Below are 461,373 nucleotides of genomic sequence, written 5' to 3'. Positions count from 1 at the left end.
AGGTATGGTTCAGCGTCGCGATTGTGCTCGTCCTCGCGTCGATACTCGTCCCGATCGTCAAGGGCGGCTTCAACCTCAGCATCGAGTTCACCGGTGGATCGCAGTTCACCATCAACTCGGTTGAGAGCACAGACCAGAACAAGGCGACGGATGCCGTCGAGAGCGTCGTTCCTGACGCCGCGTCGAAGGTCACAACGGTCGGTGACTCTGCCATTCGTGTGCAGACGAACCAGCTGACGTCGGCGGACACAAACGACGTCACGACCGCACTCGCGAAGGCGTTCGACGTCCCCGAGTCTGAAGTCACGACATCCTTCATCGGTGCGTCGTGGGGACAGGACGTCACACGACAGGCGATCACGGGACTCGTCATCTTCCTCGCGCTGGCGTTCATCACCATGGCGCTGTACTTCCGCACCTGGAAGATGTCCGCGGCCGCGATGATCGCGCTCCTCGATGTTCTCGTCATCACCCTCGGTGTGTACGCGCTCAGTGGCTTCGAGATCAGCCCGGCCGCCGTGATCGGCTTCCTCACGATCCTCGGGTACTCGCTCTATGACACCGTCGTGGTCTTCGACAAGATTCGGGAGAACACCACGGAGGACGGCGAGAATGCACCACGAACGTTCGCTGAATCGGTGAACCTCGCGGTCAACCAGACGCTCGTTCGGTCGATCAACACCTCGGTCGTCGCGGCGCTTCCGGTTGCGTCAATCCTCCTCATCGGTGACTTCCTCCTCGGTGCTGAAACGCTGCGCGACATCTCCCTGTCGCTCTTCGTCGGCATCCTCGTGGCCACGTACTCCACGATCTTCGTCGCGGCGCCGCTGTATGCGCTGTTCCGGCAGAATGAGCCGGAGATCAAGAAGCGCGACACCCGAGTGCTCGCCGGTCGCTCACGCGCGGTCGCCGAGCCCGCTGTCACTGCGGCGCGCTAGACCGCCGCGGTACGGGATAATAGAGGTTCGGAGGTGACGCCATGACAGAGACCCAGTCGTCAAGCGCGTCCCTCCGACGGCTCGTCCCTCGGATCTTTTCGAAGGCGCAGCCGGCCGGCGCTGTCGATCGTCTTGTGCGCACGGCACGGTTGCACCACCCCAAGGCCGACATCACGGTCATCGAGCGGGCCTATACCGTCGCGGAGCGCGCCCACCGCGGGCAGAAGCGCCAGAGCGGTGAGCCATACATCACCCATCCTGTCGCGGTCGCCCAGATTCTCGCCGACCTGGGGATCGGACCGAAGACCCTCGCAGCGGCTCTCCTGCACGACACGGTCGAGGATACCGACTACGGCCTCGACGAGCTTCGCGCAGAATTCGGCGACGAAGTCGCCATGCTCGTCGACGGCGTCACCAAGCTGGACAAGGTCAAGTACGGCGAAAGCGCCCAGGCGGAGACCGTCCGCAAGATGATCGTTGCGATGTCCAAGGACATCCGCGTTCTCGTGATCAAGCTCGCCGACCGGCTGCACAATGCGCGTACCTGGGGCTTCGTTCCCGCCGAGAAGGCCGCCAAGAAGGCGACGGAGACGCTCGAGATCTACGCTCCGCTCGCGCACAGGCTCGGAATCCAGACCATCAAGTGGGAACTGGAAGACCTCTCGTTCGCCGTGCTGTACCCCAAGCTGTACGCCGAGATCGAAAGCCTGGTCAGGCAGCGTACACCGCAGCGGGAAGAACTCGTCCAGACGGTCATCGACTCGGTCAACGAGGACCTCAAGGCCGCGAAGATCCGTGGCAAGGTCGTCGGCAGGCCCAAGCAGTACTACTCGATCTACCAGAAGATGATCGTGCGCGGTCGTGACTTCGACGAGATCTACGACCTCGTCGGCATCCGGGTTCTCGTCAATTCGGTTCGCGACTGTTACGCGGTGCTCGGCGCGATCCACGCGCGGTGGACTCCGATCCCCGGGCGGTTCAAGGACTACATAGCGACCCCGAAGTACAACCTCTACCAGTCACTGCACACGACAGTGATCGGCCCGCAGGGCAAGAGCGTCGAGATCCAGATCCGAACGCACGAAATGCACCAGCACGCCGAGTACGGTGTCGCAGCGCACTGGAAGTACAAAGAGAACGTCAACGGCGGCAAGGGTGCGTCGAAGACGACAGAGAACGACATGGTGTGGCTCGCGCACATCTCCGACTGGCAGGCGGAGACCAGTGACCCAGGCGAGTTCCTCGACTCGCTCCGGTTCGAGATCGGCGCCAAAGAGGTCTACGTCTTCACACCGAAGGGTCGCGTCATCGGCCTTCCCGCCGGGGCGACACCCGTTGACTTCGCTTACGCCGTGCACACCGAGATCGGCCACCGCACGATGGGTGCGAAGGTCAACGGCAGGCTCGTTCCGCTCGAATCAGAGCTCAACAGCGGCGATGTTGTCGAGGTCTTCACGTCGAAGAACCCGGACTCGGGTCCCAGCCAGGACTGGCTGAGCTTCGTCAAGAGCACGCGGGCGCGCAACAAAATCCGTCAGTGGTTCACCAAGGAACGTCGCGACGAAGCCATTGAGCAGGGTAAGGATGCCATCGCACGCGCGATGCGCAAACAGAACCTGCCGCTGCAGAAACTGATGAGCCAGGACACCTTCGCCGAGGTGTCGGCCCAGATGCGGTACGAGGACGTCTCCGCGCTGTACGCCGCGGTCGGTGAGGGGCACGTCTCGACCCAGTCCGTGCTCGAAAAGGTCGCTGCCCTCCTTCAGGGAGACACCGAGGCTGAGCAGGCCACGATCGACTTCCCGGTTCGCGGTCGCACCCGCACGATGACGCACAGCGACTCCGGAGTTTTGGTTCGGGGTGCGCCCGACATTCTCGTGAAGCTCTCGAAGTGCTGCACGCCCGTTCCCGGCGACGATATCGTCGGTTTCGTGACCCGCGGTTCGGGCGTTTCTGTACACAGGAGCGACTGCCACAACGTTCAGGAGCTGCTCAAGGAGCCTGAGCGCATGATCGACGTCGAGTGGGCACCGAGCTCCAAGAGCCTGTTCCTCGTCCACATTCAGGTCGAGGCTCTTGATCGCGCCGGCCTGCTGAGCGATGTCACGCGAGTACTCAGTGAGCACCACGTCAACATCCTCTCCGCCACCGTATCGACATCGAACAACCGTCTGGCCATCTCTCGCTTTGTCTTTGAAATGGGGGATACCACCCACCTGGAGCGTGTCCTCAACGCGGTGAGGCGCATCGACGCGGTTTACGACGTCTACCGCGTTAACGGCGGCTGATCCGCGCGGACTGCCGCTCCGGTGAGCAACTCGAGCCGGGCGATGGCCGCAACGGATTCCGGGGAGCAGGGGCGTTTCCGTTCCAGATCGCGAGCGGTGCGCGCGGGCGTTGTCACCCTCAGCCCCGCTATCCGCGTCTCGTCGGGGTCCGAGAGGCGCAGCTCCCGTTGATGGAACCGGGGCGGAAGCCGGAGCGTTGCGCGTTCGTCTGCCCGAACGCACACCTCGTGCTGCCACGGCGGGTTGTCGATGGCGCCGTATACCCAGGCCGCGCTCCAGCCCATTGCCACGAGGTGCCTGGCCGCAGGAAGCCGTGGCAGCTCACTCGCGAGCGTGCTCGCACGCAACTCTCGGCGATCGGGCTCGTCGACGCAGATGAAAACGTCGTCGAACTTCATCAGGTCGCCATCGCGCGCTGCAGCGTAAAGCTCGGCAACGGGCAGGAACCCGGTGCTGAGGACCGAGGGCAGAAACCGAGGCATGGTCCAAGGGTGAACCGCTCTGACCGACGAGAAACGGCGGGAGCAAATCTGTGAAGAATTCGCTCCCGCCGTTTGGCTGTGGACGACGCGTGGTCAGGACAGTGCGTTGAGCCACACCTTGCGCGCTTCGAGTGCCTCTGTCGCAGCCTCGATCTTGGCTTTGTCTCCGGTGGCCTTCGCCTCGTCGAGTTCGGCTTCGAGTTTGGCGATCGCTGCGTTGAGCTGACCGGCGAGTCCTTCGGTGCGGGCCTTGGTCTCCGGGTTGTTCTTCGTCCAGTGGTCCTCGTCGAGCTTCTTGAGGTGGTTCTCCACCTTGCGAAGCCGGTCCTCCACTGTGCGAACCTGATCGCGGGGGACCTTTCCGATCTCGTCCCAGCGTCGCTGGATCGAGGCGAGCGCGGACCGAAGCTTGTCCCGGTCGGTCTCGGCGAGCAGCGGCTCAGCCTCCTCAAGGAGGGCGAGCTTGGCCTCAAGGTTCTCCGAGAACTGGGCGTTGTCGATGGCGTCGACCTCGGACTTCGCGGCGTAGATTGCGTCACCGGCAGCCTTGAACCGAGCCCAGAGCGCGTCGTCGTGACGCTTTCCTGCGCGGCCTGACTTCTTCCACTCCTCGAGCAGCGCTCGGTATCCGGGGATGCCGTCTGCACCCTTGGGGATCAGAGCCTCAGCCTGGTCGATGAGTTCCTGCTTGCGGGACTTCGCGTCGCGGTGCACCGAGTCAAGTTCGGCGAAGAACGCCCTGCGGTTCTGCTCGATCGTCGACTTGGCGGTACGGAATCGCTTCCAGAGTTCGTTCGCCTCGCCCTTCGGCAGCTTCGGGCCCTCCTGCTGGTGTGTCTGCCACTGGCCGAAGAGGGCGGTGATCTGCTCAGTGGTCTGCTTCCACTGCGCCTTGGCCGGGTCCTGCGCTGCGAGCTTTTCTGCCTCGTCGACGATGGCCGTTCGAACGGCGATCGCCTCGGCAACGGCGGCGCGGGCTTCTTCGCTCTGCTGCTCGGTGAGTTCGCCCACCGTCGAGTCGAGTGCAGCGACGCGGGCCTTGAGGCTCGCCAGGTCGCCGACGGCGTTCGCGTTCTCCAAGTTGGAGGCGAGGTGTGAGACGGCCTTGGCCACGTCCGCGGCCGGGGCGCCACGCTTAACGCGCTGCTCGAGGAGCGTCACCTGGCCGGCCAGCTCCGTGAACTTACGGGTGAAGTAGGCAAGTGCCTCTTCCGGGGTGCCATCGGGGAATTGCCCGACCTCACGCCAGTTATCGTCGCCCTCGCGCACGAAAACGGCGCCGGACTCGTCAACGCGACCCCATGGTTGCTGCTCAGAATTAGACACGTGCCTCACCTTGCTTGGTTGTCGCGCAACTGCGCGACCGGAAACTCTGGTCCAGCCTATTACGTTGACCCCTCCCGGCGGGGGAAGGTCACAGACACCGGCTACTGAACCGTAACGTTCTCGATGGTGACGGGGATGGCTGGTGTGCCGTCGGTCAGCCCGTCAGTGATTCCGGCGTCGACGACATCCGCCCTGAGTTCGTCGAGTCCACTGGTCACCTTTCCGAGCACCGTGTACCCGCCAGCCTCGTCTGCTCCGAGCGTGGTGTCTTCGTAAACGATGAAGAACTGGCTACCCATGCTGTAGCCGTTGTTTGACTGTCGGGCCATCGCGAGCGTGCCCGCAGGGTAGACGTTGTCTGCCGGGGCATTCTCGACGGGTCCGTAGCTGTAACCAGGCCCGCCCGATCCCGTGCCCTCAGGGTCGCCGCACTGGAGGACGAAGAGGCCTTCGTTTGTGAGGCGGTGGCAGCTGATGCCGTCGTAGAAGCCGTTCTGCGAGAGCGAGACGAACGACGAGACCGCCTGCGGTGCTGCCGCGCCGTCGACCTCGATGCCGAGCGGAATGCCATTGATGGTCATCGATCCGGTCCAGACCCTGCCCTCGGCGAGGCCGGGGTCTGGCACGTCTCCGGTGTTCGTACCGGCCGGGGCGGTCTCCGACGGTGCCGTTTCAGTCGGTGCCGGTGTCGAGGTCGCGCTCGGCGCGCCTGGGCCGTTGGAGAAGTACACGACCTGGCCGGCCGTCACCGCAGCCGCGACGACCACGAGCGCGATGCCGGCGATCCAGTTGTCGCGCACCCGGCGCTTGACGCGGTACTCGTGCAGCGTCCGACGGGCTTTATAGGCCTTGAGACGTTCACGATTCTCGCGTGCCAGGCGCTCTTCGGTCTTGCTGGGTGCCACGTGGATCCTCCATCGGATGGGCGCTCGTGCGCCGGTTCTCAAGGCCAGCACCCCGGGTGCTGTCTTCGATGACTTTACGGTTACCGGCTTCCACTGACCAAATGCGGGCAACGTCAGCCGTCCACGTGCCCCGAACGGGCACTCTCGACAGGGTGAAGCGACGACAGCGGAAGTTGTCAGCGGGTGCGGCTAGCCTTGCATCATGGCAAACACGACAGCGGCACTGCACTCGGGCAGTGTCCCGCTCGCGGTGCGCATGCGACCCAAGAGTCTCGACGAGGTCGCCGGACAACGGCACCTTCTGAAGCCGGGGTCGCCGCTCGTCAGTCTCGCGCACGGCAAGTCCGGTGACAAAGGCAGCGTTTCGGTGATCCTCTGGGGCCCACCCGGTACCGGCAAGACAACGATCGCCCAGTCCATCGCCCACAGTTCTGGTCGTCGTTTCGTCGAACTCTCCGCCGTCTCGGCCGGAGTTCGTGACGTCCGCCAGGTCATGGACGAAGCGATGACGAGTCGCGATCTTTACGGGCTGTCCACCGTGCTCTTTCTCGACGAGATCCACCGCTTCAGTAAAGCGCAGCAAGACGCCCTCCTCCCCGGGGTCGAAAACGGCTGGGTGATCCTCGTCGCCGCGACCACCGAGAACCCGTCGTTCTCGGTGATCTCGCCCCTGCTCTCCCGTTCACTCCTGCTCACCCTCGAGCAGCTGAGCGACGATGACCTCCGTGTTGTTCTCGACCGGGCGATCGAAGACAAGCGCGGACTCGGTGGCCGGTTCGACGTCACCGCCGACGCCCGCGACACCATCATCAGACTTGCGTCCGGCGATGCCCGCCGTGCGCTGACGGCGCTCGAAGCGGCATCCGTCAGCGCTGATTCGCTGTCGATCGAAACGGATGCTGCCGGTATCCGCAACGAGGACGGCACCGACAACGAGGACGGCACCCACAACGAGGACGGTACCGACAACGAGGACGGGACCGTCGATCGCGCCTCGAGCGCTGACGATGACGATGACGATGACGAAGGTGCGGGCGGGGCTCCCGTCGCTGAGGCGCAACGCCCGGTAATCACCGCTGACGTCGTTGCCAACGCGGTCGACCGTGCACTGCTGCGCTACGACAGGAACGGCGACGAGCACTACGACGTCATCAGCGCGTTCATCAAGTCGATCCGCGGATCAGACGTCGACGCGGCGCTGCACTACCTGGCCAGGATGATCGAAGCGGGGGAGGACCCCCGGTTCATCTCCCGCCGAATCATCGTGAGTGCCTCAGAAGACATCGGGCTCGCCGATCCCAATGCCCTGGTGATTGCCGTGGCCGCGGCAGACGCTGTGCAGTTCATCGGGATGCCAGAGGGACGCATTCCTCTCGCCGAAGCGGTCGTCTACCTCGCAACGGCCGCGAAGTCGAACGCCTCGTACAACGCCATCAACAGCGCAATCGCCGATGTGCGCGCGGGCAACTTTGGCCGGGTACCCAAGCCGATGCGCGACGCCCACTATGCCGGCGCCAAACGGCTCGGGCACGGCAAGGGATACAAGTACCCGCACGACGCCGACATCGGGGTGGTCGAACAGCAATACCTTCCCGACGAGCTCCGCGGGGTGCGGTACTACCAGCCGACCCAGCACGGCAACGAACGAGATGTGTCGTCTCGCCTCGCCAAGCTGATGCGCATCGTGCGGGGCGGGCGCGGCTGACCCGGTGCCGTGTTAGGCTTATTGCTGGCCTAGGCCCGATTTATATGTATGGCTGCACTGAATCGGGTTGACGGACATGTTCTTTAGCCGAACTGTTCCGGCTCACCCCTCTAACTTTCCGGTTCGCATTCGTGCGCGCCGGCATCACATCGTCAGAGATTCCATCGAAAGGAACCCGTGTCTACCAAGTCACGTACCCGTAGCAAGACCCGCCTGTCGCGGTCACTGGGCATCGCCCTGACCCCGAAGGCAGCCAAGTACCTCGAGAAGCGTCCTTACGCTCCGGGCGAGCACGGCCGCACCAAGCGCAAGACCGACTCCGACTACGCTGTGCGTCTTCGCGAGAAGCAGCGTCTGCGTGCCCAGTACGGCATCCGCGAGAAGCAGCTGAAGATTGCCTTCGAAGAGGCTCGTCGCGTCAAGGGCCTGACGGGTGAAAACCTCGTCGAGATCCTCGAGACGCGTCTTGACGCTCTCCTCGTGCGCTCGGCCATCGCCCGCACCACCGCTCAGGCTCGTCAGATGGTTGTGCACCGTCACATCCTCGTCGACGGCCAGATCGTTGACCGTCCCTCCTTCCGCGTGAAGCCGGGACAGCTCATCCACGTCAAGGCACGCAGCGAGGGCACCGAGCCCTTCCAGGTTGCAGCAGCAGGCGGACACGTTGATGTCCTCCCGAAGCTTCCTCCGTACCTCGAGGTCGAGCTCGACAAGCTGCAGGCACGCCTCGTGCGTGCTCCGCAGCGTGCAGAGGTCCCCGTGACCTGTGAAGTCCAGCTCGTCGTTGAGTACTACGCAGCACGCTAAACACAGCATTACCGACGGGGTCGCGGCTTACGCCGCGGCCCCGTTTTTCTTGTCGCTGAGCCATAAAGCGGCCGGTCAGGCATAACCGGTAGGATGAAATTCTGGTTGGAAGCATCCGTCCCACACCCCAGGAGGAGCCCCTGTGAAGAATATTTTCTGGCTACTTACCGGCATTGCCGCCGGTTTTTTCGTCGCGCACGAGATCAACAAGACCCAGAAGGGCAAGGAGTTCTTCTCGGACCTCGATGGAAAGCTCCGCGAGTTCAGCGACACAGTCGCCGACGCGTACAGAGAACGTGAAGCTGAACTGCGGGAGAAGATCGACGAACTAGCGAAGGACGCCGAGGACGCAATCGGCGACCTTGGCGCTGGCTCTTCTCAGAAATAAATCTCCCTCTGCCCCCGCAGAGACCTCTCTCCGAACGGACCCATGAAGACCGCTGACATCCGCTCGCGCTGGCTCGATTTTTTCGCCGAGCGCGGCCACACCGTAGTTCCATCCGCGTCGCTGGTATCAGACGACCCGTCCCTGCTGTTCACCGTCGCGGGAATGGTGCCGTTCGTGCCGTACCTGAGCGGACTGGTCCCCGCACCATACCCGCGCGCGACCAGCGTGCAGAAGTGCATCAGGACCAACGACATCGAAGAGGTCGGCAAGACGCCCCGCCACGGGACGTTCTTCCAGATGAACGGAAACTTCTCGTTCGGCGACTACTTCAAGGAAGGCGCGATCGGGTATGCCTGGGAGCTGCTGACCTCGCCTGAGAACGCTGGCGGCTACGGATTCGATGAGAAAGATCTCTGGGTCACGGTCTACAAGGACGACGACGAGGCCATCCGTCTCTGGAAGTCCATTGCCGGGCTTCCCGACGACCGCATCCAGCGACTCGACATGGACACGAACTACTGGTCGACAGGTCAGCCCGGTCCTGCCGGTCCCTGCTCCGAGATCTTCTTCGACCGGGGACCTTCCTACGGTCGAGACGGTGGTCCGGAGACCGACGACGACAGGTATGTGGAGATCTGGAACCTCGTCTTCATGCAGTACCTCCGTGGCGAGGGCCGCGGCAAGAACGACTTCGAGATTCTCGGCGACCTGCCGAAGAAGAACATCGACACCGGCATGGGCCTCGAGCGCGTCGCCTTCCTCAAGCAGGGTGTCGAGAACATGTACGAGATCGACCAGGTCCGCCCTGTGCTCGACCGCGCTGCCGAACTGTCCGGGCGCCGCTACGGTGCAGACCACACGGACGACGTTCGCATGCGGATCATCGCTGACCACGTTCGCTCGTCGCTCATGCTCCTCAGCGACGGTGTCACGCCGTCCAACGAGGGCAGGGGCTACATCCTGCGTCGACTCATGCGGAGGACCGTCCGTTCGATGCGACTGCTCGGTGTGGATACAGCGACCTTCCCCGAACTGTTCGCCGCGTCCCGCGACGCGATGAAAGCCGCATACCCCGAGGTAGAGCACGACTACAGCCGCATCTCCCAGTCGGCATACGGCGAGGAAGAGACCTTCCTGCGCACCCTCGCCGGCGGAACGACGATCCTCGACCTTGCCGTCGAGAAGACCAGGAAGGACAACGCCCAGAAGCTCCCGGGCGACACCGCATTCCTCCTGCACGACACCTACGGTTTCCCGATCGACCTCACCCTCGAAATCGCTGAGGAAGCCGGCCTGAGCGTCGACCGCACGGCGTTCGATGCCCTCATGGCCAACCAGCGTGCACTCGCGAAAGCGGATGCCAAGGCCAAGAAGACAGCGTTGGCTGACCTCAGCGTCTACAGCGCGTTCAGGGCTTTCGGCGAGACGACCTTCACCGGGTACACCGATCTCACCACCGAGTCGAAGATCCTCGGCCTCATCGTGAACGGCCAGTCCGTCTCGAAGGCGTCGGCGGGCGACATCGCCGAAGTGATCCTCGCCGAGACCTCGCTGTACGCAGAGTCCGGCGGGCAGGAAGCCGACCAGGGCCTCATCGTCGGCCCCGGCTATGAACTCGAGGTGCTCGACGTTCAGAAGCCGATCAAGGGACTCATCAGCCACAAGGTGCAGGTCGCCAAGGGTGAAGTCGGCGTCGGTGACAGCGCAACAAGCGTCGTTGACCGCGAATACCGCAGGGGCGCCAGGCAGGCACACTCCGGTACCCACATCATCCACGCCGCGCTTCGCCAGGTCCTCGGCCCTAACGCTCACCAGTCCGGCTCGTACAACAAGGCCGGCTATCTGCGTCTCGACTTCTCCTGGAACGCAGGCCTCTCGGCTGAGACACGGAGTGAGATCGAGGAAGTCTCGAACAACGCTATCCGCGACAACCTCGAGGTCGTCACGCGTGAACTGCCGCTCGACGAAGCCAAGGCGCTCGGCGCCATGGCGCTGTTCGGTGAGAAGTACGGCAACGTCGTTCGCGTCGTCGACATCGGCGGGCCGTGGTCCCGCGAACTCTGTGCGGGCACCCACGTGTCGACCAGTGCGGAGATCGGCATGATCAACCTCGTCAGTGAATCGAGCGTCGGCTCGACGAACCGCCGTGTTGAGTCCCTCGTCGGCCTCGAGGCGTTCCGTGACCTCGCTGCCGAACGTGCCATCGTGAACGAGCTCACCTCATCGCTCAAGACGCCACGCGAGCAACTCCCGGAGCGCATCGCGGACCTGGTCGCAAACCTCAAACAGGCCGAGAAGAAAATTCAGGCGTTTGAAGCGCGGGCGCTCACCGAGCGCGTCCCAGCACTCGTCGCCACGAAGCACACCGCTGGTACGTACACCCTGGTCGCTGAGAACGTCGGAGTGTTGAATTCCGCGGACGACCTGCGTCTTCTCGTCACGACAGTGCGCGAGCGGCTCGGGTCAGTGCCGAGCATCACCGCTCTCGCCGCGACCGTCAAGGACCGACCGATCGTCATCGTCGCGACCAACGCCGAGGCACGCGCTGCCGGGGCAAAGGCAGGCATGCTCGCCAGGACCGCCGCTGGCGTCCTCGGTGGAGGCGGAGGCGGCAAGGACGACATGGCACAGGGTGGCGGTACTGACGCAGCAATGATCCCCGGCGCACTCGCCGCGATAACAGACGCTGCGACGAGGTAGCCGGTGACGGATGCCATGCGTGCGGGAGTCCGCCTCGGTATCGATGTCGGGAAGGTCCGCATCGGTGTCGCCCGTTCCGATTACCACGGAATGCTGGCGACACCGATCGAGACCGTCCAGCGGTCGACCGACAGCGGTGAAGACGTGAAGAGAATCATCGCGATCGCCGACGAGCTCGACCCGATCGAACTCGTTGTCGGCCTTCCGCTGGCGCTCTCCGGATCGCACACAGCATCAACGGACGATGCGGTCGCCTTCGCAGGAAAGCTCGCGAAGGCATCCGCTGTTCCCGTCCGACTGGTCGATGAGCGGCTGTCCACGGTTTCCGCCCACTCGGCGCTTCGCACCTCGGGCAAGAAATCAAGCAGATCACGTAATATTGTCGATCAAGTTGCTGCGGTCATCATTCTGCAGCACGCCCTCGACGCGGAGCGCGGCAGTTCACACCCTCCTGGTTCCCTCGTCAACCCGAGTGAAGGATCCTAGGCCGTGACAACCGAGCGACCCAAAGGCACCAGCGATTTTGACGCCATTCTCGCGTCGAAAGCCCCAGAAGCCCCGGCTTCCAGTACACCGCCGTCGTCACGACGCGAGGCCAGGGAACAGGCTGAGCGCGCCGCGATAGCGTCCACGCGTTCTGAACGCCGGTCTGCCTCGTCAACCGAGTCCGCGTATCCGCCGCGAGAGAAGCGCAGCCGCAAGGGACTCATCGCGGCAATTGTCACGCTCGTGCTGCTCGCCGGTGTTGCCGGGGGTGGCCTGTACGCCTGGAACACCTTCGAACCGCAGATCCGCTCGGTCATGGGCTGGGAAGAGCCCATTGATTTCGAGGGCGCCGGCAGCGGCGAGGTCATGGTCTCCATCGCGGAGGGCGACACGGGCCAGGACATCGCGAAGACCCTCAAGGCGCGTGGCGTGACCAAGACCGTCGACGCCTTCTACGAAACCCTGATCGAGGAGAAGCCTGAGCCTGTCTTCCACCCCGGTGTTTACCAGCTGAAGAAGCAAATGAGCGCGAAGGCTGCGCTTGACGCTCTCCTCGACCCGGCCAATAAGGTCGAGCGGACCGTTCTCGTGCGCGAGGGCGATACCGGAGCCACGATTCTCGAGGAGCTGTCCGCGAGCACAGAGATTCCTCTCGCTGAGTTCGAGGCTGCCGTCGCCGATCCCACGGTCTTCGGCATCCCGGCAACCGCGCCATCGATCGAGGGCTGGCTCTTTCCTGCCATGTACACCTTCGACCCTGACCTCTCCGCGCAGGAGGTGATCCAGGTACTCGTTGACCGGACGATCACCGCGCTCGACGCTGCGGGCGTCCCGGTCGAGGAACGGGAACGCATCCTGACCATCGCCTCCGTTGTCCAGCGCGAAGCGCGCCTGGAGGAAGACTTCTATAAAGTCAGCCGGGTCATTCAAAACCGGCTCGCGGTCGACATGAAGCTCGAGATGGACTCGACCGCGCAGTATGGCGACACGACGAAGACCGACTCGGTCTGGTCGACGCAGGAGGCGCTCGAGTCGCAGAACCCGTGGAACACCTACCAAATGACGGGGCTGCCGATCGGACCGATCGCGAGCCCGGGTGATACCGCCATCGCCGCTGCCATGGCGCCGGCCGAGGGGTCCTGGCTCTTCTTCGTCACCGTCAATCTCGACACAGGCGAGACGGTGTTCACGAACACCGTCGATGAGCACGGTGCCGCCGTCAAGCAACTCCGTGCCTGGTGCGCGGAGAACCCGGACAAGGGCTGCTGATGCCGGAACGGCTCGCGGTATTCGGGTCGCCCATCGCGCATTCGAAGTCGCCTTCGCTGCACCGGACGGCCTACGAGCTTCTCGGGCTGGACTGGGAGTACAGCTCCCGCGACGTTCCGGTAACGGAGTTCGCCGCGACCGTCGCCAGTCCGGATGCCGGATGGCGCGGACTCTCGCTGACCATGCCGCTCAAACAGGCAGCATTCGAATTTGCCGACACTCGAGACGCGATGGCCACGCTGACCGGCGCTGTCAACACACTCCGGTTCGTGGGTGATGGCGGGGCGAGAACCTCGTTCGGGTACAACACCGATGTTTCGGGCATTACGCGCGCACTGGCATCCGTTGGCATCGCGGAGGCACCCCACGTCCACATTCTGGGTGGCGGCGCCACAGCGGCCAGTGCTGTTGTCGCTGCTGCCGAGCTTGGTGCGCTCTCGGTGACCATCCTGGCCAGGAACCCGGCCAAGTCCCGGCCGCTGATCGACCTCGGCAAGCGGGCCGGCCTCGCCGTGGACATTCGCACGTTCGGCGAGCTCGACGACGTGCCACGTCCCGAGCTCGTCGTGAGCACCCTGCCTGGCCGGACCCCGCTGCCGGTGAACTACCCGACCCAGGTGCTCGCGTCGTCGGCGCTGCTCGACGTCGCGTACGATCCGTGGCCGAGTGAACTCGCGTCCCGCTGGGCGGATGCCGGGGGCGTCGTCGCTAATGGATTGTCCATGCTCGCGCATCAGGCGCTCATCCAGGTGCGGATCTTCGTCTCAAACGACCCGTTCCAGCCCCTCGACAGGGAGGACGCGGTGCTCACCGCAATGCTCGAGTCCGTTGGTCTCGACGCGCACGGCATCCCGATCGCCGCCTGACCAGCACGCCCGACGAGTACGCCTGACGGCCGTAGGGGAGACGCAGACCGTCACAGGGTCAGGCCGACCTCGGGCGCTGTGGAAGGATAGAGCCATGCTTCGTTGGCTCACAGCCGGAGAGTCTCACGGCCCGGAACTCATTGCAATCGTCGAGGGTCTTCCCGCCGGCGTCCCTGTCTCGCTCGATTCCATTCGCGCTGACCTTGCTCGGCGGAAACTCGGCTATGGCCGTGGTTCACGGATGAAGTTCGAGGAGGACGAGCTCAACATCTCCGGCGGTGTTCGCCACGGATTCAGCCTCGGCAGTCCCGTCGCCCTGCGCATCGGCAACACGGAATGGCCCAAATGGGTCGAGGTGATGAACCCGGAACCCGTACCGGAGACCGAGAAGTCCCGCGGCAGGAGCGCCCCGCTCACGCGTCCCCGCCCGGGGCACGCGGATCTCGTCGGCATGCAGAAGTACAACTTCGACGAAGCGCGCCCCATCCTCGAACGCGCCAGCGCCAGGGAAACCGCGGCACGCGTTGCCCTCGGTGCCGTCGCGCGGGGCTTTCTCGCCGAACTCGGCATCACCCTGGTCAGCCACACGCTCTCGATCGGACCTGTCCGGGTGCCCGAAAACGCTGCACTTCCCACCCCCGCTGACGTGGGCACGCTCGATGCCGACCCACTGCGCTGCTTCGACGCGGCGACATCCGAACTGATGGTCGCCGAGGTCGACGCGGCGAAGAAGGACGGCGACACGCTCGGCGGAGTCGTCGAGGTACTCGCATACGGCCTGCCGCCCGGACTCGGTTCTCACGTGCACTGGGACCGTCGCCTCGATGGACAGCTCGCCCAGGCGCTCATGGGCATCCAGGCCATCAAAGGTGTCGAGGTCGGCGATGGCTTCCTCACCACCACGCGCCGCGGCTCCGAGGCACACGATGAGCTCTTCTCGATCGACGACCAGATCGTACGCTCGAGTGACAAGGCCGGCGGCACCGAGGGCGGCATGAGCACCGGAACCGTTCTCCGCGTCCGCGCCGGAATGAAGCCCATCGCCACAGTCCCGCACTCGCTTCGGACGGTCGACGTCGCGACAGGCGAAGCCGCCGGTGCGCACCACCAGCGCTCGGATGTCTGTGCGGTGCCCGCCGCTGGCGTCGTCGCTGAGGCAATGGTCGCCCTCGTGCTGGCGAACAGCGTCCTCGAGAAGTTCGGGGGAGACTCGGTCGAGGAGACCCGTCGCAACCTCCAGTCCTACCTCGCTGCTATTCCAGCGGGGCTTCGCACCGCCACCGCGTCCACCCAGGATCACCTGGCGTGAGCGACGATCACCGCCCCCTTTACCCGCTCGTCTTCATTGGGCCAATGGGAGCGGGAAAGACCCGCATCGGTCGCCGGGTGGCAAAAGCACTCGAGGTACCCTTTCTTGACACTGACAAGATCATTGTCGCCGAGCACGGACCGATAGCGGCCATCTTCGAATCCAGGGGCGAGGCTGCCTTCCGCGCGCTGGAGAAGGATGCCGTCGCTGCCGCGCTGGCCGAACACGCCGTCGTGTCCCTCGGGGGTGGCGCCGTTCTGGATCCGGAGACGCGGGCAGCGCTTGCCGACAAGACGGTCGTCCTGCTGACCGTGTCAGCGGATGCCGTCGCCGCACGCATCAAGACCGACAAACGGCCGCTGCTGGCAAACGGGACTGCGGACTGGCAGCGTATCTACGACGAACGGCGCGCGATCTACGACGAACTCGCCACGATCACCTTCGACACCTCCACCCAGCCGATCGAGAGAATCGCTGCAGACATCGCCACGTGGGCGAAAGGACGAGCATGACAGACCACATCGGTACGACAGGCAATCGGGGCGCCACCGGAGATGACCACGGGATCACCACGATCGAGGTGACGGGAACAGACGGCTACGCGATTCACGTCGGCCGCGGCATCCTCGATCGCATTGCTGTCGCCCTCGGTGACGGCGTGCAGAAGGTCCTGCTCGTCCACCCACCGACTCTCGCCGCGAAGGCCGAGCAGCTGCGTGAGTCACTGGCCGACCGGTACCAGGTGCTGCTGGCCGAGATTCCGGATGCCGAAACCGGCAAACGTGTCGAGGTTGCGGCGTTCTGCTGGCAGATCATGGGCCAGGCCGACTTCACGAGAACCGATGCCGTGATTGGTTTCGGCGGGGGAGCGACCACCGACCTCGCCGGGTTTGTGGCCGCAACCTGGCTGCGCGGCGTTCGACTTGTGCAGGTGCCGACGACAGTGGCCGGCATGGTGGATGCCGCCATCGGCGGTAAGACCGGGATCAACACCAACGAGGGCAAGAACCTCGTTGGCGCTTTCTACGCTCCCGCCGGAGTCATCGTCGACTTCGACCTGCTCGACACGCTACCGAAGAACGAGATCCTCGCCGGGTTCGCAGAGATCGTGAAGTGTGGTTTCATCGCGGAACCGGAGATCCTCGACATCATCGAGGCGGACGTGGATCGGGTGACCGACCCGACCACCGCGGAGTTCCGCCGCGTCGTCGAACTGTCCATCGCGCTCAAGGCCCGCGTCGTCAGCGAGGACTTCAAGGAGGGCGGGGTCCGCGAGATCCTCAACTACGGACACACTCTCGGCCACGCCATCGAGCACGCCGAGCGATACCAGTGGCGTCACGGCGCGGCCGTGGCCGTCGGGATGATGTTCGCCGCCGAGCTCTCACGGCTGGCCGGACGGCTGCCGGACGCGGTCGCTGACCGGCACCGCAGCATCCTCGACTCGCTGTCACTGCCCACCGAGTACCCCGTCGGACGCTGGAGCACGCTTCTCGCGACGATGCAGCGTGACAAGAAGGCCCGAGCCGGCATGCTCCGGTTCATCGTCCTCGATGACATCGCCAAACCGACGGTGCTCGCAGGACCCGAGACAGCGCTGCTCTTCGCGGCGTATCAGGAGATAGGTTCATAGCCATGACCCGTGTGCTCGTGCTCAACGGCCCCAACCTCGGCAGGCTCGGTTCGCGCGAGCCCGATGTCTACGGCAGCGGTAACCTCGACGACCTTTGGACGCTGCTCCAGGCATCCGCCCCGGAAGGCGTCTCGATCGATCTCCGCCAGACCAACGATGAGGGTGAGCTCATCGGCTGGCTCTACGAGGCAACTGACGGTTCCGTTCCCGTGATCCTGAATCCGGCAGCGTTCACCCATTACAGCTACGCGCTTCGGGATGCCACCGCGCTCGTCACGAAGGCGGGTATTCCGCTGGTCGAGGTCCACATCTCGAACCCGCACGCGCGGGAGACCTTCCGGCACTCGAGCGTGATCTCGGGTGTTGCGACTGGTGTGATCGCTGGTTTCGGCTTCGATTCGTACCGCCTGGCACTCGATGCCGTACTCCGCCTGACAGCGGCTGGGACCGAGTAAACAGGCTCCTGCGGTAAACTCGTCACATCGGTCGCCTCAGACCACATTTTTCTCCCACTGAACGGAACCCCCTCTTCATGGCATCTACCGCCGACATCAAGAACGGAATTGTCCTCAACATTGACGGACAGCTCTGGAACGTCATCGAGTTCCAGCACGTCAAGCCCGGCAAGGGTGGCGCTTTCGTGCGCACCAAGCTGAAGAACGTCGTGTCGGGCAAGACCGTCGACCGCACGTACAACGCTGGCGCGAAGATCGACATCGAGAACGTCGACCGCCGCGACTTCACCTACCTCTACAACGACGGTGAAGCCTTCGTGTTTATGGACACCGCTGACTACGACCAGCTGACGGTTCCGGCATCCGTTGTCGGAGACGCCGCCAACTTCATGCTCGAGAACCAGGCCGTGACCGTTGCACTCAACAACGGCAACCCGCTGTATGTCGAACTGCCGGCATCCGTCGTTCTCGAGATCACCTACACCGAGCCGGGCCTCCAGGGCGACCGCTCGACCGGTGGCACGAAGCCCGCAACCGTTGAGACCGGATACGAGATCCAGGTGCCGTTGTTCCTCGAGCAGGGCACCAAGGTCAAGGTCGACACCCGCACGGGCGACTACATGGGACGCGTCAACGACTAGTGAGCGCCCGTAGCAAGGCCCGTAAGCGGGCCATCGACATCCTGTACGGCGCAGACCTTCGGGACATGGCGTTGAGCGAGGCCCTCACGGTTGAAGCGAAGCGTGCCGCGAGCGAGCCCGACCGTGAAGCGAGCTGGCTCTACGCGCGCGACATCGTCGACGGCATCGCCGACAACGCCGAGGAGATCGACGAGCAGATCGAGACGTACGCCCAGGGCTGGTCCCTCGCGCGGATGCCGGCTGTTGATCGTGCGATCCTGCGCATCGGCGTGTGGGAGATCATGTTCAACTCCGAGGTGCCTGCCGCGGTTGCCATCGACGAGGCTGTCGAATCTGCCAAGACGCTGTCGACTGATGACTCGCCCGGATTTGTCAACGGACTGCTCGGGAAGATCGCCCAGGCCAACGGCTAGTACTTCTTTCGTCGAAACGCCCGTCATCGGATGCCAATGGCGGGCGTTTTTCGTGCGCCCTGGCGTTCGGGGTGGGTTTGACGTGGTCGGTAGCTCGTATCGTCACCATTTCCGGTGTGGTCGACGGATGCCTGCAAGCCCCGTGCGTGGTGCCCTCGGGGCTCGGTTTCAATGTCAGTGGTTGGGTGTGTAGTTAAGTCATGAACATCCCGGCCAGTAGCCCGTTCCGCCAACATTCTGGTGTGGCGTTCGGATGCCTGCGATGGCCCGGGCCCGATGCCCTCGGTGCCCGGTTTCAATGTCAGTGGTTGGGTGTGTACTGAAGTCATGAAAATCCCGGTCAGCAGTCCGATCCGCACCCTTACAAGGTTGCGTTCGAACGCCCGGGCGGATGCCGGTGCGAGGCCCCAGTGTGGCAGTTTCAATGTCGGTGGTTGGGTGTGTACTGAAGTCATGAATATCCCGGTCAGTAGCCCGATTCGCACCCGTACTGGTGTGGCGTTCGGACGCCTGCAAAGGCCCGGGAGCGATGCCCTCGGGGCTCGGTTTCAATGTCAGTGGTTGGGTGTGTACTGAAGTCATGAACATCCCGGTCAGCAGCCCGATTCGGCACCGTTCTGGTGTGGCGGAGTCCGGCCTGGCCGCACTTTTCGCCGTTGTTGTGTTGGCTGGTGGGGGTGTGCGGGTGTCATGAGCCTCGCGGTGAGCGACTTTCCGCCGGCATCGGTGCCGGAGGGTGAGAGTGCGCTCACCGGGTTGCTCACGCACCTGGGGCAGGTGGTTGATGTTCTTGACCTGGACCACCTGGACCGGTTGACCGGCGAACAACTGTTGACGCAGCTGGGGCAGGTCGCCGGGGTGGTGCGTGCCGGTGAGGCGGTCCTCGCGGCGTTGAGTGCCGAGGTCGCTGACCGGTCCGACCCCGCCCGCGGCAACGACGGGTTGGCGGTGAAACACAACTACCAGCGTCCGTCGCACCTGATCGAGGTGATCACCGGGGTGTCGTCCGCGGCCGCGTCACGGTTGATCCGGGTCGGGCAGCGCACCTGCCGCCGCCTCACCGATGCCGGGTTCCCCTTACCACCGTTGTTCCCGGTCGTCGGCGACGCGTTCCGGCAGGGTCTGATCGGGGTGGAAACCGCCGAAGCGATCACCCGGGAACTGTCGCTCGCCGCGCACCGTGCCGAGGTGGAACACCTCGCGATCGCCGAACGCACCCTGGTCAGTGAGGCCGTCGGTGCCGGCTGGCGCGACGGCTTACCCATGTCGGCCGATCTGGTGGGGATTCAGGCTCGGCAGTGGCGAGACCGATTGGACGAAGACGGGATCGAACCCAATACCGACAAAGCGTTCCAGAAACGTGACTTCTGGATCGCCCGCACCGCGAAGGACGGGTTGGTGAAGTTCGGCGGCCAGGTCACCGTCGACGTCGGCGCGAAACTTCACGCGTTACTCGATGCGGTGCTGAGCCCGAAGACCGCGGACCGATACGACCCAACCGCCGCGGACGCTGCCGCGGGTTCTGGTGATGGAACAGGCGGAGCTGGTGCCACCGGAACCGGAACGGGCGACACAGGCGCCTTCGCATCCGGCGACACCGGCGCCTTCGGATCCGGGGCGTCGCCAACCGTGACCGGCCCAGGCCCAGACACCGGTGACTCGGCACAAGTCGCCGACGAGAGCCCTGTGGAGCACGAGGAACCCATCCGGGCCCGGCGGACCGCCGGGCAGCAACGCGCTGACGTGTTTGCCGCGATGATCGACGCCCTCGCCCGCTCCACCGATGCACCATCGGTCACGGGTGCGGCACCAACCGTCGTGGTGACGGTCAACGCGGACGTGATCGACTCCAAGACCGGTACCGGACAGATCGTCGGAGTGAACAGCCCGGTGACGGCGTCAACGATCACGCAGATTCTGTGTGATGCGAGCATCATCCCGGTGTTCATCGACCCCGACGGCGCTGTCGTTGCCCTCGGTAATGATCAGCGCGGGTTCAACCGGACGCAGCGGATGGGGATGATCGCCCGCGATGGTCCGACCTGTGCGATGCCGGACTGTCAGATCCCGGCCACCGGCTGCGAAGCCCACCACATCATCCCGCACTCCGAAGGTGGGCCTACCCATCTCGATAACGGTGCACTGTTCTGCTGGTTCCATCATCGGATGGTCGACACCGGAGTCTTCACCGTCACGATGGTGAACGGCAAACCCAAGGTCACCATCGCCGAGTGGATCCGTCGCAAGCCATACTTCCGCTGAACTGGGCAACAGTACTACCGCTGAACTGCCAAACCCTGCTTCTGCCGAGCACGATGGCGGACTCCGTTGGACAGCCGCGCGCCGCCCAGCAGGGCGAGGGAGGACAGCGCGGGGAACATTATTCAGGAGGCGCGGGAGGTCGTACGGAGAAGGCAGCGTTCCGCACCGAATGGCGTGCGCCACCGGGAGACCGCCCGCCACCTGCTCGGAAGAAATCGCCCAGGTCAGTGGCTTGGGTCGTGTCGGCGAACGCCCGTCACCGCTCGCGCGGTGGCGGGCGTTTTTCGTGCGGGTTTTCAGCCGAGGCTCGCGTGCACTGGTCTCATCGAATCAACGCTTCACAGCGATCGACGACGTCCGCCTGGCCGCGCGATCGGTTGAGCTCGCGTGCGAGTCGATGAGCAGAATTCCGGAAGGCGGGGTCGGTGGCGACCCGCCGGTACGCGGCGGCGATCGCCGTCGCCGATGGGGTGCCGGTGCGGAGGTCGACGCCTGCGCCGCTGTATGCCACGCGTGCGGCGATCTCGGGCTTGTCGATGTCTCCGCCTGCCACGATCAGCGGAACTCCGTAGCGCAGTGCGGCAAGGACGCCGCCCCAGCCACCGTTGGTAATAACGACGCTCGTCAGCGGAAGCAGTTCGTCGTAATCGAGGACGCTGGCGACGCGGGCGTTGTGCGGCACCGGGAAGGCGGGAGCCGTTTCGACGGCGGACCCGGTGGCTGCGACGACGAGCACCGGGGCATCCGCAAGTGCAACCATCGCCGGGTGCAGAAGGTCGGCCGGGTCGACATTCAGAGTGCCCTGGGTCACGTGCACAACGGGGACCGTGGCGGAGACGACGTCAGGCCACCAGGCGGGGCTCTCTGGTGTTGCCGGGGGAGTCGTGCGGATGGCGCCGATGTAGTGGGTGGTCGGCGGCAGGTCGGTGCGGGGATAGTCGAGGGACGCTGTTCCGGTGACGCAGGTGAGTGTGGGTGAGACCCATGCGGTGTCGAATCGCGTTGCCGTTGGCGGGAGCCCGACCCGTTGCCTGGTGTCGTTCCACGCCCGGTGCAGGCCTCGTGTCAGGAGCCGGGCCGCATGCCGGAGGATGGCATCCCTGAGCCGTCCGATTCGGCCACGCCCGGGGTGGAGGGCGAACCCGGCAGGGGGAAGGTCCCGGCTCGGGGTGGTGAGCGGGACGAGGGAGAGCGTTGCCCACGGTGCTGGTGTGGTTTCGGCGATGAGTGCGGCACCACAGCTGAGGCTGTCGGCGAGGATGAGGTCCCACGGCTCTGTTCGCCAGGCGCGGGTCAGGTCGCTGTGCTGGGCGGCGCCGGTGCGGATGAAGAGGTGCTCGAGGTTGGCGATCGTCTGCCGTGGGCCCTTGCGTCCGACCAGCTGGGGAAACGTGGCAGCCAGGTTGTGTTCGTCGAAGTCGGGTGCATCCTGCCAGGCCACGACTGTGGCGCCGACGGAGGCGAACCGGTCGGCCCAGGCGGCGCCGGTGTACACCCGCACTGCGTGGCCACGGGCCAGGAACTCGCTGACGACGGCGAGCATCGGCGCGACGTGTCCTGCGAACGGCATGACCGCGACCAGAATCCGTGCCACGATGCCTCCCGGTCTCGACGCGGGCACCACCTGGTGCCCATTATGCACGGCGAACGGGCGATTGGGCATGGGGCGGTGTCCGGGAATGGCGGGGCGTGCGCACCCGGGTGTGCAGTCCCACGCGCGAGCGCATCACTTGTGGTCGAGCGCATCAGTTACGCGGGATGTTCTCGACCGCAACTGATGCGTTCGCAGCGGGGGGTGGTGGCTTCGCACCCCGGCGGGCATGACGTCGCTGGGCGGTGCCTTGCGTGCTCAGCGGTGGGTGTCGCCCGCGCTCCGGGAGGAAAAACCGGGGGCCAGGGCGCCTATGGCCCGCGGCCCCCGGGTTCCTCCTCCCAAAACGCAGCGCCCGCCGGTATGCGTCGGCCAGTGGGTGCAGTGCAGCGGGGTGGGCAGCTGGGGGTGTAGCTCGGGTGGCGCGGGTGTCTCGGGAGGCGAGAAAGACCACGGGAGCTGGGACGGGAGCCGCGGTAGTTCGGGTGCTCCGGGAGGGAAATCGGGGGTGCGGGTGCCTATGGCCCGCGGCCCCCGGGTTCCTCCTCCCGAAACGACGCCAGCGGGGCAGTGGAGGTGGGACGGGAGCCGGGGTAGTGCGGGTACTCCGGGAGGAAAAACCGGGGGCACGGCGCCCTATGGCCCGCGACCCCCGCGTTCCTCCTCCCAAAACGCAGCGCCCGCCGGTGGGCGGCGGCCAGCGGGTGCAGTGCAGCGGGGTGGGCAGCTGGGGGTGTAGCTCGGGTGTTTCGGGAGGGAAAACCGGGGGTGCGGCGCCCCACAGGCAGCGGCCGCTCCGTTTCGCCTCCCGAGACGCCGCGGTACACGATGGGGAGCACGCGCCGGCCCGGCGTCACAAACGAGATCAGAGCCCGGCGACTGCTAGAGTGAAAAATAATTGACAACCTTTAACGCCGTCCGAGAGACGGAGAAGGGAGTCGGCATGAGTGCGCGCGTCGTACTTCAGCAGGCTGACATCGCCCGAGCGTTGACCCGGATCTCCCACGAGATCCTTGAGTCCAATCGAGGCGCAGAGAACCTCGTCCTCCTCGGCATTCCGACCCGCGGGGTCATTCTCGCCGACCGCATCGCCGCTCTGATCTCGGAGATCGCCGGCACGCCGATCGACGCAGGGTCCCTCGACGTGACCATGTATCGCGACGACCTCGCAAAACACCCCACCCGCACTCCGGCACCAACGCACATCCCCGCATCCGGTATCGATGGCAAGACCGTGGTGCTCGTCGATGACGTCCTGTACTCGGGTCGCACCATCCGCGCCGCTCTCGACGCCATCGGCGACATCGGCAGGCCCCGCGCCGTCCGCCTGGCCACCCTCATCGACCGTGGGCACCGTGAGCTGCCCATCCGCCCCGACTTCGTCGGCAAGAACCTGCCGAGCGCGCAAACCGAACGCATCAACGTGCGCCTTGCCGAACTCGATGGCGCCGATCTGGTCTCGATCGATGGGATGGAGTCCTGATGCGCCACCTCCTCTCGACGCGGGACTTCAGCCGCGACACAGCCATCGAACTGCTCGACGTTGCCGAAGACATGGCCGACACCCAGTTGCGCGAGGTCAAGAAGCTCCCGACCCTCCGCGGCAAAACCGTCGTCAACCTCTTCTTCGAAGACTCCACCCGAACCCGCATCTCGTTCGAGGCTGCCGCCAAACGCCTGAGCGCGGACGTCATCAACTTCAGCGCCAAAGGGTCGAGCGTCTCGAAGGGGGAGAGCCTCAAAGACACAGCACAAACGCTTCAGGCCATGGGCGCGGATGCCGTCGTCATCCGTCACCCCGCATCCGGCGCACCGCAAACCCTGGCGACCAGCGGATGGATCGACGCCGGAATCCTGAACGCGGGCGACGGGACACACGAGCACCCGACGCAGGCGCTCCTCGACGCGTACACGATCCGGAAGCGCGTCCACGGCGCAGCCTCGCGAGGGAAAGACCTCGACGGGCTCACGGTCACGATCGTCGGCGACGTGCTCCACTCCCGCGTCGCCCGGTCGAATGTCTGGCTGCTCACGACGCTCGGCGCCACCGTCAGCATCGTGTCACCGCCCACCCTCGTGCCGGTGAACACCTCGGGCTGGCCGGTGACCGTTGGCTACGACCTCGACGAGGCCATCGCCTCAGAGCCCGACGTCATCATCATGCTCCGCATCCAGGCCGAGCGGATGCGAAACGCGTTTTTCCCCAACAGCCGGGAGTATTCGAGGCGGTGGGGCCTCGACAATGGACGATTGCACCAGCTTCGGGCGACTACCATTGTCATGCACCCCGGACCGATGAACCGGGGTCTGGAAATCTCCGCTGCAGCAGCTGACTCGCCCCAGTCCACGGTTCGCGAACAGGTGGCCAACGGAGTTTCCGTGCGGATGGCCGCACTTTACCTGCTGCTGTCGGGCGATCGGGAGGACGCATAACCATGACTACAGAGACCTACGTCCTCCGCCAGGCGACCCTCGCAGACGGCAGCACCACAGACATCCGCATCGCCAACGGCATCATCGCCGAACTCGGTGGATCCCTCTCCGCCGACGGCGCCTCCGTTGTTGACGCGGACGGACTGCTCGCGCTCCCTGGCCTCGTCGACCTGCACACCCACCTCCGTGAACCCGGCTACGAGCAGAGCGAAACCGTGCTCACCGGTACGCAGGCCGCAGCCGCCGGGGGATTCACCGCCGTCTTCGCCATGGCGAACACCTCACCCGTCGCAGACACCGCCGGTGTCGTCGAGCAGGAACTGGCCCTCGGGCAGGAAGCCGGCTACGCGACGGTCCAGCCGATCGGCGCCGTCACCGTCGGGCTGGCGGGCGAACAGCTCGCCGAACTCGGCGCGATGGCAGCATCCCGCGCCCAGGTGCGGGTGTTCTCCGACGACGGCTTCTGCGTCTCCGATCCGCTGCTGATGCGCCGCGCCCTCGAGTACGTCAAGTCGTTCGACGGCGTCATCGCGCAACACGCCCAGGACCCCAGGCTCACCGTCGGCGCCCAGATGAACGAGGGCGCCGTGTCGGGCGAACTGGGATTGCAGGGCTGGCCTGCGGTCGCCGAAGAATCGATCATCGCCCGTGACGTCCTGCTCGCCGAACACGTCGGGTCACGGCTCCACATCTGTCACGTATCGACCGCGGGAAGCGTCGACGTCATCCGCTGGGCCAAAGCGCGTGGCATTTCCGTGACGGCTGAAGTCACCCCGCACCACCTCCTGCTCACCGAAGAGCTCGTCCGAAGCTACGACGCCAGGTACAAGGTCAACCCGCCGCTTCGCCGGCAGGAAGACGTCCTCGCGCTCCGTGAGGCCCTCGCTGACGGCACCATCGACATCGTCGCAACGGACCACGCACCGCACCCGACCGAGCACAAGGACTGCGAGTGGGATGCCGCCGCGAACGGCATGGTCGGCCTCGAGTCCGCTCTCAGCGTTGTGCAGGCATCCGTTGTCGATACCGGCCTGCTGAACTGGTCAGACGTCGCGCGGGTCCTCTCATCGGCCCCCGCCCGGATCGGACGCATCACGCGGCACGGCCAGGGCATCGCCGTCGGTGCGCCAGCCCAGGTGCTGCTCTACGACCCCCAGGCGTCGCGCACCTTCAGCACCGGCGACCTCCGCGGCAAGGGCATGAACTCGCCCTACCTTGACCTGGCCCTGCCCGGTCGCGTCGTTGCGACCTTCCACGACGGCTACCCAACGGTCCTCGACGGGGCTCTGCGCCCGGTCGATGTGATCGCGCGCCAGGCGCTCACCGGACGGGCGGGCGCGAATGCCTGACCGGCTCCTTCCCGCAGCCCTCGTTCTCGGACTCCTCGCGATCCTGCTCGCCGGCATGTGGCTCGCGTGGCGCGCCAGGGCTCGACGCGACAGCGGCGTCTCCGCGAGTGCACCTCTTCCCACCGGTGGTATCCATCCGCTGCTGACGACAGACGTCCTCTACGTGGCGACGACAAGGGCCGGCCAGCCGCTCGAACGACTGGCGATCAGCGGCCTGGCATTCAGGGCCCGCGCCGAACTCATCGTGGCTGAGGAGGGAGTCGTGCTGTCCGTCCCAGGACAGGAGCCGATCTTCCTGCCGGCCGACAGCATCCGCTCGTCCCAGCCAGCCACCTGGACCATCGACCGGGTCGTCGAATCCGACGGACTCGTCAGCATCACCTGGCGTACAGGCGACACGGATGCCGACAGCTACGTTCGCGTCATCGATCCGACCAAGCACGCCCCAGTACTCGACGCACTGGCGTCACTGAACTCGACGGGCCCGGCATCGTCCGGTCCCGCACCGTCAACCGAGAGTGAGAAACCATGAGCAATTCACGATTTGGCTCAGCAGAACCCGCCGTCCTCGTTCTGGAAGACGGCTCCCGCTACGTCGGTCGCGCATACGGCGCGACGGGCAAGACACTGGGCGAGGTTGTCTTCTCGACGGGTATGACCGGGTACCAGGAGACCCTCACCGACCCGTCGTACGCGGGCCAGATTGTGCTCATGACGGCCCCGCACATCGGCAACACGGGAATGAACGCCGAAGACATGGAGTCGTCCCGCGTCTGGGTCGCCGGCTACGTCGTGCGCGACCCATCCCGCATGGTGTCGAACTTCCGGTCGGAGCACAGCCTCGACAGCGAGCTCTCACGCGACGGCATCGTCGGCATCAGCGACATCGACACCCGCGCCGTCACTCGGCGCATTCGGTCAAGCGGCTCGATGCGCGCCGGGATCTTCTCCGGCGCCGACTTCAACCTCTCGGAGGGCGACCAGCTCGACCAGGTCCGCCAGGGTCCAGAGATGAAGGGCCGCAACCTCTCCGGCGACGTGTCGACGATCGACCCGTACGAGGTTCCCGCCCAGGGCGAGCGCATCGGCCGGGTGGCGGTCCTCGACCTCGGCATCAAGAAGTCGACGGTCAACTACCTGTCCGAGCGCGGCTTCGATGTCATGGTGCTCCCGCAGAACGTCACTGCAGACCACGTCCTGAGCCTCAAACCGGACGCCCTGTTCTTCTCTAACGGCCCGGGTGACCCGGCCGCGAGTGACGCACACGTCACCCTGCTCCGCGAGGTCCTCCGCGAGAACGTGCCGTACTTCGGGATCTGCTTCGGTAACCAGCTGCTCGGTCGGGCACTCGGCTTCGATACCTACAAGCTCCCGTTCGGCCACCGCGGCATCAACCAGCCGGTGCTCGACAAGTCCACGGGCCGGGTTGAGATCACCTCGCAGAACCACGGCTTCGCCGTCGACCTGCCGATCGAGGGCGACCACCAGTCACCCGAGGGATTCGGTCGCGTCGAAGTGAGCCACTACAGCCTCAACGACCAGGTGGTCGAGGGACTTGCCTGCCTCGACATCCCCGCGTTCAGCGTCCAGTACCACCCGGAATCGGCTGCAGGCCCGCACGACGCCAACCACCTCTTCGATCGCTTCCGCGACCTCGTGATCGCGAACAACCACACCTCAGCAGGAGACGACAACTAATGCCAAAACGCGACGACATCCAGAGCGTCCTCGTCATCGGTTCGGGCCCGATTGTCATCGGCCAGGCCGTCGAGTTCGATTACTCGGGAACCCAGGCCTGCCGCGTGCTCCGGGAAGAAGGCGTCCGCGTCATCCTGGTGAACTCCAACCCGGCGACGATCATGACCGACCCGGACTTCGCCGACGCGACGTACATCGAGCCGATCACCTGGCAGGTCATCGAGACCATCATCGCCAAGGAACGCCCGGATGCCATCCTGCCGACCCTCGGCGGCCAGACGGCGCTCAACGCGGCCATTCAGCTGCACGAGAACGGGATCCTCGAGAAGTACGACGTCGAGCTGATCGGTGCCAACTTCGAGGCGATCAACAAGGGTGAAGACCGCCAGATCTTCAAGCAGCTCGTGCTCGACGCCGGCGCAGACGTTGCACGGTCGCACATCGCGCACACCGTCGAAGAGGCTGTCGGTTTCGCTGAGGACCTGGGCTACCCGCTCGTCGTCCGCCCCTCGTTCACCATGGGTGGACTTGGATCGGGTTTCGCCTACAACGAGACCGAACTCCGCCGCATCGTCGGCGACGGCCTGCACCAGAGCCCCACCACCGAGGTCCTCCTCGAGGAGTCCATCCTCGGCTGGAAGGAATACGAACTCGAACTCATGCGCGACACCGCGGACAACACCGTCGTCGTCTGCTCGATCGAGAACGTCGACCCCGTCGGCGTCCACACCGGCGACTCGATCACCGTCGCACCGGCGCTCACCCTCACCGACCGTGAGTACCAGAAGCTCCGTGACATCGGCATCGACATCATCCGCGCCGTCGGGGTCGACACCGGTGGCTGCAACATCCAGTTCGCCATCGACCCGGCTGACGGCCGCATCATCGTCATCGAGATGAATCCCCGCGTCTCCCGGTCGAGCGCACTCGCCTCGAAGGCAACGGGATTCCCCATCGCCAAGATCGCCGCGAAGCTCGCCATCGGCTACCGCCTCGACGAGATTCCGAACGACATCACCAAGGTGACGCCGGCGAGCTTCGAGCCGACCCTCGACTATGTCGTCGTCAAGGTTCCCCGGTTCGCGTTCGAGAAATTCCCCGCGGCGGATGCCACGCTCACGACAACGATGAAGTCCGTCGGTGAGGCCATGGCGATCGGCCGGAACTTCTCGACGGCGCTGCAGAAGGCACTCCGTTCGCTCGAGAAGCGCGGATCGAGCTTTCACTGGGGCGAGGAGCTCCGTTCGGTCGAGGAACTCATCGAGATCTCGAAGGTGCCGACAGACGGACGCATCGTCGTCGTGCAGCAAGCGCTCCGCCTCGGCGCGACGCCCGAGCAGCTCTTCGAGGCCACCAAGATCGACCCGTGGTTCCTCGACCAGATCTCCCTGATCAACGAGGTTGCGGACTACATCCGCGACGCGCCGGTCCTCGACACCGAGGTCCTCGTCACGGCGAAGAACCACGGCTTCTCCGACGTTCAGATCGGCCAGCTCCGCGGATTCGGTGAGGCCCAGGTCCGCGAGGTCCGCCACATCCTCGACGTTCGCCCCGTCTACAAGACGGTCGACACCTGCGCCGGCGAATTCCCCGCGCTGACGCCGTACCACTACTCGAGCTACGACACCGAGACCGAGGTCGCTCCGTCCGACCGCCGGAAGGTCGTCATTCTCGGTTCAGGCCCGAACCGGATCGGCCAGGGTGTTGAGTTCGACTACTCCTGTGTCCACGCGTCGTTCGCGCTCAGTGAAGCGGGCTTCGAGACGATCATGATCAACTGCAACCCGGAGACCGTGTCGACCGACTACGACACCAGCGACCGGTTGTACTTCGAACCGCTGACCCTCGAAGACGTCCTCGAGGTCATTGACGCCGAGAGCAAGTCGGGCGAACTCGTCGGTGTGGTCGTCCAGCTCGGCGGACAGACCGCGCTTGGCCTCGCCACGGGCCTCAAGGCCGCTGGCGTGCCGATCCTCGGCACCACACCTGAAGCGATCGACCTGGCCGAGGAACGCGGTGCGTTCTCACAGATCCTCGCGAACGCCGGACTGCTCGCTCCGAAGAACGGCACAGCGACCGAAATCACCGGCGCGATCACCATCGCGGAGGAAATCGGCTACCCGGTTCTGGTTCGCCCCAGCTTCGTCCTCGGCGGCCGCGGCATGGAAATCGTCTACGACACGGCATCCCTCGAGGACTACTTCCTGCGGATGGCCGACCAGGGCATCATCGGACCCCAGCACCCGCTGCTCGTCGACCGGTTCCTCGACGACGCCATCGAGATCGATGTCGACGCGATCTACGACGGGACCGAGCTGTACATCGGTGGCGTCATGGAGCACATCGAAGAGGCCGGTATCCACTCGGGTGACTCGAGCTGCACCCTGCCTCCCATCTCGCTCGGACGCGCACAGATCGACAGGGTCCGCGATGCGACCCTGGCCATCGCGCAGGGGATCGGCGTGCAGGGACTGATCAACGTCCAGTTCGCGATCGGCGCCGGCATCCTCTACGTCCTCGAGGCGAACCCCCGTGCATCACGCACGGTTCCGTTCGTGTCGAAAGCGCTCGGCATCCCACTGGCCAAGGCGGCGTCTCTCGTTATGACCGGCGCGACCATCGCCGACCTCAAGGGATCGGGACTCCTCCCTCCCGTCGACGGTTCGCGCATCCCGATCGACTCACCGGTCTCGGTCAAGGAAGCTGTGCTTCCGTTCAAGCGGTTCCGCACCGCCGACGGCCGCATCGTCGACTCAATCCTCGGCCCCGAGATGCGATCGACGGGTGAGGTCATGGGTATCGATAAGGACTTCCCGCGCGCGTTTGCCAAGAGCCAGACCGCAGCCTATGGCGGCATCCCGCTGTCTGGCACAGTCTTCGTCTCGGTGTCCGACCGCGACAAGCGCTCGATCGTGCTTCCGATCCTCCGGTTCCAGGAGCTCGGCTACGAGATCCTCGCGACCGAGGGAACCGCAGAGATCCTCAACCGCAACGGCATCTCGGCTCGCACGGTCCGCAAGTACTCCGAGGGCGACGAATCGACACTCGGCGAACCGTCGATCGTCGAGCTGATCAACCGCCACGAGGTGGACATCGTCATCAACACCCCGTCCGGCCGCAGTGGTCGTGCCGATGGCTACGAGATCCGTGCCGCAGCGGTTGCCGAAGACAAGCCGCTCTTCACGACGATCGCCGAGCTGACCGCCGCTGTCGCCTCCATCGAGGCCGTCCGCAACGGCTTCGACGTCCGCTCACTGCAGGAGTACGCCCAGGACAGGGCGTCTCGCGCATGACGGCATCCTTCGGGGAACGACTTGAGCGCGTCTTCAGCGAACGCGGTCGGCTCTGTGTCGGCATCGACCCGCACGCCTGGCTCCTCAGGGACTGGGGACTCGCCGACACGGCAGCCGGCGCGCGCGAGTTTGGCCTCCGGGTCCTCGACGCCGTCGAGGGCAATGCCGGAATCGTGAAACCGCAGGTGGCCTTCTTCGAGCGGTTCGGCTCCGCCGGATATGCCGCGCTCGAAGAGGTCCTCGCCGCCGCTCGTTCACGCGGCCTCCTGGTCATCGCCGATGCCAAGCGGGGGGATGTCGGTTCGAGCGTCGAGGCGTACGGGCAGGCCTGGCTTACGCCCGGTTCGCCCCTCGAGGCCGATGCGCTCACGGTGAGCGCATACCAGGGCGTCGGCTCACTCGCCGCGCCGGGTGCCCTCGCCGAATCGACCGGCAAGGGCCTGTTCGTGCTGGCTGCGACGTCCAACCCCGAAGGAATCGCACTGCAGCAGGCACGGATGCCGACGGGCGAGACGGTCGCGCGATCGATCGTGAACGAGGTCAACGCCTGGAACGCCGAGCACGCCAGCGGCGCTCTCGGATCCATCGGCGTCGTCATCGGAGCGACACTCCGACTCGCCGACTTCGACCTGGAACTCGCACCGCTGCCGGCACCGCCGGTGCTCGCTCCCGGCTTCGGCCACCAGGGCGCAGAAGCCGAGGCCATGCGGTCAATCTACGGTGCACTCACGAGCGGTGTCATCGTCTCCGAATCACGAAGCGTGCTCGGCGCGGGTCCCGATGGGATCCGTAGCGCCGTCACCACCCGAGCAGAAATAGTGAGGCAGGCCAGTGCCTGAGCAGACAGTCCGAACCCCACCGGAGGTCGACCGCGTCGCGGCATCCCGCGCCGCTGTCGAGGCTCGACGCGCTCGAGCAGAACTTAAGAACCGGGTGTCCTCCGGCGCCATATCGGCGCTGACCGTGCTCGACGACGCCTTTGCCGACCCCGATGGTGTTGCCGGTCGCATGCGCGTGACCGATTTCCTGCTGAGCGTGCCCGCGATCGGGCGCACCAAGCTGACCAGGATCCTCGATGACCTGAAGATTTCGCCCGCCAAGCGGCTCGGCGGCCTCGGCCCCAACCAGCGCACCCGGCTCCACGACTTCATCGCAGACCGGGAATCCAAAAACCGCCAGCACAAGCGTTCACGACTGATCGTGCTCGCCGGGCCGACCGCGGTCGGCAAGGGAACCGTCGCCAGTTACATCCGTGAGAATTATCCGGATGTCCTCCTCTCGGTGTCGGCGACGACCAGGAAGCCGCGGCCGGGCGAGATCGAGGGCGTCAACTACTTCTTCGTCGATGACGCCGAGTTCGACCGGCTAATTGAGAACAACGAACTGCTCGAGCACGCCACGGTGCACAACGCCTCGAGGTACGGCACCCCACGCGGGCCGATCGACGAGGCCCTCGCCCGTGGCGACAGTGTCCTGCTTGAGATCGACATCCAGGGCGCACGCCAGGTTCGGGCCGCAATGCCCGAGGCCACCCTCGTGTTTTTGCTTCCGCCCAGCTGGGACGAACTGGTCCGACGGCTGGTCGGACGGGGCACAGAGGATGCTGAGGAACGCGAGCGCAGACTGGAGACCGCGCGGCACGAATTGGCCGCACAGGACGAGTTCGATTACCGCGTCGTGAACGGCACAGTGGCTGACGCAGCCCAGGAGGTCGTAGACTTGATTAAGACTCGCGGCGCACGACCCCGACGCGCTGTGTGAAAACAGCGCCGAATCGGGCGAACGCACAGCACCAGGCTGTGCATTCACTGTAGCGATGCAGCCGCCAAAAGACCTTTCTTCCGCAAAATCCGCGACGCACGAGGAGTGTGAACTTCAGTTATGGCTGAAAAACCCAAGGGAATTATTGACCCGCCGATCGACGACCTGCTCAGCAAGGTCGACTCGAAATACGCTCTCGTCATTTTCGCGTCGAAGCGCGCCCGCCAGATCAACGACTACTACGCTGACCTTCATGAAGGCAGCCTGTTTGACAACGTGGGTCCGCTCGTCGACTCGCAGGTCGAGGACAAGCCGCTCTCCGTTGCACTCCACGAGATCAACGAAGACAAGCTCGTTCTGCGTCCCATCGCCGAATAGTCTCTGCAGTACCCGATGACAGGCTCATTGAACGTTGTTGTCGGCATAACGGGTGGCATCGCCGCATACAAAGCGGTCGGTGTCATCCGTTTACTCGTTAAGCAGGGCCACAGCGTCCAGGTCGTCGCCACCGCCGGCGCCCTGAAGTTCGTCGGACGCCCGACGCTCGAGGCCATCTCACGCAACCCGGTGCACACCGAACTCTATGAGGGCGTCGCCGAGGTGCGGCACGTCGCCATCGGCCAGGCTGCCGACCTGATCGTGATCGCCCCGGCGACCGCAAACACCATCGCCAAGCTCGCGGTCGGCCTTGCGGACGATCTGCTCGGGAACACAATCCTCGCGAGCACAGCACCCCTCGTTATCGCTCCGGCCATGCACACCGAGATGTGGCAGAACCCGGCGACGGTCGCCAACATCCACACGCTGCGCGCCCGTGGCGTGACGGTCGTCGGCCCCGCCTCCGGCCAGCTCACGGGCACCGACTCCGGCCCCGGCCGGATGGAAGAGCCGGAGATCATCGTCGCTGCCGCGCTCGCGGTGGTCTCGCCTCCCGTGCGTGACCTCGCGGGAAAACGCGTCGTCATCACCGCCGGCGGCACCCGTGAACCCCTCGACCCCGTTCGCTACATCGGCAACCGGTCGAGCGGCAAGCAGGGCGTTGCCCTCGCAGAGGCAGCGGTGAGTCGCGGAGCGTCAGTGACTCTCATCGCTGCGCACCTCGACGTGCCAGCGCCAGCCGGTGTCGACGTCATCGATGCGCCGACAGCGGCGGATGTCGCGCGTGCGGTCACGGACGCCGCAGAGACAGCGGACATCACGATCATGGCTGCCGCGATCGCCGACTACCGTTCAGCCGAGGTCAGGCACGAGAAGATCAAGAAGGAATCGACGGGCGACGAACTCACCCTTACGCTCGTCAAAAACCCCGATATCCTCGCCGGCCTCTCCGCCTCAAGGCCTCGGGGCATCGTCGTCGGCTTTGCAGCCGAAACCGCGAATTCGGAGGACGAACTGATTGACCTGGGGCGCGCCAAGCTCGCCCGAAAAGGCTGCGATTTTCTCGTCCTCAACCGGGTCAGCTGGTCAGAGGGATTCTCCACCGACCGTAACAGTGTCGTGATGCTGTCACGGGGCGGAGATATAGTGATGAAGGCCTCAGGCGAGAAACTCGACGTTGCTCACAGCATCCTGAACTCGCTCGTTTAGCCCCGCATTCACCCTGTCCCACTTGGAGTTGGTATGACGCAACTGCGCCTGTTTACCTCGGAATCTGTTACCGAAGGGCATCCAGACAAAGTATGCGACCAAATTTCCGACAGCATCCTCGATGCCATGCTCGAACAAGACCCGCAGAGCCGCGTCGCCGTTGAGACCCTCGTCACCACCGGCCTCGTCCACGTAGCGGGCGAGGTCACCACCGAGGCCTACGTCGAGATTCCCGCACTGATCCGCGAGCTCGTCACCAACATCGGCTACGACCACTCCGACGTCGGGTTCGACGGCAAGTCATGCGGAGTGTCCGTGTCGATCGGCCAGCAGTCGCCCGACATCGCCCAGGGCGTCGATGCGGCATTCGAGGCACGCGAGGAGTCCAGCTCCGACGCTCTCGACGCACAGGGTGCCGGCGACCAGGGCATCATGTTCGGCTACGCCACCACCGAGACGCCGCAGCTCATGCCCGTTCCCGGCTGGATCGCGCACCGACTGGCCGAGCGTCTCGCAGAGGTCCGGAAGTCAGGCGAGCTCGACTACCTGCGCCCCGATGGCAAGACCCAGGCGACCATCGGGTACGACGGGATCACGCCCCGCACGGTCGAGACGATCGTGCTTTCGACCCAGCACCAGGACGGCATCGATGTCGAGCAGCTCCGTGCCGATGTCGCCGAGCTCGTCATCAAGCCGGTTCTCGACTCGGTCGATCTGGATTCCGATGACGTCAAATTCCTCATCAACCCGACCGGGCGCTTCGTCATCGGTGGCCCACAGGGCGACGCCGGCCTGACTGGCCGCAAGATCATCATCGACACCTACGGCGGAGCCGCACGGCACGGCGGGGGAGCGTTCAGCGGAAAGGACCCGTCGAAGGTCGACCGTTCCGCTGCATACGCGATGCGCTGGGTGGCGAAGAACGCCGTGGCTGCCGGTTTCGCCGACAAGCTTGAGGTGCAGGTCGCATACGCGATCGGCAAGGCGGCTCCGGTCGGCCTCTATGTCGAGACGTTCGGAACGGCCAAGGTCTCGGAGGAGACCATTGTCGACGCCATCCGCGAGGTCTTCGACCTCCGTCCAGCCGCCATCGTGTCTTCGCTCGACCTCCTCCGTCCGATCTACGCTGCGACTGCGGCATACGGACACTTCGGCCGTGAGCTCCCCGACTTCACCTGGGAGCGCCTCGACCGGGTCGCCGAGCTGCAGAGCGCGGCCGGGCTGTAACCATGAGCGCACCGGCCGACAGCGCGCCGGTGAGCCCAGCGCCTGGTCACGTCGCTCGAGTCGCCATCGACTCGCCCCTTCCGCAACTGGATCACCTCTTCGACTACAGCATCCCGCCTGAGCTCGCCGAGACGGCGGTGCCCGGTGTCCGGGTGGCTGTGCCGTTCCGCTCGGCCGGCCGACTGTCGCGGGGGTACATCGTCGATGTCGTGGCGAAGGCAGATGGCTTCGACGGAACGCTCAGCCCGCTCGATTCCGTCGTCTCGCCGGTCCCGGTTCTCACGCCGGAACTGTGGACCCTGGCACGCCGGCTCGCGGACAGGGCGGCGGGTTCAGCGACAGACATCCTGCGGCTCGCCATTCCGCCGCGCCAGGTTCGGGTGGAGAAGACCTGGGTGGCGGAACAGGCCGCAACGGTCGGCGCTAACGATCAGCGCGACGATCAGCACGCCGATCAGCACGCCGATTCGACGACGGATACTCCGGCCAACGATGCACCGGCCAACACTGCTCCGGCCAACGATGCTCCGGCGAACGGGCCGGACTCCGGGCCCGGGCACCGGCTGCCGATTCACGACTACCCGGAGTCCCTCGGCGACGCCATCGATGCGGGGAGCCGGATCGCGCTTGCCGCGATCCCCACGGTGACCGACCTTGGGACCGCCTGGGTAGGCCGCTGGGCTCTCACCATCGCCGAACTCAGCGCACGGGTCGTCGCCAACGGCTCGTCGGTCATTGTCGCGCTCCCTGACTACCGCGACCAGGACCAGCTCCAGGCCGCGCTCGAACGGATCATTCCGCCGGAACAACTCACGAGGGTTGACGCCAGGCAGTCCAACGCCGAGCGATACCGTTCGTTCCTGGACTGCCTCACCGCCCAGCCCCGCGTGATCATCGGCAACCGGTCGGCCGTGTACGCACCCGCCGCGCGCCTCGGGCTGATCGTGGTGTGGGACGACGGAGATCCACTGCACGCTGAACCACTGTCTCCCTACGTGCACGCCCGCGACGCCGCCCTGGTGCGCCAGGAGGAATCCGGCGCTGCACTCGTCTTTGCCGGACACACTCGGAGCACAGATGTGCAGCGGCTGGTGGAGATCGGCTTTGTCACCCCGGTCGGGCCAAGCCGCGTGTACACGCCACGGGTGATGCTCACGGCCACCTCGAACGAAGCGGGGCCAGGAGCGGTGACCGCGCGCATTCCCTCGATGGCGTGGCGGCAGGCCAAGGAGGCGATCCAGACCGGACCCGTGCTCGTCCAGGTAGCCAGGCCGGGCTACGCGCCGGTCATCGCCTGCGCCAGATGTTCACAGGCCGCGCGATGCACAGCGTGCCACGGGCCGCTCGGTATTCCTCGTGCCGGCGCATTGCCCGCGTGCACACTGTGCGGTGCGATCGCGGGCAACTGGGCGTGCGACAACTGTGAAGGCACGAAGCTCAGGCTCGTCACCCGCGGGACGGGACGCACCGCCGAGGAACTCGGTCGCGCGTTTCCGGGCGTTCGCGTTGTGGTGTCAGACGGCGAACGGCAGGTCACCGGGGTTTCCGGGTCACCAGCCCTCGTCGTCGCAACGAGGGGCGCGGAGCCGGTCGCCGACGGCGGTTATGCTGCCGTCCTGCTGCTCGACGGCGATCGGATGCTCGCTGCCGAATCGCTGCGCATCGCCGAGGACTGCCTGCGCTGGTGGTCCAACGCCGCTGCCCTGTCTGCGCCGGGCGCCCCTGTCATCCTCACCGGGGTCGCCGGCACCCTCGCCACGGCCGTCGCAACCTGGAACCAGCCGGCGTTCGCGTCGGCTGAGCTCGCTGACAGGCGAACCCTCCGATTCCCGCCGGCGGTGCGTGTGGCATCCGTGACGGGAGACGAGACGGCGGTTCGGGATGCCGTCGCTGCCGTCACGTCGCTCGTCCCGGCTGATGTGCTCGGGCCCGTGCCGACGTCCGACGGCGTTCGCACCATTCTGCGGCTCGACTACGGCAAGGCGCAGGCCGCCGCTCGCGAGCTCAGGGCGGCGGTGGTGAAGAACGCGACGATGAGGCGCAAGCCGCCGGCGGGCAAGGCCGCGTACCGGCAGATGCCTACACTGAGAGTACGATTCGACGACCCGGAGATCCTGTCATGAGCCTTTCCCGCCCCTCCGCCTCCACGCACTTTTCCGCATGAGGCTGATCTTCGCCGGCACGCCCTCCGTCGCTGTTTCCAGCCTCACCGCCCTGATCGACAGCGAACACGATGTCGTCGCTGTACTGACGCGCGAGGATGCCCCGCTCGGCCGCAAGCGCGTTCTCACCCCGTCGCCCGTTGCCCTGGTGGCGGAGGAACACTCGATTCCCGTTCTCAAGGCCAACCGCCTCACCGACGCCGTGACCGAGCGCATCCGGGCCCTTGACGCCGACCTCGGCGTGATCGTCGCTTACGGGGGACTGCTACGGGAGCCGTTGCTCTCGACGCCCAGGCTCGGCTGGATCAACCTGCACTTCTCCCTGCTGCCGGCGTGGCGCGGAGCAGCACCGGTCCAGCGATCGCTCATCGCCGGTGACACCGTCACCGGCGCGAGCGTCTTCCAGCTCGTGCCTGAGCTCGACGCCGGCGACATCTTCGGCACCGTTGATCACCCGATAGCACCCGAGGCCACGGCGGCAGACCTCCTCTCGGAACTCGCCGTCACCGGGAGCGAACTGCTCGTCAGGGTCGTCGACGACATCGCCGGCGGACGCGCCAGCGCGGTTCCGCAGACCGGTCAGGTGACCCTCGCGCCCAAACTGAAAATTGAGGATGGCCGACTCGATTGGACTCATGACGCCGAAACTCTCTACAACCGATTCCGTGGTGTCACGCCCGAACCCGGCGCGCACACGACGATCGGCGGTGCGAGGTTCAAGATCCTCGGCATGACGCCTCGCCCGGACGTCACGCTTCCTCCCGGCGTACTCGCCCGCTCCGAGCGGGAGGTGCTCATCGGCACCGGGTCGACGGCACTGCAGCTCGACACGGTCCAACCGGCCGGAAAATCGGCAATGCGCGCGGCCGACTGGTGGCGGGGACTCGGGCCCGATCCCCAGATCGTGGCAGAGTAGAACCACACAATGAATGCCGCACCCGAATCCCCAGCCTCAATCCAGCCAGCACGCCGCGTCGCGTTCGACGTCATCAACGCGGTCAGCCGCGACGACGCGTACGCCAACCTCCTGCTGCCGACCCTCATCAAACGACAGGCCCTCGGCACAGCGGATGCCGGACTGGCCACCGAGCTGACGTACGGCACGCTCCGGATGCGCGGATACTATGACCGCGTGATCGAGCTTGCCGCCAACCGTCCGGTCGCGCAGATCGACGAGGACATCCTCGATGTCCTCAGGCTCGGCGCACACCAGCTGCTCGCCACTCGCGTGGCGCCGCACGCGGCGGTGAATGAGTCGGTCGCCCTTGCGAGGACCGTCGGGTCGCGATCGGCGGTCGGGTTCACGAATGGCGTGCTCCGCACCATCTCCCGGTCATCGGCAGACGAGTGGCGCGAGCGGGTGCTCGCGACCACGAAGACCAACGATGAGAGGCTCGCTGCCGAGTTCGCCCACCCGGCGTGGATCGTGCGCGCGTTCCGGCAGGCACTCGCTGCCGAGGGCAGGAGCGACGAGCTCGAACAGTTGCTCGCCGCCGACAACGTGGCGCCACGGGTGAACCTCATTGCGCTTCCCGGTCTCGCACAGATCCCCGACGGCGCGGAGCCCGACACGTTCTCCCCGTTCGGGTTCGTCCTCGACGGCGGCGACCCGGATACCGCCATCCGCTCCGAAGCCGGTCGGATTCGCGTACAGGACGAAGGCTCGCAAATCGCCGCACTCGCGCTGAGCAGGGCGATGCCGGTGACGGAAGGGGAGCTGTGGCTCGACCTCTGTGCTGGACCGGGTGGCAAGACCGCCCTGCTCGGCGCCGAAGCCGCCATCGGCGGAGCGCGACTGACGGCGAACGAGGTCGTGCCGGCTCGTGCGGAGCTGGTTCGCCGCGCTGTAGCGCCGGTACCTGGCGACATCGACGTGACGGAAATTGACGGAACCACGATCGGCGACCTGCACCCCGCCACCTACGACAGGATCCTCGTCGACGCACCGTGCACCGGTCTCGGCGCCCTGCGGCGTCGGCCGGAGGCGCGCTGGCGCAAGACCGCCAGGGACGTCGGCGAGCTGACCAGGTTGCAGCAGTCACTGCTGCTCTCGGCGTTCGCCGCCCTCAAGCCGGGTGGAGTGCTCGCGTACGTCACCTGCTCGCCCCACCTCGCAGAGTCGCGTGGCGTCGTCCTCGACGCGCTCAGGCGCCTCGGGGAGAGCGCAACACTCCTCGACACAGCGTCCGTCGTGAACTCGTTCGTGCTCGAACCGGTGGAGCTCGGCGAGCAGCAGCCCGACCGCGACGGAACGACAGTCCAGCTCTGGCCACATCGCCACGGCACCGACGCCATGTTCATCGCCCTGATCAGCAAAGCCTGACGGGCTCGGTTAGGCTCTCCCCATGTCGATCCGGATCAACCCGAGCATCCTCGCCGCTGACTTTGTCAACGTCGAGAGTGCGCTCAACTCGATCAGTTCAGCCGACCTCGTCCACGTCGACGTCATGGACAACCACTTCGTCCCGAACCTCACCTTCGGTCCACAGATGGTCGAGCGGATCCAGCAGGTCTCACCTGTTCCCCTCGACGTGCACCTCATGATCGACGACCCCGAGCGCTGGGCGCCCGGCTATGCCGAACTCGGCGCATACTCCGTCACCTTCCACGCGGAGGCAACCGACAGCCCCGTTGCCGTAGCCAGGCGGCTTCGTGACATCGGTGCCCGCGCGGGAATCGCCGTGAAACCCGGCACCGCGATCGAGCCATACCTCGACATCCTCGACGAGTTCGACCTCGTCCTCGTGATGACTGTCGAGCCCGGCTTCGGCGGGCAGAAGTTCATGCCGGAGACGATGCCGAAGCTGAGGCTGCTCGCCGAGGCGGCGGGCAAGGTCGGCTCAGATATCTGGCTGCAGGTCGACGGCGGAATCAGCGAGGACACCATAGGGATCGCGGCTGAAGCAGGCGCCAACACCTTCGTTGCCGGCTCGAGCGTGTTCGCTGCCGACAATCCCGGCCTGCAGATCGACCTGCTTCGCAGGGCAGCCTCAGCGCACACGCACGCCCGGGGCCCGAAACGCTAGTACCCTGAATACTGTGAAAACATTCGACGACCTGTTCGCGGAACTCAGCTCGAAGGCCGAAACCAGGCCAGAGGGCAGCGGCACCGTTCGCGAGCTCGACGCGGGCGTGCACGCCATCGGCAAGAAGATCGTCGAGGAAGCCGCCGAGGTCTGGATGGCCGCTGAATACCAGAGCGACACCGAGACCGCCGAAGAGATCTCCCAGCTGATCTACCACCTCCAGGTGCTCATGATCGCCAAGGGCCTCTCCCCGGAGGACGTCTATCGACATCTGTGATGCCGGGATAATCCCCAGTCACACCGTCGATCAGAACCGCTCCGAACGAGAGAAAACCAGATGTTGAGAATCGCAGTGCCCAATAAGGGCTCGCTCGCCGACACCGCAGCCCAGATGCTGTCAGAAGCCGGATACGCCGGCCGCAGGGACCCCAAGGAACTCCACCTCATCGACGCACGCAACGGTGTCGAGTTCTTCTTCCTCCGCCCCCGCGACATCGCCACCTACGTCGGCTCAGGCGCGCTCGACGTCGGCATCACCGGCCGTGACCTGCTGCTCGACTCAGGTTCAGACGCAACCGAGATCGAAAGCCTCGGCTTCGCCGACTCGACGTTCCGCTTTGCGGGACCTATCGGTCGCTTCACCGAACTGTCAGACCTTTCCGGGCTGCGGGTCGCGACGAGCTACCCCGGCCTCGTCGGTGCGTTTCTCGCCGAGCACAACGTCACGGTGAAGCTCGTGCCGCTCGACGGGGCTGTTGAGTCGGCTGTCCGGCTTGGCGTCGCGGATGCCGTCGCCGACGTGGTTTCGACCGGCACCACCCTGCGCAAGGCAGAGCTCGACATCTTCGGCCCGGTCATCCTCGAATCGACGGCCGTTCTCATCGGTGCACCGGAGGAGAAGCCTGGACTCACGACGCTGCTGCGCCGGCTGCAGGGAGTTCTCGTCGCACGCAAGTACGTGATCATGGATTACGACCTGCCTGAGCGCCTCCTCGACCAGGCCACGGCCATTGCCGGCGGAATCGAATCGCCGACGGTGTCTCCGCTTCGCGACAAGGAGTGGGTGGCCGTTCGGGTGATGGTTCCGCGTGAGCGCACCAACCAGATCATGGACGCACTCTACGAGATCGGCGCTCGCGCCATCCTGGTGAGTGCCATCCACGCGGCTCGGCTCTAGGTCAGGACGACGATGAGCCTGGCGCGACGTGTCATCCCCTGTCTCGACGTCGCTGACGGCCGGGTGGTCAAGGGTGTCAACTTCCAGAACCTGCGTGATGCGGGTGACCCGGTCGCCCTCGCGCGGCGTTACTACGAACAGGGCGCGGACGAACTGACGTTCCTCGATGTCACAGCGACGGTCGACAACCGCGCGACAACCTACGACGTCGTGACGAGGACCGCCGAACAGGTGTTCATCCCCCTCACCGTCGGTGGCGGCATCCGGAGCACCGAAGACGTCGCTCGGCTTCAGGGCAGCGGCGCTGACAAAGTCGGCGTGAACAGCGCTGCCATCGCGAGGCCCGCATTGCTCGGCGAGATCGCCGACAGGTTCGGTGCTCAGGTCCTCGTCCTCTCGCTCGACGTCAAGAGGTCCGGAACCACAGAGTCGGGGTTCGTCGTCACGACACACGGCGGACGGACCGAGACGACACTCGATGCCCTCCAGTGGGCGCGGGAAGCCATCGAGCGCGGAGCTGGTGAGCTACTCGTCAACTCCATCGACGCTGACGGCACAAAAGAAGGCTTCGACCTCGAGCTGCTCGCGCTCATGCGTGAAATCAGCACGGTTCCCGTCATCGCATCGGGCGGGGCAGGGCGCGCAGAGGACTTTCCGCCTGCCATCAAGGCCGGCGCCGATGCCGTGCTCGCCGCGAGTGTCTTCCACTCGGGACAGCTCACCATCGACGACGTCAAGCGCGAACTCCGAAGCGAAGGGATCCTGGTGCGCTCATGAGCGTCTCATCCACTGTCGAATCCATCCAGTTCAACGCGGACGGTCTCGTGCCGGCGATCATCCAGCAATGGGACACCGGCGAGGTTCTCATGCTCGGCTACATGAACGACGAAGCGGTCCGTCGCACCCTCACGGAGGGCCGGGTGACGTTCTGGTCACGGTCCCGCTCCGAATACTGGCGCAAGGGCGACACATCGGGTAACGCGCAGTACGTTCGAGGGGCATCGCTCGACTGCGACAACGACACGCTGCTGATCCAGGTCGAACAGGTGGGGGTTGCCTGCCACACCGGCACTCGAACCTGTTTCGACTCGCGTGACCTCAGCCCGGTGATCGGCGACATCCCCGACGACGGTGACACCGACAGCGGAGACAGCGATGACTAAGCACCAGGCCCAGACGGGAACGACAACGCACGCCGGGTTCCGGGAACTCACCGCCGCGCACAGGGTGATTCCTGTCATCCGCGAACTCTTCGCAGACGGTGAGACTCCGGTCGGCATCTACCGCAAGCTCGCCATCGGCCGCCCGGGCAGCTTCCTGCTCGAATCCGCGGAGCAGGGCGGCATCTGGTCACGGTTTTCCTTCGTCGGGGTGTCAAGCTTCGGCGTTCTGACCCAGAACAACGACGCGACCGCCTGGCTGGACTACGGCATGAATGCCAAACGTGCACTCGGGACCATCGACGGGCTGACCCCGCTCGAGGCGATCGCGCAACTGCACAGCCGGTGGGAGACCCCACCCGTCGACGGGCACCCGCCCCTGACCGGTGGCCTCGTCGGCTTCATCGGCTGGGAGGCGATTCGTCAAATCGAACGCCTGCCGAACCAGCCGGTCCGCGAGGTGGGCGTGCCGGACCAGGCGCTGTCCTTCGTTGCTGACCTCGTCGTCATCGACCACCGCACCGGCACAGTTCAGTTGATCGCCAACGTGCTCAATGACGGCCTCGATGACGCAGAAACACTGTGGCGGAACGCCCAGGAGCGACTCGACTCGATGCAGGCACGGCTCGCAGAACCCAGCCAGGCCTGGCTCGCCCACGTCGACCTCGCCACTGCGGCGCACCCGAAGCACCGCACCCGGCGTGAGGACTTCCTGGACTCGGTCGTGACCGCCAAGGAACACATCCGAAACGGCGACATCTTCCAGGTCGTCGTCTCCCAGCGCTTCGATCAGGAGTGCGTTGCAGACCCGATCGACGTGTACCGGATTTTGCGGAGCCTCAACCCGAGCCCGTACATGTACCTGATCAACCTCCACACCGTTGATGGCACGCCGTATTCCATCGTGGGCTCGTCGCCGGAGGCGCTCGTCAAGGTGCAGAAGGGCCGGGTATTCACCCACCCGATCGCCGGTTCCAAGCCGAGGGGCGAGACCCCTGAGCGTGACGCCGAACTCGCCGCAGAGCTCGCCTCAGACGAGAAGGAACGCGCTGAACACCTCATGCTCGTCGATCTCGCCCGGAATGACCTGCTGAAGGTCTGCACGCCCGGCACGGTTGAGGTCACCGAGTTCATGCGCATAGAGCGGTTCAGCCACATCATGCACCTCGTCTCGAGCGTCGAGGGAAACCTCACGCCGGGGGCATCGGGCATCGACGTGTTCCGGGCGACTTTTCCGGCCGGCACGCTCTCGGGGGCGCCGAAGCCGCGCGCGCTCGAGATCATCGACGAACTGGAGCCGGCTCAGCGTGGTGTCTACGGGGGAGTGGTCGGCTACTTTGCCTTCTCCGGTGACACCGATCTGGCGATCGCGATTCGCACCGCAACGATCATGAACGGTGTCGCCCACGTTCAGGCCGGAGGCGGCCTGGTCGCGGACTCGGACCCGGACAGCGAGTTCCTGGAATCGCAGAACAAGGCAGCGGCGCCGCTTCGGGCCGTCGCCGTCGCCAACGCGATGACGAGGGTCACATGAGCGAGGCGACCACGGACGCCAGCCGGAGCGGTAAGCGCGTCAAGTACACGCTCATGCTGCTCACGCTCGCCCTCGCCGGCCTCACCCTCATCGCGTGGACGCAGCAGTGGCTCACGGTCACGCTGACGGCACCGGCTCGCGACGTCCTGGCCGTTGACGGCGCCGTCGCTGCCCCGGCCCTCGCTGCCCTCGCCCTGGCATCCCTCGCCCTCGGCGCGGCTCTCGCCATCGCCGGCATCGGCTTCCGCTACCTCCTCGGTGTTCTCGAGGTGGCCCTTGGGGCAAGCGTCGCGCTCTCTGCCGTCCTCGTCTTCACCGACCCGGTCGGTGCTGCCGGAGCCGCTGTGACGGATGCCACAGGCATCGCAGGCACCGAATCGATAGCGGCTCTCGTCGATGCGGCGGCCTTCACCCCGTGGCCGGCCATCACCCTTGTTCTCGGGATCGCCACGGCCATCGCCGGCATCGGCATCGTGGTCACGGCACGCTCGTGGCCGCGCTCGTCGAAGAAATACTCCACGGTACGGCTCGAGCCCGCGGCGACCGCCGAGATGCCGGATGCTGTCGACAGCTGGGACGACCTCACACGGGGCGACGACCCCACGAAGTAACGCTTGCCAGACATGTGCGTGCCGCCGTTGGCGCGCAGCGAGCCGACCGGTCCCGCGACCTGATGTGACGCGACCGGTCGTACCGCCACCCGATAGACTGAAAGCTGCACCAAGACTGAAGGAGACCCATGAGCGAAGAGTCAACCGAACCGGGACACGGCCACTCACCTGCCGCCTGGACGGCCATCACCATCATGCTGATCGGCTTTGCCGTCGGCACCATCGCTTTCTGGTTCGACACGCCCTGGCTCGTGTGGTCATCCGCGGGACTCGTCGTCGTCGGCGCCATCGTCGGCTGGATCATGAAGAAGGCCGGCTACGGCGTCAACGGTCCGAAGTCCGCCCCCAAGGAGCACTAGTACCGTGCTGGCCGATCTGATGGCCGGCGCTCTCTCCGACGCTCGCGAGCGCGAACTTGAGCGCCCGCTATCGCAGGTGGAAGCCGCTGCGCTTGCCGCACCAGCACCTCTCGACGCCCTGTCTGCGCTCGCGCCGGCCGATCGCGTCAAGATCATTGCCGAGGTCAAGCGGGCGAGCCCGTCCCGCGGGCAGCTCGCCGACATCCCTGACCCGGCCCAGCTCGCCGTCTCCTACGAGACCGGGGGAGCGAGTGCCATCAGCGTGCTCACCGAGGGACGCAAGTTCAAGGGCTCACTCGCCGACCTGGAAGAGGTCCGCGGTGCTGTGTCGATTCCCGTCCTGCGCAAGGACTTCATCTCGACCCCGTACCAGGTGTTCGAAGCGCGGGCCGCTGGAGCAGACCTCGCACTGCTGATCGTTGCAGGCCTCGACAGGTCGACACTGAGTGAGCTGTACACGCTCATCCGCGAACTCGGAATGACCGCACTCGTCGAGACCCACAGTGCGGAAGAACTCGAGCAGGCCCTCGACCTCGGCGCAGAACTCATCGGCGTCAACGCACGCAACCTCTCCACCTTCGAGCTCGATCGCGATCTCTTCGGCACCCTCGCTTCCCAGATCCCGTCCGGGGTCATCAGGGTCGCTGAGTCTGCCGTGCTGGCCCCGGCAGACGTTGCTCACTACCGCGCGGCTGGCGCTGACGTCGTACTCATCGGCGAAGCGCTCGTGACGAGCGATCCCATCCTCACCCTCGGCGAATTCCTGGCGGTATAGACATGGCTTTACGGGACGAAACTGGTCCATACTTCGGCGAGTTCGGTGGGCGTTTCGTCCCCGAGTCACTCATCGCCGCCCTCGACGAGCTGTCGGAGGCGTGGGAGCTCGCCAAACTCGACCCGGCGTTCGCCGCTGAGCTGACCGAGCTTCACCGGAGCTACACCGGGCGCCCATCGATCATCACCGAGGTGCCCAGGTTCGCCGCCCACGGCGGCGGTGCGCGGATGATCCTCAAGCGGGAAGACCTCAACCACACGGGTTCGCACAAGATCAACAACGTGCTCGGACAGGCTCTTCTGACCAGGCGCATCGGCAAGACCCGCGTGATTGCCGAGACGGGTGCCGGGCAGCACGGTGTCGCAACCGCGACGGCCGCCGCACTGTTCGGTCTCGACTGCGTGATCTACATGGGCGAGGTCGATACCGAACGCCAGGCGCTCAACGTCGCGCGAATGCGCCTGCTGGGCGCCGAAGTTGTCGCTGTCAAGACCGGGTCCCGCACCCTCAAGGACGCCATCAACGACGCCATGCGCGACTGGGTGACCAACGTCGAGTCGACGAACTACATCTTCGGCACCGTCGCTGGCCCTCACCCGTTCCCCGCGATGGTCCGCGACCTGCAGAAGATCATCGGTGAGGAAGCGCGGGCGCAGGTCCTCGAGCTCACCGGCAAGCTCCCGGATGCCGTCGCCGCGTGCGTCGGCGGCGGATCGAACGCGATAGGCATCTTCCACGCGTTCCTCGACGACACCGACGTTGCCCTCTACGGTTTCGAGGCCGCTGGTGAGGGCGCTGAGACGCTCAGGCACGCCGCCACAATCACGAAGGGCCGCCCTGGCGTTCTCCATGGTGCGCGCAGCTACCTGCTCCAGGACGAGGACGGACAGACCATCGAGTCGCACTCGATTTCTGCCGGACTCGACTATCCGGGCGTCGGGCCTGAGCACGCGTGGCTGTCCGACCTGGGCCGGGCCGCGTACCGACCGGTCACCGACGCAGCGGCGATGAGCGCTCTTCGGCTGCTCAGCCGCACCGAGGGCATCATCCCCGCGATCGAGAGTGCACACGCCCTCGCCGGTGCGCTCGAACTCGGCAAGGAGCTCGGGCCGGACGCCACGATCCTGATCAACCTGTCCGGCCGCGGCGACAAAGACATGGAAACTGCCGGGCGCTACTTCGACCTCATCGATTCGGGAGCAGAACAATCGTGACCAGCGTGGCATCCGTTCTTCAGGTTCGCCGCGAGTCAGGGACAGGAGCCCTGATCGGCTACCTGCCCGCCGGGTTTCCCACGCTTGACGAGAGCGTCGACGCCGCGGTCGCCATCGCCGAGAGCGGCGTCGACATCATCGAGCTGGGCCTGCCGTACTCTGACCCCGTCATGGACGGCCCGGTCATCCAGCAGGCGACCCAGCAGGCACTGGCCAATGGGTTCCGGCTGAGGCACGGGTTCGAGGCGGTCAGCCGGATCACATCACAGGTGGACGTGCCCGTGCTCATCATGACGTACTGGAACCCCGTGGTTCAGTACGGGGTCGACAGGTTCGCCGACGACCTCGCTGCAGCAGGGGGAGCGGGACTGATCACGCCTGACCTCATCCCCGATGAGGCCGAACCGTGGCTGAGCGCATCAGAGCGGACTGGCCTCGACCGCGTCTTCCTCGCTGCACCGTCATCGACGAACGAACGGCTCAGGCAGGTCGTCGAGGCGAGCCGCGGCTTTGTCTACGCGGTATCCACGATGGGCATTACCGGTGCGCGGAGCGACGTCGATTCTGCGGCCAGGGCCCTGATCGGGCGACTCCGTGAGGTCGGTGCCGAGAACGCCTGCGTCGGTGTCGGTATCTCCACGGCAAGCCAGGTGCGCGAAGTCCTCGAGTATGCGGACGGTGCCATCGTCGGCTCCGCGCTGGTGAACGCCCTCGCCACCGGCGGGATCTCGAGCGTTGCTGCCGTTGCGCGTGAGCTGTCACAGGGCCGCGCCAGCGAGAACTAGAGTTAGACGCGCACGTCCCAAGAGTCATACCGAGAAAGGCGTGGAGCTCAGTGTCCTTCCACCTCAGCATCCCCAGTCCAGATGTCAGCTACATCCAGCTGGGCAACTTCACCATCCACTTCTACGCCCTGTGCATTCTCGCCGGCATCGTCGCCGCTGCATTCCTCACCAACGCACGCCTCACCCGCCGCGGAGCTGAACCGTGGGTCGTCCTCGACATCATTCTCTGGGCGGTGCCGTTCGGCATCGTGGGAGCGCGGGTCTTCCACGTCCTGACGCACCCCAACGACTACTTCTACCCCGGCGCCGACCTGCTGCGAACCCTCTACATCTGGGAGGGCGGCATCGCCATCTTTGGCGCGCTCATCGGTGGCGCGATCGGTGCGTGGCTCGGCTGCAAGATGACCGGTATCAGGTTCTGGACCTTCGCGGATGCCGTTGCACCCGCCCTGCTTCTGGCCCAGGCCTTCGGGCGGTTCGGCAACTGGTTCAACCAGGAACTGTTCGGCACCCCGACCACGCTCCCGTGGGGACTCGAGATCGATGAATCCAACGCGGCCTGGCCCCAGGGCCTCCCTGCTGGGACGCTCTTCCACCCGACGTTCCTCTACGAGGTCATCTGGAACCTGGCCGGTGTTGCCGTCCTGCTCATCCTCGAGCGCCGGTTCCGGCTGCAGTGGGGCAAGGTGCTCGGCCTCTACCTGATCTGGTACGGCCTCGGCCGCACCGTGTGGGAGTCGATCCGGGTCGATCCGAGCGAGGTCATCCTCGGTCTCCGCGTTAACGTCTGGGCGGCATTGCTCGCCATCGTTATCGGCATCCTCATCGTCGTCGTTCAGTCCAGGCGCCACACGGGTCTCGAGCCGAGCCCGTACGTTCCTGGCCGTGAGTGGGCCGGTACCGACGCCGGTGTACAATCGACACACACGGATTCGGACTACGTGGACGTCAGCGAGCCTGACCTCCCAGCCGTCGGATCCCGAGAGACCGCCGCCACAAGCGAGACCGGTTCTCACTCCTAGGATTGCCGTTACCCGGAAAGCTTCTAAACCCAACGCGGTCGCCCGCGGAGTCGTCGATAGACACTCAGCCCAATGTCGGGCGGCGACGCGCTCAGATATTCAGGGCCACCGGCGTCCCCCGCAATCTTTAGGACGGTAATCGATGGAGCCACGGCCCACCTTTTCACAGTTCAGCCTTGTGCCAGAGGCACAGGGACTCTACAACCCGCGTCGCGAGAAAGACGCCTGTGGCCTCGCCATGGTCGCAACGCTTCGCGGTACCGCCGGGCACGACATCATCGTGTCTGCGCTCGATGCGCTGCGTAACCTCGAGCACCGCGGGGCCATCGGCTCTGACGCAGGAACCGGAGACGGCGCAGGCATCCTGACGCAGATCCCCGACGACTTCCTGCGCGCTGTAGCTGACTTCGAACTTCCCGGAGCCGGCGAATACGCGGTCGGCATGGCGTTCCTGCCGCGCGACGCGGCCGAGCGGGCTGCGCTGAAGGCGAGCATCGAGCAGATCGCGTCGAGCGAGAGCCTCAGGGTCCTCGGCTGGCGCCAGGTGCCCGTCGATTCCACCCACCTCGGCAAGCTCGCCCTCGCGGCGATGCCCGCATTCGAGCAACTGTTCGTGTCGAGCACTGCGACGACGGATGCCGGCGGCGCGGTCAGCGGGATCGCTCTCGATCGTCAGGCGTTCAGGCTTCGCAAGCGCGCCGAGCGAGAGCTCAACGCCTACTTCATCTCCCTGTCCTGCCGCACCATGGTCTACAAGGGCATGGTCACGACGCTCCAGCTCGAGCCGTTCTACCCCGACCTCAGCGACGAGCGGTTCGCGTCGAAGCTGGCGATCGTCCACTCCCGCTACTCCACCAACACGTTCCCGTCCTGGCCTCTCGCGCAGCCGTTGCGGATGATGGCGCACAACGGCGAGATCAACACGGTCGAGGGCAACCGCAACTGGATGCGCGCCCGCCAGTCGCAGCTCGAGAGCGAACTGCTCGGCGACATCCGCCCCCTGCTTCCCATCATCACGCCCGGCGCGAGTGACTCAGCATCATTCGACGAGGTCCTCGAGCTGCTCACGCTCACCGGCAGGACACTCCCGCACGCCATGATGATGATGGTCCCTGAGGCCTGGGAGAAGCAGACCGGCCTGCCACAGGAACTCAGGGACTTCTACGAGTTCAACTCGATGCAGATGGAACCGTGGGACGGACCCGCCGCCCTCACCTTCACCGACGGAACCCTCGTCGGCGCAACCCTCGACCGGAACGGGCTCCGCCCGGGGCGCTGGCTTGAGACAACAGACGGCCTCGTCGTGCTTGGCAGTGAGATCGGCGTGCTCGACATCGCACCGGAGCGGGTCAAGCGCAAGGGCAGGCTGCGCCCCGGCAAGATGTTCCTCGTCGACACCGAGGCTCAGCGCCTCATCGAGGACGAGGAGATCAAGGCGACGCTCGCGGCGTCACAGCCGTGGGGCACGTGGCTCGACGCGGGGCGCATCAACCTCAGCGACCTGCCGGAGCGCGAGCACATCGTGCACACGCCAGCGTCGGTGACCCGCCGGCAGCGCACCTTCGGTTACACGGAGGAGGAAGTGCGCATCCTGCTGAAGCCGATGGGCCAGAACGGTGCAGAACCGCTCGGCGCCATGGGTTCAGACACACCGATTGCCGCTCTGTCCGCTCGCCCGAGGCTGCTCTTCGATTACTTCACCCAGCAGTTCGCGCAGGTGACCAACCCGCCGCTCGACTCCATCCGTGAAGAGGTCGTCACCTCGCTCAAGCTGGGACTCGGTCCCGAACGGAACCTGCTGAGCGCCGGGCCGGAGCACGCCCGACAGGTCGTTCTCGACTTCCCGGTGATCGATAACGATGAACTGGCCAAGATCCAGCACATCGACCCGCGCCACGGCTCGCGCACCACCACCACGATCAGGGGCCTCTACCGCTTCGACGAGGGCCCCAACGCTCTTCGCGACCGAATCGACGCCATTTGCGCTGAGGTCGACGAGGCCATCGCCGCCGGGGCGTACTTCATCGTGCTGAGCGACCGCGACTCCAACAAGGACCTCGCACCGATCCCGTCGCTCCTCCTCGTGGCCGCGGTCCACCACCACCTCATCCGCGCGCAGAACCGACTCAAGGTCGGAATCGTCGTCGAGGCGGGTGACGTCCGCGAGGTGCACCACGTCGCGACGCTCATCGGTTATGGCGCGTCCGCCGTCAACCCGTACCTCGCGATGGAGACCTGCGAGGACCTCGTCCGCAATGGCACGATCACCGGAATCACCGCCGAACAGGCAGTGCGCAACGTCATCTACGCACTCGGCAAGGGCGTGCTCAAGATCATGTCGAAGATGGGCATCTCTACCGTGTCGTCGTACGCCGGCGCCCAGTGCTTCGAAGCGGTCGGCCTCAGCCAGGAATTCGTCGACAGGTACTTCACCGGAACCGAATCGACACTGGGCGGCGTCGGCATCGACGTGATCCAGACCGAGAACCTCAAGCGGCACGAGGCGGCATACCCCCTCAACACCGCCAAGATCTCGCACGAGCGGCTGGAGACCGGCGGCGAGTACGCCTGGCGTCGTGACGGTTCTCCACACCTGTTCAACCCGGACACGATCTTCCGCCTCCAGCACTCAACGCGCACGAGGCGTTACGACATCTTCCGCGACTACACCAAACTCGTCGACGACCAGGCGGAGAGCCTGATGACCCTTCGCGGCCTGTTCCGGCTGAAGACGGAAGCACGTCACCCGATCCCTCTCGACGAGGTGGAATCGGTCGAGTCAATCGTCAAGCGGTTCTCAACGGGAGCGATGAGCTACGGCTCGATCTCCGCTGAGGCGCACGAGACACTCGCGATCGCGATGAACCGTCTCGGCGGCAAGAGCAACACCGGTGAGGGCGGCGAGGACACCGACCGGCTGCTCGATCCCGAGCGCCGCAGCGCGATCAAGCAGGTCGCGTCAGGCAGGTTCGGTGTCACGAGCATGTACCTCACCCACGCCGATGACATCCAGATCAAGCTCGCCCAGGGTGCAAAGCCGGGGGAGGGCGGCCAGCTGCCGCCGACGAAGGTCTACCCGTGGGTCGCCCGTACCCGTCACGCCACGGCGGGAGTCGGACTGATCTCACCGCCTCCGCACCACGACATCTACTCGATCGAAGACCTCAAGCAACTCATCTTCGACCTCAAGCGGGCCAACCCGTCAGCACGGATTCACACCAAGCTCGTGAGCCAGTCGGGCATCGGTGCCGTAGCCGCCGGTGTCGCCAAGGCGCTCTCGGACGTCATCCTGGTGTCCGGTCACGACGGTGGTACCGGAGCGAGCCCGCTGAACTCGCTCAAGCATGCGGGAACGCCGTGGGAGCTCGGCCTCGCTGAAACCCAGCAGACGCTCATGCTGAACGGCATGCGCGACCGCGTCGTCGTCCAGGTCGACGGCCAGCTGAAGACCGGCCGTGACGTCATCATCGGCGCGCTGCTCGGTGCTGAAGAGTTCGGTTTTGCGACGGCACCCCTCGTCGTCTCGGGTTGCGTCATGATGCGGGTCTGTCACCTCGACACCTGCCCCGTTGGCGTTGCAACCCAGAACCCCGTGCTCCGTGACCGGTTCACCGGCAAGCCGGAGTTCGTCGTCAACTTCTTCCAGTTCATCGCCGAGGAAGTGCGCGAGTACCTCGCCGCACTGGGTTTCCGGACCCTGCAGGAGGCGATCGGGCACAACGAGCTCATCGACACCAACACGGCGATCCAGCACTGGAAGGCGTCGGGGCTCAACCTCGAGCCGATCCTCGTCGGCCCCGCTTTCGACGCTTCCGAGCCGCGGACACACGCCCGCAACCAGGAGCACGAACTCGAGAAGCACTTCGACGTCTCGCTCATCGCGGAGAGCCGCAACGTGCTCGAGCACGGCGGAACCGTCTCGATCGAGCGGACCATCCGCAACACCGAGCGCGCCGTCGGAACAATGCTCGGCCACGAGGTCACCGTGCGACACGGAGAGAACGGACTCCCGTCCGGCTCGATCCAGGTCAGGCTTCGGGGCTCAGCCGGCCAGTCGTTTGGCGCGTTCCTGCCGAGCGGCATCACCCTGCGTCTCGAGGGGGAGTCCAACGACTACGTCGGCAAGGGCCTCTCCGGCGGCGAGATCGTGATCTTCCCGCCGAAGGGAAGCACGTTCCCGTCAGAGGAAAACGTCATCGCCGGGAACGTCATCGGTTACGGGGCGACCCAGGGCACGATGTTCCTGTCCGGCATCGTCGGTGAACGATTCCTCGTCCGGAACTCAGGGGCAACGGCCGTCGTCGAAGGTGCTGGCGATCACGCACTCGAGTACATGACGGGCGGACTCGCGGTGATTCTCGGCGAGACGGGTCGGAACCTGGGCGCCGGGATGTCCGGCGGTACAGCCTATGTTCACCGTCTCACCCCGGAGAAGGTGAACCGGGAAGCCCTGGCTGCTGGCGAGTTGACCCTGTCTCCGCTCGGCAGCGCAGACATCGAGATCGTCCGCGACCTGCTCGAACGCCACCTCGCCGAAACCGGTTCACCCCGTGCGGCCCAGCTCCTCGCCGACGGCGAATCGGGTCTCTCGGAATTTGTCAAAGTACTGCCCCGCGACTACGCAGCTGTCCTGCGCACGCGCCAGGACGCCGTTGCCGAGGGACTCGATCCCGACGGTGACGTCGTCTGGGGCCGAATCCTGGAGGTTACCGGTGGCTGATCCGAAAGGCTTCCTGAAGGTCACAGAGCGCGAACTGCCCAAGCGCAGGCCTGTCCCGATCCGGTTGATGGATTGGAAAGAGGTCTACGAGGAGGGCGACCCGACCCAGCTTCGCCGGCAAGCCGGGCGCTGCATGGACTGCGGTGTGCCGTTCTGCCACCAGGGCTGCCCGCTCGGCAACCTGATTCCCGAGTGGAACGACCTCGCCTGGCGCGGAGACGGCAGGCAGGCCATCGAACGCCTGCACGCCACCAACAACTTCCCTGAGTTCACGGGCCGGCTCTGCCCGGCTCCGTGCGAGAGCGCCTGCGTGCTCGGGATCAACCAGCCGGCGGTGACGATCAAGCAGGTCGAGGTGTCGATCATCGACCAGGCGTTCGCCAACGGCTGGGTCGACTCGCACCCGCCGGAGAGCCTCACGGGCAAGACCGTCGCCGTCGTCGGATCGGGCCCAGCCGGGCTCGCCGCGGCGCAGCAGCTCACCCGCGCCGGCCACACCGTCGCCGTCTACGAGCGCGACGACAGAATCGGTGGACTGCTGCGTTACGGCATCCCCGATTTCAAAATGGAGAAGAGGCACGTCGACGCTCGCCTCAAGCAGATGGCCGACGAGGGAACCCGGTTCAGGGCCGGAGTGAACATCGGCGTCGACATCAGCTGGGACGCACTGCGTTCGCGGTACGACGCCGTCGTCATCGCGACCGGTGCCATGGTTCCGCGCGATCTGCCCATCCCTGGACGCGACCTCAGCGGCGTCCACTTCGCCATGGACTACCTGGTGCAGCAGAACAAGGCGGGCGCAGGCGACGACGTTCCCGGCCAGATCGTCGCTGAAGACAAGCACGTCGTTGTCCTCGGTGGCGGCGACACCGGTGCAGACTGCATCGGAACGGCGCACAGGCAGGGTGCAGCAAGCGTGACAAACCTCGCGATCGGTACCCAGCCCCCGACCTCGCGCACCGACGCCCAGCCGTGGCCGATGACGCCGACCCTGTTCGAAGTGTCGAGCGCACACGAGGAGGGCGGCGAACGCCAGTACCTCGTATCCACCGTCGAGTTCCTGGGCAACGAGTCCGGCGAGGTGCGCGCCATCCGCGTCGCCGAGACGGAATTCGTCGACGGGCGGCGGGTGCCGAAGAGCGGCACCGAACGGGAGATCCCTGCCGACCTCGTGCTCCTCGCACTGGGTTTCACCGGCCCGGAATCGCACGACCTGACATCCCAGCTCGGCCTTCCGTTTGACGCTCGCGGCAACGTGGAGCGCGGCAACGACTACGCGACGAGCGAGCCAGGCGTCTTCGTTGCCGGCGACGCCGGGCGCGGCCAGTCACTCATTGTCTGGGCAATCGCAGAGGGTCGCGCCGCTGCCGCGGCCGTAGACAGGTACCTCGAAGGGGAGAGCGATCTCCCCGCCCCGGTACGCCCTACCGATCGAGCCATAGCGCTCTAGACTTGGACCGCGTGTCAGGTCCGCATCTTTTTTCCCGCCAAGACAACCCCGCAAGAGCGCGCATGCGCAGAAGCACGGAGAACGACAAGTATGAGACGAGCTAAAATCGTCGCTACCCTCGGGCCGGCAACCGCCAGCTATGAGGATATTCGGGCAATCATCGACGCAGGTGTCAACGTTGCGAGGATGAACCTCAGCCACGGCACCTACGACGTCCACGAGGGTGTTTACGCGAACGTGCGCAGGGCCGCAGCGGACGCGGGCCAGCCCGTGGCCGTGCTTGTCGACCTGCAGGGGCCGAAGATCCGGCTCGGCAAGTTCGAGGGCGGACCGTACAACCTGGCCAAGGGCGACATCTTCAAGATCACCACCGAGGACGTACTCGGAACCAAGGAGCTGTGCGGAACAACGTTCAAGGGCCTGCCCGACGACGTGAAGCCGGGCGACTTCCTCCTCATCGATGACGGCAAGGTCAAGGTGAAGGTCCTCGAAACCGACGGCGTTGTCGTCACGACGGAGGTCATCGTCGCCGGCGCTGTCTCCAACAACAAGGGCATCAACCTCCCGGGAGTGGCCGTCAACGTCCCCGCCCTGAGCGAGAAGGACGAGGCCGACCTCCGCTGGGGTCTCAAGCTCGGCGCCGACTTCATTGCCCTCTCCTTCGTGCGCAATGCGGAAGACATCACACGCGTCCACGAAATCATGGACGAGGAGGGAAAGCGCCTCCCCGTCATCGCCAAGATCGAGAAGCCGCAGGCCGTTGATCACCTCGAGGAGATCATCGAAGCCTTCGACGGCATCATGGTCGCGCGAGGCGACCTCGGTGTCGAGCTTCCCCTCGAAGCGGTTCCGATCGTGCAGAAGCGCGCCGTTGAACTGTGCCGCCGGATGGCCAAGCCGGTCATCGTCGCGACGCAGATGCTCGAGTCGATGATTTCAAGCCCGATTCCGACCCGCGCGGAGACCTCGGACGTCGCGAACGCTGTTCTCGACGGTGCGGATGCCGTCATGCTCAGTGGTGAGACGAGCGTCGGGCAGTACCCGGTGATCACGGTTCAGACAATGGCCCGCATCATCGAGTCCACCGAGGAACACGGACTCGAGCGCATCGCTCCGCTCGGCACCAAGCCGCGCACGCAGGGTGGGGCCATCACCCTCGCCGCGAGCGAGGTTGCTGACTTCGTTGAGGCCAAGTTCCTCTGCGTGTTCACGGAGTCGGGGGACTCGGTACGCCGGATGTCACGCCTTCGCACACAGATCCCCGTGCTCGGAATGACGCCGGATGAAGGCATCCGCCGACGCATGCAGCTGAACTGGGGTGTTGAAGCATTCCTGGTCGACCGCGTGACCCACACGGATGCCATGTTCAGCCAGGTCGACGACATCCTCCTCGGTCTCAACAAGGCCAAGGTCGGTGACAAGGTCGTCGTCATCTCAGGTTCCCCTCCCGGAATCCCCGGATCGACGAACGACCTCCGGGTCCACAAGGTGGGCGACGCCCACCACGGAGTCGTTCCCGCGTACCAGTAGCCACGCACCCTGTTGCACACGCGAAACGCGGACCCTGTCGGGTCCGCGTTTCGTCGTTTGTGTTTCGTCGTTGCTATTCCGTCGGTGGTATTCCGTCAGTGGTCGAGCGCTCGGCCCTACAGGTCCTCTGGCCGCACTACACCGTCCAGATCCGGGTCGGTGTCATCGATGGGGCGCTCCTCGTCGAGTCCATCGAACTCCTCGAACGGGTCATCATCCTCGTCAGGGAGCACGGCGAGTTCTTCGTCATCCGGAACGATGATGTCACCGTCGTCGTCTGTCAGGTTCGCCATGGGCCGTTCCTTCCGTGTGGTTGGCGGTCAAACCGCCGCTTGAGTCAAACCCTAGGCTTGGTGCAACGTCGGAACAAGAGCCCGACGAAAGGAATCAACGGCGATGACTGATGCACACAGCGAAGACCGACGGGATGCCATCGGAAACGGGCGCGACGAAAGTGACGAGGAGCGCTCTGACCGCAACTGGATAGACCTGCTCCAGGAGCTCAGGGTCCTCCAGGCGGGCACTCAGATCCTGACCGCGTTCCTGTTGGCGATCGCCTTTCAACCGCGGTTCACCGAACTCGACGTGTTCCAGCGCACCCTCTACCTGGCACTGGTCTCCGCATCGATCCTCACCACCGTGCTGTGCCTCCTTCCGGTGAGCCTGCACCGGGTACTCTTCCGGCAGAGGCTCAAGAGCTTCACGGTCTCGATCGGGCACGCCATGGTCCGCGCCGTGATCTTCGGCGTCTCGGTTGCCACCATCGGCACCGCCATGCTGATCTTCGACTTCGTCGTCGGCCGAACCGCCGGCCTGGTCGCGGCCGGCATCCTCGCCGTGATCCTCATCGTCTTCGGACTCATCCTTCCGCTCGTCGTGAGGCACGTGTCGACGCCAGACGGGGACACCGATCCGGCGAGCTGAACCGCAGCCGTACCCGCCACGGCGGTGTCAAGCGCTGGCGAACGGCCAGGAAACGGTGTTCACTGAAAGCATGAGAGCAATCTGGAAGGGTGCCATCACCTTTGGCCTCGTCAACGTGCCGGTGAAGGTCTACAGCGCCACCGAAGACCACGACATCCCCCTGCACCAGGTCCACGACAAGGACGGCGGTCGAATCCGCTACCAGCGCCGGTGTGAGGTCTGCGGCAAGATCGTCAAGTACGAGAACATCGACAAGGCGTACGACGACGGGGAACGCACCGTCGTCCTCACCGCCGAGGACCTGGCGTCGTTGCCGCAGGAGAAGAGCCGCGAGATCGAGGTCGTCGAGTTCGTGCCCACCGAGCAGGTGGATCCCATGATGTTCGACCGCAGCTACTACCTCGAGCCTGACTCGACGTCGTCGAAGGCGTACGTTCTGCTCAGGAAGACGCTCGAGTCGACCGACCGAACGGCAATCGTCCGGTTCGCCCTACGGCAGAAGACCCGGCTTGCTGCTCTCCGTGCCCGCGATGGGGTCCTCGTCGTCCAGACGTTGCTCTGGGGAGACGAGATCCGCGCGGCGGATTTCGACAGCCTGAAGGAGCGCGTGCGCATCTCTGCGAAGGAGCTCGAACTCTCGAGCGCGCTCGTCGACAGTTTTTCCGACGACTTCACACCCGATCAGTTCACCGACGAATACCAGGGAGAACTGCGAACGCTCATCGACGCCAAGCTCGAACAGGGCGAGGCGCTCGATACGGATGCCACCTTCGGCGAGAGCGAGAAGGAAGAGGAGTCGGGTGAGGTCATCGACCTGATGGAAGCCCTCCGCCGCAGCGTGGAGAAGTCCCGCGATGCCAAGAAGAAGAAAACGCCGGCTAAGGCTGCGAAGAAGAAGCCCGCCTAGCGGCCGGCTGGCGCTGCCGCGTCAGCCCGCGAAATCAGTTCGTGAGCCCGGTGACCGAAGGGCCCTCGAGCACCTCACCTGTCGCGGTGAACCGCGAGCCGTGCAGCGGGCAGTCCCATGATCTCTCGACGTCATTCCAGGCCACGATTCCGCCCAGGTGAGGACACACCGCCGAGGTTCGCGAGACGACGCCGTCGACCCGGCAGACCGCGACGGGTTTGACGCCGTCGCGCACGACAATGCCTTCGCCTTCGACCGGCCCGCCTTCAGGAAGGCCCGACAGTTCCGCGCCTACCCAGCCCTTTGCGAGATCCGCGGCAACCGTGGCACCGGCAGCGAGAGTGGTACGGATCGCACTCGAGGTCGGTACCCGGCCGCGAAGCGCGGTGGCCCAGTCGGGGGAGGTGCCGGCGAACTGCGCAGCGAGGGAAATTCCCGCAGCGGCGCCGTTGGCCATTCCCCACTTGTTGTAACCGGTGGCGACGAAGACCCGGTCCTCGCCTGGACTGATCGGTCCGAAATGCGGCAGCCCGTCCGACACCCGATAGTCCTGGGCGGACCAGGAGTGGGTCTCGGTCAACCCGCCGAAGGTCTCCGTCGTCCACCCGGCGAGGTCGTCGACCCGTGCTGTCGTCGGTTGGCCTGTACCCACCCTGTGGTCGTTACCCCCGACGATGAGGTACCGGCCGTCCGGGCGAGTCCAGTCCCGGATGGATCGGGCGGGCTCGTCGACGGACAGGTACATTCCCCCCAGTTGCGGCTGGTCCCACCGATACGCGAGGGCATATGACCTGTGCGCCTGAATGGTGGCGAACTGAGCTCCACGCTTGAGGAAGGGCATGCCGGTCGCCAGGACAACGCGGTTGCCCCGAACCTCCCCGCGGTCCGTCGCGACGACGCATGGGCCGCCCGAGTCGACATCGAGGGCACGGACTCCCTCGATCACAATCCCGCCATTCCTCCGGACCGCCCCGGCGAGGGCGGCGAGAAGTTCGACGGCGTCGAGCTGGAACTGTCCACCAAGACTCACCGCCGCGGTGATGTCGATCGGTAGTTCGAGTGCCGAGAGCGCCGTCACATCAAGACCGAGTGACGACGCTGTGTCCAACTCGGCTTCGATCGTCGGTGCGCCCTTGTCTGTCGACGCGTAGGTCACGGCATCCCTGAACTCCAGTCGCACGCCCTCCACGTCGGCGAAGCGCCTGATCCAGTCCTGCCCGGCACGGTTCGCGGCGAGATAGGCGTCGAGCAGCTCACGCGGAAGTGACCGGTCGAGGCTCGAGAGGTGGGAGCCCTGGAGCAACGACACCTTTCCCGTGGTGTTTCCCGTCGATACAGCACCGACGTACCGTGCCTCGAGCACGATCACTGATTGCCCCTGCTCCGCGACCGCGAGCGCTGTAGCAAGGCCGGAGAGCCCGGCCCCAACCACGACGACGTCAGCCTCGAGGCCGTCGCGCCAGAGATCGGTGTCGATGCTGTCCTGCCGGTCAAGCCACAGCGACGGTCCCTGGGGCAGCGTGGATCTGGGCATCGTCGTTCTCCTCGTTCGAGCCGCGGGCGTGGTGCGCCGTGGCCCGCAAGTCGTCAGGGGCGGCACGTCCCGACCGTAGCGGGGCAGAGACGGTTTCGCCACCCCTTGAGCCTGTAATTGCGCCGCGCGTATTGTGTGTGCCAGTTCTCGCCCGGTGGCCCATCAACGAAAGGCGCCGGACGGGCTCGCCGAATACCGACAGACCCAACGACATATTCAGGAGAGTCAGCCATGGCCGCAGACGCGACAACACCGGACCCCAGGAACAAGTACCACGTCGGGGGTTTCCCCCGACAGGAACAGGACCAGCCAGGCCTCCTCTCCAAGACCGACCCGACGCCTGACCACGGGGAAGACACCTACATAGGTTCGGGAAAGCTGACCGGTCGCGTCGCCCTCATTACCGGAGGTGACTCCGGTATCGGACGAGCCGTCGCGATAGCTTTCGCTCGCGAGGGCGCCGATGTCGCCATCTCCTACCTCCCGGAAGAACAGGATGACGCTGAGGACACCGCGGAGTGGGTCGAGAAGGCCGGCCGTCGAGCGCTCCTGCTGCCCGGCGATGCCCGTGACGAACAGTACTGCACCGAAATGGTGGAGTTGACTCTCGCGGAGCTCGCGCGCCTCGACATCCTCGTGCTCAACGCTGCGTACCAGGAAAACCGTGAGGGGCTCGAAAACCTGCCGACCGAGGAGTTCGACCGGGTGTTCAAGACGAACCTCTACGCCGTGATGTGGACGGCGCGCGCCGCGATCCCTCACCTGAAGCCGGGGTCTTCGATCATCACCACATCGTCGATCCAGGCATTCGACCCGTCACCGGAACTCATCGATTACGCGATGACCAAGGCCGCGCAGGTCGCGTTTACGAAGGCCCTTGCGCAGCAGCTCGGCGACAAGGGCGTGCGGGTCAACGCTGTTGCCCCTGGTCCGATCTGGACCCCACTTATTCCCGCGACGTCATGGCCGGACAAGGTGGAGAGCTTCGGCGCCGACACCCCGCTCGGTCGCGCGGGCCAGCCCGCCGAACTCGCGGGGGCCTACGTTTACCTCGCCTCCGATGACGCCTCATACGTGTCAGGCGCGGTGCTGCCCGTCACCGGTGGCAAGGGACTTTGAGCGTCAGGGCACCGCGCCTTCGCCGGAGCCAAACCTCGGGCCCCGGTCTCGGACGCCGACGGACGAGGTCGGGCTTCCGGTACATCGATGAGGGCGGTCGGCCGGTTCACGATCCGGAAACCATCGAGCGGATCGCCGCGCTCGTGATCCCGCCGGCGTGGACGGACGTGTGGATTTCGCCGCACGCGCACGGTCATATCCAGGCCGTTGGCATCGACCAGGCCGGCAGGCGCCAGTATTTGTATCACGAGGTATGGCGGCAGAAACAGGACAAGCAGAAGTTCGACAGGGCGCTCGAGCTGGCACTCGCCCTCCCGTCCGCCCGGAGGCGCGTGACAAGCGACCTGAGGGGTCCAACCGGATCCCGTGACCGCGCGCTCGCGACGGGCTTCAGGCTTCTCGATTCCGCCCGGTTGCGGGTGGGCAGCGAGCGATTCGCACTCGAGCACGGCAGCCACGGCCTCACAACGCTGTTGTGTGAACACGCGACAGTCTCTGGCCCAACGGTTTCTCTTGAGTTTCCTGGCAAGAGCGGTCAGGCCTGGTCGAGCGATACGACCGACGACGACCTGGCGAAAGTGATTCGTTCGCTCAAGCGCCGGGGCGGTGAGGCGCGCCTCCTGGCGTGGAAGAACGGAAGGGACTGGCGGCCGCTGAGCGCCCAGGACATGAACGACTACGTCCGGTTGCGGACGAACGGCGACTTCACCGCCAAGGACTTCCGGACGCTGCACGGCAGCATTATCGCCGCGCGCTCTCTCCGCGATTTCGGCGTGGTCTCATCCGCTCGGCAGCAGGCGAAGATCATCACAGCCGCCGTCGCCGAGACCGCGGATGCCCTCGGCAACACGCCCGCCGTTGCGCGGTCGAGCTATATCGATCCGCGCGTGATCGACCGCTATCGGAACGGCGAGTTGCTTGACGGCACTGGCCAGCCGGAACCCGCGCTTCGACGTCTGATTCTCGGTTTGTAAGCGGCCCGGCTGAGGGAGATCATGCCCTCAGGAACCGGCGGCGGCCAGGTCCGCCCTTCCCGCGGCAGACTCGGCTTCTGCCAGCAGGGGAAGCTGGAGGGTGAGCCACGGGCTGAACGCCCACGGCGTCGCGGTGACGGCTGTGGTCAGGTGTGCCGGGTCGACCCACAACCACTCAGCAACCTCGTCGGGTCGTGGGTTCACGGAACCGCTGACAATGGCGCGATAGACGGGGCACACCTCGTTCTCCACGATGCCCGATGCGTCGACCGCACGGTACCGAAAATCGGGCAGGACCAGTTCGAGGGAGTCGAGAACCACGCCGAGTTCGTGGCTCGCGCGGCGGTGCACGGCCTGGTCCAAATCTTCACCCGGTGCCGGGTGTCCACAGAACGAGTTCGTCCACACTCCCGGCCAGGCCACCTTCGTCAGCGCCCGCCGCGTCACCAGGATCCGCCCGTCCGGGTCGAAGACATGACAGGAGAACGCGAGGTGGAGCGGTGTCGCCCGGGTGTGCACCGTCGACTTATCGGCGACACCGGCCACTGAACCGTCGTCAGCAAGCAGGACAACCTGTTCAACCGTTGTACTCATGTCTCCATTCTGTGCCTCGTCCAGCGGTCGACCAAGCCGGGACTTGGGGGGCTGGTCGAAATCAACCGAAAGTATGTGACGATCATTCAGACCGTCAAGTACCGTGGACGAATGGACCAGCACCAGCTCATCGACGCGCCCTGGCGAGGGGCGCAGCAGGTCGATGACGCGCTTCAGCGCTACTTCAGCCTCGCGCGGAGCCAGGCTGGAAAACACGGCCATCGGTTCGAACGACTCTGGGACGTCATCGAACGAAACACGACGGGCGGCAAGCGATTCCGGCCGCGCATGGTCATGGCGGCTTACACATCTCTCGGCGGTAACGACCTCGAAGCCGTCGCGCAGCTCGCTGCTGCCTACGAGATGCTCCACACGGCGCTCATCATCCACGACGACGTCATCGACAGGGACTTTGTCAGGCGGGGCCACGCCAACATCTCGGGCAGTTACCGCGACATCGCCACAACGGCCGGTGTGCCGCTTCCCGCAGCGGAGCACCGCGGCATGTCGGCGGCGGTCATTGCCGGCGATCTGGCGATCTCCGCCGCATATCGGCTCGTCGACCGGACCGGTGCAGCAGACGATGTCAGGTTCAGACTGCGCGACCTCCTCGACGACGCGATTACGGCATCCGCGGCGGGTGAACTCGCCGACGTTGACTTCTCACTGCTGCCCGAACAACCGACCGTCGACGAGATCGTGGAGATGGAACGCCTGAAGACCGCCGTGTACTCGTTCGAGGCGCCACTCCAGTCGGGTGCTGTGCTCGCTGGCGCCTTTGACGAGACCATCGAGCAGCTCGGCGCATTCGGGCGCAACATCGGCATCGCCTACCAGATCGTCGACGACATTCTCGGTGTCTTCGGTCGGGAAGAGGTGACGGGCAAAAGCACGCTCGGGGACCTGCGGGAAGGCAAACGGACCGTGATCACGGCACGGGCATCCACCCACAACCTGTGGCAGCCCGTCTCCGGGCTCTTTGGCAAATCAGATCTCGATGAAGAGGAAGCGACTCACATTCGCAACGCCCTCGTAGACTCAGGGTCCAAAAGCTTCGCCGAGAGCCTCGCAGCCGATTTCACCAACCGCGCCTGGGAGCACCTCGCGTCTGATGCGATTCCTGTCGCATTGAGAACCGAGCTTCAACCCGTCGTCCGAAGAGTTCTGGAGCGTGTCCGTTGAACCGTCCCTCCCTGCGCTCCCGGCCCGCCGGGTCTCCAACCGGCGGCGCCCTCTACGACGAAGTCGCCGTCGAAACCTCCGCTCGCGTCATCGAACGGTATTCGACGTCGTTCGGCATGGCATCCCGGCTGCTCGGTCCCGATGTCCGCGTGCACGTGAGAAACATCTACGCCCTGGTGCGCGTGGCCGACGAGATCGTCGACGGAGTGGCCAGGGACGCCGGGCTTGCCCCCGATGAAGTGGCGTCGAGGCTCGACGCGTTCGAAACGGAAACGGATCTGGCCACTGCCACCGGCTACAGCACAAACCTCGTAATCCACGCCTTTGCCCTCACCGCCCGTACCGTCGGGATCCCGCGGGACCTGACCGCACCGTTCTTCGCGTCCATGCGGGCCGACTGCACCGAGACCACCCACACCCCGGAAACCTTCCAGACATACGTCTACGGTTCTGCTGAGGTCATTGGCCTGATGTGCCTGCGCGCTTTTCTCCACGGCCACACGGTGCCCGAAGATCAGGAAGCGCGACTCGTCAACGGAGCGCGCCACCTCGGCGCCGCATTCCAGAAGGTCAACTTTCTGCGGGACCTCTCCGCAGACTTCGACGGCCTCGGGCGCAGCTACTTTCCCGGTGTCGAACTCACCTCGTTCGGGGATGCCGACAAGCGCCGGCTTCTCGCGGACATCGACGAGGACCTCGCGATCGCCTCGGCGACACTGCGGGAACTCCCGCCGTCGTCGAGGCGCGCCGTCGCGCTCGCCCAATTGCTCTTCGGTGAGCTCACGGAGCGGATCCGCCAGACCCCGGCGAGCGCGCTCAGCCACACCAGGGTCCGTGTCCCCACCTCGGTCAAGCTGCGCCTCGCGGCTGCCGCCGCGGCTGGAAAGCTCCCGTGACCGGCGTGAAGAACGCCGTCGTCATCGGCGGCGGCATCTCCGGCCTGGCCACGTCAGCACTTCTCGCGCGGGACGGCTATGCGGTGACCCTCCTCGAAAAGCGCGGTGAGGTCGGCGGGAGAGCAGGTCTCCAGGAACGCGACGGCTTCCGCTTCGATACGGGGCCGAGCTGGTACCTCATGCCGGAGGTCTTCGACCACTTCTACCGGCTGCTCGGCACCTCTGCCGCTGAGCAGCTGGACCTCGTGCGACTCGAACCCGGCTACCGTGTCTTCTTCGAGGGCCGGAGCGAACCGGTCACGGTCGCAGCATCCAGGGAAGAGAACATCGCACTGTTCGAGAGCATCGAGAGCGGTGCAGGTGCTGAGCTCGAGCGTTATCTCGATTCCGCGGCGCTCACCTACGAGATGGCGAAGAAGCGTTTCCTCTACTCGACCTTCGAGTCCTTCCTCCCGCTGTTCAGGCGTGACGTCCTCCGCCGGACCCGGCTACTCGTCCGTTTGCTCACCGAGTCCCTCGACACGTTCACCTCCAGGTACTTCCGCGATGACAGGCTGCGCCAGATCCTCGGCTACCCGGCGGTCTTCCTCGGGTCGAGCCCGTTCTCGACGCCGAGCATGTACCACCTGATGAGCCACCTCGACCTCGACGACGGTGTGTACTACCCGCGCGGCGGCTTCGCCACGGTGATCGACACGATCGCTGCCCTTGCCCGAAGCGAGGGGGTCGACATTCGGACCGACGCGACGGTGACGTCCATCGACACGCGCAGGGCGGCATCCGGCAGGAAACCGGCCGTCAGGGGAGTCACGTGGACCGACAGTGCCGGCGAATCCCACTCCCTCGCCGCGGACCTCGTCGTCTCGACGGCCGACCTGCACCACAGCGAGACCCGCCTGTTGCCCGAGCCGCTGCAGACCTACCCCGAGAGCTACTGGGAGAAGAAGACCGCGGGGCCGAGCGCTGTGCTGGTGTCCCTCGGCGTGAGCGGGTCCCTCCCTGAGCTCGAACACCACAGCCTGTTCTTCACGAGCGACTGGAAACACAACTTCTCGCAGATCTTCGCCGAACCGACGAGTGTTCCGTCGCCGGCCTCCCTGTATGTCTGCAAGCCGAGCGCGTCAGACCCGTCGGTCGCGCCGGATGGCACCGAGAACCTCTTCATCCTCGTGCCGGTACCCGCCGATCCGGCGATCGGCGGGCGAGCGGATGCCACTGTGCAACGGATCGCCGACGACGCGATTGCGCAGGTGGCTGGGTGGGCGGGTATACCCGATCTGGCCGACCGTGTTCTCGTCCGCGAGGTCACCGGCCCCGCAGACTTCGCGTCGGATCTCAACGCCTGGAAGGGGACGGCGCTTGGTCCAGCCCACATCCTGACCCAGAGCGCGTTCTTCCGCGCGGGCAACGTCAGCAGGAAAGTCGACGGCCTGCTCTACGCGGGTGGCTCGAGCATCCCTGGCATCGGCCTGCCGATGTGCCTGATCAGCGCCGAGCTCGTGATCAAACGCCTCCGCGGCGATACGAGCACCGAGGCAATGCCGACACCGCTCACGCGATCAGCAGCGGTGCGCCGCGTTCGTGACGCCGGTGCTCGACGCTGATGGCGTTCCTCTACCTCGGCGCGCTTCTCGTCTCACTCGGTTGCATGGCCCTGCTCGACCGGCGGTTCACCCTGTTCTTCTGGGCTGACGCCCGGCGCGCGAGCATCGTGCTCGTCCTCGGCCTCGCCTTTTTCCTCACCTGGGATCTCGCGGGCATCGGGCTGTCGATCTTCTACCGCGGGGAGACGGACTTCATGACCGGCATCCTGCTCGCACCAGAGCTCCCGCTCGAAGAGGTCTTTTTCCTCGCCCTGCTCTGCTATCTCGCCATGAACCTCTTCGGCGGCGCTGCCCTGCTGCTCAATCGCACGGCACGCCGGGAGGGACGTTCGTGACCTACTGGCTGCTCAATCTCGTGTTCCTCGTGCCGGCGCTCGCGATCGGTGCCCTCGCTGCCACGCGCACAGCACGTCGAAAGCCCGGCTCCCGTCCGTTCGCCCGGATGGCTGTCACACTGGTCGTCGTGCTGATCCTGACCGCGGTCTTCGACAACATCATGATCGCCATCGGCCTGTTCGGATATAACCCGGATGTCATCAGCGGCGCCTTCCTCGGACGCGCACCGCTCGAAGACTTCGCTTACGCGATAGCGGCAGCCGTGCTGCTTCCGGGGCTGTGGCTGCTGCTCCCAGGCAGGAAGCCGGAGGCCGGGCGATGAAAACCCTCGGAGCGATTCTGTTGTCATCGCGACCGCTGAGCTGGGTCAACACGGCCTTCCCGTTCGCTGCCGCCTATTTCATGTCGACTCGCGAACTCGACCTCACGTTCTGGATCGGCACCGTGTACTTCCTCGTGCCGTACAACCTCGCCATGTACGGCATCAACGACGTGTTCGACTACGAATCCGACCTGCGGAACCCGCGGAAGGGCGGCGTCGAGGGGGCTGTGCTCGACCGGTCCCTCCACCGGCCGATCCTCATCGCGGTCCTGATCACCAACCTGCCTTTTCTGGTCTACCTTGTCGCCGTCGGATCCGCGGTGTCCACCCTGGTCCTCGCGGTGAGCATCTTCGCCGTGATCGCATACAGTGCACCGCGACTCCGGTTCAAAGAGGTCCCCTTCCTCGACTCCCTGACATCGTCCACCCACTTCGTCAGCCCTGCGGTCTTCGGGCTCACCCTCGCGGGAGCGTCATTCGCCGACGTAGGGCTCATCGCCCTTCTCGCCGGGTTCTTCCTCTGGGGGATCGGAAGTCACGCATTCGGTGCTGTGCAGGACGTCCTCGCTGACCGTGAGGGCGGCATCCGTTCGATAGCGACCGAGATCGGCGCGCGAGCGACAGTGCGGTTCTCGGTTCTCGCATACCTGCTCGCCGGGCTTCTTCTTCTCGCGACACCGTGGCCGGGACCGCTCGCGGGAGTTCTGGCCCTGCCGTACATCGTCAACGCCCTCCCGTACTGGAACATCACCGACGCTACCGCCGAGTCCGCGAACCGCGGCTGGAAACACTTTCTTGCCCTCAACTTTGTCTCGGGTTTCTGCGTGACGATGCTGTTGATCTGGGTTGCGCTCGGCTGACACCGTTGGTTGTAACGTGGACGTACCGTCACACCGAGCAGGGGAGCAACCATGGACGCTGAAGAGAAACGCCACGACCAGCTGACCACAGCGCCTCAGGCGGACGAGTCCGACGCTGCGCCGCGCATCGATGTGACCGAGAAGCCAGACGGGGTGACCAGGATCGACATCAGGGACGACGCGAAGTATCGCCCGAGCGACCCCGAAGCCGACACAGCAGCCGAGTAACGAGCACGTCGCCGGCGGCGACGAGAGCCGCACCGATCGCATAGAAAAGCAGGTCGGTGGCGACGAACGTCGTGCCGAACACCAGCCGTGCCGGGGGAAAGACCTCGGCCAGCGCTGCAGGAAGCCCCGTCAACTGCGAGAACTCGACGAGCGCAGAGACGCTGAACGCCACAATCGCGGTGACGAACGCGTGCAGCCTCGGGAAGACCGCTCCAACGAGCAGGTAGACGAGCACCGCGTAGAGGGCGTCGGCGGTGGCATCCGCACTGAACCCGGAGAACGCTGTCGCTATCGTCAGACCGGCGATGATCGTCACGACGGCGCCGATGGTGAGTGCGAGGCGGCGCGCGTCCGGCCGGGGAGCGGGGGTCATGTCATTGTCCGATGCCCGGACACCGTCGTAGCTCACGAGTCTGCGCCTTGAGCTGTGTGGGCGGTGACTGTGCGGGTGAATGGCGCGGCGGAGTGGCGCGGGGGAGCGGCGTAGGAGGACACCCGTCCATCATGGCCGCCGGTTGCGCCTGTCGTCATCCCGACTGCGCTGCTGCAGTCCGACCCGTTGCGAGACAGCGAACGGGCGGTACCTCCGACCCGGGCCGGGTGGCATCCGTTGCTCTCATCGGACGGATAATCTGGGCCCATGAACCTGGAATCCGTCGCGACCGAGCTGTACACGGTGCCGCTCAGCGAATTCGTCCGAGCCCGGGCCGCTGCGGTGAGCGCGGCGAAGGACGCGGGTGACAAAGACCTCGCGCGTCGGCTCGGAAAGTTGCCGAAGCCGTCGGTCGCTGCGTGGCTCGCCAATCTCCTGGTCGCAACGCACAGGGACGACGTCGACAAACTGATCGCGCTGGGAAAAGACCTGCGCGCTGCCGAGCAGGCGCGCGAGACCGATGACCTCAGGAGGCTCGGACGTGAGCGGCAACAGCTGATCCGGGCGGTGTCTCGGCTCGGCATCGAGACCGGCACGAAAGCCGGCACCAAAGCCAGCCCGAGCGCCGTGCGGGAACTCGAGCAGACGCTTCAGGCGGCGCTCGCCGATTCCGCCGCAGCAGACGCGGTGCTGACGGCGGTGCTCCTACGGAGCCTGACATCAAACGGGGTCGAACCCGTGGACCTCTCCGGTGCCCTCGCTGTCGACTCGGTGTCGGCGGCACCGTCGTCCTCCCGTGATGACCCCCCACGGCTCCGTGCCGTTGATACCACCGCTGCACAGCGTGACCTCGCTGAGGCTCGTCGAAAACTCGAGGATGCCGAGCGCCGCGCGGATGACGCGGACGAGGCGCTCGAGTGCATTCAGTCGCGAATCAGCGCTCTCGCGCCCGAGATTGAGACCCTCACCGACGAACGCCGTCGGCTGCGGGCCCGTCTCACCGAGATTGAGTCGGAACTGGACGATCGCAAGGCCGAGCACGACACGCTGCGAAAAAACGTTGCAGGGGCTCGGCATGAGGCCGGTGTCGCCGGCCGTGCGCTTGCGCGAGCCAGGGAACGCACGGAACGGCTCTCGCGTAGCGCATCGAACGACTAGGGATCAGCCCTGCTCGGGGAACTCCAGAATGTCGTCGCCCGGCACGCTTTCGATGTCGGACGTCTGGGGGTGTGCGTTGCCGAGGCGAGCCGTTGCCTCCTGCAATTCGGCCACCAAATCAGCATCGGTGACCTCGGGGAACGTGCTGTCTTCCGTCTCGGATACCAGCTGGCTGGCGGGGCCGACCAGGAAGTTCGCGCGACCCAGTGTGCCGTCCTCGTGGAGCGAGGGAATATCGACGGATGCAGACGAGCCCACCTTCGCGAGGGCTTCTGCGTAACCGACAAGGGCCCTGGCGATCTCCGACCCGGTGAGGATCGAACCTGTCGCGTAGTGTATGCGTTCCATACCTGCAGCTAACCCCGTCGATACCAGCTCGTTCAACCCCTGAACAAATCGGCCGTTATGGGCTATAGGGGACACTGCCGCATCGAGCGGATGCCCCCGGCATCCGTCTCAGGAATTCTCAGCCCGCGGGGCATTCTCAGGCCGCGGGGCGCCATGCCCCCGTACCGTGCGGGACGATCGTGGCGAGCTGAGCGCGAGCGCGGCGATCAGTAAGCCGGCTGCGGTCAGCACCCCCCACACCCAGCCCCCCATCTCCTCGAACTCGAGGGCCTCCGAGGTCGTCGCCGCCGCGGCGAGTATGGTGCCGATCCCGGCGATACCCAGGAGCTGACCGGTCTGCTTCGATGTCGATACGAGACTCGAGGCCAGTCCCGCCTCCGCGGTGGGAAGGGACGACAGCGCTGTCACGCTGACCGGATCGGCGATCAGGCCGAACCCAAGCCCGAACACGAAGTACGGCAGGACCACGGTCCAGAGCGGAAGGCTCTCCGTGGACCAGAGCCCGGCGGAACCGAGAGCGAGCAGTATGCCGCTCGTGATGAGAACGGCGCGCGAGCGTCCCCTGGCGACGAGGCCGGCGGCGAGCAGCGCGGTGAGGGTAGCGCCGGCGGCCAGGGGAATCGTCATCAGACCGGCGGACGTCGCGTCGAGTCCCCGCGCCGACTGCAGATAGAACGTGTTGAGGAACAGCAGTCCCGCGAGGGCGAGGTATCCGGCGATCGCCATCGACAGCGCCGTCACGAAGGTGCGGTGGGTGAACAAGCGCACCGGGATGACCGGATGCTTGTGGCGCAGTTCATAGGGCACAAGCACGACCAGGGCAATCACTCCCACGGAGGCAGCCAGGATTATGGCTGGCGAAGTCCAGCCCAGGTGCACACCCTCGATGAGCGCGAACGCGAGTCCGGCGAGGAACACCGTGAGCAGCACCTGACCGATGGCGTCGAACGGTTGCGGCTGATCTGCCCGCGATTCCGTCAGGAGCACGGCAGCAAGAGCAGCGGCGAGCAGTCCGAGGGGTACCCCTGCCCAGAAGACGCTCGCCCAGCCGAGGTCGCGCACGAGCAGGCCGCCGAGAATGGGACCGGCCGCAAGCGAGGCTGTACCGATGGTGGTCCACCACATGACAGCCACAGCGCGGCGGGCGGTCTCGGGGAATGCCGCCGCGAGCAGCGACAATCCGGCGGGGGCGATCAAGGCGCTGCCGATTCCCTGGACGACCCTGCCCACGATGAGAAGGGGAACTGAGGTACTCATCGCGCAGAGGATGGAACCAGCAATCATCACGACGTTGCCCGCGATCAGGACACGTTTCCGGCCGATGCGGTCGGCGAGCGTCCCGGAAAAGGTGAGCATGCTCGCGAGCGTCAGCACGTACGCGCTCACCACCCACTGCAGTGAGTCGATTCGGGCATCGAGGTCCTGCGCGATGTCGGGCAACGCGATGTTGGCGACGCTGCCGTAGACGGTGTGCAGGAACTGGGAGAGGCAGCAGACGACCACCAGCCAGCCGCTCGCGACGCTCGATGAGCTGATCATGCCCGCCCCTCGCTCGAGGTCCCGACTATAGCTACCAGGACGCGCCTTGCGCAGGGGCCTGTGCCCGGCCGATTCGGCCCCGGCCTTCGGTCGAGCTTCGCCGCAGGTGCGCCATAGTGACGGGCCCGGCCTGGGTCCATTTACCTCCGGATCACTCGTGCCCATCGTCGCGGTGGCGTTGCATCGTCGTCTGTCCCGGCATCCTGGGCGAAACGCACGCATGTGCAACGCGCTTCGGAATCGACGGGGCGGCGCACATGAAAAGACCCCTTCATCTCCCCGTCGAAACGAGGCGATAAAGGGGTCACACTGCTGTGCCGGTGGTGGGACTCGAACCCACACGTCCTCTCGAACAAAGCATTTTGAGTGCTCCGCGTCTGCCATTCCGCCACACCGGCGCACAACAACGTGGACAAGAGTACCGTAGGATTAAGTCGTGACCGAGCAAGAAGCATCAACCCCAGCCCCACGACGCGTCGTCGTAGCAGAAGACGAATCGCTGATTCGTCTCGACATTGTCGAAATCCTCCGTGACAACGGCTTCGAGGTTGTCGGTGAAGCTGGTGACGGTGAAACCGCCGTTGCCCTCGCCATGGAACTGCGCCCCGACCTCGTCATCATGGATGTCAAAATGCCGCAGCTCGACGGCATCTCCGCCGCTGAGCGCCTGCACAAGGCCCAGATCGCCCCCGTCGTCCTGCTCACCGCCTTCAGCCAGAAGGAGCTCGTCGAGCGTGCGAGCGAGGCAGGTGCCCTGGCCTACGTCGTCAAGCCGTTTACGCCGAACGACCTGCTGCCCGCGATCGAAATCGCGCTGAGCCGCTACCAGCAGATCATCACACTCGAGGCCGAAGTCGCCGACATGGTCGAGCGTTTCGAGACCCGCAAGCTCGTCGACCGGGCCAAGGGCCTGCTCAACGAGAAGATGGGCCTCACCGAGCCCGAAGCTTTCCGCTGGATCCAGAAGGCGTCGATGGACCGTCGCCTCACCATGCACGACGTCGCCCAGGCCATCGTCGAGCAGCTCACAGCGAAGAAGTAGAACCCCAGCTACGACAGAAGGCGGGCCGGTATATCCGGCCCGCCTTCTGCGTTGCCCCGTGCCGCTGCCGCGCACTCATCGGTCTGGAACGCAGGGTTTTCTCGACGGAACCCGACATTCGCGACCGACGAACCCCTGCCGCCAGACACGGCCCCGCTCATCGGTCCGGAAGGCAGGGTTCTCTCGACGGAACTCGACATTCGCGACCGACGACCCCATGCCGCCAGACACCGCCGCGCTCATCGGTCTGGAAGGCAGGGTTTTCTCGACGGAACCCGACATTCGCGACCGACGAGTGTCGCGCCACGGTGCGAATCCTGGGCGACGGATGCCGTCAGCCGGCTGGTACGTCCTTGATCATGTTCGTGATCCGGATGGTCGAGCACCGACGGCCCTGTTCGTCGGTCACCGCGATCTCGTGCACGGTCATCGAACGCCCGAGGTGGATGGGGGTGCAGACGCCAGTGACGATTCCCGACGTCGCCGCCCGAGTGTGTGTCGCGTTGATGTCGACGCCGACAGCGAGCTTGCCCGGACCCGCCCACAGGTTGGCCGACATGGAGCCGAGCGACTCTCCGAGTACCACGTACGCACCGCCGTGGAGGAGCATGGCCGGCTGGGTGTTGCCGTCGACGGGCATGGTCGCAACCGCGCGCTCGAGGGTGAATTCGGTGAACTCGATGCCCATCTTTGCGGCCAGCGCACCGGCGCCGCGCTCAAGGACGTAGTCGAGTGCGTTCTCTGTGGTTTCGGTCATCGTCGCCTTTGCTGGGTGTCGAGCCCGCCGCCGCAATTGGCTGTCAGCAGTCGCTTGTAGGCTGGGAGGGTGTCTGACAACGAAAAGCCTACCCTCCTCGTCATTGACGGTCATTCCCTAGCATTCCGGGCGTTCTACGCACTCCCGGTCGACAGTTTCTCCACTAAAGACGGTCAGCACACGAATGCTATTCATGGCTTCCTCGCCATGCTGATCAACCTCATCCGCGATCACAAGCCGACACACATCGCCGTCGCGTTCGACATCTCACGCTTCAGCTTCCGCACCCGCGAGTACCCCGAGTACAAGGGCACGCGCGGTGAAACGCCATCGGAGTTCATCGGCCAGGTCCCGCTGCTGCAGGATGTCCTCGCCGCGATGAACATCACAACGATCTCGATCGAAGACTACGAGGCCGACGACATCCTCGCGACGCTCAGCGTTCAGGGGCGCGAGCAGGGCTACCGGGTGCTCGTCGTGTCCGGTGACCGCGACACGATCCAGCTCGTCAACGACGACGTCACGCTGCTGTACCCCTCCCGGATGGGCGTCTCCGACCTCACGCGCTACGACGCCGCGAAGGTGATGGAACGCTACGGCATCCAGCCGCACCAGTACCCCGAGGTCGCCGCTCTCGTCGGCGAGACCAGCGATAACCTCCCCGGCGTGCCCAAGGTCGGCGAGAAGACGGCCGTGAAGTGGCTCAACCAGTACGGCAGCCTCGACGGCATCCTCGAGAACGCCGACAAGATCACCGGCAAGGTGGGGGAGAGCCTCCGCGAACACAAAGAGAACGCGATCCGGAACCGCAGGCTCAACCACCTGCTCACCGATGTCGAGCTTCCTGTCACTCTCGACTCGCTCGAGAAGAAGCCGATCGACGAAGCTGCCGTCCGCGAGATCTTCGACAAGCTCGAATTCCGCACGATGCTCGACCGCCTGCTCAAGGCGGAGGGGCTCGACGAGCAGACCACAGGTGTTCCGGCGGTTCGCGCCGACGCCGTGAAGATCCCGGTCCCGCAGCAGCTCCTCGATGAAGAACTCGGTGCGTGGCTCAGCCGCGCCACCGCGGCGAACCCCGACGGGCTCGGTCTCACCATCGAACTGCACGACGGCAAACCCGTCGCCGCAGGAATCGCGACGCTCACCGAGGCCGTCGCCCTCGCCTGGAAGCCGGGTGGTGCCGACTACGCGCCGTTCGAAGCCTGGCTCGCCAGTGATGCTCCCAAGGTCATGACCGACGCGAAGAAGCAGCTCAAGGCGCTCCGTACCGCGGGGGTGGCGTTCGACGGTATTGCCTTCGACACCCACATCGCCGGGTGGCTCCTGCGCCCGAACGGCACCGAAAAGACCCTCGCACACCTCGTCTCGCGGTACCTCGACGAGTCGCTGCCCGTCTCCGACCCGAACCAGCTCGTGCCGCTTGACGACCCTGCAACGGCACCGGTTGAGGCGTGGTTCACCCTTCGTCTGCTCGCACCGCTGACCGAGGCGCTCGACCCTGGTTCGCGCAAGGTACTCAGCGACATCGAGATGCCGACGCTCATCACCCTCGTCGACATCGAACTGCGCGGTGTTACCGTCAACCACGATCAGCTCGCCGAACTCTCCGGCCAGCTCGCGACTCGCGCCGCCGACCTGGCCAGCCAGGCATACGCGATCATCGGCCACGAGGTAAACCTCGGCTCACCGAAGCAGCTCCAGGAGGTGCTGTTCAACGAGCTCGACATGCCGAAGACCCGAGCTAACAAGACGGGCTATTCGACGGATGCCGGTGCGCTGGCCGATCTGCAGGCCTCCAACCCGCATCCGTTCCTCGGCCTGCTCCTCGAACACCGCGACGCGACCAAACTTCGCCAGATCGTTGAAACCGTCGACAAGGCGATCGGTCCTGACGGCAGGGTCCACACGAGTTATGTCCAGACCGGAACGACAACGGGCCGGATCTCGTCGACAGACCCCAACCTGCAGAACATCCCGGTCCGCACCGAAGAGGGTCGTCGCATCCGTGCCGCGTTCGAAGCTGGCGAAGGCTACGAGACCCTGCTGACCGCCGACTACTCGCAGATCGAGATGCGGATCATGGCGCACCTCTCCGGTGACCCTGGCCTCATCGAGGCATTCCGCACCGGAGAAGACCTCCACAGGTTCGTCGGCTCGAAGATCTTCCTGGTTGCCCCCGAGGACGTCACCAACGAAATGCGCACCAAGGTCAAGGCGATGTCATACGGGCTCGCCTACGGTCTCAGCGCGTTCGGGCTGTCGAAGCAGCTGCGGATCGATTCGTCCGAGGCGAAGAAGCTCATGGCCGGGTACTTCGAACGGTTCGGAGCGGTCCGCGACTACCTCCGCAATGTCGTCGAACAGGCCGTCGAAGACGGTTACACCACGACCATCTTCGGCAGGCGCCGCCCGTTCCCCGACCTCAAGAGCTCCAACCGGGTACTGCGCGATAACGCGCAGCGCGCGGCGCTCAACGCCCCGATCCAGGGCACGGCGGCGGACATCATGAAAATCGCGATGAACAACATCGAGAAGGACGTCGCCGAGAAGCAGCTGTCGAGCCGCATGCTCATGCAGGTGCACGATGAGCTCATCTTCGAGGTCGCCCCCGGCGAGTGGGATGCCATCGAGGCCGTCGTGCGGCACCGGATGGCCACGGCAGCCGACCTCGTGGTTCCCCTCGACGTGCACGTCGGGCGCGGGCACAACTGGGACGCCGCAGCGCACTGACCGTCCCGCCACACCCAACCCTGGCCCGCGATGCGCGGCGGGCCAGGGCGGTCTGTGCCTGACGCGCCGCGCTGCCGTAGGCTCACATCCATGACAGCAGAGCAGCGTACGCCGACCCCCATCGACGCCATAGCCGAATCGTGGGTCGACACCCTCGTCGACATCGACCCGCTCGTCGGCACCTACATCGGCCGGGACGAGGTCAACGACCGCTTCGGCGACTTCTCACCGGCCGGGCACGAGCGGTTCATCGATGAAGCACGCAAGGTCATTGCTGCTCTTGACAGTGCCAAACCCGTCGACGATGTCGACACTGTCACCCGCACCGACCTGCGCGCTGAGCTCGCCCTCGAGGTTGAGAGCGCCGACGCCGGCCTCCACCTGCGCGACCTCAACGTCATCGCCTCGCCGGCCCAGGGCATCCGAGAGATTTTCGACATCATGCCGACCGCCACCGTCGATGACTGGGAGAACGTGTCGTCCCGGCTCAAGGCGCTGCCCGAGGCCATGTCCGGCTACATCGAAACGCTCAGGCTCGGCATCCAGCGGGGGATCACCCCCGCGAAACGGCAGGTCGCTGAGGTCTTCGAGCAGGCCAAACGGTACAGCGCCAAGGACGGGTTCTTCGCCCACCTCGCCGCGACCTCCGGCCCGGTCGACGGCCAGCTCCCCGCGTCCCTCGCCTCTCAACTCAACCTCAATGCCGGACAGGCGGCGGTTGCCTACCAGGAGCTGGCGGACTTCCTGGCCCACGAACTCGAGCCAGTCGCCCGAACCGCGGATGCCGTCGGCCGCGACATCTACGAACTGCAGTCGCGCAGGTTCCTCGGTGCGACCATCGACCTCGACGAGACCTATGAGTGGGGCATCGAGGAACTGCGCACCATGGTCGAGGAGCAGGAGTCGATCGCCAGGGAGATCAAGCCGGGCGCGACGGTCGAGGAAGCCATCGCTTTTCTCGACAACGACCTGAGCCGCAAACTTCACGGAACCGACGCACTGCAGAAGTGGATGCAGGAGACGAGCGACCGCGCGGTCGCAGAGCTCGGACGCACCCACTTCGACATTCCCGAAGAGATCCGCACCATCGAGTGCATGATCGCGCCGACCCAGGAGGGCGGGATCTACTACACCGGCCCAACCGACGACTTCTCGCGGCCGGGTCGCATGTGGTGGTCAGTGCCGGAGGGCGTCACCGAGTTCGATACCTGGCGTGAACTCACCACGGTGTACCACGAGGGTGTTCCCGGCCACCACCTGCAGATCGGCCAGGCTGTGTACAACCGCGCGAAACTGAACACCTGGCGCCGCCAGCTCGCTGGTACGTCTGGACACGCGGAGGGCTGGGCACTCTACGCGGAGAGATTGATGGAGCAGCTCGGCTACCTCGATGACCCCGCTGACCGCCTGGGCATGCTCGATGGGCAACGGATGAGGGCGGCCCGCGTTGTGCTCGACATCGGCGTGCACCTCGGCAAGAAGGTGCCGGGCGGAGACACCGTCTGGACCGCTGACGACGCGTTTGCCTTCCTCGGCAGGAACGTCAACATGAACGAGGGCTTTGTCCGGTTCGAGGTGAACCGGTACCTCGGCTGGCCGGGCCAGGCACCGTCGTACAAGGTCGGTCAGAGGCTGTGGGAACAGCTCCGCGAGGACGCCGAGCGCCGTGAGGGGAACTCGTTCGACCTCAAGGCGTTCCACCGCCGAGCGCTGGACCTCGGCGGGGTCGGGCTCGACACGCTGAAACACGCACTGCTCGCTGACTGACCAGTGCCAGCGACGTCGGTCTATCAGGCGGCAATCGGTCCTGAGTTCTCAGCACTGCACCCGCGGCTGCACGCGTACTTCTCGGCGATTCCGGCGGGAAGCGTCGGGACGGGGTCCGGAGTCTTCGACGTGGTCGGTACACCCAGGCGCTGGCTGTGGCCGGCGCTGTGGGTGCTCGGCCTGGCCGGAGTTCTGTTTCCGGTGTGGCGGCGCACCGTGCCGTTCACCGTGGAGAACCGGTCGCTCAACGATGGCGCCGGCGTCCTTGCGGTGACCGCAACGCGCCGCTTTCATCTCCCCGGCGGCGACCGCGTCATGACCGACGTGATGCGAGCTCACCATGGCGAGCTGGTCGACAGCATCGGGTCGGGTGGGCTGATCACCGCACGGTTCGGCGCCCGGGTGGTCGACGGCGGGCTCGTCCTGCGTTCGACACACGTTGATATCCGACTCGGTCGCGCACACGTTCCGATCCCGGCCCGCGTCGCGCCCGTCGTGGTGTTGAGCGAGCGATTCGATGACGACGCCGACGCACAGCGGGTCAGGGTCACGATCGATGCGCCGGGCCTCGGCAGGCTCTACGAATACGGCGGAAGCTTCAACTACACCGTCACCGCCCCGGTGCCGGTGCATCCATCAGAACCGAAGGAACCGGATCATGAGTGAACGTGTCGTCATCGCCGGGGCATCCGGGTTCATCGGTCACTACCTTGCGTCCCGGTACCGGTCGCGCGGGGCAACGGTCAGCACCATCGGAAGGCGAACAGCGGATGCCGCGTGGGGCGACACCGCCGCTATCGTCCGGTTGCTTGACGGCGCGGACCTCCTCATCAACCTCGCGGGAAAAAGCGTCAACTGCCGGTACACCCCGGAGAACCGACGGGAGATTCTTCGATCACGCGTCGAGACAACCCGTGAGCTGAACGAGGCGGTGCGTGCGTGCGACGCACCACCCGCCCTGTGGGTGAACTCATCGACGGCGACCATCTATCGCCACGCAGAAGACCGCCCGATGACCGAGTCAACGGGCGAGCTCGGCACCGGGTTCAGCGTCGGCATCGCTCGCGCCTGGGAGGACGAGTTTTTCGCGGGGGAGCTGCCGGCGACACGCAGGGTCGCCCTCCGGCTCGCCATCGTGCTCGGCGATGGAAGTGCGCTCACCCCGCTGCGCTGGCTGACGAGGTTCGGGCTCGGCGGGACCCAGCACGACGGGCGCTGGCCCGCGACACGCCAGCGAAGAGCAGCGGGCACCTTTCACGAGTTCGGCGCACGGGGAGGGCAGCAGAAATTCAGCTGGATCCACATCGACGATGTCGACCGGATCATCCTTTTCCTCAGGGAACGGGGCGACCTCGATGGGATCATCAATGCCGCCTCGCCCCGTCCCTCCGACAACCGTGGGCTCATGACCGCTTTGCGCCACGTCCTGGGCGTGCCGTTCGGATTGCCGACAACCCGGTGGATGCTCGAGCTCGGAACGGCGATTCTTCGCACCGAAACCGAGCTCGTGCTCAAGAGCCGCTGGGTCGTCCCCGAGCGGCTCACGGAGGCCGGCTACCGGTTCCACCACCCCGATCTCGAGCCGGCGCTCGCGAGCATCGTCCGCGCCGGGGCGCCGCTGGCACCCTGACCGTTTGGCATTTGCTCTTCCCGCTTATTTCCGGGTAAACTGGCATGTCACATTTGTGACGATCTATCCGTTCGCTGTGCGCAACAACAGCCTCCCATAATCACCGATTATCGAAGGTCGCGCACGGCCCGAAATATGTCCTTACTGGAGCAACTACTACATGACAACCACAACGACCGCCAAGCAGGTCGCTATCAACGACATCGGATCGGCTGAAGACTTCCTGGCCGCGGTCGAAAAAACACTGAAGTTCTTCAACGACGGAGACCTCATCGAGGGCACCGTCGTCAAGATCGACCGCGACGAGGTTCTCCTCGATGTCGGCTACAAGACCGAGGGTGTCATTCCCTCTCGCGAGCTTTCGATCAAGCACGACGTAGACCCGAGCGAAGTAGTTCAGGTCGGCGACACGGTTGAAGCCCTCGTCCTCCAGAAGGAAGACAAAGAAGGCCGTCTCATCCTGTCCAAGAAGCGCGCTCAGTACGAGCGTGCGTGGGGCGACGTTGAGAAGATCAAGGAAACCGATGGCGTCGTGACCGGTTCGGTCATCGAGGTCGTCAAGGGTGGACTTATCGTCGACATCGGCCTCCGTGGCTTCCTGCCGGCCTCGCTCATCGAGCTCCGCCGCGTCCGCGACCTCACGCCGTACCTCGGCCAGGAGATCGAGGCCAAGATCCTCGAGCTCGACAAGAACCGCAACAACGTTGTGCTTTCGCGTCGCGCACTCCTCGAGCAGACCCAGTCCGAGAGCCGCACCACGTTCCTGAACAACCTCCAAAAGGGCCAGGTTCGCAAGGGTGTCGTTTCGTCGATCGTCAACTTCGGTGCGTTCGTCGACCTCGGCGGCGTCGACGGTCTCGTCCACGTCTCCGAACTCAGCTGGAAGCACATTGAGCACGCCAGCGAGGTCGTCGAAGTCGGCCAGGAAGTCACCGTCGAGATTCTCGAGGTCGACCTCGACCGCGAGCGCGTCTCCCTGTCGCTCAAGGCGACGCAGGAAGACCCGTGGCAGGTCTTTGCCCGCACCCACGCCATTGGCCAGGTTGCACCGGGTAAGGTCACCAAGCTCGTCCCGTTCGGTGCGTTCGTTCGCGTTGCCGATGGCATCGAGGGTCTCGTTCACATCTCCGAGCTCAGCGGCAAGCACGTTGAGCTCGCCGAGCAGGTTGTTTCGGTTGGCGACGAGGTCTTCGTCAAGGTCATCGACATCGACCTCGAGCGTCGCCGCATCTCGCTGAGCCTCAAGCAGGCCAACGAGGGTGTCGACCCCGAGGGAACCGAGTTCGACCCGGCTCTCTACGGAATGCTCACCGAGTACGACGACCAGGGCAACTACAAGTACCCAGAGGGCTTCGACTCCGAGACCAACGAGTGGAAAGAGGGCTTCGAGTCCCAGCGCGAGAAGTGGGAGCAGGACTACGCTGCAGCCCAGGCTCGCTGGGAAGCCCACAAGAAGCAGGTTGTCGCATCTGCAGCTGTCGAAGAGGCAGCAGCAGCGGCTCCGGCCGCCGGATCCTCGTTCTCGAGCGAGACCGCTGGTGCGGGAACGCTTGCTGACGACGAGTCGCTCGCCGCTCTCCGCGAGAAGCTCTCGAGCAACTCCTAAGCAGCAGCGACTGCTCACGCAGTACTGACACAACTGGCCGGCCCTTCTGGGCCGGCCAGTTTTGCGTATCCAGTCCAACACGCCGTTGGCTCGGGGCTCAGCCTTCAGCATCCGTGCGGAATCGGCTGATAGTGTTGCGGCGCAGCCGAGCGCTGCGGCCAGCCTGGGCTGCGCCCCGAGAACCCATCACTATTCGAAGGTGCCACGTGGATATTGATCCTCTGAAGCAGTACCTCGAAACGGATACATCCGCCGAGAAGTCACTGCGCAACAACCCCCAACAGGAACGAAGCAGGCAGAGCCTCCAGTCGATTCTCCGGGTCTGCGGTGAGATTATCGACGAGTCAGGGCACGCTGGTGTGACCACCGCCGAGGTGGCGAAGCGCGCTGAAATGGCAATCGGAACCGTGTACAGGTTTTTCCCCGATCGCATCGCGCTGATGATCGGTGTCTACCAGTACATGCAGGACCAGTTCGTGTCGCTGTGCATCGAGCGGCTCCTGGACGAGCAGCCCGAGACCTGGCAGGACGCACTCGGCATCATGATGGACACTTCCGTCGTCGCGCGGCGCACGATCCCTGGCTTCAAGGCGACGCAGTACCGCATCCTCGGGGACGATGAGAGCCAGGAGCAGTACTCCCGCAGCCAGCGTGCCTACGTGAGCGCGGTCGTCAAACTGCTCTCTCAGTTCGATTTCCCCGACGATGACCGCTGGATCGGCCACGTGAGTGTGGCCGTCGAACTTTCCCGCGCGCTCCAGCGCCTGGCGTTCGACCAGACTCCGGACGGCGACCCCTGGCTGCTTCAGGAAGCACGCGCCGTTCCGATCGCCTATCTCGAGGGTCACCTGGTCCCCGCCGTTTAGGTGACCAGCCCTCGTTCGAACCGCGTGTATCTCATCGGCCTTACCGGCGGAATCGGCTCCGGCAAATCAACGATCGCCCGGCGTCTCGCTGAGCTGGGGGCCGTCCACATCGACGCTGACCAGCTCGCGCGCGAGGCCGTCGAACCGGGCACGCCCGCGCTCGAGGCGATCACGGCATCCTTCGGTGATCGGGTACTGACCGATGATGGCCGGCTCGACCGTGCGTCGCTCGGCGCGATAGTTTTCTCCGATGCTGCCGCGCTCGCAACTCTGAACGGCATCGTCCACCCGGCGGTCCGGCGTCTGACGAAAGACCGCATCTCGCAAGCGGCGAACGAGAACCCCGACGCCGTCGTGGTCTACGACGTTCCACTCCTGGTCGAGGCGAACCTGCCGCGCTCCTACGACCTCATCGTGGTTGCCCAGGCCAGTGCGGACACCAGGATCCAACGGCTCGTCTCGCTCAGGGGAATGTCTCCGGAGGAAGCGGAGCGGCGGATAGCGGCGCAGGCCAGTGACGAGGAGAGGCTTGCTCTCGCCGACGTCGTTATCGACACCGACAAGACACTCGCCGACACCCTCGAGCAGGTCGACGGCCTGTGGGCTTCGCTCTCGGCAAAATCGGGGGACCGCCGCGGGACCTCCGATGTCAGTGACGGTGCCTAGACTCGAAGTATGGCAAAAACGCGCGCTGTTCACCCGTTCGAAGTCGTCAGTGAGTACACTCCATCGGGCGACCAGCCCAAAGCGATAGCCGAACTGAGCGCACGGATCAACGCGGGCGAGACCGATGTCGTCCTCCTCGGCGCGACAGGAACCGGTAAGTCAGCGACCACGGCGTGGCTCGTCGAGGCAGTGCAGCGGCCAACGCTCGTTCTCGCGCACAACAAGACCCTGGCCGCGCAGCTCGCCAATGAGTTCCGTGAGCTGATGCCGAACAACGCTGTCGAGTATTTCGTCTCGTACTACGACTACTACCAGCCTGAGGCCTACGTTCCCCAGACCGATACGTTCATCGAGAAAGACTCCTCGGTCAACGCGGAGGTGGAGCGGCTGAGGCACTCGACGACGAACTCCCTGCTCAGCAGGCGCGACGTCATCGTCGTGTCCACCGTGTCGTGCATCTACGGCCTCGGAACACCCGAGCAGTATCTCGACGCCATGATGGCGCTGCAGGTCGGCATGCGAGTGGACCGAGACTGGCTCATTCGCAAGTTCATCTCGATGCAGTACAACCGCAATGACGTCGATTTCTCGCGGGGCAACTTCCGCGTCCGTGGCGACACCATCGAGATCATCCCCGTGTACGAGGAGCTGGCGATCCGGATTGAGATGTTCGGAGACGAGGTCGAGGGTCTCTACTCCCTCCACCCGCTCACCGGCGACGTCGTCAGGAAGCTCGACAACGTCTCCATCTTCCCCGGCTCCCACTACGTGGCGAGTACCGACGTGATGCAGCGCGCCATCGTCAGCATTCAGGAAGAACTGGAGCAGCGCCTCGCAGAGCTCGAGCGCCAGGGCAAACTCCTCGAGGCCCAGCGACTGCGTATGCGCACCAACTTCGACCTCGAAATGATGCAGCAGATCGGGTTCTGCTCCGGGATCGAGAACTACTCGAGGCACATGGAGGGGCGTGCGCCCGGTGAAGCCCCGCACTGCCTGATCGATTACTTCCCCGACGACTTCCTCGTCGTGATCGACGAGTCACACGTGACGGTGCCGCAGATCGGTGCGATGTACGAGGGTGACTCGTCCCGCAAGCGCACGCTGGTTGAGCACGGATTCCGGCTGCCAAGCGCCCTCGACAACCGCCCGCTGAAATGGAACGAGTTCAAGGATCGGGTCGGGCAGACCGTTTACCTCTCGGCCACCCCCGGTCGATACGAAATGGGCATCGCTGACGGAATCGTCGAGCAGATCATCCGCCCGACCGGTCTCGTCGATCCCCAGATCATCGTCAAACCGTCACACGGACAGATCGACGACCTGCTCGAAGAGATCAGGATTCGCGCCGCTCGCGACGAACGCGTACTCGTCACAACACTGACGAAAAAGATGGCAGAAGAACTCACCGACTTCCTGACCGAAGCGGGAGTTAGGGTCCGTTACCTGCACTCCGACGTCGACACCCTGCGCCGGGTGGAGCTGTTGAGTGAGTTGCGCGCGGGGATCTACGACGTCCTCGTCGGTATCAACCTGCTCCGAGAAGGACTTGACCTGCCAGAGGTATCACTCGTTGCCATCCTCGACGCAGACAAAGAAGGATTCCTGCGGTCGTCGACCTCCCTCATCCAGACCATTGGCCGTGCGGCGCGAAACGTCTCCGGTGAGGTTCACATGTACGCGGATGTCCTCACCGACTCGATGAAACGCGCGATCGAGGAGACGACGAGGCGCCGGGAGACGCAGGTCGCGTACAACCTCGAACACGGCATCGACCCGACACCGCTTCGCAAACGAATCGCCGACATCACCGAGGTGCTCGCGAGGGAAGGCGCAGACACGGCGCAGATGCTTGCCGGTCGCGACTCGAAGAAGAAAAAGAGCCCGACGCCCAACCTCAGGCGCGAAGGGATCGCGGCCGAGGGAGCCGATCAGCTCGAGTCGATCATCGCGGATCTCAACGATCAGATGCTCACGGCAGCGGCGGAGCTCAAGTTCGAGCTCGCGGCGCGCCTCCGTGATGAGCTCTCCGATCTCAAACGCGACCTCCGCCAGATGGAGAAGGCCGGCCACCTCTAGCGCCGCATACAGCGCCGGCAGCAGCTCTGAGACCACGCGGGGGAGCGGTCACTCCTCTTCCGCGGGACGTTCTGGGACGCCGTAATCGCCGATGAGGGGCACAAAGGTGACCGCGCAGAGGTGCTCCAGCTGGAGCCCGCCGTTCGACCCCCGCGTGGCCCGGGTAAGCATCTGGCCGAATCGCGGCTCGCCGATGGGCATAATGATCCGTCCGCCATCGGCGAGCTGGTCTGCCCACGGTGAGGGAATCGCCGGTGCGGCGGCCGCGGCAACTATCGCGTCGTACGGAGCGCCTGGTGGATACCCGTGCGTGCCATCGCCGACGACGACCGTGACATTGTCGTACCCCAGCCGACGGAGGACTTCGGTTGCAGAATCCGCGAGTTCCGGGTGGCGCTCGATCGACACGACACTGTGCACCAGTTCGGCAGCTACAGCAGCGGCGTACCCCGATCCGGTCCCGACATCGAGCACCGTGTCGTTCTCACCGAGCTCCGCCGCCTCGAGGGTGAGTGCGACGATATATGGCTGGGAGATCGTCTGCCCGGCATCGATCGGCAGTGGGTGGTCGTCGTAGGCACTGGCTTGCGACCACGCCCGCACGAACGCTTCGCGCGGTACCCGGCGCATCGCATCGAGCACCCGCGCATCGCGAATGCCGCGAGCCTGGAGTTGCTCGGCGACCATTCGTTCGCGGCGCCGGCGAAAGTCGTCCATTGTCTCATTGTGCCCCCGTGCCCAGCTTCATGTCAGTGGGTCATCGTAGACTCGAGGGGTGTCGATATCGAAGGTAAATTCAACGTCAAAACTCAGCGTGCGAGGCGCACGCGTCCATAACCTGCGCAACGTGGATCTTGACATCCCGCGCGATTCTCTCGTGGTATTCACCGGCCTCTCCGGGTCGGGCAAGTCGTCGCTCGCATTCGACACGATCTTCGCCGAAGGCCAGCGCAGATATGTCGAGTCGCTCTCGGCGTACGCGCGTCAGTTCCTCGGCCAGGTGGACCGACCCGACGTCGATTTCATCGAGGGCCTCAGCCCCGCCGTGTCGATCGACCAGAAGTCGACGAACCGCAACCCGCGCTCGACAGTCGGCACGATCACCGAGGTCTACGACTACATGCGCCTCCTGTGGGCCCGAGTGGGAGTTCCGCACTGCCCCCAGTGTGGTGAGCCGATCCAGCGGCAGACCGTGCAGCAGATTGCCGACCAGCTCATGGAGCTCGAGACGGGCACGCGCTACATGGTGATGAGCCCGGTTGTTTCGCAGAAGAAGGGTGAGTTCGTCGACCTCTTCAAAGAACTGGCTGCGAGCGGCTACGCCCGCGCCGTCGTCGACGGCGAGCAGGTTCAGCTCTCGGAGCCACCGACACTCAAGAAGTCGTACAAGCACGACATTTCGGTCGTCGTCGACCGTCTCGTCGCCGGCCCCGACGCTCTCAGCAGACTGACCGACTCGCTCGAGACCGCGCTACGTCTCACCGACGGGCTCGTGGAGATCAAACTGGTCGACGAGGAGGGCCCGGATTCGGTTCGCTCGTACAGCGAGAAGCTGTCGTGCCCGAACAATCACCCGATCCAGCTCACCGAGATCGAACCGCGCACATTCAGCTTCAACGCTCCATTCGGCGCGTGCCCGGAGTGCTCCGGCCTCGGCACTCGGATGTCGGTGGACGCCGACCTTCTCATCGGCGACCCGAGCCTCAGCATCGACGAGGGCGTCATCATTCCGTGGACCACACAGGGCAAGGGGCTCTACCAGTACTACGAGAAGCTGCTTGACGGACTTTCCCGCGACCTTGATTTCTCCCTGCGGACCCCGTGGGCTGATCTTCCGAAGAAAGTCCAGGAGGCGGTCCTCCGCGGCGAAAACTTCAAGGTCAAGGTCAAGTGGAAGAACCGCTACGGGCGCGAGGTCAGTTACACCTCGGGCTTCGAAGGGGTGATGCCGTACATCGAGCGCCAGTACGCTCAGGCCGAGACCGATGTCCAGCGCGCCAGGTGGGGCGAGTATCTCCGGGAGATTCCCTGCCCCGTGTGCAACGGCCAGCGCCTCAAGCCCGAAGTCCTCTCCGTCCTGATCCACGGCACCAACATCGCTGAGGTCGCCGAGCTCAGCCTCACCGACGCCCGTGCCTTCATGGACCAGATGGAATTGACCGCCCGCGAGTCCACCATCGCGGCCCAGGTGCTGCGCGAGATCAAACTGCGGCTGGACTTCCTGATCCAGGTCGGCCTCAACTACCTCAACCTCTCACGAACCGCCGGGTCACTCTCCGGCGGCGAGGCACAGCGCATCCGGCTCGCCACACAGATCGGATCCGGCCTCACCGGCGTGCTGTACGTGCTCGACGAACCGAGCATCGGTCTCCACCAGCGTGACAACCGCCGGCTGATCGAGACGCTCGTCACCCTCCGCGACCTCGGAAACACGCTCATCGTCGTTGAACACGACGAAGACACGATCCGCACGGCCGACTGGGTCGTTGACATCGGACCAGGTGCCGGCGTCAACGGCGGTCGCGTCGTCCACTCAGGCTCGTACGAAGACCTGCTCGCGAACCCCGAATCGCTGACCGGTGATTACCTCGCCGGACGCCGCGAGATCCCGATTCCCGAGACCAGGCGCCCGGTCGACCCCGAGCGTCTCATCTCGGTCGTCGGTGCCGAGGCCAACAACCTCCGCAAGGTCAACGTCGATTTCCCCCTTGGCACCTTCACGGCGGTCACGGGCGTGAGCGGCTCCGGCAAGTCCTCCCTCGTCAACGACATCCTGTACCGGGTTCTCGCGAACAAACTCAACGGCGCACGCAAGGTACCCGGAAAGCACACTCGCGTGACCGGGCTCGAGCAGCTCGACAAGGTGATCCACGTCGACCAGGCGCCGATTGGCCGCACACCGCGGTCCAACCCGGCGACCTACACCGGTGTGTTCGACCGCATCCGCACGCTGTTCTCCGAAACCACCGAGGCAAAGGCGCGCGGATACCTCCCGGGTCGCTTCAGCTTCAACGTCAAGGGCGGGCGCTGCGAGGCGTGCTCCGGCGACGGAACCATCAAGATCGAGATGAACTTCCTGCCCGATGTTTACGTGGCCTGCGAGGTCTGCGGGGGAGCGCGGTACAACCGCGAAACCCTGTCTGTGCACTACAAGGGCAAGAACATCGCCGAGGTCCTCGACATGCCGATCGCGGAGGCCGCTGAGTTCTTCGAGGCGATCACCTCGATCCACCGGTTCCTCAAGACGCTCGTTGAGGTCGGACTCGGCTATGTCCGGCTCGGCCAGAGTGCAACCACCCTGTCTGGTGGTGAAGCGCAGCGTGTGAAGCTGGCGACCGAGCTGCAGAAGCGCACAAACGGCAGGAGCATCTACGTCCTCGACGAGCCGACGACAGGCTTGCACTTCGAAGACGTGCGGAAGCTCCTCCTCGTCCTCAACAGCCTCGTCGACAAGGGCAACACGGTCATCGTCATCGAGCACAACCTCGACGTGATCAAGTCTGCTGACTGGATCATCGACATTGGCCCCGAGGGTGGCGCGGGTGGCGGACGCGTGCTCGCGACGGGCACCCCCGAGAAGATCGCGAAAGTCAAGAAGAGCCACACGGGGTTCTACCTCAACGAAGTGCTCGAGGCCGAACAGGTTCAGGCGCGTAAGGCGGGATAGGTGGCACCACCACTGAGCTATCGCCCCAAGCCGGGCGAAATTCCGACGAGCCCCGGGGTGTATCGATTTCGAGACGAGACATCCCGGGTGCTCTACGTCGGCAAGGCGAAGAACCTCCGGGCGCGGCTGAGCAACTATTTCGCTCCGCTGCACACGCTGCACGAGCGAACCCGCCGCATGGTCACGACCGCATCGAGCGTGGAGTGGACCGTCGTCGGGAGCGACATCGAGGCGCTCCAGCTCGAGTACACGTGGATCAAGGAGTTCGATCCACCGTTCAACGTCAAGTTCCGCGACGACAAGACCTACCCGTACATGGCGATCACCCTCGCCGACGAAGCTCCGCGTGTGCTCGTCACCCGCAACCCGCGGATCAAGGGCGCCAGGTATTTCGGCCCGTACCCGAAGATCTGGGCGGTTCACGACACGATCGATCTGATGATCAAGGCGTTCCCGATCCGGACCTGCTCCGACTCCAGTTACAAACGGGCCATGCAATCGGGCAAGCCCTGCTTCCCTGGGCAGATCGGACGCTGCGGTGGCCCGTGCTCCGGCAAGGTGACGATCGAAGAGCACCGGGCGATGGTCGATGACTTCGTGAGCTTTATGGCCGGTCACGATCGTCGCTTCGTGACGGATGCCACGCGCAAGATGAAAGACGCCGCTGCCCGGCAGGACTACGAGAGCGCTGCCAGGTATCGGGATCGCCTTCAGGCGCTCGAGGCGGTACTCGAGAAAAGCGCCGTCGTTCTCAAGGACTCAGTCGACGCCGACCTCTTCGGCGTCGTCCACGACGAACTCTCTGCGGCGGTCCAGCAGTTCATCGTCCGTGGCGGCCGGATCCGGGGTGTCCGGTCGTGGACCGTTGACAAGGAACTCGACCTGTCGACCGGAGAGCTCGTCGACAGCATCCTGCAACGCGCATACGACGGATCCGCCACTGACGTGCCCAGGGAGGTTCTGGTCCCCGAGCTCCCCGAAGACGCTGACGAACTCGAAACCTGGCTCGCCGGCATCCGCGGTAAAGGCCGGGTGCGGCTCAAGACCGCCCAGCGCGGAGAGAAGGCCGCGCTCATGCAGACGGCGAATCTCAACGCGAAGAACGCGCTGCAGCTTTACAAGATGCGAAGGACCGCTGATTTCGTCGCCCGCTCCCAGGCGCTGACCGACATCCAGGAAGCGATCGGGATGGAACAGGCACCCCTCCGGATCGAGTGCTTTGACGTCTCGCATCTCTCCGGCACCAACATCGTGGCGTCGATGGTGGTCTTCGAGGACGGCCTGGCGCGAAAAGACCAGTACCGCCGGTTCAGTATCGCGTCGTCCACCGACGATACCGACTCGATCTACCAGGTACTGAGCCGACGGCTGGCGTACCTCACGACCCCTGAGACCGTTGAGCCGGAGCCTGACCCGACGGCACCCGGCATCGTCGCAGACGACGTGAAACGAAAGAAGTTCGCGTACCCGCCGCAACTGCTCATCGTGGACGGTGGCCAGCCCCAGGTGCAGGCCGCACAACGCGCCCTGCAGGAGTCAGGGCGGACAGACATCCAGCTTGTGGGCATGGCGAAACGGCTCGAGGAGATCTGGCTCCCAGATAATGACTATCCCGTGATCCTGCCGCGCAACTCCGAGGCACTCTTCCTCCTGCAGCGGGTGAGGGACGAAGCGCACAGGTTCGCCATCACGTACCAGCGCACCAAACGCAAGCGCGACATCACCAGTGTGCTCACCGAGATCCCCGGTCTGGGACCCGCTCGCGTCAAGGCGCTTCTCGTTCACTTCGGATCGGTTGCGGCGATGCGCGAGGCAACCCCGGAGGCGATAGCCGCGGTGAAGGGGGTTGGACCCGCGCTCGCGCAGACCATCGCCGATACCCTCCAGGACCGCCAGCGCGCCAACAGTCGGTAGGCTTGAAGTCCAGCCAGAGGGCAACGTCCCATCGGGCCAATCGGAGAGTGAACAGTGCCAGACGAAGCGATTCCGAACCAGGAAGTCCTGATTGTGACGGGGATGTCCGGAGCCGGGCGATCAACGGTCGCCAACGCCCTCGAGGATCTCGACTGGTACGTGGTCGACAACCTTCCCCCGCAGATGCTGCGCCCCCTCGTCGACCTTGCCGGCCGTGCGGAGGGCGCGCTCCCACGGATCGCCGCTGTCGTCGACGTCCGCGGGCGTGATTTCTTCACCGACCTGCAGCAGATGATCCAGTCGCTCCGCGACGGAACGAAACTCAGAGTGATCTTCCTCGACGCGACGGATTCAGCACTCGTGCGGCGCTTTGACGCCGTTCGCAGGCCGCATCCGCTCCAGGGCGGCGGTACGATCCTCGACGGCATCGCGACCGAACGGGCACGGCTCGCCACGATCCGCGAGTCGAGCGACATTGTGATCGACACGTCCGATCTCAATGTGCACCAGCTCGCGAACAGCGTTGCCGAGCTCTTCGCCGCCGAGGGGACCCCAGGCGTGAAGCTCACGATCATGAGTTTCGGCTTCAAATACGGCGCACCGTTCGATGCGGACATGATCGCTGACGCGCGGTTCCTGCCCAACCCGTTTTGGGTTCCCGAGTTGCGGGCGCATACTGGACTCGACCCTGAGGTTCGCGAGTACGTTCTCGGCCAGCCGGGCGCATCGGAGTTCACCGACGCGTATGCACAGGCCCTCGCGCCTGTTCTGAACGGCTACCAGCACGAGAGCAAACGATTTGCGACCTTCGCCATCGGCTGCACCGGCGGCAAACATCGCTCGGTCGCGATCGCGAACGCACTCGCTGACAAGTTGAAGGAACTCCCAGGAGTCGCCGTCAACGTCAAGCACCGCGACCTCGGCAAAGAATAAGCCACAGCGTCGCCGGCCACGGCCAGACGCACACACGACGAACACTGATGAGAAAAGGATCCCGCTTGGCACTGACTGCTGAGGTCAAAGAAGAATTGGCCAACATCGTTGAAGAGAAGACAACGGTACGCGCCGCTGAGTTGACATCCACCCTGCGCTTCAGCGGTGGGCTTCACCTGATCTCCAGCCGCATCGCCATTGAGAGCGAGCTCGATACTCCGCACCTCGCCAGGCGGGTGCGCAAGGCTCTTGCCGAGCTCTACGGCGTACGGAGCGAAGTGGTCTCGGTGAGCCCATCGACATCACGGCGTGGAGAGTATTACCTCGTGCGGGTCGTTGACGGCGGCGAGACACTGGCCAGGCAGACCGGCCTCCTCGACGCACGACGCCGCCCCATTCGTGGCCTTCCCAACCGGCTTACGACAGGATCACGAGCCGAACTGGCTGCCGTCTGGCGGGGCGCTTTCCTCGCCGCAGGATCGCTGACTGACCCGGGCCGCTCCGCCGCACTCGAAATCACCTGCCCCGGCAACGAGAGCGCGATGGCTCTCGTCGGTGCCGCCGGCCGCCTCGGCGTCCAGGCGAAAGCGCGCGAGGTCCGCGGTGTTCATCGCGTCGTCATTCGCGACGGTGAGGCGATCAGCGCAATGCTCGTACTCATGGGCGCTCACGGCACCGTCAAGGCGTGGGAAGAGCTCCGCCAGCGGCGCGAGGTTAGGGCAACCGCCAACCGCCTCGTCAACTTCGACGACGCCAACCTTCGCCGCTCAGCCCAGGCGGCTGTCGCGGCGTGCGCGAGGGTCGAACGCGCGATGGAAATCCTTGCCGACGACATCCCGGAGCACCTCAGGTACGCGGGAGAGCTGCGCCTCAGCCACCGTGAGGCAAGCCTCGACGAACTCGGACATTACGCCGACCCGCCGATGACCAAGGATGCGATCGCCGGACGGATCAGACGCCTTCTCGCCATGGCAGACAAACGCGCAACCGACCTGGGGCTCCCAGGCACCGACGCCAACCTGCCGCCTGACTACGACGAGGTGTAACCGCAAGCCCGTAGCGCCGGGAACCGACCTGACTAGACTGAAAGAGGTCGCCAGGACGATGTCCAGGCGCGTTCGCGACACACAAGTTGGCGACACACAAAGAGGAGAAAAATAAATGGCTGAATACACCCTCCCGGAACTCCCATACGACTACTCGGCCCTCGAGCCGAGCATCTCGGGCGCCATCATGGAGCTCCACCACTCGAAGCACCACCAGACCTACGTCACCGGCGCAAACACCGCCATCGCGCAGCTTGCAGAAGCGCGCGACTCCGACAACCTTGCCTACGTCAACAAGCTCGAAAAGGACCTCGCCTTCAACCTCGGCGGGCACGTCAACCACTCGATTTTCTGGACGAACATGTCCCCGAACGGTGGAGACAAGCCCACCGGCGAACTCGCCGCGGCGATCGACGAGTTCTTCGGGTCGTTTGACAAGTTCCGTGCCCACTTCACGGCCACGGCGCTCGGTGTACAGGGCTCCGGCTGGTCTGTTCTCGCGTGGGACTCCATCGGTCAGCGACTCATCATCCAGCAGTTCTTCGACCAGCAGTCGAACTTCGCCGCTGGCACTGTTCCGCTCCTGATGCTCGACGTCTGGGAGCACGCCTACTACCTCGACTACAAGAACGTACGCGCCGACTACGTGAAGGCATTCTGGAACATCACCAACTGGGAGAACGTCCAGAGCCGTTTCGTCGCCGCCCGCGAGCAGACCAAGGGCCTGCTGCTACTCTCATAGTCCTGACTTTTCGCCTGCCGCGGCTCACGCCCAGCATCGGGTCAGTTCACTTTCGTTCCATCAGCACAACCGAAGACGCGCTCCGGCGCTCTAGAAACAGGAGACATTCGTGTCCGTAAAGATCGGTATCAACGGGTTCGGCCGCATCGGCCGCAACTACTTCCGCGCAGCACTTGCCAAGGGCAGCGACCTTGAGATCGTTGCCGTCAACGACCTCACCGACAACAAGACGCTCGCCCACCTGCTGAAGTACGACTCCATCACGGGTCGCCTCGACGCAACGGTCGAGTTTGACGAAGAGAAGATCGTCGTCAACGGCAAGGCCATCAAGGTCTTCTCGGAGCGCGACCCGGCGAACCTCCCGTGGGGCGAACTCGGAGTCGACATCGTCATCGAGTCGACCGGGTTCTTCACGAACGCTGCCGACGCTAAGAAGCACATCGACGCTGGTGCCAAGAAGGTTCTCATCTCCGCTCCGGCCAAGGGTGAAGACGCAACGTTCGTCATGGGTGTCAACGAGGGCCTCTACGAGCCCGAGAACCACCACATCATCTCGAACGCATCGTGCACCACGAACTGCCTCGCGCCGCTCGCCAAGGTGTTCAACGACGAGTTCGGCATCGAGCGCGGTCTCATGACCACGGTCCACGCGTACACCGCTGACCAGAACCTCCAGGACGGCCCGCACAGCGACCTCCGTCGCGCACGCGCAGCAGCGGTCAACATCGTCCCGACCTCGACCGGTGCGGCAAAGGCCATCGGCCTCGTTCTGCCCGAGCTCAAGGGCAAGCTCGACGGCTTCGCACTTCGCGTGCCGGTGCCGACCGGCTCGATCACCGACCTCACTATCGAGTCGTCGCGCCCGGTCACGGTCGATGAGGTGAAGGCAGCCTACAAGGCAGCCGCAGAAGGTCCCCTCAAGGGCATCCTGCTGTACACCGAGGACGAGATCGTCTCGAGCGACATCGTCACCGACCCGCACTCCTGCATCTTCGACGCGGGACTCGTTCGCGTCATGGGCAACCAGGTCAAGATCGTCGGCTGGTACGACAACGAGTGGGGTTACTCCAACCGCCTCGTCGACCTCACCGAGTACGTCGCCGATCGTCTCTAGGACACAGGGCTAGCCGTGCCGCTTCGCACCCTCGAATCGCTGGGCTCGCTCGCAGGCAAGCGCGTCGTCGTTCGGTGTGACCTCAACGTTCCTCTCAAGGACGGGGTCATCACCGACGACGGGCGCGTGCGTGCGTCTGTTCCCACGCTGAAAACGCTCATCGACCAGGGAGCACGCGTCGTCGTTGTGTCTCACCTGGGCCGTCCAGACGGCGCCCCTGAGGCTAAATACAGCCTCGCCCCCGTTGCCAAGCGGCTGTCGGAACTCCTCGGAACCGACGTCGCCTTCGCGACCGACACCGTCGGGCAGTCAGCGACGGATGCCGTCAGCAAGCTTTCCGACGGACAGGTTGTAGTTCTCGAGAACCTCAGGTTCAACCCGGGGGAGACCAGCAAGGTCGAAGCCGAACGAACCGAGTTCGCCGAGAAGATCGCTCAGTTCGGGGACGCGTTCGTCTCAGACGGATTCGGCGTTGTGCACCGCAAGCAGGCGAGTGTGTACGAGCTGGCGAAGCTGCTCCCGAGCGCTGCAGGCGAGCTCATCAGCGCGGAACTCACAGTTCTGGACCGGTTGACTGAGTCACCCGAGCGTCCATACACGGTGGTGCTCGGCGGTTCGAAGGTGTCAGACAAGCTCGGCGTCATCGGGCATCTGCTTCCCCGCGTGAACACGCTCCTCATCGGTGGGGGAATGCTCTTTACGTTCCTCGCCGCACAGGGACACAAGGTGGGCGCGAGCCTCCTTGAAGCCGACCAGATCGACACGGTGAAGAACTACCTGACCGAGGCAGAGAAACTCGGTGTGGAGATCATTCTTCCCACCGACGTCGTCGTTGCCAGCAAGTTCGGCGCCGATGCAGAACACGTGATCCAGCCAGCGGACGCCATCGAAGACACGGCTTTCGGTGCGACAGGCCTCGGCCTGGACATCGGACCGGAGACCGCAGAGCGCTTCGCCGGCGTCATCCGCTCGTCCAAAACTGTGTTCTGGAACGGTCCGATGGGGGTCTTCGAACTCGCGCCATTCGCCGCTGGCACGAAGACCGTCGCGCAGGCACTCACCGAAACCGACGGCCTGAGCGTCGTTGGTGGCGGGGACTCAGCCGCCGCGGTTCGCGCGCTCGGCTTCGAGGACTCGCAGTTCGGACACATATCAACCGGAGGCGGTGCAAGCCTCGAGTTCCTCGAAGGCAAACGCCTTCCAGGACTGGAGGTATTGGGATGGCAGTAAACCGCGTTCCGCTCATTGCGGGCAACTGGAAAATGAACCTGGATCACCTGCAGGCAATCGCGTTTGTACAGAAGCTGGCGTGGAGCCTCGCTGATGCCAAGCACGACCCGGCGAGTGTCGAGGTTGCGGTGTTCCCGCCGTTCACCGACCTGCGCAGCGTCCAGACCCTCGTCTCGGCCGACAAACTGCCCATCGCTTTCGGTGGCCAGGATGTGTCCGAGCACGATTCCGGAGCGTACACGGGCGAAATCTCCGGTGCGTTCCTTAAAGCCCTTGAGTGCAGCTACGTCCTCATCGGGCATTCCGAGCGTCGGACGCTGCACGCTGAGAGCGACGAACAGGTCGCCGCGAAGGTTGCTGCAGCGATCAAGCACAACGTGGTTCCGATCATTTGCGTCGGCGAGACGGCTGACGACCTCGAGAAGCACGGTCCGAGTGCTGTTCCCGTTGCTCAGCTGAAGGCGGCGCTCTCCGGGCTTTCGGCGACGGCTGACATCGTCGTTGCCTATGAGCCCGTCTGGGCCATCGGCTCAGGCAAGGCCGCCACTCCCGAACAGGCCGAGCAGGTTGCCGCTGCGCTGCGCGCTGCACTTCGCGAGACTCTGGGCGACGACGTCGCGGCGAAGACGCGCATTCTGTACGGCGGGAGCGTGAAGGCGGCAAACATCGCCGGCTTCATGCGTGAACCGAACGTCGACGGTGCCCTCGTCGGTGGCGCGAGCCTCGATCTCAACGAGTTCTCGAGCATCGTGCGCTACCAGAAGCACGTGGGCGTTTAGCGCGTCAGGCCTCAGGCTATAATTGGGGGCGGTCCATGGAACATGGGCCGCCCATGTGAAAGGTCCTTTGTGGAGATACTTCAGGTCGTACTGCAGGTGGTGCTCGGTGTTACGAGCCTCCTGCTCACTTTCCTCATCCTCTTGCATAAGGGTCGCGGTGGTGGATTGTCCGACATGTTCGGTGGCGGTATGGGCTCGAACCTCGGATCCTCCGGGGTTGCCGAGCGAAATCTCAACCGGTTCACCGTCGTACTCGGTCTTGTTTGGTTTAGTTCAATAGTTGCGCTTGGTCTCATCACCAAGTTCTCGACTGGTGCGTAGGAGGACATATGGCTGCCGGAGGTAGCGCAATCAGGGGATCACGCGTTGGCGCTGGCCCCATGGGCGAACAGGATCACGGATTCCACGCGGACCGTGTTGCTGTTTCGTACTGGGATGCACTGGGAAACGAGACTGTGCGGTACTTTTCCGCCAGCCTGCCCGACGAAGAGATCCCGGAAACGATCGACAGCCCGTCGTCCGGTCTTCCCGCGGGCCGCGACCAGGCGAACCCGCCCGAGGTCGCCAAGCTTGAGCCGTACAAGACTCACCTCGCGTACGTGAAGGAACGCCGCACGGAGGAAGAAGCCGAGGCTCTTCTCGACGAGGCGCTTCAGGCTCTGCGTGCGCGCCGCGGTACGGCATCCGCTTAGGCTCCAACGTAACGTTACACACAAGAAAGCCCCTGTCCGAGGACAGGGGCTTTTCTTATGGCGCTGGTCTAGTAGGTCGGCGCGATGAGGTTCTCGGGGACCTCGGATGCCGCGGCCTGGTCAACGAAGAACATGGTGCGCTTGCGGCCCTTGATGCCGGCGATGGGGACCTCGGTGTAGGACGCTCCGGCAAGCGCAAGCCCGAGAACCGCAGCTTTGTCAGCGCCGGAGATCTCGACCCAGATCCGCTGTGACGAATTGATCGCGTGCCGGGTGAGGCTCAGCCTCTCCGCTGGCGGCTTGGGGGAGTTCCGCACAGCAACAACTGTCGCTTCGCGCTCGAGCACTTCCTGGCGGTCGGGAAACAGGGACGCCGTGTGGCCGTCGGGCCCGACGCCAAGAAAGGTGATGTCGAAACGGGGGAGAGTGGCGTCACCGTTCGAGTACTCGGCAAGAGTTCCGGCGTATGCCACTGCCGCCTCGTCGAGGGTCATTCCCGAATCGGACGCCGGGTAGCTGTGCACATTTTCGGCGGGGATGTCGATGTGATCGAGCAGGGCGCGCCTGGCCTTGCCGTCGTTTCGTTCGGCGTCATCGGCCGGGACCCACCGCTCGTCGCCCCACCAGAAGTGGACGCGCGACCAGTCGACGCTGTCCCGCGCTGGCGATGAGTTGATGCTCTCGAGAACCTTCATCGCGACGCGTCCACCCTCGAGGACGATGTTCACGAACTCGAGCTCATCGAGGAGGTCAACGGTCTTGGTGAGGAATCGTGCCGCTATCGATGCGGCGAGTGCATCGCTGTCTGCTGAGACAAGCACTCGTCGTTCATTCGTCATTCAGTTCGTACCTTCCGATGCCAGGGCTTCACTCTCAAGCTGAGAGAGACCCTTGGTGATCACTTCACCGTACAACGAATCCGGATCCAGTCTGCGCAGTTCCTCTGCGAGGCAGTCCCGCATGCTGCGCCGGGGCAGCGTGAGATCATGAACCGGCTGGTTCGGCTGGGTGAGTTTCGCGACGTTGTCGAGCGGCCGCTCCAGCACGATGTCACCGCTCGCCCTTGTCATCCGCACACCGTGGATACCGGTGTCGCCGGACCCTCGCGGGGTGAGCTCCTGGAGGACGGGAACCTGCAACTGCATCCCGAGCCAGGCCGCGAGCAGGACTGTGGACGGCGAGTCGGCGGCGCCGGACACCGTCACGGCCGTGACGGGTTCGTACGGCGGCTGGTCGAGCACCGCAGCGAGCTGGGCGCGCCAGAGGGTCAGGCGGGTCCAGGCGAAGTCCGTGTCGCCCGGCGTGTGCGTCCTGGCCAGTTCGACCAGAGCCGCGTGCGGATCTTCGTGCTCGGAGGCATCCGTGATCCTGCGCTGTGCGATCCGCCCGATCGCAGTGTGCGCGACGTCGGCGGGGGCTTCGATGGGCCACCAGGCGACGACAGGGGTGTCGGGGAGGAGCAGCCCGTTGATGAGGCTGTCTTCGTTGCCCGCAGCGTCGCCATAGGCGCGGAGGATGATCACTTCGCTCGCGCCGGCGTCACCGCCGACACGGATTTCGGCGTCGATGCGCGCTGGCTTCGCGCCGCCCTCGTTGTCTGCCGGGATCCGGGAGAGCACGAGCACCCGCATCGGGTGCTCCCGCGACGCGTCGTTTGCGGCCTCGATGGCCTCTTCTTCCTCGCCAAGCTGCGAGACGATCACGAGGGTGAGCACACGTCCGAGCGAGACGACGCCGCCGTCCTCACGCAACTGGACGAGCTTCTTTGACACCTTGCTGGTTGTGGTGTCGGGCAGATCGACGATCATGGGCGTCTCCAAACTCGGCCGTCTCTGGCAAGTAACTCATCGGCGGAAGCCGGGCCCCACGACCCCGGCTGGTATTGCTCGAGCGGACCGCCCTGGCTTGCCCAGTACTCCTCGATCGGGTCGAGGATCTTCCAGGAGAGTTCGACTTCCTGGTGCCGGGGGAACAGGGGAGGGTCGCCCAGGAGGACGTCGAGGATAAGACGTTCGTAGGCCTCAGGGCTCGCTTCGGTGAAGGCGTGGCCGTAGCCGAAGTCCATCGTCACGTCCCGGACCTGCGTGCCCGCCCCAGGAACCTTCGACCCGAACCGGATGGTCACTCCTTCGTCGGGCTGGACCCGGATGACCAGGGCGTTCTGGCCGAGTTCAGAGGTCTGGCTCTCGGCAAACAGGAACTGCGGTGCCCGCTTGAATACGACAGCGATCTCCGTCACTCGACGGCCGAGTCGCTTGCCGGTGCGAAGGTAGAACGGAACGCCGTCCCACCGCCTCGTATTGATATCGAGGCGCATGGCCGCGTAGGTCTCCGTCGTCGACTCGGGGTTCATCCCTTCCTCTTCGAGGAAACCGCTGACCACCTCACCGCCCTGCCAGCCGCCGGCGTACTGCCCGCGGGCGGTCGCCTTGCTGAGGTCGTCAGGCAAGCTCACCGCGGCGAGCACCTTTTCTTTCTCAGCACGGAGGTCAGCAGCATCGAACGACAGCGGCTCCTCCATCGCGGTGAGCGCGAGGAGCTGCAGGATGTGATTCTGGATGACGTCGCGGGCAGCGCCGATTCCGTCGTAGTAACCCGCGCGGCCGCCAACGCCGATGTCCTCGGCCATGCTGATCTGCACATGGTCGACGTAATTCGAGTTCCAGATCGGTTCGAACATCTGGTTCGCGAACCGAAGGGCAAGAATGTTCTGGACCGTTTCCTTACCGAGGTAGTGGTCAATCCTGAACACCGAGTCGGGTGGGAACACCGACTCCACGACAGCGTTGAGCTCACGAGCGGTCTCGAGGTTCGAGCCGAAGGGCTTCTCGATGACCACACGGCGCCACTCGCCGGCTTTCGCCTCCGCCATCCCCGAACGCCTCAACTGCTCGGTCACCTCGGGGAACGCCTTCGGTGGAATCGAGAGATAGAACGCGTGGTTGCCCATGGTCCCTCGCTCGACGTCGAGGAGCGCGATGGTCTCCTTGAGCTTCTCGAACGCGGCGTCGTCCCCGAACTCGCCAGGAACGAACCGGATGCCCTGGGCGAGCTGCTGCCAGACTTCCTCCCGGTACTCCGTACGTGCGTGGGCCTTCACGGCCTCGTGCACCACCTGCATGAAGTCCTGGTCTGCCCAGTCTCGCCTCGCGAAGCCGACGAGAGCGAACCCGGGAGGAAGAAGACCGCGATTCGCCAGGTCGTAGACGGCCGGCATCAACTTCTTGCGTGACAGGTCGCCCGTCACACCAAAAATGATCAGCCCGCTGGGTCCTGCGATGCGGTTCAGGCGTCGATCCGAGTCCAACCGCAGAGGGTTGAACGTCGGGGTGATATCCACGGGGGACATACAGCTCCTAGATGCGGCCGTACTGGCCGGTAAATCCGGTTCGGGGGAACCTAGTTGACAGCTTCGAACAGCGAGACGATGTTCGATTCCGGGTCGGTGAAGTTGAGCACGAGCACAGGGCGACCGTGATCGGCCAGAACCGTCGCGTCACCCTGAGCCTGGGCCTGAATGAGCTGGCCGAAGGTGAATGGACGGTCGGGGATGGCGAGGTCGACAGGCGCATTCTCCGTGATCTGGAGGAACACACCGACAGCCGGGCCGCCCTTGTGGAACTGGCCCGTCGAGTGCAGGAACCGAGGTCCCCAGCCGAAGGTGACCGGTCGGCCCGCGCGGGCCGCGAGCAGCTGACGCACGCCGGCAAGCTGGGGGAGTGCGAGCCTGTCGACGTACGCCTGGACTGCGAGGTAACCATCGGCGCCGAGTGTCGCAAGCAGCGCATCGAGTGCGCCGCGCACGGTCGAGACGCCGGCGAGCAGGTTTGCGTCGCCGCGCACCTCGATGCCGTTCTCCACGAACAGCGGGGGTGCCTGCTCGGGACGGGCATCGAGAAGGCCGCGCGTGGCGATCTTCGCCGACTCGACGTCGGGCTGGTCGAACGGGTTGATCCCAAGGATTCGGCCGGCGACCGCTGTGGCGAACTCCCACACGAGAATCTGAGCGCCGAGCGTGCCGCTCACCAGGATTTCACCCTCGTGACGATCCTTGGCAAACAGGTGCGGGGCATCCGCGTCATCAACGAGTCGAACGACCTGAACATCGGCCGGGGTATCTGTGACCTCGGGCGCGAGAGTGTCGACCACAACAGGAAGGATGCCGGTGCCCTGCTTTCCCGTCGACTCAGCGATGAGCTGTTCAGCCCAGTCTGGGAGGCCGACGATGTGGGTTCCGTCGGAGACGATGGCGAGCTTGTCTTTCAACGGCGAGGTCCCCGCCATTGCAGCCGCGAGGATGAGCCCGGGGTTGCGCGCGTCGTCCACCGCGAGCTCAACGGCGATGGCGTCGGCTTCGTCGAGCAGCTCTCCGACGTTGACACCGGCGAGTCCTGACGGAACAAGCCCGAACGCGGTGAGCGCGGAATACCGGCCGCCGACGTTGGGGTCGGCGTTGAACACCCGGTAACCGGCTTCGCGCGCCGACGCGTCGAGCGGGGAGCCCGGGTCGGTCACGACGATGATGCGGCCACGGGGGTCGATGCCAGCCTCGGTGAACGCTGCCTCGTAGGCGCGGCGCTGACTGTCGGTTTCGACCGTCGATCCTGACTTGGACGACACTACGATGGCGGTGCTGGCGAGGCGGTCGTTCAGTGCCGCGAGCACCTGCCCCGGCGCCGTCGAGTCGAGCACGGTCAGGTCGCCACCGAGTGTCTGCGTGATCACTTCTGGCGCGAGCGAGGAACCGCCCATGCCCGCGAGCACAATGTGGTCGACGCCCTGAGCGTTAAGTTCATCGCGCAGCGCCTCGATCTCGGCAACCAGCGGTCGTGACACGCTGGTCGCCTCGGTCCAGCCGAGCCGTTTCGACGACTCTTCCTCTGCGTCTGGTCCCCACAGCGCAGGGTCCTGCGCTGTGATGCTTGACGCGACCAGGTCGGAGACCAGCGTCGGGACGACGGCGGCGACGGCGTCAGCCGCCGCGCCGCTCACCGCGATCTTGAAGCTCATTTTGCGGCCTCGAGCGCTGCAGTGACCGTGTCGAGGAGTTCGTTCCAGGACACGATGAACTTCTCAACGCCCTCCTTCTCAAGGAGGAGCGTCACGTCGTCGTAGGAGATGCCCTGAGCCGCGATGGCGTCGAGCACCTCGTTTGCAGCGGCGTAGGAACCCGTGATGCTGTCGCCCTCGATGACACCGTGGTCGAACGTGGCCTCGAGCGTCTTCTCCGGCATCGTGTTGACTACCTGGGGCGCGACGAGCTGCGTGACGTACAGGGTGTCCGGCAGGCTCGGGTCCTTCACACCGGTCGACGCCCAGAGCGGACGCTGCATGTTCGCACCGGCATCCAGGAGCATCTCCGCGCGTTCGGTCGCGAACGACTGAACAAAGACTTCGTACGCGAGCTGTGCGTTTGCGACTCCGGCCTTGCTCTTGAGCGCGAGGGCCTCATCGGTTCCGATGGCGCTGAGGCGCTTGTCGATTTCGGTGTCGACGCGCGACACGAAGAAGGATGCCACCGAGTGGATGGTCGACAGGTCGATTCCCGCTGCCTTGGCCTTCTCGAGGCCGGTGAGGTAGGCGTTGATGACAGCACGGTAGCGGTCGAGGCTGAAGATCAGTGTCACGTTGACGCTGATCCCGGCCGCGATCGTCTCGGTGATCGCCTCGAGTCCCTCGACGGTCGCGGGGATCTTGATCATCGCGTTCGGCCTGTCCACCTTGGCCCAGAGTGCTTTCGCCTCCTCGATGGTGCCCTGTGCATCGTGGGCGAGGCCGGGCTCGACCTCGATCGACACTCGGCCGTCGAAGCCCTGCGTGGCGTCGTAGACGGGCCGGAAGATGTCAGCGGCGCGCGCGACATCGTCGGTGGTGATCTCGAAGACAGCCGCCGTCACGTCCTTGCCCTGTGCGGCGAGTTCCTTGACCTGCGCTGCATACACCTCACCGTTGCTGAGCGCACCGGCGAAGATTGTCGGGTTCGTGGTTACTCCGACGACGTTCTTGGTGTCGATGAGTTCCTGCAGGTTGCCGGTTTCGATGCGTCCACGGGAGAGGTCGTCGAGCCAGATGCTGACGCCGGCCTCGGAAAGCTGAGCTGTTGGTGTTGAGTTCGTCATGTTGTTCTCCTTCTGAGCCGGCGGTTACTTGCCGAGTGTCTCTTTAGCGGCAACAACGACGGCATCCGTGGTTATGCCGAACTTGTTGAAAAGTGTCTTGTAGTCGGCCGATGCACCGAAGTGCTCGATCGAGACCGAACGACCCCTGTCGCCGACGATGCCGGCCCAGGTGAGGGCGAGCCCTGCTTCGACGGAGACACGAGCGGTGACAGCCTTCGGGAGAACCGACTCGCGATACGCCTCGTCCTGCTCCTCGAACCACTCGAGGCACGGCACGGAGACAACGCGGGCGTTGACTCCGTCAGCCTTGAGCGCCTCGCGGGCGTCGACGGCGAGCTGAACTTCCGAGCCCGTCGCGATCAGGATGACATCCGGTGTTCCGTTGGGTGCTTCGGCGAGAACGTATGCGCCCTTGGCGACATTCGCGGCCGATGCGAAGGTGTCTCCGCTTGCCTCGCCATCGCCACGCTCGAACACCGGGATGTTCTGGCGTGTGAGGGCGATGCCGGCCGGCCCGCCACGGCGCTTGAGGATTTCGAGCCATGCGTAGCTGACCTCGTTGGCGTCACCGGGGCGAACGACCGCCAGGTTCGGAATTGCGCGGAGTGTTGCGAGCTGCTCGATCGGCTGGTGCGTCGGCCCGTCTTCGCCGAGCGCCACGGAGTCGTGGGTCCACACGAAGATCGACGGCACATTCATGAGTGCGGCAAGCCGAACCGCCGGGCGCATGTAGTCGCTGAAGATCAGGAAGGTTCCGCCGTAGGCGCGAGTGGGACCGTGAAGAACGATGCCGTTGAGGATCGCAGCCATCGCGTGTTCGCGGATTCCGAAGTGCAGGACCCGCCCGTACTTATTGCCGGTCCACTCGTGGGTGGAGTGCTCGCTCGGAACGAATGATTCCGCACTCTCGATCGTGGTGTTGTTGGACTCAGCAAGGTCGGCGGAGCCACCCCAGAGTTCGGGGACAACAGGACCAAGCGCGTTGAGAACCTTGCCGGATGCCGCGCGGGTGGAGACATCCTTTCCTGGCTCGAAGACCGGAAGCGCCGATTCGACACCCTCGGGGAGATCGCCGGCGAAAAGCCGGTCGAGCAGAGCGCTCTTGTCCGGGTTGGCGGCCTTCCACGCGTCAAAGCCCGCCTGCCACTCGGCACGCTGCTCCGCTCCGCGGTCGATCGCCTTACGGGTGTGCTCGATGACCTCGTCTGCGACGACGAAGCTCTCAGCAGGGTCGAAGCCGAGTACTTCCTTGACGGCCGCGAGCTCGTCGGCGCCGAGTGCCGATCCGTGGATCTTTCCCGTGTTCTGCTTCTTCGGGCTTGGCCAGCCGATGATCGTCTTGAGGATGATGAGCGACGGCTTGTCGGTCTCGGCCTTTGCGGCCTCGATCGCGTCGTTGAGGGCCTGGATGTCCTCGACGTACTCGCCGGTCTTCTTCCAGTCAACGGTCTGCACGTGCCAGTGGTACGCCTCGTATCGCGCGGCAACGTCCTCGGTGAAGGCGATGTTCGTGTCGTCCTCGATGGAGATCTGGTTGCTGTCGTAGATCGCGATGAGGTTGCCGAGCTCCTGGTGGCCGGCGAGGGATGAGGCCTCGCTCGTGACACCCTCCTGCAGGTCGCCATCACCGGCGATGACATAAACGAAGTGGTCGAACGGGCTCTTGCCCGCTTCGGTGTCCGGGTCGAACAATCCACGCTCAAAGCGGGCGGCGTATGCAAAGCCGACGGCTGACGCGAGGCCCTGTCCGAGTGGCCCTGTCGTGATCTCGACACCGTCTGTGTGTCCGTACTCGGGGTGGCCCGGCGTGAGTGAACCCCACGTGCGCAGCGCCTTGAGGTCCTCGAGTTCGAGGCCGTATCCGCCCAGGTACAGCTGGACGTACTGGGTCAGTGAGCTGTGACCGACCGAGAGCACAAAACGGTCGCGGCCGAGCCAGTGCTGGTCCTTGGGATCGCGGCGCATGACTTTCTGGAACAGGAGGTATGCGGCCGGCGCGAGGCTCATTGCCGTTCCCGGATGCCCGTTTCCAACCTTCTCCACCGCATCTGCTGCGAGCAGTCTGGCGGTGTCAACCGCCTTATCGTCAATGGAGTTCCACTGCAAAGCTGCCACTATATTGGACCCTTCTCGTTTCGAATCAGGGGCCATCTCTGACCCACCGATGAAGCGTGTTCCCACGCCTTTTGGCTTCATTGGCGCCGATGGACAGATTTCACCCGAGGTGTAACGATCGGGGTTTTCTGAGCCAGCGAACGGTTTGGCGAGCACCTTCATTATAGGTAGTGCGCCCGGCCACCGGCCGGTTCCTTACGCCCGGTGAGCAATGACCTAGAATTGGGTGGTAATCCACCGGTTAGAGGAGCAATGAACATTGCAGTAGAAGACCGCGTCGCGCAGCACAGCGTGACGCGCGCTGACAAGGTGCGGGGCTACATCTCCCTCACCAAGCCGCGGGTGATGGAGCTCCTGCTCGTCACGACGGTGCCTGTGATGATCCTCGCTGAGGGCGGCATCCCGAACCTGTGGCTCGTTCTCGCAACGGTGATCGGCGGTGCCATGAGTGCCGGAGCCGCTGGAGCGTTCAACTGCTACATCGACCGTGACATCGACAAGGTGATGAAGCGGACCAAGAACAGGCCACTCGTCACCGGCGTCCTCTCGCCACGCGAGGCGCTCGTCTTCTCCTGGTCGCTCGCCATCCTGTCCACCGTCTGGCTCTACTTCACAACGAATCCGCTGACGGCCGCACTCTCGGTCGGCGCGATCTTCTTCTACGTTGTGATCTACACACTGTGGCTCAAGCGCTGGACAAGCCAGAACATCATCTGGGGCGGGATCGCCGGATGCTTCCCGGTCTTGATCGGGTGGGCCGCCGTTGCCAACTCCCTCAGCTGGGCACCGTTCATCCTGTTCGCCGTCGTCTTCCTCTGGACGCCGCCACACTACTGGCCGCTCTCGATGAAGTACCGCGACGACTACAAGTCCGCGGGAGTGCCGATGCTCGCCGTCGTCCGCGGCCGCGCGCAGGTCGGCCTCCAGGTGATTCTCTACGCCTGGGCAACCGTCGCGTGCTCGCTCCTTCTCGTCCCCGTCGCATCGATGGGTGTGCTCTACACAGTCGTCGCCGCAGTCTCAGGCGGCTGGTTCATCTTCGAGACGCACCGCCTCTACAACCTGGCCATCCGGCACGAGCACGTGTCACCGATGCGCGTGTTCCACGGTTCGATCAGCTACCTGACCCTGCTGTTCCTCGCGGTCGGCATCGATCCGCTGCTTCCGTTCTAGGTAATCGCTGCTGCCTGCGGGTCGGGCGCGCCACTCATTTCGTGTGACAGTTGCCGCTCCATGCAGGGTCTTCTGTCGAGTGACAGTTCCTGCTGGTGTTGGGCCGCGGCACCCACCCCAAGTGTCACCTGAGTCCGCGGCGCGGGGCTGCGGCTCATTCAAGTGACGCTTGTTGTGGGTGCGCGACCGCGGCACCCGCGATAAGTGTCACTTGAGTGCACTGCGCGAGGCGCCGGCTCATTCAAGTGACGGTTGCCGCTTCATGCGAGGTCTGCTGTTCAAGTGACAGTTCCTGCGGGTGTTGGGCCGCGGCACCCACCCCAAGTGTCACCTGAGTCCGCGGCGCGGGGCGCCGGACTCATTCGAGTGACAGTTGCTGCGGGTGCGCGATCGCGGCACACGCGATAAGTGTCACCTTCAGGGCAGGCGACGGATGCCACCGGGGGAGCGCAGGTCCGACGCCTGTGCCGCGGCCGCACCGGTCAGACCCGGGTGGATCGAGACGCGGGCCGCGGCGCAGTGGAAGTCCACATCGAGTCGCACCCGTTTCAAGTGACAGTTGCTGCGAGTGCTCGACCGCGGCACCCGCCACAAGTGTCACCTTCAAGGCAGGTGACGGATGCCGCGTGGCGCGGGGTTCATTCGAGTGACGGTTGCTGCGGGTGCTCGGCCACGGCACACACCACAAGTGTCACCTGGGTCCGCGGCGCGGGGCGCCGGCTCATTCGAGTGACAGTTCCTGCGGGTGTTCGGCCGCGGTACACACCACAAGTGTCACTTGAGTTCACTGCGCGAGGCGCGGGGCTCGTTCGAGTGACAGTTGATGCGGGTGTTCCGCCGCGGTACACGCCACAAGTGTCACCTGAGTCTGCGCACGGGCCGTCCGGCTCATTCGAGTGACAGTTGCTGCGGGTCGCGGGCTGGGCGCGGGTCGCGGGCCCAGAACGCGAGCGCGGGCTGAGACCGTGATCCGGGCCGAAACGAATGCAGGCCACGACGCGGGTGGGGCCCGCCGCGGCTCCAGGGCGTGAACGACCACAGGCCACGACTCGCGGGTCAGGCCGGGGCCGGTCCCAGCCGAGGCTAGGACGCGCGCACGGCCTCCACCGGTTCCGCGCCCACGCGCACCGGGGCGGACGACTTGAGGCTGAGGACGGTCACCGTCATCGCCGCCGCGAGCACGCAGGCGAGCACCATGTGGATGCCGACGAGAATCTCGGGCAGCCCCATCCGTGCCTGAGCCAACCCCACAGCGATCTGGACGAGCTCGACGGCGAGCAACAGCGTGAGGTTGCGCCGCACCTTCTCCAGCCCGAGCGAGACCGCGGCAACGAGAAGCACGATCGTCAGCCCGAATGTCACGTAGGCGGGCCACGCGTGCAGGTGCTGGAGCAACGCCGAGTCGAGTCCATTGCGGGCAGCACCCGAATCACCCGCGTGCGGGCCTGAGCCCGTTGTGATGATGCCGATGATCACCGTGACAGCGACGAAGAACGTCGTGACGTGCGTGGTGATCGCGAACCAGCGGGGGACCGCGAGAGTCCGCTCCCCGTTTCCGTTGTACACGCGGTAGACGAGGACCGTAGCGAGTACCACGAGGACGACGCTCAGGACGAAGTGCAGCCCGACGACGTAGGGGTTGAGGCCACTGAGGACCGTGATGCCGCCGACGACGGCCTGGAACAGGACGCTGCACGCGGGAATGACGGTGAGGATGAAGAGGTCGCGGCGCTGGCGGCGGTACTTGAGAACGAAGAAGAGTGCGGTGAGCGCAATCAGCTGGAGCACGAAGAACAGGGTCCGGTTGCCGAACTCGATGACGCCGTGAATCCCCATCTCCGGAGTGCTAACGAACGACTCAGCGGTGCACCGCGGCCAGGTCGGGCAGCCGAGGCCTGAACCGGTCAGCCGCACGGCGCCGCCCGTGCCGACCAGGGCCGTCTGCGCCGCGAGGTTGAGCCAGGCGATCACGCGCACGCGGCGGTCGACCCCCGTCGGGAGCCAGTCCCAGAATCGACGTGCTGCCTGTGAGATCGGGTTCACTGTCAAAGTTCCTCTTGCTTGCTGTTTCTCTGGGACGGACCGGCTCGAAAGGCTCTCGCGTCACCAGTCCCAATAGTTGGCTGGGTATTTGTGTTGTTGCTGTGACTGCCAGCACGTTTACTGCAATTTACCCCGCCTCCCTGTAGAATTATGGGGTTCAGGTAATACGTCTCGGCAATTAGCCGATCGTGACGTGAGGCAGCGCAGCTTGGTCCTTGAACAATTGTAGGTATGCATTTCAGCAACCCGCACACTCTCGACAACACGGCGACCGAATATCGCCGCAGGTGCGGCGTGCGTGGGAATGAGTGATGCAGAGAGACTGTTACGCAAGCTGTAAGGAAAGAGGTTGACATGTCAGATGTACTGATAGACCGCCCAGAGCTCGAAAGCCTCGGGCAATACGAATTCGGTTGGTCTGACTCCGACGCTGCGGGCGCTTCAGCTCGCCGTGGAATCTCTCCGGAAGTTGTTGCGGACATCTCCGCCCTCAAGGCTGAGCCCGCATGGATGCTCGAACGCCGCCAGAAGGCACTCGCACTTTTCGAGCGCAAGCCGATGCCGATGTGGGGTGCTGACCTCTCAGAGATCGACTTCGACAACATCAAATACTTTGTCCGTTCGACGGAGAAGCAGGCGCAGACCTGGGACGACCTCCCCGACGACATCAAGAACACCTACGAGAAGCTCGGGATCCCTGAAGCCGAGCGCCAGAGGCTGGTCTCCGGTGTCGCCGCTCAATACGAGTCCGAGGTTGTCTACCACCAGATCAACGAGGACCTCGAGCGCCAGGGTGTCATCTTCATGGACACGGACACCGCGCTCAAGGAGCACCCCGAGTTCTTCGAGGAGTACTTCGGCACCGTCATCCCCTCGGGAGACAACAAGTTCGCGGCCCTCAACACAGCTGTGTGGTCGGGTGGCTCGTTCGTCTACGTGCCGCCGGGCGTGCACGTCGAGATCCCGCTCCAGGCGTACTTCCGGATCAACACCGAGAACATGGGCCAGTTCGAGCGGACGCTCATCATCGCCGACGAGGGCAGCTACGTTCACTACATCGAGGGCTGCACGGCCCCGATCTACAAGTCGGACTCGCTGCACTCCGCTGTCGTCGAGATCATCGTGAAGAAGAACGCACGCGTTCGTTACACGACGATCCAGAACTGGTCGAACAACGTGTACAACCTCGTGACGAAGCGCGCAACGGCCGCAGAGGGCGCGACCATGGAGTGGATCGATGGAAACATCGGCTCCAAGGTCACCATGAAGTACCCGTCGATCTACCTGATGGGGGAGCACGCCAAGGGCGAGACCCTCTCCGTTGCATTCGCCGGCCCCGGCCAGCACCAGGATGCCGGCGCAAAGATGATCCACATGGCCCCGTACACGCAGTCATCGATCGTCTCCAAGTCGATCGCTCGTGGCGGAGGACGCGCCGGATACCGCGGTGAGGTTCGTGTTGACGCCAACGCGCACCACTCGGCAAACACGGTGCGCTGCGACGCGCTGCTCGTCGACACGATCTCACGAAGCGACACCTACCCGGCCATCGACATCCGTGTTGACGATGTCCAGCTCGGCCACGAGGCGACAGTCTCGAAGGTCAGCGAAGAACAGCTCTTCTACCTGATGAGCCGTGGCATGCCGGAAGACGAGGCCATGGCGATGATCGTCCGCGGCTTCATCGAGCCGATCGCCCGCGAACTCCCGATGGAATACGCTCTCGAACTCAACAAGCTCATTGAAATGGGCATGGAAGGATCAGTCGGCTAAATGACGATCTCTGCGCCAGAAACAATGTCGACAAATCTCGAGAACACCGGGGCACTCGGTTACAAGAAGCACACCGACGGCGGATGGGGAGTTGTCCCGATCCAGACCCGGTCTGAGCGGTTCACCTCCACGCTCGTCACCGACTTCCCCGCCGTCACCGGTCGTGAGGCCGCGTGGAAGCTCACTCCGGTTGACCGCATCGCCGACCTCATCGATGGCCCGCTCGACGGAAGCGCCTATGACCTCACGACCACCGCCGTCCCCGGCATCGCTGTGGACTGGGTGGAGCGCACCGACACCCGCATCGGAACGGCAGGAACGCCGGAGGACCGGGCATCAGCCAACGCGTGGACCCAGGTCGAGAAGGTTCTCGCGATCACCGTGACCGGTGAGGAAGCCAAGACCCTCCGCCTGTCCCGCGACAACCTCGGTTCCGCGCCGCGTGCCGGGCACATCGTCATCGAGGCGAAGCCGCTCAGCCGCGGGCTGATCATCCTGCAGAACACCGGAGACGCCCGACTGACCGAGAACGTCGAGATCATCGTCGGCGATGCTGCGAACCTCACCGTTGTGACCGTCCAGCAGTGGAACGACGACGCAGTGCACCTGGCTTCGCACTTCACCACCGTCGGGCGTGACGCGAAGATCAAGCACGTCGTTGTCACCCTCGGTGGCAGCATCGTGAGGATCAACCCGTCGACCCACCTGGTCTCAACGGGTGCCGACGTTGACGCACTCGGGCTGTATTTCGCCGACGCCGGCCAGCACTTCGAGCAGCAGGTGTACGTCGACCACGACGCGCCGCAGACCCGCAGCCGTGTCAACTACAAGGGCGCGCTTCAGGGCACAGGGGCACGCACGGTCTGGATCGGCGATGTGCTGATCCGTCAGAGCGCTGCCGGCACCGACAGCTACGAGCAGAACCGCAACCTCGTCCTCACCGACGGCACGCGCGCTGACTCCATCCCGAACCTCGAGATCGAGACCGGCGACATCGCTGGTGCCGGGCACGCAAGCGCCACCGGCCGTTTCGATGACGAGCAGCTCTTCTACCTGCAGGCCCGCGGCATTCGCGAAGAAGAGGCGAGGCGACTCGTCGTTCGCGGCTTCCTCACCGACATCGTTCAGCAGATCGGCGACGCCGACCTGCAGGACCAGCTTCAGGATGCCATCGAGCAGGAGCTCACCCGCACCCGGTTGTCGACAGAGGGCAGCTGAACGTGGCGCGAACCCAGGTATGTGCCCTTGCCGATCTGACGTTGAACGAGGCGAAGCGGGTCGTCGTTGACGGCACCCCGATCGCGCTCGTTCTCGATTCGGCCGGTGACGTCCACGCCATCGGAGACACCTGCACACACGGGGACATCTCGCTGAGCGAAGGATTCGTCGAGGGTGAAACCCTCGAGTGCTGGGCGCACGGCTCCCAGTTCTCCCTGCTCACGGGCAAGCCACTGACGCTGCCCGCGTACGAGCCAGTCCCGGTTTTCTCCGTCGAGCTTGCCGACGGCAACATTTTTATTGACCCGACCGTAACGAAAGAGATTTAGCAATGGCTGTACTTGAAATCCGCGACCTGCACGTCAGCGTCGAGACCGACCAGGGCACCAAGCCGATCCTGCGTGGCGTCGACCTCACCATCAACAAGGGTGAGACCCACGCCATCATGGGGCCAAACGGCTCGGGCAAGTCGACACTCGCGTACACGATCGCCGGTCACCCGAAGTACACGGTCGATTCAGGCTCGATCACGCTCGACGGCCAGGACGTCCTCGCCATGAGCGTTGACGAGCGCGCACGCGCTGGCCTCTTCCTGGCGATGCAGTACCCGGTCGAGATCCCCGGCGTCACCGTCACGAACTTCCTGCGCACCGCGAAGACCGCGATCGACGGAGAAGCCCCGCCCATCCGTTCCTGGATCAAGGACGTCAGGAGCTCCATGAAGGACCTCCGCATGGACGCGACCTTCGCCGAGCGCAACGTCAACGAGGGCTTCTCGGGTGGAGAGAAGAAGCGCCACGAGATCCTCCAGCTCGAACTGCTCAAGCCGACATTCGCGGTTCTCGACGAGACCGACTCAGGTCTCGACGTCGACGCACTCAAGATCGTGTCAGAGGGTGTCAACCGTGCGAAGGAGAACACCAACCTCGGTGTGCTGCTCATCACCCACTACACCCGCATCCTCCGTTACATCCGCCCCGACTTCGTGCACGTCTTCGTAAACGGACGCATCGCAGAGCAGGGTGGGCCCGAGCTTGCAGACCGCCTCGAGAACGAAGGGTACGACCGCTTCCTCATTGACGGGGCCTCGGTTTAGAGTCAGGTCATGGTATCAACGCTCAGTCCACAGAAATTCGACCAGGTCGAAGAGGCGCTCAAAGACGTCATGGACCCGGAACTCGGGATCAATGTCGTCGACCTGGGGCTCATCTACGACCTCGGTTGGGACGATGAGAACGATGCGCTCGTCATCCACATGACGCTCACGAGCGCCGGTTGCCCGCTGACCGACGTGCTCGAGGAGCAGACTGCCCAGGCGCTTGACGGCGTCGTCGAGGCGTTCCGGATCAACTGGGTCTGGATGCCGCCGTGGGGGCCCGACAAGATCACCGATGACGGTCGCGACATGATGCGTGCGCTCGGATTCAGCATCTGACCCTTCGCACCGCACTCACTGATGCCCTCTTCTTCGGAAGGGGGCATTTGTGCGTGGGGGAGCCGGACTGTCGTAGTGTCGGGGCATGGAACGAGTTCAGGCAGACCCACTGGACGTCCTGCGGACCCGGACGAGCGAGAAGTGGACGGAGTATCCCAGCGACGTTCTCCCGATGTTCGTTGCGGAGATGGACTACCCGCTCGCCGCCCCGATCAAACGCGCGTTGCACAGCGCCATCGATCGCGGAGACACGGGCTATGTGTCGTCATCCAATCCCGTCTTCGGCCCGTTCCGGCATTTTGCACGGCGCCGCTGGTCGTGGGACATCGAGGATGCTGCGCTGCTGTCGACAGCGGACGTCTCGATGGGTATCGTCGAGGTGCTCCGCGCTGTCTGCCAGCCCGGCGACCGGGTGCTGGTCAACGACCCGGTCTACGCACCGTTCTACGACCTCGTCACCGAAGCGGGAGCATCCGTCGTACGCGTGCCGCTCTCCGCGATCGAGAAGTCACACAGCGCTGCCCACGGATCAGCGCACCGACTCGATCTCGACGCCATCGAGGCTGCGTTCGCAGACGGAGTTCGCGCCTTCTTACTCTGCAACCCGCACAACCCGCTCGGGCTCGTGCACGAGCGAGCGGACCTGGAGGCGGTTGCCCGGCTCGCGGCCCGATACTCGGTGACCGTGGTCAGCGACGAGATCCACGCACCCCTGACCCAGCCGACCGCGACATTCACGCCGTACCTCAGCGTGTCGCCCGAGGCGCGCGCAACCGGGTTTGCCGTCCACTCCGCCAGCAAGGCGTGGAATCTCGCGGGACTCAAGTGCGCCATCGTCGTCGCGCACGCCACCGCGACCGCCGCCGTGCTCCAGGCGCTTCCGATCGAGGTCTCCTGGCGAACCGGCCAGTTCGGCGTGCTCGCGAGCGTTGCCGCGTATACCGACGGGGAGCCGTGGCTTGACGGTGTACTCGAATCCCTCTCGGCAAACTTCGACCTGCTCGACACCCTGCTCGACGAGCACCTTCCCGAGGTCACCTGGAGCAGACCGCGAGCCAGTTACCTCGCCTGGCTCGACTTCCGCAGCCTCGGCTGGGGTGACGACCCCGCGGAGAGGATTCTGACCCAGGCCAGGGTGGCGCTCAGCTCCGGCGTCGACTTCGGCGCCGCCGGTCGGGGTCACGCTCGAATGAATCTCGCCTGCTCGCCTGAGGTACTGACGGATGCCATTGTCAGGATCGCGAGGATCGCGCGCCCCTGAGGAGCTGGGCTCCGCCGACAGCCAAGCGGCTGCTCTCGTTCTTCGCCAGCGGCGCTCTGGTGAGTTACACAGGCTCGACACCGTAGACTTGAGGGCTGACCCCCACTTTTCGCGCTTCTTTGGCGCGCCAGCTTGAAACGGACTTTGCTTTGCTCACTGTGCACGACCTCGAAATACGCGTCGGGGCACGAGTCCTCATGGAGGACGTCAACTTTCGAGTAGCGGCCGGAGACAAGATCGGCCTCGTTGGCCGAAACGGTGCTGGGAAGACCACACTGACCAAGGTGCTCGCCGGCGAACTGCTCCCCTCAAAGGGAAAAGTCGAACGATCGGGCGAACTCGGCTACCTGCCGCAGGACCCCCGGAGCGGGGACCCCGACGAACTGGCTCGCACCCGGATCCTCAACGCCCGAGGCCTCGGAAGCATCGTCCTCGAAATGCAGGAAGCAACAGTCGGCATGGCGTCGACCGATGCCGCGGTGAGCGCTGCAGCCATGAAGAAATACGGCAACCTCGAGGAACGGTTCCAGATGCTCGGCGGTTATTCCGCTGAGGCTGAAGCGGCGTCGATCGCGAGCAACCTCAACCTTCCCGATCGGATCCTCGATCAGCCGCTACGCACACTGTCGGGTGGACAGCGCCGACGCATCGAGCTGGCACGCATCCTGTTCTCCGACGCGAAGACGATGATCCTCGACGAGCCGACTAACCACCTCGACGCCGACTCGGTCGTCTGGCTCCGCGAGTTCCTCAAGACCTATTCCGGCGGCTTCATCGTCATCACTCACGATGTCGAGCTCGTCGGCGAGACCGTCAACAAGGTGTTCTACCTCGACGGCAACCGCCAGGTTATCGACGTCTACAACATGAACTGGAAGAACTACCAGCGCCAGCGTGCGTCCGACGAGGAGCGTCGCAAGAAGGAGCGCGTCAACGTCGAGAAGAAGGCATCGACGTTGCAGCTTCAGGCTGCCCGGTTCGGGGCGAAGGCGTCCAAGGCTGCTGCCGCCCACCAGATGGTCGCGCGCGCTGAGAAGATGCTGTCGGGACTCGAGGAAGTCCGGTCGGTCGAGCGCGTCGCGAAGCTGCGCTTCCCCGACCCCGCCCCGTGTGGCCGGACTCCGCTCATGGCGAAGAACCTGTCGCGGAGCTACGGGTCGCTCGAAATCTTCACGGCCGTCGACCTCGCCATCGACCGCGGCTCCAAAGTCGTCGTTCTCGGCCTGAACGGTGCCGGCAAGACGACGCTGCTGCGTATCCTCGCCGGCGTCGACAAGCCCGACACCGGACAGGTGGAGCCTGGCCACGGACTGCGGATCGGTTACTTCGCCCAGGAGCACGAGACACTCGATGTGAAGCGGAGCGTTCTCGAGAACATGGTGTCGAGCTCTCCGAACATCACCGAGACCGAGGCCCGCAAGGTTCTCGGGTCCTTCCTGTTCACCGGTGACGACTCGCATAAGCCGGCCGGGGTCCTCTCCGGTGGCGAGAAGACTCGTTTGGCACTCGCCATGATTGTGGTTTCCGGCGCCAACGTGCTGCTCCTCGACGAACCGACCAACAACCTGGACCCCGCGAGCCGTGCCGAGATTCTTGACGCACTCGCGCACTTCACCGGCGCCGTCGTCCTGGTCAGCCACGATGAGGGAGCCGTCCAGGCCCTCAACCCCGAGCGCGTGCTCATCCTGCCCGATGGTGTCGAAGACCACTGGAACAAGGACTACCTCGAGCTCATCGAGCTCGCGTAGAGCAAAAAACTCATCGAGCGGCGGGCAGAAAGCCCGCCGCTCGTGGTTTAACCGACCTTTTCCGGCTTCGGCAGGGCGTGCTCAAGCAGTTCGTCCTCGACATCCGCGTCGGAGCGCTTTGCACGACGTTTGCGTTCCCGGTCCTCGGCGCGCTTCTTTTCTTCGGGGTCGTCCGCGTTGAGGTGACGGTACTCCTGCCGAACGGCATACGCGAGGAAGGCAAACCCCAGTAACCCGAAGATGACCCACTGGAACGCATACGACAGGTGGATTCCCTCATCGAGTACGGGCTTGATCGCCGGCAGCGGTGCGGTATCGGCGGGTGCCGGCGTCTCCTGGTCGAGGAGACCGTACGCGCCGGTGTAGAGCGGAACCCCGAGGCGGTCTTCGAGGTCAGGCAGATGCACAGTGGCAATCTGCCCGTCAGCAGCGCTGCGCCCGGGCAGAGTGGGCTCGCCAGCCTTGAGCCGCGCCACCACTGTCACTTCGCCCGACGGGGGAGCGGGAAGAACATCCGGCAGGTCCTGCGCGTTGCCGGTGGGGAGCCAGCCGCGGTCGACGATAAACACAGAGCCGTCGGCGAGCTGCAGGGGAACGAGTTGCTCGAATCCCGGTTGCCCGTTCCGCGGCCGGTTACGGACGAGGATCTGTTCCTCCTCGAGGTACGTACCGGTGACAACCACGGGGATCCACTTGTCACGCTCGTCGAAGGACTCCCTCGTCGGTAGTGCATCGGTGATCGCAACGGGAGGGCTGCTGTAGTTGCCCTCAACGAGGGCGATCTCGTGCTTCTTCTCGTCGACGCGAGACAGCTGCCAGTTCGCGAGCAGAACGCAGACGAGAGCAAACACCATCGCAACGGCGAGGTAGCCGAACCATCGGCGGCTCATCACGAATCGCCAGTTTTTCACAGTGCGTCCTCCGGACTCAGTTCGATCACGTTCACCGGAAAGTCCCGCGATGCAAGAAAGTTCTCGAGGTAGTCACGGTGCTCATCGCACGCCAGCCACACCTTGACCCGGTCGGCCGCGTGAATTTTGGGGTTGCGCCACTCAATCCGCCATCCCGCGGTCGCGGAGCATCCGGCGCGCGAACAGGTGAGTCGTTCGGGCTCCGAAAAGAGACCGATCATGCGCTCCACTTATCTTCGTCAGGGCGGGTGTTTTCCTCTGGCTGTGCGTTTGGCTCTGGCTCGGCGTCGCCGGGCCGGGCGCTCTGGTTAGCACCGGCGCTTTCGGAGGGAGCGGAATACTCACCGGGGCCGGGAGCCGGGCGGCCAACCGGAACAATAGCGCCGGGGCGGATGACTTCAGCGCCGGTGGTGGCGGTTCCAACGTTGGCCAGTACGACAGCGACATAGGGCAGGATGATCGCGCCAGCGACACAGACAGCGAGCCACCAGCCCTGGACAAACAGCATCAGGACAAGACAAACCACACGGATGCTCATGGCAATCGTGTATTTGATCATTCGTGCCCGCTGCTCCTCCTCAGGAGCCGTCGGGAGCGACGTGATTGAGGGCTGTTTCATCAGCCCAAGCCTACGCTTCTTTGACACCCCATAAGCTGGGTGAGGGCGAAGACACAGCCCCCGGCGGTGGCGATAGCGCTCTATCCCACGCACGGCACCCACGGCATCCGGAAGGTCCATTCTTGGTACAGACATCTCCCACCCCACGCACGGTTCTCATCACGGGCGGCAACCGCGGAATCGGATTCGCGATCGCCGAGGAGTTCCTCGCCCAGGGACACAGGGTCGCTGTGACCGCTCGCTCGGGCGCTGGCCCCGCCGGCAGCCTCACCGTGCGCGCTGACGTCACCGATGCAGCATCCATCGACCGGGCATACAGCGAGATCGAGCGCGAACTCGGCCCGGTGGAAGTCGTCGTCGCCAACGCCGGAATCACCAAAGACACTCTGCTCATGCGCATGACCGAGGATGACTTCGACAGCGTTGTGAACACGAACCTGGGTGGGGCATTCCGCGTGGTCAAGCGAGCGTCGAAGGGAATGCTCAAGGCGCGGTTCGGCCGGGTCATTCTGATCTCGAGCGTTGTCGGCCTCTATGGCGGGCCGGGGCAGGTCAACTACTCGGCTTCCAAGGCGGGGCTGGTCGGCATGGCGCGCTCAATCACTCGCGAGCTCGGTGCGCGCGGCATCACGGCGAACGTCGTTGCACCAGGTTTCATCGAAACGGATATGACGGCTGAGCTTCCCGAAGCGACACAGGCCGAATACAAGAAGAGCATTCCTGCCGGCCGCTTTGCGACACCGTCAGAGGTGGCGAAGGCCGTCGCGTGGCTGGCCAGCGACGACGCCGGATACATTTCCGGCGCGGTCATTCCCGTCGACGGCGGCCTCGGCATGGGGCACTAGCCGTACCGGAGCAGTAGGCCACGAGCGTCAGCCCCGAAGGCCGAGGAGCGGGAGCACGTCGCTGAGGTCGACGTCAGCCGCCGTGACATTCGCCCTCTCGCGAACAGCGGGCTTCGCGTTGAATGCAACGCTGAGCCCCGCCGTGTGCATCATCAGCAGGTCGTTCGCTCCGTCGCCGACAGCGACGGTGCGAGAGAGCGGGATGCCGTCAGCCGCCGCCCACTCGGCCAGGGCCTCAGCTTTCGCCTGCGCGTCGATGATCGGGCCGCGAACAACACCGGTCAGGCGTCCGTTCACGACCTCGAGACGATTCGCCCGCAAGTGGTCCAGCCCGAGCCGAGCGCCGAGAGGGTCGAGCAGTTCGTGGAACCCGCCTGACACCACGCCGACGCGTGACCCACCCTTGTGAAGGCCGTCGATCAGCGCCGTTGCTCCGCGAGTGACGGTGATCCGGTCGCGGACGACGTCAAACACGGAATCGCTGAGACCCGCGAGCGTCGCCACCCGCTCACGAAGGCTCGCGGCGAAGTCGAGCTCGCCGCGCATCGCCCGCTCGGTCACCCGTGCAACGTGGTCGAGTGAGCCGGCCTCCTGCGCAAGCAGTTCGATGGCCTCGTTCTCGATGAGGGTCGAGTCAGCGTCGAGCACGACGAGGAAACGCGCCGGAGCGATCCCGCCCGGCATACCGGTGAGACTCATGGAGTGACGCGCACGCCCTTGCCCACAACGGTGAGTCCTGAGTCCGTGACGGTGAAACCGCGGGCGCGATCGCGATCGTGATCGACCCCGATCGACGCACCGGATTCGACAACGACATCCTTATCGAGGATCGCGCGCCTCACGACAGCATCGGGGCGAACCTCGACGCGGTCGAAGAGCACGGAGTCGATCACCCGAGCACCTGAGTCGATCTTCGACCATGCCCCGAGCACGCTTCGCTCGATATGCGCACCCGAGATGAGGGAGCCGAGCGAGACGATGGAGTCGATGGTCGTCCCCAGGTTGCCCTTGCCGTCGCGCACGAACTTCGCCGGGGGAGAGTTCAGCTGCTGGCTGAAGATCGGCCACTTGCTGTTGTACAGGTTGAAGATCGGGAGCGTCGAGATGAGATCCTGGTGCGCCTCGAAGAACGAGTCGATGGTCCCGACATCCCGCCAGTAGTCCCTGTCGCGATCGGTGGAACCCGGAACATCGTTGCGCTTGAGGTCGTAGACGCCAGCGTCACCCGCCGCGACGAAGGCCGGGATGATGTCGCCGCCCATGTCGTGATTCGACGCGGTCAGCTCGCCGTCCTTCGTCACCGCTTCGATGAGGGCCTCTGTCGTGAACACGTAGTTACCCATCGATGCGAGCACTTCGTGCGGCGCATCGGCGAGTCCTTCGGCGTTGATCGGCTTCTCGAGGAACTCGGAGATCTTCGTCGGGTCGTCCTGGTCGAGCTGGATCACGCCGAACTGGTCGCTCAGTTCGATCGGCTGGCGGATCGCAGCGACGGTTGCACCGCGGCCAGAGTCGATGTGCGCCTGGATCATGTCGCGGAAGTCCATCCGGTAGACGTGGTCGGCGCCGACAACGACAACGATGTCCGGCTTTTCGTCGCGGATGAGGTTGAGGCTTTGCAGGATCGCGTCGGCCGAGCCGGAGAACCAGCGTTTGCCGAGGCGCTGCTGCGCCGGGACGGATGCCACGTACGAGTTCAGCAGCCCGGACAGGCGCCAGGTCTGCGAGACGTGCCTGTCGAGGCTGTGCGACTTGTACTGCGTGAGTACGACGATTTGCGTGAGTCCTGAGTTGATCAGGTTCGACAGCGCAAAGTCGATGAGCCTGTACTGACCGGCGAACGGGACTGCGGGCTTCGCCCTGTCGGCGGTGAGGGGCATCAGTCGTTTGCCCTCACCCCCGGCGAGGACGATGCCAAATATCTTCTTCGATGCGACCATGCACCAAGACTATTGCAGCCCAAGCTGTACTAGCGTTCGTGGTATGCGTGTTGATCTTCTGACCCGGGAATATCCCCCGGAGGTATATGGCGGTGCCGGAGTGCACGCCGCTGAACTTGTGACCGCCATGCGGTCTGACATCGACGTCACTGTGCGGTGTTTTGGGGCTCCGCGTGACGAGCCCAACACCTTCGCCTACGGCGTCCCGGTCGAACTCGCGCAGGCGAATCCCGCGTTGACGACGCTCGGCACCGACCTGGCGATCGCGCAGGATGTCGGGGGAGCGGATCTCGTTCACTCCCACACCTGGTACGCGAACGGCGCCGGTCACCTCGCCAAGCTGCTGCACGGCATCCCGCACATCGTGACCGCCCACAGCCTCGAACCGCTGCGGCCGTGGAAGGCCGAGCAACTCGGTGGCGGGTACCGCGTGTCGAGCTGGATCGAGAAAACAGCATTTGAGAACGCGGATGCCGTCGTTGCGGTCAGCGACGGAATGCGGCGGGACATCCTGAAGAGCTATCCGCGGCTGGATGAGTCACGCGTGCACACCATTTACAACGGAATCGACCTGACCGAGTGGAAACCCGTTTCCGATCCTGAACTCGTGCGCTCGCTCGGGATCGACCCCGATCGCCCAAGCGTGGTGTTCGTCGGCAGGATTACCCGCCAGAAGGGGTTGCCGTACCTGTTGCGCGCGGCGGCGCTCCTGCCGGATGACGTGCAGCTCGTGTTGTGCGCCGGCGCGCCTGACACTCCTGAAATTCTTGCCGAGGTCGAGGCCGGGGTCCGCGAACTGCAGAAGCAGCGTTCGGGCGTGGTCTGGATCGACAGGCTCCTGCCCCGCTACGAGCTGTGCGCGATTCTCAGCCAGGCCACGACCTTCGTGTGTCCGTCGGTGTACGAACCGCTCGGAATCGTCAACCTGGAGGCGATGGCGTGTGGAGCAGCCGTCGTCGGGACGGCAACCGGGGGTATTCCCGAGGTCGTCGACGACGGCGTGACCGGGAGACTCGTCCCGATCGACCAAGTTCAGGACGGGACGGGAACTCCGGTCGATCCTGAACGCTTCGTTGCCGATCTCGCGGCAACGCTCACCGAGGTTGTTTCGGACCGGGACCGGGCCAACCGAATGGGTGAGGCGGGTCGGGTCCGCGCTGAAGCCGAATTCGGCTGGGCGCGCATCGGTCGGCAAACCATCGACCTCTATCGCTCGGTGCTCGCCGGCGCCTGAGCCCCGTGATCGGGGTGAGCGAGACGAAGAGAGGCGTTGGCCGACGCACGGTCAGGAATGGGCGTGGCGGAGCTGGTTGGACGGATAGGCTTGGACCCATGTCGAGCGTTTTGCAGTTGAGTGATGTATCGGTCGTGCGCAATGGCCGCGCGATCGTGGATTCCGTGTCGTGGTCGGTTGAACCGGACCAGCGATGGGTCGTTCTCGGCCCCAATGGTGCGGGGAAGACGACGGTGCTGCAGCTCGCATCGACGCTCATCTACCCGACCAGGGGTTCCGTCGAGATTCTCGACTCCACCCTGGGCAAGACCGACGTCTTCGAGCTCCGCCCGCGCATCGGAATCGCGTCGACGGCCATGGCTCGACGGGTACCGGCAGACGAGACCGTCCTCAACGTCGTCATGACCGCCGCGTATTCAGTCACCGGCAGGTGGAATGAAGAGTACGAGGACATCGACATCAAGCGCGCGAAGCGTGTGCTGACGGAGTGGCGCCTGGATCACCTCGCCGAGAGGAGCTTCGGCACCCTCAGCGACGGCGAGCAGAAGCGCGTGCAGATCGCCAGGGCCGTCATGACCGATCCCGAACTTCTGCTGCTCGATGAGCCGGCGGCGAGCCTCGACCTCGGTTCGCGTGAGGAACTGGTCGCGTTGCTCGGCGGTTACGCCCAGTCGGAAGACTCGCCCGCCATCATCATGGTTACTCACCACGTTGAGGAGATCCCGGTCGGCTTCACTCACGCGCTGCTCCTCAAAGACGGCGCGGTTGTGGCCTCAGGGCCCCTGAGGGAAGCCCTGACCAGCGAGAGCCTCACCACGACCTTCGGCCTGCCCATTGAACTGACCGAAAACAACGGTCGTTTCTCGGCTCGTGCCGAGTAGCTCCGACTTTCTGATAAAGTAGGTAGCTGGCCCGAGGGGCCACAAGCTTTCTTGCCATACCTGAGCCTCAGGCACTGGTGCAGGGCGAGACTGAAACAATCCACACGACTCACAAGGAAGTCCTCATGAAGACTGACATCCACCCCAACTACCAGGCTGTAGTTTTCCGCGACCTCGCTTCGGGCGCAACGTTCCTCACCCGTTCGACGGTGACGAGCTCGAAGACCATGGAGTGGGAAGACGGAACCACCTACCCGGTGATCGACGTTGAGATCTCGTCGGAGTCGCACCCGTTCTACACGGGCAAGCAGCGCATCATGGACTCCGCTGGACGTGTCGAGAAGTTCAACCAGCGCTTCAAGGGCTTCGGCGCGTAGCCACCAGCCTTACAAGAAAGACCCGCAACGAAAGTTGCGGGTCTTTTTTGCTGCCTGCCTGGTGCTGCGGGCGATGCGTGCCGGCGCAGCGCAGCGTTTCGCGTCAGCGCACCGGCCACCCGGCGGACGCGACGTAGGTGGCGTCGCGGGTGCGGCGGATGTAGTCCTGGAAGCTGTCTGACTGCTCTTTGCACCAGCCGGCCTGCAGTTCGTGCAGCTCAAACGCGTCGATATCGAGTGCGCGGGAGTGTGCGCGGGCGATGGCCTGCGCGACGCGGCCAGCGGCGATCGCATCGGCGCCGGCGTCGTGGGCGTCGGTGAGTTCGACGCCGTAGAAGGCAGCCGCTGCCTCGAGCGTGCGCTTGCCCTTGCGGTATTTGTCGAGCGCCTTGTCGATGACAAGTGGGTCGATCACCGGAAGGGGGTCGACGATCGGTGGGATGCCGTGACGCAGCGCCTCGTTGAACAGCAGGGACAGGTCGTATGGGGCGTTGTAGATGACGACGGGGGTTCCTTCGTCGAAGAGCTCGCGGAGCGTTTCAACGATTTCGCGAACAACGATCGGCGCGGAGCGCCCGTAGGACTGCGCGAACTCCGTGGTTATGCCGTGCACGGCTGTCGCCTCGCTCGGGATCTCGACCCCGGGGTCAGCGATCCAGTCGCGGCGCCGAATCACTGAGCCATCTTTGTCGAGAACGCCGACGTTCGCGGAGACGATGCGACTGGTCGTCACGTCAATGCCTGTGGTCTCCAAATCGAAGACGGCGAGAGAGTCTGACCAGTGTTTGACCGCTGTTGTTTCCACATTTTTTACTCTAGGTGAGACGACCGACAGCCCGGTTCAGCCGTGCCGGTGTTGCGCAAACGGCGAATCACCCGGGCGTGCGATGTGCAGCCAGTAGAAGCTCTGCGTGGCTATCGTCAGGGTCACCCGGCCCGTGTCATCGAACGGGGGGAACTCGGCGCCACCGAACAGGTCGAACAGCCGGCAGCCTGCGAGGTCGGGTGCGACGAGTGTTGTGGCGACGGGGTGGTGCGAGAAGCTGAAGACGCACAAAATGTCTTCCTGCTCGTCGCCGCTGCTCCTGCCGGTTCCCCTGTAGCTGCGGACGAAGCCCAGCACCGACTCGTGGTCCGCCTGGAGTACCTCGATGCTGCCCATTCCGAGCGCGGGATGACCCCTCCTGACGTGAATGACGTTCCGCACCCAGTGCAGCAGAGACCGGGACTGGGCGAGCTGGGACTCGACGTTGACGAGCGTGTAATTGAAGACGAGTGACTGGACGACCGGCAGGAAGAGTTTGCCGGGATCGGCAGAGGAGAACCCGGCGTTGCGGTCAGGCGTCCACTGCATCGGTGTGCGGGACGAGTCCCGGTCGGCGAGCCAGATATTGTCGCCCATTCCGATCTCGTCGCCGTAGTAAATGAACGGGCTCCCCGGCAGCGAAAAGAGCAGGGCGTGCGCCAGTTCAAGTTCCGCGCGCGAGTTGTCGAGCAGGGGAGCGAGGCGGCGGCGGATTCCGACGTTTGCGCGCATCCGTGGGTCATAGGCGTACCAGCCGTACATCGCCTGCCGGTATTCCTCACTGACCATTTCGAGGGTGAGCTCGTCGTGGTTGCGAAGGAAGACACCCCAGCCGGCCCACTCGGGAATGTCCTGTGTCTCCGCGAGAACCCTCGCGAGTTCCTCGGCCTGCTGCGACCGCAGCGAGTAGAAAATGCGGGGCATGACCGGAAAGTCGAACGCCATGTGGCACTCGGGTTCCTCATCGGTACCGAAGTACTCGGAGACCTCCCTGGGCCACTGATTGGCCTCGGCGATGAGTACGCGGCCCGGGTACTCGAGGTCCACCATCGCCCGGAGCAGCTTCGCGAAGCCGTGGGTTTTCGGCTCGCCTTCACCGTTGCCATCGTCTGACTCGTACAGGTACGGGATGGCATCCAGGCGGATGCCATCGACACCCATATCGAGCCAGTAACGTATCGTCTCGAAGATCGCCTCGTGCACCGCAGGGTTCTCGAAGTTGAGGTCTGGCTGATGCGAGAAGAACCTGTGGAAGAAAAACTGCCGGCGCACAGGGTCGAACGCCCAGTTGGAGTCCTCGGTGTCGGTGAAGATGATCCTGATGTCTGGCCACTTCTGGTCGGAATCGCTCCACACGTAGAAGTCACCGTACGGTCCATCGGGGTCGCTGCGGGACTCCTGGAACCAGCGGTGCTGGTCAGAGGTGTGGTTGAGCGGCATGTCGATAATGATGCGCATGTTGCGCTCGTGGGCCTTCGAGACCAGATCGCGGAACTCCTCGAGGCTGCCGAACTCGGGCAGGATGGCCTGGTAGTCAGAGACGTCATAACCTCCGTCCCTCAGCGGCGAGGAGTAGAACGGCGGAAGCCACAGAGCATCGACGCCCAGCCACTGCAGGTAGTCCAGCCGCGTTGCCAGACCCTGCAGGTCACCGGCGCCGTCCCCGTTGCTGTCGACGTACGAGCGGACCATGACCTCGTAAAAGATCGCCCTGCGGTACCAGAGCGGATCGCGCGCGAGCCCCGGCAGCTGTATGGGAGCGGTGAAGGTCACGGGTATCCAATCACGTCACTGTGCGAGCCAATGAATCCTTGGCTTGAGTCTAGGGTCGCCGCCTTCGGCTTGGCAGGAGCCACAGTGCCTAAACTGGGAACGCCATGACAACGACCTCGCCATACTCCAGCCTTCTCGATCGCATTCCGGTGACGAAGCAGCAGATCTCGATCGGCGGGAGCAGTGCCGCCTACTGGGAGTACGGCACGCCGTCTGACCGCCCGACAATCGTGATGGTGCACGGGTTCCGCGGTGATCACCACGGGCTCGAACCCGTCGTTGCCCATCTGCCCGGCTTCCACATCATCAGTCCCGACCTTCCGGGCTTTGGCGAATCCGAACCGCTGCGGCTCAGTCGCCACGACCTCGACGGCTATGCCGGCTGGCTGAAGCGATTCGTGGACGCACTCGACCTGGACTCGAAGCCGATCATCCTCGGGCACTCGTTCGGCTCGATCGTCGTGTCCGCGGCTCTGGCGCGCACCGGGCTGGCCACCGACCGGCTCATTCTGGTGAATCCGATCGCGGCTCCAGCGCTGTCGGGGCCACGCGGCATCCTGACCCGGCTCGCCGTCATCTACTACCAGCTCGGCGCCGTTCTGCCTGAGCCCATCGGCTTCGGTTTGCTCCGCAACCGGATCATCGTCCGCGTGATGAGCCAGACAATGGCCAAGACGAAGAGCCGGACGCTGCGCAAATGGATTCACAGCGAACACGACAGGTACTTCAGTGCCTTCAGTGATCGTGACGTGGTTCTTGAAGCGTTTCGGGCATCCGTCTCAAACGATGTCAGCGAGTTCGCGAAGTCGATCGATGCGCGCACTCTCCTGATCGCCGCGGACCGGGACGACATCACACCGGTGAGTGCGCAGCACACGCTGACCGCCCTGTTTCCGGATGCCGCGCTCGAGATCATCCCCGACGTTGGACATCTCATCCACTACGAAGTGCCCGAACGGGCAGCGACACTCATCGAGGAGTTCCTCACCCCGGATCCGCGGTCAACATCGCTCGTGGACCCGGACGAGGCGCCACTGTGAAACTCGTCGTTGACTGCCGGTGGGTGACGGGCGATCCCGATGACCACCTGAGTCTCATGAGCCTCGGGCTGATCCGTGCCCTGGCTGAGCGACGGCGGTTCGTGATGCTCGTCGGGCCGAAGACGCGGCTGGCGCTGCTGCCGGACCTCCCCTGGGAACTGTTCCCGCATCCGCTGAGCCCTCGCGAGTTCCTGACCGGTCGGCGGCTCAACTCGATCGATACCGATGTGCTCTTTTCGCCCGCTCCGACCTGGGGCGGCTGGGGCCGTCGATACGGCCTCGCGATCGCCGGGGGAGTGCCGCACGCCGCGCCCGACGCGCCACTCTCCGAACGGTTGCGGCTGCTCGTGTGGCGGTTCCCGTTCACCAGGGGAGTGATGACCCGCAGGGCGGATGTCGTCGTGGGCGTGTCGCTGGCGCAGCAACGCAGTCTCATCACGGGCAGCGCTCCCGGCCAGCCCGTTGTCACCCTTCACGCGACGGACACGGCGAGCGACGATGTTTCCGTATGGCGGTCCTCAGCCGAACAGCTTGAGCAGGTGCTGATCGAGCTCGACAACTCGCGGCGGAGCACTCGAGCCAGGTAGGAGCGTCTGCGGGGCTCCATCACTGGCGCGGGGCGCTTACACGCCATACGCTGGCTCCATGACTGCTTCCTCGGACACCCCGACCCTTCCGCGCTGGCTGTGGGCCGTGGCTCTGGTGTGGACACTCGTCCTCATCGCGCTCGGTCTCTGGGTCGCCCTCACCACCGGCTACTGGATCGCCCTTGTGCTCGCTTTCGCGCTTGCCGCGCCGATCGACGTCATGCTCGTTCGGCACTCACGCCGCGCCACAGCGACGCGCGCAGACACCCGTCACTAACGAGTACGCCGTTCGGCCGCCGCTGATGGTCGTAGAGGGCGCCCGGCGGGGCACTACGGACCCCACTGCAACTGACAGCACGAGAGAAATGCTTCGAGTCGCCGCTTCATCTGAGGGAGTCCGGTTGGCTCGCCTTTCTCAGCCTCGGTATACCGGAGGAAGCGTTTGTAGTTTTCCGGGTAGCCCAATGTACGAAGATGTGTCTCGACGGCATCCCACGGGTCATCGAAGCTGGCCCACACAGCGTTGATTCGAGCGAGCCCCACATAAGCCCACACATCCAGGGGCTGGTCGAGGGGAACGCTGGCAGCCACAGCCGCATCCAACAGGGAAGGAACCCGCTCGAGATCGTCTGACAGCAGCAGCGCAATCGTTTCTTCGACGGAACCCTCCTCAAGATCGCCGGCTCGGTATCGCACAACTTCGAGGCTCACGACGTCGGAAGCCGTGAGGAAATCGGCCTCAACCCCGAACCGAACAACGGCCGGCTCGATAAACCTGCTCGCGACGAAACGACGGAGGTCCTCTGCGCCCGGTACAACAGCTGTCTCGTCCTTCGGGAGAACGGGTGCCCGTCTGGAACGCCGTCTGGAACGCTTCGTGAAGAACATGTCATTTTCCTCGGGTCGGAGTGTTGCCTTGAAGTTGCCGGCATTCGGGGTACTTTCCGTCGATGTTATTGGGTGACCCGACCGTTGAACCTCCACCGCCCAGCTTCTGACCGGCGTTACGCCTCGAGTGAACCGTCTTGTCTGACGCACGTGAGTCACAGTTCTATGAACGTATGAAGCTACTCGTTCTCGGCGGCACAGAATTCGTGGGTCGCGCCCTCGTCGATGCAGGACTCAACCGGGGCTGGGATGTGACCACGTTCAACCGCGGCACGCATCCGCCACGAGCGGGCGTAACGGCAGTGACCGGTGACCGCACAAGCCCACGAGGCATCCAGGACCTCACCGACCATGACGGCGACTGGGACGTCGTTGCGGATACCTGGTCGTGGGCCCCGTCGACGGTTCGAGACACAACGCGGGCGCTCGCCGCCCGTGCGCGGCGATACGTCTACATTTCGAGCTGCTCGGTCTACGGCTTTCCCACCCAGCCGGGCTCGACCGAGGACTCGCCGGTCGTCGACAGTTCGGCCGACGATGACACGTTCGACGATTACGCCAGGGCCAAGGCTGGGGCAGAGCGTGCTGTGACGGATGCCTTCGGCGAACGTGCAATCCTGGCCCGCGCCGGGCTGATCCTCGGCCCGCATGAGAACATCGGCCGACTGCCGTGGTGGCTGCTGCGCGCGGCCCGCGGCGGACGCATCCTTGCCCCGGGGACCCCGGACGCCGGCATCCAGTACATCGACGCCCGGGACCTCGCCAACTGGGCACTGACCGCAGCCGAGGACGGGGTTTCCGGACCCGTCAATGTCATCAGCAAGCCTTCCCAGACGACCATGGGGGAGGTCCTCGAACTCTGCCTGCGTGCGACCGGCTCGACCGGCTTGCTGGAGTGGGTGACCCCCGAGAGAATCCTCGAGGCGGGAATCGAGCCGTGGACGCAGCTTCCGCTGTGGCTGCCACCCGGCGAAGCGCACGACACCATGTACCGCATCGACGTGAGCCGCGCCTATGAAACGGGCCTCAGCATCCGCCCGATTTCCGAGACTGTCGCGGACACCTGGGCCTGGCTGCAGAGCATCGGGGGAGTGCCGCCACAGCGCACGGACCGCCCATCGCCGGGGGTCGATCCCCGGCGGGAAGCCGAGGTCCTCGCCGCGCTCAACCGCCCGGCTGACGCCAGGTGACACCGGACCTGGGCAGCAGTCGCCGAACCTAGGTGACCAGTCGCTCCGCGAGCGCGGTCAGGGTTTCGCTCGCCCCGGCATCCAGCTTCACGTCGGCACGCCCATCGCCCTTGGTCTCACCACGGTTGATGATGATGATCGGCAACTTGCTCCGGCGGGCGTGTTCCAGGAGGCGGATGCCGGAGTTGACGACGAGTGACGACCCCGCGATGACGAGCGCGTCGGCTGCGGAAACGATATCCCGTGCCTCCGTGAACTTGTCTGACGGGACAAACTCACCGAAGAAGACGACGTCGGGTTTCAGTGCGCCACCGCACACCGAGCAGACCGGCACCACGAAATTGTCGACGTCAGCGATCTCTGCGTCGCCGTCCGGGTTCAACGTCACGGCATCCGGTCTGGACAGCCACGGGTTTTCCGCTTCGATCCGCGCGGCGATGCTCGCGCGCGCAAAAGTCTGGCCACAGACGAGGCAACTGACCCGGTCCATCGAGCCGTGGAGATCAACCACACGGCGGGAACCGGCCCGCACGTGCAGACCGTCGACGTTCTGGGTGACGATGCCGGTGACGAGTCCTGCCTCCTCGAGGGTGGCGAGAACCTTGTGCCCGGCATTCGGCCTCGCGGCGTCGAACATGGCCCAGCCCAGGTGGCTGCCGGCCCAGTACCGCTTGCGTGACGCGTCGTTGAGCAGGAACTGCGAGACAGTCATGGGCGTGCGCTTTGGTGCGCCCTCTCCGCGGTAGTCGGGTATTCCGGAGTCGGTGCTCATTCCGGCACCGGTGAGGACGGCAAATCGCCGCCCCTCGAGGAGCGCGTATGCTGCATCAAGCCGATCAGTGTCTATCGCTGGTGTTTCGCTTGCGAGCGTTGTCATGTGAACCTCCGAACCTCGCAGATGTCACGATGGTAAACAACTCACGTGTCGGGATTGTTTCGCGACGCACATCCACCGGCCTGTCTCTCTCAAACCCTACGCCACCCACCCGAAGGACCACCCGTGCGAATCGTCCCCATCGACAGCCTCGACATCGAGGGTCTCGGCGACTACGCCCGCCTCACCGACGTCGCACTCCGCCGTGTGAGCGAACCCGCTGGCGGCCTCTACATCGCCGAGTCGCACAAGGTCATCGCCCGCGCGCTCAACGCGGGCCACACACCTCGTTCGCTGCTTCTTCAGGAGCAGTGGATCCCGGATGTCACTCCGCTGCTCGCCGATTTTCCTGATGTCCCGGTCTACGTCGGTGACGCGGCAACCCTCGAGTCGCTGACGGGTTACCACATGCACCGGGGGGCGCTCGCCGCGATGCACCGGCCCCCTCTGCAACCGATGGAAGACGTCATCCGGGATGCCACCCGGATCGTCATCCTGGAGGACATCGTCGATCACACCAACGTCGGTGCGATCTTCCGGGCCGTTGCCGGCCTCGGTGCCGACGCCGTTCTCATCACGCCGCGGTGTGCCGACCCGCTCTACCGCCGCAGTGTGAGGGTCAGCATGGGAACCGTCCTCCAGGTGCCGTGGACGAGAATGCCTGAATGGCCGGAAGCGCGGCGGATCCTGAAGGAGGCCGGCTTCCACGTCGCCGCCCTCGCCCTCGACGATCGCGCGATCACCCTCGATGACTTCGCCGCTCACCTCCCGGACAAGATCGCCCTCACGATGGGCGCGGAGGGGGACGGCCTCAGCGCCCAGGCACTGGAGGCAGCCGACTCGACGGTGATCATCCCGATGATGCACGGTGTCGACTCGCTCAACGTCGCCTCGGCGAGTGCGGTGGCGCTCTGGGCAATTCGCGACCGCCGAGCCTCGCCGGACGATCCAACAGCGCCCAGATAGACTTCATATCCGTGTACCAGTCCCGTCAGCCGCTCTCAGACCGACGGGTGTACCTGCGACGCAGGCTCACCGTCTTCGGTGTCCTCGTTCTCATCCTCGGGATCATCGGCTATCTCGCGTTCGCCGTGCTCCGTCCGCTCCCTGCGACAGCCGCGACCCTTGAACCAGCCGAGACCATTACCCAGACCGTCACCCAGGTGGCGTGGCCGGCGTACGGCAACGGCGCGATCGGCGCCGTTGGCTTTGACGGCATCCTCTCCAGTCACGGCTCACAGGAATCGACGCCGATGGCCAGCATCACGAAGTCGGTGACGGCCCTCGTCGTGCTCGAAGCGATGCCCCTGGGCGAAGGCGAATCGGGACCGCAACTTACCCTCACCGAAGACGACCAGCGCATCTACACCGAAGTGATCGCCGAGGGGGGTTCGGCCGCACCCGTTGCCGTCGGGTCCGTCTTCACGGAGCGCCAGTTGCTCGAAGCGTTGATGTTGCCGTCGGCCAACAACTACAGCATCACCCTGGCCAACTGGGCATATGGATCTGTGGATGCCTTCCTCGTGGCGGCCACAGCCTGGCTTGGCACACACGGCTTCGCCGGCACGCATCTCGCGGACTCCAGCGGCATCAACCCGGACAGCAGATCGACACCGGCCGATCTCGTCAAAATCGGCGAAATGGTCCTCGCTCACCCCGTTCTTTCCGAGATCGTGTCGCAGCAGTCGGCAGACCTGCCGATCATCGGGCCGGTGAGCAACACAAACAAGATCCTCGGCCAGGGGGGAATCATCGGACTGAAGACCGGGACGACCCGCGTCGCCGGCGCCTGTCTGCTGTTCGCGGCCGAACTCACCGTTGGCCGAGAGACGGTCACGGTGGTCGGGGTGATTCTCGGCGCGCCCAACCATAAAGAGCTCTTCTCGTCGGTGCTCGGTCTCCTCACGACCGTCGAGGCTGGCTTCAGGGAGCTTCCCCTCGTCACCGAGGGAGAGTCATTCGGAAGCTACACCACACCGTGGGGCACGACATCCGACATCGTCGCCACCGAATCGGCATCCGTTCTGGTGTGGCAGGACGCGTCCGTCGCTGTTGAGGTCTCTGCGTCACCCCTGATTTCGGGCCCATCAGGACTCGACGTCGGTGAAGCGACCTTCACCGTCGCGGACTCGGTCATCGACGTCCCGCTCGCTCTGTCCGATGACCTCACCGAGGCTGACACCGGCTGGCGAATCACCCATCCGTCCGACTGACGCACGACCCACCGAACGCGTCGCGTTCAGTCCCCGGCTGGAAGGTCGCCGTCACGGAAGAATTTCTCCGCCTGCGGCCGCTTTGCGGTGATGAAGTCCCCGGAGGACTGGTGACGCAGGCGCCGGAGGACCCACGGAACGAAGAACTGTCGCGCCCAGACGAAATCCTCCGTGCGTGCCTCCCGCCAGGTCGCCGGCCGTACCGGCTCAGGCTTGAGCGGCTCCAGGCCGTTGGGAACCGCGAGGGAATCAAGCACCATCCTGGCCACGGTGTGGTGGCCGAGTGCATTGAGGTGCAGCCGGTCGTTCGACCACATCCGCGCGTTCTGGATCTCGGTCAGCGCCCACTGGTCGGCGACGATGCAGTCGTACTTCGCCGCGACGCTCCTGAGGTTCTCGTTGTAGATCGCCACCTTGCCACGGATGGTGCGCAACACCGGTGAGAAACCGACGTCGACGCCGGTAAAGAGCACAATGGTGGCGCCGTCCCGCGAGAGCCGGGCGATCGCATCGTCCACTTTCTGCGCGATGACGTCCGGATCGGTACCCGGACGAAGTACGTCGTTGCCCCCCGCCGAAATGGTGATCAGATCAGGGTGGAGGTCAAGGGCGGGTTCGATCTGATCCGCGGCGATTTGAGCGATCAGTTTTCCGCGTACGGCCAGATTGGCATAGGCGAAATCGTCCACACCCTGCGAGAGCACTTCGGCCACGCGATCCGCCCAGCCCCTGTGGGCTCCCGGCGGCGACGGGTACGGGTCTCCGATGCCCTCGGTGAACGAATCTCCGAGAGCGACAAAACGCGTCCACGGATGCGGCCGCTCCTGAAAAATCGAAACCTCGTCAGAAGATAATGCGTCCATCAACCCGAGTTTACCCGGCGAAGCATCATCGGTCACGGTCCGTGACGTGCCGCTCGTCGGGTAGATTGGTATCCAGTGAGTACAGAGTTCCAGCCGGTCCCCCCAAAGTCCGAAGCACCAGCAATCCGCATCGGAACCAGCGCCGCCGAACACCTCTCACCCACCTTCCCTGAGCGTGCAGCGTGGGGAACGGTCTCCAAGCTTCGCGCCTGGCAGGAAGAGGCGCTCACCGCCTACTTCGTTCACGAACCCCGCGATTTCCTCGCCGCTGCAACGCCCGGCGCCGGGAAGACGACGTTCGCGCTTCGGCTCGCCGCCGAACTGCTCGCCCGCAAAACCGTCGATCGCATCACCGTGGTCGCGCCGACCGAGCACCTCAAGAGGCAGTGGGCGGATGCCGCACACCGCGCAGGCATCCGACTCGACCCGATGTTTTCCAACAGTGACGGCCGCTACGGCAGCCACTATCACGGCGTCGCCGTCACCTACGCGCAGGTCGCGGTCCGCGCCGCGCTGCACAAGGACATCACCGAGTCACACCGCACCCTCGTCATCCTCGACGAGGTGCACCACGGCGGTGACGCGCTCAGCTGGGGTGACGCGATCCGTGAGGCCTTCGAACCGGCAACCCGCCGGCTCTCGCTGACCGGGACCCCGTTCCGGTCGGACACCGCCCCGATCCCGTTCGTCAGCTACCTGCCGGACAAAGACGGCATCCGCACGTCACTCACCGACTACAACTACGGCTACGGTCGCGCACTCGCCGACGGCGTCGTTCGCCCGGTCATGTTCATGGTCTACGCCGGACACATGCGCTGGCGGACCAACGCCGGCGACGAGATGGAAGCCAGGCTCGGCGAGGGCAACACCAAGGACATCACCTCGCAGGCCTGGCGTACGGCGCTTGACCCGGCAGGGGAGTGGATCCCGCAGGTGCTGCAGGCTGCCGACCGGCGCCTCAGCGAGGTGCGCCATGGCATCCCGGATGCCGGTGGCCTGGTCATCGCGACCGACCAGACCGCGGCACGCGCGTACGCGAAGATCCTGCACGGCATCACCGGGGAACCACCGACTGTCGTTCTGAGCGATGAGAAGGAAGCATCCGACCGCATCGACGACTTCTCGGCGGGCACGAGCCGCTGGATGGTCGCGGTCCGCATGGTTTCCGAGGGCGTCGACGTGCCACGGCTCGCGGTTGGCGTCTACGCGACGAGCGCATCGACCCCCCTGTTCTTCGCCCAGGCCATCGGACGGTTCGTGCGGGCACGGCGTCGCGGTGAAACGGCATCCGTTTTCCTCCCCGATGTTCCCAACCTGATGAACCTCGCGAGTGCCCTCGAACTCGAGCGCGACCACGCGCTCGATCGGAAAAGCGACGGCAGCGGCGAGGGGGACATGTGGAACCCGGAAGACGCGATGGTCGCAGAGGCCAACCGCGAATCCAAGGGGTCCGATTCGCTCGGCGATGAGTTCCGGTACGAGGCCATGTCTTCGTCGGCGAACTTCGACCGCGTCGTTTACGACGGGGACGAATTCGGCCAGTGGGCAGAGCCGGGCACTGAGGAAGAGCTCGACTTCATCGGCCTTCCCGGCCTCCTCGAACCCGAGCAGGTTCACGAGCTCCTGACGCAGCGTCAGGCGCGGCAGGCAAAGCGCCATTCGACCCGCAGCGAGGCGACTCAGGCGACGGCAACAGACAAGTCGACCGATGTCCCGCCGCCGCTCTACCGGACGCTCAAGGAGCAGCGCAGCCTCCTCAACAGCCTCGTTGGGCTGTACGCGAAGTCCACGAACCAGGGCCACGGGCTCGTCCACGCCGAATTACGGCGGATGTGCGGCGGACCTGCCGTTCAACAGGCCAGTGTGACGCAACTGCAGTCACGCATCGAGCTCCTGCGCAAGCGGTTGAACGGGAAGCGCTGAGCGTATCGTCAGCCATCCAGCGGAAGGCGGACATCAACACGCCATCCGCTGACCGATGGTCCCACGACGGCGGACCCGCCCAGTTCTTCCGCGCGGTCGACCATGGATTCTACGCCGACTCCGGGCTTCCACTCGGTCACCGGTTCCCCGTCATCGTCCACGACGATTCGAATTTCCGCACCGACGGACACCGCCACTGTGCAGAGCGAACCAACTGAGTGCTTGAGCACGTTTTCCAACGACTCAGCCACAATTCGATAGGCTGCCAGTTCTGTGGCGGGTGAGAACTCCGGGAACGCGGGGTCAACGGTAGCCCGGATGGTGACCGTCTGGCGGGGGTCGTCGTTCAGACTGGAAATGCGTCTGCGGAGTGCGCCGTCGAAACCATATTTGTCCAGTTCGACCGGACGTAATCCGTACACCACCCGACGGACGTCGCTGATGGATGAGCGCACTTCGTGTCGCAACTGGGTCAGCAGCTCGGCTGCACCGTCCGGGTCGCTGTGGACGAGGTTGAACGCCGCATCGGCGTGGAATGCCGCCCCGGTGAGCGCCGGGCCGAGACCATCGTGCAGCTCGCGATGGAGCCGTTTTCTCTCTCGTTCACGGGCTTGGGCTGTGGCAGAACGGGCGGCTTTGAGTTGTTCGGCCAGTTCGATGGCGTGCTGGGCAACCGAGAGCGGAACCCCGATCAGGCTGAGTGCCCGCCGGTCCGCGTCATGGAGAGTTCGCTCGCCCCGGCGAAGGGCGACGACGAGTGTTGATTCGTGGTGCCCGCGGTAGGCGAGGTCGACGGTCGCGGTCGCAGTGACGCCGGCCAGGTCTCCGGCGGACGCGATCGTGGGCCCGTCCGGCTGTTTTCTGAGCGCCAGGTAGGGCAACCGGAGATCCTGCCGAGCCCGTTCGAGCAGCATGGACAGATCGCCGTCCGATCGCTGGAGCTGCTGGGAGAGAGCCAACGCCGTCGTGAGCTGGTCTTCGCGGTTACCGTAGAAGGCGCGCGTGATGAGCCGCTGGAGCATGATGCGGAGCGGATTGAAAACCAGCGCCACCCCGATCGCTGCCGCAATCGGAACCGACTGATCAGCGGAGGCGGGCACGACGAGGTTGAGGCCAGCGACAAGCGCGACGTAGCCGGCAATGGTCGCCCCGATGGCCAGTGTGTAGATAAGCGTCCGGGAGAGGACGATTCGGATGTCAAGGAGCTGATACCGCAGGATGGCGATGGCGATGGCGACGGGAAAAAGGGCGACACCAAGAAGCGCGAGAATCGGCCCATCGCCGGTAATCCATCGCTGTGAGTTGAGCAGTCCGGCAGCGAAAAACGCGAGGATCAGCCACAGCAGTTGTCTCTTCTGGCGTTCGCTACCGGTCACGTACCGTTCGAGAAGCGAGAGACCGACCAGCACGTAGAAGGCACCCGTCAGTACCGTCGATGCCTCGGCCAGCACTGTCGGTGGCTGGTACCCCACCGACAGGATGGACGCCGTCCGTTCGTCGCCGAGGAGACTTGCGTCAGACAGGACCCCTGCGACGACGTTGTATGCGGCAGAGACAGCGATGCCAATTGCGAGCGGCAGCCATCGTCTGGAGGGGAGGTGCCCGGTGGGAAAAAGCAGCAGCGCGAGCAGGAACAGTCCAGGCAGCCCGATGAGCCACCCGACGTGGAACGCTGTCGTCAACGACCGTGTCACGACTACCGGCCACCCGTCGCTGACCCCCCACAGGATGAGCGTTGCCCCCGCTGCGGCGGCCAGGTGGCCGGTTCCGCAGACGAGCAGCAACCACCCCACCGCGTTGGACGGCCGAAACCACGCGAGAACTGACCCCGAAGACACCAGGCTCGCCCCGATCACCAGATTCGTCAGGGTGTAGCTGTCAACGAAGAGACGGAACGGCGTACCGAAGGCGAGAGCGATACCGATCGCGAGCACAGTCAGCACGGCGCCGATGCCGCTCACGATGATGACCACCCCGTGAGTTCGGCTCCGGCGGCGCATGGGGCGTTCCTGGACGGGAACCTCGGACTCAGTCACGGCGCCCCAGGCCTGCTTCCCTCGCCAGGACGATAGCCCGGCTTCTCGTCGCAGTTCCGAGCTTGAGGAAGATGGACGAGATGTGGTTGCTCACGGTCTTGGGTGACAGGTGGAGTTCGTCCGAGATCGAGGCGTTGTCGATGCCCGTCGCAATGAGGTGGAGAATCTCGCGCTCGCGCGCAGTGAGGCGCGGCAGGACGGGGGCAGGCGCGGGGTGTGCAAGACGGTCGAGCACCCGACCGGCAACCGGGCCGCTGAAAATCGCTTCTCCCGCGGCGACGGCGCGAATTGCACGGTCTATTTCCCCCTGCTCCGCACCTTTGACGAGATAGCCACGCGCGCCCGCACGCAGTGCGTCACCGACCAGGTCATCGTCGTCGTACATCGTCAGGATCAGCACGTTGATGTGTGGTGAACGATGGAGGATCTGTTCCGTTGCCTCGATGCCGCTCATGTCGGGCATGCGAAGGTCCATGACGACAACGTCCGGGGCGCGCAGCGCCGATTCCCGTACGGCCTCTCGGCCAGACCCGACCTGACCGACAACGGTGATCCCCGGAAGGGTACTGAGCAGCGATACCAACCCGTGTCGGACCACGGGGTGGTCATCGGCAATCAGGACGGAAATGCTGTCGCCGCGCTGACTCGGGCGCTCCATTGCTTGATTATGCTCGCTCCCTGGCCAGGGATGATAGGTGCCTGCCCCCAAATCACCCGGGCAAAATCACCCGTGCCATCAGGGCGAAGCGGGGCCGGGGTCCCATCCGTCAGTCGTGTGGTCGCCTCGATCATGGTGTCAGCGGCAATCGGTGCCGCGCCGGAAGATCACCTGGAGGTTTTCACATGGTCACTGACAACTCAGCCCGCGCTGATCGGAGAGTGTCGCCCAGAGCCACGTCAGCGCCGACGACCACTGCGGATGTGGCCGTTCGGGACGTCCGTACGCTTCGGCGTTGCGTAGCGGCGGTCCTTTTGCCCGTCGGCCCTGTGGCGGTGTCGCTGATCCGCTTCACGCTCCCTGGGGCACCCGTCGGTGAGACCGTCGCGGCCAATCAGGGTGTCCAGTCCGCCGTTCTGTGGCTGGACGTGCTTGCCCTGTTCACGTTGCTCCCGGGAGCGTGGGCGGCGCTCCAGCTCGCACGACGGCACAGCCCTATTCTGGCGCTCGTCGCTGGTGCGTTCCTCGTACCCGGCTACCTCGCCCTGAGTGTCCTGACCGGCCTCGACGCCGCGGTACTGGCGGCAACGCAGATCGGTCTGAGCCCGGACGAGGTTACGGCGCTTGGTACGCGACTTCTGGCGATGCCGAGCCAGGACTTCCTTCTCAGCGTATTCATCGTCGGACACATCGTCGGAGTGGTTCTGCTCAGGAGTCCTGAGCTACCGGCGCAGGTTGATGCCACGGGCGGTGGCGATCCTCCTTGTGATCTCACAACCGCTTCATTTCGTCGCGGTTATGACCGACGTTCGCTGGCTCGATCTGATCGCCTGGAACCTGACAGCGCTCGGAATGGCTTTCCTGGCCTGGCGGATCCTCCACACACCGAATGACGAGTGGGAGCTGGGGCCACTCCCGGGACGCAACACCTGACAGATCACATATTGACGGGTTAAAAGCGAAAAGCCGGATCCAATGGACCCGGCTTTTCTACTGTCTCAACACAGTTCTTCACAATGTGCGCGAAGGGGGACTTGAACCCCCACGCCCGTAAGGGCACTAGCACCTCAAGCTAGCGCGTCTGCCATTTCCGCCACCCGCGCATTGTTTTGTTTCTGTTTCTGGCCGGTTACCGAAGCACCCTGCCGAGAGAAAACTTTAGCACGGTTTTCGGGACGCAATGAACACACACCGTCTGTGCCGACACCGATAGCGTTGTGGCATGAATTTCGACGCGCAATCACCAGGCACGGCACAGGCTCCCATCGACGCTGAGCTCGACGAGACCGTGCGGCTCGCCAGGGACCTCATTCGCATGGACACCACCAACTACGGCGGGGGTAAGTCCAAGGGGGAGACGATTGCCGCCGAATACGTCGCGGAGTACCTGCGGGGACTCGGTCTCGAGCCGGAACTGATCGACTCAGATCCCGGACGCACCAGCGTCGTCGCGCGGGTCGCTGGACGCGACAGCTCGAAGGGTGCACTCGTCGTTCACGGCCACCTCGACGTCGTCCCCGCCGACCCGCGCAACTGGAGCGTCGATCCCTTCGGTGGTGTGATCCGTGACGGGATGCTGTGGGGCAGGGGAGCGGTCGACATGAAGAACATGGATGCCATGATCCTCACCGCGGTGGCCGACATCCTGCGGGGTGGCGAACGCCCGGCGCGTGACCTCATCCTGGCGTTCTTCGCCGACGAGGAGAACGGCGGAGTCCTTGGCTCTCATCACCTCGTCTCGACCCGGCCTGACCTGTTCGAAGGTGCGACGGAGGCCATCAGCGAAGTGGGCGGATATTCCATCACGCTCGGCGGCAAGCGCGCGTACCTCGTGCAGACCGGAGAAAAAGCTCTGCTGTGGGTGAAGCTCATCGCGAGGGGTCCGGCGGCTCACGGCTCGCGCGTCGTCCGGGAGAACGCCATCACACGCCTGGCCGAAGCCGTCGCGGCCGTCGGCAGGCAGGAATGGCCGATCAGGCTCACCGATACGACGACGGCACTCCTCGACGAAGTCGCCCGCATCCTCGGCGTCGACCCGCAGGCACTCGGCCCGGACGAACTTGCCCTCGCGACCGGAACGGCATCCGGCTTCATCCAGGCGTCACTCCGCACCACCACAAATCCCACAGTGCTGACGGCCGGATACAAGCACAACGTCGTTCCGGACACCGCAGAGGCGCTCGTCGACATCCGTTCGTTGCCCGGTGAGGAAGACGCTGTTCTCGCCGCGGTGCAGGAACTCGTCGGACCCGACATCGAAATCGAGGTGATGCACCGGGACGTCGGCCTCGAGAACGAGTTTGCCGGCCCGCTGATCGACGCCATGATCGAAACGCTCAGGATCCACGATCCCGGCGCCGAGGTGCTGCCATACCTCCTGCCGGCGGGTACCGACAACAAGGCTCTGTCAATGCTCGGCATCACCGGATACGGCTTCGCTCCGCTCCTCCTGCCACCCGAGCTCGATTTCCCCGCCATGTTCCACGGTGTTGACGAGCGTGTCCCGCTCGACGCATTAGTCTTTGGCAGGCGGGTTTTGACCGACCTGCTTCGCACTTACTGACGAAAAGCAAGGATTCCGTGGACATTCTCAACGCGATAATTCTGGGTCTTGTACAGGGACTCACCGAATTTCTCCCGGTGTCGTCGAGCGCTCACCTGCGCATCGTCGGCGAGTTCCTCGGAACAGGCGGCGACCCAGGGGCGCGCTTCACCGCAATCACCCAGATCGGCACAGAACTCGCTGTCGTCATCCTGTTCTGGAAAGACATCGTGCGCATCATCGGTGCGTGGTGCCGTGCGCTCGTGGGAAAGATTCCGCGCAACGACCCTGACGCCCGCATGGGCTGGCTCATCATCATCGGCTCGGTGCCGATCGTCGTTCTCGGTCTGCTGTTCCAGGATCAGATTGAGACCACACTGCGGTCCCTGTGGTTCACGGCATCCATGCTCATCGGCTTCGGCATCCTTCTCGGAATCGCCGACTGGATCGGCCGGAAGAACCTCAAACTCGAGAACCTCGGGTACCGCGATGGCATCATCTTCGGACTGGCCCAGGCCCTCGCGCTCATCCCCGGGGTGTCACGTTCGGGTGGAACGATCACCGCGGGGCTCTTCCTCGGCTATGAACGGGCAGCAGCCGCCAGATACGCGTTCCTCCTCGCGATTCCCGCCGTACTCGGCAGCGGCTTCTTCCAGATCTATAAGTCGATAGCCGACCCGTGCGTCGAAGGCGCGACCGATTGCATCCCGGAGATTTACGGCCCTGGGGAGACCCTGATCGCGACGGTCATTGCCTTCATCGTCGCCATCTTCGTCATCAAGTTCTTCATGAGCTACATCTCGAAGCGCAGCTTCATGCCCTTCGTGATCTACCGCATCCTGCTCGGTGTCGTCGTCTTCATCCTGCTCGGCACCGGTGTCCTCACGGCCTAGCCGCGCAGCTTAGGCTGGACAGGTGAAGGCATGGAATAGACCGCTCGTCCCGACCCTCCCCGGCAACTCGCTTCCGCCGTGTCTTTTCGACACAGCAACCGGCGGCATGATTGAGGCACACACCGGGGAGATCGCGCGGTTGTACGTCTGCGGGATCACGCCGTACGACGCGACCCACATGGGACACGCTGCGACCTACCTTGCCTACGACACCCTGCAGCGCGTGTGGCTCGACGGCGGCCTCGAGGTCCACTACGCCCAAAACGTCACCGACATCGACGACCCCCTGCTCGAACGCGCGGCAGCCACGGGAGTCGACTGGCGAGACCTCGCCGAAAGCCAGGTCGAATTGTTCCGGGGCGATATGGAGGCCCTCAGCATCCTCCCGCCCGAGAACTACGTCGCGGTCACCGAGGTGCTCGACGAAATAGCCGAGGCAGTCAGACGGCTTGTGGCCGCAGGAGCGGCATACTCTGTGCCGACCCCGGATTCAACCGTCGGTGACGACATCTACTTCGACAGTGCCGCGGCTGCGAAAATCGGCCCGTGGAAGCTCGGCGACGTCAGCAATTACGACGCAGAAACCATGGTGAAGTACTTCGCAGAGCGCGGGGGAGACCCGGACCGCGCCGGTAAGCGCGATCGCCTCGATCCACTCCTCTGGCGCGCGGCACGCGACTCGGAGCCGAGCTGGCCTTCGAGCGTCGGCCGCGGCCGGCCCGGGTGGCATATCGAGTGCTCGGTGATCGCCCTGATGGAGCTCGGCACCGACTTCACGGTGCAGGGCGGCGGCGGCGACCTCGTCTTTCCGCATCACGAACTCAGTGCCGGCCACGCGTCTGCCCTGAGCGGGCACCCGCTAGCACGGGTCTACAGCCACGCCGGCCTCGTCGCCTTCGAGGGCGAGAAGATGTCGAAGTCGCTCGGGAACCTCGTGCTCATCTCCCGCCTGCTTCAGTCGGGCGTCGACGCGCGCTCGATTCGGCTGGCGATCCTCGCACACCACTACCGCTCGGACTGGGAGTGGACCGACCGTTTGCTCGTCGACGCGGCGGCGCGGCTCAGCCTGTGGCAGAGCGCCTTCAGGCCGACGGACGACATCAGCACGAGTGCTGCGACCCCGGACGCTTTCGATTCGCACGCAGTGCTCTCGGCCCTTCGGTCGGCGCTCCAGCTCGACCTCGACACGCCTGCTGCGCTCCGTGTGATCGACGACGCGGCGACGAGCGGTGTGACCGACCCCGAGCTGATTCGCCGCGCCATTCACGCGCTGCTCGGCGTGGAACTCTGACCGTCGAACGGCACGGCTGAAAGCGAGAAGCGGTGAGGCGGGGGACTCAGCCGCGGGCCGGGGGCTCGTTGCGGCCGTCGCCCTTGCCGTCACCTGAGCGGCGCAAGTAGCGCTCGAACTCCTTGGCGATGGCCTCACCGCTGGCCTCGGGGGATTCCACGGTGTCGCGCGCCTGTTCCAACTGAGCGATGTAGGCGGCCATGTCTTCGTCATCGCCCGCGAGCGCGTTGATGCCGTTCTCCCACTCGCCGGATTCCTCAACCAGGTCGCCGCGCGGGATCACGACATCGACGATCTCCTCGAGCTTGTCGATGAGGGCAAGCACCGCCTTCGGCGATGGCGCGTTGTGCACGTAGTGGGGGACTGATGCCCAAATCGAAAGGGTGGAGATTCCGGCCTGCTCGGCCGCCTCGGCGAGCACGCTGAGGATCCCGACGGGGCCCTCATAGCTGCTGCGTTCGAGTTGAAGCTCACCCCGCATCTCGTCATTCTCGCTCGACGCGAAAATGGAGATCGGGCGGGTGTGGGGAACATCGGCGAGCATGGCACCGAGAAAGACGATCGTCGAGATGTCGTGGGTGAGTGCCGCGTCGATGATCTCCGCGGTGAACGCTTTCCAGCTGCGCGACGGCTCGCTGCCAACCAGCAGGAAAATATTGCCGCCGTTGGAACCGCTGACGCTGAGGTCCGCATCGTCAGCGAGCGGTGCAGGGGCGTCAGTGTCCGCGGCCGGGGCGCTCGGGCCATAGAGAGTTGCCGTTGGCCAGGTGATCCGGCGCTTGCCGTCGTCATCGACGGCGATCACCGGCCGGTTGAACTGGTAGTCGTAGTAGAGCTCGGGGTCGATCTCGAAGATCGCCGAGACGTCGAGCTGCTCCTGCAACACACGGACAGCACCCGTGGCTGCTTCACCAGCGTCGTTCCAGCCCTCGAAGGCGACGACGAGCAACCGACCACTCAGCACTAGTTCCCCATTCCACGGGTTTCCCCGACGCAGTATTGGCTGGCTCTCGCCCGCACTGGTTCCAGAATAGGCGCTCTCCGGCAACAGGTAGCATTGAAACTCGTGACTACACAGCTACCCGCCGCTGTCCTCTGGGACATGGACGGCACCATCGTCGACACTGAGCCGTACTGGATCTCCGCCGAAACCGACCTCGTCGAGTCGTTCGGGCACACCTGGACCTACGAAGACGCGATGACCCTCGTCGGTGCAGGCCTGTGGGAATCCGCGAAGGTGTTCCAGGATCACGGGGTTGAGATGACCGCAGACGACATCGTCAACCACCTCACCAGCCGGGTGCAGGAACGGCTCGAGAAAGACGGTGTCCCGTTCCGTCCAGGAGCCCGCGAACTGCTCGAGGAACTCAGATCCCTCGGCGTCAAAACGGCGCTGGTCACCATGTCCATCCGCAGGATGGCCGAACAGGTTGTCTCTCACATCCCATTCGACGCGTTCGACGTACTCGTCACCGGTGACGAGGTCGAAAACCCGAAACCGCACCCGGAGCCCTACCTCACCGCGGCCCGGCTGCTCGGAGTCGACATTGCTGACTGCGTTGCCATCGAGGACTCACGCGCCGGACTGGCATCCGCTGTCGCCGCCGGCAGCATGGCCGTCGCTGTCCCGCACGCTGTTTCGATAGCCCCATCTGACTCTCACACCACCTGGCCGACACTCGCAGGCAGGACAAGCGTCGATCTCGCCGCCCTCGTTGCCGCTCGCGCAACCGAAGGACTTCCCCGATGACCGACACCTCCGCCACCCAGCCAGCCACCACACCGCCCACCGACGAGCGACCGCAGAACTCCGGGCCGTTCCGTGTCGGTGATCGGGTACAGCTCACCGGCCCGAAGGGCAAACGCAACACGATTACCCTGGAACCGGGCAAGGAATTCCACACCCATCGCGGCATCGTCAGCCACGACACCATCATCGGCCTGCCCGACGGTTCGGTCATCACGACCACCGACGGCATCGAGTACCTCGCCCTGCGCCCACTCCTCGTTGACTTCGTCATGTCGATGCCGCGGGGCGCAGCCATCATTTACCCGAAGGATGCCGCGCAGATCGTCGGACTTGCAGACATCTTCCCCGGTGCAACAGTCGTCGAGGCCGGTGTGGGCTCCGGCGCTCTCTCGCTCTGGATCCTCAGGGCCATCGGGCCGACAGGCAGGCTCGAATCGTTCGAGCGACGTGACGAGTTCGCCGATGTTGCGCGCGGCAACGTCGCCACCTTCTTTGGGTATGACCCCGAAAACTGGAGGGTCTCCGTCGGCGACCTCACCGAGACGCTGCCGACCACCATGGAGCCGGACTCGGTCGACCGCGTCGTCCTCGACATGCTCGCACCGTGGGAGTGCATCGACGCGTGCGCAGACGCGATGAAGCCGGGTGGAGTCATCCTCTGCTACGTCGCGACTGTGACCCAGCTTTCGCGAGTCGCAGAGGCCATTCGGGCGACAGGGCGCTTCACCAACCCTGACTCGAGCGAGACCATCGTCCGTGGCTGGCACGTCGAGGGACTCGCCGTGCGACCTGACCACAGGATGATCGGCCACACCGGCTTCCTCATCACCGCGAGAAAGCTCGCAGACGGAACAATCCTTCCCGAGCTCAAGCGCAGGCCGAGCAAGTCCGACTTCAGCGATGACGATGTCGAACAGTGGACGCCGGGCGCTCTCGGTGAGCGGAACGTCAGCGCCAAGATCCTGCGCAAGAGGGTCAGAAGCGTGGCCAATTCCGCCGAGCTCTCCAAGGCCAGGGGCCTTGGACCAGCCGCTGAGGCACCTGTGGGGGACTCAGGAGAATCCGCCGCCAGCGAGGGGTCCGCCGACTCCGTCTCAGCCATCGAACCCGACACTGATGCGACGGACACTGCAAACTCCGAGCCTGGAGAAACGCCGCGTGGCTAAGATGGCCCGGGCGAGAGGTGAGAGTCACGCCACACAGGGGACACCAACCCAATTGGTTCCCGTCGAGAACACCCGAGTACGAAATCGAGGCACCGTGCAGAAGGCACCCGCATTGCTCCTGACCGCAGGCGTCGTCCTGGCCACCCTCACGGGCTGCGCACCCGCAACGGGAAGCGACTGCGACTCACCGGTCTCCTCCGGTGACGCGTCAACGCTCGTCGACGCGACGGGAGCCCTCGGTTCGCTGAAGGAAGTTGATTTCCCCACCCCGCTGAAGACGGACACCACCCAGGTCTCCACACTGATCGAGGGTGACGGAGCACAAATCACCGACGACCAGCTCGTTGAGATGAGCTTCTCCTTCTACAACGGCACAACAGGGGCGCCCATCGAAGAAGGCGCGTACGCCGAGCCCGGGGTTTACCTGCCGTCGCAGCTCCTGCCAGGGATGGCTGACAGCATCGCGTGCTCGACCGTCGGATCGCGCATCGCCGCCGTGATGACCCCCGCCGACGCATTCGGCGACCAAGGCAGCGCCCAACTCGGAGTCGAGTCGAACGACGCCGTCATTATGGTCGCGGACATCACGGACGCATTCCTCGCCAAGGCCGACGGCACACCGACCCCCGTCTTCCAGTCGGGCTTCCCCAGTGTTGTCACGGCAGCGGACGGCACCCCTGGCATCACCGTCCCGAAATCAGAGGCTCCCACCGAGCTCAAGGTTGCGACCCTGAAGACCGGAAGCGGAGACACGGTCTCCGCCGATGACCGCGTCGTCGTTCACTACACCGGCGCGCTCTGGGATGACAACAGTATCTTCGACACGTCATGGGACGACGCGACACCGGCTGTCTTCAGCCTCGACGGCATAGTCCCCGGCCTCGCGACAGCCCTCGAGGGGAAGACGGTCGGTTCGCAGATCATCGCCGTCATCCCGGCTGAGCTCGCGTACGGCGAACAGGGTTCAGCAACGATCCCCGCCGGATCGACGCTCGTTTTCGTCGTCGACATTCTGGGCACCGTCAACTGATCGACCGCCTCGCCGGCGGACCCGCGCCAGTCGGCTCGGGTCCGCCGGATTCCCGCTCCCGGCGCAACTATGATGATGCTGTGCAAGAACCCCGCGCTGCAGCGCCAGTCCCCGTCGAGGAACGACTCTTCAGCCTCGTTCTGGCCCTGCTCGCGACCGAACAGGGCCTGACCAAGTCCGAGATCCTGTCGACCGTCCAGGGATATCGGCAGCGGTACTCCGCGTTCGGCGACAACGCGAGCCTCGACCGCCAGTTCGAACGCGACAAAGACGACATCCGTGAACTCGGCATCCCGCTCGAGACGATCGAAACACCGGGCGATCCCGGCAACAACCAGTCGCTGCGCTACCGGATCCCCAAGGGGGAGTATGACCTGCCCAGCGACATCACGTTCTCGCCCACCGAGATAGCCATGCTGTCGCTCGCCGCGACCGTGTGGCAGCAAGGGTCACTGTCGGCCGAGTCCCAGCGGGCGTTGCTCAAGCTCAACTCCCTCGGCATCGAGTCGGACGAGCCGGTCATCGGATACGCGCCACGGGTGCGGATCCGGGAGAGCTCATTCGATCCGCTGCGCCTCGCGCTCGAGAAACACGCCGTTGTGACGTTCCCCTATCTCAAACCCGGTGAGGCCAGCCCACGGACACGGACCGTTGCGCCGCTCGCGCTGGTCCAGCACCATGGCCGCTGGCACCTGTCCGCCGAGGACATGGAAGTGAACGAGGGCAGAACCTTCCTGCTGAGTCGCATCGTCGGGCCGGTCACGACGACCAGCAAGACGTGGCTTCCCCCGGAAACCGTTGGGCATGCGGAACGGTCGCTCCGTGCTCTCGACGCCCTCTGGGAGGCTCAGGTTGCCGTTGTCACTGTCGAACCGGGAACGGATGCCGCCACGCGGCTCTCCAAACGCGCCGAGCCGGCATCCGACAACGACTCCACCGAACTCCGGTTGCACTACACCGACGTCGACGTGCTTGCGGACGAGCTCGCCAGTTACGGCCCTGAAGTACTCGTGCTGAGCCCGGAACGCCTGCGCACCGCGGTGCTCGCGAGGCACATCACCACCAGAGACCGGCACCTCGACGCCCCAGCGGACGGACTTGACAATGGCTAGTTCGACACCACACGGGCGGGACAAGCTCGCCTTCCTGCTCGCGTTTGTGCCGTACCTCATGGACAAGGGCCAGGTCTCCGTCCAGGAGGCGGCGCGGCACTTCGGTGTGTCCGAGACCCAGATCCGCGACTCGGTCAACCTGATCGCGGTCTCCGGTGTACCGGGTGAGACCAGCTCGTACCAGCACGAGGACCTCTTCGACATCGACTGGGACCTGTTCGACGAGCGCGACGAAATCGCCATCACTCATCTCGTCGCGATCGACGACTCTCCGCGTTTCTCAGCTCGTGAGGCAGCTGCCCTCATTGCCGGGTTGCAGTACCTGTCATCGCTCCCGGAGCAGGCCGACAGGGGAGTCCTGGTCTCGCTCCTGGCGAAGCTGTCCAGGGGCGCGTCCGGCACGCCGAGTGAAGTCGCGGTTGGGTCATCCGAGGTCGATGAGTATCTCAGAATCATTCGGGATGCCGTCAGCGCAGGATCCCGGATCGAGTTCGATTACCTCAACTCGCGCGGCGAACTGGAACGACGAGCGGTCGACCCGCTGCGGATCGAGTCCCTCGACCAGGACTGGTACTTGAGGGGATGGGACCACGGTCGCGACGCCGCCCGTACCTTCCGGCTTGACCGGATGAGTGCGCTCGTGGCGACGAGCGTCCCGATCAGCCGAAGAGCCGATGACGTTCCCCTCGGCGACAGGCTCTTCGAACCGAGCGACACCGACCTGAGCGTCGTCGTCGAGCTGGACGCAAGCGCGCTTCCGCTGATCTCCGACTACCTCACGGCGGAACCCGCCAAGCCCAGAGGCACAGGGCACACGAGGGTCACCCTTCACCTCGCCCACACCCACGGGCTCAAGAGGCTGGTTGCCGGACTGGCCGGAGTTCTTACGGTGGTCGAGCCGGCGTCGGCGCGTGCCCGGGTTGCGGACTGGGCACAGGCCGCGATCGACAGGTATGCCGACGGCGATGCTTCCAGTCGCCTGCCAGAAAACCCGCGATAGCTTTGAACCACGCTAAACTTCTGCCTAACGGCACCAATCAAAGGATGGATCATGTTAGGTAACCTCACCGGCTGGCACCTGCTCATCATTGTGTTCCTCGTGCTCCTTCTCTTTGGCGCACCGAAGCTCCCTGGCCTCGCCAAGAGCCTCGGACAGTCAATGAAGATCTTCAAGAACGAGATCAAGAGCGACAAGCCCGAAACGACCACCCCGGTCGACCCGACAGTTCCCGTTCCGCCGACGACGACGTCCGCAACGGCCACCCCGGTCTACCCGACAGAAACGGCGCCTCCGGCTTACCCGACTGAGACCGCTACATCCAGCGCGCCAGAGACACACACGAAACCGTAAGGTCAGTGACTCAGGGAACCACCGGGCGAAAAAGCGCACAGCGCTCCAGGGGAAAGAACGCCGAAGGCCGGATGTCGCTCGGCGAGCACCTGGTCGAACTGCGGAAACGCCTCTTCATCATCGCCGCCGGTGTTGTGATCGCAATGATCGGCGGGTTCGTCCTGTCCGAATGGGCGATCAGGATGATGGCCGCCCCGATCACTGAGATTGCCGTTGAACGCGGCCAGGCGCTCCTCAACTTCGACGCCGTCACTGGTGCGTTCGACCTCAGGATGAAGGTCGCTCTCACCCTGGGCATCGTCATTTCGAGCCCGATCTGGCTATACCAGATCTGGGCGTTCCTGGTCCCGGGTCTCACCCGGAAAGAGATCGGCTACGCGCTCGGGTTCCTGCTGAGCGCAGTGCCGTTGTTCCTTGCAGGGTGCGCGGCCGGCTGGCTCATCATGCCCCACATTGTTGAGCTGATGGTCGGCTTCACTCCGGCGGAAGCCTCCAACTTCTTCAACGCCGGGATCTACTTCGACTTCGTGTTGAAGCTGCTGCTCGCCATCGGTATCGCTTTCGTCGTGCCCGTCTTCCTCGTCCTGCTCAACTTTGTCGGTGTCCTCAGCGCGGCGACCATCATCAAGTCCTGGCGGATTGCGGTGCTCGTGATCGCCGTGTTCTGTGCGATCTCCACACCAGCGGCCGACGTGATCTCGATGTTCCTGCTCGCCATACCCATGATCATCCTGTACTTCGCCGCGTATGGAGTCGCATACGTGCACGACCGCCGCGCCGCGAAGCGGCAGGCCGCCCTCGACGCAGAATTGGCCCTGTGACCACCGCAGACCTCAGCCCAGCGGAGCGCTACGCGGCCTCCCGACGGAAAACCCCTCTTCTCGATGCCTTCCGCGAGAAGCAGCACTTCGACCTTGACCCATTCCAGATCGAGGCCTGCGCGAGTATCGAGGCGGGCAACAGCGTTCTCGTTGCAGCGCCAACCGGAGCCGGCAAAACGATCATCGCCGAGTTCGCCATCTACGCTGCCATGCAGAGCCCGCGGCGGAAAGTGTTCTACACGGCGCCGATGAAGGCGCTGAGCAACCAGAAGTTCGGCGAACTGGTCGCCGAGTACGGTGCCGATTCGGTCGGCCTCCTCACCGGAGACACCAATATCAACGCGCACGCGCGGGTCGTCGTCATGACGACCGAGGTGCTCAGGAACATGCTTTACGCGAATTCCGACCTCCTCACTGACCTTGCTTACGTCGTCATGGACGAGGTGCACTACCTCGCCGACAGGTTCCGCGGGGCAGTGTGGGAAGAGGTCATCATCCACCTTCCCGAAGAGGTCCGGATGGTTTCCCTGAGCGCAACGGTGTCCAACGCCGAGGAATTCGGCGACTGGCTCCAGGCTGTCCGCGGCCACACCGAGGTCATCGTGTCAGAGGAACGACCGGTCCCACTGGACCAGCACGTCCTCATGCGCGGCAAACTCATCGACCTGTTTGCGGCGCCGTCGCTCGCTGACACGTCCCAGGTCAACCCCGAACTCGTCCGAATGGCGCAGTTCGGCGGACGCAACCCCAACACCAGGCAGCACAACGACGTCTCCAGGTACAACGCCAAGGGCGGCCGCCGTCCTCCCCAGCGCATCGACCGGGGCGACGTCATCCGCCTTCTTGACGAGCACCACCTGTTGCCCGCCATCTTCTTCATCTTCAGCCGGGTCGGGTGCGACCAGGCCGTCGCCCAGGTACTGCGCTCGGGCATCCGGCTCACGGAAGTCCACGAGCGAGACGAGATCCGGGCAATCGTCGAGGAGCGCTGCTCCCAACTGCCCGATGAAGACCTCGCGGTTCTCGGTTACTGGGAGTGGCTCGAAGGACTCGAGCGTGGCGTCGCTGCCCACCACGCCGGCATGCTGCCCGCCTTCAAGGAGGTCGTCGAGGAGCTCTTCAGGAAGAAGCTCGTCAAGGCGGTCTTTGCCACGGAGACGCTCGCGCTCGGGATCAATATGCCCGCACGGACGGTTGTGCTCGAGAAGCTCGAGAAGTTCAACGGCGAAGCGCGAGTGCCGATCACTCCGGGGGAGTACACCCAGCTCACCGGTCGGGCCGGTCGCCGCGGCATCGACGTCGAGGGACACGCCGTCGTCACCTGGCAGGACGGTCTTCACCCGCAGTCCGTTGCATCCCTCGCATCCCGCCGGAGCTATCCGCTCAACTCCAGCTTCAAACCGACCTACAACATGGCGGTGAACCTGATCGACCAGTTCGGCCGGGAGCGCACCAGGGAGATCCTCGAGTCGTCGTTCGCACAGTTCCAGGCCGACCGGGCGGTCGTCGGAATCGCACGGAAGGTGCGTGAGCAGGAGGCATCACTCGCCAAGTACGCCGAGTCGATGACCTGTCACCTCGGTGATTTCCGCGAGTATGCCTCGATGAGGCGTGAACTCACTGATCTTGAGCGCGGGTCGGCACAGGCGGAGCACGGGTCGCGCGCGACGCGTGAAAAGCGCCAGCGCAGGGTCAACGGGTTGCGAAAGCGGCTCTCCGCTCACCCGTGCCACAACTGTCCCGACCGGGAGCAGCACGCCAGGTGGGCAGAACGGTATTTCAAGCTGAAGAAGCAGACCGACCAGCTCACCCGGCAGATCGCGACGCGCACCGGCGCCGTTGCGAAGATCTTCGACCGGGTCACCGATGTGCTGGTCGAGTACGAATACCTCGTTCCAGGAGATGGCGGTCAGCTCGAACTGAGTGCAGCCGGTCGGACCCTCAAACGGATCTACGGCGAACGGGACCTGCTGGTCGCCGAGGCCCTGCACCGCAATCTCTGGAACGACCTCGACCCGGCGAGCCTCGCCGCAATGGCGAGTTGCATCGTGTTCGAACCGCGCCGCGATGAGGGGCAGGTGCCCGAACGATTCCTCCCGCGTGGTGCGTTCCGCGTCGCGCTCGACAAGACCCAGGACCTCTGGGCCCGCCTCGACGACACCGAACAGGACCACAGACTGCCAGGAAGCGAACCGCTGGCCACCGGTCTCGCCATCGCCATGCATAAGTGGGCCCGCGGTTCGACGCTCAATTCGGTGCTTCTCGACGCCGATATGGCAGCGGGTGACTTCGTCCGCTGGACCAAGCAGACGATCGACCTGCTTGACCAGTTGTCGATGGTTGCCGACGGGGGCGTGGGCCGCAATGCCCGTAAGGCACTGGATGCCATCCGCCGCGGCATCGTCGCATACAGCTCAGTGTGAGGTTTCGGGGGCGGCGACAACCTAGGCTGGGAGAGTGACCCGCCCGACCCGACCGCTCCTGCCCCTCACCGCCGCCATCCTGTTGGCCGCGGCATCCGGCCCGGTCCTCGACGCCGGTTTTCCCGACAAGGGAATCTGGCCGCTCGCGTTTGTCGGGGCTGCAATCTTTCTCGTCTGCCTGATCGGCCGGAGCGTCGGCGGAGCGCTTCTCGTTGGATTCATCGGCAGCGTCTCGTTCTACCTCGTGCACGTGTCGTGGGTCTCCCTGTACCTCGGACCGGTGCCCTGGATCGCGCTCTCCGTTCTCGAGTCCATCTTCTTCGCCGTCGGCGCGGTCCTCATCACACTCGCGTTCCGCTGGATCCCTCGGGTCTGGAACAACAGGTTCGGCAGGCTCGTCCTTCTCCCTGTCGTCGTGGCCGGCCTGTGGACCGCCCGCGAGGCGCTCGTCAGCACCTGGCCGTACGGCGGTTTCGCATGGGGCAGGATGGCGTTGAGCCAATCCGAGAGCCCCTTCGCACCGCTCGTCGCCTGGGTCGGGCTGAGCGGTCTGAGCTTTCTCATGGTCTGGCTGATCGTTCTCACGATCCAGGTCATCCGCGAGCCTGATGCCCTCACCACGTTCACACGAATAGCCGTCCCCGCTGCCGCCATCGCCGCAGTACTCGCCGTACCGGCTGTACCGTTCGTGCAGAGCGGGGAGGCGACGATTGCCGCCGTCCAGGGCAACGCGAAAGCGGGATACTTCGATGACCGCGAGCCGGGAGATATCCTCGCTGCGCAGGCATCCGCGACACTCGATGTCGTCGGCACCGAGGTGGACATGGTTGTCTGGCCGGAGAACGGGTCAGACCTCAACCCCCTCACTGACCCGCAGGCCGCCGGCGTCCTGGACTACCTGGCGTCACAGGTCGGAGCGCCGATCCTGACCGGAACGGTCACCGAGCGTGGCGACGAATACTTCAACACCTCCCTGCTGTGGGTCGCCGGCACCGGCGCTCTTGACTACTACGACAAGCGTCACCCGGTACCCTTCGGCGAGTACGTGCCTGACCGTGAGTTCTGGGAGCCGTTTGCGCCGGACCTGATCGGCCTCGTTGCCCGGGAGTACACACCGGGCACCCGAGATAACATCTTCAACGTGAACGGTGTGATCGCCGGTATCTCGATTTGCTTCGACATCGTCGATGACGCCCTGACCCGTGAAGCAGTGGACCGGGGAGCCCAGGTCATCATCGCGCAAACCAATAATGCGGACTTCGGGCGGACCGATGAGAACCAGCAGCAACTGGCGATCGCGCGGCTCCGTGCCATCGAGTCATCACGAAGCGTCGTCAATATCTCCACGGTAGGGACGAGCCAGATGATCGGCCCCGACGGGAAAACCCTGACCGAGATCCCTGCCTATGAGCCCGGCGCCATGGTCGAGACGGTTCCGACGTCGAACGCGAAGACCCCCGCCATGCTCTACGGTGCACAAATCGAGGCTGCCATCTCGCTGTTCGGTCTCGGTGCACTCATCGTCGCCGGGCTCTGCCGGCCACGACGGCGTGGGTCGTCAGTCACCCCGACCGGAATACCGAGGCGCACCGCCGACCGACAGCCGGTGTGAGGCACCGGCCAGCGTGATCCGGCGCCGAATTGCCCTGAGCCGCGCGGGGGCAGCAAAAAGGGCGCCCGCACAGCGAGCGCCCCATTCATCCGGTGTGGAGCTTAGGCTCCGACCTTCTTGTTCAGTCCGCGACGTTCCCTGAGGAAGGCGAGCCGGTCTTCGAGAAGCTCCTCGAGCTCCTCACGTGACCGGCGTTCGAGCAGCATGTCCCAGTGGGTTCGTGCCTGCTTCTGATCTGATTTATCGATAGTGATCGGCTCTGAACCAACCATGAGTACGGCCTCGTGCCCGCAGTGACGGCACTCCCAGGTCTCCGGGGGTTCCGCGTCGGCAGCGAACATCAGTGCGCTCTCGTGGTTACATTCAGGGCACAGATACACGGATCGAGTCCGTTCCGAAAATACGACGCCCTCTTCGCTCTGTAAGCTCTGGGCGCCGAGGCGCATTCCGCGCAAACTGCGATCTGCCATTGTGTGGTCCCCTCTCGTTTGCTCCTCCAGTTATAGACCCCCAAACTGGGCAGAAGCTTCCCGCTGAGCGGATATTCGCAGCTAACCTCCAGATTGCCTAGAGGCGCTTTGCCACTCCCTGACCACGGTGAGCGCGATGTCGGCGCGGTCGGTGATGATTCCGTCGACACCGAGGTCCAGTAAGCGTCGCATGTCTGCCGGTGCGTTGACCGTCCAGACGTGTACCTCGACACCGGCGCGGTGCAGCGTGCGGAGCGTCCGTGGGGTGACGAGTTGAACGTTTTTGTAGCGCTCAGGGATCTGCACGATGGCCACACCGGTCAGTGATCGCCTGACGAACGCGGGAATGCCCATCTTGGCACCGACAAGTGCCCGCGCGAACAGCCGGGATGACGCCGAACTGGTGACACCATCCAGAATTTCGAGAGCCCGCAGCCGCCTGGACTCGTCAAATGACGTCACGAGTACTCGATCCATCGCCCCGGCAGCGCGGATCGCCCGCGCCGCTGGCCGGGCGGCTCGTTCGTCTTTCACGTCGATGTTGAAGCGGATGTGCGGAAAGGCCGCAAGCGCCTCTGCCAGGGTGGGTGCCCGGTGGCCGTCACCCAGATCGAGCAGGCAGAGCTGGTCAAAGGTCACGTCTCGCACCACGTGCGAGACGACGCCAACCCGAATCTCCGGGTCGTGGACCAGGACGGCGATGCCGTCTGCTGTGGCGTGAACGTCGGTCTCAATGTAATCGGTGCCAGCGTCGACCGCGGCCTGGAACGCGGCGAGCGTGTTCTCCGGTACGCCGATGGCGAGGCCACGGTGCGCGAACACCCGTGGTCCCTGAGGGGTCAGATACCGCGAGCCCGTGGCAATTCCGGCAGTTGGCACAGCGCTATTCTGCCCCAGGCGGTGCCGCCGGGGGAGCGGAGGGTGACGCGGGTGGGAACACCGGGGGAACGCTCGTCGGGAAGACGCTCGACGGCACGTCAGGGGTTGGAGGCGGCGGACTCTGCGGCTGGTCATCCGCAGCGCCGGGGACGAACGCTTTTCCGAGCCCCTTGACCGCTTCGGTCAGTTCGGACGGGATGATCCACAACTTGTTCGCCGTGCCCTCCGCGAGCTTCGGGAGGGTCTGGAGGTACTGGTACGCGAGCAACTTCGGGTCGGCGTCGCCGCGGTGGATGGCATCGAAGACGGTCGTAATGGCCTCGGCCTCACCCTGCGCGCGCAGCACAGCGGCGCGCGCGTCACCTTCAGCGCTGAGGATCGCAGCCTGGCGCGCTCCCTCCGCCGTGAGGATCGCCGACTGTTTGGTTCCCTCGGCGGTGAGGATGAGTGCCCGCCGGTCACGCTCGGCACGCATCTGCTTCTCCATCGAGTCCTGGATGGACACGGGCGGATCGATGGCCTTGAGCTCGACCCGGCCGACGCGGATTCCCCACTTGCCCGTCGCCTCGTCCAGAACGACGCGCAACTGCCCGTTGATGTTGTCGCGGCTGGTCAGCGCCTCTTCGAGGTTGAGCCCACCGACGACGTTTCGGAGGGTGGTGGTGGTGAGCTGCTCGACCGCGCCGAGGTAGTTGGCGATCTCATAGGTCGCTGCGCGGGCATCCGTTACCTGAAAGTAGACGACGGTGTCGATGGAGACGACGAGGTTGTCTTCGGTGATGACCGGCTGCGGCGGGAACGACACCACTTGCTCACGCATGTCGATGAGCGGGCGGACCCTGTCGATGAACGGCACGAGGAGGTTCAGCCCCGGTTGCAGTGTCTTGTGGTAGCGGCCGAGACGTTCGACCACGCCGGCCGATGCCTGCGGAATGATCCGGATCGCACGGAACAGCACGACGAGGATGAAGATGAGAATGACAACGCCGACAACCCAGGCGATAACCGTGCCGACGACGTCTGACGCGTTGTTCATGATGCGTTCCTCCCTGTGGGGACCACCACGGCGGTTGCGCCGCGAATGGCCTGGACCTGTACCTGCGTTCCCGGTTCCAGCGTGAGTGCCTCCGACTCGGAAGGCACGTTCGCCGTCCAGAGCTCGCCGTTGGCCAGCTTGACCTGGCCACTGTGCCCGTTGACGGGCTGAACCACGCGCCCCGTCGTACCCACGAGTGCGTCAACGTTGCTCTTCGCGGGATCCGCCCCCTTCCGGAGAGCACGGAGCAGGGAAGGACGAACGAGCAGGAGCAGAAGGACGGATGCCGCAGCGGCGATGAGGAACTGGGCCCACCACGGCACGCCGAGAAAACCTGACGCGAGACCGATGGCCGACCCGATGCCGAGCATCAGGAAGGTGAATTCGAGGCTGAGCATCTCGATGGTCACAAAGAGAAGCATGAGGACCAGCCAGACAATCCAGATGTTCTCGACGATCCAGTCCATGCGTACCTCCCGGTGGCGAAGCGGCTCGTGGTGGGCGCCCCTCCGCGTCTCACACCGAATCTATCAGTCGGCCACCGCGGCGCACCGAAACTTCTTGATAGTGTCGGGTGCCGGGATCAGCTGCCGTCCGGCCGTATCGCGCTGTGTGTTAAGGAGTCAACTGTGTCCAACCCTCTCGCCCCGGGCTCGCTCGCCGGAAAGAACATCCTCGTCACCGGCTCGTCCCGTGGCATCGGTGCAGACACCGTCCGTTACTTCGCTGAAGCCGGCGCGCGCGTGGTCATCAACTACCGCAACAAAGAAGCGAGGGCGGTAAAGCTCGCCGATTTGATCCGCGCAGCGGGCGGAACCGCGATCACCGTCGGCGCCGACCTGACCGATCCCGCCAGCGTCACGGCGATGATGGAAACCGTCAGGACGGAACTCGGCTCCCTTGACGTTCTCGTGCTGAATGCCTCCGGAGGTATGGAGAGCGGGATGGCCGAGGACTACGCCATGCAGCTCAACCGCGACGCCCAGCTCAACGTCCTCGAGGCTGCGCTGCCTCTCCTTTCCGAGGGATCTCGCGTGGTCTTCGTCACGAGCCACCAGGCGCATTTCATTCGGACAACACCGACGATGCCCGAGTACATCCCGGTCGCACTGTCGAAGCGCGCGGGGGAGGACGCTCTCCGCGAGAAGCTCCCGGAACTCACGGCACGCGGCATTGAGTTTGTTGTCGTGTCCGGCGACATGATCGAGGGCACGATCACAGCGACGCTTCTGGAGCGGGCGAACCCCGGCGCGATCAGTTCGCGCAAGGACTCAGCCGGCAAGCTCTACAACGTGGGGGAGTTCGCCGCCGAAGTCGTCCTCGCCGCCGTCCAGCCGATCCCGGGGGACAACACCAGGTACGTCGGAGACACCAGCGACTTCAACACCGCCGGGTAGCCTGCCCGCACCCGGCGCTCGATAACCCACCGCAGCGCGGCGACAGTGACGAGCTGTCAGCCGGATTGTCAGCCGGGCGCAGTCAGCGGAGGCCGCTGAAGAATATCCGAACGTCGCCGACCAGGAGATCCGGGGCCTCCATTGCGGCGAAGTGCCCGCCACGATCGAACTCCGACCAGTGCACGACGTTGTTGTCCCGTTCCGCGATTCGTCGGATCCCGTAGTCACCGGGGAAGACCGCCACGCCGGACGGCACCTCCGAACGCGGCGCGCGCTGGCCCCAACCCGATTGTCCTTCTTTGTATAGCCGCGCCGATGACGCCGCTGTACCGGTGTGCCAGTACACGCTGACGTTCGCGAGCAGCTGATCACGATCGACCGCCTCTTCAGGGAGTTCGAAGGCGGGATCCGTCCATTCCTTGAATTTCTCGACGATCCAGGCCAGCTGGCCGACGGGGGAGTCGGTCAGGCCAAAACTGACGGTCTGCGGCCGGGTTGACTGCAGGATCGCATAGCCAGCACCGTCCTCGAGTTGGTGCTGCAGCGCCGCAAGCCGTGCCTGATCTGCGTCGCGCAAACCACTCAGCTCTGCGGGGTCGCCCGTCGGGAAGCCCAGGCTCCCGTTGACGTGGACTCCGACAACGCGCTCCGGTACGAGATGCCCCAGGAGCGGTGAGATCACCGATCCGCTGTCTCCGCCCTGGGCACCGTAGCGGTCGTAACCGAGGCGAGCCATCAGTTCCGCCCAGGCGCGTGCCACGCGCGCGATGTTCCAGCCCGTCTCGGTCGTTGGACCCGAAAATCCGAAGCCGGGGATCGATGGGGCGACGACGTGGAAAGCATCCGCCGGATCGCCGCCGTGCGCTCGGGGATCGGAGAGCGGCCCAAGAACGTGAAGAAATTCCACAATAGAACCCGGCCACCCGTGGGTGAGGATGAGCGGAAGCGCGTCCGACTCGGGGGAGCGGACGTGCAGGAAGTGGACGTTCTGCCCGTCGATGGTCGTTGTGAACTGCGGGAAGCCGTTGAGCGTCGCCTCCCATGCACCCCAGTCGAATGAGGTCCGCCAGTACCCAGCGAGTTCGCGCAGGTAGCTGACGGGCACGCCGTACGACCAGCCAACGCCGGGCAGTTCGTCCGGCCAGCGCGTGAGTTCGAGGCGTTGGTTCAAGGCGTCTAGCTGGGCCTGGGCAACCTCGACACGAAACGGGCGAATCGTCCTGTCATCCATCGCATCACCATAGTGACCGCGCGCGGCCAGTTTCGACCCCAATCTCATGTGATTATGTCAAGTAGCTACACTCGGGACACCCGACCGAGAGTGATGCCCTGGGCGACCTGCATGACACCGACGATCACGAGCAGGGCGGCAGACACCCGCAGCCAGAACACGGTCGCGGCGACAGGGGCGAACAACAGCACGAGACCGCCGAGAATACTCACGACACCGACGAGCACGGCGAGCCAGGCTGCGCCGCCCCTGGGCACATCCATCAGGACACCGATTCCCTCGACGATCCAGGTCAAGCCGATGACCGCAGCCACAACGGCGACACCGAACAGCGGATTGGCGAAGACGAACACACCACCGACCAGGAGAAGAATGCCAAGCACCGCAAGGAACACCCGGTACGAGGCAGGCTGGCCACTCGCTGCGATCGCCCTGACGATCCGCGCAATGCCGCTGACGACGAAGTAGAGCCCGAAAAGCCACGCAACGATCGACAGCGTCGCTCGAGGCCAGGCGAAGATCGCGATGCCAGTGACGATGGCGACAACGCCGAGGACGATGACGATCGTCCGGGCAGTTCTCAGCTGCGGCAATCCCATGCCGACTGACTCGGTGTGAAAAAAATAGGACACAGCCATCTCCGTTCTCCAGAACGCCTCACGAGCCGTCCTGACGCCGCAGCGACGGCCGCCGCCGATCTGCTGTGACGATTGTCACCCTGGTCCCGACCCTCCGCCAGTGGCACTGGAACTATTCTGCATTTCGCCGTTCCGATAATGCACATTATGTCAACAAGGAGAAATTACCGTGAATCAGCCCGGTCTCCAGCCCCTACCCGGCCCGAGCGCAATACACGCGCGCAATGCTCGCGCGGTGCCATGACTCTGGCCTAGTGCGCCGTCGGAAAGCTCGGCAGCTCGTCGGCGCCACCGCGGGGCCCGTCGTTCTTTTTTTCGGCGATGTGATGAACCAGTCGGACGGCGAGGCAGGTCGCCAGGAATGTCGGGTTCGCCTCCCCCGCCGTACGGAAAACGCTGCTCGAGGCGATGTAGAGATTCTCGGTTCCATGAACCAGGCAATCGGCGTCGACAACCCCGTCGGCCGGATCAACACTCATCCGGGTCGTCCCGATGCTGTGGAAGCCATCGATCGCCTGCTCCCAGACGGATGCCAGCACCAGGTCATCCGTCGGTGCAAGGTACTCGATGCGGCCGATACCCGCCGCCCGCAACCGCTCGTCGAGAAGTTGATGACTGCGCATCACCGAGTCGATGTCCTGGTCGGTATAACGGTAGTCGATCGAGAGCCGAGAGCCCGTGCCATCCGGGACGAGCGTCAGACGGCTCTCCCCGTTCGGCACCTGCTCACCGTGGTAGTGAATGGCGTACCGGCCAGTGTCGTTCCCGAGGATGAATCCGGGCTTCCGGACCGGCGAGAGATACCGCCGCCTGAGCACATCGACGACATCCGCTGCGGCCCGCCACGGGCGCCGAAACACGTTCGCTATGTGGGCAGCGATCCGGTGCGGCCGAGGCCCGATGTGCCGGAGCCGAATCCCCTCGGCAAGGAGGGCGCGCCCGATGGGCGGAATCATCAGCCCGAGGTAGACGAGCGAGAGCGTTGCGTTGCGGTGCTCAGCCGCGTAGAACGGCGGGTTGTCGATGTAGAAGCTTGTATTGAGGAGCTTATGGCTCCGCTGGGCCTCCTCCGACAGGGTGAAGCGCCTCCTGAGGTACGTGCCGTCGCCGTCCCTCCGGAAGTCCATCTCCCTTGCCCGGTCCGGATCGACGAAGACGATATCCGCGATGCTCCCGGTCACGTGGCCCATGTAGTAACGTCCGAGCGGCCCATCGACGCCGCCGAACATCGCGGGGCGCGCGCGCTGGACCCTCAGGAGCAGCCGGGTGGTCTCCAGTCCCCCCAGGGCGAGCACAAACCGCGCCGCCTCGACGTGCGTTCGCTTGCCCTTGTGCTGCACGACGAGCGAGCGGACGCTTCCGCCAGGAGTGACATCCATATCGATAACCGGAGAGTCGAGCGTCAGGGTGATGCCGGGATGCTCGACAACAAGACGCCCGAGACGGCCGGCGAGCCTGGGCTGCCGCGACCACCGTTCGACCTGGGACACCTCAACCGCGCCGAGGTCCGGCCAGCCGGTGACCTCCGAACGGAACCCTGCCGAACCACAGTCGAGATAATCGGCAGCGGCAGCCGCCCATGGCGTGACGTCGTCGATACTGACCGGCCACCCGGAGGCAGGAACAAACCCGCGGTGTTCGAAATCAAGAGGATCGAACCCCACGCAGCGGCCGCCCCACAACCATGACGTTCCCCCGATGCCGCGGCGGGTCGCTTGCTGGATCGGCACATGCCTCCGCGGATCGACGATGAGGTCGGGTCCGTCGACGCTTCGGGGATTTTTGCGTCGTCCTGATGTGGCCGTACCGGCGTCGACGAGGAGCACCGAAAGGCCGGCATTCGCCGCCTCGAGCGCGAAAGCGAGACCGACGGGCCCCGCTCCAACGACACAGCAGTCAACGTTGCCGCTCACCGCGGGGACCGTGTACCCCGTGCTCACCTGGCTGCTCCCCTGTCGAGCGCCGCGTCCGGCCGGGTGGACGAATCTCGCTCCCAGAACCGGACCCGGGACCGGAGTGCCGCGCGCGACCGATGGCGGGCGATGGCCGTCAGCCCGACATACCACGCGGCATCCGCTGCGCTGCGCGGCCCGCGAATGGAGGCGAAAAGCGAAAGGGAACGGCGTGACGTCGCCGATGGCACACCGAGCTCCACCTGTCCCCTGCGCTGGCGTGTGAGCACGGCCAGCAGGCCGTCGAGGTTACGCGGAGTCCTCACACGCATGGGCAGCGTGCCGACAACGCGCTTCTCACCCTCTGCGAACTGAGCATCGATCCAGGAATCATCAGCCGTCACGTCGGGAAAGGCGGCGAACCGGCTGTGGCCTGCTCTGCTCAGCGCGTATCCCCCGGCGCCCCACAATCGGTTCTCGGGAACCCGGATCCGGCTTCTGGCCCGATAGTAGGCCTTGACGGGTGACGAGGCACCCGAGGTGTCGTAAACAAAGGGAGGGCGAGCGGCGACGCTTCCCGGCGCCTGAAGTTCCTCGAAGACGGCGATGACGGCATCCGGTGCCACCTCGATGTCTGCGTCAAGGTAAAGCCTCGGCCACCGGGTGGCGTGCGCATCGCCCGCGTTCAAGGCGGCGGTCTTCGATGCCTCCGGGATCTCGACGACGGTGACGCCCGGAACGGCACGAGCGATGGATGCCGTTTCGTCAGTGCATCCGTTGCACACGACGATGACTTCGACGTCGGCTCGCTCACACAGGGCGGCCAGCCCGCGAAGCGTCCGATCGATGACCGCGGCCTCGTTATGGGCCGGGATAACGATCACCCCCGACCCGGCGCGATCATCGATCATCGTGCGCTCCCCCGCCATCGCAGGGGATGGCCGACAGTTCCGGCGACCTGCGCCCGCGGCCGACCGGGTCAGGAGTTGACATCAGCGCGAGCCGCCCGGCCTCTGAGTGGGGTTACGACGGAGCCACCGGGGCGTCCGTGCTCGGGTAGCGTCATCGCTGCTCCCTGCGTGTCATGGTACATAGTGGCGTCGAACACCGCAGAAGCACTTAACTGAGTGACGCTCGCGTTTCGATGTCCTCACGGTAGCGCCGTTCTCCCGCACCAATCGCGCCCCAACTCGGGGGGGGGGGCAGCGCCCTCCCGGCCTGATCGGGCAATTGAACGCCTGCCGCGGGGCCGAAGGTCCCTTTCACCGCCCGCATTCACCTGCGACGATGTCGCACGTAGAGAGGCGGGGCCATGACCTCCATCGACGAACTGCCGACAGGCCGGGCGGCAAGCCTCACCGGCTCGATTCGCGCCAACCGTCGCCGCACTGCGCTGTGGACGCTCGCCCTGGCCGTTGGCCTTCTGGTTTCGGCGGTCCTGACCATCGGTATTGGGCCGGTCACCATCGCCCCAGCGACGATCGTGCAGGTCATCGCCCACCACCTTGGTTTCTCCCCGGACACGACGCTGGCACGTGCCGATGAGACGATCATCTGGAACGTCCGAATACCGCGGGTTCTGCTCGGCATCGCCGTCGGTGCCGGCCTCGCGCTCTGTGGCGCCGCTCTGCAGGCAATGGTGCGCAATGTGCTCGCTGACCCTTACATCCTCGGGATTTCCGGCGGAGCGTCGACGGGCGCGGCCGGCGCGATTCTCTTCGGCTTTGGTGCCGGCGCAGGCCAGTATGCCCTGCCGCTCAGTGCATTCCTCGGCGCGCTCGCCGCATCACTCGTCGTGTTCTTCGTGTCGCACACCGGTGGGCGTGTCACGTCGCTGCGGCTGTTGCTTTCCGGCGTTGCTGTCGGCTACGCCCTCTCAGCAGCAACCAGTTTCCTCATCTTCGCTTCCGACTCTGCGGAGGGGTCCCGGTCGGTCATGTTCTGGCTCCTCGGCTCGCTGGGTCTCGCGCGGTGGGACATCGTTCTCGTGACCGTCATGGCGGTCGTGCTCGTCGCCCTCGCAGCGTTTCTGATCAACGGGCGCCGACTCGACGCCATCGCGGCCGGCGATGAGACCGCCGTCACTCTCGGCATCTCCCCCGCACGTACTCGCGTTGGCATGCTCGTCATTGTCGCCCTGTGCACGGGAGCCGTGATCGCGGCCGCCGGCGCGATCGGATTTGTCGGCCTCGTCATCCCCCATCTCGCTCGGCGCCTCGTTGGTTCGGTACACAGCAGGATGCTGCCGGTCACGGCGCTTCTCGGCTCACTGTTCCTGATCTGGGCTGATGCGCTCGCCCGCACAGTCATGCAGCCTCGGGAACTCCCCATCGGCATCCTTACCGCGGTTGTCGGTGCCCCTTTCCTGCTCATTCTCGTACGCCGCATGTACGCCAGTCGCCCGTAACCCCCGAAGGACTCTCATGGCCAGAACCACCCGATTCCTTACCGTAACGATCAGCGCGCTCACCATCGCCCTGACGGGATGCGCTGCACCGGCGAACGCACCGGCGGGTTCGGCGAGTGGCGCCGACGGCGACACGACCTATCCGCTCACGATCGAGAACTGCGGCGAGGAGGTCACATTCGAAGAAGCCCCTGAACGCATCGTCCTGCTCGAAAGCGCCCCGGCAACGATCCTCGACGCGCTCGGCGTGCTCGACCGGGTCGTCTCCCGCGCTGGGCCTTTTCCCAACGGCTACTACGACGACGCTCTCGCCGGACGCATCGGCACCATCGACACGCTTTCCGACGAGATCGACGCATCGGGTCACCTGATGATCTCTGCAGAAGTCGTCCTCGCCCAGGAGCCCGACCTCGTGCTCGGTCTCCCCGACGGCCTCACGCGTGCCGGTCTGCTGGACGGCGGGTCAAACACCCTCATCCAGCCGGTCTACTGCCCGACGGGCGTCGAGGACACCTCATTCGAGTCCCTTTACGCCCAGGTCCTGACCTATGGCAGGATCTTCGACCGGAACGACGAAGCCGAGCAGCTCGTCGCGGACCTCACCGCCCGGGTCGGCACTGTCGAGGAATCGACAGCGCCCTCGCCCGATCGGACAGCGGCTGTGCTGTATCCGTCGGCTGGCGGCGGTCCGCTGTACGCCTATGGCCGAGCATCGATGTCACAACCCCAGCTGGAAGCAGCGGGTTTCACGAACGTCTTCGATGACACATCCGAGCGTGTCTTTGAAGTGAGTGTCGAGGAACTCATCGCGCGCGATCCCGACGTGCTGATCCTGCTCTACCAGGGTGATTCGGCCGGGGTAGAGGACGAAGTCAGGAGCCTGCCGGGCAGCGACGCGCTCACGGCCCTCACCGACGGCGAGGTGCTTGTCCAGCCGTTCAATTTCACCGAACCGCCCTCCCCGCTCTCGGTCACTGGCCTTGAACGCATCGTCGAGAGATTCGGCACCGGATCATGATCTCAGCAGACGGGGTGACCCACTCCTATTCCGCAGCCGCGGTACTCGTGAACGCGTCGCTGATGGCGCGCTCCGGTGAGGTCGTCGGTCTCATCGGCCCTAACGGCAGTGGCAAGACCACCCTCCTGCGAACGCTGTATCGCGCACTCACCCCCGACGAGGGCACGATCCAGGTCGACGGCACGTCGATTGCCGGCATCCGTCCGCGGGATCTCGCGCGCACCATCGCTGTCGTCGTCCAGGAACCGGCGGGCGAGCTGCCCCTCTCTGTCGCCGATACGGTGATGCTCGGCCGCAGCCCACACCTCGGAACGTGGCAACGGCAGTCAGAGCGCGACGTCGAAATCGCTTCGGGCGCACTGGGCCAGGTGGGTGCCGAACACCTCGTCGACCGCGATTTTGGTGACCTCTCCGGTGGCGAGAAGCAGCGCGTCCTGATCGCGCGCGCACTTGCCCAGCAGGCGACTCATCTCCTGATGGACGAACCGACGAACCACCTTGACGTCCATTTCCAGCACGAGATTCTCGCGCTGGTGCGCGCACTCGGCGTCACCACGGTCATTGTGCTGCACGACCTCAATCTCGCCGCGCGGTACTGCGACAGTCTGGTTCTGCTCGACCGAGGGAACGTCGTCTCGGCGGGCACTATGGACGAGGTGCTCCGACCAGAGATACTCGAGCCAATCTACGGCATCCAAATGCAACGGATTTCAGCGGAGGATGGGTGTCCTCAGCTTCTCTTCCGATCACTCAGCTCCGCACATCCGTCGACACACCGGCACTGGCCCGAGGCCGCGATACCGCTCGATCCAGCGGCGAGTGAGTCCCGCCGTCGCTAACGGCACGCAGGAGCTGAACTGGACGGTCCGCCCTGTCCCCTGGCCAACCCAAAAGGCGATGCCCTTCGGTCAGGCGAAGGCCCCGACGCCGTCGTACAGCACCTCGGGTGACGCGCCCAGTTGCTGCTTGAGGGCCTTGGTGTCCTGGTCGAGGAACTCGTGGGCGCCTGCGGCCAGCGCGTCGAGGACTTCCGAAATCACCACCCGCGGGTCGTTCTTGGGGATATCCCACTCCTTCATCATGTCGGTGTCAGTGGAGGAAAGATGCACACCGAGGACGTGCGTACCCTGTCGGGCGAGCTCAAGGCGGGTGCTGTTGGTGAGTTGCCACTCGGCGGCTTTCGCCGCGGCGTACGCACCGTTGCCCGGGTACACCCGGAAGGACAGCAGTGACATGACGTTCACGATGGCTCCTCCCCCGTTCGCGCCGAGGATCGGGGCGAAGGCACGACTCATTGCCAATGTTCCCCAAAAGTGGGTGTCCATCTCGGAACGGATCCGGCTGAGGTCACCCGTGAGCAGATCGGTCGCTGTTGCAATACCGGCGTTGTTGATCAGCAGGTTGACGTCCGTGGCCCGAGCGGCAGCCGCCTCGATGGTTGCGGAATCAGTGATGTCGACCAGGAGAGCTGTGACCTGCCCCGGTGCCCCCATTTGTTCCAGGACATCGAGTTCCTCCGGACGCCGAGTCGTCGCATAAACCTTCCTCGCTCCCCCGGCCACGAGCTGGGTGAGGAACTCGCGCCCCAGGCCCCTGTTCGCTCCGGTTACCAGTGCCACTGCGTCAGATATATTCATGGGCTCAGGATAAAACCTGACATTAGTGTCAGATTCAAGTCGTGGAAAGGCAAGGCATGCGCATTGGAGAACTCGCAGCGAGCAGCGGGGTCAGCGTCAGGTCCCTGCGCTATTACGAAACCCAGGGTCTCCTCCTGTCATCACGGACATCGGGAGGGCACCGCGAATACAGCGACGACGCGGTCGACCGAGTCATCCTGATCCAGGAACTCATAGCAGCCGGCCTGACCAGCAAAGTCATCGTGGAGCTCCTGCCGTGCATCTACTCCGGCACCACAACGCCAGCCATGGTCGAGCGCCTGCACCACCAGCGCGAAGACATCGACCGGCGCGCCCGCGAGCTCCTCGCCACCAGGGATCGACTCGACGACCTCATCACGGACGCCCGCCATCGACTGGCCGTTTGAGAGACGAGCCGCTCAGCCCTTGACTGCACCCTCCATAACGCCCGCAACGAGTTGCTTTCCCGCGACGACAAGGACGAGGAGAAGGGGCACAGCGACGAGGAAAACGCCAGCCATGACGAGCCCGGTGTCAGATGTGAAGGCTCCACGGAGCTGAGGCACCACAAGCGGCATCGTCAACTGCGACCGCATTACCACCGACGGCCAGAAGAAGCTGTTCCACGAACCAATGAAGGTGAACAGGGCAAGCGTCGCCGCTCCCGGCCGTGCCGCGGGCAACGCGATCGACCAGAAGATCCGGAACATCGACGCGCCATCGACGCGTGCCGCTTCGATCAGTTCGAACGGGAGGGCTTCCTTGAGGTACTGCGTCATCCAGAACACGCCGAAAGCGCCGATGAGTCCCGGCACCGTGAGCGCAAGGAGCGAGTCGATCCAGCCGAACTCGTTCATCATCACGAACATCGGGATGGTGCCGATCTGGGCGGGGATCACCATTGTGCCGATCACCGCGAAGTAAAGCACCTGTCGACCTCGGAATCTCAGCTTCGAGAAGGTGAAGCCCGCAAGAGTCGCGAAGAATACCGTCGAAGCGCTGACCGAGACAGCAACGAGCAGCGAGTTCCCGAATGCCACCCAGATACTGAACTGCTCCGCGGCGAAAACCTGCCCAAAGTTCTCAAGCAAGGTCAGTGTCGGCAGCCAGGTGGGCAGCGTACCGACTGATCGAGCGATTTCGGTCGTGCTCGACGAGCCGTACATCGCGGCAGCATAGAGCGGGAAGACCGAGACGACGAATACGGCAGCAAGGATGACGTATGTCACCCATCCCGGGCGACGATTCGACGGATGGTGGCTGGCGCCGGACTTGCCTCTGGCCGCGCGCTTCCGAGCGTACTTGGCGGCGCCGCGGCCCGCCGTGTTTTCAATGTATGCCGTGCTCATCGGTGATCTCCTTCGACTGCATCGATGGCCTGTGCCGACTGCTTGGCCTCAGACCGAAGCGTGGACGCCTTCCGGAGTGATCTCGGCAACCGCTTGGTACCTGAATCCGATGACGCGATGACGCGAGTGAACAGGATGTTCAGAAGTGACAGCGCCAGGATGATGACGGCGAAGATCCAGCCAACCGCTGCTGCCTGACCAAGTCTGTCCTGCCAGTCGCCGAATCCGAGGTTATAGAGGTAGAGAACGACGGTGGTCCACTGGTTGTCGGCACCGCCGGTGCCGCCGCCCGTTCCCCCGCCGTCGAACATCCGTGCCTCGTCGAAGATCTCGAGCCCTCCGATTGTCATGGTCAGGATGACGAAGATGAGCGTCGGACGGATGCCGGGGATGGTCACCGAGAAGAACTGACGCACGCGTCCCGCTCCGTCAACAGTGGCCGCCTCGTAGAGGTCTCTCGGTACGGCCTGCATCGCGGCGAGGAAGATCAGGGCGTTGTAGCCCGTCCAGCGGAAGATGACCATGGAGCCGATCGCGATGTGCGACAACTGGCGATCCTGGAAGAACGGTGAGCTGTACTCAGTGAAGAGGCCGAGGTCGTGCAGGTTCGGCACGAGAAGGCCGAACTGGCCGTACACCTGCCCGAAGATCATTGATGTGGCAACGGGCATCACGACGAACGGAATGAGCACGCTCATCCGCCAAAAGGTCCGGGCACGGAGATTCTGGTCAAGGATCGACGCGATCACCAGGGCGAGAACGAGCTGCGGGATGCCGCCCCACAGGAAGATGGAGAACGTGTTCTCGAGCGACCGCCAGAACAGCGGCTGGCGTAATACCCACGCAAAGTTGTCGAGGCCGACGAAGTCGCCCATACCGGAGCGGCGGTGCCAGTCATGGAGCGCGACGACCACGTTGAAGACGAGCGGGAAGGCACCGAAGACCGCGAAGACGATGAAGAACGGCGAGATGTAGAGGTAGGGCGAGACCTTGATGTCCCAGCGCGACAGGCGCTGCCCCCAGCCGACGCGGCGCGCTGTGCGCGGGGCCGCTGTAGCCAATGTATCGGTAGCCAAGGCTCGAGCCTTTCGTGAGTTCTGTGGGGTGAAGGGAGGATCCCGACCCGGTCCTCGACTTCGAGGACCGGGTCGGGATGAGGTGAGGTCAGTCCGCGGTCTCGAAGCCGAGCGCGTCGAAGTCACTGACGACCGACTCCCACGCCTCCTCCGGTGTCGCTCCGCCGGACTCGACGAGCGAGATACCGTCGGTAACGAGCGACTGGATGCCGGCGAAGTTCTCACCGCGGAAACCACCAGCCGCCGAATCGCCGGCCGCAGACGCGAGGTCGCCATAGATCTGGCCGAGACGCTGGTCGCCGTAGAACTCGTTCTCTGTCTCAGCGATGTCAGGGCTGGCGATGGCGTCCACCTGCGAGGGGAACTGACCGGTCTCGTGGAACCACTGCACAGCTGCCTCGGGCGAGGTGAGATAGTCGGCCAGCTTGACGGCCCACCCGGTGTTTTCACCGGTGGACGGGACCGAGAAGAACGACCCACCCCAGTTGCCGCCGCCGTCCGGGAAGGTGCTGGACAGACGCCATCCCTCGATGCCGTCAGCGTTGTCTGCGATGATTCCGGTCATCCACGCCGGGGTGACCACCGTGGCCCACTGGCGGTTCTGAAAGCCAGCTCCCCAGTCAGCATGACCGATGGGGATGCCCGCCGAGACACCGTCAGCGGCGGCATCCGCAAACGTCATGAACAGTTCCTTGACCTCGGCGTTGTCGGCGATGTTGTACGGGTCACCCGACTCAGGGTCTTCAAACGCCGCGGGAAGAAGATTGATCGCTGCCTGGAAGGCGCTGGAGAGCGAGTCGATGAAGTAGTTATCGGATGTCGCGACATACGCGCGGCCCGCATCGAGGAATGATTCCCACGTGGCGGCGTCACCGCCGATGAACTCGCCGAATACTTCCGGGTCGGCAGCCACACCGGCAGCCGTCGTCATGTCCTGGTTGAACGCGATACCGAGCGGGCCGATGTCAGTACCGTATCCGGTCATCACACCGTCAACCGACCCTTGCTCGACCTTCCAGTCAACCCAGCGACCGGGGACCTCGGGCAGTTCCACCCAATCTTCGGGTGCTGCCATCATTTCGGTCCACCAGTCGAGTTCGATCAGGTGGACGTCCGAGAGACCAGCGCCTCCGGACGAGAGGCCGTTGCGCAACACGGTCTGTGCGGAAGCGCCGTCGGGAAACGACTCCACGGCGACCTTGATTCCGTATTCCTCCTCAAACGATTCGAGAAGTTCCGGCGGGAAATCCATCCAGGCAGCGACGGTCAGCTGCTCGGGCTTGTTCTCCTCTGTCGCCTCTTCTCCGCCTCCGCCTCCACCTCCTCCTCCACCGGTGCATGCGGTGAGAGTGAGGGCAGAGATCGTCGCGAATGCGGCGATCTTTGCGGTTCTCCTGGTGAGTTTCATGATGCTCGTCCTTTCGATACTTCGTCGTATGTGAAATTCATTGGTGCTGGGGTGGTGCGGGGCAGATCGACATCACTGCCCACGGCGCGAGCGAGATGTCGATCGTGAGCACACCGTCGACGTCGACAGTGCGGGTTTCGCGGTACAGATCGTCGGCGATCGCCATGAGCTCGGCGACCTCCGGTCGCGAAAGATTGAGCGGCTCCCCCATCCGGTGCCATGCCGCCGCGACGTCCCCGTGCTCCTGGTCGAGGATTTCGACCCCGTATACCTGACCCGGGATGAGTCCCGAGATGGTGTGGGTGATGCGCCGGGCGGGCCCTTCCCCCGCGAGGCGACGGGTCTCGGCGTGGGAGTTCGCGCTTCCGACAGACCTCGCGCCCATGGAATCCGGGTAGTTGAAGAACACCGCGGCGATGTGATCGTCTGCCGTACGCGTGATCATGCCGTGTTCGGTCTGCAACGCAATCCGGTCACCGAGGCGATTGAGCATCGCCATTGCGTGGAACGTCGGCTTGTGGATTCCCTGCTCATTGACGAACCCGAAGCCACCATGGAACGGCCCGATGCCGCCACCGCCCTCTTCGAAGACGTCGGTAAACGTCCAGTACGAAATTGAATCCGCGAGGTCGTGGGACTGGAGGAAGGCGCGAGCGATGTACGTCGCGGCGAAGACCGTGTCGTGCATCCGGTCACGGCTCGACGGCGACGTGGACCACTCGGTAATGTGCAGCTCGGCGTTCGGGTATGGGGAATTGGCGATAATCTGCCGCATGACCAGGAGGTCGTTGCGCGTTGCGTCTCGCTGCCGACTGATGTGTCGGCCAACGCCCTGGGTGTCGAAGGCAAAATCTGTGGGATACAGGTGAGTGGAGAGGAAGTCGATGGGAATGTCGCGTTCCGCGCAATAGGAGATGAACTCGTGAATCCACACGGGTTTCCACGGCAGCAGTTCAGGATCGGGAGCTTCCGCCGTTGCCGCCTCGACCGAGGTGTCGTGGTACTCGCCGTCGTAGCGTGTGTCTGGCACAAAGACCGACGATGAGGGCCCGCCAACGCGGAGTTCGGAATCGATCGCTTTGATGGCCTTCGCGGTTTCCTCGTAGAGCTGGAAGTACTCGGTTCTGGTGCCCGTCCAAAAGTGGGGCACGAGATTGGGCTCGTTCCAGACCTCGAACGGCCAGGTGCGCACCTCCTCGATTCCGTAGCGTTCGATCCAGTGCTCCACGGTGGCGGTGACGAGCGCAACCCACCCGCCCATGTCGTTTGGGGGGCTGCAGTGCGCCTTCCACCAGAAGAGCGTCTCGGTCTGGGTCGCGAGTTCCCGCGGCATGAATCCGAGCTCGACGAACGGGCGCGCGCCGGTGTCGAGAATGGCGTCGAACACCTTGTCGACGTACGCGAAGGTGTAGAGCGGTTCGGCCAGCGGTGTCGGCGGCCCGAACCCGCCGCCGCTGGACCCGCGGTACACGAACATGTCGTCATGAAAGAGACCATGGAACCGCACGTAGCGTGCGCCGAGTACCTGGACGGCTTCGGTGAAGTGTCGCTGCCAGTCAGCCCGTAGTGCCTCGTTGGCGCGTCCCGCACCGACGCATTCGCTCCAGACGTGACGGAGATCGATATCTCGGGAGGGGCGCCCGTCAACCAATACGATGGTCGGTGATTCGACGGACATGAGACCTCCCTTGGTCACGAACGGCATAGCCAGTTCGCTGGCGAAAATGTTTCGCAACGTGTATCGTTGGTTCATAGTAGGTTTCGCGGCTGCACACTGTCAACTCTCCTGTGAGTTTTCCTGAATCCATGCCGATGAGGCCTCGATCTTCGAAATATTTTCGGAAGGAGGACCACGTGGCATCGGATTCGGCCAGACGCCGGGCAACGCTTCACGACGTAGCGACGGCCGTCGGAGTCTCGAAAGCGACCGTGTCAAAAGCGCTCAACGGACGTAATGACATCTCGCCAGACACCCGTGAGCGCGTCCTCGCTGCGGTCGCAGAACTCGAGTACCGACCGACGACGCTTCCGGCATCCACGGCTCAGCGCCGTGCACTCGCCGTGGTCTTCGATCTTCCCGCCTCTCCATACATCCTCGGTGTCCTCCAGGGGACCCTCGCGGAGGCAACCGACTCCGACGTCGATCTCCTTGTCCGCCTGGCCCCCGAGCGCACCTCCCGCGCTCATCGCGCGGTGGCGCGAGAGTGGATCGCAGACCAGCGCGCGTCCGGCGTCATCGGCATCGTGGGCCTCACGCTCTCCGAGCCGGACGGGCTCATCGACGCCGCGAACGACGCCAGCCTGCCATTCATCATCGTCGACCCGGTCGACACGCGGCATCCGCGCATGGTGAGCGTCGGGTCGAGCAACTGGTCGGGTGCCAGAACGGCCACAGAGCACCTCATCGGATTGGGCCACCGCCGCATCGCCTGGGTGGGCGGCCCGGAGGCATCCGACGCCGCTCGTGACCGACGACTGGGTTATCAGGCCGCGCTCGACTCCGCTGGCATTGCGATCGACCCAGCCCTCATCCGGTCAGGCCCTTTCGCCGTCGCGACCGGCGCCGAGCGCGCCCGTGAACTACTCACGTCGCCTCACCCTCCGACGGCCATCATGGCGGCCGACGACGAAATCGCCGTTGGCATACTCGCTTCGGCTCACGCGCTCGGTATCCCGGTGCCCGCACAGTTAAGCGTCACCGGATTCGACGACACTCCACAGGCGGCCTGGACGACGCCCCCGCTCACGACGGTCTACCAGCACCTTGAGGGCATGGGCGCCATGGCGGTCCAGACCATCCTTGCCATGGCTGAGGGGCGGGCCGCCTCGTCCAGCCACGTTGAGTTGGGAACCTCACTGACAGTGCGCGGCAGCACTGCTGGGGCGCCCAACGGTTGATCTCACCGGCGCTCACGGACGGCGGTTCCCGCCCCTTCACAACCCGTGTGCTCCGTGGCACCATGACGTATGGACGCCAGCAGCCCGTCACTCCACCGGGATCTGCATCATGCTCCCGAACAAGCCCTGTCTCTCGCCATCGCCCGATTGCAGGAGGCGGGAGAACGGCTGACGGGCCCGCGCCGCGCGGTACTCGATGTCCTTGCCCGCCACCATGAGCACCTGACCGCCGATGAAGTGGCGATGATTCTCGAGACGCGGGGCATCCACCGTGCCACCGTCTACCGCACGTTCGAGGTCCTCGCACGTCGGGCGATCATCGCGCAGCGGCAGCAACCGGGAGGTGCCGTCGCGTATCACCTGGTCACGACTCCGTCGGGTCACGAGCATCTTCACGGCGTCTGCAGATCCTGCGGGCAAGTCACCGTCCTGCCCGTTGACGCTTTCACGGACAGCTCAAGAGCGATCGCCAGTGCGTCCGGCTTCCTGTTGGAACCGGAACAGAGCGCTTTTGTCGGTCTGTGCACCGCCTGTCAAGCCGTCGTCTAAACAGCGGACAGCGAAGGTCCCTGGTGTCCGGCAGTTCCTGTCGCGGCACTCGGGGACTCGTCGAGGCTCGCGCGCAGTAGTCCCGCCCAGGGACGCCCGGCTGTCCCGGGTGATACCGTCAACCGACCGGGCGATCCTCGGTGGGGCCGGCGTGCGCCGCTCCATAGACCGCGGCCTGGGTGCGCCGCTCCATACCAAGCTTGGCCAGAAGACCGGAGACATAGTTCTTCACGGTTTTCTCGGTGAGCCCGAGCTTGCCGCCGATCTGCTTATTGGTCATCCCGCCGGTGATGAGGCCAAGCACCTGGTGCTCGCGCTCGGTGAGGTGGGGCGCAACAGCACCGGTCTCCCGATTGGCCGTACCGGCCACGAGCGTCTCCGGCGTTGCCTGCGGCGGAAGAAGAACGCGTCCGAGCGCCGCCTGTCGGATCGAGTCGAGCAGGCTGCTTCCGTGGATGCTCTTGAGCACGTATCCGGACGCCCCGGCCATGACGGCGGCGTTCGTTGCCTTGTCTTCGCCGTACGCGGTGAGAATGAGGCACCGCGTGTCGACGTGTTCCGAACGGATGCTCCGGCACAGGTCGATCCCGTTGCCGTCGGGAAGGTTGACATCAAGAATCACTACATCCGGGTGGGTCGCTGCCACCCGTGGCAGTGTGCGGCGGACCGAATCGGATTCACCCACGACCGTCATGTCCCGCGCACCGTTGATCAGGTTGGTCACACCGAGCCGGACGATCTCGTGATCGTCAACCACGAACACCCGGATCATTGGTCGCCCTGCTCACCGAACGAGACGTTCCAGCATGCTCGAGTGCCTCTCGGCACGCGCGGTTCGAGAGTGAATGTGCCACCGTACCGCTCGGCGCGGCGCGCCAGATTACCGGTGCCGCTTGCGCGCTCCGCACGAGGGTCGATACCGATACCGTCGTCGTCGACCGTGATCGACACACCGGAGTCGCCCAGCTTCACGTCGATCGCCGTCGTCTCTGCCTGTGCGTGTTTGGCGACGTTTGTGAGTGACTCCCTGATCACCGCAACAACGTCATCGGCGAGGCGCCGCGGGATCACCATGTTGGGACAGCCGGAAAAGGCGACGCGGGGTGGCGAGCCCAGCGCCGGTGTCAGCTGGATGATGACATCCAGGACGCGGTGGCGCACGCGGGTTGCGTCGGACGGCGGAGCCGATATCCGGGTGAAAACTGCACTCCTGATATCGGAAATTGCTGCGTCGATCTCCAGGGTGTGTGTGTCGATCGCCGCAGCATGCGTCGGGTCGGCGGCAGCAAGCGCCTGAAGGCCGAGCCCGGTCGCAAAGAGGCGCTGGATGACGTTGTCGTGCAGGTCCCTGGCTATCCGCGCGTGGTCCTCGATGACTTCGAGCCGCTGTCGGTCCAGCCTGGCCCACGCCAGTGCAACGGCGAGTCCCGCCTGAATAGCGAATTCCGAGATCGTGTCTATTTCCCCACGCGTGAAACCAGGGCCGCCTGGCTCACGCGCGACGCACAGCGCGCCGATCGCGCGTCCCGAGACAACGAGAGGCACGGCCGTCACCGCGCCAAACGCGATAGACCCGCCTGCTGAGCGAATTTCGTGTCCGCTCTCCGAACTAATGACAGTGCCGGAAACCACTGCCTGAGCCGCGAGAGACCCATGCGCCGGGTACACGGTCCCGACGGCCTTCTCGGACAGCACCCCCTCCGCAGCTTCGACTTTCATTTCGTTCTCACCGGGACCCGGCACCACGACGGACACCAGCGTGGCCGGGAGAAGCATCGCAACCTTCGATGCGACCGCCGCGAGCACGTCTTCGGCACAGGCGGTTAACAGCGTCGAGGCTACCTCGGAGAGAGCCGCTGCCAGCAGTTGTTTACGGTGGGTCTCCTCAAACCGCCGTGCATTGTCAATCGCGACTCCCGCTGTCTCGGCAAGCTCCACCACGAGCTCCTCGTCGAGCTTTGTGAATCCGCCGTCACGGCGATCGGCGAGGTACAGGTTGCCCAGGACCTCACCGCGAACCCGAACGGGCACACCGAGAAAGCTGCGAATGCTCGGGTCGCCTGGCGGGAATCCCACCGATTGCGGATCCTCCCGGAGATTATCGAGGCGGACCGGACCACGGGTTTCCGTCACCGCCTGAAGCAGATCGTGGGTCCCGGGCTGAATGTGCATGGTCCCGCCCTCGACGCTCGGCGTCCCGGTGTGAATCAAGCGTTCAATGTGACCGTCGGGGTGAAGCACGCCGAGCGCACCATACCGAGCGTTGACCAGGGTGGTCGCGGACTCGGCGATCCGTTTGAGCACAGAGTCCAGTTCGAGATCTCCGGCCACAGCAACGCTCGCATCCAGCAGGCTGCGCAGTCGCCCCTGCGTCGCGCGTTCGCGTTCGGTTTCGCGTCGCAGAGAACTCACTGTTCGTTCAAGCCGGGCCACGGTTCTCTCAAGATCAGAGAATCTGGCATCCGGCAGTTGAAAAACTTCGTCGATCATCGTGCCCCTCCCCCTGCTCATGGAGCACCTGCATTTTACATGCACGTGCCCCACAAGGCACTGCGTAATTCGGACACTGTTAGCGCGACAGTCACACTCCGTTCACTCTCGTGAACGACTGCTGTTGCGTCGGCAGTTCAATTGCGCGCGTTCCCCCGCGAGCCATCTTCTATTTGCTGACCAGAATGCCCTGACCCGGGTCGTCTCCATAGAGTCCAAGGTCCCGAAATTGTGAGGGACCAGAGGCGATAGACCCCTGCCGCTTGCGCCTGCCTCTGGTAGCAGTCGACCCCCGTCTGCCCTCCCCTGCTCCCTCTCCCCCGACATCGTGCACGTCCCCGCGGTCCGGCATGACCTACGGCTCTAGCCGGACGTGGGGCGGCAGACGAGCGTATTTTGTGCGCACGACCAGCCGGAACCGTGAGCCACCGCGTTCGGCACTTCAGACGCGCTACTGGCGACTCGGGCGGCCTTCTCGCTCGCGAACGTCAACAAATGCACACAACCGGATCGCCCGCGGTGGTCCTGAAAGGCGACATCATGAAAAACAGTCTCGAACGATTTGACCCGTTTGCCGGTCTGGAGGCGCTGACCCGCGACTTCGAGGATGGCATCCTGCGTGCCTACCGCGGAAAGCTGCCAACGACAGATGTGTACACGCGCGGCGACGACGCGCTCGTTGTCGAAGCACACCTGCCCAATTTTGACGAAGACAACATCACGGTGAATGTTGACAGGGGCGCCCTTGTAATTCAGGCGGAGCGCCATGAGAAGGACGAGGACAAGAAAAAGAAGTACGTCCTCCGGGAGAGCAGCAGCAGCTTCTACCGCAGGATCGTTCTTCCTGAGCAGGCCGAGGAACAGGACATTTCGGCTGAGTTCACGAAGGGCGTCCTGACGGTGAATGTCCCGCTGTCCAAGGGCGCCTCTCCCCGGCAGGTTCCCATCGGTTCCGGAGGCAAAACTTCCGGAGAGAAAAAAGACGACTGATCAACCCAGCGCAGGAACGAACGGCCCGTAACGACAGCGCGGTCCCGCTCACGCGAGGCCGCGCTGTTGCTTGCTGGTCAACCGACCAATGACGTTCGACTCTACGGCGCACGGATGGCTGACGAGAGGATCACCCGACGTCCCCGGATTCCGGGGCCCGTCGAAGGAGCAGCATGAACGATTCAGTCATCCACCGTCCGGCGCTCATCGGTCCAGACGATCAGGAACTCCCCGAAACGCAGCCGCTCGATGTGATCGAAGTGGTTCACGCCCAGCGGCCGGCCGAGGCACCCGAAGAACGACGACGACCTTCTTCCGCTTGAGAACCACTCCCACAACGACGCACACATGACTGCGTTGCGCTCAGCCCGTCTCCGTCCGTCGCCCAGGCCCGCGTTCGGCTACTGGCGCTGTGTTCGCTTGCGTTCGCAATGTGCATGGGACTCATGTTCGTCGGTCCCAGCCCGTCCGCCCAGGCGCAGCCGACTGACCCGATGCCCATTGTCGAGGCTGTGTTCGGCCCGAATACAGAGATCTATACGGTCAGCATCGGCGCGGGACTCACGGTTGACGGATTTCAGCCGCCGAATACGACTACGCAGGACCCGACAGCGCCATACCCCGCAACGGACCCGGCAGGATATGAACCGCGCAACGATACATTGGCGCGGATGATCAACACCGCAAGCGTCGAGGACCCCAGCCTCGTCGGGGCAATGTATTGCATCGACCTCGGGGTCCCCACCGCGCCCAACCTCGGATACGAGAGCGGGACGTGGGAAGAGACAAACGTTCCCAACCTCGGTTACGTCACCTACATTCTCAACACCTATTACCCCACGACGAGCCTGCCGGAAGGCCTCACCAACAACCAGCGAGCGGCGGCCGTCCAGGCCGCGATCTGGTATTTCACCGACGCATTCGTTGTGAGTTCGACCGAGGCCGTCGTTCGGGCGGCAACAGCAGCAATCGTCGCTGCCGCTCAAACGAACGGCCCTACCGTTGAGCCCCCAGCACCGGACGTCACAGTGACTCCTCCGAGCGCAGCGGCTCCGATCGGTAGCCCCGCTGGGCCGTTCGTTGTCCAGGCTCAGGACGACTCCTCGCTCACCGTATCGGTTCCCGCTGGCTCGGAGATGTTCAGCGACGCCGCCGCAACAGTCCCCCTGGCGAATCAAAGCACCGTGCCATCCGGGACATCGATTTGGGTGACGAATTCGGCCGGAGCCGCGAGCGAGACGGTGCTCACCGCCCGGGCGGCCGTCACGGTTCCCGCGGGCCAGGTCTACGTGCACGACGACAATAACCCTCTCTACGAAGAGGCTCAGATGCTGGCCCTCGCGTCCGCTACGGAGCTCGAGGCGACCGCGCAGGCAACAGCCACCTTCGTCGTCGTCGGCACGCTCACCGTTCAGAAGTCCTTCGTCGGAACGGCAGCGGGGACGCAGGGCGCGAGCCAGTGGCTCATTGACTGTGGTCCAGGCTCTGTATTCACCGCGGACATTCCGGCTGGCACGACGAGCGATGAGGTGTTCGAGTTCGAGAACATTCCCGCAGGGAGTACGTGCTCCATAACCGAACCCATCCTCGGCACCAACACCGTGGCCGTCGTGACGTCTGACACCCCGGTCGAGGTGCAGGTGCCGGAGACAGGCGCATCAGCGGTCGTCACCAACACCGTCGAGTTTCAGCCGGGAGGGCTCGAGGTGACCAAGGTGATCACGGGAGCGGCGGCGGGCCACCAGGGCGAGATCGTCCTGCTGATCGACTGCGGGGAGGTTCTGAGCGACTCCTTCGTGATCCCAGCGAACCAGCCCTCTGGAAAGTATGTCCGCGCCTACGCTGAATTGCCGGCCGGAACGGAGTGCACAGTGACCGAGAGCACCTCAGGCCAGTCGAGCGCGATCGAGGTCGAACCGGCCGCAGACGTCACGGTGACAATCGCGCCGGGCGCGATCGCGGAGGCGGTCCTCACCAACACTGTGACGGCAGCGGACGGCTGGCCGCAGGGTGACCGGCTTCCTGCGACCGGAGCAGGAGAGCCCGCGCTTCCCCTGCTGCTGGCCGGTGGCACCGTCGGTGGCGGGTTGCTTCTCATGCTGGCATCGACTGTGATGCGGCGCCGGACGCGGGCAGCCCGCGAGTGAGTTGAGCGGTTGACAGGACTGATCCTGTGGCCGGCACGTGAACCAGCCAGTGACAGGATCAGTCCTTGCGTGCGGGCGGCGGAGCCGGATGCCGTTCCATACCCAGTTCATCGAGCGGCGATGTCGTCTCCGGAATACGGCTGTGATCGATCGGCGCAGGGCAGATGAGAATGGGGTTGGACGTGCTGTGGTCGATGACATGCTCCCTCATCGGATGGCCGCAGACCGGACAGGGCGCCGCAGCGCGCTCGGCCTCGATATCGGTCACTGCATCGGACCCATGCCCGTCTTCCGAGCGGGACTCGGGCGCGCGCTCAGGGCTCTGTTCAGCGTTCTCTGGCGTTGTCATGGCAGCCATGCTACGCCCGATGCGCCGGGAAGAACGCTGCCATTCGGCACGTCGCGCGTTGCGGTTCAGGACTCGCCGAAACCGGATTCCACGAGGTCCGCGAGCGCATCGACGGCATCCCGTCCGGCTGGATCCGCAGTGGCGATCTCGGCACTCTTTCCCTTTTGAAGACCGAGCGCCATGATCGCGAGGAGGCTTTTCGCGTCCCTGCCGTTGACGGTGACCGGTGTGTCAAAGGTGCTGGCGAGCTTGACGAAGTCCGCCGCCGGGCGTGCGTGCAGCCCATCACGATTAATGATCGTCACCGAGCGGGAGTAACCCCCGTGAGTCTCACTGTCATGAGCCGGACCGGCAGGAGCGGGACTTTCGACGTCAGCGTCCTGGTTCCGGGCAGGCGAAGAAGCAACAAAGACGTCGACGGCCGATCGGGCGGCAGCCGCGACGCCATCGATGTCCGCCCCGGTCTGGGCGGCGACAGCGGCGGCAACCCCTCCCTCAACGAGAGGAGCGTCGATGATGCGAACGGATGCCCGCTTGGCGTCGTCGAGGAAGTCGAGCGCTGTCTCTGCGGTGAGGATAGCCGAGCCGAGATCGCAGAGGATCGCGACTCCGCCACCCGAGTCCGCCCGTGAGATGGCCGCGGTGATTCTGTCGAAGCTCGTTCCGATTCCGTCGTCGTCGGTGCCGCCGGCCGGAACGAGGGACACGTCCGGCGCCATCTGACCCGCGAGTTGCACGAGGCCGTTGGCGATCAGTGTGCTGTGTGAGACGAAAACGAGCCCGACGGTCACGACGTAGTCTCCGTCGACGTTGCAGCTGTTGTTGCGGCAGCCCGGAGGAGGAGGGCGGTCGACTGCGCGCCAGGATCGCGGTGGCCGATGGCACGCTCGCCCAGGTAGCTTGCCCGGCCCTTGCGGGCGACGAGCGGCTCCGTCGCTTCTGCACCGCTTTCTGCAGCATCCGCGGCGGCGGCGAGAACGCCAGCTTCGTCCTGTCCCTCGGCCGCCGCGGCCGCTGCGGCGTCAACGGCCGGCGTCCAGGCATCGATCATGGTCTTGTCACCGACATCCGCTTTGCCACGGAGGACAATGCCATCACGCGCAGCCCGCAGCAGCGAGACGACGGCAGCGGAATCAAGCTCGGGGACGGACCCGACAGCGCCAGCCGCCTTGAGGTACGCGGTCCCGAACAGCGGCCCTGATGCTCCTCCCACCGTGGAGATGAGCGTCGTCGCCACGAGCTTCAGCACGTCTCCCGGAGTGGCTTCGGCGGGGAGGTCGTCGAGTTTTGAGAGGACAGCGGCGAACCCCCTGTCCATGTTCTCGCCGTGGTCACCGTCGCCGATGTCGCGATCCAGCGTGATCAACTCGGCGCGGTGCTCGGCAATAACTGCCGCGCTTGCTCGAATCCAGTTGATCGCCCACGGGGTTCCCAGAGCCATGTCGTTCCTTTCAGTCGGTTGCCGGCCGGCGCAGCTGCGGCGACCCGGATGATGCGGGGTCAGCGACCCCAGCGGAGCGCCGCGGTCTGGACAGGGGCGTCCCACAACTCGGTGAGCTCGTCATCGAGCCTGAGCACGGACAGCGAACAGCCCTGCATCTCCAGCGATGTCGTGTAGTTGCCGACGAGCGATCTCGTAACCTCGATCCCCCTGCCAGCGAGCACCTCAGCCGCGTGCCGGTACACGATGTACAGCTCAACAAGTGGAGTCCCGCCCATACCGTTCACGAGCAGGAGCACTCTGTCGCCAGTGGCGAAACCGCCGTCGTCGATAATCGGCCCGAGCAGACGGTCCACGATACCGTCAGCCGGTTCGAGTTTGATCTTCTCCCTGCCCGGCTCGCCGTGGATGCCGATCCCGATCTCGATCTCGTCTTCGGCCAGTTCGAAGCTCGGCTCTCCGGCGTGGGGCACGACGCACGGCGTCAATGCGACGCCCATTGACCTCACGTTCGCGTTGACCCGCTCGGCCACCGCAGCGACGTCGTCGAGCGCATCGCCGCGCTGTGCAGCTGCTCCCGCGATCTTCTCGATCAGGACGGTCCCTGCCACACCGCGACGACCGGCGGTATAGAGCGAGTCCTGTACGGCGACGTCATCGTTGACGATCACGCTCCGCACCTCGACGCCGTCTGCCGCGGCCAGATCAGCGGCAGTTTCGAAATTGAGGACGTCGCCCGTGTAGTTCTTCACGATGTGAAGCACTCCGGACCCGCCGTCCACCGCGTGCGTGGCAGCAACAATGGGGTCGGGGGTCGGCGAAGTGAAAACCGGGCCAGGGACGGCGGCGTCGAGCATTCCAAAGCCGACGAACCCGGCGTGGAGCGGCTCGTGGCCACTTCCGCCGCCGGAAACGAGGCCGACTTTTCCGGTCACAGGCGCGTCCGCGCGGACGACGAACATGGGGTCTTCCGACGCGCGCACGATATCCGAGTGGGCGGCAGCGAAACCGGCGACCGCTTCGGTAACGACATTCTTCGGGTCGTTGATGAGCTTCTTCATTGAAATCTCTCCAGGTGACAAATAGGACGCAAAAGAGCTACTTCGATCGCCGGACGGTGGGGCCGACCGGCCTGAAGCTCAACCTAGCCCCGAAGAGCCAGCGAGGTAAGGGGCATCAGGCCCCGGTAGCGCCGGCCGAGGTGGCCGCAACCCACTCGTCGAGTTTTGCCGCAGCGCGCCCCGAGTCGAGCGCATCCCGCGCCACCTCCATCTGTTCCGCAAACCTGTCGAGAATGGAAACCTGCATCTGCGTGGGGTCCTCGGCGAGACGGTAAGCCACGAGGCCGGCAGCGGCGTTGAGCAGCACGATATCGCGAACGGCGCCTTTCTCACCGTAGAGCACGCGACGGACAACACCGGCGTTGTGCTCGGGGTCGCCACCGACCAGTTCAGACATCTTGACGAGAGGGATGCCGAGATCACGCGGGTCGAGATCGTGTTCCGTCACGAGGCCACGACTGACCTCCCAGATGTGCGAGTGCCCGGTGGTCGTGAGCTCATCGAGCCCATCGTCGCCGCGGAAGACGAGCGCCGTCGCTCCCCTGGTCTGGAACACGCCGACAAACAGGGGCACCCGATCCAGCTGGGCGACGCCGACAGCGGATGCTTCGGGGCGGGCAGGATTGCACAGCGGACCGAGGATATTGAACACCGTCGGGATGCCCAGGGCTGCCCTGACCGGCGCCGCGTGACGGAAACCCGGGTGGAACGCAGAAGCGAACGCGAAGGTGATCCCCGTGTCCTGCAGTGAGGATGCCACCTGGTCGGCCGTGCGGGTGAGGTCGATCCCGAGGGCCGAGAGCACGTCACTGGCGCCGGACACGCTGCTGACGGCGCGGTTGCCGTGCTTGATCACTGGCACTCCCGCTGAGGCCACAACGACACAGGCCATCGTCGAGATGTTCACTGTGCCGAAGCGGTCACCGCCGGTCCCAACGATGTCGAGCGCCATGGAGTTGACCGGAAGCGGAACGGCCTGTTCGAGGATGGCATCCCGGAACCCGACGATCTCGTTGACCGACTCCCCCTTGGCGCGGAGCGCAACCAGGAACCCGGCGATCTGCGCGGGGCTCGCCGTCCCCCTGATCACGCCATCCATTGCCCACGTCGCCTCCGCGACACTCAGGTCGTCGCCGTTAAGCAATGTCGAGAGGAGGTGCGGCCAGGTGACGGAATCAGACATGACTCCCAGCCTACCGAGCACCCCGACCGACGCGAATTCACGGCACTTTCCCGGCGAAAAGTAAGGTTCCCCTAACTAACGACTTCCCGCGCAGAGGCTCCGAATGCGAAACAGCCGCCCGGATATCGGCCATAATGGAACGGTGACGAGCACCTCATTGAACTACGCGGCGAAAGCCCAAAAGATCAACAGGCCGAACCCTGTAGCCGTTGGCACCATTGTGTGGCTCGGCAGCGAAGTAATGTTCTTCGCCGGCCTGTTTGCCATTTATTTCACCCTTCGTTCTGTTTCGCCAGAGCTGTGGGAGAGCGAGACAGCGCTCCTGAATATTCCGTTCTCGACGACGAACACGATCATCCTCGTGGCGTCGAGTTTCACCTGCCAGTTCGGGGTGTTCGCCGCTGAACGGATGCGGCCGCGATCGGTCGGACCGAAGCCGTCCCAGTGGGGAATGGTCGAGTGGTTCTTCCTCACCTACGCACTCGGCGCAATCTTCGTCGCCGGCCAGATCTTCGAGTACGCCACGCTCGTCAGCGAGGGCGTCTCGCTCTCGTCGAACGCGTACGGCTCGGCGTTCTACCTCACAACCGGATTCCACGGTCTGCACGTCACAGGCGGACTCATCGCGTTCCTGCTCGTCATCGGTCGCGCATTCGCCGTCAAGACGTTCGGCCACAAGGAAGCCACTAGCGCCATCGTGGTCTCGTACTACTGGCACTTCGTCGACGTGGTCTGGATCGGCCTCTTCTTCGTCATTTACGTACTGCAATAGAACCGGAAGACCTCACGCGAATGTTTAGGACTCACACCAGCTCCCCCCGCAAGGGCCGGAACACAGGGCGCCGCTCTCCACTGGCGACCACCGCGCTCATCGCCGCAGGCCTCCTGTTCACCGGGGGCGCGTACGCCGCGTTCTCGACGACAACGGCAAGCGCTGAACCGTCGCACGCTGCAACCGCAGCGACGGTGGAAGAGGGAAAGAAACTCTTCGACGCCAACTGCGCAAGCTGCCACGGCCTTGCCCTCGAGGGCACCGATGCCGCTCCGAGCCTCATCGGCGTCGGCGCCGCATCGGTCGACTTCCAGGTCGGAACCGGTCGGATGCCCCTGCAGCAGCAGGGACCGCAGGCCCCTCAGAAGCCACCACAGTTCACCGAAGAGCAGACTCTCGCCCTCGCGAAGTATGTTGCGACGACGGGCCCCGGCCCCGGCATCCCTGACGAGGACCTACTGCACGCCGATGGCGACGCCGCCAACGGAGCCGAGCTCTTCCGGATCAACTGCGCAATGTGCCACAACGTTGCCGGCGCGGGTGGAGCACTGACCCAGGGCAAGTACGCCCCTCCCCTGACCGGTGTTGACCCCGTTTACATTTACGAAGCCATGGTGACCGGCCCGCAGAACATGCCGGTATTCAATGACGCGAACCTCACCCCGGAGGACAAGCGCGACATCATCACTGCGCTCAAATTCACCGAGGAAAATTCCACCGTCGGCGGAAACGCCCTGGGAAGCCTCGGCCCTGTTGCTGAAGGACTCTTCATCTGGATCTTCGGTCTCGGGACAATCGTCGCGTTGACCGTATGGATCACGGCGCGTTCAAACTAAGCAACACAGCAATGACTTTGCGCAGAACTACGAAGGAGCACAATGGCACAGGACGGTAACAGCGGCACGGAACTCGCCGCTGCCGACTCGTCAGACCACGGCCACGGCACTGAAACTGCCGTCGGTACGGCGGTTGTGGCCACCGACGCGATCGCCAACCCGGGGTTTCCCCCGCACCGGCCGCGAGTAACGGATCTTGACCCCAAGAAGGAAAAGCAGGCGGAACGAACCGTCTACACCCTCTTCTACCTGTCGGTAGCGGGAAGCATCTGGGCGATTGCCGCCTACATGATGTTCCCCATCGAACCCGAAAACCTCGAATCGGTTCGTCTCAACAACCTCTTCATCGGTCTCGGGCTCGCGCTGGCATTGCTCGCGCTCGGTATCGGAGCGGTTCACTGGGGTAAGGCGCTCATGGCCGACCACGAGGGTATCGACGTCCGTCACCCCGTGCGCGGTTCAGACGAGACGCGGGCACGTGCCGTTGAGATCTTCCAGGAAGCGAATGAAGAATCCGGTTTCGGCCGGCGCTCGCTCATCCGGAACAGCCTCATCGGAGCGCTCGTCGCGTTCCCGCTCCCGGCCGTCGTCCTGTTCCGCGGGCTTGCTCCCGAGGGTCAGAACCCCGTCACGCTCCTCGAGCACACCATGTGGAAAGAGGGCGACCGCCTCGCCAGCGACCCGTCGGGTCTGCCGATCAAGGCTGCCGACGTCACAGTCGGCTCTGTCTTCCACGTGATTCCCGAGTCGCTCGCCAGCGTCGGGCACAGCGAGGGATACCTCGAGGAGAAGGCGAAAGCCATTGTTCTCCTGATGCGTCTGAAGCCGGAAGACCTCCACGAGGCTGAAGACAAGAAAGACTGGTCGTACGACGGCATCGTCGCGTACTCCAAGGTCTGCACCCACGTTGGATGCCCCGTCGCACTGTACGAGCAGCAGACGCACAACCTGCTCTGCCCCTGCCACCAGTCGCAGTTCGACGTCACCAACCACTGCGCCGTGATCTTCGGTCCGGCCGCCCGTCCCCTTCCGCAGCTTCCGATCGCTGTTGACGACGAGGGCTACCTCATCGCACAGAGCGACTTCCACGAACCTGTTGGCCCAAGTTTCTGGGAGCGTCATTGAACACCGTCACGGCCCCGGCCGACACTGAAAAGGCACCAGCCAGGAAGTCAGGCGGTTTCACTGCCGCAGCTTCCAACTATCTCGACGAACGCACGAGCATCTCGACAGCCGTCAAGGAGCTCGGTCGCAAGATCTTCCCTGACCACTGGTCGTTCCTGCTCGGTGAAGTCGCGCTTTACAGCTTTGTCATCATCCTGCTGTCCGGCACATTCCTCACCTTCTTCTTCCAGGCATCGATGGCGGAGGTCCACTACGAGGGCTCGTACGTCCCGTTGAAGGGTGTCGAGATGAGCGCCGCAATGGCGTCGACCCTCGACCTCTCCTTCGACATCCGCGGTGGCCTCCTGATGCGTCAGGTACACCACTGGGCCGCTCTGCTGTTCGTGGCGTCCATCGGCCTGCACATGCTGCGCATCTTCTTCACCGGTGCGTTCCGCAAGCCGCGTGAGCTCAACTGGGTCATCGGCTTCGTTCTCTTCATCCTCGCGATGGCCGAAGGATTCACCGGGTACTCGCTGCCGGACGACCTGCTGTCGGGTAACGGTCTCCGGATCATCGACGGCATGGTCAAGGGCATCCCGCTGATCGGAACCTGGACCTCGTACCTGCTGTTCGGTGGAGAGTTCCCCGGCACCGACATCGTCGGCCGCCTGTACTCGCTCCACATCCTGCTGCTTCCCGCGATGGTCCTCGCGTTCATCGCACTGCACCTGTTGTTCGTCGTCGTGCACAAGCACACCCAGTACTCCGGTCCTGGTCGCACCGAGCAGAACGTCGTCGGATTCCCCGTCCTTCCGGTTTACGCCGCCAAGGCCGGTGGGTTCTTCTTCATCGTCTTCGGTGTCGTCATGCTCATCGCGTCGCTCTTCACGATCAACCCGATCTGGAACTACGGCCCGTATGACCCGTCACCCGTCTCCGCTGGTACCCAGCCTGACTGGTACATCGGCTTCGCCGACGGTGGGTTGCGACTCGCTCCGTCGAACATGGACCTGGTGCTGTTCGATCACACCTTCTCGTTCGGAATCCTGCTGCCGCTCGCGGTCATCGGTATCTTCATCGTCGCCGTTATGCTCTACCCGTTCCTCGAAGCGTGGATCACCGGCGACAAGCGCGAGCACCACATCCTCGACCGTCCCCGCAACGCCGCTACCCGCACCGCCATCGGCGCAGCGGGTGTGACGTTCTACGCGGTCCTCTGGGCTGCGGCAAGCTCGGACATCATCGCGACGCACTTCCACGTCACGATGGAGGGCGTCATCCGCACACTCCAGGTGCTGCTCTTCCTGGGTCCGGTTATCGCTTACTTCGTCGCCAAACGGATCTGCCTCGGCCTTCAGAAGAAGGATCGCGAGATCGCGCTGCACGGCTTCGAGTCCGGTCGCATTGTTCGCCTGCCCGGTGGCGAGTACATCGAGGTTCACGAGCCGGTGTCCGATTACGAGCGCTGGAAGCTCGTGAGCTACGACGACTACCAGCCGCTCATGATCCGCCCGAACGCTCGCGGCAAGATCACCGTCGCCCAGAAGGTCCGCGCCGGGTTCTCCCGCTGGTTCTTCGAAGATCGCATCGCACCAGTGTCGAGGACCGAAATCGAGTCATCGCACGGGGACCAGCACTAAATCACTACTCACGAACGGGCAACGTTGACCCTCCGACATCTGGCGGAGGGGCTTCGTTGCCCGTTCTGCTTTTCCCAGCGCGCAGAAGAGTGCCGCCTGTCCCCCGTCGATCACCTCGTGATCGGGTGTGACGACGGTCATCGGTTCGACGTCAACAAACGGGGCTACGTCTCGTTGCTGCCGCCATCCACCCGGGTCACCGGTGACAGCCAATCGATGCTCGACGCCCGCGCCCGGTTCTTTGAGACCGGTGCGTTCGATCCCATCGCGGATGCCGTCGCCTCCGCCACCGCCCTGGCGTGGGCGTCGCGCTCCATCGACCCCACCGCCCCGGCCGCGACGGGCACTGGCGCCCCCTCGCTGCCCCGTCTCGCCGAGCTGGGCTGTGGCACGGGCTTCTACCTCTCCGCAGCTGCAGCCGGCCTTGTGGCTGCCGGAACGAACAATGTCCTGCCCGTCGCTGCTGACCTCTCGCCCTTCGCCGTCCGGATGGCCGTGCGCGCCGTTGGGTCGGCGGGTGGGGTCGTGCTCGACGTGTGGCAGCCGCTGCCGTTTCTCAGCGATTCACTCGCCGGTATCCTCAGCGTGTTCGCGCCCCGCAACCTCCCTGAGTTCGCGCGCGTCCTCGACGCCGACGGCTTCCTGGTTGCGGTCGTGCCCACCACACGTCACCTGCAGGAGGTTCGGGCAGAGGGCCGCGCCATCGGCATCCCCGACGGCAAGCCAGAGGCCCTGACGGATGCCGCGTCGCCCTGGTTCAGCGAGGAAAGCCGGACGCGGGTCGAGTTCGAGATGCAGCTCACGGCTGACGATCTGGACGCTCTCATCGGGATGGGTCCATCGGCGCACCACACGACGTCGCCGTCCAGCGAAACCGAGCATCCCGTGGTCTCGCCCCGAGCTTCAGAGGTGACCGGCGGGATCCCGGTCCCAATGCGCCGCGTGACGGCATCCGTCACCGTTCTCACGTATCGCCGGCTACCGGCAGATGCGCCGTCGGTCACGGAGTAACCTGTTCCGGATACGCAAAAAGGGCCACACACATTTCTGTGTGTGGCCCTTCTGCGTAGTGCAGAACGCTCTTATCTACCTGGCGTGGAAGCCGCGGTAGAACTCGTAGGTCCAGCCGACGATCGCGATGAGCAGAAGCGGAGCCGCGATGAACGAGATCCAGAATCCGATCGAGAGACCGAGCATCATCAGCGCGCCACCGGCGGCCATGATGATCGGCCACCAGCTCCAGGGAGCGAAGTGTCCGAGTTCGGGGTCACCGTCATCGATGTTCGCGGTCAGGGTGTCTTCCGGCAGCTCTCCGCCCTGGTGACGGTGCACCCGGCTGAGGTAGAAACCGACGAACGTGGCCAGGATGGCCGACAGCGCAAGCGCCGTGGTTCCCGCCCATTCGATGGTGCCGTAGCCCGGGTCGGTCAGGCTCCAGTACACGTAGACCGCCGTGATGAACGCGAAGAATACCGCGAGGATCCAGAAGAGGTTGACGTTGGCCTTCATTACTTCACTTCACCTTCTGAACGGTCATAGGTCGGAGCATCTGGTGCGTCCTTGGCAGGACCGACACCGACCGGGATACCCGCTTCGGGGTGGTTCAGGTCGAAGGCGGGCCGCTCGGAGCGGATCCGCGGGATCGACGTGAAGTTGTGACGGGGCGGCGGGCAGGAGGTCGCCCACTCGAGCGATCCACCGTATCCCCACGGGTCGTTCACGGTGACCTTCGGCGCCTTGCGGGCCGTGATGTACACGTTGAGGAAGAACGGCAGCATCGAGAGTGCCAGGATCATGGCACCAACGGTCGACAGCTGGTTCATCCAGGTGAAGCCGTCTTCCGGTGAGTAGGTCGCGTAGCGTCGCGGCATACCCATCACGCCGAGCCAGTGCTGGATCAGGAACGTGGTGTGGAACCCGATGAAGAGCAACCAGAAGTGCCAGTAACCGAGCTTCTCGTTGAGCATCTTTCCGGTCCACTTGGGCCACCAGAAGTAGAACCCACTGAACATCGCGAACACCACTGTGCCGAAGACGACGTAGTGGAAGTGGGCGACAACGAAGTAGGTGTCAGACACGTGGAAGTCCAGCGGAGGCGATGCGAGGATCACGCCGGTGAGTCCACCGAAGGTGAAGGTCACGAGGAAGCCGATAGCCCAGAGCATGGGCGTCTCGAATGTCACTGAACCTCGCCACATGGTGCCGATCCAGTTGAAGATCTTCACACCTGTGGGAACCGCGATGAGCATCGTCATGAGCGAGAAGAACGGCAACAGGACGGAGCCGGTGACGTACATGTGGTGAGCCCACACCGTGACCGACAGTGCCGCGATCGAGATCGTCGCGTAGACGAGAGTCTTGTACCCGAAGATCGGCTTGCGGCTGAAGACCGGGAAGACCTCGCTGACGATTCCGAAGAACGGCAGCGCGATGATGTAGACCTCTGGGTGACCGAAGAACCAGAAGAGGTGCTGCCAGAGGATCACTCCCCCGTTTTCCGGGTCGTACACGTGGGCGTCGAAGACGCGGTCAGCACCCAGGCCGAACAACGCAGCGGCGAGAACGGGGAACGCCATCAGCACCAGGAGTGAGGTGACGAGCGTGTTCCAGGTGAAGATCGGCATCCGGAACATCGTCATGCCTGGTGCACGCATCGTGATGATCGTCGTGATGAAGTTCACACCACCGAGGATCGTTCCGAAACCCGAGAGCGCGAGGCCGAGAACCCAGAGGTTCCCGCCGACGCCGGGAGAGAACGTCGTGCTCGAGAGCGGTGCATACGCGAACCAGCCGAAGGATGCCGCACCCTGCGGGGTGAGGAAGCCACCGATAGCGAGGAGGCTGCCGAAGAGGAACAGCCAGAACGCGAAGGCGTTCAGTCGCGGGAACGCAACATCCGGTGCACCGATCTGCAGGGGCATCAACACGTTGGCGAACCCGGCGAAGAGCGGTGTCGCGAACATGAGGAGCATGATCGTTCCGTGCATCGTGAACAGCTGGTTGTACTGTTCCTTCGTCTCGAGCAGGTTGAGGCCCGGTTCGAAGAGCTGTGCGCGGATGATCAGTGCCATCACGCCGCCGATGCAGAAGAACACGAAGGACGCGATCAGGTACATGTACCCGATCGTCTTGTGGTCAGTGGATGTGATCCAGTTGACCAGGACGTTTCCCTTTTTCTCGACGCGGGTGCTGTTGACAACCCGTGCCTGTCCGGCGGGAAGCTCAATAGTAGTAGCCATGATTATTCGCCCTCTCCTTCTCGGACGGGCGCGTCTACGCCTGGCAGATTGCTGTTTCTGTCGTACTCGGAGCCGTAGTCGCCGACGTTGCCTTCTTCAGCGAGCCCGCGAACGTACTCATCGTAGGTTTCCTGGTCAACGACCTCGACGTTGAAGAGCATGAGCGAGTGGTATTCACCACAGAGCTCGGCGCACTTGCCCGCGTAGGTTCCCTCACGCTGCGGCGTGATCGACATGTAGTTGGTTGCACCGGGGAACATGTCCTTCTTGTAAAGGAAGTCGATGACCCAGAACGAGTGGATGACGTCGCGCGATTCGAGCGCGATCTTGACGTCAGCGCCAACGGGGAGGTACAGGGTCGGCAGCTGCTCCTGGTCGATGGTGCCCGCTGGGGCACCTTCTTCTTCCTGGGCCTGGATGCCAACGGACCACACATCTTCGCCGTCAACAGCATCCGTGTAAATGAAGTCCCACGCCCACTGCTTTGCGAAGACCTGGATTTCAACGTCCGGGTTTTCGAACTGAGTCTCGATGATCTCCTGGTCACGCGCGGTGAACGCGAAGAAACCGAGGACGAGGATCAGCGGCACGATCGTGTAGAAGATCTCGATCGGCATGTTGTAGCGCATCTGCACCGGCAGGCCGGTCTGGCCCTTGCGCCGGCGGTAAACGATGATTGCCCAGAGCGTGAGTCCCCAGGTGAGAAGGCCAACGCCGAGAAGGACTATCCATGAGGTCACCCACAGACCGGCAACACGCTCTGTGTTGTTTGTTACGGGCGGTTCACCCTCCAGAAATCCTGGAAGATAACCGTGAAGTTCGGCCTGGGTACAGCCGGCCAGAACCACGGCAAGCGTGATGGCAACCGGTATAGCAGCCCATCGGAGTCGACGATTCGAGCGCACCTGGGACCTTTCGATGACAGTGTTATTTCAGCTTTCAGTCTAGCCCGATTGACGCCACCGCTCTCGACCAATTGGGCCGTGGTACCGCGAATTCCGCCGGTCGACCCGGGTTAAAAGAAGCAGGGGACCCGCCACACGTGGCGTGTCCCCTGCACGATTTGCTGAATATTCGCCTAGTGGAAGCTGTCTCCACACGCGCAGCTTCCGCCGGCGTTCGGGTTATCGATGGTGAATCCCTGCTTCTGGATGGTGTCCTCGAAGTCGATCGACGCGCCGTCGAGATACGGAACGCTCATCTTGTCGACGATAACTTCGACGCCACCGAAATCGACTGTCGCGTCGCCCTCGAGCATGCGCTCGTCGAAGTAGAGCTGGTAAATGAGTCCGGAACAGCCGCCGGGCTGGACGGCGACCCTCAACCGAAGGTCGTCCCTGCCCTCCTGCTCGAGGAGGCTCCTCACCTTGGCGGCAGCGGTATCGCTGAGGCCTACACCGTGGGTGGCGGGCTGCGGCATGGTGGATGTCAGCGTTGTGTCGCTCATGACTCTCCTCGGTAGTGGACTGACCTGTAGTTACACATCTGGCCCCAGTGTAATCCCCGCAACCGCGCAATCGCTGTGACGGGGACCATCCGGGTTATCCGACCGGTTTCGCTCGGGCGGCTCAGCGCCCAGCCGCCTGTGGACCCGCGTTCAGGCGGGCAAGCAGGAGGGCCTCCGCGAGCACAGACCGGGAGAAGACGCCGAGGTGGAGAGACTCGTTGGGGCTGTGTGCCCGCGAGTGCGGATCCTCGACTCCGGTGACCAGGATCTCGGCCGCGGGGAACACACGCACGAGGTCCGCGATGAACGGAATCGACCCTCCGACCCCGAGCTCGACCGCCTCCGTGCCCCACGCGTCCTTCATCGCCCGCTTCGCTTCGCCGAAGATGGCCCCGGAGCCGTCGACGAGGAACGGGTCGCCGAGGTCGACGTCGTCGATCTCGACCTCAGCGCCGAACGGGGTGTGTGCCGCAATGTGGGCGCGAATTGCCTGCTCTGCGTCTGTCGCATTCTGGCCTGGAGCGATTCTCGCGCTCACCTTGACCGAGACGACGGGCGAGAGGGTGTTCGACGCGTTGGCGACGCTCGGCGCGTCGATCCCCGTGACGGTCACCGAAGGCTGGTTCCAGATCCGCGAGAGGATGCTACCGGTTCCAAGGGGCGATACGCCGGGCAAGAGGCCGGTCTCTTCGCGCAATTGGGCCTCGGAGTATTCGGGGGTCTCGCCTGAGTAGCTCTCGAGACCGTCGACGGCGACGGATCCGGACTCGTCCCAGAAGGTGGCGAGGAGCTTGATGGTCGCGAGCATCGCGTCGGGCACCGCTCCCCCGAACATGCCGGAGTGGCTGGCGTGCCCGAGAGTGCGCACCGTCAGGCGGAAGGTGACGTTGCCGCGGAGGCCCACCGTGATCGCGGGGGTCACCTCATCCCAGTTGTTGGAGTCGGCGACCACGATGGCGTCGGCGGTGAGGGCGCCACGGTTGTCGGTGAGGAAGTTGGCGAACGAGCGCGAACCGAACTCCTCCTCCCCCTCGATGAACAGCGCGAGACCGAGGTCGAAGTCCGAGCCGAGCACCTCCTTGAGCGCGCGAAGCGACGCGATGTGGGCCATCACTCCCGCCTTGTCGTCGGCGGCACCGCGGCCATAGATCCTGTCACCCTTGACCGTCGGCTCGAACGGCTTAGAGTCCCAGTCGTCATCCTTGCCGGGAGGCTGGACGTCGTGGTGCGCATAGAGCAGGACGGTTGGAGCACCGTTTCGTGCCTTCCGGGTGGCGAGAACCGCTGGCTGCCCGAGTTCTGACGTGTCATCGATCGGCGCCTGCTTGACCTCGACAACGTCGAAAAGTCCCGTCGCCTCGGCCAGTGCTGCGACCGCCTCCGCGCTCGCTCGCACGTGGGCAGAGTCGAATGCTGCCCAGGAAACACTCGGAATGCGCACAAGATCGGAGAGGTCCGCGATCGCAGCCGGCATCCCTCCGGAGACGGCGGTGTGAATATCTGCATCGATTGCTGTGAGCGTGGTAGACGTGTGTTCGGAGTCTGAGGTCATGCAGGTAATCTTAAGAGGTATCCAGCGCTAGGACCCACAGTGACCAAACACACACCACGCTCGACAGCCGAGCCAATCATCGAAACTCCCGACCAGACCGCGGAACGTATTGCCGCTGCTGGCAAGGGCAGGCCGACGCCGACGCGCAAGGAGCGGGAGGCCCTCAACAAGCGTCCCCTCGTGCCAGGCGACCGCAAGGAAGCGAAGCTGGCAGCCCGCGCCAAACTCGCGGAGTCCCGCGAGAAGGCCAGGATCGGCCTGGCTGCAGGAGATGAGCGTTATCTCCCGCAGAGAGACCGGGGCGTACAGAAGCGCTGGGTTCGAGACTACGTCGACGCCCGCTTCAACATCGGTGAGTTCCTCATCCCGGTGATGTTCGTCGTGATCATCCTGACGTTCATCCCCTCCCCGGTCGTTCAGGTGTACGGGATGCTTGCGCTCTGGGCGTTCTTCCTCATCGCCCTCATCGACTGCTTCTGGATGGGCACCGTCATCCGCAAAAAGCTCCGCGCCAAGTTCGGTACGGACAACGTCGAACGGGGCGTGCGCTGGTATGCCGGGATGCGCGCGCTGCAGCTGCGCGTCCTTCGGCTTCCGAAGCCGCAGGTCAAACGCGGGGACTACCCAGCCTGACCCACTGAAAACCGCCTCACCGTCTCGGTGGGGCGGTTTTTCGTTAGGCCCGGAGTGCGGAAAGACCCCGGTTGACCTGGCGCGCCCATAACGGCCCGAGGTACAGGAACGCCGTGTAGCCCTGGACCAGGGTTGCGCCGGCATCGATACGCTCCTGGACGTCGCGCGCGGTGAAGACCCCTCCCACCGAGATTACGCACATCGAGTCAGGCACGACGCGCCTGATCAGGCGGAGCACCTCGAGTGAACGTTTCGCGAGTGGGGCGCCGGAAAGTCCGCCAGCCCCGGCGGCCTCGACCACCGCACTGTCCGTCGTGAGGCCCTCCCGAGAGATCGTGGTGTTCGTCGCAATGATGCCGTCGAGGCCGGTCGAGACCACGAGTTCCGCGATCCGAGTCACCTCCTCGTCGCTGAGGTCAGGGGCGATCTTGACGAGAAGGGGGGTGGCACCGGCGGCGGTCTTGACAGCGGCAAGCAGCGGCGCGAGCCTGTCGAGCTCCTGAAGTCCGCGAAGACCCGGTGTGTTCGGAGAGCTGACGTTGACGACGAGGTAATCCGCGACCGGAGCCAGAAGCCTGGTGCTCGTCAGGTAATCGGCGATGGCATTGTCGACGGACACCACGCGGCTCTTTCCGATGTTCACACCGAGCACCGGGCGGTTCCTGGCCCGACGCACGTGTGCGAGTCGCGCTGCGGCTCCAGCGGCGCCGCCGTTGTTGAACCCCATCCGGTTGATCACCGCACGATCCGGCACGAGCCGGAACAGGCGCGGTTTCGGGTTCCCCGGTTGCGAGTGTGCCGTGAGCGTCCCGACTTCGACGTGCCCGAACCCGAGCGCGCCGAGTCCAAGGACGGCCTCACCGTCCTTGTCGAACCCCGCAGCAACGCCGAACGGTGTGGGAAACGCCAGTCCGAGCGTCGACACGCTGAGATCGGCGCTCGGCGCCGTCGCGCGCCCGAGCGCAGCAGCCACCCTCCGGTTGCCAAGCAACCGGATCGCGTCGAATGCCAGGTGGTGGGCGACCTCGGGGTCGAGTTTCGAGAGGACAGTACGGAAGAAGAACTGATACATCGTCGGCGCTGTCACCGCTCGACGGCGTCGCGAGCGTCGTCGGCAGTGTCGGATGCGTGCTCAACACGGAGCAACGCGATCGCGGCATCGAAATCCTCGAGCGAATCGAACCCCTGGTAGACGCTGGCGAATCGGAGGTAGGCGACCTCGTCGAGTTCCCGGAGCGGCGTGAGAATGGCGAGGCCGATTTCGTTGGCATCGATCTGGCTTGTGCCGGTCTGCCGGATCGACTCCTCCACCTTTTGCGCCAGAACGGCGAGGTCGGAATCGGTCACCGGCCGGCCCTGGCACGCCTTGCGCACTCCCGAGACGACCTTGTCGCGCGAGAAGGGCTCAACGACCCCGCTGCGCTTGATGACGTTGAGGCTCGCTGTTTCGGTTGTGCTGAAGCGACGGCCGCATTCCGGGCACTGCCGTCTCCGCCGGATGGAAAGCCCGTCATCACTGGTGCGGGAGTCGATGACGCGGGAATCGGGATGGCGGCAGAAAGGACAGAACATGATGGCTACTCCGGCTGGACGGGTGCTTCGACGCGAGTCGACGCTATGAGAATCGAACGGTGACTGCTTCGCCGTGCGCGGGAAGCTCCTCAGCTCCGCTGAGCGCGACCACATTCTCAGCCACGTCGCCGAGCGCCGCCTGGCCGTACTCGACCACCTGCTGGGGGCGAAGGAAAGTGTAAGCGCCGAGTCCGGACGAGAAACGGGCCTGCCCGCCGGTCGGCAGAACGTGGTTGGACCCGGCGAGATAGTCGCCGAGGCTGACGGGAGAGAACGGTCCGAGGAAGATCGCCCCTGCCGTGGAGATGAGTGAGAGCACCGCCTCGTTGTCTGCGGTCTGGATTTCGAGGTGCTCTGGCCCGTAGGCGTTGCTGAACCGTGCTGCGGCGTGCATATCGTCGACAAGGACAATCGCCGACTGCTGGCCGCCGAGCGCTTCGATCACCCGGGCTGAGTTCGCTGTGGCCGCGGCAAGCTCATCCAGTTCGCGCGCAACCAGCTCGGCGAACTCGGCCGAGTCAGTGACGAGGACCGACGCGGCGGCCTCGTCATGCTCTGCCTGGCTGATCAGGTCTGCGGCGACGAATCGAGGGTTGGCGGCAGCATCCGCGATCACCAGGATCTCGGTTGTCCCCGCTTCGGAGTCAATACCGACCACTCCGCGCACAAGGCGCTTTGCCGCGGCGACGTAAATGTTCCCAGGGCCGGTGACGACGTCGACGGGCAGCAGTCCGAGTGACTCGACGCCGTAGGCAAGCGCACCGATAGCGCTCGCGCCGCCCATTGAGTACACCTCGTCAATGCCGAGAAGACCGGCGGCGGCGAGGATTGTCGGGTGCACACGTCCGCCGAATTCCTTCTGCGCTGGTGACGCAAGTGCGATGGAGGGGACGCCGGCCACCTGGGCGGGAACCACGTTCATGACGACGCTCGAGGCCAATGGCGCTTTACCGCCCGGTACGTACAGACCAACACGCTCGACCGGCTGCCAGCGCTGGTGAACCTGCGCGCCCGGCCCAAAACTCGTTGTGGCGGGGACAGGGAGCTGTGCGGCGCTTGCGGCGCGCGCGCGTTCGATCGATCGATCGAGTGCTGCGCGAACGGCGGGGTCGAGTCCAGCCACGGCCGCGGCGATCTCCGAGGGATCAACGGCGATCGATGCGTCGCGAACACCGTCGAATGTTTCCGCGTGCCGCTTGAGTGCGCTTTCACCCTCGAGGCGAACCTCACTGATCAACCGCTCGGCGGCTTCGCTCGCGACGGCAATATTGACGATCGGACGCGGGATCCGCTGCAGCAGTTCGGCGCGGGTAGGCTGAATACCGCGCAGGTCGATGGTCTGAATTTTCGTCTTGATCATGGCAGTCCCAGTCTATCGCCCGCTCCCCGGGGCCCGGCCACTCGGCCCAGTGAAAGGAATTCCACACAGGATGAACCCCATGCAGCAGGACCTCGAAGCGTTCAAAGCGGCGTTCCGTCGGCACGCGGCCGGCGTCGCAGCGATCACGGCAAGGGACGCCAATGGGAAACCTGTGGGTTTCACCGCCACCTCGCTCGCATCGCTCAGTGCCGTGCCCCCGCTTGCGACGTTCAACCTGGCACGCAGTGCGAGCAGCTGGCCGGCGATCGCCGACACCGACCGGGTCGTCATTCACATGCTCGGTGCACGCAACAGGTCACTCGCCCAAATCATGGCCGGAGACAATGCGTCGAGGTTCGTCGGTGAGCACTGGCACGAGGGCGAGCACGGGCTGCCCATTCTGGACAACGTCACCACGTGGATGATCGGCCGGGTTATCGAGCGGTTCACCGTTCACAACAGCGCCATCGTCGTTGTGCAGATCGAGAGCGGTGAGGTCGGCGCGGACGACGCTCCCCTGCTCTACCACGAACGCCAGTATTTGCGCCCGGGCGAACTCGCCTAGCCGCGCATAATCCCGGTAATCTCCCGCAGAACGCCGACCCTCCCGTCATCGTGACGGATCACGAGTTCGGTGCCGCGGTCGATGATCGCGAGTGCCCAGGCGTCCGGGCCGATCTCGAAGACCGGTGCGCCACTCTCCTCATCGACAACAACGAGCGGAACCGGTGAGAACACCCAGAACGGCTGCGTCGAAATGACCGTCGGCGGCGCCTCCGCGGAGTCCTGCTCCCCATGCTGGGCTGATGCCGAGTGAACCACATCAGGGACGCGCTCGTCGCGCGCGTCGGGAACGGTCGCCGGCACAGTCTCCGGCAGGACCTCTGCCCCGGTCTCGGAAGCCGTCTCCGGCGCGAGCTCGTCCTCGATCTCGATCTCGATCTCGGGCGCGAGCTCTGGCGCGAGCTCGGGCTGCAGCTCAGGGGCGAGTTCAGCGTCCGCTTCCGACGCCCTCTCGGGCTCGGTCTCGAATGGGGTGTCCGGAACCTCGGTGCGGGACGCGGGCTCCGGGGCTGACGGGTGTTGTGGTGTGGCGGACGGTGCCGCCTCGTGGCCTTCCTGTCCGGACGCGTCGGCGAGGGATTCCTGTTCCGCCACGTGACGGATCGCCGACACCGGTGCGGGCTCTTCGCCCGTCTGAACTTCGTCGATCTCATCGCCGAGGAGAGACTCGTCCGTCGTCCCGCCCGCGAGCACGGTGGGGGGCTGCGTGGCGAGAGGGACACTCGAATCCGAACCGTCGGCGCGGGACCCGGGGACACTCGCCCGCGCCTCCTGGAACTCGGCGTATTGAGAGTCGGTGTCTGACACGGAATCCGGTGACCATCCGCTTCGGCGGTACGCGGCAAAGTCTTCTGGACGTGTATCAGCGGGGGTCAGCTGCACAGACCCCGAGTGCTCGAGGCCGTAGTGATGAACTTCGGGCTGGTGCTCTGCGGTGTGGCGAACGGGGCGGGGCCGAACCGGAACGACGGCGGCCTCCCTCGCGGCGGGGTGCGCCGCGATCTCCGCACGGCGGCTGAAATCTTCGGCGAAGACGGGCACAAACATGGCGCAGACCGTCGGGGCAATGGTCGCCAGCGAAAAGATCAAGCCGAGAATGAGACCAGCTCCCGGCGTGAGTCCGTCGAAGTTGTCGCCGCCAGGATTCCCGCCGAAGGCACCGGGTCGGAACCACGCCGTAAATCCGAGCAACAGGAACAGCGACCCGAGATAGAAACCGGCGGTCGTAACCGCGGCTACCGAGGCGAACTGGTCGACGGAAAGCGAGCCGACCCTGAGCCGCCGTTGCGGTTGCAGCCGACGGATGACGATGAGCGCTCCAGCGGAGGCGAGGAGCAACGCTCCCGGGATGGCGAGCCACGGAGCAGGGGCCCACAGGCTCGAGTATCCGAACAGGTCCGCGTACACGCCTCCGATAAAGGGAAGGAATGAGGCGACGACAACGAGTGCGGCGAGAATCAGAAAGACGATCTCGCGCAGGCTGAACGGGCCGACCCCATAAGGGGCGCCGTTCTCGTCGGTACGCGGGCGGCTGGGCTTTTTCGGTCGAGGTGCGGTTCCGGCACCCGGCAGCGATCCTGACCGAGGTCCTGGCCCGGCGCCGCCCGGAAGTCCGGCCGGAATCTGGCCGGACGCCTGGCCCTCGTCCGACTGGGTCGGGTACGGCTGGCCCGTGTACTGCTCAGCGGGATACTGCTCGGTGGCGTACTGCTCAGCGGAATACTGCTGGTCGGGATAGCCGACGTACTGCTCGGCGGGATACTGCTCCACCGGGTACTGCTGAGCGGGAGACTGCTCCACCGGGTACTGCTGAGCGGGGTACTGCTGAGCGGGGTACTGCCCGGAAGGATACTGCTCAGGCTGGTAGCCACCGGCGGCATACTGCGGTTGCGTCGCCTGGCCAGCCTCATACTGCGGCTGCTCATACTGCGGCTGCTCATACTGCGGCTGCTCGTACTGCTCAGCCTGATACTGCGCCTCATGTCCCTGCGTGTCCAGACGCTCGCCCTGGAACTCCTCACCCTGGAACCGCTGATCAGCGAACGAGGGTGGCGTGGCATCCGAGCCAGTGTCACCGACAGGCTCAGCCGGTTGCGGTTCCGCAGCCGGGTCGCCGAGCGAACCGTCTGCCGGTTCAGCGGGCCAGGCGGCTGCCGGCTGTGCGACAGGTTCTCCGGCGGCGGTGACAGGCTCGTCTCGCGCAGGGTCAACGGGCCGGTTGTCAGGGTTATTCATAGCGTTTTTCCTTCGATCCCGCGCTGAGCACGGTGGTCACGGCGAAGCACCACTGTGCCCCGAACGGGTTCAGCCGATCCTAGCCGAGGCAATTCGGGCCGAGCAACGACTTCAGCTCTCCGAAGAGGTCCGGCGTCACTTTCACTGGGTACGGGATTTCAAAGAGTCGGGCGATGTCGCCACGGACCAGCTTCAGCCGCACTTCCGCGTCACCCGAGTGCCGGGTCAGGATGCCGCCGAGCTGGGTGACCAGTTCGGTCGTCGCCCGCGAATCGGGCATCGTCAGCGTGAGCGGCCCGGAAGAGCCACCCTGGCCGATCTCCGGCGAGAAAATGCTGTATGCGTGCAGGTTCATGCCGTCATCGCGCATGCTGACGCGTCCCCTGACCACGACGACCGAGTCGTTCACCAGGGTCGGTGCGAACTCCTGATACGCCTTCCCCATGAACATCACGGTGATTTCGCCACCGAAGTCCTCCACCTGGATCATGCCGTACTGGTTCCCGGAGGTCTTCGCCACCCGGTGCTGCACGCTCGTGGTGAGGCCTGCGATCGTGACGGTGTCTCCATCCTCCGTGTGATCGGACGTCAGCAAGTCGGTGATTGTGGTGGTCGCGTGCTTGGCCAGTTCGAGCTCAAGACCGGCGAGTGGGTGATCTGATACGTACAGACCGAGCATGTCGCGCTCGAACGCGAGCTTGTCTTTCTTCGACCACTCCGGGCGGTCGGGCATCGCCTCAGCGGTTGCATCCAGTTCGAAGATCCCGCCGAAGAGGTCGACCTGCCCGTTGGCCTCGTTGCGCTTGAGGCTCACCGCGCTCTCGACAGCATCCTCGTGGATTTCGATGAGGCCGCGCCTCGTAGCGCCGAGCGAGTCGAACGCGCCGGCCTTGATCAGCGACTCCATGGTGCGCTTGTTGGCGACCTGGAGTGGAACCTTGCGCAGGAAGTCGTGGAAAGAGGTGAACTCGCCCTCACGCTCCCGGGTCGCTCGAATCGCCTCGACCACGTTGAAACCGACGTTTCGCACGGCGCCAAGGCCGAAGCGGATGTCTTCACCAACGGCGGCGAAGAAGCCGATCGACTGGTTGACGTCTGGCGGGAGCACCTGGATACCCATTCGCCTGCACTCGTTGAGGTAGATGGCGAGTTTGTCGCGGGCGTCGCCGACGCTCGTGAGCAGGGCAGCCATGTACTCGGCCGGGTAGTGCGCCTTGAGGTAGGCCGTCCAATAGGACACAACGCCGTATGCGGCCGAGTGCGCCTTGTTGAATGCGTAGTCGGAGAACGGAAGGAGGATGTCCCACACCGCTTTAATCGCGGCATCCGAGTATCCCCGCTCGTGCATGCCGCCCGAGAATCCCTCGAACTGCTTGTCGAGTTCGGATTTCTTCTTCTTGCCCATGGCGCGCCGAAGAATATCCGCCTGTCCAAGCGAGAAGCCCGCGAGCTTCTGCGCGACACTCATCACCTGCTCCTGGTAGATGATGAGGCCGTATGTTCCACCGAGGATCTCCTGGAGCGGCTCCTCGAGTTCGGGGTGGATGGGCGTAATCGCCTGCAGGCCGTTTTTACGCAGTGCGTAATTGGTGTGCGAGTCCGCGCCCATCGGGCCCGGTCGGTAGAGCGCGATGACTGCCGAGATGTCTTCGAAGTTGTCGGGCTTCATCGACCGGAGGAGGCTCCGCATCGGACCACCGTCGAGCTGGAAGACGCCGAGGGTGTCCCCGCGGGCGAGCAACTCGTATGCGCCTGGGTCGTCGAGCGTGAGTTCCTCGAGCTCGATCCGGTGGCCGCGGTTCGACTCGATGTTGTCGAGCGCGTCACTCACGATGGTGAGGTTGCGCAGCCCGAGGAAGTCCATCTTGATCAGCCCGAGGGACTCGCAGGCCGGGTAATCGAACTGCGTGACGATCTGGCCGTCCTGCTCGCGCTTCATGATCGGGATGATGTCGATGAGCGGGTCGCTCGACATGATCACGCCCGCCGCGTGGACGCCCCACTGGCGCTTGAGGTTCTCGATCCCGAGCGCGGTGTCGAAGACGGTCCTCGCCTCGGCATCCGTCTCGACGATCGTGCGGAGGTCGACCGTTTCCTTGTAACGCGGATGGGTCTTGTCGAAGATGCCGGTGAGCGGTACATCCTTGCCCATGACGGGCGGCGGCATCGCCTTGGTGAGCTTATCGCCCATGCCGAAGGGGAAGCCGAGGACGCGAGAGGAGTCCTTGAGCGCCTGCTTGGCCTTGATGGTTCCGTAGGTGACGATCTGCGCCACTCGCTCGTCGCCGTACTTCTCGGTGACATAGTGGATGACCTCGCCGCGGCGACGATCGTCGAAGTCGACGTCGAAGTCGGGCATCGAGACGCGGTCAGGGTTGAGGAACCGCTCGAAGATGAGCCCGTGCACGAGCGGGTCGAGGTCGGTGATCTTCATCGCGTACGCGACCATCGACCCTGCCCCCGAACCTCGACCAGGTCCGACGCGGATGCCATTTTCCTTGGACCACTTGATGAAGTCGGAGACGACCAGGAAGTAACCGGGGAAACCCATCTGCACGATGACGCCGGCTTCGTAGTTGGCGCGCGCGCGAACGTCGTCTGGGATGCCGTTCGGGTAGCGAACCTGGAGGCCGCGCTCGACCTCCTTGAGGAACCAGGTCTCCTCGGTCTCGCCGGCAGGCACAGGGAACCGGGGCATGTAGCTCGCGCTGGTGTTGAACTCGACGTTGCAGCGCTCGGCGATGGCGAGCGTGTTGTCGCAGGCCTCGGGGTGGTCCCTGAAGAGCTGGCGCATCTGCTCCGCCGACTTGAGATAGAACTCGTCTGCGTCGAACTTGAACCTGTTGGGGTCGTCGAGGGTGGATCCGGACTGAACGCAGAGCAGCGCCGCGTGTGCCTTGGCGTCGTGCGCGTGGGTGTAGTGCAGGTCGTTGGTGGCGAGAAGCGGCAGGTCGAGCTCCTTGGCGAGCTTGAACAGGTCACTCATCGTGCGTCGCTCGACGTCGATTCCGTGGTCCATCACCTCACAGAAGAAGTTGTCTTTGCCGAAGATGTCCTGGAACTCGGCGGCGGCTTTCTTCGCCTCGTCGTACTGGCCGAGACGGAGCCGGGTCTGGATCTCGCCACCGGCGCAGCCGGTCGTGCCGATGACGCCCTTTGCGTAGGTGGAGAGCAGTTCGCGGTCCATGCGCGGCTTGAAGTAGTAACCCTCGATCGACGCGAGCGACGACATCCGGAACAGGTTGTGCATGCCCTCTGTGGTCTCGCTGAGGAGGGTCATGTGGGTGTACGCGCCGCTACCGGAGACGTCGTCGCGACCCTGGGTGCTCGAACCCCAGCGAACGCGGGTCTTGTCACTGCGGTGGGTACCGGGCGTGACGTACGCCTCTGTACCGATGATGGGTTTGATTCCGGCCGCCGTTGCGGTACGCCAGAAGTCGAAGGAACCGAACATGTTGCCATGGTCGGTGACGGCGACGGCCGGCATCTTCTCGGCGATGGCGGCGTCGATCAGTGGTTTGACGCGCGCGGCGCCGTCGAGCATCGAGTACTCGCTGTGGACATGCAGGTGAACGAACGAGTCGTCTGATGAGGTCAAGACTTCTCCGTGAAGCTGGTGGGCTGGACTACAAGCCTAATCCTCGCGGAGGACATCGAGTGCGTGCTGGAGGTCCGCCGGGTAGTCGGAAGTAAAGGTGACCCACTCCCCCGTGCCCGGGTGCGTGAACGACAACTGGCGGGCGTGCAGCCACTGTCGGGTGAGCCCGAGTCGAGCGGAAATCGTGGGATCTGCGCCGTAGAGAGGATCCCCGACGCACGGATGCCGCTGAGCGGCCATGTGTACCCGGATCTGGTGGGTGCGGCCGGATTCGAGGTGGATCTCGAGCAGCGAAGCGCTCGGAAACGCTTCAAGTGTTTCGTAGTGCGTCACCGACGGCTTGCCCTCTGCGGTGACCGCGAACTTCCAGTCGTGCCTGGGGTGGCGTCCGATCGGCGCGTCGATGGTGCCGGCGAGCGGGTCAGGGTGCCCCTGTACGACCGCGTGGTAGACCTTCTCGACCTCCCGGTCGTGGAACGCACGCTTGAGCGCCGTGTACGCCCGCTCGCTCTTGGCAACGACCATGAGTCCTGTTGTGCCGACATCCAGTCGGTGGACGATACCGGCGCGCTCCGTGGCGCCGGACGTCGCCACTGAGTACCCGGCGCCGGCAAGGGCGCCAAGAACGGTTGGCCCGGTCCAGCCCACCGAGGGGTGGGCGGCGACGCCGGTCGGCTTGTCGACCACGATGATGTCGTCATCGTCGTAGACGACCCTCAGGTCGGACACGATCTGAGGAACGACGACAGGCTCCTGCCGGGGCGCCCATGACACCTCGAGCCAGCCTCCGGCGCGGAGGCGATCCGACTTGTCGACGGTCCGCCCGTCGATCATCACGCCACCCGCCTCGGCGACTTCGGCGGCGAAGCTCCGGGAGAAGCCGAGGACCTTGGCGAGACCGGCGTCGACGCGGGAACCGTCAAGCCCGTCAGGGATGGGGAGGCTGCGGGTTTCCATCAGGCAGCTGTGTGGTTCGGGCCGGAAACCGGCGTCTCGACAGCGCGCGCGGTTTCGTGCGGGGAACCGTCCTGCTCGCCCGCTGGCGTGGCATCCGCCTCGTCCTTGACGCTGACCGTGCGGGTGCCGTCGAGGTTGACACCGCGGAGGGTCAGGATGATGAAGAGCCCCATGCTCGAGACGATGCAGATGTCGGCGACGTTATAGATCGCTGGCATCATCCACGGCGTCGAGATGAAGTCGATGACGTGGCCGAGGCCGAACGACGGCTCGCGGAAAAACCGGTCGGTGAGGTTGCCGAGAACGCCGCCGAGAAGCAACCCGAAAACAACGGCCCAGCCGAGAGAACGGATCTTCCTCGCGAGAACCAGAATCGCGATTGTGACCGCGGTCGCGAGGATGGAGAAGATCCAGGTGCTGCCGGCGGCGAGCGAGAACGCCGCACCCGGATTCTTCACGAACTGGAAGAACAGCACGTCGCCGACGACACTGACCCGCTCACCGAGCGGCAGGTTCGAAACGACGAGGTATTTGGTGAATTGATCGAGCGCGAGCGCCGTTCCCGCGATGACCGCGAGAACGACGAGCGCTCGAACACTGGGAGAACCAGCTGGTGTCTTGGGCAAAACCTTAGACGTTGGACTTTTCGGCGCTTGACGCGAAACCGGAACCGGTTCCCTGTGCGCTCGGCCCGCCGTCTGCGTCGAGTTCCTTGAGCTGGTTCTCGATGTAACCGCGGAGCTTCTGGCGGTACTCGCGCTCGAACTCGCGGAGTCCGTCGATCTTCTTCTCGAGGGTTGCGCGCTCCTCGTTGAGGATGTTCATCTGGGCACGCTGCTTGGCCTCGGCCTCGGCGACGACGCGAGCGGCTGTCGCGTGTCCTTCGGCGATGAGAGCGTCGCGCTTCTCGGCACCCTCGCGGACGTGCTCGTCGTGCAGGCGACGGGCGAGCTGGAGCAGGCTCGAGGACGACTCAGAGTCGTCCTGTGCCGGTGCGGCCTGAGCAACAGGTGCGGCTACCGGAGCCGGGGCTGCAGCGGCCTCAGCCGGACGCTCGCCCGAGTCGGAACCGGCGGCTTCGAGCTTGGCCTGAAGTTCCTGGTTCTCCTGGAGCAGACGCCGCAATTCGACGACGACCTCATCGAGGAAGTCGTCGACCTCGTCCTGGTCGTATCCCTCGCGGAACTTGGTCTGCTGGAACTGCTTGTTGACAACATCTTCCGGAGTTAGCGCCATGGCTTCCCACCTCTTACTTGTTTTGGCTCGGTTTGGCTCGAATGGACGTGCCTACGCTAGCAAAGTCCCCGGCGGTTCAGCTGGGATCGAAGCGATGAAGGACACGTGCGTTTCAGGATACCGCTATGACCGCTCCCGGCGCAGGACCGGAGCCGGACCGGCGCGTGCTCGCGGCAACGACTGCGGACGGCGCTGTGAGCACGAGCGCGGCGATCACCGTCGGTGGCACATAACCGGGGCCTGTACCCGCAGAAAAACTCTCAGCGAAGTATGACGTTGACCAGGGTCATCGCAATGATCACGCAGAGCATCGTGATGCTCCAGCCGAAATCGAGTGCGAGCGCACCCATCCGGATCGGCGGAAGGATTCGCCGGAAGAACCGAATGGGAGGATCGGTCAGCGAATACACCAGCTCGGCGACGACGAGGACGAACTTCTCGGGCCGCCAGCGGGGCTTGAAAGTGCGCACAAGGTCGAGTGCGAATCGCGCCCACATCACGAAGAAGTAAAGCAGCAGCGCGAAGTACAGGATGTTTCGAATCAGAGAAAGAACGGAGTCCACCCGTCAATTATTGCTGAGCGAAGAAGGTGGATTCTGCCGCAGCAGCTCCACCGGCATCCCCGAGCACTGCAACGTGCTGGGGTGAGAGCAGGAACACCTTGCTCGTCACGCGCTCGATCTTTCCGTAGAGACCCTGTGAGAGTCCGCTCGCGAAGTCGATGAGGCGCTTGGCGTCGCCCTCGCTCATCTGCGAGAGGTTGATGATGACGGGAACGCCGTCACGGAACGTCTCGGCGATGACCTGCGCGTCGCGGTACTGCTTGGGGTGCACAGTGAGGATCTCGTTGAGCTCAGTGGGTGCAGCCTGCGTTGTTGCCGTCGGGCGGCGCAGCGGGGTGACCGGCGCTCGATTCGCGACGGGGGTCGGCGTCGATGCCGGTGTGCTCGCGGCACTCGTGCCTGAGCTCTGCGCGGCCGGTGCGGCCTGGGGCGCAGCGGTATCCCGGGCTTCGTACTCAAGATCGTCGTCTGCGAGGCCAAGGTAGACCATGGTCTTCTTCAGGGGGTTGGACATCGCTACCTCCGTTTGTGCGGTTCCTTCTCTATGAACATTAACCGTCTGTTGGCCTGATACCCGTGATTGCCGTTCCAATGCGAAGGTGTGTCGCGCCTTCGAGGAGGGCTTCACGATAGTCGTGTGACATTCCCGCTGAGATATGGGACGCAGCGGGCTGAAGGGCGACGACCCGCTCCGAGTACTCCCGGAGGCGAGCGAAAGCCTCGCGAGGCTCACCGCCGACCGGCGCGACAGCCATCACGCCAAGAAGCTCGAGCCCGGGAGCGTCAAGGACCTGCTCGACGAGTGGCTCAAGACCCGAGGGCGCTACTCCCCCGCGTGCGGCGTCGTCGGTCAGGTTGATCTGGATGAAGCACGGCAACGCCGGAACGCTCTCGTCGGTCGCAAGCGCTGTCACGAGCGCGGGGCGGTCGACGGAATGAACCACGCTCGCATACTGCCTCACCTGCCGGGCTTTCTTTGACTGCAGTTGCCCGACGAAGTGCCAGTTGAGGTCTGTGAGCCGCGCGAGTTCGGCGGCCTTCAGCGAGGCCTCCTGGTGTCTGTTCTCACCGAAGTCGCGCACTCCGAGCCGGTAAAGCTCCTCGACAAGCGTCGCCGGGTGGAACTTGGTGACGACAATTGTGGTGATCTCGGCACCGGTCCGGCCTGCTTCGGCAAGCGCATCGCCGATTCCGCTCTTCACGGACGCCAGACGCTCGGCCAGCGAGAGCTGGCCGAGCGTCTGTTCGTTCTCGGAGGTCATTTCCTACTTGAGGAAGTCGGGAATGTCGAGCTCGTCCTCGTCCGCAAAAGCCGGGTCAGCGGCCGCTGGCGGGGTGGACAGCGACTCCTCGGTGACGCGCCAGGTCTGGGGCGCCTCGGTGAGCACAGCTCCGCTGGCAGCCTTCTCGGCGCCGGCGCTCGACGAGGGGGCCGCGGCGACCGCTGGAGCGCTCGTCATGACGCCACCGGTTGTGATGACGGCGTCACGAACCGACTCGCCCGCACGCGACGGTGGTTCGCCACCGTCGAAACCGGCGGCGATAACCGTTACCCGGACTTCATCACCGAGAGTGTCGTCGATGACGGCACCGAAGATGATGTTCGCCTCGGGGTGCACAGCTTCCTGGACCAGGCGGGCGGCGTCGTTGATCTCGAAGATTCCGAGGTTGGAGCCACCCTGGATCGACAGGAGAACACCGTGTGCGCCCTCGATCGATGCCTCGAGCAAGGGAGACGCGACAGCGAGTTCCGCCGCCTTGATGGCGCGGTCAGCGCCTCGCGACGAACCGATACCCATGAGGGCGGAACCGGCACCCTGCATGACGCTCTTCACGTCGGCGAAGTCGAGGTTGATCAGGCCTGGTGTCGTGATCAGGTCGGTGATGCCCTGAACACCCGCGAGGAGCACCTGGTCGGCGGTCGAGAACGCCTCGAGCATGCTGATGCCGCGGTCGCTGATCTCAAGGAGACGATCGTTCGGCACGACGATGAGCGTGTCGACTTCTTCCTTGAGCTTCGCGACGCCGAGTTCGGCCTGAGCCTGGCGACGACGGCCTTCGAAGCCGAACGGCTTCGTGACGACACCGATCGTCAGTGCACCGATGGACTTGGCGATCCGGGCGACGACGGGAGCGCCTCCGGTACCGGTTCCGCCGCCCTCACCGGCGGTGACGAAGACCATGTCGGCCCCCGCGAGTGCTTCTTCGATTTCTTCAGCGTGGTCCTCGGCGGCGCGACGGCCGACCTCGGGGTCCGCTCCGGCGCCGAGACCGCGGGTGATCTCGCGTCCGACGTCGAGCTTGACGTCTGCGTCGCTCATGAGCAACGCCTGTGCGTCGGTATTGATGGCGATGAACTCGACGCCGCGAAGGCCGAGCTCAATCATTCGGTTGACAGCATTGACGCCGCCGCCGCCGATGCCGACGACCTTGATTACGGCAAGGTAGTTCTGGTTTGTAGTCACGTCCGGCCTCCGGTGAGAACCCTCAACCTCAGGTTAAGGTTTAAAGTTATGCTCAGTATGCATTTCTTGTGATTGACGTTAGGGCCAGATCAGTCCGGCACAGGGACCTGTCCCGCGTGTCGGGGAACCGGCGCGGAAATTGACCGTGGCGCGGGGTCAGCGCACGACGGCGACAGAGGGGGAGCTGACGTCGTAGACGTCAAAACCCGGCTGGGATGCCATGAGTCTGGTGAGCGTGTATGCCTTGAGTTTCGACTCGTCCCCACTCCCCCAGACAACCGTCGCCTCGCTGTCGCGGAGGGTGAAAGTCACGTCGTCCTTTGTCGTCGCCGTGACCTCATCGACAGTGGCGAGCAACTCTGCCGGAATGCTGCGAAGAGCTGCGGCGGCAGCTGTGAAACCGTCTGCGTCCGAGCCCCCATCGACAGCGATCAGCGGGTAGTTCGGCGGCCTCGTCGCCGAATCAGCGATGACGACTCCGGCGGCGTCGACGACCGAGAACCCGTCGGCTGTCGCCAGGGCGCCGACCGGGGTGCGCTCAACGAGCCGAACCACGAGCGTCGACGGCGGCCGGGCCTGGATCGAATATGACTCGATCAGCGGGTACGTCACCAGGGCTGCCTTGATGGCCGTGTCGTCGACGAGCGGGAACGGCGAACCGAGCTGGCTCGACAGGTCGTCGACGACGGCGTCGGAATTGACGAGGAACGCTCCCTCGACCTGGATCTCCCGCACGGACAGCAGAGGAGTGTACGCGGCGACCACAGCGGCGAGAGCGAGAACGACGATGCTGCCGATCCCGATGAGCCAGTTGCGGCGCACCCTGCGGGAGCCAGCAGTGAAGCGCTTGACCTCCGCGCGCTCGAGCCGCTTGCGCAGCTTCTGCGCCTCACGGAGAGTATTACCCGAACCGCCAGCTGACCCGATGCCGGCGCCGCCCGCCGCCGGGTCTTTCTTTTCACCGTCGGCCGTGAACAGCGGGATGGGAGTGGCTGTGGCTCCCCTGGCATCCCGCGCACGACCCGCGTCGCTGGCCGAGCCGGTGTCATCACGCCCGGCATTCCCGGCACGACCGGCAGCACCGTCAGCACCGGGACCGCGTTCAGCCCCGGTGGCTCGTGGCGGGTTCGCCGGTCGCTGTGGGGTAAAACCCGCTGGGCGCTTCATGAAGCTAGCCCCGTGACGCGGTCAGTGAACCGAGGAGCTGCGGGACGATGCGGTACACGTCACCACAGCCGAGGGTGATGACGAAGTCACCCGGCCGCGCGATCGACGCGACGTAGTCGGCCGCTTCCTGCCAGTCAGAAATGAACCTGACCTTCTCCGGGTCCTGGAACTTCTCCGACACCAGCGCGCCGGTGACGCCCGGCTCCGGATCTTCCCTCGCGCCGTAGACGTCGAGGACGACGGTCTCGTCGGCGTGCGACTCGAGCGTCTCGGCGAATTCGCCGGCCATGAGCCGGGTTCGGCTGTACAGGTGCGGCTGGTGCACCGCGATGATCCGCCCCTCACCGACAACCGTCCTCGCCGCTGACAGCGCGGCTGCGACCTCTGTGGGGTGGTGGGCGTAGTCGTCATAGACGCTCACGCCATCGACGGCGCCGTGAAGCTCGAAGCGGCGCTCGGTGCCGCCGAATTCGGCGATCGCAGCGAGGGACTCAGAGGCGCCGAACCCCAGGCCGACAAGAACGGCGAACGCGCCGGCGGCGTTGATGGCGTTGTGCTTGCCGGGGACGCGGAGCGTTGCCCCGTTGTCCTGCCCCTCGTAGCTCACGATGAAGGACACAGGACCCTCTGTGCTGATCGAGGAAACGCGGACGTCGGCATCCGGGCTCTCACCGAAGGTGATGATCCGCTTGTCAGTGAGCTTCTTCGTCACACGGACCGCGCCGGGGTCGTCTGACGAGATGACGACGAACTCTGAGGCGTTCTGCGCGAACGTCACAAACGCGTCGTCAAACGCTTCAAACGAGCCGTAGTGGTCGAGGTGATCGGCGTCAACGTTGGTGATGAGGGCCACAGCTGTGTCGTACAGCAGGAAGGAGCCGTCTGATTCGTCAGCCTCGACGACGAAGAGGTCACCGCTGCCCGCTGCGCTCGAAACGCCGAGCGATTCGATGACGCCTCCGTTCACAAAGCTCGGGCTCTCGGAGAGTCCGAGGAGACCGGTAACGATCATGCCGGTGGAGGTGGTCTTGCCGTGTGCCCCCGCCACGGCAACGAGCCGCTTGCCGTTGATGATCCAGGCCAGTGCCTGTGACCTGTGCAATATGGGAATCCCGCGCTCCCTGGCGAGGAGATATTCGGGGTTGGTCGGCCAGAGCGCGCTCGTCACAACGAGGGTGTCGGCGTCGCCGACATTCGCAGCATCGTGCCCGATCGCGATCTTCGCGCCGAGTCCGCGAAGCGCCTCGATGTTCGCCGAGTCACGCACGTCTGACCCGGTGACTGTGTGTCCTGCTGCGAGGAAGAGTCGGGCGATGCCGCTCATTCCGGATCCGCCGATACCAACGAAATGGACGGTTCCGAGTTCTTCGGGAATCTCGATGGTGAAGTCGGGTTTGATCACTGTGTGCTTCCTGGTGTGGTTATGCTGCCGCATCGGCAGGTCGAGTGTAAGCCTGTGGGCTGGGAGTCAGGAGGTCCCGAGGGCCTCGCGGATGAGGGCAAGCATCCGTGTCGATCCCTCGAGGGTTCCCATCAGCCGCGACTGGACGGCCATGTCCTGGACGCGCATCCGGTCGGTCATGAGCGGAATCAGCGAGGACGACACCCACTCGGGAGTGAACTTCGAATCGAGCACGATGACCGCGCCACCGGCGTTGACGGCGTCGGCCGCGTTGTAGCGCTGCTCGCCGTTTCCGACCGGGTACGGCACGTACGCCGCTGGGATGCCAAGGGCGCTCAGTTCGGAAACCGTCGCGGCGCCGGCACGCGAGACGGCGAAGTCGGCAACCGCGAGAGCGAGGTCCATCCGGTCGCAGTACTGCGCCATCCGGTAGTGGCGGGTTCCGGGGTCGGTGAGTTCGGACTTGTCACCGATGATGTGCAGGATCTGGAAACCCGCGGCGATGATGGCGTCGCGGGAATCGTAGATCGTCTGGTTGACCTTGCGTGCACCGAGCGAGCCGCCGGTGACCAGGAGTGTCGGGCGGTCATCGGCGAGGTCGAAGACCTCCCTGCCTTCCTTCCTGGCAGCGTCACGGTCGAGCCGTTCGATCTCGCGGCGAAGCGGCATACCGACGAACCGGGAATTCCGCAGCCTCGTGCCGTGGAAAGCGACACCGACAAACTTGGTGTATCTGGCGCCGAGGCGGTTGGCGAGGCCAGGCTTCGCGTTTGCCTCGTGGATGACGAGAGGGACCCCGGCCCGCTTGGCAGCGAGATAGGCCGGAGCTGAGGCGTAGCCGCCGAAGCCGACGACGACATCGATCTCGTGCGTCGAAAGCATGTCGACGACGCTCGATACGGCCTGCGAGAAGCGCGCGGGGAATCGGGCAGCTGCCTTGTTCACGCGGCGGGGGAACGGGACCTTCTCGATGGTCAGCAACTCGTAACCGCGTTCAGGGACGAGCCTCGCCTCGAGGCCCTCCTTCGTTCCAAGCACGAGGATCTTCGCGTCGGGTTCACGCTCGGTAATGGCATCCGCAATCGCCAGGAGCGGGTTGACGTGACCGGCCGTTCCTCCGCCTGCGAGTAGGTAATTAGTCATCGTGTGTAGTGCTCCCCTGCCTGGGTGAATCGAGGTTTCGCCGCCTGCTCACGCGCAAATGACAGCACGATCCCGACGGCGCAGAGGGACGTCAGGAGTGCCGTCCCTCCCGCTGAGATGAAAGGAAGAGGGACGCCGAGGACGGGCAGCAGCCTGAGCACGACCCCGATGTTGACGAAGGCCTGACCGATGATCCAGACCAGGATCGCGCCCGTGGTGATCCGGACGAAGGGGTCGGAGCTCGCCCGGATCACTCGTACGAACGACACGGCAAGAAGGACGAACATGCCCAGGACGACGGTCGCGCCGATGAGACCGAGTTCCTCCCCGATGATGGCGAAAATGTAGTCGTTGGATGCTGCGGGCAGCCAGGAGTACTTCTCTCGCGAGTTTCCGAGCCCCAGTCCGAACACTCCCCCGTTTGCCAGCGCCCAGGTGCCGTGAAGCGGCTGCCAGCACAGGTTCTCGTAGTCAGCGCACTCCTCGTCGAGGAACGTCAGGATGCGCGCCATCCGGTTGGGGCTGATAAGCGCCATGACGGTGAACAGTGCAATGCCCGCGAGCACGGGGACGAGCACATATCGGAGTTTGAGGTTCGCGAAGAACATCGCACCGATGACGATGCCAGCCATGATCACGACGGTTCCGAGGTCCTTACCCCCGAGCACGAGGCCGAGGGCAAGCGCCGACACAGGGACAACAGGGATGAGGGCGTGCTTCCAGTCGGAGAGCAGGTTGATCTTCTTGCCGAGGATAAACCCGAGCCACACCGCCAGCGCGAGCTTGAGCAACTCGGACGGCTGTCCGTTGATCGGGCCGATCGCGATCCAGTTGCGGTTTCCGCCCTCGGAGATGCCGAGGGGCGTGAAAACCAGGAGTTGGAGGATCAGCGCACCGAACAGGGCGAGCCAGGCCCACTTCTTCCAGAACCGCACGGGTATCCGCGAGATAACCAGCATGAGCGGGATGCCGATGAGCGCGTACGTCGCCTGCTTCCAGAAACCGCCGAAGAAGCCCTTGTTGTCGAGGAACGAATCGACAGACGAACTGGAGAGGACCATGACGAGCCCGACACCGACGAGAAAGACAGTGGTGCAGAGGACGAGGAGGTAGGTGCTGGATTCGGGGCGGATCTGCGCGCCCAGTCGAACCCGTGAGCTCCTGGCGCCGGTCTCTTCGCTACGCGGACGGTCGGTTGGTGGGGCGGTCATCAGCCTCACCTTCCCATCGCTGGCGTACAGCATCCGCAAACAGTCGTCCACGTTCCGCGTAATCGGCGAACTGGTCCATCGACGCCGCGGCAGGTGCGAGGAGCACCACATCACCCGCAACGGCGATTTCCGATGCCAGTTCGACGGCACGGGGCATGACATCTTCAGTGTTGTCTGCGTCCACCTCGAGCAGGGGGACGTGGGACGCGTGTCGCTCGAATGCAGCGAGAACCGCACTCCGGTCCTTGCCGATGATCACGGCTCCGCGGAGCCGGTCACTGTGCCGCGCGACGAGGTCGCTGATATCGACGCCCTTGAGCAGTCCGCCGAGGATCCAGACGACCGACGGGTATGCGCCGAGAGAGGCGTCAGCCGCGTGCGGGTTGGTCGCCTTCGAGTCATTGACCCAGCTGATTTCGCCCCTGGTCAAAACCGGCTGGATCCGATGAGCGTCAAGGCGGAAGTCGGTGAGGGCCTCGCGAACCTGTGCTGGCGTCACGCCGAACGATCGGGCGAGAGCGCTCGCGGCGAGCACGTTCTGGACGATGTGCGGCGCAGCAAGTCCCGCGGCGGCGAGGTCATCCACGGTGGTGATCTCGAGCGCGGACGAGAACCGCTCCTCAAGGAAGGCCCTGTCAACGACGATGCCGTCGACGATGCCGAAATCACTCGGGCCGGGAACGCCGAGGCCGAACCCGATGGCGCGCGCGCCCTCGGCTACCTCGGCATCGCGCACGAGCGCTTCGGTGCGGCCATCGGATTTGTTGTAGACGCAGGCAACCCTGGTGCGATCGTAGACGTGGCCCTTTGCCGCCACGTATGCCTCGAACGACCCGTGCCAGTCGATGTGGTCCATGGCGATGTTGAGGCACGCGCTCGAATACGGCGTGACGAAGTCCGGTCCGGCCTGGCCGCCCAGATAGTGCAACTGGTAGCTGGAGAGCTCAACGACGAAGACGTCGAAGCCCTGCGGATCACGAACGGCGTCGAGCACAGGCACACCGATATTGCCGCACGGGGCCACCCTGAGGCCCGCTTGCGCCAGCATGGCGGCCGCGAGCTGGACCGTCGTGGTCTTGCCGTTTGTGCCGGTCACGAGCAGCCACTCGGCCGGCGTGCCGACCTTGTCCCTGACCCGCCAGGCGAGTTCGATATCGCCCCACACCGGAACGCCGCTGGAGTTGGCCCACTCGAGGAGCGGGTGGTCGGGGTGGAACCCGGGCGAGACGATGACGACCTCTGGACGGTGGTCCTCGAGTTCCGGCGGCACAACCGTGAGGTCGGCCTGAACGAGACGCGCACCGATCACATCGATGAGTCCCGCGCGTTCGTCCGGACCGGCGGGCGCGAGCACCAGCACGTCGGCACCGAGTTCGGCCAGGGTATCCGCCGCGGCGAACCCGGTCACACCGAGGCCGAGTACCGCGACGCGCAGCCCCGTCCAGTCGGCGTGCCAGCTCGTGAGTGTGTTCAGGCGATCAGTCATTGTCAGCGCAGAATCCATTCGAGGTAGAACGTTCCGACGCCGGCGGCGCAGAGCAGGCCGCCGACAATCCAGAACCGGACCACGACAGTCACCTCAGCCCACCCCTTGAGCTCGAAGTGGTGATGGATCGGACTCATCCGGAAGATCCGCTTGCCGTGGGTGATCTTGAAGTACGCCCGCTGGACGATCACTGACCCGGTTTCGATGACGAAGAGACCACCGATGAGGACGAGGAGCAGTTCGGTGCGGGTGAGGATTGCCAGCGCGGCGATCGCTCCTCCGAGCGCGAGTGATCCCGTGTCACCGAGGAAGATCTGTGCCGGCGATGTGTTCCACCAGAGGAAACCGATGAGCGATCCGCAGATGGCAGCGGCGACGATGGCGAGAGCCAGCGGATCCCGCACTTCGTAGCACTTGTACGCCACCTCGTCGGCGAGCGATGCACCGAAGCAGGACTGGTTGTACTGCCAGAAACCGATGATGACGTACGAACCGATGGCGAGGATCGATGCCCCAGTGGCCAGTCCGTCGAGGCCGTCGGTGACGTTCACGCCGTTCGATGTGGCGGTGACGATGAAGCTCGTCCACAGCAGATAGAGCACGACACCGATGACCGGTCCGAGAATCATCAGGTTGATCGGGAGATCGCGAGTGGCGGAGATGGCTGTCGAAGCCGGGGTTACTCCCTCGGCGCTCGGGAAGTTGATGGCGAGGACGCCGAAGATGACCGCGACGATGACCTGGCCGAACACCTTGGCCCAGCCGCCGAGACCCAGGCTGCGCTGTTTGCGCGTCTTGGTGAAGTCATCGATGAACCCGACGACACCGAGTCCGACCATCATGAACAGCACGAGGAGCGACGACACGCTGATCGCATCACCGGTGATGATCATGGCGGTGAAGAAGCCGAACAGGGTCGCAGCGATGATGACGATGCCACCCATCGTCGCAGTACCACGCTTGGCGTGGTGCGACTTGGGACCGTCATCCCGGATGAACTGACCCCACTGGAGCTTGTGGAAGAGCTTGACGAACGCCGGAGTAAGAAAGAGCGAGAAGGCCATCGAGAGGGCGCCCGCCGTAAGAAGTGCTACCACGAGTACAGTGCTCCCAACCGGTCGCCGAGGAACCGCAGGCCGGCCGAGTTTGACGATTTCACGAGGACAGTATCTCCGGGGATGATCTCTGCAGCGAGGTAGTCGTAAGCAGCATCCATATCGCCAAAGTACACGCTCTCACCGTCCCACGAGCCTTCATTGATGGCACTGATGTGCATCCGGCGCGCGTCAGGACCGACGACGACGAGCCGGGAGATGTTGAGCCTGACCAGTTGCAGCCCGATTCTGTCGTGCTCATCGCCGGCGAACTCGCCGAGTTCGCTCATCGCGCCGAGGACGGCGATCGTGCGCTTTCCCGGTTCTGAGATCTGCGCGAGAGTCTTGATCGCCGCGGACATCGAGTCAGGACTGGCGTTGTACGCGTCGTTGATGATCGTGACGTCATCCTTGCCGCCGAGAACCTCCATGCGCCAGCGTTCAGCTCGCGTCAGAGTCTCGAGTGCCGCGGCGCTCCGAACGAGCGGGACTCCGAGCGTCGACGCGACGGCGATGGCCGCGAGGGCATTCGACACGTGGTGCTCACCGAGAACGCGAAGTGTGATCCTGACCGGTGCCTCGCCGGGAACGTGCGGCGTGAAGCTCGTTCCCGTCCGGGTTCCGGCAACGTCGGTGGCCCGGATGGATGCGGTGTCCTCCTGCCCGAACCACACAACGCGAGCCCTGGTCTTTTCCGCCATTGACGCGACGCGGGAATCGTCGGCATTGAGGATCGCTACCGCGTTTTCGTCGAGGTCACTGACCATCTCAGTCTTCGCCCGAAGCGTCGACTCGATTCCGCCGAACCCGCCGGCGTGGGCAAGGCCGACCTTGAGAACCACCCCGATGTCGGGCTTTGCCATGGCGACGAGTTTCGCGATGTGCCCGATCCCGCTCGCCCCCATTTCTACGATGAGGTATCTCGTGGACTCACTGATCCTGAGCATCGTGGTCGGTGCTCCAACGGCGTTGTTGAAGGAGCGGATCGGCGCAACCGTCTCGCCCTCGGCCGAGAGGATGCGTTCGAGCATGTTCTTTGTGGTCGTCTTGCCGTTTGACCCCGTGATCCCGATCACCGTGAGTTCGCCAGCCGCGCGAACGCGCTCAACAACGAACCGAGCGAGTTCACCGAGCGCGACAACCGCATCCGAGACAACGATCTGGGCGATCGCGTCGGACACCGGGTGCTCGACAATGGCCAGGGCAGCACCGCGCTCGACGGCCGCACCCACGAAGAGGTGGCCGTCGGTGTCGTCACCGCGCTTGGCGACGAAGATCCCGCCTGGCACGATCTCGCGGGAGTCGGTTTCGACGGGCCCGTCGACTGTTGTGTCCGGGGCGGCGGGCGTCCCATCGAGGTGAAGGACGCCGGACAGCCGATCGGCGATCTCGGACAGGGTCAATCGAATCATAGGGAATTATCTTTCAGGCACACGAGAGCATTTGCTGGTGCCACAGGCGCGAGACTGGCTGTGGCCTCGCGCACGGGGGTTAGTAGTAGCCCGGGTAGTCGGCGCCGGGTGTTGTGGAGGGTGGGAGTCCGTACTTCTTGATCACCTGGAGGACGGCTTCCTTGAAAACGGGTGCTGCTGCCGCGGAAGAACGCTTGAAGAGCGGGTCTTTCAGGGTCACAGTAACGACGTATTCAGGGTCGTCGGCCGGTACGACGCCGGCCATGGATGAGTAGAACGTATCTTGAAGTATACCGCCGATGATTTGCTCGCCCGTTCCGGACTTCGCCGCAACGCGGTACCCGGGAATCTCAAGCTCCTCAGACCAGAACCCCTCGGTGACGACGGTCTCCATCATTCCGAGGGTTTGCAGGGCGGCCTCCTCGGAGATCACCCGTTCCGGCTTGGCTGGTTCCGGCACATCGGTAACGGTGCCGTCCAGGTAGCTGCATCCTTCGACGAGCTGCAGCGGGAGCTTTTCGCCGAGGTTGCCGAGCGCCTGGTATGCACCGGCGAGCTCGATACCCGTGACGTCGACGCCCTGGCCGAACATGGTCGTGTAGTACGTCTGGTTGTCCCACTCCTGCCAGGGGTGAAGTGTTCCCTTCTGCTCCCCCGGGAAATCGATGCCGCTCTTGTGGCCGATGCCGAAAGCGTCGAGGTAGTTGTAACGCTTCTCCGGGCTGAGTTTCTCGCCCAACTGGCTCGTTCCCGTGTTCGACGACGTCTGAAGCACTCCGGCGAGAGTGAGCTGCTGCCGCTCGTGAGGAAGCGCGTCCTTGATGCTTGCCCCGTTGGACGGCTTGTACCGGTAGTCGGCGACGACCTGTGATGCCGGCGTTGCCAGGCCCGCGTCGATGAGCGAAGCGGCGGTGAGGGGCTTGAACACAGAACCAGGCTCGAACCGGTTCTGGAAGACTCGGGATCGGCGGTCGTCAGGTGCCGTCGCGGTGACATCGTTCGGGTCGAGAGAAGGCGCCTCGGCGATGGCACGGATCTTGCCGGTTTTTGCCTCTGTGACCGTGATGGTGCCCCACGCCGCCTGCTGCGCCTGGACCTGCGATGCCACGAGCTGCTGGAGATACCAGTTGAGGTCAGCGTCGAGCGTGAGCTTCAGTTCGCCGCCCGGTTCCGGCTCCTTGGTGGTCGTCGTGGTGCCGGGCAGCGCAACGCCATCCTTGCTTCTCTGGTAGGCCTGCTGGCCGTTCACGCCCGTCAGGCAACTGTTCTTGGCGAGTTCGAGGCCGCCGAGACCGGCATTGTCACTTCCGACGTAGCCGACGACCCCACCGGCGACCGCGCCGTTCGGATAGGTCCTGCCGGCGGTCTGCTTCGGGTAGATCCACCAGATGCCCGACGATTTGAGCGAAAGCAGCTCCTGGTACGTGTCGTACTCGACACCCTTGATCAGGTAAGCGAAGTTGCTCGAGGCATCGGCGGCCAGCGCGCTGTCGACGATCTCGAGCAGTTCCTCAGCACTCTGGCCCGTGACAGCGCCGATCTCGCCCATCGCCTGTTCAACGGTGACGGTCGACGTCGTGCCGTCTTCCGAGGTTCGCTTGAACTCGTCAACGTCCTTGGGCGAGATGGTGACGTCGAAGAGGGTGACGCTCCCCGCGAGGGTCGTCCCGTTCGTGTCCACGATCGACCCACGAGGGGCGTAGATGGTTCCCTCGCTCGAGGTTTTGGCGAGAGAATCGCCGACGAGCTGGCTGGCGCGAACGACCTGGATGTCGATGAGCCTGACGACGAAGACGCCGACGATGGCGATCACGCAGACTATGGCTGCCGCCACCCTGCGTCGCGTCGAGAGCGAGTGTTTCACTGAGTTCGTCCTTCGCACCTATGCCCGGCGTCTAGTGGGTTTGAGGCGACGGGATCCCGTTATCCAACGATATGGGGGCCGCAGGCGCGTCAGGGTCTGCCACGCCAGCACCCGCTGGATCGACAACCTGGTCGGGAACTGTGACGAGAGGGAGGTCGGTAATGAGCGAGTTGGCGACGAGCGTCGATGCGCCGACCGGGACGCTGCTCTCCGCGGTGCCGGCGGCGGGAACCCCGACGATGCCGCCGTCGGAAAGCCGGAGGTAAGCGGGAGTGCCGCTGATGACCATGCCGAGAGCCTGAGCGTTGGCCGCGATGAACTGCGGGGAAGACACCTCGAGCAGGTCGTCGGTCACGGCCTGCTTCTGCCAGGTCAGCTGGGTCTGCTGCTTGGTGAGGGCGGAAATCTCGTAGGCGCCGTGGCTGAGTCCCACGCTCAGGAGCAACTGGGTGACGACGATGGCGAGCACGCCGGTGACGGCACCGACGGCGTACGCGATTTTCGGCCGAGCGCGGCGGGCGTCACTCGCGGGGACCGCGCGGAGAGGCCGGGTCGTCGGGATGCCGTGCGGAACGCCGGGGAGAGTCGCCGGAAACGTCGTCGCCAGGTTCGCACTCATGAGTTTTCCGCTTTCAGTCGTTCAGCTGCGCGCAAGCGGACGGGCGTCGCTCGCGGGTTCGATTCTTTTTCTTCTTCTGTCGCCATCTCGGTGCCGCGCACGAGTAGCCGAAAACGGGCGCTGTGCTCCGGCAGCTCGACCGGCAGGTCTGCGGGAGAGGTGGACGAGCTCGCTGCGGCGAGGTCGCGCTTCACAATCCGGTCTTCGAGGGACTGGTAGGAGAGCACCACGATGCGTCCCCCGACGGCGAGCGTGCCGAGGGCCGCGGGAATCGCGCGCCTCAGGACGCTGAGTTCGGTGTTCACCTCGATGCGAAGTGCCTGGAACACGCGCTTGGCCGGGTGGCCGCCCCGCGAGAGTGCCGCCGGCGTTGCGTCCTGCAGCAACTGGACGAGCTGTCCCGAGCGGGTAATCGGTTCGACCTGCCGTGCTTCAACGATCTTGCGTGCGTACCGCCCTGCGAGCTTCTCTTCGCCGTAGTCTTCGAAAATCCTCCGGAGGTCACCCTCCCGGTATGTGGCAAGGATGGTCTCGGCCGTCAGGTCGCTCGTCGAGTCCATGCGCATGTCGAGCGGCGCGTCCTGGGAGTACGAGAAGCCGCGTTCGGTCCGGTCCAGCTGCAGCGAGGACACCCCGAGGTCGAACAGGATGCCGTTTGCCTCGGCGAAGCCAAGACCGTCGAGGGCTTCGGCGATTCCGTCGTAGACCGTGTGAACCGGGTGGAACCGGTCGCTGAAACGCTTGAGCCGCTCGTCGGCAATCGCGAGGGCTTCGAGGTCCCTGTCAAGCCCGACCAGCTGAAGCTCGGGGAAGCGTTCGAGGAATGCCTCGGCGTGGCCTCCCATACCGAGCGTGGCATCGACGAGGACGGCACCCGGCTGTGACACCGCAGGGCCGAGCAATTCGATGGTCCGCTCCAGCATGACCGGTGTGTGAATGTTGTTGAATTCCATAGCTTCTCCGGACTGCCCCTGAATCCTGATCCCCATCCATTCCGACCTGGCACCGGGGAAGTGTGCCAGGGCGAGCGAACGGCTGGGAGTCAGAGCTCAGGGACTAGAACAATCCAGGAATCACCTCCTCTGCGGTGTCGGCGAATGCAGCTTCCTGCTCTTCGAGGTACTTTTCCCAGGCCTCGGTGTCCCAGATTTCGGCCCGGCTTCCGGCGCCGATGACCGTGAGGTCACGCGAGAGACCCGCGTAGCTCCGGAGGGAGGCGGGAACCGTGATCCGGTTCTGCTTGTCCGGTGTCTCCGCGCTGGCTCCGGAGAGGAACACACGGAGGTAATCGCGGGCCTGCTTGCTCGTTACCGGTGCCTGGCGGATCTTGTCGTGCAGCGCTTCGAACTCACGGGTGCTGAACACGTACACGCAGTGCTCCTGGCCGCGGGTCATTACCACTCCCCCGGCGAGCTCGTCCCGGAACTTCGCGGGAAGGATGATGCGGCCCTTCTCGTCGAGTTTGGGGGCATACGTGCCAAGAAACATCGGCACATCCCCCTTCGTTCCGGCCAAGCATCAGGTTGACTCCACTTTACTCCACTTTGCACCACGTTTGTCGGAAATAGTGCTCTATTCGGGTTTTTTCTCGCAAACCGGCCTGAATTTGCAACGAACGCTGAGGTGGAGGGAAGTGGAGTCAAATCCGGCGCTGCACCCGCATGATGAGCGCCACTGGCGGATGTCTTCCGCAGGGAACCGCGAATGACCGCACGATGAGCGCGGGCGTCGGTGGAGGGTGGAGCGCAGTGGAGGACGCGGTGGAGCAGCGAAAAGGGCACGAAAAAAGGGCCGACCAGATGGTCGGCCCTTAGCGTGGGTGGGACTCTCGTCCGCTCAGGCGCAGGCTCTCAGCGCAGCCTGAGTTTTCGTCAGTTTTCGTCCTGGCGCTTGTCCCAGCGATTGTTCATTCGATCCATGAACGATGCGGATGCCGCAGACTGTGAGCGTTTGCCCGATGCGGGGAACGCGGAGTGAGGCTCTGACCCGGCATCGCCCTTGCCTGGGGCAATGGCAAACATCACGCCGGCGAGCATGGCGGCGAATCCGATGATGCCGACGATGGGCTGCTGCAGGATCACGCCGGCGATGAGCGCTCCAGCACCGACGATCGTGATGACACAGCCGATCGCTATGTTGCGATAACTCGGGCGGCCCTTACGGTTTCCGACGGTCGATACGAAATCAGCGTCGTTCCTGTAGAGGTTGCGCTCCATCTCATCGAGAAGCCGTTGCTCCTGTTCAGACAGTGGCATGATGTTCCCCTCCAACTTCGGGTGCGACGCAGGTTCATCCCTGTCGATTCTAGCCTTGCGCGGATGGCTAGGCTAGCTGTGTGAATGAAACCGCCAACCTGAACGACCTTGTCCAGTCTCGGATCGGTGAGTTCATTTCATCGCGGGAGTCAATTCTCGCCCAGGTCGGGTCAGGACTCGATCCCTTTGCCTCCTTTTCTAGGGAATTTCTCAGCGGTGGGAAGCGGTTCCGGGCCCGCTTTTGCTACTGGGGCTGGCAGAGCGTTGCGGATTCGTCCGACGGCGATGCCAACGACGGTCGTGCGTCGGTTGCTGACGTGGTTTCGGCCGCGAGTGCGCTCGAGATTTTCCATGCCGCCGCGCTGATCCACGACGACATCATCGACAACTCCGACACCAGGAGGGGCGCGCCGAGCGCCCATCGTCGCTTCGAGCAACTGCACAGGGACGGTGCGTGGGCCGGGGACGGTGCAGAGTACGGTCGGGCGGCAGCGACGCTCCTCGGCGATTTGCTTCTCGGCTGGAGCGATGAACTCCTCGATGAAGCACTGGATGGATGCTCGAGGCCCGTTGCCCGGAGTGCCAGGGCGGAGTTCAACAGGATGCGAACCGAGGTCACGGCAGGCCAGTACCTCGACATCCTCGAGGAACGTGCGTGGCGTTCTCACGACGACAGCTCGCAGCTGACCCGCGCACAGCAGGTCCTGATCTATAAGTCCGCGAAGTACAGCATCGAGAGCCCGCTCGCGCTCGGGGGCCTCCTCGCCGGAGCAACGCCAGCGCAGCTTTCATCGCTCAGGGCGTTTGGGTTGCCCCTCGGCGTCGCCTTCCAGCTCAGGGATGACCTGCTCGGCGTCTTTGGCGATGCCGCGGTGACGGGCAAGCCAAGCGGCGATGACCTGCGAGAGGGCAAGCGCACAGTACTCATCGCGCGAACCCGCGCGTCGATCCCTGCACCAGCCAGGAACATCCTCGACGAATTGCTCGGCGACCCTGACCTCGACGATTCCCAGATTGCCTCGCTTCAGGCAACCATCCGCGAATCAGGAGCGGTCGAAGAGGTCGAAGCCATGATCGACAGTAATGTGGCTCGTGCCATCGCGGCACTCGACGCTGCGCCACTTTCGGCGACGGCGACCGGCCAGCTCCGTGAACTGGCGGATGCCGTTACCAGGCGCACCTACTGAACGAGCCAGCACGCCGCAGGCAGGCTCAGGCCAGAGCCTGAGCCACTCGACGCACCTCGGCTTTGCGACCGGCGCGCAGCGCATCGATCGGAGCCGCCAGGAGGCTCTCTTCTTCCTCGAGGAGCCACCGCATGGCGTCGTCGTCGCGGAAGCCCGCGTCGGCCAAAACGAAGAGCGTTCCGCGAAGTTCACTCAGCGGCTCGTTGTCGCGAAGGAAATCGGCGGGGACGCTCAGCACTCCGTCGCGCTTGACGGCGAGCAACTGGCGTTCCTCGATCAGCTTACGGATGCGGCTCTGGGTCACCCCGAGCGCTTCGGCGAGGTCGGGAAGGGTCAGCCACTGTCGCTCAGGAAACATGTTCGTCACGGTATGAGTCTGCCACGTCACGTCGATCGATCTCACCCCGGGCCCATGAGTTCACGGTTCACAGCCTTCACATCCGTCACGGTGATTGACTCCCGACACAGATGTATGGGACCGTATGAACCGGATGCCACACGAACGGGGGTCATTCCATGTCGTTGCCACCAGCGCCTCACCTGCTTTCCCAGAATCTGCCCACCATCGATGAGCCCGCTCAACCGGCACCAACCGGGCGCGCTGGTGATTCGCGCGCAGCTGGCCGCCGTCGTGCTCGCAATCTCACCCTGCCGCTCGTCCTGACCGGGTCGCTTGCCGCCAGCATGCAGATCGCCCTTCCCGCTGCCGCTCACTCGCCGATGTCGTCGCCGAAGCCCCGCTCGAGCGTCCCCGCTCCCACTCCCCCGAAAGCCGCACCGGCGCCTCTCGCCGTCCAGGCAGCGCCCGCCACGTACACGGTTGAGTCCGGCGACACCATTTCGGGCATCGCGTCGAAGTTCGGCCTGGCAACGGCATCCGTCCTCGCACTCAACGGCCTCGGCTGGTCGAGCATGATCTTTCCCGGCCAGACACTTCTCCTCACCGGCGCGACAGCGAGCCCGGACGCCGCCCAGCCCGCGCCAGCCCCTCCCACCCAATCCTCATCGACCTACACCGTCGTCTCGGGCGACACGGTGTCCGGTATCGCTTCGGCACACGGCGTGAGCGTTGCCGCGGTGTTCGCCGCCAACGGTCTGAGCTCGGCCAGCATCATCTATCCCGGCCAGGACCTCGCCATTCCCGGCAGCAGCCCAGCGCCGGCGGCACCGACCCCAGCGACCGCCCCGCCCGCACCGGCTGCACCGACCGAAGCCGCCATCACGCCGATGACCGCCGAGATGCGGTCGAACGCCGCGATCATCGTGTCGACCGCCCGCTCGATCGGGGTGAGTGACCACGGAATCGTCATTGCGCTCGTCACTGCGGCGCAGGAATCGAGCCTCCGCAACGTTCAGCACGGCGACCGCGACTCGCTCGGCCTGTTCCAGCAGCGGCCGAGCATGGGCTGGGGCACCGCCGAGCAGGCTCTCGATCCCGTTCGCGCAACCAAGGCGTTCTTCGGGGGGCATGTCAACCCGAACCGCGGGCTCACGACAGGGCTCCTCGACATCGACGGGTGGCAGTCGCTCCCCATCAGCGCCGCCGCCCAGGCCGTGCAGAAGTCTGCCCACCCCGACGCATACGCGAAGTGGGAGACGTCGGCACGCAGCTGGCTCTCCGAGCTCGGTTGATCGCGCCAGCGGGGGCAATACTACGATCGGGTCACGAATTGCCCATGATTAGTGGGCCTTGCGGTGTTTTGTCAGCGCCGCGGGCACGACCCTCCATAGACTTTCGTTCGTGACAACCAGCCAGCAAACCGACCCGATTATCGGCCGTCTCATCGACGACCGGTATGACGTGCGTTCGCGCATCGCCAGGGGCGGCATGGCGACTGTCTACCTCGCCACCGACCTGCGGCTGGAGCGCCGCGTCGCCATCAAGGTCATGCACGGTCACCTGGCCGACGACAGCAACTTCCGCAACCGCTTCGTGCAGGAAGCGCGGAGCGCGGCGAGGCTCGCGGACCCCCACGTGGTGAGTGTGTTCGACCAGGGTCAGGACTCGGACCTCGCGTACCTCGTCATGGAGTACCTGCCGGGGATCACCCTGAGGGAGCTGCTCCGCGACCACGGCAAGCTCACTCCGCGCCAGGTCATCGACATCATGGATGCCGTCACAAGCGGCCTTGCTGCTGCGCACCGCGCCGGCATCATCCACCGGGACGTGAAACCGGAGAATGTCCTCCTCGCCGACGACGGTCGCATCAAGATCAGCGACTTCGGGCTTGCCCGCGCAGCGAGTGCCAACACCGCGACCGGCCAGTCGCTGCTCGGGACAATCGCATACCTCTCCCCCGAACTCGTCACGCGAGGCATCGCCGACGCCAGAAGCGACATCTACGCACTCGGCATCATGATGTACGAAATGCTCACCGGCGAGCAGCCGTACAAGGGCGAACAGCCCATGCAGATCGCCTACCAGCACGCCAACGAGTCGGTGCCGAGGCCGAGCGCCGTGAACCCGGACGTGCCCGATGCTCTCGACGACCTCGTCCTGTGGGCAACGGAGCGTTCCCCCGATCAGCGCCCGAGCGACGCCAGGGAAATGCTCGAACGACTCCGCGAGGTAGAAAAGCAGCTCGGATTCGGTACCGCCGCAAGCACCCAGGCGACGATGGTGATGGCGACACCGCCCGCGAGCGACACCGCAGGCTTTACTCAGGTCCTGACATCACCCTCGATGCGCACGGATCCCGTTGATCCTGCCAACCCTGTGTCAACCCTCAGCGCTGTGACGGCGAAGAGGCGGACAAAGGGTTACTGGATCCTCGGACTCGTCCTCCTCCTCGCCGCGCTCTCCGGCGGCACCGGCTGGTACTTCGCCGCGGGCCCCGGCTCGCACGTCTCGGTGCCATCGGTCGTCAACGAAAGCCCGGAAGACGCAACCCGGATCCTCACCGACCTGGGCCTCACGGTCACGCAGGGCGAGGAATACAGTTTCGACGTGCCCGCCGGTCTCGTGTCGAGCACCGACCCCGGTGACGGCGCCCTCGTCGACAAGGGCTCGAGCGTCACGGTCAACGTATCGCTGGGCCGCGCGCCCGTTACTGTTCCTGCACTCGCCGGAATGCCCCTGGCCGATGCCGAAGCGTTCCTCACCGACAACCGCCTCACCCTGGGAAGCATCGACCAGCAATTCAACGACGACGTGCCCGATGGCGTCGTTCTCGCTGCGACGGATGCCGCGTCAGGAGCCGATGTGTCCGGCGGCGGCGAGATTCTCCAGGGTGAGACGATCAACCTCGCCGTCTCACTCGGCGGGATCCCTTCGGTTGGCGGCATGAGCCCGGACGAAGCGAGGAGCGCCCTCACCGCGCGCGGACTCGTCGTCTCCGACAAGAGCAGGGAAGAATTCAGCGACGACGTCGCCAAGGGCGTCGTCATCAGGGCTGAGCTTCCCGATGGCATCATCCGTGCCACGGACACGGTTACCCTCGTCGTGTCGAAGGGCGAAGACCTCGTCACCGTTCCCGACGTCGTCGGGAAGGTCCTCGCCGAGGCAAAGGCCGAACTCGAGGACCTTGGATTCACGGTCAAGGTCATCAGCGACGTGGCCGAGACGAACTGGGGATTCCCGCTCGTCACCGTCGACCAGTCGGATCCCGCCGGCGGAACGGCGATCAAGCGCGGGGCGACGGTCACGCTGACCTCGTACCTCTTCGAAGCGCCCTAACCGGCGGCGCGGTGAACGCGCCAGTCGGTATGCACGAAACCCGTACGCACGAAACCCCCTGGCCGCTGGCCAGGGGGTTTCGTGTTGGGGCGTGCTGAAGCTACTTCGCGAGCTCTTCGGCGACGAGGAAGGCGAGCTCGAGGGATTGCATGTGGTTGAGCCTCGGGTCGCAGAGCGACTCGTACCGTGTTGCCAGCGCCGCTTCGTCGAGCTGCTCAGAACCGCCGAGGCACTCGGTGACATCGTCGCCCGTGAGTTCGACGTGGATTCCGCCGGGGTGAGTCCCCGCCTGGCGGTGCGCCTCGAAGAATCCCTTCACCTCGTCAACGACGTCGTCGAACCGACGCGTCTTGTACCCGTTCGGCGTGGTGATTCCGTTGCCGTGCATCGGATCGGTGACCCACAGCGGGTTGGCATCCGTCGCCTTGATCGCCTCGAGCAGCGGAGGAAGCGCGTCACGGATCTTGCCAGCGCCCATCCGCGTGATGAACGTCAGGCGACCGGGCTCACGATTCGGGTCGAGCTTGTCGATGAGCTTCTGCATGGTTTCAGGAGTCGTCGTCGGGCCGAGCTTGACGCCGATCGGGTTGCGAACCCGCGAGAGGAAGTCGACGTGCGCCCCGTCGAGGTCACGCGTGCGCTCCCCGATCCAGAGGAAGTGGGATGAGGTGTTGTACGGCATCCCCGTGCGGGAGTCGATCCGGGTCATGGGGCGCTCGTAGTCCATGAGCAGGCCCTCGTGGCCCGTGTAGAACTCGACGCGCTTGAGCTCGTCGAAGTCGGCGCCGGCGGCTTCCATGAACCTGATGGCCTTGTCGATGTCATGAGCGAGCTGTTCGTAGCGGTGGTTCGCCGGGTTGGACGCGAAGCCCTTGTTCCAGCTGTGCACCTCACGAAGGTCGGCGAACCCGCCCTGCGTGAACGCACGAATGAGGTTGAGGGTCGACGCCGCCGTGTGGTATCCCTCGACGAGCCTGGCCGGGTCTGCACGGCGGGATTCGGGCGTGAAGTCGTAGCCATTGACGATATCGCCACGGTAGGCGGGAAGAGTCACGTCGCCGCGGGTCTCGGTGTCGCTCGAACGCGGCTTCGCGAACTGGCCGGCCATGCGGCCCATCTTGATGACGGGCATCGACGCGCCGTACGTGAGAACGACGGCCATTTGCAGGATCGTCTTCACCCGGTTGCGGATCTGGTCGGCCGTTGCTCCGGCGAAGGTCTCGGCGCAGTCACCACCCTGAAGGAGGAAAGCATCACCGGATGCCGCGCGAGCGAGCCGCTCGCGGAGGATGTCCACTTCACCGGCAAATACGAGCGGGGGGAACGAGGCGATCTGCGCTGACGCGCGCGCAACGGCATCCGCGTCAGGCCACGACGGCTGTTGCTTGATCGGCAGTTCACGCCAATAGTCCAGACCGGAAATCACAGAGTCATCTGCCACTACCACCGGATCGATTGGATCTGCCACGGAACGTCCTGTTCTGAATGAGGAATGCCCGTTTCGAATGCGAACGGGCCAAGTTCCAGACTAGCGCGATTCGATTGCGCCCTTGTCCTTCACGCTCGTTGCATACACGTCGACGTACTCCTGCAGGCTGAGGCGCTGCAGCTCGTACATCAGCTCGTCGGTGATGGAACGAAGGATGAACCTGTCGCCCTCCATGCCCTCGAACCGGCTGAAGTCGAGCGGCTTGCCGATGATGATACCGATGCGACGGATGCGCGGAAGCGTGGTTCCGATGGGCATCATCTTCTCGGTGTCGATCATGGCGACGGGGATGATGGGTACCCCGGCTTCAAGGACCATGCGGGCAACGCCTGTGCGGCCGCGATACATCTTTCCGTTGGGGCTGCGGGTTCCCTCCGGGTAGATGCCCAGGAGGTCACCTCCCCCGAGAATCCGGAGCCCTGTGTTGAGGGATGCCTCTGAGGCTTTGCCGCCTGACCTGTCGATCGGCAGCATCCCCGTCGCTGTCATGAACATCCGGGTCGCCCAGCCCTTGGGGCCCTTGCCCGTGAAGTATTCACTCTTCGCGAGAAACGAGATCCGGCGATCGAGATAGAGCGGGAGGAAGACGGAATCGATCACCGAGAGGTGATTGGAAGCGAGGATGGCTCCCCCGGTCTTCGGCACGTTCTCCTGCCCGATCACCCACGGGCGAAAGATGGATTTCAGGATGGGGCCAGCCACCATGTGCTTCATGAACCAGTAGAACATCGTCGTCCCAGTATCCTCTACAGCTCGATCGGTGCGGTGCGCCTTGCGGCGACACGCGCAAGATCGGCTGCTCCGACAACACCGGCGTTGTTCACGAGCTCGGCGATCCTGAACTCGGGCTCAGGGTGGTATCCCCTCGCGGGAAGGTGCTCGAGGTACGACGCACGGATGGGCTCGAGAAGCAGGTCTCCGGCCTGGGCCACCCCGCCGCCGATGACGAACAGCTGCGGGTCGAGAACCGCGCCGAGGCTCGCGCACCCCTGCCCGAGCCAGGTACCGAGCTGTCGGAGCGCTGCGTTGGCACCGCCGTCACCTGCGACGATCAGCTCAGAGATGTCGTGCCCGGTGAGCGTGCCGGCCTCGGCACGCCGGTCGGCGAGGATCTGCCCGATTCCACCGGCGTCGGCGAGTTCGTTGGCGAAGCGGAGAAGCGCCCGACCTGAACCGTATTGCTCCAGGCAACCGTGCTGGCCGCATCCGCACGGATAACCGTCGGGGATGAGCCGCATGTGTCCAAGCTCTGCGCCGGCGCCGAAGCCCCCGCGGAAGAGCCTGTCATCGGTCACGATGGCCCCGCCGACCCCCGTGCCGATAGTCAGCATCACCATGTCGCTGAACAGGCGGCCGGCTCCGTACCGGAATTCGGCCCAGCCCGCGGCGTTCGCATCGTTGTCGATGACGATCGGGAGGTCGAGCCGCGCCGAGAGGCGAGCCTGGAACGGCTCGTTGCGCCAGCTGATGTTTGGCGCGTAGTACACGGTGGACTGAGCAGCGTCGATGAAGCCTGCGGCGGCGACGCCGACTCCGTCGATGTTCCTGCCGGCCGCGAGAACGCTCACCATCGCGACAACGGCATCCTCGATCAGTTCCGTGGTCGCAGGCGTCGGCACACGCGTTTCGCTCACGATCTCACCGTCTTCATCGACGAGCGCACCGGCGATCTTCGTTCCACCGATATCGATACCGATTGCGTGCACGCGGAAGCCTCCAGTAGGGATGGGGTCGAGACCCGACAAAAGCGACAAGGGCAGACCGCGTCGGTACGTCCATGTTAACGATTCGGCCCAACCGCCGCCATCTGACCGGCGCTGGGGGCCCCACACCCCTAGAGTAGACGTACCCTGCCCCTCTAGGTACCGAAGGAGATACCTTGGAACAGTTCGATGTACCAGCAGTTGTCGCCGCCGACCCGAACGCGAACACAACGGATCTGCTGGTCGAGCGCGTGAAGCTTACGCCGACAGCCCCCCTCTTTGCCCTCCCCGTCAATGGCGGGTGGAAAGACGTCAGCGGAGAAGAATTCCTCCGGCAGGTCGTCGCCCTTGCCAAAGGCCTCGTCGCCGCAGGAATCGAGCCTGGCGACAAGATCGGGCTCATGTGCAAGACGAGTTACGAGTGGACGCTCATCGACTTCGCCACCTGGTTCACCGGCGCCATCCTGGTGCCGATTTACGAGACGAGCTCGCCAAGTCAGGTCCAGTGGAACATGGAGGACTCAGGGGCAATCGCCGTCATCGTGGAGACCGCTGACAACTTCGCGCGCTTCGACGAGGTCCACGCAGACCTTCCCCTGGTGCGGAACGTCTGGCAGATCGCGCTCGGCGACCTCGGCAAACTCGCTGCGTCAGGCACCGACGTCACCGACGCTGAAATCGAGCGACGCCGCTCGCTCGCCGTCGGCTCCGACATCGCGACCCTGATCTACACGTCGGGGTCGACAGGCAAGCCCAAGGGCTGTGTCATTACCCATTCCAACTTCGTCGAACTCTCCCGAAACTCCGCGGTCGCACTGCACGAAGTGGTCGATGGAAAGAACGGGTCGTCGACGCTCCTCTTCATCACGCTCGCTCACATCTTCGCTCGCTTCATTTCGGTGCTGAACGTGCACGCCGGTGTGAAGACCGGCCACCAGCCAGACACCAAGCAACTGCTCCCCTCGCTTGGATCCTTCAAGCCGACCTATCTGCTCGCGGTTCCGCGGGTCTTCGAGAAGGTGTACAACTCGGCCGAGCAGAAGGCTGAAGCGGGCGGCAAGGGCAAAATCTTCCGTGCCGCGGCCGACGTCGCCGTCGACTACTCGAAAGCGCAGCAGGCCGGAAAGGTCCCGTTCGCCCTCAAGGCGAAATATCTCGTCTTCGACAAGCTCGTCTACAACAAACTGCGCACCGCTATGGGCGGCAATGTTGAGTATGCGGTGTCAGGCTCAGCACCGCTTGGCTCTCGCCTCGGTCACTTCTTCCACAGCCTCGGAATCGAAATCCTCGAGGGCTACGGGCTGACCGAGACCACCGCGCCCGCGACAGTCGGCAGGCCGGGCAAGACCCCCATCGGTACCGTCGGACCGCCGATGCCCGGCGTGTCCATCCGTACACTCGACGACGGTGAGATCGAGGTAAAGGGCCTCAACGTCTTCAAGGAGTACTGGAAGAACCCCGAGGCGACGGCTGAGGCCTTCAATGACGGCTGGTTCCGCACCGGAGACCTTGGCTCGTTCGACGCGGACGGCAACCTCACCATTACCGGACGCAAGAAAGAGATCATCGTTACCGCCGCGGGCAAGAACGTCGCACCCGCTGCCCTCGAAGACCCGATCAGGTCCAACCCGGTCGTCGGCCAGGTGGTCGTCGTCGGCGACCAGCGGCCGTTCATCTCGGCGCTCATCACTCTTGACTCGGAGATGATCGGGACCTGGCTCGGCAACAACGGTGAGGATGCCGGTCTCTCCCTGGCTCACGCCGCGAAGAACCCCGCGGTGCTGGCTGAGATCCAGCGCGCGATCGACCTCGCGAACACGCGAGTCTCTCGCGCCGAATCGATCAGGAAGTTCGTTGTGCTCGCAAGCGAGTTCACCGAGGCGAGCGGCCACCTGACACCGAAACTGAGCATCAAGCGCCACGTGATCCTCAAGGATTTTGCCGGCGACATCGACGGAATCTACGCGAACGCACCGACGCAGGGCATGTCGCTCAAGTAGCTGCCGGTCGACGGCGCTCCTCGGGAGAACAAGAACACCCGTTCCGGACAATCCGGAACGGGTGTTCTGCGTTCGATGCAACCGGGCTCAGCCGCGAGCAGGCTGAACGACGCTGGGAGAGCGGGTTAGAACCAGCTGCTCTCCCTGACCTCTTTCATGGCGGCCCGCCGGTGTTCCTTGCCGAGCCGGTCAAGGTAGAGCATGCCGTCGAGGTGATCGGTCTCGTGCTGGAGCGCCTGCGCGAGCACCCCTGTCCCTGACACATCTACCTCGTTGCCGTCGAGGTCAATTCCTGTCACCCGTGCGAACGGGTACCTGGGCGTCGGATACCAGAGGCCGGGTACCGAAAGGCATCCCTCGTCGACAAGTTCGACCTCTCCCCGCGTCTCGACGAGCACAGGGTTGATGATGTACCCGATGTCACCGTCGACGTTGTAGCTGAATGCCCTCAGGTTGACGCCGATCTGGCTTGCAGCCACACCCGCTCGCCCCGGAGGCCGCACGCTATCGAGCAGGTCTTCGACGAGGCTCCGTGCCCTGTCATCGATCACGTCGATGGGCTCGGAAGGGGTTTTGAGGACGGGGTCTCCGAAGAGCCGGATCTGTCGTTCTGTCACTGGGGCCTTTCACTCTGGGTTGAACGGGAAATGATGGGTCGCGTTGTCGGCATTCCTTCGACCACGAGTGCTGCGAGCGTGCGTGCAGCATGCCTCGTCACGGGTTTGAGGTCCTTGAAGGAGATCGCCGAGCCCGCCGCGAGCTGGGGGTCATACGGAATCCGGACGATCTCGCGCACTCTCGACTTGAAGTGGCTCTCGATCTCGCCGAGGTTGACCATGTGGGAGCCCTGGGTTGCGGTGTTCAGCGCCACTATGGCGTTCGCCACGAGACTCTCGAAGCCGTTCTGTTCGAGCCAGCTGAGGGTTTCCGACGCGAGCCGCGCCTCATCGACGCTCGATCCGGAAACGATGACGATGGCATCCGCCCGCCGCAGTGTTGCCGACATGACCGAGTGCACGATGCCTGTACCGCAGTCGGTCAGTACGAGCGAGTAGTACCGCGAAGCAAGGTCGGCGACGGTGTCGTAGTCGTCGGCGTTGAATGCGTCGGACAGGTGCGGATCCGTGTCGGATGCGAGGACGTCGAGGCGGGTCTCGTCGCGGGCGACCATCGTCGAGAACTCGGTGTAGCCCCTGATCGCGTCAGCCTCGCGCACCACGTCCCTCACCGTGCGATCGGTGTGCTGGGCGATCCGCTCAGCCAGGGTGCCCCTGTCGGGGTTGGCGTCGATGGCGATGATCCTGTCGTCGCGGGCGTCCGCGAGGGCCATCCCGAGCAGCGCGGTGACCGTCGTTTTACCGACCCCGCCCTTCCTGGTCAGCACGGGGACGAACCTGGCTTCCCCGACAAAGCGTTTGCGGATGCGTTCGTCAAGTTCCTTGCGAGCGGTTGCCTTGGCGGAGTCGCCGAGGTGAACGCGCTTGCCCGTCGCATCGAACAGGAGTTTCTGCCAGAAACCATCCGGTGGGGTCCTCGACCCGCGCGCGCCGTCGAGGAGTCGTTCGCTCGTCAGGAGCGCAGCGGTCTCGGGAGCACCCGGTCCGAAGCGTCTGGCGCGTACCGGCTCCTCGTTGGCGATCGGTGTCGTTACCGGGACCGCGACCGAACTCGTCTCGACGTCACCTGACTCGAGTGAGTCGGGCTGCACCGCAACGTCGTCGATGGCGACGGCCTGTTCGTCTTCCGGGATGTCATGGATCGGCGCAGCGGGCAGTTGCACGGATACCGTCGCTCGCGGTGATGCATCGATGTCGATCGACGCGGTGTTAATCGAGGCGGTGTCAATCGAAGCCGCGTCGATCGAGCTGTTGCCGGGTGAGGCGGAGTCAAACGACTCCGCCTCACCCTCGGCGGGAGACAACGCTGGTCCGGTGGCAGCATCCGAGACGGACCTGCGACCGGAGTGGCGAGCGTTCCCTCCTGTGGCTTGAGTGGGTGCCATGGGAGCTACCCCCTTCGTTCGGGTTCAGCCTCCCAGTGTAGGCGGCACCCCACTGTCGGCGGTCAACAGTCGCCTACGCCCTGGGCGTGATCACGATGATGAGGTCTCCCGCTTCCACCTGCTGGGTCGTCGAAATGGCCACCCGCTCTACTGTGCCGCTGACCGCCGCGGTGATCGCCGCTTCCATCTTCATGGCCTCGATCGACGCAACAGCCTGGCCGGCCTCAACGACATCGCCCTCGGCCGCCTTCACCGTGACGACGCCGGAGAACGGCGCTGCGACCTGTCCCGGCTTCGACGTGTCGGCCTTTTCGATGGGCTTCGACTCAACCTTGATGCTCGTGTCCCGCACGAACACGGGGCGGAGCTGACCATTGAGAGTGGTCATGACCGTACGCATGCCCTTGTCGTCTGGCTCACCGATCGCTTCGAGACCGGCGTACAGGCGCACGCCCTTGTCGATCTCGATGACGTGCTCCTGGCCCTGGTCGAGGCCGTAGAGGTAGTCGATGGTGTCGACAACAGAGAGGTCGCCGAACAACTCACGCGTTTGCAGGAACGTCTGGGTCGGGGCGGGGAACAGCAACCGGTTGAGGGCGGCGCGCCGTTCGTCAGACGTGCCGTCAAGCTGGGCCTGGTCATCGGCGCTGAGCGGGGACACCTCGATGTTGATGTTCTTCCCGGCAAGGACCTTGCTGCGGAACGGCTCGGGCCAGCCACCGGGAAGGTCACCGAGTTCACCTGCCATGAAGCCGACGACCGAGTCAGGGACGTCGTACTTGTCGGGGTTCTGGGCGAAGTCGTCCGGGTCAGCCTTCACCGCGGCGAGGTAGAGCGCGAGGTCACCGACGACCTTCGACGACGGCGTGACCTTGGGCACGCGGCCGAGGATCCGGTCGGCGGCGGCGTACATGTCCTCGATCAGCTCGAAGTGATCGGCGAGGCCGAGCGCGATTGCCTGCTGGCGCAGGTTCGACAGCTGGCCGCCGGGGATCTCGTGGGTGTAGACGCGACCGGTCGGGCCGGCGAGGCCTGATTCGAACGGCTTGTAGATGTGCCGAACCGATTCCCAGTACGGCTCGAGGTCGGTGACGGCCTTGAGCGAAATTCCCGTGTCACGTTCTGTGTGCGCGAGAGCGGCGACGAGTGCGGATGCCGACGGCTGGCTGGTGGTCCCCGCCATCGGAGCGCTCGCAACGTCGACGGCATCCGCACCAGCTTCGCTCGCAGCGAGGAGCGTGGCGAGCTGGCCACCGGCGGTGTCGTGGGTGTGGACGTGCACCGGAAGGTCGAACCGCTCACGGAACGCCGACACCAGCTTCGCGGCAGCGGCCGGGCGCAGGAGCCCCGCCATGTCCTTGATCGCGAGCACGTGCGCTCCCGCTGCGACGATGTCGTCGGCGAGGCGCAGGTAGTAGTCGAGGGTGTACAGGTCCTCGGCCGGGTCGAGCAGGTCGCCGGTGTAGCAGACGGCCACCTCAGCGACGGTCGTCCCCGTGGCGAGCACGGCGTCGATGGCAGGCCGCATCTGGCTGACGTCGTTGAGGGCATCGAAGATGCGGAAGATGTCGACGCCGCTGTCCGCGGCCTCGCGCACGAAGGCATCCGTCACCGCTGTCGGGTACGGGGTGTAGCCGACGGTGTTGCGCCCGCGCAGGAGCATCTGGATGGCCACGTTCGGCAGCGCCTCGCGGAGGCTCGACAGCCGCTCCCACGGGTCCTCGCCGAGGAACCGGAGAGCGACGTCGTAGGTGGCACCGCCCCAGGCCTCGACCGAGAGGAGTTCGGGGGTGAGCCGTGCGACGTACGGGGCGGCGGCGAGCAGATCGCGGGTGCGGACCCGGGTCGCGAGGAGGGACTGGTGGGCGTCGCGGAACGTCGTCTCGGTGACGGCGAGTGCCTTCTGTTCACGAAGGGCGGTGGCGAAGCCCTGCGGGCCGAGCTCGAGCAGGCGCTGGCGCGAACCGGCGGGCGCCGGAACGCTGAGGTCGATGTCGGGAAGCTTCTCGGCCGGGTGCAGGTTGGTGGGGCGCGGACCGTTCGGCTGGTTCACCGTGACGTCGGCGAGCCAGTTCATGATCTTGGTGCCGCGGTCCTTGGAGACCCGGCCACGCACCAGCTCGGGGCGCTCGTCGATGAACGACGTGCTGAGGTCACCGGCGACGAACTGCGGGTCCTCGAGCACGGCCTGCAGGAACGAGATGTTGGTGGACACACCGCGGATGCGGAACTCGGCAAGGCCTCGCTTGGCACGCGCGACGGCGGCGGGGAAATCCCGGCCGCGGCAGGTCATCTTCGCGAGCATCGAGTCGAAGTGCGGGCTGATCTGGGCGCCGGGGTTGATGGTTCCGCCATCGAGGCGGACACCGCCACCGCCGGGCGACCGGTAGGTGGTGATCTTTCCGGTGTCGGGACGGAAGCCCTGGGCCGGGTCCTCGGTGGTGATGCGGCACTGCAGAGCGGCTCCGTGCATCTGGATGGAATCCTGGCTCAGGCCGAGGTCAGCGAGGGACTCCCCCGCCGCGATACGGATCTGTGACTGGACGAGGTCGACGTCGGTGATCTCTTCCGTCACCGTGTGCTCGACCTGGATGCGCGGGTTCATCTCGATGAAGACGTGCTTGCCCTTGCGCTCCCCCGCGGTGTCCAGGAGGAACTCGACGGTGCCCGCGTTGACGTAACCGATCGAACGGGCAAAAGCTATGGCGTCACTGTAGAGCGACTGGCGCAGTTCGTCGCTGATGTTCGGTGCAGGCGCGATCTCCACGACCTTCTGGTTCCGGCGCTGCACAGAGCAGTCGCGCTCGAAGAGATGAACCGTGTCGCCGGTGGCATCCGCGAGGATCTGAACCTCAATGTGACGGGGGCGGATGACGGCCTGCTCGAGGAACATCGTCGGGTCACCGAATGCGCTGTCTGCCTCACGCATGGCCTCGGCGAGGGCAGGGGCAAGTTCTTCCTTGGTTGCGACCTTGCGCATACCGCGCCCACCGCCGCCGGCGACCGCCTTGGCGAAGAGGGGGAATCCGACCTCGTCTGCGCCGGCGAGGAGTACGTCGATGTCGCGTGAGGCGGGAGTCGAGGCGAGGACCGGCACGCCGGCCGCAATCGCGTGCTCCTTCGCGGTGACCTTGTTTCCGGCCATTTCGAGCACGTCTGAGGTAGGCCCGATGAACGTGATGCCGTTGGCGGCAGCCTGCTCGGCGAGGTCAGGGTTCTCCGAGAGGAACCCGTACCCGGGGTAGATGGCGTCGGCGCCGGACTCGAGGGCGACCCGGATGATCTCGGAGACATCGAGGTACGCGCGGACGGGATGACCTGGTTCGCCGATCTGATATGCCTCATCGGCTTTGAGCCTGTGCATGGAGTTCCGGTCCTCGAACGGGAACACGGCAACAGTCTTCGCTCCGAGCTCATAAGCAGCCCGGAAGGCGCGGATCGCGATTTCGCCTCGGTTGGCGACGAGAATTTTTTTGAACATGCAGACCTCTCTGGCAGCACAGCGCACAGGGAACAGTTAGGTTCTGCCAGCTTAGTGAAGGTAACGTATCTACTTGTGCACGTACTCAGCGTCTCGAGCCTCAAGGGAGGCGTCGGGAAAACTACAGTCAGCCTTGGCCTGGCCTCCGCGGCCTTTGCGAAGGGCGTCCGAACGCTCGTTGTGGACCTCGATCCACAATCGGATGTCTCCACCGGCATGGATATCGACCTGACAGGTCGATTGAACGTTGCCGATGTTCTCGCGTCTCCGAAAGAGAAAACAGTCCGCCAGGCCATCTCGCCAAGCGGTTGGACGAAGACCCACCCCGGCACGATCGACGTCCTCATCGGAAGTCCGTCCGCCATCAACTTTGACGGCCCTCACCCGTCGATCCGCGACATCTGGAAGCTCGAAGAGGCGCTCGCGCACGTCGAGGACGACTACGACCTCGTCCTCATCGACTGCGCACCGTCACTGAATGCTCTGACCCGCACGGCCTGGGCGGCGAGCGACCGTGTCGTCGTCGTCACCGAGCCCGGTCTGTTCTCCGTCGCGGCAGCCGACCGTGCACTCCGCGCGATCGAGGAGATCCGTCGCGGCCTGAGCCCGAGGCTCCAGCCGCTCGGCATCGTGGTGAACCGCGTACGTTCGCAGTCACTCGAGCACCAGTTCCGGATCAAGGAACTCCGCGACATGTTCGGACCGCTCGTCCTCAGCCCGCAGCTGCCGGAGCGCACCTCGCTTCAGCAGGCGCAGGGCGCGGCGAAGCCCCTCCACATCTGGCCGGGCGACAGCGCGCAGGAGATGGCGAACAACTTCGACCTCCTCCTGGACCGCGTGCTCCGGACCGGTCGTGTCGGCGAATACGCCGACCCCGCGAAGGCCGCGCGCTAACCACACTCTGGCGAGTTCACCCGACGCGGACGACATCACTCGTTCTGCGGGTGAGCTCACCCGCAGTGAGTGAACCCGGGCCAGTCGCCCACCGTCGGCGTATTCGCACGCCCGGTGTGGCGAAAGCATCAGTTGCGGTCGAGCGCATCCCGCGGAACCGACGTTCTCGACCGGAAGTGATGCTCTCGCCGAGACGGCATGAGCACACCACACCCGCGAGTTCACCCGACGCGGGCGACATCACTCGTTCCGCCGGGTGACCTCGACCGCAGCGAGTGAGCCCGCGCCAGTCGCCCACCGTCGGCGTGTTCGCACGCCCGCGGTGGCGAAAGCATCAGTTGCGGTCGAGCGCATCCCGCGGAACTGGTGCTCTCGACCGGAAGTGATGCTCTCGTGCGGGGACACAGCGCGCGAGACCGGTTCAGGCCATACGCGCGGGGCGCACAGAGCGCACGGCGCCGGCTCAGGCCGTACGCGCGGCGCGGCGAAGGGCGAGTTCGTCCATCGGGTCAGCAGCCTGGCTGTCGAACTCGATGAGGGTGCTCTCCACCTCGCGTAGTACCTTGCCGACGGCAATGCCGAAGACGCCCTGGCCACGGCTGACGAGGTCGATTACCTCGTCGTTCGACGTGCACAGGTAGACGCTGGCCCCGTCGCTCATGAGGGTCGTCTGGGCAAGATCATTGATGCCGGACTCGCGGAGCTGGTTCACCGCTGTGCGGATCTGCTGGAGCGAGATCCCGGTGTCGAGAAGTCGCTTGACCAGTTTGAGAACGAGGATGTCGCGGAAGCCGTAGAGGCGCTGCGAGCCGGATCCGGCTGCCCCGCGGACCGTGGGCTCGACGAGGCCGGTACGTGCCCAGTAGTCGAGCTGGCGGTAGCTGATTCCAGCGGCACGGGCGGCGACGGCGCCGCGGTAGCCGGACTGGTCATCGAGGTCGGGCATTCCATCGGTGAAGAGAAGTCCGAGATCGTACCGAGCATTCTCGTTGGCGGTATTCTCGCTCATCCGTGTGTGCTCCTGTCGAAAAAGGCTGCGGTGTGTACCGCGTTGTCCACGCTACAGAGCCGGGCCGTTCTGATCAACGACATCCGCTCACCAGGTCCGGCGTGTCGAGAGGCCGTGATCATTCTGTGACCCTGGACGCCGGCGCAAGTCACGAGGTAAGCCTGCCGAGCGCCGACCGGACGAGGCTCGCCCTGATCACATCGAGCCTGCCGGCGATCTCGCCTGACAACTCTGCGGCACGAGCCCTGCTCGCCGCATCGTCGCGCCTCGAGATGGGCAGGAGCGCGCTCTCGATGAGGCTGACCTCGCGTTCGGCCGTCGCGCGGTAGCCGCGAAGGTGCCTCGGCTCGATCCCGGACCGCTTGAGGGCGACGAGTGAGCGCACAACCTCGAGCGTGTCGTCCGTGTAGCTCTCGGATGGCGTGATCAGCGACGCCGAGATGGCCTCGTTGAAGAGGGCGGCTGTCGCGCCGGTCTCCTTGATGATTTCGTCACGCCGGTAACGCCGGCCGGGAGGAATGATCGTCGATACGGTCCCGGTCGCGCCCGGCAAGGCTGGAGAGCGCCCTGCATCGAGGTCGGCGAGGTAGCCGCGGATGACTTTCAGCGGTAAGTAGTGATCGCGCTGCATCGACAGGATGACGCGAACACGTTCGACATCCGCCGGAGAGAACTTGCGGTACCCGGACTGGGTACGGCTCGGCGACACGAGCCCCTGCTCCTCGAGAAACCTGAGCTTCGAGTTGCTGAGGTCGGGGAAATCGTTGGCCAGTCGAGCGAGAACCTGGCCGATGCTGAGAAGCGCAGTCGAGGATTGTTCCTGGCGCCCGCGCCCGGCCTCGGGGTGTCCCTGCTCAGCTCCCTGCCGCCTGGCTGCCTGAGCCGACATGCGCTAGGCGCCCGCGGTGGAGTTCAGGTCTTCACGCGACGCGTAAAAGGTCAGGCGGAATTTTCCGATCTGAACCTCAGCGCCATCGCTCAACAGGGCGCTGTCGATGCGCACACCGTCGAAATAGGTACCGTTGAGCGAGTTGAGGTCGCGAACCTCGAAGGCGACGCCGTGCCGAAGGAATTCGGCGTGCCGCCTCGACACCGTGACGTCGTCGAGGAAAATATCGGCGTTGGGATGCCGGCCAGCGGTCGTGACGTCGGCGTCAAGCAGAAACCGTGCACCGGTGTTCGGACCGCGACGAGCAATGAGCAATGCAGAACCAGACGGAAGTGCCGCGATGGCTTCCCGCTCGTCTGCGCTGACGTCGGCCTCGAGAGCCTGGAGCGCAGCACCAAGATCGCGACTGAAACTCATGGTCGAGTCATCTGCGGCCTGACCTGAACCGCCCTGGGCGGCAGGCTGGCGCAGAAATGCCCCTGTTGCGGGGTTCTGCTCATCGGGTAGTTGCACCGTGAACCTCCTAGGTTTCCAGCGTATCGGATGCGGAGTCGGTCTGTGCCGACCCGCGTGGCTTTCGGTTCACTCTTCTTACCCTGATGGTGTCGACCAGATAGAGAATCCCGGCCCACCAGTAAAGCACGGCACCGACCACCGCGAAGAACATGCCTAACGGCTGAACCCAGTCATGGACGTCCGGAATGGCCGCAGCGAGCATGAGCAACGGAAGGCCAAGGAACAGGGATGCTGTCGCGCACTTCCCTACCCAGTTGACCGGGAACGCTCCGTGTCCGATGCGGGCGAGGAAGATGCCGATCGCCAGGAGCATGATGTCCCTGGAGACGATGACGGCAACGAGCCACCAAGGAATCAGCTCACGCCACGCGAGACCCAGCAGTGCGGCGAGGATGTACAGCCGGTCTGCGGCCGGGTCGAGTAACTGGCCGAGTCGCGTCACCTGGTTGAGCCGGCGGGCGAGGAACCCGTCGAGAAAATCGGTGAACCCGGAGACGGCGAGCACGACGAGCGCCCAGATGTCCTGGCCTTCGACGAGCAAAACGAGGAAAACGGGGACAAGTGCGAGCCGGAGAAAGCTCAGCAAATTGGGGAGCGTCAGGATCCGATCGCTCACCCCGAAGTTGCCCTCTGTGCTCACCCCGCCAGCCTAGACGACACGGGGTGCCCTCCGGCACTGGCATGCCGGGCTGCACCGCAGAGTGCGCGACAGGATGCGACCCCGATATGGGGAGCCCACCGGTGGGCACTCTGCCGTAACCTGTACCCATGAAGCGGGCAGCGGAAGCGGGCGGAGATACACACCGCGCATCGGGGCTGCGCACTCGTCTTCTGAAGGTCGCCGTTCCCGCCGCGCTGGCCGCAGTGCTCGCTGCCACGTTCTTCACCGTGACACCCCGCCCCGTCGCTGCCCCCGCGGCCGGAAGCGAAGCGGGTGGCGGCAACATTGCCGGCGCCGCCACGCTGTCCCCTGCGTCGTTCGCCGATGCCTGGGCCAGGATCGACGAACAGGAGCGGACGTTCGTGGCCCAGGTCATCGGTGACTCCACGGGAAACGCGGAGGGCGAATGGGTCGACGTCGCGTTCCGTGAACTCTCGGTCCAGCTCGACCGGCCGCTTGTGCAGCATCCGTGGGACGTATTGTCGAACTCGTATCTCGCGCCGATCACCTTCAACGCCGAGGCGTCGAATGCTCCCCTCGTTGTGTGGAACGGCTCTGCCAGCGGAAAGACCGCCGCGTACTCCCTCACTCACATCGACACCCTCGTGCCGACCGAACCAGACCTCGTCATCCTCAACCACGGGCTCAATAACGTACTCGAGCCTGCCCAGGTCGGAGAACAGTTCACCTCGTTGATCGCCGGGATCGAACAACGGTGGCCCGCACGGATCGGATATGCCGCCCTGCTCGAGAACCCGCGACTGGATCAGTACGCCGCAGCACACGACGAGGTCATCGGACACGTCGCAAGCTGGCTTGCCGAGCACCAGGCGGTCCGCCCGATCGACGTGCACTCGGCGTACCTCGAGTCGGGTGATGTTGCATCGTTGCTGCTTCCCGATCTCCTCCACCCTGCGCCCAGCGGGTCAGTGCTGACCGCCGGAACGGTCATCGCAGCTCTCACCCGCTGACGCTGGCAGACTCACGCCGCCGTGATTGACCCGGGGTCGAACACAGCCAGCACACGCCAGAACGGCTGTGACCGTGCCAGCCACCTGGGCGGGAGTACCGAATCGAGCTCGGTCGCGAGGTAGCTGCGGCGGATGGAGATCAGCCCGTCATCGCGGACGAATGACCGGTGAAAGAAGAGTCCGGTGATGACGGAATACAGCACGTAGCCCAGTCGCGTCCTCCGGATGTCGCTGTGGATGGCGATGACCGATGCCAGCCTCTCGGAATCAGCGAGCACCGCCCCGAGCTCGCGCGCAGAGAGGTGGTGGATGACGTGGTTCGAGATGACGAAGTCGAATTTCGCTCCCTCATCGACGAGGTCAGCGCTCGAGGCACGTCGGTAACGGATGCCGTCGGTGGCTGGCAGGCTTTCGACGTACGCCGCCGCGCGCGGGTCCGGGTCGATCGCCGTGATGTCGAGGCTCACGCCGTCACGCCGCGCCATGCGAGCGAGGGCCCGCACGACGTCGCCTCCCCCTGTGCCGATGTCGAGGAGTGTGTGGCTCGGTCCGGTGAATCGTGGTTTGAGTTCCGTGAGGTAGGTGAGGTGCCAGCCGGCGACGACAGGGTTGACGATGCGGAAGTGCTCATAGGTCCGGAGCAGGGTCGGCAAGTCGCAGTTCGGGTCGTCCATCCACTCGACGGCCTCGGCGTCCCTGAACCGCAACCAGCTGGATAACCCGGTGAGCACGCTCACTGGGTGACCCGGGTGAACAACCCGGTTTCGACGGTGAGCCCCGGCCCGAATGCCATGGCGCACACGCGTTCGCCGTTTCCGCCGCCACCATCGCCAGCATCGCCAGCATCGCCAGCATCGCCAGCATCGCCAGAGTCGCCGCCAGCGCCAGCGCCGTCGAGGATGTCCCTGAGCACGAAGAGCACCGTACCGCTCGACATGTTGCCGTAGTCACGCAGAACCCGCCTCGACGGCGCGAGTTGCGCGACGCTGAGTCCGAGATTGGACTCGACCTTGTCGAGGATGCTGCGGCCGCCCGGGTGGATCGCCCAGTGGGTGATGGTGCCGGCCGGGTCGTCCGCCAGTTGCGGCTCGTTCGCGAACAGCGGTTCGAGCGCTGGCCGGATGTAGGTGTCGATGATCCGGGGTACCGCGGCGCTCAACACCATGTCAAAGCCTGTATCGCCGATCGTCCAGGCCATGTCGTCCTCGCCGATCGGGGTGAGTTCACTCGCCAGCTTGTCGACGGCCAGGCTGATCGAGCCGGCAGGGCCGGGTCGGCCGGTGACAATCGCCGCTGCCGCGCCGTCGGCGAAGACGCTCGATGCGACGATCTGGTCGGGGTCGTTGGACGATCGCACGTGGATCGTGCACACCTCGCAGCAGACCACGAGGACGACGGCGTCGGGATCGGACTCGCAGAATGCCGCGGCTGCCCTGAGCGCGGCGAAGGCGCCGTAGCAGCCCATGAAACCGATGTGCAGGCGCTGGGTCGTCGACGCAAGGCCGAGTGACCTGACGACACGGTAATCAGGTCCTGGTGCGAAGAAGCCCGTGCACGACACAGTGACGACGTGCGTCACGTCGCTCGCGTCGATGTCCGCGCACGCATCGAGTGCGCGCTGCGCCGCCTCGACGAACAACCGGCCCGCGGCATCGATGTAGACCTCGTTGCGTGTTCGGGTCGACGGCGACAGCAGAGTGCCACTCGCCCGGTCATAGAACACCGGGTCGCCGGCCACCGGGGCCTCGCCCAGGTCCTCGATGACTGTTTGCCTCGTCGAAATACCCGAACCGTCGAAGGACGCCCGCACAAGGCGTTCGCCGAGCCTCGTGAGCCCGTCCTGCCCGGAAAAGATATCCCGCGCGACCGTCTGGTCCAGGCTCGTCGGGGGGACGGCGGTCTGGATGGTTCGCACATGGGTAGGCATATTCACACTCTAAACACAGCGCACTCCTTTGCCCCGCCGGTTGCATTCGGCCCTCAACAGCACAGAGAATGTGCGACGCTTTCGCGCCGCCTGTCTGATCCGCCGGGAATTCGCAAGGGCTTGAGTCGCCAGGCCGTCCCGCCATAACCTGTTGCAACCAGACCGGCCGAGCCGACGCCGGGCGAAAGGACAGCAGACTATGGCAACCGCAACGCAGGAACGAACCAGGACAACAGCAACGAACTCCGGCGCGAAAACCACGCGGAGGCAGAAGCCGGAGCGAGGCTTCATCGCCTCTCGCGAGCTCGCCGAGAATATGCAGAAAGTGCTCGTCGACCTCGTCGAGCTGCACGTCCAGGGCAAGCAGGCGCACTGGAACGTTGTCGGCAAGAACTTCAGGGACCTTCACCTTCAGCTCGATGAGATCATCGACGCCGCGAGGGAATTCTCCGACGAGGTAGCCGAGCGGATGCGTGCACTGCACGCGGTGCCGGACGGCAGGAGCGACACAGTCGCGTCGACCACGACGCTCCCGGCTTTCCCGAACGGCGAGGTGGACACGGCCCAGACCGTCGACCTCATCACGGTTCGCCTCGAGGCGACGGTCGGAACGATGCGAGATGTGCACGACGCCATCGACGAGGAAGACCCGACGACGGCCGACATCCTGCACGCGATCATCGCCAAGCTCGAGCAGTACGCGTGGATGGTCAGTGCCGAAAACCGCACGACGTCGTAGGGCTAACCTGCCTCTGAGCGCGACACTGTACGCATGACGTCCAGGAGCGCGATCGGAACGCCGGGCGAAATCAGGAGGTAAGCGGGTTCGAGGATGCCCTCGCCGCTGTTGACCTCGAGCCAGTGCGTTTTTCCCGCACCAAGCGCATCGCCGATCTCCGAGCGGAGGTCGGCGATGTCGCGGTTGGGGACAGAGTACTTCTGGCCGCCGTACGCGATCTCGACCCGCTTCACGACTCGTCGTCCTGTGCGGCACCTGGCGGTCGCTGCTGCGGTTCCGGCACGATCTGAAGACCACTCGCTGAGTTCGACGAGGCGCTCAACGCAAGAATCCAGTCACGATTGAGCGCCGGCAGGCGCGAACCGAAGTATTTGTAGTGCAACGGGATGTTGGGGGCCAGCCAGATTGTGCTCCGGCCGTCGCCGACTGCTGGGTCATCCTTCCAGCTGAAGTAGAACGATTCACCCCGCCGGAGTTTCGCGCCGATGACGATTTGCAGGTGCGCGAGCACCCTGTCGTCGAAATCGACGGTCAGGGTTGAATCGTAAAACAGCTTTCCCATGCCGCATCCTCCCGAAGTTATGCTGGCGACTCGACGTGCCAGGTGCTGCCAACAATGCACCCCGCGGATCAACGCTGGCCCATCACTACTCCGAGAACCATATCGCGAGCGGGCCGGGGAGGTAAGAGGCACGGTGCGGCCTGACAAAGTCACGCGGGCCCGGGTCGCAGGCTCCCGGTCCGTCGTCGCGCGGAGCGGTCAGCCGGGTCCGGGACACGTAGAATCGGCACCATGCCGCTCTGGACTGAAATTGCCGACCGGGTATTTGTCCGGCGTTACCAACCGCTCGATATCTCGGTCACCCTGGTTCTGGGCGATGAGGGGGCGCTGCTCGTCGACACGCGCTGCAACCCGCGCGAGGGCGACGAGATTCTGAGGGACGCCGCCTCGTTCAACCGGACGATCACCCACGTGGTGAACACCCACGCCCACTACGACCACACCTTCGGGAACCAGGCGTTCGCTGGCTCCGCCGTGATCCTCGGGCACCACCTCATTCCGCGGCACTTCGCCGAGTTCGAGTCGCCGCGGCTTGCCGAGTGGCAGTCGAACCCGGCGGCACAGCCGCAGTACGACTGGCGCGACGTTACCCTCACCCCGCCGACCGAACTCATCGAGGCCAGTACCGACCTCGACATCGGCAACCGGCTCGTTCGTCTTCTCCCGCTCGGGCCAGGGCACACCGACACCGACCTGGTGGTCAACATCCCCGATGCCGGCGCCTGGATCGTCGGCGACGTCATCGAGGAGTCCGGCCCGCCGATGTACGGGTCAGGAAGCTTCCCGCTCGACTGGCCGGACCAGGTGAAGACGCTCGCCGGTGTGATGACAGAGGCCGACGTCGTGGTGCCTGGTCATGGCAGCCCCGTCGACCGTACGTTCGTCCGCGCACAGGCGGACCTGCTCGGCACCGTCGCCGACGGCATTCGTGAAGCGTTCGCGCGGAGAGAACCAGCCGAACTGGTCGCCGACCGGATTTCGGGAGCGACGGCACTGCCGCTGGACTTTGCCGAGGCGGCCGTTCACCGCGGATACTCCCTCCTTGCCTCCGGGGATGTCAGCGGATGACGTCGACGGTTCGGGTGGACAGCTGGCTGTGGGCGGTCCGCGTCTACAAGACCCGGTCGATGGCGACGACGGCGGCGAGAGCCGGGCACGTGCGCGTCGCCGGCGACCGGGTCAAGGCGTCCCATCCGGTGAAGATCGGTGACGAGGTGCGGATCCGGCAGAACGGATTCGACAGGATCGTGGTGGTGAACCGCCTGGTGACCAAGCGCGTCGGAGCGACTGTCGCCGCCGAGTGCCTCATCGACAGAACTCCCCCGCCACCGCCGCGGGAGGAGATCGCGTTGCAGCCGACGCGCGACCGGGGCGCCGGCCGTCCCACCAAGCGTGAGCGACGCGATCTGGAAAAACTCCGGGGTCGGGAACAACCCGAGCTGTGATCGGGCCGTCTAGGCTGAGCGCGTGGACATGCTGACCTCCGACCTGCTCGAGCGGTTCCGCGCCAGGGCGCCCGGCTACGACCAGCTCAACGCCTTCTTCACCGAGGACCTGGACGACCTCCGCCACGCGGGCTACCTCGCACCGCAGTCACTGCTCGATGCCGTCCGGAACCAGCGCACGCTCGCGCGTTTCGCGCCGGCGACGGCGCTCGGCATCAACATGCACCACGTCGTGGTCGGGGTCGCCCGGGTGGTGTCGGCGGGCGGGGACCCGAGCCTCGACTGGATCCTCGACGATGCGCGCGCCGGTGAGCTTTTCGCATTCGGCAACAGCGAGGCCGGCAACGACCAGGTCATGTTCGACTCGAGAACCCGGGCGGAGCCCCAGGACGACGGGTCGTACCTGTTCACCGGCACCAAGATCTTCACTTCGCTGTCACCCGCGTGGACGCGACTGGGAATCTTCGGCAGGGATGATTCCAATCCTGACGCGCCGGTCCTCGTGCACGGATACCTCACCCGCGAGACCCCCGGTCATCGAACAGCCGGCGAGTGGAACACCCTGGGCATGCGAGCGACCCAGAGCTACACCACGGTGCTCGAGAACGCGCGGGTGGCGCCGGAGCGGATTGCCAGGACCCTGCCGGTCGGGCCGAGCGGCGATCCGTACATCTTCGGCATCTTCAGCAACTTCCTCCTGCTCATCAGCGCGGTCTACGCCGGGATCGCCGATCGGGCTCTCGAGCTCGGTGTCGAGGCGGCACAGCGCAGGACATCGATGAAGGCGGGCGGGCGCAGTTACGCCGATGATCCCGACATCCGCTGGCAACTGGCCGACGCCGCGATCGCTCTCGATTCGCTCGCCCCACAGATTGAGTCGCTCGCGGCCGATGTCGACGCGCGAGTCGATCACGGAACCGCGTGGTTCCGGCTGCTGGCCGGCACCAAGACCAGGTCGGTCGACGTCGCCAGGTCGGTCGTCGAGACGGCGATCCGATGCTCAGGCGGGTCGTCGTACTCCGCCGACAACGAGCTGAGCCGCCTGTACCGGGATGCCCTCGCCGGGCTGTTCCACCCGAGCGATCCCGAGTCAGCACACAGCACAGTCGCATCGCACCTGCTTGGGCCGGTCTCGACGCGCGAGTGACAGGTCCCCCGCCCGGCAGCACCCCGCTCAGGTCCCGGCTGGGCGGATCCCCGCTCAGGCTGCCGCCACCGGCGCAGGCTTGAGAGCGGCGCGCGTGCGTTTTTCGGCCTCGATGGTGATGCGGTTGGCCATCCCGTTGAAGATGATGCCGTGGAACGGCAGGATCGCGAACCAGTAGAGGCGGCCGCCGAGGCCCTGCGGGAAGAAGATCGCGCGCTGGCGATAGTGGGAGCCCGTCGGTGTCGGTGTTGCCCCCAGCTCGAGCCAGGCCCGGCCCGGCACTCGCATTTCCGCGCGGAGCCTGAGCCTCGTTCCCCGGTCGATCAGCTCGACCCGCCAGAAGTCGAGGGCATCACCGGTCTGCAGTCGTGACGGATGCCGCCTGCCGCGCCTCAATCCCACACCACCGACGAGCTTGTCCATCCAGCCGCGTGCCGCCCATGCCAGCGGGAACGAGTACCAGCCGTTGTCTCCCCCGATCCCCTCGATGATCGCCCAGAGGTCTGCCACGCTCGCTGTGGTGTCGCGCTCCTTGACGTCGGTGAAGACCATGTGCCCCGCCCAGAGCGGGTCGCTCGGGAGCGGGTTGCTCGGCGCTCCGAACACCGACGCATCCTGCCAGCTGGTCTCGATGTCGCCCTCGCGCATCCGGGCGAGGGCGAGTCTCACTGCGGCACGATAGCCGGTGAGGCCACCGGGTGGCGGCGGGATGTACCCGTCGATGTCGTGTTCAAGGGCAACGCAGTCGTACTGCAGGGAGGAGATGATCGCGACGGCGAGGCTCCGAGGGATCGGCGTCACCAGGTTCACCCACTGCGATGCCAGCCAGGGTGTGAGCACGGGCAGAGCCGCGATGGGCCGCTGCTTCAGCCCGGCCTCGAGGGCGTACCCGTTCATCATCTGCCCGTACCGGAGGATGTCAGGGCCGCCGATGTCGAACGTACGGTTGACGTCGCCGGGCAGCTTCGCCGCCTCGACGAGGTAGTACAGCACGTCGCGGATCGCGATCGGCTGGATCCGGTTGCGCACCCACCGGGGCGCAGGCATGTAGGGAAGCACGTCGGTGAGGTGCCTGATCATCTCGAATGACGCCGAACCGGAGCCGATCACGACGCCGGCCTGAAAAGCAACGGTTGGCACCGGCGACGAGAGGAAGATCTCGCCGACGGCTACGCGGGAGCGCAGATGTTCCGAGAGTGGGATCCCCGTCGGGTGGAGTCCACCGAGGTAGATGATGCGGGACACCCCGGCCTCGGCTGCGGCCGCAGCGACGTTGCGGGCTGAACTGGCTTCGACCTCCTCGAACGTGCCGCCGGCACCCATGGAGTGCACGAGGTAATAGACGGTGTCGACATCGACGCACGCGTCGGCGACGGCATCCGCGTTCGTCAGGTCGCCCTCGACCACCTCGACGTCGTCCCGCCATGGCACGTCAATGAGCTTGCGGGCGTTGCGGACGAAGACGCGAACGGTGAATCCGGCGTCGAGTAGTCGTGGAACGAGCCGCCCGCCGACGTAGCCGGTGGCACCTGTGACGAGGACGCGGGAAGAGGACATACGGCCGAGACTACGTCCGATGACGCCGGTGGTCCCCCATCCCGCTCGAACTCACTCCTTGATCACAGACAACACGTTCCCCGCCGGGTCACGGAACCAGGCGATTTCCGGCCCGTTGCCGCGACTGATGCCTCTCTCGTCGGTCGGCAGTTCGTCATCGTCGTAGATCTTGGTGGCGACGCCCGCTGCATTGAGTTCGTCGACGGCGCGCCCGACGTCGTCGACAACGAAGTTGAGGATCGTGAACGACGCGGGCGAGTGATTCGGTTTCGGATAGATGATGACTCCAGCGCCGCCCGGCAGCGTGAGCTGAAGGACACCCATCTCGCCGGGAGACACCTGGAGGCCGAGCGTTTCACCGTAGAAACGCTCGGCGGCAGCCAGATCGTCAACACTGAATCCGCCGAATGCGTGGCTGGTCGTAAGCATGTGCGCTCCTTTGCCTGGTTGTGTTCCTGTTCTTACTCCACGCCCCCGCGGGCAGCAAGGGATGAAAACGACAGCGCTGCGCACGATCCGGACAGGATGCCCGGTGTCCCACCGTTCGCTCACGACCGATCTCAAGCCCAGCCGCGTGAGGCATCCGCGTCACATCGCAAGCCCTTGAATCTCGGGCAGCCGGGTGGCACGGTCGCAGTATGACTCGATTCGGATACACACTCATGACCGAGCAGAGCGGGCCGAGGGAACTCGTCCGCTACGCGATCGCCGCAGAGAACGCGGGCTTCGACTTCGAAGTCTCGAGCGACCACTATTCGCCGTGGCTCATGGAACAGGGCCACGCGTCCTACGCCTGGTCGGTGCTCGGAGCGGTCGCCCAGGCGACCAGCCGGGTGGATCTCGCCACTTTCGTCACCTGCCCGACCATGAGGTATCACCCCGCTGTTGTCGCCCAGAAGTCAGCGACCATGCAGTTGCTCTCCGAGGGCCGGTTCATTCTCGGACTTGGGTCGGGTGAGAACCTCAACGAGCACGTCGTCGGCGAGGGCTGGCCGTCGGTCGACGTGCGACAGGACATGCTCCAAGAGGCCGCGACGATCATCCGCGAACTGCACACCGGTGAGCTCGTCACGTGGCAGGGCGAGTACTTCCGGGTCGACTCGGCCCGCGTGTGGGATGCGCCGGATGGGGGCGTTCCGATCGGTATCGCCGTGTCAGGCGAGAAGTCGATTGAGCGGTTCGCTCCCCTCTGCGATCACTTCATCTCGACGGTGCCGGACGCCGCGGCGGTCGAGAAGTGGCGTGAGGTCCGCGGTGACAGTGGCGATTCGTCACGTGTGATCGGACAGATTCCGATCTGCTGGGGACCGGACAAGAAAGAGGCGGTTGCGAAGGCACACGAACAGTTCCGGTGGTTCGGCGGCGGCTGGGCCGTCAACGCTGACCTGCCGACGCCCGCGGGGTTCGCCGGTGCGTCGCAGTTCGTTCGTGAGGATGACGTCGCCGGGTCGATCGCGTGCGGTCCCGATCTCGATGAGCTCGCCGAGAGCGCACGCGCGTTCATCGACGCCGGCTTTACCGATATCGCCCTCATCCAGATCGGCGACGAGCGCCAGGACGAGTTCCTCGCCACGGTCGCCGAGCCCCTGCTCGACAAGCTGCGCGCGCTGTGAGCGGCCGGACACCGACAGGGAGCACAATGGCACACCGACCGCGGCAGGGACGCCGACCGACACTGACCAGGAACGTCGCACCGGGGGTGCACCGCCTCGAGCACGCCTATGTGAATTGCTATCTGATTGAAGAGGGCGACGCCGTCACCCTCGTCGATGCGGCATTCCCATCGACGTGGGCGCCGCTGCTGCTCGCCCTCGACGAGATCGGGCGTTCGAGGCGGGATATCGAGGCCATTGTGCTCACGCACGCTCACTTCGACCACCTGGGTTTCGCCGCCCGCGCGCAGGCGGAACTTCGAGTGCCGATCTGGGTGAACCGAGCGGACGAACGTCTCGCTGCCCATCCGTACCACTACCAGCGGGAGCGAACACCGTTCGTTTACCCGTTGAGGTACCCGGCGGCCATCCCTGTCCTCGCCGGCATGACAGCCGCTGGCGCACTCGCCGTCAAGGGCGTCGAGAAGGTGGAGTACCTTCCAGAGAACGGCGTCCTGGATGTTCCCGGCCGGCCCGAGATCGTCTTCACGCCCGGGCACACCTTCGGGCACACCGCCCTGCACCTCCCCGAACGCGGCGCGCTGCTGTCCGGCGACGCCCTCGTGACCCTCGACCCGTACAAGGGAACGCGCGGAGCGCAGATCATCGCAGGCGCAGCAACGGCGGACTCGGCGATGGCACTCGACACGCTGAGCGCGCTCGCCGACACCGGTGCAGAGCTCGTTCTTCCCGGGCACGGCGAGCCGCTCTCGGGAGGCGTCCGCGCCGCTGTCGACGCCGCGCGCGCCTTCGGACCGTCGTAGGAGGACAGATGATCACCTTCGTGCGAGGCGACATCACCACGATGCGGGTGGACGCCATCGTGAACGCGGCGAACAACTCCCTGCTCGGCGGCGGGGGCGTCGACGGGGCTATTCACCGTGCGGGTGGCCCGGCGATCCTCGCCGAGTGCAGGCACCTGCGTGACACGGTGCTCCCCCGGGGGCTGCCGACGGGAGAGGCGGTGGCGACCACCGCAGGACGGCTGCCAGCGAAACACGTGATCCACACCGTCGGGCCGGTCTGGGACCCGAACGAAGACCGCTCGGAGCTTCTGGCATCCGCCTATCGGAACAGCCTGAGGGTCGCAGACGAACTCGGCGCTGAGACTGTCGCGTTCCCGGCGATTTCCGCCGGCGTGTACGGCTGGCCCCTCGCGGATGCCGCCCGGATCGCTGTCCGGACGGTCCGCGAGGTGGACCCGCCAGCCGACGTCACTTTTGTGCTGTTCTCACAGCAGGCGCTCGATGCCTTCCGCGCTGCGGAGTAAGCACCGTCCCTAAGCGAGGGAGTCGGCGATCAGCACGGCGTGCGGCGCGAGGGTGATCGCGCTGTCGTGCCGTCCGCGGAGCGCGTCGCCATCCGAGGCAAACGACAGCAGTTCGCCGCCGACCCGCGCCGGAATCGTGTGCTCCTCGTCGTCGAAGTTGATCACGACGGCCACGCTTCCGCGACGGAGCACGAGCCAGCGCTCGTCCTCGTCGACCTCGACTCCCGTCTCGCCGAAACGTGGATCGACCAGGTCGGGCCGTGCCCGGCGCAGCGCCGTGAGTTCCTTGTACCAGTCGAGCAGTCTCGCCGAGTCGACACTCTCGAGTTCGCTCCAGTCGAGCTTGGAGTTCTCGAACGTCGAGATTTCCTGCGGGTCAGGGACGACGTTCGGGTCCCAGCCCATGCGTTCGAATTCGGCAATCCGGCCCTCGGCGGTTGCCTTACCGAGCTCGGGTTCGGGGTGCGAGGTGAAGAACTGCCACGGGGTCTTTGCGCCCCACTCCTCCCCCATGAACAGCATGGGGGTGAAGCCGGATGCGAGGGTGAGCGCCGCCGCGATGGCCAGCTGTCCCGTGTCGAGAGTGGCCCCCAACCGGTCACCGGTTGCGCGGTTTCCGATCTGGTCGTGGTTCTGGTTGGCGACAACCAGCCGCCATGACGGCATCCGCTGGGTATCGATCGCTCGACCGTGTGTCCGCCCGCGGAAGCTCGAGAAGGTCCCGTCGTGGAAGAACCCACGGGTGAGGACCTTGGCGAGGGCCGAGAGCGGCTCGAAGTCGGCGTAGTAGCCGGTGGTCTCCCGGGTGAGGGCGACGTGGACCGCGTGGTGGAAGTCGTCGCTCCACTGTCCGTCGAGTCCGTACCCGTTGGCCTCACGCGGGGTGATCAGCGTCGGGTCGTTGAGGTCCGACTCGGCGATCAGGCTGAGCGGGCGACGTACCGCCGCGCTCAGTGCGGCAACTCGTGTCGCCATCTCTTCGAGCAGGTGGGTCGCCCGAGAGTCGACGAGCGCGTGAACCGCATCGAGCCTGAGTCCGTCGACGTGGTAGTCGTCGAGCCACATCAGCACGTTCTCGAGGATGTACTGGCGCACGGTGTCTGAGTGCTCACCGTCGAGGTTGATCGATGATCCCCACGTGTTGCCGGGGCCGTCGGTGAGATACGGACCGAAGTTCGGCAGGTAGTTCCCGCTCGGGCCGAGGTGGTTGTACACGACGTCCTGGATGACGCCGAGGCCGGCGGCGTGGCAGGCGTCAACGAAGCGCTGGTACCCGGCGGGACCGCCGTAACTCTCGGAGACGGCGTACCACAGCACTCCGTCGTATCCCCAGTTGTGCGTTCCGTTGAACGCGTTGACCGGGAGAACCTCGACGAAATCGACGCCGAGGTCGACCAGGTGATCGAGTCTGGCGATCGCCGAGTCGAAGGTCCCCTCCGGTGTGAAGGTGCCGATGTGCATCTCGTAGATGACGCCGCCGGCGAGCTGGCGCCCGCTCCACGCCGAGTCGTTCCACCGGTACTCGGTGGGATCGAACGTGCGCGACAGCTCGTGCACGCCGTTCGGCTGGCGACGCGAGCGGGGGTCGGGGAACGGGCCGGCCCCGTCGATGCGGTAGCCGTAATCGCTCGCGCTGTCGACGATGTCGGATGCCGGAACCCACCAGCCGTCGGTCCCCCGCATCATTTCGGCCGAGCTGTCGCCGAGGACGAGTTCAACGCGCTCGGCGTTTGGCGCCCACACGGTGAACGGTTCGCGGTGTCGTCGGATCATTCGTTCTCTCCAAGAAGTGAGGTGAGGTCGGTGTCATCGGGAACGAGGAGTGCCACCGGGTAGTGCGCGAACAGCTCGGCTGCCTGAAGGGGCCCGCCGGGGTACCGCTCTCCGGTGAAGGCGTCGATGAGAGGCCGGCCGGCAACGACGACCGAGGTGTCGCCCCAGCCTCCGTTCTTCTGGAGTCCGAGCGGAAGCCGCGTCGCCAGAGTGATGGCGTCTCCCCTGTCGAAGGCGACGAGGTGTCCGGCTGCCGTGCCGTACGCGGGCAGCGGCAGGTACCGGGAGAACCACTGGGGCCGGTCACGGCGCAGGCGGAGTGCCCGGGCGGTCACGAGGAGCTTTGCCGCTCCCGTCTCGTCGATCGGCGGAAGCCAGCCCCTGTCCACCCTGGCGAGGTAGTCGCGCCTGAGGTCAAAGTCAACGGGTCGCCGGTTGTCGGGGTCGACGAGCGACGTCTCCCAGAGTTCGCTGCCCTGGTACACGTCGGGCACACCGGGCGCTGTGATCTGGATGAGCTTGGCCGACAGCGAGTTCGACCAGCCGGCGGCGGCAACCCGGTCAACGAAACCTGTGACGATCTCGTTGACTTCGGGGTTATCGAAGACGGCGTCGATCAGGCCGTGCATCGCCGTCTCGAATTCCTCGTCCGGGGCGGTCCACGTCGTCGACGTACCCGCTTCCCTCGAGGCCTTCTCGGCGTAGGCGTGCAGGCGCTCCCGCGAGGCTGGCCACGCTCCGATGACGGCCTCCCAGAGCAACTGCTCGAAGGGTCCGTCACCGATCGGCACCAGAGCGCGAAGCCGTCCGAGCGTCGCTTCCCACTCCCGCGGGATTTCAGCGATGACCGAGATGCGGCTGCGCACATCCTCGCCACGTTTGGTGTCGTGTGTCGAGAGTGTGGTGAGCGACGCCGGCAGGGCGGCCTGCCGTGCCTGCTGCCTGCGGTGGAACTCGGCAACGTCGATGGCGAACTCACCGGGATCTGCCCCGACCTCGTTGAGTGAGGTCAGCCGGCTGAACCGGTAGAAGGCTGTGTCTTCCACGCCCTTCGCCATGACCATGCCCGAGGTCTGCTGGAACCGGATCGCAGCGGGATGCTCCGCATCGGCAAGCACCGGATAGAGGGCGTCGATTCGTTCCGCGAGGTCCGGGCGGCGGGCGGCAGCGGAGCGGGCCGCCTCGGCGAGGTGGTCCTCGCCGAACGGAAGGTAGGAGCGATAGACCGGGAAGCACGCGAGGAGCTCCGCGATGGCGTCGTCTGCGCCGGGGATCTCCGGAACGAGCCTGGCCAGTCGCAGTACCTCTGAGCGGAGGATGCCGTCGGCGATCCGCCGCTTGTTCTCGTAGATCAGCTCGGGCCAGACGTCGTCCATCGAGGCTGTCGTCTCTTCGAGGTTTCCCTCGAGCGCGTCGAGGCGTGCCCTGCCAGCGGGGTCGACGAGGACCCGGTCGATGTCGCCGAGTGCGTCGTACCCTGTCGTGCCTGCAGCTGCCCAGTTCGGCGGCAGCCCCTCGTCGCCCTCGAGGATCTTCTCGACCAGGACGTACACGCCGCCCGTGGCCTTCTGCAGCGCGTCAAGGTAGTCGCCCGGGTGCGCGAGTCCGTCCGGGTGGTCGACCCTGATGCCGTGCACGAGGTCTTCGTTCACCCAGCGGAGAATCTCAGCGTGGGACTCGGCGAACACCCACGGCACTTCGACACGGATGCCGGCGAGCGAGTTGACCGCGAAGAACCTGCGGTAGTTGAGCTCAGCGTCTGCCCTGCGCCAGTTGACCAGTTCGTAGTTCTGACGCGAGTGAACCGTGCGCGGGTCTGCCCCATCGTCAGCGGTACCCGCGGCGACCGGATACCGGTTGTCGTAATAGTGCAGTTCGCCGTCAACGAGGGTGAGGGCGTCGAGTGCATCATCGCCGTCGCCGAGGACGGGAATGCGGATCTTGCCGCCGCCCGCCGCCCAGTCGACGTCGAAGGCCTCCGCGTAGCGGGACGCCTCGCCTTTGGCGAGGAGGTCCCACCACCAGCCGTTCGCCACAGGGGTTTCGACACCCATGTGGTTGGGGACGATGTCGACGAGGATGCCCATTCCCCTGGCCTTCGCGGCCTTCGCAAGCCGGTCGAGCGCTTCGGGGCCACCCCGTGCGGGGTCGACGCGTGAGTGGTCGACGACGTCATAACCGTGGTCGCTTCCCGCCTCCGCTTCAAGCAGAGGCGACAGGTAGAGCCAGTCGGCTCCGAGGTCGTGAACGTAGTCGACGACTCCGCGTGCCGCGTCGAGGTCGAACGACTGCCGGATCTGCAGCCGATAGGTGGATGCGGGGATTCTCAACTCACAGCTCCCGGCTTGACGTCGGTGCTCGACGTGGTCTGCGAACCGCTCAGGACGGCGAGGGATGCCGCGACCGAGTGGTCCGGCTCTGCTTCAGGCGCGGTGTATGCGCGCATGACGAGCAGGCTCCTGCCCTTGACCGTCTGGGTCGATCCTGCGGCGCGGGGAACGCTGTCGGCTCCTTCACCCGCCGTGTCAACCACGATCTCCCATTCGGCGGAGTATTCCTCCGGCGGAAGGGTGAACTCGGCGTCTTCGGCGTCGGCGTTGAAATAGAGCAGGAAGTGAACGTCGCTGACGTTCTGCCCTCGTGCGTCGCGTTCACGGATGCCTTCGCCGTTGAAGAAGACACCGACCGTCTTGGCCAGTTCTTCGTCCCAGTCCTCCGGCTGCATTTCCATGCCGGTTTCGTTGAGCCACACGATGTCCGGCAGCGGCTCACCCTCGCCGCGGCGGACGGGCCGCCCGTCGAAGAAGCGGCTCCGTCGGAACACCGGGTGCTCCTTCCTGAGTCGCGCAACGGCGGACGTGAACTCGATCAGCGGCACATCGACGACGTCCCAGTGCAGCCAGGTGAGTTCGTTGTCCTGCGCGTAACCGTTGTTGTTACCGTGCTGCGTTCGTCCGAGTTCGTCACCGTGGAGGATCATCGGGACACCCTGCGAGAGCAGCAGCGTTGCAATCATGTTGCGCTGCTGGCGGGCGCGGAGGCCAAGCACCTCGGGATCGTCTGTGTCACCCTCAACCCCGGAGTTCCACGACCGGTTGTGCGACTCACCGTCGTTGTTGTCCTCGCCGTTGGCCTCGTTGTGCTTCTCGTTGTATGACACGAGGTCGCGCATCGTAAAGCCGTCGTGCGCTGTCACGAAGTTGATGGATGCAACCGGCCGACGTCCCGAGTGCTCGTAGAGGTCGGCAGAACCGGTGATGCGGGCGGCGAACTCGCCGAGCGTCGATGGCTCACCGCGCCAGAAGTCGCGGACCGTGTCGCGGTACTTTCCGTTCCACTCGGTCCACTGCGAGGGGAAGTTACCCACCTGGTAACCGCCCGGACCAACGTCCCACGGCTCGGCGATGAGCTTCACCTGGGAGACGATGGGGTCCTGCTGGACGAGTTCGAAGAATGTCGAGAGCTTGTCGACCTCGTAGAGGTCGCGCGCCAGCGCGGAGGCCAGGTCGAAGCGGAAACCGTCGACGTGCATCTCGGTGACCCAGTAGCGCAGCGAGTCCATGATGAGCTGCAGCGAGTGGGGGTGGCGCACGTTGAGCGTGTTGCCCGTGCCGGTGTAGTCGGTGTAGTACCGCTTGTCGTTGTCTTCGAGGCGGTAGTAGGCCTCGTTGTCGATCCCGCGGAACGAGAGGGTCGGGCCCATGTGGTTGCCCTCGGCCGTGTGGTTGTACACCACGTCGAGGATGACCTCGATGTCGGCCGCGTGCAGCGACTTGACCATGCCCTTGAATTCCTGGACCTGCTGGCCGGCCTCGCCCGTCGACGAGTATTCGTTGTGCGGCGCGAAGAACCCGATCGTGTTGTATCCCCAGTAGTTCCGGAGTCCCTTGTCGAGGAGCGTTGAGTCCTGGACAAACTGGTGGACCGGCATGAGTTCGATCGCCGTGACGCCGAGCCTCTGGAGGTGCTCGATCGTCGCGGGGTGGGCGATACCCGCGTACGTGCCACGCTGGGCTTCCGGGATCTGGTCGTTGAGCTTCGTCAGGCCCTTGACGTGTGCTTCGTAGATGACGCTGCTGTTGTACGGCGTGCGCGGGTGGCGGTCGCCTGACCAGTCGAAGAACGGGTTCACGACGACGCTGAGCATCGAGTGCGAGGCGCTGTCTTCGTCGTTGCGGGAATCCGGGTCGCCGAAGTTGTATGAGAACAGTGACTGGTCCCAGTCGTACGTGCCGCAGGTCGCCTTGGCGTACGGGTCGAGCAGCAGTTTGTTGGGGTTGAGCCGCTTGCCCTGCTCAGGGGCGTACTCGCCGTGGACACGGTAGCCATACCGCTGGCCCGGCTGCGCCTCAGGCAGGTAGCAGTGCCAGACGTAGGCTTCTGAGTCCCGCAGCTCGACCCGGGTCTCCGTGCCGTCCTCATCGAAGAGGCAGAGCTCGATCCGCTCAGCGGCTTCGCTGTAAATCGCGAAGTTTGTCCCACTGCCGTCATAGGTAGCACCTAGCGGGTACGCGGTTCCTGGCCAGCTTTCCATCGATCTCCTCGTAAAGCGTTATCGCGCACAAAATTCGCGCGGGTCCCTCAAATCTAGTTCGTCAGCACGATCGGCCAGTTCGACCGAGGTGGGTCTAGCTTTCGCGGCGATCGGGTGCTAAGGAAAATCGCGAGGATCATCCCGCTGAGTGGCGGACCTGGGGCTGCGATGCGCTCAACAGGGCATATCGGCTCTTGCGTTGCCAGAAGCCCGCGAGTTCCATGGGGATCTGCGGCACCGAACCAGCGCGGCGGGCCCGGTGACCGGGTGGTCGCCTGTCGAAGACGGGTGGTCGCCTGTCGAAGAGAGGACGAGCGAGTGGATTCACAGACGCACGAACTGGCGGAACTCTGGCGCCGCGATGGAACTTTCTCGTCGGTCTTCATCGACGCGAACGGATCATGGGACGGCCCTGGCCACGACGGAGAGGCGCGCAGGCGGCAGGTGCTTGACCGGCTGGCCAGGGCAGGCGCTCCGGATGCCGACCTCACGACTGTCGAGAGGATTCTCGCCGTTCCGACCGGCACCGGCGGGCCGCATTCACGGTTCCTCGTCGTGCACAACGGAGAGCCGCTCCTGGACGAAGTCCTCGCCGGCCCGCTGGTCTGGCCGGAAACCGTTGCCTACCTCGAGATCCCCGACCTTGTCCCGCTCGTGAAGTACAGGCAGAACGACGTCGTCTATCTGGTGGTCGAAGCCGGACGGGGCGGCGGCGAAATCCATGCCTATCGCGCCTCCCATGTCGCCGCTCTTCGCCACGAGAACATCGAGGGCAGGACCGACAGCCTGACCAAGGTCCAGGCGGGCGGCTGGTCCCACAGCAACTACCAGCACCACTCTGAAGAAATCTGGAAGCAGAACCAGACTCAACTCGCAACGGCCGTCAATGAACTCGTTCGGCAACTCCAACCGGGATTTGTCCTGCTCGCCGGCGATGTGCGCGCTGTCCAGCTGTTGAGCGAGGAGCTGTCAGCAGCGGCCAGGGACATCAGCACCGTGGTACCCGCGAACCTGTTGGCCGCAGGATCGTCCCGGGAATCCCTGCAGGTGCGCATCTCCCGCAAGCTCGAGGAGATCCGACTCAGGGACCAGTCGCTCCTGCTCGACAAGCTCTCCGCCGGTGACTCCGAAAACGGGGCGCTGGGTTTCGGGGCCGTTGTGCACAGCCTGCAACAGAGCCAGGCAGACACCGTGCTCATTGACTCGGAGGGAACCGACGGCAGGACCCTCCTTGCCCTCGCCGATGCACCCTGGGTGGCGACGGCGCCTGAGGAAGCACTCGGCGCGCGAGTCATCGGGCCGGTACCCGCGATTCTCGCGATCGTCAGGGCAGCCACACTGACCGAATCGCGAGTTGTCTTCGTCGACCATGGCGTCCTCCCGAAGTCGGCTGAGGTGGGGGCAGTTCTTCGATGGCCGACCGGACCGGCTATCCCGGGAACGCCGAGGTGGGACCAGGAGCAGGCACAGGTCCAGGGCCAGGCCTGAGTCGGTCGCACACGCGATACGCTGGCAGCCGAACCCGATCGGAACCGATCGGACTGAGATCGCATCGGAAGGATGACGCCCATGACGCCGGCAGACGAGAAAAACCGGGTGACTCCGGCGGGCGACTCAGGCAGCACGCCCGACAAGGCGGAGCACGAGGCGCCACGCCGAGCTCCGAACTACGCGGAGCGCATCATCGGCGAGAACGACCCCGATGACATGGACGGACTGGTCACGCTCGACGACCTGCCGGAGAAAACGGGAGACGCATCCGACCTCGGAGCGCTCAAACGGAAGACAACCCAGTACGGCGACGGCTCAGCCGGCTGAGTCGCGCAACCCATTGCCACGGGGAAGCATCGGGTCTTACTGTGTTTCGGATGCGCCACTTCACGAGAGCCACACCAGGACCATCTGACCGGAACAGCGCATCTGCCATGGCGCTCGCGATGATGTTTGCCGTTACAGGCGCAATCCACTTTCTCCGTCCCTCGGTGTTCGACCCGATTGTTCCGCGCTCCCTGCCCGGGCCGAGCCGCTTCTGGACCGTCGTGTCTGGCGTCGCGGAATGGGCGTTGGCCCTGCTGGCCTTGAACCGGCACACCAGGAACCTCGCCGGGCTCCTGTCGGCAGCGTTCCTGGTTGCCGTGTTCCCCGCCAACGTGCGCACGGTCCGAGTACTCCGCCGAAAGGCGTGGCCTGCCCGGGTCATCGCTCTCGCTCGCCTGCCCTTGCAGCTCCCCCTCGTCGGGCTCGCCCTGCGCGTCGGACGGGGCGAGCGGTGACTCTCACGCCGTCCGGCATCGCCGGCGGCGCACTCGCGGGGGCTTTCGGGCTGTTGCGCGCTATCCGCCCGCCGCGACCCATCCATCCACACGGGGTCGCTCTCACCGGTTCGCTCCGCTGGCTCACCGACCGCGGCGCGTCCGGCATCGACTTCATCGACCATCCGCACACCAGCGAACTCCCCCTCACCGCGCGGGCGTCGCGGTCGATCGGCGTGCCGGCACCGCTGCCCGACGTCATCGGACTTGCGCTCCGCTTCGAGACGACGATGGGAGCGCCAGCGGACCTGCTGCTGGCCTCAACGGGCTTCGGCGTGCCATCGAGATTCTGGCTCGCCGCGCATCGCTCACCGAGCCGCGCCCGGCTCACAACCCTGATGCCGCTTCGAACATCGAACGGCCCGCTCCTGATCGCCGCTCGCACCCTGGAGCCGGACGACCTGCCCGCCGACGTCGATCAGCTCGCCTCCCGGCTGGAGTCGACGAGCTGGCGGCTGAAGCTCTACCACGCGACCCCGCTCGGCCACTGGCATCCGTTTGCCGTTGTCGAACTGTGGCGGGAGCCGGGACCCATCGACACCATAGACAGGTACGACCCGGTGCGGCACCCGCTGCCGGGAACATCCACATACCCGTGGGAACGACGCCTCCGGGAGCCGTCCTACCTGAGGGTGCAGCGACACCCGGAGTAACGACAGGTACATCAACGCCACACAGAGAAAGGGCAGGAAATGAAAACGTCAGAGATTCTTGCGGATGCCTTCGGGCGGGTTTCGGAGAGCGTGCACAGCGCGGTCGATGGTCTCGATGCGCAGAGGCTGCTCGCGAGAGCGGATCCGGAGTCGAACACCATAGCCTGGCTGGTCTGGCACCTCACCCGGGTGCAGGACGACCACGTCGCCGACCTGATGGACACCGACCAGATCTGGATCGCCGCGGGGTGGGTCGACCGCTTCCGGCTCCCGTTCCCGCCGGAGGACACCGGATACGGGCACTCGAGCGACGATGTCGCCCAGGTGGTGGTGAGCTCGCCCGAGCTGCTGCTCGGGTACTTCGATGAGGTCAGCGACCGCACAGCCCACTTCGTCAGTGGCCTCGCCGACAACGACCTGGATCGGATCGTCGACGAAAGCTGGAACCCTCCGGTCACCCTCGGGGTCCGCCTCGTCAGTGTTATCGCCGACGACCTCCAGCATGTCGGCCAGGCGGCGTTTCTCCGCGGCATCCTCGACCGGGAGAACCGCTAGGCTCTGGCGGCGCTACCGCTGACGCTCGGCGAGCCGTCCGAGCGCCGTGAGCGGGATCGACAGCCAGTCGGGGCGGTTTCTGGCCTCGTAGACCGCTTCGTACAGTGCTTTGTCCATCTCGAATGCGTCGAGCAGTTCGCGGTGGTCCCTGAGGTCGACCCCTGAGCCGTCGATGTAGCCGCTGAGGAATGCCTTCCGCGACGCGCTGGTCCAGTTTCGGGCCTCAGCGGTGCTGCCGAGTGAACCGGCGACATAGTCGAAGCTTCGCAGCATTCCGGCGACGTCCCTGAGCGTGAAGTCCGGCTGGGAGCGCTCCTCCATCGGCCTGAGCGGTTCACCCTCGAAGTCGAGAAGGACCCAGTGCCCATCCGCCGCGAGCAGCACCTGGCCGAGGTGGTAATCACCGTGGATGCGCTGGAGCGCCGGCCACGCGATCGACGCCGTCGACTCGTAGAGCGCCTCGATGGTTTCGCGGAATTGCTCGACAGCGGGCACCTCCTCGATGGCGAGCAGCAAACGCGAGCGCCAGCTGGCGAGGGTCGCGTCGATCTCGTCCTGGCTGGGGGCCGCAGCGCCGAATGACTCGGCGAGCAATCCGTGAACCTCGGCGGTTACCGTGCCGAGCGAGTACGCCCTGGCCGTGAAGTCCTCGCCGTTCTCGGCGGAGCGAAGGGCGAATCTCCACGCGTCTTCCGACCCTGACAGGAATTCCTGCGCAAAGGCGAGGTGGCCACGCGCCCGGCCGGTGGCCTGGCCGATGTCATTCCACTCGCCGACGACACAGCCAATGGAGTGCGGAACGTTGAGGGACCCGGATGCGGCGAGCGCCGCCTGCAGGACGACGTCGGGGTTCTCACCATTGTGCAGGGCGCGGAACACCTTGCAGATAACCCGGTCGATGCCGTTCTCGCTGCGCACGTGGTAGATGATCGAGGTGTTTGACTGCTCGCCACGGAGCACACGGGATGAGACGATGTCGGAAATCTCGATCTGGCCGAAGGCTTCGCCGCTCGCGGTTGCGCCGAGTGCTGTCGCCTCCTGGTTTGACCCGATGAGCGTGAGCAGGGCCCTGGCGTATGCGGGGTCGTGCGGTCCGTCGTAGAGGTAGCCGGACCGGCCGTCGTCGAGCACGATCTCGGCGATGAGTGCCGACTCTGCGTCTGGCAGTGGTTCGGTTCTCTCGGTGACCGGTACCTGGTAGAGCACGGGGTCACGACCCGAGAAGTCCATGATCAGGTGGGTGAAGACCCTGGCATCATCGGATGCCATTTCCCAGCTTCCGATGAGTTCGAGCTCCGGAACGCGTCCCTTGCTGGCAAACCAGCGCTGGGAGACGAGCCAGGGGGCAATGTGTGTGAGCGGACTGTGTTCGAGGGGACGCGCCGGCGAGGACATATACCGAGACTATTGCCTCGAAGCGCTCGCACTCTCCACGCGGCTCGGGGGTTGACAGGTTCCGCGTCAGTCGCCAACGCGTCGCCCGCGGGACTCACACAGCCGGTAAACCCAGGCATAGACCAAAAGCGAGCCGCAGAGGCCCGGGATCAGGAGCCACGCAGCCGGCCGGGCGAAATCCAGGGTCGGCCAGCCGAGCACGATCCCGGCGAGGATGAAACCGAGGCTGACCAGCTGGGCCTGGACGAGGGTACGGAACGCGCTCCACCGCGTGTCGACCAGCATCCAGACATTGACCATTCCCGGGAGCGTCAGTGTCGCCCCGATCACCCTGGCGGTGAGGGGCGTCAGGCTCCACGCCCAGCTCTCGACGAGGAGAGACGGAACCAGAAAGAGAACGACACCGACACACAGCGACAGGAGGCCGACGCCCGCGAGGGTGACGCGCCAGGCCCGGGGAATCGTCGTGTCGTTGGTGTCGGAAGCGCCGGCATCCGACCGGGATTGAACGAGGATGGCGACGAGCACCAGGAAGGGCGTTGTCAGGTACAGCGCCGTCCACGCGATGAACGAGATGTGACCGGCGTGGAACCGATCCCAGTGCAGCAGCGTTGCAATGCCGAGCAGCGTGGCGAACGTCAGCACGGCGGGAAAGCCGTGCTTTACCCGGTGCCATCGACCCAGGCGGATCACCGCGACGAAGAACCAGACACCACCGAGGTACGCGGACGCGAGATACCTGGCGGTGATGTCTGGCGTGATCGTCCAGGCAAAGTGCTGTTCGGTGCTCCCGGGGGCCAGGTACAGCAGCGCGCTCGCAACGACGAGGAACGGCAGCACCACGACGCTGAGCCAGAGGGTGAACGGGCGGACCGTGTCGTCCGCCGTTCGTCGACGGCTGCCCACATCCTGATCGCTCGATCGGAAGTTCACGACGACGCACCATCCACGCCCGCGAGATTCACTCCCGCCCCGGCAAGGCTGGCACCGGGCAGCGCGAACCTGACCGCCTGCGCTTCGCTGAGTGCTCGGCCCCTGCCTCGCGCGGCTTCGAACTGACCGGCCGCCTCCCCCGCGAGGATCCCATCGATCCAGTACTGCGAGAACTTGAAGGTTTGCGCGTTCTTCAAGCCGGTCTCTTCGCGGAGCTTCTCGGCGGCGCCATCCAGGATTCCGGCTCTCTCGACGTCGCCCCGCGCTGCAGCGATGGCGGTGAGCCCCTCCAGCCCGTACGCGACACCGTCATCGTGGCCGAGCCGCACCGATTTGGCGAGCGCAGACTCCAGAGCGACGCCCGCCTCCTCGAGCTTCCCCTCGACGGTGAGGGCGATCCCGAGATGGTGTAGCGCTATCGTCTCGCTCAAACCGTCCTGGAACTCTTCGGCGAGCGCGAGGCTCTCTCTAAAGCGGTTGAGCGCTGCGTGCACCCTCTGCGAGACCAGCGCGGTCCTGCCGAGCATGACGAGCACCATCGCCTGTCCCCACAGGTCGTTCTTCTCCCTGAACAACCCGAGGCTTGTCTCGAGCACCTCCTCCGCTCCGGCGACATCGGGGGGCGATGCGGCGAGCCGTGCGAGCGCGACCGATACCAGTGCGAGCGCTTCTCCCGAGGCAGCATTTTCTGCCCTGAACAGTGCGGCACTCTCGATCAGGCCGGGGACCACGTCCCGCTCCGGCTCCTTCCAGAACCCGACGGCCCGCGTGTAATAGAGCGCGACCGCGCGAGTGAAACCGGTGACGGGCGGTTCGGCGTCGAGCACCCGCGCCATCCAGCCGGCCACCTCGCCGAGGAGCCCGCCAACCCACAGGTAAACGTAGAGGGTCCAGGAGAACCGTGCCGCCCCCTCCCAGTCCTCCCTCTCGAGGAGGTACCTGATCACGGCCCTGAGGTTGGAGAGGTCATCCTCGAGGATGTTCATCCACTCCCCCTGTGTCGGGCCCTCCAGAAGGCGCTCGGCGCGTTGGGCGAGGCCCATGAAGTACGCCGCGTGCCGTTCGCTGACGTCCGCCAGGTGCCCGTCACGCTCGAGCTGTTCCCTGGCGAAGTCCCTGACCATCATGAGCAGGGAGAAACGGGAACGCGTTCCCCTGTCCTCCTGACGAACGAGACTGTTGTCGACGAGTGTCTCGAGCAGTGTCAGTGTGTCGGTGCCATCGGAGGGCCGGTACACCGCCTCGACGGCGTCGAGCGAGAAACCGCCGTCGAACACCGCCAGTGCGGCGAGAAGTTGCTTCTCGCCGTCGTTCAGCATTCCGGTGCTCCACTCGATGGCGTTCCTCAGGGTCTGCTGTCTCTCGGGGAGATCGCGGGATCCACCCCCGAGGAAGGAGAGCCGGCTGTGGAGGCGTTCAAGCATCGCCGACGGGGTGAGTACCCTGACCTTCGCCGCTGCGAGCTCGAGGGCGAGGGGCACACCTTCGAGGCGGTTGACGAGTCTGGCGACGTCGCGGGCGTTGGCATCCGTCACCTGGAAATCCGGCTTGACGGCGCGGGCACGCTCGGTGAACAGTGCGACTGCCGCGATGTCGGCGATACCGGCAGCCGTGGGCGGTGCGGAAGCGTCAGGCAGGTCGAGCGGCTCGACGTCGATCGTCCTTTCGACGGAAATCCGCAACCGGGTGCGGCTGGTGACCATCAGCGTGAGGCCGGGCGCCGCAGCGAGGAGCAGCGTCAGCGCGGGCGCAGCATCCACCACCTGCTCGAAGTTGTCGAGAATGAGCAACATGTGCCGGTTCCGCAGAGCGGTGGCGAGCTTCTCCGCGAGCGGGGCCTCCCCCGTGTCACGCACGCCGAGTGTCTTCGCGATGGTTGCGATCACCGCGGTCTCGTCGTGAACAGGAGCAAGGTCCACGAAGTACGCGCCGCCGGAGAATTCGGCTGCGACACTGGCCGCGACAGCGATCGCGAGCCTGCTCTTGCCGATGCCGCCAGGGCCGATGAGGGTCACGAGGCGGACCGCGGGATCGCGCACGAGCCGGCCCACCGTCGTGACCTCGGACTCCCTGCCGATGAGTTCCGTCAGCGGTGCGGGCACGTGAGCCCGGGGACCGATCGGGTCACCGGCCGCCGGCACAGTGAGATTCTGCCCCTGGCTGAAGCGTTCGGCCAGCAGTACGGCGAGGTCGGCCTCGAGAAACTCCGCGAGTTCCGCTTCGTCGGAGAAATAGGTGAATGACGCCGTGTCATCCGATTTGATCCGGTCGAGCAGCTCCTTCAGCCTGGGCTCCCTGTTCTCAGCCGGTTCCTTGATGTAGATGAGCTTCGGCATGGAGGCGGGTGCAAGGTAGTACTCATCCGCGAGGCCGGACACTTCTTCACCGGGAGCGACCCAGCCGTAGCGTTCCCAGTACAGGCCGACAAAGACCTCGCTCTGCGCCAGGTAGGCGCGATAGAGGTCCCTCGGCGGATGCGGCCTGGCACCGAGCTCGAACATTACGGGGGCAAGCCGCAACCGCTCGATGGCGGCGCGCGCAGCTTTTCGCTCCGGCGCGAGCTCTTTGAGTGTTGAGCTGACGAAGACGCGGAGCCGCTGGTCGGGTGTGCGGATCGTTGCGGGCTGATGATCCATGCTGAGCATTGTCGAACGCGTTGCGGTCCCTCGTCCAGCCCCGACCCGTGGAGTCCGCCACGCACGACGAGTACACTCTCGCCTTAAAACCGCGGGTACCGCCCGGTACCCCGAGGTGGAGGTGCCCGATGACTACCGAAAGGTCCAGGCGACCGCGGATTCTGGTGTCGCTGGCCTCAGCGCCAGCGCGCGACCGCGTCGTCGATGAGCTGACCCGCCGATATTCCGCGGATTACGAGGTCGTGTCTCCCGATGATGTCCAGGGGACGTTTGCTCACCTCCGGGAAACCGCGGCGGCCGGATCCCGCGTCGCGCTGGTGCTGTCGGACGACCTTACGGATCACCAGCATGACGGCTCGGTCTTCCGCTTCGCCCGCCGGCTGTTTCCGGAGGTGCGTCGCGGCCTGGTGATCAAATGGGGCTCGTGGGGGAACCAGGACACCGCGCGGGTGGTTCTCGAGGCCTTCGCCTCCACCCAGGCCGACTCCTACATCGTTCTCCCTCGCCGCTCCCCCGATGAGTATTTCCACCGGGCGATCACCGAGCTCCTTCACGCAGCGACGCGGGCGGCCGATGACCAGGCACCGGATGCCGTCATCATCGGCCCACTGTCTTCCCCGCGGGTGCACGAGATAACCAGGTACCTGTCGAGGGCTGGCATCAGTAACCGCGTCAGCAGCCCCGGTTCCGCCCACGATTCGACGGTCCTCGCGCGGGGACACGACACTCGCCGTCCCGTCGTGGAGGTGCCGGGCGCCGGCGTCCTCGCCGACCCGAGCAATACCCAGCTCGCGGACGCCTTCGGCCTGACTACGTCGGTGAATTCGGGCACAACCGTGGACGTGGCGATCGTCGGAGCCGGACCGGGAGGCCTCGCCGCTGCCGTGTACGCGGCGTCTGAGGGACTTGACACGCTCGTGCTGGAACGGGAGTCGGTCGGCGGCCAGGCTGGCTCCAGCTCCCTCATCCGCAACTACCTCGGCTTCGCGAGCGGGGTATCGGGGCTGGACCTCTCCGACCGCGCCTACCAGCAGGCCTGGGCCTTTGGCGCCCGGTTCGCGCACACGAGGAGTGTGTCGGGGATGTCGCTCGATGACGGCTTCCGGCTGACCATCGACGGCGAGGACGAGGTCAGGGCCCGTTCGGTGATCCTCGCGACCGGGGTTTCGTATCGCAGGCTCGCCGTGCCGGGTCTCGACACGTTCGTGGGCACCTCGGTGTTCTACGGCGCGACGGCGGTCGAGGCAAAGGCCCAGACCGGACGCAACGTCCTCGTCGTCGGCGGCGGCAACTCAGCGGGCCAGGCCGCGCTGCACCTCGCGAGGTATGCGGCATCCGTTTCCCTCGTCGTCAGGGGCCCGAACCTCGCCGCGAGCATGTCGAGCTACCTCATCGAACAGCTCGCGGCCGCCGGGGTCGCCATCCTCACCGAACAGAGGGTGGTTGGCGGACACGGCACTGACGACGGGCTCGAGGAAATTGTGTTGCGGCACAGGACCACGGGCGACGAGGTGACGGTCCCGGCGAGCGCGCTGTTCATCACCATCGGTGCTGCGCCGCACACCGACTGGGTGGACGACCGGGTGTTGCGCGATCAGTGGGGCTATGTGTTCACCGGCGGCGACATGGTCGCAGAGGGGGGACGCAGGGCGTGGTCGCGTGACCGCCCGCCGGGGCCCCTCGAGTCGAGCGTGCCCGGTTTCTTCGCGATCGGTGATGTTCGCCGCGGCTCGGCGAAACGGGTCGCATCCGCCGTCGGCGAGGGCTCCGTCGTCGTCGGGTCGGTGCACGCCTTCCTCGCCGAACATGCAACCCGCTGAATGCGCGGCGAGGCGTATCCGCGGGCAGCGGCAAACGCAGTGCCGCTCAGCCCGCCAGCTCGGCGACGATTTCGGCCAGACGGATGGCATCGAACGGTGCGCGCACCTTCGCGTCGTTGTCGCAGTACACGTAGACGTCTCGCGCCCTGCCGTCGGTCGTTGAGCCGGTGCGCCAGCCGTGGACACGCCGAGCCCAGGTCTGCAGCAAATCCTCGGGGTAGCCGCTGACGTACAGCTCCTCAGCGCCGTGCAACCGCACGTACATGAAGTCACTCGTCACCTCGAACAGCTGGGGGAAACGGCCCGCGCTGTCCGACACCACCACAGCGACGTCCTGGTCCCGCGCGAGATCGACGAAGTCGTCACAGTCGAACGTGGGGTGGCGGATCTCTACGGCGTGGCGGAGAGGACGCTCGGCATCCGTTTTGAGCCAGGACCTGCCTTCCATGCGATCGTCGTGGCCTCGGGCGAACTCGACGGCGGCCGTCGTCGTCCGCGGGAGTGTCGCGAGGAACGCACCAACGGTCTCCCGGTCGTAGGCCAGGTTCGGCGGCAACTGCCACAGCACGGGCCCGAGCTTGGGCCCAAGCGCGAGGACGCCGGATGCGAAAAAGTTCGGCAGCGCTTTTTCCGCATTCCGCAGCCGGAGGATGTGGCTGATGTACCGTCCGCCTTTGACCGAGAAGACGAAGTCCTCCGGCACTTCCTCTGCCCAGCGGGCGTAGCTCTTCGGCGTCTGCAGCGCGTAGAACGAACCGTTGATCTCGACGCTGTTCATTCGGCCGGAGACAAACTCCAGCTCGCGTTTCTGAGTGAGTCCCTTGGGGTAGAAGACAGAACGCCACGGTGCGTAGCGCCAGCCGGAGATGCCGATCCGTGCGTCGCCGATTTCAGCCGAGCCGTCTACCCCGGCGACCCTGGGCTCCTCAACCGTCACGGCGCACCGTCTCTCCCGGCCACACGTACGGCAGGTTGTCCGGCACGCCGGGAAACACCTCACCGTAGAACTCGGGATCCTTGCGGACGAGGTTCGACTGGTGACTCAGGTGGAAGGCCTCGTCACCGATCCACGGCGGCAGCTCCAGCTCGTCCTGGCTGAGCCCTTCGACGTCGGGTGCGAACGGCAGCACCTGCGGGCGTACCGTGTCGCTGTGACCGCGTGCGATCCAGGCATCCGTCATATCGAGAGCGTATTTGGTGAGCGCTGGCACATAGCCGCGCCACATTTTGGCAGCGGGATGATGCCGCCAGCCGTAGGTCGGGATGGTCACCGCGCGCAGCAGCTGGAGCGCCTCGATGCGCTGCTTGCCGAGGCGTGAGCGATCGAGCACAGCAGCGCTCTCGGCGAATGACGGGTATGGGAGAAAGGTCTGCACGGTGACGCCGACGCTACCCAGAAGCCGAGCGGCAGGATACGGGTTGACGAATGCCCTCCCACCGCACTCATGTGCCAGGCTGCGGGGCACAGCCTGTCGGAATCGTTCCGACTCGGGCAGGATCGACGCATGGAACTTTCGCCGCTCGACCCCGTTTCCCCGCAGCTCGCCAAGGCCGTCGGCAGCGTGCCGGAACCCGACAGCGTTCCCGGCGGGTTGAGCTTCGAGCCCAAGTGGGACGGGTTCCGCGCGATCGTATACTTCGACGGCGAGAACGTCGAGATCGGCAGTCGCGGCTCGAAAATGCTCACGCGGTACTTCCCGGAACTGACGGATGCCTTCAGCCGGCTTCTGCCAGGACCCTGCGTGCTCGACGGTGAGATCGTGGTGCCACAGGGTGCGGAGGGCTCACAAAAACTCGACTGGGAGGCGTTAACGGCCCGGATCCATCCCGCGGCGAGCAGGATTGCGCTCCTCGCGGAGTCGACGCCGGCAATGTTCGTGGCGTTCGACCTGCTGTCGAGCGGCGGCGACGTGCTGCTCGACACCCCGTTCTCCGAACGACGCGAGCGGCTCGAAGGTCTCATCGGTTCTCTCCCGCACCCGCTCCACCTCACGAGGACGACGACGGACGTGGAGCTTGCCCGCCAGTGGCTCGTCGAATTCGAGGGGGCTGGACTCGACGGAGTTGTCGCGAAGCCACTCCTCCAGCCGTACGCACCTGGAAAGCGGGTGATGCTCAAGGTCAAGCATCATCGCACCGCCGATGTCGTTCTCACCGGTTACCGGGTGCACAAGAGCGGCAACGGGGTGGGTTCACTGCTCCTCGGCCTCTACAACAGTGATGGCGTCCTCGTGAACGTTGGCGGGGCATCCGCTTTCACCAATGCCCGCCGCCTTGAACTGGTGGACGAACTCGCGCCGCTGGTGAAACGGGATGCCGACGGCGAGATCGTTGCGGCCGAAACGGAGCGCAGCAGGTTCTCGGGGTCGAAGGATGTGTCGTTTGTGCCGCTTGAGCCCAGCCGCGTCGTCGAAGTGCAGTACGACCAGATGGAGGGGATGCGATTCCGTCACACCGTGCAGTTCGCGAGGTGGCGCCCTGACCGCGAGGCGACGTCATGCACCTTTGACCAGCTGGACCGGCCCATCGCCTACGATCTCGACGGCGTGCTGGTTTAGTCGGTCTTCTCGTCGTCCCAGTTGGCGGAGTTCTTCCGGCTCGGCTGAACCCGCGGCGGTTCGCCGGGCATTTTCGGGAAGTCCGGGGGGAATGGCAGTTCGCCGAGTCCGTTCTTGACATCCCGCTCCCACCATTCGAGGAGAACGTCGACGGTCCCGGGCTTATTGCCCATGTCTGCCCACGGGTCGCCTACCGTGCGGAGTCGCTCAGGCACCGTCTCGATGGTGAAGGCTTTCGGGTCGGCGTTCTCGAGTTCTTCCCACTCGATCGGGCAGGACACCGGGGCATGCGCGAGTGCCCGCGGACTGTAGGCACCAGCCATCGTTCGGTCGCGATTGGCCTGGTTGAAGTCGACGAAAATGCGTTTGCCGCGTTCTTCCTTCCACCAGTTCGTGGTGACCTGCTCCGGCATCCGGCGTTCGAGTTCGCGGGCAGCGGCGATGACCGCGTGCCGCACCTCGAGGAATTCATGGGTGGGCTCGATGGGCGCGAAGACGTGGATGCCGCGGTTGCCGCTGGTCTTGAGGAACGCCGTCAATCCGGCCTCGGCGAGAAGTGCGCGCAGTTCGATCGCTGCGGGGATCGCATCGTCGAAATCGGTGCCCGGCTGCGGGTCGAGGTCGATGCGCAGCTGGTCGGGATTGTCCGAATTTCCGGCGAGAGACGGCCAGGGGTGAAAGACGACGGTGTTCATCTGGGCCGCCCACACCGCCGCCGCCGGTTCGTCGAGAACGACCTGAGGATGTGATCGCCCGCTTGGGTAGGTGACGGTCACGGCTCGCACATAATCCGGTGCACCCTTGGGCGGGTTCTTCGAGAAAAACTGTTCGCCGTCGATTCCGCCTGGGAACCGCTGGAGCGACACCGGGCGGTCGCCGTTGGCGGCGATGAACGCCTGTCCAACCTCGACCAGGTACTTCGCGAGGTCGAGTTTGGTGATGCCGGGTTCTGGCCAGAGCACCCGGCCCGGGCTGGAGATGCGAACGTCGCGGGTGCCGTGCGGTCCGTCGACGGGGAGGATGACTGCGTCGGATGCCATGCGACAAACCTACTGGGGGGCCTCTGTCGAGTCACCCCCGACTCCGGGCGCGTCCCCCACGCCTGTCTGCTGTTCGTGCCGGTGACACTGGCGATAACAGCCACCGCCGGCGTCTCGACTCCCCGCTGACCTCCCTGCCGAACGGCTCCTCGTCGGTACGATTGGTCAGTCCCGCGACGACCGGTCGCGGCTGAAAGGGCAGAATGACGATCACCGCCTCCGCTGATGGTTCGGCGCTGGGCAACCCGGGTCCCGCGGGTTGGGCCTGGTATGTCGACGACGACTGCTGGGGGGCTGGTGGCTGGAAACACGCCACGAACAACCAGGCCGAGCTGAAGGCCGTTCTTGAGTTGTTCCGTTCGACCGCACACATCGACGACGATCTGCTCGTCATGTGCGACAGCCAGTACGTCATCAACTCGGTGACGAAATGGATGCGCGGCTGGAAGGCGAAGGGCTGGCGCAAGAGCGACGGCAAGCCTGTTCTGAACATCGAGCTGCTCAAGGAACTCGACGAGGCACTCGCCGGGCGTAAGTACAAATTTGAATGGGTGCGCGGCCACGTCGGTCACGAGCTCAATGAAGCCGCCGACGCCCGGGCCCGGGCCGTCGCCGAGGCGTTCCAGCGGGGCAAGGAGATTCCGTCCGGTCCCGGTTTTCCCGGGGCGGGTTCGGCAGCCGTTGGGGACACCACAGCGTCCGCCGCGGGCGACGCTCTATCCCGGTCCGCCGCGCCGAAGTCCTCAGCTCTGCAGTCGGCAGCTCTCACATCCTCCGCACCAGCGTCGGCCGCTCCGGTCTCACGGAAGTCCCCCGCTGCCGAGCCGTCCACCCCGATTGACCTCGAACCGAGTCTCTTTGACCTCGACGACGAGGCCAGCGGTACCGGATGGCACACGGTCACGTTGTCGCTGAGCGCGGCCGAGAACATCCGTTTGCAGGAACGCGCACGCCAAAAAGGTGTCAGTGTCGAGGACTTTCTTCGCGGCCTGATTTGAGCAGACAGGAGAGCAGGGTGACTGAGCGTCCGTATCACCACGGTGATCTGAGGCAGGCCGTCATCGATGCGGCTGTCGAGGTCATCAGCGAGAACGGCCCTGCTGCCGTCAGCCTGCGCGACCTCGCGCGCCAGATCGGGGTCTCTCATGCGGCGCCGGCTCATCATTTCGGTGACAAGGAAGGCCTCTTCACCGCGGTGGCAACCGAGGGTTACGCCCGGTTGACGGATGCCCTCGGGCGGGTTGAACCGGCGACCGACCTGGTTGAGCTCAGTGTGGCTTATGTACGGTTTGCCGTTGATCACGAGGCCTACTTCGAGGTCATGTTCCGACCCGACCTGTTGCGAAACGATGATCCTGACCTGGTCAAGGCTCGGAACCGAAGCAGATCGGCACTGTTCCGTGGTGTTGCCTCGTTGCCACCGGAACGCCGGGGTGGTGACACCATCCTCACCAACGTGAGTGCGTGGGCCTTTGTCCATGGGTTTGCCACTCTCTGGTTGCAGGGTGCCCTGCCGAAGGAGATGGGTGCCACTGTCGATGACGCTGTCCGCGTTTCGGCGTCGTTCCTCTTTGGCCGCGTCGGTCACTAGACCGTCGTTGAACGGTCCCGGCCACCTGTCCCAAAACCGTTTCCAGTGAGTCGGAATCAAGGCTGCGGTCACGCCTCTCCCCGAAAAGGATGAGGTCAGGCTTACCTGGAACGTCTTCGCGGTGGCCATGAAAGGCTCCGGTCGCGATCCGAGGGGCGTTGTGTCGTCTACCCGGCGCTGGCGAGTCGTGTCGGCGGGTGGGCGGAGTTCTCCCCTGGCGCCTGGCCACCCGGTCTTCCCGCCCTGTCACCGCCACCATCGGCACTGCTGGCTCCGCCTGTCCCGTCTGACCCGCGTGCACCGGCACCGTTGTTCCCGGCGGCTGCGGCTCGTGCTGCGGCGTCCGCGGCGTCGGTTGCGGCCTTGATCCCGGCCAGCCGGAGGCGTTCCTTCTCCAACGGTGACTTCGATGGCATCCGGATCGGGATCCGTTCCCCGTTCTCACCCGGTGGTGGGATCAGGTAGTACTCGCCCTCGATCCGGACCACCCGATAGCCAAACGTATGCACCAGGGTGTGGTGATACGGACACAACAGGATCCCGTCCGCGAGATCAGTGCAGCCTTCGTGGGCGGCCCATTCGTTGATGTGGTGCGCCTCGGTCATCGACGGTGGACACTCACACCCCTCGATCCGACAGCCACCGTCACGAACCGCCATCGCCACCCGCTGTTTCCGGGTGTGCAAGCGTTGTTCCCGGCCCACGTCGAGGATCGTGCCTGAGGTGTCCATCAGGATCGGTGAGATCCCGGAGATACAGATTTGCTTCTCGATCACACTGCCCGGAACCGCGTCTTTGCTGTCTTCGAGATACCCGGTACCGACCAGGTGCTCAGCGCCCTCGCTGTCGGTGGCGCGGTTGTCGAGGTTCTCCTCGGTCATCACGACCCGGATTCCGGGTTGCCGGGACCCGTACGTTGTGGTCGGGTCGGCCTGCACCCCGGTCCGCATCGCACCCATCAGAATGTCATACACAATCTGGTCGTTACTGCGCTCATCCACCCGCAGTTTCTCGGCCCGTTCCGCTTCAACCGGGTCCACCATCCGCGGGCCACCCCGCCGCGGTCGCAACGTCGCCCCGACGATGGACTCCACCCACGCGGCGCCTTCCTCATCGAAGGCCACATACGCTGTCTTCGTGCCGTCTTCATTGCGGCCGAACCGCCACTTCCGGTTCGCATACCGCTCATCCCACCTCAACTGCACCCCGGCCGGATCAATCCGGTCCCGCAAATGCCGCGCCCTAACCCCCAGCTCGTCAGCGTTCACCCCGGCAGCATCCGCGATGATTTCCACCGCCGCGGCCCGCAGCATCTCCACATCGACCCGGTCGTTCGGTTGTCCGAGGCCCCGCATGATGATCGTCACCGCCTCGGACCGGATCACCCCCTCCCGCGCTGCCCGAGAAATCGGTTCATGCCACGGCACGACCGGCACCGGCCGCAACACCGACACCCGCGCATCCGTTTCAGGGTCGGCGTCGGGATCAACCAGGATCTTCCCATCCACATCGATCAACGGCTCGTCAGCGCCATCACCGCCTGACCCGGAAGATCCATCAGGGCCATCGGCGCCCGGTGCGAACCTGGTCGGGTGGGTGGCGGCATCCGCCTCGCCCATCGCCTCACCGAGCCGCACCTGCCGGAAGGCTTCGGACTTCGTCGACCCGGTTAACCGTTGCACCAGGTTCACGGCGGTGCGATCCCCGGTCGACTGAGCCCACCCCGAGTAACCCAGGTCACGCGCCGACCGTTTCGCCGCGACACCAGCACCGGCCGCGATCACCGCGTCAAGTTCCGACTTCGCCCGCGCCGCGTTGCGGAGCAATTCCTCGAGTTCGGCGTTCGCCGCCCGCTCCAACACCATCGACAACGGCAAGCCAGTGCCAGTGCCAGCATCGCCGGGACCGACACCAGGCCCACTGCTCAACGGTTCCGGCTCCACCGGCACGAACCGCGGGCGTTTAAACGACGAACCGGCACCACCGAACTCGGTGATGCCGGTCGAAACCGCTGCAGACGAAGACCCTCCCCTGCGCGAAACCTGTAGGCCCGACGCCGGTTCAGATCCTGACGCAGGTTCGGGGCCAGCGGCTGGCTCCGGCCCCGCAGCATCCCCCGCCACACGACCCATGGCCTCAATGGCGTCTTCATACCGAGCGATCTGGTCGCACACCCGAAGGGCGACTTCTCGAATCTGCTCGGACACCTTTGCCATACTTCATAATATCGCATCAAGCACAGTTTCGAAAGTAGTTTCTACTAAAAGTTCCCAGAATTTTCTTGCCCAATGGCCGAGAATTACTCCCAGCCGAACCCGGTTCTACCACGGCAAATGCAACCATTGTCACGAACTCCCCCGGAATCACGGGCGAAAAAGCACTATCTATCCACCGCAAAGATACCTGTAACTCGTAATCCAGTCGTTGTCTAAATTAGCCATGTGAGTTCCACCGGGGTCAGGTCGCAATCAAGTGATATCACCCTGCGCGTCGAAGACATTGACCCCAGGCATCCGCTCCCCAAGCTCCCCACGCCACCCCTAGCGCACCCCAAACCGACCTGCTAACCTACAACCAAATGGTTGTACATGAGTTGAGTGACATCGCGGTGGACCGCATCTTCCAGGCACTGGCAGACACGACCCGCCGAGACATCGTTGCGCGCACACTGCGCCGCGAGCAGTCGGTCTCCGACCTCGCGACGCACTACGACATGAGCTTCGCCGCGGTCCAGAAACATGTAGCGGTGCTCGAGCGCGCGATGTTGGTCACCAAGGAGCGTCGAGGTCGGGAGCAGATCGTGCACGGAAACACCGAAGCGCTTCGCCGGGCAGCCCAGCTGCTCGACGCCTATGAAAAGATCTGGCACGACCGTGCCAGTCGCATCGGGGAGATACTCTCCGAGCCTGAGAAAGGAAGCGACAAGTGACTCTTGTCAATTCACACACGGATGTCGAAAACCTCACCCTGACCTTCACCACCGAGTTCGCGGCGCCGGTTGAGCGCGTCTGGCAGGTCTGGGAAGACCCGCGGCAGCTCGAACGCTGGTGGGGGCCGCCCACCGTCCCCGCGACCTTCGAGAGGTTCGAGTTCGTGCCGGGGGGCGAAGTGCGCTACTACATGACCACCCCGGACGGAGCGAAACCCCGCGGCTGGTGGAAGTTCATAACAATGGATGCCCCAAATCGCCTTGAGTTCGTCGACGGGTTCGCCGACGATAACGGCGACCCACTCGACGCTGAAGATGTCGCCGCGGTCGTTGTCACCCTCGAACCCGTCGATGGCGGTACCAGGATGACCCTGCTCAACACTTTCAGAAGCACTGAGCAACTCGAAGGGATGCTCGAGATGGGAATGGTGGAAGGTTTGACCGAGGCCCTCGGCCAGATCGACGCGGTCCTCGCGGAATCATCCGTCTGGCACTAACGCGCGGCGGTTAGGTCCCAGCGGAGGAGGTGGCGGTGGTTCGATACCACCGCCACCTCGCACGCACCGACGCCCCGCCACCCGCGCGCCGCAATGGATTAGCGTTGACGCTGACGAGAGCGAGGTCGGATGGGCATTCACATCGGTACCTCCGGCTGGAGCTACGACCACTGGGACGGCGTTCTCTACCCGCCAGGACTCCCCCGCTGGCACCGCCTCGCGCACTACGTGAGCACCTTCGACACCGTGGAACTCAACGCGAGCTTTTACCGCTGGCCGCGCGACGCCTCGTTTGCGAGCTGGCGCAACCGGCTCCCGCCCGGATTCCGGCTCTCGGTCAAAGCCCCGCGGGGCCTCACCCACGGCAAGAAGCTGTACGCTCCCGAACCCTGGATCGACAGGATCACCCACGCCTGGCACGAACTCGGCGACAAGCGAGCCGTGCTCCTCGTCCAGTTGCCTCCGTCCCTCGAGCGCGACGACGCGAGGCTCGACTACTTCCTCGGGCGCCTGCCCGACTGGATCACGGTCGCCGTCGAGTTTCGGCATCCCAGCTGGCACGACGAAGGCGTCTATCGGCTGCTCGAGTCCCACGGTGCTGCCTACTGCGTGATGAGCGGCGCCGGCCTTCCCTGCGTGCTGCGCGTGACGGCATCCGTCGCCTATGTTCGCATGCACGGCCCCGACCATGATCACCTCTACGGCGGCTCATACTCCGACCAGGACCTCGCCTGGTGGGCAGACCGCCTGCGCGAGTGGCGCGACGCCGGAACGGATGTCTACGTCTACTTCAATAACGATGGTGGCGGCAACGCGGTTCGGAACGCGATCACCCTGCGCTCAATGGTCGGCTGAGCCACCCGCCGCCGTTAACGACGAAACGCCGCGGCTCGAGGCCACGGCGTTTCGGGAGGCGACCTAGGAGACGCGCTCCGACTCACGGTGCGGGAGCTTCCACCCCGGGCGCACGAAGTGGCAGGTGTATCCGTTCGGGTACTTCTCCAGGTAGTCCTGGTGCTCCTCCTCGGCCTCCCAGAAGTCCCCGGCGGGTGTGACCTCGGTCACGACCGGTCCCGGCCAGAGGCCTGACGCGTCAACGTCGGCGATCGTGTCGAGCGCCACGCGCTTCTGCTCCTCGTCGAGGTAGAAGATCGCCGAGCGGTAGCTCAGGCCAACGTCGTTCCCCTGGCGGTTCTTGGTGGAGGGGTCGTGGATCTGGAAGAAGAACTCCAGCAGGTCACGGTACGAGATCTGCTCGGGGTCGAAGACGATCTCGACCGCCTCGGCGTGGGTGCCGTGGTTGCGGTAGGTCGCGTTGGGGGTGTCGCCGCCGGAGTATCCGACGCGGGTGGAGATCACTCCAGGACGCTTGCGCAGCAGCTCCTGGGCGCCCCAGAAGCATCCGCCGGCGAGAATCGCGGTCTGTGTTGTGTTCGTCATAGTGGCTCCCTTGTCTCAAAACAGTCTGCCGGAGAAGGAGAACGCATGCGACTCCCTTCGTGTTCCCTCGTTCCTGAATGTCAGCCGTGGGTCTCCGAACGCGGCGGCGGGCGGATGTCGCGGCTCACGTCACACACGGACCCCTGGCCCGGCGTCGGTTGGCCCCGCTAGCATTCGCAACAACGCGACGTTACGGCGACAACAACGCGACGACAAGGGAGTCAGACATGAGCGAGAACACGAACCCGGTGACCGCAGTCCTCGAGGCGTATCGAGCCGCGGTAGCCGCCCGCGATGTCGCCGCGTTCGCCGCCGTCTACGCCGACGATGTGCACGTCTTCGACTCCTGGGCGCAATGGCAGTATCTGGGCATAGAGGCGTGGCGCGCGATGGCGATGGGGTGGTTCAGCTCGCTGGGCGACGAATCGGTTCAGGTCGAGTTCACCGACCTCAGGGCGTTCGTCGGCGACGACCTCGCGTTTGGCCACGCAGACGCAACCTTTTCCGCGACTTCCGCCGATGGCGAGCGGCTGCGCTCGACGACCAATCGCTTCAGTGTCGGGCTCCAGCGGCAGAACGGCGCGTGGCGGATCGTCCACGAGCACTCATCGCTTCCCATCGATCCCGAGTCGAACTCAGCGATCTTCGCGCTCTAATCCGGCTGACGCTCTGACCCCGCAGCATCCGCCGATGTCCCGCCGTCGCGCCCGGCGGCATCCGGAGTCAGCTCGCGCACCGGCTGCAGGACGAACAGCCGGACCCGCCGACCGGAGTCACGTTCGTAGCTGCGGTAACCCGGCCACTGACGCTCGATCCGGTGCCACGCCTGCTCCCGGTCCGCGTCATTCTCAAGAAGCGTCGCGTGCACAGCGAGTCGCCGGCCCTTCACCGTGATGACCGCATCCGGGTGTGCGAGGAGGTTATAGGTCCACGCGGGATGCCGCTCCCGAGCGAAACTCGTCCCGGCGACGATCGCGCGGCCACGACCGTCGGGCGTGTACATGAGGGGCGTCAGTCGCTCCTCGCCGCTCCTGGCGCCGACGGAGTGCAGCACCAGCGACGGCACGAGCAAACCGCTGACCTGGACCCGCCCACCGGTCAGCCGCGCGAGGAGCCGTTCACCGAGCGGCAGCAGCCGCGGTCCGACCGCCCGGAACACGCGAGTGCGGGTCAGTGGGGCAAGAACCGAGCGGACGACCTGGGTCACTGAGGGCATTTCCCTATTGTGGCCCTGTGGGGCGGATGCCGCGAGGGCGCTGTCACGCAATCGTCACGAAGCCGATGCTCAGCCGTGCAACGCACCCCGGGCAGCAAAATTCGCGCAAACGTGCGAGTTTGACCCATTTGCGACCCCGACGCTGGCGCACACAATAGCCTCTTGACACCACATCCCCAAAGAGGGGCTACCGTTGAACCTATGACGTCTTCCGACACGACGACGCTGAGCGAGGCAGAAACTGCCCGCGAAGCTCTCACATTTTCCGATCTTGGACTGAGCGACTCAGTCCTTAAAGGCCTCAAGGCAGTCGGGTACGAAACCCCCTCCGCTATTCAGGCAGCAACCATCCCCGTCCTCCTCGAGGGCCGCGACGTCGTTGGCCTCGCGCAGACGGGCACGGGAAAGACCGCAGCGTTCGCCCTGCCGATCCTTTCCCGGCTCGACATGACGCAGAAAACCCCGCAGGCGCTCGTCCTCGCACCGACCCGTGAGCTCGCGCTCCAGGTCTGTGAGGCATTCGAGAGCTACGCCGGCGGCATGCGCGGCGTGCACGTTCTCCCGGTCTACGGCGGACAGGGCTACGGCGTACAGCTGTCAGCACTCCGCCGCGGTGTCCACATCGTCGTCGGTACCCCCGGCCGCATCATGGACCACCTGGAAAAGGGCACCCTCGACCTCTCGCAGCTCAAGTACCTCGTGCTCGACGAGGCCGACGAGATGCTCAAGATGGGCTTCGCCGAAGACGTCGAGACGATCCTCGCCGACACCCCCGAAGACAAGCAGGTGGCACTGTTCTCCGCCACCATGCCTGCCCAGATCCGACGGATCTCCAAGAAGTACCTGCACGACCCCGAAGAGATCACCGTCAAGAACAAGACGACGACCTCGGCGAACACCACGCAGCGGTACCTCATGGTGTCGTACCCACAGAAGGTCGATGCGCTCACCCGCATCCTCGAGGTCGAGAACTTCGAGGGCATGATCGTCTTCACCCGCACCAAGAACGAAACCGAGACGCTCGCCGAGAAGCTCCGCGCCCGCGGATACGCCGCAGCGGCGATCAACGGTGACGTGCAGCAGGCCCAGCGCGAGCGCACCGTCGAACAGCTCAAGTCGGGCAAGCTCGACATTCTCGTTGCAACGGATGTCGCGGCTCGCGGTCTTGACGTCGAGCGCATCAGCCACGTGGTCAACTTCGACATCCCGATCGACACCGAGTCGTACGTGCACCGCATCGGCCGGACCGGCCGCGCGGGCCGTTCCGGCGCGGCAATCAGCTTCGTCACCCCGCGTGAACGCCGCCTGCTCACCGCGATCGAGAAGGCGACCCGTCAGCCGCTGACGCAGATGCAGCTGCCGAGCGTCGAAGACGTCAACGTCACCCGCCTCGCGCGGTTCGACGACGCCATCACCGAGGCGCTGAGCAACAGCGAGCGGATCGAGACCTTCCGCGACATCATCAACCACTACGTCGAGCACCACGACGTTCCCGAGGCCGATGTCGCTGCTGCCCTCGCTGTCGTCGCACAGGGCGAAACGCCCCTCCTGCTGACGGCAGAGGACGAGCGCAACCAGCGCAGGGACCGCGAGCGGATGGAGCGCGACGACCGCGCCGCACGGGGCGACCGTAATGACCGCCCCGCCCGCGGAAACGACAGGAACGACCGCCCGGCCCGCGGCGACCGTCCCGAGCGCCGTCCGCGATCCAGCGACCAGCAGCTTTCCGCGTACCGGATCGAGGTCGGCAAGCGCCAGAAGGTCGAACCGCGCCAGATCGTCGGTGCCCTCGCGAACGAGGGTGGACTGAGCCGCGAGGACTTCGGCGGGATCAAGATTCTCCCCGACTTCTCGATCGTTGAGCTGCCGGCGAACCTCTCCCCCGAGACGCTGGAGAAGCTCAAGGACACGCGGATCAGCGGCAAGCTGATCGAACTCCGGCCCGACCGCTCGGCATCCGCCCGGCGCGAAGACAAGGACACGCGCAAGCCGCGAAGCTGATCGCGAACGATGTGCGTAAACCGCCCTCCACTCGACCCGTCGAGTGGAGGGCGGTTTTTCGTGAACCTGTTCGCGCTCGGGGAAGAGGACTAGCCTGACCCGTGCGACGCGTGCGAAGCGAGTCGCAGCGACGAAGGAGAGCCGATGACGACAGTTCCGCGAACCTATCCGCACGGTGTGCCCTGCTGGGTCGACACAGAACAGCAGGACCCGACGATGGCGAGTGTGTTCTATGGCGAACTTTTCGGGTGGACCTTCACCAACGCGATGCCTCCTGGTGCGCCGGCGCAATACCTGATCGCCCATCTCGACGGCGACGACGTTGCGGCCATCGGCACCGGCTCGGGAACCGCCGTGTGGAACACCTACATCGCGGTAACGGATGCTGACGCCACGGCGGACTCGGTGCTCGCGAACGGTGGGACTGTGCTGTCGGCCCCAGCCGACGCAGGACCCGGTGGCCGCGCTGCTATCTGCGCCGACCCGCAGGGCGCCGAGTTCCGCCTCTGGCAGCCGTACCGGCGGCTGGGCGCCCAGGTGGTGAATACTCCCGGCGCCTGGAATTTCAGCGACCTCCGCACAACCGACACGGACGCGGCATCCGCCTTTTACACGGGCGTCTTCGGCTGGACATACGCGGACCTCGGCCCCGAGCTCGACGCGATGATCAGTGTGCCGGGTTATGGCAACCACCTTGCCTCGACAGCAGACCCCGACATCTACGTCAGGCAGGCGGATGTCCCCGACGGCTTCGCCGACGTCATAGGCGCGTTGCAGCCGGCATCCGACTCTGAACTCCCGCACTGGCGGGTGACATTCAGGGTGGACAACCGCGATGAAAGCGTTGAGCTTGCCGAGAAACTCGGTGCAACGGTGTTGAGAAACTGGGAGTCCGAATGGGCCGCGCTCACCACTATCCGTGACCCGCAAGGGGGTGAACTGACCCTGAGCGAGTTCCGCCCGCCGGACGCGTGACGCGCTGACCTTCTGTAAGACTGTGGCCGTGCCCACAAAATCCGCGTCACGCACCACCCGCCGACGACGTGTCCTCCTTGCCGCTGCAACCGTCGGCGTCATCGTCGCAGTGGTCGCAGCCCTGATCGCCACCGGCGTGATCTGGCCCAACCGCGTCGCCGCCGCCGGGTACGAGACGCGTGGGGTCGATGTCTCCGTCTACCAGGGTGACATCGACTGGACGGTGCTCGGCAGCGAAGACATCGACTTCGCGATCATCAAATCAACAGAGGGATCAGGGTCGCAGGATTCCCAGTTCGCCGCGAACTGGGCGGGAGCACGAGACACCGATCTCATCGTCGGCGCCTACCACTTCATGAGCTTCGAGAGCGCGGGTGAAACTCAGGCGGAGAACGTCATCAACACGGTGCCTGTGGAACCCGGAACGCTCCCCGTCACCGTCGATCTCGAATACTATGGCGACTTCTACGACAATCCACCAAGCCGGAGCCACGTCAAGAGCATCCTCGACCCGCTTCTCGCGGCACTCGAGGCGCACTACGGCGCTCCACCGATCATCTACGCAACGCAAAAGGCATACGACAGGTATCTCGTCGACGCCTACCAGGACAACCCGATCTGGATCAGGTCGATCGCAGAAGAGCCGACTCTCCCCGACGACCGGGACTGGACGTTCTGGCAGTACTCCAACCGTGACCGCCTGCCCGGCTACGACGGTGAGGAGGAATTCATCGACATGAACGTCTTCGATGGAACCGTGGACGAGCTGCGTGCTCTGACCCACTGAGAGCGCATATCCGCCCCCTCCTCGAGGTGGTGACCCGGGCGCATCCTGCCCCCTCTTTTGGCGCGCCACCCCCTCAGCGTCCAGACTGGTTACACACCCCGATTTATTGAGAAGAGTTTTTCCCCATGCCTGAACCCGTCGACTCTCGCGTCGCCGTCTATATCGACTTCGACAACATAGTGATCTCGCGGTACGACCAGGTGCACGGCCGCGGCCAGTTCATGCGCGATCGTGCCCGCGGTTTCAGCCCCGCAGACCGGCAGGCCGACCCCGAAGCGGCCGAGAAGCTCGCTCTGGCAACCGTCGACGTCGGCGCCATCATCGACTTCGCCTCATCCTTCGGCACCCTCGTGCTGACGCGCGCGTACGCGGACTGGTCAGCGCCGGTCAACGCCGACTACCGCGGCCAGCTGGTCAACCGTGCTGTCGACCTCGTCCAGCTGTTCCCCGCGGCCGCATACGCGAAAAATGGCGCAGACATCCGCCTCGCCGTGGACACGGTCGAGGACATGTTCCGCCTTCCCGACCTCACGCACGTGATCATCGTCGCCGGTGACTCGGACTACATCCCGCTCGCCCAGCGCTGCAAGCGCCTCGGCCGGTACGTTGTCGGCATCGGCGTCGCCGGGTCGACAAGCCGCTCGCTCGCCGCCGCGTGTGACGAGTTCGCGACCTATGACGCGCTCCCCGGCATCAAGGCACTCCCCGCGACCCCGGTCGTGGAGAAGAAGGCGCCCGAAACAGCTGCGCCAGAGAAACGACCGTCACGGTCGAAAAAGACGCCGACGGATGCCGTGGCGGAAGAACCAGCGAAGGACGCCGCTCCCGCGACGGCTCTGGTCTTCTCCGGCCCCGACATTGCTGCGGCACCGCCTCGGCGCCGCGCATCGAGACGCGCCGCCTCCCCTGACCCGATCGTCGAGGACGAGCCCGAGGACGAGCCGGACCCCCAGGAGGTCGCAACGGGTCTTCTCGAGCGGGCCCTGCGGCTCGGTCACGAGAAGGACGACGCCGACTGGCTGCACAGTTCAAACGTGAAGACCCAGATGAAGCGCATGGACCCGTCGTTCAGCGAGAAGGCCCTCGGGTACCGTTCGTTCTCCGATTTCGTGAAGTCACGGGACTCCATCGCCGAGATCGATGAGTCGAACACGGCGAGGCTCGTCCGACTCCTGCCCGCGCTCGCGGACAACTAGGCAGGGGCGGGCGGGCTCCGGCACGGCCCGCAGCCTCTCTGGCGCGGTTCGCCGACGTCCAGTAGCTTCGGGCCATGACATCCGAAACCATGCGCCACCGGCCGCGCCGGGGCATCGCGGACTGGCTCGACCCACGACGGGCGTTCTGGCTGGGCATCGTCCTGATCCTCAGCGGCGTTTATGGCTCGTGGGCTGTCGCGGTGGCCGCCTCGTCTCTGGGCGGTCAGGAGCTCGCCGTGAGCTGGCCCGTGATGTCGCTCATCGCACTGTTGAACCTTTTCATATCGCTCGGCGCCGGGTTCCTTGTCGCCGCGATCGTCGGGCGAGTCGTCCCAGCGCGCGAGCGAGTGTCGCCCGGCACAGAAGCGGGCACTGGTGTCGAACCGGACGAATTGCGCCTCCCACCCAGGCTGAGTCCGCGTGTCGCGGTGCTCCTCGGCCTCGGGTTGATCCTCATCGGGGTCATCGACCGGAACCTCTACTTCGTCCAGTTCGTGCCGGACAACCCGGGCGTCGAGAGAGATGTTCTCTCGGTTGTGCTGCCGCTGGTGTCGGCGCTCCCCGCGATCGGGTGTGCGCTGGTCCCAGGTGGGTGGCTTCTTGCCCGGTTCACGGCGCTACGCCGGTGAGAGAATGGCCGCCTGCTTGACGGATCCAGTGGTGCCGAAACGAGAGCGAGAACCCCATGTGTCGTTGGCTTGCGTATTCCGGTTCACCGGTGATGCTTGAAGACCTGCTCTACAAGCCGGCCAATTCACTCATCATTCAAAGTAAGCGCTCGACGCTCGGCGTCGAATCCGTCAACGGTGATGGATTCGGCATCGGCTGGTACGGCCGAGGAGCCACACCCGGAATCGTTCACAGCATGGAGCCGGCGTGGAACGACCGCAACCTCCGGGAACTGTCAGCGCAGACATCCACCGGTCGCTTTTTCGCGCACGTTCGCGCATCAACGGGCACACCGATCCAGCAGACGAACTGTCATCCGTTCAGGCATGACAAGTGGTTGTGGATGCACAACGGTTCGATCGCGAACTTCCACTCGGTCAAGCGGGACCTGGTTATGACTGTTGACCCGTCGCTGTATCCGGAGATCGAGGGGTCGACGGACTCCGAGGTGTTCTTCTTCCTCGCTCTCACCTTCGGCCTCGAACAGAATCCGCGGCTGGCCGTTGCCCGAGCGGTCAGCCTCATCGAGGAGACCGGTCGGCGCCACGGGATCCCGTTTCCTCTTCAGATGACCGTGGCCACGACCGACGGCGACACCACCTGGGCGTTTCGTTACTCCAGTGAGAGGTTGTCGCGGTCACTGTTTCACAGCACAGAGATTTCCACTCTCCGCCACCAGTACCCCGACAACCCTGTGCTTCACGAACTCTCCGACGATGCGCGGCTCATCGTGTCAGAGCCCTTCGGGGACCTCCGCGGCGCGTGGCAGGAAATCCCTGAGTCGTCCTGTGTCACCGTGCAGGGTGGCGAGGCAGTAGTGCACGATTTCGCGCCGACACCCGAGCGTTAGTTTTACTTGCTGAGGATCTCGGCGAGGCGCCGAAGAGCGGGAAGGCTCGACTGGACCTGCTCGAGTTCCTGGGCGGAGAGTTGTGATGCGGCGTTGCCAAGGGCATCAGACCACGCCGTCTCGAGGAGGGTCTTGATCCCGAGCGATTCCTCGGTCGGATACAACGCGACGTACCGTTTGTCCGCGGGGTTGTGCTTGCGGATGATCAAGCCCCTGACGACGAGTTCCTTCAGCTGGGTGCTCACGTTGCTGAGCTGCCGACCCAGCCGGGAGGCGAGATCGGCGACGGTGATTCCCGGATTGCTCTCGATGACCCGCACGATGTCGAAAGCGCCATTGGACAGCGCCGGAACGCCGGTGCCCTCGTGCGACTTCCGCCGTACATCGGCGGAGATGTCCATGAGCGCAACGGCGAGCTCACGGGGGTCGAGGGTCGTGGCTTCAGCTGCGGCTGGGGCGTTTTCCATGGCTTCAGCCTAGGGTGCCCGCCGCCACTCTTTGGCGCGCGCCGTCAACGCACCGTGAGGGCGCTCTCTCCGACTCCCCCGCAGCGCCGGACGCAGCGCCTACGAACGGCGAGAGCGGCCGCCAGCGCAGGCATCCCGCGACCGAACTATGGCATTCTGGCCCGATGCATCCTGTCTTCCCCGCCCCTCTCCAGCCCGGCGACCTCATCGGGGTGACGGCACCGTCGAGCGGTGTCGGTGAGAGAGAACGGGGGCGACTGGAGTTCGCGATCCAGTGGCTTCGCGACAGGGGTTTTCGGGTCGAGGTCGGCGAGTGCATGGACGGGACCGGGCATATCAGCGCACCGGCATCCGCTCGCGCCACAGAACTGATGGGGATGCTGCTCGATCCAGCGATTCGCGCGGTCATCCCGCCGTGGGGCGGCGAAACAGCGATCGACCTGCTGCCCCTGCTCGACTTCGACGCGCTGGCCGCCGCGGAGCCGACCTGGTTCGTGGGTTATTCAGACGTGTCGACGCTCCTCACTCCTCTCACCCTTCTCTCGGGCTGGGCGACGATCCACGGCCCCAACCTCATGGACACTCCGTATGAGCTTCCCGAGAGCCTCGCGAGCTGGCTCGACATCGCGATGGCGCCGGTCGGAGCGGTGATTCGTCAGTCCCCCGCGAACGTACACCGCGCGAACGACCACGACGACTGGTTTGCGCAGCCCGACGTGACCAGGCACAGCTGGACGGGCACCGGGACCTGGCGCCGCCTCGACGCCGGTATCGAACCGGTGGATGCCGTCGGCCGGCTGATCGGCGGATGTATCGAAACGCTCGCGAACGTCGTGGGCACGCCGTTCGGCTCGACAGCGCCTCTCCGAGGCGCCTCGGGCCAGGAGCCGACCCTCGTATACCTCGAGGCAGCCGGGGACAACGCGTTCGATATCTGCAGGAACCTGCACGGAATGCGTCTTGCAGGATTCTTTGACGGAGCATCCGCAATTCTCATCGGTCGCACCGCGGCACCGGACATGGACTCGCTCAGCCAGGATGAGGCAGTCCTTGACGCCCTGGGTTCGCTCGGCGTACCGATTGTCGCCGACATCGAGTGCGGCCACGTCCCGCCCCAGATGAGTCTGGTGAACGGCGCCCTCGCGAGGGTCGTGCACAGCGAGGCCGAGAGCTACCTGGAGCAGCGCATCGGCTGATGCCTGCCCGTCAGTCCTGCCGTGTCGCGGTGGATTCGACGACCGACTCCTCACCCGGCACCCCGAAGGCGCGCGAACGAAACCCCCGGGTTCGAAGCATCTGCTCGCTGAAGTCGCGAAACACGATGGGGATGCCGCGGGCGACCGACAGGTCGGCGCTGTCCATGGCCTGGACGTGCACGTGGGGCTGGGTCGAGTTACCGGAGTTTCCGCACTCGGCGAGCTGCTGCCCCACGGACACCTGATCGCCGACGTCGACCCGGAACGAGTGCCGCTTCAGGTGCACGAGGCCGACATACGCGTCGCGGTCGTCGAGACGGAGGATGACGTGGTTGCCGGCGATCGCTGCGATTCCCTGCTGAAGCCTGTCGCGCTGGCCGAGCAGGTACGGCACGAGAGTGAGTGGCGAACGGCGAGCCTCGTGGTCGGGCTCTCCGTCGTGACGGGCAACCACTGTGCCGTCACACGGCGCGAGGATCGGTCTGCCGAAGGAAAAGAATGCCTCAGGTGGCTCGGTGCCAATCAGAGCATTCCAGCCGGATCGCTCCGCGGTGCGGCGGCGAGCGTCGACCCCGACATAGTCGATCGCGTATCTCTCTCCGAGCAGGTCGGTCCCGTGACTCGGTACTCGCCTGGCCGGGCTGTTCTGGACCAGCCACGGGCCGGCAAAAGGGAGCGTGAGCGTGATCGGCTCCGCGTCGATGCCCGGCTGCGCTGCCATCATCGCTGCAGTCTAGTTCGGGAGCCGGGGTCGAGCGCCCCTCGGCATCGAGCGCTCCAGTTCCATGCCCGCGCTACAGAAGCTTGTGCAGCGCGAGCATGGATGTGCAGCGCTCGGCGATCCGGCCCAACCGCTCACCCCACCGCGACTACTGGTCGAGCGGCGACCCGCTGCGGTGTGCACTTTCGTCACAACAGTGGGGACGGCATCGAGCGCTCCAGATCCATGCCCGCGCTACAGAAGCTTGTGCAGCGCGAGCATGGATGTGCAGCGCTCGGCGATCCGGCGCAGCCGCTCACCTTCCGCTACGTTGGCAGCATGTCAGACCAGACCAACCAGCCGCGCGTCGCCTGCATTACCGGGGTCGGGCGCAGAAACGGAATCGCACGGGCGATCGCGCTCCGCCTGGCGCACGACGGATTCGATATCGCGTTCAACTACTGGACACCATACGAACAGCGGATGTCGCTGGGCGGCTCGCCGGCCGATCCGACCGATATCGCGGATGAGCTCCGCGCGACGGGCAGGCGAGTGCTTCCGATCGAGGCGGACCTCGCGCACCCCAGCGGTGCCGCCTCCGTGATCGAACGGGCAGCCGCCGAGCTCGGTCCTGTTTCCACCCTCGTGCTCGCGCACTCTGAGTCGGTGGATTCGGGCATCCTGGATACGACAATCGAGAGCTTCGACCGCCACTTCGCGGTGAACACCCGCGCGGCCTGGCTCCTCATCCGTGCCCTCGCGGAACAGGTCCCGCCAACTGGCGGGTCGATCATCGCTCTCACCAGCGACCACGTCGTCGACAACATGCCGTACGGTGCCAGCAAGGGCGCGCTCGACCGGATCGTCATCGCCGCTGCCCGCGAACTGGGCGGGCTCGGCATCTCGTCGAACGTTCTCAACCCAGGGCCCATCGACACCGGCTGGATGAACGACGAGATCCGTGCGTCGGCGATCGCGCGCCAACCGACCGGCCGACTCGGCACACCGGATGACATCGCCGGCGTCGTGAGCTTCCTCGCGTCACCAGAGGGACGCTGGGTGTCCGGGCAGCTGATCAAGGCCGACGGCGGCTTCTCGGTCTGAGCTCAGACCGGCGCGCGCTCCCCAAGCAACGGCAGAGCCCGCACGCTCTCGAATGACCGCGGCCCTCCGTCGATCGGATCGGTGAAACTCAGCTCGCTCGCGAGCAACTGCAGCGGGTTCGCAAAGTCGTCCACCGACACGTCCCGAACGACCGGGTAGAGCGGGTCGCCGCTGATCGGGATCCCGAGGCTCAGCATGTGCATCCGCAGCTGGTGGGTGCGGCCGGTTCGGGGCGTGAGGCGATACACGGCCCGGTCGTCGTCGAGTGCTGTCTCGAGCTCGATCAGCGACTCCGAGTTCGCGGGCAGGTCAGCGACCGTCTCCGCCTGCATATGGCCACGGCGTTTGATCAGGTGGCTGGTCACCACGGCGGGCAGGTGCAGGTCCGACCGCACGGGGGCGAGCGCGCGATAGACCTTGCCGACATCACCGCGCTGGAACATGGTTTGATACGCCGCCCGCCAGCGCTTCTCGGTGGCGAGAATGAGCAGACCGGATGTCACCCGGTCCAGACGGTGCAGCGGTGACAGTTCTGGCAGGCCGAGTTCCGCGCGGAGCCGCACGACAACGCTCTGCTGTACGTGCCTGCCGCGCGGGATCGTCGCGAGGAACGGCGGTTTGTCGATGACGACGATCCGATCATCGCGGTGAACGACGTGGATATCTCCCGGTACGGATGCTTCCTCCCGGAGATCCCGGTGAAACCACACGAACGTATGCGGGCGATACCCATCGCTCCCGGAAACCGCGGCTCCAGACTCGTAGACAAACCGCCCGTCCGCGAGAAACGCGTCGACGTCGATGAACTCGGAGAGTCGCGCGTCAAGCCACGCGCCCATCGTCGGCCACGGGTCAGGCTGCGTCCGATCGAGATCGGCCGTGCGCATCCACGCCGGGTCAAGCCCGTGGCGCTGCGGGAGTGGTGAGCGTGGGGGCATCCACCGATGGTAACCGTCATCCCCTGTGGCTTCCTGACACGATTGACCTCCAGCCACGGGTTTCACGCACTCACAGCGATAACATCAGTGACGAAGCGCGCGCTTCACCGACATCGAGGAGAACTGTGTCAGATTCAGGTCATCACTCGCGACGCCAGCGTCCGCGTATGGTTCGGTCGTTCCTGGCGCTGTGCATCGCTGTTCCCTCGCTCGTGACTGGGCTGTCGGTTCCGGCCAACGCCGTCGACGCCGTCCAGGCGTCTGCGCCCACTGTCGTTGTGACCGCGACCGATGATTCGCAGCTCAATGCCGGTCCGGAGAGTCGCGGTGGCAACTATATGCACGACGCAAACGCAGCCTGGGTCCGTCCTGTCGCCGGAAAAATCACATCGTGGTACGGACCGCGTCCCGTGATCTGCACCCCGGGAGGGTGTTCCAGCACTTTCCACGACGGAATCGACTTCGGCTCTGCGTGCGGCACCTCGATCAAAGCGATTTCACCGGGCCGAGTGGTCGAGGCGCGGAACGCCGGCGCGTTCGGTGAGCGAGTCACCATCGACCACGGCAGTGGGCTGGAGTCAATCTATGGCCACATGCAAACCGGTTCGTTTACCGTGAAAGCCGGTCAGCTCGTCCAGGCTGGCACGATCATCGGCAAGGTGGGCATGACCGGCGTGGCCACCGGCTGCCATCTGGACCTCAAGATTCGTACAGGGGCATACACCGACCCGACGCCATTCCTCACCTTCCGCGGGATAACGCTGTAGAGCAGAGCGCGGCCGCCGCGACTCACGTCATGCACCGGCGAGAGCTTCGTCCGCCAGCGGACGGCGTTGATGGCACGCGCATCCAGGTCGGCTACTCATGGCCAGAATGCGCCACGTGCGTTACTGTCGTCGCAACAACGCCTCACGGGGCAGCGGTGCAACATCGTGACGTGATCGAGGTCGGTGAGACCGGATGGAAGAGTTCAGCGTGCGAGGGCTTGGTCTCTCTGACCGTTCGGCGCTGCTCGACGAACTGGCCCGCTCGGCGTCGGTGGCGTTTCACGCTGGCGCGCTCGAGGCGACGAAGCCCGTTCACTTCGATCACCAGACCCGGCGGTTCCGGGGCATCGAACTGACGCAGACCCACTTCAGTAACTACGTCGGCGAGCGGACCACCGCGCAGGCCCACGATTTTTCGGAGCCGCGGCTGGTTCTCACCGTGTCGACGGGACCGGTAGCCATCGCGCACGGCGATGCGTTTCACCGCAACATGCCCGGTTCCATCATCCCCATCTGGAGCCTGTCACCCTGGACGGTCATGGTCCCATCGGCGAGCCTCTTCCGCGGCTTTTCGTTGCCACTGGATGACATCGGCCTGCCGCACCTGTTTCTCCGCAACCTCGTATCCCAGGACATCGGGCACAGTCCGATGGCGTCCTTTCTCGCCAGTTACCTCGCTGACCTCTCGGCGCTTCCCCCGCTCGATCCCGACAACGAGTCGGCACTCGCCGCTCCGTCGATCGAGATCGTCCGCGCGCTTCTGACGACCGCAGCGGGCGATGAATTTCGGAGCCGCGAACCGCTGGGTCGAACGCTCGGGCTCCGGGTCATGGCGTATCTGAAGACGCACGCCACCGATCCGGACCTCACCGCCGATCGCGTAGCCGCGTATTTCGGGGTGTCCCGGCGCTATCTCTTCGCCGTCATGCGGCAGCGCGGAATCTCGATGAAAGAGTGGGTCCGCGAGGAACGCCTCGCTCGCGCGGCTGATTTGCTCGGCGAACAATCCACAGCCCATCTTTCAGTGTCAGCCATCGGACGGTTCTGCGGATTTACCGACCACTCGTCGTTTTCACGAGCCTTCCGCGGCCGATTCGGGTGTGCGCCATCCGAATGGCACCTGCTCAGCGCCCCGGAACGCGACAGCGCCCGCCTGGGACCCGACATGCGCACTGCTCAGGTGTCCTGAGGCCGACGCCGCTCCCGCCGGTGTGCACAACCGGCACAGAAAAGTGCGCGCGAAGTGAAGGCGCTCACCGGGCAACAACCGCTAGCTTCTGGGCATCCCACGCATTCGAATCCAAACGAAGGAGCGTCATGTCTGACGAACACGCCCAGCCGGTGTCACCCGGCAGAAAGCCCCCGGTCGTCCTCGTCCACGGGCTGTGGATGACGCCATCGAGCTGGAATACGTGGGCCGGACGTTATCGCGCCAGGGGCCACGAGGTGATCGTCCCGGGGTGGCCAGGAATCGACGACCGGTCTCCCGCCGATGTCCGGCGGGATCCCCGGGCGCTGGAGGGACTTGGCATCCGTAAGGCTGTAGACCACTACGACCGCATCATCCGTGAGCTCGACCAGTCGCCCATCATCATGGGCCACTCCTTCGGCGGAATCTTCATCCAGATGCTTCTCGATCGAGGCCTCGGCATTGCCGGAGTCGGCGTCGAACCGGGCCAGCCGGCCGGCGTGACGACACTCCCATTCAGCACGCTGCGGACGGGGTTCCCGATCCTCTCGAACCCGTTCCGGATCAACAAGACGAAGCCGATCAGCAAGGGCCACTTCCACTACACCTTCGGCAACGACCTGAGCCGTGCGGAATCCGATCGTGAGTGGGAAGCCAGTGCTGTCGACTCGCCGAACCGGATCTTCTTCGAGGGAGTGGCGTCGATCCCACGGCCTCGGTCTGGCATCACCCGCGTGGACTTCAGAAAGCCGGGCAGGGCTCCGCTGTTGCTCATCTCCGGTGCCATCGACCACGTCGCCCCACCGGCGATCCAGAAGGCAATGCTCAAGAAGTACGCTGCGGGGCCCTCGCTCGTCGAGCGCGTCGAATACCCCGGACGGTCCCACCGCATCGTGAGCCAGGCGGGATGGGAGGAAGTAGCGGATCACGCGATCGACTGGGCGATGAGCCACGCAACCACAACACAAGCCCAGGCATTCTGAGGCCGGAGGCGGTCATCAGTTCCCGTGAAGGGTCATACGATTGAGCCCATGCACAGCTCACTGCCGAGAAGCACTCCGTCAGCCCATTCCGTCGACGCACGAGGGATAACATCCTTCATCTCGGCGCTCGAGGCGGCCCCCGACATCGAACCGCACAGTCTCATGGTGCTGCGCGACGGCCACGTTCTCGCCGAGGGCTGGTGGGCGCCATACACGGCGGACCGACCGCACCTGCTCTACTCGCTCAGCAAGAGCTTCACGTCGACCGCGGTCGGCTTTGCCGTCGAGGAAGGCCTGCTCAGCCTCGACGACACCGTTCTCAGCCATTTCCCCGAGCTCGACGCAGAGATCACCGATCCCCGCAGCCGTTCGATGCGCATCAGGCACATCCTCTCGATGGCGAGCGGGCACCGCGAAGAAACCCTGGATCGCGCCCTCGCCATCGACCCGGTGAACATCGTGCGCGGATTCCTGCTGCTCCCTCCCGACGAGGAGCCCGGCTCGGTGTTCGCGTACAACCAGCCGTGCACGTACACCGCCGGCCTCATTGTGCAGCGCGCCACAGGCCAGTCGCTCACCGAGTACCTCAGGCCCCGGCTGTTCGATCCGCTCGGAATCGACGACACCGGCTGGATCACGGATGCCGCCGGCCACGAACTTGGCTTCAGCGGCTTCCACGCACCGACCGAAGCGATCGCGTCCCTCGGCCAGCTCTACCTGCAGCGCGGCGAGTGGAACGGAGCACATCTGATCCCCGGTGAATGGGTGGACGAGGCGACCAGGGCGCACGTGTCCAACGGTTCCAACCCGGCATCCGACTGGGAGCAGGGCTACGGCTTCCAGTTCTGGATGGCTCGCCACGGCTACCGGGGAGACGGCGCATACGGACAGTTCTGCGTGATTCTGCCCGAGCACGGGGTCGTTCTCGCGATGACCGGCCAGAGCACTGACATGCAGGGCGTTCTCGATCTGGCGTGGACTCACCTGCTGCCCGCGATCGGCCAGCCCGGCGAGGAACGCGGGAGCGAGAAAGCGGATGCCGCGCTCGACGCACAGCTGGCGACCCTCGCCATCGCCCCGGTCGAACGAGGTTCGAGCGACCAGCGGATCGACGGCGGCACGTTCACGCCGACGCTCCCCGACACCTCCTACCCCGGCCTCAAACACCTGGTCGTCGAGCCCGGCGCCACCGACACCGAGTTGCGCCTCACGTTCGTCGAGCGTGACGCCCGGCTCGAGGTCCCGGCGGGCTTCGGTGCCTGGATCACGCACGATGCGACCTCCGCAAGCGCCGGCTGGCAGCCGGGTGGCAGCATCCTGGCCGTCGATGTCATGTTCATCGATACACCGCACAGGCTGCACGTCGTACTTGACCTGGCATCCTCGACGTTCACGACGCGGTGGGAGACGGCCCCGCTACACTTCTCGCCGCTCGCGTCGATGCGCAAACCCCCCGTCGCCGTGACGACCGACGGGGGCTGAGGCGGCTCACAGCCGTCGCTCCAGTTCCTCGAGCAGCGCGCTCCCGGATGCCTCACGCGCGACATCGGCGCCAAGCCTCTTCGCGGCCTCACCGTAGGACGGTGTGCTGAGAACGTCATCGAGAGCCCGGGCTATTCGTGGAGCGGAAGCGCGGCGTGACAGCGAGATCCCGGCACCTCGCGTTGTGACTCGGATGGCGTTGTCGGCCTGGTCCCTGCCGTGGGAGAGAACGATGAGCGGCACTCCCGCAGCGAGGGCTTTGATCACCGTTCCGTGGCCGCCGTGCGTGATGACGACGTCAGCCTGGCGCAGGACCTCCTGGTGGGGTGCTGACTCGACAACCGTGACGTTGGACGCCGCAACGATGTCGTCGGGGCGCACTGCGGGGCCTGTTGTGACGAGCCCGCGCACGGGCCGCATCCCCATCGCATCGACAATTCGCTGCATGCTCCCGACGTGATTCTGGAACGTTGACGACATCGCAACGAGCACGAGCGGGCCGTCACCCGCTGGCGGAACCCACGCGTCACCCACCGCCCAGCGCGGATCATCCAGAATCGGTCCGACATAGCGCGCATTGGCCGGAAGTCGTCCCGGGAAATCAAATGACTGTGACGTCAGAATCAGGTGGCGCTGTGCCCGGCGCATTTGATCCCACGCTGTCGTTACCGGGCTCAACCCGTATTCAGCACGAAGCGCGTTGGTCCCGGCCAGGGCGTACCTGTCGAAGAGTCGAACCCCGGCGGCCGAGAAAACCCTGTCGCGTGTGCGGCCGAGAGGTCCGTGAGAAGGCGTGAGCCCCGCCCCGAACGGCGGCATCCCCTCGGCAGGAAAGGGATAGACGTTGGGAACGAGGAGGTCGAACGGAACGCCGCGGGCCTCCGCAGCAACCATCGCGCCGACCGCGAAGGCGGATGCAACGACGAGGTCGGGGTGGAGTGAATCGATCGCCGCCCCGGTATCGATGGCCTGGGCGGGCGCCGGCCCGATCATCATGTGGTCGGCCATGGCTTTGGCGAGTCCCAGCGGTGAGAGGTCCCAGTCCCGGAAGACACCGGACGGGGCCGACGCGCGGGGCAGGAAGTCGGCACCGGTGCTGTGCACCTGATCCGCGATCGACTCGCCCGCGAGCACCGTGACACTGTGCCCCCTGTCGACGAGCCGGCGAACAACCCCGAGTTCCGGTGGAACCGTGCCGCCAGCGTCGATGAGCGCGAACAGATAACGACGAGGCTGAGCACCCCGTGCGGACTCCTGCGGTTCCTCACCACCGGTCATGCCGCCATGCTAGGCACCCCGCACCGAACAGGCAACGGGGTCCCGCCGATCGAATTGCCGACGGACTCGCCACAGTGCTCGAACAATTCACGCCGGTCCTACGCCGACCGAGCCAGTAGTGTAGTCTCGCGGGTGACATACCGGCTGGTCGGTTGGTATCCGGCCCGCACCGGTACCCGCGACGCCACAGGCAGAGAACTCGAAGGAGAGCGAATGCAGAGATTCGAGGGCCGGGTTGCCCTGATCACCGGCGGCAGCCGTGGAATCGGACTGGCGATCGCCCACCGACTTGTTGCGGAGGGCGCACACGTCGTCATCACCGGTCGGAAGCAGGACGCCCTCGACGTGGCCGTCGCCGACCTGGGTGAACGGGCTTCGGCTGTCCAGGGCAAGGCGGATGACGGTGACCACCGGGCCGCAACGCTTGCGCACGTGCTGGATCGCCACGGTCGGCTCGATCACCTGGTCAACAACGCCGGCATCAACCCCGCATACGGACCGGTTCTCGAAAGCGACCCGTCGATCATCCGCAAAATCCTCGACGTCAACGTAATCGCCGCCCTCGAGTGGACCCGCGACGCTGTCGCCGTCGGACTCAGCCGGTCTGTGGTGAACCTCGCGTCGATCTCGGCGCTGGCAGCAAGTCCGGGTATCGCGTTCTACGGCGTCTCGAAGGCAGCACTCATCAACCTGACAACGCAACTCGCCTTCGAACTCGCGCCGGGCATCCGGGTCAACGCTGTGGCCCCGGCCGTCATCAAGACGGACTTTGCACGTGCGCTGTACGAGGGCAGGGAAGCAGCCGTCGCCGAGGAGTATCCACTCGGCCGGCTCGGCGAACCGGAGGATGTCGCGGGTCCTGTAGCGTTCCTCCTCTCGGAGGACGCCGCCTGGATCACCGGACAATGCGTTGTGATCGATGGCGGCGGCAGCATCCGCCCGGTTGGCTGACCATGACGAGAGAACTGACGAAGGAAAGACGGATGAGAGAAACCACAGTCGTAGACGACATCACCCGAGCGGCGGTCGAGCTCTTCGCCGCGAACGGGTACGCCAACACGTCGGTGCAGCAGGTCGTCGACAAGGCGGGTGTGACCAAGGGCGCGATGTACCACTACTTCCAGTCCAAGGACGATCTCCTCTTCGCTATCTATGAGCGCATACTCACCGAACAAAAGGCACACCTTGACGCGATCGTCGCACGCGGTGGCCCCGTCGCCGACGTGTTGCGCGCCGCCTGCATCGACGTGATCGAGACCTCGATCGACTTCCTGCCGGAGGGCACCGTCTTCTTCCGCAGCATGCACATGCTTTCCCAGCCCCGCCAGCACGAGGTCACCCGCCGTCGCCGTGCGTACAACGATGTGTTCAGCACGCTCATCGAAACCGGGCAGAAGGAGGGCATTTACCGCACAGACATTCCTCGCCCCGTTCTCATCGCCCATTTCTTCAGCGACGTGCACTACCTGTCGCACTGGTACTCCCCCGAGGGCCCCGAAGACAAAACCCTCCTGGCCCAGCAGCTCACGGATCTCTACCTCGTCAGCATTGCGGCGAACAATGCCTGACACTGAGCTCATGCGGGCGTGGAGGGTCGTCCGCCACGGAGAACCAGCGGAGGTTCTCGAACTCCACGACGTTCCGATTCCTCAACCGGCTCGAGGCGAGGTCCTGATTCGCACGCGCGCGGTCGCCGTCAACTTTCCGGACGTCCTGCTCGCTCGAGGCGAGTACCAGGTGCGCCCCGAGATTCCGTTCAGCCCTGGCATTGAGCTGTGCGGCGAGATCGTCGGCATCGGTGACGCAACGGATGCCGATGGCGACGCGTCGTTCGCGATCGGCGACCGGGTGGTTGGCACCGGCATCGGAGTACTCGCTGAATACGCGGTGCTTCCGGTCAGCGCCGTGCACCTCGCCCCCGCCAGCCTCAGCGATGAGCAGGCCGCCGGCCTCATGATCGCCTACCAGACCGCGTGGTTCGCCCTGCATCGACGTGCGGCGATCCAGCCAGGCGAGACCCTTCTGGTCCACGCCGCAGCCGGCGGCGTCGGAAGCGCTGCGGTCCAGCTCGGTGTGGCTGCAGGTGCACGGGTGATTGGCGTTGTGGGCAGCGCAGCCAAAGCGGAGTCGGCGCGTGCTGCCGGTGCCGAGGCCGTCATCGTCCGCGGCGACGAGGACTTTGTCGCCAGGGTGAACGAGATCACCGGCGGCCGCGGTGCCGACGTCGTGTTCGACCCGGTCGGCGGCGAGAGCTTCGAACGCTCGACCAAGTGCATCGGGTTCGAGGGACGAATCGTCGTCGTTGGCTTTGCGAGTGGCGCGGTACCCGAGGTGAAGGCCAACCACGCCCTCGTCAAGAACTACGGGGTGCTCGGCCTGCACTGGGCCCTGTACTCCGAGCGTCGGCCCGAGCTTGTCCGGCAGGCCCATGCCGCGCTGACGGAACTCGCCGAGACGGGCGCCATCTCCCCGCTCATCGGCGGCGTCGTCGACGTCGACGACGCACCGGCCGCGATTCAGGAGCTGGCCGGCGGGCAGACCGTCGGGCGCCTCATCATCCGTTTCGACTGACATCATCCGTTTCGACTGACCACCGACACAGGGAGCTTTCCGTGACGAACCTCGAAGGGCGGGTCGCCGTCGTCACGGGCGGATCCCGCGGGCTGGGTGCTGCGTACGTGCGCGCACTTCACGCGGCGGGCGCACGCGTGGTTATTGCCGACCTGCTCCACGACGAAGGAGTTGCACTGGCGACCGAGCTCGGCGACGGCGCGGTCTTCGAACACCTCGATGTGACGAACGAAGAGGACTGGTCCAGGGTCGTCGACTCCGCGATCGCGGCGTTCGGGTCACTCGACGTCCTCGTCAACAACGCCGGCATCGCGAACGCGGCACCGATCGAGCACTACACGACGGCGAAGTGGGATGCCGTGATCGCGGTCAACCTCACCGGGGTGTTTCTCGGCTGCCGCGCGGTCGTGCCGGCGATGAAGCGTCAGGCATCCGGATCCATCATCAATATCTCCTCGGTTGAAGGGCTGCGTGGCAGCCCCGGCCTGCACGGGTACACCGCGTCGAAGTTCGGTGTGCGCGGACTCACCAAGTCGCTCGCCGTCGAACTCGGGCCGGCTGGCATCCGTGTCAATTCGGTGCACCCTGGCCTCATCCTCACCGACATGACGACACGCATCGATCCCGAGGCGCTGTCGATTCCGCTCGGCCGCCCCGCGCTGCCCGAGGACGTCGCGGGTACCGTCGTCTTTCTCGCGAGTGACGCATCGGGCTATACGACGGGCGCCGAGTTCGTCGTCGACGGCGGCATGACCACCGCCATCGCCCACCGCTAGCCGACCGACAGACCCGGCATCGTCGTCCGCAGATGGGGGCCGGATGCTCTCGCCAAAGTTTCCATACCGGCTAGTCGGTATCTGTTGTAGAGTGACCTCATCCCGACACAAAGAGGTGCCGATGTCCACGCAACAATCTGTCCGATCGAGCGACTCACGCGACGCTGCCCCCCGCCTCGAGATCACCGAACTCACGGTGCGGTTCGGCGGCCTGACGGCCCTCGATGCCGTGTCGTTCGACGTCGGCGCCGGTGAAACCGTCGCGCTCATCGGGCCGAACGGCGCTGGCAAGACCACGGTCTTCAACTCGGTGTGCGGGCTGGTCAAACCGTCGGCGGGAAGCGTGACGATCGACGGGGTGCGTGCACCGGCGTCGCCGACCGGCCTCATCCGCCACGGGGTCGCACGCACCCTCCAGGGACTCGGTCTGTTCGGCGGCATGAGCGTTCTCGAGAACGTACTCGTTCCCCTGGCCGCGCCGGGCCGGTCGGGCTGGCAAGTCGGACCCGGGAGAACCAGCTCCGACGCCGTGACGCTCGCCACCGAGACCCTGCGTGACCTCGGCCTCGACGCCGATGCGCATCGGCCGGTCGACTCGCTGCCATACCCGGAGCGGAAGCGCGTTGCGCTGGCCCGCGCCCTCGTCACCCAGCCAAGCCTCCTGCTCCTCGATGAGCCGGCGGGTGGGCTCGGCGCCGGCGATATCGCCGATCTCTCGGCCATCGTGCGCCGGGTCGCGGCGACGGGGTGCTCGGTTTTGCTCGTCGAACACCACATGGACTTCGTGATGGCTCTCGCCGACCGGGTCGCCGTTCTCGACTTCGGTCGTGTCATCGCCTGCGGCACCCCCGGTGAGGTTCAGGCCGACCCGCGCGTCGAGGAGGCCTACCTGGGCGTTGAGGTCGCATCGTGACCGCACTGCTCGAGATCGACGCACTGTGCGCGGGCTACGGCGAACCACCGGTCCTGCGTGAGGTCAGCTTCAGCGTTCAGACCGGGGGCATCGTCGCCCTGCTCGGAGCGAACGGGGCGGGCAAGACCACGCTGCTGCGATCGATCGCCGGTCTCATTTCCCCCACGTCAGGCAGCATCCGTTTCGCCGGAGTTGACCTCGCAGCGGTTGGCGTCGAGGACCGGGTGCGGCGGGGACTCGCCCAGGTTCCTGAGGGACGGAGCATCGTGGCCGAGCTCACTGTCGACGAGAACCTTCGCCTCGGTGGGCTGTGGCGGTTTTCTCCCCGGGAACTCGGCGGGGCGGTCGACGAGATCTACGCCCTGTTTGAACCGCTCGCCCAGCGCCGCACCAGTTCGGGCCACCAGCTCTCCGGTGGAGAACGCCAGATGCTCGCGCTCGGCAGGGCCATCATCGCGAGGCCGAGGCTGCTCGTGCTCGACGAGCCATCACTCGGGCTCGCGCCGCGGGTGGTGGCTCAGATCATGACCGTGTTGCGGCGACTTCGCGACACGACCGGGCTTACCGTGCTGCTCGCCGAGCAGAACGTCGTGAGCGCACTCTCCATCGCCGACCACGGGGTCGTGCTTGGCCTCGGCACACTCGTCGCCGACCGCCCGTCCGCCGAACTCACCTCCGACGACGCCCTCCGACACGCCTACCTGGGGTTCTGATGGATCAAATCATCTTCCTGCTCGCCACGGGCCTCGCGCGCGGCGCGATCTTCGCCCTGTTCGCGCTCTCGCTCGTGCTCATCTGGCGCGCGGCGCGCATCGTCAACTTCGCGCAGGGCGCGATGGCCCTCGTCGCCACCTACATCGCCTTTGCCGTGACGGGCCTGACCGGCTCGTACTTCGCGGGGCTGGGTGCGGCGATCCTCGCCGGGCTCCTGGTCGGCTTCGCCATTGAGCGCGGCGTCATGCGGTTCGCTCCAGCGGGCCAGCCGCTCGCCGGCGTCATCATCGCCATCGGACTCGTGATGGTGCTGCAATCAGCCCTCGGCATCCTGTTCGGCCAGCAATACCGCCCGATGGATGCACCGTTCGACGAAAGCCCCATTCTGATCGGCGGTGTCGCAGTTCTGTCGCCGTACGACCTGTTCGTCCTCATCGTCGCCGTGGTTGTGATGTCGCTGCTTGGCCTGCTGTTCACGCGGACCTCGCTTGGCCTGCAACTGCGGGCATCCGCGTTCGCACCGGAGGTGTCCAGGCTGCTCGGTGTCCGGGTCTCGCGCATGCTCACGCTCGGCTGGATGCTCTCCTCGGCGGTGAGTGCGCTTGCGGCGCTGCTGCTCGTGCCGACCGAACTCGGGCTGAACCCGCACTCCACGGACATGCTGTTCGTATACGCGTTCACCGTCGCTGTGGTCGGCGGACTCGATTCGCCGGTGGGTGCGCTTCTCGGCGGCCTTGCGGTCGGCATCCTGATCACGCTCGTCACCGGCTTCCTCGGCTCGACAGTCGCGCCGATCGCGGTACTCGCGCTCCTGGTCTGCGTGCTGCTCGTGCGCCCCGGCGGCGTCTTCTCAACGGGCAAGGTGAGGGTCGCATGAAACGGATAATGGCGTCTCTCACCGGCACACCACGCGTGATCGCAGCAGGTGTGGCGCTGACGGTGCTCGCCATCGCCTGCACGTTCCTGCTCGACCCGTACCGCAACTACCAGCTGGCGCTCGTGGCTGCGTACCTCTGTGCCACCGCCGGGCTCACCCTGCTCATCGGCCTGACCGGACAGTTGTCGCTCGGCCACGCCGCGCTGATGGCGGCCGGAGGGTACGGGTACGCGCTCACCGCGAACGCGCTGACGGATGCCGGTATCGAGGGGCTCCCGCGGTTCGTCCTTGGGCTGCTCGCTGGCGTTGTTGCCGCTGGTGTCATCGGCCTGCTGCTCGGGCTCGCTGCGGCGCGGCTGCACGGACCGTACCTCGCCGGTGTCACGCTCGCGCTCGTCATCGCCCTGCCCGCCTTCACCAGCGTCTTCGTTGGGGTGTTCCGTGGCGACCAGGGAGTGCAGATCGCTTACGACGGGGTTCCCGAAGCGCTGTCGACCCTCATCGCCGTCGAGCAGTGGCAGGCCTGGGTGGCCATTTTCGTCGCTGGCGTCACGCTCACACTTCTCACGCTCGTGAGAAACGGCAAAGCAGGGCTACGGATGCGTGCGGTGCGAGACGACGAAGTGGCGGCTCGCCTCAGCGGCATCCCGGCGGGCCGGGTGAAGGTGCACGCCTTCCTCGTGAGCGCACTCGGCGCCGGCGCCGGCGGAGCCGTGTTGTGCTTCGTCACCCAGTCGGTCAGCCCCGGCGCATACACGCTGGCGTTTTCGCTCCTGCTCGTTGTCGCCGTTGTGGTCGGTGGCCTGGGCAGCATCCTTGGCGCAGCCATCGGTTCCGCCCTCATCGTTCTGCTGCCGTGGCTGGTGCAGACAGGCACAGGGGCGCTGTCGCTGCCCGGGGAACTGCAGCAGCGGCTCTCGGGCAACCTCCCGGTCCTCGTCTTCGGCGCCCTGCTCATCGTTGTGACCGCCGTCTGGCCGGGAGGCATCCGTGGGGCTCTCCGTGGGCGGAAGGCGCTCCGGGGTCGGCGGCTGGCCAGGCCGAGCGCGGCGGAGAAGCTGGCCATCCCCACCCGCGCCAGCGTTCCGGTTTCTCGGGCAGCCATCCGGGGCAGCTCCCCCGCGACTGGGTCGACAGCATCCGGACCCGCAGCATCCGGCGCAATCGCATCCGGTCGGACGTCATCCGGCGCAATCGCATCCGGTCAGAAGGCATCCGGACCCACAGCATCCGAAACCACCGACCACAGCCCGATCGACCGCAGCCCGAGTGAATCCGTCTCCACCGAACCACTCACCACCGAACCCGTCTCCACCGAATCAGAGAGGTGACCCATGTCACATCGAAGCGCACCACCACGCAGCGCACCACCACGCAGCGCACCACGCAGCGCCATTACCGTCGCAGCGGCATCCGTCATGATCATCGCGCTGAGCGGATGCAGCACCCCGGCACCGGCGGGCGAGGCCGCCAACACGCCGGGGATCACCGAAGAGACCGTGACCATCGGCACCCACCACCCGCTCACCGGGCCAGCCGCCGCGGGGTACGCCTCGATTTCCGCGGCGACGACCGCCTACTTCGAGTACCTCAACGAGCAGGGTGGAATCCACGGCCGCACCATCGAGTACGTCGTCAAGGACGACGGCTACAACCCATCGAACACCCAGAACGTCGTGCGTGAACTCGTCGAGGAGGACGAGGTCTTCGCCGTGGTGAACGGGCTCGGGACACCGACGCACACCTCGGTGCTCGACTACCTCAACCAGAAGAAGGTGCCGGACCTGTTCGTCGCCTCGGGATCCACGAGCTGGAACCAGCCCGAGAAGTACCCGTACACCTTCGCGTACAACGTCGACTACGTCGCGGAGGGCGAGGCGCTCGCTCAATACGCCGAGGATGAGTTCCCCGGCAAGAGCGTCTGCGTACTGGGCCAGGACGATGACTTCGGCACGGAGTTCACGACGGGGCTGCAGAACGTCCTCGGCGCTGACGGGCTCGCCAGCGTTCAGACGTACTCGGTGTCCAACCAGGACGTCGTCGCCCAGATCAGCGCCATGAAGGCGGCGGGTTGCGAGATCAACATGCTCGCGACCGTCAACGGTTTCACCGCCCTCGCGGTCGGTACAGCGGCGAAGCTCGGCTATGCACCGCAGTGGTTCTCGTCGTCCTCCGGCGGCGATTACCCGACCCTCGTCACCTTCCTCGGCGCAGACCTTGCCCCGAAGCTGCTGCAGGGATTTGTCAGCACCAACTACCTGCCCTTCGGCCAGGACGACGAGTGGCGCGCCCTGTTCGAGGAGATCAACGCCGAGTACAACGATGACGCTCCGTTCGACGGCAACACCGTCTACGGCATGAGTGTCGGCTACCTCTTCGCAGAGGCGCTCGCGGCCGCCGGCGAAGACCCCACGAGGGAGAGCTTGATCGAGGCCATCAGCTCGGGCGATCTCGAGGGGAACGGCGTCGTGCCCTTGTCGTTCGGCGACGACAGCCACGCGGCCTTCATGGGCGTCGGCATCACGACCGTCGACGGCGGTGTCCAGGACTTCGTCGGTTCCACCTATGTGAGTGACGGCGACGGCAAGGTCTCGAAGGACGACGTTGAACCCGTGTCGCTCAGCAACGAGGGCGTGCCTGAGGGTTAAACCGCAACAGAGAGAACGGATGCCGCGGACCTGCCAGGCCCGCGGCATCCGTTTGCCTGTGGCGGGCATCCGCCGCCGCCCCGACACTCGTCTGTCACAAATGGTTGCTAAACGCCCGTGAGCCTGCACCGTTGTTTTCGGGAGGTAATTCGCGGGGTGCGTCGACGTATCGGCGGCGGACCCGCGGTTTCTCCTCCCGAAGAGACGGTGACGGGCGGCGCCGGGCCGGCATTCGCGACGGACGAACCGCGCCCGGCACTCGGGTCCTGGGGTGTCGCCATGCGCCTGCACCGGTGTTTCGGGAGGTAATTCGCGGGGTGCGTCGACGTATCGGCGGCGGACCCGCGGTTTCTCCTCCCGAAGTGACGGTGACGGGCGGCGCCGGGCCGGCATTCGCGACGGACGACCCCGCCCGACACTCGGGCTTTGGGTGTCGCCCGTGCGCCTGCACCGGTGTTTCGGGAGGTAATTCGCCGGGAGCGTCGACGTATCGGCGGCGGACCCGCGGTTTCTCCTCCCGAAGTGACGGTGACGGGCGGTGCCGCCCCGCCGCCGTTGGTGACGGACGAACCCTCGACACACTCATCTGTCACAAATGGTTGCTAAACCCGCGCCATAAGCGCACTCTGTGACAGATGAAGGGCCGCCACCGCCCACATCCGCGACGGATGAGCCCGACCCGGCACTCATCTGTCACAGATGGTGGTTAACCCGCGCCATAACCGCACGTTGTGACAGACGAACGGCCGCCGACCGCGCGACCCGCGCCGCCGAGCGCGACGGACAAACCCCGCCCGGCGCTGACGCCTCCGCGGCCGGGCTCAGCCCTGCAGGACGGTGAACTGGTCGACGAGGTGCCGCTTCAGCACCTTGCCGCTCCCGCCGAGGGGCAGGGCGTCGACGAGGTGCACCACCCGGGGGTACTTGTACGCGGCAATGCGCTCCTTGCAGAACGCGATGAGTTCGTCGGAGTCGAGCTCCCGCCCGTCGAGCGCCACCACAGCGGCGTGCACCTCCTGGCCGTGCGTGTCGTGGGCGAGCCCGAACACCGCGGCCATCGCGACATCCGGATGCCGGGACAGCACAGCCTCGACCTCGGTGGGGTACACGTTGTAGCCGTTGCGCACGATCATGTCCTTCTTGCGGTCGACGATCGTGACGATCCCGTCCTCATATGTGCCAAGGTCGCCCGTGCGGAACCAGCCGTCGACGACCGCCTCCGCCGAGGCATCCGCTCGACCGAGGTACCCCTTGAAGAGGTTGTGGCCCCGAACGATGATCTCGCCGAGAGCACCGGGCGGCGCAAACTCGATGCGCCCCTCGACCTCGGCCTCGGCGATCGCGATGTCGACGCCCCAGAGCGCACGGCCAACGGTTCCGGGGCGAATGGGCTCGTACACACTGTTGAACGACACGGTCGGCGCCGTCTCGGTGAGGCCGTATCCCTCGTGCACCTCGGCACCGTATGCCTGCTGGAAGGCCTCGAGCACCGCAACCGGCAGCGCCGCCCCGCCCGACACCGCGTAACGGAGCGGCGGGCGCTCCCCAGTGCGGGCGGCGGCCTGGATCATGCCGACGAACATCGTCGGCACCGCAGTGAACACCGTCGCCTGGTGCGCGACGAGCAGCGCGAGTGCCTCGTCCGGGTCGAACCGCGGCAACAGGATGATCGATGCCCCGCGCCGGAAGGCGATGTTCATGACGGCGGTCTGCCCGAAGGTGTGGAACAGCGGCAGCCCGCCGAAGATCACATCATCGGTGCGCATATCGAAGGAGTCGATGAGTGAGCAGTGCACCTGCTCGACGAGGGCGAGGTGAGAACCCACCGCTCCCTTGGGCGTCCCGGTGGTCCCGCTCGTGTAGAGGATCGTTGCCGCTTCGAGCGGATTCATCGAGACAATCCGTTCGATCGGTTCGGATGCCGCGGCTTCGGCCTCGAGACGCGGTACGTCTGGCCCGCCTGCCTCGGGCGGCGGCACGAGCACCGAGACGAGCGGCACCCCGGCGGCCTCAGCAGCCGGGATCGCTTCGGCGAGCAGCGGCGCTGCGGCAACGAGCACGTCGGCCCCGCTGTCCTTCAGCACAAAAGCGATCTCCTCGGCTTTGAAGAGCAGGTGGATCGGGACAACGATGGCACCGAGCGACAGCGCAGCGTAGTACACCCGCGGAAAGTCGGGCACGTTGGGAACGAGCATCGCGACCCGGTCGCCGCGTCCGATGCCGCGGTCCCGGAGGGCGCCGGCATATGCGCGCGTCTCGTCCCACAGCTGTCCGTAGCTGATGGTGTTGCCGTAGAAGTGAATGGCGGGGCTGTCGGGCCTCCGGTTCGCGGTTTCAGAGAGGATGCTCGCGACCGAGAGCGTGCCGAAGCCGTCGCCGTCGACGGCGAGGTCTGGGTGGTGTGCCATGGGGATCTCCTTTGATCACAGGGGGGGGGGTGGGGGTAACGACTTTTCAGCGCCGCAGCTCGGCTTTTCCGAGCGCGGCGAGGTGGACTTCGTCGGGACCGTCAGCGATGCGCAGTGCTCTCGCGCCCGCGAACATCTCGGCGAGCGGGACGTCCTGAGACAGGCCGGCACCACCGAAGAGCTGCATGGCCCGATCGAGGATCGTCTGAACTGCGCGCGGAACGGCGATCTTGATGGCCTGGATCTCGGTCATCGCGGCACGGTTGCCGACGGTGTCCATCAGCCACGCGGTTTTCAGCACGAGCAGCCGCAGCGACTCGATGCTGATGCGCGACTCGGCGGCCCATTCGCGCACGACGCCCTGGCTCGCGAGCGGCGCGCCGAAGGCGACACGGTCGTTGGCACGCTCGCGCACCAGGGCAACGGCGCGCTCCGCCATGCCGAGCGCCCGCATGCAGTGGTGAATCCTGCCGGGCCCGAGCCGCGCCTGCGCGATAGCGAATCCGTCGCCCTCAGCCCCGATCAGGTTCGACACCGGCACCCGCACATCGTGGAACACGATCTCAGCGTGCCCACCGTGGTCCCGGTCGTCGTAGCCGAAAACGGTGAGCGGCCGCACGACTTCGACGCCGGCGGCATCCCTCGGAACCAGAATCATCGACTGTTGCCTGTGCCGCTCGGCCGCAGGGTCGGTCTTGCCCATCACGATCAGGATCTCGGCGTTCGGGTTCATCGCACCGGTCGACCACCACTTCCGCCCGGAGATCACGTAGTGGTCCCCGTCACGACGGATGCTGGTAGCGACGTTGGTTGCATCGGAGGACGCCACGTCCGGCTCGGTCATACAGAACGCCGAACGGATGCGGGCGTCGAGGAGCGGTTCGAGCCAGCGCTTTTTCTGTTCCTCGGTGCCGAAGTCGGCGAGCACCTCCATGTTGCCCGTGTCCGGCGCCGCACAGTTGAGGGCGACAGGCGCGAGTCGCGGACTCCACCCGGTGAGCTCCGCGAGCGGCGCGTACTGCAGGTTGGTGAGGTTCGCCCCGTGCTCACCGGGCAGGAACAGGTTCCACAGGCCGCGTTCGCGTGCCAGCGCCCGCAGCTCATCGACGACGGGCCGGAATCCCCACTCGTCCGGCGTCGCTCGAAGTTGAGCGTCGAGCACCGGCTCGGCGGGAATCACGTGCTCGTCGAGAAAGGCGCGCAGCGTTGTGGCCAGTTCGGTCGTGCGGGGGTCTTCGGCGAAGTCCATGGTCGTCAGAGTCCTCTCAGGGCGGAGCGGGCGAGTCCCTCTTCGGCGAGGGGCTCAACGAGCTGGCCGATGCGGTCGAAGCCGTCACCGACGGTCTCGCCCGCCTGGTATCGGCAGTGGATGCCCTCGAGGATGACGGCGAGCTTGTACGCCGCGAACGCGCGGTACCAGCCGAGATCGGGAGTCGCGATCCCCGCGTGTGCGGCATAGGCATCCACCATCTCGTCAAAGCCGGGATAGCCGGCGTCGAGGTCGACGGCGCTCGGTGCGACTCCGCGCCCGCCGGGCAGCTCGGCGATGCTCCAGTAGAGGCCGAGCATGCCGAGGTCGACGAGCGGGTCGCCAAGGGTCGCCATCTCCCAGTCGAGGATCGCCGTGATGCGCGGGGCCGCTGACGCGCCACGACCGCCATCCACGAGCGCGTTATCCAGCCGGTAATCGCCGTGCACGAGCGTGGAACGGCCGGCCGACGGCATCCGTTCACCGAGCCCGGCCTGAAGCTCATCGAGCCGTGGCACCTCGCGCGTGCGCGACGCACCGAGCTGCCTGCGCCATGTCCTCAGCTGCCTGTGCAGGTAACCGTCCGCGCGCCCAAAGGTGTCGAGCCCGACGGATGCCGGCGGGATGGCGTGCAGTTCGGCCAGAATTCCGGCGAGGCTGAGTCCGAGCGCGCGCAGCTCACCCGACGCGAAATCGGCGTTCTGTGCCGGGTCGGACAGTACCCGACCCGCAACGAGGTCCATCACGAAGAACGGGGTCCCGGTGACCTCGCTCGCCGCCGTGTCGTCGACGAGGTCGATGGTCGGCGGCACCGGCACAGCAGTGCCCTGCAGTGCGGTGATCACCCGGTATTCACGCGCCATGTCGTGGGCACTCGACAATACGTGACCCAGCGGCGGACGACGCAGCACCAGGGGCCGACGCCCGCCGTCGATGCGGTAGGTGAGGTTGCTGCGCCCCCCGGTGATGAGCCTGGCCGACAACGGACCGCTCGAGAGCTCGGGATGTTCGCGTGCAAGCCACTCGGTGAGCCCTCTGACATCCAGCCCGGGAGAGTCGGTCATCGTCGACCACCTTTCACGCGCGAGTGCCGCGCAGCGAGCGACCCAGCAGGACCGCGTTCCGCCAGCATACCGCGTGGTCGGTATGTTCGCACTACCCCGGGGGGATCAGGCGAGCAGATCGCGTTCGATCACCGAGCGGATGCCGGTGGGGATCGGCGTCGGGGTACGGTCGGCCGCACCGACGAAGACGTGCACGAAGCGGCCGACGGCGATCGGCTCCTCCTGGCCCGGTCGCAGGATCCCGAGGGCCCAGGTGACGCTCGTCGTCCCGAGCCGTTCGATGCCGATGCCGACCTCGAGTGGTTCGGGAAACGACGCGGAGGCGCGGAACTCGCACGACGATGCGGCGCACAGGGCGATGGCATCGCCCTGCGGATCGAGGCCTCCGTTGCCCATCATCCAGGTGTTGATGGCGGTGTCCATCGCCTCGTAGTAGACGGTGTTGTTGAGGTGTCCGTACTGGTCGTTATCGTTCCAGCGTGTGGCGAATGGCAGCCGTACTCCGTAGCGCATCAGGCAACCCTCAGCAGCACGCGAAACGCCACTCGCGCTCGATCGGTGCTGGGTTCGTCGCCGGCAATGAGGTCGGCATAGGTGAAGGATTCAGAGATCCGGACCAGCAGGTAGGCGAGTTCCGCCGGGTCGATGGCACCGCCGAGGGGGGCGTCGCCGAGCTCCCTCCGGACGAGCCAGTCGGCCGTCGCCACGTACCGGCGCTGGATCTCGCTCTCGGTGGTCGTCAGCAGCCGGAGCGCCCGAGCGGGCTCACGCTGCAGGAACTGCCGGAAGTAGGGCGCGCTGATCAGGTCATCGACGAAATGGGTGAGCACGCCCGCTACCCGCTCTTCGGCGCGCAGGTCTCCCGTGGCATCCTCCGCCTGGAGAAGAGTCGGTACAGCGAGAGACCAGAGGACCTCGGAGAGCAGCGCGTCACGATTGCCCACCCAGCGAAACAGTGAGGTGCGATCGACACCGAGATCGGCCGCCAGTGCGCTCATGTCGATGCGGCGGCCGGCGATGAACTCGTCACGGGCTCGGGCGAATGCACGCGCCGAACCCTCGTGTGCCGCCTCGGCCAGCCGGTTCGACAGCCAGGACGGAGCAGACTCGAGGCCGACGGTTCCGATGGTTGCCGCGGCGCGCGTGCTTGTGGCGCGAGCGGTCACAGCGTCTGTCGTGGTGTGCATGCCGGAACTCTATCGCGTGGCCATCGGATGCGTGCAACATTCTGGAAAATGATGCATACTACGGTACATCGCGGTTCATGAACCGCAAGACGATGTCGTCGACGAACGGAGAAGCAATGACGCTCACCACGCAACAGACCGATCGGCCCGAGGTGCTCGACGCCGATTTCTATGGCTTCCAGGACCAGCTCACCGAGGAGGAGCTGCGCTCGGTCGCTCGCATCCGTGCTTTCCTCGACGCCGAGGTGCGGCCACACGCCGACCAGCTCTGGGAGGAGGCCCGAAGCCCCCGCCACCTCATCCCCGGGTTCGCCGAACTCGGCATGTTCGGGGCGGGCTGGCCCGAAACCCGGCACTTCGACAACAGCGCCGTCTACCGCGCCTGGATCGCGCTCGAGATCGCCAGGGTCGACCCGTCGACGGCGACATTCATTGGTGTGCACAGCGGACTCGCCATGAACGCCATCGGGGTCGGCGGCTCCGAGGAACAGCGCGCGGAGTGGATGGGTCCGATGGGCCGTGGTGAGGTCATCGGTGCGTTCGGGCTCACCGAGCCGACGAGCGGATCCGACACCGCGCGCGGGCTGCAGACCACCGCGACCAGACACGGCGATGAGTGGGTCCTCAACGGCAAGAAGCGCTGGATCGGCAACGCTACCTTCGCCGACATCGTGGTGATCTGGGCCCGCGACACCGCGGACGACCAGGTCAAGGGATTCATCGTGCGACAGCCGTCCGCCGGCTTCACCGCGACCAAGATCGAGCGCAAGCAGTCGCTCCGTGCAGTGGAGAACGCCGACATCGTCCTCGAGGATGTCCGGGTCCCCGAGAGCGACCGCCTGGCCAACATTCATTCGTTCCGCGACGTAGCCATCGTGCTGAGGCTGACCCGCGCCGAGGTGGCCTGGCAGGCCATCGGGGTGGCGGTCGGCGCTTATGAAGCAGCCCTCGCCTACGCCACAGAGCGCCATCAATTCGGCAAGCCGATTGCCTCGTTCCAGTTGGTGCAGGAGAAGCTGGCGAACTCACTGTCCAACATCACCGCGAGCATCGCCCTGTGCATGCGGGTATCCGCCATGCAGGACGAGGGCGTACAGAAAGACCACCACTCGGCGATGGCCAAGGCGTTTGCCACAGCCAGGATGCGGGAGACGGTCGCCCTCTGCCGCGAAATCGTCGGAGGAAACGGAATCCAGCTCGACCATGGGGTCGCCCGCTTCTTCGCCGACGCCGAGGCGGTCTACACCTTCGAGGGCACGTTCGATATGAACACGCTCATCGTCGGCCGCGCCATCACCGGCATCCAGGCATTCGTTTAGAGAGGAACCACATGGCTGAAGCATTCATCGTCGCCACCGCCCGCTCGCCGATCGGCCGCGCCCGCAAGGGGTCGCTCGTCGGCATCCGTTCTGATGATCTCGCGGCGCGCATGGTGCGCGACGCACTGGCAAAAATCCCCGCCCTCGATCCGGGCCGCATCGACGACCTGCTGCTGGGTTGCGGGCTGCCGGGAGGCGAGCAGGGAATGAACATGGCCCGCATCGTGTCGATTCTCCTCGGCCTCGACGAGGTGCCGGGAACCACGGTCAATCGCTACTGCTCGTCGAGCCTGCAGACAACGCGGATGGCCTTCCACGCCATCAAGGCCGGGGAGGGAGATGTATTCATCTCCGCCGGGGTGGAATCGGTCAGCCGGTCGATGCGCGGGTCGAGCGATTACATCCCCGGCGAGACGCTCACCAACCCGCTGTTCGATGAGGCAATTGCCCGCACCGAGGCGAGGGCCGGCGGGGGCCTGCCGCCGTGGCACGATCCCCGGCAGGACGGACAACTGCCCGACGCGTACATCGCCATGGGGCAAACGGCCGAGAACGTCGCCGAGCTGCGTGGCATCACGCGAGACGAGCAGGATGCGTTTGCGGCCCGGAGCCAGCAGCGCGCGGAGAGAGCGGATGCCAGTGGCTTCTGGGCAACGGACATCGCGCCGGTGACGCTCGATGACGGCACCGTCGTGTCGAAGGACGATGGACCACGAAGCGGCGTCACGGTCGAGGCCCTGAGCCAGCTCGACCCCGTCTTCCGGCCGGACGGCACGGTAACGGCGGGCAACTGCTGCCCGCTCAACGACGGCGCCGCAGCCGTCATCGTGGTGTCCGAGCGCGTGGTCGACGAGCTGGGACTGTCGCCGCTGGCCAGGATCGTCTCGACAGGGGTGAGCGGCCTCTCCCCCGAGATCATGGGCCTCGGGCCGGTCGAGGCGAGCCGACGGGCGCTCGCGCTCGCCGGTCTCAGCATCGACGACATGGACCTGGTCGAAATCAACGAGGCCTTCGCCGCGCAGGTCATTCCGTCGGCACGGGAACTCGGTGTTGACTCGGAGAAACTCAACGTCTTCGGTGGCGCCATCGCGGTCGGCCACCCATTCGGGATGACCGGAGCCCGGATCACGTCAACGCTGATCAACGGCCTGCGACAGACGGGCGGCCGCTACGGTCTCGAGACGATGTGCGTCGGCGGCGGCCAGGGCATGGCGCTCGTGCTCGAGCGCGTCTGACGAGCGCTGACAAGACAGAATCGCTGAAAGACAGAAGCGCTGAAAGACAGAGCTGAGGCGCTCGCCGAAAGACGAGCGCCTCAGCTCTGCGTCACCGCAGTGGTCACCAGTGTGATGTCGTCAGTCTGAGCCGACGAAGAGCGCGATCGTGCTGGCGACGAGCGCCGGTCGCGACCCACCCTCGATCTCGACGGTCACGGTCACACCCGCGCGGGTCCCCTGCGGCGTGCTTTCAGCGCTCGTGATGGTCGAACTCGCCCGCACGCGCGATCCCGCCGTGACCGGCTGCAGGAAGCGCACCTTGTCGAGGCCGTAATTGACCACCATCGCGGCGCCTCCCACTTCGACGAGACCCTCGGTCAGCCGGGGAATGAGTGAGAGCGTGAGGTAACCGTGCGCGATTGTGGCTCCGAACGGTCCGGATGCCGCGCGCTCGGCGTCGAGATGGATCCACTGCCGGTCTTCGGTCGCCTCGGCAAACGCATCGATACGGTCCTGGTCGATCCTGAACCAGTCCCCCGTCGCCGTCCGGCCGATGGCATCCGTCAGCGTTGCGGGTGACGAAACGGTGATCGTCATGACCTCGGCCCTCCCGCGACGTAGAGCACCTGGCCGGAGACGAAACTCGACTCCTCACGGCAGAAGAACGAGACGGCCGCGGCGATATCCTGGGGCTGGCCGACACGTCCAACGGGAATCTCCTTCGCGGCGCCGGCGAGGAAGTCGTCGAAGGCGATGCCCATGCGCTCAGAGGTCGCTCGTGTCATCTCAGTCTCAATGAAGCCCGGTGCGACAGCATTGGCCGTCACGCCGTAGCGGCCGAGTTCGAAGGCGAGGGTCTTCGTGAAGCCCTGGATGCCCGCCTTCGCCGCAGAGTAGTTGGCCTGCCCGCGGTTGCCGAGGGCCGACGTGCTGGAGAGGTTGACGATGCGCCCCCAGCCCTCGGCGACCTGGTGGGCCTGGACGGCCCGGCTCATCAGGAACGCGCCACGCAGGTGCACGCCGAGAACGGCGTCCCAGTCGTCCTCGGTCATCTTGAACAGCAGGTTGTCGCGAAGGATGCCCGCGTTGTTGACCAGGATGGTGGGAGCGCCGAGCTCATCGGCCACCCGCGCGACGGCCGCTGTCACGGCATCCGAGTCTGCGACGTTGGCACCGACGGCGATGGCGCGGCCCCCGTCCGCCTCGACCGCGGCAACGGTGTCTGCCGCGTGGTCGGCGTGAAGATCGAGAACGGCAACCTGGTAGCCGTCTGCGGCGAGCCTTCTGGCGGTCGCGGCGCCAATGCCGCGTGCTGCTCCTGTGACGATGGCGGTGCGGGTCATACGGTGTCCATTCGTTGGGGTGGGTCGAAGGTGATGAGTTGGCGTAACGCTGCGCCGGTGGCAAGCCGGTCCATGCCCTCAGCGATGTCGTGAAGGCCGATGCGGGCCGAAACGAGCCGTTCGAGAGGCAGCACCCCTCGTCGCCAGAGGTCGACATAACGCGGGATGTCGCGGCTCGGAACGGCCGAGCCCAGGTAACTGCCGATGATCGTCTTCGCCTGCGCGGTGACGAGGAGCGGGGCGATGCTCGCCATGGCATCCGGGGCGGGGAGGCCGACGGTCACCAGAGTGCCGCCGGGAGCGGTGAGTGAGAACGCCGTTTCGAAGGCGCGCGGCGAACCTGCCGCCTCGATCACGAGCGGAGCAGCGACGTGAGCGTCGATGGCATCACCCGGAGTGAAACCGCCGGATGCACCGAGCTCTGTCGCCAGGTCGAGCTTGGCATCGAGCGCATCGACGCCGATCACCTCGTGGCCGAGGGCGACGGCAACGAGCAGGGCGGCCATGCCCACGCCGCCGAGTCCGACGACGATCACCCGCGATCCAGTGGCCGGTCGCCCGGCGTTGATCACCGCACCTCCGCCGGTCAGTACCGCGCAGCCGAGAAGGGCCGCGATCTCGGCGGGCACGTCGGGATCGACGGGCACGACCGATGTGCGACTCACGACGGCGTGACTGGCGAAGCCGGAGACCCCGAGGTGGTGGCGCACGGGATCTCCCCCACGGTGAAGTCGAAGGCCGCCGCCGACCAGTGTGCCCGCATTGTTCGCTGCGCTCCCGACGCTGCAGGGCAGCCTGCCATCGGTGAGGCACTCGGCGCAGGTCCCGCAGCGCGGCAGGAATGTCATGACGACGCGGGTTCCGATCGCGATGTCATCAACGCCGTCGCCCAGGGATTCGACGATCCCGGCCGCCTCGTGCCCGAGCAGCATGGGCGTCGGCCGCTGGCGGCTGCCGTCGACCACACTCAGGTCGGAGTGACAGAGCCCGGCCACCTCGATCCGCACCAGCATCTCTCCGGGGCCAGGCGGGTCAAGCTCGACCGGCCCAACGGTGAACGGGCGGGACTCAGCAAACGGCGCCTCGGCACCCGAGCGCTCAAGGACTGCTCCAATGATCTCCACGCGACCTCCTCGTCGGGGGCTTTTCGCAGCATCCGTTCGCCCGTTCTCCCGAGCATACCGACTACGCGGTATGTAGTCGATCCTTGAGTGCTGAAAGCACCGAAATGAAGGCTTGGCGAGTGCTCCCCATCGTCAGCCGAGTCCGTCGAGCCATTCCCCGATGACGAGCCTCGCGCCCTCCTCCATGTCGGGTCCGTACTCGTGTGCCTGGGCCCGGAGCGTCCGCGGGTCGATACCCGCGCCGGTCAGAGCGTCGGCGTGACCGATGAGCCATTGTTCAATGCTGCGCTGCGGCACCTCGAGGTGGAACTGAAGTGCGAGCACAGTCGCGCCCACGGAGAACGCCTGGTTGTCGCAGACCGGCGTCGACGCGAGGCGTACGGCGCCGTCGGGGATCTCGCACCGGTCGTTGTGCCAGTGCAGCACCGGTCGCGACGCCAGGTGCCGAAGAACGGATGCCGCACCGTCAGTCGACAGGGCGAGCGGCCCGTACCCGATTTCGGTACCGGCCCCTGCGGCAACGGCGGCGCCGAGGGCACGGGCGATGAGCTGCGCGCCGAGGCACACCCCGAGCGTTGCCTGCCCGGCGCGGATCCGCTCGGCCAGCACCCCGATGACATGCTCGATTACCGGATAACGATCCCCGTCATTCGCCCCGATCGGCCCGCCGAGCACCACTACCAGGTCGGCGTCGAGCACCCCAATCAGCTCGTCCACACCGACGTCGAGGTAACGGATCCCGTAACCGCGCTCCCCCAGGATCGGCTCGAGGGTACCGAGGTCTTCGAAGGCAAGAAAACGGATGGCGATGGCGGTCTGTGTCACGGAAGCTCCAGGATGCCGCGAGTCAGCTGCGGAGATATGAGGCACCGTTGGCGTCGAGGATCGCCCCGGAACACCAGGCCGCGTCCGGTGAGGCGAGCCAGAATGCTGCTGCAGCGACCTCCTCGGGTGTGCCGACACGACCGAAGGGACTTTGCGCGCGAAGAGCGTCGCCCTCAGCGCCGTCGAGTTTGCCGAACTGGCGCTCAGTGGCGACGAAGCCGGGCGCGACGCTCGTCACCGAAATAGCGTGTGGAGCCAGGGCCACCGCCAGCGACTGCCCGAGCGCGTGGAGTCCCGCCTTGCTCGCCGCGTATGCCGGGTATTCCGGTTCGCCCCTGAAGGCGCCGCGCGAGCCGATATTGACGATGGCCCCTGGCGCTCCCCTGTCGATGAGATGGTTGGCGAACACCCACGCCAGGTTGGCCGCCCCGAGCAGATTGACGTCGACCATCGACCGGAAGGCTGCGGTCCAGTCGGCAAACGACACCTCGCCGAGCACGTGGCGGTTCGTCGCTGAGGGTGCCACAGCAGCGTTGCACACCAGCACGTCGAGTTCACCGAGCTCCGAAATGGCCTGTTCGACCACGCGTGCCGCGTCATCCGGTTCACCGACATCCCCGGCGACGAGCGAATGGCCGTCCCCCTCGAGCGAGCGCAGGGTTTCCTCGGCTCCGGCGCGATCACTTCGATAGTGCACGGCAACCCGATCGCCCGCCCTGGCGAACCGCTGGGCGACAGCCGCGCCGATCCCGCCCGATGCACCGGTAACGAGGACAGACCGCGACGGCTGAGAGACGGCGGGACTGGGCATGGGTCTCCTTCGATGGGCGGATCTCAACAGTAGAACACGAACGAATCGGCATGAATGGGCGGCGGAGTCGACCATTGGCCTCATACACCGCTGCCCGCCGCCGATACTCTGTCGCTTCTGGTCGTCGATCTCGAGGGGTGATGGTTATGGACGCGCACGCGCACGCACAACCACACCACCCGATTCTGGAGTCGGGTTACTGGCTGGTTCTCGGGCTCCTCGGGGTGTCTTACGTGCTGTGCGCAACGCAAACCTCGCTGAACCCGAACCCCATCGCCCTGCTGTATCAACTGTTTACCGTCGCTGCGACGCTCTGGGTTGCCGAGGTGAAAACGTCCGCGCGGCGAGCGGGCTGGCTCGCGCTTGCCGTCACCGGGCTGGCCACCGTGGTTGTTCACCTCGCCGGTCTTGAAGGACGGCTCCTCGACATTATTCTCTCTGCGACCTCGATGGTGGCCTACCTCGTTGCGCCGATGGCCATCGTCGCGCATGAGTTTCGGAAGGTCACCGTCGATGTCCAGACGCTCCTCGGCGCGATCGCCGCGTACGTCATGGTTGGCATGTTCTTCACCTTCGTGTACAACCTGATCAGCCTGACGACTCCGACGCCCCTGTTCGGCGAGGCGAGTCACGACTCACTCACCAGCCAGCTGTTCTTCTCCTTCACCACACTGACCACGACCGGCTACGGAAACCTCGTCCCGAACGCGCCCCTGGTGCAGACGGTGGCGATAAGCGAGGCGATCACCGGGCAACTCTTCCTCGTCATCGCGGTGGCCAAGTTCGTCTCCGGCTGGCAGCCTCAGCCGCGCTGACAGAGGAGCATCCCTCCGGGCGACGGGTTCATCGAGCGGGCGCACAGATGTATTGTTCCTCCAACGCAGAGCGAGGAGTTCCCATGCAGAACACAGCAGACCGCGTCGCCATTGTCACGGGAGGCTCCGGAGGGATCGGCCGAGCCGTTGCCGAACGCCTCGGGAGAGACGGGTTCGCGGTCGTCGTACATTACTCGGGCAACGAGGCACGCGCCGCCCAGACCGTCGATTCGGTGCGCCGGGCCGGCGGCAGGGCCAGCGCCGCCGGTGGCGATGTGGGCGATGAATCGGCGATGACCCGGATGTTCGACCTCGCGGAGCGCGAGTTCGGGGGCGTTGATGTCGTCGTCCACACGGCCGGGATCATGCCACTCGCACCGATCGCCGAGATGGACCTGGAGTCGTTCGATCGGGTCATGCGCACCAACGTTCGCGGAACATTCATCGTCGACCAGCTCGCAGCGCGTCGCGTCCGCAACGGTGGTGCGATCGTCAACTTCTCGACATCGATAACCCGACTGCAGCCACCGACCTACGGCGCATACGCGGCCTCGAAGGGCGCCGTCGAGTCGCTCACCCTCATTCTCGCCCGGGAATTGCGCGGTCGAGACATCACGGTGAACGCGGTCGCCCCGGGTCCGACGGCAACCCCGCTGTTCCTCAGCGGCAAGAGTGACGAGCTGGTCGCGCAAATCGCCTCAGCCAACCCGATGGGCCGCCTCGGCACACCGGAGGACATCACTGAAGCTGTCTCCTTCCTCGCCGGCCCTGCCCGCTGGGTCAACGGCCAGGTCCTCTACGTGAACGGCGGGGCAGCCTGACGACGGCGTCTCCGCCGGCGAACCCGGCATCCCGCAGACGCTCACGCCGAGGGAGAACGGCGCGGCCCGCCCAGCTCACGGCGTGCCGCAGCCGCCATCACCTCGGCGACCCGGCTGAGTGACGACATCTGCAACGCCCACTGCTGCCAGTGAAGCGTGACATCGACCGGTCCCCCGGCGTCCAAGTCGACCAGCTCACCCCGGGACTCAAGTTCACGCGACAGCTGATCCGGCAGCATCCCCCAGCCGAAGCCGAGCCGAACCGCTTCAGCGAAGTCGGTCGAACCGGGTACGAAGTGCTGCGGCGGCGCCAGCTCAGCACTCGAGAACCTCCGCAGGTAGCGGTGCTGGAGGTCATCCTTCGTGTCGAATATCACGACGGGCGCAACCGCGAGCGAAGCGGCATCCGTCCCGTTCGAAAACCATCGGTCAATGAAGGCCCGGGATGCCATCGGCCGGTAACGCATGACGCCGAGCGGCGTTGAGGTGCAGCCCTGGACCGGTCGCGCCTGGGTCGTGATGGCGGCCATCACCGTGCCGTCACGGAGCAACTGCGCCGAGTGGTCCTCGTCTTCCCGGTGGATGTCGAAGAGAAACTCGTGTGCGAGTTCCGCGAGTGCCGGCATCACCCAGGTTGCCAGCGAATCACCGTTGATCGCGAGGGACACCGTCGGCCAGCTCGCCGCGGCCTCGCGGGATGTCTCGGCCGCAGCCTCCTCGCTCAACGCGGCGAACTGCCGGGCGAGCCGAAGGTACGTCGCACCCATGGCCGTCACGGTGATCGGCTTGGTGCGCCGAACGAGGACTCCGCCGACCGCATTCTCCAGCGCCCGAATGCGCTGGCTGATCGCAGACGGCGTGACCCTGAGCGCGTGGGCAGCAGCGTCGAACGTGCCGCCATCCACGGCGGCCGCCAGCGCCTGCAACTGGAGAGGGTCCATAGTTAGCGATTCTAATGTACCGACAGAATATGTAGCTGGCCTTACTATCGGGTCGCGCTCTACCGTAGAGGGGTGCACCTCCCCCTTCTCGCCGGCCTCGGCCTCGGCCTCTCTCTCATCATCGCCATTGGCGCCCAGAACGCCTTCGTTCTCCGGCAGGGTCTTCGTCGCGAGCACGTTGGCTGGATCGTTGCCATTTGTGCGCTGTCGGATGCCGTTCTGATCGCTCTGGGCATTTGGGGCCTCGGGACCCTCATCCAGACGGCGGATGTTCTCCTGGTCATCGTGCGCATCGGCGGCGCGGCATTTCTCACCTGGTACGGCGTGCGATCGGCGATGCGAGCGGCGCGGCCGAAAGCCCTCGACGCCAACCCCGCAGGTGCGCCAACCTCCCTTCGGACGGCGATTGTCACGGCGCTTGCGCTCACGTGGCTCAACCCGCACGTCTATCTCGACACGGTCGCTCTGCTCGGATCGATCGGTGCTACCTACGGCGACGGCCGGTGGTGGTTCGCCCTGGGGGCGGCGCTCGGCAGCGTCTTGTGGTTTACCGCCCTTGGGTTCGGATCGCGACTTCTTCGACCGCTCTTTGCGAAGCCGGTCGCGTGGCGTGTCCTCGACGCGGTTATCGCGGTCGTCATGCTGGCGATCGCTGCGAGCCTGCTGCTCGGCCTGGGAGGTGCGGAATGAACCCAGCGCCCACTGGACAGCCGACCGAATGGTGGCGCACCGCCGTCATCTACGAGGTTTATCCCCGGTCATTCGCCGACTCCACCGGAAATGGGATCGGCGACCTTCACGGCATCCGAGAACGGTTACCGTACATCGCCTCCCTGGGTGTGCAGGGCATCTGGATCACCCCGTTCCAGCGCTCCCCGCAGGTCGACCAGGGCTATGACGTCAGCGATTACTGCGATGTCGATCCGCTGTTCGGGACCCTCGCCGACTTTGACGATTTGCTCGCCGAGGCGCACACGTTGGGTCTCCGGCTGTTGGTCGACATCGTCCCGAACCATGCCTCGGTGCAGCATCCGCTGTTCAAGAGCGCCGTAGCGGCGGGTCCGGGTTCACCCGAGCGTGCAATGTTCCACTTCGCCGATGGTGTCGGTGATCGAGCGCCCAACAACTGGACGAGTGTCTTCGGCGGCCCGGCCTGGCATCGGGTCGCTCCCGGCTCTGCCACCGACAGGCAGTGGTACCTGCACCTGTTCAGCCCAGCACAGCCCGACTGGAACTGGCGCAACCCGGCCGTGGCTGAGTACTTCGACGGTGTGCTGCGGTTCTGGTTCGATCGCGGCGTCGACGGCATCCGGATCGATGTGGCCCACGGCCTGTTCAAGGCCGAGGGGATGCCTGACGCGCCGGACGTGCCGACCGTTGCGGACGGCCTGCGGTCGAACCCCCTGGTGACCGACCAGGAACCGGTTCACGAGGTCTATCGCCGCTGGCGGCGCATCGCCGACAAGTATGAACCAGCGCGCCTGCTCGTCGGCGAGGTGAATCTGGAGCCCGACCGGGCTGCCCGGTACACCAGGCCGGACGAACTGCACCAGGCCTTCGCCTTTGCCTTTGCGCGGCTCGACTGGAACGGCGACGAGTGGGCGACGGTCGGCGAACGCCTCGAGCGGGCGCGCCAAACCTATGGATCTGCTCCGAGCTGGGCGCTGGAGAACCACGATCTCGTGCGTACGGCCACCCGCTTCGGTGGCGGCGAACGCGGCGCCAGACGGGCAGGTGCTGCTGTCGTGGCTCTGCTCGGATTACCCGGAGCGGTGTACCTGTACCAGGGCCAGGAGCTTGGCTTGCCCGAGGTCGACGTTCCGCCGGCCGCGCGGGTTGACCCGATGTGGCTCTACAGCGGTGCCGGCCGCGACGGAGCGCGGATTCCAATGCCGTGGACCGCTTCGCCGGAGAAGATCAACGGGTTCACGGTGAGCGATGATGTGACGCCGTGGCTGCCGACGCCGACCGGGTGGGGATCCTGGTCGGTCGAGCGGCAGGAGGCCGACCCGGACTCGAACCTCGCCCTGGTGCGGGCAGCTCTGCGGTGCCGGGAGTCTCTCCTGCAGAGCGGCAGGATCCCGGCCGATGAGCGGGTGTCGTGGCGCTCCGAGTCCAACGGGCTGGTCACCTGCGACCGGGAAGGCGGCCTGACCGTTGCCATCGCCATGGGCGATGAGCCAGTACCGCTCCCCGAAGGCACGGTACTCTTCCGCACCGACGGCGAAACGGATGCCGTGCTGCGGCCGGACAGCGCCGCCTGGCTCTGGCGCCAGCACTGAAATCGGGCCGCACCTGAGACCGGGTCAATCCAGAGATGGCCGCTGGCGGTGCTGCTTGGTTGTCGAACGGCGCTCCTTGGCCGCGAGACGGCGCCGGTTCGAACCGCGGGTAGGTTTCGTCGGACGCCGACGCGGACCGTCAGGCGCGAGCCCGGCACCCACGAGGTCGGCAAGCTTACGGAGCGCGATCTCACGGTTACGAAGCTGCGATCGCTGCTCGGACGCTGTGACGGTGACCACGCCAGCGACGAGGCGTCCACGGAGGCGCGTCAGGAGCCTCTCCCGTTGCTCGTCGGTCAGAGTGGTCGAGTCGACCACGCTCCACGAGAGTTCGACCCGGCTGTCCGAGGTGTTGACGTGCTGCCCACCGGGCCCGGACGAACGCGAAAACCGCCAGCCGAGTTCACCGGCCGGAATCGTGAGCGCGGTCGACACCTCTAAATCCATGACAGAAATGTCGCGCGATCTGGCTACTCGTCCTCCGGGTGGACACCGGGCTCGAGAGAGAGGCCCTCGGTTTCCTCAGCCTCTTCGAACGCCTCCTCCGGATCCGGGAGATCGGGTTCGGGATTGTGTCCGTCCCGGAGTGGAAGGTCGTCTGCTGAATAGCCTTTTGTGCCTTCGTGCTCTTTGGGACCACCGAAGTTTGCGCCGCCTGCATTGGGACTCATCGTTGTTCTCCTCAACTGCTCGTCGTGACCGGCCCGACCGCGCACCTGCTTCTGCAACGCGATGAAAACGGGCTGGCGCACTGCTTTCTCCTACGCTAGACGCCATTGTGCCTGTCGTCGAAGAATACGTCTCCTCTGGTCTCCGAGCGGAAAAAGGGGTAGACGCGCTGATCGAGGGACCTTAATCCAGCGGCCTCCCCTCCGGAGTCAGTGGTTCGACAGTACTCGGCAGCACCGCCATGATGACGGAGAGTATCCCCGCGCCGAAGAAAAGGAAGAAGTCGATCAGCGTGAGCCCCAGTGGCATCAGGCCGAAAACCTGATTGTCGAGAAGGCCGGCACCGCCAATGGCGAGCAACACCACACCGACGAGCAAGAGAGAACCCCTGAGCAGGCCGGGTGAACTGTCCGTCAGAGCGGCAAAGAAGAGGAGGGCCGCGCTCAACAGATAGACCCAGTCAATGAAAATATCGACGTTGAATACAGCGAGCAGGTGCTCCCCCTCGATGAAGAGCCCGATCAATCCGTGACCGCCCAGAACTATCCCGAGCAGTAATGCGTAGGCCTTTCCCATGACGACTGGCTCCTTCTCTGCCTGCGTGGCGTGCGGATTGCACTGCGTCCACGCTAGAGATACCCAGCCCGACAAGACAAGCGTCACTTCCGGCGGAAGGCACGCTTCAGCGGGCTTGCCGCCGGTATCCCCCGGGGCTACCGTGAGGGCATCCCAGGGATCGAGGTAGCCGTGTCGGATTTCGTGACCACCAGGCTGAACGACCGCGTCGCTTTCGATCTGCGCGGTGAAGGCCCCGCCGTCGTCTTCGTCGCCGGTGCCGGACCGTGGCGTGCGATAGATCCAACGACGACCGAGACGGCCGAGCTTCTGGCGACAAAGGGCTGCACCACGATTGTCTACGACCGGCCCGGCCGCGGCGAAAGTGTTGCGGATGGCCCGTTCACCCTCGACCGCGAACTCGCCGCGCTCTCCGCGCTGATCGAACACGTGGGCGAAACCGCGGTGCTCTGCGGCCACTCCTCGGGCTGTTCGATCTCGCTTCTCGCCGCGGTACGCGGCCTTCCTGTCGCAGGCCTGGCCCTCTGGGAAGCGCCGCTCGCTCCCCCAGGCAGCGGAGCACGCGAGTGGGCGGACGAGCTTCGCGAACTCATCACCGCTGGAGACAACAAGGCAGCGCTGACCCTCTACATGAAAGACATGCCGCCAGAGATCCTCGAGATGGTGGCGTCGATACCCGCTATGGTTTCGCAGGCGCCGACCCTTCAGCCGGATGCCGACTCGCTGGCCTGGGCCGAGTCGGCCCCCCTGTCGGAGTTGCTCGCGGACATCAGGATTCCGGTTCTCACCATGGTGGGAACAACGAGCTACGACGACGTGATGGTGCCCGCGGCCGACATGATCACCGCGGCAATTCCCGGTGCCACCTGGAAACGGATGCCGGGGGCTGAGCACTCCTGGGAACCGGGCCCCATGGCTGACGAGCTCGCCCGGTTCGCGTCGCACTCGACGCGCTGACCGGCATCCGTCGTTACGCTGATGGCAACCAGGTCCTCGTCGCGGTGACGAGTGCCGTTACCCCGATGGTGAGGGTCGGGTCGATGACCGGCGCATACTTCGGCGAGTGGTTGCTCGGAACGGTGCGCAGGGCTGGATCATCCATCCGTCCCGTCGTGAACAGCGACGGGTCAGAACCGCCGAGAAGCCAGTACGACAGCGGCGCGTTCGAACTTGTCGCGAGGATGCCGACATCCTCACTGCCCGCGCCAGCACCCGGGTCGAGGATGTTGTCGTCGCCGAGCCACTGGGCGAACACGTCGAGCGTCTTCTTCAGTGCCGCCGCGTCGTTGACGACGACCGGGAACCGTTCGATCGACTCGACGGTCGGTTCCGTCGGAGCGCCGGCCGCAGCGGCCTCAGCCTTCACGATGCGGTCGACGCTCGAGAGGATGTGTTCCCGGATCGACTCGTCGTAGCTCCTGATGTTCAACTGCAGCTCGGCTTCGCCCGGAATGACGTTGGCGGCATCCCCCGCGTGCACCGATCCAACGGTGACGACCGCGATGTCCGTCGACGGCACCTCACGCGAAACGATGGTCTGCAGGCGGAGAATCGTGGCCGCAGCCATCACGACCGGGTCAATCGAGTTCTGGGGCATGGAGCCGTGCGCTCCCTGTCCGATGAGACGAACCCGGAGCGAGTCGGATCCGGCGTACGACGTGCCCGCGTGCCCGGCGATCTTTCCCGCCGGCAACGGAGCCACGTGCTGGCCGAGAACCACATCGGGCTTGGGGAACCTGTCGAACAGACCATCATCGACCATCGCCTGCGCCCCTGCGCCCAGTTCCTCGGCGGGCTGGAACACCACCATGAGTGTGCCTGACCAGCTCGACGTGTCGCCCGCGAGAGCCTGCGCCGCACCCAGGAGGCACGTCGTGTGCAGGTCATGCCCGCACGCGTGGTCGACCGAGACCGTCTTTCCGCTCTCGTCGGTCGCCGTCGCGGTGCTGGCGTAGTCGAGGCCCGTGTCTTCCTTGACAGGAAGCGCGTCCATATCCGCACGCAGGAGAGCCGTCGGGCCCTCGCCGTTCTTCAGGATGCCGACCACGCCGGTCTTACCGACACCGGTCGTCACCTCAAAACCGAGCGAGGTCAGGCGCTCCGCAACGATGCCCGACGTCCGGTGCTCCTGGAATCCCAGCTCTGGATTCCGGTGCAGGTCCTTGTACAGCTCGACCAGGCTCTGATCAACCGAGACGTTTTCGAACGGGGCGACAGACATGGTGAGCTCCTTTGATAGGCGAGCAGTGTTCCACGGATGCCGGGGCAAGGCAGGGGTCTTTCGGCCCACCATCGCGAGGCGGGGTGCGCTCGACTGGAGGTTGGATTCGTTGCCGTCAGTCGGCGGTTGGGTACTGGCCGATGATCAGAATCGAACCGTCGTCATCGGTACCCGCGGCGAAGGCTCCCGACCAGCTCACGTCGGTGTACCCGCGCCCGAGCATCCTCCGCGCGTTCCTGTTCTCATCGTCGCCGGATTCCGACACCCCGACCCACGGCTGCGGAAAAGCGGGCAAGGCCGACCCAGGCGGCATCCGCACCTCGAAGTAAACAAACTGTTCGTCGAGCCTGGTGAACCGGTTCGATGCGACCACTGTGGTCCCTGTTGGCAGCGCCGTTGCCGCTGGGATCGCGAGGTCGCCAAGCTGCACCTCGACGCAGTCAGGCCCTCGGCACTCCGTGCCGTTGGCAGCGTCATTGGCTGCTGCCTCAACCCACTGCACGACGACGACCAGCAGAACGACGACCACCACCGCTGAGATGACCGAGGCGATTGCAGCCTGAACAGAGCTGCGCCGAAGCGGTACCTCTTCGACCTCGCCCTCGGCAGCGGCGGCGAGGTCATCGATGTCGAGCGGAACGACCGGATCTGGCCGGATTGCGGAATCCGTCCTCACGGATCCACGACCGAACCCGGGGGCGGCGGAAGGCGCCTGCCGATGGCGAACCAGGCAACAGGCCCGATGACCGGGGCGATGATCACGACGAGTACCCAGACGGCGCGGGCCACAGCGTCGAGCTCGCGCCTCCGAGCGATCTGAACGAGCGCGACGACGAGCGCCACAACGACCACGGCGACGACGACGGTCCAGACGATATCGAACCAGACGGGAAGGAGCGGATTCGCGGTCACAGCTGTCCTTTCGCTGCCGGGGATGCGTAGCGCAAGTCTCGGTGACGGTACGTGGGTTGTCAACGAATCCACGTGACTGCTTACTGCGGAGATTCCCCTAACGGGACCATTGACCCTGCCCCGAGCAGGGACCAAAGCCCACCATGCCTACGAACGCCCGTCGCGCTGTACGGCGAGGCTCGAAGCAATGCACTCGGCACCTTTGCCCAACCAAGAAAGGCGGCACCCCATGGCCGATCTCATCGTCATCTCGTTCGACACGAAAACCGACGCGGAAGCGGCGTACAACAAAGTTCTGGAATTGCAGGACGACTTGATCGTCGAGCTTGCCGGCCTCGCCCTCGTGACGGTCGACGACGAAGGCAAGACCCACGTCACCCACCCCGGCCCCGTCGGGAAGGTGGGCATCGGAGCTGCTGGCGGCGCTGTCTTCGGTGGCCTGCTCGGCATCCTCTTCTTCATGCCGTTGATCGGACTCGTCATCGGCGGTGCCTTCGGAGCGCTGTTCGCCGGCCTGGACAAGGCGGGAATCAACAGCGAGTTCCGTGAGCGGGTCCAGGACACGGTGAGCGCAGGAAAATCGGCGATCGTCCTCTACGCGACAAAGCTGACGCAGGACAAGTTCACCGAGGCGCTCGCTCCGTACAACGGCACTGTCGTCCAGACGTCTCTGTCGAAGGAACAGGAAGCCCAGCTGGCCGACAACATCTGATCGGCCTGCGGCGGCTGGAGACGGGGCGGGTTCGTACCCGGATCCAGCCGCCGCTGTCGCGCCACCGGTTAGTGGAGCTTGATCGTTCCGCCGTCGACCATGAGGGTCTGGCCGGTGATGTAGCTGGCGTCGTCCGAGACGAGGAACGCCACGGCGGGGGCGACATCGTTCCCCGGGTGGCCGAAGCGACCGAGCGGAATCTTGCCCAGCGTCGTGTTGTAGAGGTCAGGGAAGGCCTCAGACCATGCCTGCACCCCCTCCGTCATCGCCATCGGGCAGACGACGTTGACCCGGATGCGGTCAGGAGCCCACTCGTTCGCAACAACCCGGCTCAGCCCGCGAATGGCCTCCTTGGCCGAGGCGTACGCTCCCTGGGTCACCTGCCCGTCCAGTCCGGCACCCGAGCCGAAGTTCACGATCGAGCCTGACGTCTTCTTCAGCTCGGGGTGAGCGGCACGCATGAAGTTGATGGTGGCGCGCAGACCTGTATTGAAGGACAGCTCCCACATCTCAGCGGTGAGTTCGAGGAATGGGGCCTGGCGGGACGCGTGCGCGTTGTTGACGAGGGCATGGAGGCCACCGAAGTGCTCAACCGCTGCGCCGACCGCCTGCTCAGCGACGGCGGAGTCGGAAACGTCCCCCTGCAGGAAGTACACCGAGTCACCGAGATCCGCGACGAGCGCCGCCCCGGCGTCCTGGTTGATGTCCACCGCGACGACCTTCGCACCGCGTTCAACGAACGTGCGGGTGATGGCTCCGCCGATTCCGGATGCCCCACCGGTCACGATGACTGTCTTGTTCTGCAGTTGCATAGCTGTGTCTTTTCTTTCGTTTTCGCACCCGTCCGGCGCTCGGGTCGTCCCGGCACGAACCATTTACTGTCTTTGGGACAGTATATGTCGCCCGCCTCCACACGAGTTCTGGGGCATGTGGGTGCAAATGTCACCCGACGGACGAAAGGCTCTACTGCGCGCGAACCTGACGCTGTTATCTGGGCAGGTGCCCGGGAGCTTCCGAGTGCGCGGCTAAATCGCGCGCTTTCACCGCGAGCGGGCGCATGGATGTCTCACACGAGACTCAACAACGAATGGAGACACAATGGCTGAATCCGACGGAACATTCCTGTATATCGGCACTTACCCGAACGAGGCTGACGCGCGCGCTGACTATGGCGTCGTCAAGGACCTGCACAAGGACGGCGCGGTCGGCACATACGACGCCGCGGTCGTCACCAAAGACGACAAGGGCAAGGTGCACGTCAACAAGGACGAGCAGGCATTCCGCCACGGCGGCTGGGGCGGTGCCGTAGCCGGTGCTGTGGTTGGACTGCTGTTTCCCCCGGCGATCATCGGCACCGCAATCGTCGGTGGAGCGATCGGAGCGGTGACCGGCCACCTGTGGCGCGGCGTCTCGCGCTCAGACGTCAAAGAGCTCGGCGAGGCCATCGACTCCGGCGAGGCGGCATTGCTCGTCGTCGGTGAGAGCAAGCTCGAAGACGCGATTGCAAAGGCCGAGCTGAAGGCTGAGAAGAAGGTTGCGAAGCGGCTCGGTGTGAAGAAGTCCGACATCGACGCGGCGGTCAAGGAAGCTGCCTCAGAAATCAGCTGAGCGCAGTCCCACACCGAGAAGGCCGGTCGCCCACAGCGGCCGGCCTTCTCTGCGCTTCGGTTATCGTGCGCGCCGATGATTGTGCGCTCCGGTGGCACCGCCCATCCCGCGGCGTCTAGCTGCAGCAGGATGAAGCGGATGCCTCCGGCGCAGGGCCGCAGGATGAAACGGATGTCTCGGCGTCAGGGCCGCACCCGCCAGCCGGAGCGGGTGACACGCACACCCCGGTCTCGGGCAGCACGAGTTGCACCTGACGGGCGGCACCGTGGTTGCCCGCAAGCTCATCGGCGATGGAGCGCACCTGTTCGTAACCGGTCACAAGAAGGAAGGTCGGTGCGCGACCGTAGCTTTTCATCCCGGCGATGTAGAAGTTCGGTTCCGGATGCGCGAGTTCGATAACGCCGTGCGGGTAGACAGTGCCGCAGCTGTGCATGTTGGGGTCGATCAGCGGGGCGAGGGCGCGAGGGGCTTCAACGATCTCGTCCAGTGACAGCCGGATCTCACGCAGCATCTCAAGGTTGGGGCGGAAGCCCGTCGCGTTGACGACCCGGTCGACCTCCACTCTCGTCTTCTCCCCCTGCCGGCGACCGACCACGGCAACACGGTGGTCACCGGCTGGCTCGAGGTCATCGATTTCGAACTGGTCGATCAGCGTGACCCGCCCCTGGCGCACCAGGTCATGTACCGAGCTGCCGAGCTGGCCGCGCGCTTCGAGCTCGTCGTTCTCCGACCCGTACGCGCGAACCGGGCTTCGTCCGCGGATCGCCCAGCTGATCGTCGTGTCACTCTCCTCCTTCGCGAGGGCGGCCAGTTTCAGCAGGGTATTCGCTGCTGAGTGGCCGGCTCCGACGACGAGCGCGTGTCTGCCCGCGAAGCGATCCCGGTCAACCCCGAGGACGTCAGGCAGGGCGTGGCTGAGGTGTTCGCGGATACCATCGATGCCAGCAGGCGGAAGTCCACTGGCGGTGAGCCCGTTGGGGGTGCTGTAGGTACCGGAGGTGTCGATAACCGCTCGCGCAAGTTGTTCTGTGGTTGTGTCGCCGGTGCGAATCCGGAGCAGGAACGGGGTGGTGCTGCGTCCGGCGGAGCGGGTTCGATCCATCCCCTGCCGACTGACGTCCGTCACGGTGCTGTGGTAGCGGATCCGTGGGGCGAGCTCCGCGGTCGCAGCCAGAGGCAGCAGGTACTCCTCGACCAGTTCCCGGCCAAGAGGCAGCTTTTTCGCGGCGGGCGCGTGCCACTCGGTCCTGTCGAGGAGCCGACCGGCGGCCTCGTCGACGAGGAATTCCCACGGCGAGAACAGCCTGGTGTGACCCCACGCTGTCACAGCGCTACCGGCGGTCTCCCCCGCCTCGAAGACAACGACGTCGATCCCGCGCTCAAGCAACTGTGCGGCGGCGGCGAGGCCGACCGGTCCCGCACCGATGATGGCGACGGGAAGGCTGTCGAGCGTCCGTGAGGACGGCATGGTCAGGGTGGGGAGTTCTGCGATAGTCATGGTTTTTCGTTTCGTTACTGGCGCACGGAGCCGGTGGGCCCGTACCTAGGCCTTCGCCGGGAGGATTTCAGAGAGCAGCTGCTCGATCCGGGCTTTGATGTCGTCGCGGATCGGACGGACGGCCTCGATGCCCTGTCCTGCCGGGTCGTCGAGCTCCCAGTCTTCGTAGCGCTTGCCGGGGAAGATCGGGCAGGTGTCGCCGCAGCCCATCGTGATCACCACGTCGGAATCTTTGACGGCATCCGTTGTCAGGATCTTGGGGATGTTGTTGGCGATGTCGATGCCCTCTTCAGCCATCGCCTCGACCGCGACCGGGTTGATCTGGTCTTTCGGCTCCGAGCCGGCAGACAGCACGTCGACCTGCCCGTTGGACAGCGCGCGCATGTAGCCGGCGGCCATCTGTGACCGACCCGCGTTGTGGACGCAGACGAACAGTACTGACGGTTTCTCGCTCATCAGGGTCTCCTTGTATCGGGTGTGTGTTCAGACCCGGTCTGCGACCGGAAGTTCAGGATGGATCGGGAGGGTGTCTTTCGCAGGGAACATGCGGGGGCGCAGCCACAGCGCGACATAGACGAGGGCTACGAGCACGGGCACTTCGATCAGCGGGCCGACGATGCCGGCGAGTGCCTGGCCGCTCGTGGCACCGAACGTTCCGATCGCCACGGCGATGGCGAGTTCGAAGTTGTTGCCGGCCGCCGTGAATGCGAGTGTCGTTGTGCGCTCGTACGACAGCCCGATGAGTTTGCCGAGGACAAAGCCGACGATGAAGGTGACCGCGAAATACACCAGTAGCGGCAGGGCAATGCGGACAACGTCGAGTGGTCGGTCGATGACCTGCCGCCCCTGCAGCGCAAACAGCATCACGATGGTGAAGAGGAGTCCGTACAGGGCAAACGGTCCCACCTTCGGCAGGAACGTGCTTTCGTACCATGTGCGACCGCGCGTTGCCTCGCCGAGCCGACGCGACAGATATCCGGCGATCAGTGGAATACCGAGGAAGACGAGAACGCTCAGTGTGATTGCCCACAGTGAGAACGACGCGCTCGTTGTCGCCAGTCCGAGCCACGACGGCAGGATCTGGAGGTAGAACCAGCCCAGGCCGGAGAAGGCGATGACCTGGAACACCGAGTTCACGGCAACGAGGAACGCGGCGGCCTCCCGATCGCCGCACGCCAGGTCGTTCCAAATCAGGACCATGGCGATACACCGCGCGAGCCCAACGATGATCAGGCCCGTGCGGTACTCCGGCAAATCGGGCAGGAACGCCCAGGCGAGAGCGAACATCAGCGCCGGCCCGACCAGCCAGTTCATCACCAGCGACGAGAACAGCAACTTTCGATCACCGGCGACCGCACGAGCATCCGAATATCGGACCTTCGCCAAAACCGGGTACATCATCACCAGCAGGCCGATCGCGATCGGCACGCTGACCGAACCAATGGAGAAGCCGTGCAGGGCTTCTCCGAACGCGGGGACGAAGACCGCGAGCGCCAGTCCCAACGCCATTGCGGCGAGGATCCAGACCGGGAGGAACCGGTCAGTTGTGCCGAGAGACGCGGGCTTCACCGGGGCAAGAGACATGAAGCTCCGTGACTGATAGATTGATGTACGTCGATGTACTCATCGTGACCCATGCATCGATGCATGTCAATCTAGGGAGTTTGTTGAGATGACGCTTACCGAGTCGCTGCAGATCACCGATCTCAACGCGTGCTGCACTCCTATCACGCGCGAGCCGATGGATGCCGACAGGGCGGATAAACTCGCCCGCTCGCTGAAGGCTCTGGCTGATCCCGCACGGCTGCGTTTGCTGTCGATCGTGGCGTCACACGAGGATGCCGAAGCGTGCGTCTGCGACCTGACTGAGCCGCTTGGCCTGAGCCAGCCCACCGTCTCCCACCACCTCAAGGTGCTCGTCGACGCCGGCTATCTCCACCGCGAAAAGCGCGGAACCTGGGCCTACTACAGCCTGACACCCAACTCGCTCGCGTCGGTATCCGGCCTCATCAGCGAACTGTGACTAAGACGACTCCTCGCACCTCCGACCGCCGGGCCGTCCTTCACCGGCGGGTGCGGTGGATCGTGGGGTTCACGATCGCGTACAACGTGATCGAAGCGATTGTCGCCATCACCGCCGGGGCGATCGCGTCCTCCGCCGCGCTCATCGGGTTCGGACTCGATTCGGTCATCGAGGTCCTCTCGGCGGCAGCGGTCGCGTGGCAGTTCACCCGCCGCGACCCGGAGCGGTGGGAGAAGCCCACGATCCGGGTGATCGCCATCGCTTTCTTCGCCCTGGCCGCGTACGTGATCACCGACTCGGTGCTCTCGCTCGCGGGCGTCGAGGACGTCGACCACAGCCCCCTCGGAATCGCCATTGCGACAACCAGCCTCGTGGTGATGCCCGCTCTCGCGTGGCTCGAACGCCGGACGGGCAGGGAGCTCGGATCCGCCAGCGTGGTCGCTGACTCCAAGCAACTCCTGCTCTGCGTCTACCTGTCAGCGAGCGTCCTGCTCGGCCTGTTGCTCAATACTCTTTTCGGCTGGGAATGGGCGGATGCTGTCGCCGCGCTCGTTATCGCCGGCTTCGCTATCCGCGAGGGAATCGAAGCGTGGAAGGGCGAGGTCGAGTCGCCGTTCGATGTGCTTTCAGATGACGACGCCGAGGACGCTGCCGCAGCACCTCGCCGGTGAGCCGCCTCCTCCCGACTCAGCGGCGGGTATTCGCGGCTGGGCCGTCGACGAGAAGCGTCGAGAGCTTGTCCAGGCACTGATCCAGACCGGCCTGCGACCCATCGCGCGCCTCCTCGACCGTGTAGCCGTACTCGGTGACGCTCAACCGGCTGCCGCCTTCGCCCACCGACTCAAACGTCACAACATGTGGGACGGTGTCAGGAACCCCCGCGGGGATGCCGACATCGGCCGGGCTGATCACCTCGCCGTTCGCGTCAGTAAACCGCATCTCGAACTCGAGTCGATTCGGAGGGTCGACGAGCGTGTAGGTCCAGGTGTTGAACATGTCTCCGCCGCCGAACTGCGCCGGCGCGCGCATTGCAACCAGTGAGACCCCGCCGACCCGGACATCCAGGTTGGCGACCGGACAGGTGAAACCGAGTGGACCCCACCACTGCATCAACAGCTCGGGCGTTGTCCAGGCGGCATAGGCGGAGTCCACCGACACCGGAAACTCCCGCGTCGCCCGCACCTCGAATGTGGAAAGAGGGTTGCCCATGATTCGTCTCCTTTAACTATCATGATCGTAGTGAAAGACGGTACCACCACCGTCCCGAGGTGTGAAGGGTTCCTGATGAAGCGGACGAAGGGCAAATCTCACTGCCCCATCAATTTCGGCCTTGAGGCGTTCGGGGATCCGTGGTCTCTACTGGTGATCCGCGACATCGTCTATTTCGGCAAGCACACCTTCACGGAGTTCTCGGACTCGGACGAGGGTGTTGCCCCGAGCGTGCTGACCGCGCGGCTCGCCGAACTGGAGGCGAACGGCATCCTGAACCGAACCCCGGATCCGGGCGACGCCAGGCGTGTCGTTTACACGCTCACCGAAAACGGACTCGCCCTGATTCCGGTCCTGCTTGAGATCGCCAACTGGAGCGCCGGGGTCGATGCCGACACCGACGCCCCGCCGGAGTGGATTGAGGCCGTCAATCGCGACAAGGCCGCTATGACGGAGCTGATTATCACGACGGTGCGCGCCGGCGGCAGCATCTTCGTTGGCAGCGACAGCGTCGTTGCGGCACTGTCCGAGTCAGCTCAGACCTAGCGATTCATCGCCCGCGCGGGGCGGTCTGGATCAACGGTGAGGCGACGGGGCGGCCGGTGCGAAGCCTGCCAGCACCTTCAAAACCTCTTCGGTCAGCGCATCGTGAACAGTGGACGCCCACACGCAGTTCCGGTGTTCGCGAAGCAGCCAGTCCATGGCGTCATCCTCGCTCATTCCCACGTCGTCCCAGTTGATGCCCGGGTTTGCGAACGTCGCGGGCAGGCCGGTCTCGGGCGAGATGATGACGGCGCCGAGGTGAATCGGCTCTTCCACGTTCGGCGGTGTCCACAGAAGTTCGGCATCACCGTTCCGCTCTTCGTCGTGCATGTGCCACGCGTCGCCGGAGCCGGTCCAGATCTGCGGCTCTGCGTGCCCGGGGACGGTCACCCGGAACACCTTGAAGTCTGCCGGCGTGAATCGCTTCCAGTCTTCGGGTTCGAAGCTGGCCGCGGAGAGCTGTGCGGTGGTGGCACCTGCCTCGAAGAGGTCCACGGCGTCGAAAATGTCCTCGTCGACCATTTCGATACAGGCGTGAACCCTGGCGACGAATTCAGACATCCAGTTGAGGAGTTCCTCGGTGGTCTTCTCGTCCCACGGTGTCCCGTCAAGCGGAGGACCGTCGTGACCGCCGACGTGAAGGTGCCACTCGACGTCGTCATCGGTCGACTCGACGTGCACGGCAATGTCGCCGATCTCGATGAACGTGAGGGTGACTTCCTCTTCCTCGAGCCACCGCGCGTGGAGTGTGGGCTCCGGGAGCGAGGCCGGGTAGGCGGAGACCAGTTCCGGTACGTCGGGAAGCAACAGCTCCGCCTCGAGAGTCACTGCATCTTGCTCGCTAGCCATTCATCGACCTTTCCACCATTTATCTTCGCAGCAATGACGGATGCCCGTTGACTCGGCGAGATGGCAGGGCATCCTGTCACGCCAGGCGCTGCAGTGCCTGTGCCACTCGGTGGGTCGCGCCATTGCTGCCGGGCAATACCCGCGGATAGTGTGCGAGGGCGCCGGGGGGCCAGCGGTTTCAGGGGATTCAGCGGGACGCCCGACTCACCTCAACGCGGGCGTGCATCGCGCGCTCGTGATCGATCAAAGACGATCAAGGAGTTTTGATGCGTAAACATCTGTCCAGGAGGCTGGGAGCACTCGGCCTCGGAGCGCTGGTGGTGGTGACAGTCGCCGTCTCACCGGCCTACGGGGCCAACCCGGCGGCACCGGTGCCACCGGCGGGGCTCACGGGCCTCGAGCCCACAGGCGCGGATATGCCGACCGTGGGAGGCAACCTCGGAAATCAGCACTACTCCGGCCTCACCAAGATCAACAAGCGGAACATTGACAAGGTGGGGCCCGCCTGGCGCACCCACGTCTCGGGCGTAGCGCCGGCATCCGACGATGTCGGCCAGCAGACCACGCCGATCGTCGTCGGCGGCATCATCTACCTCGACACTCCCAGCGGCGGTGTGATTGCCGTCGACGGTAAATCCGGCGCGTCCGTGTGGAAGTGGGAGCCAACCGCCTACGGAACCGCCGACACCCGACGCGGGGTCTCCTCCGGCGAGGGCAAGATCTTCACCATGGCAGCCGACGACCGCATCGTCGCCCTCGACCAGGCCACCGGCCAGGAAGCCTGGGTTGTGCAGCCTGCCGGTCCGAACGGCGAATCGCTGGGCAACTTCGACCGGGTTGCCACGGTCTATCACAACGGCATCGTCTACGCACACGCGGCGAACGGTGACCGCGCCGCCGTCGTCGGACTCGACGCGAGCGACGGCAGCTACCTCTGGCACTTCTTCGGCGGGCCGGACCGCGGCACCGTCTACACCGATGTGAACGGAAATTCGGTCGACGCCGGTGCAACCTGGGGACCCGTCACGCCCGAGGGCGTTGACTGCCCGCTCGTTGGCGGGTCAACACCATGGATTCACGGTGCCGTCGACCCCGAACTGAACATGTACTACATGACGTTCGGCAACGCGCGGAGCTGTAACTCCTCGCAGGATGGCTCCCAGCGTCCAGGCGACAACCTGTTCTCCAGCACCATGGTCGCTGTCGACGCGACCTCCGGCGCATACAAGTGGCACTACCAGTCCATCCGGCACGACGTGTGGGACATGGACAACGTGCACCCGCCGACACTCGCGAACGTGAAGTACAACGGCGCCGTGCGCAAGGTCCTGTTCTACGGCAGCAAGTCCGGACACCAGTTCGTGCTCGACCGCACGAACGGCAAGCCTGTCCTCCCCGTGACCGAGAAGCCGATGATCACCGACTCCCGTCAGAACCACGCCGAGACCCAGCCGTTCCCCGAGAGCCGCCTGCTCCCGGACTGCCTGGTCTGGGAGAAGCTCGATCCGAAGAACATCCCGGGTGACCCCTGGCGGGCTGTCCCGAACTACAACGGTTACCAGCCCGACGAGGACGGCAACCTTGTCTTCAACCCGGACAGCTACGTCGCCGCCGATGAGCCCTTCCTGACCTACCCGGAGGGCTACCCGTCGGATCACCGCGAGGGCTGCATGTACGACCCGCAGTGGGATCTGCCGATCCTGTCCACCACCAGCCAGAACGGCGGAGGTGACTGGTCGAACAACGCGTACAGCCACAAGACCAACCTCGTGTACTTCCCGTACGGTACCAACCCGGTCGCGCACTGGAACGGCGCCGGTGCAAACGGCCAGCGTGCAATGGGCCAGTACCAGACCGGCGGCATCCTCGCCTACGACGCATCGACCGGAAAGGTTCGCTGGCAGAACCACCTCGGCACCGACATGTCGCACGGCCAGGGGCCGCTGGCAACGGCATCCGACCTGCTCTTTGCCGGACAGATCGACGGTCGACTGCTGGCCATGGATTCCTCGAGCGGCGATGTTCTCTGGGACTTCCAGACCGGTTCGGGCATCGCGTCCGCTCCGATCACCTACGAGGTTGGCGGCGAGCAGTACGTCGCTGTCTTCGCAGCGGGATCGACCAACCCGTACGGCGCGTCGGTCACACAGGGTGACTCGCTGTGGGCGTTCAAGATCGGCGGCAAGTACACCACCGAGTCCGGCAGCCAGGAAGGCCCGAACACGGCACCGCTGTCGATCCGTCGTCCGGTAAACGGAAACGCGGTCGAGGGCGCGACGGTGGACAACACCGTTCTCCTCGCTCGCACCAGCCGCACCGATGACACCGCAGCCTCGCAGGACAGCGTGTCGCAGAGCGCCATGCAGCCCACCCGGTTGCGGGTGCCCGTCGGCACAACGGTCACCTTCAAGAACCCGGGGGCAGAGACGTTCCCGAACTTCCCGAACCTGAAGCCGCACTGTGCGACGCAGTTCTTCGAGGGAGAGTTCAACGCGAAGCTGGCACCGGGTGAAACCTACCAGCACACGTTCGATCGAGCCGGTGAGTATTACTTCAACGACTGCACCGACCCCCGGCCGACCGGAATGATCGAGGTGTATCTCACACCCCAGGACACACCGGGCGCCGCCTCCTTCATACCGAGCACGCTCAACCTCGGTGCGAGGAGCGGGATGTTCACGGATGTTGATGGCAAGGTCGGTGCGTACTTCAGGTTGCCTGCAGGCCACAGGTACGAAAGCGGGGCCGTTCTACTCACTCCGCTCTCGACCACACCGGTGACCGCCGCGAAGGTGACCGACTTCAAGAACCACCTGTTCATACAGTTCAATAAGGCGGATCTTGATAACAACGTGCCGGAAGGCAAGGTCCCACTGACCCTTGTGGTCAATGTTCTCCATAAGGGGGTGCAGAAGCAGATCACGTCGACGGTGACGGTGAGGATCGTCAAGTAACACGACTCCCCCGGCACCACTGACCGCCTCCGACGGTTCGGCCTCACCAGCACGGCGAGGCCGAACCCGAGGAGGCGGTTCGGCGTGCAGGCGGTGTCGGGAGCCTTACGGCATCCGGAATGCCCGAAGTTCAAGACGGCGTTCGACGGCCCGTGCGGCCTCCTGGATGTGGGCTGCGGCCCCATCGACGTCGAAGTCGTTTGCTGGCCCGCACAGTGAGATGGCCGCGATCGCACCGCTTCCGGGCACCGAGATCGCGCTGGCCACCCAGGTGAGGCCCGGGTCGGATTCGCAGACGGCGGTCGCTACCCCAGCGGCAGGGGCGAGGACGGCCGTTCCCAGTGCGCTGGACTGCAACGGCACACTCGCGCCGATCCGGGAAACATCAGCAGCAGCGCCCCTTCCACGCATAATCGCGATGCAGACCATCCGGTCGCCGTCGGGGATTGCCAGGTGGACGGTCTCACCCGTCGTGGTCCGCAGGTCGGCCATGACCGTCAGGGCCGCGGACCTCAGCTCACGTGGGACCTCTGCCAGCTGGCCGAGCTCGAACAACCGAAGGCCGAGGTAGATCAGCTTGCCCTCGCGCTCCAGATAGCGCTGCCGGACAAGCCCGGAAACGAGCCGGGACACCGTGGACTTGGGGAGGCCGGCGCGCGCAGCAAGTTCAGACAGGCCGAGGCCCTGATCGTCGTCGAACGCCTCGAAGATGATCGTCATCCGACCGAGAACGCCGAAGAGTTCATCCCGGCGGCCCGTCTCCCCGGCCATGCCGCTACAAGGCGAGACGTTGGGAGAGGAGGCGAGCGGCGTGCCTGACGAGCGGGGCCATCCGCTGTGGATCCATGTCGGCGACAGGTCCGGCCACCGAGATCGCGGCCACCGGTCGGCGTTGCGGTGAGAGAACCGGACTCGCGACGCCGACGACTCCCGGAAAAGTTGCGCAGCGGTCGATCGCGACGGAACTCGTGCGTACACTGGCGAGCTCCCGCTCGAACGCGTCCCGTGCGCTGCGATCGAGTCCCCTGATGATGTGCCCGAGCTCGGATTCATCCTCCGAGAACGCCAGCACAGCCTTGCCCAGGGCCGTCGTCGCCGACGGCACCCGAACCCCGGCGCGCGACGGTGCCGGTCGCAGGCGTCCCTGTACCGAGATCACCGACACCATGTCGCGCCCGTCCTGGACAGCGACGTTCAGATGCTCACCCGTCGCGTTGAACAGTTCGGCCAACACCGGAACGGCGGCCAGGCTGAGTCGGCGAGGGCCACTCGCTCGCGCGCCGAGCTCGAAGAGCCTGAGCCCGATGATCACCCCATCGTCGGTCCTGGCCAGGTACCGCTGCCGCACCAGATCCCGGACCAAACGGGAAACCGTTGACTTCGGAGTGCCAGTGGCGACGGCGATTCGGGTAATCGACGTCGACCCGTCTGACTCTCGGACGGCCTCCAGAATGGCGATGATGCGGTCGAGTACCGATACCGGCTCGTCCCATCGACCGCTGCGCATGTGTCCAGTATGTGACGGCGCCCAGAGCGCGGCAAGGATAGAGAGAACAGAGCCGAACGATGGCCCACTGAGTGGATCATCGCCGTTAAAAAGAGCCCGCACCCGGCGATACCGGGTGCGGGCTCCTGTTGTTCGGATGCTTGTGCGAAAGGTCAGACAGCGCAGAAAGGCTTGATGCCCATGGCACTCTCAAGGCCGGAGAGCACGTGCTCCTTGAACATGTCGTCGCCGGCGATCGGCGCATCCGTCCACACCGCCACGTCATGACCGAGCGTCGTCAGGAAGGACTTGCCGCCGTCGTAGTACTGGCACCAGCTGACGGCGTGCTGCTCACCGTGTCCCGGGTGGCCGGTAGCGCGACCGTTGAGGCTCGTCTTCGGGTCGACCTCGAGCAGCACGTTCACGTAGCTCGGGTACGGAACGAGGTTGTACCACTCGTCGGTGAATGCCCACTTGCGCGGCATGAACTTCGTCGACACGTCCTTCTTGTTGATCGTCTCGATCGTGCCCGGGCGGTTCGGGGCGTGGTCGTAGAAGTTGGCTCCACCCAGCAGGCCCTCGTACCACTCCCAGTGGTACTCGGCACCGAACGCGTTGTGAATGCCGACGAAGCCGCCACCACCACGCACGTACTGCATCAGGTTCGTCTGGGCGGGGTCATCGAGGGTGTCGCGGTTCGAGCCGAGGAAGACAACGGCCTGGTAGGAGCTCAGGCGCGAGAAGCTCGCGAGGTCTTCGGTGTAATCGGCCTGGATGCCGCGTTCAGCGGCCCAGGCTTTCAGTCCGGCCTGCGCCACGTTGTCTGCGTTCAGTGGCGGGTTCAGGCCTGGGCCGAGTGGCGTACCCAGGTGCGCGTGACGGGGGCCCGCCGTGCGGCTCCAAATCAGGATGCGTTTTGCCTCGCCTTGCTTCCAGCCGTTGCCCCATTCGTTGTAACAGGCAGCGTCTGTGCCGCGGCACACACCGTAGTCCTTGATCTCATCCAGATAGATTGAGTCTGCGGTCGTCGGCTTGTTGCTGTTTCCGTTTCCGTGTCCGTGGCCCCGTGAGTCGGTGGCGACGGTTCCTGCAAGAACGAGGCCCGCGCTGAGCGCTGCTGCTGCAGCGATGGCGGTTCCAGAACTCAACAACTCCTTGAACGATTTCATGTGATCTCCCTTGATCGGTCGTGCAATGCCCTCCGGGTCCGTGGCGTGATCGCCGCTGAAGGGCGATGCGCGCCGCAGCCAGTGGAGTCCGGGCCCGGTTGCTGCGAATGTAGGCTCACCCGGCCCATGGGGCAATGCTGGTTCCGCCCAGTAAGCCGCCGCGTCGCATCCGCAGTGCTTCTGAACACCCGCGTGTCGACACGACGTCGGTTCGACGGGCAGGTTCGTACCCTGTAGCGCCGACCGCCGTCAAGACGTGTCTCACGGAGAGGCCGCGGCGTATCCTCGACTGTCACGGGAGCCTGACCAGGGTCGACCCGGTGCCGCAACGTGCACACCTCTCACCGCAAGGAGCAACGATGACCGACCAGCCCGGAATTCCTGACGCCGAGTCGATCTCGCCCGACGCCCGCACGATCGCGATCCTCGGCGCCGGCGGTGACCTCACCGAGCGGCTGCTGCTGCCGGGACTTGCTCGCGTCGCCGAATCAGCTCGAGGGCTGGAACTCACGCTGATCGGAGCCGCCAGGACCGCCCAGAGCGACGACGAGTGGCAGTCCCTCGTGCGTCGCAGCCTCGAGGACGCCGGAATCTCGGCCAGGACTGTCGACGAACTGTCCGCTCGTGCACGATTTGTTCAAACGGATGCGTCTGATCCGGACGAGCTGAAAGCCCTGTTGGACGCCTGCCCAACGGCACCGGTGCTCTACATCGCACTTCCGCCAGCGATGGGTCGCCGGGTCGCGGAGGCGCTCGCCGCAATAGACCTCCCCGATGACCTCGTCGTGGCGATCGAGAAGCCGTTCGGTGAGGACCTGGACGATGCCCGGGCCTTGAATGAGGCGCTGGCGGCCGTGATTCCCGCCGACCGGTTGTGGCGCATCGATCACTTCCTCGGAAACGCGACCGTGCTCGGGATGCTCGGCCTCCGTTTCGGAAACCGCCTGCTCGAAGCGTCCTGGAGTGCCGAGCACATCGAGAAGGTCGAGATCGTCTACGACGAAGTGCTGGGGCTCGAGGGCCGCGCTGCCTTCTATGACCAGACCGGAGCGCTGCGCGACATGCTGCAGAGCCACCTGCTGATGGTGCTCGCCCTCGTCGCCATGGAACGGCCCGACGAGATCACCGCGAGTGACGTGCACGAACGGATGGCGGAGGTCCTGGGCGTCACCCGCATCTGGCGCGACGACCCGACCTCTGCTCGCCGGGCACGCTACACCGAAGGGCGCGTGGACGGGAAACTGTTCCCGTCGTACGTCGACGAAGCCGACGTCGATGGCGACCGTGGCATTGAGACGCTCGCTCAGGTGCTGCTGCAGATCGATACACCCCGGTGGAAGGGCGTGCCGTTCGTGCTGCGCTCGGGCAAGGCCATCGGCAATCCCCGGGCAGAGGCGGCGGTGCACTTCCGCGCTTCGACGCCTCCCGCCGGGTTCCGCGGCGCGAGTACGGATACCGGCACTGTGTTGCGGATGTCGCTCGAGAACGGTGACGTCGACCTGGATCTGTTCGTCAACGGCGCCGACGACGCCGCGGAGCTACGACGCGTGACCCTTGAGGCGCGCCCCGGTGAGCCGGAACTTGATGCCTACGCCCAGGTCCTCGCGGGGATCCTGCAAAACGACACACTGCTCTCGGTTCGCGGTGACATCGCCGAGCAGTGCTGGCGCATCGTCACCCCGGTGCTCAACGCCTGGCAGGCGGGCGAGGTCCCCCTGGAGGAATACCCGGCGGGGAGCAGCGGGCCGGACGGCTGGTGACTCTCCACGCGTCGGACCATCCCAGCCCTGGTCGCGCCAGGTAGCTTCGGGCGGAGAATCGCAGCGTCCAGCCGCCTATCGGGCATGGACCCCCGGATCCACCGCCCGAAACAACGGGCGAGACGTGGGTGGCGACCGGTGGTGCTCCGAATTGCCGCGGGCGCCGGCCGCCGCAGCCGAGGCCTGGTTGGGTAGTTTCCGGCGGGGAATCGCAGCGTCCAGCCGCGTATCGGGCATGGACCCCCGGATCTGCCGCCCGAAACGACGGGCGAGACGTGGGTGGCGACCGGTGGTGCTCCGAGGTGCCGCGGGTGCCAGCCCCCGCACCCGGGCCCTGGTTGTGTAGTTTCGGGCGGAGAATCGCAGGCTCCAGCCACCGGCGGTCGCTATCGTGCGGCGGGTGCCGATGGCCGGCATCGAGCCCTCGTAGCCGCAGCCGAGGCCCGGTTGGGGCAGTCTCGGGCGGAGAATCGCAGCGTCCAGCCGCATATCGGGCATGGACCCCTGGATCCACCGCCCGAAACAACTGTGAGTGTCGGGTGGCTGCTGCGGCGCGCCGGGGTCCGGCCGTCGGCGGTCGCTACCGTGCGGCGGGTGCCGATGGCCGGCACCGAGCCCTCGTAGCCCTAGTTGGGTAGTCTCGGGCGGGGAATCGCAGGGTCCAGCCGTCTATAGGGCGCGGACCCCCAGATCTACCGCGCGAAACGACGGGCGAGAGTCGGGTCGATGCGCCAGGCCTCGAGCCGTCAGCGCATCCCGAGTTGTGACTCGAGGACCTGGGCCGCCGCCCCGCGCAACACGAGTTCCGGGTCGTTGCGGCGAACCTCGATCTCCAGGCCCTCGACGATTGCCGGGCGCAGGCGGGAGTGCACGCCGGCAACGACGCCAGCGGCGAAGGGCCCTTCAACGAGCTCGGCGGGACCCACCACAACGACCACGTTGATGTTCAGCATCAGCACGATGGGCGCGAGCGCCTCACCCAGCATGCGGCCGGCGGGTTCAAGTACTGTCGTGCCGGATGCCGCGACCCGCCGCACGAGGTGAGGCGCGCCGACCACCACGTCGAGGCATCCGCGGCGGCCGCACCGGCAGAGGGCGCCGTCTGCATCGACGGTCAGGTGAGCGATCTCACCGGCGGCGAACTGCTCGCCGAGGACCGGTGCACCTCCAATGAGGACAGCGGCACCGACACCGTTGTCGAGCGCGACCACGATGGCGTCTCGCCCCGCCCACTTCTGCGACCGGTTCAGACCCAGCGCCAGCAGGTTGACGTCATTGCCAACCACCGCAGCAACGCCGGTCCGGCTGTAGAGGGTCTCCGCGAGCGGAACATCGCGCCATCGCAACCGCTCCGCAACGTGGACCTGCCCGGTGTCATCGACCAGGCCGGGCGAAGCCACTCCGATGCCGACAACCTGAGCGGTGGTCCGCTCGATGAGCACGTTCGCGAGGTCGACGGCGTGCTCGAGCGCGTTCTCACCAGCAGCGTCGCCGATATCCACCTGCACTCGATCGACGATAACCCCGTCGAGATCGACGGTCGCACCGATAAACAGATCGTCCTGAGTCAGATCAAGCACGACCGACACGTTGCCCGCGGCGTTGATGGCCACTCGCGAGGCAGGCTTGCCGACCCGGGCCTCGGCGACGACACCCAGATCCTCGACGGTGCCATCATCCACCAGCTCGGCGACCAGCGCGCCAACCGTCGGCGTCGACAGGCCGCTGAGCCGCGCGAGCTCCGGCCGCGACTGCGGTCCCTTCTCGTACAGCAGGCGACGGATGACCGAGAGGTTGTGCTGCCGCGTCATCTGGATCGCCGCCCCACCGGATGTCGGAGACGGACGCCGCAGCGCGCGCAACTCCGATGGGGTCAGCGACAGGATGCCGGTGGCCGGGTTCGCTTGCTCACCGGGGTTCTGCACGTCTGAACCTGCGTCCTTCTTTTCCCTCGATTGCGCTCACCTCACGATGACGGAGGTCAGCGCATCGATCTCCCGCTGACGTTCCGCCTGCGCCTGTATGCGCCCACCCACACCGGGCCGCTCCTGCCACGGTAGCGGTCCCCCGCGGCGACGATACTCCACGCCACGCTCGTCGAGCCGGCGCAGGTGCGAATCGAGCCGCACCTCGAAGTCATCGAAGGCCCCACCCGGGCCGCTCCACAGCGCCTCGGCGAGGGCGCATGCCCGGGGCCAGAGCATGTAGTCGCGCGAGCGTGCATCCTCCAGGTGTTCGGCCCACAGGTTCGCCTGCGCTCCCCGCACAAGCATCGCCTGCTCGGGCGTTGCCCATTCCGGGACCGGATCGTAGCCATAGACTTCGCGAAGCCCGACGACGACGCCAACCGGGATCGGCTCCCTCGCGTCATCCGACTGGCGGTAATCAAAATAGAGCCGGTTGTCGGGGCACGCGACCACCGGAACACCGCGCCGCAGTGCCTCACCGATTCCGGCATCCCCACGCCATCCGAGTACGGTGACATCTTCACTCACGTCGTGTTCGAGGACCTCGTCCCAGGCCAGCATCCGCCGGCCCTGCTGCTCAATATGAGCGCGCAGCTGGTCCAGGAACCAGAACTGGAGTTCGCGCGGGTGCGACAGACCCCGATCGCGCGCCAGTTCCTGCGACCGGGCGTCGGCCTCCCATGCGCCGGATGGCACCTCGTCGCCGCCGAGCCCGATGTCGATTGACGGGAAGAGAGCGAGCACCTCGTCGAGCACGATGCGGAAGAAGTCGACGGTACTGGTCTCGGCGTTGAGCGGATACGGGCTGGTCCCCCACCGCGGGTACACCTCGACGGTCGGCGATTGCCCGTCGGCATCCGGCACACCGAGATCGGGATACGCCGCGATCGCCGCCTGCGAGTGGCCGGGGAGATCGATTTCCGGCACGACGACGATGCCGCGGCTCGCGGCGTACGCCACGATCTCGGCGATGTCGTCCTGGCTGTAGAAACCGCCGTGCGGCCGCTCGATCTCGGGCGCCGTCGCGTCGTCTGCACCCACCTGGGTGCGATCCCGCCACGCGCCGACCTCCGTCAGCCGGGGGAACGCCCGGATCTCGATCCGCCAGCCCTGGTCATCGGTGAGGTGGAAGTGCAGTCGGTTGAGCTTGTGCATCGCCATGAGGTCCACGATGCGGAGCACCTCTCGCACAGGCAGGAAGTGCCGTGCGACGTCGAGCATGATTCCCCGCCACGCGAAGGCCGGCTCATCCTCGATCTGGCAGGCAGAAACCGTGACGGTCCGGGCTGTGGCGCTCACCGAACGCCAGATCCCGTCGCCCATCAGTTGCAGAACAGTTGCGGTGCCGTGCAGGAATCCGGCCGAATCGGATGCCGTGATCGAGATCCCCTGTTCGGTCACGTCGATACGGTGCGCTTCCGGTGCCATCGTGGCTTCCGTCACAAATCGGATGCCGGCGGCCACCCGATCGACGACGTCGACACGGATCCGCGCACCGGCCCACAACCGCTCGGCCAGCAGCGCGACGGCATCCGTCGCATTCGGAACCGCGGCGACCGTGACGGAACCGTGCAGGACGAACTCGTCATCCTTAGCGGTGAAAACGCGCGGACGGGGAATCAACGTGTGCTCGCCCATCAGCCCTTCACCGCCCCTGCCGACATGCCAAAGACGAGTTCGGCGTTCCCGCCGCCTCCTGTGCTGCATCCGGCCAGGGCCAGTGTGGCCACACCCGCCAGGGCAAACGCCGTCACGCGATTGATCTTTCGCATCAGTACTCTCCTATGAGTCTCGGTAGACCATCGCGAGCGGATGCCGATGGCTGGGTTAATAATGGAGTCTTATTAACTAATCCACAAGAGTGACGTTGTCATCGCCGAAAAGAAGCCGCCCGGCGGTCCCTCGCGGGCGGCCGGGCGGCATCACTTATTCGATTGCGCTACGGAGTGGACACCACAAGTGCCTCGGGGTCTGCCACGCGCGCGGTCGTTACGACGATGTGGTGCTCCCCCGGTCCTACGCTCGTGCCGGTGAATGCCCGCCCGTTCAACTCGATTGCCGAGCCATCGGAGACCGGCAAATCGAACACGGCTTCCGCGCCGTATGGCACGACCAGGTCAACGTGCAGGTCGCTCCCCGAGAGACGCCAGTCGATCGACGCATCGCCGAGCCGGGTCTCAACCGACGCCCGGGCCCAGGTGATGGTCGTCGACGGTCGCGGCGCCACGACAATACGGCGATATCCGGGTCGGTCGACGCTCGGCGCGATACCGCCGACGTAACGGTAGACCCAGTCGATCACAGCGCCATAGGCATAGTGATTGAACGAGAGCATTCCGGAGCTGTCATCCGTTGCCATGTCGCCGGAGTGGATGCTTCCATCCGGCGCCAGGGCATCCCACCGCTCCCATACCGTCGTCGCACCCATCTCCACCTGGTAGAGCCAGGATGGTGCTTCGCGGCGGAGCAGCATGAGGAAAGCTTCGTCGGTGTGGCCGCTGTTCGCGAGCGCGAAGAGGACCAGTGGCGTTCCGAGGAATCCGGTGGCGATGCGCCCGCGCTCCTGACGGACGTTGCGTGCGAGCCCCTCCCCGATCCGCTCGCGCTCGTCGTCGGGTGCGATGCCGTATTCGAGTGCGATCGCCGCCCCGGTCTGGGTCTGGACTGCCTCCTCGCCCCAGCGATCCCAGGTCTCTCGAGCGACGCGGTCCGCGAGCTGGTCGGCAGCGTGCGCGCGGCCAGCGTCGCCAAGGAGTCGTTCGGTCTCGGCGAGCAGCCGGGCACTGTGCGCGAAGAACGCGTTTGCCACGAAGTCCGCTGACACCTTCGCATTCCAGGGCTGATCGCCCGGCGCGTCAGGATCCAGCCAGTCGCCGAACTGGAACTCGGTGGGAAGCAGACCACCGTCGGCCCGCTTCTCCAGGCTCGCGACCCAGCGTCGCATGCTGGTGAGCTGCCGCTCGAGGACCTCATCGCTTCCATAGGACTCGTACACCGCCCACGGCACGATGGTCGCGGCATCCCCCCACCCGGCGCGTCCCATGGTTTTCCATTTGCCGGAATCCGGCTCGTCAGCGTCGTGAAGGATGTTGGGAACGACAGCCGCAACCGCGCCGTCGGCATCCTGGTCCAGCTCAAGGTCGCGCAGCCACGACACCCAGAACTGCTCGACATCGAACAGGGTGCTTGCCGTCGGCGCGAAGGCCTGTGCGTCGCCGGTCCAGCCGAGCCGCTCGTCGCGCTGCGGACAATCTGTCGGCAGGGAGACGAAGTTGTCGCGCTGCGACCATGCCACGTTCGAGTGCAGCCGTTCGAGCATCGGTTCCGAGCACGCGAACTCCGACCGTGGTCGATCCGCGCTTGAGATGGCGACCGCTGTGGCCGAGACCACCTCGGCGCCCGTGACTTCGGCGTACTGGAAACCGTGGAACGTGAAGGTGGGCTCGAGTGTCGTCTCGCCGTCCTTCGCGAGCACGTACCCGTCGGTCGCCCGCGCCGTGCGCAGCGACTTGGTGTGGATCGATCCGTCGGGTTCGAGCACTTCAGCGTGGCGGACCTCCACCCGGTCGCCCGCCGAACCGCGGACCACGAGCCGCAAGCAGCCGGCGATGTTCTGGGTGGCATCCAGGAAGCTGTGCCCATCGCGTTGCTCAACAGCGACGTCCCATTCCCTGATCGTCCTGACCCCACCGGTGATTCGCGGTTCGAGAACCGCCGTGTCGACGTCGACCGCCCGGGCAGCAGCCCATGCGGCGTCGTCGAAGTCCGCGGTGTCCCATCCGTCCGGCTCGGCCCGAAGATCGACCTCGACGCCGTCATACAGGCTTGCCGAACGGATGCCGCCGGTGGCTGCTTTCCACTCCGGGGAGGATGCGACCCGTACGACACTGCCGTCCGCGCACTCGACGTCGATCTGCACAAAGGCTGCGGTTTCGGTGCCGTACTGCTCCGTGCCGTCGACCCAGCCCAGTCGCCCTCGGTACCAGCCGTCCCCGAGCAAAACTCCGAGCGCGTTCTGCCCGACCTGGAGCAATTCGGTCACGTCCCAGGTGCTGAGAAGGACACGGTCCTGATATGCCGTCCACCCCGGGGTGAGGTGCTCCTCCGTTGCACGCTGCCCGTTCAGACGCAGCTCGCCGACGCCCCAGAACGTGGCGTACATGCGTGCCCTGACCGCGGTGTCAGGCACGGTGAAGGTCGTGCGCAGGAGCGTCACGGGACCTTCCACCGGTTCGGAACCACCGATGGGCTGGGCAGCGAGAGAGGCCGGATCCACCGCAGCCTCAACGGTGAGGGCATCACTCCACGGTGACCATCCGTCCGCCGTTGCGATGCGAACCTCACAGTGCCGCACTTCGCCGGGCTGCAGAACCGGCCCGGGAGCGGCGACGCCGATAGACGCGTCTGACAGGGTGGGCTCACCCATGCCACTGTCGACGCCATCCCAGCGCACCTGGTAGCCGATCTGCGGCGACGCTGCCGTAGCGCGCCAGGTGAGGCGCAGACCAGTCGACGGAATCCCGATGAGATCTTCGGGGTACTGCGATTCCACTGCCAGAACCCGGGCACTCTGGTCGGTGGTTGTTGAAGCGGGCAAATGCTGGGACATTGGTCGACCTTCCGTAGGTTCCCGGTTACACCGGTTCGTGTCAGGGAGTGTTACGTGTCGGGGCAGGTTGCGAGGATTGCCGGGTCTTCAGCGTGGGCTTTACCACGACGTTGACTGGTTCGGTCCGTCCTCCGATGCGTTCGAGCAACAGGCGCACAGCGTGTTCGCCCATGGCTTCACCGCATTGGTTGACGCTCGTGAGCGAGATCGCGGGGTGGCTGGCGATGTCGATATCGTCATAGCCGACAACAGAAACGTCGGATGCCGAGAGTCCGCATTCGTCGATCGCCCGGAGCGCCCCGAGCGCAAGCTCATCGTTGCCCGCAAAAATCGCCGTCGGAATCTCGCGATCGAACAACGCGAGAGTGTCGAGTCGCGCGGCATCCTCCGTGATGCCCGTGCGAACAATCTGCGTGTGCTCCTCGAGGCCGGCTGCGCGCATGTGCGAGACGTACTCGTCAAGTCGGATGGAGTGTGGGGTACCTGACCCTGGGAGGGTGACGTCTTCACTGCGTGTCAGGTGTGCGATCCGCCGATGGCCCAGCTGGAACAGGTGTTCCATCACCAGCCGGGCGCCCTCAACGTCGTCACCCGTCACCGTGTCGTAGGAGACGGATTCGTCATGGCGGCCGAGCATCACGACGGGCACCGTCGTCGCCAGTCGTTCGAGCCACTGGGGCGAGACCAGCGGGGAAACTGCCACGATGCCGTCGACCTGGCGGTCTGACAGGGCGCGGAGCGCGCGGATCCCCTCCTCGCCGTCCACTCCATCCGCTGGCGCGATGATGAGTTGGTACTGCGTGTGCCGTAGTTCTGCGGTGGCCCCCGCAATGATGGTGGAGAAGAAGGGGTTACCGATGTGCGGCAGCTCGAATCCCAGGGTGAAGCTCACCCCCCGCATGGCCCTCGCGGCGATGCTCGGACGATAGTCGAGGACCTCGATCGCGGCGTTCACCCGTTCACGCATTCCAGCGCTCACCCCATAGGCGTTACGGATAACTTTTGACACGGCTGCGCGCGAGACACCAGCCTCGCGCGCGACATCCTCAATCGTCGCTCCTCGCGATCCCGGCACTCTCGTCCCCTTTCAATTGGCTGCCACAATACACGTTTATGACCGAAAACATAGATCGTTCTACGAACTCATAAAATCGTTTCAGAAAAGTTGTGTAGATCGGTTGACAGATTTTCGAAACCGCTTGTAGCGTGGGCCTCGCCATAGCACCGAGAGGATTCGGGGCATACAACAGCGCAGTTGCTTTACATGGAGGTAAAGAAATGGTCACTCGTACTCGGCGACGCTCATTTGTCGCTCTCGGCGCAGGCGGTCTTGCGGTATCGCTTGCTCTCGCCGGCTGCTCTGGCGGGGGCGGCGACGCAGAGTCCGCCGGCACTCTCACCTACCTGGTCGACAACCAGGAGGCAACGGTTGCGACCGCTGAGGCACTTGCCGAGGCGTTCACGAAAGAGAATCCCGACATCAAGATTGATGTTCAGACACGACCTCAGGGCGCGGACGGCGACAACCTCATCAAGACCCGCCTCGCGACCGGAGAGATGAGCGATGTTTTCGCGTACAACTCAGGGTCACTCCTTGAGGCGCTGACTCCGGAGTCGACGCTCGTCGACCTCTCCGAAGAGGCGTGGGTCGACAAGCTCGACGAGAACTTCGTCGACTCGGTCGGCGGTGATAATGGCGTGTACGGCATACCGATGGGTCAGTCCATGGCTGGCGCTGTGATCTACAACAAAGACATTTACGCAGAACTCGGGCTTGAGATTCCCACCACCTGGGATGAGTTCATTTCCAACAGCGAGGCGATCAAGGCTGCGGGCACTGCCGCTCCGATCGTGCAGACGTACGGCGACACCTGGACATCGCAACTCTTCATCCTCGGAGACTTCAACAATGTCCTCGCCGAAGATCCCGACTGGGCTGAGAAGTACACAAGCAACGAAGCCAAGTACGCCGACGAGCCGGCGTTTGCCGGGTTTGAACACCTCCAGCAGGCGTTCGAGGCAGGCTTGTTCAACGAAGATTTTGCGTCGGCCACCTACGCGGATGGCGTGAGCATGGTCGCCACCGGCGCGGGCGCGCAGTACCCCATCCTCACGTTCGCAGCGGGACAGTTGATGACGACAAACCCGGAGGCGAGCGACGTCGTCGGGACGTTCCCGATCCCCGGCCCCGACGCGGAGACGAACGGCCTGACCGTCTGGATGCCAGGCGGCGTCTATATTCCGCAGTCAACGGAAGGCGAAAAACTCGAGGCTGCCAAGAAGTTCGTCGAGTTCCTCGTGACGCCGGAGAGTTGCGACATTCAGGCGGAGACGACTGCCCCACAGGGCCCGTTCGTCATCGAGGGATGCGAACTGCCGGAGGACGTACCGGCGATGGTCTCCGATCTCCAGCCGTACTTCGATGAGGAGAAGACCAACCTCGCGCTCGAGTTCCTCTCCCCCATCAAGGGCCCTGCGCTTGAGCAGATCACCGTCGCGGTCGGTTCGGGCATCACGTCAGCTGCCGATGGCGCAGCACAGTACGACGAAGACGTGAAGAAGCAGGCGCAGCAGCTCGGGATCGAGGGCTGGTAGGCCACACATCCTCCCTGCGGGGCCGATTGCGCGGCCCCGCAGGCTTTATTGGGAGACAGATCATGACCACAGCCACGGCACCAACCTCTCGATCGCGCGGTGATCTCACTCCGCCTCAGCCGGCCAAACGTCGGCGGATGAAGAGTTCATATCCGACCTGGTTCTTTATTCCGGCGGGGGTCTTCTACGTTGTGCTGTTCCTCGTCCCCACCGTTGCATCCTTTTACTTCTCACTGACCCGGTGGACGCTCTTCGAGGTGGACTTCATCGGCTTCGACAACTTCGTGAGGTTCTTCCAGGAACCGCAACTGGTGCAGGGCTTCGTCAACACGTTCATTTACGCCTTCCTCACGTCCGGGGCCAAGGTCGTGATCGGTCTCATGCTCGGCGTGTTCCTCAGCTCGCAAATCGTCGGACGCGGCTTCCTGCGAGCGACGATCTTCTTTCCCGTTCTGGTCAGCACCATCGGTGTCGGCATCCTGTTCAAGGTCTTGATGGACCCGTTCGACGGACCCATCAACGAGGCCCTCGCCGCGATCGGGATTCAGGGCCCCGCGTGGCTGACCGATCCCTCGATTGCCCTCCTCTCCGTCGCCCTCGTCGACATCTGGAAAGGCGTTGGACTCGCGACGCTCATCTATATCGCCGGAATGGTTGCCATCCCCCAGGAGTACTTCGAGGCAGCCAAAGTTGATGGTGCTGGCGCATGGAACACCTTCAGAAACATCACTCTCCCGCTGCTTCGCCCCGCGACCGTGACGGTGGTGCTGCTCTCCCTCATCGGAGGACTGCGCTCGTTCGACCTGATCTGGGCAATGACCGGAGGAGGCCCGGGGTTCACGAGTGACGTCCTCGCCTCCGTCGTCTACAAGCAGTACCAGGCCGGGTTCTTCGGCCTCTCGACCGCTGGCAATGTCGTCCTCTTCATCGTCGTGGCGGCGATTGTCTTTCCACTCTCACGGTGGCTGAACAAGAAGGGCGACGAACAATGAAAAATGTCGCATGGAAGTGGGGTGCGGGCACCATTGCCCTCATCCTCGCGTTTATCGTCTTCATCGTGCCGTTCGCGTTCATCGTGTTCACCGCTGGAAAGACCCAGAGCGAGGCAGCTGCGCTTGAGTTCACCCTGCCGACCGAGTGGGTATTCTTCGACAACATCGTCGCGGTCATCGAGAACCGCGACTTCCTGCTGGTCCGGGCGTTCATCAACAGCACGATCCTGACGGTCGCGGCAGTGTCCATCATGGTGGTGCTGGCCGCCATGGTGGGCTACGTCCTGCAGCGCCGGAGGTCACGGTGGAACCCGCTGGTGAACGGCCTCGTCCTCGCGGGCCTCATCATCCCACCGGCCGTCGTCCCCACCATCTGGGTCCTCCAGGGCCTCGAACTCTTCAAGACCCTCCCCGGCCTGATCGCGGTGCACGTCGCACTTGGCCTGTCGTTCTGCATCCTGCTGTTCCGCGCGTTCGTGTCCACAATCCCTCGGGAGCTCGACGAGGCGGCGATCATTGACGGCGCAGGGCCCATCAAACTGTTCTTCCGGGTTATCTTTCCGCTGCTCAGGTCGGTGATCGTCACGGTCATCGTCGTGCAGTCGGTGTTCGTCTTCAACGACTTCACGTACGCGCTGTACTTCGCGCCGGGAGACGAGAACGCCACGGTACAACTGACGACCTTCAACTTCATTTCCCAGTCCATGAGTTCGTTCAACCTCCTGTTCGCCGACATCCTCCTCATCACCATTCCGCCGCTGATCATGTACATCTTCTTCCAGCGCCAGATTGTCGCCGGGATGACATCGGGCGCTGTGAAGGGGTGACCGAAGGCCAACCGCCGCGCAGCGCAGCCGCTCTGCGCGCCTGGGTGCGCGAGCGGTCGCCGCAGCCGTTCGATGACGATGCCGTCACCCCGCCCGCAGGCGGAACAGCGTGGGTCTACGGGCCGGGACAGTTCGAGCTGGCCCTGCTGGCTCGCCTAGTCGACGAAGGCTTCGCCGCCAACCGCAACGTGCACTACCCCCGCAATTACGGTCGCGTCTGCCCGACAGCGTCATTCACAGCGATAGCGACGGATGCCGCGGATGTCACGGTGCGCTTCTCCGGGACGCTGACCTCGGTCACCGTAGGAGGAACACCTGTTGTGCTCGACCGATCCGGTCGGGCGAACGCGGTGACGTTCCCCGCTCCGGCGGGCACCGGCATCCGCCTCGACCTGACAGCAGCGAAGGGCGAGGTTCCCGCGGTAGCGGTGAACCGGCTCACGCCCATCCGTGAGTGGAAAGCCCGCACCGCCGGTGAACCGTGGGAGCATGTAAACCCCCGGGAGGGCGGCGATGTTGCTCCACACCTGGCGCCAACCGGCACGGTCGAACTCGTCGCGCGCAGCATCGGGAACTCACTCTTCGATGTCGGCGCGCCCGTGCTCGGCCGGCCCGTCTTTCCGCCGGGGCCTCCCCCACGGATCTGCAGCGGCGAGAGCATCGAAGAAGCACTCAGCGACCCTGACACCCACGAAACCAGGCACGATCTCATCGCCCTCGATGACGGCGGCTGGACCGCACAGCACCTGTTGGGCTTCAGATACCTATTCGTCGGAGCGAGCACCGCACTCGACGTCGTCGCCGTGCGCGCCTCCGTGGCCGCGATCGACCGCCCAGGAGCGTTCGCCTGTTCCGATGATGAGCTCACCCGCATCTGGGCCTCCGCCCAGTACACGTTGCGGGTGTGCACGCAGGGGCTGATGATCGACGGGATCAAACGAGACCGGATGCCGTGGGCCGGCGACCAGGCGCTGAGCACCCTGGCCAACGCATTCGCGCTCGGCGCCGCGGGGGTCGTCGCCGATGGGCTCGTCGCGCTGGGCCAGCCGAGCCACGGGTATGTGAACGGAATCGCCGATTACTCGCTCTGGTGGGTGGTCACCGCCGAGCTGAGGCTTCGCTATTTCGGCGATCTCCGGTTTGCGGAGACCGAGTCGCGGAGACTCGACCGGTTCGTGGCCGATCTTGCCCGGTTTGCGGGAGACGATGGAGTCTTTCGGCCGGCAGAACAGCCAGGAGGTTTCACCGACTCGGGGCCGGGTTCGGTGTTCATCGACTGGGGTCTCAACATCGAAAGCGGTCGGGATCCGGTCGCGCTTCAGATGCTCTGGTACTGGGCTCTTCGAAGTGCCCACCGGGTGCTCAGCGCGGTTCAACACCCGAACGCCCAGCGCTGGGGCGACCTGTCCCTCACACTTGCCGAGACCCTGCATCGACGCGGGTGGCTTGCCTCCGAGGGGCGCTGGGCGGACTACCTCGATGCCCGAGACTCGCAGCGGCCAGCCACGTACGCAAACTTTCTCGCCGTGCTCTCCGGCATCCATCACGGGGATGATATCCCGCCCGGTGTCGCGGAAGTGATTCAGGCGGGAACCGCCGGAACCCCCTTCATGACGGCGTTCCGTCTCCGGGCGATGCGTGCAGCGGGAGAAACACAGGCAGCGCTCGACCAGCTGCGGGAGATCTGGGGTTCGATGCTCGAGCGGGGTCCTGGCACGTTTTGGGAGGAAGCCACTCTCGATGACGACCCACTCGCGATGTACGGGCGACCGTTCGGCCGCAGCCTCAGCCACGCGTGGGCGTCCGGTCCGGCGGCAATCCTGCCGGAGGCCGTGCTCGGGGTTCGGCCAGTGGACGACGGATGGGCGCGGTTCGAGGTTCGTCCTGAGCTCGGCGACCTCGACTGGGCCGCTGTCGTCATTCCGGCTCCAGCCGGTGACATCGTCGTGGTCGCCACGCGGGAACGCACCACCGTGGAGATCCCCGAGGGCACAGCGCTGGTGCGCGATGACGAAGCGGTCTACGGACCTGCCACCGTCAAGTTTGCGTCCGAGCTGCCTCACAGCGTGTCGGCGACGGCGAGCACCGCGCCGAGCAGCCCCGGTAGTCAAGGTTCCCGTTCGGTCGGAATGCCGCATCGCTAGCGGCGGGAGGCAAAGAGCGCGTGGAGCAACGGAACTGCCGACACGGCCATCAGTACCGTGCCGAATACGGCATCCGCGTCCCGGACCACGGCCCCAGCGATGAGGAACCCGGCGAACAGAACCGCTGAGACGACGCGTCGCGCCGTGTGCTCAAGCCGGATCACCCGGCGCTCCAGGGCGGGGCTCTGCACCGAGACGGTGCCATCGTCGAAACGGGCGATGAGGTTATCAATGCGCCGGGGCAGCCGCAGGGCGATGCCCGCGATCTCGAGAGCCTGCTGGGCAGCATCCTTCACCGCGTTCCCACCCTCATCGCGCAGCAGTTGCGTGGCGTAGGGCTCGATGGAATCCCACAGGTTGAACCTGGGGTCGAGGGCGCTGCACACACCGGACGTCAGCGACATGGCCCGGATCACGAGGAGGAAATTCTCGGGCAGCTGGAAGGGCAACGAGCGCACGACGTCCCCGAACTCGACGGCGAAATCACGGAACTCGCGCGGGTCGACGTCACGCAGCTCGGCGAAGCCCATCCCGCCGAACCGAGCGAACAATTGCACCATCGCCCGTTCGAGCTCGGAGGTTTCCGCGGTCGGCAGCAGCACACCGACGGAGCCCATCGCGTCGACGAGTCCCTTCCCATCGCGAGATGCCGCAGCGAACAGCAGTTTCCGCAGGCCAGCGCGGGTACTGCTCGATACCTCCCCCATCATCCCGAAATCGATGAAGGTCAGCTTCCAGGATCGTTGACCGGGTGGGGCGTCGATCGGAGTGACGAAGATGTTGCCCGGGTGCGGGTCGGCGTGGAAGAACCCGTGGGTGAACAGCTGGTCGAACATGACGGTGGCGAAGACGGATGCCACGTCGCCCGGTTCGATTCCGGCCACACGGAGGGCATCCGTGTCGTTGATTTTGATCGCCGTCACGTCTTCGAGCGTGAGCACCCGCCGGGTGGTCCGCTCCCACACGACGGCGGGGACGGCCACCCGGTCGTCGCCGGCAAAGTCAGCCGCGAACCGCTCGGCGTTCATTGCTTCGTGAAGGTAGTCGATCTCCTCGAGGCTCGTGACCGCAAATTCCTCGACCAACGCGGGCGCGTCAACGCGGTCAGAAACCAGGCGCACGTGGCTGAGCCATCCGCCCACCTTGCGCAGCGCGGCCAGGTCAACGTCGACGATCTCATCGATGCCGGGGCGCTGCACCTTGATCACGGCGCCGGTCAGCCCCGTGTCGGCGGTGTCGAGCGCACCGAGAGTGGCGCGATGGGCCTGGCCGAGGGATGCCGCTGCCACCGGCGTCTCGTCGATCCACTGGAACGCCAACTCGAGCCGTACGCCGAGCTCCGCTTCTGCGAGGGTTCGGATGGCGGGAAACGGCACAGGGGGTACTTCGTCCTGCAGCCCCTCGAGTTCCGAGGTGATTTCCGGCGGCAGGACGTCGAGCCGGGATGACATGAACTGGCCGACCTTGATCATCAGCCCGCCGAGGTCGACCGCGAGCCCGTGGAAGCGCCGAGCGAAGCGTTGCATCCGCCGTGTTCGCGTTCTGTCGGCGACCCTCCGCAGTCCGATGCGCGGGAGCACAAGTTCGTACCACCACGTCACCGCGAGATTCCACCCGGCGAACCGCAGGATGCGGCGATACCGAGCACGCGTATTTCCAGCTCCGGACGGCGAAGAGCCTCGGTCCCGGCGAACCGGCGGCACCGCCGTTAGTCCTGCGCGAGGATCGCGTAGAGCCGGCGACGCGCCTCGTCGAGGACCGTGACCGCTTGCCGAATCTGCTCCGGCGAACCGGTGCGACCCACCTGCGTGGCCGCCTGCGCAAGTTCAACGCCCGCCTTCGGCAGGGCGGTGAAGCCGGACTTATCGTTCGCGCCCGTGGTCTCCCACGGTGCTGTGTTGCCGGAGTCGACAGTCACCGCACGCCCGGCCTCGGTCAGCGAATAGGTCTTGCGGCCATTCGATTCCTCGGACTCGATCAGCCCTTCGTCAGCGAGCAGCTGCAGCGTCGGGTACACCGATCCGGCGCTCGGCTTCCAGCTGCCGTTGCTGCGCTCCTCGATCTCGCGGATGATCTGGTAGCCGTGCATCGGCTTCTCGGCGAGCAGCGCGAGCACAGCGGCCCGGACGTCACCCCGCCCCATGCGGCCGCTTGGGCGTTTGTCGAATGTTGATCGCAGCTGCTCCATGATCTGCCACATGCTGTCCGTGGGGATGCCTGCGCCGAATCCTCCTGCGGGGAATGAGTTGCCCATGATGAACCTCCTGTGAACTCCGAGCGATGGTCAACGATATATCGCTCGCTCAGCGAGCGATAGGGGCTCCAACCGGGGATATATCGGTTTTTTCACCGAGTACTCGGTATCACGCGAGCACCCGATGAACCGATGCGATCGCACTCGACCCCTCACCGACAGCGGCGGCGACGCGCTTCATCGACCCGCGGCGAACATCCCCGGCGGCGAACACGCGTGGGGTCGAGGTCTCGAACGGCAGGGGTTCCCGCCCAAGGTGTTGCCAGCGTTGCAGCGTCTGCTGCGAGATGTCGGTTCCGGTCCGGATGAACCCGGCCTCATCACAATCGAGGCCGCCGATCCAGCCGGTCGCCGGGTCAGCACCGATGAAACAGAACAGCCCGCGCGCCTCAACCGTTCCGGCCGTATCGATGTGCACCGTCTCGAGGGTCTGCTCGCCATCCAGCCCGACGATGTTCGACGAGGGGTGAAGATGGATTCGTGGGTCGTCAACGATTCGGTCGACCAGGTACGACGACATCCGTGCGCCGAGGTCACCGCCGCGCACCACCAGGTGAACGTCGCAACCGTTGCTCGCGAGATACAGGGCTGCCTGACCAGCCGAGTTGCCGCCGCCGGCGACGACGACCGGCGCCCCGTGCACCTGCCTCAGCTCGAGGGCGGTCGCGGCATAGTAGATACTGGTTCGCTCGAAAAAGTCCCACCGGTCCAGGTGCAATCGCTTGTAGGCGGCACCGGATGTCACGACTGCCGAGCGCGCGCGAATCACCTTCCCGTCCGTGAGCACCACCTCGAGTCCGTCGCCGGTGGAACGCAAACCCGACGCCGCGCAGGGCGCGAATACCCGCACGCCGAACTTGATCGCCTGGAGCGTCGCCTGTCCGATCAGCGACGCCCCGCTGACTCCGAAGGGGAATCCGAGGAAGTTCTCGATTCGCGAGGTCGCCCCGGCCTGTCCGCCCGGCGCAACGGCTTCCAGAAGAAGGGTGTCGAGCCCCTCGGATGCGCCGTAGATGGCCGCTGCCAGTCCCGCCGGTCCACCGCCGATCACGACGAGGTCGACTGCGCTCTCACTCGTGGGCTCGTAGCTGAGCCCGAGTTGCTCGGCGACCACGGCGGGAGTCGCGCGAACGAAGGGTTCGCCCTGAATAAAGGCCACCGGCAGGTCCTCCGGCTCCCACTCAAAGCCGGGGTGCGAGACGGTCGCGTCCGGTTCCAGTGCCACCGCGGTGTGGATGAGGTCCAGGCGCTCAGCGAACCGCTGGAGCGCGAGAAATTCGCGGGAGTCACCGACGCCCACGAATTTCAGGGTCAGCGCCGCCGAGCCCTTCCGAAGCGACTCCCGGCGAGCCCACAGAGAGTGCAGGATCAGATCACCAAGTTCGTCGTCCTCGGAGAGCGCCTGCCGGAGCGCGGCGGCTTCCAGACGCCAGATCCGGCTCGGGGCTTTCGCCCGCACGGACAGGAACGCGCGCTGACCGTTGAGGAGACCGAGTTCACCGGCAAAGTGACCTGGCCCGATGAGTGCCAGTACCTCTTCATCGAGCCACCACAGAGAATCGCGAACGAGTTCGAGTTCGCCGGACTCGACGAGGATCATCGGATAGTTCTCCCGGCCCGTAGCGATGATCTGCTCGCCCGCTGCGACGTCGAAACGCGTCGCGTGCTGCGTCAGTCGCGCCCACTGTGCGTCGCTCAGCATCGGGATGGTTGCGGGATCTGCGTAGTAGTCGACCATGGCAGCGCCTCAGCTTTCGGTAAACGCGGCGGCCGTAGTGAGCCGCCCCAGTCAGCGAAACAAACAAATCTGAGTCTGCTCGCCGACCGCCATGCTGTCTATGGCGAGTTCCGAGTCCTCGGCTTTCGAGCGGGTATCCCTCCTTCGACGAAGGGGCTCATCCGCCCTGTCGCACGCGAGAAACGGCATCCGCGAGGAGACGGATCCCGCGCGTGATCTGTTCCTCGGTGACGTTGCCGAATCCGAGCACCAGCGCGGGCGGGCGCGGGACCGGATCCGTGGCTGCGTCCGGGAACCGATAGTGGCTGAGCGTATTCACGCGAACCCCTCGGGTCGCTGCGGTCGCCGCCACTGCGTGCTCGGACACCCCGCCCGGGAGATGGAGCAGGGCATGACAGCCGGCTTCCAGGCCGAACAACCGGTCCGCTCCGAAGCTGCGCTCCACCTCGACAGTCAGGACATCCCGGCGCGAGCGATAGAGCTCCCTGACGCGTCGCAGATGACGGTCAAAGCGACCGGTTTCCATGAGCAGCGCCAACGCCTCCTGATCCAGCCCGGGGGCACCGCGGCTGCTGAGCCTTTTCTCGCGGATGATTGCGGCCAGGAATTGCGGTGGCGCGAGCACCCAGCCCAGCCGGATCGTCGGGGCGAGGGTCTTACTGACCGACCCAAGGGCGATCACGCGGGCAGCGTTCAGGCCCTGCATCGAGCCGACCGGTTGACGGTCGTAGCGGAACTCGGCGTCGTAGTCATCCTCGAGGATCACGCCGTCGACGCCCTCCGCCCAGGCGATCAGTTCGCGCCGCCGTGACGGACTCAGCGCCACGCCCGTCGGGCACTGGTGGGCCGGTGTCAGCAACACGGCGCGAGCGCCGGTGTCACGCAGGCGGCTGACAATAACACCCTGGTCGTCGACGGGCACCGGCACGGCTTCGAGTCCCGCGCGGCGGGCGATCAGCGCGTGTTCGCGCGGACCGGGATCCTCAAGCGCAATCCGCTGCACTCCGTGCTGTGCGAGGGCCGCGAGGGCGAACGCCAGTCCCTGCCGAAATCCCGACACGATCACCGCGTCGTCGGCCGCGGCGCATCCGGCGCGAACCCGGCGATGATACGCGGTGACGACTTCTCGCAGGTGCGGTGAACCCGCCTGGTCTTCGTCGCCGAGCTCCCGTGTCGAAAGAGTACGTGTCGCCTCCGATACGGCCCAGCTCCAGTCGGCCAGCGGCACCGTACCGAGATCAGGGATGCCGTACTCAAAATCGATGGCGACCGGCCTGGGTGGCGCGGCACCCGCCGACACCGTTGCCGCAGCCGGTCGCGAGGCCGGGCCCGGCAACGGGAGTGCCGCCACGCGCGTTCCCGACCCGACCGTTGACTCGACGTACCCTTCAGCCAGGAGCTGCTCGTACGCATCGACAACGGTGCCGCGTGACACGTCGAGCAACTCCGCCAGCCGTCGCGTTGACGGCAGGCGTTCACCCGCCCCGAGTCGGCCTTCGCGGATCGCCGCCCGCAGCTGGCTCTGGATCTGAGACCCGAGCGATCCCGCGTTGGCCTCGAGCTCCACCAGCACGTCGGGGCCGCCTCGGCCCCACTTCACTGTCATCTCCCCAGTAAATGGCCTAATTTTCCGGGTGGCAAGCGGACCTTCAGATGGAGCCATATCGGCGACAGACTCGACAAATGAACCTCGGCATCCTGCTGGCACTCGGGTCAGCTCTCGCGTACGGCGCGTCCGACTTTGTCGGCGGCCTCGGCTCGCGCCGCCACACGTCGTGGCAGGTTGTCCTGGTGGGCCAGAGTGCCGGAGCTCTCGTGATGCTGCTGGCCGGGCTGCTCGCGCCCGGTAGCCCTGTGGTGCTGGACTTCACGTGGGCGGCGCTTGCCGGGGTTGGCTCGGCAACCGGCAGTCTCTTCCTGTTTCGCGGGTTCACCCGCGGAACGATGGGGCTCGTTGCCCCCATCTCCGCCGTTGGTGCCGCGATTCTGCCGCTGATCGCGGGCGTCGTTTTCGGTGAGCGGCCGGGCTGGCTGGCCTGGGGCGGCATCCTTGCCGCACTGCCGGGGATCTGGCTCGTCTCCCGGAGCTCGGTCGCGGACCGGGCGACACAACGGCGTGCAGCGCTCATCGACGGCGCGATCGCCGGCATCGGTTTCGGCGTCCTCTTCATCGCCCTCGCACAGATCTCCGACAACGCCGGTCTGCTCCCCCTCGCCGCCAATCAACTGGTCGGAGCAATTCTGACGGTCATGGCCGCCGCCAGTCTGGGGCAGATCTGGCGTCCGTCACCAGGTGTCCTCGGCTGGGGCGGCGCTTCCGGAGTGCTCGGCGCCGCAGGAACCCTCGCCTTCATGCTTGCCACCGGATCGACCAGCCTCGGCATCGCCGGCGTCCTCGTCTCGCTCTACCCCGCCGTCACCGTGCTGCTCGCCGCTGCGCTCCTCCGAGAGCGGGTCACCATCGGTCAACGCGCCGGAATCACCCTGTGCACGCTCGCGGTCGCGACCATGGCGCTCGGCTAAACCACCACAAGGAACAGACGATCCAGGAAAGGCTCCTCATGCTGAAAACCATTGCCGACGGCATCCTCGTTCACGAAAGCGAGTTCATCCAGAGCAACTCTGTCGTTGTCGAGGGCAGGGATGGTGTGCTGCTCATCGACCCGGGCATCACCGCTGCTGAGATGGCGGCCATCGCCGACGATCTCCGCGAGCGTGGCACGCCCGTGGTGGCCGGCTTCTCGACGCACCCCGACTGGGACCACGTGCTGTGGCACGAACGCTTCGGCGACGTGCCCCGCTACGGAACAGCCCGCGGTGCGGCGTATCTCGCGGATCTGCTGGTGCAACCCGACTGGGAAGCCCAGGTCTCCGAAGGACTCCCGCCGGAGTACGCCGACCAGATCCCGATGGACCTACTCGGCCAGATCACCGGATTGCCCGACAACGCTTCGCGGGTCCCGTGGGAGGGTCCCCGCATCCGGGTGATCGAACACCGTGCCCACGCCGCGGGTCACGCCGCACTGGTCATCGAGGGGTCCGGCGTTCTCGTCGCCGGAGACATGCTCTCCGACATTCTCATGCCGTTTCTCGACCTCGCTGCCGCGGATCCGATCGGAGACTACCTCGAGGCGCTGCGGTTGTTCGAGGGCATAGCGGATGCCGTGAGCGCTGTCGTTCCCGGTCACGGATCTGTCGGCGGCAATGCGGAGATGCGGACCCGCATGGCGCAGGATCGCGCGTATGTCCAGGCGTTGCGAGACGGGAAAGAACCCGACGATGCGAGGATCGGTCCGTCCGCACCGTTGGACTGGTTACCTGACGTGCACCGGTGGCAGCGTCAGCGATTCGCCGAGAGTCAAAACGGCCACACGAGCGGGACGTAGAGCACCGCCACAGCGAGGAAGATCAGCGTGAGCGGGAGTCCGATCCGCCAGTAATCTCCGAAGCGATACCCGGCGGGCTGCATGACCATCATGTTGACCGGTGTCGAGATCGGGGTCAGGAACGCTGCGGCACCGCTGACGGTGAGCGCCATCATGAAGGGAAGGATGCTGACCCCGAGCACACTCGCAACGGAGACGGCAACCGGCGCAATCACGAGGACAGTTGCAACGTTCGACATGAACATCCCGAGGACGACGGTCACAACGCAGATGGCGAGCAGGGCGAGGTGCGGCGAGGCTTGCCCGACGACGTTGAGCAGGGCATCTGCGACCAGGTCGGCCGCGCCCGTCGCGATGAACGCAGAGGACAGCGGGATCATGCAGGCGATGAGAACGACGGGTTCCCAGGCGACCGAGCGGAACGCCTGCGTCGGGGTCAGCACCCGGCTGAGGATGAGTGCGCCGACCGCAAGCACCCCGGCCACCACCGCGGGAACAACCCCGGTCGCAAGGAGAAGAATCATCCCGGCGAGCACGACCAACGCGCGGCGTGCGCCGCGTCCGAGCGGAACGCCCCGCTGCAGCGACCGGGGCGAGGTCACAGCGATGACATCCGGGGAGCTGACGTATCGGTGCAGGGCCTCCCATGGCCCCTGAACGAGCACGGAATCACCGGCACGGAGCGTGAGTGCCTCTCCGTTTGCCTCGAGTCCGGTTCCTTCACCGGGCCTGTTGAGCGCGAGGATGACCAGATCTTCATCGCGGGTCCGCATGCCCGCGCGTACCGAACGACCGATCAGCGACGATCGCGGAGCGATGAGAACCTCGAGGACGCCCTCGCGCGGGCCGAAGTGGCGCCGCGCAGTGACGTCGACATCGTAGGTTGCCCGCCACGCTTCAGCGTGCTCCTCGGGGTCGCTCGATTCCTCGGCGAGCCTCTCCGCCTCGCGATGCGGAAGCAGCAGGCCGCCAAGGCCGGCGGTGACAGCGAGCGTCAGCACGACGAGCGGGATACCGACCAGCGCGAATTCGAAATAGCCGAACTCACGACCCCCTGAGCGAGCGGCGAGGTCGGAGACGATGATGTTCACGGGGGTTCCGGTGAGCGTGAGCAACGATCCAGCGCTGGCAGCGAAGGCAAGCGGCATCAGCATCCGTGAGGGAACAATTCCCGCGCGCACCGAGACGACGACGGCGATCGGAAGCAGGGCAGCAACGGCACCGTTGATGCTGATGAGAGCCGCAAGCGCTGCCGCCATCGCGCCGATGAGAATGGTGAGTCGCGAGCGGCGTTGTCCGGCTCGGCCGATGATCTGCTTGCTGATCCACGCGGTGACGCCGGTGGCCACCAAAGCTTCACCGACGATGAAGAGAGTCGCGATAAAGATGACCAGCTCGTTGCCGAAACCGGCGAGAGAGTCTTCCAGTGTCAGCAGACCCGTGGCCCAGAGGGCCAGGGGAACAGCCGCGGCCACAAGCACCGGTGGCAGGCGGTTCGTAACGAATGCGATCACCACAGCTATGAGGATGACGAAGATTACGGTCACCTGATCCATCGACGGCGCCTCATTTCCTGCGTTTATTTCAAGCGCCCGATGTCGCGCTCGAACGCGCAGCCCTCATTGTCTCATTCGGTTCTGAAAGGGGCTCCCGGCGAGTGCTGATAGCCCGCTCACTGTGGCGCGTTCGAAGAAAAGCTTGACTGTGTTCCGAGGACACGGTTTCTACTGGGCACATGTTGGTGTCGAAACACACGGTGAAGCCGGGGAACGGCCAGGGCCTCCCCCGCTATCACTGGTGGCAGCTGTTCTCGCGTTCCCTCTTTCACCTCGACCTCACGGGCGAGGGCGGCACGCCAGAGACGTGGTCCGTCGACGTCCGGCAAGCCGGCGATGAGGACGGAAACGTGTACGCGGAGCTCTACCGCGATGGCATCCATCACGCTCGTTCTGAGCTCCCCGCGGCTTTCGCGGTACCGGGTGGCACCATCGAGGTCGAGGCCAGCATCTTCGGGCTGAAGCGCAGCCACTATGTGACCGCTGACGGGTGGGAGCAGCAGCTTGTCCCCGATCCGGCTTCCGCCGAAGGACTGCGCGCCCACCTGGACCGAACCTACCCGGCGCTGAGCCGCGCTATCGGCATGGCATCCGCGCTGATCCTCGTTGTCGCACTCGTGCTGGGATCTCCACAGATCATCGAGTTGATCACACAGGCTCCACCCGTCGCGGAGCGCCTCGGCACGTTCTCCAGCCCCGTCCAGCTACCGGGGTGGGCGAACGTTTCGCTCACGGTGGCAGCGGTTGCGGCGAGCACCGAGCGCGCACTCCGACTGCGCTACAACCGCATCCTCGACGGCGGCTTCTTCGACGGCGACGACTAGCCGACCGCCGACCCAGCCCTGATCACCCTATCCACGCCGCACGACGACCCATCCAGGAGGAACGACATGTACGAACCGCAACCGGCCGACATCGCCCTGCCGCCAACAGTATCCATCGAGCTGACTCATCTCTTCCCGGTTCGCGTTGAGGCCGGAACATCCGCGGGTGACAACACCTCAATTGATCGAAGAGACTGGGGTCGTGGCGAATCCCGAACTGGCAGATGACGGCACTAACGCAGCAGAGTTGCTGGCTATCGTCGACTGGCTGGAGGAACATCGCGTCGTCTATCAAATCAACGGCGGTTGGGTAGTAGATGCGTTGGTCGGCCAGCAAACGCGGTCGCACCGCGATGTGGACCTCTTCCTCGACGAAGCAGCCCTCGATGCTGCGTGCTGGTGGCTCACCGAGCGGGCTTACGTCTGCGAAACGGACTGGCTCCCTGCACGGATCGAGATGAGCTGCGGTGCTCAGCGCGCGGACCTTCATCCCCTGACCTTCGACGGCGATGGCAACGGTCTCCAACACGGCAGGGGCGGCGAGGTCGTCTTCTGCCACCCTGCCGGGGAGCGCACGACGGGACTTATCGATGGCCGTGCGGTGGTGGTCGCGACCGCGCACCGCTTGAGGCAGCTGCACACGGGCTACGAGCCGCGTGCCGTCGACGTGCACGACCGGGCGCTGCTCGACCGACTATCGACCTAGCGGTACGGTCTCGGTCCGCGCCGCTATCCTCACGGGCAGACGCGAACGCTGCGTCCGTCGAAACCGACGATGTCGCCCAGCTGCAGCTGCCGGCCGCGCCGGCGATCAACCTCGCCGTTCACAGTCACGAGGCCGTCGATGATGGCCTCTTTCACGTCTCCACCGGAGTCGAGGAGTCCGGCAAATTTCAGGAACTGCCCGAGGCGAATGTTCTCTCCGCCGATCGCGACGTCGTCGATCGGAAGCGGATTTGTCATATTCGAATGTTAGTCGACCGGGTGTCGGCCGCCAGGATCGTGGGTCAGCCACCCGCGGCGGCGGATACCGCTTCGTGCCTTCTCTCAGTGTGGTGAGGTGGTGTTGAAACGTGTGGTGAGGTGGTGTTGAAACCGGACGAGTGAGCCGTCGAACCGCCACTCGTCACGACTGAATCCACCGCACGCCCGCGCGGGATTTTCCGCAGCACACTCCTTGCGGTACCGGACCGAGCGGGCCATACTCGGCTGCAGCAGAGCTTGTTCGTCAAAAGCCTGCACCCGTTCCCGAACCGAGCGCACCCTCTACACGTGCAAGCCCTCCATGAACCATTTGGAGGTTTCCATGTTTTCTACAGCCTCGAGAGCCCTGACTCTCGCAATCGTCGCGATGGCCGGAGTACTCGCTCCGTCGATCGCCGGCACTCCCGTTGAGGCGCATCCCCCGGTCGCGGCCGACCCGGCCGTTATCACGAAGTGGGACGCCATCGCCGAGCGGACGTTCTACGCAGAGAACGCCGTTCCTGTTCCGTTATCCAACCTGTATTTCGGCTTCGTCTCCATCGCCATGTACGACGCTGTCGTCGCGATCGAGGGCACGTACGAACCGTACAATCCCCAGCCTCGCGCACACCGTGGGGCGTCCCCGGAGGTCGCGGCTGCCACGGCGGCGTACGTCGTTCTCAACCATTACTTCCCGAAGTCGGCAGGCGCCCTTCGAACGGACTACCGAAATTCCCTCACCGGGATCACGGACCGCGCCGCGCTCGGCCACGGAATCCGCGTCGGCGTCTCAGCGGCGCTCAGCCTCATCAAATCTCGAGTCGGTGATGGGCGCAATGCGGCGATCACGTTTGATGCCGAACCCGCCCCTGGAATCTGGCGCCCGACCCCGGATGCCTTCCTTCCGTTCGCGGTTCCCTGGTTGGGCTTCGTGCGCCCGCTGGCGCTCGAGTCGCCAACGCAGTTCGATCTCCCCGCCCCGTACCCGCTCGACAGCGAGGCTTACGCTGCGGATTTCGCCGAGGTGAAAGCGTACGGCTCACTGACCGGCTCAGCACGGAATGACGTACAGACCGAGATCGCCCGGTTCTTCAGCGCCAACCCGGTAGCGCAGTATCACGCGGCACTGCGTGACGCTGTGGCACAAAGGGGGCTGAACATCGTCGACACTGCACGAGCGTTCGCACTGCTTGGAACGTCGAACGCTGACGCATTGATCACGTGCTGGCGTGCGAAATTCGACGTTCCTACCTGGCGCCCGATCACCGCGATCCGCGAGGCGGACACCGACGGCAACGATGCAACTGTGGCTGACCCAACGTGGACCCCCATGGTTCAGACTCCGCCCTACTCCGACTATGCAAGTGGGCACGCCTGCGTGACCGGCTCGACATCCAACGTCTTCGGCTACCTGTTCGGCGAGAATTCGCTCGACATCGACATCCCGGCCCTTGTGCCCTCGACGACCACGAGGCATTACGAGAGCACGGAGGTCTGGGACCAGGATGCGATGGACGCACGAGTCTGGCTCGGGCTCCACGTTCGTCAGTCCATGGGATTCGCGAACGAAGTCGCGCACAAGGTGTCGGACTGGGTCATTTCGACCCGGTTCCGTCCGGTGGGCTGATGACCGAAGACCGCTAGCGCCGAACCGGTCGCTGCGGACGCCGACCGGCTCGCTCTGCTGGGGCCTGGGCCTCGAGCGGCTAGCGAGCCGGGCGGATGCCGCGGCTCACGTCCAGCTGGGGAGGTGCTCGTCCACATAACGGGCGCCATAGGCACCGTTCGGAACGATTTCCTGAATGCGGGTGAGGTCGTCGGCATCCAGCGTGACGTCGGCGGCCCCGAGGTTCTCCTCAAGGCGAGTGATGCTGCGGGTGCCGGGGATCGGGACGATGTCATCGCCTTGCGCGAGCAGCCAGGCGAGGGCCAGCTGTGCCGGGGTGATTTTCTTCTCGCCGGCGAGCTCGCTGAGTTGATCGATCGCGCGCTTGTTCTTCTCGAAGTTCTCGCCCTGCCACCGTGGGTCGAAACGACGCATGTCCGACTCGTCGTACTCCGACGCGGGCTTCACCGCCGATGTCAGGAAGCCGCGTCCGAGCGGAGAGTAGGCGACGAACCCGATCCCGAGCTCGCGGAGCGTGGGAAGGACGTCCGCTTCCACCCCGCGCTCGAACAGCGAATACTCGGTCTGGAGCACCGAGACCGGATACACGGCGTGTGCACGCCGAATCGTTTCTGGGCCGGATTCGCTGAGCCCGAAGTACTTCACTTGCCCTCGGCGATCAGCTCGCCTACGGTGCCCGCGACATCCTCGACCGGGACGGCCGGATCGGGGCGGTGCTGGTACAGGACATCGATCACGTCGGTGCGGAGGTAGCGGAGACTGTTCTCCACCACTCGACGGATGTTCGCTGGACTGCTGTCGTTGCCATTGGGGTTGCCGGCGTCGTAGGCGAAACCGAATTTCGTGGCGATCTGAACGTCGTCACGGATCGGCTCGAGCGCTTCTCCGACAAGCGACTCGCTGAGTCCCTTGCCCTGGCTGTACAGCTCAGCGGTATCGAAGAGTGTCACGCCGAGTTCGTGGGCGCGGCGGATCACCGCGATGCTCTCGTCGCGGCTGCCTCCGCTGCCGTAGAACGCGGTCATCCCCATCGTCCCGAGTCCGAGTTCCGAGACGGTGAGTCCCTGGGTTCCGAGATCGCGTGAGTTCAACATCAGATTTCCTGTTCGTTGTCTCCTGCGACGCTACGACTGACCGGGGTCGCGGGCAATGCCCTATCGGAACACCTCTTCTGTGGCTTCCGCTGACGAGACCGGATGACAATGGGCTCATGGCACGCATTCTGACCACCGGTTCCACCGATGGACTCGGCCGCGCAACGGCCGAAGCGCTCCTGGACGCAGGCCACCAGGTCATCGTGCATGCCCGCAACAGAGAGCGGGCCGCCGCAGTCTCTCCACTGACCGCCCGGGGCGCAGACCTGATCATTGCCGATCTGTCCGACCGGCACGCCGTGCTCGATGCCGCCGAGCAACTTAACGCGGGGCCACCGATCGACGCGGTTATCCATAACGCCGGTGTGATCTCGGGCGCTGCGGTACTGCCCGTGAATGTGGTGGCTCCTTACCTCCTTACCGCCCTGCTGCGCACGCCCACCCGTCACGTCTATCTCAGCAGCGGAATGCACCGAAGCGGGAGGACGAAACTCGACGGACTCGACTGGGATGGACGCCGTTCGACCGCCAGCTACTCCGACAGCAAACTGTTCGTGGCAGCACTCTCCGCGGCGATCGCCGACCGCTGGGCCCCCAACATCCTCGCGAACGCCGTCGACCCGGGGTGGGTGCCGACGAAGATGGGCGGTGCCGGCGCGCCCGACGATTTCGACCTGGGGCACCAGACGCAGGAGCGTCTGGCCGCCGACCCGCACCTTCAGATCAGCGGTGGCTACTGGTACCACGGAGCGCAGCAGCAGCTGCAGCGATCCGTGAACGATCCGAAATTTCATGAGCAGCTCCTCTCCGCGCTGGCAGACGCCACCGGCGTCACCTTGCCCGTCAGATAGAGCCGGCGTCTCGATCAGCCCAGACCCGCAAAAAACAGAGGGACGCCCCGTACATATGGCTGATGTTGACGCGAAGTAGCGGCAGGATGGGTTCCGTGAAGATTCTCTCGATTCAGTCGGCTGTTGCCTACGGGCACGTCGGCAATTCGGCCGCCGTTTTTCCGCTCCAGCGAATCGGAGTGGAGGTGCTGCCCGTTTTTACGGTGAATTTCTCGAACCACACCGGTTACGGAGCGTGGCGCGGGTCCCTCATCGCGCCCGAGGAAGTGAAGGACGTGATCCTCGGCATCGAGGAGCGCGGCATCCTCCCGCAAATCGACCTCGTGCTCTCGGGGTACCAGGGCGGCACCGGCATCGGTGAGGTCATCATCGACGCGGTAGCGCGGGTAAAGGCGGCCAACCCCTCGGCGATCTACGCGTGTGACCCGGTGATGGGCAATGCGAAGTCCGGATGCTTCGTGGCCCCGGAGATTCCCGACCTGCTGCGCGACCGCGTTGTGCCCGTGGCCGACATCATCACGCCGAACCAGTTCGAGCTGGGTTATCTGACGGGAACGGAGCCGCTGACCCTCGCTGACACCCTCGACTCGGTCGATCTCGCTCGCGCGATGGGACCGTCGACCGTCCTCGTCACGAGCGTGGAGCAGCCCGACCGCCCGGAGGGCACCATCGAAATGCTCGCCGTCGACGGTGAGGGCGCGTGGATCGTCCGCACTCCGCATCTGCCGTTCAAGGCGAACGGATCTGGGGATGTGACGGCGGCGCTGTTCTCAGCGCACTACCGCGAGACCGGGAGCGCCGCCGTCGCTCTCGAACGCACCGCGTCGAGCGTGTTTGACCTGATCGAGCTCACCTACAAGTCGGGGCAACGCGAACTCCAGCTCATCGAGGCCCAGGAGTTCTACGCTCACCCGCGGCTGCAGTTCTCCGCCACGCGCGTGCGGTGACTCCCCCGCACCAACCAGCGTCCCACTCCCGGAACCCCAACCGGTTCGGGCGAGGGAGCAGGCCGTCCAGCTCGCTGATGAGGTGTTATCGGCGCACGCAGTTGCTCGCATCCCGACAATGCGCTCGATGAGCACGTTCACGATCCTTTGTTCGTTTCGTTCGGCAGGGTCGCCAGACCGTGCTGGAGCGCGTACAGGCTGGCTCCGACCCGGTTGGTCGCTCCGATCTTCGTGTAGGTCCGCTCGACATGGTTGCGCACGGTCTTCTCGCTCAGGACCAGCTGCTCGGCTATCTTTCGATTGGAAAACCCACGGGAGACCAAGCCGAGGACCTCTCGTTCCCGAAGGGTGAGCAGGTCATCGCGCCGCACGGAAGGTGCTCGGTGCCCCGCAACGCCAAGGACGGCATCCACGCTCTCTGGATCAAGTTCGCCGGAGCCGCTCCTCCTGCGCAGGCGCGACATCGCTTGGTGGGGGTCCATCGCCTCGCGGTAAGGCCGTGGCTCCAGTGCTGACTGATACGCCACCGCTGCGGCGAGGATGCGTTCGCTGCGCCCGAGCATCGATCCACCGATGCCGAGCGGGTACCCGGTTCCGTCCAGATGCTCGTGATGCGCCCGGGCCACCACGCGGACGGCACCCAGCCCTGGGATCCGGTGCAGCACGCGTTCGGTCAGATAAGGGTGCATACGCACCCGTTCCCACTCTGACGGGTTGAGCTCTCCGGGCTTGGCCCACACCTGGTTCGAGATGCCGAGTCGACCAAAGTCATGCAGATGTCCTGCTCGGCGAAGCGTACGGACTTCGTCAGCGCTCAGACCGAGCCGCTCACCGGCGCCAGCTGAAAGCGACGCCACGGCCCGTGAGTGTCCGAGCGCGAACGGGCACTTGAGGTCGGCAAAGTCGCCGATCGCGCAGGCCAGTCGGTCGAACTCATCGTCGGTGAGCCGGACCTCCTGGTCGGGTGCCTGTTCGAGCGCTTCTTTCCATGCGCCGCCACCGGGTACGGGAGTGAACAGTTCTTCCGGAGCCGCTAACACGGCGTCGACGACGGCGGGGTCAAAATGGCCGCCGCGTCTGCTGTTGGCCATCGCGATCACCGCGTCGAGGCCATACAGGCGATAGTGCACCTCGGCCACATCAGCGACCTGCGCGATTCTCATCTCGATGGGTATCTGGTCGCCGGAGGCTCCGGTCGGCAGTCCCGCACCGTCATACCGTTCGAAGGTGTAGGCGAGCGAGCTCGCCACGTTCGTCGGCAGACCGATGTGACGGGCAAGCGCCGCCGCTGACGTGCAGTGCGAGTGGATCAATGCGGCGAGCTGGCCGCGGGCGTCCCGGAAGAGAGTGCCCATCACTTTCAGCCGCTGCGGCAGCGGTTCCCCCTTGGCGATGTTGTCGAGAAGGAACCACAGATACGGCATTCCGGACCAGTCGACGAGGTATGCCTCGCGTCGGACCGCGATGTCGTCGCCGAACCACCGGGCGTACTCCTGGGAATCCGCGTGGCACCCGATCCACATCACCAGCGTGGCGTAGTAGACGGTACCCCGCTGCTCAGGGTTCAGGCCGAGCCGGTCGGCCAGCCTGCAGGCGATCGTCGCGGAGCGGAGCATGTGCTCGGAGGGCTGGCCCAGACCAAGGTCGATCGCGACGGAGAGGCCAGCCAGCACCTCGACCCGTCTCGGCAGGACCTCGCCGCTGTGGCTTCCGGGACCGTTCATGATTCATCGTACGTCCGCGCCACCTCATGCCGTCTGGTCGCTTCTCACCCCATCGGTCTCACGCCGTCGTGCATTCAGGTGGGCAGGTACGGTGAACCGGGCCCGGCCGACGAAGAACAACCCGCGCTGAGGTAGCCAGAAGTCTCCGAGACGTGCCTGTTCGTCCAGAGGGCCCATGCTGCCGAGTTCGGTTCCGTCGAGCGTGGCGTCGCCGCCGACCACGCGCCACACCTGGAGCGGGGCGGCTTTGAATTCCTGGCCGTTCGGCGTGCGCCCGCGCAGCCTGATCCGACCCGACCGCAGGGCACCGCCGGCTATCGGGCCCATTGAGGCGAGCACCGGATCGCTGTTCCAGGACCGCTGCGGCATCCGTTCGCTCATAGCTGTCATCACCCGCGTGGCCGGCGTTGCCCCGAGCACCAACCGCCACGAGAGTCGGGCACCCATGGTGATGTCGGCACACCAGTCGTCCCGCCACGTCACCCCGATCTCGGGAACCCGCTCGACAGCGGTCACCGATCCGAAGTACCGGGGACAGCTGACGTCCGGGTCGGCCGTGGTGAAGATGGTCCAGCGGCCCGCTGGATCTCGATGCCAGATTGCCCGGTATGCCGTGCCGAGTGAGCTGGCGAGCATGTCGCGAAGGACGAGGTAATGCCCGCCGGAGTACGGCACACCCATCGCGCCGTACCCGGTGAAACGCTCATCCGTCCCTCGGACCAGTTCGGGGTTTATCTCAGTGTTGGAGATCGCTTGTCGTGGAGTGGTAGTCATGACCCCAGTCTCGGGCGAGAGCCTCGATCGGGGCATGAGGCATCGGCCTCAAGTTGTGAAGCGCAGACCTTGGCTGCCGCCGGACTTGTTACGCAAGCGGTCTCGCGAACGGCCTGTTGATCCGGCTGACAGGGTCGGGCCGGGTCGAGACGAGGTGGTGTGAGCCAGGATTTGAACCTGCGCTCTTTGAAGGTTCAAAGCCGTTCTGGACCATCACCGGAAGCGACCGGAACTCGCGGATTCCGTTGCGTTTTCAGTTTTGGTGCGGGCCCGGGGCGGCGGGTCGAAGCTACCACCGTCGAACTTTAATAATTCTGTGACCCATGCAGGTCAGTATTCTGCGGCAGTCGTGCACTGCAGGAAGTTAAGTCGTGTGCCTCTGTGGTTCCGTTCGAGGGGCGAGAGTGCCGTTCGCGCAACGGACATCAACCAGGTATTCCGATTCTGCGCTCCCCCGACCTGAGCTGCTGGATAACTACTGCGACAACGAGCAGAGTCCCTTGAGCGACGTTCTGCCAGAACGTGTTCACGCCGAGCAACGTCATTCCGTTGGTGAGCACCCCAAGCAGAATCACGGCGAGGATCGTACCCGCGATCGCGCCCTTGCCACCCTTCAGAGCTGCACCGCCAAGCGCCGCAGCGGTGATTGCCTGAAGCTCCAATCCTTCCGATCCCGAAATCGGTTGGCCCGAGCCCGTTCGAGCAGTGATGAGGATGCCAGCGATTGCCGCAACCGCGCCCGTGATCATGTAAACGCCGATGATGTACCGATTGATATTGATGCCACCGAGGCGGGATGCGATGTTATTACCGCCGACCGCGTAGATGTTGCGGCCGATGGTGGTGTATCGGAGCACAACGTGGGCGAGTAACGCGATGAGAACAAGGACCCAGATCAGGACGGGAGCACCGAGGAACGTTCCGCGAGCAAGGAAGACGAAAAACGGGTCGGCCCCGGTATATCCCTGCGCCCGACCATCTGAAATGAGCTGCGCGACCCCTTTGAACGCTGCAAGGGTTGCCAGGGTGGCGATGACAGGATTGACGCGCCCGAATACGATGATGCACCCGTTGATAAGACCACACAAGACGCCAATGGCGATGGCTCCAAGCGCGCCAAGCGTGGCCGAACTCGTCGCGGTGAAAATCATGGCGGACGTCACGGATGTCAGGCCCGCAATCGAGCCAACCGAGATGTCCAGGGCGCCGAGGATAATGACGATCGTCTGAACGACGGCGAGCAAGCCGACGATGGCGATCGCGGTTCCAATTACCTTCAGGTTCGGCACTGTGAAGAACAGAGGATTTTGGAGTCCGATGACTGCCACAACGAGTGCGATCGCGAAAATGAGCGAGATGTTTTGCACGCCAAGAGCACTGATGATTCGTTTGAGCGGCGACGCCGTGTCGACCTTTGTCGATGGAGTGCGGGGCCCAGTCGCGGGTGCTGGGTCTTCCCTTTGTGTAGTGGCGGTCATTCTCAGACTCCTTCGTCCATGGCAAGTGCCAATATTCGTTCTTCTGTTGCCTCAGCCCGCGGGAGTTCGCCCGCAATGCGGCCCTTGGCCATGATGTAGATGCGATCGGAGACCCCGAGAACCTCGGGCAGCTCACTCGAGACGACGATCACAGCGACTCCCTGATGCGCGAGTTCGTCGATGATCCCGTAGATCTCCGACTTCGCCCCAACGTCGATGCCTCGAGTGGGTTCGTCGAGCAGGAGCACTTTCGGTGAGGTGGCGAGCCACCGGGCTAGAACGACTTTCTGCTGGTTGCCACCAGAAAGGTTGCTGACGATCTCATCAGCGGACGGAGTCCGAATCCGAAGTCTCGTGATGAACTCCTGGGCGAGGATGCGCTCCGCTCGCGTGTTCACGAAGAACCACCGCGATAGCGATCGGAGAACCACGAGAGCCGCATTGTCCCGCACGGATCGCTGAAGGAGCAGCGCCTCGGCTTTTCGCTCCTCCGGTGCGAACCCGATCCCGGCACGAATGCTATCTGAGGGTTGCGAAATTCGCGTCACCCGGCCGGAGATGGCTATCTCGCCCGTATCGGTCCTGTAATCGCCGGCGATGGTTTTCATCAGCTCGCTCCGGCCGGCACCCACGAGCCCAGCGATGCCAACGACCTCGCCGGCCCGGACCTGCAGATCGATCCCCTCCACGAATTCATTGCCGACGTTGTGCAGCTGAAGAACCACATCACCGAGAGGGGCAGGGTCACGGTGAAAAAATTGGGTGATATCCCGACCAACCATCATCCGAACCAGTTCCTCGTGATCGGTCTCAGCAACTGCCTTCGTTCCGACGAACTCCCCGTCACGGAGCACGGTGATTTGGTCGGCCAGTTGAAAAATCTCGCCCATCCGGTGGGAGACGTAAGCTATTGCAACTCCATCCGCTTGGAGTTGCCGGATGAGAGCGAATAGCAAGCTCACCTCGTCATCTCCCAGGGATGAGGTCGGCTCGTCAAAGCAGATAATTCGTGGTCGACTGACTACCGCGCGCATGATTTCTACGAGCTGGCGCTGTGCCGGGGAGAGGTCTGACCCGAGCATGTCGGCACGAACGGCGCGGTCGAATCCCCACTTCGCCAGCTCGTCTCGTGTGCGATGCACGAGTGATCGCCGATTGTAGATCAGCGATCCCAGATTGCCGATATGGATGTTTTCGGCCACGGACACGGATTCCACAATCTCTGGCTCCTGCGCAATGACTCGGAGGCCAGCCGCGCGGGAATCTGTGGGGTCTGAGAATTGAACGGAATGTCCGTCAATTTCGAGCACACCTTCGTCCGGTCGGAGGTCACCGTTGAGGATCTTGAGGAGCGTAGATTTTCCAGCTCCATTCTCGCCCATCAGCGCAGTTACTTGTCCAGCTCGCAACTCCACTTCGACCCCTCGCAGTGCGCGAACTGGCCCAAAGCTCTTCTTGATACCTGTGGCGCGCAGTGCGATTGGTTGGTGTTGCACGGCTTTGTCCCATCTTCGTTGTCGGGTTCGCATGTGGCGGGGGTGGGACCGACCGAAACGTCGATTCCACCCCGCCTCTTGACTAGGTGCAGATCACGCCTTCGGCTTCCCAGTTGCTTGCATCGACGATCTCGGTGTTGGCGATCGAGACCGGCGGAAGCGGAGTGCCGTTGCGCAGCAGATCAATCATCGAGTTCGCCGCAGCCTTGCCGACCTCGATGCCCGAAATGAACAGGGCTGCCTTATTGCCAGTGTCCTGGCCAGCCTTCCAGTCCTTGCAGGTGAGGTAGGCACCGAGGCCGACACCAATGATTTCCGCGGGGGCGACTCCCGAGTTTTGTAGCGCTGTCACGACGCCCGTCTCGCTTTCGTCGTTGCAACCCCAGACAACCCAGTGCTTCACGCCAGCGTTTGCGGTGATGGTGGCTCCAGCCTTGTCCTGGGCATCTGTGGCGGAGTTGTCCGTTCCTATGTTGATGATCTCAGGAGCGTCCGGAACGGCTTCGGCGAATGCGCTCGCTGCGCCTTCGACGCGTTGCTGGCACACGGAAAGATCTTCCTTGTAGGCCGAAAGAATGCGCGTGTCCGCCGCTGCCCACCCTGCTTCCGTGTAGAGGCGGGCGGCTTCGGCGCCGACCTTCTCTCCCATCGAGGTTCCGTCAAATCCGGAGAAAGGTGCGGCTTCGCCAGAGCTGTCTTCGATGGTGTCATCAGCGGCCATAATCGGGATGCCTGCGTCATCGGCCATCTGAATCACCTGCGGTCCGATTTGCTGGTCCGGGACCACGATGATGATGCCATCGACCTTCTGAGCGATAGCCGCTTCTACCTCAGATATTGCTTTGTTCGAGTCGGTGCCGAGATCCACGACGTTGATCTTCACGTCACCCGCCGCTTCGGCCGCTTCCTTGGCGCCGTTCGCCTCGTCGATGAAGTATTGCTGGTCCCCCTGCTTCTGCAAGAAAGCGATCGTCAGCTGTCCCTCCTTTGGTCCGCTAGCGGGCTCGTTTGCCGCCCCGGTCTCCATTCCGGTTGTACAAGCGCTCAACGCTACGACCGTGAAAGAGGCGATCACGACCGCCATCGTTAGTGTGTGCCCGGTCTTGCGTGCTGCATGGATCTTCATCCGCATTCCTTATCTTCGTTGATCTGACGGCCGCAGGCCGGAGGGATGTTCGCTTTCCAGAGCTAAGGACCGAATCCCGACATCTTGAAGGGAGGTTCTGCCCATCTTGTCCTCACCTGTGAACGTGAGCACACTGCCAAATTACGGGCACCGGGGCCCAAATCCGAGGACAATCAACCGGTGCACATGGACGATCCCACGATGATACTCATGTCCGACTGAGGTTGCCGCTCAACGCCCGGTCCCCAAATGGAGGGCACCGAGTGTCCATTCGATGTGGGTGGACGCGCCTGGACGGAGTACTCGGAGGCCGCGGCCACTGTTGAACGCGTCCGGTGGGCAAGACATAGGCTCTATTGCCAAGCTGTTCCGGAACTCTCCTGGTGCGGCAAAGTCCGCGGTGTAAATTTGGATCCAGTCAACACTCCTGTCGCAGACGACATGGACACCACGGTCTGCGCTGGCAACTCGCACATGACAGTTCCCGTCGCTGCCGCGCTGGAGCGACGTGAAGGCGTGGTTAATGACGGTGTCATTGATTTTTCGTGGGGCGCGGAAGTCAAGCGCCCCGTTATTATGCGCCTGAACCTGCGCAGACCTAATCGGGAGCAGTCGATCGTTGGACATACCGACGACCTGACCCGCCGGCAGTTCCAAGGTCCAGTCCTGGATGGCGTTCACCGCGGACGAGGCAGCAAGAACGTACGGGTGGCCGCCGAGGCCTACGGGCGCATTGGAGGAGCTGTAGTTCGTCGCTGTGATCCGTTGGCGCAAGCCCGCGGGGCCAAGTTCGAAATCCACGCCGACCCGGATTCGCCATGGGTAACCGACCTGAGGTGCGATGGTCGCTTGCAATTCCAACGTATTTTCGGAATGGCGGATCGGAGTGAACGATAACCAAGAAACGAGACCATGTGCTGCGTTTCCCCTTTCAGGTTCATTGATCGGAAGCTGGTGCTCAACTCCGTCGAAGGCGTAGCGGCCGTCCGCGAGCCGGTTCGGCCAAGGAGCGAGAACGGCTCCGCGCATCGCTGGCCGGATTTCCTCGGCCCCGAATGGAGCGATGAGGTCCTGTCCGGATTCGGCCAGCGAGCGTAGGGTCGCCCCCACGCTTGCCACCCAGGCCTCGTAGGATCCGAACTTGAGTCGGTACTGTTCGCCCGAGTTCGGGATGGCGGTCACTCCGAATCATTCTCCCGGGAGAACAGAAGCAGTTCAGGAAGGCTCGTGGCGAAGTAGTCGGTTACCCCGTCATCGCGCACGGCACTCGGGGCGTCGTAGCGCGGCCGTTGCTCGCCAAGATTCGCTGGCGGGTCGGTTCGAGGACGGCCAAGTGCGATGATCGCCGCGTCCCAGGCTGCCAAGGCTCGGCCCTCCCCACCTTCCCAAGGATGGAACGGTCGACTGGTTAGTATGTCGAACGCTTCGGCGGCGCGCCCGGCGTGAGTGAGGAGCTCGACGTATTCGATCGTCAGATCGTCTCGGGTGAGGACGATCTCCCGCACTGGATCGAGTCGAGCGAGACGCTCGTCTCGCTTCTGGCCCAGTCGGGCAGCTAGCTGGTCCTGTTCGTAACGCAGTCGCGCGTCATCTGGGGCAATTGCGACGGCGGTCTCGTATCGCCGCCAGGCCGTCTTATCGTCGGCCGCGATGTTGTATGCGCCCAGCGCGGCGTTTCGATACAGGACGGGGTTTCGCAGACCGAGGTCGATTGCTGACTCCCACAGCTGAAGTGCTTCGCGCCGCCGCCCGTGTGCGTATAAAAGCATGCCGAGCAGATGCCTCGCCACTGCATCGTCCGCGTCTGCGGCCATTGCGGCGACGAGGGCGTCGTGTGCATCTAAACCAGACGGGAATGCCCATTTTAGATCGGCCGTTTGAGCGGCCCTACGGTGCTCGGCGGCATGCTCGGCAGAGCCAGCCGCGTCAAGCAGGGCGGCTGCCACATAATGCGCGATGGGGCATACATTGCCTGCGGCTCTGATAGGCGCGGCAACGACAGCGTCGATGACGGAGAGCGCCATCGCTGTTTCACCTGTGTGCGCTAGATCGAGCGCGACGTCGAGCAAGATGCCGGGGTCCGAACTCGTATGATCGTTGGCCAACGCGCGGAGGGTGGCGTCGAGTGGGTCGGCTCTGAGTGCTTCGCGAACGACGATGTCGGCATCATCCAGCCGTCCGGTTCGCCGATGGAGTATTGCACGCAGTGCGATTCGACGGCTGTCATGTCCAACGACCCCGTCGAGAGTGTCTAAGACGCGGAGGGCAGCCCGGTTCAGTCCCCGCTTACTGAGGCTTCGGGCAAGTTCGAAGCCAGCGCCTGGTGCCCAGGTGCCATCCCAGCCTGCCTTACCGAAAGCCTGTTCCGCTTCGATCGCGCGGCCCAGGCGCTGAAGAGTGAGGCCTTTGAGATAGAACGCTTCCGCATCGATAGGGTTGGCGTTACGACGGGTCAGCCGCGCCAGCGCGATGTCGATGTGGGCAAGAGCCTCGGTGTAGCGGCCGGCGCGGTAGTGCCTATCGGCGAGGGCGATGTTCGTGCGGGCGTCTCCGGGATCCCGGGCGATGGCCGCATTCCAATAGCTCAGCGGAGACCGCGTCGGGTGCCGGTACTGCTGCAGATGCATGCCGGTGAGATAGAGCTCTTCGACGGTGTCGATATCAGCGGGCAGCGCCGGTTCTGTTGCGACCGGTGGTTCGACGTCACCCGACTGGTCGGCGGGAGACCACCGGACGAGGAGTCGACTCTCTTCGTCACGTAGCTCAGCGGAGAGCTCGCCGTCGCCCGTGGGGGCCGCTTCGCTTTCGATGACTGCGGGCACCCCGGGGAGGAGGTCTCGCACGCTTGTAGCAAACTCCACGCCGTTCCGAAGGAGGCTGAGGCGCGCCCCGGGGGCTGGAGCCGTGACTGCGAACGTAGCGCGCATAGAACCGTGGCTTTCGACGTGCACGGCGGCATCCGGGGTGGCCTGGTGAACCGCGCCAATCGCGGGAATGGGGTACCAGTATTGAGTGAAGATTTTCGTCTCGCCAGGTAGCAGCCAGGTGAAGTCAGGTTGATTATCCGTGTAGACGCCGGCCATCAGTTCCACGTACGCGCCGTCGCCGTCGGTGAGTTGTGCGTCCCAGGCGTGCCCGAAGGGTGCGTCACCCCAGGTCCACAACTTTTTTCCGGGCGACACCCGTCGCTCCGCCCAGTGGACGAATCCCGCTCCGGCGGCGTGGTCGTAACCCCCGAAGAAGTCCTGGTTCGAGTCGATGATCATGTAGGAAGTCGGCACGGGGATGTTGCGGTACAGGTCGATTCGGTTGGCGCCAGGGGTCTGCTTCTCGAGAGCGGGATAGTCCACGCCGTAATAGGGACGGTCAGCTTCAGGGAACGCAGTGATGGCGCGACGCGCGTGGTCGGCCACATAATGCACGTCCTCCGGAAAAAAGGATTGGTAGTCGTCATGCGCAAGGGCAGCTACGTTCGCCCACCAAAGAAACGTTTGTCTTTCACTCGTGCGGTTGTGCAGTCGAACGGCAAGTTCGACGACGGAGCTATCCGGACGAAGCCGGATACCGTGCTGCGCCTGCATACGCACGAAAGGATCGTGGTCCGAACACCAGACCGTCACCGATCCGTCGTCACCGTGTTCGATATGCGTCTCCACTGGAAGGTATGTGGCTGGTCGGTGGTGTTGCGGCCAGTTGAATTCGACACCCCCACTGATCCAGGGTCCGGCTAGCCCGACGAGGGCCGGCTTGATGACGTTGTTCCGATAGAAGAAGTCGTAGCCTGTTGTCTTGTCGTATCCGATATGGATACGGCCACCCAGTTCAGGAAGAATGACGAGGCGCACGTATTGGTTCTCGAGGTGGACCGCTTGCCACTCTCGCTCGGCACCTTGGTCCGCCACTGATTCAGTGAAGGGGATCGGGTAGACCTTTCCGCTGGAGCCCTGGTAGACGCGGTGGTCGAAGTACATGGGGTACTCGCTCGGCTCACCGGCTTCGTAGGTGCGGATCGTCAGCAGCTCGCTCCAAGCCACAGCGCCACCTGCATCGATTTGATCCTGCAGTGGCGCCGGGGCATCCGGCAAACTAATCAGGGCAGGGGCCTCCCCGGCCGGAAACGGGCTGGTGCTAGAAGCCACAGGAGTTAGGCCTTCCGCCCCCTTTTCACGCTGTTCGACAGGCATCGTTGACCTCGTTCTCATTCTGGGGACTCGTGCTGACCGCAGCGGCCGGCACGGACAGCTCGCGTATCCGTTATCGACGCTAGAAGGGCCGGAACGCGTTGTGTATGGTGTGAACGAGGAAGAACATGGACGAAACAGCGATTCCGCAGGAACCCCACTACCGCATGGAAGGGTTCACCAACCAGCGGCTCTGCGTTGTACCGCGCCCGCAAGTTGCCGCCGCCCTCGCGCAAGCGGGGACGCGACGACTTCTTGTTACCGATGCGGGATACTTCCCTTCCGCAGAAGGACACGGTCGCGCGCGGCCAAAAGGTACCCCAGAAACGATCGTCATTCTCTGCACTGCCGGCAGTGGCGTCGTGACACTCCGGGGTCAACCGCATGCGCTGACACCGGGGGCATGCATCGTGATTCCAGCAGGCGTGCCCCACCAGTATGTGACATCGGCAGATAACCCATGGACTATCTGGTGGCTGCACGTTCGAGGCAACGATGTAGCCGACCTAATTGAGCTTCCTACCTCGCAGGAACGACCGGTCCTTCGCCTGCGCTCACTCGACCGAGTCGTCTCACTCTTCGACGAACTCGTAAGTCTTCTCGAACGTCGCCTCTCACCTGCCCACCTTCTGGCAGCATCTGGTGTCGCGTGGCATCTGCTTGCCCGCATCATCGCCGACAGCATCCTTCCTGCCGACGGCTCGCCACTGGAACGAGCGATGCGGTACCTCGAAGCTCGCATTGACGGCACTATTCAAGTCAAGGAACTCGCCGCTTTGGTCGGTATGTCACCATCGCACCTAAGCGCGCAGTTCCGCGAAGCGACCGGGAGTGGGCCCAACGCGTTTCACACGTCGCTCAAGATGTCGCGCGCCCGTGGCCTGCTCGACACCACGACACTGCCAGTCGCCGAAGTCGCCCTCGGGGTGGGATACACCGATCCTCTCTACTTCTCGCGTCATTTCCGTCGCATCCATGGAATGAGCCCGACAAAGTACCGGGCGCAGCACAAAGGCTGATTCAGCGTCGAATGCGAAGATGCTCCCAACTGGCCGGTTCAGATGCTATCCAGTCGGTGTTCCTCGACATGATCCGTCGGTGCTGGCGTGGGGGATGCACGCGTCGACCCAGCGCAATGATCAGCAAGGAGGTGACGGAGCCGGTTCGGCGTCAGGCAGGAGAACGGCTCCCCCAGCCATCCGCAAACCCAAGGCAAAATTGAACGCTACCCGAAAGCGGGACCACAACTCCGCTCAAGCCACGAACGCTGGCGCGTTCGTTACGACAACGTCAACTCCGGCGGCACAATCACAGTCCGCTACGCCGGCAAACTCCGCCACCTCGGCATCGGCCGGGCCCATAAGAACAGGCCAGTGATTCTGCTCGTGAACGGCCCGCAAACCATAATCACCACCCGCAGCACCGGAGAAATCCTCGCCGAGCACACCATCGACCCCGAAAGGAACTACCAGCACAGAAATAACGAAAACCCCCTCCCGAAGGAGAGAGTTTCTGTCAGGAATGTCTCCATACATCTGTCAAGGATGTCTCGACACATCACAGTGGTCGGCTGACAGGATTTGAACCTGCGACCCTTAGTTTCAACGTAACTCGGGTTTTACGGAGAACCCGAAAACCGGAGCACTTGGTCAATTCGGCCCAGATGGAATTGAATCTGATGACTAAATGACGACCATTCACCCCGATTTGGCGGCACTCAATCTCCGAGCCAGACAGCAGCCACCAATCCTGCGCCTGGACTGATGGCTAGTTTTCGATGAGCCAACTACAAGCGGAGGGTTCCGCCCAGAGGGATTCTCTTGCGCGTTCTACTGTGTCCGGTCGATGATGGTGAAAGATAGGCGGATCGGCGATACCCTTCCGACGGAGACATGCGCAAACTCTGACTGAACCGCACGACGATGAGCGGAGACACCCATGAATGACGACGGCCGATTCTCGCCTGAGATTGCCGAAGCGGTCGAGGATGCGATTTTGCGATTGGAAAGCGCGACCGCCATCCCTTTCAACGAGATGCTCCTGGGTTTGGAAGAGCCTCAGACGTTCGGCGTCGCACTCCACCCCCTCGGCGGACTACAGGTTAGTGTGGCTGCGTCCGGACCGGAGGTGTTCCTCCTCATGGCGACGAACGGCATTCCGACGGTCAACTCAGTCATGTTCGTCAGGGACGAGATCCCCAACGACGCGTCCGGATTCACCCTCGCAGTCGTGGCGGTGGACACCGCATTCCGGATCTGTCTGCAGGGGATGCTCGGCACCGGCGACTGGCCGACCACGGAGGCGTTCCTTGAGGCAGTGAGACCCGAAGGCGGTCCGCCGATCGAGGTTGAGGACGCGTGGAAACGCACAGACGAAGCCGCACTCACCTACCTGGGACAGATCGATATCAACCCCCCTATCCTGCAGAAAGTGATTCTGACAGGCGAGGTTCGGGAGCTCTTCGATCAATATTTCCGCGCTCGTCCAAACCCTGAATGGGAGGAAGCCTACGCAAGTTATCTGCACTCAGCTAACGAGGCGCCCGATTACGTTCGCGGAGAAGAGAGCTAATCGAGGACTCGCGCGTAAGCGGAGCGCCAAACTGGAACGTCGAAAGCCTTGGCCTCAAGCATCCGACCAGTCACGGTCACCGAACATCGCCGTATGCACTGCAGGCCCGAGGTTAAGCTGGCGATCGGTCTGACGGGCTGTGCGGTGCCGCTGCTTCGCCTCGATCAATGGTGACTCCAAATCTGACACGCACGCCGAAGCCCCGACCCGGCAATCAGCCCGCGAGGCGGGCCAACGACCTGTCTTGTATCGGGTTCAGCCGCCCCAAACTAGGGGTGAAAATTTGCTCGCCGTTGGCAGGACTTTCTGCTTTTGTCAACCAACTAAGATCTGAGCACGGATCACGCTCACCTCGGCTTGCCGCAGCCGACAACGGCTCAGGCATCAGCTGGCAGTACTTCTCGGACGGTTCGCGATCCTCCCCGACGGTCATGAGCGCCCGAGCGTCAAGTCGGCGGCGGACGCGGACGGGGAGACGGATGGCGCGGTAGGCGCAGACGGATGGCGCGGCAGACGCAGACGGATGGCGCGGCAGACGCAGGCCGCCGAGGATCGCGCCGATCGCGTTGGTGACCAGGTCGCTTGAGTCACAGGCCCTCCCCAGTGACGAGCACGAGCGCCTGCACACTGTCTCGATCGCCGCGGACGCCGCCACGGTCACGAGCACCGCCACAACGGGCGGGCGCCACTCAATACCGACCAGGAAGGCTATCGGCACAAACAAGCAGAATGTTGGCGGTCGACTCGACCGCGGTGGGTGCGAAATACGGCACCTGCACCGCACACGTCATCCCTGGGCTCGGATCGCCATCCGGGTACAACGTCAGTGCCGCCACGACGAAAGCTGCAGCCACAAGCAGTGCTCGCGTGAGCCGCTGCTTCCTCACCAGCCACGCTCCGACGAACGACGCGACCATGAGGACGGCGATCAGCACGGAGAACGCGATCCAAGGCATACGGATGAGCGAACTTGAAAGCACATCGCGTGCCGTAGTGCACCGGTAAGGCGCGCTCTTCACCCGCCGCCATGGGCACAGCGGTGTTAGGGCACCGAATGGTGTGCAGATACCGACCTCTAGCGCATCACGCCTGATTGGGGACGGCGATGAAGTCGACGCTTCAATAGCGGGTTGGGTTATCGTCGTGGATGCTCATACCCAAGAGGTTTCCCTGACGATCCCAAAACGTTTGGAAGGGACCGAGGATGCTGCGGGCGAAGGCCGCCACGCTATGAGCGCCACGCTCATTCAGGCTGCTGAATGAGGGCCTCGTCCATCGATCCACCGAATTGTTCCCATTCGACGTTCCCGATAGTGCCGCCGAGCAGACAGAACGACCATGACTTGCCATCGGGATACATGTCGTCATCGGGGATCGGATTGGGATCATGTTCAGGGATGACGATCCACCACTTCCCGTCCGGACGACGCTCCACCTGCTCGAGGTCGAGAGTCCGCGACTTTGGCAAGTCACCGAACGGGCTTTTCTCGATGGTCCGTGCCGCGCAGAGAGCGAGTGCGTCGAAGTTCTCGATGGGGTCAGACGGAGAACGGGGCGCAACAGACGGCGTGGCCGTCGCGGTCACCGTGACGCTGGGGCCCGGCACTTCGGCGGCGGTGCAACCCGCCAGAATGAACGCCGCAACAAGCGCGGCAGCAATCGATCGAAGTTGCACCATGTTTCAATTCCCTGTCGGACAGACGGGAGGCTGCGGGTTTGAGGCGTCGAACGGCTCGATCGCGCTGAGGGCAGAGAGGTCGTCGACAGGTTTCGAGCCCGAGCAGTATCCGCCCGCGATCCAGGTGACATCCATAATCGTTCCCTCGAGTGCGCAGCGCCCCCACGATTCGGTCCCCAGCCCGGGGTAGTTTGCAGCCACCGGCGACGTGTCGGTTCGTTTAAACAAGACATACCAGCCGGAGGAATCGGTGCGCTCGACGGTCGCCTCGGCGAAAGGAGTGAAGCTGGCGGAGTAGCTCCCATCCATCGGGGGGTTATAGATTCGCGCTGCGCAGAGCGCGTAAGCGTCGAGCGCGTCGATGCGTGATTCGGGCCCGCGGACTTCAGGCGATGCGGTCGCCGTAACCGTCACGGTCGGTCCGGGAACCGCTGCCACCGCACAGCCGCTGAGGAACAGCGCCAAAGCGCCGAGCGCCACTCCATCGATGAACCGCACTGATCTCCCCCTTAAGTTGTCCACATCCTAGACAGGGAGGGGGCCGGGCAGCAGCCTCCCTAAACGGGTGTACTACACGAGAGCGACGTTCGCCTCACTCTGAGGGCGAGCGCCCGGCGCCGGCGTCCGTGTTCATCGACAGCGCATCGCGCAGCTGGGCGCGGGTCGTAATCCCGAGCTTGGGAAAGATCTTATAGAGGTGACCTCCGACAGTGCGTGGCGACAAGTACAAGCGCGCGGCGATCTCTTTATTCGATCGGCCTTCCGCGGCGAGCTCCGCGATCCGTGTCTCCTGTTCGGTCAGGTCAGCAACGCGCACGGCGATCTCTCTCTGGCACGCGCGAAGCTCGCGCTGCACCCTGTCCAGCCAGGCACCAGCCTGCACGCTCTCCAGATCGAACTGAACGCGAAGTAGGTGGCGGCGCGCTTCGGCCGTACGGCGTTTGCGCCGCAACTGCTCGGCGTAAACGAGCCGCAGGCGGGCGGCTTCGTACACGAAGGGAAGGGATTCCGCGCGCAGCAACAGCTCTTCCGTGGGCGCCAAGGTCGTTCGCGCCGCGATGATCGCGTCGCATGCAGCCACCACGAAATCCGCGCGTTCCGAATGCAAACGTTGCAACCCTCGACGAAACTGCTCCACTCGCGAGACGGCCTGCACGTCCTCGTGCACCATCAGTGCGTAGTCAACGAAGTCGAACAACTCCATCGGTCCGCACGGTCCGGTCGTGAGATTGAGAAGGTCGGTCTGCCGGGTGGATAGAAGTGCGATCGCTTGGTCGTAATTGCCCTGCGGGCCTTCAATCATGACGACTGCGGAGTCCACTATCGCCCGCAATCGATGCGAGCGATGCAGGACTGGCTCAGCCAGAATACGGTCCACCCGCTGTCGTGCCGCCGTCGCATCCCCCTGAAACGCTTCGGCGAATGCATACGTCGCCTCGGTAGCAATCCACTGGACCGGCATGGGGACGATATCGGTTGCCTCGCGCGCGACAGTCACGGTCGCCTCGAGTTCCTTCCAGTGCTGAATGTGCGAAAGCATGAGAGACAGGTGAGTCGATTCGGTTGCCCGCACGAGTCGGTTTCCCACACGTCTGGTGAGCCGGTGGCTGGGCGCCACTGAATTCATCAAGCGCATATTCCGCAGTGCGTCCAGGATCATCGCCACGCAACCGGCGACCTGCGACCAGCCCCGCCCATCGCTTGCGGCCGTGTAGTCGAGATGGGCCCGGACCGGGGCGTTGAGGGAGCTGATCGAGGCCGCGACGGCGGCGACGTGCGGGTGCAGGACCGGAACAGAGGAGCACGCCTGGAGGAAGTCCTCCCATGCGGCCCCGTTCGCGCCGACCAGGTTGACCAGCGCGAAGACCGCGAGGGCTTCCCCGGCGTCTTCGGAACCAAGGGAATCGTTTCGCAACCGACCGAGAATCGTCGCAACGGCGGCCACCGGATCGCTCTCGACGAGCGCTTGCCGAAGTGCCCGTGCCGGGGCGCTCTCGCGGAGGAGCACTCTGGAGTCAGTGGCGGTAAAGCGATCCAAAACCCGCTCTACGACCCGGAAGTCGCCGTCGCACGCCGCGATATTCGTCGCAGCGGCGGCGAACCCGGCCGCTGCCTCCGGCGTTGAAGCCGAAGAGGCTGCGCTGACGAGACAGTGCACCGCCCATGAGGGCCTGTCTGCTCGCGCGAAAAACTCGCTGGCAGCGACCAGGTCGGATGCCTCGACGTGCTTCTCGGCGAAAAGCAGGTGGAGGGCCCCACCGTGGGGCGGCGGATGCTCCGAGAAGCACACGCCGCCGGCGATCAGGTGGTCGTCCGGATCAGCTGCGGCCAGGACCACCAGCCGGTGAAGATCCGAGATCCACGAAATGCGCCCGCGCTCGGCGCTCTCGACGAACCGGGTCGCGGCGGCAGCATGCGGTTGAATAGCCGAGGCTCCACCGCCCTGAAGCGCGAACGCGAGCAAACGCCCTCGCAGGTCAGGGGCCATCGAGCGAAACTCGGGGACGAGCGCCATACCCTCAAAGGTCAGGTCACTGATCTGCGGGAGAATCCCGAACCAATGGTCCGAACGGCTGACGCGTTCGACCACTCCCGCTGGCATCGACGCGGCCCCGTACAAGTCTTCGAGGTGTCGCAGAACGAGAGCGGACAACCCAGGCGCGTCGCTCTGCGAATACGGCCCGGTAACCATAGTCGATGATATGAGCAACCCTCACCTCGGCGCACGGGGGCGTTCCCCAACGTATGGAGTTTGCGGTCCCCCATCCCGCAGTCCGCCGGACCTCCGACGACCTGCCGATGACTCGAGCGAGTCAATTGACTCTTCGAAACAGGAAACACGACGTCAGACCATCGATTCGTGGGGCTCGCCAACCTCACCGGGTCAACATCCGCTTACCCAACTCAAGCTCTCGCCGGTCTCAGCCGACGAGCAATCGAAAGGAACCGAAATGAACACCAACCAGGAAGTAAAGAACGTCGTTCTGGTTCACGGCGCATTCGCCGACGGATCAGGGTGGCGTGGTGTGTATGACAACCTGACCAATCGCGGCTATCGCGTCTCAATCGTGCAGAACCCGCTCACCTCTCTGGAAGATGACGTCGCCGCCACCACCAGAGTTCTTGATCTGCAGGAGGGCCCGACCATCCTTGTCGGGCATTCGTGGGGCGGCACCGTCATCACTGCGGCAGGATCGCATCCCAACGTGGCCGGGCTGGTGTACGTGTCCGCGCTGGCGCCCGACTCCGGCGAGAACACGGCGCAGCAGTACCAGAGCTTCGCCGAGACGCCCAAGTTTGTGATCGATGTCGGCGATGACGGATTCGGATTCCTCAACCACGACACATTCAAGGTTGGGTTTGCGGCGGATGCCAGTGACGCCGACGCCGCGTTCCTCCGTGACTCGCAGGTGCCCATCAACATGTCGGCGTTCGCGACCCCGGTCGAGCATGCTGCCTGGCATGACAAGCCGTCCTGGGCCGTCATCGCCACCGAGGACAATTCCTTCGATCAGGCGATGTTGCTGCACATGGCTACGCGCGCCGGGGCCGAGGTCACTCGGGTGTCGGCCAGCCATGCAGTGTTCATGACGCGGTCCGGGGTCGTCTCAGACGTGATCGACACTGCGGCACGGAACTCGCTTGTCCTCGCCCGGTGAGCACACCGCCACGTATCGCCGCGGCCGGCTCGCGTCTCTCGCGCGGGTCGGCCTCTGACTCCCGTCAAGGGTTAGCTACCAGTGAGGCCAGAGAAAAGTCGACCTTCTGACAGGCGGTTCAGCCTTTCCCGAACTCAGTCGGTCAGAAGCCGAAGGGCGTGGATGCGCCCTGATTTCGCCCCACCTCGTGCCGCTATCCGCACACTGAGCGTGTCTTTTCCGGCGGACACTGCGGCCGGTATTTCGTAGTCCTCGTCGATCATCACTCCCGCCGTTCCTGCTCCGTCGGGCTTCGTCAGGGACGCGACGTGGGCGCCTTCGACGAGAAGGTCGAAGCCCTGCGAAGAGCTTGAGCCCAGCCGGGACACGCGGACGAACCGCGCCAATCCGTCACGGTTTCTCATAGTCACCGAGAATGCACCGCTCGTCTCCCGCCAATGAACCCCGTCGGACTGACCGGCACCCGTGGCGCAAAATTTCGACACGGCAAAGGCGCACTTGTACCCGGGCGAGCCGGACCTCAATCAGCCGAGCAGCTCACTGGCCGCGCCAATCTCAGTTTCGGAGCGCGGCCCATTCACGATGCTTGTAAAAATCTGCCCAAGACCCTCCGCGCGTGTGACGATCTCATCGCCGGGCTGGAGGTAGACCCCGGCCTCATGGGCGTCGCGCACGTAGACATCAAGCGCGGAGGCCACATTGCTTTCGGCATTGGTGCCGAAGCTGGCCGCCCACTCCATGAAGCCGAGGAAGCGCTGACGGGTGTCAGGTGCCCGGTACACGACCCCCTCCGGGGTGCCGCTCTGGATCACCGTTCCCTGGGTGATGACACCAGACTTTGGAAGCAACGGGATTCGCTCTCCATCACTGTCCCAGGTGGTGTCGCCGGTCGAGAGGGACTTCTCGATCACGGTGGGCGCGTCCCACACCATATCGCTCGGATGAGCGCGCTGGCGAAGGTCGCCATTCACGAACAGATCGAGCTCGAGTTCGGTGTAATAGCTCTGCCAGTCGGCAGGGATCACAAAGAGGTCACCTGTACTCAGGAATCCCGGCTGGCTCTTCGCGTTGGTGAAACCGGCACCGCCGGTGAGGTTATCGACCTCGATCTGGCTGACGAGAAGCTCACGGTCGGTCCAGTCGTTGGTAAGCAGGAGTCCCATGTACTCGGGCGTGCCGGACTCGAGCGTGATATCGCTCAACGCAACGAGACCCAACTCCACCTCGTAGTCAAGGAGTCCACCATCACCCGCGGCCAGGGGCTCGTTGGAGTCAGTGAGAGCGGCGACCTTCGGGAACAGATAGGGCTCATCGATGGTCGCCTCCGCCTGATGCTCGACATAGTTGGTGCCCGTGCCGATGTGGCTGGAGTGCGTGTCGATCGCGACGAGCACGTCGGACGCGGCGACGGTTACCGAGGTTAGGTTCGGGTCGGCGACGATCGACTGGATCGGTGCGTAGCCGAGTTCAGTGAACGCGGCAATTGGCTCGGTGTATTCGGTACCAGCGGCGGCGCTCAGGTCAACGCCGGTGATCTCGCCGTTCTCATATCCTGTCACGGCGAGTACGGTCGGACGGTCATCAAGATCTACCCGGGCGAAGGTCAGCGCGACACCTGGGTCAGCTATGGTCACGCCTTCGGTGACGCCGGGCTCGATCTTCTCCGAGTAGACAAGCGGGAACTCGGCAGGGATAGCTCGGACGACTCCATAGGACACGATAGCGACGGCGACAAGGCCGGCAGCGACAGTGACGGCGACGGTTGCCGCCTTCCGGCGGCGCGACAGACTGGGCATGATGCTTCTCCTTAGGTGGTTGGCTGCCGACATCCGGCAACGACCCGACATTAGGAAGTCGGACCGCGGTTGGGCATCACACCATCGGTCTGCGGCGCCCGTACCCGGGTACGGGCAGTCCGGGCGATACCGGCGTACTCCGTCACCACTACGGCGGGCGGATGCCGCATACCGGCTGAGGTCAATACCGTCCACTCAACGCCGGAGAGACCGGCGCATGAGGAAGGCAGGTAACGAAAATGACCGAGAACAACAGCCGCTACGAGGAGTTCCGCGTGAGCGGCGACGAGCTGGTCGGGAGGGTGCGCTCAATCCTCCGCGATGGCAACGCGAGCCGGCTCTACCTGAAGAACGACGACGGTGAGTCGCTCCTCGAGATTCCGCTGACTGCGGGACTCGTGGCGGTGACTGCTGGTGTCGTTTTCCTGCCAGTAGTCGCCGCGGTCGGTGCGATCGCGGCAGTGGTGACCCATGTCACCATCGGCGTCGAGCGCCCGGACCCCGGGAACGTTAGCTCCGACACCGACACCGACACCGACAGCGAAAAAGTCGCCTAATCAAGCCCACCGGGCCCGCCACCACCTCTCTCACGGCCAGCGAGAAAGGCACGGCGGGCCCGGTGTATCCGGTGCGGGGCCCCCATCGCACCGCCGGTGCCCCGGGGATGACGGCACTGACACAGTGCGGGGCGATGACCACTCACACTGTGCTCTGCGGCTTCGACCCCGGCGTGATGAGCCCGGTCTCGTAGGCGAGCATAACGGCGTGCACACGATCGCGCAGGTGAAGCTTTGACATGATCCGGCTGACATGGCTCTTCGCCGTCTGCTCGGCGATGAACAGAGTGTGGCCTATCTCGGCGTTTGATTTACCGGATGCGATGAGCAGGAATACCTCGCGCTCGCGCTCCGTCAGATTGTTGAGCACCGCCGTCGACACGAGACCGGCGGGCTTGCTGGCGACGAACTGCTCAATGAGACGGCGGGTCACCTGGGGCGCCAGCAGAGAGTCACCCCGCGCTACCACCTCGACCGCCGTTGCGAGTTCACGGACTCCGGCGTCCTTGAGAAGGAACCCACTCGCGCCAGCTTCAAGCGCGGCGTAAACGTATTCGTCGATGTCGAACGTCGTCAGCATGATGACGCGCGGAACGTTCGCTGCGCCCGGCGGATGAGTGAGACGGCGGGTCGCCTCGATACCGTTGAGCTTCGGCATCCGCACGTCCATGAGCACCACGTCCGGACGCAGGACCCGGTTCCGTGCAATGGCCTCCTCGCCATCACTGGCCTCGCCGACGACTGAGATACCATCCTCGGCACCAAGAATCGCTGACATTCCGGCGCGGAACATCGGCTGATCGTCTACGACCAGGACTCGGACTGTCACGATGTCTCCTTCATTTGGGTGATGGCTGAGGGGATCAAGGCTGTGACGGCAAAGCCGCCTGACGCGGTCGGGCCAGTCTCGAGCTCACCGCCGAGCAACGCGACCCGTTCGCGCATGCCCCGCAGGCCCACCCCGCCGTGGTCCGGAACCGGCCACCGTTCGCCGCGGGGGCGCTCGTTCTCGACGGCCACGTACAGCGCCGTTTCGCGCACTTCGATTCGCACGCTTGCTGGCGCGCTCGGCGCATGCCGAACCACGTTGCTGAGCGCCTCCTGCACAATTCGATATGCCGTGAGTTGTGCAATCGGCGATGACGACGCTGCGTGGTCATCGACCTGGAGCGTCACGTTCACTCCGGTTCGCACCGTCCCCTCCACGAGTTCCGCGACATCTGCGACCTGCGGCTGTGGCGCCAGCTCGATGTGTCCGTCATCCGGACGCAGCGCTCCGAGCAACTGCCGCATCTCTGCAAGCGCGGAGCCCGCTTGCTGAGCGATTTCATCGAACTCGCGTGCCGTCTCCTGCGTCGTCGATTCGAGGCGGAAGGGCGCGGAGAGGGCCTGCATGTGTACGAGCGACATGCTGTGCGCCACGACGTCGTGCAATTCGCGCGCGATCCTGGCCCGCTCTTCTACGAGCAATCGCTCGGCCTGGGCAAGCTCAACATCCCGTCGCGCCTGCGCGAGTTCCGACCGGATGCGGCGGCGCTGGCCGATCGCGATCGCAGCAACCAGCACGAGAAGGGTGTAGCTCGCGTAGATCGTGAGGTTGGTCCCCCACTGGTTCGGGTCAGCGTACCTTTCCGGGCTCAGCACGATGAGCGCGATGAGCAGAACCACACTGGCCCACCAGGTGGCGACTGCCATCAGCCAGCTTTCTCGGATGCCGAGTAGGAGTAACAGGGCACCGAGCGAGACAAGGCCGGTAAGCGGCAGCGGCCAGATTTCCGCCTCCTGACCTCGTGTTGCGAGCACCAGCGCGGCGATGGCCAAGAGATGGAGGATGGAGCCGGTCTTCGGCCACACGACCGCGAGTGCGAGCGATCCGCACTGGACGGTTGCGATGCCGAAGGCGACGAGGAGATCGAGTTCGTATACCGCCGAGGTATACGGTACTGCCCAGGCGTAGAGGGTGAGACAGAAGAGCATGACGGCACTCCGCGCCCAGAACGGCAACGGCGGACGTCGAGTTCCCAACTCCGGCCGGTGGACCACTGTGCTGCTCGACATGTCATGAGCCTACGGAGCCGAGAGGCCGGCGTCATCACCCTCGTGGTGTCGTCACCCCCTACCGGCGTACGGGGGACGCCGCTCGGTGATCGGCGACCGCACTCATGCGGCCGCCCGCCGTCCGGAGGCTTCCAGCTGAAGGCTGAGCGGCACATCCACCCGGACCGGGACGATATGAGACAGGGCTCGTGCGAACCAGTACGCACCCTGAACGACGCTCTGCGCTGCCTGAAGCCCCACACGATGGCCGAGTCCGTGCCAGCGGTAGGTCCGCTCGAAACGCCGCGCGTAGTCCAGAAACTCGTCGGCTGGGGCAGACAGGCGCCGCGCCGAGACGCGAGCTCGCAACCGTGACGAGTAAGCGACGCGCGCGCCCGCGTCGCGGAGGTGAATGGCCAGGTCAATGTCTTCATGCATCCGGTCACCTGGATCATCGCAAACCATCTGCTCCACCGCCCGCCAGGCATCACGGCGGATCGCCATGTTGCAGCCGAAGAGGAAAGGGTGGCTGCGCCCGACAACCCGGAGTGCCCGACGGACAAGATCATCCGAGACCTGTGGCGCGAAGCGAAATGGCAGGTCGTAATAGGTAACGGGCCCCGTGACCGCTGCGGTGCGCGGGTCCTGCATGGCCGTCGCGACGCGCTCGACCCAGTCTCGGGCGATAACTGAGTCGGCATCGATGCGGCCGATCACCTCACCCGCCGCGAAATCGAACCCAAGATTGCGGGTCGGGGTGATGCCCTGCGTCCGGGTCTGCTGGACGATCCGGATCGGAACAGCCGATGTCGCGGCGAATGCCAGGACGATCTCGGCAGTGCGGTCCGTCGAACGGTTGTCGACGACGATGATTTCCAGTGGTGTGACGCTCTGATCGAGCGCCGCACGGAGGCAACGTTCGATCGTGTTCTCCTCGTTGTATGCCGGGATAACGATCGAGACGGACGCAGTTCGAGTGGCCAATGAGCGCATGATCAGTGCCAGAACGTCTCGGCGGCGATGATTGCCGCACCGATGGACCCGGTGAGCAGGCCCGCAGCCAGTGATCGACGCAGCGAGCCCGCACGACCTCGGATGACGAGAAAGCCGAAGACCCCCAGCTCGGCGACCGCGAGGCTCACCGAGACGCTGTAGGCAACCGTCAAGGGAATGAGGCCAGTGAGGGCGATGACCAGGGGCATCGCGGCGAGGGTGCACGCCTGGAGGATCGGCAGCCCTCGCCTCGCCTCAACGGCGACGATCTCCAGCGCGTGCACGGGTGCCGCGTCCGGAGTGTCGTGGTGGGCAAGTGACGCAGCGTAGACGTGAGTGACCCAGAACAAGACGACTGAGCCCGCGGAATAGAAGAGTATTTGCCACGCCGGATAGTCGGAAACGAAAGTCGCTCCCGTGATCGCGACGAAGAGCACGAGCCCGTGGATGGCGTGCACAACCGCCGTGGGCTCAAGGGCTCGCGCCCATGCGAGCGGGCCTATCAGCCGTCGCGCTAACGTCCTCGTCGTTCTATAAATCGTCTGCGTGTGTGTCACGGACCGCACCTTTCGTTTCGTCGGTGCGAGCACAGTAGAAACGGACTTCGCACGTCGGCATCCACCACCCGCATCCCTCATCCCCTACGGAGGTACGGGGCAGGAATCGGCGGCTGCGTCTCAATCGGAGTGGGGTCTTCGCGACCGTCATGACGGAATTCCTGCCAGCGAGTCTGCCGCCGCGCATCTCGGACGCTCTCGGGGTGTCGGAGTGGCCGGTCGGAACGTTCATCGCAGGAGCGCTTGTTTTGGCGTACCTCGATTGCGTTGCCTGGTTGAACCTTTATGCGACCGAAAGCGAAATGCCGCCGGTATCGTCGCGATCGCTTCCCGCTGGGAGTGATGTCCGAACAATTGAGGTCGATCGAGACGGTGCGGTCGTTGAACGCGAGGAATTCATTGCTATGAAGATTGGCGACGATCTCGCACGTACGAACTACTCGGTAGACCGAGACCTCGACGGGCCGCTCACGAACGAACTGCCACACCCGGTCAACTGGAACGTGCTCACGGCCGAGGGAGCCGAGACCGAGTGGATCGAACTCAACCGGACGGTGCACTGGCCCCGACGGACCTACGTACTCCCGGCGTCCGTCGTGCCGCCCATCTGGCATCGCCACCCTCAGCGCGTGTGGGAACTCTCCGCGCTCCACTTGCATTGGCTCTGCGCCTACGATCCCGAGCAGCACGGCTCGGCGTCATGTGGATGGCACCGAGACTTCGCCGACGCCTGGGAGTGCTTGCGCGACTGGGTTCAAACAGCAGGGACGCGCCTCGAGCGCGATCGGCCGACTCGCCAGACAGCTTGGCCAAGCGAAGCACCCGCGGATGCCGTCGAGGATGTCGTGATAGTAAACACGAAATCGCCCCTGAAATTTTTCAGGAGCGATTTCTTATTGAGAGGTTCCGCAAACAGTTTCGCGAACGACCCTTCGGTCGGGCTGACAGGATTTGAACCCGCGACCCCTTGGAGGACCCGGCCCTATTTTGGTCACTGCCGAACGTCTTCGAAAACTCGCGGATTGCCTTGTGTTTACAGGGAACCGGGCGGTGCGCTGCCTTCGATTGTACGCGGAAATATCCGATCATTCATGGTTGTTTTTGATGGGTAAATGATGGGAATCCGACGGCTTTGTCGGGAACACATGGCGCGTGCGGGATCGACCTCTGGGGCTCCCCTCCCCCGTTGAATCGATGGAGAACCTGCGGGCGCCCCGCATCCCTCTGTTGCTCGAGAACGGAGTTCAGATCCGCGCTTCACGGAACCCTGCCATCGCCCAGTAGCTTGCGATGGGCCCGGCGAGGAGAATAAGTGCCGCGTACTTCATCCCTAGTGCCGAAGCCAGTAACGGCACGGCAAAGAATGCCCCAATGCTGACGGCATATCCAACTCCCATTTGAACAACAATGGCTGTTCCCACGGCGTGCTGACCGGAAACATCGCCTGTCATCGCGGAATACAGCGCTGAATCTCCGATTGTTGCAGCACCCCAAACCGCAAGCACGATGATGCCTAGCCAGGTGGGAAAGTTCCCGAGAAAGGGGGTCATCAAGATGCAGGTTCCCGAGACGATCACGATTGTGCGGGTCACCGCTGGCTTTCCATAGACCTGTGAGAGCACCGCACCGATTACGCATCCGAGCGTGCCCGCGACGCCAATGAGCAGAAAACTCCAGATTCCGAGGAGGGGCACGGCGACTGCTATCCCGCTGAATGCCGGAAGCAGCAGAAGTAGGGAGGGCAACCAGAACCACATTCCATACACCTCCCACATGTGTCCGACATAGGCCACTGAGATGCGTCTTTGGCGACGGTCGCGCAGCAGAGCCAGAAGTCCAGCCATGGAAACGGGTCTTACCGGGGCTACATATGGGCCCGTGCGCGTAGCCAGCCCCAGGAGGGCGGCTACCAGCGCAAAAGCTGCGGTGATTATCATGACTTGACGCCAGTCCTCCGGCGCGGATCCCGCCACGAGATGGGGAGCCGCGGTTCCGACCGTCAGCGCGGCCACGAGCGCGGCAACCGGTAATCCGCGAGCCTGAACCGGAGCCCAGGACAAGACCGCCCGCATACCTGCTGGATAGACCACAGCTAGGCTCAGGCCTACCAGCAGTCTCGAAGCAACGAAAAGTTGAAACCCGCCGTCTACAATCGTGGGCAGGAGTGTAAACGCCGCCGCGGCCACAGCACCACCGAAGATCAATCGGCGGGGAGAGCATCGATCGGTCAACCGAAGCACTCCCACGATCAACGCACCGAGTGCAAACCCGACCTGAACGCCGGCAGTCAAGACTCCACCTTCGGCAGGATGGAGGGAATATTCCGCAGTAATTCCCGGAACGACGGCAGCGACGTTGAACCAGCAGGAGACGGCAAGTATTTGGGTGCAGATGCCCAGTATGAGTTGCTGTATCCCTGTCATCGATCGGTCCCGGTTACAAGGATCATCAGTTCAAACTCGTCCACACGGTCTTGGTTTCGAGGTACGACTCAAGGTTGGCGTGCCCCATGTCGCGGCCGTAGCCGGATTGCTTGTAACCACCGAACGGTGCTGCGGCATCTGTTGCCCCGTACATGTTGATGTACACACTTCCTGCCTGAAGCATGCGAGCCAGTCGGTTTGCGCGTCCGATGTCACGAGTCCAGATACCGGCCGCGAGACCGTAGGGCGAGTCATTCGCCCGACGGGCAATGTCCTCTAGATCATCGAACGGCTGGACGACGACGACGGGGCCGAAGATCTCCTCACGCACGGCGGTGAACGAGTCGTTGACATCAGTGATCACGGTGGGCCGGACGTAGTAGCCTTCCGGATCGACATCGGACGGCAGCGATGACCCTCCGGTCGCAATCGTCGCCCCCTCTGCTGTTGCACCGTCGATGTATGCGCGAACTGTTTCATGTTGCCGAGCGCTGATCACCGGGCCAAGCGTCGTTGTGTCGTTGAAGCCGTGTCCCACGGTAAATTCGGAGGCGATGGCGGTGAGATTCTCCACCACCCTGTCGTAGATTTTGGATTCGACGTAAAGCCTAGATCCCGCCGCACAGGCTTGGCCGGAATTGAAGAAGATCGCGCTGGCTGCTCCGGCGGCAGCTTCCTCGATCGGGCTGTCGGCGAAGATGATATTTGGACTCTTCCCGCCGAGCTCAAGCGTCACGCGCTTGACCTGCGAGGCAGCACGCGCAGCAATGCGCTTGCCCACACCCGTTGATCCGGTGAAGGCGATCTTATCCACGCCGGGGTGATCAACCAGGGCTTCCCCTGCTTCATGCCCGTAGCCCGTCAGGATGTTCAGCACGCCGTCGGGCAGACCGGCATCGAGCGCTAATTGGCCCAGCCGAATTGCGGTGAGCGGGGTGTTCTCAGCGGGTTTGAGGATGATCGTGCACCCGGCGGCCAACGCTGGCGCGAGCTTCCATATCGCCATGAGTAGCGGGTAGTTCCATGGAACGATTTGAGCTACAACGCCCACGGGTTCCCGCTCGGTGCGCACCATCACATCCGGAACCGAGACAGGAATAGTGTTTCCCTCGATCTTTGAGGTCCAACCGGCGAAGTAGTCGAGATGATTGATCGCCAGCGGCACGTCCACCTTCTGAGCCGCGCTCTTGAGCTTTCCGCCGTCCAGCACCTCAAGTTCCACGATTTCAGCAGCATGTGTTTCGAGTAGTCGGGCGAATCGGCTCATGACGAGGCCGCGATCGAGGGCAGTCATCCTACGCCAGGGGGCCGGGGGCTCGAACGCGCGCCTCGCTGCCAGGACCGCTGCGTCGACATCCGCCTGACCCGCGACGGCCGCCGCCGCGATCTTTGTTCCCGTGCCGGGGTCGACTACGTCCATGACGTTTCCGGAGCGTGGGTCCACCATTTTGCCATCGATAAGCAGTTGTGGCGGGGCCGCCAGGAAGTCCTTTGTTACTTGGCTGACCTGAGCCAGGTGCGAAGTGTCGCTAGCGGGCTGTTCTGCAGTACTCACGGTGCTTCCTTCTTCAAATGGGTTTGTGGGGTCCGTGCCGAGCCGGCTATGCGTGACCGAGCGCCGCGAAGTCCTGCGGGGGGAACTCGATCGTGGTATTCCCTACAGCGAGCGCGCGGTAGGTGGCCATAGCCGCTTCTTCGAGGTTGAGGGCTCGCCGGAATGCCATCTCGATCGTCTCGCCCAGCGCTGAGCATCCGTGGTTGCTCATAATGACGCAGTTGTGCCGCACCGCTTGCTCGGCCGCTGAGTTCGCCAGCTCGTCTGATCCATTGGGGTAAAACGGCGTCGTTCCAATCGACTTCACGTAGTAGGCGTGGTCGAGGGTGATCAGCCGTACCGGATATCCAAGAGCATGCACCAGCACTGCGTACTGCGGGTGCACGTGCACTACCGCGTTGACATCGGGACGGTGTTCATATGAACGATGGTGAAGTTTCCATTCGCTAGAGGGTCGCGGGTCCCCGCTGAGGACCTCTCCTGACGCGGAAACCTCGGAGAAGTCGGACTCCCCCAGCTGGTCCAGCCAGGCGCCCGACCTAGTGATCACGAATGAGCCGCTCCCAGGAATTCTGGCCGAAAGGTTTCCGCCACTCGCAAGCACTAACCCTGCTTGGACGGCCGCGGCACCGACTCGCGCCAGTTCCAGAATCGTTTCCCTAGCTTCCTCACAGATGTTCACAATGTGTCTCCTATAGCTATAGATCGAAATGGCGGTTTGATTGTCAAAGTCGCCCAGGCGCCGAGGACCACCATCAAGCAAGTTGCAGCGCAAACCATCCAAAATGCGGAGGAGTAGCCCGCAGAATCCGCGATAAGTCCTGTCAACGGGCCACTGAGAGCCGAGCCAGCCACCATGCCGCTGGAGACCAGGGTCATCACAACCGTTGTGCGGTCCGGCGGTGCGGTGTACGAGGCAACGGCGAAAACGCTGACGAGGCTGGGGCCGAGCCCGATGCCGACTCCAAAGATGGCGATCATGACGAGGTGCTCGCTGCCCGTCTGAGGCAGCACAAGCGAGCAGCCGAAGGCGATCGTCGCTCCAGTTAGCCAACGCCACGGAAGCCAGAACTTGCTGGGTAAGAAGCCGGTGCCGAAGGCGGAGATCGCGGATCCGACGCCCATGATGGCATAGAGGAACCCGGCGGACGCCACGTCGCCCAGTGCACCCGCAAGAGCCGTCACCGCCACGAGCATGGCGCCAAACAGCATCCCAATGCTGAGCATCCCCAAGATCGGAATAGCCACGCGCGGCCGGAGAAGGTCATGTGGAGAACTAGTTGGCCGCATCGACGAATGACTGCGCCGGACCGCGCGGGTAGTCGGATGATGGGCAAACCACGACACGAAGATCAGGGTGACAGCCGCGGCGATCAGCAGCGGAGCGTAGTCATCGACCAAAAGAATGATCAGGCCGATCGCGAGGGGGCCGAACACGAAGGTCAGCTCGTCAGCAATCGACTCCCAGCTCATGGCTGCGGCGAGTGTGCGATCGCCTTGTGCGGTTCCCCGGGCACGTTCTAAGGCAATCCAACGAGCTCGCGCCAGCGGTCCGATCTGCGGGGCAGAGAAGCCAACCAGAAACGCGACGGCCAGGATGACGCCCAACGGTGCCTGCGCCTTTACCGCACCGACGATCGCTACGAGGGCTGCAGTGTTGACCAAGCCAACGATTTGCACGACGAAACGCTGCCCGTAACGGTCGGCGAGCCAGCCCACCAGGGGCGAGCCAAGTGCCGATCCTACTCCTAATGCGCCGGCCGCCAGGCCTCCGTCGCCGTAGGACTCGCGCGCCCACGCCACTAGCACTGTGATACCAACGGTGAACAGGGCCAGCGGAAAGCGGGCTACGAAGCTCAGCGGCAGAAAGCCCCACCCGCTCAGACGGGGAAGGTCGCGATAGCCTCCGTTTGAGCCCGGACCGGGCGTGGCATGAGCGGGACCCCCGGCTTGTTTAGTGGTGTCCTTGATGTCCCCCGTGGCGGTCACGAAGCACCAGCCTCGATCGCGGCTTGAGCCAGCTCGAGGAGCGCGGCCCGTTCATCAATGGTCGTGAGGATTCCGTCGCGGAGAAGCACCCGTCCGCCGATGATGGTGTACCGTACATCGCTGGCGGAGGAACCATAGACGATTGCCGACCACGGATCCTGCGTCGGCGCCGAGTTCAGTGTGTCGACGCGTACCACTTGGAGGTCGGCACGCATGCCTATCTCCAGTGTTCCGACGTCGCGCAGGCCAACGCTTCTGGCACCGTCCACTGTGCCCATACGGATGGCCTGCTGCGCCGTGATCACAGTTGGGTCTATTCTCGCGCCCTTGTGCAGCAACGCGGCCATCCGTACAGAGCTGAGCATGTCTACCGCGCCCGCCGACGCCGCACCATCGGTACCGATCCCGACGGCCACTCCCGCGGCCAGCAACGCGGGAACAGGTGCTATCCCGCAACCCAACTTGAGATTGGAGATTGGACAATGAGAGACGGATGCACCAGCCTCGGCAATGAGGCGAATGTCGTTCTCGCTCAGTTGGACTGAGTGAGCCAGAACCGTCGCCTGGCCGAGGAGCTGCACCCTGGCCAACACCTCAACTGGGCTGCCGCCGTGAAGGCTTTCGACAGAAGACACTTCCGCGTGATTCTCAGCACAGTGCGTATTGATTCGAGCGCCGTGGCGGCTGGCAAGCTGACGAATTCGACGAAGCTGGGCGTCATCCAGGGTGTAGGTCGAATGTGGCATGACCCAGAGATCCTCGTGCGGGCGCTCCGACCGATGTGCCTGAAGAATCTCGTCGGCCAGTTCAAGGAGGCGCTCGAAGTCTCGGCCCTCCGGATCGGTATCGCCCATAAACGTTGGCCCGTTTAAGAGCCGGAACCCCGTTTCCGCCGCTACCGCGCGGGTAGCTTGTGGGTACCAGTACATATCAAGCGCCGTCGTCGTACCGCCCTTCAAGCATTCGGCGATCGCCGCCCGTGCGCCGACCGCGACCATCTCCCCGCTTAGGACCCGTAATTCGGCGCTGACGAGCCGCTCGAGAAACTCCTCGAGCGTCACATCGTCAGCAGCGCCGCGGAAGACGTTCATCGCAAGGTGCGTGTGGGTGTTGACCCAACCGGGTAGCACAACACACCCCGGACTGTCGATCACATCGGTGGCCTCATATCGCGCGAGGAGTTCCGGAACCGGCCCCAGGTCGACAATGATGCCGTCACGGACAGCCACACCTCCACGTGGCACGACAGTCCCCTCCTCATCAACGGTGAGTAGGCTCCCGCCCCCGACGATGAGGTCCACAGCTGTGATCATTGCGTCGGTACGGGCAGAGCCGGCAAGGCGACAAGAGCATCGAGGGTAACCGCGATCCCCCGCATAACGCCCTCCGCCACGACGTCGCGATGCGGGTCGTATCCCGTCGTGTCGACCAAGTCGTCGGCGGCGGTCCCGTCGATGACCAGTGCCCCGGCCGCGCGGACGCCGCGAGTGCTTGCCAGCACCAGGAGTGCGGAAAGTTCCATCTCGATGGCGAGCACTCCCATTTTGACGTATCCGGATAGGCCGAGATCGATCACACCTGGGTAGAAGGCGGCGCGGGTCCACACCACGCCGCGATGGGACGGCGCGTTGTTGAGACGCGCGGCTTCGGCCAAGGCCAGAACCGCTTCCGGTGCGGACGCGGCGGGGTAGCTCTCCGGAACCAATTGGTGAGTCACTCCATCGTCACGAACGCAGGAGTCCGCGATGATGAGGTCACCATCGGAGATGCCCTTCTGCAGCGAGCCCGCCGTGCCCAAGCGGATGATGGTGTCGACACCCGCGTCCATCAGTTCCTGGAATTGGCAGATCGCGCCGGGTCCTCCCACGCCGTGGGAGGACACGACGACGTCTACGCCCTTCCACCGGCCACGGAACGTCCGGTATTCCCGTCTGTGGGCTACTTCCTGAGTGTCGGTCAGCAGCTCAGCGATTCGCGCTGCGCGGAACGGGTCGCCAACGACGAGCGCACGTGTGGGTAGACCGGTCGTGGGGACGCCGGTGACCGGAAAAGTTTCAATGATCATGCTGTCTCCTGGGTGTAATACGACGCCATGTCGTTGGGGGCAAAACGGCCGCGATCGGTCACGATCGCGGAGATAAACCGGGCGGGGGTTGCATCGAACGCGGGGTAGATTCCAGTCACCAGGGACGACGCAGTCCGATTGCCTAAAGCAGAGAGGACTTCATCGCCATTCCGGTCTTCGAAGTCGATATCGGCAATGGTGCGAGCGACGGAGTCCGGGGCCTGCACCAACGCGACGTATGGCACGTCCAACGCTTGGGCCGCAATGGCAATCTGCAGGGTGCCAATTTTGTTGACTACGCTGCCGTCCATGGTGACCCGGTCGGCCGCGGTAATGAAGAGATCGATTTCGCCCCGGGACATCAGGTGCGCTGGCATTGCATCAGTCACGAGCCGGGTCGGCACACCCATTTCCGCGAGGCTCTCCGACGTGAGCCTCGCGCCTTGGAGGTACGGTCTGGTCTCGGTGCAGATCGCCTGAATCTTCTTCCCGGCATCGAGTGCGGCTGCGACGGTGTAAGTGAGATATGCGTCTGCCCAGCAATGGGTGAGGATTGTGGCGCCATCGGGGATAAGCTCGGCCGCGTGCCTACCGAGACTCTCACTACGGTGGTGGTAGGTCAAGGCTGCCGCCTCTGCCCCCGCCGTCACTGCAGGAGTGAGGTCCTCTCCGCGGTCGAGGGCAGCATCCGCGACCTGGAGCAGCAGCGTGACGACTTCGCGGATGTGGTTGTTCGTTTTCCTGGTGCTCTTCAAACGGGTGCCGGACGCGTGAATTGCCGCGCGGCGAGCCTCAATACTCGACTCCAGATCAGCAGCACGCGCGGCCAGCGCCATGCCCCCGGCCGCAGCGAACCACGGCCCGCTGCTCTGCGTGATCATGGATTCGATGGCCACGGCAACGTCTTCTACGCTCTGACATGTGACCCACTTTTTTTCGAATGGGAACACCCTGCGATCCAGGATGCGAACGACATCGTCCTCAAGCATCACGCTCCGCGCGACCAAGGTGGGCTGGACAGTCTTCACGGTAATTGACATTTCTCCTCCTCAGGAATGTGGCGTAGGTGCCTTGGGTCCGGCGAGCACGGGCTCGGGACTCGGGGGCTTCAGCATGGTGAGGCCCCTGGCTCGGCGCGTTTGATGTGCACCACGGCGCGCACTGACGATGATCAGCGCAACAAGGGTGATGAAGTACGGCGCTGCCGTGGTGAATTGGGACGGAAGGCCGATCCCCTGCAGCCGGAAGCCGACTGCCTCGGTCGTCGCGAAGAGGAGGGCGCCGATGAGTGCCCCAACGGGAGTTGCCCGGCCCAGCATCACCACCACGACTGCGACCCAGCCACGACCGGCTGTCATGTTCTCCGAAAAGAGCACAACGTTTCCTAACGCAAGTTGGGCACCGGCCAAACCGCACAGAGCACCGGAGGCAATGACGGCAGCGTGCTGGTAACGCTTCACGTTCACGCCCAGGCTGCGTGCGGCCCCAGGCATCTCGCCGACACCCTGAAGGCGGAAGCCCCAGACGGTCCTACGCAGAAAGACCACGGCAATCGGCACCAGCATCCAAGCGAGATAGCTGAGCGGCGACTGGTTGCCGATCATCGGGAGGCCCTGAAGGGTCGGATCTTGAAACGTGCCTTGTGCACCGAGCACGGTGCGAACCAGGAACGAGGTGAGACCGACCGCGAGCAGATTGAGTGCGATGCCGACGATAATCGGGTCTGCCCCGAGGGTGACGGAAACGTACGACAATATCGCTGCCATCAAGGCACCCGCCACCAGGGCGACCAAGACTCCGAGCCAGGCAGAGTCCGTGAACCAGCTCCCCGCAACCGCGGCGAAGCAGCCGACGAGCATCAGCCCTTCGAGTCCGATGTTGAAGACCCCAGCTCTCTCACACAGCAAGCCACCTAGAGCGGCGAGCAGGATGGGGGCGAGCGCTCGCAGTATCGACTCCAGCAGAGCAGCGTCAAACAATGCGGTCATGATCAAGCCACTTTCTGGTTCTTACGGGCGCGCAGCGCGAGCGCACCGGCGAGCAGGATGATGACGGTTGCCTGCAGGATCGAACCCAACTCGCGGGGCACCAGAGTCTCGCGCTCCATTGCGGCGCCTCCGACCTGCAGCGCGGTAAAGAAGACAGCAGCGACGACGGTACCGAGCGGGTTCGCCCGAGCCAGCATGGCCGCCAGTAGGCCGGTCCATACGTACGCCGGTGAGACAAGCGCGCCGTCAATGAAACGGAAGGGGAACGCGGTGACGATGAGGGCCCCCACGACGCCAGCGACGGCTCCGCCGCTTGCCATAACCCGATGCGTGATGGAACTCACAGACACACCGGAGTACTCGGTGAACCTGCGGTTGTTGCCGGTGAGCCGGATCTCGAACCCAATCGGGGTCTTCCGGTCGATGACCACTGTGATCGCGATGACGATCAGTACGACGAGGAGCGCGCCAGTAATCTTTCCAAATTCAGGCATTTGGAATGCTGGAGGCAGCACTGGTGTCTGCGGCAGGCCGGTGCCCTGATCGAGGAGGGGGAATCGCACCAAAAAGCTGGCTAGGGCGACAAGGGGGTAGCTAAGAAGGAGCGAGCTGATTAGCAGCGGCACCTTCAGCCGGGTCTCCATAATGGCTGGGATCAAACCCACGACCGCCCCGACCACCGCCGACGAGGTGATGGCGAATAGAAGTGCGATGGGTGCGGGTAGATCACTGAACCAGGAGGCAATGATCACCGCGGTGATGCCTCCTGCGACCAGTTGGCCTTCCCCACCCAGGTTGACCGATCCCGCTCGTAGCGGGATCGAAACCGCCAACGCGCAGCCCACAATCGGGATGGCCATGGCGAGCGTCGTGCTCCATCCGAGCGGTCCCAACGACCCGGCCGCGATGGCTGCATACGCCTCGATGGGGTTGCTACCGCTGATCAGCATGAGTGCACTGCCAATCAGCAGGGCCAGGCCGCTCGCCGCCGCGACTGGCGCAAGTGAGGTCAACATGTACTTCATCGGCTCTCCTCCTCTGTCCGAGATTCGACGGCGCCGGAATGGGAGTCGTTTCTGTATATTCCGGTCATAGCCAAGCCGATGTTTTCCTCACTGGCTTCGGAACGCGCAAACTCTTCGACGATGTCACCGTCGTACATGACGAGGATTCTGTCGGCGAGAGCGAACAGCTCGCTAAGTTCAGCGGAGGTCAACAGGATGGCGTTGCCACCATCGCGGTACGCGCGAAGGCGAGCGTGAATGTTCTCGATAGCCCCGATATCGACGCCACGGGTGGGCTGATCCACGAGAAGTACTGGAGCGTTGTGAGTCATCTCGCGGCCGACGATCACCTTTTGCAGGTTTCCGCCGGAGAGCGTGCCCGCTTCGACGCCCGGTCGAGAGACTTTGATTCCGAAATCCTGGATGATCGATTCCGCGTGCCGTTTGAGAACGGAGCGGTCCATCCGCCAGCCGCGTTTCATGGGCGCGGCGCGGTGGAAGCCCATCGCCAGATTGTCGGCCACCGACGCGTCCACTGCGGAGCCGACTCCTCGTCGATCCTCCGGGATGTATGCGACGCCGTGCTGGCGACGTTTTGCCGCTGAGTATGTCGTGAGATCGGTGCCGTCGAGCTTGACACTGCCTGTCGCTCGAGCGCCGGTTCCTGCAATGGCTTCGAGTAACTCCGTCTGGCCGCTTCCGGCTACCCCTGCAATGCCGACGATCTCACCACGCCGGACGACGAGGTTCGCATTCTTGACGGTGGTGACTCCCTCTGAGCTGCGCACCGTGAGCCCGGAGACCTCCAGTGCCACTCCCGTCGGATCACCCGGTTTATAGCCACCGTCGAGATCCACATCGCGGCCGGTCATGTGTCGGGCTATCTCGGCGGGGCTGGTGGACCGGGTCTCAGCGGTCGCCACAGACATGCCATCGCGGAGCACCGTGATTCGGTCGCTGAACTGCATGACCTCGCGAAGCTTGTGGGTCACCACGACAATCGTGCATCCGTTATCGCGGAGTTGCCGCAAAACGGCGAAGAGTCCGTCTACTTCTTGCGGGGTGAGCACGGCTGTCGGCTCGTCGAGTATGAGCACGCGGGCCTCACGGTGGAGCGCCTTCAATATCTCAACGCGTTGCAGGATGCCGACGGAGAGCTGGCTGGCTCTGGCCCGGGGGTTGACCTTCAGGCCGAATCTCTCCGTGAGCTCTGCCACACGCCGTTCGGCTGCCGATCGACTCAGGAAAATGTTTCCCCGCGTCGGCTCAGACCGGAAGACGACGTTCTCTGCGACCGTCAGCGACGGGAAGAGCTTGAACTCTTGATGCACCATTCCGATTCCGGCTACGGATGCCGCCACCGGCGATGGCAAGGAGACAATCTCGCCGTTGAGCAAAATGTCGCCTGAGGTCGGTGAATCGAGTCCGCTGAGAATCGACATGAGAGTGGACTTCCCTGCCCCGTTCTCGCCGACAAGGGCGTGGATCTCACCTGGGTTAAGGGTGAGATTCACGCTGTCGTTCGCGATGACACCGTTGCCGAAACGCTTGCTAACACCGCGCATCTCGACTCGGGTGCCGTTCGCGGGGAACGGATTGTGGGTGCTACGCAACTGCGGGATCATTGACGGTGATCTCTCCCGCGACGATCTTGTCGCGAATGACCTTCAGCTCATCGATCACATCGGTGTGCTCGGCGATGACGCAACCGGAGTCGGCGACATCGTCCTTCAGACCTGTTAGTGAAATCGCACCTTCAGCAAGACCGTATGACATGACGCCGGACGTTTCCCCATCGAGAATGCTCTTCACGGAGTTGATGATGACGACGTCCACATCTTTGAGCACGTTGTCGACGATCGATCCGGGTGCGGTCGCGCATTGGTTGGTGTCAACACCGTAGGCGAGGAAGCCCTCATTCTGTGCGGCATCGAATACACCCGAGTTGCCGCCGGCCGAAGCGGCCATCATGATGTCGACCCCCTTGTTGGCCAATGACAGTGCCTGCTCTTTGGCACGACCCGGATCGTTGAATGGGTTCTGGCCGCCGAGATAAAGCGGGGTAAACTCAATGCTCTCGTTCGTGTACTTCGCGCCCTCGCCAAACGGGTCGGAGAAGCGGCGGATCTGCGGCGTGTCGAGAGCGACCACCGCTCCGACTTTGCTGCTTTGCGTCAGCAGGCCCGCTTCCGCACCGGCGAGGAATACGCCTTCGTGCTCGCGGAACACCGCGCAACTCACATTTGGGAGTTCCGCTTCGATACAGCCGTCCACGAACAGAAAGTTCTGCTCGGGGTTCCTCGGAGCGAGCGAAGTTATCGAGTCAATGAACTCGAACCCGATTGCGACGATAACGTCCGGCTGCGCCGCGATAGCAGCCTCAAGCTGCTGGCTAACCCGGCTGATGTCCTTGCTTTCAAAGATACGCGCGGTTCCTTCTACAGCCTCAGCGGCATCCTTAATGCCCGAAATGGAGAGTTGAAGGAATTGGTTCGCACCGGCTGGTTCTGGCGTCACCAGAATGAGTGACGGACCCTCGACCTGTGCGTTGGAGGCAGGTGACGCGGAGCAACCCGCGAGTCCGATACCGACCGCGCCGACGGCGAGGATCGCCAGTACGCGAGTAGCCGCTGTTCTTTTAGCCAATTGATGCATCATTGCCTCCTGGAAGAATTTGTAAGACGTTTGACGTATTACGTCCTGCGATTGGGTCTACAGTAGAGGCTGTATCGCGGAATAGTCAACACGGAGGCAAAATGGCCAAGTCGCAGCTTCGAGACCAGAGGTCGCTGCCCCTCCAACTCAGCGAGGCACTTCGAGCACGGATCATCGCCGGCGAGTGGGCGCCGGATCAGAGCTTGCCCTCGGAGCAAGCACTCGCGGATGAAGTGGGCGTAAGTCGACCTACGGTTCGGGCCGCGCTCCGCATCCTGATGTCCAGCGGACTCATTCGGGTGCGTCAGGGGGCTGGGACGTTCGTCACTTCACGGGGAACCAGCGTTGTTGCTGGCCTTCAGGAGCTTCGCTCAACGAGTGAACTGATCGCTGAACAACGCCAGGGGTCAGAGATCGTCTATCGGAAGCGCGTACTGCGGGAAGCAACCGTCGAGGAATCGGCTCGGTTCGACACGGACGAACCACTTCGGGTCATTGACATCGAGCGTTGCTTCACTGCGGAAGGCAAGGTCGTCGCATTCGAGTGGTCCCTCATCAACGCCAACCTGCTCCCGGCCGACCTCTCCCCTGACCAGATCACCGGATCTGTTTTCGCACTCCTGGAACCGCTGGGCCTGATCCCTGACCAATCCATCGCAAAGGTGAACGCCGTCAACGACGAATCAATCGCCTGGCCGGGACTCGAACCTGAGCAACCGCTATACCTGAGCCTGACTCAACAGTCCTACAAATATGACGGTCGTGTCGTTTCATGGTCACGAACATTCTTCACCGAGGGAAACTTCGAGTTCGTACTCGTCCGGACACGCGGATAGCTTCCGGCGCTTAGGTCCGGCAGCAACGTCAGTGGGCACGACCCGCGAGATGGAGCCGCGCATGAATCGTTAGTTGGACGATCCTCGCGTCTTCCGCACCTGCTCACCCCGGAAGAGGCCGAGGTCGAGTGGATCGAGCTGAACCGATGGGTTAATTGGCTACGACGTACCTACGGGCTCCCGGCGTCCGTCGTGCGGCCGTTCTGGCACCGGCACCCCGAAATCGTCTGGGAACTCTCCGCACTACACCTGCATTGGCTATGCGCCTATGACCCCCGACCAACACGGCTCGGCACCGTTCGGATGGCACCGTGACTTCGCCGATGCCAGACAGCGTCTTCGCGATTGGGTCGCAACGGCCGGGACGCGCCTCGAGCGAGACCGGCCGACGCGCCAGACAGCCTGGCCAGGCGAACCACCAACGGACGCCGTTGAAGACGTCGTCGTTGCGGACCGCGAAGAGGATCTCGTGCAGTTCGTCGTTGACGACGTCCGGCGACGGCGGAGGCCCAGACCCGCTTCTCCGCACGTGCCGACTCTTTCTGATTCACCGAACATCCTCATAGCGCGTCGAGGCTCCCGTCGCCCGGTATCGGTCAGCAAGATGCGATTGTCCGCCGCTCAACGCGAATTCCGCCGAACAGGTCTTACGGACGCGGTTCTCACTCCTTCTCGCGGAAGCCTGTGATCCGAGTCACCTTTGCATTGAAGCTCCCTCATGCGAACGCGTCGTCGTCTCGGGACCGTCCATCAGGTTACTCAGGGAAGTTACTTGGGCGATTGCTCCGCCGAAGCGGTGGTTGGACCCGCCCCCACGGGTCACTCTTCGACGGGGTGTGCGACCTCGCAGTGATCCACGAAGTGAGCTAAGACGCTCAGGGTTGCTAGCCGTTCGAGTGCGGCTTGTTCAGACAGTGGTTCGTTCTGGTGCGTTGCAGGGTTCCGAATCACCATGTTCGCGCCCGGTGCGAACTGCCTTAGGCCGTCCTGCATCGTCTTCACATGTTGATTCGTCTGGTCGCCTGGCCACCGGAGACGTGCCTTCCCAGGCCGTGGGGCGTCTTGGGCGAACGCCTGCTGCCACAGTGATGTATCCGGCGCATCGTTTCGATCTGTCAGTTGCTTCATCTGACCGCTCACTGCCTCAGCGGCCGCCGAGACGGCCTGGCGTAGGTGGCCATCGTTCCAAAGCCGCTGCGCGGCCGACCACACAAGCGGGTGCAGGAGCGACGGGTGGATCGTTGGCGACGAGAGGGCGTCGGCGCGGGCTCGCAGTCCTTCGAGACGCCCGGCCGCCTGTAGGCAACATCCGCGGACCGTGGATGCCTCAAGCACCGGCTTCGGCTCTGTTATGCGCTCCCAGTTTATGAACGGATCTATCTCGCCGGCGCCTTGCACGAATATGCGCACGCCCGTCACCGAACTCAAATCCATGAGCGAGCCGGCAAGTCTATTCAGCTCAGTGGTCAAAGCACGTACGCGCTGCTCATCCACACCTTCTTTCGGAAACACGGCCGGTGCGACCCCACGGGTAAAGGATCCCGGCCCGACGTTCTCGACGTGATGTGTCATGAACTCGTCAAATGCGGCGATGAATCTATCGAGTCGGGCGGAGAGGAAGTCGAGGTAATCCGTGCTGGTTCTTGGGTCCATGCCTTGAGTGTCTCAGACAGCCATCGACATAGGCGTTATCGACGTAGGAGGCGTGACGCGCGACAGGCCGTACGCGGGCGGCGCCGAAGGGTGGGGTGTCTCATTCGGCACCCCGCTGCGCTAATGACGTTCACCTCGGGAGCGGTGAGCGCGTCCGGGATATGCGGCTCGCGGTGCAGACGACCAATGTGGTCCATCGGTTTGCGCGCCCTAGATGCTTCACAGCGCTCGCCCCGGAGATCTACTACCGGCCGTGACGCATTCATAAAGTGACTCTTCCTGTTCGCCTCGTTGATGACAGAAGTTGGCGTCGTTGGGTCAAAGACACGCAGGAGGGAGTACCGGAAGCTGTTCGGGTTGATGTTTCGCAGTTCGACGTTGCCGCCGTGGCCATTGGTGGCGTAGACGCCCCAGCGTTGACAGGTGCTTTCTGCACCGTCGGCTTTGCCTACGTACAGCAGCTCGAGGCCCCAGCCGTCAGCGGGAGGAGCGGTGACAATTCCGAGTGCCCGGTTGGTGTCGTCGGCTACTCCTTTACGCGGAGCTCGATCCGCCCGTTGTAGTCGCCGTCGGCCATTAGGTTGACGAGGTTGATGGGTTCTCCGTCGTCCGCTGCAGATATTTCGACACGTTTGCCTTGGAAGCGAATCCGCACTTCACCTTCGTAGTGGAGTTCATCGAGACCATTGAGGGTGAAACCGGTTCTCTTGACCCAGTCCTTCAGAAATCTGGCCTGCGTAAGCTCATCGCCATCTCTGAGCCCATCGGACGCGGCAGTCAACGCATCCTGAACAGTCCGGTGAATCACTTTGAGCAACCTATGCACTGTGAGAGGGCTCAGATCTGCCTCAGGCTCCAGGAATTCTGCAAAGCTCCGGCCGTGCTGCCCCAGCACGTAGTGCCGGTCTCCGAAACCCTGAGCCGCCTCTTTATCGGACGGCGGCGATGTGTCGACGATCGCGAGAAGTCGAGATTCAAGGCTCTCGGCATCCGCCCGGGTGCCAAACGTTCCATAACCGTGCGCGTATGTGTTGCGAAGCTCAGCTATGACATCCATACCATGGGAGTCGATGTTGAACGGCGACTTCAACATTGTCTTATAGAACAGCGTGGCGTCTGATCGAGTCCACGCTTTCCCATTTGTAAAAATGATTCCCTCGGCATCGGTGAAAAAGACTGCCGCGGCTTTCGCGAGAGTCAGTTCCGCAAGAGATACGGCCCTAACGAGAACCATCAAACCGAGATGCTGGGAGACCAGAACCGGGTCAGCACCAACCGTTTTCTCGGCTTCCCAGTAGACATCACCTTCGTCGTGGGACTCCGGATCGAGGTGTTGACTTGCATCTTCCACCGCGCGATCGTATGCCGCGGCAAACGCATTGATGTGCGCACGGTGAAACCCGACAAGCTGCTGGAACTCGTCTTCGAAAGCGCGGCCTACCGTGTCATGGATCGTCCAGTACCAGGCTGCAGTGTCGTTCACGGTCCGGATTCTATCGAGGCAGTGTTGAACCGGCCCTACGCCGCGCCCGCAGCGTTTCGTGGATCACCTCCTCACGCGATTTGTTCAAAGCGCGAACTGCCCCAGCTCTAGTTGACTGGACCTGCCCCCACAGCTTGGGTTCAACAAACCCCTAGCAGCTTCATCTGGAGTTATGGAACGCATGCTCGTTTCGCGCTGAGCACACAATGGCAACTCGAGGCGCTGTGTCTATGTACCCCCGTTGGGGATGCGCCAAGGTCTCCTCTCCCAACATCGAGGGGTTCGTGTCCATCTTTTTGATGGAGCCAGCTACTACTTCAGGCCGGACGTGCAAGCGCGGCTCGTATCTCAGTCAAGTCCTCGGCGTCAACGGGTCAACGGCGTGGACAGCGACCGCTCCCCGTCTCCCGCAGCCACCGTGCGCAGCAGGTATTTGTAGCCATTGCCGGCACTCATCACCCGCATCGACACCGTCACCGGGACACCTCCCATATTGCTTAGGAGGTGTGCCGCCTCGATCTGCAAGAGGCGTGGCACTTCAACGTCGTCGGCCAGGCACGTTCAACGTCGTCGGCGCATCACGTAAACGACGCGGAGTCGGAGCGCACCAGAATCAGTAGATTTCGATCTTCTGAGCGATGTCGCACGGCCCGAGTGCGTGGGGGATGCGTGACCGAAATGTTCGTCGCGACGTTCGCGAGTGTTTTCGTGATCCTGGCACTGGCCACCGCGGATGCGCGTCCTCCCGAGTCGAGGCGGACCCGGTGTCGACACCCAAGGAAACGCCGCTGGCCCTCAGCATCCTCATGCCCGACATCGGGCCATATCCGTCACCTCAGCCGCTCTCCGACGAAGACAAAAACTCTGCGATCGGAGGTCGAAAACTGGGAAGTGGGCCATCGCCACGGCGCTGTGATGGAGAAGCCGATCACGGTTGAGCGGGTCTAAGTCCGCGAGGCCGTGAACTTTCGCACCCTTAAGTAGGATCGTGCCATGACAGACGAAGAGGCAGAGCCGGCATACTCGTACACGCTCGCTCACCTTGGGGACGACGAGGCGACGTCTGGCGCGCTGCTCTACATGCTCAACGAGAAGTCCCTCGGTGCTGTCCTCTTCGGCCAGATCATGTGGCTTCTGCCCGACGTGTCCCAGTGGCGTCTGACGATCACCGGCGACATCGTTGCAACCGTCAACGAGGTCGAGGGGCGCGGCGACGACAACGCGTACACCACAGACCGGGGCGCGGGTCACGTCGGAGCCCGCACGATCGGCCGTGATGACGGCACATTCGACATCATTATCTCGGAGCACGTCTTCTTCGCCACGAGAGAGGATGTGAAGGGCCTCGATGAACTGGTGGCCCACGCGCTGTCGGCCGGCGCGCACATCGCGCTCCACGAGGCCGGACACGTTGCACTCCACTTGCGAGGCGAAGACGGCGACCGCTACCAAGACCTGCCATCCCTCGACCCAACGCCGCACGCGTGGCGGAAGCACTTGGCTGCGCACGTGGACGATAATCGCATCGAGCAGTTGACCACAAAGCGCGCGCCCTCACCACTGTTGCAAGTCGACCACCTAGGCGACGCGATCGCGCACCTGCGGGAACAGTTGAACGAGGCGAAACGAACGTGGCGCTCTGAAATCAGGGACGCGTTGTACCGCAGCATGACCGCCGCGAACGGGCTGATCCGAGTGTTCGCTTACCTAGCCGCTGAACTCGGAGTCGAAGACGGGAAAGCCGTTCGCCCTGCGGTTTTGCCCGAGGGTTGGGCCGAGTACGTCGAGGACAGCTGGGACGCGTGGAGCCATAACTTCGACAGGCTCAGGCCAGCGGACGAACCGATGACCGTCGAGGAGCTGACGGTGGTGTTGAGCGACCTCTGCCGACTGGCGGATGCGTGGCTCCGCTCGGTTGGTCTCGACTACGGGATGAACGAAGACCTCGACGAGTACGTGTACTGGACCAAGGACCGGTACTAGCGGGACCATAGGCGTGTCCACCGTGTAAGGCCGTTTGCGTTCTTGGAAAACTCGCGAACGCATGAATTCTACGCGGTCGAGATCAGCGGTCTGTTACTGCGCACCAATGGCCACCGCGTGCGGAGCTGAGTGGTTCAGTCGGTGTCGTCCCGAGGATTGACTGCCCGTGATTCCAGTTCTTTTCCACCATGAGGGCGAAACTGATGGGAGCGGAACAGTTGGGGCAGGCGTATCCGTGATGCGGGGTCGGCATTCGTTTCGTCGATCTGAACGACTGGCCAGCGGGTTTGTCGAGTTGACAAACGGCTTTGAGGATGTCGGCGTCGAATTCCCGTGGAGGTTCCGCCGGCCAGGGGTTCCTAACAAGGGACCTAGCCTCGGCTCCGAAGTATTTTTCCGTGATCACTCGGCACGCAAGGCATCGGAAGAGCGCTTCGTCATCGACCTTCCAAGCCTGCAGCCAGCTCAGACAGGACCAGCACGCCTCCCACCGCCAATAAATGCGGATGCCACGGCGATGCTCTTCGAACGGGACCCACCGGCGCGGGTACTCGCTGAGAAGATCCGTCACCATTCGCTCGACGGGCTTCGCGGCGGGACCGATGCTGTGTTTCCCGCCACCGGTGTTCGACCCGTGTGTCGCTCTGAACGAGCCGTCCTCTTTGACCAGGCGGAACACGGGCACTCTCACCTTGTAGTCCGTCAGCGTTTTGCGGTGGCGCGAGAACCAGTAGCAGTCGACACCAGCGGCCCGGTATCGATCCTGACGATAGTGGTAGTCGTCGGCGGTCTGGTACGACCATTGAACTTCGAGGGCGATTCGGTGCGTTCCGTCCGTCACCAGGACGTCAGCGATCCAGGAGCGATCGGAAGCTGGTACCTCAACGGCTGCGTCCCACCCGGCTGCGATCGCGGCGCGGAGAATGGCTTCCTTCACCGCGAGATGCTCTTCTGACTCCGGCTTATGCTCAACGTCACAATGGGAGCCCGGCCAGTGGGCAAAGAACCGAGTGCCGAGTTTCGACCGTTTGGGTTTGGCCTTCGCCCCGCAATGCAGCTCGACGTCAGCTGTGAGAACGTTCGCCCACCCCGCCTCGTCGAGTAACGGACCGACGACACGGTTGTCATCCACGTACGCGGTCAACGGCACCTTAACCGCCCGCCTCCGCTGGTTTCCTCACATGCCTTATCCCGCCTGGTCACGGCCACGGTCCTGACATGCCTGGGGCGAATAGGGATTCTGGAAGACTCGTCCATCGATCGGCCATTCATAGTCCCGCAGGTGAAGGCTCTGGCCGGTCAAGTCTGGCGGCGAGGGCTGCCGCAAATGACCTCCCGCATCACGGTCGATGAAGTGATTTAGAGAAGACGGCGTCGCCTCGGAGGCGAAAGGTGGGTGCCAGCCGGAGTATGCCGCCACGGCATCGTCAGGGTGGGAGATTACCCACTCACGCGAATTCCCGATCGTCGCGCCGTTGAACGCCCAAGCGAGGTTCGTGCTCGGTTCCATAATCCAGTCCGGTCCCGGCTCACGGAACAAAGCAAGTCCGACCCGTCTAGAGAGTGGCACCGCAACCTCTTCGCAGTTCTCAATGCCTCTGCTCGCGAAGTCACTGCCCGGCAGGGGCGTGACAGGGGTATCGCCGGTCACGAGGGAACGTCTCTTGAATCGGACCAGTCCAAAGCGCCTGTTCTCCAGCAGGGAAAAGACCCGCGGGATGCTTCTCTCGAGCGTTGCTAGATGCATTTTCGGATCGAGTTTGATCGTCGGACCATCTGGGCCGGTAACGTCATCCCATTCCGCCTCGAGCTCAGCGTCTTCGACGGGCCGGCCAAGGTGAGACTCCATCTTTTCTCGGAGCAGGCGTATCCCGGTGGCTCCAACCTGGAGTCGGGCCATTGCGGCTTGAATATTGTCGTGCGAGCGACGCACGTCGGCGCCTCGAAGAAACTGCAACGCGATCCACCCTGTGAGCGCTTCGCGTGCGGGCTTACTAATAGGCCATCGTGCTTCGTCAAGAATCTCTCGGAATGCGCTTGCGGCCCGACCTTCGACCTCCGAGAATCGGTCTTCCCAAAAGTCCGAGATGAAGTCTCGGCCGTTCACCTGCACCGAGATGTTGTAGAAATCTTTGCGCACGCTGGCATCGTTCACAGAAATAAAGTTCTGGCGGTCGCCCGGCTGCCAAGTTTGGAGCACCCGACCTTCACGAGAGAATCGCTCTAGGTAGAAGCGTGGAAGCACGTGGTGGCGCCTTTTGATTTTGGGCGCGTTGAAGGTCATAGGGAAACGCTATTCCAAGCCACCGACCACCGATTGATCCGGCCAGCCCAGTCGTCCGTGCGGCCTCGGCCAGACCCGCGCGGACCTCGCCCGGGCTGGTTCCATCGAGCTGCGTATAGCCCTCATTTGAGAGTCGCCACCTCGATCTTCTCAATTAGACGCGGAGAAGCACTCATCAAAACGCGCGCGCCTCTGGCAATTGCCGGGTTCCATGAGCCGCTCGGCCGAGGGGTCCCTTCGAGGACGCAATTAGCGTTGTCGATTTTCAGGGCGTAGTTCACGCCATCCTTGTGTTGCGCTGAGGAGAACCGAATGCCGTCCAATCCCACAACGTTGATGAAGTAGTCGGCCACCAGCTGGGTAGGAAGGTATCGAATTGCTTGCCATTCTGGATCCACGAGCCCACTGAGCGTTCGCGCAAACTTATGTAAGAACCGCACAGGGAAGTAGTGCTGCTCCAGAGATTTGTCGAATGGGCTGACCCATTTAGGAAGGCCGACGAAGTCGATGATCTTCAGCTCGCTCTCCGTGCGCCACTCCGAGAACGTGAGCCACTTCTGTTTGGTGTCGGCGTGGGCGAGCACTTCCTTCCTTGCGGTGTCGCGGTCCTCGGCTCCATAAAAGGTCGGTATACCGGCTGCGTTCATGCGGCCATTGGATGCGGGGAGGGTAGCCGGGATTGTTCCAAACCGCGGGGCGTCCCAAGTAGAGGTTTCGCGCTTCAGCTGATGTGTCGAAGCCCGATGAAGCAGTGTCCCCGACGGGAGAGGCTTTATCAGGTCGAATTGGCGCGACCAGGTCTCCAGTTTCGATGTGACCGTCTTCAAATCGTCAGCTAGGCGAAAGACGGCCTGAATTCGGCTGGTGGTTTCCATATGGGAAGTCGCCTCTTGCCACATCGACAAGACCGTGTCGTCCGGAAATTGCGACCACCAATCCACACGCTGCCAGTTCTGCTCGTACATGGTCGCCACGATGCGCTCGAAGAGAAGATCATCGAATTCGCTAGCGAATTCCTCGACGATTTCCCTCTCATCCATCTCGAGCGACGTGTGGAGGGACCCATCCGCCGGTTCGTAGAAGCGACGAACACCCCACATAAATGGAGCCAATAGAGCCTCCCCGTCGGCTGCCCCAAGGGCGGAGCACAGGGTGCATTCCACGCTCGGGTCCGCCGCCGCGCTTACGGCTGCTTGGAGCGACTTATCGTGAACGTGGTTTTCGCAGACAGCCCAGTCGGGCTGGTAATAGCCGTCCGCACGTTGATCTTCGTCCATCTCAACAGCGCCACTCATGAATGCCCCCCTACGCTTCCGCCGTCCGCAGCCACGAATACCCCGAGACGGTCGACCCGATCTTACTGCCCGAATCCTCGGCGGAAACGGCGAGCCCCGATACCGCCTTGGGGGCGCCTGTCCCATAGAGGGTTCCGTTTTCGCGGATGGAGTGATTGCGTACCCTCGATTCTCGGCGCACAATGGACGGTAGTTCTGAGGAGGCCCGCATGGTGCGTCGAGGACTTGATTCTCGAGCTTCCGGTAAAACTCCAGAAGAGACGGTGGTGCCATTGTGGCACCACCGTGATCCGTGGTCGACGCTCGCCACCAAAACCCCAGAAGATGCGGTGCCGCCACCGTGGCGGCACCGAAAGAAGTCGACTTCTTTCGTGAACAGCCGATGAAGGATCAGTTGCGGTCGGGTGACTGATTCGCCCCGGATGGACGGTGCTGCCACCGTGGCAGCACCGAGTTCACTCATCATCCTTAGGGAACGCCCGGTCGAGTAGCGCGGCGGTGGCCGGGTTCACCATCTCACTGCGCTGGATGTAGTGCTGCACCGTGATTTTCGTGTCCGTGTGACCGAGCAGTTCTGCTGCGAGTTCAATGCTGGCGTTGGTGTTGACCGCGGTCGCGACCGTGCGGCGGAACATGTGCGGGGTGACACCGTCGATCCCCGCTCCCCCGAGCACGTGACGCAATTGCCGACGCACATTCGCCGTCGTCAGCGGCGTGCCGTCCCGGGACTGGAACAGCAGCTCATCCAGGCCCAGACTCCCGACCTTGGCGAGACGCCGGCGGACCGCGTCGGCGGTGAAGGTGGGGATGGCAACAACGCGGGTGGACCTGGTGGTCTTGGGGTGATCCTGCCGGAACGTCGCCTCACCCTTGCGGCTGATGATCGTGCCGGGCAGGCGGATAGAGGGCACGGTGCTAGTGACGTCGACGTCCCGGCGGCGGACGGCCAACACCTCGCCGATCCGAGCAGAGGTGCCGAGCATCACCTCGATGATCGCCCCGAGCTGGCCGTCGGGCTTCGGCCCGGAGCTGTGGTCGGCGGCACTCTCCCACTGGGCGATCGCCGCGCGGATCATGTTCACCTCCGGGGCCATGAGCGCATCGGGAATGTGCGGCTCACGGTGCAGGCGGGACACGTGATCCATCGGGTTGCGCGGAAGGACCTCATGCCGCACCGCCAGTTCCAGCGCCAGCCGCAGCACAACTCGGGCCTGCTTGGCGCGGCTGTAGGAGAGCTACGCCAGTTGTTTGATGAACTGATCGCACCGGGCGACGCCGATCTCGCGCAGCGTGAGGCTGTCGAACGCCGGAGCGACGAGGGTGCGCATATTACGCTCATACAGGTTCCGGGTGGTTTTGGAGATCCGGCCCTCCAGGTCGATGTCGTTCAACCAGTAAGCCACGAGGTCTGCGAACAGGCTGTCGGGCGTCAGGGAGGTGTCGGTGGGTCGGAACAGGGACCGCTCGGCGAGCTTGGCTTTCAGCGCGCCTTCGGCGGCCTTGGCGGTGGCGCCGGTGGCCTGCACTTGGCGCGCTCGACCGTCCCAGTCGCGGTAGCGGGTCCGTGCCTCGAATCGGCCGGACGGCATCAGCCGTGTGGTGATGTCGCCGAAGGTGCCGATCGTCAACCGTGGCCGGGCCGTCTCAGTTCACCGCCGATCGGTGTGACCGGGTGGGTTGGACGGTTCGCGCTGCTCGGCGATCCAGGCTCGCACGTCGGAGACGGCGAACTTCAGATGTTTGCCGAACCGGTAGGCCGTCGGGCCTTTGCCGTGCACGCGCCGGTCGTAGACGGTGGAGAGCGGTATACCGAGGTAGGACGCCAGTTCGGCGACGTCCATCAGGGGTTCCAGACCCCATGTGTCGGTGGGGGCGTCGGTGTGAGATGAGGACGGGTGATTGTCGTGAATGCTCATACCCACTAGGTGCGCACGAGAATCCCGAATGATCGAAGCGGACCCAGAACGACGTCAGCGCGACGGACGGGAGCGCCGCCTCAGTGCCGTGTGAGAGGAGTAAAAGATGGGTTCTTGATGGGGTAATCAAATCCGTTAACCTAAAAAGTCCCGGAAACCCTTGAGTTTCCGGGACATTCGGTCGGGCTGACAGGATTTGAACCTGCGACCCCTTGACCCCCAGTCAAGTGCGCTACCAAGCTGCGCCACAGCCCGCGACCAGTCATCCTCTCGGACGACCTCGACAATGCTACAGGACATTTCAGGCTCCCTTTGTCACCCTCACCCCCGCGCATGGATGTGCGAGCCATTGGGACAGAGCCCTGAGTCGTGACGAGCCACTATCGTCGATAGCTATGGGCACTCACACTGAACCCGACACATCAAATCCAATCGGTCTCGCGCGCTCTCCCCGCGTACTCGGTGTCATTCGGCGGCATCTACGCGGCTGCCAGCGTTCGGCGACCAGCCCGTACCGCACATGATGACGTCGCGGCACGGGCACTCGTTCGTGTTGTCGATCGGCCTCATCTTCGTCGGCGGCTCTTTTGGTGCTGCGACCCGGGAGTGGCTCAGAATGGCCATTCCCGGGTTCGAAACAATCCCTGTCTCGATCGCCATCATCAACGTGATCGGCGCATTCCTGCTCGGCTATCTGTATGAGGCTTTGACCCGGCTCGACAGCACAAGACAAATGGGCAAAAACCTCAGACTGTTGCTCGGCACCGGATACTGCGGCGGCTTCACAACCTACAGTTCCCTGGCCACCGACACTGCCGTGTTTCTTCAACACGGGTTCACAGCGGGAGCAATCGTGTTCGCCCTCGGCACGGTGGTCGTCGGCGCCGCCGCGACCTGGCTCGGCATCGTGATCGCCAGCATTGGCAACAACGCTCGCGCTGAAAAGATTGGCAACAACGCTCGCGCTGAAAAGACACCTGACGCCGCGACGCAAACGGGTGACGCACCATGACTCCGCTGGTCTTCGTGCTCGTCGTCGTTTGCGGGGGCGTTGGTGCTGCCATCCGGTTTACGGTCGATCAACTCATCCGGTCTCGCCAGAAAACCGGATTTCAGTGGGCCACCACGATCATCAACGCCGCGGGCTCGCTCGCGCTCGGCTTCCTCACCGGTCTGACGATGGTTCACCTGCTTCCGACCAACCTCGCGGTGATCATTGGCGCCGCACACCTCGCCGGATTCACCACCTTCAGCACCGCCAGCTACGAAACGGTACAGCTCGTCAGGAAGAAGAAGTACGGTTTCGCGTTTCTCAGCAGTGTCGGCATGCTCGTGATCTGTGTCGGTCTCGCCTGCTTAGGCCTGTGGATCGGTGCATCGATTTAAGCGCATCAGTCTCTAACCTCGGTCGCTGCATGAGGCTGGTGCGCGAATTAGACGGGAGACGCAGGGAGCCGACGCGGGATCTCCGCAACCTGCGGAGCGAGGTCCACGGCCATAATCGCGACCGTCTGATTCGCCCTCGCGAGGGCGCGAAGCGCAATCTCTGCGGCCAAGGGCTCCTCCTCGTCGCCCAGATCGTCGACACCGATATCGGGGGCCACCGGCCCTGAGGCACGACCTTCATAGACCGCGATGAGCGCCTCGAAGTTCTGGGTGGTCGTTTCTTCCAGCTGCTCCCACTGTTCGTCGGTAAGCCGCGCCTTGCCACGGTGCACGCGTTCCGCCGAGGCGATGAAATGCCTCGTGTAATACAAAAGTTCCCAAAACCCGGTGAGGCGGTTCTCGATCCCACCGGGCTCAAACGCACCGGCTCCGTAGCTCATCGGGCCGGCCGTTGCCTGCAGATCGCGCAACTGGGAGGTCATGGCGACCTCCTGCTTGGAGAGGGCAGCAATCTCCTCGGCGGTCAATTGCCGGTCACGCCGCCACAGTTCGAGGGCAGTCGCTGTGATGGCTTGCACCGTTCGCGTCAGCTTGACGGCTTGCCCGGCAAACTTGTCGCGTGTTCGCGTCGGCAAGATCAACGCGGCAATGATCAGAGCAACACCGGCCCCGATAATCGTCTCGACGATGCGCACACCAATGGTTTCTGAGTTCAGTCGGCCGAGCAGTTCGTACAGCTGGGCGAACATCATGGTCTTCCAGAAGGATGAGAGCGGTGACGAAGCGCCGCGGAAGTACATCATCGCGAAAACGCAGACGGCGAGTACCGGCAGGAGCACGGCGGGGTCCGATGCTGCAGCGATCGCAATACTGAAACCGACGATGGCACCGAACACTGTGCCGATGATCCGCTGCGAACCCTTCACGAAAGTCTCACCGTCGCTGCCACCGATCGCCTGATATGCGGGCATCGCCGCCCAATACTGGTGAGTTGTCGATACGAAGGTCCCAAGGAAAAGCGCTACCCCTGTCGACAGGCTGGCCTGGACAGCCCTGCGCCAGATGGGTGCGGTGTCTGCGGCAGCCGGTGGCCGATCCCCACCGGAGGCGTCGATGATTGCTGATTCGTCGACGGATTCCCGTTGATCGACGGATGCCTGCGCGGCGTCGTTGGCACCGGTCTCGGGTGAAGGTGGGGATGGCTCGTCACCAGAATGAGTCGGCGCGAGCTCCACCGCTCGCGCCGACTGGAGCACATCGACCGCTTCCTGCAGCTCGTATGCGGAACGGAGTACACGGTGTGCCACGCGTGGCCAACGCGCGGCTTCTGAGCTGAGAGACCGGAGGTCGAGCGAGCCCGCTGGAGAAGAGGCTGATCCCGTGCCGTCACCGATCGTCCTTGCGTCGTCACCCTCCGGCGCTACCCACGCCGGAGCATCCGGAATCTCCGCAATGTGGTCACGCACCGACGCCAGGACACCGGCAAGACGCGCACGGACATCGAGCGGCATACCCGCCCCCGTCGCCAGTCTGGCCTCGGAAGACAGGTTAACCAGGGCGAGTTCCGCTTCGTGAACCCGGATGCGCAAGACGCTTGCCTGCTGGGCGTCGAGCCCGAGATCAGGATCATTCTCAGTGAGTTGCCCGGTCAGGAATGAGGCCATCTGGTGCGTCTGTCGCAGTTCCGCGCGGGTGCGACGCATCAGGTCCGGATCCCAGCGCGCAGCGGAAACGGCGTCAACCAGCGGGTCAAGGGAGCGGGCCAGCCGGTGCTCAAACGCGACCACACCGCCCTTCACCACCCGGACGTGTGCGCTCTTGTTGGGGATCATCTGCACGATGACCGAACTGAGGGCACCGACAACCGCTGCACCGACGAATACGGGGAACTGGTTTCCCTGCAAGCCGAGGAGCAACGTGAAGTAGTACGTCATGAACGCGAGCTGGCCGAACCCGCCAAACTTTGGGCCGAACCGGGTAGCGGCGACGGCAACGAACGCCAGGCCGGCGAGTGTCACACTCGACGGCATGGGATCGTGCGGGACGATCGCACTGATTCCCAGCGAAATCAGGACGGGAATGACCGAGAGCGCAGCTGCCAGGCGACGGATACCGTGAGCGGAGCCCGACGCTGAGCCGGTGAACATCGCAATCATTCCACCGAAGATCGCTGCGGGGAATGCGGGAATGCCGAGCACCGGCAGACCAGCCGCGAGGACTATGACGGCGAGCGCCGCAGCCATGAGCCCCCGGAGGGCACCGAGAAGGCGGGAGAAGCCGGGGTCGATCAGCGTGACCCGGCGGGACAGGAACCCCCTGAGCCCGCCGCCGCTCTGCTTCCCGGCGGTCTCGCTGGGTGCCGGTGCCAGCGCAACCTGAGGCCATTCGTCTTTCCGCCTGGAGTAAACCGGTTGATAGTCGAGGTCGCGGCTGACCGCCGAGCCGAACTGCTGGGCACGGTAGGCGAACGGCAACCAGGCAACGTACCGGGAATACGCATCGTTGATGTCGCCCAACGGCTCACTGTCCACAAGCGGCGCCATGTCGCGGTTGACGCCGATGAAGCGGTGCACCCAGCGGTCACCGTCGTGTCGCTGGCTCACCCGTCGCCGCGACCGCGGCCGAGCGGCCAGCTCTGCCGTCACCTGCCCAGCAAATGCCTCGGCGGTCACCAGCTCAGGAACATCGATGCTCATCCACTTGAGCAGCGGATGCATATACGTTTCGAATTCGTCGAACTGCTCGGTCAACAGCAGCAGAGTCGGTTGCCGGGTGGCCGGGTGCGATGCGGGAAGCCCCCAGCGCAACCCTCCGATCGTCCCAGCGAGCATCTCAATCGAGTACGGCAACGAGAACGTGTCGCGTCCACTCTGAAAGAAGTACGCGGCGTGGTGCCTCCGCACACCATCGGTATACGAGTTGAACACATCAGAGAGGCTCCTGAGATGCGCGTCAAGATCGACGGCGGTTCCGCGGGGAAAGTACGGCGCGAGGCTCGCAACCGGTTCGCCCACTCCGTCGCCCGGGCTGCCGAATTGAGAGGAGAGGGAGCGCAGGCTGGAGACGGCGTCGAAGAGCGAGACCAGAAACACGAGGATGAGGACGACGAGAACGATACCGGTGAGGGACTCAGTAACGGAGAGGATACGCAGAAAGTCGGTGTCTGGCACCAGTTGTGACGTTCCGACCGTGGACAGTTGAGCCGCGCTGAAATACAACGCGCCGAACAGGTCGCCGTGAACACCGTCGTAGACGAAGTTTTTGCCCTGCATGAACCCCAGATAGACCAGGCCGTACCCCAGGATCGTTCCGCTGAGCCACCACACGACAGTGACCAGAACTTGCAGTCCGGTGACCTGCCGCAGGACGGCGGGTCGCCAACGCCGTGAAACTTGCCGGGTTAATCGTTTCGTCAATTCCCATTGCCACCGCGCCAGTCGCCCGGCGATGAAGCCTGCTTCGTCATAGTTGAGGGCGCTCAGAAACACGTCGAGCCACGTCACTGCGAGGACGACGAATCCGAGTCCTATCCACAGGGCATCCACGCGGTCAGCATAGAACTCGCCCCGCCGAGCACAAGATGCGAAGGACTCAGCCGGCCGTGGCCCTCGAGAAGCGCGTCGACGGGCGCCCCGCGGTGGCGTAGTCGAGCGTCTTCTCGGCCCGGTTCACAGCGACAAGGTACTCGAGGTACCGACGCGCACTCACGCGAGAGATGCCAGATAACTCAGCGATCTGCACCGCAGAGCTGCTCGGGGCGGACCCCAGCGCCGCCTCCACCGTGTCGAGCGTCTCGCTGCTCAGCCCCTTGGGTAGGACCGTACGCGAACGGATGCCAGTGGTCATGAGAGCGTCGATCTCGCGTTGGGCGAGTTCCGCCCGCACCCCGGACTCGACGAGCGCGAGCCGGTCACGGGCCACATCGTCGAGTCGCTCATTGAGGCCGCGTGCGGTGAACGGCTTCACGAGATAGTGCTGGATGCCGGCACTCCGCGCCTGCCGCACGCTCTCGACATCGCGCGCGGCGGTGACCGCGATCACCTCGGGCTGCACACCGCCCAGTGCCCGCACCCCGCGAAGCACCTCGAGCCCGGTGAGTCCGGGCAGGTCGAAGTCGAGCAGCACCAGATCGGGACGGTGTTCGGCGATGAGCCGGAGTGCGTCCGGCCCGTTGTGCGCGGTCGCAGCCACCGCGAACGCGGGATGCGCGCCGACGAACCTGCCGTGCAACGACGCCACTTCGACGTCGTCGTCCACGATGATGGTCCGGAGAACAGCGGCGACGGTCACGACGCACCAGCACTGATGACACCAGCACCGGCGGCACCGGCACCGGCCGCACGAGCCCCCGCGGCGGATTCCTGCGATGGCCGGCTTCGCCCGGGCAGGTCGCCTACCGGCAGCTCCACGGTAAACAGCGCGCCACCACGCTCGGAGCGCCCGACCGTGACGGTGCCTCGCGCCCGGAGCACCGTGCGCCGCACCAGGGCAAGGCCGATCCCCCGCCGCCGCAGCGTCGGGCTCGCATCGGCCGCGATCGCCTTCGAACTGACGCCCTCCTCGAACACCCGCTCGTACTGGTCCGGTGGAATACCGTGACCGTCGTCCTCGACCGTCACCCGGATCCGGGCGCCGTCGATGCCGAAGCCCAGCTCGATGTGGTTGCCCGCCGAGCACGCCTCGAGCGCGTTGTCGATCAGGTTGCCCACCACCGTCACGAGGTCACCTCGCAACGTCGACGCGGCATCCGACCTCAGCCACGCCGGCAGCGGATCCGTTGGGAGGATCGAGACCGACATCCCCAGTTCGCGCGCATGGCTGGCCTTGACGAGCAACAGCGCGGCAAGCTCGGGGATCTCGAGAATCACCTCTTCACCGGGAACCCGCAGAGCGCCGCCGGTCCCGGTGCGTTCGACGAAGGCCCTGGCGTCGTCGATGAGGCCAAGCTCGAGCAGCCCCGAGATCACGTGCAGCTTGTTCGCGAACTCGTGGGCCTGCGCCCGCAACCCGTTGGTGAGCGACTGCGCGCCGTCCATCTCGCGCAGCAGCTGGTGGAGCTCGGTGTGGTCGCGCACGAGGAGGGTCGCACCGACGGCACGACCGTGCAGCTCGGTGCCCGTGCTTCGCGCCACGAGGATCCGCTCACCGGCGAGCACGAGCTGACCGCCGGGCTCGCCGCGCTGCAGCACGCCGACGAGCGACGGATCGAGTACCTCTGCAGCCAGTCGCCCGGTGAGGGAATCCTCTTCCAGCCCGAGAAGTTCGAGCGCCGCATCGTTGACGAGCACGATCACGCCGGCCTCGTCGACGCTGATCATCCCCTCACTCATGCCGTGCAGCATGGTCTCCCGCGACCCAACGAGCGACGCGATCTCCTTCGGCTCGAGACGGTAGATCCGGCGGCGAATGATGGCGGTCACCCCGGCGGCACCGAAGATCCCGACCACAGCTGATGCCGCAAGCGGAAACACGAGCGCGCCGAGCCCGCCGACGAAATCCTCGCGGAGCGCCGACTCCAGAATCCCGACCGATACCGTGCCGATGACCTCGCCGTCCGCACTGTGCACGGGCACTTTGGCCCGCCAGGATTCGCCGAGCGTGCCGGTCTCGGTACCGACGAACATCTTGCCTGACAGCGGCACAGACGGATCGGTCGAGACGGGTTCGCCGATGCGATCCGTGTCGGGATGCGAATAACGGATGCCGTCGGCATCCGTCACGACAACATAGGTGACGTTCGATGCCTCCCGGATGACCTCGGCGATCGGCTGGATCACCGCGGCCGGGTCCTGGTCGTCGTACGCATCGCGGATCGCGGGAAGCGTGGCCACCGATTGCGCGACGCCGATCATACGGTCGAGGTAGGCGTCGCGCACCTGGCGTTCAAACAGGCTAGCTGCCACAACGCCGGTGACCAGCACGACGGAACACACGATCAGCGCCTGGAGAAGGAGCAACTGCAGGCGAAGCGACATTGCTTTCACTCCCCCATTGTCGCGCGATCTGCCGTCAGCGGCGAGCGGATGCCGGGTCGAACCGGTGAAGAGCCGCGGCCAATACTTACGAAAGCCCCGGCGGGGCATCCGACCGAACTATCGTGCTGATCAGCACGGGGCGCACCGACGCGACCCCACTCGCAATCACTCAATGAGGAGACATCATGCGACGACACAGCCTGGTCATCGTTGCTGCAGCAACAGCTCTCACGCTCGCGGCCTGCAGCTCACCGGCCGCCGATCCCGCCACGGACTCGGACTCGGAAGCGAGCACCGAGGTCACCGACCTCTCGATCATCGTCCCCGCAGAGCCGGGTGGCGGCTGGGACCAGACCGGACGCGCGATGTCCGAGACCCTCACGGCAGAGGGCATCGTCGACAGCGCACCGGTCACCAACATCGGCGGAGCCGGCGGCACCGTCGGCCTTGCGTCACTGGCGAACGAGAAAGACCCGCACACGCTCATGGTCACCGGGCTTGTGATGGTCGGCGCCGTTGAGACCAACGCGGCCCAGAACCGGATGGAAGACACCACGCCCATCGCCCGCCTCACCGAGGAAGCACTGGTCGTCGTTGTGCCGGCCGACTCGAAGTACAAGAACCTCGAGGATCTCGTCGAGGACATCGTCGAAAACGGCCAGGACGTGTCGGTGACCGGCGGCTCTGCCGGTGGCGCCGACCACATTCTCGCCGGCCTGCTGCTCGAAGAGGCCGGACTCTCCGGCACCGAGATCGCCGAAAGCCTCAACTACATCCCGAACTCGGGCGGTGGCGAAGCGGTGAACCTCATCCTGGGCAACAACGCGGCGGCGGGCATCTCGGGCATCGGCGAGTTCGTCGAGCACATCGAATCGGGCACGATGAGGGCACTCGCGGTGTCGAGTGCCGAACCGGCCGAAAACCTGCCTGACGTCCCGACCATCACCGACGAGGGCTACGACGTCACGCTCACCAACTGGCGCGGTGTCCTGGCGCCGACGGACATCTCCGACGCTGACCGTGACGCACTCATCGCGACCGTCACCGAACTTCACGACAGCGACGCGTGGACCGAACAGCTCGAAACCCGCGGCTGGGCGGATGCGTTCCTCACCGGTGACGAGTTCGAGACGTACCTCGACGAGAACATCACCGAGGTCACCACCACGCTCACGAACATCGGCCTGGTCGGCTGATCATGTCGAGCCCATCGACGGGTGTGCCCGGCAGCGGCCAGGCACACCCGGCGACCGGGAACGACCCGGTTGCCGCTCCCCCGGCGCGGTCGAAACTCGGCGAGTACATCTTCGCCGCTCTCGCCCTCGCGCTCGGTATCTTCGTTTTCGCCGGTGCCTTCGCCATTCGGGTGCCGGGGGCTGGCACCCAGGTTGGTCCCCGGGTCTTCCCGTTCCTCGTCGGAACCATCCTCATCGTCTCCGCCGCAATGGTCGTCGTTGACGTCTTCCGCGGCAAGCTCGCCGACCTCGAAGAAGGTGAGGACATCGACAGCGCCGCGAAGACGGACTGGATCACCCTGGCGAAAATCACGGCGTTCGTGGTCGCGCACATCGCACTCATCGAGGTGATCGGCTGGCCGTTCGCCGCCGCCGTCCTCTTCGGTGGCGTCGCCTGGTCGCTCGGTGCGAAGCGCTGGTGGATGGCGCTGATCATCGGGCTGGTGCTCGGCCTCATCATCTTCATCCTCTTCGGCGGCCTCCTCGGCCTCTCCCTGCCACCCGGGCCACTGCTGACCTGGCTGAACCCGCTCCTCGCGACCCTGAGAGGCTGACATGGACAACATCCTGAGCCTGATGGAGGGTTTCGCAACGGCCCTCCAGCCGCAATACCTCATCTTCGGCTTCATCGGCGTGCTCGTCGGCACCGCGGTCGGCGTGCTCCCGGGCATCGGCCCCGCTATGACCGTCGCCCTGCTGTTGCCGCTGACCTATTCGCTCGACCCGACCGCGGCGCTGATCACCTTCGCCGGTATCTACTACGGCGGCATGTACGGCGGCTCGACAACGAGCATCCTGCTCAACACGCCCGGCGAATCAGCGTCGATCGTCACCGCTCTCGAGGGCAACAAGATGGCGAAGCTCGGCCGAGGGGCCGCTGCACTCGCCACGGCGGCCATCGGCTCGTTCGTGGCGGGCACGATCGCGACGGTCGGCCTGACGTTGTTCGCCCCGATCATCGCATCGTGGGCGGTGACCCTGGCCCCCGCCGATTACGTCGCCCTCATGGTCGTGGCCTTCATCACCGTCGGTGCGCTCCTCGGCTCGTCGGTCTGGCGGGGTCTCACCTCCCTCGGCATCGGCCTGTTCCTCGGGCTCGTCGGCACCGAGATCCTCTCCGGCCAGCAGCGGTACACCTTCGGCCTGCTCCCGCTCGCCGATGGAATCGACGTCGTTCTGGTCGCGGTCGGGCTCTTTGCCGTTGGCGAGACGCTCTACGTCGCGAGCAGGATGCGACACGGCGCGATCGCCCTCATCCCTGTGACCCGCGGCTGGCGAAGCTGGATGTCGAAGGACGACTGGCGCAGGTCCTGGAAACCGTGGCTCCGCGGAACGGCGATCGGCTTTCCGATCGGGACGATTCCGGCGGGTGGAGCGGATGTCGCTACCTTCCTGTCCTACGCCAGCGAGAAGAAACTCTCGAAGCACAAGGAGCAGTTCGGCCGTGGGGCGATCGAGGGCGTCGCCGGGCCTGAGGCGGCAAACAACGCTGCGGCCGCCGGTGTGCTCGTTCCGCTGCTCACCCTCGGACTGCCGACAACGGCGACCGCCGCGATCATCCTCTCGGCATTCCAGTCATACGGCATCCAGCCGGGCCCGCAGTTGTTCACCAACCAGCCCGCGCTCGTCTGGGCGCTCATCGCGAGCCTGTACATCGGCAACGTCCTGCTGCTCGTGCTCAACCTGCCGCTCGTCGGCATCTGGGTGAAGCTCCTGCAAATCCCGCGGCCGTACCTCTACGCGGGGATCCTGACCTTCGCGGCCCTGGGTGCGTACGCGGTGAACTTCTCGATCGCCGACATCGTGATCCTCCTGATCATCGGTATCGTCGGGTACTTCCTGCGCAGGTACGGTTACCCGATCGCTCCCCTCGTCATCGGGCTCATCCTCGGACCGATGGCGGAAGCACAGCTTCGGCGAGCGCTTCAGCTCAGTCAGGGTGATCTCGGCGCCCTGTTCACGCGACCGTTCGCGGCGATCTGTTACATCGCCCTGATCCTCATCATCGCCCTCGGGCTCTGGCTGCGCCAGCGTCAAAGCCGGCTGGAGCGCACCCTGGCCGCGGCCGCAGCCGCCGACACCTCGGTCAAGGCTGCGGTGAACCAGATGTGGGATGCCGGCGATCGCCCCACGGATGTGAGAACGTCGGACATCCGTGTGGTGCCGTGGAAGGACGACGAGCCGACGCGGTCAGGCAAGGATTCAGACGGGCCGGACGACAAGCTGTAGGCGCACCGGGAAACACGCCGTAGCGCCCCGTCGCGGGGCCGGACCGCTCAGACGGGTTCCGGCTCCGCGACGGTGCGGGCACCGGGTTCGAGCACCAGCGCCCGTTCCCTCACCAGGGACAACGCGTGCTCAACGGCTCCGACACTCACGGCGTCACCGCCCAGCCGCGACGCCACGAGTTCAGGAGTCATCGGGTCACCGCTGCCCGCGACCCTGAGGGCTGCCCCGGCGATCACGGCAGGCAGCGACTCAGCCAGGTGGCCGCCAACGATCACCCTGTCGACGTCAAGCAGATCACCGAGCACGATGCAGATCCGTGCGAGACGCTCGGCGAGACGATCGAGGATTCCGCGCGCAACGGCATCCCCCAGCTCGGCCGCCTTCGCCACATCGCTCTCGGTCAGCGCTTTGGGGTTCACGCGGCCAAGGGGGCTGCGGGCGTCAACCTCGCCCGCCGCCATTGCCTCGAACGCCCACTGCCGGGCCAGCAAGGCCAGCCCGTTGGCCGAACCCACGCCGTCGACGTAATCGAGAAAACGCATTTCGCCGGCGCCGCCCCTCCTGCCGCGCACGAGTCTGCCCTCGATCATCAGCCCGGAGCCGATTCCCTCACCGACGAGCATCGAGATGTACGAGCCCACATCGCGGCCCTGCCCCGTCCCTGTCGCGCGTTCGGCGATCGCCGCGAGGTTCGCATCGTTCTCGACGGTGACGATCGGGGCGACATCCTCAAAGGCCCCGCTGAGGTCGGGGTTCATCACGGCCCAGAATCCGTTCTCGCCCTCGGGAGACGTCCCCTGATCGTCAACGGGTGCCGGTACTCCGAGGGTGAGCCCCAGCACCCGCGAGCGGTCGACCCCTGACGCCGCCATCGCCCGATCGAACATCTCGAGGGCAAGACGGCGCCGTTCGTTGGCATCGGCTAGTCGATCAACACTGTTCGGCGAGCGGGCGGGTATCCGGACCTCTGCAGTCCCGAGGCTCGCACCGCGCAGGTCAGCGGCCCTGGCAGACATCCGGTCATACCCCGCGTCAATACCGACAACCACGCCTGCTCGCTCCCGAAGCGCGTAGCGGCGGGCCGGTCGGCCCTTCCGCCCCGTCCCCTGCACGTCTTCCAGCTGATCGAGCCAGCCCTTAACGACGAGCTCATCGCAAACCCCGATCACCGTCGCCCGGGTCAGGCCAACGGATGCCATCACATCCGACGCCGTGAACACGCGCGTTTGCCAGGCATGCTCGAGCACCGTGCGTGCATTGAGCGTGCGCAACAGTTGCGGTGACGACGCGATAACACTCTGAGCCAAAGCCTTGACCTTTCATTTTGGTAAGCGCAGTATGTACGTCATCAATAGATTTACAGCCTAAATATAATCCTCCCGGGAGCGATTCCGAAGGGATATCCGCACAAAGCACCGCACACATTCGTCAAGGGAGACAATGTCGTGAATCTGAGAACCGGTCCTCGAACTCGATTCGGCCTCGCAGTCGCCATGATCACCGCAGCGGCACTCTCCCTCACCGGGTGCGCCGCAGCCGGGAGCGGCCCCACCGAGATCACCTTCCATATGAGCAAGCCGGAGGCGATCCCCTTCTTCCGGGATCTCGTGAAGCAGTTCAACAGCGAGCAGTCCGAGGTGAAGGTCACCCTCGACACGGCATCCAACCTCTCAGCGGGATTCCTCCGCGGCAACCCGCCCGACGTCGGCCTGCTCAACTACAACATGGAGATGTCGCGGTTCATGGAGCGCGGTGCCCTCTCCGACCTGTCGGACATGCCCGAAACCGACCGCATTCGTCCTGACGTCCAGGAACTGGCGGACCAGTACGCGACCTATCCGGGACGCACCAGTGTGCTCCCCTACTCAGTGGCCGCGGCATCCGTCATCTATAACGTCAAGATCTTCGAAGACAACGGTCTCGACGTTCCTGAGACCTGGGACGAGCTGGTCACGGTCTGCCAGACCCTGCAGGACGCGGGCATCACCCCGATCTACAGCACGTTCTCAGAGCCCTGGACGATTGCACAGGGGCTGTTCGACTACTCCGTCGGCGGATCGGTTGACGTGGCCGACTTCTTCGAGCAGATGAACGAACTCGGCACCGAGGTCGGCCCGGATTCAGCGGTCTCGTTCCAGAAGGATTTCACCGAGCCGGTGGAGAAGATGCTGGAGCTTGCCGCCTACTCCAACGACGACTCAGCAAGCCGGACCTACGGCGACGGGAACGTCGCATTCGCCAAGGGCGAGGCCGCCATGCTGATGCAGGGCCCGTGGGCCCTCGGCGAAATCGCCAAGACCGACGACAGCCTCGAACTCGGCACTTTTCCGTTGCCGGTAACCGACGACCCTGATGACCTCAAAGTTCGAGTGAACCTCGACCTCGCGCTCTGGGTTCCCGAGGTCGGCGATGCCCAGGAGGCCTCGCGTGAATTCGTGTCGTTCCTCATGCAGAAGGAGATCATGGACGAGTACAACGCCCAGTTCCTCGGCTTCGGCACCACCACCGACTCGGCGCCGGCCACGGATGAGCGCATCCTCGGCATGCAGGAGTACTACGAAGACGGTCGCTTCTACCTCGGCGCGTCACAGCGCATCCACCTGAGCATCCCCGCCGCCAACTACGTACAGGCCATCGCGACCGGTGCCGACGTCGACTCGACGCTGAGCCGACTCGACGATGACTGGGCGCGCCTCGCCCTGCGCGACTGATTACCGGAGGACACGACATGTCTATTCCCCTCACCCCCGCCGCCGCCTCGGCCGGTTCACTCGTCACCGAGGCCGAGCACGGAAAATCGGCCCACCTGGCCGGATCGCACAGCCGAAAGGGCAAGCCGAAGACCGATCCGATCTACTACCTGTTCCTGCTGCCGACGCTCGTCCTCTTCACCCTCGCCATCACGGTTCCGGCGATCGTCGGAATCTTCTACAGCTTCACGAACTTCATCGGGTTCGGTGACTGGCAACTGGTCGGGTTCACCAACTACATCGCGGTGTTCTCCGATCCCGCGATTCTCGCCAGCTACCTCTTCACCTTCGGCTTCGCTCTCGTCACTGTGCTTGCAGTCAACATCATCGCGTTCCTCCTGGCGGTGGCCCTGACGTCCCGGATCCGGCTGAAGACTCCGCTTCGGGCGATCTTCGTCATCCCCATGGTCATCTCCGGCATCGTCATCGCGTTCGTATTCAAGTACCTCTTCGCCAACTCACTGCCCGCGCTGGGCGCCGCGACCGGGATCGGCTGGCTGCAAGAGTCGATCCTGGCCAACGAGAACCTCGCCTGGCTCGCGATCGTCATTGTCACCGCGTGGCAATCGATCCCCAGCGCGCTGCTGATCTACATCGCCGGGCTGCTGTCGATTCCGGGTGAGGTCTACGAAGCAGCCGACATCGACGGAGCGAGTGCGTGGGTCCGGCTCCGCTCGGTGACCCTCCCGCTCGTCGCCGGCTACGTCGTCATCAACATCATTCTCGGCTTCAAGGGCTATCTGAACGTGTACGACGTCATCGTCGGCCTCACCGCCGGCGGTCCTGGCACAGCGACCCGAAGCATCGCCATGACCATCTTCACCGGCTTCACCGGTGGTGACTACGCCTATCAGATGGCCAACGCAACGATGTTCTTCATCATCGCGGTGCTGATCTCCATCCTTCAGCTTCGGATCACCCGCGGAAAGGCGGCACTCTCATGACGCAGCAAATCTCGACGCCTGCCCCAGCGGTCGCGGACACCCGCACCGTGGCTTCACCGGCTCGCCGCCGGGGCAGGGTGGGGCAGGAACGCACCAACTGGCCGCTCATGATCGTCCTGTTCCTGTGCGCCCTGACGGTCCTGCTGCCGCTGTATGTCACCATCTCGATGTCGATGAAGACATCAGCGCAGTCCGTCGACGGCAATGCGCTCTCGCTCCCGTCTCCCGTCGACTTCTCCGGCTTCGCCCAGGCGTGGGAACTCACCAACTTTCCCGTCACCTTCACCATCACCACCCTGGTCACGATCGCCACGGTCGTCGGCACGGTGCTCCTCGCCGCCCTCGCCTCCTACGCGATCGTGCGCAACTGGGAACGCCGCCTGTTCCGGTACTCGTTCTTCTACCTGCTCGCGGCCATGTTCGTGCCATTCACGGTCATCGCGCTCCCCCAGATCCAGCTCACTGGTCTGGTCGGACTGGCAAACCCCGTCGGGGTGACGATCCTGCACATCATGTTCCAGTTGTCGTTCAGCATCCTGCTGTTTACCGCGTTCCTGCGCTCGATACCTCTCGAGCTGGAGGAGAGCGCCCGAATCGACGGCGCCACGACCTGGCAGACCTTCTGGCAGCTGATTTTCCCGCTGCTCGCGCCGATGAGTGCGACGGTTGCAATCTTCGCCTTCCTGGCATCCTGGAATGACTTCATGCTGCCCTCGCTGATCATCGCCGACTCCAGCCAGCAGACCATTCCCGTCGTGCAGAACATCTTCCAGACCCAGTTCAGCAGCAACTACAACGTGTCGTTCGCCTCCTACCTCATGGCCATGGCGCCCGCGATCATCGTCTACCTGTTCACCCAGAGGTGGGTGATGGAAGGGGTGACCCAGGGTGCTGTCAAGGGATGACCTCGCGTCGGAGACCGACGCCGCATGGTGGCGTCAGGCCGCCGTCTACCAGATTTACCCGCGCAGCTTTGCCGACTCCGATGGCGATGGAATCGGTGACCTCGCCGGCATCCGTTCTCGCATCGGCTACCTCAGCGCACTCCACATCGATGCTGTCTGGTTGAGCCCGTTCTACCCGTCGGCGCTTGCTGATGGCGGGTACGACGTCGATGATTACCGAGATGTCGATCCGCGGCTCGGTACCCTCGCGGATTTCGATGCCCTCGTCGCCGACCTGCATGCTGCCGACATCCGGATGATTGTCGACATCGTGCCCAATCACACCTCGAACCGGCACGAGTGGTTCCGTGAGGCTCTCGCATCCCCCCGCGGATCTGCGGCGCGCGCACGGTACATCTTTCGCGACGGCCGTGGCCCCGATGGCGCCGAGCCGCCCGCGGACTGGACGAGCGCGTTCGGCGGCCCGGCGTGGGAACCGGTGGGAGACGGCCAGTGGTACCTGCACTACTTTGCCGTCGAACAGCCCGACCTCAACTGGGACAACAGGGAGGTCCGCGACGACTTCCTGAGAACGCTGCGGTTCTGGTCCGACCGCGGTGTCGATGGTTTCCGCATCGATGTTGCTCACGGACTCGCCAAAAAGCTCGACGAGCACCTACCGACCCAGGCTGAGCTGGACGCCCTGCCGAAGGGCAACGGCGGACACCCGCTCTGGGACCGTGACGAAGTCCACGACATCTATGCCGAGTGGCGCACCGTCTTCGACAGCTACTCACCACCCCGCACCGCCGTTGCGGAGGCGTGGGTCCAGTCGCACCGGGTGCCCCGGTACGCAAGCCCGGAGGGTCTCGGGCAGGCGTTCAATTTCGACCTTCTTGAGGCCAATTTCGATGCGGATGCCTTCCGTCGCGTCGTCGAAGACAACCTTGCGCTCGCAGCGCAGTCCGGGTCATCGACGACGTGGGTGTTGTCGAACCACGACGTCGTGCGGCACGCCACCCGGTATGGGTTGCCCGAACCGGCCAACCATGGCGAGAAGCACGGCTACGCCTGGCTGATGTCCGGTGGCGTCTCGCCCGTTCTCGACCGCGCTCGGGGACTGCGGCGGGCACGGGCTGCCACGCTGTTCGAGCTGGCGCTGCCGGGGTCCGCCTACATCTACCAGGGCGAAGAACTCGGACTGCACGAGGTCGCGGACATTCCCGCCGAGAGCCGCCAGGACCCTGCCTTCTTCCGCAACCCCGGGGTGGAGGTCGGCAGAGACGGCTGTCGTGTCCCACTGCCGTGGACCACGGACCGGCCGTCGTTCGGGTTCGGTACAGCGCGCGCACATCTCCCCCAGCCCGACTGGTTCGCCTCGGTCGCGGTCTCGGTACAGGAACACGACCCGGATTCGACGCTCGCGCTGTATCGGAAGGCACTCGAATTAAGGCACCGCCTGCAGACGGCCGAGCGCCTCGAGTGGCTCGATTCGGCACCGGATGTCGTGAGGTTCCGCCGCCCGAACGGCTGGGAGGTCGCGATGAACTTCGGCGCCGACCCGGCGGAGCTTCCGCCGGGAACCGTGCTGCTCGCGAGCGGCCCGCTCCGGCGCCGACAGCTTCCGGGCGAAACGACGGTGTGGATTCAACCGTCCTAGTGCCTGCTCCTCCGGCATCCGGGTGACCCTGCCAGCTCCCGCTCGCGCCCGTACGGAATAATGCGACGGGACGCAGGGAGCGAAGAGATGGATCTGGATGTCAGCGCAGTACCGTACACGGTTGCCACGGGCGCACCGCCAAGCAGTGACGACGTCGCCGAGGCGATTCACGTCGCCTATGACCGAAGCCTGGACCTCACCGACGGCACGGTCGCCGACTACATCCCCGAACTCGCCGACACCTCCCCCGATCTCTTCGGCATCTGTGTGGCAGAGGTGGACGGCACGGTGCAGGGCGTCGGCGACGTCGATCACCCGTTCACCATCCAGTCGATCTCCAAAGCCTTCGTGTGGGCTCTGGTGTGTGAGGAGATCGGTGACGAGAAACTGATCGACCTCATCGGTGTCAATAACACCGGCCTGGCATTCGATTCGGTGATGTCGCTTGAACTCAACGACGGCCACCCCATGAATCCGATGGGCAACGCCGGTGCGCTGGCCACCACCGCGCTCGTTCCCGGTGACAGCCCGGACGAGCAGTGGGAGTTCATCCGGAAAGGGCTCAGCGGGTTCGCCGGGAAGGACCTCGAGCTCGACGAGGCCGTGTACCGCTCGGAGTCAGCGTCCAACCAGCGCAACCAGGGCATTGCCCGGCTGCTGGAGAGTTACGGGCGCATCGGGTCGAACCCGCTCGACGTCGTCGATGTCTACACGAAGCAGTGCTCGGTCCTCGTCACCGCGACCGATATCGCCGTTATGGGTGCGACCCTCGCCGATGGCGGCATCAACCCGGTTACCGGCGAGCGTGTGGTGTCTGAAACCGTCTGCCACGACACCCTCGCGGTGCTCGCCGCGAGCGGGCTCTATCAGAACTCGGGTGAGTGGCTGTTCCGAATCGGGCTGCCAGGCAAATCCGGAGTCACCGGTGGAATTGTCACCATCGCACCAGGGAAGGCAGGAATCGCAACCTTCTCGCCTCGACTCGACGATGCCGGAAACAGCGTTCGTGGGCAACGTGCCACCGCGTATCTCAGCCGGAGGCTCGGGTTCGATCTCTTCGCTTCCCGTCCCCACAACACCTCCGGCGACAGTCCCCGCTGAGTCAGACTCCTGTCGCCGGAGCGGGCGTGACGGGCACCAGCAGCGTGCGTTCGATCAGACGGTGTTCCAGTGCCGAAGCATCAGAGGGTGCAACCGAATCCACATGACGCTGACGAGCCGCCCATTGAAGTCGATCGAGATCGTGGCAGCCGTCCCATCGTCTCGGGTCAGGAAGAGTCCGGCCTGGCCGTTCACCGAGCGCTCGAGAAGGCGTCGCCCCGGTTGTGCCCGCATTCCGAGGAGAAGCAGCGCGATCGCGTCGTAGCGTCCACCGATCACTCTCATGGAGCGGCCCTCAACCCGACCATCATCGACAACGACAGCGACGGTCGGTTCGAGAAGGGATTCGAGACGACCGGCGTCCCCGTCCTCGAGCGCGTGGCGCAGATTCCGCACCGCCCGATAGTGCACCGGTCGCGCGAGCCATTCCCACGCTGCCGCCCACGGTCCCGGTGCCGGGTGGTCGGGCGATGCTCTTCTCGTTGCGGTAACTGACATGGCGTTGCCCAGCTCGGCGTGTATGACGCTGCCGATCTCCTTTCGGCCTTTCGCGAATCCGCGCGAGCGGAATTGCAAGCTAAGACCCGACAGGAAGCAGTTTTCTGACTCCTGCCGGTTCATTGCCGTGCCGGTCCGCCGAACCATGGACCGGTGTCCTTTATACGCTTTAGCATGCTGGCATGGAAGACAATCCGGACATCAGGGTGATTTCGGCAACGGATGCCCCGTGGCACGACGTGCAGGCGGTCTTCGGAACACGCGGAGATCCGTCGAGCTGCTGGTGCCAGTACTTCAAGATGGACAACGCCGAGTGGAAGACCGCGAGCCGGGAGACTTGCGAGCCACTGCTCAAACGGCAGGCGCGGGAACTGGATCCGCCGCCGGGACTCATTGCGTACCAGGGCGACGCCCCGGTCGGTTGGTGCGCCGTCGAGCCGCGTCAGAACTACCCGAGGCTCAGCCGGGGAAAGGTCGTCCAGGCGAGCACGGAGCCTCCCGACGACCCGACCGTCTGGGCCGTGACCTGTTTCGTCGTGCGGGTCGGTTTCCGGAAGAGAGGCATCGCCACCGCTCTTCTTGCCGCAGCGGCCGGGCACGCTCAGGCACGCGGCGCGCGGGTGCTCGAGGGCTACCCGGTCGACCCGGCCGCACGGGACAAGGTGTCGTCAGCCGAGCTCTACTACGGTGTCGTGTCGCAGTTCGCTGCGAACGGTTTCACCGAGGTCGCGAGGCCGACGCCGTCCCGCGCGCTCATGCGACTCGAGCTGGCGACCTGACGGGGTCAGCCGACGAGACCGAGCGTCTCGAGGAACAGCGCCGCGTATCGCGGTGCGTCGACGTCGAGAGCCACCTCGATGACCGACCAGTCCCCGGCTCCCCCGTAGATCACGTCTTCACCCGAGTACCGCCGCCGGTCGACCACGGTCTGTCCGCGGCCATAGCCGGCGAGCTCGACCCGCACCGGTCGCCGCTCCACCCGCAAAGACTCGGGTTCGACGAGGGCACAGAGCGCCCCGGCATCGCCGATCAGCCCGGTGTATACGAGGCTGCTGTCTTCGCTGAGCGCCACCCGGTTGCCGAGCAGCGCACCAACGACCGCCCCGAGCGGCGAGCCGACCGTCGCGAGGGCTGCGGCGGCATCCTCGGCCACAGTCACCTGGTTGAACACGTCGAGGCCGTACATGAAGATCGGGATACCGGAGCCGAGCACGATCGCGGCGGCTTCGGGATCGTGCCACACATTGAACTCAGCGAGGGCGGTCGCATTGCCGACGCTCGCCGAGCCACCCATGAACACGATCCGCTTGATCTTGTCGATGACCTCGGGGTGGGTGCGCAGGAGCAGTGCAAGGTTGGTCTGGGGCGCGAGTGCGACGAGTGTCAGTGGCTCGTCGCTGTCGGCCAGCGTGCGGCGCATGAGTTCGACCGCGCTCACCGATTCGAGCACACGTGACGTTTCGGGCAGCACGAGGCCGCCGAGCCCGTCCTCGCCGTGGACGTGGGTTGCCGCACGGCTGGGCGCCAGCAACGGGCGAACCGCACCGGCCGCGACCGGGATCGGCGGGGCGCCAGCGGCGTCAAGAATACGCAGGGTGTTCTCGACGACCTGCGCGAGCGGCGCGTTGCCTGCCACGCACGTGATGGCACGAACGTCGATTGACGGATGCTTGACGGCAAAGATCAGGGCGAGGGCGTCATCGACGCCCGTGTCGACGTCGAGGAGAATCGGGAGTGTGCGCATCCGACCAGCTTAGAAGCTGCGTGCGATGCCGCGGATGCCGCCGGTGCCGCTGAGCGAGCCCAACCGCCCACCGCCGTGCAGGCAATCGCACGGTTATCAGGACCAATGTCAAGAAACCGTCCTGATAAACGCCCTCTTTCCTGTTAACCGTGCGACCGCTCTCGTGCCTCAGCCGGTGCCGCCGGTGCCGCTGAGCGAGCCCAACCGCCCACCGCCGTGCAGGCAATCGAAAGGTTATCAGGACCAACCTCGCGTGACCGTCCTGCTAAACGCCCTCTTTCCTGTTAACCGTGCGTCCGATCTGCTGGCTCAGCCGGTGAGGCCTCGAGCACCCGTCTGCCTGGAAGCCCCGAGATAAGGAAATAACGCCCAGACAAGGACAGAAACGGCCCGCGCGTCCTTATCTGGCGCCGATGTCCTTATCTGGCACCGAAGGCTTAGCCGGCGCGGGCCTCAAGCAGGTCGCGCAGCGAGACATTGACGGACGACTCGAGCAGGTCTTGCACCCCGACCCCCGGACACCCCGAGATAAGGAAAAAGCACCCAGACAAGGACAGAAAGCAGCCGCGCGTCCTTATCTGGCGCCGATGTCCTTATCTGGCGGCGAACCGACTTACCCGGCCGCCGCGTCGAGCAGGTCGCGCAGCCAGCCGGCGCCGCGGGTGGTCGCGCCGAGCGCCTCGACCCGTTCACGCAGTCCTCGATCGCTCGTGACGACGGTGACGGATGCCCCTGGCTCGGCGGCCAGTCGCGCCACCTCGTCGACGATCCGCGAGTCGCCGTCGGCCGATGCCCGCACCACCTCGAGTCTGTCCGTCGCGTCCAGAACAGCATCGTTCGCCCGGCCTTCCAGCACAGCGACGATCTCCGGCCACCAGTGGGACTGGGGCAGTCCGAGCTCGGCGGCCGGCACACCGGACGAAGCGAGCCCGACGAGCTGCCGTCCCAGCCGTTCCGCGGCGCCGGCGCGGTCGTTCCACCAGCCATCCGGGCGCGAGCCAACCACGTTCGCCATATCGACGACGATCACAGGGCGGAAGCCAATGTCGTCGCGCAGTCGTGGCCACGCCGCCGCGAACCCCGGATGGAGCGGGAGCTCATCGACCTCGTCGAGCGCGACCCATCGCAACTCGATACTCTCCGGGTCGGCGATCTGCGGGTCAAACCGGGCAACGGCGTCAGCCACCACAGTGACGTACGACCACACCCCGAGGTCTAGGGTCATCGAGAAACGTGGCCGAACGGCATCCGTCGGCACAGCAGCCTCTTCGCTCGCCTCACGGATCGCACCGTCGACGGCGTTCTCGCCCTCGTGGCGCGCACCGCCTGGCAGCCCCCAGGTGCCGCCGAAGTGGCTCCACAGCGCCCGGTGCTGCAGCAATATTCCGCGTTCGGCATCCACAACGAGAAGCCCGGATGCGCCAAAACGGCCCCAGTATTTGGAGCCGTCTTCGGCGTGCACCCAGGCGTCGCCGGGGTTACGCGGGTGCGGCGGCGGGAACTCGTGGGTCACAGTTCAGCTTCTCACGAGTTCCGCCGCGGCAATCGGATTATGTCCTTTTGCGCTTCTCACGAACACGCATGTTGACGTTGATCGGGCTGCCTTCGAATCCATAGATCTCGCGGAGACGACGCTGGATGTAGCGACGGTAACCCGGGTCGAGGAAGCCCGTGGTGAAGAGCACGAATGTCGGCGGGCGGCTCGAAGCCTGGGTGCCGAACAGGATGCGCGGCTGCTTGCCACCGCGAACGGGGTGCGGGTGCTCGGCGGTGAGTTCGGCGAGGAACGCGTTGAACTTGCCGGTGGGGAGGCGGGTGTCCCACGACTGCAGTGCGAGTTCGAGCGCCGGGACGAGCTTCTCCATGTGGCGGCCGGTGCGGGCGGAGATATTGACGCGAGGAGCCCAGGCCACGTGGGCCAGGTCCTGCTCGATCTCACGCTCGAGGTAGCGGCGACGTTCGTCGTCGAGGAGGTCCCACTTGTTGAACGCGAGCACGAGCGCGCGGCCCGACTCGAGAACGAGGTCGATGATGCGAACGTCCTGCTCGCTGATCGGCTCGGAGACGTCGAGCATGACGACGGCAACTTCGGCCTTCTCCAGCGCGGCGCTCGTGCGGAGCGTGGCGTAGAAGTCGGCGCCCTGCTGCAGGTGAACACGACGACGGATGCCTGCGGTGTCGACGAAACGCCACACCTTGCCACCGATTTCGACCTGCTCATCGACCGGGTCGCGGGTGGTTCCGGCGAGTTCGTTGACGACGACGCGCTCTTCGCCGGCGGCCTTGTTCAGCAGGCTGGACTTGCCGACGTTCGGGCGACCGAGGATAGCGACGCGACGGGGTCCGCCGACCTCTTCCTTGGCGACTGCCGAAACCTCGGGCAGCTTGGTCATGATGAGGTCGAGCAGATCAGCAACACCACGGCCGTGGAGCGCGGAGACCGGGTACGGCTCGCCGAGGCCGAGCGACCACAGCGATGCAGCGTTCGGCTCCTGGCGCACATCGTCGACCTTGTTGGCGACGAGGAACACGGGCTTGTTGATCTTCCGCAGCATGCGAACGACCTGCTCGTCGGTGGCTGTTGCCCCGACGTTGGCGTCGACGACGAAGAGAACGGCGTCGGACAGGTCGATAGCAACCTCTGCCTGGGCGGCGACGGACGCGTCGATGCCCTTCGCGTCTGGCTCCCAGCCGCCGGTGTCGACGAGGGTGAACTGGCGTTCGTTCCACTCGGCCTTGTACTTGACGCGGTCGCGCGTGACACCGGGGGTGTCTTCGACGACGGCTTCACGACGGCCGAGGATGCGGTTCACGAGCGCGGACTTGCCGACGTTCGGGCGACCGACGATCGCGAGCACCGGCAACGCCGGGAGGTACCGAATGGCATCCGGGTCGTCGGTGGCGGCACCGAGGATGTCGAGGTCGTCGTCGGCGAGGTCGTAGTCGTCGAGACCGGTGCGGAGCGCCTCAGCCCGACGGGTCGCGAGCTCCTCGTCGATGTCGCTCATTCGTTCGGCGAGTCGGTCGTCTGTCTCTGTGGTGTCTTCGTCAAAGGCGTCAGCCATGGTTGTCTCTCTCTGCGATCGTGCCACGCGGTTGGGCGGATCGATCTACTTTTCTTGCGAGGTGCGAATCACGTCGAGTACAGCATCGACGGTTTCGTCAAAGTTCAGGTTGGTGGAATCGACGGTGACAACGCCATCCGCTGCTGTCATGAAGTCGACGACGCGCGAATCCGCGCGATCACGCTTCTGCAACGCAATTGCAACGTCGGAAGCCGACTCAGTCGCAAGTTCTGCAGTGCGTCTTGACATTCTAGCCTCTTCACTGGCTGTGAGCAGAATGCGCGCTGTGGCATCCGGGGCAACGACCGTCGTAATGTCCCGCCCCTCGACAATAATTCCGGGCTTATCGGTGTCGCGAATGATGCTGCGGAACAGGTCCGTGAGGTGCGACCTCACCTCAGGAACGCGCGCGATGGCGCTGACAGCCGCCGACACGCGCGGTTCACGGATGCTCTCGGTCACGTCGGTCTCGCCGACGCGCACGACGTAGCCGTCAGGGTCGGTGCCGATCGAGTAGTCGAAGCTCGCGAGCGAGGCGATCACCGCGGCTCCCTGCTCCGGGTCCGCGTTCGAATCGAGAACGTGCCAGGCCAGGGCACGGTACGCCGCACCGGTATCGAGGAAGGCGAAGCCGAGGCGCTTTGCGGCTGCCTTCGACACACTCGACTTTCCGCTTCCGGCTGGGCCATCGACGGCTACTACTGTTTTCGTCACTCTTACGTGCTCGCAATCCGCCAGCCGCGCGCCTCGAGGTCATCGATGGCGCGCTGCTGAACCTCGGGAAGAACCGCGATCTCGGCGAGGCCGATCTGAGCACCTGGTGAGTGCTCGAGTCGCAGGTCTTCCATGTTCACTCCGATGTCACCGAGTTCGGTGAGGAGCTTTCCCAACTGGCCTGGGGTGTCGTCGACCATGACGACGATGGTTTCGAAGCGCCGGTCCTGGCCGTGCTTTCCGGGGAGCCGCGCAACGCCTGAGTTGCCCTGGGCAATGGCGTCCGCGACGGTTCGCCGCGCGCCCGCCGCATCGGGGTCACGAAGCGCGTCGGTAACCCGGGCAAGATCGGCGGCGAACGCGTCGAGCACCTCGACGACCGGCGCGGCGTTCGAGGCGAGGATCTGTACCCAGAGTTCGGGAGCACTCGACGCGATGCGCACGGTGTCGCGGAGGCCCTGCCCGGTGAGGCGAACGGCGGAGTCCGGCGCGTGCACGAGTTGCTTGGCCAGCACGCTCGCGACGAGCTGCGGCACGTGCGACACGAGGCCGACCGAACTGTCGTGCTCCTCCGGCGTCATCTCGATCGGGCTCGCACCGAGATCGAGCGCGAGGTCTTCAACGAGCGCGAGCGCCTCCGGCGGGGTCTCCTCATCGCGGCAGATCACCCACGGCCTGCCAAGGAAGAGGTCGGCGCGGGCGGAGATCGCTCCCCCGCGCTCACGTCCGGCGAGCGGGTGCGACCCGATGTACCGCGTGAGGTCCACGCCGCGGTTCACCAGCGCGAGGTACGGCTCGAGCTTGACGCTCGCCACATCCGTCACCACTGCGGTTGGGAACCGAGCGAGCTCAGCCTCGATCACGTCCGCCGTGACATCCGGCGGCACGCTCACGACGATGAGCCGGGGCTCGTCATCGGGGCGCTCGGCCCGGCCTGCACCGTAGTCGACGGCGAGCCTCAGCTGCGCCGGCGACGCGTCGGCGAGGATCACGTCGACGCCCGTTGCACGGAGGGCGAGGCCGATGCTCGCGCCGAGCAGGCCAGCGCCGACAATGCGGACCTGGCCGGTCAGCCGGGGCGGGGACATGCTCACAGTGTGCTCTATTCGGACGATTCGGATGCCGCAGCGGCGCGAGCAGCATCACGCTCGGCGTCTCGCTCGGCCTTGTCGAGCTTGGTCACCTCTCGCGAGATGGTCAGGAGCTCACCGAGTTCAACTTTAGTCAGTTCGCGGGTTTCACCGGGGCGAAGGGTGCCGAGCGAAACGGGACCGAACTGGCGGCGCACAAGCTCAAGAACCGGGTGACCGATCGCAGCGAGCATCCGTCGCACAATGCGGTTCTTGCCCGAGTGCAGCGTGAGCTCGACGAGGCTGCTGTCGCCCGTGCTCTGGCCGGCGAGAAGTCGCGCCTTGTCCGCGGCGATGACGCCGTCCTCGAGTTCGACACCGCGCATGAGCGTTGCGATGTCCTGGGCGGTAACCCGGCCGGACACCTTGGCGATGTAGGTCTTGAGCACGCCGAAGGACGGGTGGGCGAGCATGTGCGCCAGGTCGCCGTCGTTGGTGAGGATCAGCAAACCACTGGTCTCGGCGTCGAGGCGACCGACGTTGAACAGTCGCTCCTCATAGCCGGTCGTGTACTGGGTGAGGTCAGCGCGACCGCGCTCGTCGGCCATGGTGCTGACGACGCCGACCGGCTTGTTCAGCACGATGTAGCGCTTCGTGGTGTCGAGCTGGACCGGGACATTGTTGACCTCGACGAGGTCGTTCTCGGGGTCGATCCGTCGCCCGAGTTCGCGCACGACGGTGCCGTTGACGCGGACGCGGCCCTCGACGATGTACTGCTCGGAGACGCGGCGGGATGCCACGCCGGCAGCGGCGAGGACCTTCTGCAGGCGAACGCCCTCCGGCTCGAACGGGTCGAAGCGTGGCTTCTCGGCCTGTTCGGCGTCGTGGGACTGGAAGTCCTCGTTTGGGGTGTTGTTATCGGAAGTCACTGTCGAATCCTTCGGTGCCATCGGCGAGCAGGGGTGAAATGGGGGGCAGTTCGTCGATCGAGTTGATGCCGAGCTGTTGCAGCAGAACGTCGGTGGTGCCGTAATTGATGGCGCCGGTCTCACTGTCGGTGAACAGTTCGGTGATGAGTCCACGGCCAGCGAGGGTCCGAACGACCGAGTCAACGTTGACGGCACGGATCGACGCGATCGCGCCGCGGGTGATCGGTTGCTTGTACGCGATCACCGCGAGCGTCTCGAGAGCCGCCTGAGATAGTTTGCTTGGGTTTTCGCTCGCGACGAAATCGGTGACAGCGGTATCGAACTCGCTGCGCACGTAGATGCGCCAGCCGCCGCCGACCTCGCGCAGTTCAAAACCCCGCCGCACTGAACCGTCGACGCCATCGTAGTCAGCGACGAGTCGCTCGATCGCGGCGTGCACGACCTTCACCGGCCTGCGGAGAGCCGTCGCGAGGCTCACGAGGCTCTGCGGCTCGTCCGCGATCATCAGGATGGCTTCGAGCGCCCGTTCAACGTCGGCGATGGGCGGAGCCGCAGCGGTGACGTCAGCGGCATCCGGTGCCTGGCTGTCGTCAGCGGGAGCGTCGGCTTCACGAATGCCCGCGTCCATGGCGCCTGTCTCAATTGTCATAGTCTGCTCCCAGGTTGGCCAGGGTCTCCTCGGTGAAGTTCTCGGCGGTCCACTTGAGCGTCAGCTCGCCGAGCGGCTCCAGCTGCTCGAAGCTCAGCGCAGCACGCCGATACAGCTCGAGGACGGCGAGGAACCGGGCGATGATGACGCCCTTCGCATCCGCACCGGCGATGATCTGCCGGAACGTCATCGGTTCGCCGTGCTTGAGCATCGCGACGACGTGGGCCGCCTGCTCCCTGATGCTCACGAGCGGCGCGTGCAGGTGGTCGAGGCCGACGACGGGAATCTCCCGCGGGGTGAGCGCGAGGGTTGCCAGCGCCGCAAAGTCGTCGAGGGTGACGGTCCACACCAGCTCGGGTTTGCGCTGCCGGAACTTCTCCTCGAGCCGCACCGAGCGGGCGTGGCGAAGCGTCTCCTTCTCGAATTTTCCCGAGAACCAGGCGGATGCTTCCTTGAAGGCGCGGTACTGCAGAAGCCTGGCGAAGAGGAGGTCGCGGGCCTCGAGCAGCGCGACGTCTTCGGCGTCGACCAGTTCGCCCTGCGGGAGAAGGCCGGCGATCTTGAGGTCGAGCAGGGTCGCTGCGACCACGAGGAACTCGCTGGCCTGGTCCATCTCCTCGGCGGAGTCGAGGCCGCGCAGGTAGCTGATGAACTCGTCGGTCACGCGAGACAGCGAGATCTCGGTGATGTCGAGCTCGTGCTTCGTAATCAGCGACAGCAGGAGGTCGAACGGTCCCTCGAAGTTGCCGAGGGCGACCTGGAAGCCGACGGGCCCATCCACCCTTTCGGGCACACCGGTTGCCGCTCGAGCGGTGTCAGGCGACAGCGCCACGCGCAACCAGCTCCCTGGCGAGCTGGCGGTAGGCCTTGGCCGACGCATGCTCAGGAGCGAACTCGGTGATGGGGCTGCCTGCAACGCTGGCGTCGGGGAACTTGACCGTGCGACCGATGACGGTTTCGAGCACGTCGTCACCGAACGCGTCGACGACGCGCTCGAGCACCTCACGTGAGTGCAGGGTCCGCGAGTCGAACATCGTGGCGAGGATGCCGTCAAGCTCGATGGCGGGGTTCAGCCGGTCCTTGACCTTCTCGATCGTTTCGATGAGCAGCGCCACCCCACGGAGCGCGAAGAACTCGCACTCGAGCGGGATCAGCACGCCGTGGCTCGCCGTGAGGGCGTTGACGGTGAGCAGACCGAGCGAGGGCTGGCAGTCGATGAGGATGACGTCGTAGTGCGGCGTCAGCTTGCGCAGCACCCGAGCGAGGATCTGCTCGCGAGCCACCTCGTTGACGAGGTGGACTTCCGCCGCGGACAGGTCGATGTTCGCGGGGATGAGGTCAAGGCCGTCGACCGACGTCTGCTGGATGGCATCCAGCGGATCGTGCTTGTTGCTCAGCAGGAGGTCGTAGATCGTGACGGCGTCGTGCGTGTTGACGCCGAGGCCGGCGGACAGCGCACCCTGCGGGTCGAAGTCGATGCAGAGCACGCGGCGACCGTAGTCGGCGAGGGCGGCACCCAGGCTGATGGTCGTCGTCGTTTTGCCGACGCCGCCCTTCTGGTTGCAGAGCGAGATGATGCGGGCGGGGCCGTGACTCTTGAGCGGTGCTGGTACGGCGAACTCGGAAAGGGTCCGACCCGTCGGGCCCTTCTTTGCGATCGGTGTCTCCACCGAGAAGAGCTCTTCGTTTGTTTTGGCCACCTGGCTTGCCCCGCTCCTCGCGTTTTCGTGTCGTGCTGCGGTATTGATTGTATCCGCCAGCTCTGGATCGGCGGTGCGCCCACGCAGAGAGCCGCGGTTCTCGCCCTGCCGCGGGCCAGCGCCGCACGCACCCGGCGCACGGACGCGGCCCGAGAACATCACTTGCGGTCGAGCCCACCAGTTGCGCCTGATGCTCTCGACCGGAAGTGATGCTCTCGCCGGGCCAGCGACCGCTCAGCGGGCTCGCGGATGCGCCGTCGTGTACATGTCGCGGAGCGTGTCCGCCGTCACGAGCGTGTAGATCTGGGTCGTCGCCACCGACGAGTGCCCGAGCAGCTCCTGCACGACCCGCACGTCAGCTCCGCCCTGCAGCAGGTGGGTCGCGAACGAGTGCCTGAGCGTGTGCGGCGACACGTGCGCCGCGAGCCCCGCCCGTTCGGCGGCGGCCCGGATGATCAGCCACGCGTTCTGCCGGGACACCCGCTGCCCGCGCAACCCCAGGAACAGCGCGGGTGTCGCGACACCGCGCACCGAAAAGACAGGTCGTGCCCGCACGAGGTACGTGTCGAGCGCTGCCCTGGCATATGACCCGACCGGAACGATCCGCTCCTTGTTGCCCTTGCCCGTCAACCGCACGATGTCCTCGTCGAACACGTCGTCGACGTTGAGCGAGACCACCTCTGACACGCGCGCGCCCGTCGCATAGAGGAACTCGAGCAGGGCGCGGTCCCTGAGCGACTGCGGGTCGTCGCCGGATGCCGCGTCAAGCAGCGCGGTGACCTGGTCGACCGTGAGCGCCTTCGGCAACCGGCTCGGGAGCTTCGGCGGCTTGACCTCCCGGGCGACGTCGACCTCCACGGCGCCCTCGTCGAGGAGGAACCGGTGCAGGCCCCTCACCGACGACAGCACGCGTGCCAGCGACGACGCGGTCAACGGCGAGTCCTCGCGCGTGGCAAGGTCGCGGAGGAACTCCGTGACGTGTTCGCGCTTCACGTCGGCGATTCCGGGAACGGTTCGCGACGCCAGCCACTCGACGTACATCGTCAGGTCGCGGCGGTACGCGGCTACGGTGTTCGCCGACAGCCCTCGCTCAATCGAAACGTGACGCAGGTACTGGTCGAGGTCACGCGTGAGTGACACGTCAGCTCGCCGACGAAGATCCGAGCTTCGGATGCCGTGTCCACGGCTCATCAGCGTCGCCGAGCGTCTCCCAGTCGCGTTGCTCAGCCGCAGCGGCGGCGAGCACGGCGATCGAGAGCGACGGGTTCTGAATGCGCCGCTCGAGCACCGCTGTGACGAGTTCGTCGAGCGGGGCCCAGCGCAGTTCGATGTCTGCCTCTTCGTCGGTGCGCTCAAACGCCTCAGGCGTCGCCGTGAGACCCCGGGCAAGGTACACCCGGATCACTTCGTCGCTGCCACCCGGTGAGGTCGCGAACTCGGCGAGCACACTCCAGTCACGCGCCTCGATGTCGACTTCCTCGGCGAGCTCGCGCTTCGCGGCGACGAGTGGGTCCTCCCCCTCGACATCGAGAAGACCGGCAGGGATCTCCCACTCACGCAGGCGGACCGGATGCCGGTACTGCTTGATCAGCAGCACCCGATCGTTCTCGTCCATGGCGAAGACGGCAACAGCGCCGGTGTGATCCAGGTACTCCCTGGTGATGTCCTGACCGTTGTAGTCGAAGACGTCGCGGCGAACGCCCCACACCATGCCGTCGAAAACGAGCTCGCTCGAGCGAACCTCGACCTCGGTGGGCTCGTCTTCGAGCGGGCCCACCTCAGCGCTCGAGGCAGCCCCGATTCCGAGCCCGGGGCTGGACGCGGACTCCGCGCCCTGGCCGGACTCAGGCACCGGCGACCTCGAACAGCAGGCTGGCCTGCTGACGCTCGAGAGCGGCGCCGATCAGGCCACGGAACAGCGGGTGGGCGTGGGTCGGACGTGACCGAAGCTCGGGGTGAGCCTGGGTGCCAACGTAGAACGGGTGCTCCTCGCGATCGAGTTCGACGAACTCGACCAGCTGGCCGTCGGGGCTCGTCCCCGAGAACACGAGGCCGGCATCCGCGATCTGCTGGCGGTAACGGTTGTTGACCTCGTAACGGTGACGGTGACGCTCGGAGATCTCGGTCGAGCCGTACAGCTCGGCGGTGATCGAACCCTCGTCGAGTGTTGCCGGGTACGAACCGAGGCGCATGGTTCCACCGAGGTCTCCCCCGGCGATGATCTCGACCTGCTCAGCCATCGTCGCGATGACCGGGAACTCGGTGTCGGGGTCGAACTCGCTCGAGCTCGCACCGGCGAGACCGGCTTCATTGCGCGCATACTCGATCACCATGCACTGGAGGCCGAGGCACAGTCCGAGCGTCGGGATCTTGTTGTCGCGGGCGAACTTGAGTGCCCCGAGCTTTCCTTCGATGCCACGGATGCCGAATCCTCCGGGAATGCAGATTCCGTCGAGGTCACTGAGCGCCTTGGCAGCACCCTCGGGGGTTTCGCATTCGTCAGACGGGATCCACTGCAGCTTGACCTTGGACTCGTGGGCGAACCCGCCGGCCCGAAGCGCTTCGGTGACCGAGAGGTAGGCGTCCGGCAGGTCGATGTACTTGCCGACGAGCCCGATGGTGACCTCGTGCTTGGGTTCGTGGACGGCCTTGAGCACCGGTGACCACGCTGACCAGTCCACCTCGCCCGCCTCGAGTCCGAGGAGGTCGATGATGTAGGCGTCGAGCCCCTGGTCGTTGAGAACCTTCGGGATGTCGTAGATGCTGGGCACGTCGACACAGTTGACGACGGCTGCCTCATCGACGTCGCACATCAGCGCGATCTTTCGCTTGTTCGACTCGGAGACGGGGCGGTCGCTGCGGAGAACGAGCGCGTCGGGCTGGATACCGATCGACCGGAGCGCCGCGACTGAGTGCTGCGTCGGCTTGGTCTTCTGCTCACCGGAGGCGTTCATGTACGGCACGAGCGAGACGTGCACGAAGAAGACATTCTTGCGACCGAGCTCGTGACGCACCTGGCGCGCGGCCTCGATAAACGGCTGCGACTCGATGTCGCCGACGGTTCCGCCGACCTCCGTGATGATCACGTCAGGCTTGGGATCGTTGGACGCCTGCAGACGCATCCGGCGCTTGATCTCGTCGGTGATGTGCGGGATGACCTGCACGGTGTCACCGAGGTACTCACCGCGGCGCTCGCGCGCGATGACCGTCGAGTAGATCTGGCCGGTGGTGACGTTCGCCGCCTGGCTCAGGTTGATGTCGAGGAAGCGCTCGTAGTGACCGATGTCGAGGTCGGTCTCTGTGCCGTCGTCAGTGACGAAGACTTCGCCGTGCTGGAACGGGTTCATCGTTCCAGGATCGACGTTCAGGTATGGGTCGAGTTTCTGCATGACGACACGCAGTCCCCGAGCTGTGAGCAGGTTGCCCAGGCTTGCCGCCGTGAGTCCCTTGCCCAACGAAGAAACGACACCACCGGTCACAAAAATGTGTTTGGTCGTGTCGTTCGAAAGGTCCGCGTCTGTAATGTTCACCACGGGCTTCTATCCTACCATGTGAGTTGCTGACCGAGCGAGCGTCAGGAGCTCCTCAGCGTGGGCGAGTCCGGATTCACTGTCGGCGAGTCCGGAGAGCAGTCGTGCCATCTCCGCGGTCCGTTCCTCTCCCGTGAGCTGTCGAACACTGGATGCCGTGACCGTACCGTCGGAATCCTTCACGACCGCGAGGTGGTTGTTGGCAAAGGCGGCAACCTGGGCGAGGTGGGTCACCGCGATGACCTGCGCGGTCTCGGCCAGCCGGGCGAGTCGCCGGCCGATCTCGATCGCCGCCGCTCCCCCGACGCCCGCGTCGACCTCGTCGAAGACGAACGTCGGCACCGGATCGGTCCCGGCGATGACGACCTCGATCGCGAGCATGACGCGCGACAGCTCTCCACCTGACGCCCCCTTCGCCAGGGCGCGCGGCTCGGCGCCGGCGTGGGGCCTCAGCAGGAACTGCACGTTGTCACGGCCGGAGAACGTCAGTTCGTCGTTCGTGGTGACCTCGATAACGAGCGTCGCGTCGGGCATGGCGAGAGCCGAGAGTTCGTCCGAGACCGCGGATGCCAGTCGTTCGGCGGCATCACCGCGCACCTCGCTCAGGCGCGTCGCCAGGGTGTCGACGAGTGCGGCATCCGCTTCGACGACGGCGTCAAGCTCTTCGATCCTGTCGGTGTCGCTGTCGAGTTCGAGCAGCCTGGCGTTGCCATTCTCGAGAACCGCGAGCACGTCGTCGAAGCCGGGACCGTACTTGCGCATGAGGATGCTCAGTTCGTTCCGTCGGTCCTGCACGATCTCCAGTTCCCTGGCACCGTCGGCGTCGAGGCCGGCGAGGTAACGCGACAGCTCGAGTGCCACCTCCGACAGCTGGTAGCTCGCACTCGCGACCTGCTCTGCCAGCGTGCCGAGCTCAGCGTCGTACGACGCCACCCGTTCGAGTTGCCTGCGGGCCGAGTCGAGCAGCACGACAACATCGGGGCCATCGGATTCTTCGGCGGAGATGGCTTCGCGTGCACTCGCCGCAGCGATACGGAGATCCTCGAGGTTGGTGAGCTTCTCGGCGCGAACGGCAAGCTCGTCGTCTTCGCCGGGCTGCGGTGCGACCGCTTCGATCTCCGCGATGATCTCGCGAAGCTCAGCGGCTTCGGCGCTCCGCGCGTCGCGCTCACGGACCAGCCTGTCGCGTTCGGTCACGTTCTCGAGGTATCGCGAGTAGACGGTCCGGTAGTCGTTCAGGGTGGTGGTCAGCTCGGCGCCGGCAAATCGATCGAGGGCATCGCGCTGCGCCGACTGCGATCGCAGCCTCACCTGGTCCGACTGACCGTGCACGACGACGAGTTGCTCGCCGAGCTCGGCGAGCACGCCGACCGGCGCACTACGCCCGCCGACCTGCGCGCGGCTGCGGCCCTCGGCCGAGATCGAGCGCCCAAGCGTGAGCTCGGCCTGCGACTCGCCGAACGGGTCGACGCCGCCGCCCGCCTCGGCCACTCGATCGGCGACGGCACCGTCGGCCGGAATCACCCACCGTCCATCGACACTGGCCTGGCCGCTGCCCTGACGGATGACGCCGGAATCTGCACGCCCGCCCAGAAGAAGGCCGAGAGCGGTGACGACCATGGTCTTGCCTGCGCCGGTTTCACCGGTGATGGCCGTGAAGCCGCGGCCGAGCGGGAGCGACGCCTCAGCGATGACCCCGAGGTCGCGGATGCCGATTTCCTCAATCATTGCCGTCTGGTCCCCTCCAGCCCGTGACGGGCAGGTGGAATTTCTTCACCAGCCGGTCGGTGAACGGGCTCTGGTGCAGGCGCGCGAGACGCACCGGGACCGGTGAGCGACGAACGATAACGCGGGCGCCCGGTTCAAGATCGTGAGTTCGGCGTCCGTCGCACCACAGGACGCCCGTCGCGCTCGTGCGCTGGAGCACCTCGACGGCGAGCGACGAATCTGGTCCGACGACGAGAGGGCGCGCAAAGAGGGCGTGAGCACTCAACGGAACGAGCATCATCGCTTCCACTGTCGGCCAGACGACGGGACCACCGGCGGAGAAACCATACGCTGTCGACCCTGTGGGCGTCGACACCACGACGCCATCACAACCGAAGGAGGAGAGCGGCCGGCCGTCGACTTCGATGACGACCTCGAGCATCCGCTCTCTGCTGCCCTTCTCGACCGTCGCTTCGTTGAGCGCCCAGCTCTCCCAGACGACGTCGTCGCCCACCTTGACCCGGACGCTCAGCGCCAGTCGCTCTTCGACGAGGTAATCGCCCGCGATAACGCGGTGGACAGCATCCGCGAGGTCGTCTCTCTCGCTCTCGGCGAGGAATCCGACGTGTCCGAGGTTGACACCGAGCAGCGGTGCCGCGAACCCGCGAACCAGTTCGGCCGCGCGCAGGATGGTGCCGTCGCCGCCGAGCACGATCACGAGCTCGAGTTCTTCTCCCGAGACGTCCTCACCGAGGATCGCGACGTTCTCGAACACCGCACCCGCTGCCCGGAGCTCGTCGCGTTCGACGCGCGCGAGCACGGGGTGCGCTCCAGACTCCTGCAGTTGCCGAATGACCTGGGTCGCGGCGTCGACCGAGTCTTTTCTGCCCGTGTGGGAGACCACAAGGATGAATCTGTGTTCAGAATTCATCCGGGTCACGCTCCAGCTATCTCGGTTATCGTCGTCAACCATTCTGTCGGATTGCGTGCGGTATCGCTTGGGCCCTTGACATCGGTTCCGACCGGGCGGAACCAGGCCAGGTATTCGCGGTTGCCGTGACCGCCGACGATGGGCGACTCGATGAGGCCGGCTGTTCCGAGTCCCAGATCCCAGGCGTGCCAGAGCACTGTCGCTATGGCGTCCTGTCTGAGCCCGTCGTTACGGACGATGCCCTCGCGGATGCCGCCGCGCCCCACTTCGAATTGCGGCTTGATCAAGAGGATGAAGTCGCTGGCAGGCGCCACCGATCTCTGGAGAGGCCCAAGGACATGGGTGAGTGAAATGAAGGACAGGTCGCCGACGACGAGGTCGGGGCGCTCTGACTGGCCGGATGCCCATGCGAGGTTTTCCGGCGTGAGCTCGCGGACGTTGAACCCCTCGATCACACTCACCCGCTCGTCGCGGGCGATCTCCGGTGCGAGCTGCCCGTGTCCGACATCGAGCGCGATCACGTGGCGTGCTCCGCGTTCGAGCAGCACCTGGGTGAATCCGCCCGTTGAGGCGCCGGCATCGAGCGCGAGCCGCCCGGTGGGGTCGACTCCGAAGGCGTCGAGCGCTCCGAGGAGCTTGTGCGCTCCTCGGCTGACGTAATGGTCGGCCCCGGCGACGCTGAGTTCAGAACTCGCGCGTACCTTGGCTGCGGGCTTGACCACAGCGCGGCCATCGACGGTGACGAGGCCGTCGGCGATGAGCCGAGCGGCAAGGGTGCGCGACCGCGCGAAACCCCGGGCAACCAGGGCTGCATCGAGGCGCTGGGGGCCGTCGGTTGGATCCGGGTCGGTCAACCCGCGGCCCTCGACGGCATCCTGTCGCCGCCCTCGAGCTGCGCGCGCAGCTCCTCGTGCAGCTGGGCATACGCCTCTGCACGGGCCTCGAGCGGTTGATCTTCGATCAGCTTGAGCCGCGGGACGAGTGCATCGTCACTGGACTGGGTGTCATCGCTCACGGGACCTACGTTACCCGCGACCTCAGGAATAGAGGTGCTCCGGCACGTTGAAGCCGTAGATCGCCCGGCCAGATGCCCAGATGGCGGCACATGCGGCGCGAAGGAGATCGATGCGACTCGCGCCCTCACGGACCACGACGACATCGTTTCCGACGATTCGCACCACGGCGTCGCCGACGGTCGCCTCGGAGTTGTCGCGCGACATCCGCGTAACCGGGTATCCCTCGTGCAGCTGGCGAAGGTCGTCGACGATGTAGGTCGGCCGCGAGTGCTTATCGGCGGCGAGCACGTGCTTCGCCTTGTCGACCCCGGTCAGCACGAGCACGGATGGAATCCCCGCTCGGTTTGCGCCGAGAATGTCGGTGTCCAGGCGATCACCGATGAACAGCGGGCTGGTCGATCCGAACCGGATCTTTGCCTCATCGAAGATGGGCGTCTCCGGCTTGCCCGCGACCGTGGCCAGCCGGCCAACCGCCGTGTGGACGGCCGAGACCAGAGTGCCGTTTCCCGGCGCGATGCCGCGCGCCTGAGGGATCGTCCAGTCGGTGTTCGTCGCGATCCACGGGATCTCGACACCATCTTCACGCGGGTGAAGCGCGAAGGCGGCCTCCGCGAGGTCGGTCCAGCTGACGTGCGGCGCGAATCCCTGCAGGACCGCAGCGGGCGCGTCATCCGCCGACCGCGTGACGGTGTATCCGCCCTTTTCGAGTTCGGAAACGAGACCCTCTCCCCCGACAACGAGGACCGTCGAACCGGCCGGTACGTGCTCGCCAAGCAGACGAACCGCGGCCTGTGGACTCGTGACGACGTCACTCGGTGCGACGTGCAACCCGAGTTGTGTCAGGTGTTCGGCAACCGAGGCGTCGGTGCGCGATGCATTGTTGGTGATGTAGCCAACGCGGATGCTCTCGGCCACCTTGTTGAGGCTTTCGACAGCATGCGGAATCGCGTTCGGCCCCGCGTACACAACACCGTCAAGGTCTGCGAGCACAACATCGACGCCGTCGAGCGGCGTCGACGCCTTACTTTTCCGGCTGAGCAGCGGACTCATCCGGCTCAACTCCCGTGACGTCGTTGGTGTCGGTTGCGGTGTCGGTTGCTCCCGAATCCGCTGCGTCGACGTCGATCTCGTCAGCACTGGACTCGTCGTCGGTGGCATCCGCGTCGACCAGGGTCGTGGACGCATCATCCAACTCGTCAGCGTCAGCGTCAGCGTCAGCGTCATCCGCGACATCGTCGAACGCCCCAGCGGCAACAGCGCTGGCCAGGTCCGTCGAGTCGTCGACCGCGATCGGGATACCCTCGGGCTCGGACACTTCGGCGTCGTCGTCGTCTGTCTCCTCGAGAATCTCAAAGATCTCGATGGTCTCGAGTTCGTTGTCTCCCCGCTGTTCGGCGATCGCCGCTCCGGCGACTTCGGCGCGCTTTCGCCACAGGGCGGCCTCCTCGCCGCGACCGAGCTCTTCGAGCACCTCGGCCTCAGCTGCGAACAGCTCGGGGCTCCACTCGAATGCCCTGTCTGGGTTGAGCTCGGGGATCTGCAGTTCAGCAAGCGCGAGTTCCGGCTGGCCGAGGTCAAGCCGGGCGCCGGACATCGCGATGGCGAGAGCCACACGAACCGGTGAGGCAAGGCTCGCCCTGTCGACGCTCCGGCCGAGTTCGAGCGCACGCTCGGGACGGCCGACGCCGCGTTCGCTGTCGACCATCAGCGGGACCTGGTCGTTCGACCCTGTGATCCGGCGGTGTGTACGGAGCTCGCGAAGCGCCAGGGCGTAGTCGCCCGTCTCGTACGCCGTGATCGCGAGGGTCTCGCGGACGACGCCGATGCGTCCGGCACGACGTGCAGCGGAAAGAGCGTGCTGGTGCGCGAGTTCCGGGTCTTCCTCGATGAGCATCGCAGCCATCGCCAGGTGACGGGCAACGCGCTCAGCGTTGTCTGCGGTCAGTGTCTTGAGCTCGTTGCGGGCAATCCGATCGAGGTCGTTTGCAGTCACTGAGTCGGGCAGGTCGGGGTCGTAGTGTTCCGAGCGCACCATGCGGTGCTCGCGCTGCATGCGCTGCTCATCGGTCATCTCGTCTTCGACCTGGCTTGCCTCCCTGTCGCCGCGGGCAGGGGCTCCGCCACGGGTCCAGAGCTTCTCGTCGCGGTCGCGACCGCCACGGGGGCGATCCTCGCGCGGACGATCGGGCCGGGCACCGCGTGGCTTGTCACCGTACGACGGACGATCCCCACGAGGCTTATCGCCATAGGACGGACGGTCACCGCGCGGCTTGTCACCGTAGGACGGACGATCCCCACGAGGCTTATCGCCATAGGACGGACGGTCACCGCGTGGCTTTTCACCGTAGGACGGACGATCCCCACGAGGCTTATCACCGTACGAGGGACGATCTCCACGAGGCTTATCTCCGTACGAGGGACGGTCGGAACGAGCCCGATCCCCCGATGCGGGACGGTCACCGCGCGGCTTGTCACCGTAGGACGGACGATCCCCGCGAGGCTTATCACCGTAGGGACGCTCGGTACGCGGTCGATCACCGGAAGCCGGTCGGTCACCGCGGGGCTTGTCTCCGTAGGAAGGACGCTCTCCGCGAGGACGCTCGTCACGGCCGGCGCTCGAGCGCGGACGCTCGGTGCGGTCAGAACCCGCACCATATCGTGGACGCTCGCTGCCTCCGGTGCGCGGACGTTCCGTTCGATCCGACCCGGCTCCGTAACGCGGACGCTCGCTGCCCTCTGAACGCGGACGATCCGTCCGATCAGAGCCGGCACCGTAACGCGGACGCTCGCTTCCGCCGGTGCGGGGGCGATCTGAGCCGCCGCCGTACGACGGACGGTCACCGCTGGGGCGACCGGAGCCCGCACGGTCTGTGCGGGGGCGGGAGTCGCCTCGGCCGGAGTCGTTGGACCGACGATTCTCGCCAGATTGGCGGTCGTTCGGTCCGCGATCGGGGCGCCTGGCGCCCGAATTGTCCGCAGAATCCGGCATGAAGTACTCCCTATTATGTTGAAAAAACTGTGTTAAAACGCAAAATGGCCACCCGCACTTGGGTGGCCATTTTACTAAGTTAAGTCCGGCGGTGTCCTACTCTCCCACAGGGTCCCCCCTGCAGTACCATCGGCGCAAAGAGTCTTAGCTTCCGGGTTCGGAATGTGACCGGGCGTTTCCCTCTTGCTATGGCCGCCGA

At 64.9% G+C, this 461,373-nt stretch carries 427 protein-coding genes, 3 tRNA genes, 1 rRNA gene and 5 pseudogenes (1 of these 436 only partly in view); 218 read left to right on the top strand and 218 right to left on the bottom strand.

Annotation, left to right across the window (positions count from 1 at the left end):
- Both secF and AC1X6S_RS02175 read left to right on the top strand, forming a co-directional pair.
- On the top strand, positions 1-938 hold the 3' portion of the coding sequence (gene secF, locus AC1X6S_RS02180) for a protein translocase subunit SecF (protein WP_483404188.1). Its footprint begins 73 nt before the window's first position; 938 of the gene's 1,011 nt are visible here — the last part of the coding sequence; its start codon lies beyond the left edge, outside the window; the stop codon is at positions 936-938.
- A 41-nt stretch (positions 939-979) separates the two neighbouring features.
- The gene (locus AC1X6S_RS02175) at positions 980-3,226 is read left to right on the top strand and encodes a RelA/SpoT family protein (protein ID WP_483404187.1); all 2,247 of its coding nucleotides are present in this window, start codon (positions 980-982) and stop codon (positions 3,224-3,226) included.
- On the opposite strand, the gene AC1X6S_RS02170 is transcribed toward AC1X6S_RS02175, so the two are convergent.
- The 3 genes from AC1X6S_RS02170 to AC1X6S_RS02160 form a co-directional block, all read right to left on the bottom strand.
- Positions 3,205-3,708, bottom strand: a complete 504-nt coding sequence (locus AC1X6S_RS02170) for an SAM-dependent methyltransferase (protein WP_483404186.1) — start codon at positions 3,706-3,708, stop codon at positions 3,205-3,207. The genes AC1X6S_RS02175 and AC1X6S_RS02170 overlap by 22 nt on opposite strands.
- 93 nt (positions 3,709-3,801) lie before the next feature.
- Entirely contained in the window at positions 3,802-5,034 is a 1,233-nt protein-coding gene (locus tag AC1X6S_RS02165) for a DUF349 domain-containing protein (RefSeq protein WP_483404185.1), read from the bottom strand.
- A gap of 101 nt (positions 5,035-5,135) precedes the next feature.
- Complete coding sequence (locus AC1X6S_RS02160; protein ID WP_483404184.1) at positions 5,136-5,939, bottom strand: peptidylprolyl isomerase; 804 nt, start codon at positions 5,937-5,939, stop codon at positions 5,136-5,138.
- Positions 5,940-6,141: 202 nt separating this feature from the next.
- On the opposite strand from AC1X6S_RS02160, the gene AC1X6S_RS02155 reads away from it, so the two are divergent.
- The 14 genes from AC1X6S_RS02155 (at position 6,142) to AC1X6S_RS02090 (ending at position 20,873) form a co-directional block, all read left to right on the top strand.
- Positions 6,142-7,644 (top strand): replication-associated recombination protein A, encoded by a 1,503-nt coding sequence (locus AC1X6S_RS02155; RefSeq protein WP_483404183.1) that lies wholly within the window; start codon positions 6,142-6,144, stop codon positions 7,642-7,644.
- Between the two features lie 177 nt (positions 7,645-7,821).
- Positions 7,822-8,451 carry a 30S ribosomal protein S4 gene (rpsD, locus tag AC1X6S_RS02150; RefSeq protein ID WP_108391049.1) on the top strand — a complete coding sequence of 210 codons (630 nt, stop codon included), beginning with the start codon at positions 7,822-7,824 and terminating at the stop codon, positions 8,449-8,451.
- 142 nt (positions 8,452-8,593) lie between these two features.
- Positions 8,594-8,839 carry a hypothetical protein gene (locus tag AC1X6S_RS02145; RefSeq protein ID WP_108391048.1) on the top strand — a complete coding sequence of 82 codons (246 nt, stop codon included), beginning with the start codon at positions 8,594-8,596 and terminating at the stop codon, positions 8,837-8,839.
- A 42-nt stretch (positions 8,840-8,881) separates the two neighbouring features.
- Positions 8,882-11,539, top strand: coding sequence for an alanine--tRNA ligase (gene alaS, locus AC1X6S_RS02140; RefSeq protein WP_483404182.1), 2,658 nt, complete (start codon positions 8,882-8,884; stop codon positions 11,537-11,539).
- 15 nt (positions 11,540-11,554) lie between these two features.
- Positions 11,555-12,025 (top strand): Holliday junction resolvase RuvX, encoded by a 471-nt coding sequence (gene ruvX / locus AC1X6S_RS02135; RefSeq protein WP_483404181.1) that lies wholly within the window; start codon positions 11,555-11,557, stop codon positions 12,023-12,025.
- Between the two features lie 3 nt (positions 12,026-12,028).
- On the top strand, positions 12,029-13,294 hold the full coding sequence (gene mltG, locus AC1X6S_RS02130; RefSeq protein WP_483404180.1) for an endolytic transglycosylase MltG: 1,266 nt from the start codon (positions 12,029-12,031) through the stop codon (positions 13,292-13,294).
- The gene (locus tag AC1X6S_RS02125) at positions 13,294-14,160 is read left to right on the top strand and encodes a shikimate dehydrogenase family protein (RefSeq protein WP_483404179.1); all 867 of its coding nucleotides are present in this window, start codon (positions 13,294-13,296) and stop codon (positions 14,158-14,160) included. Before mltG ends, AC1X6S_RS02125 begins: the two co-directional genes overlap by 1 nt.
- Before the next feature lie 94 nt (positions 14,161-14,254).
- Positions 14,255-15,469 carry a chorismate synthase gene (aroC, locus tag AC1X6S_RS02120; RefSeq protein ID WP_483404178.1) on the top strand — a complete coding sequence of 405 codons (1,215 nt, stop codon included), beginning with the start codon at positions 14,255-14,257 and terminating at the stop codon, positions 15,467-15,469.
- The gene (locus AC1X6S_RS02115) at positions 15,466-15,981 is read left to right on the top strand and encodes a shikimate kinase (RefSeq protein WP_483404177.1); all 516 of its coding nucleotides are present in this window, start codon (positions 15,466-15,468) and stop codon (positions 15,979-15,981) included. The genes aroC and AC1X6S_RS02115 overlap by 4 nt, the downstream gene beginning before the upstream one ends.
- The gene (gene aroB, locus AC1X6S_RS02110) at positions 15,978-17,102 is read left to right on the top strand and encodes a 3-dehydroquinate synthase (protein ID WP_483404176.1); all 1,125 of its coding nucleotides are present in this window, start codon (positions 15,978-15,980) and stop codon (positions 17,100-17,102) included. The genes AC1X6S_RS02115 and aroB overlap by 4 nt, the downstream gene beginning before the upstream one ends.
- Positions 17,103-17,104: 2 nt before the next feature.
- Positions 17,105-17,557: a type II 3-dehydroquinate dehydratase gene (locus AC1X6S_RS02105; RefSeq protein ID WP_483404175.1), complete on the top strand. Its 453-nt coding sequence runs from the start codon at positions 17,105-17,107 to the stop codon at positions 17,555-17,557.
- 77 nt (positions 17,558-17,634) lie between these two features.
- A complete protein-coding gene (gene efp / locus AC1X6S_RS02100; protein WP_108391041.1) occupies positions 17,635-18,198 on the top strand; it encodes an elongation factor P in 564 nt (187 codons plus the stop codon).
- Positions 18,198-18,611, top strand: coding sequence for a transcription antitermination factor NusB (nusB, locus tag AC1X6S_RS02095; RefSeq protein ID WP_108961906.1), 414 nt, complete (start codon positions 18,198-18,200; stop codon positions 18,609-18,611). The genes efp and nusB overlap by 1 nt, the downstream gene beginning before the upstream one ends.
- A 690-nt stretch (positions 18,612-19,301) precedes the next feature.
- Complete coding sequence (locus AC1X6S_RS02090) at positions 19,302-20,873, top strand: HNH endonuclease signature motif containing protein (protein ID WP_483404174.1); 1,572 nt, start codon at positions 19,302-19,304, stop codon at positions 20,871-20,873.
- 322 nt (positions 20,874-21,195) lie between these two features.
- Here the strand turns inward: AC1X6S_RS02090 and AC1X6S_RS02085 are convergent, their stop codons facing one another.
- The gene (locus AC1X6S_RS02085) at positions 21,196-22,467 is read right to left on the bottom strand and encodes a glycosyltransferase (protein WP_483404173.1); all 1,272 of its coding nucleotides are present in this window, start codon (positions 22,465-22,467) and stop codon (positions 21,196-21,198) included.
- A gap of 940 nt (positions 22,468-23,407) precedes the next feature.
- Here AC1X6S_RS02085 and pyrR point away from each other — a divergent pair.
- The 29 genes from pyrR (at position 23,408) to pyk (ending at position 57,337) form a co-directional block, all read left to right on the top strand.
- Complete coding sequence (pyrR, locus tag AC1X6S_RS02080; protein ID WP_483404172.1) at positions 23,408-23,947, top strand: bifunctional pyr operon transcriptional regulator/uracil phosphoribosyltransferase PyrR; 540 nt, start codon at positions 23,408-23,410, stop codon at positions 23,945-23,947.
- On the top strand, positions 23,947-24,897 hold the full coding sequence (locus tag AC1X6S_RS02075; protein ID WP_483404171.1) for an aspartate carbamoyltransferase catalytic subunit: 951 nt from the start codon (positions 23,947-23,949) through the stop codon (positions 24,895-24,897). The genes pyrR and AC1X6S_RS02075 overlap by 1 nt, the downstream gene beginning before the upstream one ends.
- A 2-nt stretch (positions 24,898-24,899) precedes the next feature.
- Positions 24,900-26,246, top strand: coding sequence for a dihydroorotase (locus AC1X6S_RS02070; RefSeq protein WP_483404170.1), 1,347 nt, complete (start codon positions 24,900-24,902; stop codon positions 26,244-26,246).
- Positions 26,239-26,778, top strand: coding sequence for a PH-like domain-containing protein (locus AC1X6S_RS02065; RefSeq protein ID WP_483404169.1), 540 nt, complete (start codon positions 26,239-26,241; stop codon positions 26,776-26,778). The genes AC1X6S_RS02070 and AC1X6S_RS02065 overlap by 8 nt, the downstream gene beginning before the upstream one ends.
- On the top strand, positions 26,775-27,944 hold the full coding sequence (gene carA, locus AC1X6S_RS02060) for a glutamine-hydrolyzing carbamoyl-phosphate synthase small subunit (protein WP_483404168.1): 1,170 nt from the start codon (positions 26,775-26,777) through the stop codon (positions 27,942-27,944). The genes AC1X6S_RS02065 and carA overlap by 4 nt, the downstream gene beginning before the upstream one ends.
- Positions 27,944-31,237 (top strand): carbamoyl-phosphate synthase large subunit, encoded by a 3,294-nt coding sequence (gene carB / locus AC1X6S_RS02055; RefSeq protein ID WP_483404167.1) that lies wholly within the window; start codon positions 27,944-27,946, stop codon positions 31,235-31,237. Before carA ends, carB begins: the two co-directional genes overlap by 1 nt.
- Positions 31,234-32,076, top strand: a complete 843-nt coding sequence (gene pyrF, locus AC1X6S_RS02050) for an orotidine-5'-phosphate decarboxylase (RefSeq protein ID WP_483404166.1) — start codon at positions 31,234-31,236, stop codon at positions 32,074-32,076. The genes carB and pyrF overlap by 4 nt, the downstream gene beginning before the upstream one ends.
- A complete protein-coding gene (gmk, locus tag AC1X6S_RS02045) occupies positions 32,069-32,998 on the top strand; it encodes a guanylate kinase (RefSeq protein WP_483404165.1) in 930 nt (309 codons plus the stop codon). The genes pyrF and gmk overlap by 8 nt, the downstream gene beginning before the upstream one ends.
- A gap of 120 nt (positions 32,999-33,118) precedes the next feature.
- Positions 33,119-33,376, top strand: a complete 258-nt coding sequence (gene rpoZ, locus AC1X6S_RS02040) for a DNA-directed RNA polymerase subunit omega (RefSeq protein ID WP_108391030.1) — start codon at positions 33,119-33,121, stop codon at positions 33,374-33,376.
- Between the two features lie 15 nt (positions 33,377-33,391).
- Positions 33,392-34,585: a bifunctional phosphopantothenoylcysteine decarboxylase/phosphopantothenate--cysteine ligase CoaBC gene (gene coaBC / locus AC1X6S_RS02035; protein WP_483404164.1), complete on the top strand. Its 1,194-nt coding sequence runs from the start codon at positions 33,392-33,394 to the stop codon at positions 34,583-34,585.
- A gap of 33 nt (positions 34,586-34,618) precedes the next feature.
- Positions 34,619-35,812 carry a methionine adenosyltransferase gene (gene metK / locus AC1X6S_RS02030; RefSeq protein ID WP_483404163.1) on the top strand — a complete coding sequence of 398 codons (1,194 nt, stop codon included), beginning with the start codon at positions 34,619-34,621 and terminating at the stop codon, positions 35,810-35,812.
- Between the two features lie 2 nt (positions 35,813-35,814).
- On the top strand, positions 35,815-37,935 hold the full coding sequence (locus tag AC1X6S_RS02025; protein ID WP_483404162.1) for a primosomal protein N' family DNA-binding protein: 2,121 nt from the start codon (positions 35,815-35,817) through the stop codon (positions 37,933-37,935).
- 37 nt (positions 37,936-37,972) lie between these two features.
- On the top strand, positions 37,973-38,890 hold the full coding sequence (gene fmt, locus AC1X6S_RS02020; protein ID WP_483404161.1) for a methionyl-tRNA formyltransferase: 918 nt from the start codon (positions 37,973-37,975) through the stop codon (positions 38,888-38,890).
- Positions 38,891-38,899: 9 nt separating this feature from the next.
- Entirely contained in the window at positions 38,900-40,297 is a 1,398-nt protein-coding gene (locus tag AC1X6S_RS02015; protein WP_483404160.1) for an RsmB/NOP family class I SAM-dependent RNA methyltransferase, read from the top strand.
- Between the two features lie 22 nt (positions 40,298-40,319).
- On the top strand, positions 40,320-41,000 hold the full coding sequence (rpe, locus tag AC1X6S_RS02010; RefSeq protein ID WP_483404159.1) for a ribulose-phosphate 3-epimerase: 681 nt from the start codon (positions 40,320-40,322) through the stop codon (positions 40,998-41,000).
- 13 nt (positions 41,001-41,013) lie between these two features.
- Positions 41,014-41,277 carry a phosphoribosyl-ATP diphosphatase gene (locus tag AC1X6S_RS02005; protein WP_483404158.1) on the top strand — a complete coding sequence of 88 codons (264 nt, stop codon included), beginning with the start codon at positions 41,014-41,016 and terminating at the stop codon, positions 41,275-41,277.
- Positions 41,278-41,337: 60 nt separating this feature from the next.
- Positions 41,338-42,177 carry an ATP phosphoribosyltransferase gene (hisG, locus tag AC1X6S_RS02000; RefSeq protein WP_483404157.1) on the top strand — a complete coding sequence of 280 codons (840 nt, stop codon included), beginning with the start codon at positions 41,338-41,340 and terminating at the stop codon, positions 42,175-42,177.
- Positions 42,178-42,189: 12 nt separating this feature from the next.
- A complete protein-coding gene (hisF, locus tag AC1X6S_RS01995) occupies positions 42,190-42,954 on the top strand; it encodes an imidazole glycerol phosphate synthase subunit HisF (protein WP_483404156.1) in 765 nt (254 codons plus the stop codon).
- Positions 42,951-43,340, top strand: coding sequence for a phosphoribosyl-AMP cyclohydrolase (gene hisI / locus AC1X6S_RS01990; protein WP_483404155.1), 390 nt, complete (start codon positions 42,951-42,953; stop codon positions 43,338-43,340). Before hisF ends, hisI begins: the two co-directional genes overlap by 4 nt.
- Complete coding sequence (locus AC1X6S_RS01985) at positions 43,333-44,871, top strand: anthranilate synthase component I (RefSeq protein ID WP_483404154.1); 1,539 nt, start codon at positions 43,333-43,335, stop codon at positions 44,869-44,871. The genes hisI and AC1X6S_RS01985 overlap by 8 nt, the downstream gene beginning before the upstream one ends.
- Positions 44,868-45,482 carry a Trp biosynthesis-associated membrane protein gene (locus AC1X6S_RS01980; protein ID WP_483404153.1) on the top strand — a complete coding sequence of 205 codons (615 nt, stop codon included), beginning with the start codon at positions 44,868-44,870 and terminating at the stop codon, positions 45,480-45,482. The genes AC1X6S_RS01985 and AC1X6S_RS01980 overlap by 4 nt, the downstream gene beginning before the upstream one ends.
- Positions 45,483-45,610: 128 nt before the next feature.
- Positions 45,611-45,841, top strand: coding sequence for a DUF6704 family protein (locus AC1X6S_RS01975; protein WP_483404152.1), 231 nt, complete (start codon positions 45,611-45,613; stop codon positions 45,839-45,841).
- Between the two features lie 4 nt (positions 45,842-45,845).
- Positions 45,846-46,616 carry an indole-3-glycerol phosphate synthase TrpC gene (gene trpC, locus AC1X6S_RS01970; RefSeq protein ID WP_483404151.1) on the top strand — a complete coding sequence of 257 codons (771 nt, stop codon included), beginning with the start codon at positions 45,846-45,848 and terminating at the stop codon, positions 46,614-46,616.
- Positions 46,617-46,618: 2 nt separating this feature from the next.
- Complete coding sequence (trpB, locus tag AC1X6S_RS01965) at positions 46,619-47,830, top strand: tryptophan synthase subunit beta (RefSeq protein ID WP_483404150.1); 1,212 nt, start codon at positions 46,619-46,621, stop codon at positions 47,828-47,830.
- The gene (gene trpA / locus AC1X6S_RS01960) at positions 47,827-48,615 is read left to right on the top strand and encodes a tryptophan synthase subunit alpha (RefSeq protein WP_483404149.1); all 789 of its coding nucleotides are present in this window, start codon (positions 47,827-47,829) and stop codon (positions 48,613-48,615) included. Before trpB ends, trpA begins: the two co-directional genes overlap by 4 nt.
- A gap of 50 nt (positions 48,616-48,665) precedes the next feature.
- The gene (gene lgt, locus AC1X6S_RS01955) at positions 48,666-49,637 is read left to right on the top strand and encodes a prolipoprotein diacylglyceryl transferase (protein WP_483404148.1); all 972 of its coding nucleotides are present in this window, start codon (positions 48,666-48,668) and stop codon (positions 49,635-49,637) included.
- A 142-nt stretch (positions 49,638-49,779) separates the two neighbouring features.
- On the top strand, positions 49,780-54,357 hold the full coding sequence (gene gltB / locus AC1X6S_RS01950; RefSeq protein ID WP_483404147.1) for a glutamate synthase large subunit: 4,578 nt from the start codon (positions 49,780-49,782) through the stop codon (positions 54,355-54,357).
- A complete protein-coding gene (locus tag AC1X6S_RS01945) occupies positions 54,350-55,807 on the top strand; it encodes a glutamate synthase subunit beta (protein WP_483404146.1) in 1,458 nt (485 codons plus the stop codon). The genes gltB and AC1X6S_RS01945 overlap by 8 nt, the downstream gene beginning before the upstream one ends.
- A gap of 90 nt (positions 55,808-55,897) precedes the next feature.
- Positions 55,898-57,337: a pyruvate kinase gene (gene pyk / locus AC1X6S_RS01940; protein WP_483404145.1), complete on the top strand. Its 1,440-nt coding sequence runs from the start codon at positions 55,898-55,900 to the stop codon at positions 57,335-57,337.
- Positions 57,338-57,453: 116 nt separating this feature from the next.
- Here the strand turns inward: pyk and AC1X6S_RS01935 are convergent, their stop codons facing one another.
- Positions 57,454-57,630 carry a hypothetical protein gene (locus tag AC1X6S_RS01935; RefSeq protein WP_483404144.1) on the bottom strand — a complete coding sequence of 59 codons (177 nt, stop codon included), beginning with the start codon at positions 57,628-57,630 and terminating at the stop codon, positions 57,454-57,456.
- Between the two features lie 103 nt (positions 57,631-57,733).
- Between AC1X6S_RS01935 and AC1X6S_RS01930 the strand changes: the two genes are divergently transcribed.
- Positions 57,734-58,261 carry a DUF6328 family protein gene (locus AC1X6S_RS01930; RefSeq protein ID WP_483404143.1) on the top strand — a complete coding sequence of 176 codons (528 nt, stop codon included), beginning with the start codon at positions 57,734-57,736 and terminating at the stop codon, positions 58,259-58,261.
- A gap of 70 nt (positions 58,262-58,331) precedes the next feature.
- The gene (gene ku / locus AC1X6S_RS01925; protein ID WP_483404142.1) at positions 58,332-59,168 is read left to right on the top strand and encodes a non-homologous end joining protein Ku; all 837 of its coding nucleotides are present in this window, start codon (positions 58,332-58,334) and stop codon (positions 59,166-59,168) included.
- A 34-nt stretch (positions 59,169-59,202) separates the two neighbouring features.
- On the opposite strand, the gene AC1X6S_RS01920 is transcribed toward ku, so the two are convergent.
- Positions 59,203-60,702, bottom strand: coding sequence for an FAD-dependent oxidoreductase (locus tag AC1X6S_RS01920; RefSeq protein ID WP_483404141.1), 1,500 nt, complete (start codon positions 60,700-60,702; stop codon positions 59,203-59,205).
- Between the two features lie 231 nt (positions 60,703-60,933).
- Here AC1X6S_RS01920 and AC1X6S_RS01915 point away from each other — a divergent pair, with 231 nt between their 5' ends.
- Both AC1X6S_RS01915 and AC1X6S_RS01910 read left to right on the top strand, forming a co-directional pair.
- Positions 60,934-61,821: an SDR family oxidoreductase gene (locus AC1X6S_RS01915; protein ID WP_483404140.1), complete on the top strand. Its 888-nt coding sequence runs from the start codon at positions 60,934-60,936 to the stop codon at positions 61,819-61,821.
- The gene (locus AC1X6S_RS01910; protein WP_483404139.1) at positions 61,818-62,795 is read left to right on the top strand and encodes a DNA topoisomerase IB; all 978 of its coding nucleotides are present in this window, start codon (positions 61,818-61,820) and stop codon (positions 62,793-62,795) included. The genes AC1X6S_RS01915 and AC1X6S_RS01910 overlap by 4 nt, the downstream gene beginning before the upstream one ends.
- A gap of 27 nt (positions 62,796-62,822) precedes the next feature.
- Here the strand turns inward: AC1X6S_RS01910 and idi are convergent, their stop codons facing one another.
- Positions 62,823-63,389 (bottom strand): isopentenyl-diphosphate Delta-isomerase, encoded by a 567-nt coding sequence (gene idi, locus AC1X6S_RS01905; protein WP_483404138.1) that lies wholly within the window; start codon positions 63,387-63,389, stop codon positions 62,823-62,825.
- Between the two features lie 75 nt (positions 63,390-63,464).
- Here idi and AC1X6S_RS01900 point away from each other — a divergent pair, with 75 nt between their 5' ends.
- From AC1X6S_RS01900 to AC1X6S_RS01870, 7 genes are read left to right on the top strand one after another with little or no spacing between them, the layout of a single operon-like run.
- The gene (locus AC1X6S_RS01900; RefSeq protein ID WP_483404137.1) at positions 63,465-64,571 is read left to right on the top strand and encodes a polyprenyl synthetase family protein; all 1,107 of its coding nucleotides are present in this window, start codon (positions 63,465-63,467) and stop codon (positions 64,569-64,571) included.
- A complete protein-coding gene (locus AC1X6S_RS01895; RefSeq protein WP_483404136.1) occupies positions 64,568-65,467 on the top strand; it encodes a phytoene/squalene synthase family protein in 900 nt (299 codons plus the stop codon). The genes AC1X6S_RS01900 and AC1X6S_RS01895 overlap by 4 nt, the downstream gene beginning before the upstream one ends.
- Positions 65,464-67,071: a phytoene desaturase family protein gene (gene crtI, locus AC1X6S_RS01890; protein WP_483404135.1), complete on the top strand. Its 1,608-nt coding sequence runs from the start codon at positions 65,464-65,466 to the stop codon at positions 67,069-67,071. Before AC1X6S_RS01895 ends, crtI begins: the two co-directional genes overlap by 4 nt.
- Positions 67,071-67,406, top strand: coding sequence for a lycopene cyclase domain-containing protein (locus tag AC1X6S_RS01885; RefSeq protein WP_483404134.1), 336 nt, complete (start codon positions 67,071-67,073; stop codon positions 67,404-67,406). The genes crtI and AC1X6S_RS01885 overlap by 1 nt, the downstream gene beginning before the upstream one ends.
- Positions 67,403-67,729 carry a lycopene cyclase domain-containing protein gene (locus AC1X6S_RS01880; RefSeq protein ID WP_483404133.1) on the top strand — a complete coding sequence of 109 codons (327 nt, stop codon included), beginning with the start codon at positions 67,403-67,405 and terminating at the stop codon, positions 67,727-67,729. Before AC1X6S_RS01885 ends, AC1X6S_RS01880 begins: the two co-directional genes overlap by 4 nt.
- On the top strand, positions 67,726-68,589 hold the full coding sequence (locus tag AC1X6S_RS01875; protein ID WP_483404132.1) for a prenyltransferase: 864 nt from the start codon (positions 67,726-67,728) through the stop codon (positions 68,587-68,589). The genes AC1X6S_RS01880 and AC1X6S_RS01875 overlap by 4 nt, the downstream gene beginning before the upstream one ends.
- Positions 68,590-68,640: 51 nt before the next feature.
- On the top strand, positions 68,641-68,817 hold the full coding sequence (locus tag AC1X6S_RS01870) for a multidrug transporter (protein WP_483404131.1): 177 nt from the start codon (positions 68,641-68,643) through the stop codon (positions 68,815-68,817).
- On the opposite strand, the gene AC1X6S_RS01865 is transcribed toward AC1X6S_RS01870, so the two are convergent.
- A complete protein-coding gene (locus AC1X6S_RS01865) occupies positions 68,759-69,226 on the bottom strand; it encodes a ribosomal maturation YjgA family protein (protein WP_483404130.1) in 468 nt (155 codons plus the stop codon). The two genes, AC1X6S_RS01870 and AC1X6S_RS01865, sit on opposite strands and share 59 nt — an antisense overlap.
- Positions 69,227-69,457: 231 nt before the next feature.
- Here AC1X6S_RS01865 and AC1X6S_RS01860 point away from each other — a divergent pair, with 231 nt between their 5' ends.
- A complete protein-coding gene (locus AC1X6S_RS01860) occupies positions 69,458-70,348 on the top strand; it encodes a hypothetical protein (RefSeq protein ID WP_483404129.1) in 891 nt (296 codons plus the stop codon).
- Between the two features lie 3 nt (positions 70,349-70,351).
- Here AC1X6S_RS01860 and AC1X6S_RS01855 read toward each other — a convergent pair whose 3' ends face one another.
- The 3 genes from AC1X6S_RS01855 to AC1X6S_RS01845 form a co-directional block, all read right to left on the bottom strand.
- Positions 70,352-70,696 (bottom strand): hypothetical protein, encoded by a 345-nt coding sequence (locus tag AC1X6S_RS01855; RefSeq protein ID WP_483404128.1) that lies wholly within the window; start codon positions 70,694-70,696, stop codon positions 70,352-70,354.
- Between the two features lie 108 nt (positions 70,697-70,804).
- Positions 70,805-72,235 carry an MFS transporter gene (locus tag AC1X6S_RS01850; RefSeq protein WP_483404127.1) on the bottom strand — a complete coding sequence of 477 codons (1,431 nt, stop codon included), beginning with the start codon at positions 72,233-72,235 and terminating at the stop codon, positions 70,805-70,807.
- Between the two features lie 315 nt (positions 72,236-72,550).
- Positions 72,551-72,633 (bottom strand) — tRNA-Leu (locus AC1X6S_RS01845).
- A gap of 38 nt (positions 72,634-72,671) precedes the next feature.
- Here AC1X6S_RS01845 and AC1X6S_RS01840 point away from each other — a divergent pair.
- Positions 72,672-73,277, top strand: coding sequence for an ANTAR domain-containing response regulator (locus AC1X6S_RS01840; protein ID WP_253375195.1), 606 nt, complete (start codon positions 72,672-72,674; stop codon positions 73,275-73,277).
- 334 nt (positions 73,278-73,611) lie between these two features.
- Here the strand turns inward: AC1X6S_RS01840 and AC1X6S_RS01835 are convergent, their stop codons facing one another.
- A complete protein-coding gene (locus AC1X6S_RS01835) occupies positions 73,612-74,034 on the bottom strand; it encodes a hotdog fold thioesterase (protein ID WP_483404126.1) in 423 nt (140 codons plus the stop codon).
- A 69-nt stretch (positions 74,035-74,103) separates the two neighbouring features.
- Between AC1X6S_RS01835 and polA the strand changes: the two genes are divergently transcribed.
- From polA to uvrB, 8 genes are all read left to right on the top strand, one after another.
- Positions 74,104-76,767, top strand: a complete 2,664-nt coding sequence (polA, locus tag AC1X6S_RS01830; RefSeq protein ID WP_483404125.1) for a DNA polymerase I — start codon at positions 74,104-74,106, stop codon at positions 76,765-76,767.
- A gap of 90 nt (positions 76,768-76,857) precedes the next feature.
- Positions 76,858-78,534, top strand: a complete 1,677-nt coding sequence (locus AC1X6S_RS01825) for a DUF885 domain-containing protein (protein ID WP_483404124.1) — start codon at positions 76,858-76,860, stop codon at positions 78,532-78,534.
- Between the two features lie 3 nt (positions 78,535-78,537).
- Positions 78,538-79,200 carry a DUF4166 domain-containing protein gene (locus tag AC1X6S_RS01820; protein ID WP_483404123.1) on the top strand — a complete coding sequence of 221 codons (663 nt, stop codon included), beginning with the start codon at positions 78,538-78,540 and terminating at the stop codon, positions 79,198-79,200.
- Positions 79,193-80,164, top strand: a complete 972-nt coding sequence (locus tag AC1X6S_RS01815) for an epimerase (protein WP_483404122.1) — start codon at positions 79,193-79,195, stop codon at positions 80,162-80,164. The genes AC1X6S_RS01820 and AC1X6S_RS01815 overlap by 8 nt, the downstream gene beginning before the upstream one ends.
- Before the next feature lie 160 nt (positions 80,165-80,324).
- Complete coding sequence (rpsA, locus tag AC1X6S_RS01810) at positions 80,325-81,770, top strand: 30S ribosomal protein S1 (protein ID WP_483404121.1); 1,446 nt, start codon at positions 80,325-80,327, stop codon at positions 81,768-81,770.
- 206 nt (positions 81,771-81,976) lie between these two features.
- Positions 81,977-82,636 (top strand): TetR/AcrR family transcriptional regulator, encoded by a 660-nt coding sequence (locus AC1X6S_RS01805; protein ID WP_483404120.1) that lies wholly within the window; start codon positions 81,977-81,979, stop codon positions 82,634-82,636.
- A 24-nt stretch (positions 82,637-82,660) separates the two neighbouring features.
- Positions 82,661-83,302 carry a dephospho-CoA kinase gene (coaE, locus tag AC1X6S_RS01800; RefSeq protein ID WP_483404959.1) on the top strand — a complete coding sequence of 214 codons (642 nt, stop codon included), beginning with the start codon at positions 82,661-82,663 and terminating at the stop codon, positions 83,300-83,302.
- A gap of 9 nt (positions 83,303-83,311) precedes the next feature.
- On the top strand, positions 83,312-85,378 hold the full coding sequence (gene uvrB, locus AC1X6S_RS01795; RefSeq protein ID WP_483404119.1) for an excinuclease ABC subunit UvrB: 2,067 nt from the start codon (positions 83,312-83,314) through the stop codon (positions 85,376-85,378).
- Positions 85,379-85,426: 48 nt separating this feature from the next.
- Here the strand turns inward: uvrB and AC1X6S_RS01790 are convergent, their stop codons facing one another.
- Complete coding sequence (locus tag AC1X6S_RS01790) at positions 85,427-86,095, bottom strand: protein-L-isoaspartate(D-aspartate) O-methyltransferase (protein ID WP_483404118.1); 669 nt, start codon at positions 86,093-86,095, stop codon at positions 85,427-85,429.
- A 58-nt stretch (positions 86,096-86,153) separates the two neighbouring features.
- Between AC1X6S_RS01790 and uvrA the strand changes: the two genes are divergently transcribed.
- The 10 genes from uvrA to AC1X6S_RS01740 all read left to right on the top strand — a co-directional run bounded on the left by uvrA (position 86,154) and on the right by AC1X6S_RS01740 (position 97,495).
- Entirely contained in the window at positions 86,154-89,045 is a 2,892-nt protein-coding gene (gene uvrA, locus AC1X6S_RS01785) for an excinuclease ABC subunit UvrA (RefSeq protein ID WP_483404117.1), read from the top strand.
- Positions 89,046-90,959 carry an excinuclease ABC subunit UvrC gene (gene uvrC, locus AC1X6S_RS01780; RefSeq protein WP_483404116.1) on the top strand — a complete coding sequence of 638 codons (1,914 nt, stop codon included), beginning with the start codon at positions 89,046-89,048 and terminating at the stop codon, positions 90,957-90,959. It begins immediately after the preceding gene.
- 54 nt (positions 90,960-91,013) lie between these two features.
- Positions 91,014-91,892, top strand: a complete 879-nt coding sequence (gene rapZ, locus AC1X6S_RS01775) for an RNase adapter RapZ (protein WP_483404115.1) — start codon at positions 91,014-91,016, stop codon at positions 91,890-91,892.
- A gap of 65 nt (positions 91,893-91,957) precedes the next feature.
- Positions 91,958-92,938, top strand: coding sequence for a DNA-binding protein WhiA (gene whiA / locus AC1X6S_RS01770; protein ID WP_108390983.1), 981 nt, complete (start codon positions 91,958-91,960; stop codon positions 92,936-92,938).
- Positions 92,939-93,053: 115 nt separating this feature from the next.
- Entirely contained in the window at positions 93,054-93,680 is a 627-nt protein-coding gene (locus AC1X6S_RS01765) for a superoxide dismutase (RefSeq protein ID WP_108390982.1), read from the top strand.
- Positions 93,681-93,789: 109 nt separating this feature from the next.
- Complete coding sequence (gene gap / locus AC1X6S_RS01760; protein ID WP_108390981.1) at positions 93,790-94,794, top strand: type I glyceraldehyde-3-phosphate dehydrogenase; 1,005 nt, start codon at positions 93,790-93,792, stop codon at positions 94,792-94,794.
- Positions 94,795-94,809: 15 nt separating this feature from the next.
- The gene (locus AC1X6S_RS01755; protein ID WP_483404114.1) at positions 94,810-96,024 is read left to right on the top strand and encodes a phosphoglycerate kinase; all 1,215 of its coding nucleotides are present in this window, start codon (positions 94,810-94,812) and stop codon (positions 96,022-96,024) included.
- Positions 96,015-96,803: a triose-phosphate isomerase gene (gene tpiA, locus AC1X6S_RS01750; RefSeq protein WP_483404113.1), complete on the top strand. Its 789-nt coding sequence runs from the start codon at positions 96,015-96,017 to the stop codon at positions 96,801-96,803. The genes AC1X6S_RS01755 and tpiA overlap by 10 nt, the downstream gene beginning before the upstream one ends.
- Before the next feature lie 69 nt (positions 96,804-96,872).
- Positions 96,873-97,124, top strand: coding sequence for a preprotein translocase subunit SecG (gene secG, locus AC1X6S_RS01745; protein WP_483404112.1), 252 nt, complete (start codon positions 96,873-96,875; stop codon positions 97,122-97,124).
- A gap of 8 nt (positions 97,125-97,132) precedes the next feature.
- Positions 97,133-97,495 carry an RNA polymerase-binding protein RbpA gene (locus tag AC1X6S_RS01740; protein ID WP_121658565.1) on the top strand — a complete coding sequence of 121 codons (363 nt, stop codon included), beginning with the start codon at positions 97,133-97,135 and terminating at the stop codon, positions 97,493-97,495.
- A gap of 68 nt (positions 97,496-97,563) precedes the next feature.
- Here AC1X6S_RS01740 and pgl read toward each other — a convergent pair whose 3' ends face one another.
- From pgl to tkt, 6 genes are read right to left on the bottom strand one after another with little or no spacing between them, the layout of a single operon-like run.
- Positions 97,564-98,334, bottom strand: a complete 771-nt coding sequence (pgl, locus tag AC1X6S_RS01735; RefSeq protein ID WP_483404111.1) for a 6-phosphogluconolactonase — start codon at positions 98,332-98,334, stop codon at positions 97,564-97,566.
- Positions 98,335-99,303, bottom strand: coding sequence for a glucose-6-phosphate dehydrogenase assembly protein OpcA (locus tag AC1X6S_RS01730; protein WP_483404110.1), 969 nt, complete (start codon positions 99,301-99,303; stop codon positions 98,335-98,337).
- Positions 99,300-100,844 (bottom strand): glucose-6-phosphate dehydrogenase, encoded by a 1,545-nt coding sequence (gene zwf, locus AC1X6S_RS01725; protein WP_483404109.1) that lies wholly within the window; start codon positions 100,842-100,844, stop codon positions 99,300-99,302. Before zwf ends, AC1X6S_RS01730 begins: the two co-directional genes overlap by 4 nt.
- A gap of 50 nt (positions 100,845-100,894) precedes the next feature.
- Complete coding sequence (locus AC1X6S_RS01720; protein ID WP_483404108.1) at positions 100,895-102,505, bottom strand: glucose-6-phosphate isomerase; 1,611 nt, start codon at positions 102,503-102,505, stop codon at positions 100,895-100,897.
- Entirely contained in the window at positions 102,502-103,614 is a 1,113-nt protein-coding gene (gene tal, locus AC1X6S_RS01715; RefSeq protein ID WP_483404107.1) for a transaldolase, read from the bottom strand. Before tal ends, AC1X6S_RS01720 begins: the two co-directional genes overlap by 4 nt.
- A 24-nt stretch (positions 103,615-103,638) precedes the next feature.
- Complete coding sequence (gene tkt, locus AC1X6S_RS01710) at positions 103,639-105,729, bottom strand: transketolase (RefSeq protein ID WP_483404106.1); 2,091 nt, start codon at positions 105,727-105,729, stop codon at positions 103,639-103,641.
- Positions 105,730-105,981: 252 nt separating this feature from the next.
- On the opposite strand from tkt, the gene AC1X6S_RS01705 reads away from it, so the two are divergent.
- On the top strand, positions 105,982-106,902 hold the full coding sequence (locus AC1X6S_RS01705) for a heme o synthase (protein ID WP_483404105.1): 921 nt from the start codon (positions 105,982-105,984) through the stop codon (positions 106,900-106,902).
- 417 nt (positions 106,903-107,319) lie between these two features.
- Here AC1X6S_RS01705 and AC1X6S_RS01700 read toward each other — a convergent pair whose 3' ends face one another.
- Together AC1X6S_RS01700 and AC1X6S_RS01695 are read right to left on the bottom strand one after the other, a co-directional pair.
- Positions 107,320-107,454 (bottom strand): hypothetical protein, encoded by a 135-nt coding sequence (locus AC1X6S_RS01700; RefSeq protein ID WP_483404104.1) that lies wholly within the window; start codon positions 107,452-107,454, stop codon positions 107,320-107,322.
- Between the two features lie 531 nt (positions 107,455-107,985).
- Positions 107,986-108,945 carry a COX15/CtaA family protein gene (locus AC1X6S_RS01695; RefSeq protein ID WP_483404103.1) on the bottom strand — a complete coding sequence of 320 codons (960 nt, stop codon included), beginning with the start codon at positions 108,943-108,945 and terminating at the stop codon, positions 107,986-107,988.
- A 354-nt stretch (positions 108,946-109,299) separates the two neighbouring features.
- Between AC1X6S_RS01695 and sufB the strand changes: the two genes are divergently transcribed.
- The 7 genes from sufB (at position 109,300) to AC1X6S_RS01660 (ending at position 116,380) form a co-directional block, all read left to right on the top strand.
- The gene (gene sufB / locus AC1X6S_RS01690; RefSeq protein WP_483404102.1) at positions 109,300-110,718 is read left to right on the top strand and encodes a Fe-S cluster assembly protein SufB; all 1,419 of its coding nucleotides are present in this window, start codon (positions 109,300-109,302) and stop codon (positions 110,716-110,718) included.
- Complete coding sequence (sufD, locus tag AC1X6S_RS01685) at positions 110,719-111,936, top strand: Fe-S cluster assembly protein SufD (protein ID WP_483404101.1); 1,218 nt, start codon at positions 110,719-110,721, stop codon at positions 111,934-111,936.
- Positions 111,937-111,938: 2 nt separating this feature from the next.
- Positions 111,939-112,265, top strand: coding sequence for a non-heme iron oxygenase ferredoxin subunit (locus AC1X6S_RS01680; RefSeq protein ID WP_483404100.1), 327 nt, complete (start codon positions 111,939-111,941; stop codon positions 112,263-112,265).
- A gap of 2 nt (positions 112,266-112,267) precedes the next feature.
- Positions 112,268-113,032 (top strand): Fe-S cluster assembly ATPase SufC, encoded by a 765-nt coding sequence (sufC, locus tag AC1X6S_RS01675; RefSeq protein ID WP_483404099.1) that lies wholly within the window; start codon positions 112,268-112,270, stop codon positions 113,030-113,032.
- Between the two features lie 9 nt (positions 113,033-113,041).
- Positions 113,042-113,371, top strand: a complete 330-nt coding sequence (locus AC1X6S_RS01670) for a metal-sulfur cluster assembly factor (RefSeq protein WP_483404098.1) — start codon at positions 113,042-113,044, stop codon at positions 113,369-113,371.
- An 85-nt stretch (positions 113,372-113,456) separates the two neighbouring features.
- Complete coding sequence (locus tag AC1X6S_RS01665; protein WP_483404097.1) at positions 113,457-114,632, top strand: MalY/PatB family protein; 1,176 nt, start codon at positions 113,457-113,459, stop codon at positions 114,630-114,632.
- A 149-nt stretch (positions 114,633-114,781) separates the two neighbouring features.
- On the top strand, positions 114,782-116,380 hold the full coding sequence (locus AC1X6S_RS01660) for an ABC-F family ATP-binding cassette domain-containing protein (protein WP_483404096.1): 1,599 nt from the start codon (positions 114,782-114,784) through the stop codon (positions 116,378-116,380).
- 197 nt (positions 116,381-116,577) lie between these two features.
- Here the strand turns inward: AC1X6S_RS01660 and AC1X6S_RS01655 are convergent.
- From AC1X6S_RS01655 to AC1X6S_RS01645, 3 genes and pseudogenes are all read right to left on the bottom strand, one after another.
- Positions 116,578-117,270: pseudogene (locus tag AC1X6S_RS01655) on the bottom strand (SURF1 family cytochrome oxidase biogenesis protein); the annotation flags it as partial.
- A 17-nt stretch (positions 117,271-117,287) separates the two neighbouring features.
- Positions 117,288-117,512: a hypothetical protein gene (locus tag AC1X6S_RS01650; protein WP_483404095.1), complete on the bottom strand. Its 225-nt coding sequence runs from the start codon at positions 117,510-117,512 to the stop codon at positions 117,288-117,290.
- The gene (locus AC1X6S_RS01645) at positions 117,509-117,910 is read right to left on the bottom strand and encodes a DUF3099 domain-containing protein (protein ID WP_483404094.1); all 402 of its coding nucleotides are present in this window, start codon (positions 117,908-117,910) and stop codon (positions 117,509-117,511) included. Before AC1X6S_RS01645 ends, AC1X6S_RS01650 begins: the two co-directional genes overlap by 4 nt.
- Positions 117,911-118,032: 122 nt before the next feature.
- On the opposite strand from AC1X6S_RS01645, the gene fabG reads away from it, so the two are divergent.
- Complete coding sequence (gene fabG / locus AC1X6S_RS01640; protein ID WP_483404093.1) at positions 118,033-118,755, top strand: 3-oxoacyl-ACP reductase FabG; 723 nt, start codon at positions 118,033-118,035, stop codon at positions 118,753-118,755.
- Positions 118,756-118,782: 27 nt separating this feature from the next.
- On the opposite strand, the gene serB is transcribed toward fabG, so the two are convergent.
- Both serB and AC1X6S_RS01630 read right to left on the bottom strand, forming a co-directional pair.
- Positions 118,783-119,454 (bottom strand): phosphoserine phosphatase SerB, encoded by a 672-nt coding sequence (gene serB / locus AC1X6S_RS01635; protein WP_483404092.1) that lies wholly within the window; start codon positions 119,452-119,454, stop codon positions 118,783-118,785.
- Positions 119,451-120,695, bottom strand: a complete 1,245-nt coding sequence (locus tag AC1X6S_RS01630) for a glucose-1-phosphate adenylyltransferase (protein WP_483404091.1) — start codon at positions 120,693-120,695, stop codon at positions 119,451-119,453. The genes serB and AC1X6S_RS01630 overlap by 4 nt, the downstream gene beginning before the upstream one ends.
- A gap of 43 nt (positions 120,696-120,738) precedes the next feature.
- On the opposite strand from AC1X6S_RS01630, the gene glgA reads away from it, so the two are divergent.
- The 3 genes from glgA to AC1X6S_RS01615 all read left to right on the top strand — a co-directional run bounded on the left by glgA (position 120,739) and on the right by AC1X6S_RS01615 (position 123,187).
- A complete protein-coding gene (gene glgA / locus AC1X6S_RS01625) occupies positions 120,739-121,929 on the top strand; it encodes a glycogen synthase (RefSeq protein WP_483404090.1) in 1,191 nt (396 codons plus the stop codon).
- Positions 121,930-122,027: 98 nt separating this feature from the next.
- Positions 122,028-122,810: an ABC transporter ATP-binding protein gene (locus AC1X6S_RS01620; RefSeq protein ID WP_483404089.1), complete on the top strand. Its 783-nt coding sequence runs from the start codon at positions 122,028-122,030 to the stop codon at positions 122,808-122,810.
- Between the two features lie 125 nt (positions 122,811-122,935).
- Entirely contained in the window at positions 122,936-123,187 is a 252-nt protein-coding gene (locus AC1X6S_RS01615; RefSeq protein WP_108390953.1) for a type B 50S ribosomal protein L31, read from the top strand.
- A gap of 103 nt (positions 123,188-123,290) precedes the next feature.
- Here the strand turns inward: AC1X6S_RS01615 and AC1X6S_RS01610 are convergent, their stop codons facing one another.
- Together AC1X6S_RS01610 and treS are read right to left on the bottom strand one after the other, a co-directional pair.
- On the bottom strand, positions 123,291-123,992 hold the full coding sequence (locus tag AC1X6S_RS01610; protein WP_483404088.1) for an exonuclease domain-containing protein: 702 nt from the start codon (positions 123,990-123,992) through the stop codon (positions 123,291-123,293).
- 36 nt (positions 123,993-124,028) lie between these two features.
- Positions 124,029-125,765 carry a maltose alpha-D-glucosyltransferase gene (gene treS, locus AC1X6S_RS01605; protein ID WP_483404087.1) on the bottom strand — a complete coding sequence of 579 codons (1,737 nt, stop codon included), beginning with the start codon at positions 125,763-125,765 and terminating at the stop codon, positions 124,029-124,031.
- Positions 125,766-125,869: 104 nt separating this feature from the next.
- Here treS and AC1X6S_RS01600 point away from each other — a divergent pair, with 104 nt between their 5' ends.
- Genes AC1X6S_RS01600 through AC1X6S_RS01590 form a run of 3 tightly spaced genes read left to right on the top strand, consistent with a single transcriptional unit; the run spans position 125,870 to position 127,669 of the window.
- A complete protein-coding gene (locus tag AC1X6S_RS01600; RefSeq protein ID WP_483404086.1) occupies positions 125,870-126,805 on the top strand; it encodes an alpha/beta fold hydrolase in 936 nt (311 codons plus the stop codon).
- Complete coding sequence (locus AC1X6S_RS01595) at positions 126,802-127,392, top strand: hypothetical protein (protein WP_483404085.1); 591 nt, start codon at positions 126,802-126,804, stop codon at positions 127,390-127,392. Before AC1X6S_RS01600 ends, AC1X6S_RS01595 begins: the two co-directional genes overlap by 4 nt.
- A gap of 58 nt (positions 127,393-127,450) precedes the next feature.
- Positions 127,451-127,669 (top strand): hypothetical protein, encoded by a 219-nt coding sequence (locus AC1X6S_RS01590; RefSeq protein WP_483404084.1) that lies wholly within the window; start codon positions 127,451-127,453, stop codon positions 127,667-127,669.
- A 53-nt stretch (positions 127,670-127,722) separates the two neighbouring features.
- Here AC1X6S_RS01590 and AC1X6S_RS01585 read toward each other — a convergent pair whose 3' ends face one another.
- The gene (locus AC1X6S_RS01585) at positions 127,723-128,280 is read right to left on the bottom strand and encodes a hypothetical protein (RefSeq protein WP_483404083.1); all 558 of its coding nucleotides are present in this window, start codon (positions 128,278-128,280) and stop codon (positions 127,723-127,725) included.
- Positions 128,281-128,453: 173 nt separating this feature from the next.
- Between AC1X6S_RS01585 and AC1X6S_RS01580 the strand changes: the two genes are divergently transcribed.
- Positions 128,454-129,470 carry an NAD-dependent epimerase/dehydratase family protein gene (locus AC1X6S_RS01580; RefSeq protein ID WP_483404082.1) on the top strand — a complete coding sequence of 339 codons (1,017 nt, stop codon included), beginning with the start codon at positions 128,454-128,456 and terminating at the stop codon, positions 129,468-129,470.
- Positions 129,471-129,498: 28 nt separating this feature from the next.
- Here the strand turns inward: AC1X6S_RS01580 and AC1X6S_RS01575 are convergent, their stop codons facing one another.
- On the bottom strand, positions 129,499-130,347 hold the full coding sequence (locus tag AC1X6S_RS01575; RefSeq protein ID WP_483404081.1) for a Sir2 family NAD-dependent protein deacetylase: 849 nt from the start codon (positions 130,345-130,347) through the stop codon (positions 129,499-129,501).
- Positions 130,348-130,470: 123 nt separating this feature from the next.
- Here AC1X6S_RS01575 and AC1X6S_RS01570 point away from each other — a divergent pair, with 123 nt between their 5' ends.
- Together AC1X6S_RS01570 and AC1X6S_RS01565 are read left to right on the top strand one after the other, a co-directional pair.
- Entirely contained in the window at positions 130,471-131,310 is an 840-nt protein-coding gene (locus AC1X6S_RS01570; RefSeq protein ID WP_483404080.1) for a TrmH family RNA methyltransferase, read from the top strand.
- 11 nt (positions 131,311-131,321) lie between these two features.
- A complete protein-coding gene (locus tag AC1X6S_RS01565; protein ID WP_483404079.1) occupies positions 131,322-132,557 on the top strand; it encodes a D-alanyl-D-alanine carboxypeptidase family protein in 1,236 nt (411 codons plus the stop codon).
- 26 nt (positions 132,558-132,583) lie between these two features.
- Here AC1X6S_RS01565 and AC1X6S_RS01560 read toward each other — a convergent pair whose 3' ends face one another.
- Positions 132,584-133,420 carry an SGNH/GDSL hydrolase family protein gene (locus AC1X6S_RS01560; protein WP_483404078.1) on the bottom strand — a complete coding sequence of 279 codons (837 nt, stop codon included), beginning with the start codon at positions 133,418-133,420 and terminating at the stop codon, positions 132,584-132,586.
- A gap of 75 nt (positions 133,421-133,495) precedes the next feature.
- Between AC1X6S_RS01560 and AC1X6S_RS01555 the strand changes: the two genes are divergently transcribed.
- Positions 133,496-135,343 carry a DEAD/DEAH box helicase gene (locus tag AC1X6S_RS01555; protein WP_483404077.1) on the top strand — a complete coding sequence of 616 codons (1,848 nt, stop codon included), beginning with the start codon at positions 133,496-133,498 and terminating at the stop codon, positions 135,341-135,343.
- A gap of 8 nt (positions 135,344-135,351) precedes the next feature.
- On the opposite strand, the gene AC1X6S_RS01550 is transcribed toward AC1X6S_RS01555, so the two are convergent.
- Both AC1X6S_RS01550 and AC1X6S_RS01545 read right to left on the bottom strand, forming a co-directional pair.
- On the bottom strand, positions 135,352-137,379 hold the full coding sequence (locus AC1X6S_RS01550) for a sensor histidine kinase (protein WP_483404076.1): 2,028 nt from the start codon (positions 137,377-137,379) through the stop codon (positions 135,352-135,354).
- Positions 137,372-138,037, bottom strand: coding sequence for a response regulator transcription factor (locus AC1X6S_RS01545; protein WP_483404075.1), 666 nt, complete (start codon positions 138,035-138,037; stop codon positions 137,372-137,374). The genes AC1X6S_RS01550 and AC1X6S_RS01545 overlap by 8 nt, the downstream gene beginning before the upstream one ends.
- Positions 138,038-138,366: 329 nt before the next feature.
- Between AC1X6S_RS01545 and AC1X6S_RS01540 the strand changes: the two genes are divergently transcribed.
- Positions 138,367-138,930, top strand: a complete 564-nt coding sequence (locus tag AC1X6S_RS01540; protein WP_483404074.1) for a hypothetical protein — start codon at positions 138,367-138,369, stop codon at positions 138,928-138,930.
- A gap of 126 nt (positions 138,931-139,056) precedes the next feature.
- On the opposite strand, the gene AC1X6S_RS01535 is transcribed toward AC1X6S_RS01540, so the two are convergent.
- Positions 139,057-139,140 (bottom strand) — tRNA-Leu (locus AC1X6S_RS01535).
- Positions 139,141-139,259: 119 nt separating this feature from the next.
- Here AC1X6S_RS01535 and AC1X6S_RS01530 point away from each other — a divergent pair.
- From AC1X6S_RS01530 to mshC, 3 genes are read left to right on the top strand one after another with little or no spacing between them, the layout of a single operon-like run.
- Positions 139,260-140,600 carry a M20/M25/M40 family metallo-hydrolase gene (locus AC1X6S_RS01530; RefSeq protein WP_483404073.1) on the top strand — a complete coding sequence of 447 codons (1,341 nt, stop codon included), beginning with the start codon at positions 139,260-139,262 and terminating at the stop codon, positions 140,598-140,600.
- 17 nt (positions 140,601-140,617) lie between these two features.
- Positions 140,618-141,472: an undecaprenyl-diphosphate phosphatase gene (locus tag AC1X6S_RS01525; RefSeq protein ID WP_483404072.1), complete on the top strand. Its 855-nt coding sequence runs from the start codon at positions 140,618-140,620 to the stop codon at positions 141,470-141,472.
- Positions 141,473-141,494: 22 nt separating this feature from the next.
- Positions 141,495-142,763 (top strand): cysteine--1-D-myo-inosityl 2-amino-2-deoxy-alpha-D-glucopyranoside ligase, encoded by a 1,269-nt coding sequence (mshC, locus tag AC1X6S_RS01520; protein ID WP_483404071.1) that lies wholly within the window; start codon positions 141,495-141,497, stop codon positions 142,761-142,763.
- A 46-nt stretch (positions 142,764-142,809) separates the two neighbouring features.
- Here the strand turns inward: mshC and AC1X6S_RS01515 are convergent, their stop codons facing one another.
- Positions 142,810-143,727 carry a proteasome assembly chaperone family protein gene (locus tag AC1X6S_RS01515; protein ID WP_234031325.1) on the bottom strand — a complete coding sequence of 306 codons (918 nt, stop codon included), beginning with the start codon at positions 143,725-143,727 and terminating at the stop codon, positions 142,810-142,812.
- Positions 143,728-143,829: 102 nt separating this feature from the next.
- Between AC1X6S_RS01515 and AC1X6S_RS01510 the strand changes: the two genes are divergently transcribed.
- From AC1X6S_RS01510 to lnt, 9 genes are all read left to right on the top strand, one after another.
- On the top strand, positions 143,830-144,513 hold the full coding sequence (locus tag AC1X6S_RS01510) for an HAD family hydrolase (protein WP_483404070.1): 684 nt from the start codon (positions 143,830-143,832) through the stop codon (positions 144,511-144,513).
- Positions 144,510-145,679: a tRNA (adenine-N1)-methyltransferase gene (locus tag AC1X6S_RS01505; protein ID WP_483404069.1), complete on the top strand. Its 1,170-nt coding sequence runs from the start codon at positions 144,510-144,512 to the stop codon at positions 145,677-145,679. Before AC1X6S_RS01510 ends, AC1X6S_RS01505 begins: the two co-directional genes overlap by 4 nt.
- A 94-nt stretch (positions 145,680-145,773) precedes the next feature.
- The gene (locus tag AC1X6S_RS01500; protein WP_483404068.1) at positions 145,774-146,709 is read left to right on the top strand and encodes an FKBP-type peptidyl-prolyl cis-trans isomerase; all 936 of its coding nucleotides are present in this window, start codon (positions 145,774-145,776) and stop codon (positions 146,707-146,709) included.
- 80 nt (positions 146,710-146,789) lie between these two features.
- A complete protein-coding gene (locus AC1X6S_RS01495; protein ID WP_483404067.1) occupies positions 146,790-147,821 on the top strand; it encodes a helix-turn-helix transcriptional regulator in 1,032 nt (343 codons plus the stop codon).
- Positions 147,814-148,821: a helix-turn-helix transcriptional regulator gene (locus tag AC1X6S_RS01490; RefSeq protein WP_483404066.1), complete on the top strand. Its 1,008-nt coding sequence runs from the start codon at positions 147,814-147,816 to the stop codon at positions 148,819-148,821. The genes AC1X6S_RS01495 and AC1X6S_RS01490 overlap by 8 nt, the downstream gene beginning before the upstream one ends.
- 51 nt (positions 148,822-148,872) lie before the next feature.
- Positions 148,873-149,172: a twin-arginine translocase TatA/TatE family subunit gene (gene tatA, locus AC1X6S_RS01485; protein WP_483404065.1), complete on the top strand. Its 300-nt coding sequence runs from the start codon at positions 148,873-148,875 to the stop codon at positions 149,170-149,172.
- A 71-nt stretch (positions 149,173-149,243) separates the two neighbouring features.
- Positions 149,244-149,993: a twin-arginine translocase subunit TatC gene (gene tatC, locus AC1X6S_RS01480; protein ID WP_108961850.1), complete on the top strand. Its 750-nt coding sequence runs from the start codon at positions 149,244-149,246 to the stop codon at positions 149,991-149,993.
- Positions 149,990-152,416, top strand: a complete 2,427-nt coding sequence (locus AC1X6S_RS01475; protein WP_483404064.1) for a DEAD/DEAH box helicase — start codon at positions 149,990-149,992, stop codon at positions 152,414-152,416. Before tatC ends, AC1X6S_RS01475 begins: the two co-directional genes overlap by 4 nt.
- A 34-nt stretch (positions 152,417-152,450) precedes the next feature.
- On the top strand, positions 152,451-154,028 hold the full coding sequence (lnt, locus tag AC1X6S_RS01470) for an apolipoprotein N-acyltransferase (protein WP_483404063.1): 1,578 nt from the start codon (positions 152,451-152,453) through the stop codon (positions 154,026-154,028).
- Positions 154,029-154,129: 101 nt separating this feature from the next.
- Here the strand turns inward: lnt and AC1X6S_RS01465 are convergent, their stop codons facing one another.
- The 4 genes from AC1X6S_RS01465 to AC1X6S_RS01450 form a co-directional block, all read right to left on the bottom strand.
- Positions 154,130-154,498: an RNA polymerase-binding protein RbpA gene (locus tag AC1X6S_RS01465; protein WP_108390926.1), complete on the bottom strand. Its 369-nt coding sequence runs from the start codon at positions 154,496-154,498 to the stop codon at positions 154,130-154,132.
- Positions 154,499-154,579: 81 nt separating this feature from the next.
- A complete protein-coding gene (locus AC1X6S_RS01460) occupies positions 154,580-155,377 on the bottom strand; it encodes a glycerophosphodiester phosphodiesterase family protein (RefSeq protein WP_483404062.1) in 798 nt (265 codons plus the stop codon).
- Between the two features lie 4 nt (positions 155,378-155,381).
- Positions 155,382-156,413: an SPFH domain-containing protein gene (locus AC1X6S_RS01455; protein WP_483404061.1), complete on the bottom strand. Its 1,032-nt coding sequence runs from the start codon at positions 156,411-156,413 to the stop codon at positions 155,382-155,384.
- Positions 156,410-156,880, bottom strand: a complete 471-nt coding sequence (locus AC1X6S_RS01450; RefSeq protein WP_483404060.1) for an NfeD family protein — start codon at positions 156,878-156,880, stop codon at positions 156,410-156,412. The genes AC1X6S_RS01455 and AC1X6S_RS01450 overlap by 4 nt, the downstream gene beginning before the upstream one ends.
- A 162-nt stretch (positions 156,881-157,042) precedes the next feature.
- Between AC1X6S_RS01450 and AC1X6S_RS01445 the strand changes: the two genes are divergently transcribed.
- On the top strand, positions 157,043-157,810 hold the full coding sequence (locus AC1X6S_RS01445) for an SDR family oxidoreductase (RefSeq protein ID WP_483404059.1): 768 nt from the start codon (positions 157,043-157,045) through the stop codon (positions 157,808-157,810).
- Positions 157,811-157,892: 82 nt separating this feature from the next.
- Here the strand turns inward: AC1X6S_RS01445 and AC1X6S_RS01440 are convergent, their stop codons facing one another.
- From AC1X6S_RS01440 to AC1X6S_RS01425, 4 genes are all read right to left on the bottom strand, one after another.
- On the bottom strand, positions 157,893-159,041 hold the full coding sequence (locus tag AC1X6S_RS01440) for an epoxide hydrolase family protein (RefSeq protein WP_483404058.1): 1,149 nt from the start codon (positions 159,039-159,041) through the stop codon (positions 157,893-157,895).
- Between the two features lie 65 nt (positions 159,042-159,106).
- Positions 159,107-159,640 carry an HdeD family acid-resistance protein gene (locus AC1X6S_RS01435; protein WP_483404057.1) on the bottom strand — a complete coding sequence of 178 codons (534 nt, stop codon included), beginning with the start codon at positions 159,638-159,640 and terminating at the stop codon, positions 159,107-159,109.
- A 290-nt stretch (positions 159,641-159,930) separates the two neighbouring features.
- A complete protein-coding gene (locus tag AC1X6S_RS01430; protein ID WP_483404056.1) occupies positions 159,931-161,592 on the bottom strand; it encodes a GMC oxidoreductase in 1,662 nt (553 codons plus the stop codon).
- A 23-nt stretch (positions 161,593-161,615) separates the two neighbouring features.
- The gene (locus AC1X6S_RS01425; protein ID WP_483404055.1) at positions 161,616-162,482 is read right to left on the bottom strand and encodes a glycosyltransferase; all 867 of its coding nucleotides are present in this window, start codon (positions 162,480-162,482) and stop codon (positions 161,616-161,618) included.
- 401 nt (positions 162,483-162,883) lie between these two features.
- On the opposite strand from AC1X6S_RS01425, the gene AC1X6S_RS01420 reads away from it, so the two are divergent.
- The 3 genes from AC1X6S_RS01420 to AC1X6S_RS01410 are packed head-to-tail and all read left to right on the top strand — an operon-like array spanning position 162,884 to position 165,835.
- Positions 162,884-163,978, top strand: coding sequence for a FecCD family ABC transporter permease (locus AC1X6S_RS01420; RefSeq protein WP_483404054.1), 1,095 nt, complete (start codon positions 162,884-162,886; stop codon positions 163,976-163,978).
- 16 nt (positions 163,979-163,994) lie between these two features.
- Complete coding sequence (locus AC1X6S_RS01415) at positions 163,995-164,996, top strand: ABC transporter substrate-binding protein (RefSeq protein WP_483404053.1); 1,002 nt, start codon at positions 163,995-163,997, stop codon at positions 164,994-164,996.
- Positions 164,993-165,835 carry an ABC transporter ATP-binding protein gene (locus tag AC1X6S_RS01410; protein ID WP_483404052.1) on the top strand — a complete coding sequence of 281 codons (843 nt, stop codon included), beginning with the start codon at positions 164,993-164,995 and terminating at the stop codon, positions 165,833-165,835. Before AC1X6S_RS01415 ends, AC1X6S_RS01410 begins: the two co-directional genes overlap by 4 nt.
- 69 nt (positions 165,836-165,904) lie before the next feature.
- Here the strand turns inward: AC1X6S_RS01410 and AC1X6S_RS01405 are convergent, their stop codons facing one another.
- Entirely contained in the window at positions 165,905-166,633 is a 729-nt protein-coding gene (locus tag AC1X6S_RS01405) for an SDR family oxidoreductase (protein WP_483404051.1), read from the bottom strand.
- 56 nt (positions 166,634-166,689) lie between these two features.
- On the opposite strand from AC1X6S_RS01405, the gene AC1X6S_RS01400 reads away from it, so the two are divergent.
- Positions 166,690-167,040, top strand: a complete 351-nt coding sequence (locus tag AC1X6S_RS01400; protein WP_483404050.1) for a MerR family transcriptional regulator — start codon at positions 166,690-166,692, stop codon at positions 167,038-167,040.
- Positions 167,041-167,052: 12 nt separating this feature from the next.
- Here AC1X6S_RS01400 and AC1X6S_RS01395 read toward each other — a convergent pair whose 3' ends face one another.
- The 4 genes from AC1X6S_RS01395 to AC1X6S_RS01380 form a co-directional block, all read right to left on the bottom strand.
- The gene (locus tag AC1X6S_RS01395; protein ID WP_108390918.1) at positions 167,053-167,982 is read right to left on the bottom strand and encodes a carbohydrate ABC transporter permease; all 930 of its coding nucleotides are present in this window, start codon (positions 167,980-167,982) and stop codon (positions 167,053-167,055) included.
- The gene (locus AC1X6S_RS01390) at positions 167,979-169,058 is read right to left on the bottom strand and encodes a carbohydrate ABC transporter permease (RefSeq protein ID WP_483404049.1); all 1,080 of its coding nucleotides are present in this window, start codon (positions 169,056-169,058) and stop codon (positions 167,979-167,981) included. The genes AC1X6S_RS01395 and AC1X6S_RS01390 overlap by 4 nt, the downstream gene beginning before the upstream one ends.
- A gap of 88 nt (positions 169,059-169,146) precedes the next feature.
- A complete protein-coding gene (locus tag AC1X6S_RS01385) occupies positions 169,147-170,466 on the bottom strand; it encodes an ABC transporter substrate-binding protein (RefSeq protein ID WP_483404048.1) in 1,320 nt (439 codons plus the stop codon).
- 37 nt (positions 170,467-170,503) lie between these two features.
- Positions 170,504-172,144 (bottom strand): GH39 family glycosyl hydrolase, encoded by a 1,641-nt coding sequence (locus AC1X6S_RS01380; protein WP_483404047.1) that lies wholly within the window; start codon positions 172,142-172,144, stop codon positions 170,504-170,506.
- A gap of 176 nt (positions 172,145-172,320) precedes the next feature.
- Here AC1X6S_RS01380 and AC1X6S_RS01375 point away from each other — a divergent pair, with 176 nt between their 5' ends.
- A complete protein-coding gene (locus AC1X6S_RS01375) occupies positions 172,321-173,364 on the top strand; it encodes a LacI family DNA-binding transcriptional regulator (protein ID WP_483404046.1) in 1,044 nt (347 codons plus the stop codon).
- Positions 173,365-173,433: 69 nt separating this feature from the next.
- Entirely contained in the window at positions 173,434-173,913 is a 480-nt protein-coding gene (locus tag AC1X6S_RS01370) for a Fur family transcriptional regulator (protein ID WP_483404045.1), read from the top strand.
- Between the two features lie 118 nt (positions 173,914-174,031).
- On the opposite strand, the gene AC1X6S_RS01365 is transcribed toward AC1X6S_RS01370, so the two are convergent.
- Positions 174,032-174,670, bottom strand: coding sequence for a response regulator (locus tag AC1X6S_RS01365; RefSeq protein WP_483404044.1), 639 nt, complete (start codon positions 174,668-174,670; stop codon positions 174,032-174,034).
- An 11-nt stretch (positions 174,671-174,681) separates the two neighbouring features.
- Positions 174,682-176,325 carry a GAF domain-containing sensor histidine kinase gene (locus tag AC1X6S_RS01360; RefSeq protein ID WP_483404043.1) on the bottom strand — a complete coding sequence of 548 codons (1,644 nt, stop codon included), beginning with the start codon at positions 176,323-176,325 and terminating at the stop codon, positions 174,682-174,684.
- A gap of 618 nt (positions 176,326-176,943) precedes the next feature.
- Between AC1X6S_RS01360 and AC1X6S_RS01355 the strand changes: the two genes are divergently transcribed.
- The 3 genes from AC1X6S_RS01355 to AC1X6S_RS01345 all read left to right on the top strand — a co-directional run bounded on the left by AC1X6S_RS01355 (position 176,944) and on the right by AC1X6S_RS01345 (position 179,540).
- Positions 176,944-177,393 (top strand): Hsp20/alpha crystallin family protein, encoded by a 450-nt coding sequence (locus tag AC1X6S_RS01355; protein ID WP_483404042.1) that lies wholly within the window; start codon positions 176,944-176,946, stop codon positions 177,391-177,393.
- Positions 177,394-177,566: 173 nt separating this feature from the next.
- Positions 177,567-177,716 (top strand): hypothetical protein, encoded by a 150-nt coding sequence (locus tag AC1X6S_RS01350; RefSeq protein WP_483404041.1) that lies wholly within the window; start codon positions 177,567-177,569, stop codon positions 177,714-177,716.
- 348 nt (positions 177,717-178,064) lie between these two features.
- Positions 178,065-179,540 (top strand): DUF5979 domain-containing protein, encoded by a 1,476-nt coding sequence (locus AC1X6S_RS01345; protein WP_483404040.1) that lies wholly within the window; start codon positions 178,065-178,067, stop codon positions 179,538-179,540.
- Positions 179,541-179,598: 58 nt separating this feature from the next.
- Here the strand turns inward: AC1X6S_RS01345 and AC1X6S_RS01340 are convergent, their stop codons facing one another.
- From AC1X6S_RS01340 to trpD, 5 genes are all read right to left on the bottom strand, one after another.
- Positions 179,599-179,889, bottom strand: coding sequence for a hypothetical protein (locus AC1X6S_RS01340; RefSeq protein WP_483404039.1), 291 nt, complete (start codon positions 179,887-179,889; stop codon positions 179,599-179,601).
- A 65-nt stretch (positions 179,890-179,954) separates the two neighbouring features.
- The gene (gene dhaM / locus AC1X6S_RS01335) at positions 179,955-180,680 is read right to left on the bottom strand and encodes a dihydroxyacetone kinase phosphoryl donor subunit DhaM (RefSeq protein WP_483404038.1); all 726 of its coding nucleotides are present in this window, start codon (positions 180,678-180,680) and stop codon (positions 179,955-179,957) included.
- Positions 180,677-181,330 carry a dihydroxyacetone kinase subunit DhaL gene (dhaL, locus tag AC1X6S_RS01330; protein ID WP_483404037.1) on the bottom strand — a complete coding sequence of 218 codons (654 nt, stop codon included), beginning with the start codon at positions 181,328-181,330 and terminating at the stop codon, positions 180,677-180,679. The genes dhaM and dhaL overlap by 4 nt, the downstream gene beginning before the upstream one ends.
- A 59-nt stretch (positions 181,331-181,389) precedes the next feature.
- Complete coding sequence (dhaK, locus tag AC1X6S_RS01325) at positions 181,390-182,391, bottom strand: dihydroxyacetone kinase subunit DhaK (protein WP_483404036.1); 1,002 nt, start codon at positions 182,389-182,391, stop codon at positions 181,390-181,392.
- 115 nt (positions 182,392-182,506) lie between these two features.
- Positions 182,507-183,574, bottom strand: a complete 1,068-nt coding sequence (trpD, locus tag AC1X6S_RS01320) for an anthranilate phosphoribosyltransferase (RefSeq protein WP_483404035.1) — start codon at positions 183,572-183,574, stop codon at positions 182,507-182,509.
- 103 nt (positions 183,575-183,677) lie between these two features.
- On the opposite strand from trpD, the gene ctaE reads away from it, so the two are divergent.
- The 5 genes from ctaE to AC1X6S_RS01295 all read left to right on the top strand — a co-directional run bounded on the left by ctaE (position 183,678) and on the right by AC1X6S_RS01295 (position 188,940).
- The gene (gene ctaE / locus AC1X6S_RS01315; protein ID WP_108390899.1) at positions 183,678-184,346 is read left to right on the top strand and encodes an aa3-type cytochrome oxidase subunit III; all 669 of its coding nucleotides are present in this window, start codon (positions 183,678-183,680) and stop codon (positions 184,344-184,346) included.
- Positions 184,347-184,366: 20 nt separating this feature from the next.
- A complete protein-coding gene (qcrC, locus tag AC1X6S_RS01310; RefSeq protein ID WP_483404034.1) occupies positions 184,367-185,182 on the top strand; it encodes a cytochrome bc1 complex diheme cytochrome c subunit in 816 nt (271 codons plus the stop codon).
- A gap of 42 nt (positions 185,183-185,224) precedes the next feature.
- Positions 185,225-186,307, top strand: coding sequence for a cytochrome bc1 complex Rieske iron-sulfur subunit (gene qcrA / locus AC1X6S_RS01305; RefSeq protein ID WP_483404033.1), 1,083 nt, complete (start codon positions 185,225-185,227; stop codon positions 186,305-186,307).
- A complete protein-coding gene (qcrB, locus tag AC1X6S_RS01300; protein WP_483404032.1) occupies positions 186,304-187,929 on the top strand; it encodes a cytochrome bc1 complex cytochrome b subunit in 1,626 nt (541 codons plus the stop codon). Before qcrA ends, qcrB begins: the two co-directional genes overlap by 4 nt.
- A gap of 117 nt (positions 187,930-188,046) precedes the next feature.
- Positions 188,047-188,940: a class I SAM-dependent methyltransferase gene (locus tag AC1X6S_RS01295; protein ID WP_483404031.1), complete on the top strand. Its 894-nt coding sequence runs from the start codon at positions 188,047-188,049 to the stop codon at positions 188,938-188,940.
- Positions 188,941-189,015: 75 nt separating this feature from the next.
- On the opposite strand, the gene AC1X6S_RS01290 is transcribed toward AC1X6S_RS01295, so the two are convergent.
- From AC1X6S_RS01290 to AC1X6S_RS01270, 5 genes are all read right to left on the bottom strand, one after another.
- A complete protein-coding gene (locus AC1X6S_RS01290; protein WP_483404030.1) occupies positions 189,016-189,438 on the bottom strand; it encodes a cytochrome c oxidase subunit 4 in 423 nt (140 codons plus the stop codon).
- Entirely contained in the window at positions 189,438-191,168 is a 1,731-nt protein-coding gene (gene ctaD, locus AC1X6S_RS01285; RefSeq protein ID WP_108390893.1) for an aa3-type cytochrome oxidase subunit I, read from the bottom strand. Before ctaD ends, AC1X6S_RS01290 begins: the two co-directional genes overlap by 1 nt.
- A gap of 2 nt (positions 191,169-191,170) precedes the next feature.
- Positions 191,171-192,073: an aa3-type cytochrome oxidase subunit II gene (gene ctaC / locus AC1X6S_RS01280; RefSeq protein ID WP_108390892.1), complete on the bottom strand. Its 903-nt coding sequence runs from the start codon at positions 192,071-192,073 to the stop codon at positions 191,171-191,173.
- Positions 192,074-192,246: 173 nt separating this feature from the next.
- Complete coding sequence (locus AC1X6S_RS01275) at positions 192,247-192,615, bottom strand: HesB/IscA family protein (RefSeq protein ID WP_483404029.1); 369 nt, start codon at positions 192,613-192,615, stop codon at positions 192,247-192,249.
- 121 nt (positions 192,616-192,736) lie between these two features.
- Positions 192,737-194,167: a M20/M25/M40 family metallo-hydrolase gene (locus AC1X6S_RS01270; protein WP_483404028.1), complete on the bottom strand. Its 1,431-nt coding sequence runs from the start codon at positions 194,165-194,167 to the stop codon at positions 192,737-192,739.
- Between the two features lie 39 nt (positions 194,168-194,206).
- Here AC1X6S_RS01270 and AC1X6S_RS01265 point away from each other — a divergent pair, with 39 nt between their 5' ends.
- On the top strand, positions 194,207-194,800 hold the full coding sequence (locus tag AC1X6S_RS01265; RefSeq protein ID WP_108390890.1) for a DUF3043 domain-containing protein: 594 nt from the start codon (positions 194,207-194,209) through the stop codon (positions 194,798-194,800).
- Between the two features lie 43 nt (positions 194,801-194,843).
- Here AC1X6S_RS01265 and AC1X6S_RS01260 read toward each other — a convergent pair whose 3' ends face one another.
- From AC1X6S_RS01260 to hisD, 3 genes are read right to left on the bottom strand one after another with little or no spacing between them, the layout of a single operon-like run.
- Positions 194,844-195,872, bottom strand: coding sequence for a quinone-dependent dihydroorotate dehydrogenase (locus AC1X6S_RS01260; protein ID WP_483404958.1), 1,029 nt, complete (start codon positions 195,870-195,872; stop codon positions 194,844-194,846).
- A gap of 11 nt (positions 195,873-195,883) precedes the next feature.
- A complete protein-coding gene (nrdR, locus tag AC1X6S_RS01255) occupies positions 195,884-196,372 on the bottom strand; it encodes a transcriptional regulator NrdR (protein ID WP_108390889.1) in 489 nt (162 codons plus the stop codon).
- Positions 196,373-196,415: 43 nt separating this feature from the next.
- On the bottom strand, positions 196,416-197,732 hold the full coding sequence (gene hisD / locus AC1X6S_RS01250; protein ID WP_483404027.1) for a histidinol dehydrogenase: 1,317 nt from the start codon (positions 197,730-197,732) through the stop codon (positions 196,416-196,418).
- 70 nt (positions 197,733-197,802) lie between these two features.
- Here hisD and AC1X6S_RS01245 point away from each other — a divergent pair, with 70 nt between their 5' ends.
- A complete protein-coding gene (locus AC1X6S_RS01245) occupies positions 197,803-198,297 on the top strand; it encodes a flavin reductase family protein (protein ID WP_483404026.1) in 495 nt (164 codons plus the stop codon).
- On the opposite strand, the gene AC1X6S_RS01240 is transcribed toward AC1X6S_RS01245, so the two are convergent.
- The 21 genes from AC1X6S_RS01240 to AC1X6S_RS01140 all read right to left on the bottom strand — a co-directional run bounded on the left by AC1X6S_RS01240 (position 198,294) and on the right by AC1X6S_RS01140 (position 223,003).
- The gene (locus tag AC1X6S_RS01240; RefSeq protein ID WP_483404025.1) at positions 198,294-200,531 is read right to left on the bottom strand and encodes a hypothetical protein; all 2,238 of its coding nucleotides are present in this window, start codon (positions 200,529-200,531) and stop codon (positions 198,294-198,296) included. The two genes, AC1X6S_RS01245 and AC1X6S_RS01240, sit on opposite strands and share 4 nt — an antisense overlap.
- Positions 200,532-200,610: 79 nt before the next feature.
- Complete coding sequence (gene dnaE / locus AC1X6S_RS01235; RefSeq protein WP_483404024.1) at positions 200,611-204,129, bottom strand: DNA polymerase III subunit alpha; 3,519 nt, start codon at positions 204,127-204,129, stop codon at positions 200,611-200,613.
- A 36-nt stretch (positions 204,130-204,165) separates the two neighbouring features.
- Positions 204,166-205,086 carry an RluA family pseudouridine synthase gene (locus AC1X6S_RS01230; RefSeq protein ID WP_483404023.1) on the bottom strand — a complete coding sequence of 307 codons (921 nt, stop codon included), beginning with the start codon at positions 205,084-205,086 and terminating at the stop codon, positions 204,166-204,168.
- Positions 205,086-205,712, bottom strand: a complete 627-nt coding sequence (gene lspA, locus AC1X6S_RS01225; protein WP_483404022.1) for a signal peptidase II — start codon at positions 205,710-205,712, stop codon at positions 205,086-205,088. The genes AC1X6S_RS01230 and lspA overlap by 1 nt, the downstream gene beginning before the upstream one ends.
- 4 nt (positions 205,713-205,716) lie before the next feature.
- Positions 205,717-206,322 (bottom strand): DivIVA domain-containing protein, encoded by a 606-nt coding sequence (locus AC1X6S_RS01220; RefSeq protein ID WP_483404021.1) that lies wholly within the window; start codon positions 206,320-206,322, stop codon positions 205,717-205,719.
- A 260-nt stretch (positions 206,323-206,582) separates the two neighbouring features.
- Positions 206,583-206,885: a YggT family protein gene (locus AC1X6S_RS01215; RefSeq protein ID WP_483404020.1), complete on the bottom strand. Its 303-nt coding sequence runs from the start codon at positions 206,883-206,885 to the stop codon at positions 206,583-206,585.
- 7 nt (positions 206,886-206,892) lie between these two features.
- Entirely contained in the window at positions 206,893-207,399 is a 507-nt protein-coding gene (locus tag AC1X6S_RS01210) for a cell division protein SepF (RefSeq protein WP_483404019.1), read from the bottom strand.
- 37 nt (positions 207,400-207,436) lie between these two features.
- On the bottom strand, positions 207,437-208,147 hold the full coding sequence (locus AC1X6S_RS01205) for a YggS family pyridoxal phosphate-dependent enzyme (protein ID WP_483404018.1): 711 nt from the start codon (positions 208,145-208,147) through the stop codon (positions 207,437-207,439).
- Between the two features lie 3 nt (positions 208,148-208,150).
- Positions 208,151-209,350: a cell division protein FtsZ gene (gene ftsZ, locus AC1X6S_RS01200; protein WP_483404017.1), complete on the bottom strand. Its 1,200-nt coding sequence runs from the start codon at positions 209,348-209,350 to the stop codon at positions 208,151-208,153.
- 156 nt (positions 209,351-209,506) lie between these two features.
- Positions 209,507-210,517, bottom strand: a complete 1,011-nt coding sequence (locus tag AC1X6S_RS01195; RefSeq protein WP_483404016.1) for a cell division protein FtsQ/DivIB — start codon at positions 210,515-210,517, stop codon at positions 209,507-209,509.
- Between the two features lie 4 nt (positions 210,518-210,521).
- Positions 210,522-211,919: a UDP-N-acetylmuramate--L-alanine ligase gene (murC, locus tag AC1X6S_RS01190; protein ID WP_483404015.1), complete on the bottom strand. Its 1,398-nt coding sequence runs from the start codon at positions 211,917-211,919 to the stop codon at positions 210,522-210,524.
- Positions 211,920-211,985: 66 nt separating this feature from the next.
- Complete coding sequence (locus AC1X6S_RS01185) at positions 211,986-213,062, bottom strand: UDP-N-acetylglucosamine--N-acetylmuramyl-(pentapeptide) pyrophosphoryl-undecaprenol N-acetylglucosamine transferase (RefSeq protein WP_483404014.1); 1,077 nt, start codon at positions 213,060-213,062, stop codon at positions 211,986-211,988.
- On the bottom strand, positions 213,059-214,273 hold the full coding sequence (gene ftsW / locus AC1X6S_RS01180) for a putative lipid II flippase FtsW (protein WP_483404013.1): 1,215 nt from the start codon (positions 214,271-214,273) through the stop codon (positions 213,059-213,061). Before ftsW ends, AC1X6S_RS01185 begins: the two co-directional genes overlap by 4 nt.
- Positions 214,242-215,759 (bottom strand): UDP-N-acetylmuramoyl-L-alanine--D-glutamate ligase, encoded by a 1,518-nt coding sequence (gene murD / locus AC1X6S_RS01175; protein ID WP_483404012.1) that lies wholly within the window; start codon positions 215,757-215,759, stop codon positions 214,242-214,244. Before murD ends, ftsW begins: the two co-directional genes overlap by 32 nt.
- 2 nt (positions 215,760-215,761) lie before the next feature.
- A complete protein-coding gene (gene mraY, locus AC1X6S_RS01170; RefSeq protein ID WP_483404011.1) occupies positions 215,762-216,856 on the bottom strand; it encodes a phospho-N-acetylmuramoyl-pentapeptide-transferase in 1,095 nt (364 codons plus the stop codon).
- Complete coding sequence (locus AC1X6S_RS01165) at positions 216,850-218,265, bottom strand: UDP-N-acetylmuramoyl-tripeptide--D-alanyl-D-alanine ligase (protein WP_483404010.1); 1,416 nt, start codon at positions 218,263-218,265, stop codon at positions 216,850-216,852. Before AC1X6S_RS01165 ends, mraY begins: the two co-directional genes overlap by 7 nt.
- A gap of 79 nt (positions 218,266-218,344) precedes the next feature.
- Positions 218,345-220,129, bottom strand: a complete 1,785-nt coding sequence (locus AC1X6S_RS01160; protein WP_483404009.1) for a peptidoglycan D,D-transpeptidase FtsI family protein — start codon at positions 220,127-220,129, stop codon at positions 218,345-218,347.
- A gap of 31 nt (positions 220,130-220,160) precedes the next feature.
- Positions 220,161-220,748: a cell division protein FtsL gene (ftsL, locus tag AC1X6S_RS01155; protein WP_483404008.1), complete on the bottom strand. Its 588-nt coding sequence runs from the start codon at positions 220,746-220,748 to the stop codon at positions 220,161-220,163.
- Entirely contained in the window at positions 220,745-221,701 is a 957-nt protein-coding gene (gene rsmH / locus AC1X6S_RS01150; protein WP_483404007.1) for a 16S rRNA (cytosine(1402)-N(4))-methyltransferase RsmH, read from the bottom strand. Before rsmH ends, ftsL begins: the two co-directional genes overlap by 4 nt.
- A gap of 103 nt (positions 221,702-221,804) precedes the next feature.
- Positions 221,805-222,236: a division/cell wall cluster transcriptional repressor MraZ gene (gene mraZ / locus AC1X6S_RS01145; protein WP_108393140.1), complete on the bottom strand. Its 432-nt coding sequence runs from the start codon at positions 222,234-222,236 to the stop codon at positions 221,805-221,807.
- Between the two features lie 383 nt (positions 222,237-222,619).
- Entirely contained in the window at positions 222,620-223,003 is a 384-nt protein-coding gene (locus AC1X6S_RS01140) for a DUF3040 domain-containing protein (RefSeq protein ID WP_483404006.1), read from the bottom strand.
- Between the two features lie 80 nt (positions 223,004-223,083).
- Here AC1X6S_RS01140 and AC1X6S_RS01135 point away from each other — a divergent pair, with 80 nt between their 5' ends.
- Positions 223,084-224,190, top strand: a complete 1,107-nt coding sequence (locus AC1X6S_RS01135; protein WP_483404005.1) for a polyprenyl synthetase family protein — start codon at positions 223,084-223,086, stop codon at positions 224,188-224,190.
- 25 nt (positions 224,191-224,215) lie between these two features.
- On the opposite strand, the gene AC1X6S_RS01130 is transcribed toward AC1X6S_RS01135, so the two are convergent.
- The gene (locus AC1X6S_RS01130; protein ID WP_483404957.1) at positions 224,216-224,548 is read right to left on the bottom strand and encodes an Rv2175c family DNA-binding protein; all 333 of its coding nucleotides are present in this window, start codon (positions 224,546-224,548) and stop codon (positions 224,216-224,218) included.
- Between the two features lie 158 nt (positions 224,549-224,706).
- Between AC1X6S_RS01130 and AC1X6S_RS01125 the strand changes: the two genes are divergently transcribed.
- Together AC1X6S_RS01125 and pknB are read left to right on the top strand one after the other, a co-directional pair.
- Positions 224,707-225,822, top strand: coding sequence for a LysM peptidoglycan-binding domain-containing protein (locus AC1X6S_RS01125; RefSeq protein WP_483404004.1), 1,116 nt, complete (start codon positions 224,707-224,709; stop codon positions 225,820-225,822).
- Positions 225,823-225,931: 109 nt separating this feature from the next.
- A complete protein-coding gene (gene pknB / locus AC1X6S_RS01120; RefSeq protein WP_483404003.1) occupies positions 225,932-227,866 on the top strand; it encodes a Stk1 family PASTA domain-containing Ser/Thr kinase in 1,935 nt (644 codons plus the stop codon).
- 100 nt (positions 227,867-227,966) lie between these two features.
- Here the strand turns inward: pknB and AC1X6S_RS01115 are convergent, their stop codons facing one another.
- The 3 genes from AC1X6S_RS01115 to AC1X6S_RS01105 form a co-directional block, all read right to left on the bottom strand.
- Positions 227,967-229,292, bottom strand: coding sequence for a class II 3-deoxy-7-phosphoheptulonate synthase (locus AC1X6S_RS01115; RefSeq protein ID WP_483404956.1), 1,326 nt, complete (start codon positions 229,290-229,292; stop codon positions 227,967-227,969).
- Between the two features lie 102 nt (positions 229,293-229,394).
- Entirely contained in the window at positions 229,395-230,084 is a 690-nt protein-coding gene (locus tag AC1X6S_RS01110; RefSeq protein WP_108390864.1) for a lysophospholipid acyltransferase family protein, read from the bottom strand.
- 17 nt (positions 230,085-230,101) lie between these two features.
- On the bottom strand, positions 230,102-231,061 hold the full coding sequence (locus AC1X6S_RS01105; RefSeq protein WP_483404002.1) for an ROK family glucokinase: 960 nt from the start codon (positions 231,059-231,061) through the stop codon (positions 230,102-230,104).
- A 173-nt stretch (positions 231,062-231,234) separates the two neighbouring features.
- Between AC1X6S_RS01105 and AC1X6S_RS01100 the strand changes: the two genes are divergently transcribed.
- Positions 231,235-233,058, top strand: coding sequence for an AMP-dependent synthetase/ligase (locus AC1X6S_RS01100; protein WP_483404001.1), 1,824 nt, complete (start codon positions 231,235-231,237; stop codon positions 233,056-233,058).
- Positions 233,059-233,183: 125 nt separating this feature from the next.
- Here AC1X6S_RS01100 and def read toward each other — a convergent pair whose 3' ends face one another.
- From def to AC1X6S_RS01085, 3 genes are all read right to left on the bottom strand, one after another.
- Positions 233,184-233,675 carry a peptide deformylase gene (gene def, locus AC1X6S_RS01095; protein ID WP_483404000.1) on the bottom strand — a complete coding sequence of 164 codons (492 nt, stop codon included), beginning with the start codon at positions 233,673-233,675 and terminating at the stop codon, positions 233,184-233,186.
- Positions 233,672-235,060, bottom strand: coding sequence for a MinD/ParA family ATP-binding protein (locus tag AC1X6S_RS01090; protein WP_483403999.1), 1,389 nt, complete (start codon positions 235,058-235,060; stop codon positions 233,672-233,674). Before AC1X6S_RS01090 ends, def begins: the two co-directional genes overlap by 4 nt.
- A 73-nt stretch (positions 235,061-235,133) precedes the next feature.
- Complete coding sequence (locus AC1X6S_RS01085; protein ID WP_483403998.1) at positions 235,134-238,541, bottom strand: pyruvate carboxylase; 3,408 nt, start codon at positions 238,539-238,541, stop codon at positions 235,134-235,136.
- Between the two features lie 75 nt (positions 238,542-238,616).
- Here AC1X6S_RS01085 and AC1X6S_RS01080 point away from each other — a divergent pair, with 75 nt between their 5' ends.
- On the top strand, positions 238,617-239,435 hold the full coding sequence (locus AC1X6S_RS01080) for a ParA family protein (protein WP_108390858.1): 819 nt from the start codon (positions 238,617-238,619) through the stop codon (positions 239,433-239,435).
- A 463-nt stretch (positions 239,436-239,898) separates the two neighbouring features.
- Here AC1X6S_RS01080 and AC1X6S_RS01075 read toward each other — a convergent pair whose 3' ends face one another.
- The 4 genes from AC1X6S_RS01075 to AC1X6S_RS01060 all read right to left on the bottom strand — a co-directional run bounded on the left by AC1X6S_RS01075 (position 239,899) and on the right by AC1X6S_RS01060 (position 242,489).
- Positions 239,899-240,444 (bottom strand): MerR family transcriptional regulator, encoded by a 546-nt coding sequence (locus AC1X6S_RS01075; RefSeq protein ID WP_108390857.1) that lies wholly within the window; start codon positions 240,442-240,444, stop codon positions 239,899-239,901.
- A 148-nt stretch (positions 240,445-240,592) separates the two neighbouring features.
- Positions 240,593-241,333: a transcriptional regulator FtsR gene (ftsR, locus tag AC1X6S_RS01070; RefSeq protein ID WP_483403997.1), complete on the bottom strand. Its 741-nt coding sequence runs from the start codon at positions 241,331-241,333 to the stop codon at positions 240,593-240,595.
- A 3-nt stretch (positions 241,334-241,336) separates the two neighbouring features.
- Positions 241,337-241,750 (bottom strand): FHA domain-containing protein, encoded by a 414-nt coding sequence (locus tag AC1X6S_RS01065; RefSeq protein WP_483403996.1) that lies wholly within the window; start codon positions 241,748-241,750, stop codon positions 241,337-241,339.
- 106 nt (positions 241,751-241,856) lie between these two features.
- Positions 241,857-242,489, bottom strand: a complete 633-nt coding sequence (locus AC1X6S_RS01060) for a CDP-alcohol phosphatidyltransferase family protein (RefSeq protein WP_483403995.1) — start codon at positions 242,487-242,489, stop codon at positions 241,857-241,859.
- Positions 242,490-242,617: 128 nt separating this feature from the next.
- On the opposite strand from AC1X6S_RS01060, the gene AC1X6S_RS01055 reads away from it, so the two are divergent.
- Positions 242,618-243,481 (top strand): SGNH/GDSL hydrolase family protein, encoded by an 864-nt coding sequence (locus AC1X6S_RS01055; RefSeq protein WP_483403994.1) that lies wholly within the window; start codon positions 242,618-242,620, stop codon positions 243,479-243,481.
- 11 nt (positions 243,482-243,492) lie between these two features.
- On the opposite strand, the gene AC1X6S_RS01050 is transcribed toward AC1X6S_RS01055, so the two are convergent.
- Together AC1X6S_RS01050 and AC1X6S_RS01045 are read right to left on the bottom strand one after the other, a co-directional pair.
- Positions 243,493-244,218 carry a methyltransferase domain-containing protein gene (locus AC1X6S_RS01050; protein WP_483403993.1) on the bottom strand — a complete coding sequence of 242 codons (726 nt, stop codon included), beginning with the start codon at positions 244,216-244,218 and terminating at the stop codon, positions 243,493-243,495.
- Complete coding sequence (locus AC1X6S_RS01045) at positions 244,215-245,408, bottom strand: type III polyketide synthase (protein WP_483403992.1); 1,194 nt, start codon at positions 245,406-245,408, stop codon at positions 244,215-244,217. Before AC1X6S_RS01045 ends, AC1X6S_RS01050 begins: the two co-directional genes overlap by 4 nt.
- Positions 245,409-245,607: 199 nt before the next feature.
- Here AC1X6S_RS01045 and AC1X6S_RS01040 point away from each other — a divergent pair, with 199 nt between their 5' ends.
- Positions 245,608-246,147 (top strand): Dps family protein, encoded by a 540-nt coding sequence (locus AC1X6S_RS01040; protein WP_483403991.1) that lies wholly within the window; start codon positions 245,608-245,610, stop codon positions 246,145-246,147.
- A 2-nt stretch (positions 246,148-246,149) separates the two neighbouring features.
- Here AC1X6S_RS01040 and AC1X6S_RS01035 read toward each other — a convergent pair whose 3' ends face one another.
- Positions 246,150-246,380, bottom strand: a complete 231-nt coding sequence (locus tag AC1X6S_RS01035) for a hypothetical protein (protein WP_108390852.1) — start codon at positions 246,378-246,380, stop codon at positions 246,150-246,152.
- Positions 246,377-246,709: a DUF7882 family protein gene (locus AC1X6S_RS01030; protein WP_483403990.1), complete on the bottom strand. Its 333-nt coding sequence runs from the start codon at positions 246,707-246,709 to the stop codon at positions 246,377-246,379. The genes AC1X6S_RS01035 and AC1X6S_RS01030 overlap by 4 nt, the downstream gene beginning before the upstream one ends.
- Before the next feature lie 231 nt (positions 246,710-246,940).
- Here AC1X6S_RS01030 and AC1X6S_RS01025 point away from each other — a divergent pair, with 231 nt between their 5' ends.
- From AC1X6S_RS01025 to AC1X6S_RS01015, 3 genes are read left to right on the top strand one after another with little or no spacing between them, the layout of a single operon-like run.
- A complete protein-coding gene (locus AC1X6S_RS01025; RefSeq protein ID WP_483403989.1) occupies positions 246,941-247,777 on the top strand; it encodes an MBL fold metallo-hydrolase in 837 nt (278 codons plus the stop codon).
- Complete coding sequence (locus AC1X6S_RS01020; protein WP_483403988.1) at positions 247,774-248,154, top strand: RNA-binding S4 domain-containing protein; 381 nt, start codon at positions 247,774-247,776, stop codon at positions 248,152-248,154. The genes AC1X6S_RS01025 and AC1X6S_RS01020 overlap by 4 nt, the downstream gene beginning before the upstream one ends.
- A 28-nt stretch (positions 248,155-248,182) precedes the next feature.
- A complete protein-coding gene (locus tag AC1X6S_RS01015; RefSeq protein WP_483404955.1) occupies positions 248,183-249,301 on the top strand; it encodes an acyl-CoA dehydrogenase family protein in 1,119 nt (372 codons plus the stop codon).
- Positions 249,302-249,355: 54 nt separating this feature from the next.
- Here AC1X6S_RS01015 and AC1X6S_RS01010 read toward each other — a convergent pair whose 3' ends face one another.
- The gene (locus tag AC1X6S_RS01010) at positions 249,356-250,858 is read right to left on the bottom strand and encodes an SDR family oxidoreductase (protein WP_483403987.1); all 1,503 of its coding nucleotides are present in this window, start codon (positions 250,856-250,858) and stop codon (positions 249,356-249,358) included.
- Between the two features lie 51 nt (positions 250,859-250,909).
- Positions 250,910-251,287 carry a VOC family protein gene (locus tag AC1X6S_RS01005; protein WP_483403986.1) on the bottom strand — a complete coding sequence of 126 codons (378 nt, stop codon included), beginning with the start codon at positions 251,285-251,287 and terminating at the stop codon, positions 250,910-250,912.
- A 209-nt stretch (positions 251,288-251,496) separates the two neighbouring features.
- Between AC1X6S_RS01005 and AC1X6S_RS01000 the strand changes: the two genes are divergently transcribed.
- The 3 genes from AC1X6S_RS01000 to AC1X6S_RS00990 are packed head-to-tail and all read left to right on the top strand — an operon-like array spanning position 251,497 to position 253,780.
- The gene (locus tag AC1X6S_RS01000) at positions 251,497-252,471 is read left to right on the top strand and encodes a TIGR03557 family F420-dependent LLM class oxidoreductase (protein ID WP_483403985.1); all 975 of its coding nucleotides are present in this window, start codon (positions 251,497-251,499) and stop codon (positions 252,469-252,471) included.
- Positions 252,472-252,497: 26 nt separating this feature from the next.
- Positions 252,498-253,274: an MBL fold metallo-hydrolase gene (locus tag AC1X6S_RS00995; RefSeq protein WP_483403984.1), complete on the top strand. Its 777-nt coding sequence runs from the start codon at positions 252,498-252,500 to the stop codon at positions 253,272-253,274.
- An 8-nt stretch (positions 253,275-253,282) separates the two neighbouring features.
- Positions 253,283-253,780, top strand: coding sequence for an O-acetyl-ADP-ribose deacetylase (locus AC1X6S_RS00990; protein WP_483403983.1), 498 nt, complete (start codon positions 253,283-253,285; stop codon positions 253,778-253,780).
- 9 nt (positions 253,781-253,789) lie between these two features.
- Here AC1X6S_RS00990 and treZ read toward each other — a convergent pair whose 3' ends face one another.
- From treZ to glgX, 3 genes are read right to left on the bottom strand one after another with little or no spacing between them, the layout of a single operon-like run.
- Entirely contained in the window at positions 253,790-255,553 is a 1,764-nt protein-coding gene (treZ, locus tag AC1X6S_RS00985) for a malto-oligosyltrehalose trehalohydrolase (RefSeq protein ID WP_483403982.1), read from the bottom strand.
- Positions 255,550-257,883, bottom strand: coding sequence for a malto-oligosyltrehalose synthase (gene treY / locus AC1X6S_RS00980; RefSeq protein ID WP_483403981.1), 2,334 nt, complete (start codon positions 257,881-257,883; stop codon positions 255,550-255,552). Before treY ends, treZ begins: the two co-directional genes overlap by 4 nt.
- Positions 257,880-260,087, bottom strand: coding sequence for a glycogen debranching protein GlgX (gene glgX / locus AC1X6S_RS00975; protein ID WP_483403980.1), 2,208 nt, complete (start codon positions 260,085-260,087; stop codon positions 257,880-257,882). The genes treY and glgX overlap by 4 nt, the downstream gene beginning before the upstream one ends.
- A 318-nt stretch (positions 260,088-260,405) precedes the next feature.
- Between glgX and AC1X6S_RS00970 the strand changes: the two genes are divergently transcribed.
- From AC1X6S_RS00970 to AC1X6S_RS00950, 5 genes are all read left to right on the top strand, one after another.
- A complete protein-coding gene (locus AC1X6S_RS00970; protein WP_483403979.1) occupies positions 260,406-261,575 on the top strand; it encodes a baeRF2 domain-containing protein in 1,170 nt (389 codons plus the stop codon).
- Between the two features lie 81 nt (positions 261,576-261,656).
- The gene (locus tag AC1X6S_RS00965; RefSeq protein WP_483403978.1) at positions 261,657-261,905 is read left to right on the top strand and encodes a hypothetical protein; all 249 of its coding nucleotides are present in this window, start codon (positions 261,657-261,659) and stop codon (positions 261,903-261,905) included.
- 119 nt (positions 261,906-262,024) lie between these two features.
- The gene (locus tag AC1X6S_RS00960) at positions 262,025-262,360 is read left to right on the top strand and encodes a DoxX family protein (RefSeq protein WP_483403977.1); all 336 of its coding nucleotides are present in this window, start codon (positions 262,025-262,027) and stop codon (positions 262,358-262,360) included.
- Positions 262,357-263,052 (top strand): hypothetical protein, encoded by a 696-nt coding sequence (locus AC1X6S_RS00955; RefSeq protein ID WP_483403976.1) that lies wholly within the window; start codon positions 262,357-262,359, stop codon positions 263,050-263,052. Before AC1X6S_RS00960 ends, AC1X6S_RS00955 begins: the two co-directional genes overlap by 4 nt.
- 39 nt (positions 263,053-263,091) lie before the next feature.
- Positions 263,092-263,607 carry a mycothiol transferase gene (locus AC1X6S_RS00950; protein WP_483403975.1) on the top strand — a complete coding sequence of 172 codons (516 nt, stop codon included), beginning with the start codon at positions 263,092-263,094 and terminating at the stop codon, positions 263,605-263,607.
- A gap of 12 nt (positions 263,608-263,619) precedes the next feature.
- Here AC1X6S_RS00950 and AC1X6S_RS00945 read toward each other — a convergent pair whose 3' ends face one another.
- The 3 genes from AC1X6S_RS00945 to AC1X6S_RS00935 form a co-directional block, all read right to left on the bottom strand.
- A complete protein-coding gene (locus tag AC1X6S_RS00945) occupies positions 263,620-265,002 on the bottom strand; it encodes a maltokinase N-terminal cap-like domain-containing protein (protein WP_483403974.1) in 1,383 nt (460 codons plus the stop codon).
- Between the two features lie 66 nt (positions 265,003-265,068).
- Positions 265,069-265,935 carry a hypothetical protein gene (locus AC1X6S_RS00940; protein WP_483403973.1) on the bottom strand — a complete coding sequence of 289 codons (867 nt, stop codon included), beginning with the start codon at positions 265,933-265,935 and terminating at the stop codon, positions 265,069-265,071.
- On the bottom strand, positions 265,932-268,571 hold the full coding sequence (locus AC1X6S_RS00935; protein ID WP_483403972.1) for an ATP-binding protein: 2,640 nt from the start codon (positions 268,569-268,571) through the stop codon (positions 265,932-265,934). The genes AC1X6S_RS00940 and AC1X6S_RS00935 overlap by 4 nt, the downstream gene beginning before the upstream one ends.
- A 128-nt stretch (positions 268,572-268,699) precedes the next feature.
- On the opposite strand from AC1X6S_RS00935, the gene AC1X6S_RS00930 reads away from it, so the two are divergent.
- The gene (locus AC1X6S_RS00930; protein ID WP_483403971.1) at positions 268,700-270,391 is read left to right on the top strand and encodes an NAD(P)/FAD-dependent oxidoreductase; all 1,692 of its coding nucleotides are present in this window, start codon (positions 268,700-268,702) and stop codon (positions 270,389-270,391) included.
- A gap of 46 nt (positions 270,392-270,437) precedes the next feature.
- Here AC1X6S_RS00930 and AC1X6S_RS00925 read toward each other — a convergent pair whose 3' ends face one another.
- Together AC1X6S_RS00925 and AC1X6S_RS00920 are read right to left on the bottom strand one after the other, a co-directional pair.
- The gene (locus tag AC1X6S_RS00925) at positions 270,438-271,328 is read right to left on the bottom strand and encodes a DUF72 domain-containing protein (RefSeq protein WP_483403970.1); all 891 of its coding nucleotides are present in this window, start codon (positions 271,326-271,328) and stop codon (positions 270,438-270,440) included.
- On the bottom strand, positions 271,318-271,767 hold the full coding sequence (locus AC1X6S_RS00920) for an MSMEG_6728 family protein (protein WP_483403969.1): 450 nt from the start codon (positions 271,765-271,767) through the stop codon (positions 271,318-271,320). The genes AC1X6S_RS00925 and AC1X6S_RS00920 overlap by 11 nt, the downstream gene beginning before the upstream one ends.
- Positions 271,768-271,896: 129 nt before the next feature.
- On the opposite strand from AC1X6S_RS00920, the gene AC1X6S_RS00915 reads away from it, so the two are divergent.
- Positions 271,897-272,949 (top strand): ATP-dependent DNA ligase, encoded by a 1,053-nt coding sequence (locus tag AC1X6S_RS00915; protein ID WP_483403968.1) that lies wholly within the window; start codon positions 271,897-271,899, stop codon positions 272,947-272,949.
- Here AC1X6S_RS00915 and ligD read toward each other — a convergent pair.
- Positions 272,946-273,989, bottom strand: coding sequence for a non-homologous end-joining DNA ligase (gene ligD, locus AC1X6S_RS00910; RefSeq protein ID WP_483403967.1), 1,044 nt, complete (start codon positions 273,987-273,989; stop codon positions 272,946-272,948). The genes AC1X6S_RS00915 and ligD overlap by 4 nt on opposite strands.
- A gap of 203 nt (positions 273,990-274,192) precedes the next feature.
- Here ligD and AC1X6S_RS00905 point away from each other — a divergent pair, with 203 nt between their 5' ends.
- Both AC1X6S_RS00905 and AC1X6S_RS00900 read left to right on the top strand, forming a co-directional pair.
- Complete coding sequence (locus tag AC1X6S_RS00905) at positions 274,193-274,987, top strand: ribonuclease H family protein (protein ID WP_483403966.1); 795 nt, start codon at positions 274,193-274,195, stop codon at positions 274,985-274,987.
- 17 nt (positions 274,988-275,004) lie between these two features.
- A complete protein-coding gene (locus AC1X6S_RS00900) occupies positions 275,005-275,580 on the top strand; it encodes a TetR/AcrR family transcriptional regulator (protein ID WP_483403965.1) in 576 nt (191 codons plus the stop codon).
- A gap of 167 nt (positions 275,581-275,747) precedes the next feature.
- Here the strand turns inward: AC1X6S_RS00900 and AC1X6S_RS00895 are convergent, their stop codons facing one another.
- Positions 275,748-277,796 (bottom strand): DUF222 domain-containing protein, encoded by a 2,049-nt coding sequence (locus AC1X6S_RS00895; protein WP_483403964.1) that lies wholly within the window; start codon positions 277,794-277,796, stop codon positions 275,748-275,750.
- 362 nt (positions 277,797-278,158) lie between these two features.
- Here AC1X6S_RS00895 and AC1X6S_RS00890 point away from each other — a divergent pair, with 362 nt between their 5' ends.
- The 3 genes from AC1X6S_RS00890 (at position 278,159) to AC1X6S_RS00880 (ending at position 279,861) form a co-directional block, all read left to right on the top strand.
- Positions 278,159-278,509 (top strand): ArsR/SmtB family transcription factor, encoded by a 351-nt coding sequence (locus AC1X6S_RS00890; RefSeq protein WP_483403963.1) that lies wholly within the window; start codon positions 278,159-278,161, stop codon positions 278,507-278,509.
- A complete protein-coding gene (locus AC1X6S_RS00885; protein WP_483403962.1) occupies positions 278,506-279,006 on the top strand; it encodes an SRPBCC family protein in 501 nt (166 codons plus the stop codon). The genes AC1X6S_RS00890 and AC1X6S_RS00885 overlap by 4 nt, the downstream gene beginning before the upstream one ends.
- Positions 279,007-279,135: 129 nt before the next feature.
- Positions 279,136-279,861: a DUF72 domain-containing protein gene (locus tag AC1X6S_RS00880; protein WP_483403961.1), complete on the top strand. Its 726-nt coding sequence runs from the start codon at positions 279,136-279,138 to the stop codon at positions 279,859-279,861.
- Positions 279,862-279,924: 63 nt separating this feature from the next.
- Here the strand turns inward: AC1X6S_RS00880 and msrA are convergent, their stop codons facing one another.
- Positions 279,925-280,446, bottom strand: a complete 522-nt coding sequence (msrA, locus tag AC1X6S_RS00875; RefSeq protein ID WP_483403960.1) for a peptide-methionine (S)-S-oxide reductase MsrA — start codon at positions 280,444-280,446, stop codon at positions 279,925-279,927.
- Positions 280,447-280,673: 227 nt separating this feature from the next.
- Here msrA and AC1X6S_RS00870 point away from each other — a divergent pair, with 227 nt between their 5' ends.
- A complete protein-coding gene (locus AC1X6S_RS00870; protein ID WP_483403959.1) occupies positions 280,674-281,102 on the top strand; it encodes a YybH family protein in 429 nt (142 codons plus the stop codon).
- Here AC1X6S_RS00870 and AC1X6S_RS00865 read toward each other — a convergent pair.
- A complete protein-coding gene (locus AC1X6S_RS00865; RefSeq protein WP_483403958.1) occupies positions 281,099-281,662 on the bottom strand; it encodes a nitroreductase/quinone reductase family protein in 564 nt (187 codons plus the stop codon). The two genes, AC1X6S_RS00870 and AC1X6S_RS00865, sit on opposite strands and share 4 nt — an antisense overlap.
- 201 nt (positions 281,663-281,863) lie before the next feature.
- On the opposite strand from AC1X6S_RS00865, the gene AC1X6S_RS00860 reads away from it, so the two are divergent.
- The 6 genes from AC1X6S_RS00860 to AC1X6S_RS00835 all read left to right on the top strand — a co-directional run bounded on the left by AC1X6S_RS00860 (position 281,864) and on the right by AC1X6S_RS00835 (position 288,140).
- Positions 281,864-283,663: a DEAD/DEAH box helicase gene (locus AC1X6S_RS00860; RefSeq protein WP_483403957.1), complete on the top strand. Its 1,800-nt coding sequence runs from the start codon at positions 281,864-281,866 to the stop codon at positions 283,661-283,663.
- Positions 283,664-283,807: 144 nt separating this feature from the next.
- Positions 283,808-284,638: a VOC family protein gene (locus AC1X6S_RS00855; protein ID WP_483403956.1), complete on the top strand. Its 831-nt coding sequence runs from the start codon at positions 283,808-283,810 to the stop codon at positions 284,636-284,638.
- Positions 284,639-284,666: 28 nt separating this feature from the next.
- Positions 284,667-285,425 (top strand): GH25 family lysozyme, encoded by a 759-nt coding sequence (locus AC1X6S_RS00850; RefSeq protein ID WP_483403955.1) that lies wholly within the window; start codon positions 284,667-284,669, stop codon positions 285,423-285,425.
- Between the two features lie 125 nt (positions 285,426-285,550).
- Positions 285,551-286,621: an NYN domain-containing protein gene (locus AC1X6S_RS00845; protein WP_483403954.1), complete on the top strand. Its 1,071-nt coding sequence runs from the start codon at positions 285,551-285,553 to the stop codon at positions 286,619-286,621.
- 74 nt (positions 286,622-286,695) lie between these two features.
- Positions 286,696-287,250, top strand: a complete 555-nt coding sequence (locus AC1X6S_RS00840; RefSeq protein WP_483403953.1) for a hypothetical protein — start codon at positions 286,696-286,698, stop codon at positions 287,248-287,250.
- A gap of 56 nt (positions 287,251-287,306) precedes the next feature.
- Positions 287,307-288,140 (top strand): class II glutamine amidotransferase, encoded by an 834-nt coding sequence (locus AC1X6S_RS00835; RefSeq protein WP_483403952.1) that lies wholly within the window; start codon positions 287,307-287,309, stop codon positions 288,138-288,140.
- 2 nt (positions 288,141-288,142) lie between these two features.
- Here the strand turns inward: AC1X6S_RS00835 and AC1X6S_RS00830 are convergent, their stop codons facing one another.
- Positions 288,143-288,607: a MarR family winged helix-turn-helix transcriptional regulator gene (locus AC1X6S_RS00830; RefSeq protein ID WP_483403951.1), complete on the bottom strand. Its 465-nt coding sequence runs from the start codon at positions 288,605-288,607 to the stop codon at positions 288,143-288,145.
- Between the two features lie 164 nt (positions 288,608-288,771).
- Here AC1X6S_RS00830 and AC1X6S_RS00825 point away from each other — a divergent pair, with 164 nt between their 5' ends.
- Positions 288,772-289,803 carry a S66 family peptidase gene (locus AC1X6S_RS00825; protein WP_483403950.1) on the top strand — a complete coding sequence of 344 codons (1,032 nt, stop codon included), beginning with the start codon at positions 288,772-288,774 and terminating at the stop codon, positions 289,801-289,803.
- 10 nt (positions 289,804-289,813) lie between these two features.
- Here the strand turns inward: AC1X6S_RS00825 and AC1X6S_RS00820 are convergent, their stop codons facing one another.
- The gene (locus tag AC1X6S_RS00820) at positions 289,814-290,527 is read right to left on the bottom strand and encodes a M23 family metallopeptidase (RefSeq protein WP_483403949.1); all 714 of its coding nucleotides are present in this window, start codon (positions 290,525-290,527) and stop codon (positions 289,814-289,816) included.
- A gap of 315 nt (positions 290,528-290,842) precedes the next feature.
- Here AC1X6S_RS00820 and AC1X6S_RS00815 point away from each other — a divergent pair, with 315 nt between their 5' ends.
- On the top strand, positions 290,843-291,607 hold the full coding sequence (locus AC1X6S_RS00815) for an SDR family oxidoreductase (protein WP_483403948.1): 765 nt from the start codon (positions 290,843-290,845) through the stop codon (positions 291,605-291,607).
- A gap of 2 nt (positions 291,608-291,609) precedes the next feature.
- Here the strand turns inward: AC1X6S_RS00815 and AC1X6S_RS00810 are convergent, their stop codons facing one another.
- A complete protein-coding gene (locus AC1X6S_RS00810; protein WP_483403947.1) occupies positions 291,610-292,545 on the bottom strand; it encodes a pseudouridine synthase in 936 nt (311 codons plus the stop codon).
- A 167-nt stretch (positions 292,546-292,712) separates the two neighbouring features.
- On the opposite strand from AC1X6S_RS00810, the gene AC1X6S_RS00805 reads away from it, so the two are divergent.
- The 4 genes from AC1X6S_RS00805 to AC1X6S_RS00790 all read left to right on the top strand — a co-directional run bounded on the left by AC1X6S_RS00805 (position 292,713) and on the right by AC1X6S_RS00790 (position 296,966).
- Positions 292,713-293,312 (top strand): M23 family metallopeptidase, encoded by a 600-nt coding sequence (locus AC1X6S_RS00805; protein ID WP_483403946.1) that lies wholly within the window; start codon positions 292,713-292,715, stop codon positions 293,310-293,312.
- A gap of 193 nt (positions 293,313-293,505) precedes the next feature.
- On the top strand, positions 293,506-294,501 hold the full coding sequence (locus AC1X6S_RS00800) for a helix-turn-helix transcriptional regulator (RefSeq protein WP_483403945.1): 996 nt from the start codon (positions 293,506-293,508) through the stop codon (positions 294,499-294,501).
- Between the two features lie 128 nt (positions 294,502-294,629).
- Positions 294,630-295,484, top strand: coding sequence for an alpha/beta hydrolase (locus tag AC1X6S_RS00795; RefSeq protein WP_483403944.1), 855 nt, complete (start codon positions 294,630-294,632; stop codon positions 295,482-295,484).
- Between the two features lie 48 nt (positions 295,485-295,532).
- Positions 295,533-296,966, top strand: a complete 1,434-nt coding sequence (locus AC1X6S_RS00790; RefSeq protein ID WP_483403943.1) for a serine hydrolase domain-containing protein — start codon at positions 295,533-295,535, stop codon at positions 296,964-296,966.
- Between the two features lie 6 nt (positions 296,967-296,972).
- On the opposite strand, the gene AC1X6S_RS00785 is transcribed toward AC1X6S_RS00790, so the two are convergent.
- Entirely contained in the window at positions 296,973-298,244 is a 1,272-nt protein-coding gene (locus AC1X6S_RS00785; protein WP_483403942.1) for a glycosyltransferase, read from the bottom strand.
- 213 nt (positions 298,245-298,457) lie between these two features.
- Here AC1X6S_RS00785 and AC1X6S_RS00780 point away from each other — a divergent pair, with 213 nt between their 5' ends.
- The 9 genes from AC1X6S_RS00780 to AC1X6S_RS00740 all read left to right on the top strand — a co-directional run bounded on the left by AC1X6S_RS00780 (position 298,458) and on the right by AC1X6S_RS00740 (position 306,743).
- Entirely contained in the window at positions 298,458-299,195 is a 738-nt protein-coding gene (locus AC1X6S_RS00780) for an SDR family oxidoreductase (RefSeq protein ID WP_483403941.1), read from the top strand.
- Positions 299,196-299,227: 32 nt separating this feature from the next.
- A complete protein-coding gene (locus tag AC1X6S_RS00775; protein WP_483403940.1) occupies positions 299,228-299,812 on the top strand; it encodes a TetR/AcrR family transcriptional regulator in 585 nt (194 codons plus the stop codon).
- A complete protein-coding gene (locus AC1X6S_RS00770; protein WP_483403939.1) occupies positions 299,805-300,815 on the top strand; it encodes an NADPH:quinone oxidoreductase family protein in 1,011 nt (336 codons plus the stop codon). Before AC1X6S_RS00775 ends, AC1X6S_RS00770 begins: the two co-directional genes overlap by 8 nt.
- Before the next feature lie 41 nt (positions 300,816-300,856).
- Positions 300,857-301,591 carry a glucose 1-dehydrogenase gene (locus tag AC1X6S_RS00765; RefSeq protein WP_483403938.1) on the top strand — a complete coding sequence of 245 codons (735 nt, stop codon included), beginning with the start codon at positions 300,857-300,859 and terminating at the stop codon, positions 301,589-301,591.
- Positions 301,592-301,712: 121 nt separating this feature from the next.
- Positions 301,713-302,504, top strand: a complete 792-nt coding sequence (locus tag AC1X6S_RS00760) for an ABC transporter ATP-binding protein (RefSeq protein WP_483403937.1) — start codon at positions 301,713-301,715, stop codon at positions 302,502-302,504.
- Entirely contained in the window at positions 302,501-303,217 is a 717-nt protein-coding gene (locus tag AC1X6S_RS00755) for an ABC transporter ATP-binding protein (RefSeq protein ID WP_483403936.1), read from the top strand. Before AC1X6S_RS00760 ends, AC1X6S_RS00755 begins: the two co-directional genes overlap by 4 nt.
- Positions 303,217-304,095 carry a branched-chain amino acid ABC transporter permease gene (locus tag AC1X6S_RS00750; RefSeq protein ID WP_483403935.1) on the top strand — a complete coding sequence of 293 codons (879 nt, stop codon included), beginning with the start codon at positions 303,217-303,219 and terminating at the stop codon, positions 304,093-304,095. The genes AC1X6S_RS00755 and AC1X6S_RS00750 overlap by 1 nt, the downstream gene beginning before the upstream one ends.
- Before the next feature lie 8 nt (positions 304,096-304,103).
- Complete coding sequence (locus AC1X6S_RS00745; protein WP_483403934.1) at positions 304,104-305,426, top strand: branched-chain amino acid ABC transporter permease; 1,323 nt, start codon at positions 304,104-304,106, stop codon at positions 305,424-305,426.
- Between the two features lie 3 nt (positions 305,427-305,429).
- A complete protein-coding gene (locus AC1X6S_RS00740) occupies positions 305,430-306,743 on the top strand; it encodes an ABC transporter substrate-binding protein (protein ID WP_483403933.1) in 1,314 nt (437 codons plus the stop codon).
- A gap of 821 nt (positions 306,744-307,564) precedes the next feature.
- Here the strand turns inward: AC1X6S_RS00740 and AC1X6S_RS00735 are convergent.
- The 5 genes from AC1X6S_RS00735 to AC1X6S_RS00715 all read right to left on the bottom strand — a co-directional run bounded on the left by AC1X6S_RS00735 (position 307,565) and on the right by AC1X6S_RS00715 (position 312,651).
- Positions 307,565-309,151 carry an AMP-binding protein gene (locus AC1X6S_RS00735; protein ID WP_483403932.1) on the bottom strand — a complete coding sequence of 529 codons (1,587 nt, stop codon included), beginning with the start codon at positions 309,149-309,151 and terminating at the stop codon, positions 307,565-307,567.
- A 46-nt stretch (positions 309,152-309,197) separates the two neighbouring features.
- Positions 309,198-310,400, bottom strand: a complete 1,203-nt coding sequence (locus tag AC1X6S_RS00730; RefSeq protein WP_483403931.1) for an acyl-CoA dehydrogenase family protein — start codon at positions 310,398-310,400, stop codon at positions 309,198-309,200.
- A 5-nt stretch (positions 310,401-310,405) separates the two neighbouring features.
- Positions 310,406-311,464 (bottom strand): phosphotransferase family protein, encoded by a 1,059-nt coding sequence (locus AC1X6S_RS00725; RefSeq protein WP_483403930.1) that lies wholly within the window; start codon positions 311,462-311,464, stop codon positions 310,406-310,408.
- 105 nt (positions 311,465-311,569) lie between these two features.
- Positions 311,570-311,977, bottom strand: a complete 408-nt coding sequence (locus AC1X6S_RS00720; protein WP_483403929.1) for an acyl-CoA thioesterase — start codon at positions 311,975-311,977, stop codon at positions 311,570-311,572.
- The gene (locus AC1X6S_RS00715; RefSeq protein ID WP_483403928.1) at positions 311,977-312,651 is read right to left on the bottom strand and encodes a QsdR family transcriptional regulator; all 675 of its coding nucleotides are present in this window, start codon (positions 312,649-312,651) and stop codon (positions 311,977-311,979) included. Before AC1X6S_RS00715 ends, AC1X6S_RS00720 begins: the two co-directional genes overlap by 1 nt.
- 116 nt (positions 312,652-312,767) lie before the next feature.
- Here AC1X6S_RS00715 and AC1X6S_RS00710 point away from each other — a divergent pair, with 116 nt between their 5' ends.
- Positions 312,768-313,970: an acyl-CoA dehydrogenase family protein gene (locus AC1X6S_RS00710; RefSeq protein WP_483404954.1), complete on the top strand. Its 1,203-nt coding sequence runs from the start codon at positions 312,768-312,770 to the stop codon at positions 313,968-313,970.
- An 11-nt stretch (positions 313,971-313,981) separates the two neighbouring features.
- A complete protein-coding gene (locus tag AC1X6S_RS00705) occupies positions 313,982-315,205 on the top strand; it encodes an acetyl-CoA C-acetyltransferase (protein ID WP_483403927.1) in 1,224 nt (407 codons plus the stop codon).
- A 120-nt stretch (positions 315,206-315,325) separates the two neighbouring features.
- Here the strand turns inward: AC1X6S_RS00705 and AC1X6S_RS00700 are convergent, their stop codons facing one another.
- The 5 genes from AC1X6S_RS00700 to AC1X6S_RS00680 all read right to left on the bottom strand — a co-directional run bounded on the left by AC1X6S_RS00700 (position 315,326) and on the right by AC1X6S_RS00680 (position 319,290).
- A complete protein-coding gene (locus AC1X6S_RS00700; protein WP_483403926.1) occupies positions 315,326-315,784 on the bottom strand; it encodes a MaoC family dehydratase in 459 nt (152 codons plus the stop codon).
- Positions 315,781-316,530 carry an SDR family oxidoreductase gene (locus tag AC1X6S_RS00695; protein ID WP_483403925.1) on the bottom strand — a complete coding sequence of 250 codons (750 nt, stop codon included), beginning with the start codon at positions 316,528-316,530 and terminating at the stop codon, positions 315,781-315,783. The genes AC1X6S_RS00700 and AC1X6S_RS00695 overlap by 4 nt, the downstream gene beginning before the upstream one ends.
- Positions 316,527-317,654 (bottom strand): alcohol dehydrogenase catalytic domain-containing protein, encoded by a 1,128-nt coding sequence (locus AC1X6S_RS00690; protein ID WP_483403924.1) that lies wholly within the window; start codon positions 317,652-317,654, stop codon positions 316,527-316,529. Before AC1X6S_RS00690 ends, AC1X6S_RS00695 begins: the two co-directional genes overlap by 4 nt.
- Positions 317,655-317,786: 132 nt before the next feature.
- The gene (locus tag AC1X6S_RS00685; RefSeq protein ID WP_483403923.1) at positions 317,787-318,479 is read right to left on the bottom strand and encodes a glutamine amidotransferase; all 693 of its coding nucleotides are present in this window, start codon (positions 318,477-318,479) and stop codon (positions 317,787-317,789) included.
- 22 nt (positions 318,480-318,501) lie between these two features.
- Positions 318,502-319,290: an SDR family NAD(P)-dependent oxidoreductase gene (locus tag AC1X6S_RS00680; protein WP_483403922.1), complete on the bottom strand. Its 789-nt coding sequence runs from the start codon at positions 319,288-319,290 to the stop codon at positions 318,502-318,504.
- A gap of 146 nt (positions 319,291-319,436) precedes the next feature.
- Between AC1X6S_RS00680 and AC1X6S_RS00675 the strand changes: the two genes are divergently transcribed.
- Positions 319,437-320,105: an ion channel gene (locus tag AC1X6S_RS00675; RefSeq protein ID WP_483403921.1), complete on the top strand. Its 669-nt coding sequence runs from the start codon at positions 319,437-319,439 to the stop codon at positions 320,103-320,105.
- Positions 320,106-320,188: 83 nt separating this feature from the next.
- Positions 320,189-320,926, top strand: coding sequence for an SDR family oxidoreductase (locus tag AC1X6S_RS00670; protein ID WP_483403920.1), 738 nt, complete (start codon positions 320,189-320,191; stop codon positions 320,924-320,926).
- Between the two features lie 41 nt (positions 320,927-320,967).
- On the opposite strand, the gene AC1X6S_RS00665 is transcribed toward AC1X6S_RS00670, so the two are convergent.
- Positions 320,968-321,867, bottom strand: a complete 900-nt coding sequence (locus tag AC1X6S_RS00665) for a LysR family transcriptional regulator ArgP (protein WP_483403919.1) — start codon at positions 321,865-321,867, stop codon at positions 320,968-320,970.
- 72 nt (positions 321,868-321,939) lie between these two features.
- Between AC1X6S_RS00665 and AC1X6S_RS00660 the strand changes: the two genes are divergently transcribed.
- Both AC1X6S_RS00660 and AC1X6S_RS00655 read left to right on the top strand, forming a co-directional pair.
- Positions 321,940-322,557 carry a LysE/ArgO family amino acid transporter gene (locus AC1X6S_RS00660; RefSeq protein ID WP_483403918.1) on the top strand — a complete coding sequence of 206 codons (618 nt, stop codon included), beginning with the start codon at positions 321,940-321,942 and terminating at the stop codon, positions 322,555-322,557.
- Positions 322,554-324,149: an alpha-amylase family glycosyl hydrolase gene (locus tag AC1X6S_RS00655; protein ID WP_483403917.1), complete on the top strand. Its 1,596-nt coding sequence runs from the start codon at positions 322,554-322,556 to the stop codon at positions 324,147-324,149. Before AC1X6S_RS00660 ends, AC1X6S_RS00655 begins: the two co-directional genes overlap by 4 nt.
- 24 nt (positions 324,150-324,173) lie before the next feature.
- Here AC1X6S_RS00655 and arfB read toward each other — a convergent pair whose 3' ends face one another.
- The 3 genes from arfB to AC1X6S_RS00640 all read right to left on the bottom strand — a co-directional run bounded on the left by arfB (position 324,174) and on the right by AC1X6S_RS00640 (position 325,394).
- Positions 324,174-324,596 carry an alternative ribosome rescue aminoacyl-tRNA hydrolase ArfB gene (gene arfB / locus AC1X6S_RS00650; RefSeq protein WP_483403916.1) on the bottom strand — a complete coding sequence of 141 codons (423 nt, stop codon included), beginning with the start codon at positions 324,594-324,596 and terminating at the stop codon, positions 324,174-324,176.
- Positions 324,597-324,619: 23 nt separating this feature from the next.
- Complete coding sequence (locus AC1X6S_RS00645) at positions 324,620-324,901, bottom strand: hypothetical protein (RefSeq protein ID WP_483403915.1); 282 nt, start codon at positions 324,899-324,901, stop codon at positions 324,620-324,622.
- 100 nt (positions 324,902-325,001) lie between these two features.
- A complete protein-coding gene (locus tag AC1X6S_RS00640) occupies positions 325,002-325,394 on the bottom strand; it encodes a hypothetical protein (protein WP_483403914.1) in 393 nt (130 codons plus the stop codon).
- Between the two features lie 183 nt (positions 325,395-325,577).
- Here AC1X6S_RS00640 and AC1X6S_RS00635 point away from each other — a divergent pair, with 183 nt between their 5' ends.
- Complete coding sequence (locus tag AC1X6S_RS00635; protein ID WP_483403913.1) at positions 325,578-326,351, top strand: alpha/beta fold hydrolase; 774 nt, start codon at positions 325,578-325,580, stop codon at positions 326,349-326,351.
- A 13-nt stretch (positions 326,352-326,364) separates the two neighbouring features.
- Here the strand turns inward: AC1X6S_RS00635 and AC1X6S_RS00630 are convergent, their stop codons facing one another.
- The 3 genes from AC1X6S_RS00630 to AC1X6S_RS00620 all read right to left on the bottom strand — a co-directional run bounded on the left by AC1X6S_RS00630 (position 326,365) and on the right by AC1X6S_RS00620 (position 328,527).
- Positions 326,365-327,615 (bottom strand): amidohydrolase, encoded by a 1,251-nt coding sequence (locus AC1X6S_RS00630; protein WP_483403912.1) that lies wholly within the window; start codon positions 327,613-327,615, stop codon positions 326,365-326,367.
- A gap of 115 nt (positions 327,616-327,730) precedes the next feature.
- Positions 327,731-328,291 carry a hypothetical protein gene (locus tag AC1X6S_RS00625; protein WP_483403911.1) on the bottom strand — a complete coding sequence of 187 codons (561 nt, stop codon included), beginning with the start codon at positions 328,289-328,291 and terminating at the stop codon, positions 327,731-327,733.
- Positions 328,288-328,527, bottom strand: a complete 240-nt coding sequence (locus AC1X6S_RS00620; protein ID WP_483403910.1) for a PLDc N-terminal domain-containing protein — start codon at positions 328,525-328,527, stop codon at positions 328,288-328,290. The genes AC1X6S_RS00625 and AC1X6S_RS00620 overlap by 4 nt, the downstream gene beginning before the upstream one ends.
- A 229-nt stretch (positions 328,528-328,756) precedes the next feature.
- Between AC1X6S_RS00620 and AC1X6S_RS00615 the strand changes: the two genes are divergently transcribed.
- Complete coding sequence (locus AC1X6S_RS00615; RefSeq protein WP_483403909.1) at positions 328,757-329,239, top strand: DUF1269 domain-containing protein; 483 nt, start codon at positions 328,757-328,759, stop codon at positions 329,237-329,239.
- Between the two features lie 68 nt (positions 329,240-329,307).
- Here AC1X6S_RS00615 and AC1X6S_RS00610 read toward each other — a convergent pair whose 3' ends face one another.
- Positions 329,308-330,051 carry an SDR family NAD(P)-dependent oxidoreductase gene (locus AC1X6S_RS00610; RefSeq protein WP_483403908.1) on the bottom strand — a complete coding sequence of 248 codons (744 nt, stop codon included), beginning with the start codon at positions 330,049-330,051 and terminating at the stop codon, positions 329,308-329,310.
- Between the two features lie 286 nt (positions 330,052-330,337).
- On the opposite strand from AC1X6S_RS00610, the gene AC1X6S_RS00605 reads away from it, so the two are divergent.
- Positions 330,338-330,847, top strand: a complete 510-nt coding sequence (locus AC1X6S_RS00605; protein WP_483403907.1) for a DUF1269 domain-containing protein — start codon at positions 330,338-330,340, stop codon at positions 330,845-330,847.
- Positions 330,848-330,962: 115 nt separating this feature from the next.
- On the opposite strand, the gene AC1X6S_RS00600 is transcribed toward AC1X6S_RS00605, so the two are convergent.
- Genes AC1X6S_RS00600 through arsB form a run of 3 tightly spaced genes read right to left on the bottom strand, consistent with a single transcriptional unit; the run spans position 330,963 to position 333,929 of the window.
- Positions 330,963-332,345: an FAD-dependent oxidoreductase gene (locus tag AC1X6S_RS00600; protein ID WP_483403906.1), complete on the bottom strand. Its 1,383-nt coding sequence runs from the start codon at positions 332,343-332,345 to the stop codon at positions 330,963-330,965.
- 45 nt (positions 332,346-332,390) lie between these two features.
- Positions 332,391-332,801, bottom strand: coding sequence for an arsenate reductase ArsC (locus AC1X6S_RS00595; RefSeq protein WP_483403905.1), 411 nt, complete (start codon positions 332,799-332,801; stop codon positions 332,391-332,393).
- A 27-nt stretch (positions 332,802-332,828) separates the two neighbouring features.
- Complete coding sequence (gene arsB, locus AC1X6S_RS00590; RefSeq protein ID WP_483403904.1) at positions 332,829-333,929, bottom strand: ACR3 family arsenite efflux transporter; 1,101 nt, start codon at positions 333,927-333,929, stop codon at positions 332,829-332,831.
- Between the two features lie 88 nt (positions 333,930-334,017).
- Here arsB and AC1X6S_RS00585 point away from each other — a divergent pair, with 88 nt between their 5' ends.
- Together AC1X6S_RS00585 and AC1X6S_RS00580 are read left to right on the top strand one after the other, a co-directional pair.
- Complete coding sequence (locus AC1X6S_RS00585; RefSeq protein ID WP_483403903.1) at positions 334,018-334,368, top strand: ArsR/SmtB family transcription factor; 351 nt, start codon at positions 334,018-334,020, stop codon at positions 334,366-334,368.
- Complete coding sequence (locus tag AC1X6S_RS00580; RefSeq protein ID WP_483403902.1) at positions 334,365-335,039, top strand: cation efflux transmembrane domain-containing protein; 675 nt, start codon at positions 334,365-334,367, stop codon at positions 335,037-335,039. The genes AC1X6S_RS00585 and AC1X6S_RS00580 overlap by 4 nt, the downstream gene beginning before the upstream one ends.
- Positions 335,040-335,055: 16 nt before the next feature.
- Here the strand turns inward: AC1X6S_RS00580 and AC1X6S_RS00575 are convergent, their stop codons facing one another.
- Positions 335,056-335,577 (bottom strand): SRPBCC family protein, encoded by a 522-nt coding sequence (locus tag AC1X6S_RS00575; protein WP_483403901.1) that lies wholly within the window; start codon positions 335,575-335,577, stop codon positions 335,056-335,058.
- Positions 335,578-335,607: 30 nt separating this feature from the next.
- On the opposite strand from AC1X6S_RS00575, the gene AC1X6S_RS00570 reads away from it, so the two are divergent.
- Positions 335,608-336,123, top strand: coding sequence for a winged helix-turn-helix transcriptional regulator (locus tag AC1X6S_RS00570; RefSeq protein ID WP_483403900.1), 516 nt, complete (start codon positions 335,608-335,610; stop codon positions 336,121-336,123).
- 30 nt (positions 336,124-336,153) lie between these two features.
- Here the strand turns inward: AC1X6S_RS00570 and AC1X6S_RS00565 are convergent, their stop codons facing one another.
- The gene (locus tag AC1X6S_RS00565) at positions 336,154-336,969 is read right to left on the bottom strand and encodes a hypothetical protein (protein WP_483403899.1); all 816 of its coding nucleotides are present in this window, start codon (positions 336,967-336,969) and stop codon (positions 336,154-336,156) included.
- Positions 336,970-337,235: 266 nt separating this feature from the next.
- Between AC1X6S_RS00565 and AC1X6S_RS00560 the strand changes: the two genes are divergently transcribed.
- Positions 337,236-339,923, top strand: a complete 2,688-nt coding sequence (locus AC1X6S_RS00560; protein WP_483403898.1) for an outer membrane protein assembly factor BamB family protein — start codon at positions 337,236-337,238, stop codon at positions 339,921-339,923.
- A gap of 105 nt (positions 339,924-340,028) precedes the next feature.
- On the opposite strand, the gene AC1X6S_RS00555 is transcribed toward AC1X6S_RS00560, so the two are convergent.
- The 3 genes from AC1X6S_RS00555 to AC1X6S_RS00545 all read right to left on the bottom strand — a co-directional run bounded on the left by AC1X6S_RS00555 (position 340,029) and on the right by AC1X6S_RS00545 (position 342,578).
- A complete protein-coding gene (locus AC1X6S_RS00555) occupies positions 340,029-340,694 on the bottom strand; it encodes an IclR family transcriptional regulator (RefSeq protein WP_483403897.1) in 666 nt (221 codons plus the stop codon).
- Between the two features lie 4 nt (positions 340,695-340,698).
- A complete protein-coding gene (locus AC1X6S_RS00550) occupies positions 340,699-341,430 on the bottom strand; it encodes an IclR family transcriptional regulator (RefSeq protein ID WP_483403896.1) in 732 nt (243 codons plus the stop codon).
- A 152-nt stretch (positions 341,431-341,582) separates the two neighbouring features.
- Positions 341,583-342,578 carry a ThuA domain-containing protein gene (locus tag AC1X6S_RS00545; protein ID WP_483403895.1) on the bottom strand — a complete coding sequence of 332 codons (996 nt, stop codon included), beginning with the start codon at positions 342,576-342,578 and terminating at the stop codon, positions 341,583-341,585.
- A gap of 359 nt (positions 342,579-342,937) precedes the next feature.
- On the opposite strand from AC1X6S_RS00545, the gene AC1X6S_RS00540 reads away from it, so the two are divergent.
- Positions 342,938-344,338 carry a glucose-6-phosphate dehydrogenase gene (locus AC1X6S_RS00540; protein WP_483403894.1) on the top strand — a complete coding sequence of 467 codons (1,401 nt, stop codon included), beginning with the start codon at positions 342,938-342,940 and terminating at the stop codon, positions 344,336-344,338.
- 746 nt (positions 344,339-345,084) lie between these two features.
- On the opposite strand, the gene AC1X6S_RS00535 is transcribed toward AC1X6S_RS00540, so the two are convergent.
- From AC1X6S_RS00535 to AC1X6S_RS00515, 5 genes are all read right to left on the bottom strand, one after another.
- Positions 345,085-346,263, bottom strand: a complete 1,179-nt coding sequence (locus AC1X6S_RS00535; RefSeq protein ID WP_483403893.1) for an ROK family protein — start codon at positions 346,261-346,263, stop codon at positions 345,085-345,087.
- Positions 346,264-346,299: 36 nt separating this feature from the next.
- On the bottom strand, positions 346,300-347,943 hold the full coding sequence (locus tag AC1X6S_RS00530) for a beta-N-acetylhexosaminidase (protein ID WP_483403892.1): 1,644 nt from the start codon (positions 347,941-347,943) through the stop codon (positions 346,300-346,302).
- On the bottom strand, positions 347,943-348,077 hold the full coding sequence (locus AC1X6S_RS00525; RefSeq protein WP_483403891.1) for a hypothetical protein: 135 nt from the start codon (positions 348,075-348,077) through the stop codon (positions 347,943-347,945). Before AC1X6S_RS00525 ends, AC1X6S_RS00530 begins: the two co-directional genes overlap by 1 nt.
- 167 nt (positions 348,078-348,244) lie before the next feature.
- Positions 348,245-350,914 carry a family 78 glycoside hydrolase catalytic domain gene (locus AC1X6S_RS00520; RefSeq protein WP_483403890.1) on the bottom strand — a complete coding sequence of 890 codons (2,670 nt, stop codon included), beginning with the start codon at positions 350,912-350,914 and terminating at the stop codon, positions 348,245-348,247.
- Positions 350,915-350,954: 40 nt separating this feature from the next.
- Positions 350,955-351,989: a LacI family DNA-binding transcriptional regulator gene (locus AC1X6S_RS00515; RefSeq protein WP_483403889.1), complete on the bottom strand. Its 1,035-nt coding sequence runs from the start codon at positions 351,987-351,989 to the stop codon at positions 350,955-350,957.
- A gap of 203 nt (positions 351,990-352,192) precedes the next feature.
- Here AC1X6S_RS00515 and AC1X6S_RS00510 point away from each other — a divergent pair, with 203 nt between their 5' ends.
- The 4 genes from AC1X6S_RS00510 to AC1X6S_RS00495 all read left to right on the top strand — a co-directional run bounded on the left by AC1X6S_RS00510 (position 352,193) and on the right by AC1X6S_RS00495 (position 357,472).
- Complete coding sequence (locus AC1X6S_RS00510; RefSeq protein ID WP_483403888.1) at positions 352,193-353,509, top strand: ABC transporter substrate-binding protein; 1,317 nt, start codon at positions 352,193-352,195, stop codon at positions 353,507-353,509.
- A gap of 137 nt (positions 353,510-353,646) precedes the next feature.
- Entirely contained in the window at positions 353,647-354,501 is an 855-nt protein-coding gene (locus tag AC1X6S_RS00505; RefSeq protein ID WP_483403887.1) for a carbohydrate ABC transporter permease, read from the top strand.
- Positions 354,498-355,328, top strand: a complete 831-nt coding sequence (locus AC1X6S_RS00500) for a carbohydrate ABC transporter permease (RefSeq protein WP_483403886.1) — start codon at positions 354,498-354,500, stop codon at positions 355,326-355,328. The genes AC1X6S_RS00505 and AC1X6S_RS00500 overlap by 4 nt, the downstream gene beginning before the upstream one ends.
- On the top strand, positions 355,325-357,472 hold the full coding sequence (locus AC1X6S_RS00495) for an alpha-L-rhamnosidase-related protein (protein WP_483403885.1): 2,148 nt from the start codon (positions 355,325-355,327) through the stop codon (positions 357,470-357,472). The genes AC1X6S_RS00500 and AC1X6S_RS00495 overlap by 4 nt, the downstream gene beginning before the upstream one ends.
- On the opposite strand, the gene AC1X6S_RS00490 is transcribed toward AC1X6S_RS00495, so the two are convergent.
- The 4 genes from AC1X6S_RS00490 to pdxR all read right to left on the bottom strand — a co-directional run bounded on the left by AC1X6S_RS00490 (position 357,469) and on the right by pdxR (position 363,070).
- Entirely contained in the window at positions 357,469-359,175 is a 1,707-nt protein-coding gene (locus AC1X6S_RS00490) for an ABC1 kinase family protein (protein WP_483403884.1), read from the bottom strand. The genes AC1X6S_RS00495 and AC1X6S_RS00490 overlap by 4 nt on opposite strands.
- Before the next feature lie 5 nt (positions 359,176-359,180).
- On the bottom strand, positions 359,181-359,726 hold the full coding sequence (locus tag AC1X6S_RS00485) for a PadR family transcriptional regulator (protein WP_483403883.1): 546 nt from the start codon (positions 359,724-359,726) through the stop codon (positions 359,181-359,183).
- A gap of 109 nt (positions 359,727-359,835) precedes the next feature.
- Complete coding sequence (locus tag AC1X6S_RS00480; protein ID WP_483403882.1) at positions 359,836-361,464, bottom strand: FAD-dependent oxidoreductase; 1,629 nt, start codon at positions 361,462-361,464, stop codon at positions 359,836-359,838.
- A gap of 157 nt (positions 361,465-361,621) precedes the next feature.
- A complete protein-coding gene (gene pdxR, locus AC1X6S_RS00475; protein WP_483403881.1) occupies positions 361,622-363,070 on the bottom strand; it encodes a MocR-like pyridoxine biosynthesis transcription factor PdxR in 1,449 nt (482 codons plus the stop codon).
- A gap of 77 nt (positions 363,071-363,147) precedes the next feature.
- Between pdxR and AC1X6S_RS00470 the strand changes: the two genes are divergently transcribed.
- Complete coding sequence (locus AC1X6S_RS00470) at positions 363,148-363,987, top strand: EamA family transporter (protein WP_483403880.1); 840 nt, start codon at positions 363,148-363,150, stop codon at positions 363,985-363,987.
- Positions 363,988-364,025: 38 nt separating this feature from the next.
- Positions 364,026-364,850: an MBL fold metallo-hydrolase gene (locus AC1X6S_RS00465; protein ID WP_483403879.1), complete on the top strand. Its 825-nt coding sequence runs from the start codon at positions 364,026-364,028 to the stop codon at positions 364,848-364,850.
- Here AC1X6S_RS00465 and AC1X6S_RS00460 read toward each other — a convergent pair.
- On the bottom strand, positions 364,823-366,406 hold the full coding sequence (locus tag AC1X6S_RS00460; RefSeq protein ID WP_483403878.1) for an SLC13 family permease: 1,584 nt from the start codon (positions 366,404-366,406) through the stop codon (positions 364,823-364,825). The two genes, AC1X6S_RS00465 and AC1X6S_RS00460, sit on opposite strands and share 28 nt — an antisense overlap.
- Before the next feature lie 179 nt (positions 366,407-366,585).
- Between AC1X6S_RS00460 and AC1X6S_RS00455 the strand changes: the two genes are divergently transcribed.
- A complete protein-coding gene (locus tag AC1X6S_RS00455; RefSeq protein WP_483403877.1) occupies positions 366,586-367,230 on the top strand; it encodes a hypothetical protein in 645 nt (214 codons plus the stop codon).
- Between the two features lie 202 nt (positions 367,231-367,432).
- Complete coding sequence (locus tag AC1X6S_RS00450) at positions 367,433-367,936, top strand: nucleotidyltransferase domain-containing protein (RefSeq protein ID WP_483403876.1); 504 nt, start codon at positions 367,433-367,435, stop codon at positions 367,934-367,936.
- A 29-nt stretch (positions 367,937-367,965) separates the two neighbouring features.
- Here the strand turns inward: AC1X6S_RS00450 and AC1X6S_RS00445 are convergent, their stop codons facing one another.
- Positions 367,966-368,193, bottom strand: coding sequence for an RNA-binding S4 domain-containing protein (locus AC1X6S_RS00445; protein WP_483403875.1), 228 nt, complete (start codon positions 368,191-368,193; stop codon positions 367,966-367,968).
- Between the two features lie 343 nt (positions 368,194-368,536).
- Between AC1X6S_RS00445 and AC1X6S_RS00440 the strand changes: the two genes are divergently transcribed.
- Positions 368,537-369,820, top strand: a complete 1,284-nt coding sequence (locus AC1X6S_RS00440; RefSeq protein ID WP_483403874.1) for a vanadium-dependent haloperoxidase — start codon at positions 368,537-368,539, stop codon at positions 369,818-369,820.
- A gap of 105 nt (positions 369,821-369,925) precedes the next feature.
- Here the strand turns inward: AC1X6S_RS00440 and AC1X6S_RS00435 are convergent.
- A pseudogene (locus AC1X6S_RS00435) lies at positions 369,926-370,911 on the bottom strand (aldo/keto reductase).
- A gap of 119 nt (positions 370,912-371,030) precedes the next feature.
- Between AC1X6S_RS00435 and AC1X6S_RS00430 the strand changes: the two are divergent.
- Positions 371,031-371,765, top strand: coding sequence for an SDR family NAD(P)-dependent oxidoreductase (locus tag AC1X6S_RS00430; RefSeq protein WP_483403873.1), 735 nt, complete (start codon positions 371,031-371,033; stop codon positions 371,763-371,765).
- A 95-nt stretch (positions 371,766-371,860) separates the two neighbouring features.
- Positions 371,861-372,712, top strand: coding sequence for a pyridoxal kinase PdxY (gene pdxY / locus AC1X6S_RS00425; RefSeq protein ID WP_483403872.1), 852 nt, complete (start codon positions 371,861-371,863; stop codon positions 372,710-372,712).
- Between the two features lie 137 nt (positions 372,713-372,849).
- Here the strand turns inward: pdxY and AC1X6S_RS00420 are convergent, their stop codons facing one another.
- The 4 genes from AC1X6S_RS00420 to AC1X6S_RS00405 form a co-directional block, all read right to left on the bottom strand.
- Positions 372,850-374,436 carry an HD domain-containing phosphohydrolase gene (locus tag AC1X6S_RS00420; RefSeq protein ID WP_483403871.1) on the bottom strand — a complete coding sequence of 529 codons (1,587 nt, stop codon included), beginning with the start codon at positions 374,434-374,436 and terminating at the stop codon, positions 372,850-372,852.
- 24 nt (positions 374,437-374,460) lie between these two features.
- On the bottom strand, positions 374,461-375,210 hold the full coding sequence (locus tag AC1X6S_RS00415) for a hypothetical protein (protein ID WP_483403870.1): 750 nt from the start codon (positions 375,208-375,210) through the stop codon (positions 374,461-374,463).
- A gap of 425 nt (positions 375,211-375,635) precedes the next feature.
- Positions 375,636-376,688: an ABC transporter permease gene (locus tag AC1X6S_RS00410; RefSeq protein ID WP_483403869.1), complete on the bottom strand. Its 1,053-nt coding sequence runs from the start codon at positions 376,686-376,688 to the stop codon at positions 375,636-375,638.
- A 2-nt stretch (positions 376,689-376,690) separates the two neighbouring features.
- Positions 376,691-377,320 (bottom strand): ATP-binding cassette domain-containing protein, encoded by a 630-nt coding sequence (locus AC1X6S_RS00405; RefSeq protein ID WP_483404953.1) that lies wholly within the window; start codon positions 377,318-377,320, stop codon positions 376,691-376,693.
- Here AC1X6S_RS00405 and AC1X6S_RS00400 point away from each other — a divergent pair.
- A complete protein-coding gene (locus AC1X6S_RS00400) occupies positions 377,219-377,641 on the top strand; it encodes a hypothetical protein (RefSeq protein ID WP_483404990.1) in 423 nt (140 codons plus the stop codon). The genes AC1X6S_RS00405 and AC1X6S_RS00400 overlap by 102 nt on opposite strands.
- 39 nt (positions 377,642-377,680) lie before the next feature.
- Here the strand turns inward: AC1X6S_RS00400 and AC1X6S_RS00395 are convergent.
- The 4 genes and pseudogenes from AC1X6S_RS00395 to AC1X6S_RS00380 form a co-directional block, all read right to left on the bottom strand.
- Positions 377,681-378,217 (bottom strand): annotated as a pseudogene (locus tag AC1X6S_RS00395) (ATP-binding cassette domain-containing protein); the annotation flags it as partial.
- 49 nt (positions 378,218-378,266) lie between these two features.
- Positions 378,267-379,310 carry a substrate-binding domain-containing protein gene (locus tag AC1X6S_RS00390; protein ID WP_483403868.1) on the bottom strand — a complete coding sequence of 348 codons (1,044 nt, stop codon included), beginning with the start codon at positions 379,308-379,310 and terminating at the stop codon, positions 378,267-378,269.
- 231 nt (positions 379,311-379,541) lie between these two features.
- A complete protein-coding gene (locus tag AC1X6S_RS00385; protein ID WP_483403867.1) occupies positions 379,542-380,492 on the bottom strand; it encodes an aldose 1-epimerase family protein in 951 nt (316 codons plus the stop codon).
- On the bottom strand, positions 380,489-383,344 hold the full coding sequence (locus tag AC1X6S_RS00380) for a DUF5107 domain-containing protein (protein ID WP_483403866.1): 2,856 nt from the start codon (positions 383,342-383,344) through the stop codon (positions 380,489-380,491). The genes AC1X6S_RS00385 and AC1X6S_RS00380 overlap by 4 nt, the downstream gene beginning before the upstream one ends.
- A gap of 275 nt (positions 383,345-383,619) precedes the next feature.
- Between AC1X6S_RS00380 and AC1X6S_RS00375 the strand changes: the two genes are divergently transcribed.
- Positions 383,620-384,510 carry an AraC family transcriptional regulator gene (locus AC1X6S_RS00375; RefSeq protein ID WP_483403865.1) on the top strand — a complete coding sequence of 297 codons (891 nt, stop codon included), beginning with the start codon at positions 383,620-383,622 and terminating at the stop codon, positions 384,508-384,510.
- A gap of 234 nt (positions 384,511-384,744) precedes the next feature.
- Here the strand turns inward: AC1X6S_RS00375 and AC1X6S_RS00370 are convergent, their stop codons facing one another.
- Positions 384,745-385,026, bottom strand: a complete 282-nt coding sequence (locus tag AC1X6S_RS00370) for a hypothetical protein (RefSeq protein ID WP_483403864.1) — start codon at positions 385,024-385,026, stop codon at positions 384,745-384,747.
- A gap of 403 nt (positions 385,027-385,429) precedes the next feature.
- Between AC1X6S_RS00370 and AC1X6S_RS00365 the strand changes: the two genes are divergently transcribed.
- Entirely contained in the window at positions 385,430-386,062 is a 633-nt protein-coding gene (locus AC1X6S_RS00365) for a hypothetical protein (protein ID WP_483403863.1), read from the top strand.
- A 689-nt stretch (positions 386,063-386,751) separates the two neighbouring features.
- On the opposite strand, the gene AC1X6S_RS00360 is transcribed toward AC1X6S_RS00365, so the two are convergent.
- The 4 genes from AC1X6S_RS00360 to AC1X6S_RS00345 all read right to left on the bottom strand — a co-directional run bounded on the left by AC1X6S_RS00360 (position 386,752) and on the right by AC1X6S_RS00345 (position 389,685).
- Positions 386,752-387,018 (bottom strand): hypothetical protein, encoded by a 267-nt coding sequence (locus AC1X6S_RS00360; protein ID WP_483403862.1) that lies wholly within the window; start codon positions 387,016-387,018, stop codon positions 386,752-386,754.
- 287 nt (positions 387,019-387,305) lie between these two features.
- Positions 387,306-387,740, bottom strand: a complete 435-nt coding sequence (locus AC1X6S_RS00355) for a hypothetical protein (protein WP_483403861.1) — start codon at positions 387,738-387,740, stop codon at positions 387,306-387,308.
- Positions 387,741-387,743: 3 nt separating this feature from the next.
- A complete protein-coding gene (locus tag AC1X6S_RS00350; protein WP_483403860.1) occupies positions 387,744-388,238 on the bottom strand; it encodes a hypothetical protein in 495 nt (164 codons plus the stop codon).
- A 94-nt stretch (positions 388,239-388,332) separates the two neighbouring features.
- Positions 388,333-389,685 carry a helix-turn-helix transcriptional regulator gene (locus AC1X6S_RS00345; RefSeq protein ID WP_483403859.1) on the bottom strand — a complete coding sequence of 451 codons (1,353 nt, stop codon included), beginning with the start codon at positions 389,683-389,685 and terminating at the stop codon, positions 388,333-388,335.
- 1,006 nt (positions 389,686-390,691) lie between these two features.
- Between AC1X6S_RS00345 and AC1X6S_RS00340 the strand changes: the two genes are divergently transcribed.
- On the top strand, positions 390,692-391,399 hold the full coding sequence (locus AC1X6S_RS00340) for an alpha/beta hydrolase (protein ID WP_483403858.1): 708 nt from the start codon (positions 390,692-390,694) through the stop codon (positions 391,397-391,399).
- Between the two features lie 134 nt (positions 391,400-391,533).
- On the opposite strand, the gene AC1X6S_RS00335 is transcribed toward AC1X6S_RS00340, so the two are convergent.
- Together AC1X6S_RS00335 and AC1X6S_RS00330 are read right to left on the bottom strand one after the other, a co-directional pair.
- Positions 391,534-391,884 carry a DUF6805 domain-containing protein gene (locus AC1X6S_RS00335; protein WP_483403857.1) on the bottom strand — a complete coding sequence of 117 codons (351 nt, stop codon included), beginning with the start codon at positions 391,882-391,884 and terminating at the stop codon, positions 391,534-391,536.
- A gap of 39 nt (positions 391,885-391,923) precedes the next feature.
- Positions 391,924-393,195 carry a fumarylacetoacetate hydrolase family protein gene (locus tag AC1X6S_RS00330; protein ID WP_483403856.1) on the bottom strand — a complete coding sequence of 424 codons (1,272 nt, stop codon included), beginning with the start codon at positions 393,193-393,195 and terminating at the stop codon, positions 391,924-391,926.
- A gap of 239 nt (positions 393,196-393,434) precedes the next feature.
- Between AC1X6S_RS00330 and AC1X6S_RS00325 the strand changes: the two genes are divergently transcribed.
- On the top strand, positions 393,435-393,752 hold the full coding sequence (locus AC1X6S_RS00325; protein ID WP_483403855.1) for a DUF4342 domain-containing protein: 318 nt from the start codon (positions 393,435-393,437) through the stop codon (positions 393,750-393,752).
- A 142-nt stretch (positions 393,753-393,894) separates the two neighbouring features.
- Here AC1X6S_RS00325 and AC1X6S_RS00320 read toward each other — a convergent pair whose 3' ends face one another.
- The 4 genes from AC1X6S_RS00320 to AC1X6S_RS00305 form a co-directional block, all read right to left on the bottom strand.
- A complete protein-coding gene (locus tag AC1X6S_RS00320) occupies positions 393,895-394,581 on the bottom strand; it encodes a response regulator (protein WP_483403854.1) in 687 nt (228 codons plus the stop codon).
- Positions 394,578-395,810, bottom strand: coding sequence for a sensor histidine kinase (locus tag AC1X6S_RS00315; protein ID WP_483403853.1), 1,233 nt, complete (start codon positions 395,808-395,810; stop codon positions 394,578-394,580). The genes AC1X6S_RS00320 and AC1X6S_RS00315 overlap by 4 nt, the downstream gene beginning before the upstream one ends.
- 102 nt (positions 395,811-395,912) lie before the next feature.
- Positions 395,913-396,773 carry a glycosyltransferase family 2 protein gene (locus AC1X6S_RS00310; protein ID WP_483403852.1) on the bottom strand — a complete coding sequence of 287 codons (861 nt, stop codon included), beginning with the start codon at positions 396,771-396,773 and terminating at the stop codon, positions 395,913-395,915.
- An 11-nt stretch (positions 396,774-396,784) separates the two neighbouring features.
- Positions 396,785-397,339, bottom strand: a complete 555-nt coding sequence (locus tag AC1X6S_RS00305) for a hypothetical protein (protein ID WP_483403851.1) — start codon at positions 397,337-397,339, stop codon at positions 396,785-396,787.
- 404 nt (positions 397,340-397,743) lie between these two features.
- Here AC1X6S_RS00305 and AC1X6S_RS00300 point away from each other — a divergent pair.
- Positions 397,744-398,191: pseudogene (locus AC1X6S_RS00300) on the top strand (hypothetical protein); the annotation flags it as partial.
- Positions 398,192-398,583: 392 nt separating this feature from the next.
- Here AC1X6S_RS00300 and AC1X6S_RS00295 read toward each other — a convergent pair.
- The 11 genes from AC1X6S_RS00295 to AC1X6S_RS00245 all read right to left on the bottom strand — a co-directional run bounded on the left by AC1X6S_RS00295 (position 398,584) and on the right by AC1X6S_RS00245 (position 411,009).
- Complete coding sequence (locus AC1X6S_RS00295; RefSeq protein ID WP_483403850.1) at positions 398,584-399,762, bottom strand: MFS transporter; 1,179 nt, start codon at positions 399,760-399,762, stop codon at positions 398,584-398,586.
- A gap of 25 nt (positions 399,763-399,787) precedes the next feature.
- Positions 399,788-401,227 (bottom strand): aldehyde dehydrogenase family protein, encoded by a 1,440-nt coding sequence (locus AC1X6S_RS00290; RefSeq protein ID WP_483404952.1) that lies wholly within the window; start codon positions 401,225-401,227, stop codon positions 399,788-399,790.
- Positions 401,228-401,363: 136 nt separating this feature from the next.
- Positions 401,364-401,999 (bottom strand): class II aldolase/adducin family protein, encoded by a 636-nt coding sequence (locus AC1X6S_RS00285; RefSeq protein WP_483403849.1) that lies wholly within the window; start codon positions 401,997-401,999, stop codon positions 401,364-401,366.
- Positions 401,996-403,306: an MFS transporter gene (locus AC1X6S_RS00280; RefSeq protein WP_483403848.1), complete on the bottom strand. Its 1,311-nt coding sequence runs from the start codon at positions 403,304-403,306 to the stop codon at positions 401,996-401,998. The genes AC1X6S_RS00285 and AC1X6S_RS00280 overlap by 4 nt, the downstream gene beginning before the upstream one ends.
- A complete protein-coding gene (locus tag AC1X6S_RS00275) occupies positions 403,303-404,607 on the bottom strand; it encodes an amidohydrolase family protein (RefSeq protein WP_483403847.1) in 1,305 nt (434 codons plus the stop codon). Before AC1X6S_RS00275 ends, AC1X6S_RS00280 begins: the two co-directional genes overlap by 4 nt.
- Positions 404,608-404,615: 8 nt before the next feature.
- Positions 404,616-405,371 carry a nucleoside phosphorylase gene (locus AC1X6S_RS00270; protein ID WP_483403846.1) on the bottom strand — a complete coding sequence of 252 codons (756 nt, stop codon included), beginning with the start codon at positions 405,369-405,371 and terminating at the stop codon, positions 404,616-404,618.
- On the bottom strand, positions 405,368-406,411 hold the full coding sequence (locus AC1X6S_RS00265; RefSeq protein ID WP_483403845.1) for a translation initiation factor eIF-2B alpha/beta/delta subunit family protein: 1,044 nt from the start codon (positions 406,409-406,411) through the stop codon (positions 405,368-405,370). Before AC1X6S_RS00265 ends, AC1X6S_RS00270 begins: the two co-directional genes overlap by 4 nt.
- 9 nt (positions 406,412-406,420) lie before the next feature.
- Complete coding sequence (locus tag AC1X6S_RS00260; RefSeq protein WP_483403844.1) at positions 406,421-407,359, bottom strand: ABC transporter permease; 939 nt, start codon at positions 407,357-407,359, stop codon at positions 406,421-406,423.
- A gap of 2 nt (positions 407,360-407,361) precedes the next feature.
- Positions 407,362-408,384, bottom strand: coding sequence for an ABC transporter permease (locus tag AC1X6S_RS00255; RefSeq protein ID WP_483403843.1), 1,023 nt, complete (start codon positions 408,382-408,384; stop codon positions 407,362-407,364).
- On the bottom strand, positions 408,381-409,976 hold the full coding sequence (locus AC1X6S_RS00250; RefSeq protein WP_483403842.1) for an ABC transporter ATP-binding protein: 1,596 nt from the start codon (positions 409,974-409,976) through the stop codon (positions 408,381-408,383). Before AC1X6S_RS00250 ends, AC1X6S_RS00255 begins: the two co-directional genes overlap by 4 nt.
- Positions 409,969-411,009: a BMP family ABC transporter substrate-binding protein gene (locus AC1X6S_RS00245; protein ID WP_483403841.1), complete on the bottom strand. Its 1,041-nt coding sequence runs from the start codon at positions 411,007-411,009 to the stop codon at positions 409,969-409,971. Before AC1X6S_RS00245 ends, AC1X6S_RS00250 begins: the two co-directional genes overlap by 8 nt.
- A 110-nt stretch (positions 411,010-411,119) precedes the next feature.
- Between AC1X6S_RS00245 and AC1X6S_RS00240 the strand changes: the two genes are divergently transcribed.
- Both AC1X6S_RS00240 and AC1X6S_RS00235 read left to right on the top strand, forming a co-directional pair.
- Positions 411,120-411,854 (top strand): GntR family transcriptional regulator, encoded by a 735-nt coding sequence (locus tag AC1X6S_RS00240; RefSeq protein WP_483403840.1) that lies wholly within the window; start codon positions 411,120-411,122, stop codon positions 411,852-411,854.
- Between the two features lie 99 nt (positions 411,855-411,953).
- Positions 411,954-412,374 (top strand): annotated as a pseudogene (locus AC1X6S_RS00235) (hypothetical protein); the annotation flags it as partial.
- Positions 412,375-412,673: 299 nt separating this feature from the next.
- Here the strand turns inward: AC1X6S_RS00235 and AC1X6S_RS00230 are convergent.
- Both AC1X6S_RS00230 and AC1X6S_RS00225 read right to left on the bottom strand, forming a co-directional pair.
- The gene (locus AC1X6S_RS00230) at positions 412,674-413,507 is read right to left on the bottom strand and encodes a TIGR02391 family protein (protein WP_483403839.1); all 834 of its coding nucleotides are present in this window, start codon (positions 413,505-413,507) and stop codon (positions 412,674-412,676) included.
- Positions 413,508-414,033: 526 nt separating this feature from the next.
- Complete coding sequence (locus AC1X6S_RS00225; RefSeq protein ID WP_483403838.1) at positions 414,034-414,990, bottom strand: hypothetical protein; 957 nt, start codon at positions 414,988-414,990, stop codon at positions 414,034-414,036.
- Between the two features lie 993 nt (positions 414,991-415,983).
- Here AC1X6S_RS00225 and AC1X6S_RS00220 point away from each other — a divergent pair.
- Positions 415,984-416,973, top strand: coding sequence for a hypothetical protein (locus AC1X6S_RS00220; protein ID WP_483403837.1), 990 nt, complete (start codon positions 415,984-415,986; stop codon positions 416,971-416,973).
- Positions 416,974-417,055: 82 nt separating this feature from the next.
- Here AC1X6S_RS00220 and AC1X6S_RS00215 read toward each other — a convergent pair whose 3' ends face one another.
- From AC1X6S_RS00215 to AC1X6S_RS00185, 7 genes are all read right to left on the bottom strand, one after another.
- Positions 417,056-418,105, bottom strand: a complete 1,050-nt coding sequence (locus tag AC1X6S_RS00215; RefSeq protein ID WP_483403836.1) for a competence protein CoiA — start codon at positions 418,103-418,105, stop codon at positions 417,056-417,058.
- A gap of 54 nt (positions 418,106-418,159) precedes the next feature.
- A complete protein-coding gene (locus AC1X6S_RS00210; RefSeq protein ID WP_483403835.1) occupies positions 418,160-419,257 on the bottom strand; it encodes a DUF4238 domain-containing protein in 1,098 nt (365 codons plus the stop codon).
- Between the two features lie 122 nt (positions 419,258-419,379).
- A complete protein-coding gene (locus AC1X6S_RS00205; RefSeq protein ID WP_483403834.1) occupies positions 419,380-420,552 on the bottom strand; it encodes an RES family NAD+ phosphorylase in 1,173 nt (390 codons plus the stop codon).
- 455 nt (positions 420,553-421,007) lie between these two features.
- A complete protein-coding gene (locus tag AC1X6S_RS00200; protein ID WP_483403833.1) occupies positions 421,008-421,754 on the bottom strand; it encodes a tyrosine-type recombinase/integrase in 747 nt (248 codons plus the stop codon).
- A 33-nt stretch (positions 421,755-421,787) separates the two neighbouring features.
- The gene (locus tag AC1X6S_RS00195; RefSeq protein ID WP_483403832.1) at positions 421,788-422,180 is read right to left on the bottom strand and encodes a tyrosine-type recombinase/integrase; all 393 of its coding nucleotides are present in this window, start codon (positions 422,178-422,180) and stop codon (positions 421,788-421,790) included.
- Positions 422,181-422,201: 21 nt separating this feature from the next.
- On the bottom strand, positions 422,202-422,393 hold the full coding sequence (locus tag AC1X6S_RS00190; RefSeq protein ID WP_483403831.1) for a helix-turn-helix transcriptional regulator: 192 nt from the start codon (positions 422,391-422,393) through the stop codon (positions 422,202-422,204).
- A gap of 256 nt (positions 422,394-422,649) precedes the next feature.
- Positions 422,650-422,723 (bottom strand) — tRNA-Pro (locus AC1X6S_RS00185).
- A gap of 265 nt (positions 422,724-422,988) precedes the next feature.
- On the opposite strand from AC1X6S_RS00185, the gene AC1X6S_RS00180 reads away from it, so the two are divergent.
- Positions 422,989-423,480 carry a fluoride efflux transporter FluC gene (locus AC1X6S_RS00180; protein WP_483403830.1) on the top strand — a complete coding sequence of 164 codons (492 nt, stop codon included), beginning with the start codon at positions 422,989-422,991 and terminating at the stop codon, positions 423,478-423,480.
- Positions 423,477-423,854 (top strand): fluoride efflux transporter FluC, encoded by a 378-nt coding sequence (locus AC1X6S_RS00175; protein ID WP_483403829.1) that lies wholly within the window; start codon positions 423,477-423,479, stop codon positions 423,852-423,854. Before AC1X6S_RS00180 ends, AC1X6S_RS00175 begins: the two co-directional genes overlap by 4 nt.
- A gap of 47 nt (positions 423,855-423,901) precedes the next feature.
- Here the strand turns inward: AC1X6S_RS00175 and AC1X6S_RS00170 are convergent, their stop codons facing one another.
- Genes AC1X6S_RS00170 through AC1X6S_RS00160 form a run of 3 tightly spaced genes read right to left on the bottom strand, consistent with a single transcriptional unit; the run spans position 423,902 to position 429,829 of the window.
- Positions 423,902-427,399, bottom strand: a complete 3,498-nt coding sequence (locus tag AC1X6S_RS00170; RefSeq protein WP_483403828.1) for an FUSC family protein — start codon at positions 427,397-427,399, stop codon at positions 423,902-423,904.
- Between the two features lie 46 nt (positions 427,400-427,445).
- The gene (locus tag AC1X6S_RS00165) at positions 427,446-428,144 is read right to left on the bottom strand and encodes a response regulator (protein ID WP_483403827.1); all 699 of its coding nucleotides are present in this window, start codon (positions 428,142-428,144) and stop codon (positions 427,446-427,448) included.
- Entirely contained in the window at positions 428,141-429,829 is a 1,689-nt protein-coding gene (locus AC1X6S_RS00160) for an ATP-binding protein (protein WP_483403826.1), read from the bottom strand. Before AC1X6S_RS00160 ends, AC1X6S_RS00165 begins: the two co-directional genes overlap by 4 nt.
- 185 nt (positions 429,830-430,014) lie before the next feature.
- Between AC1X6S_RS00160 and AC1X6S_RS00155 the strand changes: the two genes are divergently transcribed.
- Genes AC1X6S_RS00155 through AC1X6S_RS00145 form a run of 3 tightly spaced genes read left to right on the top strand, consistent with a single transcriptional unit; the run spans position 430,015 to position 433,293 of the window.
- Positions 430,015-431,025 (top strand): Bug family tripartite tricarboxylate transporter substrate binding protein, encoded by a 1,011-nt coding sequence (locus AC1X6S_RS00155; RefSeq protein ID WP_483403825.1) that lies wholly within the window; start codon positions 430,015-430,017, stop codon positions 431,023-431,025.
- Between the two features lie 2 nt (positions 431,026-431,027).
- Positions 431,028-431,618 carry a tripartite tricarboxylate transporter TctB family protein gene (locus AC1X6S_RS00150; RefSeq protein ID WP_483403824.1) on the top strand — a complete coding sequence of 197 codons (591 nt, stop codon included), beginning with the start codon at positions 431,028-431,030 and terminating at the stop codon, positions 431,616-431,618.
- A 1-nt stretch (position 431,619) separates the two neighbouring features.
- Positions 431,620-433,293: a tripartite tricarboxylate transporter permease gene (locus AC1X6S_RS00145; protein WP_483403823.1), complete on the top strand. Its 1,674-nt coding sequence runs from the start codon at positions 431,620-431,622 to the stop codon at positions 433,291-433,293.
- A gap of 47 nt (positions 433,294-433,340) precedes the next feature.
- On the opposite strand, the gene AC1X6S_RS00140 is transcribed toward AC1X6S_RS00145, so the two are convergent.
- Entirely contained in the window at positions 433,341-434,600 is a 1,260-nt protein-coding gene (locus AC1X6S_RS00140) for an ROK family protein (protein WP_483403822.1), read from the bottom strand.
- Positions 434,601-434,738: 138 nt separating this feature from the next.
- On the opposite strand from AC1X6S_RS00140, the gene AC1X6S_RS00135 reads away from it, so the two are divergent.
- The 5 genes from AC1X6S_RS00135 to glsA all read left to right on the top strand — a co-directional run bounded on the left by AC1X6S_RS00135 (position 434,739) and on the right by glsA (position 440,632).
- Positions 434,739-436,004 carry an ABC transporter substrate-binding protein gene (locus tag AC1X6S_RS00135; protein WP_483403821.1) on the top strand — a complete coding sequence of 422 codons (1,266 nt, stop codon included), beginning with the start codon at positions 434,739-434,741 and terminating at the stop codon, positions 436,002-436,004.
- A gap of 17 nt (positions 436,005-436,021) precedes the next feature.
- On the top strand, positions 436,022-436,987 hold the full coding sequence (locus tag AC1X6S_RS00130; RefSeq protein ID WP_483403820.1) for a carbohydrate ABC transporter permease: 966 nt from the start codon (positions 436,022-436,024) through the stop codon (positions 436,985-436,987).
- Positions 436,984-437,892, top strand: coding sequence for a carbohydrate ABC transporter permease (locus AC1X6S_RS00125; RefSeq protein ID WP_483403819.1), 909 nt, complete (start codon positions 436,984-436,986; stop codon positions 437,890-437,892). The genes AC1X6S_RS00130 and AC1X6S_RS00125 overlap by 4 nt, the downstream gene beginning before the upstream one ends.
- Positions 437,876-439,531: a glycoside hydrolase family 13 protein gene (locus AC1X6S_RS00120; RefSeq protein WP_483403818.1), complete on the top strand. Its 1,656-nt coding sequence runs from the start codon at positions 437,876-437,878 to the stop codon at positions 439,529-439,531. The genes AC1X6S_RS00125 and AC1X6S_RS00120 overlap by 17 nt, the downstream gene beginning before the upstream one ends.
- An 87-nt stretch (positions 439,532-439,618) precedes the next feature.
- Positions 439,619-440,632: a glutaminase A gene (gene glsA, locus AC1X6S_RS00115; RefSeq protein WP_483403817.1), complete on the top strand. Its 1,014-nt coding sequence runs from the start codon at positions 439,619-439,621 to the stop codon at positions 440,630-440,632.
- Between the two features lie 54 nt (positions 440,633-440,686).
- On the opposite strand, the gene AC1X6S_RS00110 is transcribed toward glsA, so the two are convergent.
- Complete coding sequence (locus AC1X6S_RS00110; RefSeq protein ID WP_483403816.1) at positions 440,687-441,130, bottom strand: sigma-70 family RNA polymerase sigma factor family protein; 444 nt, start codon at positions 441,128-441,130, stop codon at positions 440,687-440,689.
- 182 nt (positions 441,131-441,312) lie between these two features.
- Between AC1X6S_RS00110 and AC1X6S_RS00105 the strand changes: the two genes are divergently transcribed.
- On the top strand, positions 441,313-441,909 hold the full coding sequence (locus AC1X6S_RS00105) for a GNAT family N-acetyltransferase (protein ID WP_483403815.1): 597 nt from the start codon (positions 441,313-441,315) through the stop codon (positions 441,907-441,909).
- A gap of 5 nt (positions 441,910-441,914) precedes the next feature.
- Here the strand turns inward: AC1X6S_RS00105 and AC1X6S_RS00100 are convergent, their stop codons facing one another.
- From AC1X6S_RS00100 to AC1X6S_RS00015, 18 genes are all read right to left on the bottom strand, one after another.
- On the bottom strand, positions 441,915-442,874 hold the full coding sequence (locus AC1X6S_RS00100; RefSeq protein ID WP_483403814.1) for a nucleoside hydrolase: 960 nt from the start codon (positions 442,872-442,874) through the stop codon (positions 441,915-441,917).
- A gap of 613 nt (positions 442,875-443,487) precedes the next feature.
- A complete protein-coding gene (locus AC1X6S_RS00095) occupies positions 443,488-444,387 on the bottom strand; it encodes an NUDIX domain-containing protein (protein WP_483403813.1) in 900 nt (299 codons plus the stop codon).
- A 37-nt stretch (positions 444,388-444,424) separates the two neighbouring features.
- Entirely contained in the window at positions 444,425-445,939 is a 1,515-nt protein-coding gene (der, locus tag AC1X6S_RS00090; protein WP_483403812.1) for a ribosome biogenesis GTPase Der, read from the bottom strand.
- A gap of 45 nt (positions 445,940-445,984) precedes the next feature.
- The gene (gene cmk / locus AC1X6S_RS00085) at positions 445,985-446,653 is read right to left on the bottom strand and encodes a (d)CMP kinase (protein WP_483403811.1); all 669 of its coding nucleotides are present in this window, start codon (positions 446,651-446,653) and stop codon (positions 445,985-445,987) included.
- A gap of 2 nt (positions 446,654-446,655) precedes the next feature.
- Positions 446,656-447,741: a prephenate dehydrogenase gene (locus AC1X6S_RS00080; RefSeq protein WP_483403810.1), complete on the bottom strand. Its 1,086-nt coding sequence runs from the start codon at positions 447,739-447,741 to the stop codon at positions 446,656-446,658.
- A gap of 14 nt (positions 447,742-447,755) precedes the next feature.
- The gene (locus AC1X6S_RS00075; RefSeq protein WP_483404951.1) at positions 447,756-448,550 is read right to left on the bottom strand and encodes a pseudouridine synthase; all 795 of its coding nucleotides are present in this window, start codon (positions 448,548-448,550) and stop codon (positions 447,756-447,758) included.
- An 88-nt stretch (positions 448,551-448,638) separates the two neighbouring features.
- Positions 448,639-449,301: an SMC-Scp complex subunit ScpB gene (gene scpB, locus AC1X6S_RS00070; RefSeq protein WP_483403809.1), complete on the bottom strand. Its 663-nt coding sequence runs from the start codon at positions 449,299-449,301 to the stop codon at positions 448,639-448,641.
- Positions 449,291-450,133, bottom strand: a complete 843-nt coding sequence (locus tag AC1X6S_RS00065) for a segregation and condensation protein A (protein WP_483403808.1) — start codon at positions 450,131-450,133, stop codon at positions 449,291-449,293. The genes scpB and AC1X6S_RS00065 overlap by 11 nt, the downstream gene beginning before the upstream one ends.
- Entirely contained in the window at positions 450,117-451,001 is an 885-nt protein-coding gene (locus AC1X6S_RS00060; protein WP_483403807.1) for a ParA family protein, read from the bottom strand. Before AC1X6S_RS00060 ends, AC1X6S_RS00065 begins: the two co-directional genes overlap by 17 nt.
- A 234-nt stretch (positions 451,002-451,235) precedes the next feature.
- On the bottom strand, positions 451,236-452,141 hold the full coding sequence (xerD, locus tag AC1X6S_RS00055; RefSeq protein ID WP_483403806.1) for a site-specific tyrosine recombinase XerD: 906 nt from the start codon (positions 452,139-452,141) through the stop codon (positions 451,236-451,238).
- A 1-nt stretch (position 452,142) separates the two neighbouring features.
- Positions 452,143-452,712 (bottom strand): NUDIX domain-containing protein, encoded by a 570-nt coding sequence (locus tag AC1X6S_RS00050; RefSeq protein ID WP_483404950.1) that lies wholly within the window; start codon positions 452,710-452,712, stop codon positions 452,143-452,145.
- 133 nt (positions 452,713-452,845) lie between these two features.
- On the bottom strand, positions 452,846-454,531 hold the full coding sequence (locus AC1X6S_RS00045; RefSeq protein WP_483404949.1) for a CTP synthase: 1,686 nt from the start codon (positions 454,529-454,531) through the stop codon (positions 452,846-452,848).
- Positions 454,532-454,540: 9 nt separating this feature from the next.
- Positions 454,541-456,259 (bottom strand): DNA repair protein RecN, encoded by a 1,719-nt coding sequence (gene recN, locus AC1X6S_RS00040; protein WP_483403805.1) that lies wholly within the window; start codon positions 456,257-456,259, stop codon positions 454,541-454,543.
- Complete coding sequence (locus tag AC1X6S_RS00035) at positions 456,252-457,169, bottom strand: NAD kinase (protein WP_483403804.1); 918 nt, start codon at positions 457,167-457,169, stop codon at positions 456,252-456,254. The genes recN and AC1X6S_RS00035 overlap by 8 nt, the downstream gene beginning before the upstream one ends.
- Before the next feature lie 5 nt (positions 457,170-457,174).
- Positions 457,175-458,023 carry a TlyA family RNA methyltransferase gene (locus AC1X6S_RS00030; RefSeq protein ID WP_483403803.1) on the bottom strand — a complete coding sequence of 283 codons (849 nt, stop codon included), beginning with the start codon at positions 458,021-458,023 and terminating at the stop codon, positions 457,175-457,177.
- On the bottom strand, positions 458,020-458,184 hold the full coding sequence (locus tag AC1X6S_RS00025) for a hypothetical protein (RefSeq protein WP_162924917.1): 165 nt from the start codon (positions 458,182-458,184) through the stop codon (positions 458,020-458,022). The genes AC1X6S_RS00030 and AC1X6S_RS00025 overlap by 4 nt, the downstream gene beginning before the upstream one ends.
- Before the next feature lie 22 nt (positions 458,185-458,206).
- A complete protein-coding gene (locus AC1X6S_RS00020) occupies positions 458,207-459,235 on the bottom strand; it encodes an HAD-IIA family hydrolase (protein WP_483403802.1) in 1,029 nt (342 codons plus the stop codon).
- Positions 459,207-460,238 (bottom strand): hypothetical protein, encoded by a 1,032-nt coding sequence (locus AC1X6S_RS00015; RefSeq protein ID WP_483403801.1) that lies wholly within the window; start codon positions 460,236-460,238, stop codon positions 459,207-459,209. Before AC1X6S_RS00015 ends, AC1X6S_RS00020 begins: the two co-directional genes overlap by 29 nt.
- Between AC1X6S_RS00015 and AC1X6S_RS00010 the strand changes: the two genes are divergently transcribed.
- Complete coding sequence (locus AC1X6S_RS00010) at positions 460,224-460,925, top strand: hypothetical protein (RefSeq protein WP_483403800.1); 702 nt, start codon at positions 460,224-460,226, stop codon at positions 460,923-460,925. The genes AC1X6S_RS00015 and AC1X6S_RS00010 overlap by 15 nt on opposite strands.
- A 332-nt stretch (positions 460,926-461,257) precedes the next feature.
- Here the strand turns inward: AC1X6S_RS00010 and rrf are convergent.
- A 5S ribosomal RNA gene (gene rrf / locus AC1X6S_RS00005) occupies positions 461,258-461,373 on the bottom strand.

Source organism: Mycetocola sp. Y442, from assembly GCF_056898615.1.
The sequence above is the reverse complement of the archived record's forward strand: the minus strand, read 5'-3'. Positions and strand labels throughout refer to the sequence as shown.

Bases quoted from the DNA above. Each gene is read 5' to 3' on its own strand.
- AC1X6S_RS02075 (WP_483404171.1), top strand. From the start codon at position 23,947: ATGCGCCACCTCCTCTCGACGCGGGACTTCAGCCGCGACACAGCCATC.
- serB (WP_483404092.1), bottom strand. From the start codon at position 119,454: ATGAGTCTCACCGGTATGCCGGGCGGGATCGCTCCGGCGCGTTTCCTC.
- AC1X6S_RS00375 (WP_483403865.1), top strand. From the start codon at position 383,620: ATGGACGAAACAGCGATTCCGCAGGAACCCCACTACCGCATGGAAGGG.
- fmt (WP_483404161.1), top strand. From the start codon at position 37,973: ATGAGGCTGATCTTCGCCGGCACGCCCTCCGTCGCTGTTTCCAGCCTC.
- AC1X6S_RS01765 (WP_108390982.1), top strand. From the start codon at position 93,054: ATGGCTGAATACACCCTCCCGGAACTCCCATACGACTACTCGGCCCTC.
- AC1X6S_RS02155 (WP_483404183.1), top strand. From the start codon at position 6,142: ATGGCAAACACGACAGCGGCACTGCACTCGGGCAGTGTCCCGCTCGCG.
- sufB (WP_483404102.1), top strand. From the start codon at position 109,300: ATGTCAGATGTACTGATAGACCGCCCAGAGCTCGAAAGCCTCGGGCAA.
- AC1X6S_RS01835 (WP_483404126.1), bottom strand. From the start codon at position 74,034: ATGACCGAAACCACAGAGAACGCACTCGACTACGTCCTTGAGCGCGGC.
- AC1X6S_RS00960 (WP_483403977.1), top strand. From the start codon at position 262,025: ATGATGTTTGCCGTTACAGGCGCAATCCACTTTCTCCGTCCCTCGGTG.
- AC1X6S_RS00825 (WP_483403950.1), top strand. From the start codon at position 288,772: ATGCATCCTGTCTTCCCCGCCCCTCTCCAGCCCGGCGACCTCATCGGG.
- uvrB (WP_483404119.1), top strand. From the start codon at position 83,312: ATGGCAAAAACGCGCGCTGTTCACCCGTTCGAAGTCGTCAGTGAGTAC.
- AC1X6S_RS00180 (WP_483403830.1), top strand. From the start codon at position 422,989: ATGATGACGTCGCGGCACGGGCACTCGTTCGTGTTGTCGATCGGCCTC.
- AC1X6S_RS01420 (WP_483404054.1), top strand. From the start codon at position 162,884: ATGACCTCCATCGACGAACTGCCGACAGGCCGGGCGGCAAGCCTCACC.
- AC1X6S_RS00015 (WP_483403801.1), bottom strand. From the start codon at position 460,238: ATGCAGCGCGAGCACCGCATGGTGCGCTCGGAACACTACGACCCCGAC.
- AC1X6S_RS00605 (WP_483403907.1), top strand. From the start codon at position 330,338: ATGGCTGAATCCGACGGAACATTCCTGTATATCGGCACTTACCCGAAC.
- AC1X6S_RS00705 (WP_483403927.1), top strand. From the start codon at position 313,982: ATGGCTGAAGCATTCATCGTCGCCACCGCCCGCTCGCCGATCGGCCGC.
- AC1X6S_RS00600 (WP_483403906.1), bottom strand. From the start codon at position 332,345: ATGACTATCGCAGAACTCCCCACCCTGACCATGCCGTCCTCACGGACG.
- AC1X6S_RS00585 (WP_483403903.1), top strand. From the start codon at position 334,018: ATGACGCTTACCGAGTCGCTGCAGATCACCGATCTCAACGCGTGCTGC.
- AC1X6S_RS02025 (WP_483404162.1), top strand. From the start codon at position 35,815: ATGAGCGCACCGGCCGACAGCGCGCCGGTGAGCCCAGCGCCTGGTCAC.
- AC1X6S_RS00050 (WP_483404950.1), bottom strand. From the start codon at position 452,712: ATGGTGTGGGGCGTTCGCCGCGACGTCTTCGACTACAACGGTCAGGAC.
- AC1X6S_RS00810 (WP_483403947.1), bottom strand. From the start codon at position 292,545: ATGCCCCCACGCTCACCACTCCCGCAGCGCCACGGGCTTGACCCGGCG.
- glgX (WP_483403980.1), bottom strand. From the start codon at position 260,087: ATGGAAAGCTGGCCAGGAACCGCGTACCCGCTAGGTGCTACCTATGAC.
- AC1X6S_RS00520 (WP_483403890.1), bottom strand. From the start codon at position 350,914: ATGTCCCAGCATTTGCCCGCTTCAACAACCACCGACCAGAGTGCCCGG.
- AC1X6S_RS01045 (WP_483403992.1), bottom strand. From the start codon at position 245,408: ATGCCTACCCATGTGCGAACCATCCAGACCGCCGTCCCCCCGACGAGC.
- AC1X6S_RS00555 (WP_483403897.1), bottom strand. From the start codon at position 340,694: ATGGCCGGGGAGACGGGCCGCCGGGATGAACTCTTCGGCGTTCTCGGT.
- AC1X6S_RS00265 (WP_483403845.1), bottom strand. From the start codon at position 406,411: ATGTCAATTACCGTGAAGACTGTCCAGCCCACCTTGGTCGCGCGGAGC.
- nrdR (WP_108390889.1), bottom strand. From the start codon at position 196,372: ATGTTCTGTCCTTTCTGCCGCCATCCCGATTCCCGCGTCATCGACTCC.
- AC1X6S_RS00125 (WP_483403819.1), top strand. From the start codon at position 436,984: ATGACGCAGCAAATCTCGACGCCTGCCCCAGCGGTCGCGGACACCCGC.
- AC1X6S_RS00560 (WP_483403898.1), top strand. From the start codon at position 337,236: ATGCGTAAACATCTGTCCAGGAGGCTGGGAGCACTCGGCCTCGGAGCG.
- AC1X6S_RS01730 (WP_483404110.1), bottom strand. From the start codon at position 99,303: ATGATCGTCGATCTGCCCGACACCACAACCAGCAAGGTGTCAAAGAAG.
- pdxR (WP_483403881.1), bottom strand. From the start codon at position 363,070: ATGACAGTGAAGTGGGGCCGAGGCGGCCCCGACGTGCTGGTGGAGCTC.
- AC1X6S_RS00145 (WP_483403823.1), top strand. From the start codon at position 431,620: ATGGACAACATCCTGAGCCTGATGGAGGGTTTCGCAACGGCCCTCCAG.
- AC1X6S_RS00565 (WP_483403899.1), bottom strand. From the start codon at position 336,969: ATGGCTAGCGAGCAAGATGCAGTGACTCTCGAGGCGGAGCTGTTGCTT.
- dhaK (WP_483404036.1), bottom strand. From the start codon at position 182,391: ATGAAGAAGCTCATCAACGACCCGAAGAATGTCGTTACCGAAGCGGTC.
- pyrF (WP_483404166.1), top strand. From the start codon at position 31,234: ATGACGGCATCCTTCGGGGAACGACTTGAGCGCGTCTTCAGCGAACGC.
- AC1X6S_RS02175 (WP_483404187.1), top strand. From the start codon at position 980: ATGACAGAGACCCAGTCGTCAAGCGCGTCCCTCCGACGGCTCGTCCCT.
- AC1X6S_RS01210 (WP_483404019.1), bottom strand. From the start codon at position 207,399: ATGTCCAACCCCCTGAAGAAGACCATGGTCTACCTTGGCCTCGCAGAC.
- AC1X6S_RS00935 (WP_483403972.1), bottom strand. From the start codon at position 268,571: ATGGATCATCAGCCCGCAACGATCCGCACACCCGACCAGCGGCTCCGC.
- AC1X6S_RS01975 (WP_483404152.1), top strand. From the start codon at position 45,611: ATGAGCGAAGAGTCAACCGAACCGGGACACGGCCACTCACCTGCCGCC.
- AC1X6S_RS00035 (WP_483403804.1), bottom strand. From the start codon at position 457,169: ATGAATTCTGAACACAGATTCATCCTTGTGGTCTCCCACACGGGCAGA.
- AC1X6S_RS00715 (WP_483403928.1), bottom strand. From the start codon at position 312,651: ATGCACACCACGACAGACGCTGTGACCGCTCGCGCCACAAGCACGCGC.
- carA (WP_483404168.1), top strand. From the start codon at position 26,775: ATGAGCAATTCACGATTTGGCTCAGCAGAACCCGCCGTCCTCGTTCTG.
- AC1X6S_RS00630 (WP_483403912.1), bottom strand. From the start codon at position 327,615: ATGTCTGTCGCCCCGTTCGAAAACGTCTCGGTTGATCAGAGCCTGGTC.
- AC1X6S_RS01055 (WP_483403994.1), top strand. From the start codon at position 242,618: ATGAAGCGGGCAGCGGAAGCGGGCGGAGATACACACCGCGCATCGGGG.
- AC1X6S_RS00105 (WP_483403815.1), top strand. From the start codon at position 441,313: ATGGAAGACAATCCGGACATCAGGGTGATTTCGGCAACGGATGCCCCG.
- AC1X6S_RS01380 (WP_483404047.1), bottom strand. From the start codon at position 172,144: ATGTCCGTCGAATCACCGACCATCGTATTGGTTGACGGGCGCCCCTCC.
- AC1X6S_RS01165 (WP_483404010.1), bottom strand. From the start codon at position 218,265: ATGATTCGATTGACCCTGTCCGAGATCGCCGATCGGCTGTCCGGCGTC.
- AC1X6S_RS00835 (WP_483403952.1), top strand. From the start codon at position 287,307: ATGTGTCGTTGGCTTGCGTATTCCGGTTCACCGGTGATGCTTGAAGAC.
- AC1X6S_RS00795 (WP_483403944.1), top strand. From the start codon at position 294,630: ATGTCTGACGAACACGCCCAGCCGGTGTCACCCGGCAGAAAGCCCCCG.
- msrA (WP_483403960.1), bottom strand. From the start codon at position 280,446: ATGACGAACACAACACAGACCGCGATTCTCGCCGGCGGATGCTTCTGG.
- tpiA (WP_483404113.1), top strand. From the start codon at position 96,015: ATGGCAGTAAACCGCGTTCCGCTCATTGCGGGCAACTGGAAAATGAAC.
- AC1X6S_RS00575 (WP_483403901.1), bottom strand. From the start codon at position 335,577: ATGGGCAACCCTCTTTCCACATTCGAGGTGCGGGCGACGCGGGAGTTT.
- AC1X6S_RS00210 (WP_483403835.1), bottom strand. From the start codon at position 419,257: ATGACCTTCAACGCGCCCAAAATCAAAAGGCGCCACCACGTGCTTCCA.
- AC1X6S_RS00760 (WP_483403937.1), top strand. From the start codon at position 301,713: ATGTCCACGCAACAATCTGTCCGATCGAGCGACTCACGCGACGCTGCC.
- AC1X6S_RS00720 (WP_483403929.1), bottom strand. From the start codon at position 311,977: ATGCGCTACGGAGTACGGCTGCCATTCGCCACACGCTGGAACGATAAC.
- AC1X6S_RS01395 (WP_108390918.1), bottom strand. From the start codon at position 167,982: ATGAGCACGGCATACATTGAAAACACGGCGGGCCGCGGCGCCGCCAAG.
- murD (WP_483404012.1), bottom strand. From the start codon at position 215,759: ATGACTGATCGCCTGAACACACTCACGAGCTGGCACGCCGACTGGACG.
- AC1X6S_RS01985 (WP_483404154.1), top strand. From the start codon at position 43,333: ATGACTAAGCACCAGGCCCAGACGGGAACGACAACGCACGCCGGGTTC.
- AC1X6S_RS00775 (WP_483403940.1), top strand. From the start codon at position 299,228: ATGAGAGAAACCACAGTCGTAGACGACATCACCCGAGCGGCGGTCGAG.
- AC1X6S_RS00480 (WP_483403882.1), bottom strand. From the start codon at position 361,464: ATGGTCGACTACTACGCAGATCCCGCAACCATCCCGATGCTGAGCGAC.
- AC1X6S_RS01435 (WP_483404057.1), bottom strand. From the start codon at position 159,640: ATGGGATTGCCGCAGCTGAGAACTGCCCGGACGATCGTCATCGTCCTC.
- AC1X6S_RS01090 (WP_483403999.1), bottom strand. From the start codon at position 235,060: ATGGCACCCACTCAAGCCACAGGAGGGAACGCTCGCCACTCCGGTCGC.
- AC1X6S_RS00915 (WP_483403968.1), top strand. From the start codon at position 271,897: ATGGAACTTTCGCCGCTCGACCCCGTTTCCCCGCAGCTCGCCAAGGCC.
- AC1X6S_RS00430 (WP_483403873.1), top strand. From the start codon at position 371,031: ATGGCACGCATTCTGACCACCGGTTCCACCGATGGACTCGGCCGCGCA.
- rpoZ (WP_108391030.1), top strand. From the start codon at position 33,119: ATGGCTGAAAAACCCAAGGGAATTATTGACCCGCCGATCGACGACCTG.
- AC1X6S_RS00930 (WP_483403971.1), top strand. From the start codon at position 268,700: ATGACTACCGAAAGGTCCAGGCGACCGCGGATTCTGGTGTCGCTGGCC.
- AC1X6S_RS02105 (WP_483404175.1), top strand. From the start codon at position 17,105: ATGACCCGTGTGCTCGTGCTCAACGGCCCCAACCTCGGCAGGCTCGGT.
- idi (WP_483404138.1), bottom strand. From the start codon at position 63,389: ATGAGTACAACGGTTGAACAGGTTGTCCTGCTTGCTGACGACGGTTCA.
- AC1X6S_RS01410 (WP_483404052.1), top strand. From the start codon at position 164,993: ATGATCTCAGCAGACGGGGTGACCCACTCCTATTCCGCAGCCGCGGTA.
- AC1X6S_RS01560 (WP_483404078.1), bottom strand. From the start codon at position 133,420: ATGGACGCATTATCTTCTGACGAGGTTTCGATTTTTCAGGAGCGGCCG.
- AC1X6S_RS01415 (WP_483404053.1), top strand. From the start codon at position 163,995: ATGGCCAGAACCACCCGATTCCTTACCGTAACGATCAGCGCGCTCACC.
- AC1X6S_RS00785 (WP_483403942.1), bottom strand. From the start codon at position 298,244: ATGACCGGTGGTGAGGAACCGCAGGAGTCCGCACGGGGTGCTCAGCCT.
- AC1X6S_RS01340 (WP_483404039.1), bottom strand. From the start codon at position 179,889: ATGACAACGCCAGAGAACGCTGAACAGAGCCCTGAGCGCGCGCCCGAG.
- AC1X6S_RS01195 (WP_483404016.1), bottom strand. From the start codon at position 210,517: ATGAAGCGCCCAGCGGGTTTTACCCCACAGCGACCGGCGAACCCGCCA.
- recN (WP_483403805.1), bottom strand. From the start codon at position 456,259: ATGATTGAGGAAATCGGCATCCGCGACCTCGGGGTCATCGCTGAGGCG.
- ruvX (WP_483404181.1), top strand. From the start codon at position 11,555: ATGCGTGCGGGAGTCCGCCTCGGTATCGATGTCGGGAAGGTCCGCATC.
- AC1X6S_RS00190 (WP_483403831.1), bottom strand. From the start codon at position 422,393: ATGGACGTCGCCGAACTGGCGTCCTACCTCGGTATACCGCTCTCCACC.
- AC1X6S_RS00830 (WP_483403951.1), bottom strand. From the start codon at position 288,607: ATGGAAAACGCCCCAGCCGCAGCTGAAGCCACGACCCTCGACCCCCGT.
- AC1X6S_RS00415 (WP_483403870.1), bottom strand. From the start codon at position 375,210: ATGACTACCACTCCACGACAAGCGATCTCCAACACTGAGATAAACCCC.
- sufD (WP_483404101.1), top strand. From the start codon at position 110,719: ATGACGATCTCTGCGCCAGAAACAATGTCGACAAATCTCGAGAACACC.
- AC1X6S_RS01665 (WP_483404097.1), top strand. From the start codon at position 113,457: ATGGAACGAGTTCAGGCAGACCCACTGGACGTCCTGCGGACCCGGACG.
- AC1X6S_RS00855 (WP_483403956.1), top strand. From the start codon at position 283,808: ATGACGACAGTTCCGCGAACCTATCCGCACGGTGTGCCCTGCTGGGTC.
- AC1X6S_RS00330 (WP_483403856.1), bottom strand. From the start codon at position 393,195: ATGCCCAGTCTGTCGCGCCGCCGGAAGGCGGCAACCGTCGCCGTCACT.
- AC1X6S_RS01110 (WP_108390864.1), bottom strand. From the start codon at position 230,084: ATGTTCTACTGGTTCATGAAGCACATGGTGGCTGGCCCCATCCTGAAA.
- AC1X6S_RS01205 (WP_483404018.1), bottom strand. From the start codon at position 208,147: ATGACCTCCGAGAACGAACAGACGCTCGGCCAGCTCTCGCTGGCCGAG.
- AC1X6S_RS00150 (WP_483403824.1), top strand. From the start codon at position 431,028: ATGTCGAGCCCATCGACGGGTGTGCCCGGCAGCGGCCAGGCACACCCG.
- AC1X6S_RS00695 (WP_483403925.1), bottom strand. From the start codon at position 316,530: ATGACCCGCACCGCCATCGTCACAGGAGCAGCACGCGGCATTGGCGCC.
- AC1X6S_RS00790 (WP_483403943.1), top strand. From the start codon at position 295,533: ATGCACAGCTCACTGCCGAGAAGCACTCCGTCAGCCCATTCCGTCGAC.
- AC1X6S_RS00255 (WP_483403843.1), bottom strand. From the start codon at position 408,384: ATGAAGTACATGTTGACCTCACTTGCGCCAGTCGCGGCGGCGAGCGGC.
- AC1X6S_RS01230 (WP_483404023.1), bottom strand. From the start codon at position 205,086: ATGGAAACCCGCAGCCTCCCCATCCCTGACGGGCTTGACGGTTCCCGC.
- der (WP_483403812.1), bottom strand. From the start codon at position 445,939: ATGGCTGACGCCTTTGACGAAGACACCACAGAGACAGACGACCGACTC.
- AC1X6S_RS01455 (WP_483404061.1), bottom strand. From the start codon at position 156,413: ATGAACAACGCGTCAGACGTCGTCGGCACGGTTATCGCCTGGGTTGTC.
- AC1X6S_RS00460 (WP_483403878.1), bottom strand. From the start codon at position 366,406: ATGGATCAGGTGACCGTAATCTTCGTCATCCTCATAGCTGTGGTGATC.
- AC1X6S_RS02090 (WP_483404174.1), top strand. From the start codon at position 19,302: ATGAGCCTCGCGGTGAGCGACTTTCCGCCGGCATCGGTGCCGGAGGGT.
- AC1X6S_RS00770 (WP_483403939.1), top strand. From the start codon at position 299,805: ATGCCTGACACTGAGCTCATGCGGGCGTGGAGGGTCGTCCGCCACGGA.
- AC1X6S_RS01040 (WP_483403991.1), top strand. From the start codon at position 245,608: ATGGCAACCGCAACGCAGGAACGAACCAGGACAACAGCAACGAACTCC.
- AC1X6S_RS01425 (WP_483404055.1), bottom strand. From the start codon at position 162,482: ATGATCGATGATCGCGCCGGGTCGGGGGTGATCGTTATCCCGGCCCAT.
- AC1X6S_RS02015 (WP_483404160.1), top strand. From the start codon at position 38,900: ATGAATGCCGCACCCGAATCCCCAGCCTCAATCCAGCCAGCACGCCGC.
- AC1X6S_RS01125 (WP_483404004.1), top strand. From the start codon at position 224,707: ATGTCGTTGCCACCAGCGCCTCACCTGCTTTCCCAGAATCTGCCCACC.
- AC1X6S_RS01850 (WP_483404127.1), bottom strand. From the start codon at position 72,235: ATGATCAGCTCATCGAGCGTCGCGAGCGGCTGGCTGGTGGTCGTCTGC.
- sufC (WP_483404099.1), top strand. From the start codon at position 112,268: ATGGCTGTACTTGAAATCCGCGACCTGCACGTCAGCGTCGAGACCGAC.
- AC1X6S_RS00845 (WP_483403954.1), top strand. From the start codon at position 285,551: ATGCCTGAACCCGTCGACTCTCGCGTCGCCGTCTATATCGACTTCGAC.
- AC1X6S_RS00365 (WP_483403863.1), top strand. From the start codon at position 385,430: ATGAATGACGACGGCCGATTCTCGCCTGAGATTGCCGAAGCGGTCGAG.
- AC1X6S_RS01645 (WP_483404094.1), bottom strand. From the start codon at position 117,910: ATGAAACAGCCCTCAATCACGTCGCTCCCGACGGCTCCTGAGGAGGAG.
- AC1X6S_RS00270 (WP_483403846.1), bottom strand. From the start codon at position 405,371: ATGATCATTGAAACTTTTCCGGTCACCGGCGTCCCCACGACCGGTCTA.
- AC1X6S_RS00175 (WP_483403829.1), top strand. From the start codon at position 423,477: ATGACTCCGCTGGTCTTCGTGCTCGTCGTCGTTTGCGGGGGCGTTGGT.
- AC1X6S_RS00680 (WP_483403922.1), bottom strand. From the start codon at position 319,290: ATGCCCAGTCCCGCCGTCTCTCAGCCGTCGCGGTCTGTCCTCGTTACC.
- AC1X6S_RS00325 (WP_483403855.1), top strand. From the start codon at position 393,435: ATGACCGAGAACAACAGCCGCTACGAGGAGTTCCGCGTGAGCGGCGAC.
- gltB (WP_483404147.1), top strand. From the start codon at position 49,780: ATGGAGCCACGGCCCACCTTTTCACAGTTCAGCCTTGTGCCAGAGGCA.
- hisG (WP_483404157.1), top strand. From the start codon at position 41,338: ATGTTGAGAATCGCAGTGCCCAATAAGGGCTCGCTCGCCGACACCGCA.
- rpsA (WP_483404121.1), top strand. From the start codon at position 80,325: ATGACAACCACAACGACCGCCAAGCAGGTCGCTATCAACGACATCGGA.
- AC1X6S_RS01720 (WP_483404108.1), bottom strand. From the start codon at position 102,505: ATGAGCTTCAAGATCGCGGTGAGCGGCGCGGCGGCTGACGCCGTCGCC.
- hisF (WP_483404156.1), top strand. From the start codon at position 42,190: ATGAGCCTGGCGCGACGTGTCATCCCCTGTCTCGACGTCGCTGACGGC.
- arfB (WP_483403916.1), bottom strand. From the start codon at position 324,596: ATGGATTTAGAGGTGTCGACCGCGCTCACGATTCCGGCCGGTGAACTC.
- AC1X6S_RS00710 (WP_483404954.1), top strand. From the start codon at position 312,768: ATGACGCTCACCACGCAACAGACCGATCGGCCCGAGGTGCTCGACGCC.
- AC1X6S_RS01740 (WP_121658565.1), top strand. From the start codon at position 97,133: ATGGCTGCCGGAGGTAGCGCAATCAGGGGATCACGCGTTGGCGCTGGC.
- AC1X6S_RS00725 (WP_483403930.1), bottom strand. From the start codon at position 311,464: ATGACCGACTCTCCCGGGCTGGATGTCAGAGGGCTCACCGAGTGGCTT.
- AC1X6S_RS00860 (WP_483403957.1), top strand. From the start codon at position 281,864: ATGACGTCTTCCGACACGACGACGCTGAGCGAGGCAGAAACTGCCCGC.
- AC1X6S_RS00485 (WP_483403883.1), bottom strand. From the start codon at position 359,726: ATGGGCAACTCATTCCCCGCAGGAGGATTCGGCGCAGGCATCCCCACG.
- AC1X6S_RS01290 (WP_483404030.1), bottom strand. From the start codon at position 189,438: ATGAAGGCCAACGTCAACCTCTTCTGGATCCTCGCGGTATTCTTCGCG.
- AC1X6S_RS01130 (WP_483404957.1), bottom strand. From the start codon at position 224,548: ATGTTTCCTGAGCGACAGTGGCTGACCCTTCCCGACCTCGCCGAAGCG.
- AC1X6S_RS01385 (WP_483404048.1), bottom strand. From the start codon at position 170,466: ATGAAACTCACCAGGAGAACCGCAAAGATCGCCGCATTCGCGACGATC.
- AC1X6S_RS01630 (WP_483404091.1), bottom strand. From the start codon at position 120,695: ATGGTCGCATCGAAGAAGATATTTGGCATCGTCCTCGCCGGGGGTGAG.
- AC1X6S_RS00895 (WP_483403964.1), bottom strand. From the start codon at position 277,796: ATGGCAAAGGTGTCCGAGCAGATTCGAGAAGTCGCCCTTCGGGTGTGC.
- AC1X6S_RS00440 (WP_483403874.1), top strand. From the start codon at position 368,537: ATGTTTTCTACAGCCTCGAGAGCCCTGACTCTCGCAATCGTCGCGATG.
- AC1X6S_RS00840 (WP_483403953.1), top strand. From the start codon at position 286,696: ATGACATCCGAAACCATGCGCCACCGGCCGCGCCGGGGCATCGCGGAC.
- AC1X6S_RS01915 (WP_483404140.1), top strand. From the start codon at position 60,934: ATGGCCGCAGACGCGACAACACCGGACCCCAGGAACAAGTACCACGTC.
- AC1X6S_RS01405 (WP_483404051.1), bottom strand. From the start codon at position 166,633: ATGAATATATCTGACGCAGTGGCACTGGTAACCGGAGCGAACAGGGGC.
- aroB (WP_483404176.1), top strand. From the start codon at position 15,978: ATGACAGACCACATCGGTACGACAGGCAATCGGGGCGCCACCGGAGAT.
- AC1X6S_RS01465 (WP_108390926.1), bottom strand. From the start codon at position 154,498: ATGGCAGATCGCAGTTTGCGCGGAATGCGCCTCGGCGCCCAGAGCTTA.
- AC1X6S_RS01030 (WP_483403990.1), bottom strand. From the start codon at position 246,709: ATGGGAAAGCTGTTTTACGATTCAACCCTGACCGTCGATTTCGACGAC.
- AC1X6S_RS00670 (WP_483403920.1), top strand. From the start codon at position 320,189: ATGCAGAACACAGCAGACCGCGTCGCCATTGTCACGGGAGGCTCCGGA.
- aroC (WP_483404178.1), top strand. From the start codon at position 14,255: ATGCTTCGTTGGCTCACAGCCGGAGAGTCTCACGGCCCGGAACTCATT.
- AC1X6S_RS01450 (WP_483404060.1), bottom strand. From the start codon at position 156,880: ATGGACTGGATCGTCGAGAACATCTGGATTGTCTGGCTGGTCCTCATG.
- ftsW (WP_483404013.1), bottom strand. From the start codon at position 214,273: ATGACCGCCCCACCAACCGACCGTCCGCGTAGCGAAGAGACCGGCGCC.
- AC1X6S_RS00240 (WP_483403840.1), top strand. From the start codon at position 411,120: ATGGCCAAGTCGCAGCTTCGAGACCAGAGGTCGCTGCCCCTCCAACTC.
- AC1X6S_RS00500 (WP_483403886.1), top strand. From the start codon at position 354,498: ATGAAAAATGTCGCATGGAAGTGGGGTGCGGGCACCATTGCCCTCATC.
- AC1X6S_RS00525 (WP_483403891.1), bottom strand. From the start codon at position 348,077: ATGCGAAAGATCAATCGCGTGACGGCGTTTGCCCTGGCGGGTGTGGCC.
- AC1X6S_RS01220 (WP_483404021.1), bottom strand. From the start codon at position 206,322: ATGGCGCTAACTCCGGAAGATGTTGTCAACAAGCAGTTCCAGCAGACC.
- AC1X6S_RS01345 (WP_483404040.1), top strand. From the start codon at position 178,065: ATGATCAACACCGCAAGCGTCGAGGACCCCAGCCTCGTCGGGGCAATG.
- AC1X6S_RS00230 (WP_483403839.1), bottom strand. From the start codon at position 413,507: ATGGACCCAAGAACCAGCACGGATTACCTCGACTTCCTCTCCGCCCGA.
- AC1X6S_RS00780 (WP_483403941.1), top strand. From the start codon at position 298,458: ATGCAGAGATTCGAGGGCCGGGTTGCCCTGATCACCGGCGGCAGCCGT.
- AC1X6S_RS00610 (WP_483403908.1), bottom strand. From the start codon at position 330,051: ATGCAACTGCAGAACAAGACAGTCATCGTGACCGGTGGGGCATCCGGA.
- AC1X6S_RS01575 (WP_483404081.1), bottom strand. From the start codon at position 130,347: ATGACAACGCTCGCAAGCGAAACACCAGCGATAGACACTGATCGGCTT.
- AC1X6S_RS00945 (WP_483403974.1), bottom strand. From the start codon at position 265,002: ATGTCCTCGCCGGCGCGTCCCCTCGAACACAGTCCGCTCACACACATT.
- ligD (WP_483403967.1), bottom strand. From the start codon at position 273,989: ATGGCATCCGACGCAGTCATCCTCCCCGTCGACGGACCGCACGGCACC.
- glgA (WP_483404090.1), top strand. From the start codon at position 120,739: ATGCGTGTTGATCTTCTGACCCGGGAATATCCCCCGGAGGTATATGGC.
- AC1X6S_RS00805 (WP_483403946.1), top strand. From the start codon at position 292,713: ATGGTTCGGTCGTTCCTGGCGCTGTGCATCGCTGTTCCCTCGCTCGTG.
- AC1X6S_RS01355 (WP_483404042.1), top strand. From the start codon at position 176,944: ATGAAAAACAGTCTCGAACGATTTGACCCGTTTGCCGGTCTGGAGGCG.
- qcrC (WP_483404034.1), top strand. From the start codon at position 184,367: ATGTTTAGGACTCACACCAGCTCCCCCCGCAAGGGCCGGAACACAGGG.
- AC1X6S_RS01815 (WP_483404122.1), top strand. From the start codon at position 79,193: ATGAGTGAACGTGTCGTCATCGCCGGGGCATCCGGGTTCATCGGTCAC.
- AC1X6S_RS00130 (WP_483403820.1), top strand. From the start codon at position 436,022: ATGTCTATTCCCCTCACCCCCGCCGCCGCCTCGGCCGGTTCACTCGTC.
- zwf (WP_483404109.1), bottom strand. From the start codon at position 100,844: ATGTCCCCCGTGGATATCACCCCGACGTTCAACCCTCTGCGGTTGGAC.
- qcrA (WP_483404033.1), top strand. From the start codon at position 185,225: ATGGCACAGGACGGTAACAGCGGCACGGAACTCGCCGCTGCCGACTCG.
- ftsL (WP_483404008.1), bottom strand. From the start codon at position 220,748: ATGAGTGCGAACCTGGCGACGACGTTTCCGGCGACTCTCCCCGGCGTT.
- AC1X6S_RS01980 (WP_483404153.1), top strand. From the start codon at position 44,868: ATGAGCGAGGCGACCACGGACGCCAGCCGGAGCGGTAAGCGCGTCAAG.
- AC1X6S_RS00110 (WP_483403816.1), bottom strand. From the start codon at position 441,130: ATGTCAGTTACCGCAACGAGAAGAGCATCGCCCGACCACCCGGCACCG.
- AC1X6S_RS01705 (WP_483404105.1), top strand. From the start codon at position 105,982: ATGAACATTGCAGTAGAAGACCGCGTCGCGCAGCACAGCGTGACGCGC.
- ku (WP_483404142.1), top strand. From the start codon at position 58,332: ATGAGAGCAATCTGGAAGGGTGCCATCACCTTTGGCCTCGTCAACGTG.
- AC1X6S_RS00370 (WP_483403864.1), bottom strand. From the start codon at position 385,026: ATGTATGGAGACATTCCTGACAGAAACTCTCTCCTTCGGGAGGGGGTT.
- AC1X6S_RS01530 (WP_483404073.1), top strand. From the start codon at position 139,260: ATGAATTTCGACGCGCAATCACCAGGCACGGCACAGGCTCCCATCGAC.
- AC1X6S_RS01790 (WP_483404118.1), bottom strand. From the start codon at position 86,095: ATGGACGACTTTCGCCGGCGCCGCGAACGAATGGTCGCCGAGCAACTC.
- ctaD (WP_108390893.1), bottom strand. From the start codon at position 191,168: ATGGCTACTACTATTGAGCTTCCCGCCGGACAGGCACGGGTTGTCAAC.
- AC1X6S_RS01270 (WP_483404028.1), bottom strand. From the start codon at position 194,167: ATGACCTCAGACTCCGAACACACGTCTACCACGCTCACAGCAATCGAT.
- AC1X6S_RS00735 (WP_483403932.1), bottom strand. From the start codon at position 309,151: ATGGCACACCACCCAGACCTCGCCGTCGACGGCGACGGCTTCGGCACG.
- AC1X6S_RS02125 (WP_483404179.1), top strand. From the start codon at position 13,294: ATGCCGGAACGGCTCGCGGTATTCGGGTCGCCCATCGCGCATTCGAAG.
- AC1X6S_RS00890 (WP_483403963.1), top strand. From the start codon at position 278,159: ATGGTTGTACATGAGTTGAGTGACATCGCGGTGGACCGCATCTTCCAG.
- AC1X6S_RS00995 (WP_483403984.1), top strand. From the start codon at position 252,498: ATGGCACACCGACCGCGGCAGGGACGCCGACCGACACTGACCAGGAAC.
- tal (WP_483404107.1), bottom strand. From the start codon at position 103,614: ATGACGAACTCAACACCAACAGCTCAGCTTTCCGAGGCCGGCGTCAGC.
- AC1X6S_RS00155 (WP_483403825.1), top strand. From the start codon at position 430,015: ATGCGACGACACAGCCTGGTCATCGTTGCTGCAGCAACAGCTCTCACG.
- tatA (WP_483404065.1), top strand. From the start codon at position 148,873: ATGTTAGGTAACCTCACCGGCTGGCACCTGCTCATCATTGTGTTCCTC.
- ftsR (WP_483403997.1), bottom strand. From the start codon at position 241,333: ATGTCGGCTCAGGCAGCCAGGCGGCAGGGAGCTGAGCAGGGACACCCC.
- AC1X6S_RS00870 (WP_483403959.1), top strand. From the start codon at position 280,674: ATGAGCGAGAACACGAACCCGGTGACCGCAGTCCTCGAGGCGTATCGA.
- AC1X6S_RS01260 (WP_483404958.1), bottom strand. From the start codon at position 195,872: ATGTATCAGTTCTTCTTCCGTACTGTCCTCTCGAAACTCGACCCCGAG.
- AC1X6S_RS01350 (WP_483404041.1), top strand. From the start codon at position 177,567: ATGAACGATTCAGTCATCCACCGTCCGGCGCTCATCGGTCCAGACGAT.
- hisD (WP_483404027.1), bottom strand. From the start codon at position 197,732: ATGATCAAGACGAAAATTCAGACCATCGACCTGCGCGGTATTCAGCCT.
- dhaL (WP_483404037.1), bottom strand. From the start codon at position 181,330: ATGGCTCTGGGAACCCCGTGGGCGATCAACTGGATTCGAGCAAGCGCG.
- metK (WP_483404163.1), top strand. From the start codon at position 34,619: ATGACGCAACTGCGCCTGTTTACCTCGGAATCTGTTACCGAAGGGCAT.
- alaS (WP_483404182.1), top strand. From the start codon at position 8,882: ATGAAGACCGCTGACATCCGCTCGCGCTGGCTCGATTTTTTCGCCGAG.
- AC1X6S_RS02070 (WP_483404170.1), top strand. From the start codon at position 24,900: ATGACTACAGAGACCTACGTCCTCCGCCAGGCGACCCTCGCAGACGGC.
- AC1X6S_RS00505 (WP_483403887.1), top strand. From the start codon at position 353,647: ATGAAGAGTTCATATCCGACCTGGTTCTTTATTCCGGCGGGGGTCTTC.
- AC1X6S_RS00640 (WP_483403914.1), bottom strand. From the start codon at position 325,394: ATGGGAAAGGCCTACGCATTACTGCTCGGGATAGTTCTGGGCGGTCAC.
- scpB (WP_483403809.1), bottom strand. From the start codon at position 449,301: ATGACAATTGAGACAGGCGCCATGGACGCGGGCATTCGTGAAGCCGAC.
- AC1X6S_RS00465 (WP_483403879.1), top strand. From the start codon at position 364,026: ATGCTGAAAACCATTGCCGACGGCATCCTCGTTCACGAAAGCGAGTTC.
- AC1X6S_RS00865 (WP_483403958.1), bottom strand. From the start codon at position 281,662: ATGCCCTCAGTGACCCAGGTCGTCCGCTCGGTTCTTGCCCCACTGACC.
- AC1X6S_RS01240 (WP_483404025.1), bottom strand. From the start codon at position 200,531: ATGAATAACCCTGACAACCGGCCCGTTGACCCTGCGCGAGACGAGCCT.
- AC1X6S_RS01370 (WP_483404045.1), top strand. From the start codon at position 173,434: ATGGACGCCAGCAGCCCGTCACTCCACCGGGATCTGCATCATGCTCCC.
- AC1X6S_RS01935 (WP_483404144.1), bottom strand. From the start codon at position 57,630: ATGGCGAACCTGACAGACGACGACGGTGACATCATCGTTCCGGATGAC.
- AC1X6S_RS01585 (WP_483404083.1), bottom strand. From the start codon at position 128,280: ATGTTCTTCACGAAGCGTTCCAGACGGCGTTCCAGACGGGCACCCGTT.
- carB (WP_483404167.1), top strand. From the start codon at position 27,944: ATGCCAAAACGCGACGACATCCAGAGCGTCCTCGTCATCGGTTCGGGC.
- AC1X6S_RS00730 (WP_483403931.1), bottom strand. From the start codon at position 310,400: ATGGACTTCGCCGAAGACCCCCGCACGACCGAACTGGCCACAACGCTG.
- AC1X6S_RS00750 (WP_483403935.1), top strand. From the start codon at position 303,217: ATGGATCAAATCATCTTCCTGCTCGCCACGGGCCTCGCGCGCGGCGCG.
- trpB (WP_483404150.1), top strand. From the start codon at position 46,619: ATGGCTTTACGGGACGAAACTGGTCCATACTTCGGCGAGTTCGGTGGG.
- AC1X6S_RS01400 (WP_483404050.1), top strand. From the start codon at position 166,690: ATGCGCATTGGAGAACTCGCAGCGAGCAGCGGGGTCAGCGTCAGGTCC.
- AC1X6S_RS01020 (WP_483403988.1), top strand. From the start codon at position 247,774: ATGACGTCGACGGTTCGGGTGGACAGCTGGCTGTGGGCGGTCCGCGTC.
- AC1X6S_RS00340 (WP_483403858.1), top strand. From the start codon at position 390,692: ATGAACACCAACCAGGAAGTAAAGAACGTCGTTCTGGTTCACGGCGCA.
- AC1X6S_RS00530 (WP_483403892.1), bottom strand. From the start codon at position 347,943: ATGGGCGAGCACACGTTGATTCCCCGTCCGCGCGTTTTCACCGCTAAG.
- AC1X6S_RS00080 (WP_483403810.1), bottom strand. From the start codon at position 447,741: ATGTCCCCGCCCCGGCTGACCGGCCAGGTCCGCATTGTCGGCGCTGGC.
- AC1X6S_RS00965 (WP_483403978.1), top strand. From the start codon at position 261,657: ATGACGCCGGCAGACGAGAAAAACCGGGTGACTCCGGCGGGCGACTCA.
- pgl (WP_483404111.1), bottom strand. From the start codon at position 98,334: ATGACGAATGAACGACGAGTGCTTGTCTCAGCAGACAGCGATGCACTC.
- AC1X6S_RS00740 (WP_483403933.1), top strand. From the start codon at position 305,430: ATGTCACATCGAAGCGCACCACCACGCAGCGCACCACCACGCAGCGCA.
- AC1X6S_RS00950 (WP_483403975.1), top strand. From the start codon at position 263,092: ATGAAAACGTCAGAGATTCTTGCGGATGCCTTCGGGCGGGTTTCGGAG.
- AC1X6S_RS01590 (WP_483404084.1), top strand. From the start codon at position 127,451: ATGACTGCTTCCTCGGACACCCCGACCCTTCCGCGCTGGCTGTGGGCC.
- pyk (WP_483404145.1), top strand. From the start codon at position 55,898: ATGAGACGAGCTAAAATCGTCGCTACCCTCGGGCCGGCAACCGCCAGC.
- AC1X6S_RS00390 (WP_483403868.1), bottom strand. From the start codon at position 379,310: ATGAAGATCCATGCAGCACGCAAGACCGGGCACACACTAACGATGGCG.
- AC1X6S_RS01000 (WP_483403985.1), top strand. From the start codon at position 251,497: ATGACTCGATTCGGATACACACTCATGACCGAGCAGAGCGGGCCGAGG.
- AC1X6S_RS00700 (WP_483403926.1), bottom strand. From the start codon at position 315,784: ATGACGATCACCGTTTCGTCACCCGCAACGCTGACGGATGCCATCGGC.
- AC1X6S_RS00675 (WP_483403921.1), top strand. From the start codon at position 319,437: ATGGACGCGCACGCGCACGCACAACCACACCACCCGATTCTGGAGTCG.
- AC1X6S_RS00905 (WP_483403966.1), top strand. From the start codon at position 274,193: ATGACGATCACCGCCTCCGCTGATGGTTCGGCGCTGGGCAACCCGGGT.
- AC1X6S_RS00100 (WP_483403814.1), bottom strand. From the start codon at position 442,874: ATGCGCACACTCCCGATTCTCCTCGACGTCGACACGGGCGTCGATGAC.
- AC1X6S_RS01855 (WP_483404128.1), bottom strand. From the start codon at position 70,696: ATGGAACGCATACACTACGCGACAGGTTCGATCCTCACCGGGTCGGAG.
- AC1X6S_RS01870 (WP_483404131.1), top strand. From the start codon at position 68,641: ATGGACGCTGAAGAGAAACGCCACGACCAGCTGACCACAGCGCCTCAG.
- AC1X6S_RS00220 (WP_483403837.1), top strand. From the start codon at position 415,984: ATGACAGACGAAGAGGCAGAGCCGGCATACTCGTACACGCTCGCTCAC.
- AC1X6S_RS00160 (WP_483403826.1), bottom strand. From the start codon at position 429,829: ATGTCGCTTCGCCTGCAGTTGCTCCTTCTCCAGGCGCTGATCGTGTGT.
- AC1X6S_RS01620 (WP_483404089.1), top strand. From the start codon at position 122,028: ATGTCGAGCGTTTTGCAGTTGAGTGATGTATCGGTCGTGCGCAATGGC.
- AC1X6S_RS00420 (WP_483403871.1), bottom strand. From the start codon at position 374,436: ATGAACGGTCCCGGAAGCCACAGCGGCGAGGTCCTGCCGAGACGGGTC.
- AC1X6S_RS01580 (WP_483404082.1), top strand. From the start codon at position 128,454: ATGAAGCTACTCGTTCTCGGCGGCACAGAATTCGTGGGTCGCGCCCTC.
- AC1X6S_RS01875 (WP_483404132.1), top strand. From the start codon at position 67,726: ATGAAAACCCTCGGAGCGATTCTGTTGTCATCGCGACCGCTGAGCTGG.
- arsB (WP_483403904.1), bottom strand. From the start codon at position 333,929: ATGTCTCTTGCCCCGGTGAAGCCCGCGTCTCTCGGCACAACTGACCGG.
- AC1X6S_RS01140 (WP_483404006.1), bottom strand. From the start codon at position 223,003: ATGCCACTGTCTGAACAGGAGCAACGGCTTCTCGATGAGATGGAGCGC.
- AC1X6S_RS02170 (WP_483404186.1), bottom strand. From the start codon at position 3,708: ATGCCTCGGTTTCTGCCCTCGGTCCTCAGCACCGGGTTCCTGCCCGTT.
- AC1X6S_RS00360 (WP_483403862.1), bottom strand. From the start codon at position 387,018: ATGCCTTGGATCGCGTTCTCCGTGCTGATCGCCGTCCTCATGGTCGCG.
- AC1X6S_RS00815 (WP_483403948.1), top strand. From the start codon at position 290,843: ATGTCAGACCAGACCAACCAGCCGCGCGTCGCCTGCATTACCGGGGTC.
- AC1X6S_RS01615 (WP_108390953.1), top strand. From the start codon at position 122,936: ATGAAGACTGACATCCACCCCAACTACCAGGCTGTAGTTTTCCGCGAC.
- AC1X6S_RS00545 (WP_483403895.1), bottom strand. From the start codon at position 342,578: ATGAAATCGTTCAAGGAGTTGTTGAGTTCTGGAACCGCCATCGCTGCA.
- AC1X6S_RS01860 (WP_483404129.1), top strand. From the start codon at position 69,458: ATGAACCTGGAATCCGTCGCGACCGAGCTGTACACGGTGCCGCTCAGC.
- AC1X6S_RS00820 (WP_483403949.1), bottom strand. From the start codon at position 290,527: ATGATGGCAGCGCAGCCGGGCATCGACGCGGAGCCGATCACGCTCACG.
- AC1X6S_RS00295 (WP_483403850.1), bottom strand. From the start codon at position 399,762: ATGACAGGGATACAGCAACTCATACTGGGCATCTGCACCCAAATACTT.
- AC1X6S_RS00550 (WP_483403896.1), bottom strand. From the start codon at position 341,430: ATGCGCAGCGGTCGATGGGACGAGCCGGTATCGGTACTCGACCGCATC.
- AC1X6S_RS00880 (WP_483403961.1), top strand. From the start codon at position 279,136: ATGGGCATTCACATCGGTACCTCCGGCTGGAGCTACGACCACTGGGAC.
- mraZ (WP_108393140.1), bottom strand. From the start codon at position 222,236: ATGTTTCTTGGCACGTATGCCCCCAAACTCGACGAGAAGGGCCGCATC.
- AC1X6S_RS00990 (WP_483403983.1), top strand. From the start codon at position 253,283: ATGATCACCTTCGTGCGAGGCGACATCACCACGATGCGGGTGGACGCC.
- AC1X6S_RS01600 (WP_483404086.1), top strand. From the start codon at position 125,870: ATGACAACGACCTCGCCATACTCCAGCCTTCTCGATCGCATTCCGGTG.
- coaBC (WP_483404164.1), top strand. From the start codon at position 33,392: ATGACAGGCTCATTGAACGTTGTTGTCGGCATAACGGGTGGCATCGCC.
- AC1X6S_RS01245 (WP_483404026.1), top strand. From the start codon at position 197,803: ATGAACCCCATGCAGCAGGACCTCGAAGCGTTCAAAGCGGCGTTCCGT.
- AC1X6S_RS00540 (WP_483403894.1), top strand. From the start codon at position 342,938: ATGACCGACCAGCCCGGAATTCCTGACGCCGAGTCGATCTCGCCCGAC.
- AC1X6S_RS01885 (WP_483404134.1), top strand. From the start codon at position 67,071: ATGGCGTTCCTCTACCTCGGCGCGCTTCTCGTCTCACTCGGTTGCATG.
- AC1X6S_RS00445 (WP_483403875.1), bottom strand. From the start codon at position 368,193: ATGACAAATCCGCTTCCGATCGACGACGTCGCGATCGGCGGAGAGAAC.
- AC1X6S_RS01275 (WP_483404029.1), bottom strand. From the start codon at position 192,615: ATGAGCGACACAACGCTGACATCCACCATGCCGCAGCCCGCCACCCAC.
- efp (WP_108391041.1), top strand. From the start codon at position 17,635: ATGGCATCTACCGCCGACATCAAGAACGGAATTGTCCTCAACATTGAC.
- AC1X6S_RS01005 (WP_483403986.1), bottom strand. From the start codon at position 251,287: ATGCTTACGACCAGCCACGCATTCGGCGGATTCAGTGTTGACGATCTG.
- AC1X6S_RS00315 (WP_483403853.1), bottom strand. From the start codon at position 395,810: ATGTCGAGCAGCACAGTGGTCCACCGGCCGGAGTTGGGAACTCGACGT.
- rpe (WP_483404159.1), top strand. From the start codon at position 40,320: ATGTCGATCCGGATCAACCCGAGCATCCTCGCCGCTGACTTTGTCAAC.
- tatC (WP_108961850.1), top strand. From the start codon at position 149,244: ATGTCGCTCGGCGAGCACCTGGTCGAACTGCGGAAACGCCTCTTCATC.
- AC1X6S_RS02065 (WP_483404169.1), top strand. From the start codon at position 26,239: ATGCCTGACCGGCTCCTTCCCGCAGCCCTCGTTCTCGGACTCCTCGCG.
- ctaE (WP_108390899.1), top strand. From the start codon at position 183,678: ATGCGAAACAGCCGCCCGGATATCGGCCATAATGGAACGGTGACGAGC.
- AC1X6S_RS01185 (WP_483404014.1), bottom strand. From the start codon at position 213,062: ATGACTAATTACCTACTCGCAGGCGGAGGAACGGCCGGTCACGTCAAC.
- AC1X6S_RS00470 (WP_483403880.1), top strand. From the start codon at position 363,148: ATGAACCTCGGCATCCTGCTGGCACTCGGGTCAGCTCTCGCGTACGGC.
- AC1X6S_RS01015 (WP_483404955.1), top strand. From the start codon at position 248,183: ATGCTGACCTCCGACCTGCTCGAGCGGTTCCGCGCCAGGGCGCCCGGC.
- AC1X6S_RS01010 (WP_483403987.1), bottom strand. From the start codon at position 250,858: ATGTCCTCTTCCCGCGTCCTCGTCACAGGTGCCACCGGCTACGTCGGC.
- AC1X6S_RS00665 (WP_483403919.1), bottom strand. From the start codon at position 321,867: ATGGACCCTCTCCAGTTGCAGGCGCTGGCGGCCGCCGTGGATGGCGGC.
- AC1X6S_RS01825 (WP_483404124.1), top strand. From the start codon at position 76,858: ATGACAGCAGAGCAGCGTACGCCGACCCCCATCGACGCCATAGCCGAA.
- AC1X6S_RS00020 (WP_483403802.1), bottom strand. From the start codon at position 459,235: ATGAGTCCGCTGCTCAGCCGGAAAAGTAAGGCGTCGACGCCGCTCGAC.
- AC1X6S_RS01025 (WP_483403989.1), top strand. From the start codon at position 246,941: ATGCCGCTCTGGACTGAAATTGCCGACCGGGTATTTGTCCGGCGTTAC.
- treZ (WP_483403982.1), bottom strand. From the start codon at position 255,553: ATGATCCGACGACACCGCGAACCGTTCACCGTGTGGGCGCCAAACGCC.
- AC1X6S_RS01670 (WP_483404098.1), top strand. From the start codon at position 113,042: ATGGTATCAACGCTCAGTCCACAGAAATTCGACCAGGTCGAAGAGGCG.
- AC1X6S_RS00745 (WP_483403934.1), top strand. From the start codon at position 304,104: ATGGCGTCTCTCACCGGCACACCACGCGTGATCGCAGCAGGTGTGGCG.
- AC1X6S_RS00205 (WP_483403834.1), bottom strand. From the start codon at position 420,552: ATGAGTGGCGCTGTTGAGATGGACGAAGATCAACGTGCGGACGGCTAT.
- AC1X6S_RS00410 (WP_483403869.1), bottom strand. From the start codon at position 376,688: ATGACCGCCACTACACAAAGGGAAGACCCAGCACCCGCGACTGGGCCC.
- AC1X6S_RS01930 (WP_483404143.1), top strand. From the start codon at position 57,734: ATGACTGATGCACACAGCGAAGACCGACGGGATGCCATCGGAAACGGG.
- AC1X6S_RS01440 (WP_483404058.1), bottom strand. From the start codon at position 159,041: ATGGATGACAGGACGATTCGCCCGTTTCGTGTCGAGGTTGCCCAGGCC.
- AC1X6S_RS00655 (WP_483403917.1), top strand. From the start codon at position 322,554: ATGAACCCAGCGCCCACTGGACAGCCGACCGAATGGTGGCGCACCGCC.
- rsmH (WP_483404007.1), bottom strand. From the start codon at position 221,701: ATGGAATTCAACAACATTCACACACCGGTCATGCTGGAGCGGACCATC.
- AC1X6S_RS00455 (WP_483403877.1), top strand. From the start codon at position 366,586: ATGTTGGTGTCGAAACACACGGTGAAGCCGGGGAACGGCCAGGGCCTC.
- pyrR (WP_483404172.1), top strand. From the start codon at position 23,408: ATGAGTGCGCGCGTCGTACTTCAGCAGGCTGACATCGCCCGAGCGTTG.
- AC1X6S_RS01545 (WP_483404075.1), bottom strand. From the start codon at position 138,037: ATGGAGCGCCCGAGTCAGCGCGGCGACAGCATTTCCGTCCTGATTGCC.
- AC1X6S_RS00595 (WP_483403905.1), bottom strand. From the start codon at position 332,801: ATGAGCGAGAAACCGTCAGTACTGTTCGTCTGCGTCCACAACGCGGGT.
- hisI (WP_483404155.1), top strand. From the start codon at position 42,951: ATGAGCGTCTCATCCACTGTCGAATCCATCCAGTTCAACGCGGACGGT.
- AC1X6S_RS01505 (WP_483404069.1), top strand. From the start codon at position 144,510: ATGACCGACACCTCCGCCACCCAGCCAGCCACCACACCGCCCACCGAC.
- AC1X6S_RS00800 (WP_483403945.1), top strand. From the start codon at position 293,506: ATGGAAGAGTTCAGCGTGCGAGGGCTTGGTCTCTCTGACCGTTCGGCG.
- AC1X6S_RS01075 (WP_108390857.1), bottom strand. From the start codon at position 240,444: ATGAGCGAGAATACCGCCAACGAGAATGCTCGGTACGATCTCGGACTT.
- AC1X6S_RS00615 (WP_483403909.1), top strand. From the start codon at position 328,757: ATGGCCGATCTCATCGTCATCTCGTTCGACACGAAAACCGACGCGGAA.
- AC1X6S_RS01650 (WP_483404095.1), bottom strand. From the start codon at position 117,512: ATGATCGGTCTCTTTTCGGAGCCCGAACGACTCACCTGTTCGCGCGCC.
- glsA (WP_483403817.1), top strand. From the start codon at position 439,619: ATGGATCTGGATGTCAGCGCAGTACCGTACACGGTTGCCACGGGCGCA.
- AC1X6S_RS00510 (WP_483403888.1), top strand. From the start codon at position 352,193: ATGGTCACTCGTACTCGGCGACGCTCATTTGTCGCTCTCGGCGCAGGC.
- AC1X6S_RS01920 (WP_483404141.1), bottom strand. From the start codon at position 60,702: ATGCCCAGATCCACGCTGCCCCAGGGACCGTCGCTGTGGCTTGACCGG.
- AC1X6S_RS01490 (WP_483404066.1), top strand. From the start codon at position 147,814: ATGGCTAGTTCGACACCACACGGGCGGGACAAGCTCGCCTTCCTGCTC.
- AC1X6S_RS01065 (WP_483403996.1), bottom strand. From the start codon at position 241,750: ATGAGTTTCAGTCGCGATCTTGGTGCTGCGCTCCAGGCTCTCGAGGCC.
- AC1X6S_RS00260 (WP_483403844.1), bottom strand. From the start codon at position 407,359: ATGACCGCATTGTTTGACGCTGCTCTGCTGGAGTCGATACTGCGAGCG.
- trpD (WP_483404035.1), bottom strand. From the start codon at position 183,574: ATGTCTGATTCCGTCACCTGGCCGCACCTCCTCTCGACATTGCTTAAC.
- AC1X6S_RS01085 (WP_483403998.1), bottom strand. From the start codon at position 238,541: ATGTTCAAAAAAATTCTCGTCGCCAACCGAGGCGAAATCGCGATCCGC.
- AC1X6S_RS00355 (WP_483403861.1), bottom strand. From the start codon at position 387,740: ATGGTGCAACTTCGATCGATTGCTGCCGCGCTTGTTGCGGCGTTCATT.